Genomic DNA, 461,373 nt, shown 5'->3' on the forward strand with positions numbered 1-461,373 from the left:
CTTGAATTCTAGCACAACTTTTAGCATCTCAATTTCTTGATTTACCTCGAGAAAACCAAGTGATCTCGTTTAGCGCAGCCTTGCATTGTACACAAAAAATCGAGCGCTTTGCAACCCATACAAAGACCGTCGAAAAAGAAGGCAGACAGGCCTTGCCTGTCTGCCTTCTTTTCTTATATGGACAGGGCCGCTGATTCCAAGGCATCGACAAACAGTGCTGCGACGTCACAACCCGTCTGATCAAAGATCTCCTGAAAGCAGGTGGGACTGGTCACATTGATCTCGGTAACGTTATGGCCGATGACATCCAGACCAATGAGTAGCAAGCCACGCTTGACCAGTTCTGCACCGATGAACTCTGCAATGGCTTTGTCTTGTTCAACCAAGGGCTGGGCCACGCCTTTACCGCCTGCAGCCAAGTTACCCCGCACTTCATTGCCTTGAGGGATGCGAGCCAGACAGAAGGGAACGGGCTTACCACCAATAATGAGGATTCGCTTGTCGCCCTGAACGATGTCGGGCAGGAACTTCTGCACCATGACACTGATTGCGCCACCCTGATTCAGGGTTTCGATGATGCTGCCCAGATTGCGGCCATCTTCACCCACGCGGAAGATACCCATGCCGCCCATGCCATCAAGTGGCTTGAGAATGATGTCTTTGTGCTCTTCATGGAACGCACGGATGTCCTGAGCGCTGCGCGTAACCAAGGTGGGTGAGATGAACTGCGCAAACTCCATGATGGCGAGCTTTTCGGGGTGCTCGCGCAGGGCGCTGGGCTTGTTGAAGACCTTGGCACCTTCACGCTCGGCTTGGCTGAGCATGTGCGTGGCGTAGAAGAACTCCGAATCAAAAGGAGGATCCTTGCGCATGACGATGGCGCCAAAGTCAGCCAGGTTCACCGCTTTACTGGCCGTTTCATCAAACCAAGCCTCCTTATTACCGGTCAACGAGATGTAGCGCACCAGCGCTTTGACCTTGCCACCGCTTTGCCAAGAGATGTGCTTGGGCTCGCAGGCCACGATCTGGTGACCACGGCGCTGGGCCTCGCGCATCATGGCAAAGGTGGAGTCTTTGTAGATGACAAAGGATTCCAGCGGATCGGCGACAAACAGTATTTGCATGGTGATAACTCTATAGCTAGATATGGGCATCATGCCCAGCCTGGCATAACACCACAAAATGGCAGCAGATGATCAAACCGCCCGGGCTCGGAAGCTCTGGACGAACAAAGCCAGACTACCAGCAACCACACCCCAGAATGCCGAGCCCACACCGCCAATGACTACGCCACTGAGCGTAACGAGGAAGGTAATGAGCGCCGCCTCACGGTGTCTTTCATCTTTGAAAGCGGTTGCCATACCGCCACCAATGGAACCAAGCAGGGCTAAACCCGCAATGCAAGCGACCAATTCTTTAGGAAATGCCGTCAGCAACCCGGTGACAATGGCACCAAAGATGCCTATCAATATATATAGCAACCCGCACACAGCTGCAGCGGTGTAGCGCTTGTTCCTATCCTCATGCGCCTCATCACCCATGCAGATAGCAGCAGTAATGGCGCTTAGATTCAGGGCATAGCCACCAAACGGTGCCAGCAGCAAGGTCGCAACACCCGTGGTGCTGATGATGCGAGACACCGGAATTGGATAGCCTGTAGCGCGGATTACCGCCACACCTGGCAGATTCTGCGACGCCATGGTCACCACAAACAGTGGCAAGGCCAGACTGATGAGCGCCTGCAGCGAGAACACCGGGGCGGTATAAACCGGAATCGCCAGCCCGGCATGCACGGCAGACCACTGCATCTGCCCCCGCAGTGCAGCCCAGAGCGTGCCAACCAGCAAGGTCATGATGACGGCGTAACGCGGAACCATGCGGCGCGACAGCAGGTAGGCCAGCAGCATGACCAGCACCAAAGACAGATTGCTCTCTGCCGCCGAAAAGGCCTGCATGCCAAACTTGGCCAGCACCCCTGCTAGCAGGGCCGAGGCAATTTCCATAGGCATGCGGTTCATGATGCGCTCGAACCAGCCTGTCACGCCCACCAGAATGATGAACGCCGCGCTGACGATGAAGGCTCCAATGGCCTCCCCCATGGAAAAACCACCCGCCAGACCGGCCGTAGCCAATACCGCCGCCCCCGGCGTGGACCAGGCGACCATGACGGGCATGCGCAAAATAAGCGAGGGCACCAGCGAGCAAAGCCCCATGCCCAGACCCAGCGCCCAGATCCAGGAGGTAATTTGCTCAGGCGTGGCATGAAAAGCCTGCGCCGCCTGAAACACCAGAGCCACCGAGCTGGTGAAACCCACCAAAACCGCCACAAAGCCTGCGGCGACAGCGGCAGGACTCAAGTCTTTGAAAAAGCGCATCTGCGCATTCTGGCATCTGGGCGGCCAGATTTTATGCCGCATGCGTGACGACACGTGCAGCTCAAACATTGAGCTATCGAATTAGTAGCTGCTAGCGCTTATCTATAAAGCGCTAAAGCACTATTTGAGTCAAATTTCTTACAACTCAATCTTGGAGCCCAGCTCCACCACCGAATTGCTAGGCAGGTGCAAAAAGTCTGCCACACGGCTGGCGTTGCGGTGCATCTGGGCAAACAGCTTCTCCCTCCAGTGCGCCATGGAGTTGTTCATGCGCGGAATGATCACATCGCGCGACAGAAAGTAGCTGGTGGACATGGGGTCCAGCAAACAGCCCTGGGTGCGCAGCTGCGCCAGTGCGGCGGGCACATCGGGCTCATTCTTGAAGCCATAGTGAATCATGACTTCCCAGCAGTCGCCTCCCAGCGACTCGGACTCGACCCGCTTATCCAGCCCTACCCACGGCACCTCATGATTGCGCACGGTCACAAAGAGATTGCGCTCATGCAGCACCTTGTTGTGCTTGAGGTTGTGCAGCAGCGCATGGGGCACTGTGCCCGGCTCACCCGAGAGGAACACTGCCGTGCCCGGCACGCGCATGGGTGGATGGCGCCAGGTGGATTCCAGAAAATCACGCAGATTGAGAGCGTCCGCCTGCAGCTTCTGATGCAGCAGATCACGTCCGCGGCGCCAGGTCATCATCAGGGTGAAGACCGTACCACCAATCAGCAAGGGGAACCAGCCGCCTTCAAACAGCTTGAGCAGATTGGAAGCAAAGAAAGCCAAGTCCACCAAGAAGAAGAAACCAGTGCTCAGCAGGCACAGGGCCAGCGGGTAATTCCAGCGATAGCGAATCACAAAGAAAGTCAGCATGGTGGTGATCAACATGTCCAGCGTCACCGCAATACCGTAGGCCGCCGCCAGATTGCCACTGCTTCTGAACAGCAACACGGCCAGCGCAATCGCCACAAACAGACCCCAGTTGACCAGCGGCATATAGATCTGACCGGTTTCCTTCACGCTGGTGTGGCGTACCTCAAAGCGCGGAAAGTAACCCAGCTGAATGACCTGACGGGTCACGCTGAAGGCACCCGTAATCAGCGCCTGCGAGGCAATCACGGTGGCCATGGTGGCCATGATGACCAGCGGCAGCAGGGCCCAACTCGGTGCCATCATGAAAAACGGGTTCTTCACGGCCTCTGGGTTGGCCAGCAGCAGCGCTCCCTGCCCGAAGTAGTTCAGCGTCAGCGCTGGCATGGCGATGCTGAACCAGGCCAGACGAATCGGTTTTTTGCCAAAATGCCCCAAGTCGGCATACAGCGCTTCCGCACCGGTCACGCAGAGCACCACCGCGCCCAGAATGATGAAGCTGGTGCCGGGGTTGTTCCAGATGAACAGTACGGCGTAGTGCGGGCTCAGACCCGCCAAAATTTCAGGGTGGCCCATGATCTGGCGTACACCCAGCAAGGCGATACAGGCAAACCAGGCGACCGTAAGGGGACCAAAGAACTTGCCAATGCCTGCCGTACCGCGTTTTTGCACAAAAAACAGCAGAAACAGAATCACCAGCGTCAGCGGAATCACGGCCTTGGTGAAGTGCGGCGAGATGACTTCCAGTCCCTCAACCGCCGAGAGCACCGAGATTGCCGGGGTAATCACCCCATCGCCATAGAACAGCGAAGTACCGAACATGCCCACCAGAAACAGCGCACTGGAGAGGCGCGGCTTGTCTTTGACGGTTTGCGATGCCAGAGCCAGCATGGCTACCAGACCGCCCTCGCCGTTGTTGTCGGCGCGCAGCACGAGCACCACGTATTTGAGGGAGACGATGACCGTCAGCGTCCAGAACAGTACCGAGAGCACGCCGTAGACGTTGGCCGGCGTAAAAGGCACATGGCCTGAGCCGAAAACCTCCTTGACCGAGTACAAAACACTGGTGCCGATGTCTCCATAGACAACACCAATTGCACCCAAAGTCAGGGCGCCTAGCGAGGATTTCGAATTTTGCACAGGTCAGGAAGCGACTCGTAAGGCAGTCACCGAGTGATGAAATTGACGGCATTGTGCGCTGTCCCACGCACATGCGATATCAGTCGTAGATTTCTGCGTCAGGATTAGTGGCTTCCAGCTCATAGCTCGCCGCCAACATGGCCAAACGTGCTACCACGCCATACATATAGAAGCGATTAGGCGCGCTGGCACCGGGGCGCATTCCCGCTTGAGGCAGGTGATTGCTCTGCTGGAAGGCCAGCGGTACATAGCCGGCACCGGGGGCGTTGAGGTTTTCGTCCTCGCCGCGCTCGGGGTGCATGCGGTAGAAACCGCCAACCACATAGCGATCCATCATGTAGACCACGGGCTCGGCCACGGCATTGTGCATGCGCTCATAGGTCAGCACGCCTTCCTGCACGATGACGTCATGCACGGTCTGGCCGTCCTTGATGATGCCCATCTTGTTACGGCTCTTGCGCGGCAGTGCAGCCAGCTCCTTGGCATCGCGCACGGTCATCACGCCCATGCCGTAGGTGCCGTTGTCGGCCTTGACCACGGCAAACGGCTTTTCCTTGATGCCGTATTCCTTGTACTTGCGGCGCACCTTGGAGAGGATCACATCGACCTGATCGGCCAGCGCGTCCATGCCCGTACCTTCGGCAAAGTCGATATTTTCCACCTGACCAAACAGCGGGTTGATCAGCCACGGGTCAATCCCCAGCAACTTGCCAAAGCGCTTGCCGACTTCTTCATAGCTCTGGAAATGGCGACTCTTGCGGCGCACATTCCAGCCTGCATGCAAAGGTGGCAAAAGATATTGCTCGTACAGCTCTTCGACAATACCGGGCACGCCTGTGGACAAGTCATTGTTCAGCAGGATGGTGCAGGGGTCGAAATCCTTGAGGCCCAGACGGCGCTTGCTGCGAATCACCGGCTCAAGCTGAATCACATCACCCAACGGCAAAGTGATGGACAGTGTCTTCTTGATCTCAGGGCTGATGGAGCCAATGCGCACATTGAGCCCCGCCATGGAGAAGATGCGCTTGAGCTGCAGCACGCTGGCCAGATAGTGGGTGTTGCGCGTGTGGTTCTCGGGAATGATGAGCAGATTGCGCGCTTCAGGACATATCTTTTCGATAGCAGCCATCGCAGCCTGTACGGCCAATGGCAGCATTTCATCGGTGAGATTGTTCCAGCCACCTGGAAACAGGTTGGTGTCCACTGGTGCCAGCTTGAAACCCGCATTACGAATGTCCACCGAACAATAGAACGGTGGCGTGTGCTCCATCCATTCAAGGCGGAACCAACGCTCGATGGCAGGCATTGAATCGAGAACGCGCTGCTCAAGTTCGTTAATGGGGCCGGTCAAAGCCGTGACAAGATGTGGAACCATAAATACCCTCAGGAGACGGTGGTGGGGTGCGATTGTAGAGATTGGAGCATGAGATAGGTGTTTTCCCTAGTTTTTTGTCTCAGCGACGCCAGAACGCCGGCGTCAGCAAAGCCATAAAACTCAGTATCTCAAGCCGCCCCAGCAGCATGGCTAGAGTACACACCCAGATCTGGAAATCAGTCAACACCGTGTAGTTGGATGCAGGCCCAATCGCCCCCAGTCCTGGCCCCATGCAATGCACACTGGCCAGAACAGCAGAAAAAGCAGTCAGAGGATCAAGGTCCGTCAGCAACAACACCATGCTCAACACAATGACCGTGGCGCCATAGACCAGCATGTAGGCCAGCACCGAAAAAATCATCGGGTTATCCACCACTGCATCGCCCAGACGCACGGGTTGTACAGCACGCGGATGCACAAGTCGCGTCATTTCGCGTCGGGCCTGTTTGACCAGAATCAGCATGCGCACCATCTTGATGCCGCCGCCCGTCGAGCCCGCGCTGGTGGCGACCCCGGAAAGCAGCAGCAGCAGTACAGGAATAAAAACCGGCCAGGAAAGATAGTCTGTGGTGGAAAAGCCCGTGGTGGTCGCCACCGAGACCGTGTGGAACATGCCAAAGCGCAGTGCATCCAGCGGGCCGTACACGCCTTTGACCCAGAGCAGCAGCGCCACCAGCAGGCCCGCGCCCACTAGCACACCAATCGTGGCGCGCATTTCGGGGTCACGCATAAAGCTGTCAAGTCGGCCCTTGCGCATGGCCACAAAGTACAGCGCAAAGTTGCAGCTGGCCAGCAGCATGAACAGCAGCGCAGCGGCCTCCAGCAGAGGAGAGTTGAAATAAGCAAAGCTGGCGTCGTGCGACGAAAGGCCGCCCAAGCTCACCGTGGCAAACATATGCATCAGCGCATCGAGCGGCTGCATGCCCAAGGCCCAGAACGCCAGAAAGCAACCTGTGGAAAACAGCGCATAAACGCCCCACAGGCCCTTGGCGGTTTCGGTAATGCGCGGCGTGAGCTTGGTATCTTTAACAGGGCCTGCCGCCTCGGCGCGAAACAGTTGTGCACCCCCAACGCCCAGCAGCGGCAAAATAGCCACGGCCAGAATCAGAATCCCCATGCCGCCCATCCACTGCATGAAAGTACGCCACACATTGATGGATACCGGCAGCTGATCCAGTCCATTGAGCACGGTCGCGCCAGCTGTCGTCAGGCCAGACACGGCTTCAAAATAGGCATGGGTAAAACTGATGGAGATACCCACTCGGCTCAGCCCCATCATCAGCGGCACCATGGCGCACAGCGGCAGCACCACCCACACCAGCGTCACCAGAATCACACCATGGCGCGGCTGCAAGTCCTGCTTGTAGCGATGCAGACCGCCCCACAGCAGCAGGCCTACGCTTACGGTCAGGCCAATCGCCCAGGGGTAGATGCGCCAGATGCCATCCTGCATGAACCATGAGACGCCAAAAGGCAGCAGCATGGAAGCGGCAAACATGATCATCAACATGCCCAGCACGCGCAGGACAGGAAGCAGGTCTTTCATGGGAGCAGCTTAGAAAAAGGTTGCGCTGACGCGGAACAGGTTTTCCACGTTGCGCACCAGCCGCTTGTTAGGCAGGAAGAACACCACATGGTCGCCGGATTCGATCACCGTATTGCTGCGCGGAATGATGACCTCGGTCTCCAGCGGCAAGCCAGCAACCTCTTCGCAGGTCTTGCCTTCGGGGATGCCGCGCACGATAAGCCCAATGTGCACCTCCTCAGGCAGGCGCAGCTCTTCCACCTTGCGGCCCACCACGCGCGAGCTTTTTCGGTCGCCGCGCGCCACAATTTCCAGCGCCTCGGCCACACCACGGCGCAGGCTGTGCACGGCTTGTACATCACCACGGCGCACATAGGCCAGAAACTCGCCCAGCATGGCCTGCGCGGGGGATAGCGCAATATCAATCTGCGTGCCATGCATCAAATCGGCATAGGCACGGCGGTTGATGAGCGACAGCACGCGGCGCGCGCCCATGCGCTTGGCCAGCAGGCTGGACATGATGTTGTCCTCATCGTCATCCGTGAGCGCCAGGAACAGGTCCACCTCTTCGATGCCCTCTTCCTCCAGCAAGTCCTCATCCGTGGCGTCACCCTCCAGCACCAGCACTTCGGCAGGCAGGGCGGACGCAAGGCTCAGGCATTGCTGCGCATTGTGTTCGATGATCTTGACGTGAAAGCGCCCAGGCGTTTGCGCCAGCTTCCTGGCCAGACGCAGGCTGAGCTGACCGCCACCCGCAATCATGATGCGATAGACTGGCCGACTTGGACGTCCCTCTGGCAGGTTGATGGCTTTCAGCGCCTCCGGCACATGCTCGGTCGCGGCCAGCATGAAAACCTCATCACCGGGCTCAATGCGCGTACTGCCATCACAGCGCACAAAGCGGTCAGGCTCATCCATAAAGCGGCGGTAGATGGCCACGATGCGCATGGCCAGCGCGGGCATACGTTCGCGCACCTGGGCAATTTGCAAGCCCACCGCAGGCGCTCCCGCACGGGCGCGAACCGAGGCCAGCGCTGCACGGCCACCCGCAAAGGAGCGCACCTGCATGGCTTCGGGGTACTCAATAAGCTTGCTGATGTAGTTGGTGACGGATTCTTCCGGGCAGATGATGCGGTCTACCGCAAAGCCATCTTTGCCCAGCACCGGATCATCGGCCGCAAAGCTGGAGGAGCGCACGCGCGCAATGCGGGTGGGAATATCAAACATGGCCTGCGCAATCTTGCAGCAGACCAGGTTGGTCTCATCCATAGACGCACAGGCGATGAGCAAGTCCGTATCTTTGGCTCCCGCCTCGGCTAGCACCTGCGGGTCAATGCCATTGCCGACCACGCCGCGCAGGTCAAAGCGCGACTCCAGATCACGCAAGGCGCGTGCATTGGTGTCGATGACAGTGATTCCGTTTTGCTCGGAAACCAGACTCTCGGCCACACTTTGACCTACGCGCCCGGCACCCAGAATAATGATTTTCATGGTGTTATGGAGAGGGGAACCCAAGCTGCGGTATCAATTCAACGCTGGAGAAGGCCGCTGATGGCCTCCCCCGGCAGGCAGTCTTCAGCCGCGGACTTCGCCGTCGCCCAAGACCACGTATTTGAGCGACGTCAGGCCTTCAATGCCCACAGGACCACGCGCATGGAACTTGTCGGTGCTGATGCCGATTTCGGCCCCCAGACCGTACTCAAAGCCATCGGCAAAGCGGGTGCTGGTGTTGACCATGACGCTGGACGAGTCCACCTCGCGCAAAAATTTCTGCGCATGCTGATGATTGGTCGTCAGTATGGACTCGGTATGGTGGCTGGAGTATTTGTTGATGTGGGCGATGGCCTCATCCACGCCATCCACCAGCTTCACGCTGATGATGGGAGCCAGATATTCCTCGTACCAGTCTTGCTCGGCGGCTTCGGCCAGCTTGGCATCCTTGACCGATTGCAAAATGGCCAGTGCCTCGGCATCACAGCGCATTTCCACACCCTTGGCGGCAAAGACAGCGCCAATCTGGGGCAAAAATTCTGCCGCCACGGCGCGCGCCACCAGCAGACTTTCGCTGGCGTTGCAGGGGCTGTACTTGCTGGTCTTGGCGTTATCGGCCACTTTCACCGCCATGGCGATGTCGCAGGGGTCGTCCACATAGGTATGGCAGTTTCCATCCAGATGCTTGATGACAGGCACCTTGGCTTCGCGACTGATGCGCTCGATCAGGCCCTTGCCACCACGGGGGATGATGACATCGACATAGTCAGGCATGGCAATCAGCTGACCCACGGCATCGCGGTCGGTCGTGCCAACCAGCTGCACGCCGTTTTCAGGCAGACCTGCCTCAGCCAGCGCCTGGGCCACCAGCTTGGCCAGCGCCTTGTTGGACTCGATGGCCTCGGAGCCGCCACGCAAGATGCAGGCATTGCCGCTCTTGATAGACAGGCTGGCCGCTTCAATCGTCACATTGGGGCGGCTTTCGTAAATCATGCCGAACACGCCGATGGGCACACGCATCTGACCGACACGAATACCGCTGGGCATCTGCTTGAGGCCGCTGATCTCGCCAATCGCATCGGGCATGGCTGCCAGCTGCTCGCAGCCTTCGGCGCAGGTCTCCAGAACCTTGGGGGTCAGGCGCAGTCTATCGACCATGGGAGCGGCCAGGCCATTGGCCACAGCACGCTCCAGATCCTTGGCGTTGTCGATCTGCAGCGGCTCGACATGCGCGCGCAGCAGGCGGGCAAGCGCCTTGAGTGCTTTGTTTTTAGTAGCTGCAGACGCACTAGCCATCAGCGCAGAGGCCGCTTTTGCCTGTACGCCAAGGTGGTGCATGTATTCGACGGTGTTGAGCGCGTTCATATGGTGATTTTCGCCGAGTTGCGGGCTTTGCGCAGACAAGCCCATGCAAGAGCGTATTTATCTCGCAACCGCCACCTACACTGAGCAGCAAAATTGCAAGGAGACCCTCATGACCGCCACCACCTCGCCCACGCTTCTAGAAGCCACACGCCAGCTCCAGCAACTGCGCAGCGGCTTTGAGCAACTGGCGCAAGCGCAGATCTCGGCCGCCACCCTCAGCCAGCAGGCGCGCACCGCCACGGCCCTGCTGCAGACACTGCCACCGCGCTATAGCGAAGTCTTGTTCAATCTGCTGGACCGACTGGAATCCAGTGCGCTGTTTACCGAGGAAAGCTGCTCTTTCAGTCAGAAAGGCCTGCTGGACAATCTGCAGATGTGGTCTGACAAGGCGCAGGGCCAGCTAAACGCCTGAAGATCAGCGCCCGGCCTGTGCCAACTGCATGGCCAGTTGGCGCAAGGCCTGCCAGCTATCGCGCGGCCAGCCTTCGCTGGGCAGTCCTTTGACAATGCCGTCCACGGCATGGGCCGACTGCAACAACTCGGCAGCGCGCGCATCGCTGACGCGGGGCAGCAAGCGCTCCATCAGCCGCTCCTTGGGTCCCCAGATGCGATTCTCACGCAGCGCCATGGGCAAGGGCTTGCCGCCTGCCATTGCATCTTTTACGCGCTTGATATTGCGAATATCTTCGGCCAGTGCCCAGTGCACCAGTACTTCCGCCTCGCCCTCGGCCTGAAGGCCATCCAGCATGCGCATGCTGCGCACGACCTGACCGGAGAGCACGGCTTCTGACAGTTTGAACACGTCGTAGCGCGCCACGTTGAGCACGGCCTGCTCGACCTGCTCGAAGCTCAGCTCCCCTTCGGGGTGCAGCAGCGCCAGCTTCTGAATCTCCTGGTGCGCAGCCAGCAAGTTACCTTCCACACGGTCCGCAAAGAACTGCAGCGTGCGCTGGCCTTGCTCGCCCGCCGCCACGCGCTGGTTTTGCAGCGCCAGCCGCTGGGCAATCCAGTGCGGCAACGCGCCACGCTCGATGGGCTCGACCTGAATGGTGACGCCCTGTGCATCCAGCGCCGAAAACCATGCTCCCGTGCGCGTGGCCTTATCCAGTCGCGGCAGGCTGATCAGCGTTAACGTGCTGTCATTACCCTGCGCACTGCTGGCCAGTTGCTGCAGCGCAGCGCCCCCCTCTTTGCCCGGCTTTCCGCTGGGGATGCGGACTTCCAGAATCTGCTTGTCAGCAAACAGGGATAAAGAGCCCCCCGCCGCCAGCACCGCACTCCAGTCAAAGTGCGTGCCCATCACGGTGTAGCTGCTGCGCTCGGTGTAACCCTGCGCACGCGCCGAAGCGCGAATGGCGTCTGCCGCTTCCTGCAGCTGCAGCGGCTCGTCCCCATGCAGCACATAGAGCGAGCGCAAGCCCTTGGCCAGATGAGAGGAAAGCTGGTTCAGCGCAAGCTGCATGAGAATATATTTCTATTGAAAAATGCCTGCAGCGCTCATCAATAAAGCGTTAGCAGCTATCAAAATAAAACCACTGTCGTTCATCACTGCACGCAAGAGACTGCAAGCAAGGGCCACCCCACAGCGAGGCGGCGCCCCTTTCAGGGGGAGCCGCGAAGCACCTCAGGGATTCAACGTCTTTACAGCCGCCAGACGGCGAATGATTTGCTGAACGATGTCATTGCGCATGTCCTTGTTCAGCATTTCTTCTTCTGCAGCCTTGGACAAGGCATTGGTTTCGTTATAGGTCACGTTGCGAATCTGACGAATCTCGGTCGGCTCGATCACGGCATCGCCACCGGGGGTGCGCAGGGCAAAGCGCACGATCAGTCGCAGCTCGATTTCACGAACCTGACCGGCGACGTTGGAGCCGATGATGATGCGCTGGGCCTGCTCGCTGACGATCTGGCAGATCACCTCCGCTGTATCGGGTGACGCAGGATCTTTAATGACCTCCAGCTTGTCACTGGACGACTCCAGATTGCGACGCAACAAAGTGCCCACGGGTGAACCGCGCCCAGCCTGCACATAAATGGAGCGGAACACAAAGTTCGGCGCACCGCGCAAACGGAATCCGCAGGCTCCCAGCAAAGGCGTCAAGGCCATGGCGGCCAGCAGCGTACGTTTTTGCATCAACTGTCCTTTTATCTACAAAACCCTGCCAATCCCAAAGACGTGGCAGGAGCCACTACGGACGGAATCGCCTTACGCCAGTCATTCCGAGCAAGGGCCGCCCCGCAGCGAAGGTATTGTCCCCTTCCCGCATTGCCAAGCAAGGCGAGAGAGGGGAAGGCGCAAAGCGCCTCAGGGGGAGCCTTAAATGACCACGTTCACGAGACGACCGGGCACCACAATGATTTTCTTGGGTGTCTTGCCTTCGGCGAACTTCTGGTACTCCTCATGGGCCAGAGCAGCCGCTTCGATGGTGGCCTTGTCGGCACCGGCAGCCACCAGAATGGAGCCGCGCAGCTTGCCGTTGACCTGCAGCACCAGCGTAATCTCGTCCTGCACCAGTGCCTTGGGGTCCAACTGAGGCCATGCGGCATCCAGCAGATCACCCATATGGCTGGCGTAGCCCAGCTCGCTCCACAGCACATGCGCAACGTGAGGTGTTGCAGGGTACAGCACGCGCAGCAGAATGCCGAAGCCTTCGATCAGCGCGACCTTGGCACCTGCATCATCCAGCGCCTTGAAGTCTTCCAGGGCGTTGATCATCTTCATCGCGCCAGAGACCACGGTGTTGTACTGCATGCGCGAGTAGTCATACTCGACCTGCTTGAGCACGTTATGGATTTCCAGACGCAGGGCCTTGGCAGCCTTGCTGAACTCCACATCGTCCAGCGATTGGGCACCGGCAACGCCTGCCACGGCAGAAGCCATGTCCATGCCCGCCAGCTTGGTGCCGAAGTTGTAAACACGGCGCAGGAAACGGTAGCTGCCTTCCACGGCGGACTCGTTCCACTCCAGCGTCAGCTCAGGGGGCGAGGTGAACATGGTGTACAGGCGCGCTGTGTCGGCACCGTACTTTTCGATCAGGTCCTGAGGGTCCACGCCATTGTTCTTGGACTTGGACATGGTCGTCATCTCGTAATCGAGCTTGGAGCCATCGGCCTTGAGCGTGCAAGTCGCGACGTCCACATCCTTTTCCCAGTAGTACTCCTTGGCACCGCTGGGCAGTTTCTGCGAGTACGCACCGCGCAGCACCATTCCCTGTGTCAGCAGCTTGGTGAAGGGCTCGTCGATCTTGAGCAGGCCCAGATCGCGCATGACCTTGGTCCAGAAGCGTGCATACAGCAAGTGCAGGATGGCGTGCTCCACACCACCGATGTACTGGTCCATGCCGCTACCACCGGTCGCCAAATTTTGATCACGCATCCAGTAATCAGCGCCCGCGCCCACCATCTGCTCGCTGTTCTTGGCGTCGCAATAGCGCATGAAGTACCACGAGCTGTCCACGAAGGTGTCCATGGTGTCGGTTTCGCGACGGGCGGGTTTGCCGCAGCAAGGGCAGACCACACCGGCGTGGAACGCTTCGCTCTTGATCAGCGGGTTACCTGAGCCATCGGGCACCAAATCCTGTGGCAGTACCACCGGCAGATCCTTCTCGGGCACAGGCTGGGCACCGCAGTCTTCGCAGTGGATGATAGGGATAGGCGTGCCCCAGTAGCGCTGGCGGCTCACACCCCAGTCGCGCAGACGCCAGGTGGTCTTGAGCTCGCCCAGACCCTTGTCGCCCACAATCTTGGCCACAGCTTGCACGGCATCTTTGTGGTTCAGGCCGTTCAGCTCGCCAGAGTTGATCAATACGCCGCGCTCCTTGTCCCCATACCAGTCGCTCCACTGCTTGTCGTCGTAAGCAGCCTGGCCTTCAACCGCCACCACTTGCTTGATGGGCAGGTTGTATTTGTTGGCAAACAGGAAGTCGCGCTCGTCATGGGCAGGTACGCCCATCACGGCGCCGTCGCCATAGCTCATCAACACGTAGTTGCCAATCCACACCTCGACTTGCGCGCCGGTGATGGGGTGGGTGACGAACAGACCGGTGGGCTTGCCTTCTTTTTCGCGAACGGCCAGTTCAGCCTCAGTGGTACCGCCCTTTTTGCATTCTTCAATGAAGGCAGCCAGCTCGGGCTTGTCTGCAGCGGCGTACGTGGCCAGCGGATGCTCTGGTGCCACGGCGCAAAAGGTCACGCCCATGACGGTGTCGGCACGGGTGGTGAAGACGTACATCTTGCCGTCTTGGATCAGGTTGCCGTCGGCGCCCTTGATGTCGTGGGTGAATGCAAAACGCACACCCGCCGACTTGCCGATCCAGTTTTCCTGCATCAGGCGCACCTTGTCGGGCCAGCCGGTCAGTGTGGCCTTCTCGTTGCCCATCTGCACATGGTCCAGCAGCTCTTGCGCGTACTGCGTGATGGCCAGGTAGTAACCGGGAATCTCGCGCTTTTCCACCAGCGCGCCAGTGCGCCAGCCGCGGCCGTCGATCACTTGCTCGTTGGCCAGCACGGTCTGGTCCACCGGGTCCCAGTTCACGACCTGGGTCTTGCGGTAGGCAATGCCCTTGTCCAGCATCTTGAGGAACAACCACTGGTTCCATTTGTAGTACTCGGGGTCGCAGGTAGCGATTTCACGCGACCAGTCGATGGCCAAGCCCATGGCCTGCATCTGCTTTTTCATGTACGCGATGTTCTCGTACGTCCACTGAGCAGGCGGCACCTTGTTCTTCAGGGCTGCGTTTTCAGCAGGCAGACCAAACGCATCCCAGCCCATGGGCATGAGGACGTTGAAACCCTTCATGCGCAGCTGACGCGTGAGCATGTCGTTGATGGTGTAGTTGCGCACATGGCCCATGTGCAGCTTGCCGCTGGGGTAAGGCAGCATGGAGCAGGCGTAGTACTTGGGCTTGCTGCTGTCTTCGGTAACGCGGTAGGCGTCCTTGGCTTGCCAATGATCTTGCGCGGCGCGCTCGACGTCGATGTGGTTGAATTTTTCTTGCATGGTGCAGTGCAGTGGCCGCCAGCCCCCTTGGGTCACGGCAAGGTAGTAATCTGAAATCAGCAGGGATTTTAGGCTGCCCGCTCGCTTGCGCCAGTTTCGGTCCGCATGACCGCAAAGTGCGCTGCGCCTTCCAGCCCTCGGCTTCCCGCGCGCAACGCTAGGAAATACCGCTGTGCGTAAGCTTTGGGCTGAACTTTGGCACCTGCCAGCAGTCTCACCCTTTCTACCCCGCCATCGCCGGCCCTCTGCCAGAGACTGTCAGACCGTATCGGCTTGCGCCCCTTCCCCCCAATGAAATTGCTTACTGAGGAGCTGTTGTTGCTTTCCCTATGGTCTTTTGCTTCTGAGTGGAACCCTTCCATGCAAACGCTGGCGGCCCTGTTCGCGCTGGCCTTTGCCGCACTGCTGACCGGCTGGCTGGCCCGCTTGCTGGTGCTCAAGGTGTTTAGGCACATGCGCGATACGCTCAAGACCGGCTGGTCGCAAGTTCTCATGCACGACAAAGTGCTGCGCCGCATTGCCAAGGCCGTGCCATCACTGATCGTGCAGTTTGGCGTGATGGGCGTGCCGTATCTGGAACCGCGCTGGAGCACGCTGATCACCAATGTGGCGATTGCCTTCACGGTCTACCACCTGGCACGCGCGCTGTGCGACCTGCTCAACGCCATGAACGAGGCGCACGAACGCGACGAAGAGCGCAAGGCCGCCGCACAGACCCACTCCATCAAAAGCTATGTGCAACTGGGCAAGCTGCTGATCTGCAGCTTTGCGGTCGTACTCATCGTGGCCACGCTGCTCAACCGTTCGCCCCTGCTGCTGCTGTCGGGGCTGGGCGCCATGTCGGCCGTGCTGATGCTGGTGTTCAAGGACACCATCCTGTCCTTTGTCGCAGGCGTGCAGCTGGGCAGCAACGACATGCTGCGCGTGGGCGACTGGATCGAGATGCCACAGGTCGGGGCCGACGGCTTTGTGATCGACATCGCACTCAACACCGTCAAGGTGCAGAACTTTGACAAAACCATCACCACCATCCCCACCTGGCGTCTGATGAGCGACAGCTTCAAGAACTGGCGCGGCATGTTCGAGGCCGGAGGGCGCCGCATTCAGCGCTCGCTATCCATCGATGCCCACAGCATTCACATGCTATCCAAAGATGAGCGGCATGCGCTTTCTGACATTGCGCTGCTGCGCGATTACTGGAATGAAAAAACCGGCTTGCGGGCCGTGGACGATGTACAGCCCGGCAGCATTACGGCCCAGAGTGGCCACCTCATCGCCCCCAATCAGGTCAGCAATCTGGCCGCATTCAAAGCCTATGCCTATGCCTATCTGCTGGCCCACCCCCGCATTCACCAGGGGCCGGGCATGTTTTTGCTGGCACGCACGCTGGAGCCGTCGCCACAGGGTGTGCCGCTGCAGCTGTACTGCTACACCAACACCACCATCTGGGTGGAGTACGAAGCGATTCAGGGCGAAATCTTCGACCACCTGATCGCCATGCTGCCGCACTTTGGGCTCAAGCTGTATCAGCGCTCTTCCGACTACGGCATGCACTACCCCGTCCCCGGGCCTGTCACAACCACACCGACAGCAATGTAGTAGCCCATTAACACCCGCTGCGCCCCTTGCCTGCCCACAATGGTTTGACCACCTACAAAGGAGACAGACCATGGCAGGCAAGAAGATTTTGATGATTTGCGGCGACTACTGCGAGGATTACGAGACCATGGTGCCGTTTCAGGCACTGCTGGCCGTCGGCCACACCGTGCACGCCGTCTGCCCCGACAAAAAGGCCGGCGACCAGATCAAGACCGCCATTCACGACTTTGAAGGCGCTCAGACCTATAGCGAAAAGCCTGGCCACAACTTCACGCTCAACGCCACGTTTGCCGACGTGAAAGTGGCCGACTACGACGCGCTGGTCATCCCCGGCGGTCGTGGCCCCGAGTATCTGCGTGGCTATGAAAGCGTGCGCGCCGCTGTGCGCCACTTTTTTGACACCAACAAGCCTGTGGCCGCCGTCTGCCACGGCGCGCAGCTGCTGGCCGGCGCTGGCGTGCTCAAGGGCCGCACCTGCTCCGCCTACCCTGCCTGTCGCGCCGAAGTGGAACTGGCTGGCGGCACCTATGCCGACATCCCTGTCGATCAGGCCCATACCGAAGGCAATCTGGTCAGCGCGCCCGCCTGGCCTGCGCACCCCGCGTGGATTGCACAGTTCCTAGCGCTGCTGGGCACCAAGATTTCGCATTGAAACAAGCGCCTGAAGCTATCAATTCAAGAGTCTGCCTCTTGACTCCCTGCCAACCGGGCCACACCATGGCCCGGTTTTGTTTTGGAGAGCAGCGCCATGTGCCAGGTCTTTATCAGCGCCGACCCACAACTCTGGAGCCACCGGGCCCGCTCCATCCGTCTGCATGGGGTGGCAACCAGCATCCGGCTGGAAAACCTGTTCTGGCAGGTGCTGGAAGAAATCGCTGCCCGTGATGGCTTCAGCGTGCCGCAGCTCTGCACCAAGCTCTATGACGAGCTGATTGCCGAGCGCGGTGCAGTGGACAACTTCAGCTCTTTTTTGCGCGTGTGCTGCACCCGCTACCTCGCGCTGCAACTGTCGGGCGATATTCCGCAGGACATGGGCATACCGATTCGCTCCCTGAGCAGCCCACCCGCGCGCGAAGTCTCATCGCTTGCGCACTGACGCTTTCAGCGCAAATACACGGCCTCAAAGCGCAGCAGCACCTGACCATCGGCATCGGTCAGCGCCAGCTTCTGGCCCTGGACCGCAAAGCTGCTGACCTGCGCCAGCGTACTGAGAAACGCCTGCTCTCTGAGCCGCCCCTGCACACAGGCCATACGAGTCGTCGTCACCGCAGACAGGCGCAGCCAGCGCCCGTCAAGGCTATAGCTGCCCCGCAGCCGGTTGCAGCCACCCGCGCCGTGAAAGCGGCCGGTGCCGATCTCCAGCACGATATGCGGTTCGGGCTGGTTGTCATAGGCGCTGACATGCGAGCCATCCCCCATCTGCACCAGCTTCCAGTAGGTATTGAGCAGCGGCGCGGGCTCTGCGGCCATGGCTTCGGCCTCGCTCGTGCCTGTGGCCTGATTCCCCTCGGCCGCGCAGCCTGCCAGCGCCCACAGCATGCACAGTGCGCCCAGCGCCGGGCGAAAAAAGCCTCTGAAATGAGATGTGGCAGACATGGCAGAAAGAAATAAATGGATAAAAGTGCTGCTAGCCAATACAACATAAGCGCTAGCAGCTCATTTTTCAGGAGTATTACATCCCCGGCGCGCCGGGCATCCCCACATAGTAATGACCGGCGGTCATGCCGCCGTCCACCACGATTTCTGCGCCCACCATATAAGAGGACTCGTCGCTGGCCAGAAACAGCGTGGCAGCCGCGACTTCTGATGACTCACCCACGCGCTGCAGTGCAATATTGGTAAAGCCTTGATTGACCTGCTCACGCGAGCGCTGGCCGGGGTTGCCCATGGCGGTATCGACACCGCCCGGGTGCACGGAATTCACGCGCACGCCACGATGACCCAGCTCCATGGCCGCCACCTTGGTCAGCCCCCGCACGCCCCATTTGCTCGATGCATAGGCCGCCAGCCCGTTCGCGCCCTTCATGCCGTCGACAGAAGACAGGTTGATGATGGAGCCGCGCCCGCGCTCGACCATGCCCGGAGCCACGGCCTTGATGCCCAGAAACTCGCCCACCAGATTGACCTTGAGAATGCGTTCATAGTCTGCCAGCGAGGTATCAAGCAAGGTCTTGAACAGCAATACGCCTGCGTTATTGACCAGCACATCGACCGCACCCAGGTCTTTTTCCACATTGCGCATCAGAGCGGCCCAGGATTCTTCGCTGGTCACGTCATGGGGATAAAAACGAGCCGCGTTACCCAGCTCGGCCGCCAGTGCCCGGCCTTCGACCTCCAGCATGTCGGCAATCGCCACTTTGGCGCCCTGCTCTACAAACAACCTGCAAGTGGCCGCGCCCATGCCGCGTGCGCCGCCGGTAATGATGGCGGTCTTGCCTGCCAGTCGGTTCATTGCGTTGTCTCCCTGTCGTTATGAAAAAAGCCTCGTACCAGGCTTTTTGATTATTGGTGGCATCCCCCGCTGGCCCGCGGCCCATTTACTCCGGGATGTACCTAGGCTAAACAAGGGTAGCGCAATGTGGAGGGCAGCTATGGGCGCGACTTCTGGGGCTTTTGCGGCTCTTGGGCTTGCTCTGCAGCCTGCCGCACTTGCTCCTGCGCACTCTCCACTGCCTCTACGTCCGCCTCGGTCGACTCCTCAGCGGCGCGCTCGCTGGGGCTGGTGGCATCAGGCCCGGATTTCCTGCTCCAGATGGGGCCACCGGGCAAAGGCTTTATGACTTTGCCCTCGGCATCGGCCAGCCCCACCAGCAGAGCGCGCCCGTCGGGCAGCACGCGAAAGTCGCCGTATTTGCCGCTTTCAAAATGCGTGCCCTGCCCTTCGGGAAAGAAGTAGGCATCGGTCACCAGCACCCACTGCCCTTTGAGCCGCTTGAGCGGCAAGATCACCTCACCCTCACCAGCCCGCTTGCGGTCGCTCACCAGCGCCTGCACCGTGGCAATGCCTTGCCCATCGACGGCGGCACGCACATAGGCTGTAGGGGCAGTGATATTTTTCAGCCCTTCGCTGACGGCGGGCGGCAGATCAAAGCGCAGCGCCATATAGTCGCCCTGCATCAGCGACCGCGGGTCTACGGGGATCAGCGGCACCAGAATGCGCTGGCCGTGGGCAATGACTTGCTCTTTGCCGCGCACATCCCAGTTGACTGCGCCAAACACCAGCACCGCGCCCGCCAGCATCCAGGCCAGCTGTGCCTTGTGGCTGCGCGTCTGTGGCTGCGCGGCTTGCGGCAAAGCCTCTGCGGCAGTGCGCTGACGTAGCACCCACAGGCCCGCCAGCAGTACCGCACCCATTACGGCCACGCCAACGCCTTTGATGGCCAGCGGCCAGTGCAACTCGTAATAGAACTGACTCAGCACCACTAGGCCCAGCAGCGCGCACAACAAAGCAATGCGCCAGCGCCCAGCCAGCAGGGCGGCAACGGCAATCAGGGCAATGGCTCCCAGATCTGCACGAAACCATGCGCACACGGCCAGCAAAGCGCCCACCAGCATCAGCAATGCAGCCATGCGGGCCTGCAGCAGGCCCCGGCCGCGCCAGGTGCGGACCAGCAGCGCCGTAGCCAACAGCACCTCTGCCGCAGACAGCCAGCGCGCCGCAACAACAACCCAGTTCCAGCCTTTTTCCCAGCCTTCGCTCCAGCGAATCTGCCCCTGCACATCCAGCCAGTCATTGCCGTAGCTGCCCTTCGCGACAAGCAGCAGCACCCCGACGATTGCGGCATCGGCAAACACCGCCCAGCGCTCCTGCGCCCACCCTTGCCGGGGCCGGGCCAGCCGGGCGGGTTCGGCCCGCAGCCATAGCCACCACAGAGCGACCAGCAGCAGACTATCGAACTTCAGCGGCAACAGCCACGGCAACCAGCTTTGCAGCACCATGAAGAAAACCCAGGCGGCTACCGCCCAGGCCACACCCATGATGGTCTGAATCCAGCGCGCCGGGGACAGCCAGGCACCCAGCAGTTTCAGCGCCGCCAACAACACACAAGCCGTCAACAGGTGGGGGCGGGAATCCAGGTAATCGACTCCCAGATTGATCAGCACCAACGCCTCGCCTAGCAGCCATAGCACCAGTCCTGCGCACCCCGTAAAAGCCTGCGGCCCGCTGCGCAGCAAAGCACCGCCACCGACCAATGCCAGCAGGCCCAGCACCATGCCGCCATTACCTAAAAATATCTCTTCGCCCAAGCCCAAAAATGCAAAAGCGAGCAGTGGAACCATGCAGACCAGTACGCCCAGCATGGCCATGGCAATGACCAGCACCGAGGGCTCATGGGCATCAGCGGGCGCTGCATCACCCTGTACCAGTCCTTGCTGCTGCGCGGCAGGCCACCAATGGGGCTGTGATGAGAAGTACGTCATACCTGCTCCTTGCGCATGCGCTGCTGCACGCTCACCAGCCAGCGCACCGAGCCGCCCAGACAGGCCAGCCCCACCAGCGAAAAAATCAGCAGCCCCCCAATATCCGCACTCACCAGCACCCGGGCCGCCGCCGACAGCAGCAGCACATTGACGGCCAGCGTGGCCAGGCAGAGCGAAACATAGTCCTGAAAACGCCCGTGCAGCGACAGCACCAGACCGGCGGCCACCAGTGCCAGCGTGCAGACCACTACAGCCCCTGTACCACGCTCCTCAAAATCAAAAATCTGTGCCACAAACATGCTGCTCCACACCGCCAGCGCACAGGTCAGCGCCGCGCGGTGCGACCACCAACCCATGCCGCCCTGAACCCGCAACCCAGGCAGCAGCGACACCAGGGTGGGCACACAAAGCAGCGCCAGCCACAGCCCGATGTTCAGCCAGCTGCCAAGCTGCGAGCCATTGCCGAGGAACAACACATTTTCCCAATCCAGCCGCCCCGTCCACATGACAATGCCCAGCGCCACAATCAGCACCCATAGCAGCCACAACCAGTCGCTGCGCAACATCCCCACCCAGATCAGCGACAGCGCGGCCCACACGGCAAACAGCTGCCAGGCATCGGCCCCGGTCTGATAGGTCTGCCCCACAAAAGCCAGCAAGCCGCCCAGCACCAGCGTGGCACAGAACAGCGCTGCCACCCGCATACGCGGCCACAGACAGGCTGCCAGCACAGATGCCGCCAGCGCCGCTTCAATCAGGCTCAATTTGAACAGGCGGGACTGCTCCTGCCAGTTGGCTGCAATCCAGAAAATCAGACCACAGCCCAATAGCAAGGCCGCTACCAGCAGCAGGCCGGTGCGCACACGCGACGCCATGGTTTGCGGGTTGCGGGGAGACACCGCCAGTTGATAGAGCTGCGCCACGCGCTCTTGGTCTGGCACCAGTGGCTGGGAGGCCTGATACAGATGAGGGTCCATCACATGCTTTCTGTTCAAGAAAGCCCATCATGCATGGCAAGCGCGGACTCTGACAAATCAGCTCTGTGTCGTTTCCTCTTGCACAAAGCTGCAAGCTGCCGTGTTGGTGCAGCGCCAGACGCCCTGCCCGGCCAGGGGTCCACGCTGCATCACCAGCTTGCGCAGCGGCCATGTGCACTGCGGGCATTCGCGCACCTCCTGCCTGTGCTTGACCGTGGCAGGAGTCCAGGCAGAGACTGTAACGGGGCCCTCAGGCTGCACATCTACCGGCAACTCAACCATCGCCGCAGCAACCACCGGCTCCAGCAAGATATCGACCACATCGGGCGGCGGTGGCTTGACGGGCTCTGCCACAGGCTCAGGCTTGGGCCGCGCAGGCGTCTTGGTCTGCATCTTTGACTTGGGTGGCGGCTTGGCGGCCTGCAACTCCTTCACATGCGCCACATGCTGCTGATCCGTAGCACGGCCGGGTTGCAGCCGCACAGCTTCGAGCTTGTCCAGCAGGTCCTGCATTTGCTCAGGGCTCCACACTGTCTGCGTAAAGCTCTGGATATGGCTGACAAAGCCATCGCCACGCGTGACTTGCGGCGGCATCTCGGTCTTGAACTCGCAGTCGCCCACAAAGGCAATCACCGAGTGCACATATTCAGGCGCAACGCCCAGCAACTCCTGAATCGCCTTGGTGTGCTTGTAGTTCTGGCGCAGCGGGTTCTGAAAGCGGCTGCGCTTTTTAAAGATTTGTTGCGTCCACTGCGACTGGCGCTCCGTGCCAAAGATCCAGCCTCGAAAGTTCTTGGTCTCCAGCACAAACAGGCCGTAGGGCGAAAAAATCAGGTGATCAATCTGCGTGCTGCCAGCGGCTGTGGGCAAGGTGACGTTGTGCAGATCCACATAGACCAATGGATTGAGCTGAGCACGTATCAACCTTTGTAATCGTTGCTCTCCCACCCAGCCCTTGAAACCAGGTCGGCGCAGTACCAAGCCCAGCACAACAAAAACCAGCGCCAGCCCCAGATACAAAAACAGCCCCTGAGAGGCCACGGAAAGAATCTGATTCATTGACCCACCATGTCAAAACTGGCGCGCACAAAACAAGGGACATCAAGCAAGGGCAGCCCCGCAGCGAGGATGTGTCCCCCTCCGCGAAGCAGAGAGGGGGAAGGCTCAAAGCGCCACAGGGGGGCCTTAATTCAACGCCATGCTCAAACGGCGGCGGTAGCTGTTGACCATGGCGGTCGCCTCATCCTGCTCGGCGCTGCTTTTGCCCAGCAGCTCGATGCCGCCAGCGGCCTGGCCGGGTACGGCGTCTTGCTTTTTGGGCTTGGGCGGGGTGAGCAGTTCCAGCACTGCGACGATGAGCTTGCGCGCGGCCTGATCGTTCCAGCCCTTGTCGCGCATGATGATTTCCAGCAGCTCATCCATGGCCATGGTCCACTGGTTGTGGGCCAGCAGGGCGCGGGCGCGGCCAAAGCGTGCGTCAAAGTCGCGCTTGTTGGCGGCGATCAATGGGTCGTATTTGGCCACATCGGCGTTGTCGCCTTCGGTGGCAAATTCCAGCGCCTTGAGCCACTGGTTCAGCGCTTCAAAGCGCAGCGGCTGAGGAATGCGCTTGATGGGCTCGGCCAGCAGGGCGCGGGCTTCTTCAAAGCCGCCGGTGGCGATTAGCAGGCGCACATAGTCAAAGCGGGCGTCGTCGTTGCCGGGATCGGACGCCAGAGCATCGGCCATTTTTTGCAACGCGGCCTGAGTATCGCCAGCTGCCAGCAGGGCTTGCGCTTCATCAACTTCAGGTTCAGCGTCCATCTCCGCGCCAGCAGGCAGATGCTTGTCGAGGAATTCGCGCAGCTTGCCTTCGGTCTGAGCGCCTGTGAAGCCGTCCACGGGCTTGCCTTCAATCATCAGCACGCAGGTGGGAATGGAGCGAATGCCAAACATACTGGCCAGTTGCTGCTCCTGGTCAGAGTCGATCTTGGCCAGCTTGAAGCGGCCTTCGTAGGCGATTTCGAGCTTTTCCAGAATCGGGCCCAGCGTCTTGCAGGGGCCGCACCAGGGTGCCCAGAAGTCCACCAGCACCGGCACGGCCATGGAGGCGGCGATGACTTCGGCTTCAAAATTCTCGATGGTGATGTCAATCATGTGATTCCCAATGCTGCTTGTGCGCTGCCACCGGGCAGCGGCGCTGATGTGTCGGCGATCTTCCGGTCACTGCCCGGCCGCCGCGCGATGCTGCGATTCTCCATGCAAATGCGCGCCCGTAATTCATAGGCTGGTGCGGGCCGGGTTATTGCTGCACCAATGAGAGCAGCTAGCGCCTGCATGGAATTCTTTTAAGCATTATTTATGCAATAAACCAATATACAGAAAGCGCTAGCCGCTCTCGTTTTAAGAGTGCGTACGATGCTGCACTGACATCAGCCTCCGCTATATTGCTCACCAACCAAGGAGCGCAGACTTGATTGAAGTTTCACAACTGGTGTTCGAATATCCCGGCCACCGCGCACTCGATGGCGTGAGCGTCTCGATTGGCGCCGGCAGCGTGACCGCGCTGGTGGGCCCCAACGGCGCGGGCAAGTCCACGCTGATGCGCTGCATTGCCGGGCTGGATCAACCGCTGTCCGGCCATATCCGCGTCAAAGACTTGTCCGTCGAAGAGCGGCCGCGCGAGGTGCATCGCCACCTCGGCTACCTATCTGATTTTTTTGGTCTGTACGACAGGCTGAGCGTGATCCGCTGCCTGCAGTACTCGGCGCTGTCCATGGGTGTAGAGCCGAGTAGCGTGCCCGCCCGCGTGCAGCAGGTCGCCGCGCAACTCGGGCTGACGGAGCTGCTGCACCGCTACCCTACCGAGCTGTCTCGCGGCCAGCGCCAGCGGGTCGCGATTGGGCAGGCGATTGTTCACCAGCCCAGCGTGCTGCTGCTGGATGAACCCGCCAGCGGGCTGGACCCGGATGCGCGCAGCAGCCTGTCACAGCTGTTTCGCCAGTTGCAGGCGCAGGGCATGACGCTGGTCGTCTCCAGCCACATCCTGAGCGAGCTGGACGAGTACTGCACCCACATTCTGAGCATTCGCAACGGCCGCATTGAAAGCCATGAGGCGCTACAAAGCGCAGGCGGCGTCGGCCAAAGCCTGCAGAGCCATCAGGCCGCCGCCAACGCTCAGCCCCAGCTTTACGCACTGGAAGTGGCCATGCCGCAGACTGAGGGCTTTGAAGCCCGCCTGCGCCAAGCCCTGCTGAACACCACGGTGCAGGACTTTGACATCACCGGCAGCCGCCCCATTCTGCTGTGGCTGCCTGCCGCAGCGCCCGCCCGGGCAGAGTGGCTGAGCCAGCTGGTACAGACCGGCATTCCCGTTGCATCGCTGTCCCCGGTGCGTGAGCGGCTGCAAGACCGTTATGCCCGCACGGCGCAGGCCCGTGATTTCGATAACAAGGAGCCAGCATGAGCGCCGCGCACAACCCCGAATTTCAGCGCCAGCTCTGGCTGAACTGGCACCCCTCGCTGCTGGCATGGAGTCTGGGCCTGAGCCTGCTGATACTGGCCATGCCGCTGGCCCTGTCTTCCCCCAAGGATTTGCCGGGTTCACTCAGCATGACGGCCATTGCCGGGGTGTGGGTGGCCGCCATCGTCTACGGCAGCGTGCTGGCCGGGCGCAGTCTGGCCGAAGAAGCCAGCCAGAACACCTGGGACTGGCAGCGCCTGTCTGCCCTGTCGCCGTGGCAGATGGCCTGGGGCAAGCTGCTGGGCGCGGCCCTGCCCGCATGGCTGTATGTGCTGTGGTTTGCGATGGCCACGGCAGCCATTGCCACCGTGTGGGTGATGGAGCCCATACAGATTCACCACACCATAGGTCTGGCCGTGCTCTGGGGGCTAGGCCTGCAGACCTGGGCCATGAACTCGGTGCTGATGAGCTGGGGCCAGCAAGACCGCCCCGTCAACCGCAGGCGTGCAGCACTGTTGCCTTTGCTGCTCCTGTTCTTCATACCCGGCCCCTTCATCAGCCATGTTTACAAAAGCGTGGTGGATCACAGCAGCGATCCCGTGCTGTGGTGGGGCATGGATGTCGGCGGACTGGGGCTGGCCTATCTGTCTGGCGCGCTGGTACTGGGTCTGGGCCTGCTGGGCCTGTGGCGTCAGCTCTGCACGCGGCTGGATGTGCGCACCCTGCCCTGGGCCTGGCCGCTGGGTCTGGCACTGACGGGCTTTTTCTCTGCAGGTTCGCTGAATATGGGCATTGCCGCTTTTTTCAGCAGCACTGCATTGCTTGCGCTGGCCGGCACCGCCTATGTCGCGCTTCAGCACATGGATCAGCACCTGCGCGCATGGCGCCAGGTGCAGTGGTCTGCCAGCCGCCAACGCTGGCGCGAAGCGCTTGAAGCGCTGCCGCTGTGGCCCGTCAGCCTGCTGCTGGCCTTTGTGAGCACCGCCCTGCTGCGGCTCACCCCCGCCCACTTTGAGATCGAAATCGGCGGCGCACTCAGCTCCTTCACCCTCTACCTTTGCCTGCAGTTGCTGCGCGACTGCCTGCTGCTGACGGGCTTTGCACTGCTGGCAGGCAAGCTCAAGTCACCGCTGGCCGCGTTTGTGATTGCCTGGCTGATCATCAACTTCGCCGCGCCGCTGCTGGCCTATGGGGTGGGCGGCTACACCGGCGCCATGGTGGTGCAGCCCGTCATCGCCATGTGGCTGGCCACCCCCGAAGCCACCGAAAACACCCGCAGCTGGATGGCCTATGTGCCGTGGGTGTCTCTGAGCCTGCAAATTCTGGTCACGCTGGGCTGGGTGGTTTACGTCTTCAAAGACCGCGTACTGGGCTTTGCCCGCGACAACACGGCGGCCTGAATCGGGTGGTCATAGCTGCTTTGCAAAGCCGGCTATGACCTACCACCGCAAGGCCGTGCAGCAAAACCGTAAAATCAGGGGTTCCACTAGGCCGGGCGGCAGCCGCCCTCAAGAGACAACATGAACCCCATCCAAGTTGGCGTAGTCATGGGTTCCAGCAGCGACTGGGACACCATGCAACACGCAGTTGCCATCCTCCAGCAATTCGGTATCACTTTTGAGGCCAAGGTCGTGTCGGCCCATCGCATGCCGGACGACATGTTCCGCTTTGCCGAAGGTGCAGCAGACCGCGGCATCAAGGCAATCATCGCCGGTGCTGGCGGCGCAGCCCACCTGCCCGGCATGATTGCTGCCAAGACCACCGTGCCCGTGCTGGGCGTGCCTGTGGCCAGCCGCCACCTGCAAGGTGTGGATTCGCTGCACTCCATCGTGCAAATGCCCAAGGGCGTGCCCGTGGCCACTTTTGCCATCGGCACCGCCGGTGCAGCCAACGCAGCCCTGTTTGCCGTGGCCCTGCTGGCCAATGAAGACCCTGCGCTGCGCGCCAAGCTCGATGCCTTCCGCGTGGAGCAGACCGAAGCCGCCCGCAACATGACGCTGCCGGTGAACGAATGAGCAACGCTAACAACAACGCCGTGATCCTGCCCGGCGCCACGCTGGGCGTGCTGGGCGGCGGCCAGCTGGGCCGCATGTTTGCGCACGCCGCGCAGGCCATGGGCTACTTCACCGCCGTGCTGGACCAAGACGAAACCAGCCCCGCAGGTCTGGTCAGCCACCACCACATCCGCACTGGTTACGAAGATGCGCAAGGTCTGGCAGAGCTTGCCCAGTTGTGCGCCGCCGTGACCACCGAGTTTGAAAACGTGCCCGCCGCCGCTTTGAACAAGCTGGCCGAGAGCTTGCCCGTGTCGCCCGCAGGTTCTGCCGTGGCGATTGCGCAGGACCGCGCTGCCGAGAAGGCTCACTTCGTGAAGTGCGGCGTGCCCTGCGCGCCCTATGCTGTGATTGAGACACCCGCGCAACTGGCTGCCGTCAACGACGCGCTGCTGCCCGGCATCTTGAAAACGGCCCGCATGGGCTACGACGGCAAGGGCCAGATTCGCGTCAAAACCCGCGAAGAACTGGCTCAAGGCTGGGCGGAGCTGGGTCATGTGGCCTGCGTGCTGGAAAAAATGCTGCCTCTGGCCCACGAATGCTCTGTCATCGTGGCGCGTGGCCGCAATGGCGACATCGTCAACCTGCCCGTGCAGCGCAATCTGCACCGCGACGGCATTCTGGCCGTGACCGAGGTTTATGAAGGAAATCTGCCTGCAACCCAGGTAGAACAAGCGATTACAGCTGCAAAGTCTGTAGCAATCGGTCTCGACTATGTCGGCGTGCTGTGCGTGGAGTTCTTTGTGCTGGACAACGGCCAGCTCGTGGTCAACGAGATTGCCCCACGCCCGCACAACAGCGGCCACTACAGCCAGAACGCGCTGGATGTGTCGCAGTTCGACCTGCAAGTGCGCTGCATGACCAACCTGCCACTGGTGCAGCCGCGCCAGCACAGCGCCACCGTCATGCTCAACCTGCTGGGCGACCTGTGGTTCAAGGACAGCGATGTGGCCCAGAGCCCTGCGTGGGACCAGATTCTGGCCCTGCCCGGTGCCCACCTGCACCTGTACGGCAAGGTCGATGCCAAGCGCGCCCGCAAGATGGGTCACTTGAACATCACCGCCGCCACGGCGGAGCAAGCCCGTGCCACAGCCCTCAAGGCTGCTGAAATCTTGGGCATCGCGCCCTTCTAAGGAAGCATTGTGATTCTGGATGGAACGCTGGATGCCTCGGTACAAGCCGCTGCGCTTGCCCTGCAACAAGGCAGGCTGCTAGGCCTGCCCACCGAGACGGTTTATGGCCTGGCGGCAGACAGCGACAACGACGCTGCCGTGGCGCAGATCTTTACCGCCAAGGGCCGCCCCGCCAACCATCCGCTGATCGTGCATGTGGCAGACGCTGCGGCCATCACCCGCTACGCCAAGGAAGTACCGGTCTTTGCCCAGCAACTGATTGACGCTTTCTGGCCCGGCCCCCTCACCCTGATCCTGCCTCGCCTGCCCGAAGCCGCCAAGGCATCGACGGGCGGGCAGGGAAGCGTGGGCCTGCGCTGCCCTAGCCACCCTGTGGCGCATGCGGTGCTCAAGGCCTGTCAGCAGCTGAATCCACCCGTGTGGGGCGTATCTGCCCCCAGCGCCAACAAGTTTGGCCGCGTCAGCCCCACTACGGCAGAGCATGTGGCCACCGAGTTTGGTGACGAGCTGCTGGTGCTAGACGGCGGCGCTTGCGAAGTGGGCATTGAATCCACCATCGTCGACTGCACACGCGGCGTGCCCGTGCTGCTGCGCCCCGGCGCCATCACCCGCGACGATATTGAACATGCCTGCGGCATGAAGCCGCTCTCAAAAGAAGAGCTTTCAGCCAATACTCCCCGTGCGTCAGGCACGCTTTTGGCACATTACGCCCCCAATGCCAAGGTGCGGCTGATGGAAGCCAAGCAGCTGCAAGCAGCGCTGGATATTCTGGGCAAAGACGGCAAGAACATCGCCATCTACCACCGCAGCCCTCTCAAGGCACCCAGCGCACAGTTGCTGCTGCGCCGCATGTCTGACGACCCCCGCAACGTGGCCCGTGAGCTGTTTGGCATGCTGCGCAACTTTGACGACTGGGGGGCCAAGCTGATCTGGATTGAAGCGCCAGCGGACACCGCCGACTGGGAAGGCGTGCGCGACCGCCTGCAGCGCGCCGCCGCTGCGGGTTAAGACACCAAAAGAGTAAAAGCGCTTCTTAGCTAATTTCAGAGTAAAGATACAAATTTTTATTCGTTTTCTTTATTAGCGGCTTTCTCTAACCTTTGATGCATCAACTGCAACATCAAAGGTCAGAACCATGGGTACCCGCCGCGACGCGATTGGCAAGCTTCTTCTCCTCAGCTCAGCTTCCCTGGGCCTCGCAGCCTGCTCCCGCTCGGACAATACGGCCAGCAGCCAGGCCTCGCCCGCAGACAAGCTGGCCCAGAACGGCGGCAAGATCGTGCCGTTCAATTACCCGGACAACCCGTCTTTCGACCTGATCTATCTGGCCGATCGCCTGGGTTACTTCGACGGCACCTCCACCCGCCCCAACTACATAGGCAAGGTTGCCGCGCCCCAAATCATTCCGCTGGTCGGCACGGGCGATATTCACTTCGGCGCCCGCATGGTGCCTCTGGTGATTTCGGCGATTGCCGCCGGTGCCGACATGAAGGTGATTGCCGCCGGCAGCAAGACGCTGCAGGAAGCGCCGCACATGAAGTACTTCGTGCGCAAGGACTCCGCCATCCGCACGCCCAAAGATCTGGAAGGCAAGACCATTGGCTTCAACAGCTTTGGCGCCTGCGCGGAGTTCGTCTCCAAGACCTATTTCCGCGAGCATGGCGCGGATGTGAGTAAGATCAATTTTCTGGTGGTGCCCGACAACCAGAACGAGCAGGCCGTGCTCAGCAAGAACGTGGATCTGGCCATCATCCACCCGCCGCATTCCGGCGGTGCCGAAGCCAACCCGGAGCTGCTGCGCCTGTGGAGCGATTACGACCTGGACCGGGGCCTGGGCGGCATGTCGCCCTATAGCGTCAACGGCAAGTTCGCCCGCGAAAATCCACAGGCCGTACGCGATGTGGTCACCGCCATCGCCAAGGCCGGCAACTGGGTCAACGCCCACACCGACGAAGCGCGCCAGTACACAGCAGAACGCCTGGGCATGGATCTCAAGCATGTAGAGCGCTACGCCTATGTGGACGACCAGATCATCACCGAGCCGCCCATCCAGTACTACATCGACATACTGGAGCGCGAGGGCAAGTTGCAGCCGGGCAAAGTCTCGGTCAAGGACGTCTACACCAACGCCTTCAATCCCTTTGCCAAGGGATCGGCGGCATGAGTGGGGTCCCCACCATCAAGATCCAGGCGCGCGATGTGCGCATGGATTTCTCCATCGCCGACGACCGAGGGCGCAAGCAGCAGATCTCGGCGCTGCAGGACTTCAACCTCGACATCCGCGAAGGCGAATTCTTCACCATTCTCGGTCCCTCTGGCTGCGGAAAATCCACGTTCTTGAACGTGCTGGCCGGCCTGGCGCGCAAGACGGGCGGCAGCATAGACATAGACGGGCAGGCGGCCAGCGGCATCAACCGCCACCAAGGCGTGGTGTTTCAGGGCTATGCGCTGTTTCCCTGGCGCAACGTGCTGCAGAACATCGAGATGGGGCTGGAGATTCGCCACGTACCCCGGCGCGAGCGCCGGCAGACGGCCGAGCATTTTCTGCATCTGGTGGGACTGGACGGTTTTGGTCACCGCTATCCGCATGAGCTGTCCGGCGGCATGCGCCAGCGCGTGGCGATTGCACGCGCGCTGGCCTACTCGCCCAGCCTGCTGCTGATGGACGAGCCTTTTGCCGCACTGGATGCACAAACCCGCGAAATTCTGCAGTCCGAGTTGCTGCGCATCTGGGAACAGCACAAGACCACCATCGTCTTCATCACCCACAGCCTGGATGAAGCCATTTACCTGTCGGACCGCATGGCCGTCATGACGCACCGCCCCGGGCGCATCAAGTCCATTCTGGAAGTGCCGCTGGCCCGTCCCAGACCTGCGGAAATCCGCCACTCGCCAGCCTTTGTCCAGCTGCGGGAGCAGGCCTGGGACATTCTGCGTGACGAGGTCGCCTTTGCCAGCGGCCACCGCCAGCAGCCTCTGGCCCCCATCACACCCAGCGCTCCCGACTACTCCCTGGCCCTGCGAGGATTTGCCCTATGACCGAGTTGACCGCCCCTGCGTCCCCTCGCGCCGCCCCCAGCACCCGCTCGGGCCTGAATCTATGGAAATTGGGCGTCAAGTGGTTGGAGCGCCTGACCTGCCTGCTCCTGTTTTTTGCAATCTGGGAGTTTCTGCCGCGCACCGGCATCGTCAGCTCGGCCTTTCTGAGTCCGCCTTCCGCCGTGCTGGCCGCCATCGCCCAGCTGATAGAAACCGGACAGCTGAACAAGCATATCTTCGCCAGCCTGCAGCGTTCTCTGGCGGGCCTGTCACTGGCCGTTCTTGCGGGCGTGAGCCTGGGCCTGCTGATGGGCGTGGTACGCCGCTTTGAAGCCTTCGTCGATCCCCTGCTGCAGCTGTTCAGACAGGTCTCGGCCCTGGCTTTGTTTCCGGTATTCCTGCTGTTCTTTGGCATTGGCGAAGCCTCCAAGATCGCCATCATCTTCTGGGCTGCTTTCTGGCCCGTGCTGCTCAACACCATCAGCGGCGTCAAGCAGGTGGAAAAGCTGCTGATTCACTCGGCACTGTCCATGGGTGCCACCCGCAGCTTCATCTTCTTCAAGGTCATCTTGCCGGCGGCTGCGCCTTCCATCTTCACCGGCATCCGTCTGGCCGGGGCTTACTCCATCACGGCCCTGGTGGCGGCCGAGATGATTGGTTCGCATGCAGGCCTGGGTTTTCTGACGCTGAACTCGCAGGAGATCTTCCAGATTCCCAGCATGTATGCAGGCATCGTACTGCTGGCCTTGCTGGGTCTGGCGCTCAACTATGTGCTGGCCTTGCTGGAAAAGCGGCTGACGCGCTGGCGCAGCGGGCTGGAATTTCATGAATAAGCGCAGCCCCATTCCTGTGGCAAGAGCGGCGGCCGTTGTCAGCATCGCCGCCGCCGTGGCGCTGGCATTGTTCTGGCCCTCGCTGCCCGCCTATTCCAGCGCCAGCCCCGGCCCGATCTTGGCGCAGGCACAGCAGCAAGGCGTGCTCAAGCTGGCTTTGCGCAGCTATTCGCGCCCTTCCCTGCCCAGCGACCCGCTGCCGCCTGAGCCCGATGTGCTTGATCAGGCTCTGGCCCAGTGGCTGGGTCGGCAGCTGGGCGTGCGTATACAGCTCACCAGCGTGCAGCAGGCAGATATCGCGCTGCAAGGCATCCGCCTTGAAAACGTCACCCCGCAGACCGTCAACAGCTATGCCGAGCCGGGCCTGCAACTGGTATCGCTCAAGCAGCAAGCGGCGCGCTGGAACCACTATGCACCCGGCTACAGGCAGCGGCTTAAGCCCAAGACTTACCAAGCCACGGCCGGCCCCAGCGTGTGCCTGGGTGAGGGGCTGGCCTCGGCCCAATCCTTGCAGGCCAGGGGCTTGCAGCCGCAGATAGCCGCCTCCTCCATTCACGCCATCAGCGACTTTCTGGCCGGCCGATGCGATTTGCTGGCCGATACGCCGGCCGTCATTGCCCGACTGCTGGCGCAGGACTCCTGGCGTTTTTATGCCCGGCTGGGACAGCGCTTTGATTCCGATGATCAGGCAGGCGTCACCCTGCGCAGCAAAGACGAACAGTCTGCCCAGTGGTTGCAGCAAAGCCTGCAGCAATGGCAGGCCAGCGGTGAGCAGCAGCAGGCCTTCAACAACCGTGTGAGCACGATTGCGCTGGAAGCATCGCTGCTGGAAGACGGTGCCATCTGCCACTGATCGCCAGCCTCCATTCCTCAGCCTCTGGATTGTTTTTCATGTTCTCTTGCGCCTTCAAAGAAGCTCTCTGCACACTCGAAAAAACCGCCGTCGCACGCGATCGCCAGGGCGGCCACGCAGCACCTGAAAAAGCGCTGCTGCGCGATGCCGGACTGCTGCGCCTGGCCATCCCGGCCCAGCATGGTGGCGACGAACGCAGCTGGCCCGACATCTACCAGCACATCCGCGCCCTGGCAGCAGTGGACAGTGCGCTGGCCCATGTGCTGGCCTTCCACCAGTTGCAGGTGGCCACGGTGCTGATCTACGGCTCGCCCCAGCAGCAACGCGCATGGCTGCGCCGCACCACGGATGAAAATGGCTGGTGGGGCAATGCACTCAATCCGCGCGACACGCGGCTGCAGGCCCTGCCCCTGGCCCATAAGGCCGCTGCGCAAGGCTATGAACTCAACGGAACCAAGGGCTTTTGCTCGGGCACGCGTGGCTCGCACTATCTGACTGTGTCGGCCCGCGTCGAAGGTCATTCCCAACCCGTACTGGGCCTGCTGGAAACGGCAGCTGCCGGTATTGCCGTCAAGGATGACTGGAACCCCATGGGCCAGCGCCAGACGGATAGCGGCTCCGTACAGTTCAGTCAGGTGCATTTGCACGCCAGCGCCGTGATGCGCGATGAAACCGCCAGTAACACTGCGTTTCACACCTTGCGCAACTGTCTGGCCCAGTTGGTGCTGGTCAATCTATTTGTGGGTGTGGCCCAGGGCGCGCGTCAGCATGCGCGTGACTATGCGCTGCAGCATGCCAAGCCATGGTTGGGGTCCACGGTGGAGCGCGCCACGGACGATCCCTACCTCCTGCGCCGCATGGGCGAGATGCAGGCCCAGATTTCCGCTGCCGCGCTGATGGCCGATCACGCCGCCGCACTGTTGCAAAAAGCCTGGTTGCGTGGAGAGCACCTCGCGCCCAGTGAGCGTGCAGAAGTGGCAATTGCCGTGTTTGAAGCCAAGGTCATGGCGCATCGCTGCACGCTGTTTGCCACGCAAGAGATGTTCGATGTGGTGGGATCGCGCGGCACCCACGCCGATCTGGGCTTTGACCGCTTCTGGCGCAATGTGCGCACCCATACCCTGCACGACCCGTTGGACTACAAGCTGCAGGCCCTGGGCCGCTGGGCCGTGTATGGCGAAGAGCCTTCAGCAGTGAATTACAACTGAGCACAGCGCCAACGAAAAATCCGGGCTGAGCCCGGATTTTTCGTTGCAGCCAAGGCTGTTTAGAAACGGTAGCCTACTCCCAGAGAGAACACATTGGGATTGAGCTTGACGCTAATGCTTTGGCCCGAGGACAGATGAATTTTGGTCTTCAGAAAGCTCTTGGAATAGGCTGCATCCACAAACCACCGCTCGTTGAATTGATAGACAAAACCCAGCTGCGCAAGCGCGCCGAATTTGTCGTCCACCTTGGCCGTAGTCGGGTTGGCCTGGGTGCCGCCGGTCAGGCCGTTGAGCGTGGCCGTGGTCTTTTCGCCAAAGAAGTGGGCATAGGTCACGCCCGCTGCCACATAGGGTCTAAAGCTGGCATTGGCCGCATTGAAGCGGTACTACAACAGCAGCGTGGCCGGAATCGCCTTGGTGCTGCCCAGCTTGCCCACGCCAGCAATCGCACCGTCGCCAATCAGGTCATGCTTGAAAGGCGTGGCCAGCGGTACATCCAGCGCCAGATTGTCGGTGACCATATAGGTAATGCCGCCCGACAGCTGGGTGCTGCTCTTGGCATCCACCTTGGTGTTGGGAAAGGACGGAGCCGAGAGATTGCCACTGCTCACATCAGGGGCCAGATGGGTGACGCCCAAGCGCGCCGACCAGCTTCCAGCCGACTGGGCACTGGCCACACCGCAGGCTGCCAGTGCAACCAGGGCCGTTGTAATCCGCATAGTGTTTTTCATAGATGCCTCTGCTTGTTGTTATTGCGGATGGTGATTACAGCCAGCCCTTTTGGGACAGCGAGCGCGCGACCAGCTGGCTTAGCTGCTGGTGGCCGTAGGGCGTGGGGTGGAAGCTGTCGGCAAACACATGGTGCTGCCACCAGTCGGGGCTGGGCTTTCCGGGTGTCGCGCTCAGAGCAACGGCCGTGCAGGTGGGGAAGGTATAGGTGGGCAGACCGCTACCGTCCACGCCAGTGACAGGGCAAACCGGGTCCTTGACGTTGTCAAAGTCGTACTGGGCAGGGTTGCTGATCTGGCTTTTGAACTCGGTATAAAAATCAACCAGAGCCACCTGGGATTGACCGCCCAGGCTGGCAGCCAGCTGGTTGTTGAACACCTGCACCAGTCCGTCAAAAGCCGCTTCCTGCTTGGTGGCAGCAGCAGCACCCGCTTCACCACCACCGGCGGCCTGGGCAATGCTGGCCAAAACCATCTGGAAGCGGGGCGTCTTGGTGATGGCCGGAACATTCAACACCGCCACCCGCGTCGCCCCTTTGGCGATCACATTCTGTGCAATGGAACCAGCCAAGGTTTTGGCCAGGGTCTGGAGATAAGCACCCGCCGCAAGACCGGAGAATTTGGAGGCATCGCCACCGGCCTGGGTCATCAGGGCCGTGGACGTGCCCGGTGCCTTGGAGTCGAGCCATGCCACCATGGCGTTCAGCGGTTGCGAATTGCCCCTGGCTGCCGCAATCAAGGCACCGATCACATCGGCAGCGTCATTGGCACCGCCATCGATGATGACCAGATCTTCTGCGCTGAATCCAGCCTTGGCTGCCGTCTGGATCTGCACCAGCACCGACTTCGGCGATGTCGGTGCATCCAGCGGATTCACACGACCGCCACCCACTGCATAGTTGGTGCAGTTGGAGACCTCCTGGTAGGTTGTCAGATTTTCGTCGCCAGCGCGGTAGTAAGCGCACAAGCTCTTGCTGAATTGGTCGGCGATGCGCTCGGGCCAGATCAGGGTGGAGCCGGTACCGGTGAGCACCGAGCCCTGCACCGTGAACTTGAAGCCGAAGGTGCCGCTGTCGGCCAGGCTGTCGCCCATGACCTTGACTGAAGTCACCTTGGCCTTGGGCGTGGTGTCTGCGCCGCCACCGCCGCCGCAGGCAGCCAGCAGCCCGGCGGTTGCCAGGGAGGCAGCCAGGAGTTTGAGTTTGTTTGCCAAGATGAGATCCTCCATCGTGTTGTTAATAGCACGGTCGTGCTTTTTCGATGTGGCATCATCCTAGCGACTCCCGCTGCAGAAAACACGTCGGGCAAACACCGAGAAGCTGTGGCGGATTCCCCGCCATGGATCACAGGGGAAATCATGCGTTGGCGCATGCGGCAGCGAACGGGTGGCAAGCCCGTATCACCTGGTAGAGGACCGGCCTGAACCGCCGCCTAGCGCCTGGCGTTCACTGCGCCGCCGTCCAGTCCACCAACGCATCCCATGCGGCGCGGGCCGCTGCGGCGTTGGCGTGGTTGGCCATGGCGACCAGCACATAGCGCTGGCCGCTGATGCCATCAACATAGCCTGCCAGCGCCGTCGAATCACGCAAGGTGCCGGTCTTGAGGTGCGCAGAGCCCGCAAATTTGCTGCGGCTGCGACGCAAGGTGCCATCCACGCCGACGATGGGCAGGGAGGAGACAAACTCCGGCATCACGGGCGACACCCAGGCGCTTTGCAGCATGCGACCCAGGCCGTTGGCAGTGATGCTGGCATTGCGGCTCAGGCCTGCGCCGTTGTCCACTGCGGGCTGCTCGATATTGCCAAGGCGTGCCGTCCACCACTGCGCCAGAGACTGGCGGGCAGACTCGTAATTGGTCACGCCCGTGCGCTGCATGCCCAAGGTCAGCAGCACATGCTGGGCCATGATGTTGTTGCTGTATTTGTTGATGTCGCGTACCACTTCAGACAGCGCAGGCGACTCCAGCTGAAACGCAGCTTGCAGGCCTTGCGGCACGCTGCCGTCATGCGCGCTGCCGGTGAGCTTCCCACCCAGCTCGCGCCACATGCCTTCGATGGCCTTGGCCGCAAAGCGCTCGGGCTGGGCCGGGGCGATGGACCAGCTCTTGTCGCCGCAACTGGCCGGATAGCTGCCATTGAAAGCGATGCGCTGCGGGTTGGCCATGTCCAGCTGCATCTTGCTGCGCCAGTCGCCGCAATCAGAATTCGGAGCGGCCAGCGCCAGCGTCTGCTGGTTGTCCATGCCAAACATGGGTGGATCGTATTGAATACGCGCGACACCAGCTCCTGTATCAGGAGCAATATTGACCGCTACCGCCTTGTAGTTGATCAACAGCGCATCGGGCGATGCGTTGTAGGGGCGCCAGGGTTCGTTGTCAAAACCGGCCGCATCATGCGCGGGCAGCTGGAAAGCGCTGCGGTCCAGAACAATGTCACCAGCGATGACCTTCACGCCCATGCCTTGCAGGCGACGCAGCATCAGCCACAGGCGCTCCAGCACCAGTTTGGGGTCGCCCTGCCCTTGAATGTAGAGATTGCCGCGCAATACGCCATCGACCACCGGGCCCCCCAGATACACGGGCGTGCGCCACACATAGGCCGGGCCGAGCTGATCGAGCGCCGCATAGGTGGTGACCAGCTTCATGACGGAGGCCGGATTCATGGGCTGCTGGGTGCGCCAGGCCAGACTGGGAGCCGTTTTGCCGTCCACATTCACCACCAGCAAGGACACGGCCTCGCGCGGAATCTTGGCGCGCTGCAGCGCGGTTTCCACAGCGGCGGGAATCCGCGTATCGGCGGACTGGACCTGGCTGTGAGAGGTCTGGGCCAGCAGCGCCAGCAGAGATGCGCCAAGCGCGGTCAGGGTCTTGCGAAGAAAGGTGGGGGTCAGCAGCATCGCGCAAGTCTACGCCGGGCATTGGTAGCGCCAGCGGCAAGGTAGCGGCGGGCGTCCGATAATGTCAGCCTCCCTCTGCCAGCCCGTGCAGCACGAATAGCGCTCCAGCCCCATGCGGCTGACGCCCCGCCGAACATGAATCTTCTCGCCATCGACACCAGTACCGATACCCTGTTTGTTGCCGTCCAGCAGGGTGATGCCGTCTGGCAGCACAGCGGACCGGGCGCACAGCAGTCGTCGGCCCAGCTGCTGCCCGCCATTCGCCAGCTTTTGCAGGATGCCGGACTCACCTTCAAGCACCTGGACGCCATTGCCTTTGGCCGTGGCCCCGGCTCCTTCACAGGTCTGCGCACGGCCTGCGCCATCACACAAGGTCTGGCCTTTGCCGCCAAGGTGCCGGTGCTACCCATTGATTCGCTGCTGACGGTGGCCGAAGAAGCCCGCCACCTGCATGGCTGCACCGAGGTCGAAGCCGTGCTGGACGCGCGCATGAACGAGGTTTATCACGCGCCGTTTAGCTATAGGGACGGCCAGTGGATAGAACCCGAAGACTTTGGCCTGTGCGCGCCCGAGGCGTTGCAGATCACAGCCGGCATGACCGTGGCCGGCAACGCCCAGGCCATCTACCCCGAGCTGCTGGCCCCCGCCGCCCCTCATGTGCAGGCCATGCCCACCGCCACCGCCATGCTGCGCCTGGCACCGGCGCTGTTGGCAAAAGGCTGCGCCGTGCCAGCGGAAGAAGCGCTGCCCCGCTACATCCGCGATAAAGTGGCAAAAACGACAGCAGAGCGCGAGGCGGAGAAAGCCGCGGCAGCTGCTGCTGCACTGGCCGCCACCGACAACGCCGCTCAATAAGCTTCAATGACATCACCTCGCAGCTCCTCACTGCCCGCCACCAGCGCCTGCATGGACGATGCGGCATCTCTGGTGCATTTCGAGCCGTTGTCCGCGCTCTGGCTTGATACCCTGCTCCCCATTGAGGAGCAAGCCTATGCCCACCCCTGGTCGCGTGGCAACTTTCAGGATGCCATGGTGGCAGGGTACGAGGTGCAGTTGCTGGTCGATGCCAATCACCAGTTACTGGGCTACTTTGTTGCCATGTCCGTGCTCGATGAGGTTCACCTGCTCAACATCACCGTCAACCCTGCCCACCAGCGCCAGGGCTGGGCACGCCTGCTGCTGGATGCGCTGGCCCTGTGGTCGCGACAAAAAAATGCACAGTGGATCTGGCTGGAAGTGCGCGAAAGCAATCAGCGCGCCCGCGAGGTCTATGTCAAGCACGGCTTCACCGAAGTGGGCCTGCGCAAAAATTACTACCCCAACCCCAACGGCCCGCGTGAAAACGCCGTGCTTATGAGTCTGAAACTATGGCCCTGAACCTGGACGCCCGCCAGCGGGCCATGCTGGAAGCCATGGGCATTACCGTCTGGTTGTCCGAGCCTGCAGAAACCGCTGTGATGCTGGAAGCCAGTGTTGCGATTGCAGGCACCGAATTGCGTGCCAATGATCCTGCGCCTGTGATACGCGCTACGGTTATGGCACCGGTCGCGGCACCAGCTCCCGTGTCTGTGCATGCGCCAGCAGCTCCCTTTCAGCAATCTGCAACGCCAGCACCTGTTGCTGAGCCTGCTCCAGCCCGTGCACCCACAGCCGCACGACAGCCAACCCCCATCCTCCCCAGCCACCCGCATGAACCGCGCCCGTTTGTGCAGCAGCCTGCGGCAGGCCCTGCGGGGGAGCCCGGTCTGGGCTGGACCATCAGCCCCGCGCAACTGGTCTATCCGCACGCACCGCAGCATGTGCAAGCCAGCGAGCAAGGCGGCTGGCTGATCTTGCTGGAGCCTGCAGCCAACCCACCCCTCATCAGCCCTGCGCAAAAGCCCACGGCCGACAGCGCGCAGACCGCGCTGCAAGGCGATGCGGCAAGGCTGCTGGACAATATGCTGCGCGCCCTGCAACTGCAGGAAAAGCCGCGCGTCTTCAGCGCCGCGCTGCACCGCGCGCCGCCTGATGCCGACCTGAGCCACGCGCAGCCACTGCAACCGGCACTGGAAACCTTGCTGCGCGAGCTGCGCCCCGACTGCGTGCTGGTGTTGGGCCTTGCCAGCGCCCGCGCCGTACTGGGCCGCCACGATGCGCTGGGCCGCTTGCGCTCTGAGCCGCACCGCATTGCGGGCGTGCCAACCGTGGTGACGTACGACCCCAATTACCTGCTGCGCGCACCGCAGGCCAAGGCCGGTGCCTGGGCTGATCTGGTGCAGGCCTATGCATTTACAAAGCCGGTGTGACAGGGAAAAGACAAGCCCTGCTTACCCACTCTCCCATGTACGTTGCACGCGACATGCTGCGGTGCAACGTAGCATAATCATTAGCTTAGCTTTATTGAAAGACATCCGTGGAAACCTACCCTAGTTGGTAGCTTTCAGCTCCCGGTTCGAACTGCGGGGTTGAAAGCGCCCTGATCCCTGCAGAACCTCAAGAACAACCGGGAGTGAGCTGATGCTCAACATCTTTACGCTAGCCAATGGCCGACTCGTTCAGGAAGAAATCGAGTCCCTGGCCGACCTCGAACGCTTTCGCCCTATCTGGGTCGATCTGGAATCGCCCACCCTCGAAGAAAAGCGCTGGATCAAGCAGCACTACGAGCTATCCATCCCTGAAGATGCGATGGACGACGACATCGAGGAATCCGCCCGCTTCTACGAAGAAGATAACGGCGAGCTGCATATTCGCAGCGACTTCTTGATTGATGACGTCGAAGACCCGCGCTCAGTGCGCGTCGCCTTTATCCTCAACCAGCACAACAACGCTCTGCGCAGCCATGGCGTGCTGTTTTCGATTCACGATGAAGACGTGCCCGTCTTCCGCCTGCTGCGCATGCGCGCCCGCCGTGCGCCGGGCCTGATTGACGCCGCCGAGGACGTACTGCTCAAACTGTTTGACGCGGACGCAGAATACTCCGCCGACACGCTGGAGCGTATTTACGACGATCTGGAAAAAGCCAGCAAGATGGTGCTGTCCGGCAACGTGACCGACGATATGGCCAAGGAAGTGCTGGGTGCCATTGCCCGCCAGGAAGACTTGAACGGCCGCATTCGCCGCAACGTCATGGACACCCGACGCGCCGTGAGCTTTTTGATGCGCTCCAAGATGCTCAACGCCGAACAGTTCGAGGAAGCACGCCAGATTCTGCGCGACATCGAATCGCTGGACAGTCACACAGCCTTCCTGTTCGACAAGATCAACTTCTTGATGGACGCCACCGTCGGTTTCATCAATATCAACCAGAACAAGATCATCAAGATCTTCTCGGTGGCCAGCGTCGCCCTGCTGCCGCCTACGCTGATCGCCAGCGTCTACGGCATGAATTTCCAGTTCATGCCTGAGCTGAACTGGGAATATGGCTACCCCTATGTGGTCGCCCTCATGGTGGCCAGTGCGCTAGGCCCCATGCTGTACTTCCGCAAGCGCGGCTGGTTGAAATAAAGCACCCCTGAGCGGCTGCGCCGCCTCCCCCTCTCTCGCTGCGTGGGAGGGAGACGGCACCTTCGCTGCGAGGCGGCTCATGCTCGGCGCCCCTGGTCTAGATCGCGTCAGTTTTTGAAATGCTTAGAGGCGCTTGCACAGGTCTTCAATCACGGCTTGCGCGTAGCGGCTGGCAATACTCTGTACAAACAGCGGAAAGTCCACATGCGCCGCGTCATCGGCCTTGTCGGAGATGCTGCGCATGGCAGCAAAGGGCAGGCCGTAATCTGCGCAGACTTGGGCAATGGCGGCACCCTCCATCTCGACAGCCAGCGGTGCAAGATCCGCCTGCTCCAGACTTTGGCGCAATTGCGCTGCTTCTTCGCTGCCAGAGACGAAGCGGTCACCGCTGACGATCAGGCCCGCATGTACCTGCGGCGCGCCAAGGCCTAGCTCTTCCGCCCACTCCCCACCCTGTTGCTGCACGCAAGCCTGCACCGATTGCAGCAAGGCGTTGGAGAGCGTCGCATCGCAGTCAAACAAGGCACGGCCATAGCCGGGCACTTCCAAGCGCGGGAACAACGGCGATGCATCCATATCGTGCTGCACATACTGGTGTGCCACCACCACATGGCCCACATGCACCGCATCACCCAGCCCGCCCGCAACGCCAGTGAAGACGATGGCTTTCGCGCCAAAGCGCTCAATCAGCGCCACCGCCGTGGTGGCGGCTGCCACCTTGCCAATACCAGACAAAGCGCAGATCACCTCTTTGTCATGCAGCTGGCCAGTCCAGAAGATACGGCCTGCATGCCGAGTTTGCTGCGCGTTCTCTAGCAGATGGACGAGTCCGTCCTGTTCTTCGGCAAGCGCGCTGAGTATGGCTATCGGCATGGGGAAACTCTTCTTGGATTCAGATCAAAGCGCCTATTGTGGCCGCTGCGGTGAGCATCCATGAAGACAAAAAAGGAGCGCATAGCGCTCCTGTGAAATTGCCTTGGAAAGACAAGATGAAATCAATCAGGCATCGCGCAGCTCACGGCGCAAAATTTTGCCTACGGGAGTTTTGGGCAGCTCGGTGCGGAAGACGATGTGACGCGGGCGCTTGTAGCCCGTCAGATTGGCATGACAGTAGTCACGCACGATCTGCTCGGTCAACGCCTGGTCTTTCTTGACGATGACCAGCTTGATGGCCTCGCCCGACTTCTCATCGGGCACACCGACCACCGCACACTCCAGCACGCCGGGACAGTTGGAGACCACGTCTTCCACTTCATTCGGATAGACGTTGAAGCCGCTGACGATGACCATGTCCTTCTTGCGATCCACGATCTTCACAAAACCGCGCTCATCCATGGTGCCGATGTCACCGGTCAGAAAGTAGCCATCAGCTGTCATGGACTTGGCCGTTTCATCGGGGCGTTGCCAGTAACCGGCCATGACCTGCGGGCCCAGCACAGCCACTTCGCCAGGCTGGCCCAGCTCGGTCACATCCTGCCCATCGCTCCCCACCAGCTTGACGTAAGTGCTGGGCAAGGGCACGCCAATCGTGCCCGAGTAAGCGGTTGCCGTAACAGGGTTGCAGGTGACAGAGGGGCTGGTTTCCGACAGGCCATAGCCTTCGCAGATGGGGCAACCGGTCTTTTTGAGCCACAGCTCGGCCACCGCGCTTTGCACAGCCATGCCACCACCCACGGACACCTTGAGATGGCTCCAGTCCACTGTGTCGAAATCGGGGTGATTGGCCAGTCCGTTGAACAAGGTGTTCACGGCCGGAAGGCTGTGAAAGCGGTGCTTGGACAATTCTTTCAGCGTCGCCTTGAGGTCACGCGGATTGGGGATGAGCACGGTTTTTCCGCCCGTGCGCATGGAGAGCATCATGTTCACCGTAAAGGCGAAGATGTGATACAGCGGCAGCGCGCAGATGCTGGTGGGTTGCTCGCCCGCTGGCACCTTTTTCATCGCCGGCTCGTTCCACGCTTCGGACTGCAGCACGTTGGCAATGATGTTCTTGTGCAGCAGCACCGCGCCCTTGCTCACGCCCGTGGTGCCGCCTGTGTATTGCAGCAACGCCATGTCGTCGGCCTTGAACACGGGAGCCGCAAAGTTGCCGCCGCGCCCCTTGGCCAGCGCGTCTTTGAAACGCACCGCACCGGGCAGGCTGAAGGCGGGCACCATCTTTTTGACGGAGCGCACCACGTAGTTGACCAGCGCGCCTTTGAGAAAACCCAGCTCATCGCCCATGGCGCACAGCACGATGTGCTCAATAGCGCTGCCATGCATGCCGTCCTGCAGCGTCTTGGCAAAGTTCTCGATGATGACGATGGCTTTGGCGCCCGAATCCTTGAGCTGGTGCTCCAGCTCACGTGCGGTGTAGAGCGGGTTGACATTGACCACCACATAACCGGCACGCAGCACCGCCGCCACGGCCACTGGGTACTGGGGAATATTGGGCATCATCAGCGCCACGCGGTCGCCGCGCTGCAGACCCAGTCCTTGCAGATAGGCGGCAAAGGCCTTGCTCTGCGCATCGACCTCGGCAAAGCTCAGCTCTTTGCCCATGAAGGAATAGGCGACCTTGCTGGAGTGCTTGGCAAATGCCTCTTCCATCAAAGCCACCAGCGAGGGGTACTGGGACGTATCAATGTCCGAAGGAACACCCTCCGGATATGCATTCAGCCAAGGACGGTCACTCATTCATCTGTCTCCGTGTCTTATCGTCTGATCAGACTATTCTGATAAAAAGCACGGTCGTTCGGTAGTCTCGTAACCCCTTAGAAAATTCCGTAAAAGACATTTCAAAAAACAAAAAGCCCGCAAGAACCAGTCCTGCGGGCTTTGAGTGTTTTTGGCTTCCCGCGCTTATCAATCAAGCGCAGGCAGCTATTAAAACAGTAGTCTTACTTGACCAGCTGAGCCAGATCGCCAGCGGCGTATTTCTTGGCCATTTGATCCAGGGTGTAGCCCTTGATCTTGGAGCCCTGGCCTTCACAACCGAACTCGATGTAGCGCGCCTTGCAAACCAGCTTGGCGGCTTCGCGGGCAGGCTTGAGCCATTCGCGGGCGTCGAACTTGTCGGGGTTCTCGGCCAGGAACTTGCGCACCGCGCCGGTCATCGCCAGACGGATGTCGGTATCGATGTTGATCTTGCGCACGCCATACTTGATGGCTTCCTTGATTTCCGAAACGGGCACGCCGTAGGTTTCCTTCATCTTTCCGCCGAACTCATTGATGATGGCCAGCAGTTCTTGAGGAACGGAAGACGAGCCGTGCATCACCAGGTGAGTATTGGGAATGCGGGCGTGGATTTCCTTGACGCGGGAAATCGCCAGAATGTCGCCTGTAGGGGGACGGCTGAACTTGTAAGCGCCGTGGCTGGTGCCGATGGCAATGGCCAGAGCGTCCAGCTGCGTGGCTTGCACGAACTGAGCAGCTTCTTCGGGGTCGGTCAGCATCTGGCTGTGGTCCAGCTTGCCGACAGCGCCGATACCGTCTTCTTCACCGGCTTCGCCGGTTTCCAGGTTGCCCAGGCAACCCAGTTCGCCTTCCACCGTGGCGCCAATCTGGTGAGCCATGGCCACAACCTGCTTGGTCACTTCGATGTTGTACTCGAAGGAAGAAGGCGTCTTGCCGTCGCTCATCAGCGAGCCGTCCATCATCACCGAGCCGAAGCCCAGGTTCAGCGCGCCCTGGCAGATTTCAGGAGTCGTGCCGTGATCCTGGTGCATGACCAGAGGGATGTGGGGATACATCTCGGCAGCAGCCTGAATCAGGTGCTTGATGAAGGGCTCACCGGCATACTTGCGGGCACCAGCGCTGGCCTGCAGGATCACGGGCGCGCCGACTTCGTCAGCAGCCGACATCACGGCCTGGACTTGTTCCAGGTTGTTCACGTTGAAGGCGGGGATGCCATAGCCGTTTTCAGCAGCATGGTCCAGCATTTCGCGCATCGAGATCAAAGGCATGGTGGGTTCCGTTCAAAATTTTGAGAGGCAACGCCCCGGCGAGGGAATGGCTGTAGTGCCCTGCACAGCAGCTTGCGGCCTGAAGAAAGACCAGGGCCACGCTTGGTAACCACTTGGTAACCCGTCATTTTAACCGGCAGACGGCATTTCCATGCGATAGCAGGTGGTGAAGCCTTGTGGTGCATCCGCCTCCACAAAGCGCCCGCCGTGGGCTTGCATGACGCGGCTGACGATTTCATGGCCCAGGTGCAGGCTGTCCACAGGTGGCACATGGGCAGGCGCAGCATCACGCCGCCCGTCATCGCAGACCTGCACCCATGCCTGGCCAAGTGATGAGTCACACCCAGCCTGCACCTCGATCTGTGTGCCCGGCGGCGTATGGCGCACCGCGTTTTCGACCAAATTGCGCAGGGCAGAATCCAGCAGCAGTGCATTGCCACGCACCATGACGGACTCGGGTGCATCCACCGCCAGCGTGTCTTCGCGCAGCCATGCGCTCTGGGCCTGTGCAGCCGCAACATTGCGCGCCACGGCGGCCCAGTTCACGGTCTGCAAAGGCGCATCCAGCATTCCGCGCCCAGCTCTGGCCAAGGTCAGCAATTGGTCGAGCACATGACCAGCGTGCAAGGCATCTTGCCCAATGCGCTGCAAAGCCGCCTGCATGGCAGCGTTATCGGTCTGCGGGCCAGACTTGAGAGCTTGCGCCTGCAAAACGATGGAGGCCAATGGCGTGCGCAGCTCATGCGCCACCTCATTGGCCAGATTGCGCTCGCGCGCCAGCGCCTCCTGCTGGCGGTCAAGCAGTGTATTGATGGAGTTCACCATGGGCGACAGCTCACGCGGCACATTGGCATCTGATACGCGCTGATCGCGACTTAAATCAAGGGCTTCAACCCGCTGCGTGATCTGGTTCAGCGGCCTCATACCCCGGCGCACAGCCACACCCAGTGCAATCACGATGATGGGCAACAGCCAGAAGCCTGGCTCAATCATCTGCATGGCGATGTCATCAGCCAGGCTGTCGCGCTCGGCCAGAGAAATCATGACCGTGACCTTGGCTTTTTTGTCGTGGCTCCACTGGGTAAAACTGCGCCATGACTGCTGTGAATCAAAAGCGATGGTGGCAAAGCCCTGCTCCATGCCAAAGTCTGGCAATGGCGCCTGGCCGGTGCGTGAGATCAGCACACCATTGGCGCTCCAGAGCACCACACTCAGCGACTCCTGATAGTCGTGGGCATGTAGGCCCGGCGGGGGCTGCACAGCGGTGGCCTCGCCCACGGGCACATCGTCTTGCACATGCCAGTTCAGCGTCAGAGATGCCACACTGGCCAGATGGCCGTCCGTCAGCTCATCGGCTTCCGTCACGCCCGTCTGGTAACCCCAGATGACAAAGCTGCCCCAGACCAGCGCAAGCGCGGCCAGCACCCAGGCCAGCAGCGTCAGCTGCAATGAGCTGCGGCGCTTTTCGGTGGGCGCTGCGGCGCTCATTCCTGCTCCTGCGGCATGAAGTAGCCCACGCCGCGCATGGTGACGATGACCTTCTGGCCCAGTTTTTTGCGCAGGTGGTGCACATAGACCTCGACCGCATTGCTCTCTACCGTATCGCCCCAGCTGTAGAGATGCTCTTCAATCTGCGGACGCGAGAGCACCCGGCCACGCGCCAGCAGCAAGGCCCAGAGCACGGCAAATTCACGCGGTGAGACCTCGATCTTCTGCCCTGCCTGCCTGATGATTCGGGCCGCCGGGTCCACCTCCAGATCGGCATGACGAATGACCGGCGATGCCTGACCGGCAGCACGGCGCATCATGGCGCGCAAGCGGGCTTCCAGCTCGTCCATGTCAAAGGGCTTGACCAGATAGTCATCGGCCCCCAGGTTCAGCCCTGCCACCCGGTCCTGCACCTGATCGCGCGCCGTCAAAATCAGTACTGGCGTAGAGGCATCGGGCAATTGCGGCAGACCGGGCCTGGCCACCTGCGCGCGCAGGCGGCGAACCACCTCGCTGCCATCGCCGTCGGGCAAGCCCAGATCCAGCAGCACGGCATCAAAGCGCTCTGCCGTCAGCGCGCCCCACGCCTGCGCCACGCTGGCGCACACATCCACCGCATAGCCGCGCTGCATCAAATTGCTGCGCAGGCCTTCGGCAATGCCTTCGTTGTCTTCAACCACCAAAATTCGCATGCCTGCATTGTGCGGCGCAAGCGAATATCCGCCAGATTTGCAGGCACACCCATTTGCCGAATGCTCGCTGTCGCCCTGAGTCGCCGCAGATTTGACATCGCCTGAACGACATTTCGCCTTACCATCCACGCACTTGTCATTGCCACCGCCCGCTGCAGCGCCTCTATGTTCTTCTTCGATCCTTTCCTGTTTGCGCTGATCAATGCCGACGCGCAAACCCCCTGGTTCAGCATCGAGTTCGCGCGCGTTCTCTCGGCATGGACTCCCAATATCAGCGCCATTCTCGTGATCATCGCCCTGCTGTTTGGCTCACCAGCAGTGCGCCGCACCATGCTGATGCTGCTGCTGTCCATGGCAACTGCCTGGCTGATCGCAAGACTCATACGCTGGGGCTTCCCTGCGCCGCGCCCGTTTCAACTGAATCTGGGCACGCTGTGGATTCAGCATGGCGGGCGCGCCAGCTTCCCCAGCCAGCATGCCAGCGGTGCGTTTGCGCTGGCCATGGCACTCAGTCTTGGTGTGACGCGCCACCGCAAGGCGCTGGTGGCACTGGGCTGGACGGCGGCCATTGGCGTCGCCTGGAGCCGTGTTCACCTTGGCGTGCACTTTCCTTCGGATGTCATGGCCGGTGCGGTGGTCGGCATCAGTGCGGCCTTACTCGTCTGGAATGCGGCTTTCTGGCTGCGCAGTCGCCGCTATCTGCGTGTGGCGCCGCACTTTAAAAAGCTGCGTCTGCGCCTGAAAGCACAGTAAAAGCCAGCGAAGCGAGACAGGCTCCGGCCTTAAGCGCTTGTTAAGAAGCGGTTTCTATCGTTGCGGGCATGCATTCGCCCTTTCGCAACCCTCCCTCCGAAACCACCGACTCACAGCTGCTGCGCTGGACCCTCATCGCCCTGGCTTGTGTCGTGGCCTGGGACTTCAACGGGATGGACCTGGCCATGGCGCGCTGGTTTGGCAGCAGCCATGGCTTTGCGCTGCAAAACAACTGGTTCATGGTCAACATCGCCCATGAGGGCGCGCGCAAGCTGGCTTGGGTCATTGTGCTCGGGCTAAGCCTGATGATCTGGTGGCCACTGGGTCTGCTGCGCCAAGTGCCCTATTCGCGGCGCATACAGCTGGTGGTTGCGTCTCTGGCCTCACTCATCGTCATGGCCCTCATGAAACGCTTCAGCGCCACCAGTTGCCCCTGGGATCTGAGCGAATTTGGCGGACTGGCCCACTATGTCTCTCACTGGGCCTGGGGGGTGACGGATGGCGGAGGCGGCCACTGCTTCCCGGCCGGTCATGCCTCGGCGGGCTTTGCCTTTGTCAGCGGCTACTTTGCCCTGCGCCACACGGCAGCCCATGCAGCACGCCTGTGGCTGGCAGCCGCTCTGGCAGCGGGCTTTTCGCTGGGACTGGCCCAGCAAATGCGCGGTGCCCACTTCATGAGCCATACGCTGTGGACCGCATGGCTGTGCTGGACGAGCTGCTGGATCTGCGATCTGGCCGTGACACGATACCTCGCACGCCAGACCCGCATCACAGGCGCTGCACCCGAGGCCGCCTACTCTGCCGACTGAAGAATCAGGCGCTATCAAAACAAAAGCTGCCAGCGCTTATAAATAAAGCGCTGGCAGCTTTTTACTGAACAATCGCGCTATCCACGCGAGTGACGCCGAACAAGAGCCGCCTTGCGGCGATGGCGTCGTCCCCATCCCGCGAGCGAGAGAGGGGAAAGGCGCAAAGCGCCTCAGGGGGTGTTATTCGACCCGGCAAATCTTGAGCATGTTCGTACCACCGGGCTGGCCCATGGGCTCGCCGCAGGTGATGGCGTACACGTCGCCAGATTGCACAATGCCGCGCATCAGCAGATGGGTCTTGGCCTGATCCAGAGCCGTATCGCGGTCAGCGCTGGTGTCCATCAGCAGCGGACGCACATTGCGGTACAGCGCCATCTTGCGCTGGGTTGCCAGACGAGGAGTCAGAGCGTAGATAGGGATGTGAATGCGGTGACGGCTCATCCACAAAGCGGTAGAACCAGAATCCGTCATGGCCACGATAGCCTTGGCACCCAGATGGTGAGCGGTGAACAGCGCGCCAATGGCGATCGCCTGGTCGGTACGCTTGAACTGGCTGTTGCTGAAGTCGGCATCCTTGACGCGGTCTTCTGCAGCTTCTGCAGCGGCGCAGATGGCGGCCATTTCCTGCACCGTTTCCAGCGGGTACTTGCCGGCAGCAGTTTCAGCGCTCAGCATCACGGCATCGGTGCCGTCCAGCACGGCGTTGGCCACGTCGCTGACTTCCGCCCGGGTAGGCACGGGGTTGGTGATCATGGACTCCATCATCTGGGTCGCAGTGATCACCACCTTGTCCATGTCACGCGCCATGCGGATCATCTTCTTTTGCAGCGCAGGCACGGCAGCGTGACCCACTTCCACAGCCAGGTCACCACGGGCAACCATGATGCCGTCCGAGACCTTCAGGATTTCTTCCAGACGAGGAATGGCTTCAGCGCGCTCGATCTTGGCGATCAGGCCAGGCTTGTGGCCGTATTGGGCAGCAGCCACGTTGCAGAGCTGGCGGGCCATTTCCATGTCGGTGGCGTTCTTGGGGAAGCTCACGGCCACGTAATCGGCCTGGAAGGACATCGCAGTCTTGATGTCTTCCATGTCCTTGGCGGTCAGCGCGGGTGCTGTCAGGCCGCCACCTTGCTTGTTGATGCCCTTGTTGTTGGACAGCTCGCCGCCCAGTTTGACGATGGCGTGCACGGCATCACCACGCACGGCTTCCACGGTCATCACGATCAGGCCGTCGTTCAGCAGCAGCACGTCGCCGGGCTTCACATCGCGCGGCAGTTCCTTGTAATCCAGGCCCACGCCGTTGATGTCGCCGGGTTCGGTGCGCGATGCATCCAGCACAAAGCGGGCACCTGGCTCCAGCATGACCTTGCCTTCGGCAAACTTGCCGACGCGAATCTTGGGGCCTTGCAAGTCGGCCATGATGGCCACTTCACGGCCGGCACGCTTGGCGGCTTCACGCACCATGGTGGCACGGTCCACGTGGTCCTGGGCCTTGCCGTGGCTGAAGTTCAGGCGAACAACGTTTACGCCCTCGCGCACCATTTGCTCAAGCAGTTGCGGATCGCTGGAAGCGGGGCCCAGTGTGGCGACGATCTTGGTAGCACGACTCACTTGCATGATGAAATGTCTCTCTCGCGATGGAATGTAATCGGGTTTCAATTCTTGCATGAATGCAGTTACATGAATGCATCATCAAAGGTGCTGTAACACATGACCTTTCGAGCACAGCTGCGCAAAAATAGTAGCTACTCGCGCTTGCCCCTGAACTGAATAAGATCAAATATGTGCTGAAACCTAGGTATTTCAATCGCTTGCAGCTACTTTTTTAGAAGCTCAAGAGGGAGTTTCTGGCGAAAGCCGTCCGGCGTTGTGCAGCGCATCAACGACCGCGTCGAAACAGTTTTGCCCGGCGGGTTCAAATGCCGGAGCGGGCTGATGCTCAGAAAGCTGCAAAGCCGCCAATCAAAGGCCGTGATGGCCGCGCTCTAAATCAGCCCGTGAGAGAGCAGATAAGTCACCAAGTGGGTCAGCATCGCTGACTCCAGGCCGTAGCGCCAGAACATGACGCCGGCCAGCAGGCCATAGACAATTTCACAGACCAGCAACTGCGCCACGACGGCGGCAGACATGGTGCCCGTCACCGTCCAGCCCAAGTACACCGGAATGCCAGCCGACAGCAAAGCGGCAATGGCAATAGCCGACCAGCCCAGCAACCAGCCGGGGCGGCGTTTGGGGCTACCAAAGGCCTTCCACAGCAACCACATGACCAGCGACAGCATGCCAAAGCGCAGCAACAGTTCTTCGGTAAAACTGCCATAAAGAATCTTGGGCAGCAGCGGCAGGCCGTAGACCGGGTCTACAAACGACATGCTTTCGGGCCAGACCACCGCCAGCGTCACCAGCCAGGCAGCGCCGATCACCCCCCCAGCCACACCCGGCAGGCTCAGCACACGCATGCCGCGCCAAGGTATGCGACCCTCTACGGCAGCATGGATCAACGGCGTACTCAAACCCACTTGCGGGCCCAGTTTCAGTCCCAGCACTATGGCCAGCACCAGCATGATGCCCAAGCCCAGTGTTGCGACCCAGCCCAGTGTCTGTACAGACGCACCCTCTGCCAGAGTGACCAGCCAGGCGGGCGGTGCCGTGTGGGCCAGCGCCACCGCGCCGGGCATGCCCATGACCCACAACGCCAGTCCCATGCGCGCAACGGGCAAAGGCTGGGTCGCAACAGGGAGCAGGAAGTGATGGGAAGTCAGGGGCATGGTGCTATCAGCCGCACATATTAGCCACGCATCAGCGCTTCAATTTCATCCGCCTTGACGGGCACGCCTCGAGTGATGAGCTCGCATCCGGTTTCGGTGACGATGGCATCGTCCTCGATGCGAATGCCAATGTTGTGGAACTGCTCGGGCACGCCAGCGCCGGGGCGCACGTAAATGCCGGGCTCGATGGTGGTTACCATGCCCGGCTGCAAAATGCGGCTGGGGCGGTTGGCAATGGTTTCGCCCGAGATGGGGTCCTTGCGCTCGCTGACCACATCCAGCTCGGTCGGCTCCACATAGCTGCCACAGTCATGCACATCCATGCCCAGCCAGTGACCGGTACGGTGCATATAGAACTGGAAATAGGCGCGCGACTCAATCACATCCTGCACCGTGCCGTATTTGCGCTTGTCCAGCAACCCCAGGTCGAGCATGCCCTGCGCCAGCACGGCCACGGTGGCATCGTGCGGATCGTTAAAGCGGTTGCCGGCCTTGGTGACGGCCACGGCCGCCTCCTGGCTGGCCAGCACCAGATCGTAGAGCGCACGCTGCGGACCAGTGAATTTGCCATCGGCGGGGAAGGTACGGGTGATGTCGCTGGCATAGCCGTCCAGCTCGCAGCCGGCATCAATCAGCACCAGTTCGCCGGGTCGCACGGGGGCTTTGTCGGCCTGATAGTGGAGCACGCAGGCGTTGGCACCGGCTGCCACGATGGAGCCGTAGGCCACGTATTGCGAGCCATGCTGGCGGAATTCATGCAGCAGTTCGGCATCCAGATGGTATTCACGCACTTCTTCGCCATTGCGAATCATGCGGGCAGAGCGCTGCATGGCGCGCACATGGGCACGCGCGCTGATCTCGCTGGCACGGCGCATGATATCCAGCTCGTGCGCGTCTTTGACCAGTCGCATTTCGTCGAGCAACGCACAGGCATCGCCCTGCTGAGTGGGGCACAGCACACCAAAACGGGAGCGGCCACGCACCTGACCCAGCCAGCCTTCAATCTGTTCAGCCAGTCCCTTGTGGGTGGCGAACGGAAACCAGACGCGCTCGCGGTTTTCCAGCAGACGCGGCAGGCGTGCATTGATTTCATCACTGGAGAAAGCCTGCTCCACTGCCAGCTTGGCCTTGGCCGCTTCGGGGCCAAGACGGTAGCCCGTCCAGACCTCGCGCTCCAGGTCTTTGGGTTGGCAGAACAGCACGCTTTTGCCGTCGCTGGTCAGCACCAGACAGGCATTGGGCTCGCTGAAGCCGGTGAGGTAGTAAAAGTAGCTGTCGTGGCGATACAGATACTCGGTATCGCGGTTGCGGTGCAGCTCGGGGGCCGTGGGGATGATGGCGACACCGCCAGCGCCCAACTGGGCGGCCAAGCGTGCGCGGCGTTGGGCATAAACAGAAGTCATTGGCATATCGTACTGCCGCGCGGGCCGTTGCACATCAGCTTCGCGCTGAGAACGTCAGTAATTGCGCCTCAAAACGGTGCTCTGTGTGCGTCAACGATGCGGTTGAATCATCGGGCACCACCGCCTCGGGCTGGCTGGCATTCCAGCCCGACCACAGCAGGCTTCCGCCCGACAGAATCAGCAGGCCGCAGACCAGCCATTCCACCAGTTTTTTGGGCAGCGCGGGCGGGCGCTTGGCGCTCCACCAGGTCACGCCCGTCACCACGGGGAAGGCCAGCGCCGTCCAGCCCATCACGCCCCAGTTCAGCTGCCCTTCTACAGCCACCATGGCGGCGCGCAGCAGCGAACAGGTGACGAACATGGCAAACAGGCAATGGCGCACAAGCATCCGTTCAAGCGGCTGGCGGTAGAGGTGATAGACCATGGGTGGGCCGGGCGTGGCGAACAGGCCGCCCAGCAAACCCGATGAGATACCCGCAAACCACAGTGCAACAGGGCCAGAAGGCTGGTCCAGCGCTTTTTTTTGCATCAACAGCAAGAGCGCGCACAGCACGATCACCACGCCCAGCAACATGCGCAATCCGTTCAGCGTATTGCCGCTGAGCCAGTGCAGCAGCAACACACCGCCAATCACCCCCAGCACGCTGCTGATGAGCATGGGTTTAAGCAGCGCCCAGTCCGCCTCAAAACGGTAGGCACGCATATAGCTCACGCCATTGATGATGGACAGCAAACAGGCCACATTGGCCGCATCGGCAATATTCATCAGGCCCGTGGCACCGGCCACACCCACAAAGATCAGCCCGAACGCAAAACCCGTGAGGTTCTGGCAGAACGAGGCCAGGCCCACAAGGGCCATGAAAAAAACGATTTGCATGCACTCACCCGATGACGGCCATCCATGCAGCGGTGAAAACCACGCCCATCACGCCCGTCAAAAAGGGGAAAAGCATATTCGATGCATCGCATACCAAGCATCCGTGCAACCCACAAGCAGCTCTTGAATCAATAGCTGAGAGCACTTTGTGAGAAGCGCTGTAAGTGCTTTTATTCATCTATCAGCATGATCTGCTGCTCCGTCCACAGCACCCATTGCCGGCGTGACTCATGCCAGCACAGGAGTGCAAAGCTTTATGTGTCGTCATCCCCAGAGCCCATCCAATCTTCAACATCGCGTCATGGGCACAGGCAACTCCTTGCGCCCATGAAATACAAAAGATGCCGCTTGATGCAAGACTGTTGACGCATGAATCCATTTGAATACAATCGTTTTCAAGCTCCCGAGGATAAGCACCATGCCCGTACTCACCGCTTCAATGGAACCCCTGTCGGCTCGTATTCCCAGTGACATCTACCTGTGGCTGGCGCAGCTTCCGGTGGAAGGCGCCACCACCAATAGTGACAAGCTACGCGTGCTGCTGGGCCAACTCAAGCGCCAGCACGACGGAGCCATGGACTACCCCACCGCCCACGGTTGGGCGCGCGACATTACCGCCCCGCTTCGCGACGCCACAGTCCGCCTTGAGGGCAACACAGGTCGCAACTCCGAAGTCCTGAATCTGCTGCTGGAGCATGTGACCGCCAGCCTGGCCATGATCGTGAGCCACACCCCCGACAACGAGTCCCAAGCCGCCGAGCTGGAAGACATGCTGGTGCGACGCCTGTTTGGCCTGAGTGCCAGCCTGCTGCGCCAAGCGGCCACAGAGAAAGCACAAGCTTATGACCCGGCGGTGATCCGGCGGCATATGGATGCAACCATCGAACTGGCCCAAAGCATTCCCAACCCCAAAGGAGTATGAAATGGCAGATTCCCTGAAGACTCGTGTTGGCCGCGTCATCGCAGGCAGCGCCCATGCCTTGGTAGATCGACTGGAAAATCAAGCGCCGCAAGCGGTCATGGAGCAATCCGTTCGCGAAGTGCAAACCATCATTGGCGAGGTACGACATGAGCTGGGCCTGGTCAGCGCCAACCGTCACCTGACGCAGCAGCAGCACTCCAGCCTCAATGGTCAACATGCCAAGCTCGATGAACAAACCCAGCAGGCACTGGCATCCGGTCGCGAGGACCTAGTCCGCGCGGCCGTCGCCAGGCAGCTTGACATCGAAGCACAAATCCCGGTGCTGGAAGCCGCATTGGCCGAGCTTGCGCGCAAGGAAGAAGAGCTGACTGGCTATGTCACCGCTTTGCTGGCAAAGCAGCGCGAGATGAATGATGCGCTGGAGAATTTTGTGCGCAGCCGTGCCGCCAGTGCAGCGCCCACCGCAACGTCATCTGCCAATGCCCAACAACGGTTGGAATCGGCCACCGATTCATTTGACAGGCTCTATCAGCGCCATACCGGCCTGACGCCTACTGGCGTCGGCGCAACCCTGGATCAGGCTTCCAAGTTGAAAGACTTGGAAGAACTGGTGCGCCAAAATAAAATCAACGAGCGGATGGCGCAACTGCGCAACAGCCAATCGTGAGCCTGTTCACCATCCCCGAAACCCTGCCTTTTAGCGTGGCCTTCGCCCTCATCGTGGGCATTGCTCTGATCGAAGGTGTGGGCATTCTGGCTGCCATGAGTCCCAGCCACCTGATCGATAACCTGCTGCCTGACGTTCACGGCGATTCGGGTCTGGACCGCATGCTGGGCTGGCTGCACCTGGGGCGCGTGCCATCGTTGGTGCTGTTGATACTGTTCCTGGCTGGCTATGCGTTGTTCGGCTTCGGTTTGCAAATGGTGGCACATGGTCTGATCGGCCACTATCTGCCCGCCTGGCTGGCGGGACTGCTGGCAGTGCCATCAGGACTGGCCACGGTGCGTGGCCTTGGCGCACTGGTCGCACACATCATTCCTCAGGACGAGACCAGCATCGTCAGCGAACGGTCATTGCTGGGCCGATCGGGCGTGGTCTCCGCGGGCGCAGCACGGCGCGGCCTAGCCGCCCAAGCCCGAGTGCGTGATGCCCATGGCCGAACTCACTATCTGATGGTGGAGCCGGACATCGACTGCGACATCTTCGAGGAAGGCGCACAAATCCTCGTGGTACGCAAGATCGGCGCCATATACCGCTGCATCGCCAACCCGCATCCTTCGCTGCTGTGAGCAGGCAAGCACCTTTTCCAAAAGCATTCACAACATTACCTGGGGGAGTTCGCAAAATATGAACAGCATGAGCAATTTGGCAGACCTGAGCCTGATAACCATCGTCGCCCTGGCGGCGCTGCTGGCCATCGGCATCATCTTCGCGCGCTTATACAAGCGCTCCACCAAGGAAATCGCGTTCGTGCGAACCGGCCTAGGGGGGCAGAAAGTCATCATGGATGGCGGTGCCATCGTGCTGCCGATATTCCACGAGCGTGTGCTGGTCAATATGAACACCCTCAAGCTTGAAGTCCAGCGTCGCGAGCGCGAGAGCCTGATCACCAAGGACCGCATGCGCGTGGACGTCACCGCTGCATTCTTTGTGCGCGTCAAGCAAACAGAGGAAGCCGTTAGCATCGCAGCGCAGACGCTGGGCACCCGCACCATGAGTCCAGACGAGCTCAAGGCACTGGTGGAAGACAAGTTCGTCGACTCGCTGCGCGCCACTGCCGCGACCATGACCATCCAGGAGTTGCAAGACATGCGCCGCGACTTTGTGCAAGCTGTACAGAATGCAGTCGCCGAAGACTTGGAAAAGAACGGACTGGAGCTGGAGTCCGTCTCGCTGACTAGCCTGGACCAGACAGACAAAAAATTCTTCAATCCCGACAACGCCTTTGACGCCGAAGGCCTGACACGCCTGACCGAGCAAACGGAAGCCCGCCGCAAGCAGCGCAACGATGTAGAGCAAGACACCGAAGTGCAGGTACGCACCAAGAACCTGGATGCCACACGCCAAAAACTCACGATCGAGAAAGATCAGGAATTTGCCACACTGTCGCAACAGCGCGAAATTGAAAACACGCGCGCTGAGCAATCGGCTTTGATTGCCACGCAACTGGCCGAGCGCAGCCGTGAAGCCGAAGCCGCCAAGATCGAGGCGGAGCGTTTAGTGAGCCAGCAGCGCATCGAGGCTGAACGGCAAGTGAGCCAGCAACGCATTGAGGCAGACCGCGAGATTCGAGCCTCCGAGATTGAGAAAAATCTGGTGATTCAAACCCGAGAAATCGAGTTGGAACGGCATACAGAGACCAAACGTGCAGAGCAGCGCAAACAGGTCGAAATTGCCCGCCAAGACACACAAATCGCGATCTCCACCAAGTCACGCGAGCAGTCTGACGCCGACGCCGTCGCCAATATGGCACGCGCCGAAGCCGTGAAGGCCGAAGAAGCGGTGAACACCGCCCGTCAGGTCGCAGTGGCCGAGCGGGAAAAGAATATTCAGCTGATCGAGGCCTCCAAGGAAGCAGAGCAGAACGCCATCTCCGTCAAAGTGTCGGCGGCTGCAGAGAAAGAAGCCGCAATGGATCGCGCCGAAGCGCTGACCATTGAAGCCCGTGCCCGCCAGGCCGCAGCGCTGGCCGAAGCCGAAGGCAAGCGCGCTATCAATGAGGCACTCAACACCTTGTCAACGGCCCAGATCGATCTACAGGTGCGCACGCAGCTCTTGCAGCAATTGCCTCTGATCCTGTCCGAGGCCGTACGTCCCATGGAAAAGATCGACTCCATCCGTATCGTGCAAGTCGCGGGCATGCCCGGCAGCGCAAGTACGACGGGCCAGGGCAATGCAGCTCAAGGAACATTTCCGGAACAGGTCATGAACTCGGCCCTGCAATACCAAATCGCCAAACCTATCGTCGATGCGGTGATGAAGGATGCAGGCCTCTCCAATGAAGGCATTACCGGCATGGCTCAGAGCCTGGCTGGCATGCTCTCCACGCAAGAATCGACAACTCCCTCATCCGCCTTGCTCCAAGGGTAAATCTGCAAGCCCGCTGGCTCAGCGCTTCATTGGTTGAGCTGCGCCAGTCTCTCGGGCGTACCCACATCGACCCATCGGCCAGTGTAGAGCGATGCGCCCACACGACCATCGGCCATGGCACGGCGCAGCAGCGGGGCCAGCGGCGCGCGCAGGCCTTCAGGGTTTCCGGGCTGTACCTCAAACCACGGCTGCGCAAACAGCTCTGCTTTCAGTAGCGCGATGGTGCTGTAGGTGTAGCGCGGGCGCTCATCATCGGCCGGCAGATCCAGCGCCTTGCCGTTCTCGCTGAGACCAAAGTCGCCATGTGGATTGTGCGCAGGGTTGGGCGCCAGCCAGAGATGGGCCAGTTCATGGCTCTGCGCAAAAGCCTGAGCGGCCTCGGCAGGGAAGGTGAAATCCGGCGCATAGACATCGCCCGCAGCCAGCCAGAAAAGATCTCCCAGCTGCGGCAACGCGCGGCTGATGCCGCCTGCGGTTTCATAGGCTTTTTCAGGCTCAACGGAGTAGACAAGCGCTAGCTGCTGGCGCGCCTCCCCATTGCCTTGCAGCACAAATTGACGGCCAAAGTGGGCAGGAATCTGATCACCCAGCCAGCCGGTGTTGATGACGGCACGCAACACGCCTGCAGCCACCAGCGACTGCATGTGGTGCTGCAGCAGCGGCACGCCCTGCACTTGAAGCAAGGGCTTTGGCGTGACATCGGTCAGCGGCCGCATGCGCTCGCCACGGCCTGCGGCCAAGAGCATTACAGGGGGTTGAACAAAGGGAGAAGCGGTGTTTTTTGCAGTCATGCGCGCTCAGTTTTCAGACGGACTTTTCAACAAGGCTACTGCCCGTTTTCTGAATAGCACTGTAGAGCATTGACCCGTACGCCGCCTGCGAAAACTCACCCTCCATTAAAATGATGGGCTTAGCAGAATTACACCCTCCTTTTGGAGCGCCCTGATGGCCAACACTCAACAAATGGCGAATGCGATCCGCGCACTCGCAATGGATGCCGTTCAACAAGCCAACTCCGGCCACCCCGGCGCCCCCATGGGCATGGCCGATATGGCCGTTGCCTTGTGGAGCCGCCACTTGCAGCACAACCCCGTGAACCCTCACTGGGCTAACCGCGACCGCTTCATCCTGTCCAACGGTCACGGCTCCATGCTGATCTACGGTCTGCTGCACCTGAGCGGCTACGACCTGTCGATCGACGAGCTGAAGAATTTCCGCAAGCTGCACAGCAAGACCGCTGGTCACCCCGAAGTGGGCGTGACTCCCGGCGTGGAAACCACCACCGGCCCTCTAGGTCAGGGCATCACCAATGCTGTGGGCTTTGCGCTGGCTGAAAAGCTGCTGGCTGCCGAGTTCAACCAGCCCAAGCACGAGATCGTGGATCACCACACTTTCGTGTTCATGGGCGACGGCTGCCTGATGGAAGGCATCTCGCACGAAGCCGCTGCTCTGGCAGGCGCATGGAAGCTGAACAAGCTGATCGCCCTGTGGGACGATAACGGCATCTCCATCGACGGCAAGGTCACCCCTTGGTTCGGCGACAACACCCCCGCCCGTTTTGAAGCCTACGGCTGGAACGTGATCCGCGATGTGGACGGCCACAATGTGGACGCCGTGGACGCCGCCATTGCCGCTGCCAAGAAGAGCGCCGACAAGCCTACGCTGATCTGCTGCAAGACCCACATTGGCAAGGGCTCGCCCAACCGTCAGGACACCGCCAAGGCTCACGGCGAGCCTCTGGGTGCTGAAGAGATCGCTCTGACCCGCGCTGCGCTGGGCTGGACCGCTGCGCCTTTCGAAATCCCTGCCGAGGTCTATGCAGACTGGAACGCCAAGGACCAGGGCGCCAAGATCGAAGCCGCCTGGGACAAGAAGTTCGCTGCCTACACGGCCGCCTTCCCCGAGCAAGCTGCCAACTTCACACGTCGCATGGCGGGCAATCTGCCCGAGAACTTCGGTGAAATCGCCGCCAAGATCGCTTCCGACGCCCACGACGCCGGTGCCACCGTGGCCAGCCGCAAGGCCAGCCAGCTAGCGCTGGAAGGCCTGACAGCCGCTCTGCCCGAGCTGCTGGGTGGCTCTGCCGACCTGACAGGCTCCAACCTCACCAACACCAAGTCCACTCCCGCGTTCCGCGTGGATGACAAGGGTGCCGTGGTCAAAACCGAAGAAGGCCAGATTGGCCGCCACATCAACTACGGTGTGCGCGAGTTCGGCATGGCCGCCATCATGAACGGTGTGGCGCTGCACGGCGGCTACATCCCCTACGGCGGCACCTTCCTGACCTTTGCCGATTACAGCCGCAACGCCATCCGCATGGCTGCGCTGATGAAGCAACGCGTCATCCACGTATTCACCCACGACTCCATCGGTCTGGGCGAAGACGGCCCCACTCACCAGTCCATCGAGCACGCAGCATCCCTGCGTCTGATCCCCGGTCTGGACGTGTGGCGCCCCGCTGACACCACAGAAACTGCCGTGGCCTGGACCGTGGCCCTGAGCCAGAAGAACAAGCCCACAGCCATGCTGCTGAGCCGCCAGAACCTGGCTTACTCGCCCAAGAGCGAAGACGCGCTGGACAACATCGCCTGCGGCGCTTATGTGCTGAGCGAGCCCAAGGACATCGGCTTCAAGAAGAAGGCCCAGGCCGTCATCATCGCCACCGGCTCCGAAGTGCAACTGGCTCTGGCTGCCCAAAAGCTGCTGGCCGAGCGCAAGATCGCCGTGCGCGTGGTCTCCATGCCCAGCACCACGACCTTCGACAAGCAGGATGTGAAGTACAAGAAAGCCGTGCTGCCCGCTGGCCTGCCTCGCATCGCCGTGGAAATGGGTGTGACCGACTTCTGGTGGAAATACGGATGCGCCGCTGTGGTCGGTATCGACACCTACGGTGAGTCCGCTCCCGCACCCGTGCTGTTTGAGCACTTCGGCTTCACGCCTAAAAACGTGGCCGATACCGTGCAGGTCGCTCTGCAAAACGCTGCCAAGTAAGCGCAAAAGGGGCCTCGTGCCCCTTTTTTCCGGCTGAAGTGGATGCTTTTGTACTCATCAGCCATCCGGACGAGGCACCCATCCCGCCAGTCCGGGCACAATCTGCCCCAGTTTTTGTTTTTTCACTATCCAACCATCTAGAGGCAACTATGACGATCAAGGTAGGCATCAACGGTTTTGGCCGCATCGGCCGTAACGTGCTGCGCTCCGCAGTGCAAAACTTCTCCGACATCGAAATCGTCGGCATCAACGACCTGCTGGAGCCCGACTACCTGGCTTACATGCTCAAGTACGACAGCGTGCATGGTCGTTTTGACGGCGAAGTTTCGGTTGAAGGCAACAACCTGATCGTCAACGGCAAGAAGATCCGCCTGACCCAAGAGCGCGATCCTTCGAACCTGAAGTGGAACGAAGTCGGTGCCGACGTGGTGATCGAATCCACCGGCCTGTTCCTGACCAAGGAAACCGGCCAGAAGCACATCGATGCTGGCGCCAAGAAGGTGATCCTGTCCGCTCCTTCCAAGGACGACACCCCCATGTTTGTGTTCGGCGTGAACCACGCGACCTACAAGGGCGAAGCCATCATCTCCAACGCTTCGTGCACCACCAACTGCCTGGCTCCCGTGGCCAAGGTGCTGAACGACAAGTGGGGCATCAAGCGCGGCCTGATGACCACCGTGCACGCTGCCACCGCCACGCAAAAGACCGTGGACGGCCCTTCGAACAAAGACTGGCGCGGCGGCCGCGGCATTCTGGAAAACATTATTCCTTCCAGCACTGGCGCCGCCAAGGCTGTGGGCGTGGTGATTCCTGAGCTGAACAAGAAGCTGACCGGCATGTCTTTCCGCGTGCCTACGTCTGACGTGTCCGTGGTCGACCTGACCGTGGAACTGAACAGCGAAGCCACCTACGAAGAAATCTGCGCCGAAATGAAGGCCCAGTCCCAAGGCGCTCTGAAGGGCGTGCTGGGCTACACCGAAGACAAGGTGGTTGCCACCGACTTCCGCGGTGAAACCTGCACTTCCGTGTTCGACGCTGAAGCTGGTATCGCCCTGGACAAGACCTTTGTGAAGGTCGTGTCCTGGTACGACAACGAGTGGGGTTACTCCAACAAGTGCCTGGAAATGGTGCGCGTGGTGGCCAAGTAATCTCCACTGATTACAAGCAAAACATGCCTCTAGCGCTTATCTGATAAGCGCTAGCAGCTATCAAAAAAGCCAGTATGGGACGCCATGCTGGCTTTTTTGTTGCCCGGGCGCAAAGTCGTCGTGCAAGCAGGCTGGGCAGCGGCTCGGATACATTTGTAACGCGCAGCGGGCAACGGACTTCCAGCCTCATGGATGCGCAGCCATTTCCTTTCGACAAGGCCGCCATGTTTATCGCGATCCCTCTTGAGAACAAGCCCTCCTGGCGATCCCCGCCCTGGATGACAGTGCTGCTCATCGCCGTCAACTGTCTGATTTTCTGGGGGTGGCAGGTCCCCGAAGAAACAGCGGTAGAACGGGCCGGGGCCCGATACGCCCAGACCATGCTGCCCACAATCGAGCTGCCCTTGTTTCTGACCCATCTCAAACAACAGGCCGCTCAAGGCAACACCCGCTATGAGCGCAACATCGTCCAGGCGGCCGAGGGCCTTTACAAACGCAAGGCCTACGCCCAGCTGTATGCGCTGATGTGGCAGGAAAAAAAATTCCGCCAGCAGTTACTGGATGGGCTGCTCATCACGCCCAGCCATCCACGTTATGCCCAGTGGACGGAAGCGCGGGACGCCTTTGCCCCGCAAGAGCCCCGCAGCCGTTTTACCGAGCGCTGGTCCATCAGCTATGAGCCCGATGCAGGCTGGCAACCCCTGCAGGCCTTCACCTCCATTTTTTTGCATGGCAGCACCGGCCATCTGCTGGGCAATATGGCGTTTCTGTTTCTGTTCGGCTTCACGCTGGAGCTGGCGCTGGGGGCCTTCACCTATCTGGCTTTTTATGTGGTCGGCGGCATCGGGGCATCGCTGTTCGCGCTGATGTTCTATGCCGGCATGGGTGGTTACGGCCTGGGGGCATCGGGGGCGATTTCGGCCCTCATGGCCATGTACGCCGTGATGTACCGCATGCGGCGCATACGCTTTTTCTACATGCTGCTGTTCTACTTCAACTACGCCACCTGGCCCGCGCTGATCATGTTGCCAGTCTGGATGAGCGTGGAGCTGCTGCAGCATCTGCTGGGCGGCAAGCAGGTCGCCTATATGGCCCACTTTGGCGGCTTGCTGACAGGTGCCCTGCTGATGTGGATCTATATGCGTTTGCAGGTCGTAGAGGCTCCGGTCAACGAACAAGAGCGTGCCAACGCCATCACCCAACCGCTGACCGAGGCCGTGGCGCGCGCCCAGCGCTACACCGACGCCCTGGAATTTGGACGTGCGGCACCCGCCTGGCGCGAAGCAGCACGCCTGGCGCCGTCGGACCTCGGCATCTTGCGTGCATGGTTTGAAAGCTCGCGGCATCAGCCGGGCAGCGAGGATTTTCATGCCGCGGCGCGGCGGATCTTCAAGCTGCCGGCGGCGACCGATACCGAACGCCAGCTCCAGTTGTCCAGCTATCGCACCTACCAGCAACGCGCGCAACCCAGCATGCGCATGAGTGCGGACACCATGCATGGTCTGGCACGCAGCTTTGTGCGCTTAGGAGCCCTGCCCGAAGCGGAAAACCTTTGTCGGTCGTTGCTCAGAGTTGCGGAGCATCCGCAATGGCCAGCCACCTTGTTGCTGCTGGTCAACGGCATGGCCCAGACCGGACGTGTGCAGGAGGCCAAGGCCTGGCTCCCCACACTCCAGCAACTGGCCCCCCAGGAAGCGGTCACACGCTGGCTGGCGCAGCAGGGATAGCTTGCAACGGATCCAAGATCAGGGCGTGGTACCGAGCTCTTCCAACTCATCGCGCAGCACCCACTCTGCCTCCTTGGTGCTGGCATGCCCGGGGAAGCGCTGCTTCATTTGCATATACACGTGGACTCCCTGCATGGGCTGCTCCAGCCCCTGCTTGTAGGCCCGCACCACCAGCTCCAGCATGGACGGAATCAGACTGCTGCCAGCAAAGCGCTTTTCAAACTCCTTCGCCAGGATCAGCACATATCTGGGCTTGCCCGCCTTCCACGCCTGCTGGGCTAGCTCGTAACTGAACTGGGCCGAATCGAGTTTGAAATCTGGCTTGCGCTTGACGCAACTCACCCAGGCATCCAGCGCTTCGCCCGCACGCTGCTGGGCCAGTAGCTTGGGGATAAACCGCTGGGCATGATCGGCCAGCGTATCCACGCTCTCTGTCAGCTTGAGCACCCGGAAGTAACGGCGATGATCGGGCAGGCTCTCGTCATCCTCGCGCAGCCATTCGCGGGCCTGATTCACGGCCTCGTCCATCTTGTTGTCCTGCACCAGCCGGGCAACCACGGCATCGCGGCGCTTGGCTTCTAGGGCTGCCGGATCGATCTGCACGCTGGCAGGGCCTTCCGGGGCCTGCACGGGCTCGATATCGAGCGCGGCATGATGCTGGTACATCACATACCCGATCATGGAAGCCATGACCCAGGTGAAATAAATCATCACAAAGCTCATCAGCGGCAGCACCAGTGCGGGTGCCGCAACCTTGAGCAGCATGGTCATGACCATGGGCGATCCCTGCTGCAACAAAAACAGAAAGAAGCACAGCAGCAGATAAGACTTACCGATACCGAAAATCGTTGCTAGCAGCTCGAACGGATTGATGGCCGAGCTCAGGCTATTGGTGTTTATCAGCACCATCCAGGTGGCAGGTATCAGAAATGCCACTACCAGATTGGCAACCACACCCAGGGTCAGACTGCGGGTTGCGAGAAAACCCACAAATATCCCGAAAACAACAAGCACCGCGAAGAACTTCCAGGGCAGCCATTTCCAATCCTCATCAACCTGACTGGCTCGAAAATCGGAGCTATGAGTAATCCCGCGAGATGCAAGAGCTGAAACCTTGAATGCATAGCGGCTGACCGCCAGCATCAGGCCCAGACCCACAACAAATATCCCGATCGGTCCAAAAATCAGCCCATAGCTGCATGCAGACAGCACCAAGGCATAGAGCAAGGGCTCGGTCTGCAAAGGAAAAAGGAAAAAATTATTGAGTTTTTGCCAGAACGGAGGGATTTTCCACTCGGAAGAATCTCCTGAATGGCGGACGTCGCGTATTGAATTCAATGCCTTTTCTCCCACTCTCTGTGATGAATCGACTGCACCTTGTTTTGCAGCGACTGAATCCGCTCTGGTATTGCCCGATCTTTCTTGGAGGTCGAGTCATTTTTGGATTTTGAGCTAGAAAATAGCGTCCCACTAAAAACACCGATAAACCGCCGAAATATTGATTTTTCGCTTGCCAGAAATCCGGCAAATGCTTTTATCAATGGTCGGAATAGTTAAGGATATTTCAGGCCTGCGCTTTCACACCATCGGCCCAATAGCGTGCAGTCATTGCCATACACATCCCAAGCACTAACACACAGATCCACCGCTGCCGGCGGGGCATTTGCCTAAGCGCAAAAGTCGCCATCCGTTGGGTGCAGACATGACTGCGCAAATTCTTTGCAGCGCTTAAAGTGAGCCACGTTTGAGGAGACCCATCCATGATTCACAGTGCACAAGCGCAAAGCAGCAATATCCCATATCGCATCACCCTGACCGATGGCCGGGGCCACACCTGGTATGCCGATGAGCCTGTCGCCGATGGAGGTGCAGATACTGCGCCCAACCCGATGCAGCTGGTGCTTTCAGCGCTGGGGGCCTGCACAGCCATCACTCTTCAGATGTACGCGGGCCGCAAGCAGTGGCCGCTGAAGCAGATCAACGTCAACCTGCAGCTCAACCCCGAAGGCAAGCCCGCTGACGGCAATCAGATCACACGCAACATCACCCTGCATGGCGAACTGGATGACGCACAGCGCCAGCGTCTGCTGCAGATTGCCAATGCCTGCCCTGTGCACAAGCTCCTGGAAGGCAATGTGAGCATCCCTAGTACTCTGGCAGAAGCCACTCAGGCATGAAAAAAGCCCTGCAATCGCTTGCAGGGCTTTTTACTTTCGGACGTACTGACGCGTGTAACCTGATTACACCGTCACTTCCAGTGCGCCCACTTCCACATAGTGCTCAAACTCACGTTTGGCCAGAGAAGCGGTTTCAGGCTGCTGGTCCTCAGGGTCCACCCAGGACAGTACATAGCTGGCAATGGCCGTATCGACCTTCATCTCGATACCTTGGGGAATCAGCTCACATGGACCGTCTCCCACACGGTGCTCGACCTTGCCTGTCACGCGAGCCGCAAAGTGCTCCGGGTACTGCTGCACTTCAATCGCGGAGATCTGGTTACCTGGGGTGTGTTGTTCGCTCATGGTCTATTCCTCCTGCCGTTGTTAGGTCGCTGCGCACAGATGACGCACATGAAAGCCACTGCTGGCGGCCTACGCCTTCAAAGTAGCCGACTCCAAGCTGAGTCGCTGTCAGCCGATGGGCTGAGTAGTCACGATGATGTAACTGCGTGCAAGGCGTCAGCGCATTTTGCCGTCTGATTGCGTGAAAGCCTTGTTTGAATGACACTCGATACCCATTGCCGTCAGGATTTGTCATGAGTGAATCAAAGAATTTACAACGTTTCCCCACCCGGATTGCCGATGTTGGCGGCATCCCCATCCACCGAGCCATTCCCCAGGCCGCTCTGCGCAAAGTGGGTGCATGGTGCTTTCTCGATCATGCCGGCCCTGCAGAGCCGCCTCCACCGGGAATGCAGGTAGGCCCCCATCCTCATATTGGCTTGCAGACTTTTACCTGGATGATTGAAGGTGAAGTACTGCACCGCGACAGCCTGGGCTCCGAACAAATTATTCGTCCCGGCCAGGTCAATCTGATGACGGCCGGTCATGGCATTGCCCACTCCGAGGAAGCCCAGACGCTGGGCGTGCATGCGGCCCAGCTGTGGATTGCCCTTCCCGACAGCCACCGCAACATCCCTCCTCGCTTTCAGCACTACCCCGATCTGCCCAAGACTCAGATTGGTGACTTTGCGGTGACCGTGCTTGCCGGTGAAGCGCTGGGCCTGGCGGCCCCTGCAGAAGTCCACTCGCCCTTGATGGGCGTGGACCTGCTGGCCTCTGACGCTGCCAGCCCCGCACGCGCCAGCCTGCCGCTGCGCGAAGACTTTGAGCATGCAGTGATGAGCATGTCCGGCGAAGTGCGCGTGGAAGGCGAAATTCTGCCATCTGAAAACCTGATCTATCTACCCGCAGGTACCAAGTCGGTGAACCTGGAATGCTCACCCGGCAGCCGCTTGATCATCATTGGCGGCGAGCCCATGGATGAGGCCATCTTGTTGTGGTGGAACTTTGTGGCTCGCAGCACTGAAGAAATGAAAGAAGCCCAGGCCCAATGGGAAGCAGAAGCCGCCAGCGCGGATGACATCATCAACGGCCAGCCACGCCGTTTTGGCAAGCCCGTGGCCTCTGGCCTGAAGTCTCTGCACTCACCTTCCCTGGAAGGTGTGAGCCTGCGCGCATCGAAATAAGTCCCGCCAGCGTCGCTTCAATTCGCACCAAATTGGTGCGAATTGAAAATTCGAAACTAACAATTAAGCGCATTTTTAATGCTCTTAATTGCTTTTGGATTCTTTTAGAAGAAGTCAAGGCATCACAGACTTTGCCACACAAACGTTATGCGCTAAAGGTTTGTACTCATGCATATCTTGCTTTCATAATCCAGCCAACGCCCTGGCCTCGAAATGCAACCTCCGCTTTTTCGTCCAGGGCGTTACCACGTCCGGCTTTTGCTGCGCGTGTAAACAATCAAATCTGGAAGCAAGAAAGCACATCCATGCGTCAAGAACACGACTTCATCGGCATCAAAACCATTCCTCCCGACGCATTCTGGGGCGTTCATTCCGCACGCGCAGTGGAGAACTTCCCCATCACCGGTCACACCGTGGCACTCATGCCCGAACTGATCCGCGCTTTCGCCTTTGTCAAAAAGGCCGCCGCCCAAGCCAATCTGCAAATGGGCGCGATTAATGAGACCCAGACCCATGCCATTGCCAAGGCCTGCGACGATCTGATCGCCGGTCAGCTGCACGACCAGTTTGTGGTCGACGTCATTCAAGGCGGCGCTGGCACGTCCACGAATATGAACGCCAATGAGGTGATCGCCAATCGTGCCCTTGAGCACCTGGGATTGCCAAAGGGCAGCTACGACGTGATTCATCCGAACGATCACGTCAACGCCTCGCAAAGCACCAACGACGCCTACCCCACCGCCGTCAAGCTCGCCACCTATGCTGGCATTCAGAAGCTGTTGACCGCCCTGGCCGAGTTGCGCGGTGCTTTTGAAGCCAAGGCTGGCGAATTTGCCAGCATCCTGAAAATCGGTCGCACACAACTACAAGACGCCGTGCCGATGACTCTGGGTCAGGAGTTCGCAGCATTTGCCGCCATGATCGCTGACGATGAGAAGCGTCTGAGTGAATCCGCCTACCTGATGTGCGAAGTGAACATGGGCGGAACCGCCATTGGCACCGGCATCAATGCGCCTGTGGGCTATGCTGATTCCGTGACCAAGGCTCTGGCAGAAATCTCGGGCGTGCCTGTCGTCAAGGCCAGCAACCTGATTGCCGCCACTGGCGATACGGGTGCATTTGCCGACATCTCTGGCATCTTGAAGCGCGTTGCAGTCAAGTTGTCCAAGATCAGCAATGACTTGCGCCTGCTGTCTTCCGGTCCGCAAGCTGGCGTGGGCGATATCAAGCTGCCCGCGCGTCAAGCGGGCTCGTCCATCATGCCCGGCAAGGTCAACCCCGTGATCCCCGAGGTGATGAACCAGGTCTGCTTTGAAGTGATCGGCAACGACGCTGCCATCACCATGGCAGTGGAAGCTGGTCAGTTGCAGCTCAATGCCTTTGAGCCTCTGATGGGCTGGGCACTGCACAAGAGCCTGAGCCACCTGTGCAATGCCTGCAAGACACTGCAAGTGAACTGCGTGGAAGGCATTGTGGCCAACGAAGTGCTGCTGGATGCCCGCATCGCCGAATCGGTGACGCTGGTGACGGCGCTGAACCCGCTGATCGGCTACGAAAAAGCCGCCAAGATTGCCAAGACCGCCATCGCCAACGGCAAACAGATTGCTGAAGTGGCGGAAGAGCTGGGCATCATGAGCCAGGCCGACATGAAGAAACTGCTGGTCGCCGATAAGCTGACGCAGGCCGGCGCACTGGCCGCGGCCTGATCGCCGATTCCAGCGCAACGAAAAGGGCATGTTCTGGATGAACATGCCCTTTGTTATTTAATATGGTTTTAGTAGCTGTCAGCGCCTGTATTTAAAGGGCTAGAGGCCAGAAAACCTTCACAATTTATGCCACAGATGCGCTCTCGTCGCTGAGGTCATCTACGCCACGTACGCTATCGCGCAGGTTTTTGTCCTTGACCTTGTCCAGATCGGTTTCCACCGCTCGCTTGAGCTTTTCAATGGCGGAATTGAAAGCGTCCTTGACCTTTTCTGCCTCTGCATTCACGGCGATGGGCGGCCTGCCTGTCGCTCGGGTTTCGAGCACACAACGCTTGCCAGGACCGCCAGTGCTTTTGAGGGCATCTACGCCTGTGAGAAAGACCTCCACACGCACCACATACTCTTTCAGGCGGGCCAGCTTGGTATTGATCTCCTCCTGAGCCCATTGAGCCAGAGACTCTCCACCCTGGATGGAATCGTCGGCATGAACCTGTACTTGCATGCAAATCCTCCTAGTCACCAAATGCCGCAACCACTGCGGCGAAATTTGTCGGGGCGCCATAAAGGCAGGCGAAACCATCGTAACGCCAGAACCTTGTTCTGCACATCAGGGCTTGTTACGCCAGCGATGCTCAGGGGCTTTATCCATTGTGGATGCGGGCTGGAGGCGATTTGAAAGAGATAGCAACAAGGGCAGTGTCTATGAGCGCTGGCCTTGCGCCAAAGCAAGAATTGCTGACCGGCAATTTGCAAAAAGTAAAGGTTTTTACGAGCGCAGTCGTCAGTTACTGCCAGCCTTTGGCTGGGGCTCTGTCACAAAGCCGATACGCGTCAGTCCTGCCGCATGCGCCCAGCCCATGACCTGCACCACGCGGCCATAAGGCACGCTGGTGTCGGCGCGCAATTGCACCTCGGCCTGCGGGTTGCGCTGCCCCAGTTGCTGCAACTGCTCCTGCACCGCAGCATCGTCAGCCACCGCGCCTTGAATCCAGATTTCGCCCTGCGGGCTGACTTCCACCACCAGCGCATCGCCCTGCGCCACGGGTGCCTGCTGCGTGGCGGCCTGCGCCTTGGGCAGTTGCACGCGCAAGCTGGCGGCCAGCATGGGGGCGGCCAGAATAAAGATCACCACCAGCACCAGCATCACATCGACCAGCGGGGTAACGTTGATGGTGTTAATGGGCGTATCCGCGCCCTGGCGTGTACTCATGCGACCAAATGTCATGGCGCTACCCTTTGCAAAGAGCTTTACGAAGCATCCGCCCCAAACTGGGCATGCAGATCATGGGCAAAACCTTCAAGAACTCCTTCCAGCTGACTGGCTGATCGGCCCAGCAAGTTGTAAGCCAGCACGGCAGGCAGTGCCACGGCCAAGCCTGCGGCTGTCATGACCAGAGCCTCACCCACCGGGCCTGCGAGCTGGGCAATATCCACCTGGCCGCTACCCGCCAGAGTCCCCAGCGCATGGTGAATACCCCAGACGGTGCCCAGCAACCCCACGAAAGGCGCAGTGGCACCAATCGTAGCCAGCAAAGTCTGCCCCCATTGCAGCTGGCTGGCAGCCGCGCCCAGTGCAGTGCGCAGGCTGCGCATCAATCGCTGGCCTTGCGCCGCGCACTGGGCCAGCGATCCATCAGCCGCTGCGCTGTCGGCCTGCGCCACAGCATCGGCCATGGGCTGTACCAGACCTTGTCTGTCCAGCTGTTTGACCTTGGCCTGCGCCTGCGCCAGATCGGGCATCTGCCAGAACGCATCCACTGCCTGAGGCACATTGCGGCGCGCAGTGGCCATGAACCAGAGTTTGTAGAGGATGACCACCCAGCTGAGCACGGACATCAGCAGCATCACCGCTGCCGTGCTCCAAGTGACGGTATCGCCTTCTGTCAGCCATTGCCACATTCCTGCAGACATCAATCACCTCGCTCCCAAAAACAGCAAGGGGCCATCATGGCCCCTTTGCAATCCGCGTTATCAGCGCAGTTTCAGCACATCGTACATATCGTACTGGCCGGTCTTCTTGTCGGCCAGATAGGCCACGGCGCGCAGACTGCCGTTGGCGTAGCCAGCACGGCTGCTGGACTTGTGCGAGATCTCGATGCGCTCGCCCGTACCGGCAAACAGTACGGTGTGGTCGCCCACAATATCGCCGCCGCGCACGGTGGCAAAGCCGATGCTGTCAGCCTTGCGCTCACCGGTGTGGCCAAAGCGCTCGTACACGGCGCGGTCAGCCAGATTGGTGCCTTGGGCTTCGGCAATCACTTCGCCCATCTTCAGCGCCGTGCCCGAAGGTGCATCGACCTTGTGCTTGTGGTGAGCTTCAACGATTTCGATGTCGTAGCCACCTTCTTGCAGCGCCTTGGCCGCCATTTCCAGCAGCTTGAAGGTGACGTTCACGCCCACGCTCATATTGGGGGCGAAGACGATGGAAGTCTTGTTGCCAAACTCAGCGATCTGAGCCTTTTGCTCGTCAGAGAAGCCGGTGGTACCAATCACCAGACCCACGCCCAGATCAGCCGCCACGGCCAGATGCTCCATCGTGCCTTCAGGGCGTGTGAAGTCGATCAGACAATCGGCCTTGGCCAGCGCTGAGCGCACATCGCTTTCAATCTTCAGGCCGCTGGGTTTGCCCAGAAAAGCGGAAGGATCGGTGCCGATGGAGGGGCTGTCTGCACGATCCAGCGCAGCGGCCAGCACGCAGTCGCTGCTGTTCAGAATGGCTTCGATCAGCATCTGGCCCATGCGGCCAGAGGCACCAGCCACGGCAACGCGCTGACGGGTGGAGGTATTGGAGGTGGCTGCGGTCATGGCGCTATCACTCGGTCAAATAAACAAACGGCAGGGTTTCAATCCATGCCGTCATAAAAAAGAGAGCATCAACCGCTTGCTGCAAGCGGGGATCAGCATGTTTTCGTACTTAACGCGATTCCAGCGGAGGGTAGCTGGTAGCGGCTGGTGGCAGATTGGCGGCAGCCTGCTCTGCTTCGGCGTTGTTACGCGCTGGGAACTTGGCCAGCTGCGCTTCGCTTGCTTCCAGCGGAGGAATCTTGGGTGTGCCCTTCATGCCCTTGAGGCTGGCCACAAACTCGGATTCGGAAGGCATCTCGTCACCTTCGGCGCGCGCAAAGCTGTCGCCGTTGAAGTAGACCGTGAGCTTGCGAATCTGCGATTCCACACCGGGGCGCTTGATGGTGAACACATATTCCCAGCGATCGCCGTGGAATACGCTGGTCACCAGCGGTGTACCCAGGATGTCGCGGATCTGCTGGCGGCTCATGCCGGGCTGCAGTGCCTCGACATGCTCCTTGGACACGAAATTGCCCTGAACCACATCAATTTTGTAAGGCGTGATGACATTGGCGACGCGGTGAGCGGCACCATCGATACTGTTGCAGCCGGCCAGTGCCGCTGCGATTGCCAGCGTCAGGGTCAGAGCTGCGCGGCTACGGGCTTGAACATGCATGGGTAATGGCATAGGGATATGATCAGGTTCATTGTAGCGGCAGGCCCGGAGACACTTGAGGATTCCCTTTATCTGCGTGTAAAGCTTCTCTGCAAACGCGTGATTCCAGCCTTCCATGTGCCCGTAGTCCACCAAGAGATAGACACATGAAAAATATTGATGAACTCAAAAGCACGGGCCTCAAAGCCACTTTGCCGCGACTGAAGATTCTGGAAATCTTCCAGAAGGGTGCTCAGCGCCACATGACGGCTGAAGACGTGTTCCGCGTACTGCTGGATGAGCGCTCGGACATCGGCCTGGCTACCGTCTACCGCGTCCTGACTCAGTTTGAGCAAGCCGGCATTCTGATTCGCAGCAATTTTGAAAGCGGCAAGGCCATTTATGAACTCGACGAAGGTCAGCACCATGACCACTTCGTCTGCACCAGCTGCGGCAAGGTCGAAGAGTTCTACGACGCCGAAATCGAAAAGCGCCAGAACCTGATCGCCAAGGAAAAGGGCTGGGTGATTCAGGATCACTCCATGGCTCTGTACGGCCAGTGCGCCGCTTGCGCCACCCGCGCCGCCAAGTAAATCGCTGATTTCTCTGCAAAGGGCAAGGCATGTAAGTGCCTTGCCCTTTTACGTTTGCGACACATTTTTTCATGCAGGCATCCATGATGCAGGGCCAACATACATCACTCGTGTAAGGTTGATGAGGCATTTTCAATGCAGCTGGTTCACATCTTTTCCATCAAAAGTCTGCTCTGCGTGGCTGCCGTCGCGCTGACGGCCTGTGCGCAACTGCCGCCTTCATCCCAAGGCAAGCTCAGCCCTCAGGCTTTAGAGATGGTGAACCGCAGCCATTTACCGGATCAAACCAGCGAACTGCAACGTCAGCAATGGCTGGACAGAATCACGTGGGGCGCAACCGACCATGATGCGGCACAGTTGCAGCAGCAGGGTCTGAAGAAATGGCTCGCGGCCCAGCTCACGCCATCCACCAGCCCCATGCCAGCCGAAGTGCAGCAGCGTATTGACGTGCTTACCATCAGCCAAAAGCCCATGGTGCAAATTCAGCGCGAGATTGCCGAGCAGCGCCAGGCCATTCGCAGCACACAAGATGCCGATGAGGCTGCAAGGCTCCGGCAAGACTTGCAGCGCCAGCTCAACCAGCTTGGTGCAGAGGCACAAAAGCGCCATATCTGGCGTGCGCTTTATTCACAGCACCAGTTGCAGGAGCAGATGACCTGGTTCTGGATGAATCATTTCAACATCAGCACGCGCAAAGGGGACGTGCGCATGTGGGTGGGTGACTATGAGGAACAGGCCATACGCCCCCTTGCGCTGGGCAATTTCCGCGACCTGCTGGCCGCCAGCATGCGCCACCCGGCCATGCTGCTGTATCTGGATAACGCCAGCAATGCTGCAGGCCGCATTAACGAAAACTATGCGCGCGAGCTGCTGGAACTGCACACCATGGGTGTGGGCAGCGGCTATACACAGGCCGATGTGCAAGCCATGGCTCATGTGCTGACCGGCCTAGGCTTTAGCACCCGCGATGCCGATGCACCACCGCCCAAGCTGCGACCAGAACGCCAGGCAGAGTATTTCCGCCAGGGCTTTTTTGAGTTCAACCCCGCCCGCCATGACTACGCGCCCCAGGTGTTACTCGGGAAACCTCTGGAAAAGAGTGGCATGGCCCAAGTCAACGAGGCGCTAGTGCGCATTGTTGCTGAGCCAGCCACTGCACATTTCATCGCACGCAAGCTGGCTGTCTTCTTTCTGGGAGACAACCCCGCACCGGCCGCCGTGGAACGCACGGCACAGACCTTCGCGCGCAGCCAGGGCGATATTGCCGCTACGCTGGCCAGCCTGCTGACGGACCCGGAGGCGCAGCGTTTTGGCCAGCGCTTCAAGGACCCCATGCACTATGTTCTGGGCACCACGCGCTTGGCCTATGACCAGCGCATCGCCAGCGATGTGGGCCCCATACAAGGCTGGCTGAACCAGCTGGGCCAGCCGCTGTATGGCCATGAAACGCCGGATGGCTACCCGCAAGCGCAGTCGGACTGGTCCAGCTCTGGCCAGCTGATGAACCGCTTTACCGTCGCACAGCAGATAGGTACACGCGGCGCTGTCCTGTTTCGCAGCAGTGCCACAGAGCCTCTGGAAAAGCCGCCCTATCCTGACTTCAAACAGCGGCTCAGCGTACAGGCCCGCCTGCCTGCTTTGAGCCCCGCCACACTGGCCGCTTTGGCTCACGCCAAGAACCCGGCAGACTGGAACACATACTTCCTGTCCGCCCCTGAAATGATGTTCCGCTGAGTCAGCCCCAAGGAGTCCCCTGATGCAAAGACGTCAATTTCTGAGCCTGGGCGCCACCGTGCCACTGGTCTGCCACCTCGGCAAAGGCATTGCAGCGCCTCTGCAAAACAGCTCGCCCCGTTTTTTACTGGTTTTTCTGCGCGGTGCCTATGACTGCAACAGCCTGCTGGTGCCTACGCACAGCGACTTTTACTATCAAGCCCGCCCCAGCATTGCCATTGCCCGACCCGGAGAAACCAATGGAGCCCTGCCGCTGAACAGCCAGTGGGGACTACACCCCGCACTGCAAGCCAGCTTGCGACCCCTTTATCAGCAAGGGCAGGCCTGCTTTGTGCCATTTGCGGGGACGAATGACCTTTCACGCAGCCACTTCGAGACGCAAGACTCCATTGAGCTGGGCCAGCCATTGGATGGCCGCAAAAGCCTGACATCGGGCTTTCTTAATCGCCTCGCTCAAGTGCTGCAGGCGGACCGACGCAGCCTAGCCCCCATGGCATTCACGGCGCAAATGCCGCTGTCTCTGCGCGGCAATGCGGATGTGGCCAATATGTCGCTTGTCACAGCAGGCAAGGGCGCAGCGCTGGGCGCTCGTGCCCAGGTGATTGCTTCCATGTATCAGGGCACAGCACTGGAATCTGCAGCCCGTGAAGGCTTTGCTACGCAAATGGCTGTTCAGCGTTCCATGCGGGAAGAAATGGACAAGGCCGGGCGTGACGCCATCAGTGCCAAAGGCTTTGGACTGATTGCTCAGCGCATGGCCCACCTCATGCGCGAGCAATTTGATCTGGGCTTTGTCGATGTGGGCGGCTGGGACACCCACGTCAATCAGGGTGGTGCCAGCGGCAACCTTGCCAACCGCCTGAGCGACCTAAGCAATGGACTGGCGACTTTTGCTGAAGCGATGGGACCAGAGACATGGCGCCACACCGTCGTCGCCGTCATCAGCGAATTTGGCCGCACTTTCCGCGAAAACGGCAACAAAGGCACGGACCACGGCCACGGCACGGCGTACTGGTTTCTCGGTGGTGGGCTCGCCGCCCAGGCGGGTGGCAGAGTCATTGGTGAACAGATCGAAGTCACCGAGAAAGCGCTGTTTCAGAACCGCGACTACCCCGTACTCAATGAATACCGCTCTGTACTGGGCGGCCTGTTTTCCCGCATGTATGGACTGAGCACTCAGCAACTGCAACAAATCTTTCCGGCTTCAACCACCGGAAAGCTACAACTGGTTTAGAACCGCTAACACAGTCCTTGATACGTCGCAGCGAAGCCGCGACTTCCGTAAACCTTCCGCTTAGTAGGTCGTATGAAAGGTTTTTAGAACGACTCGCCTTTTTCCATGGCCCGGCGGTGGCGGAGTACAAACTCCTGATAAGTATCAATGCCACGCAACTGCAGAATGGCGTTGCGCACCGCTGCTTCCACCAGCACGGCGATATTTCGACCAGCCACCACCTGAATCACCACCTTGCGGATGGGTACACCCAGCACATCCTGAGTCAGCGGCTCGGCCGGCAGGCGCTCGTACTCGCGCTCCATGGTTTCCTTGCGCACCAGATGCACGATAAGTTTGAGGCGCATCTTGCGACGCACTGCAGTCTCGCCAAAGATGGAGCGAATATCCAGCAAGCCGATGCCACGCACTTCCAGCAGGTTCTGCAACAGCTCGGGACACTTGCCTTCGACGGTGGTCTGGTTGATACGGTACAGGTCCACTGCATCATCGGCTACCAAGCCGTTGCCACGTGTGACCAACTCCAGCCCCAACTCACTCTTGCCCAGACCAGACTCACCCGTAATCAACACGCCCATACCCAGAATGTCCATGAACACGCCGTGCATGGTGATGCGGTCAGCAAAGTGTTTGGACAAATAGGCGCGCAGCACGTCGATGACGAAGGCAGACTGCTCTTTCGTCGAAAACAGGGGGATATGCGATCGCTCGCATGTGGAAATCAACTCGTCGGGCGCTTCCTGCCCATCCGCCAGCACCAGCACCGGCGGCTCCAACGTCACGATTCGCGCAATGCGGCGCAGGCAATCCTGCGAGGTGGCGTTGGTAAGGTACGCGATTTCACGCTCGCCCAGCACCTGCAGACGGTAGGGGTGGATGTAGTTGAGGTAACCCACCAAGTCTGCGCCGGAGCGAGCCGAACGTACGGCCATCTCATCAAAACGGCGTTCAGAGGCACCGAGGCCCGCCACCCATTGCCAGCGCAGGCTGGAGTTGCGAAATGCCTCGAACAGTACGTCCGCACTGATGGCGCTGGGTCTCATGGCAAGGCCCTGTCAGTCAAAAAGAAGGGGGCAAGCCTCAGGCCTGAGAGGCAACAGAAGACTGCCAGCTGTCGATCATGCTGTGCAGTAGCTGCGCATCCGAGGAGGATTTCAGACGCTCGCGCAGCTGGCTGTCGCTGAGCAGCTCGGCAATCTCGGAAAGGATTTCGAGATGCTTTTGCGTCGCAGCTTCGGGTACCAGCAAAAAGATGAGCAGGCCAACAGGCTGTTCATCGGGCGCATCGAAGCCAATGGGGCTAGCCAGCTGAAACACGGCTGCCATGGGAGCCGTCAGGCCCTTGATACGACCGTGCGGAATGGCAACTCCGTGCCCCAGTCCCGTAGAGCCCAGACGTTCGCGAGCGAACAGGCTATCGGTGATCAAGGCACGAGACAGACCATGCAAGCTCTCAAAGAGTAAACCCGCTTCCTCGAAAGCGCGTTTCTTGCTGGTGACATCAACGCTCACAAGCACTTGAGCGGGTGGAAGGATAGAAGCTAGGCGATTCATGGTGTGATCAACAATTATGCACCGCTGCGCTGGAAACCGTGGGGAAACCCTGATCACTATCAAAAACCGCCCCATAGGGCGGTGTGTTTAGCGTTGTAACAAGGCGACAGCCATGCCACAAGCTGGCGCAAACGCAGGGTTTGCACCTCGCTTTCATCAAACTGACAGCTCCGCCAGCTGCATACCGTCCGAATCCAGACGTTTGGCCCCCAAACGAGGCGCCTGCAGACGGGTTTTGTAGCGCATGACGACACGGTCAAGCTTGTCTGCCAGAGCATCCACTGCGGCGTAGAGATCGAAGTGCTGCGTTTCTACAAACAAATCTTGGCCTTTCACCCGTACCGTGCAGCCAGCGCGCTGGCGTTTGTCTTTTTCTTTTTGCTTGTGAACAGTGAGAAGCACTTTCACGTCCACCACTTGATCGAAGTGCCGAAGGATGCGCTCCAGCTTGGCCATGACATAACTACGCAGCGAGGGAGTGACCTCCAGGTGATGGCCGCTAATCGTCAGATTCATAACAAAACACTCCTTTGCTCTCGGTGAAATCTCAGCGGTTTCACAGCCCTTGATGGCCGTGCCGCAGCCTTGCAGTTCTGAATGCGCATTCGTCTTTGCCTGTGAATCCACTATGCGCCCGGCCTTGGCCAAAGGCAAAGAAAAACGCTGATAACGCAGCCTCATATGGGGCCTTGCATGTCCGTTTGATGACATGTTGTTTTGGCTACACAATGAATGGCTTTGCGCTGCATGAGAGGGACACTTTCTCATGTCTCCAAGGCTTGTATCGCGGCATACCTGCCCACGCAAAGACCGTGACCGTCCAAACGCCTGCCCACGCCAGTAAAATCGCTTTTTCCGCAGCCGCTTATCGAGCCTGCGACGCTGGCAGCCCCTTGTGGCTTCAGGCGCCTGCTGACCGACTGCTCGCCTGAATTGCCTGACAGCCTTCTATCTCGACCATGACCACCCAGCCTTCTGCCCTGCACACTTCCAACATTGCCTCGCTGCCATTGCTCGCACGTGGCAAGGTCCGCGACAACTACGCCGTGGGCGATGACCGCATCCTGATGGTGGCGTCCGACCGTCTGTCCGCTTTTGACGTGATCATGGGTGAGCCCATTCCCGGCAAGGGCGTGCTACTGACGCAGATGGCGCTGTTCTGGTTCGACAAGCTGGGCCATATCTGCCCTAACCACCTGACAGGCGAAGCCCCTGAGTCCGTGGTCAAGCCCGAAGAAGTCAAGCAGGTGGAAGGCCGCTCCATGCTGGTCAAGCGCTTGAAGCCCATCATGATCGAAGCCGTGGTGCGCGGCTACTTGGCCGGCAGCGGCTGGAAGGAATACCAGGAATCGCAAGCCGTGTGCGGCGTGAAGCTGCCCGCTGGTCTGACCAACGCAGCCAAGCTGCCCGAGCCCATCTACACCCCCGCCGCCAAGGCCGAGATGGGTGACCATGACGAAAACATCACCTACGAGCGCACCGTGGAAATGGTGGGCGAGCAACTGGCTGCCCAGATCCGCGACACGGCCATCCGCATCTACAAGGAAGCCGCCGAGATCGCCCTGACCAAGGGCATGATCATTGCCGACACCAAGTTTGAATTCGGCCTGACCGAAGAGGGCGAACTGGTGCTGATGGACGAAGTGCTGACCCCTGACAGCTCGCGCTACTGGCCCGTGGAAGGCTATGCCGACGCACTGGCCGCTGGCACCAACCCTCCCAGCTACGACAAGCAGTTCGTGCGTGACTGGCTGGAGCAGGCCAAGGTGAACGGCAAACTGTGGGACAAAACCGCACCGTCGCCCCGCTTGCCCAAGGAAGTGATCGACAAGACCGCTGCCAAGTACCGCGAAGCACTGGAACGCCTGACCGCCTGAGCGACTGCGCGCTAAATCAACAAAGCCCCCGGACAAAAATCCGGGGGCTTTGTTTTTGATAGCTGCCAGCGCTTTCTGTACATGGGCTAGAGCCCAAAAACACTAAAAGTCAGCAGCCGTCTTGAGTCAGCCTGTCAGGGCGGGGCTCAGGCGATGCGCAGGTTCGCAGACAGTGGCAACGCCACGGCAAGAATCTGCAACGACGCATGAGCCGCGCCATGGCTGGCGCAACAATCAATGGTGGTGACCGTGGCCGCCGTGCACATGCTTGTGGGCAATTTCTTCAGGCGTCGCAGCGCGCACCTCATTGACTACCGCGGTAAAGCGCAGGGCCACACCCGCCAGAGGGTGGTTGCCGTCCAGCTGCACCACAGGGCCCTTGATCTTCACGACGTTGTAGATCTGAGGCTCGCCCTGATCATTGGCGCCGCGCAACTGGCCGCCGACCTTCACGCCCGCAGGAAACTCACCCTTGGGGATGGTGCGCAGCAGGCTCTCGTCGCGGGCGCCAAAGGCGTCTTCCACGGCCAGATCCACCGTCACGGTATCGCCCTTTTGCTTGCCGTCCAGAGCGGCTTCGACCTTGGCGAAGATATTGTCATAGCCACCGTGCAGGAAGGCGACATCGCCCTTGTCCAGCAGTTTGATGGCCACGCCGCCCGCGAGCAGCTCGTGAATCTTGTAGTTAATAGTGACAGCAGTGTCTTTGGTGATGTTCATGGCTTGGCGTCCGGTCAAAACAAAGCCGCCACGGCCCGCAAAGGTCGTGGCGATCTAGGCGCACATTGTGGCAGCGTTTAAACAACCGCCGCAGAGGGCACGTTTTCAGGCAGTGGCCACTACAGGTGGCAGATCATCCTCGCTTGCGCCGGGGTAACGGGCAAAACGACGATCCTCAGCGCCATGTACCGGGTCGTTGTCCTTCCAGGGCCAGCCGCCGAACTGGGTGCGTCGATAATCCTGCATGGCCTGCATGATCTCTTCCTGCGTATTCATCACAAAGGGGCCGTATTGCGACACGGCCTCGCCAATGGGTTTGCCTTGCAGCAGTAACAGCTCCACGGTGTCGTCACCGGTGTTGACCAGCTCCAGGTCGCTATGTGCATCAATGTGCATGGCCAAGTGTTGCTTCACGGCTTCGCCGCCGACCAACATACTCTTGCCTTGGAAGAAATAGAGCATGCGGTGCGTCTCAGCCCCAGCGGCCTTGGGCATGGTCCAGCGGGCGCCGGGCTCCAGCTCCAGCGTCCAGATGGCAACATCGCTGCCAGCCTCCGAAGCCCAGGACTCTGGAGGAGGCGGCAGGGTCTTGTCCACGCCTTCCAGCGCGCCAGCTACCACGGTCACTTTGGTCTTCTTGCCTGCAGCATCGCTGAAGGTCACGCGCGGAATCTGCTCGTTCCAGAACATGGTGAAGTGCGGCTCCACCATCTTGTTCTTGGCGGGCAGGTTCAGCCAGATCTGGAACAGTTCCAGCGGGTTGGGCTTGTCACTGTTGAGCAGCGGGAACATTTCAGAGTGCTGAATTCCCTTGCCGGCGGTCAGCCACTGCACATCACCGCCGCCAAAGCGCGCCGCCGCGCCCAGTGAATCGGCATGGTCGATACGGCCTTTTCGCACCAGCGTCACGGTCTCAAAGCCACGGTGCGGGTGACCGGGGAAGCCGGGAATCGGCTCGCCGTGGTACATGGAAAAGCCGTCCTTGGCGCTGAAATCGCTGCCCATCTCGCGGCCCTCGAACTCCACGGCCTGCACACCCATCTCGCCGTTGCTGGCAGGGTAAGTGTCATCGTGGTGAGCGCAGAACAGAAAAGGATCCAGACAAGGCCAGCGTGGGCCGAGTGGGACGCTTTCAAGAATGGTTTTGCGAGTCGTGGTCATGGAGTTCTCCTCTTGAGGGCCGCTGCCATCTGCAGAGCCTGAGTCTCAAAGATAAGGCCTGACCCCCTGATTGAAAGACATCACTGGCAGGACAGTGTTTTCAGGTTTTGCAACAGCGGCAAAGACGACTTCCGCTCAGTCACGCGGCGGCATGTTCAGTCCTTTTTGCACGGCTGGCCGGGCCACAAAGGCTGCCAGCACACGCTGCAGTTCAGGGAAGTCGCTCCAGCCCACCAGCTCTGCGGCGTTGTAACCGGCCTCCAGCACCATATTGCGCACCCAGGGCCAGATGGCAATGTCCGCCAGCGTGATCTGCTCGCCCATGATCCACTCGCGGCCCTGCATGCGCTGCTCAAGCACACCCAGCAGGCGCTTGGATTCATTCACATAGCGGTCCCGTGGGCGCTTGTCCTCAAAGTCCTTGCCAGCGAACTTATGGAAGAAGCCCACCTGACCAAACATGGGGCCGACACCGCCCATCTGGAACATCAGCCACTGCAGGGTTTCATAGCGCGCTGCAGGGTCTGCCGGCAGCAGCGGGCTGCCGGTCTTTTCGGCCAGATAGATGAGGATGGCGGCCGACTCAAACAGCGCCAGCGGCTGGCCACCGGGGCCTTGCGGGTCGATGATGGCCGGAATCTTGTTGTTGGGAAAGGTGCCCACAAACTCAGGCGTGAGCTGGTCATTGGTCTGAAAGCTGACCAGATGGGCCTCGTAAGGCAGCTGCATTTCCTCCAGCGCGATCGACACTTTCACGCCATTGGGCGTGGGCAGCGAATACAGCTGAATGCGCTCGGGGTGCTGAGCAGGCCATTTGCGGGTGACGGAAAAATCGGCGAGGGTACGGGTCATGCGGCAGTCTCCTGAAAAAATGCTTTGCCGCATCGTAACGGCAGAGCTTGCTCAACGCAGCAGCTGCCAGAACATCTGCACACAGGGCGATGGCGCCTGCTGCATGCTCACCATGGCAATGCGCGAGTGGCGCGCGGCATCGGCCAGCGGCTGCAGCACCACACCGGGCGGGCAAATGCGTTCATAGACACTGGGCACGATGGAAAGGCCCAACCCTGCTGCCACCAGCGCCAGCATGGTCGAGGTCTCACGCGCGGGCTGAGCGATGCGCGGCACAAAGCCGGCCTCGCTGCACAGCGCCAGAATATGTTCGTGCAGCCCGCCGCCCAGCACGCTAGGGTGCAGCACAAAGGGTTGATCGGCCAGAGCGCTCAGCGCCACGGGCTGCGAATCTGCCGCCTGCCTGGCGGGCAAGGCCAGCATCAGCTCGTCGCGCCACAGCGTTTGTTCACGGATGGGCACGGGAATGCGAAACGCGGGCGAGGGCCGCATAAAACCAATATCAATCTGCCCGGCCGTCAGCGCCGCAATCTGCTCGCCCGTGGTCATGTGCTGCAAATCCAGCTCGACCTCGGGGTAGCGGGTGCGGAAGTCGCGCAGCATGGCCGAGAACGCGTCAAACAACGGCACCGAGGCGGTGAAGGCAATACGCAGCCGTCCCGCCAGCCCATGGGCTGCCATGCGGCACAGCTCACCGGCCTGCTGATGCAGCTCCACAATCTGCCTGGCCTTTTCCTGCAGCAGCAGGCCCGCAGGCGTCAGCGTGACCGCCCGGCGCGAACGTTCAAACAGCTGCGCCCCCATTTCCTGCTCCAGCAGGCGTATCTGCTGGCTCAGCGGGGGCTGGCTCATGTGAAGGCGCTGGGCGGCGCGGCTGAAGTTCAGCTCATCGGCCACGGCCAGGAAACAAGTGAGGCGGCGCAAATCCATAGGACGATTTTCGTATCAAGTCCAAACGCAAACGGTATTGGACGGAAAGACCGTGACTTTTCACAATCCCATCAGCCGCAAAAGCTATGACAAACATAGCTGCTTGCGTTGATTCAATAAGGGCTCAAGACCACTTGAACCCAATCCAGAACCGAGAGACATGATGCAACCCTTTACTCTTTTCACCGCCCGCCGCGCCCTGCTGATCAGCACTGTGGCGCTGGTCGCTGGCTGCGCCCAGCAGCCAGCCAGCCAGACCAGCAAAGAGCCCGTGCATCTCATGACCTCGGGCGGCTTTACGGCGGCGCACAAGCTGCTGGCACCGCAGTTCACGGCGCAGACGGGGATTGCGGTGGAGTCGGCTTATGGATCCTCCATGGGCTCATCGCCCACCTCTATTCCCAATCGTCTGAGCCAGGGCGAAAAGGCGGACATGGTGATTCTGGCGCGCGGCGCGCTTGATGATCTGGCGGCCAAGGGGCTGGTCAAGCAAGGCACGCAAATCGATCTGGTGCGCTCCGCCGTGGGCGTGGCCGTCAAAAAAGGCGCGCCCATCCCCGACATCAGCAGCGAGGACAAGCTGCGCCAGGTGCTGCTGAATGCCAAGAGCATTGCCTACTCGGCCAGCGCCAGCGGCACTTATTACGAAACCCAGATGCTCAAGAAGCTGGGCATTCACGATCAGGTCATGCCCAAGAGCAAAAAAATCGTGACGGAGCGCGTGGGCACCATCGTGGCCAGAGGCGAGGCAGAAGTCGGCCTGCAGCAAGTCAGCGAGCTGCTGCCCATTGAAGGCATCAGCTATGCCGGCACGCTGCCTGACTCGGTTCAGCACTACACACTGTTCTCGGCCGGCACGGCCAGCACCTCCACCAACCCGCAGGGGCTGGAGCAGCTGCTGAAGTTCTACACTTCACCCGCCGCCGCCAAAGCCATCCGCGACACGGGTCTGGAGCCCATTGCCAAGGCCCGCTAATCCCCCTGTAAAAGACAAAGCCCGCAGGCAGGCCGTGCGGGCTTTGGTATTTCAGTGGGAGAGACTCAGCGCTTGACGCCTTGCGGTGCTTTTTGCACCAACGCCACCGTCAGGCCCTGCGCCGTGACCGTGATGGCGCCGGGCTCCATGGCCAGTGCATCGACCAGCGCCAAATCCTGATCTTGCAGCTGATAGAGCACCACCTGGCCCATGGCCTGCTCGGCCAGCGCCGTGGAATAAGTACCCAGCATATCGCTGAGCGCGGGCGACAGGCCGTCAATGCTCAGCTGATTGACCTTGATCTGGTGAGCGCGCAGCGTTCGGTCCGAGGGCTCGTAGCGCAGGGCAAAGTCCACATCCAGCAGACCGCTGAAACGCTCCTTGAGCACCTTGCCGCTCAGCTCCGCCGGAATGACGGCGTTGAGCATGTTGCGCTCGGGCCGCATGCTCAGCTGCGGCACCTTCAAATCAAGTTGCAACAACCCCGCCACGGGGAACTGCTTGGGGAAACGCTTGGCCAGCATCTCCTGCAGTTTCTGCTGACTCACACTGACGCTGCTGGGCACTGATTTACCCGAGCAACCTGCAGCGACCATACCCAGACCCATTGCTGCCGACATCAACCATGCGCGCCGATTCATCACGACCACCCAACTCCGTAAAATCTGATTCAAAACAATGGGAACGCTTGTTAAACCAGCGCTTAACGCTATGGTTTTTGAATAGTCCATTGTCTCTCGCTTGCTATTCCACAGAGTCTCGATGGGTGTTTGAGGTTCCCCATTTCTTGCGATCTGCAGGTAAAGATTTGTTGTTTAACGCCCCACCGGCGCGCAGGTTGACGCAAAAGCCGCCGCAGCACTCCATGCACAATGACTTACATGAATGCTCACCCCACTCCCACCCATGAAACCCTGGCAGCAGCGGCCGCAGATGCCTCCCTGCCCGATCAGGTTCTGACCCAATGGTTTGGTAGCGCCAGACCCGACAACGCACAGGCTTTGCAGTACAAGAGCCGGTGGTTTACCAAGTCCCCAGCGTTTGATGAAGAGCTGCGTGAGCGCTTTGGTGTGGCGGTTGAGGCAGCCCTGGGCGGTGCCCTGCAGCACTGGTCTGCGCAAGGACCGTGGCAGCATCTGGCGCTGGTGGTATTGCTCGACCAGTTCACGCGCAATATCTTTCGCAATACGCCCAAAAGCTTTGCGGGCGACCCGCAGGCGCTGACGCTGGCTTTGCAGGCCATGCAGTCCGGGGCTGACCAGCAGCTGCCCGAGGTGGTCCGCGTCTTCATGTACCTGCCGCTGGAACATGCCGAAGACCCTGGCATGCAGCAGCGCTGTGTGGCAGCGTTTGATGCCATGCACCAGGCCGCCGAAGAGGCAGAGTTGCGCGAATACCTGGCCGGATCGCTGGACTACGCCCACCGCCATCAGGTGGTGATTGAGCGGTTCTGCCGCTTTCCGCACCGCAACGCGATTCTGGGCCGCGCCAGCACGACTGAAGAAGCCGCATATCTGGCCCAGCCCGGCTCTGGCTTCTGACGACCTTTACGAGCCGCGCGTCGCCTCACGCAGCGCGGGCTCTTTGCGCGGCTGCGGCTGACGCGCAGGCCTGCTGCCCGCATCGCGGTAGCGCATGGCCCAGCGCTCTACCGTGTAAAACGACAGGGCAGACAGCGCCGTCGAAATCAGCAGGCCCAGCACCACCGTCACCGGCCACGAGTAATCGGCCCGCAAATAGCGCACCACCGGGTAGTGCCAGAGGTAAATGCCGTAGGACAGCTGGCCCAGCTTGATGAACAGCGGGGCCGTCAGCATTTCATAGACCAGCCCCATGGGCTTTTGTACGGATAGCAGCACGACCAGTGCGGCACATTCCACAACCGTAATGCCCCAGACCATGGCGTGCTGGTTGTCCCACTCCAGCTCCATGATGAGCGGCACGGCCAGCACAAACCACATGGTGTAGGCGCGCAGGGATTGCAGGCTCTCAATCCACTTGGGCTTTTCCAGCGTCAGCGCCGCAAGCAAGGCACCGGCCAGCAGGCCCGAGGCGCGGGTATCAAAGCGGAAGAAAATCTCGTAGAACTTCTGGTCCTGCATGACCCAGAAGATGCGCCACAGCGTGCTCAGCACCCACAGTGCCAGCAGCGGTGCCCACACCCGGCCCGGCGTGGCCTTGCGCAACAGCAAGACCAGCAGCGGCGGCCAGACCAGATAGAAATGCTCTTCCACCGATAGCGACCACATGTGCAGCAGCGTGTCCGGGCTGTCGAAGAATGCGATGCCGTAGTCGGCGAGGTAAAGAATGGAGACCAGCGCGTCTGAGTAGATGTCCGTCAAATCCGGCCAGAGGAACGGTGCCACCACACAGTAAACGCCCAGGAACAGCGCCAGCGCTGGCATCAGCCTGAAAAATCGGCGGCGGTAAAAGCGCCAGTAATCCAGCTTGCCATGCTGCTGATACTCCATCAGCAGCAACGAAGTGATCAGAAAGCCGCTGAGCACAAAGAACAGATCGACACCGAAGAACGCGCCATCAAACATCGGCGCATGTGCGTGCGAGAGCAGCACCAGCACAATGGCAATGCCTCTCAACCCATCAAGCGCTGGGTTGTAGCGCAGCTTGAAAGCTGACTCCACCAAAACCGGACACCTTTCCTTTCGCTCAGGCACAGGCCGAGCTTGCGATCCACAGAACACAGCCATGTCCATACACGGCTGTTGCAGTATTCAGAGTTTGCGCAAAGAGGCAGTAACAGCTCTTTGCAGCGACCCGAAGTCGCAGAGCGCACGGAGCACGCTCAAAGCGCCTGAACGGTGCAGGCCTCGCTGTCCTTCAACTGCCGCAATCCAGCCGCAAAAGATGGCGCGAGCCCGCAGCCAGGCCGCTGGTTATCTGTTGACAAGTGAACAGATTCGGAGGATTTAAACAGATTTTTTCGAATATCCCAAACCAAAAACCCCGGTGATGGGCCAGGGGCTGGATGTTCGAAAGCTGTTTTAACAATTAAGAACAAAAATAGCCTGTCTCGCAACATCTAAAAGCGCGAACAGCTATCAAATTTGATAATGAATAGATGATTTAAGAGCCGCTAACACGACCCAGTGAACCGAAGGTTTACGGTTGAGACGAGGTGCGAAGCCGAAGACAGTACTTCAGTCCGACTAGGCTTCGCACCGACGTATCAAGGATTGTGTTTGCAGCTCTAAAGACGCTTTTTGCGCCCACACGCCGGGGCACTTTGGTGCACATCGCGCCAGAGCAGCATCTCGACAACGCGCTCGGATTTATCGTCGTCAAACCCCAGCTTCTGCGCGCGCTCTGCCGGGTTGACCCAGGTGCCAAACAGCATGTCCCACAACGGCAGGCCATAGTTCTGCGCATGGTGACCATGCTGATGGTGCACGGTATGCATCTCGGGGCGCTGCAGCACATAGCCCAGCCAGCGCGGCGTGCGCAGGTCGGCATGGGTGAACAGATCAAACGCGGCGGTCAGCCCCAGGGCCACGGCGGCTGCGGCAGGGCTGGCACCCAGCACCCAGTAGCTGGAGATCACGCTCAGCAGCATGGCTGCCGCAGAATCCAGCGGGTGGGCGTAAAACGAGGTCAGCACCTCGATACGCCGCGCGCTGTGGTGCAGCTGGTGGAACATGCGCCATAGCAGATCCGATGCATGGGTGGCGCGGTGCCACCAGTAAAAGACAAAGCTGGTGATGAAAAAGCTCAGCAGCCCCACCAGCAGCGGGTTCCAGCGTGCGCCCACATCCAGCAGCGCGTGCTGGCGAATGCGCTCTTCAAGCACCCAACCCAGCGCCAGCGTGCACACCAGCGTCAGCGCGCCCAGGGCACCGCTGTAGATCAGCCAGCGCCGGTCGCAAAGATTGCGCGAGGCGGGCGCAATCACCTCGCGCGTGAAGACCGCCACAAACATCAGCGCAATCAGCGGATAGACCAGGTACTCCAGCACGGCAAACACTCCCCTTAAGGTATGCCGCTCAGTCTATCGGCTGATAGCCTTGCATCCCTTTATTGAGGCAATACAAACTGCTCCAGCGGCGTGTCGTTGGGCGCGGCCAGCTGCTTCTTGAGCATTTCGCCCATGGGCAGATTCAGGTTCACGTTCTTGGGTGGGATCGCCTGCATAAACCACTTGGCGTAGAGCTTGTGGATTTCACCCGAGCGGATCATCTGCAGGATGGCTCCATCCACGGCCTTCTTGATCTGCGGGTCGTTCTTGCTGAACTGGATGGCGATGGGCTCGGCACCAATCACCTCGCCCACGATCTTGTAACCCTTGGGGTTCTTGCTCTGGCCAATCACACCGGCCAGCATGTTGTCGTCCAGCACAAAGGCATCCACGCGGCCGGATTCCAGCAGCAGAAAGCTCTCGAACTGGTCCTTGCTCATCAGCGTCTTGAAGTTCAGCTCGTTATCGCTGGCGTACTTGCGCAGAATCTGCACCGCCGTCGTGCCGGTGATGGCGCCCACGTTGCGGCCCTGCAGTTGCTTGAAGGAGGTGATGCCCGAATCGGCTCGCACGGCCATGCGGACCTCGCTCACATAGGTGGTCAGACCAAAAGCCACCTGCTTCTGGCGTGTGAGGTTGTTGGTCATGCTGGCGCAGTTGAAATCAGCCGTGCCGTTGTTGATCAGCGGCATGGTGTTCTGCGGCGTCAGCACCATGTATTTGATCTGGGCCTTGGGCGCAATCGCCTGCACCACGCGCTCGCACAAATCCATGTGATAGCCGACAAATTTTTCATTGGCACCGATGACGTAGGACATGGGTGTGGCCGCTTCACGCACACCCAGCACCACCGTGCCACCGGCCTGCCAGCGCTGCAGCGTGGGCGATGCGGAGACATCAACCGCCGTATCAATGTTGGCACCCAGCTCGGCCTTGACAGGCTTGCCTGCAGCCATGGCCGAGCCTGCGCACACCAGCGCTGCCGCCAGCCAACCCCACTTCAACGAACTGCTCAACGACTTGCTCATCACCCACACTCCAGAAAAACAAAAAGCGCCGAGACCCATGGCCATCGGCGCTTATCACCAACCCAATCCGGCAAACACCTTATGTCCATGCACACAAGGCCCTTGTCTGATTGTCGTTGCTCACTTATTGCTTTGAGTGGAATGCTTATTCCGCGCCGGGCTCCATACGTCGCGTTTCACGGGGCTGAACCCATCAGTTCGCGCAGGCGCTGGTGGGCCGCACTGGCTTCATCGACGTTCTGCTGGTGCTTGGCCTGCAGATAGCGCTCGGTAAACACGCCCAGATAACTCTCCAGCACCCGACCGGCATGCGCATCGGGCGCATCGCCGACCAGCTCCAGGCACAGCGCCGCCACCTCACTGGTGCAGAAATGGTCATCGCGCTTGGATCTACGCAATTGATAGCGCGAGAGCAAATCCGGGTGCAGGCTGAGCACCGGAAAACCATCCAGATACGGGCTCTTGCGGAACATCTTGCGCGCCTCGGACCAGGTCGCATCCAGCAAGATAAACAGCGGGCGCTTGCCCGCTTGCAGCGCCCCCCTGCCCGGCTCATCCAGCGACTGCACCACGCGCTCTGGCGACTGGGCATATTCACCAGGGAACACTACATAGGGTTGCCACTGCGGATCGGCCAGCAAGGCCTCGATCTGCGGATCCACCTCGGTACGCGACCAGCCAAAAGCATAGGTCTCGCGCACCACATCGGCTATCAGCCAGCCCGTGTTGCTGGGCTTGAGCGGCTCGGAGTCATGCATCAGCAAGCAGAACGCAGCGCGCGTGCCCAGCTCGGGCCGCAGCGCGCACATGCAGTGGCTGGGCCGCAGGCGGCAAGCTTCGCAGCGCTCGCCGCGCGGCCCGCCACGCGCCAGAAATGGCCGCGTGCTGCGCGCCAGCCGCGCCGTGCGCAGGCGCGCTACGGCATGCGGAGTCAGCTCCGACGCCACGGCCTGCAAATAGCTCAGCGGAATCTGCGCTGCAGGCAGCTCGGACGAGGAGGACGGAAGAGAGTCGGACAAGGCACGCACCGGTGGGCAAAGGCGGCTATTGTGCAAGATCAGCTACGGTCATGCGCTGCCCACGAACAAGCCTGCAGGAGAGCGGCGGGAACTCAGACTGCACGCATGCCCGGCATATGCGGAATGGCCGCCCGCATGATTTCCACAAAATGGCGCAACTTGGCGGGGTAGAACTTGGCGTAGGGGTAGACGATGCTGACCGGCTGCGGCACGGCCTCCCACTGCGGCAGCAGATGCAGCAAGCGGCCGCTGCGCAAATCGTCATCCACCAGCCAGGCAGACACCACGCACAGGCCCAGCCCCTCGCGTGCCGCACTCAGCAGCGCGTAAAGATTGTCGGTCGTCAGGCGTGGCGCAATCTCCAGCAGACTCTGTCGATCCGGCTCATCCACCCGCTGCAACAGCAGTTCACGCCGGTAAAACAGACTGGCCGCCAGCCAGGGCAGCTGCATCAGCTCGGCCGGGGTTTGCGGCAGCCTGCTGCCCTCGGGCAGCGCCGACGGCGCGGCCACCACAATCCGCCGCACATCGGCCAGACGTATGGCCACCGAAGACAAATCTTCCACCATGCCCACGCGGATGGCGCAATCCACGCCATCGGCCACAAAGTTGGGCGGCCTGTCGATCAGCATCCATTCCACACTCACTTCGGGGAACTGCCGCAAATACTGCGCCAGCGGCCGCACCAGCTGCTCCTGTCCATAGGCATGCGGCACCACCACGCGCAGCTGACCGCGCGGGTGGTCTGCGGGTCCGCGCAAGTCGGCCTCCATGGCCTGCCAGTGCCCGACCAGCGCGCGCGCATGTTCAAAGCAGCGCTGGCCTTCCTCGGTGAGCTGCATGCCATGGGTAGATCGCTGAAGCAATTTGACGCCCAGCAAACGCTCCAGCGTCTGCAGCCTGCGGCTCATGGTGGGCTGGCTGGTGCCCAGCTGCTGCGCCGCTGCCGACAGGCTGCCTGCCTCCACGATGCGCAGAAAGCTCAGCATCAAATCAATGCGGTCCGATCCGGGAAGTACAGGGTTGGTCATACATCAAACGTATAAGCAATTTGCAGCACAGCCTACTACACACGGAAATCTTGTGAAACAAGAATGCATGCAATCTTTACTCCCAGCGAGCTTTCCATGTCTTCTATTCAAAATTTGAATATTAATACCGGCTTGGCGGCCCAGACCGCACAGCGGCCGCTCTCTGCCGGGACCTTGTTCCTGCTGGCCACCGCTGCGGGCTGCAGCGTTGCCTCGCTCTATTACAGCCAACCCCTGCTGGGCAGCCTGGTGGACGATCTGCAGACCAGCGAAGGCACGGCAGGCCTGATCCCCACACTCACCCAGCTGGGCTACGCCCTGGGCATCCTGCTGCTGGCCCCACTGGGCGACCGCTATGACCGGCGCAGCATCATTCTCGTCAAGGTGGCACTGCTGGTGCTGGCGCTGCTGGCCAGCGGCTTTGCACCCGGCGTCTCGGCCCTGCTGGTCGCCAGCCTGGCCGTGGGCCTGGCCGCCACGGTGACCCAAGATCTGGTGCCCGCCGCCGCCACTCTGGCCCCTGCGGCCGAGCGTGGTCGCGTGGTTGGCACGGTGATGACAGGTCTGCTGCTGGGCATTCTGCTGTCTCGCGTGGTCAGCGGGCTGGTCGCGCAGTGGTGGGGCTGGCGCACGGTTTACTTTTCCGCCGCCGTGGCCGTATCACTGATTGGCGTAGCGCTGTGGCGGGGTCTGCAGCGTTTCGCGCCGACCACACAGGTCGGCTACCTGGCACTCATGGCTTCCATGCTGACGCTGTTCCGCCAGCATGCCAGCCTGCGCCGCGCCGCATTGGCGCAAGGCTTGCTGGCCATGGGTTTTAGCGCCTTCTGGTCCATGCTGGCCGTGATGCTGCACCACCAGCTGCATCTGGGCAGCGCTGCAGCCGGCGCTTTTGGCCTGGCGGGTGCAGCCGGCGCGCTGGCTGCTCCACTGGCAGGCAAACTGGCCGACAAGCGCGGCCCGGAAATCGTGACCCGTCTGGGTGCGGCCATTGCAGCGCTCTCTTTTGCCCTGCTGTTTTTAGGTGCCTGGCTGCCGGACGACAAGGCGCGACTGGTGGTGCTGCTGGTCAGCGCCGTAGGCTTTGACTTTGGCGTGCAAGCCGCACTGGTGGCGCACCAGACACTGGTCTACCAGCTCGATGCCAATGCCCGCAGCCGACTGAACGCCATCTTCTTCACCGGCATGTTTGTCGGCATGTCCAGCGGAGCCGCACTCGGAGGTCTGGCCATGGCCCAGTGGGGCTGGAATGGCGTGGTGGCCATGGCCACCGCCACCTCGTTGGCGGCCCTGCTGGTCAGAATGTACAGACATTGAGGAATGTACAAATGCCGAGCGATGACTGCGGCTTACCCGCCCACGCACTCCAGCTCAAACAGCGGCAGCTCGGCCTTGCGGCTCAGCCACACGCCGCCGCCCAGCTCCTTGAAGTGCGGCTGCAGGCCGCGCCGGTACAGCTCGGCGCGGTGGCGGTACAGGCGCGAATCGGTCAGGTCTTCGTCAATGATGTCGCGCTCGTAGTCTTCCTTGGCCACGGCTTCGATGTAGAGACCGCCCTGCGAGAGGCGGCCCAGATTGCTCAGCGCTTTTTTCAGATCCGCCGGGCTCAGATACGGCAGAACGCCCTGGCAGATCACCAGATCAAAGGGCTGGCCGTCCTTGGGCTGGTAATCCACCACCGAGCCCTGCTCCCAGCCATAGCGCTCGCATAGATAAGGGCTGAACTCTACGCCGTGATAGTGCACGCCGGGAAAGTGCTGCTCCACCGCCTCGCGCCACAGGCCAATGCCGCAGCCCACATCCAGCACACGGCGCACCGGCACGCGCAGATACGCAAGATACGAGCAGACAAACGCACCCAGCCGCCGCGCGTGCTCGGGGTCGATCACGCTGGTCTTCTTGTCAAAGTAAAAGCGCTGGTAATACGCCTCGTCAAACCACTCGTTGCTTGCAGATTGCACGCAGCCTCCTTCTGATCAAAACAAACGGCGCCCAAAGGCGCCGCACAGCTTGGCTATTCTTGCGCCGCGGCTTCCGCCACTGGCGCGTCCCACTATCAGAGGCACATGGCTAAAGCCGCCTCGCGGCGATGGCGTCGTCCCCCTGCGGGGAAGGCGCGCAGCGCCTCAGGGGGATTAGATTCTTCCAATCACAGACCAGCCCTTGCGCTGATCCTGCTTGTTGTTTTCGTAATCCCACACCGTGCCGCAACGCTCGCAGACATAACGGGTCACCGTCACCGAGTTGGAGCCGCGATCTTCCTTGCGGTTGCCGTGCTGCATCAGTTCGGCATGGCCGGGGGCTTTGCGCCAGTTGCGCTGAATGCCGGCGCAGCTGTCGCACAGATGGTCTTCGGCAGGATGGGTGGTGTTGGTCATGAAAAAGCTACTGGAATGTGGTGCGAAGCCCGGACACATGCCCGCGCTGCAAAGCAGCCATTGTGCCGCCTGCCCCGGTTTCTCACCGAAGGCAGGGTCAGCATCACCGCTTGCAACTCAGTCTCTCATCACCGAGCCCCCAGTGACACCCAGCAAGGGCCGCCCCCCAGCAAAGGTGTCCTCCCCCTCAGGGGGCTTAAGTCTTCGCCGGACGATGCAGCAAGCAAATCTTGTTGCCCGATGGGTCACGCAGATACGCCAGATACAGCGCACCCACGCCCTCACCGCGCCAGCCCGGAGCCTCTTCAATCGATTGGCCGCCAGCCGCCAGGCCCGCAGCATGGGCGGCGTTCACCTGTTCAACAGACTGCGCGGCAAACCCCGTGGTCGCGCCATTGCCCGCTGTGGCGGGAGAGCCGTCAATCGGCGTCGTGATCGCAAAGGTGCCCGTGGGGCTGCGATAGAAAAAACGGTTCTTGTTGGCAACGCCAGGCGCAATGCCCAACTGGCCCAGCAGTGCGTCATAGAAGCGCTTGCCGCCTTCCAGATCATTCACGCCCAACATGATGTGACTAAACATGGTTGTGTCTCCTTGGTGAGCCCGGTTTCAGGCCGATAACGGGGAATCTGGAGGCCATCGTACCGGGCTTTTCGTGGGAGCAGTCGTCTAATTTTTAATACGAAAAAGGACTGCAGCGCTCTCTGAATAAGCGCCAGCAGCTATCAAAACGACAAAACGCCATGGAACACCCCGCGGGTTTTGCCTGTGCAGATGCTGCGCCCGCACATTCAGGCGCATCACCGCCCCTAGGCCATCATTCCTCCTTGATTTAGACTGCTACAAACTGGTTACATATCAGAACCAATGACTGCCAGCCCCACCACCGCGCACAAGGCAGCGACCACTCCAACCCCTCACTGTGAAATGGCAGGCGATGGCGCAACCGTTCTTTGATCCCGTACTGTTCATCCAGGAAGACGCGCCAACGGCGGTCGATCTTCTGCAGACGCCGTACTTCTGCAATATCGACGGACACCCCCACTACCGCGCCACACCGCCCGAAGGCCAAGAGCTGCGGGTGGCCGCCGCGATGGACCCCGGTGTCGAGATGGGCAACGAATACCACGTCCTCTCTGCGACCACCACACACCCCGACCCCCAATACGGCAATCAGACCCAACTGGAGTTCCAGGCCAGCGAAGTCAAGTACCAAGCCTTGCCAGCCACACGCCAGGCGGCTGAAGCCTTCGGAATGACCTTGATTGAGCCAGGCCAGAGCATTTACATCACCAGCCCGCAACCACGTCTTTCACTCGTCGACCTGGAGTTCGGCATGTTTGCTGGTCACCGATCGCCCTATGAAGGAACCGGCAACCGCTTACTGGGCAAGGTCTGTACCGATCTCGAACATCACGATTTCCCGCACATCTTCACCTCCATCGACCCGCATTTGCCGCTGGTGATTTCCGTGGGAAAATACTGGCCTCAGACGCAAAAAATCCGCCTGGCCGACCTCTGGCTGCCACGTGGCCACGCCCTGTACGTCCCGCCCAGACCCAAGCTGCTTGGGCAGACCTGCCTGGCTCTGCACGGCAACCGCAACTCCGCCATGGCCTGCTGGCAAGGCACAGGGCGCAGCAGCGTCAGAACCCAGACCCTGCTGCAGACCGAGAACAGCTATTTCTACTGGTTCTGGAACGAGCTGCCCTCGACTCACCCCCTTCTGGATCCGAGAGGAACACCCCATGCTTGATGCCCGCCCCCGCCTGCGCACCCTGGAACCCGACACGGGCAACGGCCTCTACCAGACGCTGCTGGAATCCACTTTGGCGATCCCTTTCAAAATTGACTGGGCGACCAAGAAATACACCTATATCGGCCCGCAGATCGAAGACCTGCTGGGCTGGAGCCCCGAAAGCTGGGAAACCGTCAATGACTGGGCCGAGCGCATCCACCCCGACGAGCGCGAATCCACCGTCTCGCGCTGCGTGGAACTCTGCATCGCCGGCGTCGATCACGAAGCCGAATACCGCGCGCAAACCAGCGACAACCGCTTTGTCTGGGTCAAGGAAGTCGTGCATGTGCTGTGCGACGAACAGGGCCAGACCAGCGCCCTGATCGGCTTCACTTTCGACATCACCGAGCAGAAGAAAAACGAGCAATTGCGGGCCGAACTGGAGGCCGAAAAGCTCTCCAACGCCCGTCTTCAGGAGCGCTTGCGCCTGACCCACGACCTGCACGATGGTCTGGGCGGCGAGCTGGTCCACATGATTGCCTCCGTCGAGCAAGGCAGTGCCTCTCTGACCCGGCCCCAGGTGCTCTCCATGCTCAAACTCATCCGCAGCGATCTGCGCCAGAGCATTGACAGCAACGCCTCAGCCCAGGTGCGCGTGCCAGCCACCCCGCAAGAATGGCTGGCCCCCCTGCGCCGCCGCTTCAACGACCTGTTCGAGGCCATGAACATCCACTGCGACTGGCAGTTTCCGCAAAACTGGAGCACACCGCCCAATGCGCTGCAATACCTGGCGCTGACCCGGCTGATTGAAGAAGCGCTGACCAACATCATCAAGCACAGCCAGGCCCGCCACGTGCGCCTGCTGCTGACCCAGCGCCAGCCACATGCGCTGGTGCTGGAGATCGAAGATGACGGCGTAGGCTTTGACGTGCAGGCCGTGGATGCCTCAGGCCTGGGCATAGGCATGCGATCCATGGCCGTGCGGGTTGCGCGGGTGGGCGGAATGCTGGGCATTGACTCGCAGGCCGGGCGGACGGCGTTGACGGCACGGGTAGTGCTGGGCTCTGAGGATTAAGGTGTTTTTGGGCTGTAGCGCTTATTGGTGAAGCGCTGGCAGCTATCAAAATTATCGTTTTATCGTCGTTCAAGACAGAAGCCGGGTCTCGCCCCGGCGGGCGACCTGCCAGATTTGTGACGAAATCTGTCTCTAGCGCTTATATATCAGGCGCAAGCAGCTATCAAAACAGCATCGCTTTGTCGCCACCGACAGAGGCCGGGAGTCGCCCCGGCTGGCGACCTTCTTTTCTTGCGCGTGCAAGCAAAGAAGGTAAAAGAACACGTCCCTGCTGTCTGCGTCCCTGCGCTTCGCTCCGGGCAAACCTGCGACGGCAAGCGCTTGGGCTAGCTGCTGCACCGCAGAGTGCAGCAGCTTCGTGCTCTGACTTGCGGCAACGTGTTTGAACGAAGAGCGAAGCGCGAAGTGAGTTTTGCCGCACAGCTCCAAGAGCTTGACGGCGCAGGCTGCCCGTAGCGAAGCGCAGGGACGTGGGTAGCAGGGGCTGGCTCTTTGCCTACTTTCTGGCCACAGAAAGTAGGTCGGCAAGGCGGGCCGAGACCCGCCCTCTGTCCATCAACCAAGCATGTCGTTGAAACAAAAATCCCGGGGTAGATAAATCACTGACAGCTATCCAAACATCCAAACAAAAAGGGCATGCAGACCATAAGAACCACATGCCCAATCAGCCTCAATCCAAGGTGCACAAAGCGCTATCAACGATCAATATTCCAGGCAAATCTTGCCAAAGTGCTTGCCCGCCGCCTGATGCGTAAATGCATCCACCATCTGCTCCAGCGGGTAGCGGCTATCGATCACAGGCTTCCAGCCAAAGTTCTCCAGCGCCCTCACCATGTACTGCTGCTGCTCGCGGCTGCCGACGATCAGGCCCTTGAGGGTTTGCTGCTTGCGCATGAGCTCCAGCGTTGGCACGGCACCGGCAATGCCGGTCAGCACGCCAATCAGCGCAATATGGCCGCCGACGGCGCAGGCGCGGATGGACTGGGGCAGGGTGCCGGGGCCGCCCACTTCGACCACGATGTCAGCGCCGCGCCCGCCGGTGGCGGCCAGTACGGCGTCGCCCCACTCTGGGGTGTCCTGGTAGTTGATGACTACGTCGGCACCCAGGGCCTTGAGCTGCTCGGCCTTGGCATGGCTGGAGGTGGTGGCGATGACTTGCGCGCCCATGCTCTTGGCCATTTGCAGCGCAAAGATGGAGACGCCGCCCGTGCCCAGCACCAGCACGGTGTCGCCGGCCTTGAGATGGCCGTCCACGACCAGCGCGCGCCAGGCCGTGAGGCCGGCGGTGGTGAGCGTGGCGGCTTCGGCATGGCTCCAGCCCTTGGGGCTGCGGGTGAAGCTGGTAGCGGGAAGATTGACGAATTCACGCGCAAAGCCGTCCACGCCGTCGCCGGGGACCAACTGGAAGTCCGACGGCACCTTGCGGCCCGACAGCCATTGCGGAAAGAAGGTGGAGACCACGGCATCACCCACGGCAAATTCACTCACACCTGCGCCCACGGCAGTGACCACGCCTGCGCCATCCGCCATGGGAATGCGACCATCCGCCGCTGCGCCGGGGCGGCGTACCACGCCCAGGTCGTGATAGTTGAGCGAGCTGGCGTGAATCCGCACCTGAATCTCACCGGCCGCAGGGGCTGAAAGCGCAGGCAGATCGGCCAACTTCAGGTTCTCGAATCCGCCGGGGGCGGCCAGTTGCATGACTTTCATGGTTTGCTCCTCAAGGGTTGAAACAGATGCCACGCATGGTGCCGCCAAAGGATGCAGCACGCCAGTACCAACATATTTGTTGGGTAGTATTAAAAATGTAAGTAATGCATGAATGCGGGCCGGCGCTAGGATGAGGGCCTCTTTCCAACGCGCAGCGAGGCCACCATGAAACGACTGAACAGCAAGAGCGGCTGCGCCGTGGAGGTGACGCTGTCCGTCATGGGCGGAACGTGGAAACCCGTCATCCTGTTCCATCTGCTGCCTGGCAAAAAGCGCTTTGGCGAGCTGGGGCGCAGCATTGGCGGTATCACCCAGCGCATGCTGACGCTGCAGCTGCGCGAGCTGGAAGAGGCCGGCATTGTGGAGCGCACCGTCTATGCCGAAGTGCCGCCGCGCGTGGACTATGAGCTGACGGAGCTGGGCCGCAGCCTGCAGCCGGTGCTGATTGCCATGCGCAACTGGGGCCAGGAGTACAGCCAGCGTTTTGACGCAGCCGGGCCCCTGCATGACGATGCAGAGGCATCAGCTCCTCGCGCCCCAGATATTGCACAAAAAGTGGCTTAGGCCATTGATAGGCAAGCGCTAACAGCTATCAAATTCAAACAATCACCCACAAAAAAGCCCGCAGGCTAGAGCAGCTTGCGGGCTTTTTTCGGGTCAGCAGAGCTTACTTGCCGGCTGTCAGCTGGGTGTAGCTGGTGATCAGGTTGCGGTAGTCAGGAATGTGGTTGGAGAACAGAGTGCCCAGACCTTCGATGTCATTGCGCCAGTCGCGGTGCAGTTCGCAGGCGGCGCCGAACCATGTCAGCAGCTGAGCGCCGGCTTGTTCCATGCGGCTCCAGGCGGCCTTCTGGGTCATTTCGTTGAAGGTGCCGGATGCATCGGTAATCACAAACACGTCATAGCCTTCTTCCAGTGCCGACAGCACGGGGAAAGACACGCACACCTCAGTCACCACGCCAGCCACGATCAACTGCTTCTTGCCGGTGGCCTTCACAGCCTTGACGAAGTCTTCGTTGTCCCAGGCGTTGATCTGGCCAGGGCGGGCAATGTAAGGAGCGTTGGGGTGCTTTTCCTTCAGTTCAGGGACCAGAGGGCCGTTAGGGCCGGTCTCAAAGCTGGTGGTCAGGATGGTCGGCAGCTTGAAGTACTCACACATATCCGACAGGGCCAGCACGTTGTTCTTGAACTTGTCTGGATCGATATCGCGCACCAGAGACAGCAGGCCCGTCTGGTGGTCCACCAGCAGCACTGCGACGTCATTCTTGTCCAGACGAACGTAAGGCTTCTTGCTCATAGAGGTCTCCTAAGTGGGATAGGTTGGAAAAACACACAAGATGCCGTGATCAGCCAGCAGGCTGGCCACAGCGAGGCTGGCACTGGGCTATTAATGGTTGGTAGCAGCGCTGGTGCGCTCGGCAGCAGGAATACGTCCGAAGCGGCCGCTGCGGAAGTCGTCCATGGCCTGAGCAATTTCTTCATCGCTGTTCATCACGAACGGACCGTAACCCACCACCGGTTCGTTGATCGGCTCACCCGACAACCACAGCAGAGTGACGTCGTTGTTCGCTTCAAATTGCACGGTGTCATCAGCAGGGTCGAGATGCACCAGCTGACCGGCGCGCGCCACTTCCTTGCCGTTGATGAGCACGGTGCCATGCTGGACGACCAGCGCCAGCGTGTGGCCGGGCTGGGCCTTGAATTCAGCCTTGGCACCGGCTTTCAGCCGCACATCCCAGACATTGATGGGCGTGAAGGTGCGTGCCGGGCCATGGGCTCCGGCGTAGTCACCGGCGATCACGCGCAGCGAGCCCGCGCCATCAGGCAGTTCAACCTGGGGAATGTCGGCATTAAGCAGGGTCTGGTAGCCAGGGGAGGACATTTTGTCCTTGGCAGGCAGGTTGACCCAGAGCTGTACCATTTCCATGGGGCCGCCGGTCTTGGCAAAGGCGTCGGAGTGGAACTCTTCGTGCAGGATGCCTGCACCAGCCGTCATCCACTGCACATCGCCAGGGCCGATGGTGCCGCCCGCGCCGGTGGAGTCGCGATGGGCCAGTTCACCCTCGTAAACGATGGTCACGGTTTCAAAGCCACGGTGAGGATGGGTGCCCACGCCACGACGCTCGGTGGTGGGCGGAAAGTCTTCTGGAGCCGCGTGGTCCAGCAGCAAAAAGGGACTGAGCGCCCGACCGTGATCACCATAGCTGAACAGCGAGCGGACATGGAATCCATTGCCGACCCAGTGGGGGCGAGGTGCTTCGTAAACACCCAGAATCTTTTTCAGCACGGCATTCTCCTTTGCACGACCGACAGAGCGCATATTAGGCAGCAATAAGTCAATCACTTCTAAAGACCGTCAACCGATAGGCATTAACGATCAATCAAACATGGCGCAAAGTATAAATTCAGAACAAAGAAGGCAAAAGTCAACAATATTCCCATTCACAGTTCTATTTTTAGAACAATGATCGGATGAATATAAAAATTTGACGGGTTGCGCTATCCGAATAGTGCTGACAGCGACTTCGCTGCATTCGGGAGAAAGGTATTCGCTGCTGGTAATTCGCAGCAGCGGCGCGAAAAGCAGAAAAGGCGGTATCGCTTTATTAACAAGCGAGGACAGCGATTAATCTTGATCAATCAGGCCAGTGCCATCTGAATATCGGCAGCCAGTTTCTCGGGCTTGTCCTGGGGGGCATAACGGCGAATCACCTGACCGTCACGGCCCACCAAAAATTTGGTGAAGTTCCATTTAATGGACTTGGTGCCCAGCACGCCCGGAGCCTGCGCCGTAAGCCAGCGGTACAGCGGGTGCGCGCCGTCACCGTTGACGTCGATCTTATGCATGAGAGGAAAGCTGACACCGAAGTTCAGCTCGCAGAAGCTGGCGATTTCATCGTCCGTGCCTTTCTCCTGCGCGCCAAACTGGTTGCAAGGGAAGCCCAGTACCACCAGCCCCTGATCGCCGTATTGCTCATGCAAGGCCTGCAGGCCTTTGTACTGGGGCGTGAAACCGCAGGCGCTGGCGGTGTTCACAATCAACAGCGCCTTGCCCTTGTACTGTGACAAGGGCACGCTGCGGCCCTGAATGTCAGTGGCTTCAAAGTCGTAGAGGCTGTGGGCGGTGTTGCTCATACTGGGGCTCCTGTCGCTGCGGCGATGTGAAGGACCAAGCTTAATGCAGCCGGTATTGGTTCTCACAGCCAGAAACAACCCTGTCTGCGCAGGCTCGGCAGACAATACCGGGGCTGCGACCATAGAAAAACCGATCACCGCAAGCAGAGCGCCTGTTTTTTGGGCATTCTTCGCAGTCTTGCCTTCTTGCGGCCCTTGGCGGGCCACCATGCAACGTGCGTTTGTCCTTGAACGAATTAAAAGAAAAATGGGTTCCACGTGTCTCGGCACTGTGGTCGCGCGCTCGTGCTTCTGCGCTGGGTCAGCGCATTGAGGCCCTGCCCTGGTGGCGTCGCTGGCCCACGCGGCGTGAGTGGCTGCGATTGGCGGTGGCGCTGCCGGTGCTGTTCATCATCTATGTGCTGCTGCTGATTCCGTTCACGCCCAGCATCAGCGATATCCGCAAGGCCAAGCTCGATCAGCCGGCTCAAATCTTGAGCGCAGACGGCAAGCTGCTGGGCGAGTTCAAGCGCAGCAACCGTCAGTGGGTGCCGCTGGAGCAGATCTCGCCCGCCGTGGTGAAGGCGCTGGTCGCCACAGAAGACCATCGCTTTTATGAGCACCATGGCATGGACTTCACCCGCACAGCGGGATCCGTCATTCATACGCTCAATGGCAATCCACAGGGTGGCTCCACCATCACGCAGCAGCTGGCGCGCAACCTCTACCCCACAGAGATCGGCCGCGCGCGCAACATCAACCGCAAATTGAAGGAAGCCATCACGGCCTTCAAGATCGAGGCGCTCTACACCAAGGACGAGATTCTCGAGACCTATCTCAACACCGTGCCCTTTCTCTACAACGCCTACGGCATAGAGATGGCGGCGCGCACATATTTCGACAAACCCGCCGCCAAGCTGACGGTGCTGGAAAGCGCCACGCTGGTGGGCATGCTCAAGGGCAATGCCTACTACAACCCCGTCATCAACCCGGACCGGGCCATTGCCCGGCGCAACACCGTACTGAGCCAGATGGTCAAGCGCGGCGAGCTGAAAGACGATGAGTTTGAGCGCCTGAAAAAGCGCCCCATGCGGCTGGACTTCGAGCGCCAGGAAGAGCCCACCGGCATGGCACCGCATTTTTCTCAGCAGCTGCGCAAATGGCTGATCGCGTGGGCAGACAAGCACGACTACAACATCTACACCGATGGTCTGGTGGTGCGCACCACGCTGGATTCGCGCCTGCAGAACTGGGCGCAACAGGCGGTGAACCGCCAGATGAACACACTGCAAGGCATTGCCAACACCAACTGGAGCCACCGCGATGGCTGGAGCACCGACAACCCGCTGGTGCTGCAACTGGTGCGCGAGACGGACGCCTTCCGCAAGCTCGCCAGGACGGGAAAGCCTTCGGACATCAGCGAAGAAGAGGCGCTCAAGAAACTACTGGCCGACAAGGCCTTCATGAAGCAGCTGCGCGAGGACAAGACCCGCGTGCAGGCGGGTTTTCTGGCCATGGACCCGCGTACATCCGCCGTGCTGGCCTGGGTGGGTAGCCGCGACTATGCGCTGGATGCGTTTGACCATGTGGCGCAGGCCCGCCGTCAACCCGGCTCCACCTTCAAGCCCTTTGTGTATGGCGCAGCCCTGCAGCAAGGTGCCAAGCCGAGCGACACGCGCAAGGATGAGGAAGTGGAGATCAAGCTGCCCGGCGGCGAGGTCTGGCGCCCCAGCGATGCCGTGGCCCCCACCGGCATGCCCATCACGCTGACCGATGCGCTGGCCTACTCCAAGAACACCATCACCGCCGAGCTGGGGCAAGAAGTGGGCATGGACCGCGTGATCAAGCTGGCCCGGGCGCTTGGCGTGCGCCAGAGCCCGCTGGAGGCCGTGCCCTCGCTGGCGCTGGGCTCCAGCCCCGTGACGCTGCTGGAGATGGTCAACGCCTACGGCAGCATTGCCAACTCGGGCCGCTACACGCCTCCGCAACTGGTCACGCGCATCGAGAATGCCGACGGCGAGCTGCTGGCCGAATTCACCCCGCCCAAGCCCGACCCGGTCTGGGACGAGGAAGAGAACTACGGTCTGCTGGAGATGATGCGCGCCGTCATCGACAAGGGCACGGGTCGCGCCATTCGCAAGCAATACGGCATTCGCGCCGATGTGGCGGGCAAGACCGGCACCACGCAGGGCAATGCGGACGGCTGGTTCATCCTCATGCACCCACAGATCGTGACTGGCGCATGGGCGGGCTTCAATGACTCGCGCATCACCCTCAAGAGCGATCAGTGGGGTCAAGGCTCACGCAGCGCCCTGCCCATGGTGGGAGACTTCATGTCCCGCGCGCTGCGCAGCCCCATGCTCAATGTCAAGGCCCACTTTACGGAGCCCAACACCACACACTGGTGGAGCGATCTGGTGAGCCGCCTGCGCGATAAGGTGCAGCAGTGGAACAGTAGTGATGAAGAGGTCAGCGACAAACCTGCGCGCACGTCGCCAGCCGCGCCTTCTGCCCCTGCACCTCAAAGCAAGGGCAGCGATGCCGACATCATCGAGAGCACGCCTGCGGCGCCACCCTCTGCCAACTCGTCCTCCAACCCGCCAGCCAGCCCTGATCGCAGTGGCCAGTCGCCCGATCTGGACAGCAGCCCGGGACTGGCACCCAGCGATGCATTGCCTGCCCCTACCCCAGCGCCTGCTCAGCCCACCGCGCCAGCCAGATTTCCTGCACCTTCCAGCTGGAGCGATATAGGCACGGCGCTGCCGCCTGCTGCGCCGCTGAATACCCCCGCCGATTCCCGGTAGGTACGGCCTTTCAGCCACATACGCTACTGGGCTGTCGAATAGCTGGTCCAATTGACGTCTGACATCCGCCAGGTTGCCTCTCACCCAGAGGCCCCCTGGCGGATTTGTTTTCGCTCAACATAAAACTCATATGTTGATAGCGCAAAGCGCCTATCCGGAGCCGACATGACCGCCAATACGCCAACCCTCGTCACCTTTGCCATCTACCTGCTGGGCATGCTGTTCATCGGCTGGGCAGGCTACAAAGCCACGACCAATCTGTCTGACTACATTCTGGGCGGGCGCAGTCTGGGCCCGGTGGTCACCGCCTTGTCGGCGGGCGCATCGGACATGAGCGGCTGGCTGCTCATGGGTCTGCCCGGTGCGGTGTTTACCCAAGGGCTGTCCGCTTCGTGGATTGCCATTGGCCTGTGCATTGGCGCATGGTTCAACTGGCGCTTTGTGGCGGCGCGTCTGCGCGTCTATACCGAGAAGGTGGGCAATGCGCTAACGCTGCCCGATTACTTCACCAACCGTTTTGAAGACCAAAGCAGTCTGCTGCGCATCGTGACCGCACTGGTGATTCTGGTGTTCTTCACCATCTACTGCGCCTCGGGCGTGGTGGCCGGTGCCCGCCTGTTTGAGAGCATGTTCGGCATGAGCTACCAGACCGCCCTGTGGGTGGGTGCCGTCGCCACCATGGCCTATGTGTTCATCGGCGGCTTTCTGGCCGTGAGCTGGACAGACACCATTCAGGCCGCGCTGATGATTACAGCGCTGATTCTGGCCCCGCTGATGGTGATCTACTCCGACGGCGGCATTGGCCCCAGCACCGCCATCATTGAAACCGCACGCAGCGGCGCTTTTGACATGTTCCAGGGCCATGGCGCGATTGCCATCCTCTCGCTGCTGGCATGGGGTCTGGGCTATTTCGGTCAGCCCCATATTCTGGTGCGTTTCATGGCGGCCGAGTCGCTCAAGACCATCCCCAGCGCCCGCCGCATCGGCATGACGTGGATGGTGCTGTGCCTTGGCGGTGCCGTGGCCGTGGGCTTTTTCGGCATTGCCTTCTTTGCCAGCCGCCCTGATCTGGCCGCCGGCGTGAATGCCAACAGCGAAAACGTGTTCCTTGAAGTCACCAAACTCCTGTTCAATCCATGGATTGCTGGCGTGCTGCTGGCCGCCGTGCTGGCTGCCGTGATGAGCACCCTGTCTTGCCAGTTGCTGGTGTGCTCCAGCGCGCTCACACAAGACATCTACAAAACCTTTTTGAACAAGAAGGCCAGCCAGAAGCAACTGGTCTGGTTTGGCCGCGCCATGGTGTTTGCCATTGCCTTGATTGCCATCGTCATCGCCCAGGACCCCGACGCCAAGGTGCTGGGCATGGTCAGCAACGCCTGGGCGGGCTTTGGTGCGGCCTTTGGCCCGCTGGTACTGATCTCGCTGCTTTGGGGGCGCATGACGCGCAATGGCGCTCTGGCCGGCATGATCGTCGGCGCGGTCACGGTGCTGATCTGGCAGCACTTTCAGTGGTTCAAACTCTATGAAATCGTTCCTGGTTTTGCGTTGTCTGCTATCGTAATCATAGTATTCAGCCTACTGGACAAGGCGCCTTCTGCCAGCATCGCTGCCAAACACAAAGAGGTAGAGGCCGAGATCGCCGCCCACGGCGAATAAGCGCTTTCAAGATCCGAAAAAGCCCTGCATGGCCCGTGCTTGCAGGGCTTTTTCCTAGGGTGGGCAATCAGAAGACACTCATGTATCGACAGCCAACCGCCACTCTTGTACTGCATAAAAAACAGGCACACCTTGCAATTTTGATGCCTATCCGTCACACTTGCGGGTCGAAATTTCAGGCATTACCTGAGATTCTGAAAGGTTTAGTGAATGCTCAAGGCCGCTGCAGCCAAGGTGTATCAGACGGGTTTAGCGTTGATGTTGGGTGCCGCTTTTGCGCTTGCATCCCCCTCGGCGTTGGCGCGCAAAGCGCCTGAGGTCAGCACCACCGCCCCCGGGTTTGAAACGATTACGCTGGCCGATTTGCCACGCGATGGCCGCACCACCTATGGTCGCATTCTGCAGGGTGGCCCCTTCAGCAGCGACAAAGATGGCTCGGTCTTCGGCAACCGCGAACGCATACTGCCGCGCCAGTCAAGGGGCTACTACCGCGAGTACACGGTACGAACTCCCGGTGCCAGAAACCGCGGCGCGCGGCGCATCGTCTGCGGAGGGCTGCAGCCCCAGTTGCCCGATGCCTGTTTCTATACAGGCGACCACTACAACAGCTTTCAGCAGATCGTCCAATGAACCTTGAAGACGGCCTGCGAGCCTTTCCCCCTCCGGCTTTTGCCCTTTTGAATTCCGCAGCCGTGGTTTGCGCAGATCACCTACAGATCTGTCAGTACCGCTGCTGCCACCAGTATTGATGTTTTTAGAAAGAATCACGGAGATGGACACGCCACTTCGTAAGCCGTCGGATACCCCTTTGCGCAATGTTCGCTCGAACATTGTTCAATCCATTCGCGCCTATCGCATCCCTGATTTACAAGCCGCTGCAGAGACTTTGGGCGCTCACTTTCTCTATGCCAATCTTGCGCATGCGCAGACCAAGGCAGATATCTTCGAGCTGCTGGCTACTCAGTTCTTCCTGCCTGCCCATTTCGGCAAGAACTGGGATGCGCTGTATGACTGCATGACCGACCCGATTCATAAATCCGGCCCACAGCCCGGCTTTATCGTGGTGCTCGATCAAATTCCCACTACGCCCAAGTTCGACAAGGAAGTGCGCGAACAGTTGCTGGATGTGTTCCGTGACACGGCGGAGTTCTGGGCCGAGCGCAAGGTGAGTTTCCGCTGCTTCTACTCGTTCCTGTAAGTAGCCTGGGTCTAAATATCCATGACAAAACGCCCGCATCGATTGCGGGCGTTTTTGATTCCAGCGTCAAAAGGCGTCAGGCTGAGCGAGCCTTCCCTCCGCTCTGGACTGCATCCATTTGCCCGTCAAAAGCACCAGCAGCGCGCCCGTAGCGGCGGCGGCGTAGGTCATCCAGGGGTTACTGTGGACTAGGCCCTCCAGCAGATGGTCGCTGGTAATGGTTTCACCGGCCACCCAGCCAATCAGCGCTGCACCCAGAGTCACGATGACAGGGAAGCGCTCCATGAGCCTGATCATCAGCGTGGAGCCAAAGATCACCAAGGGAATGCTGATAGCCAAACCCAGAATCAGCAGCAGCAGATTGCCGCCCGCCGCTGCCGCCACCGCAATGACGTTGTCCAGGCTCATCACCAAGTCCGCCAGCAGGATGGTGCGAACTGCGGCCATCATTCCCGGCTTGGCTACATGGCCTGAGCTCGTTTCTGCGTCTTCGCTCTTGAGCAAACTCACACCAATCCACAGCAGCAGCAAACCTCCAATGACCTCCACAAACGGCAGTTGCATCAGCTTGGCCGCAACCACGGTCAGCGCGATGCGCAGGACCACTGCCGCCCCTGAGCCCAGCATGACGGCTTTTTTCTGTTGTTCAGCAGGTAGCCCTCGCGCAGCCAAGGCGATGACCACCGCGTTGTCACCCGAGAGAATGATGTTGATCCAGACGATTTTGAACAGGCCGATCCAGAAGTCGGCGCCAAGCAAAGCATCCATGGGGAGAAATTCCTAATTTCTATATCTTGGCCACTTTGAACAGGAAAATGCCCGGCATTCAACAGCCAGGTGCCAGTAGCCATACGTGAAAGTTTAGTCACCCGGTATCAAAATGAGCGGTCGGCGTATTGCTTCTTGCATCATGGGAATTTCAGGCTTGTGAAACACTTCAGGCGTTTTAAGCGCAGGAAGCGCGTCGAACTTTTGAAATTACCAGTTTTCAGTGATTCCCAGAATTCCAGATATAGGTAACAGTTCGCCTCATAAATATAAAGATGGATTCCTTCATGGCCGAGAGCTTTCCCATTCCCACTGAATCCACCCTCCCCAGCCCCTTGATCGTGGTGGAGGACGAGCCCCTCATCCGCAACCGGCTGGAGAGCATTTTGCGCAGCCTGGGCTATGACAATGAAGCGCTGATTTTTACCGCCAGCCTGGCACAGGCGCGCGCGCAACTGGCAGAGCATCCGGTGGCCATGGCGCTTGTCGATCTGGGCCTGCCCGATGGCAACGGTATTGAGCTGATCCGCCAGCTGCGCGCCGCTGACCCCAGCATGGGCATTCTGGTCATCTCTGCCTGGAGTACGGAAGACGCCATTCTCTCGGCCCTGCGCGCAGGGGCCAACGGCTATGTGCTCAAGGAGCGCGATGACTTAGAGGTCATGCTCTCCATCCGCAGCGTGCTGCGCGGCGGCGCACCGATCGACCCCTTCATTGCGCGGCGCATCATTGCTGAGCTGCAGGCCCCCGCTTCCACCGAAGCGCAAAAAGACGTGCCGCCCGAAGCCGTGCTCAGCTCGCGGGAAATTCAGATTCTCAAGCTGGTGGCCGACGGCATGACCAACCGCGAAATTGCCGAAACGCTGTTCCTGTCGCGTTACACGGTGGAATGCCATGTGAAGAATATTTACCGCAAGCTTGCCGTTCCCTCACGCACCAAGGCCATCAGCGAAGCAAGAGCTCGCGGTTTGCTGAGTTAAGGCCACCGCCCTCACATGCTTCGCCTGCTACTTGCACTCATGCTGGGACTGAGCCATTGCATGGCATGGGCACAAGACGCAACGCCACCGAGCCTGTTTTGCGAACCCAAAATCGTGGCTCGGCAATCCGCCAAGGCCTTGCAAGAGGGACCGCCACCCAGTGCAGCCACATTGCAATGGACGGATGTGGGGTTTCTGGATGACTGGAACCAGCGCTGGCCCGGTTATGACGGCGCAGCCTGGTACCGCGTGGACTGGGAAAGCCCCTGCGGGCGCGATCAGCCCGTAGCACTGGCCATCATCAACATGACGCTGGCAGGCGAGGTCTTCGTCAACTCAGAGCTGATCTGGCGCGACAAGTCTCTGGTAGAGCCGCTGAGCCGTAGCTGGAACATGCCTCGCTACTGGCTACTGCCCAAGGCTCTGCTCAAAGAGCAAGGGAATAGTATTTGGGTGCGCATTCACGGCATCAGCTCGCAGACGCCGGGGCTGAGTCGGCTGCGCATCGGCCCTCCGGAAGAACTCAAGGAGTGGACGACTTCTGCCACCTGGAATCTGCGCACCATCTACCTGATCTGCCTCACGGTCTGCACCGTGCTGTCCCTGCTCTTTGCCTTTGCCTGGTTTTATAACCGCAACCAGAAAGTCTATGGCTGGTATTCGCTCAACCTGTTGTGCTGGGCGCTGATGCTGTGCAACATCTTGATGACCGAGCCCTGGATTTTTCCCAGCTCACAGGCTATTGCCCGCGCCAATCTACTGACATTCATCGCTTTTACCTACACCTTCTGCCTTTTTACGCTGCGTTTTGGCGAGCTGCGACTGCCGCGGGTCGAGCGACTACTGGCAGGTTTCTGCAGCTTTTCCGCCTTGCTGATTCTGCTACTGCCCCATGATCAAATGGCCAAAGCCAGCCTCGTCTGGCTTGTGATGTTCGGTATATGCGCTCTGGTCATCCTGCTATTTCCCTTGCGGGCCATGCAGACGCGCGCACCCATGCACATCATCTTCAGCGCCTGCTTTTTGCTCTATCTGCTCATCGGTCTGCATGACGTTTTGCTGCTGCACAAAGCGCTGGAACACAACCGCCCGCTGATCCCCTACACCACCTTGCTGAACATGCTGGTGCTGGCCTGGGTGCTGGGGCGGCAGATCATGCTCAATATGCGCCGCATCGAGCGCTTCAACCATGAACTGAGCATTACTGTCACGCAGGCCTGCGACGACCTGAGCCAGACGCTGGAGCGCGAACACATGCTGGCACTCAGCCATTCCCGCCTGCAAGAAAGGCTGACCATCTCGCAAGACCTGCACGACAGTCTGGGCGGCTCTCTGGTGCGCTCTATTGCCCTCGTGGAGCAAACCAGCACGCCCCTGCCCAACAAACAGGTGCTGTCCATGCTCAAGCTCATGCGCGATGACCTGCGCCAACTGATTGATGCAGGCACCAGCGCTACCATTCAGGTGCCCGAAACACCGACGCAATGGCTTGCACCGCTGCGCCACCGCTTTGCGCGCCTGTTTGAAGAGCTGGACATTCAGGTGAAATGGGAGCTTCCCACGCACTGGAGCCATACGCCCAGTCCCATTCAATGCCTTACGTTGACCCGCGTGCTGGAAGAAGCCCTGATCAATGTCATCAAGCACAGCCATGCCAGCAAAGTCCAGATACGCTTGGATATTCCTGCCTCACAAGTACTGCAGTTACAGATCGTGGACAACGGCGTGGGCTTTGATGTGCACAGCATACAGATCAACAGCATGGGAGTGGGCATGCGCAGCATGCTGGCGCGGCTGGAGCGTTTGCAGGGCACACTGGATGTGCAATCCAGCCCCGGTGGCACCGAACTCAGGGCTCACCTGCCGCTGCACAGCAAGGTGGTGACTCCTATCACTGCGCCACAGACACCCTCGACACCGGAATCTGTCTGGTCACTGCGCTAAGCTGGCCGAATGCCGCTATTGATCGATGGAACCCCGCAGGAAGACGGCGTCTTCCCCCTGCAACTCACGCAAGGTGCCGCCCACAAGCTCAAAACCAGCCCCGGCCAGGGCAGCCTGAGCTTTGGCCCCAAAGAGCAACTGCCCAAAGCAGATTTGTGGCTGGCGGCCGGAGCCCCCGTGCTGTGGTCTTGCTTTGACCCTTTTGCCACGCCCGCAGGGTCGCCATGGCCGCGCAATTTTTACTATGCAGGCAATGACAGCGGCTTTTTTACCTGGGCACAGCGCCGTCCCATCGAAGGCTTCACTTGGTACCCGCAGTTGCAGCAAGATGTGCATATCGATGCCAGCCAGTCGAGAATCCGTGAGCTGAGCATCCACCTTCAACAAAGCAATCTTGGCCATATCCATCTAAAGCTGCCAGAGCAGGGCTTGCGACTGCATCTGCATGGTCAGCTGAGTCAGATCACGGTGACAGGCGGCAGGCCCGACAGCCTGAGCCTGAACCCCACCACCAGCAAGAACCCCGCTGATGCACCGCTGCTGTTGCCGGATATGGGGACTTTGAAGCAAGTCACCACGCTGGAGCTGGGCAACGGCGCTGGAAAGCAGGCCATTTCGCTGCAAAGCCTGCTGCAATTTTCAGAGCTGGAATCGCTTTCCCTGTGGGGCAATCACAGTGATTTCGCTCTGCTTTCAAGATGCATGCAGCTCAAGGCGCTATCGCTGCGCTTCATACCCCTTCTGCAGGGACTGCCTGCACTGCAGACATGGCCTGCGCTGGACTTCTTTGTCGCCTACAACGTGGAAGAGGCTACTGGCAAACGCCTGCGCCAGCAGCTCAAGGAACGCGCCAAGGAACGCCCCTGGGCAGAGCATGCAGCCGTCAGTCAGCTGCGCAAACCGGAATGGTGGGCCAGAGCGTATGGTCGGCCGTTTAACAGCTGGCCCGCAGCCCGCGCCAAGATAGGCCATGCGGCCTACGACCTGGCAGAGCAGCAACTGAACGCAGCCCAGAGCCTTAGCGATGTACAAACGGCGCTGACCGGTTTCACCCGCCGCTTCAACACCGTCAAAGGCATAGAAACAACTGAGCGTGAAGACCTGGGACAGGCCGTGAACCAGCTAGCGCAGCTGCCGGCGGCCCAATTACTGGGCCTGACGGACGAGCAGGCCCAACATTGGTTTGACGAAAGCCGGGATTACTGAGCAGCGTCAGGATCCACCTGCGCAATGATGCCGCCGCCCAGGCAGACATCGCCGTCATACAGCACGGCAGACTGGCCGGGCGTGACAGCCCATTGCGCTTCGGGGAAGTCCAGACGGAAACCATCAGCCGTCGCCTTGGAAATCAACGCAGGCGAATCCGGTTGACGGTAGCGGGTCTTGGAGCCGTACTGCCTGCCTTCAGCCGGCGCATGACCCGCCACCCAGCTGACCTGATCGGCCACCAGTGCATGTGACAGCAGCAGCGGATGGTCATGCCCCTGCACCACGCGCAGGATGTTCTTGTCCATCTCCTTGCGCGCCACGAACCACGGTGCATGCTCGCCAGCGCCACGGGCCGCGCCCTTTTCCTTCACACCGCCAATACCCAGACCCGAGCGCTGACCCAGCGTGTAGAACGACAGGCCCACATGCTTGCCCAGCTTGCGGTTGCGGTCGTCCAGAATCAGTCCGGGTTCCTTGCTGATGTAGCGATTCAGAAAGTCGCGGAACGGACGCTCCCCGATAAAGCAAATGCCGGTGGAGTCCTTCTTCTTGGCATTGGGCAGACCAATCTCTTCCGCAATGCGGCGCACTTCGGTCTTTTCCAGCTCGCCTACAGGGAACATGGCTTTGGACAGCTGTGTCTGATTCAGGCGGTGCAAAAAGTAGCTCTGGTCCTTGCTGTTGTCCAGCCCCTTGAGCAGCTCGAACAACTGCGTATCGGGGTTCTGGCGCACGCGAGCGTAATGGCCGGTGGCAATCTTCTCGGCCCCCAGTCGCAGGGCGTGGTCCAGAAAGGCCTTGAACTTGATTTCGGCATTGCACAGCACGTCCGGGTTGGGCGTGCGGCCTGCCTGGTATTCGCGCAGAAACTCGGCGAACACGCGGTCCTTGTAATCAGCGGCGAAATTGACATGTTCAATCTCGATGCCGATCACATCGGCCACCGCCGCCGCATCCACAAAGTCGATATTGGACGAGCAGAACTCGCTGTCGTCGTCATCTTCCCAGTTCTTCATGAAGATGCCGACCACCTCATGGCCCTGCTTTTTCAAAAGATAGGCGGTCACGGCGGAATCCACACCGCCCGACAAACCCACCACGACACGCTGCTTGTTGCTCATAGGTATACGATTATCCCAGCGCCCGTCAACTGCTGCGGGTGTGAGGATTTGCCATGGAACTGCGCCAGCTGCGCTACTTTGTCCGAATTGTTGAACTAGGCTCCATGAGCCGTGCTGCGCTGGATCTGGACATGGTGCAGTCCGCGCTCAGCCAGCAGATCAGCCGCTTGGAGTCCGAACTCTCCACCCGATTGCTGCAGCGCACACCGCGCGGCGTCATCCCCACCGAGGCGGGCCAGGCCTTTTTTCATGAAGCCCAGCTCACCCTGCGCCACGCCGCGCAGGCCATTCACGCCGCCCAGCAGGCACGGCTGTCGGGTGCCGTCAGCATGGGCTTGTCGCCCACCATAGCCAATGTGCTGGGCCTGCCGCTGATGCGTGCCATGCGCGAGCGCTACCCCGATGTGCGCCTGCACATGGTGTCTGCACTTTCAGGGCATTTAACGAGTCTTCTCAATGCCAGGCAATTGGATCTAGCTATTCTTTTTGACACGCAGTCAGCCCGGCGCTGGAGCGTGCTGCCGCTGCTGGAAGAACGGCTCTTCCTCATCCAGTCGCGCCAGCAGCCCGTGGCACCGCAAATCACACACGACACGCCCATCAACCTGCAGCAGCTGCAGCAAGTGCCCCTCATCCTGCCTTCGGGCAGCCATGGCCTGCGCAGCTCCATCATGGCCTCGTTCAGCAGCGCGGGCTTTCAGTCGCAGATGGCGATGGAAATCGACTCACTCACCTTGCTGATGGAAGCCGTAGATGCGGGTATGGGCGCCACCGTCCAGCCCTGGTCGGCCGTGGGCATGTACCGCGATGCCGCCGATCGCTTTCAGTGGTCTCAGATCGCCGATGACTCGGTACGCCGCAAGGCGGCGCTATGCAGCTTGTCCGATGATGAACTATCCCCCGCCGCTCTGGCCGCGCGCGTGGTGCTGATGGACTGCGCGCGCCAGCTGGTGAAGTCAGGGGACTGGGTGGGGGCTACGCTGATCGAGTGAGCTGATGGCTCGGCCTCGGCCTCGGCCGCTGCCATGCCGCAAGAGCCAGAAATGCCAGGCCAGAATTTCAGCGTGCCTTACGTAATTTCCACAGCAACTTTGTTGTGCCGAAACGCTCTCACCTCATGGCAAACCTAGATCTTCATTACAACATTGCTGTTGCGGTCCCCTCGCTGCATCTCGTCATCCATCTCGCATCACACCAGCGGCAACAGACTACAGCCGGCGTGAGCGTGCTTTTTTAATATGAGCCTTGCCCAGGGCTGGATGCGACGTGCGCTTCAGGACCGCCAGCCAAAACCAAGGTTCATTTATGACATCCCTAGATATTCAGTTGCTGCTGACCGCGCTGGTCAGCGTGCTGGTACTGGTTGCATTGATTGTGTCGCGCATCAAGATGCACCCGCTGCTGGCTCTGCTCGTCGTCTCCATTGGCGTGGGTTTTGCCACCGGCATGGAGCCGGGCAGCATCGTCAAACAACTGAGCAACGGTGCAGGCAAGACATTGGGCGCCGTGGGCGTAGTCATCGCACTGGGCGCCATGCTGGGCAAGATTCTGGCCGACGCCGGTATCACCGAAAAAATCGCCGAAGCCATACTCAAACATGCTTCAGATCGCATGATCCCCTGGGCCATGACCCTGGTGGCCTTTATCGTCGGCATTCCCATGTTCTTCGAGGTCGGCCTGGTCGTCATGCTGCCGCTGATCTTCAGCGTGGCGCGCAAGCTGGAAAGCCAGGCCCGTTTCAAAGGCTCGGCCTATGTGTACGTGGGTGTTCCTGTCATCTCGGCCTTGGCTGCCATGCATGGCATGGTGCCGCCCCATCCAGGCCCCTTGACCGCCATTGCCACCCTCAAAACCACGGTCGGCCCCACCATGCTGTACGGCTTTCTGGCGGCCATTCCTGCCATGGTTCTGGGCGGCCCCCTGTACGGAGCCTTTATTGCACCGCGCATGAACACCAAGCCTGACCAGACTCTGCTGGATCAGTTCACCATCACGGGAAATGCCGACAGCAAGCAGCCCGGCATTGCGCTCGGCATTCTGGCCGCACTGCTGCCAGCCATTCTGATGCTGGTTCACGCCGTCGCGGAAATGCTGCTCCCCAAGGACTCCCCGGCCATGCATGTGGCCAGCTTTCTGGGCAATCCCCTGATCGCCATGCTGCTGGGCGTGCTGTTCGCCATCGTGGCACTGGTGCTGGCACGCGGCGGTGATATGGAAAAGCTGCGTGAGGCACTGGGCCAGAGCCTCAAGCCCATTGCTTCCATCATCATGATCATTGCCGGAGGCGGTGCCTTCCAGCAGATGCTGACCAGTGCCAAGGTCGGCGATGCCATCGTGCACCTGACCCAGCAGTTTGCCTTCCCACCACTGATTCTGGGCTGGCTGATCGCCATGCTGCTGTCGGTCTCCACCGGCTCGGCAACCGTCGGCATCGTGGGTGCTGCAGGCTTGCTGGCACCGCTCGCCGGTGCCGATCCCAGTCTGAACCTGCCATTGCTGGCCTTGTCCATCGGCTGCGGCTCGCTGTTCTTCAACTACGCCAACCATGCCGGCTTCTGGATGGTCAAGGAATCCTTTGGCATGACCATGAGCGAAGCCACCAAGACCATCTCGGTGGTGCAATCCATCGTCGCGGTCGTGGGTCTGATCATGGTGCTGATCTTCAATGCGCTGCTGACCGTTCAGTAAACCATCCCCGTCGCCCGCTGCGGCGACAGGTCTTGGCAGCAAGGCCTCATCACAATTCGTGATACCCCCATCCCCTCACCCCTCTGCACGGGTGAGGCGGCACTGTCTACAGTCCGGTTCAACACTTGCTTACGCTCTCTAGGAAGCTCTGCGTTCTGGGCGAACAGCAAGACAAGACTGACCCACGTTGAACCGCCACAGGCCCCGCCTGATGGCAGCCCATCATGAAAACTGAAGCCTTTGACACCGATGTGCTCATCATCGGTGGTGGCAACGCTGCCCTGTGCGCCGCACTCATGGCACGCGAAGCGGGCAGCCGCGTGCTGCTGCTGGAATCCGCGCCCCACGAATGGCGCGGTGGCAACTCGGGCCACACCCGCAATCTGCGCTGCATGCACGATGCGCCGCAAGACGTGTTGACCGAGGCTTACCCCGAAGAAGAGTACTGGCAGGACTTGCTGAAGGTCACCGGCGGCATTACCAACGAGCATCTGGCGCGCATGGTGATCCGTGCGTCTTCCACCTGTCGCAACTGGATGCGCAAGCACGGCGTGCACTTTCAGCCGCCGCTTTCGGGCGCGCTGCATGTGGCGCGTACCAATGCCTTTTTCATGGGCGGCGGCAAGGCGCTGGTGAATGCCTATTTCCGCAGTGCTGAAAAGCTGGGCGTGGAGATTCGCTACGAATCGCCTGTGGACCGCATCGAGATCGACAACGGCCAATTCAAAGCAGCGTGGAGTAAGGGTCAACGCATTACCGCCAAGAGCTGCGTGCTGGCTGCGGGTGGCTTCGAGTCCAACCGCGAATGGCTGCGCGAGGCCTGGGGACAGAACGAGCGCGGCGAATGGCCTTCGGACAACTTCTTGATCCGTGGCACGGCCTTTAACAAGGGCGTGTTGCTGCGCCACATGCTCGACGAGCAAGGTGCCGACCGCATTGGTGACCCGACCCAGGCGCACATGGTGGCGATTGATGCCCGGGCGCCGCTGTATGACGGCGGCATTTGCACGCGCATCGACTGCGTGTCGTTGGGCGTGGTGGTCAACCGCGATGCAAAGCGTTTTTATGACGAGGGCGAAGATTTCTGGCCCAAGCGCTACGCCATCTGGGGCCGACTGGTGGCCCAGCAACCGGGGCAGATTGCGTACTCGATCATCGACAGCAAGGCCATTGGTCGCTTTATGCCGCCGGTCTTCCCTGGTGTGAAGGCCGACAGCCTGCCAGAGCTGGCCCACAAGTTGGGTCTGGATGTAGACACCTTCATGCAGACCCTAGATACCTACAACCGCAGCTGCAAGGTCGGCCAGTTCGACCACACCGCACTGGACGATTGCCATACCGAAGGCGTGACCCCCGCCAAGACGCACTGGGCGCGCCCGCTGGATACCGGGCCGTTCTACGGCTACGCGCTGCGCCCCGGCGTCACCTTTACCTATCTGGGCTTGAAAGTCGATGACACCGCGGCGGTGCGCTTTAACGAGCAGCCCAGCCGGAACCTGTTTGTGGCCGGCGAAATGATGGCTGGCAACGTGCTGGGCAAGGGCTATACCGCGGGTGTCGGCATGTCGATCGGCACGGCCTTTGGCCGCATTGCCGGGCGCAACGCCGCCCTGGCCGCAGCGGGCAAAGCCGCCGTGCGCGGCGCTGTGAAAGACGAGGTCTGAACCATGAGCATCCAATCCCTGCAAGACCTCGCCCAGGAAGCCAAGACCCTGGCCACCGGCAAGGTCATCCCCATCATTCCCGCACCGACAGAGACCACCGCCGAAGGCGAAGTGGCGCGTCAGATGCAGATCTGCAATGCCTGCCGCTACTGCGAAGGCTTTTGCGCCGTTTTCCCGGCCATGACGCGCCGCCTGGAATTTGGCAAGGCCGATATGCATTACCTGGCCAATCTCTGCCACAACTGCGGCGCCTGCCTGCATGCCTGCCAGTACGCGCCGCCGCATGAATTTGCCATCAATATCCCCAAGGCCATGGCCGAGGTCCGTGGTCAGACCTATGCCGACTACGCCTGGCCACCCGCCATGGGCAAGCTGTACCAGAAGAACGGCTTGACGCTGTCGCTGGCACTGGTCGCCGGGCTCTTCCTGTTCCTGGCGCTGGCTGTGGCGGCACAAGGCGGGCTGGGCCAGTTGTGGAACCGCAATCTGGGCAATAACTTCTACAACCTGTTCCCGCACAACCTGCTGGTCAGCATTTTTGCGCCCGTGTTCCTGTTCGTGGTGTTTGCGCTCTTCATGGGCGTGCGCCGCTTCTGGACGGACGTGAAGCCCGCAACCAGTGGCGTGGACGTGAGCGGCCCTGCTGCTGCAGAAGCCACGCACGATGTGCTGCGCCTGAAATACCTCGATGGCGGCCATGGTGACGGCTGCCATAACGAGGACGATGCGTACACGCTCAAGCGCCGCCGCTTCCACCACCTGACGTTTTATGGCTTCATGCTGTGCTTTGCCGCCACCGGTCTGGCGACTGTGTACCACTACGTCTTCAATCTGCCTGCGCCTTATGAGCTGCCCAGCCTGCCCAAGATTCTGGGCGCTCTGGGGGGGGTGAGCCTGATGATCGGCACGGCCGGTCTATGGCAGCTAAACCGCACCCGCCACCCGCTGCATGGCGATGCCAAGCAAAAACCCATGGACCTGGGCTTCATCGCCTTGCTGTTCCTGGTCGCAGCAAGCGGTCTGGCGTTGTGGCTGGGGCGCGGAACGCCTGCACTGGCTTTGCTGCTGTGCCTGCACCTGGGCGCGGTGATGGCGCTGTTCGCCACCTTGCCCTACGGCAAGTTTGCGCATGGCGTATTCCGCACCGCATCACTTTTGCGCCACAACGCAGAAAAACGCCAACCCAGCCCCATCGGCCTGGGCGCGGATTAAAACCATCAGCCGGACCACCGGCATCCATCCTGAACAGGAGACATATCTCATGATGAACAAACGCCATTTCCTGCGTGCCACAGCGGTGGCCGCCTCCATGCTGAGCCTGGGCTCTGCGGTGCAGGCCGCACCCGACTGGTTGCCCAACAAGCCCGTCACGCTGGTTGTGGGCTTTGCGGCAGGCGGTGCGGCCGATGCGGCGGCACGCATGATTGCCAAGAAACTGGGCGAAAACATCGGCCAGACCGTGGTGGTGGATAACAAGGGGGGTGCGGGTGGCAATATCGCCCACCAGTTTGTCTCCAAAGCCCCTGCCGACGGCACGGTGCTGCTGTTTGGCTCCATCGGCCCGCTGACAATCGCCCCCCACATCATGAAAGTGGGCTACAACCCCTTCACCGATCTGGCACCCATCTCGGGCGGCGTGAACTTTCCCAACGTACTAGTCGCCCACAAGGGCGCTGGCGTGAAGAATCTGGCCGAGTTTGTGGCCAAGGCCAAGAAGGAGCCTGGCAGCGTGGACTACGCCTCGACCGGCGCGGGCTCGGCCTCGCATCTGGCGGGCGAGCTGTTCAACCAGCGCGCTGGCATCGAGATGGTGCACGTGCCTTATAAGGGAGGCGCTCCGGCGCTGCAGGATTTGCTGGGTGAGCGCGTCACCTCTTACTTTGCCGCACCTCCCACGGCACTGCCGCATGTCGAGTCGGGCAAGCTGATTCCGCTGGCCACCACGGGTCTGACCCGCCCGGCCTATATGCCCAATATTCCCACCGTGGCAGAAGCCGGCTACCCCGGCTTCGAAGCGCTGAACTGGTATGCCTTTGTAGCCCCCGGAAAAACGCCCACTTCCGTGCTGGATCACTGGAACCTGGAAATCGTGAAAGTGCTCAAGGACCCCGGCGTGGCCGAAGCCCTCAAGCACCATGGTCTGACACCCCAGCCCACCACGCGCACCGAGTTTGCGTCCTTCATGAAGAAGGAATACGAGCAATGGGGCAAGGTGGTGAAGGAGCGCAAGATTTCTTCCAACTAAGCTCGAGAAACTCCAGACTTCTTTGCTTTCAGGACTGCTCAGGCAGTCCTTTTTTCATAGCTTGTTGCGCTTTATGGAGAAGCGCCAGAGGCATTTTTGATGCTTGTTATTTCGGTGCTACCGGCCGCAGCACCATCCACAGCGACAGTGCAATCAGCCCACCCCCAGCCACATGGGCCAGACTCAGCGGCTCGCCCAGCAGCAGCCACCCCCAGAGCACGGCGAACACGGGCACGATAAATGTCACCGTCAACGCTTTTTGCGGGCCTTCATCGGTAATCAGGCGGAAGTACAGCACATAGGCCAGAGCCGTACTCAGCAGGCCCAGCAGCGCCACATTGCTCCAGGCCAGCAGCGGTGCAGCCTGCAGCTCCGTCATGGCCTGCGGGTGCAGAAACAGGTGTATCAGCAATGCGGGCAGCAGCACCAGCAGCGCCCCCAACTGGCTGATGAAAACGGCAGCGCGCATATCCACCGGCGCATTCGCTCCCGCAAGCCGCAATGTGAGAAAGCTGGAAAACGCATAGCAGACTGTGGCCACAAAGCAGGCGGCCATGCCACCCAGCACGGCCGTGGTGATTTCCAGCGGCCCGGCCTGCGCCAGTACCGCCACACCACCGATGCCCAGCAGCACGGCGGCAATACGGGCGCGGGTGATGCCCTCTGCAAACACCAGCGCACCCACCACCGTGGCCACCAGCGGCGTAGTGGCGTTGAAGATGGCGCTGTAACCCGAGGGCAGCACCTGCGCGGCCAGCGAGTACATCAGAAAAGGAATGCCGGAGTTGATGACGCCCAGCGCCAGCAGCGGCCACAGATAGCGGCCCAGCCGTGGGCGGTATCCCAGAATGAACAAGGCAGCGCCCAGCCCCAGCGTGGAGAACAGGCCACGCCCCACCGCCGTAGGCACTGCGCCCAGATGGGGAACCGCTATCCGCATGAACAAAAAGCTGCCGCCCCAGAGAGCGGCAAGTGCAATCAGTCGAATCAGGCTGCTCAAGGTCATGGCTGGGCATTGTGCACAGCCTTGTGTCTTTCAGACTGTCACGACAGCTTCAAGCAGCGATCAATGAATCTGCGCCAGCACATCGTCCAGCGTGGCGCCCGCATCCTGCGGCACGGCCGGCGTGGGCTGTGGGAGCCGGTAGATGCTGGAGTCCGCATGAACCAGGCCCAGATCATGGCGCTGGCCAGCCAGATAGTCCTGCACCGACTCCAGCACGATGGGACTGCGGTGCAGATGGGCCGTGGCCTTGAGCTCATCGAGCGTCAGCCAGACGCTGCGCACAATGCCATCGTCCAGCGCACAGTGGGCGTGGTGCATGCCCAGCTCACCCGTGAAGGCAAAGCGCAGATAGGTGATGTCAGAGCCGGTACGCGTGCGCACAAAACGGTTCATATAGATGCCAACCAGCGCCGTGGGCGTGAAGCTGTAGGCGGTCTCTTCCAGCACCTCGCGCACGCAGGCATCGACGGGGCTTTCGCAGGGGTCGAGGTGGCCGGCAGGCGTATTCAGCCGCAGTCCATCTGCCGTTTCTTCTTCTACCAACAAAAAACGGCCATCGCGCTCGATGATGGCCGAGACGGTGACATTGGGTTTCCAGCGATTGGGCATGGGCGGCATTATCCTTGCCCTGCCCAGAAAACTGGTCAGATTATTCCCACCATATAGAGGGCACTCTCTCCATAACTGGCCAAATGTTGCTGCTGCGCTGCATTTGCCACGCTCTCGGCCTTATAGCCTTGACGTTCCCAGTAAAGCTGTGAGCCCTGCACCGACACCAGCGCCGTGCGCTGCACACCACGTGCCCTGGCCTGCGTCTTGACCGCCTGTACCATGCGCTGCGCCAGCCCCTGGCCTGCGACCACCGATGACACTGCCATATCGTGCAGATACAACACGCTGGCGTCTGCATAGTCGGTAAAGTCACCGTTAAGCGGCGTAATGGCACCGGGGCGCGACCAATAGGCAGCCAGATAGGCCACCAGCTCGCCGCCCTGTTCAGCCGCCCAGGAGCAATGCCCCACGCTCTGCAAACGGCGCGTAAACACCTCGCCCGGCTCCGCAAAACCATCGCCATAGCACTGGGCCTGTATGCGCAGCACAGCATTCACATCCGCCGCGCCCAGCGCACGCAGCTGAATTGGCATCAACTCTGACATCTCACACTCTTAAATCAATAGCTACCAGCGCCTTTCCATCAAGGGCTAGAAGCCAATTTCACTTAAACCTTCTATTGACAGCTTAGCAAGCCCGTCATACCACTGCCTGGCGCAGGCACTATCACAATGATAATGATTCTCAATTGGATTCTGTTTGCCTGAATCCATAACATCCAGCTATCGACTCAGGAAAATGCCATGACACGTTTGATTCAGGCCATGCGCAAAAACAAGCTCACGCTGAGCAAAACCATCAGCTACTACTTTATCCATATCACCGTAGCCGCCTGCGTGGCCTATGCCGTGACGGGGAACCTGCTGGCTTCGCTCACCCTCAGCTTGCTCGAGCCCACGATTCAGGCCTTTGCCTTTTTCTTCCATGAAAAAGCCTGGGAGCGCCGCTTGAAAAAGCAGGAGCAGAAAGCGCTTGTGGCACAAGCCTGAGCATATAAAAGGCCCTTATGAATACCAGTCACACCCCTACGTTTGCGCATTGGCTGTTGCGGTCACTGGCCACGCTGGGCGATTGCAACGGACAGCTTGCCGACCTGTAGAAATCATGTGCACAAGCCTGAATTGAGCCTCTTGATAAGTCACTGACTCAGCTGATTTCCTTCAATCTCTTCATGGAAAGAAGCTGAAAATCTCTGAGGATAGGTATCAGAAACCAAGTCTGTCTGTGGATAACTATCGCGCAAGCCTCTGCCAGATCAGCGCCTATGGGTTTGCGGCTATTTCCCAAAGCAAGCACGCGGCCAACAATGCGCAGAACTCCAGGAGTTCCCATGCAGCTTGCAGATACCCAGACTTCGCCATCCGCGACGCCCCCCGATGCGCAGTGGCTGGCCGCCCACTGGATGCCCTTCACCGGCAACCGCGACTTCAAGGCCAAGCCGCGCATCATTACCGCCGCCCAAGGCGCGTATTACACGGATGCTGACGGTCGCCGTATCTTTGATGGCCTCTCGGGCCTGTGGTGCAGCGGACTGGGCCATGGCCGCCGCGAGATTGCCGAGGCCGTTGGCAAAGCAGCGCTGCAGCTGGATTACGCCCCGGCGTTCCAGTTTGGCCACCCTGCGTCGTTCGAGCTGGCCAATCGCATCATCAAGCTGATGCCCCAAAGCTCAAGCCATCGGCTAGCGCATGTGTTCTTCACCGGTTCAGGCTCAGAGGCCGCAGACACCTCACTCAAAATGGCTCGCGCCTATTGGCGGGCCAAGGGACAAGGCACAAAAACAAGGCTGATCGGCCGCGAAAAGGGCTACCACGGGGTGAACTTTGGCGGCATCTCCGTCGGCGGCATGGTGGGCAATCGCAAGACTTTTGGCCAAGGCATTGAGGCTGATCATCTGCCCCATACCCAGCCTCCGCCGGGATCTTTCTGTCAAGGCATGCCGCAGACAGATGGCAAGGCGCTAGCCGAGCGCCTGCTGGACCTGATTGCGCTGCATGACGCCAGCAATATCGCCGCCGTGATTGTGGAGCCCATGTCCGGATCTGGGGGTGTGGTGGTTCCGCCTGCAGGCTATCTGCAACGCCTGCGCGAAATCTGTACCCAGCACAGCATCTTGCTGATTTTTGATGAGGTCATCACCGGTTTTGGCCGTCTGGGCGCCATGACAGCAGCCGAAGCCTTTGGCGTGATGCCCGACATCATGAACATCGCCAAACAAGTGACCAATGGCGCACAGCCGCTGGGGGCCTGCGTGGTGACGCCCGAGATTTACAACAGCTTCATGGACGCAGGCGGGCCCGAGTACATGCTGGAGTTTGCCCATGGCTACACCTACAGCGCCCATCCCGTGGCCTGCGCCGCCGGTATTGCCGCGCTGGATGTACTGGAGCAAGAAGACGGCCCGGGCCGCGTAAAGGCGCTGGCCCCGTTCTTTGAGCAGGCCGTGCACAGCCTCAAAGGCGCAAGGCATGTGCTGGATATTCGCAACATCGGCCTGGCTGGCGGGCTGACGATTGAGCCCTTGCCCGGCGAGCCCGCAAAGCGCCCCTACGAGATTGCGATGAAGTGCTGGGATGCCGGCTTTTACGTGCGCTATGGCGGCGACACGATTCAGCTCGCGCCACCCTTTATCAGCGAAAAAGCGGAAATTGAGCGGCTGATCAACGCACTGGGCGACGCGCTGCAAGCCACTGACTGAACTATCAAATGAATAGCTTCTAGCGCTTATCAGATAAGCGTTAGAAGCTATTTTTATCCTCGTTCAGGAAAGTTGTGCCGCAAGCGCTTCGTACTCAGCCACGGGCACCTCTTCCGCACGGCGCTGCACGTCGAACTCGCCCGAGAAGCCTTTGTCTTCCAGCCACTTGCCCAGCGTGTTGCGCAAGATCTTGCGGCGCTGGCTGAAGGCCACACGCACCAGCTCTTCCAGCAGTTGGGGGTTGAGTTCCGCAGGCTTCTCACGCGGAATCATTCGCACCACGGCGCTATCGACCTTGGGGGGCGGGTTGAAGCTGCCCGGCGGCACAAACAGTACATCTTCCATGGCGTAGCGCCACTGCAGCATGACCGACAAACGGCCATAGGCGGAATTGCCCGCATCAGCCACCATGCGGTCGATCACCTCTTTTTGCAGCATGAAGTGCTGGTCTTGCACCACATCCACCTGTTCCAGCAGATGGAACAAGATGGGGCTGGAGATGTTGTAGGGCAGGTTGCCCACCACACGCAGCTTGGGCACGCCCAGATGCGCCGCCAGCGCCCGGAAGTCCACCTTGAGCACGTCGGATTCGACCACATCCAGATCGTCGCGCAGGCGCAGACGCGCCGCCAGGTCACGGTCCAGCTCGATCACGGTGAGCTTGCCCAGACGCTCGACCAGCGGCTGCGACAGCGCCATGAGGCCGGGACCGATCTCGACCATGGGCTCGCCTGCCGCGGGGTTGATGGCGTCAACAATGCTGTCGATGATGGCGCCGTCCGTCAGAAAGTTCTGGCCAAAACGCTTGCGTGGAATATGTTTCATGAATGCGAAAGCGGTGCCTGAGCACCGCTTGAAAACTGTGGGATTGTGAGTGCCCGATGCCGAATGATGACATTAGCGGGCACTTCAAGTGAACTACATGGGCTTATTGAGGTGGCTCGCGGTACTCAACGAAGGCCTTGCCGCGCAGCTCTTTGAGCCAAGTGTCATAGTCTTGCTCGACCTTGCGCTCGCGCACGACGTTGCGCACCATTTCGCGCTGCTCGCGCTCGTTCAGCTTTTCCTGACGACGCTCAATCAGCTGAATCAGGTGCACGCCAAAGCGCGACACGACAGGGGCACTGATCTCGCCGGGCTGCAAGTTGTTGAGCACGCGCTCGAACTCCGGCACAAACTGGCCGGGGGAGGACCAGCCCAGATCACCACCATTGCGTGCGCTGCCATCCTTGGAGAACTCCTGCGCCAGTTGCTGGAAGGTCGCCTGACCGGCCTGCACGCGGCGCTTGTAGTCTTCCAGGCGCTTGGCGGCCTGCGCTTCGGTCATGCCATCACCCACGGTCAACAGAATATGACGTGCATGGTTTTGCGTGATGAAAGCAGGTGCTGCGCCGGCCTGGGACTTTTCCAGCACCTTGAGCACGTGAAAGCCCGCGCCGGAGCGGAATGGCCCCACGACAGTACCCGTCGCGGCAGAGCCCACTTGCTGAACGAACAACTCAGGATATTCGCTGACGGGGCGCATGCCCATGGCACCGCCACCCTGTCCATTAGGCACATCCGAGAATTCATGCACGACAGCCACAAAGTCGGCGTTGCTGCGGGCAGCTTCTGCGGCTTTCTTGGCCTTGGCTTCAAGCTCGGCGACCACCGCAGCGCTGGCATTTTCAGGCACGGTGATCAGGATGTGCGCCAAATTGGCCATGGCACCCGCAGCCACGGCATCGCCAGGGCGCTTTTGCTCTTTGAGGTAACGGTCAATATCGGCTTCGGTGACCTTGACCTTGGCGTCCACCTCACGCTCACGCAGGCGCTGCATCTGCATCTGCCCACTGATTTCAGCGCGGAACTGCGCCTCCGAGATGCCATCGGCCTTGAGGCGAGCCAGCAAACCGGCCATGTCCGTATTGTTCTGACGCGCCACATTGGCCACGGCCTGATCGACAGTCAGCTTGTCTACATTAATGCCGTTGTCACGTGCTTCCTGCAGCTGCACACGCTCGACCACCAGGCGCTCCAGCACCTGGCGGGCCAGTTCGCTCTGGGGTGGGAGCTGACCACCCTGCTCAGTCACGTTCTGCGCCACACGCTCCATGCGCGCGCGCACCTCGTTGTTGGTAATGGGTTCAGAATTCACCACGGCCACGATGTAATCAGCCGAGCGAATACCACTTGCCGCAGCAGGAGCCTGACGGGCCGAAGGCTTACCAGTGGCCTCCAATGCACGCGAGAGCGACGCATCATTGCCAGCCTTGGCCTTGCCAGGAGTCTTCAGAGACTGAGCCTGCACACAGGCAGCCATCACAGCCAAAGCCATGGCTACAGCACATGCATTGGTTGTCTTGGAGAAAAAACGCATGAAAAAGCCTTGATTAATCGTAATTGGTAAAGCGGCTTGGCGGAGTCACCGCCTCACGCAGATATTGGTAGCGCGGCACATTTTGCTTGAGACTGGTCGTGGGATCCGCACCAAAGCTCAGGCGCGAGAAGCCGACGAATTCGACCTGGAACAGCAGACGCAGATTGGACTGGATAACCGAGCTTTGCAGGCGCTCCAGAACCACGCGGCCAATCCAGCAGCAGCCGTCGTATTCAAAACCCACGACGGTATCGACCAGCTTGTTGTCCTTGATCGAGTAGTTCAGACGCCCCACGGCATACCAGCGGCCACCGCCCTGACCCCGGCCTGCCCCCAAATCCTTGCCCTTGTCGCCCCAGAGATCATTGATGGGCCATTGCCAGCCCACATCCACCAGTTCACTGGAAGGCTTTCTGGTCTGGGTATCAAGCTGGGTACGGTAACCAATATTGAAAGTGCGGTAGTTACCAGGGCTGTAGCGTGCCGTGGCCGTGGTGCGAACCGTACGGCCAATGTCTTTGTTGTACTGGGTCGTGCCTTCCAGCGACCATTTATCGGTCCAGTTGAAGGCCGCACCCAGCAGAACATCAGACAATTTGCTGGTGGCCGCGACCTCACCGGGCAGCAACACGCGCTGATCGGACAAGCGCACACGCTGGGCAATCGCGAACTTGAGCTTTTCCGCACCACTTTCAGGGTCGATAAAGCGTGAAGTAGCCCCCAGTGTCAGCAAATGGTTGTCGGCGATACGGTCTTGCCCGACGTAATCATTCTCGGAAAAAATACTCGCAAAGTTGAAGTCACTGCGGCTGGTGTCATACAGCGGCAGCATGCTCTGATTGCGGTAAGGCGTGTAAGTGTAGAAGGCGCGTGGCTCAAAGGTCTGCAGCAAATTTTTGCCAAACCAGGCGGTGTCGCGCTCGAAAAACAGACCACTGTCCAGACTGAAGGTCGGCAGCGTGCGGTTAGCGCTCTTGCTGCCATCGCTCATCAACTGATCTGTCTGATACATCGCTGTATGCAGCAGAACCTTGGGTGTAATAAAGGCACCGGGCGACAGGAAGGGCCTGCTTAGTTGAGTCTGCATATAGCTGCGCTGACCATTATTGCCGACTTGCCCAGCAATCGGCTGGATCAACTCAAAGCGCGTCGTGTCCGCCACGAGCGTGAAATCCAGCCCATGCGGCAGGTCTAGCGGTGTGTAGCGGTACTGCAGTTGCGGCACCATGCTGTAGGGCGGCGCAATCGGCGATGTCACATCCTGCTGCACCTGATAGCGCAGCACATTCAGGCTCAGCACCCCATCGCCCTTGGCCCAGCTCAAATTGGCCGTGCTGGGCAGCAGGCGCTGGCGCAGAGCCACAGGCGCCAGGCGGAAGTCACGCCAGTAATCGCCGTCGCTGACGCGGTTCAGGTTCATGCTCAGACCCAGGCCACCCACAGGCGTATCAAAGCTCGTGCGGTGCTGCCACGAGTAACCCCAGCGATCCCGATTTCGCAAGTTGTCGCCAGGCATATAGCTGGCATAGGTCTCGCCGGAGTAGCCTGGCTCCAGATAGCGAAATTGTCCCGTCAGATTCACGCCACGCTTGGTCATCAGCGTGGGAACGATGGTCATATCGCGGTTCGGCGCAATATTCCAGTAATACGGCTGCGAATATTCGATACCGCCCAGCTTGTCCATGCCAATCATGGGCGGCAGCAGGCCAGACTTGCGCTTGTCCGATAACGGAAAGCTCATGCGCGGCACAGGCAGAACGGTTACGCCCTTGAACTGTAGTCGGGCACCTTCAGCCACGCCCACTTCTTCGGCCATATCCAGATGAATGACCTTGGCCTTGAGCATCCAGCTCGGCTCCCAGCTGGCTTCGTCATCGCGCTGGCAAGTGGTGTAGGTGGCATCGTGAACAATCGAGCGGTCTTTATCGACAAAATCCACCCGCGACGATTCACCATGGCCGCCATTGGCCAGAAACCTATAGTTGGCGTTATCAAACTGGCCCTTGAAGGCATCAACCTGTAAATCCAGCGCCGTGCCCTCGTAGACATTGCCGCCTTGATTGATGTGCACCGAGCCCACGGCCTTGACCTTGTCGTCCACAACACCGTAGTCCAGCTTCTCAGCGCGAATCGAGGTATCGCCGCGACGCAGTTCAGCCTCGCCATGTACCGAGGCCTTGATATCCGGCTGGCCAGACAGGCTGTCACCCTTGAGATAGACCGGCTGCTGGTCACGCACCTCCTGCGGATAGCTTTCCTGCAACAGGCTGCTGGACTTAAGTTCCAGCGCAGGCAGTGCGTCACCGACACTGGACGCGGACGACTCAGCCGGTACTGCGGGCTGTGCATACGCCTGCATGCCCGCGCCGGCCCATGCCAGTGCCACGGCCCATGCCAGAGGGCGAATCACCGGCCGAGTGCCTCCCACGCGCGTCAAACGAGCGGAGCTGGCGGGTTGGAAATCTCGTGGATGGGATGGGGATTGCACGATGATCAAAAGCGTCAAAAGCGCGCATGCGCGGGCATACGTCAACAGAAAACCGAGAGCCTAGCACCACTGTCCGAAGACAGGTTGGCATCGGTTTGTAAAATCCGATTATCCATGACCGCTTCAATCACCCCCACAGACGGCGTTGCCTGGGCAGATTCTGCCCGCCACGCTGCTTTCGACGCCTGGCTGGCTCCGCTCGCTGCAAAGCACCAGGTGCTTCCTACAACTCTGCGCCCCGCCTCGGCCGATGCGAGCTTTCGCCGCTATCTGCGGCTGGACCGCGCCGACGGCAGCAGCCTGATTGTCATGGACGCCCCTCCTGACAAGGAAGACTGCGCACCCTTCGTCAAGGTGCAAGGCCTGATGGCCCAGGCCGGTCTGTGCGTGCCCCAGATTCTGGAATGGGATGCCGCTAATGGCTTCATGCTGCTCAACGACTTGGGCAGCCAAACCGTCATCGAAGCGCTGAATCCCGAAAAGCCCCAGGACGCCGAAAGCTGGTATCGCTCTGCCCTTGAGACCTTGCTGGACTGGCAACTGGCCTCCAAGGCCGGCAATACGGGCAATCTGCCGATTTACAATGAAGCCCTGCTGCGCCGCGAGTTGCAGTTGTTTCCCGACTGGTACATCGGCCAGCACCGCAAGTTCACGCTGGACGACAAGCAGCAGGCCTTGATAAGCAAGACCTTCGACCAGATCGTCGCTCACAACCTGCAAGCGCCCAGCGTCTATGTGCACCGTGATTTCATGATGCGCAACCTGATGCAGCCTGTGACCAACGGTGCGCCATTAGGCGTACTGGACTTTCAGGACGCGGTTTACGGCCCCATCACTTATGACATTGCCAGCCTGCTGCGCGATGCATTCATCAGCTGGGAAGAAGACTTCATCATTGACATCACCATCCGCTACTGGGAAAAGGCCCGCAAGGCGGGCCTCGTCGGTGCCAACAGCGCCAGCGGCTGGGGTGATGACTTTGGCGAGTTCTACCGCGGCGTGGAATGGATGGGTCTGCAGCGCCACCTGAAAGTGGCCGGCATCTTTGCCCGACTCACGCTGCGCGACGGAAAACCTAAATATCTGGCCGATGCGCCGCGTTTCATCCACTACATCCGCACCACCTGCGACCGCTACCGCGCTCTGGGTCCGTTCCTCAAGCTGATCGATGAGATCGAGGGAATCCAGACGCAGGTGGGCTATGCCTACGGCCGGATGTAAGCAACATAAAACAATAGCGGCTAGCGTTTGTTGAGTATGAATTTCAGTATCAAAAAGGTCTGAGGTCATTATTCAAAGAGCGCAAGCCGCTTCACTTTTGAAGAACATGCCCCGTTTTCATTGCCCCACGCCCTTGCTCCTGGGTGCCGAGCTGGACCTGCCCGCAGGCGCAGCTCGCCATGTGCAAGTGCTGCGCCACCAGCCCGGCGATGTCATCACCCTGTTTGAAGGCCAGACCGGCAACGGTTTTACCGGGGGTGAATTTCAGGCCTCCATCACCCACATGGGCCGTAGCGATGTGGGCGTGCGCATAGACAGCCACAGCCCTGTCGAGCGCGAGGCTGCGCGTGCCATCCACCTCGTCGTGGGCATGCCCGCCAATGAACGCATGGACTGGCTGGTGGAAAAAGCCACCGAGCTGGGCGTGGCCAGCATTCAGCCCGTGATGGCTGCGCGCAGCGTGCTCAAGCTCAAGGGCGACCGCGCTGACAAAAAAATCGAGCGCTGGCAATCCATCGCCGTTTCGGCCTGCGAGCAATGCGGCCGCAATCAGGTGCCTGTCATCCACCCCCCCCAATCACTGGCCGACTGGCTGCGCAGCAAAGATGCACCTCCAGCCGATGCCACCCGCCTCGTGCTGTCCCTGCGCGAAGGCAACCAGCCACTGCGGCTGGTCGCTGGCGATGCTCAGGCCGTCTGGGTGCTTCACGGCCCCGAAGGCGGCCTGACCGCGCAAGAGGAAGACTGGGCGCTGGCGCAAGGCTGGAAGCCTGCCAGCCTCGGCTCCCGCGTGTTGCGCGCCGAAACGGCCTCTGTCGCCGCCCTTTCACTGCTGGCACTGGAGTAAATCAATGAGCAGCTGTCACCTCTCTCTGGCCAAGCCCGAGTTTTATTCGCAGAACTTTCGCGTCGATGCGCCAGAGACTCTGCCCGAAAAAATCATCACCCCGCGTCGCTTGGGCTGCATCATCGTCAATGGAGCCGCAGAATCTTCTGCGGCACTTTTAGGGCGTACGTTTACAGCTCCTGAAGAAGGAGCGCCCGCATTGCCCGTAGAGCGCGTTCTGGTGCCTGCAAGCTTTGGCTTGGTGCCGAGCTGGGTCAAGTCCGCGTCTGACGGCCGCCTGCGCGCCCTCAAGCTGGTCACCGCCAAGATCGATAGCCTGACCACCGGCACCGCGTTTCGCGACGCCTGGCTGGCTGGCCAGCGCTGCATCGTGCCGCTGCAATCTTTCCAGGTCGATGACGTGCGCTCCGGCAAGCCCGTGCCCACCCGCATCACCCGCGTGGACAACAACCCCATGGGAGCCGCAGGCGTCTGGGCACGCTGGGTAGGCGAAGATGGCGAAATCATCACCAGCTACGCCATCATCACCGTCAACGCCAATGCCCATGCGCTGATGAACCGCTACGGCCATGCAGGTAACGACAAGGCCATGCCCGCCATCTTGAACGAAGGCTCGTACGACGCATGGCTCAATGCCAAGGTCAATAAGGCCAAAGAGTTTCTGCGCGCCTACCCCACCGAAAAGCTGCGCGCCAACCCTGTGGAAAAAGGCCGCAAGCAGCCGCCTCCCCAGTTCTAAAAGGCGCTAAGCGGCAGGGAACTGCTGGTTCAACCACTGCTCCAGCCGCGCAAACACCGGCGCGGCCAGCTCGGGGCTTTCGTTGAAGATCTCGTGATAGGCCTGGTCAAAGCACTGGGCCTGCAGCACGGCGGCTGGTGCATGCTCGGCCAGCAAGGCACTGCCAGCGGGGTTAACCAGCTTGTCTTGCCCGGCCCACATCAGCAGCGTGGGCACGCTCCAGTGGCGCGCCTTGGCCTGCACCCGGCCACCGCCGCCCCGCATATAGCCCGCCAATCTGGCGCTGATGCGGTTGTGCTGCAGGGCGTCGTCGTCATAGGCTTTGACCACGGCGGCATCGTGCGAGAGATGGCGCGACTGCACGCCGTTGGCAATGCGCAAATTCGGCACCAGCTTGGGCAGATACTCCATCAAGATTTTTTGCACCCCAGACAGGTGCAGCGCCAGCGCAGGCGATGAGAGCACCAGCGCATCGACATGGCGCATGCCTGCCGCTACAAAATCTGCAGCTACCAACCCTCCAAGGCTGTGGCCTAGCAGCACCAAAGGCTGTTGATACGGCATGGCGGCACGCGTGGCGTCCATCACCACGGCCAGATCGTCGAGCAGCCTTGTATCGCTGCTCAGCCCGCCACGCGGCCCGCCGGAGAGGCCGTGCCCATAGTGGTCATAGGCCTGCACCGAAAACCCCCATTCGTTAAGAGTGCGCGCCAGCGCTTCGTAGCGCCCGCCATGCTCGCCCAGCCCGTGGACGATAAGCACCGTGGCCCTGGCCCGGGTGCTGGCTGCTACCGGCCAGTCACGCAGGCAAAGCTGCGTGCCGTCGGGGGCGGCCAGATGGCTGATCTGCATGGCTGGAAGAGCGGCGTTCATGCAAGCAGCATGCAAGCGGTCGGGCGGCGCGTCAATCCGTAAAGACGCAGCCGCCTCTGCGCAGTCACTCATTAATTTAGATAGCAGCCACCGTCTACCAATATTGAGCGAAAGCCTGTTTTGACACTGAAATCAAGCCTGTTCAGGTTCTGCCTGCGCACGCGCCATGGCGGCAATCACTTCGGCCACCGAAGCCGTGAGTTTTTTGGCATACGGCACATGCAAAAACTCGTTAGGACCGTGGGCATTGCTCTTGGGGCCCAGCACGCCGCAAACCATCATCTGCGCCTTGGGAAAGCCCTTGCTCAGCATATTCATCAGCGGAATCGTGCCGCCCTGGCCGATATAGCCGCAGCCCGCACCAAAGTGCGCCTGACTCGCCGAGTTCAGCGCTTTTTCAAACCAGTTGTCCATGCCCGGTGCGTTCCAGCCACTGGAGCTGGACAGGCCTTCCCAGGTCACCTTGGCTTCATAAGGCGCGTTGTCTTCCAGCAAGGCCTTCATCTCCTGCACACAGGCCGCAGCATCCACCAGCGGGGGCAGGCGCAGGCTGAGCTTGAAAGCCGTGTAGGGGCGCAGCACATTGCCCGCGTTCTGCAGGCTGGGCATGCCTTCCACACCCGTCACGCTCAGCGTGGGCTCCCAGGTGCGACGCACCAGTGCTTCGACCGGGTCCGTGGTTGTGGGCAAGGAGATTCGCGCCGAGCCACCGCAGTCATAGTGTGCCCAGGGAAAGCGGGCATAGGCGTCCTCGCCCAGAATGTCCGCCGTGGCGCGAATTTGTGTCATGCGGTCGGCGGGAACGTCGCAGTGAAAGCTCTCAGGCAGCACGCGGCCATTCTTGCTGTCTTCGAGACGATCCAGCACCTGGCGCATGATGCGAAAGGACGATGGCACCACGCCCGAGGCATCGCCCGAGTGCACGCCTTCGCTCAAGATCTGCACCTTCAGCGTGCCGCTGGCCATGCCGCGCAGGCTGGTGGTCAGCCACAATTGGTCATAGTTGCCAGCGCCGCTGTCGAGGCAGATCACCAGACCCACATCACCCAGACGCGGACGCAGTGCATCCACATAGGGCAGCAGATCGGCCGAGCCGCTTTCCTCGCAGGTTTCGATGATGCCAACGATGCGTGGATGGGGCACATTCTGGCGCTTGAGCTCCTGAATCGCGGCCACGCTGGCATAGACGGCATAGCCATCATCTGCACCGCCACGGCCATAGAGCTTGCCGTCTTCATACTTGGGCGTCCACGGGCCCAGATCGCTGCGCCAGCCTTCAAATTCGGGTTGCTTGTCCAGATGGCCGTACATCAGCACCGTGGGGCTGGTCGATGCTTTTGGCGCCGTGCCCTCCACCTCAAAAAAGATGAGCGGCGTGCGGCCGGGCTGTTGAATCACTTCCAGTTTCAGGCCAGCGACTTTCTGTGCCTCCACCCAGGTAGCGGCATTGCGCAGCACGGTGGCAATATGGCCTTGCTGCTCCCAGTCGGGCGCAAACATGGGCGACTTGGCGGGGATGGTGATGTAGTTCGTCAGCTCGGGCAGGATGCTCTGATCCCACTGCTGGGTGATGTGCTGCAGTGCAGCTTGCGGCTGTAGCAGATTGGCGGGAGTGCGTGCGTTCATGGTCGGCTCCTTCAATGACGGGGCGGCGAGCCATGACAGGCCCGCGCCATGCCCCAGATTGTGCGCCAATGCCGGTGGTTGCACCGCAGGCATTGGCATGGCTTGCAGGGTTAACGCAGCGCCGCAGCGCCCCGCTCCAGCTGAAAGCGCGACACCGCTTGCAGCAAGCCCTCGGCCTGTTGACGCAGACCTTCGGCAGCTGCGGCGCTTTCTTCCACCAGCGCAGCGTTTTGCTGGGTGGCCTGATCCATTTGCATCACGGCTTCGCCGACCTGGGCCACGCCCGCGCTTTGCTCGTGACTCGCGGCGCTGATCTCACCCATGATGTCGGTGACGCGGCGAATGGCGTGAACAATCTCGCCCATGGTGCTGCCGGCCTGATCGGCCAGCGCACTACCGCCTTCCACGCGTTCCACGCTGGCGGTGATGAGCTGCTTGATCTCCTTGGCCGCATCCGCACTGCGCTTGGCCAGTGCCCGTACCTCGGTCGCCACCACGGCAAAGCCACGGCCTTGCTCACCGGCACGCGCGGCTTCCACCGCAGCGTTGAGCGCCAGAATATTGGTCTGAAAGGCGATGGCATCAATCACGCCAATGATGTCGGCAATGCGCGCGCTGCTGGCGTTGATGTCCTGCATGGTTTCCACCACACGGGCCACCACGGCGCCGCCTTGCTGAGCCACCTGCGATGCGTTTTGCGCCAGCTGATTGGCCGTCTGGGCGCTGTCCGCGTTCTGGCGCACGGTGGCGTTGAGCTGCTCCATGCTGGCCGCTGTTTCTTCCAGCGCACTGGCCTGGCTTTCGGTGCGGGCCGACAAGTCGGCATTGCCCTGTGCAATCTCGCTGGAAGCATGGTGCATCTGTACCGATGCACCCTGCACACGCTGCACCAACTCGCGCAGCGAAGCGCGCATGGTTTGCAGGTCGGCCATCAGGCCGTGGGCCGCCATGTTGTGACCGGTGTTGCGGAGGTCTCCATCCGCCACACGGCGCAGTGCTTGGCGGGCATCCGCCGGATCACCGCCCAGTTCGCTGCGCAAGGTGCGCACCATCACCCACAACAGCGCGGCCGAGATAACCACGGCCAGCAAGGCCAGCAGGCCGGACCACAGCTGCATGCGCTGGGCACGGCTACGGGTTTCCTGGTGCGAGGTTTCGGCTGCATCACGGGCCGCCTTGAGTTCCTGCAACACGGCTTCGCGCAGCTTGCGCCAGGCGGGTGTTTCCTCCGCCTTCAGCGCTGCGGCGGCGGTGTCGTAGTCCTCGGCGGCCAGAGTCACGATCTTGTCCTGCGCTTCGGATTGCGCCTGGCGCAAGGCCTGCATGTCCTTGACGGTCGCTTCCATGACCGTACCTTGCACACGTTGACGCAGGTCGTCATAGGCAGCGTCATAGGCCTGACGGGCGTTGCCCAGGTTCTGCACGGCCTGCTTGTCCGACGGGTCCATCACGATATTGCGCAGCGCTTGGCCGGACTGCAGGCCTTGCGCATACAGCTCCTGCAGTTGCGCCACCACGGCCTGGTTGTTCTTCAGGTAATCATTGAAGTCAGACTGAGTGCGCGTGAGCCCCCATTGACTGCTGAGCAGGGCAAAAACAAACAAGGCTGCAGGAGCAGCCGAGCAAAAAATCAGACGGGAACTAAAACGCATGGCAATGCGCGCAGACCAGAGCGGTCCGTGCGTTGATTCATATCAAAAAAGGGAATGATTGATTATGAGTCAGCCACTTACAATTTTTTTCAATGTGCGCACCAAGCGTGCATGAGAACAACCGTCATCTTTAAATGGCGTAGCTGCTAGCGCTTTTCAAACATGCGTTTTATTGGGTTTTTACTCCAAGTTCCCCATTCACCATACGCAGACAGCTATTGTTTAAAGAGCAACCATCAGCCATGCTCAATATGGAACACCGCCGTCGTCGCCAGCAGGTTGGGCAGACTGCGCACGACTTGCCCGTTCTGCAGGCCAAAAGAGTCACGAATGCGCAGGCGGTTCTTGGTGGCCAACACCTCAAAGTCTTTGTACGTGCCCACGCGGATATTGGGCGTGTCGTACCACTGATAAGGCAAGCGACGCGTGACCGGCATGCGCCCGCGCAGCACCGACAGGCGGTTTTGCCAGTGCGCAAAGTTGGGAAAGGCCACCACGCCTTGCTTGCCGATCCGGGCGGTCTCACGCAGCATGGTCTCGGCATTGCGCAGGTGCTGCAGCGTGTCGATCTGCAGCACCACATCAAAGCTGTTGTCGCCAAAGATGGCCAGGCCGTCTTCCAGATTGAGCTGCAGCACGTTCACGCCACGGCGGGTGCAGGCCAGCACATTGGCATCGTCCAGCTCCACGCCGTAGCCTGTACAGCCACGCTCGCGCACCAGATGCTCCAGCAGGGCACCGTCGCCGCAGCCTAAGTCCAGCACGCGTGCGCCCTTGGGAACCAGCTCGGCAATGGCTTTCATGGTGGTCAGCTCGGTCATGCGGCCTCTCCTTGGAGTTTTCCTGCGCGGTTGGCGGTTTTCAGTTCCTGGGCGATGCCCTCAAAATAGGAGCGCATCACGCTCATGTAGCGAGGGTCATCAAGCAAAAACGCATCATGTCCATGGGGTGCATCGATCTCGGCGTAGCTCACATCGCGGTTGTTCTCCAGCAGCGATTTGACGATCTCGCGACTGCGCGCCGGGGCAAAACGCCAGTCCGTCGTAAAGCTCACCAGCAAGAACTTGGCCTCGGCCACGGCCAGCGCCTGCGTCAAATTGCCGCCGTGATTGCGAGCCGGATCGAAGTAGTCGAGAGCGCGGGTGATGAGCAGATAGGTGTTGGCATCAAAGTAGCCGCTGAACTTCTCGCCCTGATAGCGCAGATAGCTCTCGATCTGAAATTCCACATCCTGCGTGCTGTACTTCAGCTGAAGGCCATCACGCAGCTGACGACCGAACTTCTGGTTCATCACGTCATCGCTCAGATAGGTAATGTGGCCAATCATTCGCGCAATGCGCAGGCCGCGTGCGGGCACCACGCCATGCTCGTAGAAGTGGCCGCCGTTGAAGTCTGGGTCCGTCACGATGGCGCGGCGCGCCACTTCGTTGAAGGCAATGTTCTCGGCATTCAGGTTGGGCGCACTGGCCACCACCACGGCATGGCCCATCCGCTCGGGGTAGCGCAGCGACCATGAAAGCGCCTGCATGCCGCCCAGACTGCCGCCCAGCACAGCGGCCAGCTTGTGAATGCCCAGACGGTCAAGCAGACGCGCCTGCGCATCCACCCAGTCTTCCACCGTGACCACAGGGAAGTCCGCTCCGTAAGGCTTGTCCGTGACCGGATTGATGTGCATCGGACCCGTGGAGCCAAAGCAGGAACCCAGGTTGTTGATGCCAATGACAAAGAATTGATTGGTATCAACCGCCTTGCCCGGGCCGATCATGTTGTCCCACCAGCCCTCGCTCTTGGGCTGGCCTTCGTAGCTGCCTGCGACATGGTGGGAGGCATTGAGCGCATGACAGACCACGATGGCGTTGCTCTTGTCGGCATTGAGCTGGCCATAGGTCTCGAAAGCGAGGTCGTAATGGGCAATGGAGCCACCACTTTGCAAGGGCAGCGCCTCGTCAAAGTGCATGGATTGCGGTGTGGCGATGAAGGACATACGAAAAACCCGGCATCGCTAAAAACGAGGCCGGGTCGGTGTACTTTCACTTCGCGGACGGGTCTTTAGCTGGATTTATAAAGCGCCCGCAAGCTTTGGCAAATCGGCGCGTGAAAGGGCAGTGTACTGCATCCACTACGGCGAACTCACAAGCTGCACTGTGACAACAGCCCAGCCTTTGAGAGTCATACGCAGGCAGCTATACTTTTAGCAGCCTCACACTTTGGTCAGGAGTGCCGCAACACCCAGCACCAGGAAGATCACGGCACATACCCGGTGAATGGTCTTGATGGGCAGCTTCTTGGTAATCTTGTCGCCAAACCACACCACTGGCGCATTCGCCAGCATCATGCCCAGCGTGGTGCCAAGCACCACCCAGTAATAAGACAGCGGGTATTTGGCAGCCAGACCTACTGTGGCCAGCTGCGTTTTGTCCCCCATCTCGGCGATAAAGAACAGCAGCAGCGTAGTGCCAAACACGCCCCAGCGGCCCGCGTCATTGCCAGTGTCGTCATCGTCGAGCTTGTCGGGGATCAGCATCCAGCCCGCCATCAGGATGAAGGAAACACCCAGAATCCAGCGCAGCATATCGGGGCCAAGCACCGTGGTGATCCAGTTGCCGACCGCGCCTGCCAGCGCATGATTGACGACTGTCGCCACAAAAATGCCCGCAACAATCGGCAAGGGCTTGCGGAACTTGGCCGCCAGAACCAATGACAGGAGTTGGGTCTTATCCCCCATCTCGGCCAAAGCGACGATAGAGGTAGATACGAGAAAAGCTTCCATGATGTGGGAACGGCCGGAGTAGGCTGATAACGCATTGACCACGCACCGACTCCGGCCTATTTGTCCATAGGTTTGCTCGGTACGTAATCAATGGTCTCGGCCAATCACACCCTGAATTGCTCATGGTGCCGCATGCGCCATAGATCGCGAAGATCCAAGTCTGTTGACGCATACATCCGGCATGTGGTTGCCGAACGGCCTACTCCCCAAAGACAGTAAGGCGTCATTCTAGCTGTTTAGTTTTGTAAGGCAACATCGCATATAGATATTCAAATTTGTGTCTTTTAGGGTAATTCCCGCCCCTGCAATGTTGTTACCAACACGAAATTTCAAGCTTTCAGAATACGGCGGTATCGCTGATGACTCATAATGCTCAAGTCTTTGTTTAGAGATCATGTTTCTAGATGGGGGCGAGTGCGTTAGCGTCTCTACCGTTGTCATCGCTGGTTGACTCCCTAGGGCTCCATCGCGTTTTCAAGTTTTTTCAGGAGTCCATCATGGGCAACAAGCTTTACGTCGGCAATCTGCCTTATTCTTTCCGCGACCAAGACCTGGAGCAAGCCTTCAGCGAATTCGGTGCTGTGAACAGCGCCAAGGTCATGATGGAGCGCGACACCGGCCGTTCCAAGGGTTTCGGCTTTGTCGAAATGAGCAGCGATGCTGAAGCACAAGCTGCTATCCAAGGCCTGCACGGTCAAAACCACGGTGGCCGTGACCTCGTTGTGAACGAAGCACGTCCCATGGAGCCACGTCCTCCCCGTTCCGGCGGCTTCGGCGGCGGCTTCGGTGGCGGCCGTGAAGGCGGTGGCGGCTTCGGCGGTGGCCGTGGCGATGGCGGCGGTTACGGCCGTCGCAATAGCTATTAATTAGTTATCGCCCATAATAAAAAAGGATCTTCGGATCCTTTTTTTGTTGCTAAACGTTATTAAAGCGGTTTTCGAGCATTTATTTTTCCCATTAACCTCCCCCATAATTCGACACACTGGGTTTTCCCAGTCGCAAGCGTATAGGTATTTAGGATTTTGTGCGTGTTTTCTTGCAGCCGACGTCCTGAAGTCGATCGCAAATTAAAGGCATTGAGGAGCTAGGAGTTATTAATGGGCAATAAGCTTTATGTCGGCAACCTTCCATATGGTGTGCGCGACAATGATCTGGAGCAGGCATTCGGTCAATTTGGCTCAGTCACCAGCGCACGCGTCATGATGGAACGCGACACCGGCCGCTCCAAAGGCTTTGGCTTTGTCGAAATGGGAAATGATGCCGAGGCACAAGCAGCCATTCAGGGCATGAATGGTCAGCCACTGGGCGGTCGCAGCCTCGTGGTCAACGAAGCACGCCCCATGGAGCCCCGCCCTCCTCGTACCGGCGGCTTTGGCGGCGGCTTCCGCAATGAAGGCGGCTTTGGCGGTGGCAACCGTGAAGGTGGCTACGGTGGTGGCGGTGGCTATGGAGGAGGTCGTAGTGAAGGTGGCTACAACCGTGGTGGTGGTGGCGAAGGTGGCGGTGGTTACGGTGGCCGCAGCGATGGCGGATTCCGCAGCCCTTACGGCTCAGGCCCACGTCATGGTGGTCGCGGCGGCTATGGCGGTGGTGATAACCGCGGCGAATAAATTTCGTATCTCATCGCGAATAAAAAAGGCACAGTTAAGTGCCTTTTTAATGCTCTTGATATTTGAAATGTATAGTCAAATATCGCTAATGCATTAATCTCAATCCTTTTTCAGATAACGGGGTTTTCTCGTTTTTCCCTGCGTCACCTTGTCCCAGATCCATGCAGGAAGCATCCGCATCACCCGCCCTGCAATACCCATCTGCCAGGGGATCACAACATATCGCGCCTTGCGCTCAATCACGCGACAGGCACGCCTCGCAAACTCTGGTGAAGTGAGTAAAAAATGCATGGGATAGGGATTATTTTGCGTCAAAGGAGTATCGATATAACCAGGCAACAAACTGGTTACGGACACCCCTGTTTTCTGCAGTTCTACACGCAAACTTTCGCAGTAGGAAATAGCCGCTGCCTTACTCGCTGAATATGCTGCATGCCCGGGTAAGCCACGAATACCTGCCACGCTGCATATCCCCACCAAGCGCCCAGAACCTCGCACGACCATGGGTGTAATAAATGGCTGAAAGCTGGCTGCTAATCCCATGGTGTTGCAAGCGAGCACCTGCTGCATGACATCAAGGTCTTCGCGCAGTGAGGTGTCCACGCCCCAGCTGATCCCTGCATTGGCAATCACGATGTCGGGCAGGCCTTGCCGCTCCAGACATGCCTGCCCCGCATGACAAGCGCTGTCGATTAGCGATACATCCGCCTCATAAACTGCATAGCGCTGTTCATCCATGCCTACGGATTGCGCCCATTGCTCAATGACCTGAGTGCGCCTGGCCACCAAGGCCAATGACCAGCCGCGCTGATAGTAATGCTGAGCCAGTGCCTGACCAATGCCGCTGGAGGCACCCGTGATGTAGACCAGCCCCGGCTTTGTCATTGTTACTTGGCCTTGCCAGGCTCAATCACCCCCTTGACACGGCCCTGCATCTGCAAGATCTGATCAAGGTGGTGGTACTGCATACTGTCACCCGTAAATTTATCGGTGCCACGGGTCATGACCACAGGCTTGTTAGTGCTGACGCGTTCTTCATTGGGCCAAATTTGCAGGAACTCACTTTCAAGCTGCATGGCAGGCAATGCCTTTTGGCTGGCGCGTGCAGCCATGGGCTCGCGCGTGATGACGGCCTGACCAAACATTTGAATTTCCGAACCATCGCCGTTGCTCAAGGCACGATTGGAACGACCTACGGTTTTACGACCATCCGGCGTAAAGCTCAGCATGCGCGCATCGTCAATTTCCAGCGTATCGGTGTCCGGAAAGTGCTCGCCCGCTGTACCACTCAAACGACTTTTGAGGCGCCCTGACGCTTCGAAATTCTTGATGACAAAGTCCTTCAAGAAATAGTCCGGGTCATGCTGCAGCACCCTCTCAGTGCCGACTGCAATGGGCTTAGGAGCGTTGCGCACCAGCCACCAGGTGCCTAGCGCCAGCAAGCCCATGATGAGCACCGGCAAGTACATCGATGCCTTATCGCCCACACGACGCCAATTCGCAATCATGAGCCATACCCCGCTAGCAGACCTGCGTAAGCACCATTAGCCGCCAGCAACAGATCGCAAAACTGCCGCACCGCGCCATCTCCACCGCGCCGGCTGCTGACCCAGTCCGCAATATGCAGAGCCTCGTCGTGTGCATTGGCCGGAGCACAGGCAAAACGACTGCGTCGCATGACGGGAAGATCAGGCCAGTCGTCACCCATGGCCGCCGCCTGATCCCATTGCAGACCCAGCTCGGCCAGAATGGCCTCAGCGGCCGGGACTTTGTCCTCAGTGCCAAAGCGCGCATGTTCGATGCCCAGCTGCTTCAAGCGTAAACGCAGCGGTGCGGAGTCGCGTCCCGTCACCACAGCAGGCGTGATGCCCGCCTTTTGCAGCATTTTCAGGCCATGACCATCCAGCGTATGAAAGCGCTTGAGCACCTCGCCTTCGCCAGAAAAATACAAGCCGCCATCGGTTAGCACGCCATCCACATCAAAGAAGACGACACGAACCTCTTGCGCCTTAAGCAACAGTTGCGGGTCCCATTGCTGGCTGGGGGTCAGAGCTGGTCGGTTCATCAAATCACCTTGGCACGCATCAAGTCGCGAATATGCACCACGCCCTGCAGTTGTTTGCGCTCATCCGTGACAAGCACGGCCGTTACACCGCTCTCTTCCATCATGCGAGCGGCAGCAACGGCCAGCAGGTCAGGCTTGATGGTCAAAGGATTGGCATGCATCACATCTTGCGCAGTCTGGGTGCGCAGGTCGATGCCCGCCTCAACACAGCGACGTAAATCACCGTCCGTGAAAATGCCAAGCAGCTCGCCCCCAGCATTGACGACTGCAGAGCAGCCAAGCCCCTTGGCGCTCATTTCACGCATCAGCGCTACGGTACTGACGTCTTGTGCAACCTGAGGCACATCTGCCCCGTGTCGCATCACATCTCGCACATGAGTCAGCAGACGACGGCCCAGCGCGCCGCCGGGATGCGAGCGGGCAAAGTCTTCGGCGCCAAAGCCTCGTGCATCCAGCAGAGCTACAGCCAGTGCGTCGCCCATAGCCAGTTGCGATGTAGTGCTGGCAGTCGGAGCCAGATTCAACGGGCAGGCTTCTTTGTCGACACGGGTGTCCAACACCCAGTCGGCGTGCTTAGCCAATGTGGATTGCAGGCCGCCAGTGACAGCAACCAGTGGCACGCCCATGCGCTTGATGGCAGGCAAAACGCCTGTCAGCTCATCCGTCTCACCACTGTTCGACAGTGCCAGCACTAGATCATCGGCCGTCAACATACCCAGATCGCCATGGCTTGCTTCCGCAGGGTGCACAAAGAAGGAAGGCGTACCTGTCGATGCCAAGGTCGCGGCGATCTTGCGGCCCACATGCCCGCTTTTACCCATACCCATGACCACCACACGGCCCGGGAGTTGCAGCACACGCTGCACAACCTCCGTGAATGCGCCGTTGAGGCGAGCGGACATGGCGCGCAAGGCATCCGCTTCAATATCCAGAGCCTCACGGGCCAGGTTCAGGGCACGCGGTGCGTCGATCAGTCGCGAATGAGCAGCATCAGAATTCATAGTTGGATTTTAGCCAGCCCGCACCGACCAGCCTGTGGACAACATCCCTTTTACCTGCATTTTGGGCCTGAGCCCATACACTGGGCTCCGTTCCGAACCCCTGAGATCGTGCCATGCAAACTTCTACCAACGTCAACGACTTTCTGCGTGACCACATCCGTACCGTGCCGGACTGGCCGGCTCCGGGCGTGCAATTTCGCGACATCACGCCTTTGCTGCAGGACCCCAAGGTCTTCCGCGTGCTGACAGACGCCTTTGTCCAGCGCTATATGGACCCAGCGCTGCGCCCCGATGTCGTCGCAGGTCTGGATGCCAGAGGCTTCATTCTGGGAGCGGTGATTGCGCACGAGCTGAATGTGGGCTTCATCCCCATCCGCAAGAAAGGCAAGCTGCCCTTTACTACGGTGGAAGAAACCTATGAGCTGGAATACGGCAGTGCCACGGTGGAGTTGCACACCGATGCCGTCAAACCCGGCCAGCGTGTGCTGCTGATTGACGACCTGATTGCCACTGGTGGCACCATGATGGCCGGCAAGAAGTTGCTGGAAAAATTGGGGGCTACCGTGGTGGAAGGCGCTGCCATTGTGGACCTGCCAGAACTAGGCGGTTCCAAACACCTCAAGGACAGTGGTTTGCCCTTATTCACACTAGTCGATTTCGCCGGGCACTGAGCCTGGACGCAAGCGCCAGGGACTTAGCGCAACTCTCCGTATTGCGTCACGCCCAGAGAGCCGAGACCAGAAACGGCGAATTCGCCACCCTCTTCATGCCCGGAACCCGGGCCCAGCAAGGGTGCCCGGCGCGATGTGTGCATACCGGCAAGCGTCGTACCCGACTGCGCCACGGCTTGCTTGAAGGCGTCCATTTCCAGCGAATCAATGGGCTCAAAAGCACGGCCGGCAAACGCGGGTTGTGCAGCGGCAACGGGCACTTGTCTCTGCGCAGGTACGGGTGCTGCCACAGGGGCACCCAGCGGCACGGCAAAATTCGGCACCGGTGCGGCCTGAATCTGTCCGTTAACCCGCCAGTACACGGCATGAACGCCCGCCTCCATGCGGGTTCTGGCCAGTTCGGCGATCAGCGCTTCAATGCTTCTTTGCTGCGAGGCATCTGCCGCATAGGCCGGAGCCAGATCAACCATGACCACAAAGCGCTGCCCGCTGCTGTCGAGCGAAAGCACCTTGAATTTGTAGCCTGCGGAGAGAATGCCGACCCGCACCATGGCTTCACGCACGATGACATACAACTGCTCTCGCCTTGCAGAGCGCTCTCTGCGCTGCGTCTGGCGTGCGCCGGACTCATCCTCGTGGCGAGGCGCTTGCGTGCCACCATCTTGGCGAGACCCGCGAGAAAACCATCGAAACAGGGACATGAGCACACTCGTTTAAGCTAAGGTTACAACAAGACACATTCTGCCCCCAGGCCAGAGACAGCTTGCGAAATTTGCTGAAATATTAGCCTGTGTCCGACATAGATCAAGCACAAAATCCAGAGCAAACGCTAATTTTCGACCCATCAAGTACTGGCAACCCGACGTCGGCTATCACCGGCACGGCGGGCCAGCACCTGGCCTGCCATGGTGACCAGTGCCAGGCCTAGAACGGGCTGACGATTGGCCAGCTCTGTAAAACGCATGGCTGTCAGGCACCACAGACGGCTGGGTGCTGCGGCCTGAACCGTAGCACGGCGCGGACGGTGGGCAAAGAATGCGCCTTCGCCCACGATAGAGCCGGGCCCGACCAGCGCGAGGCGAATTCTTTCCTTGGCATCCTGGTAGTGGACGCTTAACGAGCCGTATTCCACCATGTAAAGGTTGCGATCCAGCGCACCTTCGGCAAACAACACTTCACTGGCTGCAAGCGTGATCGGCTGCAGATACGGTACCAGCAACTCCCACTGAGCAGCCGTGAGCATGCTTTGCGCGGTATCAGTGGCAACTGAAGTTGTCATCGCCTGAATCAGCGCCGACAAGTCTTTAGATGTTGAAGCAGACATAGGCAATGGTTAGATCGCGACCGCCGCATGTAATCAGAGAAGGCAACTCTTGATCAGCAACATGGCCACTCATGGATAGAACAAATTCATTGTGCCATGGCACACCATTAACGCCGAGTGAATGCTAAGTGACTCTGGCAATCCCACCAATCGCTTATGAGGTGGAGTTTCTTTAACTGACTCAAAGTGTTTGCATTGGCATGAGCAACAGCAAAAAAGGATCGATAAGTCGATCCTTTTTTGATAGCCATCAGCACTCTACCTATAAAGGCGGATGCTGCTTTTCACTAAAAATTCAGCCGCAAATCAACCGTTCGCACGCTTTTGCAGAATTTCGAAGGCGGGCAGCGTCTTGCCCTCCAGCACTTCGAGGAACGCGCCGCCGCCGGTGGAGATATAGCCCACCTTGTCTTCGATGTTGTACTTGGCAATGGCTGCCAGAGTATCGCCACCGCCCGCAATGCTGAAGGCACTGGACTCAGCCACAGCCGTGGCGATGGCCTTGGTGCCACCAGCAAACTGGTCGAACTCGAACACGCCCACAGGGCCGTTCCAGACGATGGTGCCAGCCTTCTTCAACTGCTCGGCCAGCTTGGCGGCAGTTTCTGGGCCGATGTCCAGAATCATGTCGTCGTCTTCAACTTCAGTGGCCTTCTTCACCGTGGCGGGTGCATCCGCAGCAAAAGTCTTGGCAGTCACCACATCGGTAGGCACGGGCACGTCAGCGCCGCGTGCCGCCATGGCGTCGATCACGGCCTTGGCATCAGCCACCAGATCGGCTTCCGCCAGAGATTTGCCGATCTTCAGGCCAGCAGCCAGCATAAAGGTGTTGGCAATACCGCCGCCCACAATCAGCTGATCGACCTTGTCGGCCAGCGACTTGAGGATTGTCAGCTTGGTCGAGACCTTGGAGCCCGCCACGATGGCGGCCAGGGGGCGAGCAGGCGCAGCCAGCGCCTTGGTAATGGCATCAATCTCGGCGGACAGCAGTGGACCGGCACAGGCGATGGGGGCGTACTCGGCGATGCCGTAAGTCGTGCCTTCAGCACGGTGTGCGGTGCCAAAGGCGTCGTTCACGAAGATGTCGCACAGCTTGGCCATCTTCTGGGCCAGTTCGGGCTTGTTCTTCTTCTCACCCACATTCACGCGGCAGTTTTCCAGCAGCACGACCTGGCCTGCAGCCACTTGCACACCGTCCACCCAGTTGGCGACCAGAGGCACATCACGCCCCAGCAGCTCGGACAGGCGCTTGGCCACGGGAGCCAGCGAGTCTGCTGGCTTGAATTCACCTTCGGTGGGGCGGCCCAGGTGGCTGGTCACCATCACGGCGGCTCCGGCCTTCAGCGCCATTTCAATCGCCGGCACCGAGGCACGCACGCGGGTGTCTTCGGTGATTTCACCGGCGTCGTTCAGGGGAACGTTCAGGTCGGCACGAATGAAAACACGTTGACCCTGGACTTTGCCTTGGGCGCACAGATCGGAGAAACGGATGATATTCATGCAGCAAAAAAGCGACCCGAAAGTCGCCCATAAAAAGGTTGGAAAACGAAAAATCTGCCGGTATTTTAGGGTGTTCGACCTGTTAAGTGCATGCGTTTACCCGCTTACTCGACTCAAAAAAAGGAGCATCACCCGCTCGTGGTAACTGGGTTTCAGGCTGTTTACCTGCAACTCATAAGAAAACAGGAGCACTCAGCTCCTGTATATCTAGCGATGGGGCTACCAACCCCATCCGATGTGCAGCGGCAGATAGATCACCATGCCCAAAGCGATGGTCCCCAGAATGCTGCGCTTGTAAAAAAAGTACACCACTGCAGCAGCCAATGCGGGCAGCCGCGCGTCGGCAAAGCTGCTGATGAGCTGGCCGTTGCTCATCACAATCTCGGGCGCAATCACGGCCGCAAGGGCCGCCAGCGGTGCGTACTTGAGGCCGCGCTTGAGCCAGTTGGGCAGGGGGACTTCCTGCTCGGGAATCATGAAGAAGGCGCGCGTCACCAAGGTGATGATGGCCAGGCCAATGCAGGCAATGACGATCCAGAAGCTGCTCATCATGACTGGCTCTCCTTGTCCCTGACTGCAGGCAGTTGGCTGGCCTGCTTTTGCAGCTGCTCAGTCATCAGGCCCGCCGCAACGGCAGCCGCAATCGCCACCAGAATATTGAGCTTGAGCGGCAAGGCAAACGCCGCCACCGCCGCCGTGCAGGCCACAACAGAGGCCACCCAGGTCGCGCGATCATTGAGCATGGACAACAGCACGCCCAGCAGCGCCAGCACGCCCGCAAAGCCCAGCCCCCAGGACAGCGGAATCTGATCGGCCAGAAAAATACCCAGCGTCGATGGAATCTGCCAGGCCACCCAGTTGGTCACTGCGGCGCCCCAGAAGTAGGGCAATTGCTCTGGCTGCGGTTTGGCATCGGGGTAGCGGCGCATGAAGTTCACAAAAATCACGTCGCCGCTGAAGTAGGCCGCCGTCAAACGATGGCGCAGGCTCAGGTGCGAGAAATAGCTTCGCCACATGCTCGACAAAATCACAAAGCGCAGGTTCACGCAGATTGCCGTGAACCAGACCACCCACAGCGGCGCGCCCACGGCAATCAGGGGCAGAACGGCCAGTTGGGCGCTGCCTGCATAGGCGGTAAAGCCCATCAACAGCGCCAGGGGCACAGACAAGCCGCTTTTGACCATGGCCACGCCGGTGACCAGACCCCAGGCCGCAATGCCCAGCGCCGTGCCGCTCATCTCTTTGGCACCCAGCCAGAAGAAGGGGTCTTTGACGATCGATTTCGCACGCTGGCTCAGCGTGAGTGCCCTGTCCGTCATACCTTTTCGGAGCCCTCGCCCAGCACCGCGCCCACAGGCAGGTCAAAGCCATGCAGAAAATCGCCAGCAGCCAGACGCTTGCCGCCCGCACGCTGCAGCAGCTGCATATTGAGAACGCCGCTGCCACAGGCCACGCGCACGCCTTGCGCATCGGCCGACAGCACGGTGCCAGCAGCGCCTGAACCCTCTTCGGCCACAGCACCCCAGACCTTGATCGCTTCGCTGCCCAGACTGGTTGCGCCACCGGGGAAGGGGTTGAAGGCGCGCAGGCGGCGAGCGATGACTTCGGCGCTTTCGCTCCAGTCAATCAGGCTCTCGGCCTTTTCAATTTTGTGAGCGTAAGTCACGCCTTCGACGGGCTGGGACATGCGATCGAGGCCACCGCAGGCGGCCAGCTCCAGCGCTTCCACAATCAGGCGACCACCGAGTTCGGCCAGCTTGTCGTGCAGGCTGGCCGTGGTGTCGTCAGCAGCGATGGGCAGGCGCTCGATCACGCACATATCACCGGTATCCAGGCCCGCATCCATCTGCATGATGGTGACGCCGGTCTCGGCATCGCCCGCTTCAATTGCGCGGTGAATAGGAGCAGCACCGCGCCAGCGCGGCAGCAGGGAAGCGTGGATGTTCAGGCAGCCCAGACGCGGCGTGTCGAGCACCCATTGCGGCAGGATCAGGCCATAGGCAGCCACCACCATCACATCCGCGCTGGCGGCAACAATTGCGGCCTTCGCGGCAGCGGCTTCTTCGGGGTACTTGCCATCCAGGCGCAGGCTCATAGGCTGGGCAACGGCAATGCCGTGCTCCAGCGCGCACTGCTTGACGGGAGACGCCTGCAGCTTCATTCCCCGGCCTGCGGGACGATCGGGCTGGGTCAAGATCAGTGGTACTTCAAAACCTGCAGCCAGCAAACGCTCCAAGGCCACGCGCGCAAACTCGGGCGTGCCCGCAAAAATGACTTTCATATGCTTTCCGTATATCTCGGCGAGAAGCTCACATCAAAAACGCCAGGCAAGAGCTGCCTCACGGCAATGGCGTGATCCATTTTCCAAAGAGAAAGGAAGTCGCGCAGTGCATGAGGGCGTGATTACCGGCTCGGTTCTCTGATGTACATGCTCTCATCGGTGAACATGACCTTCTGCACCACACCTTGCGGGTCTATGTGCACATGGGCACGCCGAGCAAAGGTATTGTCCAGGAAACGGTAAGTCCAGATGTCACCTTTGAAGCTGTAGACCCTCTCGACTTTGGCGGGTGGGCCAAACTCGCGGTACACCGCATCTTGGGTATCTACGCCGTTGCGCAATGCGAAAAAGTGAGCCGTATCCAGAACCTGCTCAACGCGCACCAAGCGCTGCTGGGCGTCAAAGTCCATATGGTAGACCTGCTGCCCCGCCGGTTGCTGGCTGTAGACCAGTCGCTGGCCGCCATCCGGCAAAGGCACAACCACCGTGGGCTTGCCCATGCCTTTTTCAACCTCTGCCTGCGGCATGCCGGGCTTTTGCCACTGAGGCACCATGCAACCCGCCAGCCCCAAGGCCAGCAAACTGGCAGTCAACAGAATTCTGAGACGGGGCAGGGGCATGAGGGCTCCAATCAGTCTTTGAGGGCTTGCTTTTGAGCCTTGACCAGCTTGGTCTTGATGCGGTTGCGCTTGAGGGGCGAGAGATATTCAACAAAGACCTTGCCCATCAGGTGGTCCATCTCGTGCTGAATGCAGATGGCCAGCATGCCTTCGGCCTCAATCTCGCGGCTTTTACCGTTTTCGTCGAGGGCGCGCACTTTGACGGAGGTGGACCGCTCCACGCCGTCATAAATACCAGGCACGGACAGGCAACCTTCTTCACCCAGCTGCTTTTCTTCGCTGGCCCAGAGAATCTCGGGATTGATCAGCGTCATGGGCTCATTGCGCTCTTCAGACACATCGATCACGACCACGCGTACATGTGCGTCGATCTGCGTGGCGGCCAGGCCAATGCCATGGGCGTCATACATGGTCTCAAGCATGTCTTTGACCAGCGTCTGGATGCGCTCATCCACCTGCGCCACGGGCTGGGCAACCTTGTGAAGACGGGGATCGGGGTAGCAAAGAATGGGAAGAATGGCCATGGTATCTCGATAAATCTGTCGTTATTGTCCCAACTTTTGACGCTAAACGCTGGACTCAACCCCAATAAACATTGATCTATCGAGGCCTTGCGTCGAGAATTTCGTCACATTTGTAAGACTTGTAGGGTCGGTTATGCCAAGATCGACCACGGTGCGGCGACGCGAGGGACGCTGCAGTAAACGAATCCCGCAAGAAGGAATTTCATGACCGCATTTGCCACTGCACGCGCCTTGAGTATTGGGGCCAGCTTGCTTGCAGCCCTGACTACGGTCCACGCTCAAAGCTACCCAGTGACCGCCACTCAACGCTCAACAGCCCAGCAAGTCGCTCAGCAAGGCATCCCCGAGACAGAATTGGCACCCAATGCGCCCGCGCAATACACCGTCAAGCGCGGCGACACGCTGTGGGGTATTTCAGGCATGTATCTGCGTCAGCCATGGCGCTGGCCCGATCTGTGGGGCATGAACCTTTCCAGCATTTCCAACCCTCACCTGATCTTCCCCGGTCAGGTGCTGTATCTGGTGCGCAGTAACGGCTATGCCCGCCTGTCCTCAACAGCACCCAACGGAGACTCCGGCGTAGTACGCCTGTCTCCGCAAGCGCGAGAATCGTCGCTCAACGACCTGGCCCTGCCTACGCTGCCCCCACACCTGATCGAGCCCTTCCTGGCGGAGCCACTGGTGGTGGACAGCCTGACGCTGTCGCAAGCCCCACGCATCATTGCCACCATGGACAAGCGCGTGCTGATGGCCAAAGGTGACCGCGCCTATGTCCGCAACTCCGGCGGCGCACTGGTAAGCACCGCCAAGGGTCAACCTTTGAGTTACCGCCTCTTCCGCGAGGCAACACCGCTCAAGGACCCTATCAACGGCGAAATTCTAGGCTATGAAGCCAAGTATCTGGGCAATGCGGCCGTGGTGCGTGGCGAGACGCTGATCGAAACACCCGAAGGCCAGCCCGCGCAAAGCACACCCGGCACGGTGGACATCACCCGCTCCAAGAACGAGATCCGCGCTGGTGACCGCCTGCTGCCCGCCCCCGAGCAGCAATACCTGAGCTACGTTCCCCATGCACCCCGCACTGCCGTCAAGGCGGCCGTGGTGTCCATCTACAGCGACTCGGTGGGTGTCAACGCCGCCCAGAACCAGGTGATCGCCATCAACAAGGGCGCACAGAACGGCATGGACATTGGTACGGTGCTTGAACTCATCAGCAAGGGCAATGTCATCGTGGACAAGACCAGCGCTACCCGTGACACCGTGAGGCTGCCTGACGAGCAAAACGGCTATGCCATGGTCTTCAAGGTCTTTGATCGCGTCTCCTACGCCCTCATCACCACGGCTCAGCGCCCCGTCAACATCGGTGACGGCCTGCAGTCGCCGCAGAACTAAGCCGGAGAGCAAGCATGGCGCAGTCACTTCACAACGATGCGCACCATGTCCCGCCCGATGCAGAAACGCTGGCATGGCTGCGCCTGCTGCTGACGCCCGGCATTGGACGCATCACAGCTCGCAAACTGCTGGCCAAGGCCGGTGGTGCTGAAGAAATCTGGCAATTGCCCCTGCCAGCCTGGGCTGAGTGCAGCACACAGGCCCAGATCAAAGCCTTGGCGCAGTTGCCTCCAGACTGGAACCGGCATTGCGAGACCCTTGCCCGCTGGCTGACCACGCCAGCGACGGGCACCCAGCATGCACTGACTTATCTGGGTCACTCGCAATACCCGGACAGCCTGCTGCAGACAGAAGACCCACCTTTGCTGCTATTTGTGCAAGGGCCTGAGGCGCTGCTGAACTCAGGCGCTCCCTGGTTTCCCTACCCTGCCACTCTGGCCATGGTGGGCAGCCGTAACCCTTCTGCGCAGGGCATCATCAACGCACGCGACATGGCGCAAGCGCTGGCTGAGCAAGGGCTGTGCATCGTTTCAGGCCTGGCCCGCGGTATTGATGCTGCGGCGCATGAAGGAGCACTCCAAAGCAAAACCAGCAAAGCGCCCAGCACGATTGCCGTGGTGGGTACAGGGCTGGATCAAGTCTATCCACGCGCTCATACCGCCCTTGCACAACAGATTGCGCTGCACGGGCTGGTGATCAGTGAATATCCACTGGGCAGCGAGCCACTGCCCCGACATTTTCCGCAGCGCAACCGCATCATCTCCGGCCTGTCGCAAGGTACGCTGGTGGTGGAAGCGGCGCTTCAATCTGGCTCGCTGATTACGGCCCGGTTGGCTAGTGAGCAAGGCCGCGAGGTATTCGCCATTCCAGGCTCCATTCATGCCCCTCAAGCCAAGGGCTGTCACGCGCTGCTGCGCCAAGGCGCAAAGCTGGTGGAAACAGCCGCAGATATTCTGGACGAACTTCAAGGCATAAACATGCCTGCATCGCCCATCCCTCAAGCGCAAGCAGCTATCAAAACAAAAGTTTCAGAACAAGAGCCTGAGCTCCTGCAAGCACTGGGCCATGACCCCATGCCGCTGGACACGCTGATGGCCCGCACCGGCTGGGATGCCGCCCACTTGCAAGCACAGTTGATGGAGCTAGAACTAGACGGAATGGTCGCACGCCTACCCGGCGGTCTGTTTCAGCGCATTGCTCATAGTTAATCGCAGAACCTAAAAGCTGGTACACCCCAACAGAGACTGCGAGGAAGGTCCGCACGGCACCGAGTCTGCTGCCCTCCCTTTGCGCAAATTGCCTCAGAGGGTTAAGCCAACCGTTCCGGGTTGGCCTGTATTTTCTGCAACGCATCGCGTGTTGCACGCACAGTCAACGCTTCCTCGTCATGCACCGTCAGCAGCCCGGCCTGTAGATAGGTAGCCATACGCTGCGCCTGCAGCAAATAGCAGTGGCCATCCAGCGATGCAAACAGATGCAGCTGCTTGCGACGGCTATGCCAGACATACTGAACCTGAACACGCGCACCGTTGTGATCCAGCGTGAACCAGCGACCACTTTCCAGCGTCTTGGCCCACTCCAGCATGGCAGGCTCCACGGGCGTGTCGGTATTGGAAATGACATGCAGCCCTGCCGTATCCACGCCCAGCATCAGCTCGATGCTTTCAATGGACAAAGCCATATCGTCCAGCTTGCCATCGTCGCTGATGTATTTTTCCAGCTCCGAAAGACGCTTGGCCATCGCGTCGATACGCTCCACAGGAATCGCGGCGGTCTTGGACATGAAGGCCTGGGCCAGCGTATCGGTCAACACCTTGATAGCAATCGCTTGCTCATCACCCATCACGTTCACCAGCTCCAGCCCTTCACGCAAAGTCTGCAGCAAGGTCGGCAGGCCCTGAATAACGCGGGATCGCTCCTGGCGCGATGGTTTGGCGCTGGCAGACCAGACCAGCTCGCTCGCGGCCTGCTTGAAGCGCATGGCTCGCGCATCTTTAGCACCATAGCGCACCGTAGCCATGGCCAGCACATCGGCCCAAGACTTGAAGAGGAAGTCACGTACCTCTTCGCGCACCGGCATATCGTTGAGCATGTTGCGCAACTCGATGGTGTACTGAACAGCCAGCGTCTCCTTTTGCTCAACTTGCTGCGCCACGCTGGTGATCTTGGAGGTGGTCTGGTTTTTCGTCAGATGCTTGGTGAGAAACTCCTCAAACTCGCGCAGCACTAGCGCAAAAACTTTTTGCCCGGTTTCCGGGTATTGTTCGATCACCTGCACCACACGGCGAATCTCAATCTCCAGCGCATTACCGCTGATGCTGCTCGCATCAAAGCCCATGACGCAGGAACCCATGCGGTCAATCAGCTTTCGCGCCGGGTGATTCAAGTCGCTAAAGAATTGCGGCTCTGCCAGCGCCACGCGCAGCACAGGCACCTGCAGGCGCGCAAACCAGACACGGATCGAGGGCGGCAGGCGGTCTTCCGAGATAATGCTCTGGAACATCAGCGCCACCACTTCGATGGTGGCTTTTTCGCCCTTGGTCCCGGCCTTTTCCTTCCAGTCAGCCGAGCGCTCGCGTACCTGATTGACCAACTGGCCAATCGCAGCCGGGCTGTAATCCATCGCGGGCATGACCATTGCGGTGCCTGCCATCATCGGGTACTGGGTGTTGAACTGGGTCAACATCATGTGCTGCTGCTCCTGCAGCGCCTGGACCAATGCCGCCGATGCAGGTGGCATGGGCGGCATCGCAGCCCCCCCCGGCATCAGGCCCGAGATCCCCACAGAAGGCTGACTCAAAACCTGTCGCAACTGGTTCATGGCATCCAGTGCACGGTGGCGCGCACGGGCCAGCATGCCCAACCCCGCACTGGCACCAGGAGGCAATTGCACTCCCATACCACCCTGCATTCCAGCACCCATGCCGACAGGCATGTACTGATGAATCGCCGAATGCGCCCACCCCGCTTCAGCCGTGCTGCCATAGCCACTATTAGCACCGCTGTTAGCACCGCTGTTAGCACCAGCCCCCAGATTCATGGCGCCCGTGGATACTCCGCTTTCGGTGCGTCGCACCCGCAAAGGCGCATCCGTCGCCTTGCTCACGCCTTTGGCATCCAGCAGCTTGTGCAGGATGTTGTATTCAGACTCCATCAACGGAGCCAAGCCGTTTTGCAAAGGCTCCAGAACCTGCAGCAGATGCTTGCGCTCCAGCCCACAGGCCATCCATTGTTCGACCAGATGCAGACAGATACTCTCGGCGCGAAACATGTCCTGAGGAGGCAGCTCATGGTCTTCCAGCGCCTGCATGCGCAAGCGCATGGCGTCAAAACCAGGCTGCAGCGTCTCCCCCATGGCCAGAGTAATGCGGGATGCCAAAATTTTGTTTTCAACGACATCGTCGCTGAGCAGCTCAAATGTCAGCGGTGCGGAAGTCGAAGTCACACTCTCGCCGCTACCCAGAGGCGGCTTGCGCGCCGCCTGCTGCAGAGCATTTACGCTGGCTTGAGCCCAGACATCTTTCTTGAGCTGAAAGTTCTGCCAGGCCTCGCGCCACTCCTGCATTTCTTTTTGCACAGCGACCGAGCTGCTCTGATTAGAGAGAAACTCATCCAGTTGCTGAGCGACTTTAGGCAGGCCCTGGCAAATGCCATGAACCCAACGCAAGCGCGCCTGCCAGCCCAGCTGTTGCTGGGCCGCAGGCGCGTTGTGAGAAGACTGCGAGAGAGTCATTACCTAAGTGTAAGTCGGCGTAGGCACTTGTGCGCCCCCGCCACCCCTTAAAAGCCGTTAGACCACCGCTCCAGAGTTGGGGTCGTTGGGGTCTTGCGACGCAGGCTTGCCAGAAGTCTTGATCAGATCCTCGCGCTTGACACCCAGCCACATGGCAATGGCCGCCGCCACGAACACCGAGGAATAGATACCAAACAAGATGCCGATCGTCAGGGCCAGCGCAAAGTAATGCAGGCTGGGGCCACCAAAGAAGAACATCGACAGCACCATGGCTTCGGTGGAAGCGTGGGTAATGATGGTACGGCTCATGGTCGAGGTAATGGCGTGATCGATAACCTCGTGCGTATTGAGCTTGCGGAACTTGCGGAAGGCTTCGCGAATCCGGTCGAAAATAACCACTGACTCATTGACCGAGTAGCCCAGCACCGCCAGCACGCCCGCCAGCACCGAGAGCGAGAACTCCCACTGGAAGAAGGCGAAAAAGCCCAGGATGATGATCACATCATGCAAGTTGGCGATGATGGCCGCCACACCGAACTTCCACTCGAAGCGGAATGCCAAATAAATAATGATGCCCAGAATCACCATGCCCAGCGCCATCAGGCCACTGTGCATCAGCTCATCGCCCACCTGAGGGCCGACAAACTCGGTGCGGCGCAGCGTCACTTCAGCGTCCTGTGCCTTCAGAGCTGTAAGCACTTGCTCGCTTTGCTGGGCAGTGGTCACATCCTTCTGAACGGGCAGGCGGATCATCACATCCTTAGACGTGCCAAAGTTCTGCACGATCACGTCCTGGTAACCCAGCTTGGAGATGGTTTCGCGAACCTTGCCAATCTCGGCAGGCTGGCTATAAGCCACTTCCATGACCGTACCGCCCGTGAATTCCACCGACAGGTGCAGCCCGCGAGAAAACAGGAAAAAGACGGCCAGCGCAAAAGTGACGAAGGAGACCGCGTTGAGCAACAACGCGTACTTCATGAACGGGATGTCTTTTTTGATGCGGAAGAATTCCATGATCTTCCTCCTTAGTTGTTGCTGCTACGGTTGGCCACGGATCGGTGTCCGTCACCCTCGGCAGGCTTCCAGACCTGGCCAATGGAAATGCTCTTGAGCTTTTTCTTGCCGCCATACCAGAGGTTCACCAGGCCACGCGAGAAGAACACGGCCGAGAACATGCTGGTCAAAATGCCGATGCAGTGCACCACGGCAAAGCCACGCACCACACCCGAGCCAAAGGCCAGCAGAGCCAGACCGGCGATCAGCGTGGTCACGTTCGAATCCAGAATGGTGTGCCAGGCGTTCTCGTAACCTGCGTGAATAGCTGCTTGAGGTGAAGCACCAGCACGCAGTTCTTCACGAATACGCTCGTTAATCAGCACGTTCGAGTCAATCGCCACACCCAGCGCCAGAGCCATGGCGGCAATGCCGGGCAGAGTCAGCGTGGCTTGCAGCATGGACAAGATAGCCAGCAGCAGCAGCACGTTCACCGACAGGGCGACCGTAGAGAACACGCCGAACAGCATGTAGTAGACGCACATGAAAGCAGCAATCGCCACCATGCCCCAGACCACGGAGTGAATACCGCGGCTGATGTTGTCAGCACCCAGCGTTGGACCGATGGTGTATTCCTCAATGATCTCCATAGGCGCAGCCAGCGAGCCGGCGCGCAGCAACAGCGAGGTGTCATTGGCTTCCTGAGTCGTCATGCGACCGGAGATCTGCACACGACCACCACCAATTTCGCCACGGATCACGGGAGCCGTCACCACCTCACCCTTGCCCTTTTCGAACAAGATGATGGCCATGCGCTTGCCCACGTTCTCGCGGGTCACGTCCTTGAAGATGCGCGAGCCCTTGGCATCCAGCGTCAGATTGACGGTGGGCTCCTGGGTCTGGCTGTCAAAGCCAGGCTGGGCGTCGGTCAGGTTCTCGCCGGTCAGCGTCACCTGCTTTTGCACGATGATGGCCTGACCATTGCGATCCAGATACTTTTCAGCGCCAAAAGGCACGGGGCCAGAGCCCATTTCAGCCGCACGCGCTTCGGAGGACTCGTCCACCATGCGCACTTCCAGCGTGGCGGTACGGCCCAGAATGTCCTTGGCCTTGGCTGTGTCCTGCACGCCAGGCAGCTGCACCACGATGCGGTCCAGGCCTTGCTGCTGAATCACCGGCTCGGCAACGCCCAGCTCGTTGATACGGTTGTGCAGCGTCACAATGTTCTGCTTGAGCGCTTGCTCCTGCACCTTGCGCAAGGCTTCGGGCTTGATGGTAGCCACCAGCTTGAAGCCAGTGCCGTCAGGTGCCGAAGTGGTGGTCAGATCAGGAAATTGGTCAGTTATCAGGTTGCGTGCAGCGGCCAGAGTGGCTTCATCACGCGCGCGGATGGTGACGCTGTTGCCATCACGGTTCACGCCGCCGTGACGGATGTTCTTGTCGCGCATGGAAGAGCGCAGATCGCCTGCATAGCTCTCGGCCTTCTTGGTCAGGGCCGCCGCCATGTCCACCTGAAGCATAAAGTGCACGCCACCGCGCAAGTCCAGACCCAGATACATAGGTCTGGCTCCAATGGCTGTCAACCAGTCAGGCGAGCGCGACACTAGGTTCAGCGCCACGATATACATGGGGTCCGAAGGGTCGGTAATCAGCGCCTTCTGGATCACGTCCTTGGCCTTGAGCTGCTCGTCGGGCGTATTGAAACGGGCGCGCAGCGAAGTGCCTTCCAGCGACAGCGAATCCGGCTTGACGCTGGCCGCGTTCAGGGCGGACTCCACCTTTTGCAGCACCGCGTGATCCACCTTCACAGTGGATTTGGCCGAGGACACCTGCACAGCAGGCGCTTCACCAAAGAAATTGGGCAGGGTGTAGATCACCCCCACCAGCAGCGCGATCACGAGGATCGCGTACTTCCAGACCGGGTAACGGTTCATGATCGCGCTCTTTGTTTTACAGCAACGCACAACGGGTGCGCACACTCTGGTCGAGCGCCGCACCCCTGATGAGAAACACCGGATCCGCCGGGCAGGTCAATGATCTGCGTTCGAGACGATGTGCAAGGCAGCAACGTCAATGGCGGTCTCGGCGGGTCTTGAACAGACCAGCTTACTTGGCAGAGCCCTTAGGCAGCACTTGCGTCACGGCAGAGCGCTGAATCTGGATTTCCACGCCGGAAGCGATCTGGATGTAGATGAACTGCTCGGCCATGCGAGTCACGGTGCCGATGATGCCACCAGCGGTTGCCACGTCGTCGCCCTTGGCCAGTGCGTCAATCATGGCGCGGTGCTCTTTCTGGCGCTTCATCTGGGGACGAATCATCACGAAGTACAGCACCACGAACATCAGCACCAGAGGCAGCATGCCGGTGAGCGAACCCATGAAGCCGCCTTCAGCAGCGGCGGCAGGAGCGGTCTGGGCGAAAGCAGAAGAAATGAACACGGAAAAGACTCCGAAAGAGTGAATTTGTCAGTAACAGGTCCCGCCAAGCGCGCAGTTGCACGACTTGACCGGGTCAATAGAACATTGTATTCGGCTAGCTTGCACCCACGATTGGCATAGGCCGCTGGATAGCACAGGCATTCCCTGATGCGATGAGGCCTCCCTGCCCACATCAACAAAGCCTGCAAAAAACATAGCTGCAAGTACCTTACCTGTATTGTTTTCTGACTGTTTTATATTTGAATATCAGTCAATACAGACGCTAACAGCTATCAAATCAGATAGCCCCAACGCAGCACCACAGCCATAGCCATGAACACAAAGGCCGGGTTACCCCGGCCTTGTTGTGATGCACCTTAACGCAATTAGTTCACTGCCGCCAGCTTGGCAGGCGCAGCAACCACCTCCGGCGCCCCATCCCAGCGCGCCATCAGCGCCTGCCACTTGGTGCGAGCGGCGGCCAGATGGCGCTCCTTCACATGGCCGTAGCCGCGAATGTCTTCGGGAATCGATGCGATCTCGACGGCCAGTGCCAGCTTTTCAGCCGTCAAGCCGCTCAGCAAAGTGTCGATGCAGTCGCGGTACTCCCCAATCAGGGCGCGCTCAGTACGGCGCTCCTCTGTGCGGCCAAACGGATCAAACGCCGTGCCCCGCAGGCCCTTCATGCCCGCCAGCAAGCCCATGGCCTTGTGCATCCACGGCCCGTAGGACTTTTTCTTCAGGTGTCCCTGCTCGTCCTTCTTGGCCAGGCCAGGGGGCGCAAGGTGGTGCACCACCTTGAAGTCGCCCTCGAACATTGCGCTGATCTTCTCGTTGAAGGCTGGATCGGTGTGCAGACGCGCCACTTCGTACTCATCCTTGTACGCCATGAGCTTGAAGAGGTAACGCGCGACGACCTGAGTCAGACGCGTTCCGCCCCCCAGAGACTCCTCCGTCGCGTGCACCTTGCCCACAAAGTCACGGTACTGCTGAGCGTAGGCCGCATTCTGGTAAGCCGTGAGAAATTCCACACGCTTTTCCAACATTTCAGCCAGCGATGGCTTTTTTACGAACTGAATCACCTGCGTCGCCTGATACAGCGCACGCACGGCCTCCAAATCATGGGCGCAGCGGCGGCCCCATTCAAAAGCCTCCTGATTGCGGGTGACTTGCACGCCGTTGAGCTCCATGGCGCGCATCAGTGATGCATTGGTCAGCGGCACTTTGCCCTTTTGCCAGGCATAGCCCAGCATCATGGGGTTGGCATAAATACTGTCGCCCAGCAAGGCCGAAGCAGCTTTTTCGGCATCAAAGCTGCCTAAGGCGTCATAGCCCACTGCATCAGCCAGCGCCGTGGCGCAGCGCGCTGCAGGCGATTGCCAGTCAGGGTTGCCTACAAACGTGGCCGTGGGTGCCGCATGGCTGTTGAGCGCCACATAGGTGCGGCCCGGCTGCATGACGGACAAGGTGGTGGGCGTAGCCGCCACGATGGGGTCGCAGCCAATGACCAGATCCGCCTTGGCAATATCCACCTTGGTGGTGTAGATGGCATCGGCGCGGTTGGCAATCTGGATATGGCTCCAGGTGGAGCCGCCCTTTTGCGCCAGCCCGGCCGCATCCTGCGTGATCACGCCCTTGCCCTCCAGGTGCGCGGCCATGCCCAGCAACGAGCCGATGGTGATGACGCCCGTGCCGCCCACGCCCGCCACCACAATGCACCAGGCCTGCTCGGCCACGGGCAAAACGGGCTCGGGGATGTTGGGCAGGGCTTCCAGGCTGCCCTTCTTCTCTTTTTTAGGCTTTTTGAGCGTACCGCCCTCCACCGTCACAAAGCTGGGGCAAAAACCGTTGACGCAGGAGTAATCCTTGTTGCAGCTGTTCTGGTTGATGCGGCGCTTGCGACCGAATTCGGTCTCCACCGGCTCCACCGACAGGCAGTTGGACTGCACCGAGCAGTCGCCACAGCCCTCGCAGACCAGCTCGTTGATGACCACGGTCTTATCGGGCGTGGCCAGCGTGCCGCGTTTGCGGCGGCGGCGCTTTTCCGTGGCGCAGGTCTGGTCGTAAATGATGGCTGTACAGCCCTGAAGTTCACGGAACTGGCGCTGAATCGCGTCCAGCTCATCGCGGTGGTGCACGGTCACGCCCTCACCCAGCTTCACGCCGTCGTACTTCTGTGGCTCGTCAGTGACGATGACCAGCTTTTTCACGCCTTCGGAGAGCAGGCTGTTCATGATCTGCAGCACCGAATGCCCTTCGGGCCGCTCACCCACACGCTGGCCGCCTGTCATGGCGACAGCGTCGTTATAGAGCACCTTGTAGGTGATGTTGGTGCCCGCCGCAATGCTCTGGCGAATGGCCAGCAGGCCGCTGTGGAAGTAGGTGCCGTCGCCCAGGTTGGCAAACACATGGGGCTCGTTGGTAAATGGGGCCTGGCCCACCCAGGTCACCCCCTCACCGCCCATTTGCGTGAAGGTGCTGGTGCGACGGTCCGGCATCCAGGTCGTCATGTAGTGGCAGCCGATGCCGGCCACGGCACGGGAGCCTTCGGGCACGCGGGTGCTGGTATTGTGCGGGCAGCCGCTGCAGAACCAGGGCGTGCGGTCGCCAGTAGAGGCCTCCTTGGCCGCCTTCAGCGCGGTTTCGCGGGCATCAAGCACGGCCAGACGCTGCTGCATGCGCACTTCCACATGGCCGGGCACTCCCAGCTTTTTGAGACGGGCCGCAATCGCTCTGGCGATGAGGGCCGGTGTCAGATCGGCATTGGGACGCAGCAGCCAGTCGGTGCTGGGGTTGGGCAGCGACCATTCACCGCCGTGGTCGTCGCTGAACTTGCCCACCACATTGGGGCGTACATCGTCGCGCCAGTTATAGAGCTCTTCCTTGACCTGGTACTCGATGACCTGGCGCTTTTCCTCGACGACCAGAATCTCCTGCAGGCCGCGTGCAAAGTCGCGGGTGATGGTGGCTTCCAGCGGCCAGACCACGTTGACCTTGTGCAGGCGAATGCCCAACTGGTGGCAGGTGTCCTCGTCCAGCCCCAGATCGGCCAGCGCCTGACGCGTGTCGTTATAGGCCTTGCCGCTGGCGATGATGCCAAAGCGATCGTTCGGCCCTTCAATCACGTTGTGGTTGAGTTTGTTGGCGCGCACATAGGCCAGGGCTGCGTACCACTTGTAGTTCATCAGCCGCGCTTCCTGCTCCAGCGGCGGATCGGGCCAGCGGATATGCAGGCCACCGGGCGGCATCTGAAAGTCTTCGGGCAGCACGATGTTGACGCGATCCGGATCCACCAGCACGGAGGACGAAGACTCCACCACCTCCTGAATCGTCTTCATGCCCGACCACAGGCCCGAAAAGCGGCTCATGGCAAAGGCATGCAGGCCCATGTCCAGAATATCCTGCACATTGCTGGGAAAGAACACCGGTGTGCCGCAGGCCTTGAAAATGTGGTCGCTCTGGTGCGCGGCGGTGGATGATTTGCTGATGTGGTCATCACCCGCAATCGCGATCACGCCGCCATGTTGGGCCGTGCCAGCCATATTGGCGTGCTTGAACACGTCGGAGCAGCGGTCCACGCCCGGTCCCTTGCCGTACCAGATGCCAAAGACGCCGTCGAACTTCTTGGTTTCGGGGTAGAGGTCCAACTGCTGCGTACCCCAGACGGCGGTAGCGCCCAGTTCCTCATTCACACCAGGCTGAAAGACGATGTGATTGGCCTCCATGTGCTTTTTGGCGGCCCACAGCGACTGATCGTAGGTACCCAGTGGAGATCCCCGATAGCCGCTGATAAAACCCGCGGTATTGAGCCCCGCCTGCGCATCACGCAGCCGCTGCAGCATGGGTAGCCTGACCAGTGCCTGCACGCCACTCATAAAGGCGCGGCCACGGTCTAGGGAGTATTTGTCGTCCAGAGTCACAGACTCCAGGGCACGACGGACTTCATCGGGCAAAGGGGCATTCATGGCTTGTCTCCATGTGGGGTTGCTTCCCTGGCGGCTGGTGGCCACCAGAGCAGCATATTGCTTTCGGCATTACTGCGCCATATGCAGCGAACGCCAGTTGTTTTTCCAAAGTTTAAGGAAAACGGCCTGAATAGAGCTTTCTTTTTATTGCCGGGATTAACCTAGTTTTTGAAAGAATCTTGCTGTAAATTATGAAAAATGAACCAACTGGATCGTTTCGACTGGGCCATCCTGAATGAGCTGCAAATGGATGGGCGCCTGACCAATGCCGAGCTCGCCCAGCGCGTGGGCCTGTCCGCCGCACCTTGCTGGCGACGCGTGCGCGCACTGGAAGAGTCGGGCTACATCACCGGCTATCACGCCACGCTGGACCGCCACAAACTGGGCCTGGGCGTGCTGGCCTTTGTGCGCGTGGATGCCGCGCAGAACACGGCGGACATCACGCTGCGCATGGAGGAAGCCATTCGCCTGCTGCCCGAGGTCACCAGCTGCCACTACATCAGCGGCGCAGGCACCTTCGAGCTACAAGTCGTGGCCCGCGATCTGGAGAGCTTTTCCGGCTTTGTGCGCAACGTGCTGCTGCACCTGCCCAACGTCAAAGACGTGCACACGATTTTTTCGCTGGGCGAGGTGAAGTCCAGCAGCGCCCTACCGCTGCCCAATACCTTGACGCACACATAAGCCCGCGCGGCTGCATGCATCAGGTCTGCATCACAAATGGAAGCATGTACCGCGTGATTTGTCTGCATTCCAGCATGAATTCGCTTTGAAAGTATTTCTAAAGAAGCGCTCAAAGCTCATTATTTGATAGCAAAAGGAGCAGTCACACTGCGCCAACCGCAATTCACTCCGTGTTTGGTCAGCCGGGGGACTACGTATTTGTCACATCAAGTTCCTGCGACAGAATCGGCCTCATGGCCCACGATGAATCCCTAGAACGCGCTCCGCAAGCTCCCATTTCCGAACCGGGCCAAACCCCTGCAGGCAAGCTGCTGGAAGATCCATCGGCCATGCCTTCCGCCAGCTCCGCGCCTGCCGCTGCACCCGGCGTCTGGGCCCCGCTGGCCACTCCCACCTTCCGCATGCTGTGGATGATCTGGATGGCCGCCAACATCTGCATGTGGATGAACGATGTGGCAGCGGCCTGGCTGATGACCTCGCTGACCACCTCGCCAGTGCTGGTGGCGCTGGTGCAGTCCGCCTCCACCTTGCCGGTGCTGCTGCTGGCACTGCCCAGCGGCGCGCTGGCCGACATTCTGGACCGGCGCCGCTATTTCATCGTCACCCAGTTCTGGGTGGCGGCCGTGGCCCTGCTGCTATGTCTGGTCGTGCTCTCGGGCTATCTCACGCCCTATCTGCTGCTGGCTCTGGTGTTTGCCAATGGCATCGGCCTGGCCATGCGCTGGCCGGTGTTCTCGGCGCTGATCCCCGAGCTGATGCCCAAGCACCATCTGCCGTTTGCCATGGCACTCAACGGCGTGGCCATGAACGCCTCGCGCATCATCGGCCCGCTGGTGGCTGGTGCTCTCATCGCCAGCCTGGGCAGCGCCTGGGTGTTTGTGCTCAATGCGGTGCTGTCCATCATCTCCGGCTTTGTGCTGCTGCGCTGGAAGCGCCAGCAGCCCGCAAACCCGCTGGGCCGTGAACACCTAGGCTCCGCCATGCGTGTGGGCCTGCAGTTTGTCAAGGAGTCGCCACGCATGCATGCCGTGCTGCTGCGCACCATCTGCTATTTTTTGCTGGCGGCGGCCATCATGGCCCTGTTGCCGCTGACGGCCCAGCGCCTGGACCACGGCACGGCCAGCAGCGGCAGTGCAGGCACCTTCACGGTACTGCTGGCCTCCATGGGCGCGGGGGCCATTCTGGGCGCCATGCTGCTGCCGCGCATCCGCCAGCTGCTATCCAATGAGCGCATGGTGCTGGCCGGGGTGAGCACGCAGAGCCTGGCCACGCTGATTGTGGCCTTCGCCCCCCATATCTCCATCGCCATTCTGGGCATGCTGCTGTCCGGTCTGGCCTTGCTGGCCACGGCCAATACGCTGGGCGTCGCGGCCCAGATGGCGCTGCCCAACTGGGTGCGCGCGCGCGGCATGTCGATCTATCAAATGTCCATCATGGGCAGCACGGCCATCGGTGCAGCGCTGTGGGGCAAGATCGCCAGCCTCGGCTCGGTGCAGGCCAGCATGGCCATTGCCGCCATCAGCGGGCTGATAGCACTGCTGATCGTGCAGCGCCTGAACCCCGACCGCAACATGGAGGAAGATCTCAGCCCCTCCAAGGCCTTCACCCCGCCCACCACCGATACCCCACCGGAAGCCGGCCGCGTGGTGGTGACCATCGAATATCTGGTGGAACCCACCCGCGCCGATGCTTTCAGAAAGCTCATGCAGCACAGCCGCCGCAGCCGCTTGCGTCAGGGCGCGCTGTCGTGGAACTTGCTGCACAGCATGAGCCACCCTGATCGCTTCATCGAGCAGATCACGGATGAATCCTGGACCGAACATCTGCGCCGCTTTGAGCGCGTGACGGCCGACGATGTGGCACTGCGCGACCGCAAGCTGAGCTTCCACAAGGGCAAGGAACCACCGGTGGTGCGCCGTTATTTCACCGATTCGATTTGAATGGGCAAGCAAAAAAGGAGCTATCAGCGCTTATCAATCAATGACTTCAGGCATTTCTGTGTGTGAAATCATCGACAAACAGGCGCTGACAGCTCCTTTTTTAGAGTGCCGTGCTTAACGCAGATGCGGCGCTGACCCCACCAGACTCTTGGGCCAGAAAGCCCAGAGCTTGAGCGGTTGTTTGACACGCCCCGCCACGTCGCCGGCCTCAGGACCCCAGCCCATGAAGTAATCAGCCCGCACGGCGCCCACAATGGCGCTGCCCGTGTCCTGCGCAAACACCAGGCGGTTGAGTGACACCGTAGGGCCCGGTGTGGACAGCCACACCGGCGTGCCGTAGGGGATGCTGTTGCGGTCCACCGCAATCGATCGGCCGGGCGTCAGCGCCACGCCCTGCGCGCCCTTGGGGCCAAACTGGGCATCAAAATCGTTGAGCGCCTCTTCACGGAAGAAGACATAGCGCGGATTGCTCCACAGCATCTCGTTGACTCGCGAGGGGTTGGCCGCAATCCAGGCGCTGATACCGGGCCAGGTTGCATCGCGCACCAGGTTCTGGTCCAGCAGCCAGCGGCCCACGCTCTTGTAAGGCTGGTCGTTGGTGCCGGCATAGGCCACGCGAACCATGCGCTGGCGGCCATCGGTTTCGGTCAACATCAGGCGGCCCGAGCCCTGAATGTGCAACACCAGCATGTCCACCGGGTCACGCATCCATGCGATGACTCGGCCTGCCAGCGCAGCCTGCGCTTCGGCATTGGTGTCGATCTGCTGGCGTGTGAACCATGGCTTGCGCTTGCCAAAGCCTTGGGGCGTCTGGTACAGCGGCACATTGAAGCCATTGCCCTGCACGCGGCGCGCCTCGAACACGGGCTCATAGTAGGCAGTCAGCATACCGTCGGGGCTACCCGTTCCCGCCTCAATACGGAAGGGCTGCAGGGTGTTCATCATCCAGCTGCGCTGCTCACCCTCTGACGCAATGCTCAGGCGACGCACATCACCGCACAGGCCGGCAAACACGGTGCTGGGGCGCTCGCAATTTTTGATCCAAGCATTCCAGGCTTCATTGAGCGAGTCCTGCGGAACACCGGGCAAATCCCCCCAGTCCACTGGCACCCAGCGGCTTTTAGTGGGTACATTGGCAGTAAACGGTGGCTTGGGCGTAGTCGCAGCCCCCCCGTGCGGAGCCATCTCTGGCACCGGCATCGGGTCGTTTTGCTGCTTGGTGGTGGTGCAAGCCACCAGGGTTCCTACAATCAGCGCCAGTAAAGCATGGCGCAGGAGATGGACATTCATGGGTCTGATTTTGCTTGAAGCACTGCTAGCGTTGGCGATTCTGGCCGCTATTGTGTGGTGGACCATGTTCTCGGGTCGAAAAAAGGGTGAGTTACTCTCATCAGAAGAGGCGACAGCACCCACGAAAACTCCTGAAAATTCGGGGCAGGACAAGCCGAATCCAGATTAGCGCATGGCGCTGTACGCTTGTGGAAAGTCGCCATGTCACCCACAGACAGTGACAATCTTTTGCATCCGAAACCATGCGCTAGCGGGCGTCCTACGTTTTTTGTGGCTTCTTGGCAGTACGCTAGCGTCATTGCCGCATTCCAGCAGTGCTGGTTTTTGCACGACCGCTTAAGGTCACTCACCCAACTAAGGAGTTTTCTATGCGCAAGCAAATGGCTGTGACGGCCGCTCTGGCCTCTGCATTGTTGATCACCGGCTGTGCCAACACGGGTGGCATGTCGGACACCACGCGTCGCACCGCCACAGGCGCAGGCGTAGGCGCACTGGGTGGCGCTGCCATCGGTGCCATCGCTGGCGGCCACGCAGGCTCTGGCGCACTGATTGGTGCGGGCGTAGGCGCTCTGGGCTCCTACATCTGGTCCAAGAATCTGGAAAAGCAAAAGGCTGAAATGGAAGCCGCGACCCAGGGCACCGGCGTGGGCGTGACTCAGACCGCTGACAACCAGCTCAAGCTGGACATCCCCAGCGACATTTCCTTTGACACCGGTCGCTCCGACGCAACTTTGCTCCCATCCTCGATCGCTTTGCCGACGGCCTGCGCAACAACCCCAATGCAGAGGTGCGCATCATCGGTCACACCGACAGCACAGGCTCTGACGCCATCAACGACCCTCTGTCGCTGCAGCGTGCTGAAAGCACACGCAACTATCTGACATCGCGCGGCGTGAACGGTGCCCGCATTCAGGTGCAGGGCATGGGATCGCGCCAACCCGTCGCATCCAACTCCACGACCGAAGGCCGCTCGCGCAATCGCCGCGTTGAAATTTTTGTGGGCGAACGCGCTCGCTAAGCCAGGCCTTGGCCCAGCAAAAAAGCCCCGAAGTTCGGGGCTTTTTCATTTCTGAGGCCTGTATTTCAGGCGTGGCGCAGCAGGTTAGCCAACTCCACAGCAGACTTGACCTGCATCTTGTCAAAAACACGCGCCCGGTGCACTTCCACAGTGCGCACGCTGATATCGAGCTGGTCGGCAATCAGTTTGTTGGGCACGCCTTCCACCACCAGCTTCATCACGTCTTTTTCACGGTCAGTCAGCTCACCCAGGCGGCTGCGCACCGCCTCGCGCTCCTGCAAAACAGCAAGATGCTCGGCGGACAGCGCCAGCGCCTGCTCGACACGGTCAACCAGCGCATTGTCTGAAAACGGCTTTTCGCAAAAATCGAACGCACCGCGCTTGACGGTATCCACCGCCGTGGGCACATCGGCATGACCGGTCAAAAAGATCACGGGCATGGCCTCGATCTGGTTGCGCTCCAGCATGCGGTTGAAGAGGGACAGGCCACTCATGCCTGTCATTCGCATGTCGAGCAGCAGACAGGCGGGGCGGCGCTTCACGGGGTTGGTCTGCAGCACGGCCTGCTCGAATTCCTCGGCATTGCGATAGCACTCGCTGAGCAATCTGCGCGAACGCAGCAGCCATGCCAATGCCTCTCGGACAGCGGCATCGTCATCCACGACATAGACGGTAGCGTCGGTTACTGGTTCCATGAGGCCTAGTTTTCTGTGGGTTCCCAGTGGGTCGGAAGCGTGAAGACAAACTCCGTGCCCTGTGGGAGGTGCGGGCGGTAATCAAGATGACCGCCATGTTGCTCAACCACCGTTCGGCACAGGCTCAGGCCCAGGCCCATGCCTTCCGAACGGGTGGTGAAGAAGGGGGTGAACAGCAGCTCGGCGACTTCTTCAGAAATACCCGATCCACGGTCCATGACGGAAAATTCTACCCAACGCCCGTTATCCCCCTCAGAACTGCGCCTGACTCTCAGCGTCAGAATACGTTCCTTCAGGCCCGGAACATCCATGGCCTGCATGCCGTTGCGCGCCAGATTGAGCAGCACCTGCTCGACCATGGTGGCATCGCAGAGCACGCCCGGCAGCTCGGGCTCCAGCTCCAGCTGAACCGTCACATGCAGCTTGTGCGCCTGCAGATAAACCAGCGGCATGACGGCATCAATCAGTTCCATAGGCTGCACCGTCTCTCTGGATTTATCGCGCCGGCGCACAAAGTCGCGCACGCTCTTGATGACCTTGCCCGCACGGTCGGCCTGAACGCTGATGCGCTCCATGGCCATGCGCAAGTCCTTGAGCTGTTCATCCCCCGGGTCTGCAGTCTCATGCGCCAGAATATTGAGCGAGCCGGTGGCATAGCTGGAAATAGCGGCCAGCGGTTGTGTCAGCTCATGGCTGAGCATGGACGCCATCTCGCCCACCGTGGCCAGGCGGGCCGTGGCCTGCAGACGTTCATGCGAGGCGCGCGAGATTTCTTCCATGCGGCGCTGCTCGCTGATGTCGATGAAGGCACTCATCCAGCCCGTGTGCAGGCCCTGAGCGGTAATCAAGGGGGCCTCAAAAATCAGCACCGGAAAGCGCGATCCGTTCTTACGCATGAAAACGCTCTCATGCCCCTGACGAGGGATGGGCAGCAAGCCGGCAAGCCGCTGATCGCGCCGACTCACATACTCCTGCGCCAGCTCTGGCGGCCAGTAAGGCGCCACATTCAGCCCCAGCAATTCTTTGGCCGTAAATCCCACCATGTTGCAAAAGGCTGGGTTCACATAGGTGATGCGGCCCTGCAGATCACGCGCCCGCATGCCTGTGACCAGGGAGTCTTCCATGGCCTTGCGAAACGCCAGCGCATCACCCAGATCGCGCTCGGCGCGCAGGCGCCGGCGGTTGTCGCGCACCAACACCACCACCACCGAAATCAACGCTATAGACATGGCCGTGACCAGCGCCGTCATCACATTGGGAAATACGCTGGGCGCGTGATGCCAGCTGTCCATGCGCAGCACCAGCGTGTTGCCGGGCAAGTCCAGCAGTTGCTGGGCCGTAAACATGCGCGAGCCACGCCATGCCGCGCCCACCATGGCTAGGCGGGTGCCATCCGGCTCGGTAAATGAAACCTCCTGAGTGCGCGGCAAGGACTTGGCGACCTGCGTCATCAGAATGCCCTGCAGGCTGTACGTGCCCAGCACAAAGCCGACCACATGACCGTTTTCCGTCAGCGGCATGCAGACCTGCATGGTCTCGGTGCCTAGCCCTTCGCCCAGCAGCTGAAACTTGCTCGCAGAGTACGAAGGCCCATTGGCGCGCCGCGCCTGCGAGCAGATCAGCGCCTCGCTGGAGTGCAGTTCCAGCGCATGGCTTTCCTCTTCATGCAGCAAGGTGCGATAAGGGGTTTCGGCATGCTCAATCATGCCCATGCTCTCGCTGCGCCATTCAATGCGCATCAAGTCGCGGCGCTGCTGCAGCAGATCAGTCGCACGCGCCCGCCATGCGGCATGGTTGCTGCTGTGTGCGTTCAGCGCCAGCAAATCCTGCAGGTTACGCCCCAGTGCTGCGCGAATATCGCCCACCGCATTGGCGGTATCGCGCTCCAGCTTTTCCTGCACCTGCGATGCTTCGTAGCGCCCGGCCAGCCACACCATGGTGACCAGCATGCTGACCACCAGCGCCACCAGCAAAGTCCATAGCGACCAGCGCTTCCAGGCCATGCGCCAGCGTCGCCAGGGCCAATGGGCAGGGTGGTCCTCGGGCAGTTCGTCCAGAGTGGAATTCAGCGATTCAGTCACAGCACGCGATGGGTCAAAGCCGGTAATTGTTGTCTCACTTGCAGCAGGCGGTCACGGCTTAGTTCACCCAGCACCACGCCAGGGCCGCTGGCCTGAAGCGCCTGCACCTCACCCCAAGGATCGATCAGCAGGCTATGACCCCAGGTTTTGCGGCCATTTTCATGCACGCCGCCCTGGCCCGGTGCCAGCACATAGGCCAGGTTCTCGATGGCGCGGGCGCGCAGCAGTACCTCCCAGTGCGCCTGGCCCGTGGTGTGGGTAAAGGCGCTGGGCACCAGCAGCAGATCAGCTCCCTGAGCACTGAGAGCACGGTACAGCTCAGGAAAGCGAAGGTCATAGCAGACACTCAAGCCCAGACGCCAGGTCTCACCACTTTTGGCCTGTATATCGCAGACCACGGGCTGCTGCCCGGCCTGCACCACGGCAGCCTCCGTGTAATGCTCTCGCCCGTTGTCGAACTGGAAGAGATGAATCTTGTCGTAGCGCGCCACGCACTCACCACTGGGCGCATAGACCAGACTGCTATTGAGCACATGCTGATCGTCATCCGCCACCAGCGGCAGCGTGCCGGCCACCACCCATAGCTGAAGTTCTTTGGCGGCCTGTGCCAGGAAGTCCTGAATTGGCCCCTGAGCAAAGGCTTCACGGTAGACCAGCTTGTCCGTATCCCTGGCGCCCATGCCGCAAAAATACTCGGGTAGCACCACCAGCTCAGCGCCCAGAGCTTGGGCCTGCTGCATCAGGCTGCGCGCCTGTGCCAGATTGGCGGCCACATTCAGGCCAGAGACCATTTGCAGGGCGGCAATTTTCATGGTTTTTCCTGTGAGGTTGCGGAAGCAGCTTCCTTGCCTGCATCACTGGCAGCAGGCTCTGTTGCAGGGCTGGACTTGGGCACGCTGCGGCGTGGCATCTCGGTGACTTGCGGGTCTTCCCAGCTGCCGTGAATGCGGAATTCCTTGGTGGTTGCAGCGATCAGCGGCCCGCGCAAAATCATCTGCGCCAAAAAGCTGCCCAGCCCCACCACCGGATTGATGGCCGTGGCCACCAGCGAGGCCGTCAAGGCATTGATCTCGGGCACCACCACCACGTGCAGGTCCTGCGTTTCCTTGTCGATATCGGCTGAACCTTCCATCAGCACGGCAGCGTTCACACCCTTCATCTGCATGTTATTCGTCTTGGCAATACCGCGCTGAATGGCGACGTCGCCCCGCATGAAGTCAAACGAGAAACCATTGCGAAACACATCGCGGAAGTCCAGTGTCAGCCGCCTTGGCAGGGCTTGCAGGCTCAACACCCCCAGCAACTTGGCCAGCCCCGGTTCCGCCTTGAGAAACTGGCCCTTCTGCACCTCAAGATGCAAGGCACCGCTCATGGTTTTGAACACGGGAGTCACAGGCGATCCCGTCCAGCTGATCTCTCCTTGCAAATCACCCTGACCGTTGGCCACCACGCCGGGCATGTCAAAGCGATTAAGCAACTTGCCCACATCACGCAAGTTGAGCTGGAACTGCAGCTGAGTCTGGCCAGGATGTTTTTTGTCGCTGCTGCGCGTTCCCCATGAGCCCTGCGCTGTCAGCGTCGCTTCGGGGGTGTTGATATTGAAACGCGACAACTGCCATTCGCGCAGCCCCGGCCCGATAGAAAGCCAGTGGTTGCGCGCCACCACATCCAGACTGCCCAGCGAGCGCTTGCCCAGCTGAAAGTCATCCACACTGACCTGTAGGGCAGGCAGTTCACGCACATCGCTGACCTGGGTGGCAGCGGCATCCAGCCCCTCGTCAGGCCCATCGGGAATCGTCAGACGCAAGAGCTTGGCGATAACCAGCCCGCCCGGCTCCTGCGTGGATGGCTCGCGGTACTCCACACGGCCCGCTAGCTCGCGCGCCTGAATCTGATTGACCCAGACCTTGTTGGCATGGGTGAGCTGCAGCGTTGCATCGTGCAGCGAGCGACCGTGGAGCCTGACCTCCTGAGCCTTCAGCGTCAGCTGCTGCGGCACAAATTGACGCCAAACCTCTTCCTCCATGCTCGCCACCGTACCGGCTACGGGTTCTTTGCCTTCGGGCAACAGACGGCTCCAGGCATCGAGGTCAAGCACCGGCACCTGCACATTGGCACGTATGCCCGATGGAGGCGGACTGACCTCCGCCTTGCCAGACTCCAGCAGCTCCAGACTACCGCGAGTGATACGGGTTTTCTCGCCGCTGATATCGCGCTCCAGAAGAGCCGCTGCGTGGCTGCCCCATTGCACGCTCAGCTGATCGGTCAACGGCTTGACCACGGGCGGCACGATGCGGTTAACGCGCAAAGGCAGGGCGCTGTCTGCAGGTTTGCCCAGCGGCGCAGGCAGTTGCACGGCCATGCCTTGCAAGTCAGATTGCACGCTGATTTCAGGCACGCTGTGCAAAACCTTGATCTGCACGCCATAGCGCGCTTGGCCTTGCAGGTGCTGCGCCAGTGCTGACAGCTCGCTCATCTCCTTGGCATCGCGCAGGCCCTGCGCCGTGGCGACGCCATCCACACGCACCTGCACCTGAGGCGTTGCTGCATCCGCTGCGGGCTTCATGCCGCCCTCAATGCGTACATCGCCACCCAGCGCCTTGGCCTGCACACCCTGAAGCTGAAAACCTGTCTCGGAGAACAACACGCTGCCACGCGCCTGACTGAGCACGGGGACATCGGACATGAGCTGCAAGGTATTGCCCGCCAGCGTGACTTCGCCATGCACCGTGCTACGTTCCATATGCAGGGTGGGCAGATGCAGCTTGAGGTTGAGCCTGGCATTGCCCGTGGCACGACTACTATCTAAAACATGAGCTGTTAGCGCAGACAGGGCTGAGCTTTGAACCACATTTAACATATCACCCAGAGCACCATGGGCCTTGGCGTTAACCTCGACTTCGGTCTTGTTCCAGTCGGCCACCCCGGCCTGCGCTTCATCCACCACGATGGGAGTGTTGCCAAGAAAGCCTTTGGCCTTGCGCACTTGCATGGAGTTGCGATCAAACACCAACTCACCCGAGAGTTTGGTCAGCGGTGGCCACGGTTTCCCCCCGGGGTTGAGTAGGTAGCTGGGCACAAACTGGTAATTGACGTCATGCACCTGAGCGCTGATGTGAAAATCGCCCTTGTCAGTCTTTTCAAACGGTATCTGCTCCAGCTCGCCCTTGACGCGGAAATTCACCACGCTGGCTTGGCCCGAAGTAATAGCCTCGCGCACATAACGCAGCGCATCGCTGCCCAGCTCCTTAGGCAGGTAACGGTAGATGCGCTCACCCTTGCCACGACTCAGCTGCCCCTGCAAATCCAGCAGCCCCGGAAAACGCGGCTGCTCTTTGGTGCCTGCGCCTGTCTGCCAGCTGGCCTGCGCCTGCCCCGCCGTATCTTCATTGGCAAAGCGCAGTCTGGGCACCTGCACCTTGATCGTCTGGCCCTTGTCCTTGATCTCCCAGCGCACCGTGCTCTCCAGCTGATCAAAGGGCACATCGGGGTCTTCAAACACCCCGGGAAAGCTCATCATGGCCTGCCCGGCACCGGGCGTTTTAGCCAGCGTCGCCTCGCCACTGTCCTGGTTCAGCGTGAACTTGCCGCTCAAACCGCTGAAGCCCGGAATGCCCAGCTGGTCCGGCCCATCTGGCGACACCTGCGCGTGCAAAGCCAGCTGCGCAAACTGGCCCGAGGCCTTGTACTGCGCCAGCTGCTGCAGCGGCCCGCGCCATGAGAGCTTGAGGTCATTGAGCTGACCGGCCGGTGCCAGCGCCTTGGCCTGGGTCTGCACCGCTTCAGGCACTGGCAGGCGCTGCAGCATCTGTGCGGCAATGGCCAGATCAATACCGTCGGCCTGCACATCGCCATGCTCACCCTGAGCGCCCTGCTCTGCCGCCCCGGCAGGCGTGTAGTTCACACTGAAGTCACCCTTGGGCCAGTGCAGGCCGTCATCCGCGGTAAACCTCAAGCCCTGTACTGAAAATTGATAGCCGTTCTGATCCCTGGCGCGTAACCGCCCCTGCAAGGCCTGCAGCGCCAGCGGCTCGGGCTTGCCCTTCCACTGCAGCTGCAGCTGCTGCACCGCCACATCCGCCACCCCACCCACAGGCTGGCCATGGCTCAGATCGACCCATGCGCGCACAGAACCATTGCCCTGCTGCAGCTTCCAGTCTTGCGGGTCCAGATACTGACCCAGTTGCGACATATCGATGTGCGGGAAGTCCAGATAGGCCTGACCGCTCCAGCGCTCCAGCCGCCCTTCATGCACCGACAGCAGCGGTTCCTTGAAGCTGCCCATGGCCGTAAAACGCTGGCCCCAGTCCTCTGGCGGCGTCGCATCAAGGCGCAGCGAATGGCTCCAGCGCTTGTTGCGCATCACCAAGTCCACATCCTGCAATTGCAATGGCGGCGCCCCGCGCATCTCATCCACCCACTGCAGCTTGCCGTGGCGAATGGCGATTTCGGGCTGGGAAAAAATCCAGTCAGAGTCCGCGCCCCGCTTGGGATCTGAGGCCACGGCAATACCCGCCACAAAAATCTGCCCGTCCGCCGCGCGGCGCACCGTCAGATCCGGGCCTTCCACATAAATCTGCTCAACACCAAGGGTCATTAACGAGTGGGCAGTCACCGCCACGACCACCTTGGGCAAACGCAAGGCCTCACTTTGACTGGCAGGGTCATGCAGGACCACATCGCCCAGCTCAAAAGTGGGCACCAGTCCAGCGCTGTAAGCGCTCAGAGAACCAATGGAAACCGGTACACCCAGCGTACGTGAGGCCAGGGTTTCGAGCTCGGGACGCCACTCTCCGATTCGCGGCACAATCCAGAAATGGAGTACCCCCCACACGGTGGCCAGCAAAAGCCACAGGCTCAGGACCAGTCCTAATGACCACCGTGCCACGCTGGCCAGCCTATGGATTTGGCGAGATGGGAGTGGTTTCGGTTCGATCATCGGTGGCCCAGGAATGGCAGGAATTATGACCGGCGCCTCCGCGCACGTGACGGTAACCATACGTTGCCGAGCTGATTACCTGCCTGCCTGACACCATTTTTTACGGTCCGCATGCAGTCCTCAGAGCAAACCATGGCAGAAAACGCCCTCAATGTTTCTTCCCCGGCCCAGTATTCGCGCTTTGTCCAGCGCCTTCACCGCCGTTACGAAAACTGGTTTGACGCCTTGCCCCTCGGCGCACCTGTTCGCCCGCTGATGGAGCAGGCCCTGGCCACCCTGCAATCACGGGGTCTGGATCTGCCGGCAGCTCTGCGCGTGCTGCGCCAACTGGTGATGGATCGCATCATTGCTCTGGATTGCGAACAGGGCGCTCCTCTTTCTGTAGTGACCCGCGCAGTCACTGAGCTGGCTGAGCTGGCTTTAGACCGTGCATGCGAACAGGTGCGTGCAGAACTCGATGCACGCCACGGCGCACCGCAAGGCCCCGCATGCCAACCCGTGCAGTTCTGGGTGATTGGCATGGGCAAGCTGGGCGCGCGCGAGCTCAATGTGTCCAGCGACATCGACCTGATCTACGTCTACGAACACGATGGCGAAACCGCTGGTCAGCCCGATGGCCGGGGCGTGCTCTCCAACCACGAATACTTTGGCCGCGCCGTCAAAGGCATCTACGGCCTGATCGGCGACATCACCGAGCATGGCTTTGTCTTCCGCGTTGACCTGGCCCTGCGGCCCAATGGCAACTCGGGTGCACCGGCGGTTTCTCTGGCATCGCTGGAGGAGTATCTGCAAATTCACGGGCGTGAATGGGAGCGCTTTGCCTGGCTCAAAAGCCGCATCGTCGCGCCGCTGGCCGATGTTCAGACGCCCAATGTGCAAGCCCTGCGCAGCGTGGTTCTGCCCTTTGTGTTCCGCCGCTACCTCGACTACGCGGTGTTTGATTCGCTGCGCATTCTGCATCGCCAGATTCGCGACCATGCCGCCAAGCGCAGCGCCGGTCACCCAGAGCGCGCCAATGACGTGAAACTGTCACGCGGCGGCATCCGCGAGATCGAGTTCATCGTGCAACTGCTGCAGGTGGTACGCGGCGGCCAGTTCCCTGAACTGCGTTGCCGCCCCACGCTCGAAGCACTGCAGCGACTGGACCGCGCCAACCTGATGAGCAGCGAAATCGCTGACGCCCTGGCCCGTGCCTACACATTTTTGCGTCAGGTAGAGCACCGCATTCAATACCTGGACGACCAGCAGACCCATGTGCTGCCCACACGTGACGATGATCTGCTGTGGATTGCCCGTACGCTGGGCTTTGCCGATGTTCGGGGCTTTTTGCACCAGCTCGACGAGCACCGCGAGCTCGTGGCCCAAGAATTCGACACCCTGCTCGGCGGCGATGCCCAGCAATGCAGCAAAGGCAACTGCGGCAGCGCCAAAACAGCCGCCAGCGCCAACACGCCCAGAGACATTGAAGAGCTGATTGAAGCCCTGCCCCCGGTGCTGGCCGACCAGGTAGCGGACTGGCGCAACAACGCCCGCATCAACGGTCTGCGCGATGAAACCCGCGCCCGTCTGTTCCGGCTCGTAGAGCGCACCGCGCAATGGCTGGAAAGTGGTCAGGCCAGCGTAGAAGCCGCCAAGCGTTTCATGCAATGGCTGGAGCCCTTGCTGCGCCGCGAAAGCTATCTGGCTTTATTGCTGGAGCGCCCAGCAGTACACGAAAGATTGCTACACCTTTTGGGTGCAGCACGCTGGCCTGCGCGCTACCTCCAGCAGCATCCCGGTGTGATTGACGAGCTGGCCAGCGACGCCATTTTGAAAGAGCGCTTTGTGGCCGCCGACTTCGAACGCGAGCTCAGCATGCGCCTGGCCGCGCTACAGTCCACGGGCGAAGATGACGACGAAACCCTGCTCAACCTGCTGCGCCGCGCCCACCATGCGGAAGTTTTTCGCACCCTGGCACGCGATATTGAAGGCCGCATCACCGTAGAGCAGGTCGCTGACGATATGAGCGCTCTGGCCGACAGCGTGCTGCGCATCACAGCCCAGTGGTGCTGGGCTCGCCTTAAGAACCGCCACCGCGATACACCACGTTTTGGCATCGTCGGATACGGCAAGCTGGGCGGCAAAGAGCTGGGCTACGGCAGCGATCTGGACATCGTCTTTGTGTTTGACGACGACGATGAGCGCGCACCCGAGGTCTATGCTGCCTATGTGCGCAAGCTCATCAACTGGCTGACCGTCAAAACCGGCGAAGGTGACCTGTTCGAGATTGACACCGCCCTGCGCCCCAACGGCAACTCGGGTCTGCTGGTGAGCAGCTTCGAGTCCTATGCCAACTACCAGCAGCAGCGCGGCAGCAACACCGCCTGGACCTGGGAACATCAGGCCATGACCCGCGCCCGCTTTGTGCTGGGCAGCCGGGATTTTCCCTCGCCCGCCGGCGAGCCCGTTACCGATCTGCACCTGCACCAGCGCTTTGACGCCGTACGCGAGGCCGTCATCACCGCCCCACGCGACCCCGCCGCCTTGCGCAGCGAAATTGAAACCATGCGCGAACGCGTGCGCAGCGCTCATCCGGTGCGCGACGGCCTGTTTGATGTTAAGCACAGCCCCGGCGGTATGGTCGATGCGGAATTTTCCGTGCAGTACCTGGTGTTGTCACAGTCTGGCGCTCACCCAGAGCTGATTGCCAACGTCGGCAACATTGCCCTGCTGCAACGCGCCGAAGATGCGGGCCTGCTGCCCAAAACCGTGGGCTATGAAGCCGCCAAGGCCTACCGAGAGCTGCGCCGCTTGCAGCACGTAGCCCGGCTCGACGAGCGATCCGGCCAGCTGGAGCCAGAGCTGGCCAAACCCCAGCGCGAAGCGGTGCTCAAGCTCTGGAATACCATCTTTCGCGGTGATGCTGCCACGCAGCCCACGTAGGAAAGCAAGGTGATTAATGGTGTGTGAGTGCTTTTTTTCGCTTGCTGGCAGATTTCATCAAAAAAAACCTACAGTCAACGCCAAACTGTTACAAAAATGAAACCCACCAGGGCTGGAACTTCTGCAACAGTGTCCCATCTGATAGACAAGTGCAATGAAGTTAAAAGGTCTGCATACACCCATTTCCAGTTGCGAAGCCCTTGGGTCTTCCCATTGAGAATCCCCGGAGCGCTTCTCCTCCCTCCCTCTCTTAATTCGTTTCGGGATGCTTCGCAGCTTTTTTATTCCGCAGCAAAAAAGGCCACTGACAAGTGGCCTTTTTGTTTGTGTGCCCTCAATGCTCAGTGAGGCACTGTATTTACAAAACTGGGCTTTGCGGCGAGTTTGGTCAGCAAGGCATCCAGATTGGGATGATCGGCACGCCAGTCCAGCTCGGGAAAGCGGAAGTCCAGCCAGGCTAAAGCGCAGCAGACGCTGATATCGGCCAGCGTCAAATGCGTGCCGCCGCAGCAAAACGGCTTTTCACCCAGCCCCTGAGACATGACCTTGAGCGCCGCCTTCACCTTGTCCATCTGCCTGTCCATCCAGGCCTGGCTGCGCTGTTCCTCGGTGCGACCGGGCCAGGTCGCCTCCAGTCGCATCAGAACGGCTGCATCCAGCATGCCGTCAGCCAGCGCTTCCCAGGTCTTGACCTCGGCGCGTTCACGGCCCGAACCCGGAATCAGCTTGCCCACGGGTGAGAGGGTGTCCAGATATTCCACGATGACGCGCGAGTCAAACATGGCCTCCGTTCCCTCCATCACTAGGCGTGGCACCTTGCCCAGCGGGTTGCCCGTGCCGGGCGAGAGCTCCACCTCCCAGGGGTTCTCTTCGACAAATTGATAGTCGAGCTTCTTTTCTGCCAGCACGACGCGCACCTTGCGCACATAAGGGCTGGTGGTGGAACCTATCAGTTTCATAGCGGCCGTTCAGTGACAAAAGACCGGCCCCCAGGGCCGGATGATGTTTCAATTCTATGCGCAGCCCATGCGCGGCTCGGGACCCGAAAACCACGGTTACCAGCACCCAGGTCATGGCAGCCGAGCAACCCAGCACCGCGTGCGACTGATGCCGCGCACCTACAATTGCACCACCATGAACCTGTCCTCCCTCACCGCCATTTCTCCGCTGGACGGCCGCTACGCCGCCAAGCTGTCCGCCCTGCGTCCCATCATGAGTGAATACGGCTATATGCACCGCCGTGTTCAGGTGGAGGTGACCTGGTTCATCGCCCTGTCGGATGCCGGCTTTGCCGAATTCCCCCCTCTGTCCGCCGAGTCGCGTGACTATTTGCACGGCCTGGTTGCCAACTTCTCCGAAGCCGATGCCGATGCCATCAAGGCCATCGAGAAGACCACCAACCACGACGTGAAGGCCGTGGAATACTGGATCAAGGCCCAATTCGACGGCCGCGCCGAGCTGCAAAAGTCTGCCGAATTTGTGCACTTTGCCTGCACCAGCGAAGACATCAACAACACCAGCCACGCCCTGCAAATCCGCGTGGGTCGTGACACTGTGCTGCTGCCCGCCGTAGAAAGCATCATCGCCAAGCTGCGCGAGATGGCTCACCTCTACGCCGACGTGCCCATGCTGAGCCGCACCCACGGTCAGACTGCCTCCCCCACCACCGTGGGCAAGGAAATCGCCAACGTGGTGGTGCGCCTGCGCAAGGCCGCTGCCAACATCGCCGGCGTGCAAATTCTGGGCAAGATGAACGGCGCCGTGGGTAACTACAACGCCCACCTGTCCGCCTGGCCCGAATTCGACTGGGAAAGCTTCAGCAAGAATGTGGTGGAAGCCGCCGAACCCAAGGGTCTGGGGATTCACTTCCAGCCCTACTCCATCCAGATCGAGCCCCATGACTACATGGCCGAGCTGTTTGACGCCATGGCGCGCACCAACACCATCCTGATCGACCTGTCGCGCGACATCTGGGGCTATGTGTCCCTGGGCTTCTTCAAGCAGCGCCTGAAGGCTGGCGAAATCGGTTCGTCCACTATGCCGCACAAGGTCAACCCCATCGACTTCGAGAACTGCGAAGGCAATCTGGGCATGGCCAACGCCATGCTCAAGCATCTGGCCGAGAAGCTGCCCATCTCGCGCTGGCAGCGTGACCTGACCGACTCCACCGTGCTGCGCAACATCGGCGTGGCCTTCGGCTACACCACGCTGGCTTATGCCTCGCTGATGACCGGTCTGAACAAGCTGGAACTCAACGAAGAGCGCCTGCAAGACGACCTGAACCACGCCTGGGAAGTGCTGGCCGAGCCCATCCAGACCGTGATGCGCCGCTATGGCGTGCAAGGCGCTTACGAAAAACTCAAGGAAGTGACCCGTGGCAAGACCGTGCAGGCCGCAGACCTGCACCGCCTGATCAACGGTCTGGAAATTCCCCAGGCCGACAAGGATCGTCTGCTGGCCATGACCCCTGCTTCCTACATCGGCAAGGCTGCCGAGCTGGCCAAGCGCGTTTAAGTCGCAAAAAGATAGCTGCTAACGCCTGATATACAAGCGCTTCAGCACAAAAGAGCTGCCAAAGCCAAGATTAAATGGCGTTGGCAGCTCTTGTTTTTAATAGTTTTAAAGGACTGCCTGCGGGCAGCACTGCTCACCGCCATGGCCATCAAGTCCACCATTTTCAAAGTCAATCTGTCGATTGCCGACATTGACCACGGCTACTACGCCGACCACAACATGACGCTGGCCCGCCACCCCAGCGAGACCGACGACCGCATGATGGTCCGCCTGGTCGCCCTGGCGCTCAATGCCTGGAAGCTGCAAGACCTGTGCAACGGCGACGGCACGCTGGGCTTTGGCATCGGCCTGTCCGACCCGGACGATCCCGATGTGCACATCACCGACTACACCGGCCAGAAGCGCCTGTGGATCGAAGTTGGCCAACCTGATGAAAAGCCTATCACCAAGGCCTGCAACAAGTCCGACCACATGCTGGTCTACCCGTTTAACCACGCCGCCCACATCTGGTGGAAAGGCCTGGAAGGCAAACTGGCTCGCCAAAGCAAGCTCGAAATTCACTACATCGACTCCGAAATCGCCCAGCAACTGGGTTCTCTGGCCGAGCGCAGCATGCAACTGCAAGCCACGATTCAGGAAGGCCAGCTCACGCTGTCCAGCAATCTGGGCACTGTTTTTGTCGAGCCCACGCGCTGGAAGTAAACGCCTCGGCCTAAAAGCTTTGGCCGCGTCGCTCGGCGGCGCGTTCGGCGTAGCGGTTAAAGCGCCAGGAATCACCCTCGATCGTGATGCGCCTCCACACGGCGCGCTTGTCTGCAGGCTCCATCGCCGTCCAGAACTGCACCTCGTCAAAGCTGCGGCCGCAGCCCTTGCATTTTTCATCGCCCTGACTGGTGGAACAGATGGCAATACAAGGCGTATCGGGCATGGTGTCAAACCAGACCAGCCAGGCCGCCATGGCATAGGTCGGAAAGCCTTCCACAGCCACCTCATGCTCGCGCGCATGAATCATCAGCGCATACACTTCGGCCAGCGCACGTACCTCGGGCGCCAGCAGCACGCCATCGGGTGATGGGGCACGACCTCGCCAGTAGTTGATGGCAGCTTCGATGTCGGTGATGTGAATGGCAGTCATGGAGGGAAAACACTTGGACGCAGGAATCATAAGCCGCTGCCCCATGACTTGCCCCTGCAAGGTTGCTCCTGTTGCGATAGCAAGTAAATGGCCCACAGCAATGGCTGCGAAAGCCCTTCAGTTTATAAAACCTGTGAACTACCTGGGTTTTGAAGCTTGCCTTCACCTGCGCACTGTGTTGAAATCCCATGCTTCGAAGGGGAGTAGCTCAGTCAGAACCGCAATTGGGTGCTGACAGCGAACTGGTCGTCAATACGAAGCTTCACGCTTCCGGCCATTCGGATTGCAGTCATGCTGCAGTTGAGCAAGACCTTTGATGGACCCGTGACGGTCGATCAAAGTGACTCCCCGAGCCAGGTTTTTCCTCGCCCGGATAGCTCCTTGACTTACGTCGCAACGGTCAATTGGCAGCGGTGGCAAGTGGGGCGTTTACCCCACACTAGCTCCGATACATTGGACAACGAGGAAAACAACACATGGACTTGGACTTTCTAACCCACACGCCCTTCTGGATCGCGCTGGGCCAGATCATCATCATCGACATCTTGCTGGGCGGCGATAACGCAGTTGTTATCGCTCTGGCCTGCCGCAAGCTGCCTCCCGAGCAACGCCGCAAGGGCATCATCTACGGTACCGCAGGCGCCATCGTGCTGCGAATCATCCTGATCGCCTTTGCCATGGTCCTGCTGGCCTTGCCGTTCTTGAAGGTTGTGGGTGCCATCCTGCTGATCTGGATCGGTATCAAACTGATTGCGCCTGATGACGAAGGTCACGACAACATCGAAGGCAGCGACCGTCTGTTTGCAGCCATCAAGACCATCATCGTTGCCGACCTGGTCATGTCCGTTGACAACGTAATCGCCATTGCTGGCGCCGCACAAAGCTCGGGCGAACACCAGATGCTGCTGATCGTTCTGGGTCTGCTGATCTCGGTACCCATCATCGTCTGGGGCTCGCAGCTGGTTATCACGCTGATGGAGCGCTTCCCCATGATCATCGTGGCCGGCGGCATGCTGCTGGGCTGGATTGCTGGCGGCATGTTTGTGACCGATCCCGTCTTCGTGAACACTGAAAAGTGGCTGTGGATGCCCAAGCTGGGCACGACCGATGCACAAGGCCTGGCTGATATCTCCAGAGCCCTGTACTGGTCCGCCCACATCGGTGGCGCACTGCTGGTGCTGGCTCTGGGCAAGTTCATTGCCAGCCGCCGCCCCGCAGCTGCTGCTCACTAATTCAGCGAACGCCTGAAAATTCGTGAAGCTCTGCGGAACTGTCTGCATCTTCACGGATCACAAACTCATCAAGTCGGCATATCTCTGCAGATATGCTGCATCTTTCAACCTTCGTTCCAGTTAGGACGCACTTTGAACCCCATCATTGTTTACGTGGATGACGCCACATACGCCCAGCCAATGCTTGAGGCGCTTGCGGGGTCTGGCCAGGCGGCTTCCTCCCACTGGTTGCTCGTGGCCTGTGCTCCGCGCATGACCCATCGAGTGAGCAAATGGGTCAGCCACCGCGCCCGCGAAAACTGGCGTGGTAAATGGGCAGACAAGCTGTTTACAGCCCTGATGCCCGTGATGTCCGCTGGCGGTGGCAAAGTCACTCCTGTGCTGGCCAAGGGCCCGCTGACGGAGCTGGTTGCCGAGCTGCAACAGCAACACGGTGCCGCACAAATCATCGATGCACGCCGCCCCAAGCAAGAAGTGGTGCAAGCCGCTCCAGTCAAGCAAGGCACACAGGCTGCGACAGGCAACCGCTGGAATTTGCCTGGCACCATGGCTGCCATTGCCGCCATGATGGGCTTCGTCATCGACGATTCGCTCTCGATTTAAGAGCTTTAGCCTCTCTCTATATAAGCCTTGTGCGGCAAAAGCCTCGCAAGGCTTTTTTCATGCCGTTTCAAGACATGCACAGCCCGCTGAAACAGCCTGCTGCTATGCTGGTCAGCATGAAAATCCTCGTCAAATGGCTTCTTTGCGCTGCAGCCCTACTCGGGCTCACCTATGTCTACAGTGGCGTTCAGGTGCAGAGCTTTGGCTCAGCCATGATTGCTGCGCTGGTCATCGGCCTGTTCAACACCATCATTCGCCCCATTCTGGTCATCCTGACGCTGCCCGTGACCATCATCACCGTGGGCCTGTTCCTGCTGGTGGTTAACGGCCTGATGTTCTGGATGGCCTCAGGCATGCTGGGCGGGTTTCACGTCACCAGCTTCTGGGCGGCCATGCTGGGCGCGCTGATCTACTCGGCGCTGGGCCTACTTATTGATCGCCTTGTCGCTCAGCTGTTCTCTGAGTAATTCATTCACGGCACGCAGACGTGTGTCGATGATGGACGCTTCAAAGTAATCGGCCTTGGCCCCAGCCTTGCGGGCCAGATCCTGTGCGGCCTTGAAGCGATCCACCGCTGCCGCATAGTCGTAATGCGCGACCTGTGCCTCGGCCTCGGCGCGCAGCGCACGCAGCTCCTGCCCCTGACTGCGCCACACGCGGGCCAGCATCTGCCATGCCCCGCCATCACGCGGATGATCTGTCACCCAGGTCTGCAACGGGCTGGCAATCGGGCCGACCTGATTGAGCTTCAGCAGAATATCCGCCTTGAGCAGCAGCTCAGGTCTTCGCGGGGCCACGCTCTCGATTACATCAATAGTCGCCAGACTCGGGCCCGTCAGATTGCCGCTGGCCGCAACTTTGGGTGCTGCTTGAGGGGCTTTGCTGGACTGCAAAGGCAAGGCGGCCAATGCAGCCTGCGCATTGTCGGCCTTGAACTCCAGCTCGGCATTCAGCCACTTGGCCTGAATACTCGCCTGCGCATTGCCCGCAGTCGCTGTCAGCAGGCGCTGCACCATCTCACGCGCAATAACCCAGTCGCGCAGATACAGAGCGCTGAGCGTGGCGGCATACAACTGCGCGACCTGCTCGGCCTGCGGCAATCCCGCAAAGCTGCCAGAGCGCGGCAGAGTGGCCCACTGCCGCCTCACCTCTGCCCCGGGATTAGAGATCACGCGCGCCCGCGCGGCCATCATCACGTGCTCCAGCGTGGGCGCGGGTTCAGTAGCCCGCTTGCCGGGTGGAATGCGTGAATCCATGTCCGCAATACGCTGTGTCGTCAGCGGGTGGCTGCGCAGATAAGGCCAGCTGCCGTTGTCATTGAGACGGCTGGCCTGCTGCAGCTTGCCAAACATGCTCACAAAACCCTGGGGTGCAAAGCCAGCGGGCGACATCAGGCTATAGCCCATGCGGTCAGCCTCGCTCTCCATGGCGCGTGAGAAATTCAGCTGGTTTTGCATCATGGCGGCCGGCCCGCCCATCATGATGGCCATGGCCGCATCCGGGCTGCGCGTAGCCGCCAAAGCGCCCAGCAGCATGGACGCCAGCATCAGAGGCGTCTGCTTGCCCTGCTGCGCCATCATGCGGGCAATATGGCGCTGGGTGATGTGGCTGGTTTCATGGGCGATGACCGATGCCAGCTCATCCCGGCTACTGACCACGCCGATCAGTCCCAGATACACGCCCATATAGCCACCGGGCAGCGCAAAGGCATTGACCTGCCTATCCTTGCCCAGCAACAGCGTCCAGGCAAAGCGCTCCTCCAGCTCGGGCGACAGCTCGCCATTCTTGCGTGCCGCATCCTGCAAATGCAGCCAGATGCCCTCCACATACTCCTGCAGCACCGGGTCATCCAGATAGTCCGGGTCGCGGTACAGTTCCTTGACGATGGAATCACCCAACCGGCGCTCATCACCCGTGGTCAGCGATGAAGCGCCATCGCCCAGCGTCGGCAAAGCTGCAGCGTGTGCGGGAGACATCAGCAGAGACACACCCTGAATCGCTATCAAAACAGAAGCTGTCAGCGCTTTTAAGATATGGGTTTTAGGCAATTTTTGCATCAAAATTGGCATGGCAATCACGACATTGCCAGCATTCAGGTTTCTGAACTGCCAGCCGTTCAACACCCCACTATGATGCCCTGATTGATTAGCACCGCCACATGACGGCCTGTTACAGCGGGGTAAAGCCGCATGCCGTGGTGCGCGCCCCCCAGATATTTGAGCTGCTCCCTTGCAAGCAGCCCCCACAGGAAAGTCCACATGTCCTCTCTCACCCACTTCGATGCCCAAGGCCAGGCCCATATGGTGGACGTAGGCGCCAAGCCCGCCACCCACCGCGTGGCAGTGGCCGAAGGCCGTATCACCATGAAGCCCGAGACTCTGGCCATTGTGCAAGCCGGTACGGCTAAAAAAGGCGACGTGCTGGGCATCGCCCGCATCGCCGCCATCATGGCTGCCAAAAAAACCAGCGACCTCATCCCTCTCTGCCACCCCCTGGCGCTGACCCGCGTGGCCGTGGAGTTTGAACTGGAGCCCGAATCCAGCTCCATTCGCTGCACCGCCACCGTGGAGTTAAAGGGCCAAACCGGCGTAGAAATGGAAGCCCTGACCGCCGTGCAAGTCGGTTTATTGACTATTTACGATATGTGCAAGGCAGTGGATAAGGGGATGGTGATGGAAGGCCTGCGGGTGCTGGAGAAGCATGGGGGGAAGTCGGGGAGCTGGGCTGTATAACGCCTAAATCAAAGCAGCAACTACCACGAGCATTGCTCTAAGGCAAATCAAATCAACGCACCAATCAGCACAGATGCCAGAGAATCCTCAAACACCTCTTTCTACCCCTCAACCACAATGAAAAACGCCATTAAGCACAGCATCCCTCAAGAATTACAGCAGCTTGAAGAACGAATTCACAACCGAAGCGTTTGCGTTGGCATCTATGGACTGGGTTATGTGGGGCTACCTCTAGCACTGAGATTTGCAGAAGTAGGGATCAAGGTTATTGGCTTCGATATTGACCAAACAAAAGTTCAACTGCTGAATTCTGGTTCTAGCTATATTGAACGCATCACTCCGCAAACCATTCAAAAGGCAGCAACCCAAGGGTTTACTGCCACTTCTGATTTTTCTCGGACCGAAAATGTTGACGCTCTGATCATCTGCGTACCAACCCCTCTTGATGCACACCGTGAGCCAGACCTGAGCTTTATTATCAACACCGTCGAAGCTGCCCTCCCTTATATGCACGCTGGCCAATTGATGAGTCTTGAAAGCACCACATGGCCAGGAACGACTGACGAAATTTTAGCTCCACGCTTACACGTACGTAACTTGATTCCAGGTAAAAACTGTGCGCTGGTTTTTTCACCAGAACGCGAAGATCCGGGTAACCCACACTACGGAACCAAAGACATTCCCAAAGTCATTGGGGGAACCACAAACACCTGCCTACAGCTAGGGCAGGCGCTTTATCGGCTAGCCATTCAGACCATGGTGCCTGTAAGTAGCACCAAGGCTGCCGAAATGACCAAACTGCTAGAGAATATCCATCGCAGCGTCAACATTGGTCTCGTCAATGAAATGAAAATCGTGGCTGACAAGATGGGCATCAACATCCACGAAGTGATTGACGCCGCTGCTACCAAACCTTTCGGCTTCGTACCATATAAGCCAGGTCCAGGCCTTGGCGGCCACTGTATCCCTATTGACCCGTACTATCTAACATGGAAAGCCCGTGAATATGGCATCAATACAAGGTTCATTGAACTAGCAGGAGAAATTAACCACTACATGCCCCACTGGGTAGTCGGAAAAGTAGCTGACGCTCTCAACGACCGAGGCAAAGCCGTCAAAGGCAGCCGCATTCTCATACTAGGCCTTGCGTACAAAAAGAACATTGATGATACCCGCGAATCGCCTGCCGTAGAGATCATGGATTTACTTCAAAGCAAAGGCGCGCACATCGACTATAGCGACCCACATGTTCCGGTCTTTCCTCTCAAGCGGGGTTACCACTTTGATCTTAAATCCGTAGAGCTTACTAAGCCCAATATTGCTAATTACGACTGCCTCGTCATCGCCACAGACCACGAAGGCTTTGATTACGAATTGTTACAAACATATGCAATGCTAATTGTTGACACCCGAGGGTGTATGCCAAAACGCACCAACGTAATTTCCGCGTAACAAGCTGCTATGAAACAAACGCGCATATTGCACATCACGCGTAACCTTCCACCATTGATTGGTGGCATGGAGCGGTTGAACTGGCACATTGCGGATGAGCTATCCAAGCGCTCAACGGTGCATATCATTGGCCCCAACGGAGCAGCAGCTACTCGGCCTCATAACGTCGAAGTGACAGAAGTACCTCTTCGCCCTCTCCCTGTATTTTTGCTAGCATCAGCCTGGAAAGCAGTAGCAACAGCCCGCAGCTTTCAACCAGACATCATATTGGCGGGCAGCGGCCTAACTGCACCAGCCGCATGGCTCGCCGCCCAAACATGCAGTGCACGAACTTTTGTCTATTTGCATGGCTTAGATGCGGCGGTTAAACACCCAATCTATCGTGCGCTTTGGTATCCCGCTATTCGTCAAATGGATGGAGTTATTGTTAACAGCGAGCCCACAGCTAACCTGGCACGCGACCTAGGCGTAGTTGCTGAGAGAATCAGCATCGTTCACCCTGGCGTAGAGCTACCTGCAGCCCCACAAAATAAAGCGCTAATAAAAGATTTTAGACACCGCCACCAACTGGGCTCTAACCAACTACTCCTGTCTGTAGGACGTCTTACCACACGTAAAGGCATACGTGAATTTGTACAGCACTCCTTGCCGACTATTGTTAAGGCTGCGCCCAACACCCTACTCATGATCGTAGGTGAAGCGCCATCAGACTCTTTACATGCCAGTGCACAGACGCGCGCTAGTATCCAATCTATAGCCGATGCAGCAGGAATCGGCCACCACTTGCGCTTTTTAGGCATGATTACAAGCCCTCAAGAACTAGCGCTCGCCTACGAAAGTGCTTCTTTACATATTTTTCCGGTACGCGAAATCCTTGGTGATCCTGAAGGATTTGGCATGGTAGCCATTGAAGCCGCCGCTCATGGTCTTCCCACAGTCGCTTTTTCCACAGGGGGAATCGTGGATGCTATTGTGGACGGACAATCCGGACACCTAATTCCGGCAGGAAACTACCAAACACTTGCCAAAGCCACATTAAATATATTGACCGGTGACTCTACCGAATGGCAAGTACGTACCAAGGAATTCGCTCTGCGGTTTGCTTGGCCAAGCATGGGCCAGAAGTTGGGAGATGTCCTAAAAGTAGGTGCACGTTCACATATTTAGTATTGATATGCTCCCTACAACTCCTTCCATCTGGTTTCCGACTGTACGCACAGGTACGGGTTCCGACGTTTTTACTCAACGTCTGGTAGAAAATTTGTGCAAACGAGGGGTCCGAGCAGAAATCACTTGGCTTCCATTGCGTGCCGAATATGCCCCCTTGACAGTGCCAATACCTCGCGCGCCCTCTTGGGCCACAGTAGCGCACGTCAATACTTGGCTGCATACCCGCTTCCTCCCACGCAGTCTTCCTATCGTCGCCACAATTCACCATGCTATTCATCACAAAGATGCCTGCGCCTATAAAGACTCCTTGCAAGCAGCCTACCATCGCTGGTGGATAGCACCCAACGAACGCCGGATCCTACGTCGCGCTCACCAAGTTGTGGCGGTAAGCCGGTTTGTAGCTAATAGCACACGGCACAGTCTATTAGACATACCAATGCACACCATTTACAACGGCATAGACACGGAACAGTTTCGACCTAATAAGCATCAGCTCAGCAAACATTTCAGACTACTGTTTGTCGGAAGCTGGAAGCCTCTAAAAGGCGTTGACTTACTCGCCCCTATCATGCGAAAACTGGGGAGCAATTTTTTATTGCACTACACCGGCGGTCCTTTGGCAAAAAAGGACAAAGCCCACATGCCTCCAAACATGATCGACATTGGCCGATTACCAATCGATAAAGTAATAGCAGTGATGCAAAGTGCAGATGCACTTTTGTTTCCCTCTCGAAGCGAAGGCTTTGGCTTAGTAGCAGTAGAAGCCATGGCCTGCGGTTTACCCGTCATAGCTGCTCGCAATGCTTCTTTGAGTGAAGTAGTCGCAGATGGCAAAACCGGAGTGTTATGCCAGCCTGATGATGTAGAAGCATTTGTCAGTGCAGCTCGATCGATGGCAACCAATACAGCTCAACATACAACCCTTGCTCAAGCTGGACGATTGCGAGCTCTTGAGCAATTTTCAGAAACAGCGATGGTTGATGCGTACATGCACCTCTACCACAGTACGCAGACCAATTCAAACGAAGCCCTGTGACAGCTGCTATCACCATACATTTCAAAAAATCTGAAACCACCATAGCTTGTATTGATAGCCTACTTAAGGATAACTGGGCTCCGATACTAGTTTGGGACAACTCCGGAGATGCAGGAGTTAGCTTTCAAGACCTGTACTCAAACTATGCGAAAAATCCTCGTGTAATACTGATCCCAAATTCTCAAAATCTGGGCTTTGGTAAAGGCATGAATGCTGCACTAGCCGCTTTAGGACACCACAGCTATTTCGGACCAGTATTGTTAATCAACAACGATGCCAAAGTGCAAAAAGGCTTACGCTTAGCCTTAGAAGCACAGCTCGCACAAACCAACGCGCCCGCTTTGATTGCACCGCGTTTAAATCAGGATGGCCATGAACAAGGATGGATGTACTACCAGCCTTGGCTTGCGTTAGTCACCAAACGCCCTTTTTGGGGTAGTTTTGCTTACTTAAGCGGCTGCTGTCTCTTAGTCCATCGGACGGATAATACCCAACCATTGTTTGATGAAAGCTTCTTTATGTATGGAGAAGATGTAGAGTTGTGCTCACGCATGCGCAGACAAGGAAAGCAGCTGGTCCTGCTTGATCGCAGCTTCCTACACCATGATGGATTAGCTAGCAGTGGCCATGCCAGCACTGCTTACGAACAATATATGGTTCGGTCCCATTGGTTACTGGCGGAGAAATTGGCATCCAATCCACTTTCTGCAACATTGATGCGCACGCTCCGGATCCCTGTACTTTTAGCCCGAGCTTGTCTGCGATCATGGAGATATAAATCTTGGATACCACTACGATCTATATCAAAAATATTCAAATAAACTATTTACGTAAATTTTCTATCATGGCGATATGTTGCTGTGCAGCTTCGGCGCCTGTAAATTTTTCAAACCATTCTACTGATGGAGATTTAATAGATTTAGGATAAGATAGGCTATTTTTCATAGCATTCGCCAGTGCATCACAATTTTCTACTGGTACAAGATATCCATACTTTCCACCCTCCAATACTTCGGAGGGGCCATAATTACAATCGGTAGAAATTACTTGAGTACCGGCCCATAAAGCCTCAACGATAACCAAGCCAAAACCTTCAAATCTTGAGCTAAGCACAAATGCATGCGCCGCTTTCATTTGCGCTATTGAGTTGGCTGTATATCCAGAAAGCACAACACAATGGCTTAAATTCAATCTAATAATTTTTTCTTGAAGTTCCGAGCGCAAAGAACCACTTCCGAAAATTATCAATCTAGAGTTGAATTCATTTGCCACTCTCGCAAATGCATCAATAAGAACATCAAACCCCTTTTGTTTTTCCAGACGTCCTATCGCAATGAAGCTCGGAACTGATTCATCTGCAAGCCAAGGATGCAATTCTTTTGATTCAGCTTCATAAAATTCAAAATTATTTTCAAAAACAGGATTGATTATAGTTGTGACACTAGATCGATCAATTCTTAAGTAAGCAGCTGTAGCATCAGCCAAAGAATATGAAACAGCAATTATGTGCGATCGCCGTGCAGCCCAACGAGAAAGCAATGGCCCTATTACTCTATTAACCGGACTTGCTTGCCCCCAATCAAGATTAAGGTTATTTTCGTTACGAATAAAAACCGGAACCCTCCAACGAAACAATAAATTTGATAGTGCCGCCGCTATTCCTGTTGATATACCAAAGCAAATAATTGCATCAGGTTTACTGCTATTTAGAAGTCGACCAAGACTAGCAAGAGAATTAATTGGCTTTCGAGTTCCAAAGTCAACAACATGAAAATTTTCTGTGAATTTCTTAGAAAACTCCCCGTCGATCGATGGAGTTGCAATAATAATTTCATGCCCCTTCTCCTGCATTGCAGATGCAAGCAAAAAAGCTACACGCTCCGCCCCTCCTGCAAAAAACTTAGGGACAAAAAAAATCAATTTCATCAGAAAATTCCTATCTTATAAAGCCAAAATATCTGTGAAACCTAGTCTTTTCGAATAAATTTCAAATAAATTATCAAGCGAAATTTCTTTTCCACACACCCCATCATTTAAATCAAAAATTCTCCGTCCTTCCAGTGCCTTGCGAAAAAAATCCACGCCCTTAGATTTTTTCAAATACTCAATATTATATTCACAAACCACTGGAATGCCAGTCGACAACAATTTTGAGGCACCATGCAAAGCATGTCCTTCATAACCTTCAATATCCATCCAGAGAAGCAGATTTTTATTCAATGGAAAATCTATATCGTCAAGACGAGTAGAGGGTATAGATATACCAGAAGTTCCAATCGAGTGATTGCCACTATTCGTTGAAGATTCTTGAAGGAATAACGTAGTCTTAGACTCCACACCAACCGCATGCGATAAAACACTCACATTATCATATAACCCATTAAGTGCTAAATTAGTGCGCAACAATCGAATGTTCATTGGATGCGGCTCAATCGCTGTAGCTGATTGCACTAATTTTCGTGTCAGGGCAGGAATAACGATAGTCCCAATATTTGCACCAACATCTATCAAATGCTGTGGATCTGGCAATCCTTCTCTGCGAATAATGGCTAAAGTCGTTTGAAATTTGTGAAAATCAAATTCACCGCCTAAAAATAAATTTCGGCCAATCACCTTATCCGTCGTGGATACAACAAAATGTTCTATATCTCCTGCTACTAAATATGGTACAGGCATGGCATCATAGGCAGCTCTGCGCAGTATCCTGGGTCCAGTCTTCAGGATCGAAAGCAAAAACCGGCTTACCGCCAATAATGGAAAGCGTAGTAACTTTGAGTTACGAATGACCATAGGTAAAAACATTCAGGACTTCCATAGAGGAGACTTACGACGCATGAGCAAAGCCCCTATCAGCAAAAAAAACAGCATCACGCCCTCTACAAAGTAGCTGACAAATACTGCCCCAGTCATGCCATGCATGGGCACAAAGATCGTAACGCCTATTACACTGACAACACCACCCAATACAGATACCCAACCAATCTCTTTTGTACGACTATGATGGATTGCATCAAAGTTCAGCAACGAGCGCAGCACCTGTAGCATGGGTAACCAAGCCAACATCTGTAAAACGTCAACGGAAGCCGCAAACCCCGCCCCAAACACAATCGGCAACATTGGTGCAACTACCCACAAGATCAAACCTAAAATTATTGCAAGAATAATTAAAGTGGTACCTGTTCGACGTAATTGCTGCATTGGGTTGGACTGCGTATACAAACGTGGCCACAGTGCCTCCTGTAAAGCGAGCAATGGAAGAATAGCCATATCCACTGTACGTTGAGCTATGTTATAGGATCCAGTCAAACCAAATTGCGCTTGAGCCAAAACAGGCTTATTGAATTCATTTTGCAGCCTCAAAGAAAATGCCGAAAAACTAAATGGCAATCCCTCATATGGATTCATTGAATTCTGTATTATTTTCTCTCTTGGTGGTAAATTCACCCATAACAATAGAACATATGCCAAATTACTTAACACATATACCCAAAGAACGTCTGAGAGACTCACATATTTTGATAAAAAAACATAGAACAACAAGAAAATTAATCTAACTCCCGGCAATCCCACATTAATAGCACCATAGATGTTTGATCTTTGATGGGATTGCCAGTATCTAGCGCATATTTCCGTCAAGGAGACAGATATTAATTCCGTTGCTATAAAAAATACCCACAAATAAATAGATACAACAAAAGGAAGCATCCATAGCGCAATAGATATAGTTAAAAAGACACAGAAAGGAAGTGAAATCCCCCACCAGCGCAATGCGAATTGTAAATAATAATTATTTCCAGGATCTCTTGCTGCGTTTCGCAACAAAATATGTGATAAGCCGAGCCCTGAGAAAGGAGCAATAAAAGAAGCTATAGCCACTATTGCCACAAATTGACCATATAAATTCTCACCAAGTTGACGGGTCAGTACAACAAGAGTAGCAATCTGCACTGCAGCACGCAAAAGCATCCATCCAAATACAACCCCTCCTTGACTAGCTAAGCCACCAGGACGCCAACACATTCTATTTTTCATCGAGATTAGGATCAATATTCATACTGAATTTTTATACATCAGTGCCGTAATCTGCTCAGAAATTAGACCCATCATGAAAGTAATTACACTACCTGTATAAAGTAATGCACTCATATTGGTAAATTTATGCATCGAGGCAAAGGTCCAAGCGTACCAAGCACTGCCCAGCAAGAACATCAGAAAAGCAACCGGTGCAAAAATCTTCAATGGCGAAAAGAGCGTTCCCACCTTGAATATAATGAGTAAGAATCGTGTCCCATCGCGAAATATTCGAATATGGCTTTTCCCAATACGTTTAGCTGCATGGATAGGAACATAAGCCACAGAATAACCTGCCCGGAAGAACGCCATTGTGCTTGTTGTGGGATATGAAAAACCATTAGGCAACAAGTAAAGAAATTCTGCAAATTTTTCAGCATGCACAGCACGAAAACCACTAGTCAAGTCTTCTACTTTATGTCCCGTCATCCAACTCGCTAGACGGTTATATAACCCATTTGCAAAGCCACGCCCTAAGCTAGCTTGAGAGCCTTTTTGCCTCGCACCTACGACCATGTCATGACCTTGGCTCACAGCCTCCAGCAATCGTGAAATATCAGAAGGGTCGTGCTGCCCGTCGGCATCCATAAACACAATCACATCTCCCTGTGCCGCCCGTGCGCCAGTCTTGATCGCTGCGCCATTACCTTTGCTGTAAGGGTGATGGACGACTATTGCGCCAGCCTGTTCAGCAACAACAGCAGTATCGTCAGTAGAGCCGTCGTTGACGACCAATATCTCTGCTTGCGGGTACTGAGTGCGAATGTTTTTCACCGTAGCACCAATAGCGGCGGATTCATTTTTAGCAGGAAGAACAATCGAAATTTTCATGACGAAGTAGTCAGTAACAAAAGGTATTGCAGCGAGTATGCCTGTGCAAAATCAAAATCCATCCACCGGCGCAAAAACCATACGCTGTCGCCCATCGAGCATAGCAACCCATTCCTGCGTTTTACTACTCGTTAGAGGTAGGTAGTACAGCTCTTGTACCGTTAAACCTGTTTTAGCAATGGCCAGTTGCAGCGCCCCCATGCTGTAAGAGCGCCTTTGTAGCAAGGTGGTCAAGGGTTTAGCGCGCTCAGCCATGGCGGCTTGCGCCGTTTTCCACGGCAGCCACCAGCCTGGACGCATGGCCAAGGAGATGCCTGTTAAGCCTAGTTCCACTCTTTGCATGGCTTCAGCTCCGTTTTTTGGAGCGCGGGTATTCGTGGGTAACACCCCCACCAAGGTAGCTTGCGCATGCCCGCAGAAGCCAGAGACAACTCCTGCGATTGGACCTCATTTGCGGTGATCACCACCAGTCGGTCTACTTCAAAAGCCATAACAACAGGGCGGGCATACCACACACCGTGTAACCAGTACAGCAGCGCCAGCATTTGCAACATACCAATCAGGCCGAAGTCCAGCCATTGCGCTCTGCGTGACTTAGCCGGACTGGTCATTAGCAAAGTTAAAAGCGGACCACAGATCACATCGACAACCAGCAGCAGAAAGAACACCTCTCCCACGCCCAACATGGTCTGAAATGGCGGTGGGTACAACAAGCCAAACACACAGACTGCTGAAATCAAGCCAACACACATCGATAACAGCAAATGCCACAGCGCAGCGCGGCTAGCAAACTTCAAACGCGTGAAATGGGGGCGGCCGTTCAAAAACGGCCTCCCGGGGAGATAGTAAATATTGTTTTGATCGCTGCAGGCTCTCATCTGGCAAATACTCTTATCGTTTGGAATGAAATTGCGATTAACAAGGCCATTACTTCAAAGCCCTTACCTGAGTCTGTAACTCTTGCCATTCCTTTTGCATACGCTGACGCAGCCACGGGTTACGTGGCCATTGGGGGGTGTGCTGCTCCAGGATTTCTGCCATTTCATCGCCAATGCCGGCACTTTTCAGAACTACCGCCGTCAGTTGCAAATTTTGCAGGCTGGGTACTGCTTGCAGCGCAGCGAGCAAATGCTCCATCGTCGGGCCGAGCTGTTTGGCATCAATGAATAAGCTGGCCATAAACACATGTAGGTTGGAGCGCTCTTGCGCAATCCCAGCAATACGTGGATTATTCAGCGCTGCTTGGGCAATGGTCAGCAAGTCGTCTTGCTGGATAAAGCCACCACAGTCCTTTTGTATATATAGGGTTTTCAGTTTGTCCAGCGTGTCAACAATGGAAAAACGCTGGGGCGCTAACGGCAGCTCGCGCAACACTTGGTCGCGCCGTGCTTGCAGTTCAGCCATAGGCTTACCAAGAACACACGCTAGTTGTAACCCTTGCAAGCTCAAAGCGCCCGCATTGGGGCGCAGTTGTGCGGTGGCATCAAGTACCTCCAATGCGCTTTCGATCTGATTCATTTGCGATTGATGCTGCCCCAGATACTGCCCCGCCCGAATGGAGCCTGGGTGCTGCCTGTACCATATCTGCGCTGTGGCAAGGGGCTGGCCGCCAAACAGCGTAGTGGTTTGAAACAGCACTCCCGCCAGCAGCACCCCATAGCTGCCCAATACCAGTGCCACTAGCCGCTCTGTGTGCCGTTTTTCTGCCCAATGCCACATCGCCACCAGCAACGCAAACAGGGGCAATGCTAAGGCTAGATAGTTACGATGCTCAAAATACAGCTCCAGCGGCACTACGCTAGACTCCACTAGATGAGTGACGGCAAACCACAATAGCGCCAGCAAAGGCAGGCGCGTACTGCGGCGCAACGCAAATGCCAGAATACAAGCACCCAGCCACCCACTTGCGGCAACCAGGGCTGGTAGGCTGCTTGCGGTAAAGATGGGGTAATCGTCATGAAACGGACCAAATGCCATGGCACGGGGCACAAAGGCTAACCGCAAGTAGTCCCACAAAACCACAGCCTCAGTCCACAACCGCTCGCTCAAAGTGAATTCGCGTACGGCATAGGCTGAATCGGCAGTCCAGACGATGTGCAACAAATAAACCCCAATGGTTGCAGCCGGGAGATAGAAAAACAGCACCTTAAATCCAAGCCAACTCCGACGCTGTGCGGTAGTGATGAACTGAGGCGGCGTCAGCCAGCAGCTCTCCAGCACCCACGCCAGCAGGGGTAAGATGCCAGCTTGCTCTTTCGTCAATACCCCAAGCAGTGTGCCTAGACCCAAGCCGCCCGCCATCCACAGCCAGGCGTGCAAACTAGGTTTTCCCAGATGGGCTCGACCCAACAAGTACAGCCACAGACCCAGCAACATAAAGCTGCTAGACAGCACCGTCATTCGCTGCACCGCCATCAACACACCCGAGGCCGACAGCGGCAGCAGCAACCAAAAACCCGCGCCTAGCGCCGCCAACCAGGCTGCCTTGGTCTGAGGCCAGTTGCGCAGGTGCCCTAAGTTAAATAGCACCGCCCACAACAGCAGTCCGTTGATAGCATGCAACAGAGTGTTGGTGCGCAATATCTCAATAGGGTGGGCAGGCCAGCCGCTCCCATCGATTAAAAAGCTAGCTAGGGCTACAGGACGGCCCAGCGGCCCAGCGTCACCTGAAAAAACAAATTCCAGCACAGCCTCTGCATCGATTTGACCTTGAGAAAATACGTAGGTCAAACCGCCTAAGTTGGGCCAGTCATCAAAATGCCATCCCCCACTCCAGCCGAATCTATATAAAAAAATAGTCAGCCCTGCAATGGAGACAATAAATAAAAAAGGAAATAATTCTCGCGATATTTTTTTAAAAAAACAGCCAATCGAAAAACTTATCATTTCCATTTTTATCACACGATAATATATAAAATCCACAAAATATTATTTTCAAATATAAAAAAGGGTGCCAAGCACCCTTTTTTATATTAAATACTATTTATATTAGCGGCAGCTTGCTGGCAAATATTTTGTATTGATGTTAGTACCGGCTCCTGCATTGCAAGACCATTCAACCGATCCTGCAGTAGAGCCAGCAGAACCCTTAAAGACCAATTGCTTACCCGCTTCAACCTTTGTATTGAATACAACAGTAATTTTACTTGTATCGACAGTCACTGTACGAACAGCATTACCCTTGATGCTAGCTGCGCTAGCAATTCCTGCCGCTGCATTATTAACAGGCCACTCGCCCTTAGAGGAGTAATACTCGGTCAACGCTGTCTTTGCACCGCTAGCCAAGCTCATACCTTCCGACACATGCGAACGCTTGGTGTAATCTTGATAAGCAGGCAGAGCCACAGCAGCCAAAATACCGATGATCGCGACAACGATCATCAGTTCGATCAAGGTAAAACCCTTTTGGATAGAACGCTTCATGAGAAAACTCCTAGGTTGGTGAAGTGCCTCCAACCAAGCAATAACCGCGCCAATTTTTTCAATTGCTGCAGCAATCAAAAAATGACACGTTTGGCTACATCCAACAAAAACCTGCGGACATTTTTGGCGTCACTCACTGCAAAGATGACAAATTTGTCAGCTCATATGTCAAAGATTTTCACTCCACGACAAAGCGCATGGTGCTTCCGGCCAGTTCTACGGTGTCTCCATTGAGCAGTGGAACAGAAAGAGGGCCGACGATCTGGCCATTGAGCTTGAGTGACTCGCTTTCACCTTCCAGCTGGGTCAGCACAAAGCCATGCGGTTTCTGGGTGATTGAAGCGATGGCTACGCCGGGCTTGCCCAGGGTGGTGACAACCTTGAAGAGTGGGACTTCTTTGCCCTGCAGGCTGCCGCTGAGCATGCGAATCATGGCATGGCGCTCGGGCAGCGCAGAGAGCGATCCTTGGATCGTGGAGGCAAAACTGGAAATTTCGCCAAAACCCGAGGGCGTAGCCAGTTTGGCGTAGTCGCTATCCACTTCTTCAGAAATATGGGCCAGTACTTTCTTGATGGCAGCAGCAGGTGTATTCGGCTCGGCAATCACGGTGTCCAGGAAGCGAATTTTGTAGCGGCCGATGTCCAGCAGGTCGCCATTGAGCAATGACTGCTTCTGGACGGCCCGGCCATTGACATAAGTGCCATTGGTACTGCGCAGGTCTTCGATGCTGACTTTGCCATCAGCGAGGATGATCACGGCATGCTCGCCGCTGACGGCCAGATTTTCGATCACGATGTCGTTGTAGGGACGGCGACCCAAGGTCGTGCGCTCCTTGGTGAGCTGCACTTCCTTGATAACAGCACCATCGATTGAGATGACCAAAGTTGGCATGCTCGAAGCTCCTGAGGAAACGCCAAGCTCTTCTTGGCTGCACTGGCTGGGATCGTCCACACTGTAAGTGCGATTGCACACAAAGTCACCAATCGTAACGCTGGTGAAACGCTATCGCATGGCACATCTTATTTCACGAATTAGATGGGATCGGGGGTTTTGATTGATTTTCTCAACGGGGGCTTCTGTAAGCAGAAAACATGCCGGTTTTCCTGCATGCATTGGCATGCTTCAGCAGCGAGATGCAACAAGGCCCGCGTTCTTACGAATGGCGGGCCTTGCTTGTCAGTGATTCAGCAGATACTGAAGCTTTTTAAAACGGGATATCGTCATCCATGTCGTCAAAGCCTGACGCTGCGCGCTGGGGAGGAGGAGCCATGGGAGCAGGCGCAGGGCGCTGCTGCATGGGTGCCGGTGCAGAGCGTTGCTGTTGCGTGGGAGCTGGGGCAGGGGCCGCGCGGCGAGGGGCTTCGTAGCTGCTTTCGCCATAGCCGTCGTCATTGCCGTAGCCGCCTTGACCTTGTGGCTGTCCACCGCCCTGGCGGCTGCTCAGCATCTGCATGGTGTCAGCGCGGATTTCTGTGGCGTAGCGCTCTTGGCCGGTGGCCTGATCGGTCCACTTGCGGGTACGCAGGCTGCCTTCTACATAGACCTGACTGCCCTTGCGCAGGTATTGACCGGCGATTTCAGCCAAGCGGCCATTGAAGGTCACGCGGTGCCATTCTGTGGCTTCGCGGTTTTCGCCGGTGTTCTTGTCGCGCCAGCGGTCTGTCGTGGCGATGGTGACGTTAGCCACTTGGTCGCCGCTGGGGAAGCTGCGCATTTCAGGGTCGCGGCCCAGATTACCAACGATGATGACTTTATTGACGGATGCCATAAATTTGCCTTTTCAAAAAGTGGCTCGGGCGATTGATGATGAGTCCCAAGCCAATGAAGTGCGCATTTTGCCCTAAGCGCGGCACATCAATTGCGGGATTTCCCTATACCCGCCCTGCCTGATGGATCACCCGTGGCGGCCCACGGGGCGCAGCGGAAGGCTGATCACCAACCACAGCAGCGTGAGCATGGAAGTCATGACAAACAGCCCCGGCACACCCGCCCACTTGGCCACTGCACCGCCAATGGCGCCGCCCGCAAACAAGCCCAGCGACTGCAGCGTGTTGTAAGCCCCCAGAGCCGCGCCACGCAGCGGCGCAGGCGCCATGCGCGAGACCAGGCTGGGCTGCGTCGCCTCCAGCGCGTTAAAGCCGCAGAAGAACAGAAACATCAACAGCGCCATGCACCAAATGGTGGGAATGGTTCCACTGGCGGCCAGCATGCCCAGCCCAATCTGCACCAGCAGTACCAGACCGATGGCGCCCAGCAAAGCCTTGCGCAGCTTGCCCTTGCGCTCCATGGAGAACAGCATGCCCATGGCCACAAAAGACAGCAGCACCGCTGGCAGATAGATATGCCAGTGCTGCTCTTTAACCAGCCCGGACTGCACCAGCATGGCGGGCACGGCCACCCACATGGACATCTGCACGGTGTGTAGGATGAAAACGCCAAAGTTCAGGCGCAGCAAGTCACGGTGGCCGAGCAAGTCACTGAACTTGCCCTTGGGCGCATTGGCATGCTGCTCAGGCTCGGGGGGTACCACCCACAGCACCACGGCAACACCGGCCATGGCCAGTGCGCAAGTCAGGCCAAAAATGCCCGACAGCCCAATCCATGCATTCAGCAGCGGGGCCAACACCAGCGCCAGCGCAAACATCAGCCCGATGCTGCCGCCCACCATGGCCATGGCCTTGGTGCGCACGCCGTCGCGGGTCAGGTCAGCCAGCAGCGCGGTCACTGCAGCCGAGACGGCACCTGCGCCCTGAATGGCGCGACCGACCATCAGCCCGGTGAGCGAATCGGCCATGGCGGCCATCAAGCTGCCCGCGGCAAACACCAGCAAACCGGCCACGATGACGCGCTTGCGGCCAAAGCGGTCTGACGCCAGGCCGATGGGCAGCTGGAACAGGGCCTGCGTCAGCCCATACAGGCCCATGGCCAGACCGATCATGGCCGGGTCATCGCCGCCGGGATATTTACGCGCTTCCAGCATGAAGACGGGCAGAACCAGAAACAGACCCAGCATGCGCAACGCAAAGATCAGCGCCAGCGCGCCGCTTGAGCGACGCTCCAGAGAAGTCATGGTGGTAGAGGATTTTTCCGCGCCCTGCGTGCCCGCACTAGGGGATGTATTGATTTTTTTCACGCTCAAATTTTGCCAAGAGTCGGAGTCTTATGCTCACGTTAACTAAATCACTGCTGAGCAAAAGAGAAGAAATAGAACTGTAGATTGTCCGTGAACCTGAATCCTCTAGTCACGAGCAGGCTCGTCTGACTATCATGGAGAGTTTTCCCCGCCTGGAGCGCCCGTGTCCCTGAAGCCTGATTCGTCCCCTGCTCACAAGACCGTCGAAACCGACGACAGCCTGTACCTGGGCCGCTCGCTCGCGCAGACACGTATCGCCATTCGCGGCGCACGCACGCACAACCTCAAGAACATTGACCTCGACATCCCCCGCAACCAGCTGGTGGTGATTACCGGTCTGTCGGGTTCGGGCAAGTCTAGTCTGGCCTTTGACACCTTGTATGCAGAAGGCCAGCGTCGCTATGTGGAAAGCCTCTCGGCCTATGCGCGCCAGTTTCTGGGCCGGCTTGATAAGCCCGATGTCGATCTGATCGAGGGCCTGTCGCCCGCCATCTCCATCGAGCAAAAGGCCACCAGCCACAACCCGCGCTCCACCGTGGGCACGGTCACCGAGATCAACGACTACCTGCGCCTGCTGTTTGCCCGCGCCGGCACGCCGTTTTGCCCCGACCACAACCTGCCGCTGCAATCCCAGACCATCAGCCAGATGGTGGACAGCGTGCTGCAACTGCCCGAAGACACCAAGCTCATGATCCTCGGCCCGCTGGCGCGCGAGAAGAAGGGCGAATTTGCCGAGCTGTTTGTGCAGCTGCAAGCACAGGGCTATGTGCGCTTTCGCGTGGATGGGCAGATTTACGACGCCCAGTCTCTGCCCAAGCTGGAAAAGAACGAGCGCCACAACATCGACGTGGTGATTGACCGCGTCAAAGTCCGTGAAGACATCAAGCAGCGTCTGGCCGAAAGCTTTGAAGCCGCCCTGCGTGCTGGCGGTAACGACGCCGGTGGCCGCGTTCTGGCGGTGGAGATGGACAACGGCAAAGAGCATTTGTTCAGCGCCAAGTTCGCCTGCCCGCTATGCGACTACTCCCTGCCCGAGCTGGAGCCGCGCCTGTTCTCCTTCAACTCGCCCATGGGTGCCTGCCAGGCCTGCGATGGTCTGGGCAACAGCGAAGACTTTGACCCAGACCGCGTCGTGCCCTTCCCCACGCTGAGCCTGGCCAGCGGTGCCATCAAAGGCTGGGACAAGCGTAACAACTACTACTTCTCCATGCTGGAGAGCGTGGCCAAGCACTACGGCGTGAGCACCGAAACACCGTTTGACGAGCTGCCCGAGAACGTACGCAACGTCATCCTCTGGGGTTCGGGCGACGAGGCCATGGCCTTCAACTATGTTTTTGAGAGCGGCGAACGCAAGGGCCAGGCCTTTATCAAGAGCCACCCCTTTGAAGGCATCATCCCCAACATCAAGCGCCGCTTTCGCGAAACCGAATCCACCGTGGTGCGCGACGATCTGGCCAAGATGCGCACCATCCGCAAATGCCCAGCCTGCGAAGGCACACGCCTGCGCCGCGAGGCACGCTTTGTGCGCGTGGGCGAAGGCGATCAGGCCCGCGCCATCTATGAAGTCAGCCACGCCACGCTGGCCGATGGGCTGGGCTGGTTCAAGCACCTGAGCATGACGGGTGCCAAGGCCGAGATTGCCGACAAGATCGTGCGCGAGATTGCCTCGCGCCTGCTGTTCCTCAACGACGTGGGTCTGTCCTACCTGAGCCTTGACCGCAGCGCCGACACCCTCTCGGGCGGCGAGGCCCAGCGCATTCGCCTGGCATCGCAAATCGGCTCTGGCCTGACGGGCGTGATGTATGTGCTGGACGAGCCCTCCATCGGCCTGCACCAGCGCGACAACGACAAGCTGATCTCCACGCTGGAGCACCTGCGTGACATCGGCAACAGCGTGATCGTGGTCGAGCATGACGAAGACATGATGCGCGCCGCCGATCAGATCATCGACATGGGCCCCGGCGCGGGCGTGCACGGCGGGCGCATCATGGCGCAGGGCACCTATGACGACATCAAGGCCAACCCCGAGTCCCCCACGGGCCGCTATCTGAACGGCACGCAAAGCATTCCCGTGCCCAAGCACCGCACGCCCTGGCTGCCCGTGGTCAACAAAACGGCTGATGAAGAAGCCGCCAAAAACACATCGCAGTTCCCCACCACGGCAGCGCACAAGCGTGCCCGCAAAGATGCAGCAGCCGGCGACCTGCAAGCCCTGCGCGTGGAAGGCGCACGCGGCCACAACCTGAAGAACGTGACGGTGGACTTCCCCGTGGGCCTGCTGACCTGCGTGACCGGTGTCTCGGGCTCGGGCAAGTCCACGCTGGTCAACGACACGCTGTACGCCGAAGTCGCCCGCCAGGTGCACCGCGCAGGCACCGAGCCCGCCGCGCATGACGACATTGTCGGCATCGACTACTTCGACAAGGTCATCAACGTCGACCAGTCCCCCATCGGCCGCACGCCGCGCAGCAACCCCGCCACCTACACCGGCCTGTTCACGCCGATTCGTGAGCTGATGACCGAAACCACCACCGCCAAAGAGCGCGGCTATGGCCCGGGGCGCTTCTCCTTTAACGTCTCCGGCGGCCGCTGCGAGGCCTGTCAGGGCGATGGCGTGGTGAAGGTAGAAATGCACTTTCTGCCCGACGTCTATGTGCCCTGCGACATCTGTCACGGCAAGCGCTACAACCGCGAAACGCTGGAAGTGCTGTGGAAGGGCAAGAACATCTCGCAGATTCTGGAGATGACCGTGGAAGACGCCCACGCCTTTTTCAAAGACGTTCCCAGCATCGCGCGCAAGCTGCAGACGCTGCTGGATGTGGGCCTCTCCTACATCCGTCTGGGTCAGAGCGCGACCACGCTGTCGGGCGGCGAGGCCCAACGCGTCAAGCTGGCGCAGGAACTCTCCAAGCGCGACACGGGCCGCACGCTCTACATCCTCGATGAACCCACCACCGGCCTGCACTTTGCCGACATTGCTCTGCTTTTGAAAGTGCTGCACCAGTTGCGCGATGCGGGTAACACCATCGTCGTCATCGAGCACAACCTTGACGTCATCAAGACCGCCGACTGGCTCATCGACATGGGCCCCGAAGGCGGCTCGGGCGGCGGCAAGGTCGTCGCCGTGGGCACGCCTGAAGAAGTGGCCGCCAACCCCGCCAGCGTAACGGGGCGCTACCTCAAGCCCTATCTCAAGAAACGCTGATTGAAATAAAAATAGCTGCTAGCGCTGATGCATAAAGCTCTAGCAGCTATCAAATTTGATAAATCCTAGGGCTGCAGACGAATCAGCTTGCCGTCCGGGCCATCCGTCAGCAGGTAAACAAGCCCATCTGCCCCCTGGCGTACATCCCGAATGCGGTCACCCGTCTGGGCGTAGAGCTTGTGCTCGGCCAGCACCTTACCATCCTTGATCTCCAGCCGCGCAAGGTGGCGCCCCTTGAGCGCGCCTATCAGCAGATTGCCCTTCCAGGCCGCGCCATAGCGCTCGCCGCTCACAAAGGCCATGCCGGACGGTGCAATGCTGGGCACCCAGTAGTGCAGCGGCTGCTCCAGCCCTACCTTCTGCGTGCTTTCACCAATCTTGCCGCCGCCGTATTCCTCGCCATAGGTAATCACCGGCCAGCCGTAGTTTTTGCCGGGCTGCGGCAGGTTGATCTCATCGCCGCCCTGCGGGCCATGCTCATGCAACCACAGCTTGCCGTCAGGGGCGAGTGTCAGGCCCTGGCTGTTGCGGTGACCGCGACTGTAGATCTCTGGCAAAGCGTCTTTGCGGGCCACGTACGGGTTGTCTGCAGGCACGCTGCCGTCCTTGGCAATGCGGATGAGCTTGCCGTGGTGGTTGTCCAGCGTCTGCGCATCGTTGCGGCGCGAATAGCGGTCGCCCAGACTCAGGAACAGCGTGCCGTCACGCGCCTCGGCAATGCGGCAGCCAAAGTGGGCGCTGCTTTTGACCTTGGGGCGCTGGCTGAACAGCACTTTCACGTCTTCCAGACTGCGCTCATCACGGGCCATGCGGGCCGACCCCAGCGCCGTGCTGTTCGTGCCCTTTTCGCTGCCAGGTTCGGCATAGCAAAAATAGATGCGGCGGTTGCTGGCGAACTGGCTGTCCGCAACCACATCCAGCAAACCGCCCTGCCCGCCAAAGTCTACGGGTGGCAAGCCGCTCAACTCAGACTGCTTTTGGCCCTTGCCATCCAGCAGCCAGAGCTTGCCTGCCCGCTCGCTCAGCACAAAGCGCTGGTCGGGCAGCGGGGCAATGGCCCAGCCATTGGCAATACCCGTCGCCAGCACCTCCTGCCGGGGAACCGTGCCTTGCGCACTGGCGGCCAGCGCCAGCAGGCCGGAGCCCATCAGCGCTGCCAGCCTCAGACGGCGAAATGGTGAGCATGTCATCACAAGCGGGCCTTCCATGGTGTTTTGCAGACAGTACCATGCAGGTCATGGATACCGCCAACCGCTCTCCCCACGCTAGCCTCGCTAACCCAACTCCAGCCCCTCATGCTGTCTGGGATTTCGTCATCGTCGGTGCCGGCATGGCCGGCACCTCAACTGCCTGGCAACTGGTTCAGTCGGGCGACGACGCGCCCCCTTCCGTGCTGGTGCTGGAGCGTGAATCCCAGCCCGGCTATCACACCACCGGCCGCTCCGCCGCGCTGTTTGAAGAGCATTACGGCCCCACCCAAGTGCAGGCCCTGACCCGCGCCAGCCGCGCCTTCTACGATGCGCCGCCCTCTGGCTTTGCCGAAGCCCCCATCCTCTCGCCACGCGGTGTGCTCTATGTGGGTACGGCCGAACAAAAGTCATTGGTCGATGCCGCCTACGCCGAAGCCGCCATCCACTCCCCCAGCACCCGACGCCTGAACGCCGAGCAGCTCAAGGCGCTGGTGCCCGTGCTGAACACCGAAGTGCTGGTAGACGGTTTTCTGGACAACGGCGCACGCGACATTGACGTGCACGGCCTGCACCAGGGCTACATTCGCGGCCTGCGCCAGCGCGGCGGCGAGCTGTGGTGCAACGCGGAAGTGCAAGGCATCACCCGCAGCAACGACCTCTGGCACATCTCCCTGCCACAAGGCCGCAGCATTCAGGCCAAAACCCTCATCAACGCCGCTGGCGCATGGGCCGATGTGCTGGCCGCCATGGCGGGTGCGGCCCCCATCGGCATTGTTCCCAAGCGCCGCAGCGCCTTCACCTTCCCCGCCCCGCAAGGCATGGACGCCACGCACTGGCCCGCCATCATCAGCGCCGATGAAAACTGGTACATCAAGCCGGATGCAGGCCAACTGCTGGGCTCGCCCGCCAATGCCGACCCCGTAGCCCCTCACGATGTGGTGCCTGAGGAGCTGGACATAGCCACCGGCATTTATCACATCGAAGAAGCCACGACGCTGCAAATTCGCCGCCCATCGCACACCTGGGCAGGGCTGCGCTCGTTCGTTGCAGATGGCGAACTGGTGATTGGCTGGGATGCATCGCCCACGCCTGTCGCGGGCTTCTTCTGGGTGGCTGCGCAGGGCGGCTACGGCATCCAGAGCGCCGCAGGCTACAGCTTGCTGGCCCGCAACTTGCTGCTAGGCGAGGCAGTGGACGCTTTGCTGGCAAGGCAAGGCGTTCAGACCGAGCGGCTCTCGCCCCATCGCTGCCAGCAGCCCGACTAGAACCCTCCTCTCAAAAGAAAAGCGGCTTGCGCTTGATTGGAAATAGTTTCAGATAGAAAACCCTCTGAAATGCATGACCAACCGGCGCAAGCCGCTTTGATTTTTGTAGCTACACCTGACTATTCACAGGGGTGTAGCGCACCAACCATCAGTTCTCGATTTTGGCGAACTGAACAATCTTGGTGTACTTGGCAATTTCGGCATGGATGTACTTGCCAGCGTCCACCTTGGGATCGGCCACCACGTTGCCGGTTTCTTCCATCTTCTTGCGGAACTCGGGCGAAGCCAGGGTTTCGTCCAGCGCCTTCTTGAGCTTGGCGGCGATCGGGGCGGGTAAGCCCTTGGGTGCCATCATGGCGAACCAGACATTGATGTCCACGTTCTTGTACTGGGGCAGCTCGGACAGGGCCGGAATATCAGGGGTGATGGCCGAGCGCTTGGCTTCGGTCGTACCCAGGGCGATGACCTTGCCGGCCTTGATCTGGGGCAAGCCACTGGAGAGCACGAACATGCCGAATTCGATGTTGTTGCCCACCAGATCCGTGGTCAGCGGTGCCACACCCTTGTAGGGCACATGCATCATCTGCAGCTTGCCCTGCTCCTTGATCATTTCACCGGCCAGGTGCAGGGCTGTGCCCACACCGGAGCTGCCGTAGCTGAACTTCTCGGGGTTCTTGCTGACCAGGGCGGTGAACTCGGCGGCATTCTTCACGCCGGCCTTGGGCGATGCCACCAGCACCATGGGTTGCGAGCCGACCATGCCGATGGGCGTGAAATCGCCAATGTTGTACTTCACGGCCTTGTTGATCAGCTTGGCAATGGCCAGCTCGTTATTGGCGCCCACCAGGATGGTGTAGCCGTCGGCAGGAGCCTTGGAGACTTTCTGCGCACCGATAACGCCACCGGCGCCGCCCAGGTTCTCGACCACCACGGGCTGGCCCAGGCGCGAAGCCAGGCCATCGGCCACAAAACGGCCCACCAGGTCGGTGCTGCCACCTGCCGGGTAGCCCACCACCATGGTGATGGCGCGGCTGGGGTAGTTGTCAGCCGCAGCGGCGGTACCGGTCAGGCCCACAGTAGCGGCTATCAAGAAAGCTGCGGACAAAGCAGTACGGCGCATCATGTTTGTGTTTTGCATGGATCTATTCCAAATCTGTATGACGTCGATTGTGCGAAAAGCAGCAAAAACATTTGGTGCCGATCCGGCACATAGCCGTGCTATTTCAGCACGCAGCAGATTCAAGAGCATTATTCCACTCGACGGCCCGATTGCAATCCGTGTTCAGCCGCTACCAAACACCACCCGGTACACCAAAAAAGTGAGCACTTGCGCATTAAATCGAGACAGTTGCCCGGCAACCACCTAGGGTTTGGTGATATCTGCCCAGAACTGCTCAGCCGCTACGCCCAGGTGGCGTTTGGGCCGGTAAAGACGGATGTCGAAGTGCACGTCCAGACTATTGTCACCGGCGACCGCAAGCCGCCCTGCCTGACAGTCGCCGCGCACCATGAACCAGGGCATCCAGGCCACGCCCAGGCCCTTGAGCACGTATTCGTAATTAGCGTCGGCCGAATCGCAGTCAATGCAGCGACGCAGGCGCGGTGCCAGCGGGTGCTGCGTCAGGTGGTCTTCCACCAACCGCCCCAGCGCCATGTGATGGGAAAAGGCCAGGTAGGGAACCGGCGGTGCCCCCGGGTGTGCGGCCTGGCTCAGATCATGTATCGGGCGGCCATGGGCATCGGCCTTGGCCACGGGGACCAGCTTGTCGTGGGCCACCGTCAAGTGGCTGAACTGGCGGCCATCGAGCCGCACGGCAATGGCGGCGTGGTGATAGAGCAGGGAAAAACTCACCTCGCCACGCTGCAGCATGACCACGGTTTCCTCGAGCGTACGGGTGACGATGCGCATCTCCGCGCTTTGCAACACGCTGCTGTAGCGCGCCAGCCAGTCGGCAACGATGGTGCGCGCCAGCGTGCGGCCCGTGGCCAGGGTAATGATGTGGGCCTGGCGGCCCGCCACGGCCTGCAGCTCGTCATGGGACTGGGCCAGCGTGCGCACCAACTGCTCAGCCGTGTCTTTAAAAGCCTCGCCTGCAGGCGTCAGGCGTACCGGCCCGCTGCCGGGCTCGATCAGCGCCGTGCCTGCCCAGGCTTCAAGCGCACGAATGCGCCGACCAAAGGCGGGGTGGGTGACATGGCGCAGCTCTGCCGCACGGGTAAAGCTGCGCTCCTGGGCAAGGAGCAGAAAGTCTTCCAGCCATTTGCTTTGCATGGCCAGAATCCGATCCTGGCTTAGCCGCGTGCTGCAGCCTGCAGCGTGGCGCGGGTGGCGATCGCGGCTTCGCGCGCGGCCTGTGCAAAGTCATCGCCCTGACCCGCGTAAAGAATCGCGCGCGAGGAGTTGATGATGATGGGACCGCCGCCAATCCGGGCTGCCTTGACGGTGGCCACGGCATCGCCGCCCTGTGCGCCCACGCCGGGAATCAGCAAGGGCATCGTGGGAGCCACGGCGCGCACGCGCTCAATCTCGTTGGGACGGGTTGCGCCCACCACCAGACCCAACTGGCCGTTGGTGTTCCACGGGCCCTGGGCCAGCTTGGCCACATGCTCAAACATGGCAGGGTTACCGGGCACGTCAGCCAGGTGCTGCGCCTGCAGATCATCCCCGCCGGGGTTGGAGGTGCGGCACAGCAGGAAGGCACCCTTGCCCTCGTACTTGAGGTAGGGCGTGATGGAGTCAAAGCCCATGAAGGGTGACAGGGTCACGGCATCGGCACCGTAGCGCTCGAAGGCTTCTTTGGCGTACTGCTCGGCGGTAGAGCCGATATCGCCACGCTTGGCATCCAGAATCACGGGCACATGGGGTGCCACGCGGCGCATATGTTCCATCAGCTTTTCCAGCTGATCTTCGGCGCGGTGAGCGGCGAAGTAGGCAATCTGGGGCTTGAAGCTATTCACCAGATCGTGAGTGGCATCGACGATGGCTGCACAGAAGTCGTAAATCTTGGACGCATCGCCCTTCATGGCGCCAGGAAAGCGGCTGGGTTCAGGGTCCAGACCCACGCACAGCATGGAGTCATTGCGCGTGGACGCGTCGCGCAGCATGTCGAGAAAATTCATAAAGGGAGATTTTAATTGCTCCCCTCTTCCAAGCCCCGCTGCAGGTCTTGCGCCAAGCCGCAAAACAGACGCACATACCAACTCAGTGACACCGAGGAAGCGCCGCAGCGCACCGGCGGTGTCGTCCTCTCCCGCGAAGCGAGTGAGGGAGAAGCGGCGCAGTCGCTCAAGGGGAGAAGATCATTCCGGGGGGAGATAATCCAGCCCATGCCTTCGTTCACGCCCAAACAGCTCATTCTTCTTGTTCTTCTCACCATCGTCTGGGGCCTGAACTGGCCCGTGATGAAGCTGGGCGTGCAGCACTTTCCCCCGCTGTCGTTCCGCATGGTCAGCATGTGGATCGGCCTGCCAATTCTGGCCATCTTTGTTGCCAGCAAAGGTCTGCCCCTGACCATTCCGCGCAGCTACTGGGGACAGCTGGCCAAGCTCACCCTCTTCAACATGGTGCTCTGGCACTGCCTGATCATCATCGCCATCCCCACGCTCTCCAGCGGTCGCGCGGCGATTCTGGGCTACACCATGCCCATCTTTTCGGCCGTCTTCGGCAGCCTATTCTTCAAGGACAAACTCGGCCCGCGTGCCTGGGCGGGCGTGGGCGCTGCTTTTTTAGGCGTTTTGCTACTGCTGTGGCATGAAGTGGGCGCTTTAGGCAGCAAGCCCCTGGGCGTGATGCTGATGCTGATTGCCGCGGCTGGTTGGGCCTGGGGCACGCAACTGCTGCGCCGTACCGAAGCGCCCGTGCCGCTGATGACGCTGTCGCTGTGGATGGTGGCCATCACCACCGTGGTGCTGACCGTACTGGCCTTTACCTTTGAGCGAAAACAATGGCACGCCCCCGACCAGACCGCGATGGCTGCTATCGCTTTTAATGGCGTTCTGGTGCTGGGCTTTGCCCAGGCCGTCTGGTTTTACCTGGCGCGCAGCCTGCCGCCCGTGGCCTCCACGCTCAGCGTGATGATGATTCCGGTGCTGGGCGTCTTTGTCGGTGCCTGGTGGCTGGGCGAAGTGCTGCACTGGCAGGACTGGACGGCCGTGTGCCTGATGGTGGTGGCGATTGCTTCGGTACTGTGGCCTAGCAAGAAGGCTTGAGGTGTTTTGCGGCTCTTTCGCTTATGTATCAAGCGTGAGAAGCTATCAAAACCGCATCTCCTTTTCGCCAGCGACAGAGGCCAGGTCTCGCCCCGGCTGGCGACTCACTTTCTTACTCGTGCAAGAAAGTAAGCAAAGAACACAAACCCGACTGTCCGCGTCCCTGCGCTACGTTTCACTTCGCTACGGGCAAACCTGCGTCACGCCATTCAGTCTGCGGTGCGGCAAAACTCACTGCGCGCCAAGGCGCTCCGTTCAAACACGTTGCCGCAAGTCAGATGTCGAGGCAACGCTGTCCTGCGGCAGCGTTGCCCGCAGCCTGAACCGCGTGCCACAGGCGCTGACACACGGGTGGATGCGGGAGCGGACGGCCTGAGAGATTCGTGACGAAATAGGCCTCTAGTCCTTATCTAGCGCTCGGTAGCAGCTATTAGTTTTTAAAAGAAGCTATCTGCTTCCCGCATCGCCTTTTTGCCCACGCCTGCGACGGCAAGTTCTTGGGGCTGGCAGTTGCACCGCAAAGTGCAGCTGCATCGTCATCACTTTTACGGCAACGTGTTTGAGCGAAGCGCTGCAAGCGCGCAGCGAGTTTTGCCGTACAACCACAAGAGGTTGACGACGCAGGCCGCCCGCAGCGAAGCGGAGGGTCGTGGGCAGCAGGGGCCGGCTCTTTGCCTACTTTCTGGCAGCAGAAAGTAGGCCGGCATGGCGGGACGAGACCCGCCCTCAGTCCTTGGCAAAAGCATGTCGTCAAAGCAAACAACGATCAAAATCAGCCTCTAACCTAGTCCCATCAAGCGCAAGAAGCTATCAAAACAAAAGCGCACTGCGTTGCCACAGTGCGCTTGTTTGCATTCCGAACTGCCAGTGTTTAGGCCACAGCTTCCTGCTTGGCTCCGCGGGCCTGCATGAACTTGCCCAGACCAACCACCAGCACAGCACCGGCGGCAGCCGCCACGTAATGCAGCCAGGGGTGAGCCATGGTGTAGCCGTGCAGCAGGTTGTCGTTGACGATGGTTTCACCGCCCACCCAGCCGATCAGCGCTGCACCCAGCGTGATGATGACGGGGAAGCGTTCCATCAGCTTGATCATCAGCGTGGAGCCAAAAACCACCAGCGGGATGGAAATGGCCAGGCCCAGGATCAGCAGAACCATATTGCCCTGCGCAGTGGCGGCCACGGCGATCACGTTGTCCAGGCTCATCACCAGGTCGGCGATCAGGATGGTGCGAATGGCGACCATCATCGAGCCATTGCCCTTGGATTCGCCGTCGCCGTCTTCTTCGCCCGTCAGCAGCTGGTAGCCGATCCACAGCAGCAGCACACCGCCGATAACCTGCAGGAAGGAAAGCTCCAGCAGCTTGGCGGCCACCACTGTCAGCACAATGCGCAGCACCACGGCGGCACCAGAGCCAAACATGATGGCTTTTTTCTGCTGTTCAGGGGGGAGTGAGCGTGCGGCAAGCGCAATCACGACGGCGTTGTCGCCAGAGAGGATGATGTTGATCCAGATGATCTTCACCAGACCGATCCAGAAATCGGCGCTATTGAGAAATTCCATTTGTAACTCCACTGTTTTGAATATGAAAGCGCCGCTTGAGGCGGCGCTTTCTTTTAAGAGTGGAGGCAGTTTAGGGGCCTGAGCCCACTTTGCCAGTTCGTAATACTGCGTAAATTCAACGCAGCATTACGAACTCTGCACAGGGCTTACTTCTTCAGCAGGCCTTGCAGCAGGCGACCCATTTCGGATGGGTTGCGAGTGATGGTGAAACCGCACTCTTCCATGACAGCCAGCTTGGCATCTGCAGTGTCAGCGCCACCGGAGATCAGGGCACCTGCGTGGCCCATGCGCTTGCCGGGAGGCGCCGTCACGCCAGCGATGAAACCGACGATTGGCTTCTTCATATTGGCCTTGCACCACATGGCGGCTTCAGCTTCATCGGGACCACCAATTTCACCGATCATGATCACGGCATCGGTGTCGGGATCGTCGTTGAAAGCGCGCATCACGTCGATGTGCTTCAGGCCGTTGATGGGGTCGCCACCAATACCGACTGCGGACGACTGGCCAATGCCCAGTTCGCTCAGCTGAGCCACGGCTTCGTAAGTCAACGTGCCGGAGCGCGAGACCACGCCGATGCGGCCCTTCTTGTGGATGTGACCGGGCATGATGCCGATCTTGATTTCGTCAGGCGTAATCAGTCCGGGGCAGTTCGGGCCCAGCAGCAGAGTTTCCTTGCCGCCAGCCGCCACCTTGGCGCGCATTTTGTTGCGCACTTCCAGCATGTCGCGCACTGGGATGCCTTCGGTAATGCAGATGGCCAGGTCCAGATCGGCTTCAACCGCTTCCCAGATGGCAGCAGCAGCACCTGCGGGAGGCACATAGATCACGGACACGGTGGCACCAGTTTCCTTGGCGGCGTCTTTGACGGAACCAAAGATTGGGATGTCGAAAATCTTTTCGCCAGCCTTCTTGGGGTTCACACCGGCGACGAAGCAGTTCTTGCCGTTCGCGTATTCCTGGCACTTTTCAGTGTGGAATTGACCAGTCTTGCCAGTAATGCCCTGGGTAATGACTTTGGTGTCTTTATTGATAAAGATCGACATGTGTGTATCTCCGGGGCGTATTACTTAACGGCAGCGACGATTTTTTCAGCCGCTTCAGCCATGGTGTCGGCAGCAATGATGGGCAGACCGGAGTCCGCCAGAATTTGCTTGCCCAGCTGTTCGTTGGTGCCCTTCATGCGCACAACCAGAGGCACGCTCAGGTTCACGGCCTTGCAGGCTGTGACCACGCCGTTGGCAATGGTGTCGCACTTCATGATGCCGCCGAAGATGTTGACCATGATGCCCTTGACTTCAGGGTTCTTGAGCATGATCTTGAAGGCTTCGGTGACCTTCTCGGCCGTAGCGCCGCCGCCCACGTCCAGGAAGTTGGCTGGCTCGCCGCCATACAACTTGATGGTGTCCATGGTGGCCATGGCCAGGCCCGCGCCGTTCACCAGACAACCGATGTTGCCGTCCAGCGAGATGTAGGCCAGATCGAACTTGGAAGCTTCGATTTCAGCAGCGTCTTCTTCGTCCAGGTCACGCAGAGCCACCAGATCGGGGTGACGGAACAGCGCGTTGGGGTCGAAGTTGAACTTCGCATCCAGAGCCATCAGGTTGCCCTTGGAGTCGCAGTTCAGGGGGTTGATTTCCACCAGCGACGCGTCGGTTTCCATGTAGCACTTGTAGATCTTGGCGAAGATGTCTACTGCCTGATCAATGGAAGCACCTTCCAGACCGATGGCTGCTGCCACCTTGCGCGATTGCGCTTCGGTGATGCCGGCCAGCGGGTCGATCATTTCGGTAACGATCTTCTCGGGAGTGGAGTGAGCCACTTCCTCGATGTCCATGCCGCCTTCGCTCGAAGCGATCAGGGCTACCTTCTGTGTCGCGCGGTCGGTCACCAGCGACACATACAGTTCGTTCTTGATTTCGGCGCCATCTTCGATGTACAGGCGGCGAACCTTCTGGCCTTCTGGGCCAGTCTGGTGCGTCACCAGCTGCATGCCCAGAATCTGCTCAGACAGCTTCTGCACGTCGTCGATGGTCTTGGCAACCTTCACACCACCACCCTTGCCGCGGCCACCCGCGTGAATCTGGGCCTTCACGACCCACACGGGGCCACCCAGCTTCTGGGCTGCTTCAACAGCCTCTTGCACTGTGAACGCAGGAATGCCACGGGGAACGGGCACACCAAAATGGCGCAAGATTTCCTTGCCTTGGTATTCATGAATCTTCATGACTTTGTCTCTCTGAACTGAGGGGAAATACCCGCTTGTCACAGACTCTGTAGAGCCTGGCCATCGGGTTCTTATGACATGGCGAGGAGGAATGTACCATGCTGCACCGCGCAAAACGACCCCTCAATATGCGCAGAATCCACAATTTCGCGCATCTTTGTCGCGTTCACGAAATTGCTGCAATGTATTGAATTCGTTGAAAAAATCATCTCTACACGATATTTTTTCTTCCCGCAACTTTCTTATGTCTTATATAAAAGTGAAGGGCCTTGGACCACTCGTGGCGGGCAGGCTGGCAATGTGCTGACAACCGACAATAGTCACAGCATGAACTAGGCCATTTGTGGGTGATTTGCCTAAAACACAGGCAACGCGCATCCCACCTCAGATTCAAGGACAATCGACGCCGGAAAGCGGCAATGGTGCCGCAGGCAGCGGCATGAAAACAATCAAATGCGCGCGCCGGTGCAGGAGAAAATGCAATGGCAAAAGTCTTTATCGACGGTGAAGCAGGGACCACAGGTCTGCAAATCCGTGATCGTCTGGTGGATTTCGCAGGTGTAGAGCTGGTCAGTATCGACCCCGCACTGCGCAAAGACCCTGCCGCCAAACGCGCCCTGATTGCCGGTGTCGATCTGGTCATTCTGTGCCTGCACGACGATGCAGCCCGCGAAACCGCCGTCATGGTGGACTCCATCACCTCAGAGACCGGCCGCGCCATCAAGATCATTGATGCATCGACCGCCCACCGCACGGCCCCCGACTGGGTCTACGGCTTCCCCGAACTGCGCGCAGGCCAGCTCGACGCGGTGAAAACCGCCACCCGCGTCTCCAACCCCGGCTGCTACGCCACAGGTGCCATCGCCCTGCTGGCACCGCTGGTGGCTGCGGGCCTGATTCCTGCGGACTTCCCTGTCAGCCTGCCTTCCGTGTCAGGCTACTCCGGCGGTGGCCGTCCCATGATCGAAGCCTATGAGGCTGGCAACGCTGCGCCTTACGAGGCTTATGCACTGGGCCTGTCGCACAAGCACATCCCCGAAATCCTGCACTACACCGGCATGACACGCCGCCCCGTGTTCATCCCCGCCGTGAGCAACTTTGCCCAAGGCATGCTGGTGCAACTGCCGCTGCACCTCGACCTGCTGCCCGGCGCGCCCAAAGCGGCCGACCTGCACGACGCACTGGCCAGCCACTACGCCGCCACCAACACGCCCGCCAACTGGGTCAGCGTGCTGCCCCCGACAGACGACAACAAGCTGGCCGCTGACACCCTGGCCAATACCAACAAGCTGGAGCTGCGCGTGTTTGCCAATGAGCAATACCGCCAAGCCGTGCTGATTGCGCGTCTGGACAATCTGGGCAAGGGTGCCAGCGGCGCTGCTGTGCAGAACTTGCAGATCATGCTGGGCCTGTAAGCGACCCACCGCAGTAAAAGAACGGCCCGCATGGGCCGTTTTTTTCGTCTACGCTTTGCTTTCTGAAACCAGAGCAGCCAGCGCACATTGATGGCTATATTTATGTAAAAAATGGCACGAAATCAAGTCAATATAAGCGCAAGCAGCTATGCATTCAGGAGTGAGCTCTGGAGCACGCAGGCATGACCCAGACTGACACCACAGACAAAGCCACGCTGATCGGCCTGCTGGCCGTGCTCTGCTGGAGCTGCACCATAGGCCTGATGCGCGCCGTGGCCGAGCCACTGGGCGCAGTGGGCGGTGCCGCAGCGCTCTACACCACAGCCGCCCTCTGCATTGCCGTGGCGCGCGGGCGCAAAGGCTGGCGTGAAGTGGCCCGCTGGCGCGAGATGCACCCGGTTTATCTCTGGGGCTGCGGCGCACTGTTTGTGATTTATGAAATCTGCCTGTCCGTCGCCGTGGGGCTGGCTCATGATCGCAGTCAGGCCATGGAAATCGGCGTGATCAACTACCTCTGGCCCAGCCTCACCATCGCGCTGGCCGTGCTCTGTCGCCAGCAATTAGCGCGTTGGTGGCTGTGGCCCGGCCTGCTGATTTGTCTGTGGGGTCTGGCCCGGGTGCTGGGTGGCGACCACTTCAGCCTGCCCACGCTGTGGACTCATGTGCAAGGCAACCCGCTGGCCTACGGCATGGCCTTTGCCGCCGCCCTGCTCTGGCCCACCTATTCGCTGCTGGCACGCCGCTATGGCGCAGGCTTTAACGCCGTGGGCTTGTTTGTAACCGGCACGGCCTTGGTCTTGTGGCTGCAATGGTTCAGGCTGGATGCTGCACCCGCCATGCAATGGTCATGGACGGCTGGTGCGCAGCTGTTCATGGCCGGCGCGCTGACGGCGCTGGGCTATAGCTGCTGGGAACACGGTATTCAGCACGGCAAGCTGGCCGTGCTGGCGGCCGCCTCGTATTTCACGCCCGTGCTGTCGGCCTTGATGGCCAGTTTGCTGCTGCAAGTGCTGCCGGGCTGGAGCTTCTGGCAAGGCGTGGCGCTGGTGACGCTGGGGTCGTTGATCTGCTGGTGGGCGACGCGCAGTCAATAAGAAAGACCTGGGCATCAAAAAGGCATCAAGCGCTTGATGGAATGCCGCTAGCAGCTACCCAATCAGGAGCAACTCTGATGCAACAGCTACGCCGTCAGCCAGATGCCTACGCCCAGCACCACGACATGCACGCCCATCAGAACCCACAGCAACGTCCACGATGGCTCGGCCATGTCTTCCAGCAATCCGTGCACCTTGTCGCTCAGAAAAGCGCGCAGCGCCGGGTCGCCCTTGCTGGCCTCGGTGCCCCACTCGGCACGGGTCTGGCCCCATTCGTCCATCAAGTCAGACAGCGGCAGGCGGTTGAGCACGGTGCGCACCACCCACTGCACGGCTCGGCCGTCGCCAATCCACGGTTTCAGGTGCTCCATGGCAGCGCTCATGGTCAGCAGGTCGGCCGTTTTGTGCATGGCCTTGTGTGCGCTGGGCATTGATTCCACGCGCTGCGCCAGCATCTCGGCCAGCCGCTGCGACAGGCCCTGGCCGTAACGCGCTACCAGCTTGCCCGTGGCGCGAGCCCGCCCGATCTGCAGGCCGACAAAGACATAGGCCGGAATGATGAACACCAGCAGCAAGGCCACTACCAGCGACGGTGAAAACAGCAGGGTAATAAAGGCCCCCGCGCCACCCGCATGGGCCGCTGCGGGCATGCCCGGCCCGTTCAGCCGCGTGAAGTAGAACGCGGTCGTGGTGCAGCCCAGCACGAGGGCCAAAGCCAGGCCGAGCAGCAAGCCGCCCAGCAGGGATTTACCGGCACTCAGGCCAACGCGCAGGGCGGATGGGGAGTCTGTATTCGAGGCGGCAGTGGGCATGCGGGGGGTCCTTTGCATCACAAAGTCAAATGGGTGGCTGAATCAATCAGCGGCATCACCTTCGTCGAAGTCTGAGTATGGTGCCTCTCGCAAAACCCGCGAAGCCACGCCTGAGGAAAAGCCTCGCGACGCCATAAAGCGCAGTTGTTTGGCTTTTTCCTTGATATCGGCAGGCGGTGTGCCAAAGCGCTTGCACCACAGCTCGCGGGCGCGCTCCAGCTCGGTGTCGCGCAACTGCTCGCTGGCGTTGCGCACCATTTCATCGTCCAGGCCTTTGCTGCGCAACTCCTGCACCAGCCGCGCCGTGCCAAAACGGCTGGCCTTGCTGTGAATGACGGAGTCCACCACCCGCTGCTCGCTGATGAAGCCGCGCGTTTCCAGCTCATCCAGAGTGGCGCGCAGATCGTCACCCTCTTCCACATGTGGTGCCAGCTTGCGCTGCAATTCCAGCCGCGAATGCTCGCGCTGGCTGAGCAGCTTCAAGGCGCGACCTTTGAGCGAGAGCCTGGCAAAGCTCATGAACACATCTCCACAACAAAAAAGCGCAGGGGATACCTGCGCAAAGATGGCAAACTTTTCAAAACTGGCGCGACCCAGGCGAGGGACAGCTAGCAAGAGACGCCCCCAGCGGAGCTGTCGTCCCCCTCTCGTTGCGCGCAGCGCTTAGAGCGAGGGACGACGCGCCGCGCTTCAGGGGATCAGCTGATCACGCCGTCTTCATCCACGGCTGCATTCTTGTCAGCCTTCTTGCCCTTGGCAGGCTTGGCCGCTTCTTCGCCCGCAGCACCAGGCAGCGGGGCAATGCCCAGACCGTCGCGCACCTTGTTTTCAATTTCAAAGGCCAGTGCGGGATTTTCACGCAGGAATTCACGCGAGTTGTCACGGCCTTGGCCGATTTTTTCGCCGTTGTAGGCGTACCAGGCGCCGCTCTTGTCCAGAATCTTGGCCGTCACGCCCATGTCCAGAATTTCGCCTTCGCGGCTGATACCTTCGCCGAACAGAATGTCGAACTCAGCGGTCTTGAAGGGAGGCGAAACCTTGTTCTTCACGACCTTGACCTTGGTTTCGTTGCCGATGACCTCGTCACCCTTTTTGATGCTGCCGGTGCGGCGAATGTCCAGACGCACAGAGGCGTAGAACTTCAGCGCGTTACCGCCGGTGGTGGTTTCTGGCGAGCCAAACATCACACCGATCTTCATGCGAATCTGGTTGATGAAGATGACCATGCAGTTGGTCTTCTTGATGGTGGCAGTCAGCTTGCGCAGTGCCTGGCTCATCAAACGGGCTTGCAGGCCGGGCAGGGAGTCACCCATTTCGCCTTCGATTTCAGCCTTGGGAGTCAGCGCAGCGACCGAGTCAATGACGATCAGATCCACAGCACCAGAGCGCACCAGGCTGTCGCAAATTTCCAGCGCCTGCTCACCCGTGTCCGGCTGGCTGATCAGCAGATCGTTGAGGTTCACACCCAGCTTCTGGGCGTAACCGGTGTCCAGGGCGTGCTCGGCATCAATAAAGGCACAGGTGCCAGCCTGCTTTTGCATTTCGGCAATGACCTGCAGCGTCAGCGTGGTCTTGCCCGAGGATTCAGGGCCGTAGATTTCAATCACACGGCCACGGGGCAGGCCACCTACGCCCAGAGCGATGTCCAGACCCAGCGATCCGGTGGAAACCACCTGAATGTCCTGAATGGCTTCGCCTTCACCCAGCTTCATGATGGTGCCTTTGCCAAACTGCTTTTCAATCTGGGCGAGGGCCGCTGCCAGCGCTTTGGATTTTTCGCTGTTGGCGTCGTTGGTCTTGGCGATGGCGTTCATTTCAGGCTCCGGATAAGTTGGGTGACTGTCTGTGATTCAAGCTGTTTTTGCATTCAGGCTGGATGCTTGAACAGTAGTTTATGGGCTTGTACTGGCCTTGTGTTCAAATATTTAGTCAGTTTGCCTTACTATTATTCATGAGCGAAATTTCCCCAGTTACCCCTCCTCAAGACGTCTGGCGGCAAACTCATCTGGGCCGTCTGCTGGGCCACGCCATGCGCCGCTTCGATGCGCGCGTGCTGCAACTCATGGCCCGCGATGTGGAAGTGCCGCTGGCGCTCTCCAACCTCGCTGCGCGCGACAAGGTAGGGGCAGCCCATGTCCACATCACGCGGCATCTGTCACTGGCGGGTGACCGCATTACGGATCTGGCCGAGAAGGCCGGCATGACCAAGCAGGCCATGGCCGATCTGGTTCTGCAATGCGAGGCCTGGGGCCTGGTCACGCGCGACATCGACCCGCACGATGCGCGCGCCAAGCGTGTGCGTTTTACCGAGGCCGGTCTGGCCTGGTTGCACGCCTTTCATGCCGCTGTCACCCAGGCTGAAACCGAATTTCGCGAAGCCGTGGGAGATGATGTCGCGACCGTTGTGGCGCTGGGGCTGGAGGCTTATGCCGACGGTTACTGACGCCCGCTGGCAGCTGTCGAAAATTCCGCAAAGCAAGCAGAGCCCGTCTCTACAATGGCTGCAAAAGTGCAACCAGCACAGATAACAGCAGGAGACAGAGATGCGCATACTGATTGCCGAAGACGACCAGGTGCTGGCCGATGGATTGCTGCGCACGCTGCGCAGCTCGGGTGCCGTGGTCAGCCATGTAGCCAATGGCAGCGAGGCCGATACCGCCTTGCTGACCAGCAGCGAATTCGATTTGCTGATTCTGGACCTGGGCCTGCCCAAGGTGCATGGGCTGGAGGTTCTCAGGCGGCTGCGCGGGCGCGGTGATGCATTGCCGGTGCTGATTCTGACAGCCGCCGACTCCATTGAGGAACGGGTACAGGGCCTGGACTATGGCGCCGACGATTACATGGCCAAGCCGTTTGCGTTGTCCGAGCTGGAAGCGCGTGTGCGGGCTCTGACACGGCGCGGCATGGGCGGCGCCAGCTCCACCATCAAGCATGGCCCGCTGGTCTATGACCAGACCGGCCGCGTGGCCACTATCGACGGCAAGATGATCGAGCTGTCGGCGCGCGAGCTGGGCCTGCTGGAGGTGCTGCTGCAGCGCGCGGGCCGTCTGGTCAGCAAGGACCAGCTGGTGGAGCGCCTGTGCGAATGGGGCGAAGAGGTGAGCAACAACGCCATCGAGGTCTATATCCACCGCCTGCGCAAGAAGATCGAGAAGGGGCCGATTCGCATCGCCACCGTACGCGGTCTGGGCTACTGTCTGGAAAAAATCCCTAACTGAACAGACTCATCAATTCATAGCTGCTAGCGCTTATTCAGAAAGGGCTAGAGGCCAAAATGCTTAAAACTACCGAGCAGCCGACTTGAAGATCTTTCAGCGTGAGCAGCGCTCCCTCTTTGGCGAGATCCTCGACTGGATGCTCACGCCCCTGCTGCTGCTGTGGCCCGTCAGTCTGGCGCTGACCTGGCTGGTGGCGCAGGGCCTGGCCAACAAGCCGTTCGACCGTGCGCTGGAGTACAACGCGCAAGCGCTGGCCCAGCTGGTCATCGTGCAGCGCGGCAAGGTACAGTTCAACCTGCCGCAGTCGGCCAGCGAGATTTTGCGCGCCGATGAGTCGGACACCGTGTTCTTTCAGGTCCGCGGCACCAAGAATGAATATCTGGCGGGCGAGCGCGACCTGCCCCGCCCGCCCGTCACGGAGGAAGAGCCGCCCACCGGCACCGTGCTGCTGCGCGACGAAGAATACAAGGGCATAGACCTGCGTGTGGCCTATATCTGGGTGCGCATGCCCCTGCCGGGCGAGCCCAGCGCGCTGGTGCAAGTCGCCGAAACGCGTGAAAAGCGCAGCGTGCTGGCCACGGAAATCATCAAGGGCGTGATGCTGCCGCAGTTCGTCATCCTGCCGTTGGCCGCCCTGCTGGTCTGGCTGGCGCTGGCGCGGGGCATCAAGCCGCTGCACCGGCTGGAGGAGCGCATCAGAGCCCGCAAGCCCGAAGACCTCTCGCCCATCAACCACAAGGATGTGCCGCTGGAGGTGGTGCCGCTGGTCGATTCGGTCAACGATTTGCTGCAGCGGCTCGATGGCTCCATCGTCACGCAAAAGCGCTTTCTGGCCGATGCAGCGCACCAGCTCAAAACCCCGCTGGCAGGTCTGCGCATGCAGGCGGATCTGGCCCAGCGCGAGGGCACGAATACCGAGGATCTGAAGCGTTCGCTGGCACAGATCGGGCGTTCCAGCATGCGCGCCACCCACACCGTCAACCAGCTGCTGGCACTGGCGCGGGCCGAGAGCGCCGTGCCCGCCATGCAGGGCTGCAATCTGGTGCGCATCGTCACCGATGTTTTTCAGGACTGCCTGCCGCGCGCCATGGACAAGCATATTGACCTGGGCTACGAGGGTGCCAGCGCCAGCACGCCCGGCGTCTGGCTCAATGGCAATGCCACGCTGCTGACAGAGCTGGTGCGCAACCTGGTGGACAACGCCATCAATTACACGCCATCGAGCAGCGAACACCCCGGCATGGTCACCGTGCGCGTGCAGGCCGATCACTTTGGTCAGGTGCTGCTGCTGCAGGTGGAGGACAGCGGCCCTGGCGTGCCGCAGTCAGAGCGCGAACTGATTTTTCAGCCCTTTTACCGGGCGCTGGGCACCGAAGCCGATGGCTCAGGACTGGGGCTGCCCATCGTCATGGAAATCGCACGCCAGCATGGTGCGCAGGTGCTGCTGCAAGACACCAGACCCGGCCACACACCGCCGGGTGCGCTGTTTACCGTGCGCTTCAAGGCCATGCCTGGGCAGCGCTGAGCGGCCCTTTATGCGCTCAATTTGCAATGACCTGCATAGCGGAAATTGCGTATTCCGTAACTAAACAGTTACCCTAGAATGAATTTCACTATAGGTTGTACCGTGAGTCAGCGCTAGCGCTCTTCGGATGTAATCAATTTGGAATCACCGGATCCTGGGAACATTTTTCATGCAACGTCGCCATTTCATCTGCTCCGCCACCGCTGCAGCCATCGCCTCTTCTTTCTCCGGCCTGAGCATGGCGCAGGAGGCATCACGCCCACTGCGCATCGTCGTGCCCTTCCCTGCCGGTGGCCCTACCGACATGGTGCCCCGCAACATGCAGGACGTGCTGATCAAGCTGCTGGGCGGCCAGCCCGTGGTGATTGAAAACAAGGCCGGAGCCGGCGGCTCCATCGGCATGGCCGAAGTGGCCCGCACCACCGATGGCGTGACCTTCGGCATCGCCACCCTGTCCACCCATGGCGTGAACCCTGCCGTGTTCAAGAAGCTGCCCTACGACGCGATCAAAGATTTCGTCGGTGTGACCGAGATCGTTAAGGCACCCGGCGTACTGGTGATCAACCCCAAGCTCATCCCCGTCAAGACCTTTGCCGAGTTCGTGGCCTACCTGAAGGCCAACCCCGGCAAGGTGTCCTATGCCACGCCTGGCAACGGCACCATCGGCCATATGTGGGGCGCTCAGTTCCTCAAGAGCACGGGCACCGAGATGCACCACATCCCCTACCGTGGTTCCGCCCCGGCCATCAACGACGTGCTGGGCGGCCAAGTGCCCGTGTATTTCGACCAGGTGAACTCTTCTCTGCCTCACATCAAGTCGGGCAAGGTGCGTGCGCTGGCCGTGTCCTGGCATGAGCGTCTGGATGTGCTGCCCGATGTACAGACCTATGCACAAGCCGGTCACCCTGACCTGAACGAACCATCCTGGTTCGGTCTGGTGGCCCCCAAGAACACGCCCGCCGCGCAAGTGGATCGCGTGCAAAAGGCCATCATTGCTGCACTCAAAGACCCCGCCGTCAAGCAGCGCATGGCTGATCAAGGCCTGTACCCCTCGGGCACATCGAGCTCGGACTTCACCAAGCAGATCGCCAGCGAAGTGACCAAGATGAAGAAGCTGGCTGCAGCCTCGAATATTCAGATGGATTAAAAACAGGAGCGGCTTGCGCTTGTCGCAAGTGCTTTTGACAACAAAAAGGCCTGCATCTGCAGGCCTTTTTTTGCGCTGACAGCTATCAAAAATTACTTTGAGCAAGCCTGCAACGCTCTGGGCAGCAGATTCTTGCTCACCAGCAGCGCCACATCGTTCCTGAAGCTGGCTGTGGCCTTGGGCAGGCGCAACGCATAGGTGGTCACCTCGGGGCGCTCCTGCACCACACGCGCGGTGCGCACGCCCTGGCGCGCAAACGTGGCCAACTGGCGCTGTGCGGCTTCTTCTGTGGAGAAGCGGCCCAGCGACAGGCCGGGCTCCAGATTGCCGCCTGCGCGGTCAAAGTCGATGTTCATCAGGCGCAGTTCACCGCGCTTGCGGTCCAGAAACTCGGCATCGGGGAACTTGCCCATGTAGACCATCCAGCGGCCGTTCTGGTGGCTGGGCACCAGCTCCCAGTCGCCCTTGGCTTTGCTGGCCAGCGCACGGCGAATGCTGTCGGCCTGACTTTCTTCAATATTGCCGGCCTGATAGCAGGTCTCGGGCTCCTTCACGGCCTTGGCTTCTTTCAGCTCTTTCGCTTCTTTAGCCTCTTTGGCTTGCTTCGCCTCCTTGGCCGCTAAAGCAGCCGCTTCTGCCCCGGCGTCTTTGGCCTCGGGTTTGGCTTCTTGCTCAGGCTCTGGCTTGGGGGCGGGTGCGCTGTCGTCCACCACAGGCGGCTGGGCTTCTTGCGGTGCAGATTCGGCAGGCTCGCTGCTCTTGTCCTGCGGGGCATCCTGCTTTGGCAGCACCAGCGCATCGGGCTTGATCTGCTCTTGCGCACGCTGCGGCTCGGACTGCACTTCCGGCGCCAGCCCCATGCTGGCCAGATAGCCGTGGCTCCACATGTAGTAGCCCGCGTTACCCAGCAGCAGCAGCAAGAAAATGATTCTCAGCATAAATTTCTCACATCAGTTATCCATAGGCGACAGCAGCTCGCGGGCAGCCGAGCAAGGGCCGCCCCGCAGCAAAGGCTGTGTCCGCCTCCCATAGCGCGCAGCGCGTAGAGAGAGGAGGAAGACGCGAAGCGGCTCAGGAGGTGATCCATTCAAGCCTGCAGCGGGCTGCTAGCCGGGCGCACGCTGATTTCAGAACTGGTCACCGCCTGCAGGCCCGTGGCTGTGCGCACCATGAAGCCGCCATCCGCCGCCACGCCTTCGGCCATGCCGCGGGTGCCGTCGCTCAGATTCACCTCTCGGCCCGCCAGCAGGTCGCGCTGGGAAAAACGCGGCAGCAAGGGCGCAAAGCCATGCTGCGCAAAGGCCTGGACCTCGGCCACCAGCGCCGGCAGTATGCAGGCCAGTGCCGTAGGAGCGTCCAGCGCCATATCCAGCTCCTGCAAGCAGGCCGGAGCCGTGCGCATGCCGTCACCGGGGCGTGGGCGCACGTTAATGCCAATGCCAATCACCACATAGCGCGGCGCGCTCATGTCGTGCTGGTGGGTGCCGACAAAACTGGCGGTCTCAATCAGAATGCCAGCCAGCTTGCGGTCGCCCTCCAGCCACAGATCGTTAGGCCATTTGATGCCAATCTTGGGCCCACGCCCTGCAGCGGGCAGACGGGGCTGCAGACTCTCGGCCACGCTCACGCCCACAGCCAGCGACAGGCCGGACCAGTCCTTGGGTGCCAGCGGCAGACCCAGAGAGAACATCAGCGAATCGCCCACACCACTGACCCAATTGCGCCCCAGCCGCCCACGGCCTTGCGTTTGCTGCTCTGCAATCAGGAGTACCGGGTCCGTCAGCCCATCGCGCGCACGGCGCATGAGTTCGGTGTTGGAGGAATCGATGCTGGGCAGCACCTCGACCGTAAAGCCCGGCAGCTGCGGCGCAATCGCTTCCCACAAAGCTTCGGCATTCCAGTGAATCGGCTGAGTCATTTCTTTTTATCCAAATCTAAAAACCATCAGCGCACTCCAAAACCGGCGCACCCTGAAATCAGGGACAGCGAGCAAGCGCCGCCGCGCAGCGAAGCTGTCGTCCCCCTCCGCGAAGCAGAGAGGGGGAAGCCGCAAAGCGGCTCAAGGGGTGTTTATTTATCCCCTGGCATCGGCGGTCTCCAGCCCCGCTTGGGTGCCAGCATGGTGCCCCGACATTCGGCAGCACCGCAATAGCAGGCGTATTCGGCCTTGAGCTTGGCGGTGTAACGCTCTTCCACCATCAGGCCGTAGTCGTAGTTCAGCTCCTCGCCCGCCGCAATATTGCGCAGCGCCACGATGTAGACACGGCCATCGATCTCGTCGGTATAGCAGTTGGGTGCGCAGCTGTGGTTGATCCAGCGTGCGGAATTGCCCTTGTGCGTGGCGTCAATCACACGCTCATCGTCCACCTGAAAATAAAAGGTGTGATTGGGCTGGCTGGGGTCATGCGGGTGACGGTCCTGGGCTTGCTGCCAGTCAATGACCTCTCCCACATACTCAATAATGGTTTCGCCCTCCGCAATATCCTGCACGGCGAAAACGCCTTTGCCGTGCACGCCGGAGCGTCTGGCCTGTATACGGCGGCCTGTTGATGGTGCCAAGGATGTGCGGGGCATGTTTTCTCTGATACTTTGAATATGCACACATGTGCGCGTACGCGCGCGTGAGAAGCGAATTGTATGAGCCTGAGCACATGTTCAGACTCAGGTGGTTAATGACGACGAGAACACACAATGAATAAAACCCTGGTGATTGCAGAAAAGCCTTCTGTTGCACAGGACATCGTCCGTGCGCTGACCCCTGTGGCAGGCAAGTTCGAGAAACACGATGACTATTTCGAATCCGACAACTATGTGGTGACCAGCGCGGTCGGCCACTTGGTTGAGATTCAGGCGCCCGAGGAATTTGACGTCAAGCGCGGCAAATGGAGTTTTGCCAACCTGCCGGTCATCCCCCCGCGCTTTGACTTGAAGCCCGTGGACAAGACCAAGACCCGCCTGAACGCCGTGGTCAAGCAGGCCAAGCGCAAAGACGTCACCCAGCTCATCAACGCCTGTGACGCGGGCCGCGAAGGGGAGCTGATCTTCCGCCTGATCGAGCAGTACGCCGGTGGCGCCAAGGGCGGCCTGGGCAAGCCCGTGCAGCGTCTGTGGTTGCAGTCGATGACGCCTCAAGCCATTCGGGACGGCTTCAACAACCTGCGCAGCGATGCACAGATGCAGGGCCTGGCCAGCGCCGCGCGCAGCCGCTCTGAAGCCGACTGGCTGGTGGGCATCAATGGCACCAGAGCCATGACGGCCTTCAACTCGCGTGACGGCGGCTTCTTCCTGACCACCGTGGGTCGCGTGCAGACGCCAACCCTGTCGCTGGTGGTGGAGCGCGAAGAAAAAATCCGCAAGTTCGTCAGCCGCGACTACTGGGAAGTGCACGGCACGTTCAACGCGCAGGCCGGCTCCTACCTGGGCAAGTGGTTCAACCCGCAGTGGAAGAAGAGCGACGACGCCGAAAGCCGTGCCGACCGCCTGTGGAACAAGGCCGAGGCCGATGCCATCTCCGCCGCCGTGCAGGGCAAGCCCGCCACCGTGACAGAAGAGAGCAAGCCCACATCGCAAGCCTCGCCCCTGCTGTTTGACCTGACCAGCCTGCAGCGCGAGGCCAACGGCAAGTTCGGCTTCTCTGCCAAGACGACTCTCGCACTGGCCCAGAGCCTGTACGAGCGCCACAAGGCGCTGACCTACCCGCGTACCGATTCGCGCGCACTGCCTGAAGACTATCTGCCGGTCGCCAAGCAGACCTTCGACATGCTGGCTACCAGCGGCATGCGCCATCTGGCCCCGTTTGCCCAGCAGGCCATCAACGACAACTACATCCGCCCCACCAAGCGCGTGTTTGACAACAGCAAGGTGTCGGATCACTTTGCCATCATCCCCACGCTGCAGGCGCCTAGCGGCCTGTCCGAGGCCGAGCAAAAGCTGTACGACCTGGTGGTGCGCCGCTTCATGGCCGTGTTCTTCCCCAGCGCTGAGTACCAGGTCACCACGCGAATCAGCAAGGTGGAGCAGCACTCCTTCAAGACCGAAGGCAAAGTGCTAGTCAAGCCGGGCTGGCTGGCCATTTACGGCAAGGAAGCCGCTGCAGAAGTGGAAGACGCCAAGGAAGGCGACAAGGGCCAGCCGCTGGTTGCCGTGCAACCGGGCGAGCAGCCCCGCACCGACCACGCCGATGTGAAGGCCCTGAAGACCAAGCCCCCCGCCCGCTACTCTGAAGCGACTCTGCTGGGAGCCATGGAAAGCGCCGGCAAGCAGATCGACGACGAAGAGCTGCGCAGCGCCATGCAGGAAAAGGGCCTGGGCACGCCAGCCACGCGCGCGTCCATCATCGAAGGCCTGATTACTGAAAAGTACATGCTGCGCGAAGGCCGCGAGATGATCCCCACGGCCAAGGCCTTCCAGCTGATGACACTGCTGCGCGGACTGGAAGTGGAAGAGCTGTGCCGCGCCGACCTGACTGGCGAGTGGGAATACAAGCTGTCGCAGATGGAAAAGGGCGAGCTGTCGCGTGAAGCCTTCATGCAGCAGATCAAGGCCATGACCGAGAAACTGGTCAAAAAGGCCAAGGAATACGACCGCGACACCATTCCCGGCGACTACGCCACGCTGGCCACGCCCTGCCCCAACTGCGGCGGAGTGGTCAAGGAAAACTACCGCCGCTACGCCTGCACGGGTGCAACAGGTGCCAGCGAGGGCTGCGGCTTCTCGTTCACCAAGTCGCCCGCTGGCCGTACGTTTGAAACAGCCGAGGCTGAGCAACTGCTGCGCGACCGCCGCATTGGCCCGCTGGAAGGCTTCCGCTCCAAGGCGGGCTGGCCCTTCACGGCCGAAGTGGCCATCGTGCACGACGAAGAAGCCAAGAACTACAAGCTGGAGTTCGACTTCGGCGACGACAAGGACTCCGAGGACACCGGCGAGATCGTGGACTTTGCCAGCCAGCAGTCCTTGGGCCCCTGCCCCAAGTGCGGATCGCCCGTGTTTGAGCATGGCGCCAACTACGTCTGCTCCAAAGCCGTGCCTACGCTGGATCAGGCCACGCCTAGCTGCGACTTCAAGAGCGGCCAGATCATCCTGCAACAGCCCATTGAGCGCGAACAGATGACCAAGCTGCTGCAGACCGGAAAGACCGATCTGCTTGAGAAGTTTGTCTCCAACCGCACACGCCGCAACTTCAAGGCTTTCCTGGCCTGGGATGGTGCTGCGGGCAAGGTGAACTTCGAGTTCGAGCAGCGCGAGAGCAAGTACCCCGCACGCAAGACGGCTGGTGCAGCGGCTACCAAAACAACAGCTGCGACCGCAAAGAAGACGGGCGCTGCAGCCAAGAAGGTCGCGACAAAAGCCGCTACAAAAACGGCAGCAGCCAAGACCCCTGCGGTCAAAAAACCCCGCACCGTCAGCGCCACGCTGCAGCCCAGCGCCGACCTGGCCGCCGTGATTGGCGACGCAGCCACTTCGCGCCCCGAGGTCATCAAAAAGCTGTGGGACTACATCAAGGCCAACAGCCTGCAAGACGCCAAGGACAAGCGTGTCATCAATGCCGATGCCAAGCTCAAGCCCGTGTTTGGCAAGGATCAGGTCAATATGTTTGAGCTGGCCGGTATCGTGGGCAAGCACGTGAGCTGATCACCGCTGCCCCCCGCAAAACACCCCGTACGCCTATCGCGGCACGGGGTGTTTTTTATGGATCATGTCCCGGCGAAATGCGCACAACTCCAGGGCCAGGTGGCAAGAATCCCCTGAGTATTCAAATACCAGCGGCTGCAGCCCAATCTCCAGACCATATTTCTGGCGGCCTCCATCTGCGAGACCTCGTAGTCATCCTCGGTGCTCTGCCCAACACTGATCGACTGATACCACCCCTTGCGCAGCTTGATGGCAGCCAGAACTCCCAAAATATGAACCGAGGTTTTGACGGTTGATTCCGAGGGCCTCTGATCCGCCCAAGAAAGCACTGGTGACAAGCCCTGCAGCACTTTTTTGTGGCTTGGCATCGCCGGTAACGCCGAAGACATGCCTTTTCTGCGGCAATCCGCTATAAGCATTGATATGAATGCAAACGATGACCTGATCATGGCCACCGGCCTCGAAGCGCAAGCCCCCCACTTCAGCCGCCCCATTGCCCTGGAGGGCGCATCCAACTTCCGCGACCTGGGCGGCTACCAGGGCAAGGATGGTCGCCACCTGCAGTGGCGCAAGTTGTATCGCTCGGCCCATCTGGCCCATCTGACGCAAGATGACCTGGACCAGCTCAAAACCCTGGGCGTGAGTCGCAGCGCAGACTTCCGGGGCCTGGGAGAAAGCGCACATCTGGCCTACAACTGGCCACAGCTCAGCCGCCATGCGCTGATCGTGGAACCCACCGTCGTGCAGCGCGCCCAATCCATGCTTGAAAAAGGCCAGGACCTGACGGCAGGCGACACCGTGGAGCTGATGCATGACACCTACCGCAGCTTTGTGAATGTCTATGGTCAGCGCTTTGCCGAGTTTTTCACTCTGCTGCAGAGCAACGATGAGCCACTGGTCTTTCACTGCACCGCCGGCAAGGACCGTACCGGCTGGGCCGCCGCCCTGCTGCTCACCGCCCTGGGCGTGGACGAGGAGCAGATCATGGATGACTACCTGCTGACCAACCAGCTTTTTCGCCGCCCCCCAGCCTCCATGCTGGGCCAGATATCGGAAGAGGCGCTGGATGCTCTGTGGCGCGTGCAACCGTCCTATTTGATGGCGTCGGTCGATACCGTTCGCAACCAGTACGACAGCCTGGACAGCTATCTGACCCAGGCCCTCGGTGTGGACCGCACGGCCCGGGAACGGTTGGCCGATCTTTATCTGTCCGAATAATCAAAAAGCATAGCTGCAAGCGCTTTATATTCAAGCGCTATAGGCATTTTTTATGCATAACCGCCACTCACCAGCGGGCATCCACCAAGCGCTACCATGAAGCATGGCCCGCGCTGCTTGCGGGCAAGGAGATGCACTATGCGCAAATGGCTCACTCTGGCTGCAACCGTTGCAGCGATGGCGCTCAGCGCCTGCTCGGGCACCATGCCTAGCTCTTCCAGCAGCTCTGGAAGCGCCAGCGGCGTAGAGGTGTTTGGCACCATTGATACCGGTGTCAGCCGCACCTGGTAAACCAAGCCCCGATGAAAAAAGCCCGCAGCACCTTTAAGTGCTGCGGGCTTTTTTGTTGAGAACGCTTAGCGGCTCACATTCGCATCTGCGACGGTCAGCGCTGTCATGTTCACAATGCGGCGCACGGTAGTGCTGGGGGTCAGCACGTGCACCGGCTGAGCGGCACCCAGCAGGACCGGGCCAACCGCAATGCCGCCGCCCGCCGCCTGCTTGAGCAGGTTGTAGCTGATGTTGGCTGCATCAATATTGGGCAGCACCAGCAGGTTGGCATCCCCCAGCAGCGTGCTGTTGGGCATGAGCTTGGCGCGGGACTTGCCGTCCAGCGCCACGTCGCCGTGCATTTCTCCATCGACTTCCAGCCAAGGAGCCTGCTCGCGCAGCAGCTCCAGGGTCTGGCGCATCTTCACAGCGCTGGGCTGGTTGCTGGAGCCAAAATTGGAGTGGCTCAGCAGCGCAGCCTTGGGCTTGATGCCGAAGCGCATCATTTCCTCGGCAGCCATGATGGTGATCTCGGCCAGTTGCTCGGCAGAGGGGTCGTAGTTGACATGCGTGTCCACCAGGAAGACCTGGCGCTCGGGCAGCAGCAGACCGTTCATGCAGGCATAGGTGGTCACGCCGCTGCGCTTGCCGATGACCTGATCGATGTAGTTCAGGTGCACATTGGTGTTGTTCCAGGTGCCGCAGATCAGGCCGTCGACCTCACCCTTGTGCAGCAGCATGGAGCCGATCAGCGTCAGGCGGCGGCGCATTTCGATCTTGGCGATGGGCTCAGTGATGCCCTTGCGCTCCGTCATGCGGTGGTAGGTCTTCCAGAAGTCACGGTAGCGCTCGTCATGCTCGACGTTGACCACGTCGTAGTCCTGACCTTCCTTCAGGCGCAGGCCGAACTTCTCGATGCGCTGGGCAATGATGCTGGGGCGACCAATCAGTGTGGGGCGGGCAATGCGCTCGTCCACCACGATTTGCGCGGCGCGCAGGATGCGCTCTTCTTCGCCTTCCGCATAGGCCACGCGCTTCTTGGCGGCTTTCTTGGCGGCCATGACAATGGGCTTCATCATGGTTCCGGAGGCATAGACAAAGGTCTTCAGGTGCTCGCGGTAAGCGTCCATGTCCTCGATGGGGCGCTTGGCCACACCGGCTTCTGCTGCAGCCTTGGCCACGGCAGGAGCCACGATCAGCATCAGGCGCGGATCGAAAGGCTTGGGAATCAGGTACTCAGGCCCGAAGCTCAGGGCTTCACCCACATAGGCGGCGGCCACTTCTTCGGACTGCTCGGCCTGGGCCAAGTCAGCGATGGCATACACGCAGGCGATTTCCATCGAGGTGGTGATGGTGGTCGCACCGCAATCGAGCGCGCCGCGGAAGATGTAGGGGAAGCACAGGACGTTGTTAACCTGGTTAGGGTAGTCCGTACGGCCGGTGGCGATGATGGCATCGTCACGCACGGCCTTCACATCTTCGGGTGTGATTTCGGGGTTGGGGTTGGCCAGCGCAAAAATGATGGGCTTGGCCGCCATCTTCTTGACCATGTCCTGCTTGAGCACATTGCCAGCCGACAGACCCAGGAAGGCGTCAGCGCCTTCAATCACTTCACCCAGCGTACGCAGCTCGGTCTTCTGGGCAAACAGCGCCTTGTCCGGATCCATCAGCTCGGTGCGGCCTTCGTAGACCACGCCAGCGATGTCGGTCACAAACACGTTTTCGCGCTTCAGGCCCACTTCCAGCAGCAGGTTCAGGCAAGCCAGAGCCGCAGCGCCAGCGCCCGAAGACACCAGCTTGATCTCTTCGATCTTCTTGCCCGCCACCTTCAGCGCGTTGACCATGGCAGCCGCCACGGTGATGGCTGTACCGTGCTGGTCGTCGTGGAAGACGGGAATATTCATGCGCTTGCGCAGCTCGCGCTCGACATAGAAGCACTCGGGTGCCTTGATGTCTTCGAGGTTGATGGCGCCAAAGGTAGGCTCCAGCGCGGCGATGACTTCAACCAGCTTCTGCGGGTCTTTTTCATCGATTTCGATGTCGAACACGTCGACACCGGCGAACTTCTTGAACAGAACGCCCTTGCCTTCCATCACTGGCTTGGATGCCAGAGCGCCAATGTCGCCCAGACCCAGCACCGCCGTGCCGTTAGAGATCACGCCGACCAGATTGCCGCGACTGGTGTACTTGTAGGCTGCAGCCGGGTCTTTGACGATTTCCTCGCAGGGTGCAGCCACGCCGGGCGAGTATGCCAGCGCCAGATCATGCTGATTGGCCATGGGCTTGGTCGCCGTGATGGCCACTTTGCCGGGCTTGGGGAACTCGTGATACTCCAATGCGGCCTGACGCAGCAGAGCACGTTTATCAATCGAGGTAATGGGCTTGGTTTCGGACATCAGCGGTCTCCAGCTCGCAAAGTAAGTCATCCGCAGTAAGGACTCTCTATGGGCGCACAACCCGGCCCCTGTGCTCTTGCGGACGATGAAATCGGATTTTGGATTGTAGGCCGAGCGCTATCAAAAAAAGAGGGGTTGCAGCTCGGCTTTTAAGGTCAAACAGCCATGACTGTTCAATAACAATGCAAACGAAATCATAGCATTATGCAAATAATGCATGACTTGCAGGGATATGATCCTTGCTGGCCTTTATTTCCCTTGCACCTCTGAAAGCTCCCGCCCATGCTGCCCCGCCACAACGACCCGATTGCCGCCATTGCCACTGCCCCTGGGCGTGGAGCCGTGGGCATTGTGCGGGTCTCCGGCAAAGGCATTGGAGCATTGGTGCGGACGCTGTGCGGCAAGGACCTGAAGCCGCGTGAGGCGACCTACCTGCCCATCAGAGATGCAGCCGGTTCACCCATCGATCACGGTTTGGCCATCTACTTCCCTGGCCCGCACAGCTATACCGGCGAAGACGTGCTGGAGCTGCAGGCCCACGGTGGCCCAGTGGTGCTGCAATTGCTGCTGGCACGCTGTCTTGAGGCTGCGCAGGCTGCTGACGCCGATGGAAAGACCGTGCTGAACGGCCTGCGTCTGGCCCAGCCCGGTGAATTTACCGAGCGTGCTTTTCTCAACGACAAGATTGATCTGGCCCAGGCCGAAGCCATTGCCGATCTGATCGACGCCAGTACCGAAGCCGCTGCGCGCAGCGCCAGCCGCTCGCTGTCAGGCGCTTTCTCACAAGAAATTCATGTGCTACGCGATGCCCTGGTGCATCTGCGCATGTTGGTGGAGGCCACACTGGACTTCCCCGAAGAAGAAATCGACTTTCTGCAAAAAGCCGATGCCTTTGGCCAACTCGAACGCCTGCGCGCCCAAGTGGCTGCCGTGCTGGCCCGCGCCCATCAGGGTGCATTGCTGCGCGAAGGTATCAAAGTGGTGATTGCCGGCCAGCCCAATGCGGGCAAAAGCTCGCTGCTCAATGCCCTGGCCGGAGCAGAGCTGGCCATCGTCACCCCTATTGCGGGCACCACGCGCGACAAGGTGCAGCAAACCATTCAGATTGAGGGAGTGCCCCTGCATGTGATCGATACCGCAGGTCTGCGAAGCAGCGACGACGAGGTGGAACGCATTGGCATTGCCCGTGCCTGGGACGAAATTACAGCTGCCGATGCCGTGCTTTTCCTCCATGACCTGACCCGCGTGGAACAGGCTGACTATGCCGCCGCCGATACTGAGATTTCCGCCACCCTGCAGCAAAAGCTGTCCGCTCTGGTGCCCGTTATCCATGTCTGGAACAAGACCGATATGGCGCAGGCTGATGTGCAGGCCCGCCACACGGCCCAGCTGGCTTCGGATTCGGGCCAGATTGCTCTGTCTGCCCGCACAGGCGATGGCCTGGACGCTTTGCGTAAGCGCCTGCTGGAAGTTGCAGGCTGGCAATCTGCCCCCGAAGGTCTGTATCTGGCCCGCGCCCGCCATGTGGAAGCGCTGCAGGCCGTAGAAGCTCACCTGGAAATGGCTGATGAACAACTGGCCGCACAGGCTGCTCATCTGGATTTACTGGCCGAGGAGCTGCGCCTGGCCCAGATTTCGCTGAACTCGATTACCGGCGAGTTCAGCTCTGATGATTTGCTGGGAGTGATTTTCTCCAGCTTCTGCATCGGCAAATAAGCGCTCTCTTTCTCACATCAAACGCCCATAAAAAAACCGCCACCCGAAAGGATGGCGGTTTTTTGTTTCAGCGGTCGGCTTACTTGCCTTCAGCAGCCTTGCCAAACTTTGGCAGGTTGAACTGAGGTGGTACGCCCATGCGCTTGTTGATGATCCACTGCTGGGCGATCGACAAGATGTTGTTCGTCAGCCAGTACAGCACCAGACCGGCGGGGAAGAAGAAGAACATCACGCTGAACATCAGCGGCATGATCCACATCATCTTGGCCTGCATGGGGTCTGGAGGCGCGGGATTCAGCGCGGTCTGCAGCAGCGAGGACAGCATCATCAGCAGCGGCAGAATGAAGAACGGGTCGGGCATCGACAAGTCGTGAATCCAGCCAATCCACGGTGCGTTGCGAATTTCAACGCTGGACTGCAACACCCAGTACAAAGCCATGAAAACAGGCATCTGAATGATGATAGGGAAGCAACCACCCATGGGGTTGACCTTCTCCTCGCGGTAGATGCGCATCATCTCCTGCTGCATCTGCTGAGGCTTGTCCTTCAGGCGCTCGCGCATTTCCTGAATCTTGGGGTTGATGGCCTTCATCTTGGCCATCGACGAGTAAGCCTTGGCGTTCAACCAGTAGAAAGCGATCTTCAGCAGCACCACCAGTGCCACGATAGACCAGCCCCAGTTGTTGAGGAAGCTATGCAGCTCGGACAGCAACCAGTACAGAGGCTTGGCCAGAATCGTCAGCCAGCCATAGTCCTTGACCAGCTCCAGACCGGGCGACAGCTTTTCCAGCATGGGCTCGATCTGAGGGCCGGAGAACAGGCGCGAATTCACGCTCTTGGTCTGGCCGGGTTCCACCGTACCCACGGGCGTGATCATGCCCACGGCGTACAGGTTGTCGCCCACCTTGCGCACGAAGTTGTCGCGCTGCGTGCCATCGGCCAGCAGCCAGGCGCTGGCGAAGTAGTGCTGCACCATGGCCACATAGCCGGTGGTGGAGGACTTATCGACCTCAGCCTTGCCGCTTTCAATGTCCTTGAACTCAACCTTGTGGTACTTCTTGGCTTCGGTGTAAACCGCTGGGCCCGTGAAGGTGGAGTAGAAGGTGGACTCGTGCTCAGGCTTGTTGCCATCACGCACCAGCTGCATGTACAGCTGGGGGTTCACCGCCGCAGTGCCGGTGTTGACCACATCGTGCTGCACATCCACAGCGTAAGAGCCGCGCTTGAGAGTGAAGGTCTTGATCAGCTTCACGCCACCCATGTCGGCGGACTCGAAGCGCACTTGCACGCTGTCTTGGCCGTCCTTGAGTTCACGTGCGCCGGGCATCACGGTCATCGGCGTCTTGTGGGTGGGGAAATTGCCACCGATCAGACCCGTCTGACCCATGTACACGCGCTTGGCGTTCTCTTCAAACACCTGCATGAGCTTTTTCTCATCCACGGTGTCGGAGTACTTGAGCAGCTCGGAATGCTTGATGGTGCCGCCTTCGCTGTCGAAGGTCAGGCTCATCACATCGCTGACCACGGTCACGTTCTGACGTGGCGTGGCGGGTGCAGCAGGCTGAGCCGCAGCGCCAGCAGCCGGGGCTGTGCCAGGCACATCACCGGCAGAGCCAGTCGCTGCCGCCTGAGGCACGCTCACATCAGCGGGCTTGACGTCATCCGCCGCAGGCGCACTGACGGTTTGCGGCGAAGGGAAGAAGGTGGGCTTTTTGCCGTTATGGATTTGCCACTTGTCCCAGAGCAAAACCATGGAAAAGCCAAATATCACCCACAGTATGGTGCGGCGAATATCGTTCATGAAGACTTCTTAGGTGAGGAAGGTTGGGTGGTCGCGGAAGAGTCCGAAGCGTTATCCAGAAAGGAAAACAGCCTGGGCTTTTGCTGTGGCACGGGATCATGCCCTCCGTCACACCACGGATGACAACGTGCCAGACGGCACAGTGTCAGATAAGAGCCTACAGCAGCGCCGTGTTGCTCGAGCGCTTGAAGGGAATAAGCCGAGCAAGTCGGCTCAAAGCGGCAGGCCGAGCCCAGCCAGGGGCTGAGCAGCAGCCTGTAGCCACGCACCAAGGCCATGAGCAATCGCTGCATCATGGTTGGTGCTCCGCCTGATTTACTATCAAATCAGTAGCTGCTTGCGATTGATCACCAAGGGCCTGAGGCTTTATTTTCTTAAAGCCTGCCTCACCCTCAGTCGCTGGGCACGGTTGCGTCAGGCGGCGTGCGGCCGAGGCAAAAAGCTGCTGCAACTCCTGACGGACAGCTGCACTGAGCAGCTCCGAGGTTGCACTGACGAATTGCTTACGGTCAAACCCCGAACGCAGGCGTACCACGTAGGAAGCACGCAACAAAGCCGCCTCGTAATCCGTGGCCACCGCATAAATCTGGCGCTTGATGGTATGGCGCGTGACCGAGCGTTTCGCCCAGCGCTTGGGCACCATGGCGCCCAGCCAAGCCTGTCCTCGTACGGCACCCATGCCAAACAGGGCCTGCGGATCATTCGATCCGGGCCCTGTCTTGGGGTTGGCAACCATCTCCGCCACCTCAGCCACCAGCTCCAGACGGTGCAAGGCGAAATAAGGCGTGCGGGCAATCGTGCCCGCGGACATGGTGGCCTGGAATTGCGGACGCGTTTTCAGCCTTTGCATAAGAGAACCTCCATTCAGAGGCCTTCAGCGCAGCGAAGGTGCAGACCGCTAACCAACTCTGGCCTTAGACGGCCAGACGCTTGCGGCCCTTGGCGCGACGTGCATTGATCACGGCACGACCACCCTTGGTCTTCATACGGACCAGGAAACCGTGGGTACGGGCGCGGCGAATCTTGGAAGGTTGGTAAGTACGTTTCATGTTGGTTCCTTGAGAAGGTTCAGTATTTGCGTCGGCAAGGCGCTATATCTGCGCCCGACCATCCAGGTTTTGCGCCGCACACTCTCACCGTCAAGTCCGATATTTTTTCACATGTCGAGCATGTCATCAGGCTTGCAGGAAATAAACGGTACAAAGCACTCGCCGCAGCGCAAAAGCCACTGGGCGCGCGCGCACAAAAATTGGCGCCCGGCTCATATCACCCTGAACACATTCAGGGAAACCTGCGATTATCACAGTGTTGGGCCTTTGATGCAATGACCTTTGAAATCGCCATGGACTCGCGGGTCATTACGGCCTGCGCGCTGGCACGTCAGAGATTCTTTACAAACAGCGGACTGCCAATCTATTAGGATGTGCAGCCTATCACGCACCGGAGCCGGGGATAGCCTTCTGATATTTTGTGGATAACTTCCGCAAAAGCTACAATACAAGCCCCGCAACTGTTCCTCCTATCCACAATTAGACTTTTGACAATGACAGAGGAACCAACCAATGATGCAGGCCAGGCCCTGTGGCAGGTCTGCGTGGAGCAACTGGGCCAAGAAATGCCCGAGCAGCAATTCAACACCTGGATCAAGCCGCTTACCGCTCTAGTTGCAGAAGATTTTTCCAAGGTCACCGTCTATGTGGCCAATCGCTTCAAGCTGGACTGGATCCGCGCCCAGTACGCAGGCCGCATCTCGGCCATGCTGGAGTCGCTGTACGGCCAGCCCGTCACTCTTGAGTTAGCACTCGCTCAGCGAGAAAGCGTTGTGCGCACTTATGTGCGCCCTCCTTCATCTTCACAACAGTCGGCACCTCAGGCGCACCATGTGTCCGTGCCCACGGTGACGAATGAAGAAGCCAGCGCCCCGGTTTTCCGTACGCGCCTGAACCCGGCTCTCACCTTCGAGACACTGGTGGAAGGTACGGCCAACCGCATGGCGCGCTCGGCTGCCATGCACGTGGCAGGCTCGCCCGGTCATCTGTACAACCCGCTGTTCATTTATGGCGGCGTGGGTCTGGGTAAGACTCACTTGGTGCACGCTGTGGGTAACCAGTTGCTCAAGGACAAGCCAGACGCCAAGATTCTCTATATCCACGCAGAGCAATTTGTGTCGGATGTGGTCAAGGCCTACCAGCGCCGCACCTTTGATGAGTTCAAAGAGCGTTACCACTCGCTCGATCTGCTGCTGATCGACGATGTGCAGTTCTTCGCCAACAAAGACCGCACGCAAGAAGAATTCTTCAACGCCTTTGAAGCCCTGCTGGCCAAAAAGAGCCACATCGTGATGACGTCGGACACCTACCCCAAGGGGTTGGCCAATATTCACGAGCGTCTGGTTTCGCGCTTCGACTCCGGCTTGACGGTGGCCATCGAGCCGCCAGAGCTGGAAATGCGCGTGGCAATTCTGATCAACAAGGCCCGCGCCGAGAACGCCGACATGCCCGAAGAAGTCGCCTTCTTTGTGGCCAAGAACGTGCGCTCCAACGTGCGCGAGCTGGAAGGCGCGCTGCGCAAAATTCTGGCTTATTCGCGCTTCAATCAGAAGGAAGTGTCGATTCAGCTGGCCCGCGAGGCGCTGCGCGATCTGCTCAGTATTCAGAACCGCCAGATTTCTGTGGAAAACATCCAGAAAACGGTGGCTGATTACTACAAGATCAAGGTCGCCGACATGTACAGCAAGAAGCGTCCGGCCAGCATTGCCCGCCCGCGCCAGATTGCCATGTACCTGGCCAAGGAGCTGACGCAAAAGAGCCTACCCGAGATTGGCGAGCTGTTTGGCGGCCGCGACCACACGACGGTGCTGCACGCGGTACGCAAGATCGCAGGCGAGCGCCAGACCAATACCGAGCTGAACCAGCAATTGCATGTGCTGGAGCAAACGCTCAAGGGTTGATGAAAACTCCCCCATGGATGTCGCTCACACACGGCAAAATGGGGAATTCACGCGGCATGAGGGAGCGTCCGCTCCGCCCTGCGGACGCCGCCGCGTCAAAACAAATGCGCACTTAATTCACTGAGGTTGACATGATCGTCCTGAAAGCCACACAAGACAAAGTTCTCGCGGTCCTGCAATCGGTGGCCGGCATTGTCGAACGCCGCCACACGCTGCCTATTCTGGCCAATGTGCTGATCAAGAAGACCGGCAACGCACTGCAACTGACGACCAGCGATCTGGAAATCCAGATCCGCACCACCGCCGAGCTGGGCGGCGACGCTGGCGACTTCACCACTACCATTGGTGCCCGCAAGCTGATCGACATTCTGAAGACCATGCCCGGCGACCAGACCGTGAGCCTGGAGACGCAGCAAGCCAAGATGATTCTGAAGGGCGGCAAGAGCCGCTTTACGCTGCAGACCCTGCCCGCCGAAGACTTCCCGCTGGTGCAGGAATCGGCGGCCTTTGGCCCCGCTTTCAGCGTGCCGCAAAAGGTGCTGAAGGACTTGCTGGGTCAGGTGTCCTTCTCCATGGCGGTGCAGGACATTCGCTACTACCTGAACGGCATTCTGTTTGTGGCCGAAGGCAACACACTGAGCCTGGTCGCCACCGACGGCCACCGCCTGGCCTGGGCCAGCGCCACGCTGGACGTGGAAGTGCCCATCAAGCAGGAAGTGATTCTGCCGCGCAAGACCGTGCTGGAACTGCAACGCCTGCTGTCGGATGCCAGCGGTGACAACCAGCCCGTCATCGAGATGCAGTTCGCTAGCAACCAGGCCAAGTTCACCTTTGGCGGCATGGAGTTCGTCACAAAATTAGTCGAGGGCAAGTTCCCCGACTACAACCGTGTCATTCCGCGCAACCATACGAACAGCGTGACTCTGGGCCGCGCACCGCTGCTGGCATCGCTGCAGCGCACGGCCATCATGACCAGCGACAAGTTCAAGGGCGTGCGCCTGTCGGTGGAGCCCGGCACGCTGCGCGTCGCATCCAATAACGCCGAGCAGGAAGAGGCGATGGATGAACTCGATATCGACTACGGTGGCGACACCATCGAGATCGGCTTCAATGTGACCTATCTGATCGACGTGCTCACCAATATGAGCCAGGACATGGTCAAGATCGATCTGCAGGATGGCAACAGCTCCGCGCTGGTCTCCATCCCTGAGAACGAAAGCTTCAAGTACGTCGTGATGCCCATGCGCATCTAAGCAGACCGAACGCCGCCAGCCCCTTCCATTGCCTGAAAAACATGAGCAGCTACCGCTGCTCAAATATGGTTTTCAGGCAAGTATTCATTTGAAAGTTATGCAAGTCAGGCGCCAGCAGCTTCTGACTTTGTAGCAGCAAGGTAATTTCATGACCGAAGACAACAAGCCAGATACCCAGACCGCCGCAGATGCAGGCGGCTATGGCGAAGGCTCAATCCAGATCCTGGAAGGCCTGGAAGCCGTGCGCAAGCGCCCCGGCATGTACATCGGTGACACCTCGGACGGCACCGGTCTGCACCACCTGGTCTTTGAGGTCGTGGACAACTCCATCGACGAAGCCCTGGCTGGCTACTGCGACGACATTCTGGTCACCATCCACGCCGATGGTTCGCTTTCCGTCATCGACAACGGCCGTGGCATTCCCACCCGCGTGAAGATGGACGACAAGCATGAGCCCAAGCGCTCTGCCGCTGAAATTGCGCTGACCGAGCTGCACGCGGGCGGCAAGTTCAATCAGAACAGCTACAAGGTCTCGGGCGGCCTGCACGGCGTGGGCGTGTCCTGCGTGAATGCACTGTCCATCTGGCTCAAGCTCACCGTGAGCCGCGACGGCGTGCGCCACGAAATCGACTTCTCTCGTGGTTTTGTGCAAAACCGCCTGATTGAAGTCGTGGACGGCGTGGAAGTCTCGCCCATGCGCGAAGTGGGCGCGTCCGACAAGCGCGGCACCAAGGTGCACTTCCTGCCCGACCAGGAAATTTTTAAAGAGAACTTCGAGTTCCGCTACGAAATTCTGGCCAAGCGCCTGCGCGAACTTTCCTTCCTGAACAACGGCGTGCGCATTCGCCTCAAGGACGAGCGCGACGGCAAGGAAGACGACTTCTCCGGTGCCGGTGGCGTGCAAGGCTTTGTGGAATTCATCAACGGCACCAAGAAGGTGCTGCACCCCACAACCTTCCATGCCGAAGGCACACGCCCCGCAGAGACATACGGCGGCATTCCTGGCACCGAAATCGGTGTGGAAGTCGCCATGCAGTGGAACGACAGCTATGCCGAGCAAGTGCTGTGCTTCACCAACAACATTCCCCAACGTGATGGCGGCACCCACCTGACCGGCCTGCGCGCCGCCATGACCCGCGTCATCGGCAAGTACATCGCCGATAACGAACTGGCCAAGAAGGCCAAAGTCGAAGTCACCGGCGACGACATGCGCGAAGGCCTGTGCTGCGTGCTCAGCGTGAAGGTGCCCGAGCCCAAGTTCTCCAGCCAGACCAAGGACAAGCTGGTCAGCTCCGAAGTGCGTGCACCCGTGGAAGACATCGTCGGCAAGCTGCTGGCTGAATTCCTCGAAGAAAAGCCCAACGACGCCAAGATTCTCTGCAACAAGATTGTGGATGCGGCCCGCGCTCGTGAAGCCGCCCGCAAGGCCCGTGAAATGACACGCCGCAAGGGCGTGCTCGATGGCATGGGCCTGCCCGGCAAACTGGCCGATTGCCAGGAAAAAGACCCATCGCTGTGCGAAATCTACATCGTCGAGGGAGACTCCGCCGGCGGCTCTGCCAAGCAAGGCCGTGACCGCAAGTTCCAGGCCATCCTGCCCCTGCGCGGCAAGATCCTGAACGTGGAAAAAGCCCGCTACGAAAAGCTGCTGTCCAGCAACGAAATCATCACCCTGATTACGGCTCTGGGCACTGGCATCGGCAAGGTCAGCGAAGACTCGGGCAAGAGCAGCAGCGACGACTACAACGTCGACAAGCTGCGCTACCACCGCATCATCATCATGACCGACGCGGACGTTGACGGTGCCCACATCCGTACCCTGCTGCTGACCTTCTTCTATCGCCAGATGCCCGACCTGGTCGAGCGCGGCCACATCTACATTGCCCAGCCACCGCTGTACAAAGTCAAGAACGGCAAGGAAGAGCTGTATTTGAAGGACGGCCCGGCCCTCAACAAATACCTGCTCAAAATTGCGCTGAACAACGCCAGCGTGACGACAGGTGGAGCCAATACCCGGACCATCGAAGGTGAAGAGCTGGCCAAGCTGGCCGACATGCATCTGGCCGCTGAAACCGTGATTGAGCGACTGTCCAACTTCATGGATGCCGAAGCCCTGCGCGCCATTGCCGATGGCGTGCAAATCAAGCTCGACACCATCGAGGAAGCCCAGATCTGCGCCCCCATTCTGGAAACCAAGCTGCGCGAACTCACCACCACCGGCGTGCCCGCCGATGTGACGGCCGAGATCGACCCCAACAGCGAGCACCCCATTCTGCGCATCAGCCGCCACCACCACGGCAATATCAAGAGCTCCATCCTCACGCAGGAATTTGTGCGCAGCAATGACTACGCCGCCCTGTCAGCCGAGGCTCAGCACTTCAACGGCCTGCTCAACGAAGGCGCCAAGGTGCACCGCGGCGAAGGTGAAAAAGCCAAGATGGAAAAGGTGGGCGACTTCCGCCAGGCCATGACCTGGCTGATTGCCGAAGCCGAGCGCACCACCGGCCGCCAGCGCTACAAGGGTCTGGGTGAAATGAACCCCGCCCAGTTGTGGGAAACCACCATGGACCCCAACGTCCGCAGCCTGCTGCAAGTCAAGATCGGCGACGCTATCGAAGCCGACCGTGTCTTCACCATGCTCATGGGCGACGAAGTGGAACCCCGCCGTAATTTCATCGAAGACAACGCCTTGCGCGCAGGCAATATCGACGTCTAAAGGTAGGCCCCATAAGCTGAGATTTTGAGAAGCATCCATTGAGACATTGATCAAAAGATACTTTTTGAGAGCTCGGCTCTATGAAGTCCACATGCATAAAAAAGGCCACCAAACGGTGGCCTTTTTTATTGTCTCTTCTCATGGTTGGGACGTACTTTGTATCTCATCAAAAGCACTACCGCTCATGTAATTGAAGCGCGGGAAAAATCAGGCCTTGGCCTCATTTCTGTGAGTACAGCATTCCATACCTGAATCGGCTTTGCAGCGATTTCCATCACTTCAATTTCTCGCATTGCAATCTGACTGGATGCGACTCTTTGCCTGAGACAACGACGAGCCCTTGCTTATTCGCTCAACTCGAAATCAGATAACCAGACTCGCGTCCTTTGATACCGTTGTGAAAGACAACACCCAACTTGCTTAGCTGAGTCACAACCTGCATGACGGTTCCGACACTGACAGGAGTCCCCCGAAGGTATAGCTGACGATAGATCTCATCTCTGCTGAGAGCATGGGGAGCAGCGCTCAGCAGGACTTGCAGCACGCCAATTCTGGCCACGGTGGGACGCAGTCCTGATGCCCTCAAGCGCTGCATCACGCTTACATTCTTCAACCCTCAGGTCCTTGCGGCGCTTGTCTCCAGCCTCCTCCCAGGGCTCTGTAAAGTGCGATGCTCGCCTGGAGGCGCTCCTGGCGTATCTGAACGGCCAGGTCTCGACTCTGATAGGCCACACGCTGCACATCCAGCAGGGTCTGCAGATTGTCCGCACCGGCCTTGTATCGACTTTCCGCCAGCGAAAGAGCCTTCTGTGCCTGAGCCACTTCCTGCGCCTGAACCACCGCCTGCTTTTCGCTGCCATCAACCGCATTCAATGCAACTTGAACGTCATTGAAGGCCTGCAAAATGGCTTTGCGGTAGCCGACCACCAGTTCCTGCTTTTGCGCTGCAGCCAGGCTCCGGTTCGAAGCCAGCCGCCCGGCATCGAAAATCGGAGCCAGAATCCCTGCAGCCAGAGAAGACAAAGGATTCTCCAGCAGATTGCGGAGCTTTTCGCTCTCGGAACCCAAGCCTGCGGTCAGCGTCACGCGCGGCAGCATGGCTGCTCTGGCTACGGCAAGATTGGCATTGGCTGCGAGCAGTTGAGCCTCCGCTTTCGCCACGTCCGGCCTGTGTGTCATCAGGTCCGCTGGCGTACCCTCGCGAATGCTTGGAATCGCCAGATTCGACAAGCTGGTCTCACTCACCAGATCCATAGTCCATTGGCCCGACAGTAGGGCCAACACCGCATGTGCATCCGCTAGCTGTTTGCGCAGCAACGCCACAACACGCTGCTGTGCGGCAACCTGACCGCGCTGCTGAGCGAGTTCCACGGGGGTTGCGGCACCATAACGGGCTCGGGACTCCACCAGCTTCAACAGCCGCTCGGAAACTTCAAAGTTGAGCTGTGCAATCGCGACGCGCTCACGCAGGCCCACACACTGGAGCCAGGCCTGGGCGACCGAGGCGGTGACCGTCAGGCGCACGGTCTCCTGGTCAAACACGCTGGCCTGCCTGCTGGACTCCGCGGCGTCCTTCAAAGCACGCTGACGCCCCCAGAAATCCAGCTCGTAGCTGCTCGACAGACCCACCCGCCAAGTGCTGACATTTCTTTCCGTCTGACTGTCCAGTGCGGCAGATCTTGTGCCCCCGAAATCTGCATTCACTTCCGGCACCAGGCCTGCACGTGCATAAGCGGCTCGGGCATCCGCCTGCTGCACTCTCGCTACGGCAGCCGCCACATCCAGACTTTGAGCTCTGGCCTGTTCAACCAGCGCACTAAGCTCCGGACTGCCAAAACTGTGCCACCAGCGGGTGCTGACTTCCTCGCGCGCTGTACCTTGCTCCTGGTCCCAGGCATGCGGGATATCGAGAGACATTCTCCGGGCCTCGTCACTGGATTGCGTTGTCGCGCATCCAGCCAGGGCAAGAGCCGCCAGAGCTGCGTTCCATTTGTACATGCCTACTCTCCCGCCAATGCGCGCACGGGCTCCAGGCGCGCTGCCGTTCTGGCCGGCATGAAGCCAAAAACCAGACCGGTAAGCACCGCACAGGCAAATGCCCCCAGCATGGCTTTCACCGAAAAAATCACGGGAACGCCCGAGACAAGAAGCGCCATTCCTATGCCCAGCCCTGCAAGCAGGCCGACACCCCCACCCACAATGGTCACCATACTGGCTTCCGTCAGGAACTGACGCAGGATGTCACGTTGCCGAGCCCCCACCGCCATGCGAATGCCGATCTCCCTGGTCCGCTCGCGCACCGTCATCAGCATCACGTTCATGACTCCGATGCCGCCGACCACCAGTGAAACTGCCGCAATCAGCCCCAGCATCACGGCCATGCTCTGGCGCGTTGCGGCTTCGGCCTGAATACGAGCGGCTGCATTGCCGATGCCGAAGTCTTCCCGCCCCCCATGCCGCGCGAGCAGGAGGCTGCGGATTGATTGCTCGGCTTCATGGACCAGCTCAGAGGAGCTGGCCTCCACAACCACATAGTCGGGCTGTGTCTGCGCTTGATAGACTCTTGCGCGCCCCGACTGATAGGGAATGAAGACCATGTCGTCATAGTCCTGGGCGCCAGAGTCAGCTCCACGCTCGCTCATGACACCGATGACTTCGAACGCCGAGTTACCGATGATCAGCTGCAGACCCAAGGGGTTGGCCACCTCCGGAAAAAAATGCTGGTACGCCTTGTGACCGATCACCACCAGCGGAGCCAGATCGCGATCCTCCACATCGCTGAAGTAACGGCCTTGGGCCACACTCCAGTGGTGAACCAGCGGCATTTCCTGGCTGGCTGCAAACACATAGAGCTGTTTGTCGGCCTTGCCATAGCGCACCGTGACAGGGTCTCCGATGACAGGCATCACTCTGCGTATCGCTGGCAACTCCCGCATGGCGGCCAGATCGTCTTCGGTGATCTGGCCCGCAGGTCCACCGCTGGCCGGTGGTTTGCTCCCCATGTACAGAATGGCCGTTCCCATGGTGCCCATCTGCTCAACCACTTTGCGCCGTGCGCCTTCACCAATGGCCAGCATGACGATCACCGAAGCCACACCGATCACGATGCCCAGCAAAGTCAGGCTGGTGCGTACCCGGTTCATGCGCATACCACGCCAGGCACTGCGTGCAGCTTCGGAAATTTCAGCCACCCACGAAATTGCCGACGTTACGGTGTTGCGCTTCGAGGTCAACGGCGGAACCTCGCCACGGGCGTGATTGCCATCAGGAGCACTGTCGTTGACGATACGTCCGTCGCTGATTTCGATGACACGTCTTGCCTGGGCGGCAACTTCGCGATCATGCGTAATCACAATGATGGTGTGCCCCGCATCGGCCAGCTCGCGCAGCAAGGCCATCACCTCGGCGCCGCTATGCGAGTCAAGAGCCCCTGTCGGTTCATCGGCCAGGATGATGTGGCCACCATTCATCAACGCTCGCGCAATGGACACACGCTGCTGCTGCCCGCCCGAAAGCTGATTGGGTCGATTGCTCAGGCGTGATCCCAGCCCCAGACGCTCAAGTAGGAGCTGAGCTCTGTGCACCCGCTGCTCCTTGGGCAGGCCTGCGTAAATCGCCGGCATCTGCACATTCTCCGAAGCGCTTTCGCTGGAAATCAGGTGGTAGCCCTGAAACACGAAACCGAAGGCTTCACGACGCAACCAGGCCAAGGCATCCGAGTCCAGCGTGGACACGTCCTGCCCTTGAAATTGATAGCAACCTTCGCTTGCCTTATCAAGGCAACCCAGGATATTCATCAAAGTGGATTTACCCGAACCTGAGCTGCCGACTACGGCCACATACTCGCCGGCGCGAATATCCAGATCGATGCCGTGCAACACAGTCACAGACGGCTGATCACCCACTCCGCCATAGTGCTTGCGAATGCCACGCAGCGAAATCAGCGCAACCGGCTCCATCGCACTCACCATTGCAGCCACCGCAGACCGCCAGGGATCATGGTTTCACCGACGATGACACGCTCACCCTCGGCCACACCATCGAGCACCTGAACCTCATGGCGGCTTCGCACCCCCAGCTTCACGCTTCGCAGCTCTGGTTGCTGTTTGGATGTCAGCACCCGAACACTCTGCGACTGCTGGCCCTTCTGAGACTGCAGCGCGGTCAATGGAACCGTCAAGGCCTGCTGTGCACTACCGGTCACAAAGACCACCTGGGCCGTCATCTGCGGCAGCAACTCCGCATCCTTGTTATCCACGTCAAACAATGCCGTATAGGTCACAGCCTTGGTGGCTGCCGCGGGTGTCGCCGAATTGCCTGCAGCGGGTGCAACGCTGGCCGGAGGCGCAGGCAGTACCTGCCTGACCTTGCCGTTCCAGCGCCGGGCCTGTTCCTGACCCGCACTCCCCAGGGTGGTGAAGTAGACCGGCATGTCCGCAGTCACGCGTCTCACATCGGCTTCCGATACATCGGTCCAGACCGTCATGGCTGCCAGATCGGCAATACGCAAAATATTGGGTGTCTGGTAGGTGGCATTCAAGGTCTGCCCTTCACGCGCCTCCACAGAGACCACCGTGCCGGACATCGGCGCATAGATGCGGGTATAGCCCAGACGGGCTTCGTCCGCTTTGAGGCTGGCCTGCGTTTGCTGCATCTGCGCCTTGAGATGGTCAATGCGCGCCGCCGCCCCTGCCACCTGGGCCTCGGCAATCTGCACGTCCTCCTGCCTTGTGGCTTCTTCGGCTGCCATCTGCTGCTGTCGCTGCAATTGCTGGCGGGCCAGTTTCAGCTGCGCCTGCTGCTCTGCAATCTGGGCTCGCAAGCTTGCCAACGATGCTCTTCCCGCATCCACGGTGGCGCGCTGGACACTGGGATCAATCTCCACCAGCAATGCACCCTTTTCGACTCTGGCTCCCGGGCTCACCAACAAGCGGGTAATCTGCCCTGAAACCTGTGCTCCTACATCCACATAAGTTAGGGGCTGCAAAGTGCCAATGGCCGTGACGGTGGATTCCACATCACCGCGCTGCACCGAAGCACTTTGGTACTCAATCCGTGACCGACTTCCCCACCACAGGGCAACGCCTGCAGCACAGACCAGCAGCAGCCCGAGGCCGCCCCAGCGTTTGAGTTTTCCCACCGTCATGAACATCGCACTTTCCAGAAAACAATTCGCAGTCGCTGCTGAAACGCATGCGCAGGGCATGGGTTGGAGCGATTGAAGATCCAAAGCCAAACAGGCGCAGAGGTGGCCGTCACCAGAGGCAACTGACTGCGCCCAGCAGCGCCATCACGGCAGCAACCACCGCAAAATTCCGAGCCGACCAGGAGAGCCCTGCGACTGTCGCGAGCGCTCCCAGACTCCAGAAACCCAGCACGAGCGCAGTACTAACCGTTGCACTCCAACTGCGAATGGCCGGTAGCCAGACGGCCAATAAAAGCAGCCCGCCCAGCACACGCAGCGCCATGCGATGTGCTGCAGGTACCTCGTCCAGTGGTTTCAATTGCGCGTAATGACGGTCCATGGCAAAGGCCAGCGCCGTCATTCCTCCCAGTGAAAGAGCCAGAGCCTGCAAAGATGATTGCCACAACGTCATGAGAGGCTCCCTTGCTTTGCGGCATCTGCGTCCACCACCGCAGACAAGTCTTTCGACACTTCACGAGGCATTTTTTTTCGCACAGCCTTCGGCCTGCGCATCCAGGCCAAGGCAGCCACAGCCGCCACCCCGACCACAATGGCAAAAAGCTCGACTCCTGCGCTTTCCCAGTCCCCCTCGAGAAGGTATGCAACAAGGTGATCTCCAGTGGTCAGGAAGTTCAGCACAGGCAGCAGAAGACACAGCACAGCCAAGGCCGTCATCTGGTCACGCCATGCTATGGGCGGCGACCTCAATAACGCATGCAGAAGTGCCAGAATCCAGAGCGCAAAAAATGCCACCAGCTCCCATCTGGAGCGTTGTGAAAGCTCGATGGGGAGCAAACGATTAGCCCACAGGAAGCCCACGCAAGCGATGCCCAGCCCCACAATGGCGGCCACATTCACAGCCTCAATCATCCGGTAGACCGTCGAGGTGCTGGCACCAAACTCCCCCTGGTGCTTGCTGCGCCGCTTGACCATGAAGAGGATCGCCCCGGTCGCCATCATGGCGCTGCCAGCCAGGCCACAAACGAAGTAAACCCACTTCAGCGGAAAACCGCCATAAGTGGCCATATGCAGCCCACCTATCACCGATTGCGTGAGTGAAGCCGCACCGCCACTCACATCTCCGGGCAGGCGCAACTGCTGCAGCTCTCCGGTGGCAGCCGAGAACATGGCCATGCCACTGGTGGAACTGAGGCGCTTGTTCAGATCGTCGGCGGCATTCCATCCATAAACGCCAACGCGTGCAGCCGCATCTCCAGGGTAATCAATCACCACCGCACGCACCGGTTGTCCGATCAGCTCTTGCCCGCGCAGCACCAAGGGTTCCAGATCCGGCACTGGCATGGGCTGCCCCGAGCGCTGTGGCTTGCCCGGTTCATTCAGCGCCACTTGAAACGACTTGAGGGCTTCGGCACTGCTGCCATAGTAGGCGGCAATACCTGCAGGCATGAAGGTCGAGCAAGATATGGCGATGCCTGTGTAGGCGATCATGAACTGGAAAGGCAGAGTCAGCACCGCCACGGCGTTGTGCATGTCCAGCCAGCTTCTCTGCCCTTTGCTGGAGCGAAAGGTGAAGAAGTCCTTGAAGATCCGTCTATGGGTGATCACTCCGCTGACCAGCGCTACAAACATGGCAAGCGCGGCGATGCCGACAATCCAGAGACCGACCTGACCCGCATGAAGCTGGTAATGGAAATCCACAAAATGATGGCCACCCTCGGTCTGACGCACCTTCGGAGCATCAGCGGCGTCCACGGCATTGCCAGACTTCGGATCGAGTTGCACCGCAGCGTACTGCCCATTGGCATCAAACCAGTAGACGCGTAAATCTCCTCCCCCTTGGACATCTGCAGGCCAAAGCTCCCACATCCCCGCACCCGGGTGCTGCCGCTTCATATAGGCCATGCCCCACTGCAGCCGCTGGCTCAGAGAAGACTCCACTTCTTGCGCCGAGCCTGCGGACAGCGCCTCGGCTTGCTCATGTGCATGATGCTCCGGGGTCATCCAATGGGTGATCGGTTCCTCGAATACGGCCAGAGTCCCCGTCAGGAAAACGGCATACAGAAGCCAGGAGAACCACAAGCCACACCAGGTATGCAGCCAAGCCTGCGCCTGACGAAAACTGCCTTTGCCGGCCCCAAATTCATTCTTTGACTGCGCCATCACAGCCCCTTCAGGTACAACAAGGCGACGGCGCCCGCGAGCATTACCAATATCAGAATGCTCAGCACGATCCATATCCGTCGCGGTGAGGCCGGCGAGAATGCCCAAATCACGGCTGCGACATACCACAGCCAACTGGACTGCATGGCTCCCACAACCGCCTCAACACGCGCTTGACTCATGGCGCCACACAGGACGACCCAGGCGCTTGAGATGGCATAGCCCCCCAGCACCGCTGCAGCTACGCGCCCCCCCCACTCCCCAGGCAGAATGCGATGCATCAGTTTGCGACATTGCTACGCCTCTTCAAAAACGGCCCTTGAGGGACAAAGTCACCGAGCGCTTTTCACCGTAGAAGTTGCCATAGCCCGCATAGCCAACCGTGCTGTAGTAGGTTTTGTCAAACAAATTGCCCACATTCATGGCAACGCTCCAATCCTTGTTGAAGGCATAAGCCACGCGAGCCGACCAAACGGCATAGCCCGGAGATGTGAAGTTGTAGGGCGTCCAGGCTCCGTCATAGCGACCTGTCGATGGGTTGTAAGCGCTAATCCCTGAAGCCCGGTAATTTGAGCTTTGCGCCACAACGCCACCACCAACGCTCCAGCCACGCAAGGCACCACTCATGCGGTAGTCCGCCCAGGCCTTGAGCAGATGACGGGGAGTCACCGTGCTGAACTGAGCGCTGTCTTTACGTCGATCTTCGTTGCTGTTGTAGGTATAGCCCACCGCCAGCTGCAGGTTGGGAGTGATTCGACCCGTCATCTCCAGGTCAATACCTTGGCTCAACTTGAAACCATCGCGGAAGTAGCAGCAGCCACCACGCCAGTCAGTCTGGGGATAGGCTGGGTCATACACTGCTTCGCCTTTTTTATCGGTACGAAACAAGGCTGCACTGGCAATCAAATTGGGAGTCAACTCACTCTTGATGCCCAGCTCGTAGGTGCGTCCACGAACCGGATCCAGCGGTGTTCCTGGCAAGGGAGCCGAAAACTTTCCTGCTTGAGACTGATAAATTTCCGCCGTGCTGAAGTACAGATTGGTCGACTTGGTCAGCTCATGCACCAAACCCATATAGGGCACAAAAACATTGGACTCGCGACTGTTCGCGGTGAGCGCTCCGTTCATGTCATGCTGTGTATTGCGATCCTGAAGCACATAGCGCCCGCCAAGCACAACAGCCCAGCGCTCTACTGGGCGCAAACGTACAGATCCATAGAAGCCGCTTTTTTGCGTTTTGGTATGTGATCCGCTGGTCCAGTCACCGAGCGGATAGCCAGGGTCCGCCGGTGGAACGCGATTAAAGACGTCAGCAGGACCCACTCGCGGCCACAGGCTTCGATAGGAATTGCTGGCTCGATGCTGATCGAAGCCCAGAATGACATCGTGCCGCTGGCCAAACGCATCAAAGCCACCTTGCAAGTTGATATCGAAGCTGGTTTCACGCTCGCGGGACTTGGCCTGATGGATCCACCAATCGGCGCCCTCCAGCGTGATGGGGTCTGGCGAACTTTCAATCTCCGCACCATTCACCCCCTCATTGAAGCGGGTGTGTCTCAGCTGGGTCTTGAGCAGCCAGTCGTTGCTGAGCTGGTGCTCCAGCTTGGCAAAGACAGTGGTGTTTTCGCGATTAATCCAGTTCCAAGGGGCACCAAAGTTGGTATTGCGCGGAAAGCCAATATCGGTGCCGTCGGCATACCGAGGAAGACTCGCATTGAAGCCCGTGTTTCTATCTTTTTGATAGCTAGCACCAAGCGTCGCGACTGTGCTGGAGGTCAAATCGAGCTCCATCGCGCCATACAGCATCTGCCGTTTGAGCTTGGATGGTTCAGCCATTTCCTTGCGGTCATGGTTCACGGCAACAAACCGACCACGCAGGGTTCCGCTTGCGTTCAATGACCCCGTGGTGTCGATCTCGGCGCGATAGTTGCTCATCGTTCCACCGGAAAGCATCACTTGCGTCTGACGTTTGGCCTGTGGTCTTTTGTAGGTGAAGTTCAGAACCCCACCCGCTTCACCCGCACCAAACAGACCATCAGCCCCGCGCAGCACACTGACGCTATCGAATTGCGCCATGTCCAGGCTGCGACTCCCAGAACGGCTTGAGCTGGCCGCTCCGCCATCAAATCGGAAATTGGTGATGCTCATGCCACGGGAAAGATAGGTCGTATCCAGCCAGCTCTCTTCGCGAGTGACCCCGGTGGTGTAGTTCATCACATCATCCAGCGTACGCATGGCCTGATCGTCCATGCGCTGACGAGTCACCACTGTCACTGACTGCGGAACCTCTTTCAAAGACTGGGCTGTCTTGCCTACTTCAACCCCACCGGCCACATAGGAGTCACTGGACTCCCCGTAAACATTGGGGATTGCCTTCTCCTGAACCGTCACTTCCGAAAGTGTGGGCGCGACATCCTGCTGCGCATGAGCAATGCAAGGCAGCAGACAGACCATACTGACTGCCAAGGATGTAGCGTGGAGACGAAATGGCAAAGCCCCACCTGCGGGGCAACAAGAGCGTTCTAGCATGAGCGTTTCAATGAAAAACGAGGTTTTCTCTTCGGGCTAGGAATCATCAACAGCCGAAGAACCAATAACGCTGTGGCTAGAACGGCGACGCCGTATGGGGGCTACCAGCAAATATAAATGCGAATAATTCTTTATTCGATTTCCGGGTATTGTAAATCTTGCGTAAAAAAATTCAACTGCTTTGTAAATTGGACAAGACCCACCGCAGCTTGCATGCGCCGGTGCTGGCGGTTGCCCAAGGACGGGTTTTAGGTGAACAGTCGACAGTGGCAGTCAACTGCAGTGGAAGGTCCGCTATCACGGCTCACGAACAGGCATAGACCCACTTAGCGGATATAGCCTTCTTCAACTTCTCTGGTGCCTGCAGCCGATGCCAGGAACTCAGATGGAGGGCAGCCAAAGGTCTTCTTGAATGCCACCGAGTAAGCGCTATGGCTTTCATAGCCGCTTTCCAAAGCGACAGAGGTGATTGGCATTCCCTGCAGCAGCATCTCGATGGATTTCAGCAAGCGCATTTTTTGGCGCCACTTGCCAAAGTTCATGCCTGTACTTTTCAGAAAGCGGCGATGCAACGTCTTGGAGGTGATCGCATGGTCTTGCGCGACCACTTCAGCGTTGCTGACCTGCGCAGGGTCACGCATCAGGCTTTCACAAATCTTGCCCATCAACCCATCGTTAGGCCAAGGCAGGTGAAACGGCAAATCCGCCACCGTTGTCAACTCTTCAATCAGCAATTGACCTAAAAGGACATCGCGCGCTTGAAACGGTGGCTGATGAGGCACCTTTACCAAGGCGGTGATGAGTTCACGCATCAAGGGCGATACATGCACCACGCAATCATTTCGCGCCAGTTGAGCGGTATAGCACTCAGCAACAAAGATGCCGTGTGCCGTGACCGCCGTCACGGCTGTGAGCTGATGTTGCACTGACGGGCACAGCCAGACCGCCGTCGTCGGTGGCACTAGCCACTGTCCCGTTGAGGCCTTCACCAGCAGGACCCCGGTCGATGCATAAATCAAATGCCCGCGCGAATGGCTGTGTGGTGGAACGACATGGGCGGCAGGGTAGCGTTCCACCACGCCCGTCACCGGCAAGTCTGATATTTGTGCGTGGCGTAGATCGAGTGCGTGGCCGCCACGTTCCGGCGAAGCAAATCCCATGGAATGAATGTCCAAATTGATCAAGAAAATGGGAATTTATTGATAGATCCCTCTTGGGTGGCAGTCTAAAGTCCTGGCATTGCTTCCCACAAGTCTTTTCCCGTGAACCTCTCGCACACGCTATCGCTATGCCTGCTAGCCCTGACATCTGGTCGGGGTCCGTACGCATGCGCTTGCGAATGGTCCCACGCTGGTTTCCCCAGACCCCGACCTTAGCCAGCTCCTTGGAGCAGGGAAGCCAGCAGCCCCATTCCCGATATTGAGGTCTCCATGCTGGCTCACCCTTCCCAAAAATACCGTGCATTTCCCGTGGTCGATTTGCCTGATCGCCAATGGCCTTCGCGCACCCTGACACAAGCACCCGCCTGGCTGTCCACCGACTTGCGTGACGGCAATCAGGCATTGTTCGAACCCATGAACCGCGAGCGCAAGTTGCGTTTGTTCCAGGAGCTGGTGCGCATTGGTTTCAAGGAAATTGAAGTGGGCTTTCCGTCCGCCTCGCAAACCGATTTTGAGATCGTGCACCATCTGATAGACGCGCACTTGATCCCCGATGATGTGACGCCCATGGTGATCACTCAGTTGCGCGAGGACCTGATCACCACCACCGTGCAAAGCGTCGCCGGAGCCCGGCGGGTGATCGTGCATCTGTATAACGCGATTGCGCCTGCGTTCCGTGAGGTCGTCTTTGGCATGTCAGTGCCCCAGATCATCGCGTTGGTAGAGCACCATATCCAGTTACTTAAACGTCTGACGCAAGGCCATCCAGAGACCGAATGGGTGCTGCAGTACTCGCCGGAGACATTCTGTATGGCGGAGCTGGAGGTGTCTCTGCAAGTGTGCAACGCCGCCATCGCTGCCTGGGATGCAGGCCCCAAGCGGCCCATGATCATCAACCTGCCCACCACGGTGGAGGTTTCTACCCCCAATGTCTTTGCTGACCAGATCGAATGGATGGATCGCCGTTTGGCGAGGCGTGAACATATTGTCCTGTCTGTCCATCCCCACAACGACCGTGGCACAGGCATCGCCTGCGCTGAGCAAGCACTGCTCGCGGGTGCTCAACGTGTAGAAGGCTGCTTGTTCGGCAATGGGGAGCGCAGCGGCAACCTGGATGTGGTGACGCTGGCCTTGAACCTCTACACCCAAGGAGTCGATCCAGCCCTGGATTTTTCAGACATCGCAGCCGTTGCACGCATCGCGGAGGAGTGCACGGCTTTGCCGATTCACCCACGCCACCCCTATGTCGGAGATCTGGTGTTTACCGCATTCTCCGGCTCACACCAGGATGCGATTGCCAAAGGTTTCGCCGCGCAAAAACCGGATGCATTGTGGCGTGTGCCGTATCTGCCGGTGGACCCCAAAGATCTGGGACGCACCTACGACAGCATTGTCCGCGTCAATAGCCAGTCGGGCAAAGGCGGGATCTCCTACCTGCTCCAGCGGGACTACGGAATCGTGATGCCCAGGCGCATGCAAGTCGAATTCAGTGCCATTGTTCAAGCCATGGCAGATGGCAGCGAAACGGAGTTGTCGAGCCAACAGATCTGGGATCTGTTTGAAGCCACTTATTTACACCCGGACAAGACGGTGAACAACGCCCGATATGTCGGATATCGCTTGTTTGATGATGCGCAGGGGCAAGGCATTGAACTGCAATGGATGGGGTCCGAAGGGCAGTTGCAGACCCGCGTTGGCACAGGCAATGGCCCGATTGCTGCGACAGTCGCCGCACTGAATCTGCCATTGCGTATCGATAGCTATGAGGAGCGAAGCTTGGGCTCGGGAGCAGATGCCTGTGCGCTGGCGATCGTGGAAGCCGCGTGTCCGGGGCTTCCGGGTTCCAAGTTTGGTGTGGGTAAGGATGCCAACATCGTGACGGCCTCGGTGCTGGCTGTTTTGAATGTCGCCATGAGATTCAATCACTCCACAAATTAAAGTGGTTCTAGCTACCCTGTTTGGGCTCTCCTGAGCGGGTAGCCACCTAACGACTGCTTTTAGCGGGCAGAACCAATTCGTACTCGCCGCCAATAGCTGCCTTTGAGCAGTTGGCTGATGCAAGTCTAATGAGCGCGGCCGGCCAGGAGCTGCCGGTAGTTGCGAGTCAAAGCGGTCGCTCAATGGAAAAGGTAAGCAGCCCGCCATACGCCGATTGGTTTGAGCGGCGGACTAGAGCCAAGGTACGTAGGCTGGAAAGTAGAAGATTGCTAGAAATGAAAAATAGATAACTGACAAGCCAAGCCAGATGAGGTTTCTAAAGCCCGAACGCGACGCCAAAATTCCGACAAAGCCCAATGCAGCCGCAATGAACAACCAACCACTCACGACTGCGCTCAACCCATAAGATGTGGAAACACCAAGCTTCCCCCCGGTTGTGAGTTGATGCTCAGTGATGCCAATCCAACCAACGCTGGCACAGATTGCAGCCATGACACCACAGGCTAGAACAATAGATATCGGAGGTCTCATCGATTTCAAATGTAATTTAGACCAATCCAAGCCTCAGGCCATGCAGCCTAAATTAGCATGAAAAGAACGCGAAAAGGGCTTGCAGCACAGCTGAGACGGCTTAGAACTTTGAGCTGAATGGCGGCTCAGGGCCGACATAAACTCGTCGCGGCGCGCAAAAACGATCCTTATGGCCTGTTGCGGTGAACCGCGCAATCGAGCGGCCAATTCCAAAAGGAAAGTGGCCATTCAGGAGAGACGGAGGTCAAAGGCTGGTGTTGGCGATTTCTGCCGCTCGGGCAACTGAAGCCTGAATGACTCAGATCAGCCGTCTAAAGCGGTCTATAGAAGACGGGTCGATTCACCGGCACCAAGCTGACCAAACTTGAGTCGTCTTTAAAGCCCAGTTTTTTGAATTTTTCTTGATCGCCCACGTCATGGGCGATGCAACTTGGGTGCGAAGCATAAGCAGAGGGGAAACTTTGGGGTACGGGAGGATCTCAACTTACGCCCCCTCTCATACCCTCTCGCTCATCCAGAAAAATCGTAAACCTTTGATTTTTAATAATATAAAATCTTATTCTTTGTAATCCGCTACAGGAATACCATGCGATCAAGCGCCAAACTGCTGTTGGGCGCTTTTTTGTTGCTGAGAGAAATCATGAAATCCTCCATCCGAATCGTCGATGTAGATCGACTCGAAACCTGGAGCCAGTACAAGGCGGGCATGTGCGACAGCTGTGCCGCCAACTGCTGCACCATGCCGCTGGAAGTGCGCCTGCCTGATCTGGTGCGCCTTGAGCTGGTGGACCCGTTTGAGGTCGAGAACATTGAGCCCAAACTGATTGCCAAGCGCCTGATGAAAATGCGCTTGATTGACCACTTCAACCCTAAGCACGAGATCTTCACCATGGCTCGCCGGGCGGGTGGGGACTGCAATTTTCTGGACAAAAAAACACGCCGTTGCACGGTTTATGACAAGCGCCCGGAAACCTGCAGATTGCACCCCAAAAAAGGCCCCAAACCCGGGTTCTGTGCTTATGGCAACAAGGCTCTTTCGCAGATTTAATCAACGCTATAGATGCTCATACATCCATCACCGCAGGCAGCCAGATACGCGCCATCATGCCCGGATGGCTGTTGTGAAAACTGAGCTTGCCACCATGCAGCTGAACGATGGCCAGCACGCTTGCAAGACCAAGACCATAGCCCTGCCTATCTGATTCGGCGCGGTAAAAACGCGTGGTCATGTGCTCCAGGGTCTGAGGGTCGGCACCGGGCCCGCGGTCCTGCACGGTGATCTCTACGCCCCAGGCACCGTCGCTGCCGCTATCCTGGGCCGGTCCTGCTCGCAACAGCACATCAGCACCATGAATATCTCCGGCTGACGCTCCGTATTTAATAGCGTTATCGACGAGATTGGAAACTGCGCTGGCGATCAAGTCTCCATCACCAAGGGCCTGTACACCAGCCTGTACATCCAGTCTCAGTGCACCACCTGCGTCTTCCACCAGCGGTTCATAAAAGTCCACCACATCGACCAGCAAGGCCTGCAAATCCACAGGGGCAAAGCGCTTGCGGCTGGCACCGCTTTCGACCTCTGCGATCTGCAAAAGTTTTTCAAAAACCACACCCAGTTCGGCCACTTCTTCGGCGACAAGCGCCAGCGTAGCGGACTGCATTTCAGGGCTGGCCTGCTGTGCATTGCGAAGGCGCAGAAGAATGCGTGTGAGCGGTGTTCTGAGATTGTGCGCAATGCTGTTTGAGACATGGCGTATACCTTCCATCAGCTGCTCCAGGCGATCGAGCATGGCGTTGATATCGCGGTTAAGCAACGTAAATTCATCGCCGCGCTGATCAACCGGAATGCGTTGACGTAAATCACCAGCCGCCACGCGCGACATGGTGCTGCGAATGGCGGCAGCGCGCTCATCCACCACGCGCCTGAAGACGATGGCACCAATCAGGGCCATAACGCAAGCGGCAATGGCGGCCAGCAAACTGGCCTGGCCAAACAGCTCTTCCATATCGCGCTGTAGCTGCATGTCGCTGCCAGCGGCCAGCAAGTTTCCATTGGGCATTTCGGCCACGGCAACACGCCCGACGACCAGCCTCCCACCGCGCTTGACAGTCAGCTCGCGCACACCCATGGTCGTAAGTTTTCGGTGTGGAAAAACCTCGGCATTGCTGACGATGGGTTCACCATCGCGGTCCATGAGAATGAGGATTTCCGTGTCGGTGTTCACGCCATCACGGATGGTCTGCAGAATCTCGTTTTCAAGCGCTCCGGGGCCGTATTTCGCGGAGTGCTCCATCAATCTGCGCACATGGTTTTCGGCCTGCTTGTCGAGCCGTACGCGCACCACGCCCACGGTCTGCACATAGAAAACAGAAAGCACGATGACCATGGTCAGCACCATGAGCCCGCCATAGCTGAGAGCCAGCCTGAAGGCCAGCGAACTCCAGGGTCTGGAGCCTCGCATCAAATCACCTCAGGCAGGTCTTGTGGATGATCCGAGAGGCTGTAACCCACGCCGCGCACGGTGTGGATCAGCGGTGTTGGAAAACCTTTATCCACCTTGGCACGCAGGCGGCTGATGTGAACATCGATCACATTGGTTTGCGGGTCAAAACGGTAGTCCCAGACCGATTCCAGCAACATGGTGCGCGTGACAATCTGGTGCGCGTGCTGCATGAGAAATGCCAGCAAACGAAATTCACGCGGTTGCAGCGAAAGCGGCTGCCCTGCACGTTCAGCGCTGCGCGAGATGAGGTTGACGCGCAGGTCAGCCAGATACATCTCGCGTGTAGGGGCGGGGATCTGTGCACGGCGCACCAGCGCTTCAAGCCGGGCCGACAGCTCGGAGAAGGCAAAGGGCTTAGTCAGATAGTCATCGCAGCCGGCACGCAGGCCGCGCACTCTCTCATCTGTAGCAGACAGCGCGCTCAGGACAAGCACTGGCGTCTGTTTTCCCATGGAGCGCAGCGTCTGCAAAATCTGCAGTCCGTCAAAGCCATTGGGCAGCATGCGGTCGAGGATGATGACGTCCCAGTTCTCGCCCACCGCCTGTGCAATACCTTGCACGCCATCACCGCAGACGTTGACATGTGCACCTTGCTGGCGCAGCCCTTCAGCGATGTAACGCGCGTTGAGCGCATCGTCTTCGATGATGAGGTAGCGGTACATGCGATATCGGTCTGCCGTTGGGGGATGAACACTATAAGCCGTGGACTCTCCCTCTGCATTGGATAAAACATCAGACAGCGCAGCAGCCGCAGGAGGTAGGGCCGGAATTTGCGCCATCTCAGGCTCACTCTCAGGGCTGAACCTGGGGCAGATCACCGCTGGCCAGACGCACTTCCCACTCGGCATCCAGCATGTCCTTGACCAGCTCAAGGTGCTCAAGCCTGTGCTCGTTAATGGAGCCCAGCGCGTCGATTAACTCCAGAATCGTGCCCTTGCCCAGTTTGTAAGCGTCTTGCGCCATCTGGTGCAACGGGGCGATCTGGGCCAGGCCTTCTTTTTCATAGTCGCGCACCGCTGTGCGGCGCAGCGACAGCTGCTGCAGCGCGCGTTGCAGTTCTGACTGGGCAGCAAGCACGGCGGCATCGCGGCGCAACTCGGCCTGATCGGCTTCTACCTTGGCTCGCTCGATAGGGCCTTGGCGACGGTCGAACAGTGGTATTTCAACGCTCACCCCGACCTGATTAAAACTGCCATCTACGCTGTTGCGGATGCGGGAAAGACCAAAGGATGGCGTGGGCAATGCCTCGCGCTGTTCCAGTTTGATTTTCTGGCGCGCACGGTCCAGCTCTGCCTGACTGGCGCGCAGGCTGGGCAACTGGGTTTGCGCAGTGCTCCAGAGCTGGTCATATGCGGGCGCTTTGCGCAGATCTGTCGCTTGCAAGCTGCCTTCCACACGCACCTTCCACTGAGGTAAGGCGGCAATGCTGGCTACGCGCGCTGCAGCATCACGCAAGGCGGCCTGCGCCTTGCTGACTTGCATGCTCATCTGGGCTTGCTGCAGGTTCAGGCGTGCACCGTCATAACGACTGCGTGTGCCGGCCTCAATCTGGCCTTTGACGATGAAACCCGCCTTATCCAGTTCATCACGGGCTGCCAGCCAGACTTGATAGCGCTGCTGGGCCACCAGAAGCTCGTTAAACGCGTGCGCAGCATCGCTGAGCGTCGTTGCCACTGCGACATCCGAATTCGCAGCAGCGGCCTGCTCACCGAGTCGCGCGTTCTCAATGCGCATGCCACGCTGGCCGAAAATGGGAATGGCCTGCTCCACCCCCCATTCCTTTTCCCCGCGCTTGTTGGAGTAATGGGCGACCGGGTTGGAAAAAGTTGCTGCCGTTTTGCTGTCGGCCTTGGCCAAATCCAGCTGCATGCGATCTGCTGCGAGCGCGGGCTGGTTTTGCACCACGATGCGCAGATATTCCTGCAAGGTCACGGGCTGTGCTGGAGCCGCCACTTGCCCGGCGATGCGCTCCGAGGCGGCACTCAAGGTCGGCGTTACAGCCGCATCGGCGGCATGACTGGTGCCGCTAAAAGCGCCGCAGCACAAGGCGGCGGCCATTGCAAGAGAGTGCCACTTAGTCATTTTGAGCGCCTTCATCACGTTCTTCCTGCGTCATCATGTTTTTGGGACCCAGCCAGGCATACAACACAGGCAGCAGCACCAGTGCCACCAATGGCAGCACAACCATGCCGCCAACGATGACCGAGGCAAAGGGGCGCTGCGTTTCGCTACCCACGCCAGTAGAAAGCGCCATGGGCAGCAAACCGAGCAGCGCCAGCAATGCCACCAGAATGATGGAACGCATGCGCTCTGCCGTGCCTTCGATGAGCGCCTGCATCAAAGGCATGCCCTGACGGCGTAAATCTTCTACCGCAGAGACCACCAGCAAGCCCGCCAGAGCCACCTGCCCCAGCAGTGCAATAAAGCCGATAGCCGCACTGATGGACAGCTCGATACTCGCCATATGCAGGGCCGCAATACCGCCGACCATGGCAAACGGAGCACATAGCAAAATGATGCTGGCACTGCGGGCCTGACCCAACGCACCAAACAGCAGTGCATAGACCACAATCAGTGACAGAGGAATCACCACCTTCAGGCGTGCAGCAGCGCGTTGTTGGTTTTCCCATTCACCACCCCACTGAGCGATATAGCCTTCGGGCAGCTTTACGTTCTGCTTGAAGGTGGACAGCGTGTCTTTCACCACCGAGCCGATATCGCGCCCTTCCACGTTAAATTTGAGCGCCATGTAGCGCGCATTACCTTCGCGAAAAATGGAGGAGTTACCGATCTTCATGCTGACCGTTCCAACCGAGCCCAGAGGGACAGAGCCACCATCCGGCAAAGGTATGGCGATATTGCGAATGCGCTCTTCATCCATGCGATCCACATAGGGCAGACGCACGCGCACAGGAACCGGGTATTCGCCTTCCCACAAGGTGGTTGCGACATTGCCTGCCAAAGCAACTTCCAGCGTCTTCTGGGCGTCTTCCATGGCGATGCCCTGCCGAGCCAGGGCCTGGCGATCAAACTCCACATGTACCTGTGGTGCGGGGGCATCGCGGTACAGGTCCAGATCGACCACGCCATCAATGCCCTTCACCAGACCCTTGGTCTGCTGAAGAATGCCGCGCAGCGTCGGAATATCAGGGCCAAACAGCTTGAGAACCACCTGACCACGCGCACCCGATGTGGACTCTTCCACGCTGTCACGGATCGGCTGCGCAAAGTTAAAGGCCACCCCCGGAATTTCACCCAGCGTTGCACGCATTTCCTCGATCAGCGCGGGCTTGTTCAAGCCCTTGCGCCATTCGCCATGCGGCTTGAGGCGTACCAGCACCTTGGCAAGGTTGAGCGTCTCGTTATCGGTGCCAGATTCAGGTCGCCCCTGCTCTGTGGTCACTGTGAGAACTTCAGGGAAGACCTTGAGACGCAGGCGTACATCGCGCAGCACTTCCTGGCCTTTTTCCAGAGAGATGGAAGCAGGCATTTGCACCAGCACATAGGCATCGCCTTCATCCAGCTCAGGCAAAAATTCGGTGCCCAGCCATTTGGCAGAAAAGCCAGCCACCACCAGCACGCTCACAAACACGGCGATCACTGCGGTGCGGCTTTTGGCGGTGCTCAGAATGCGGCCAATCCAGTGCTGATAACCGTGGTGCGCACGGTCAAAGATCTTGGGTTCTTCCACCATCACATGCTTGGGCTTGAGCAGCAGCGCGCACAACGCTGGCACCAGCCCCATGGCAAACACCAGCGCACCCAGCAGCGCAAAGCTGTAGGTCATGGCCAGCGGACGGAAGATACGACCTTCAATGCTTTGCAGCGAGAACACTGGGATCAGCGCAGCAATCACGATCGCCATGGCAAACAACGTGGGCTTGGCCACGGCAACGGCCGAGTCCACAATGATGTGGCGCATATCATTCGCCGTCTGCGGTTTTCGCAGCCGCGCATTGCGAAGTATGTTTTCCGCCAGCACCACCGCTCCATCCACCATGATGCCGAAGTCGATCGCGCCCATCGAAATCAGATTAGCCGGCATGCCCAGCGCATGCAGGCCGATAAAGGCGACCAGCAACGACAAAGGAATCACCGTCGCCACGATCAGAGAGCCACGCAGGCTGCGTAAGAAGAGCCACAGCACAGCCACGATCAGCGTGGCACCAAACAGCAAATTGTGCTGCACAGTTTTAAGGGTGTGGCCCACCAGGTCAGAGCGGTCATAGTTCGTGACCATCTTCATGCCTTCAGGCAGGCCACCACTATTGAGTTCTTCCACCTTGGCGTGAATGTCATCGAGCACGATGGAGGGGTTGGCTCCGCGCTTGAGCAGCACAATGCCCTGCACCACATCGTTCTGATCATCCATGCCCACAGAGCCCTGACGTGGTGTGTGCGACTGCACTACACGCGCCACATCACCAATCGTCACAGGAGCCTTGCCACGCATGGCAACCACCACATCCTGAATCTCTTGTGGAGTGCGCAACAAACCAATGCCGCGAATGATGAAGGACTGCTCGCCACGGCGCATCAGACCACCACCCACGTTGCGGTTGGACTTGGAAAGCGCGTCGCTCACATCATCCAGGCTCAGACCCAGGCTGTAGAGTTTTTCAGGGTCTACTTCCACGTGGAATTCTTTGACGAAGCCACCAATACTCACCACATCAGCCACGCCCTGCACTTGCTTGAGCACGCGCACTACATGCCATTCTTGCTCGGTGCGAAGCTGCGCCAGCGTGTGTTTGTCGCTTTGCAAGCGGTAGTAAAAAACCTTGCCCAACGGCGTGTAGTCAGGCGCCATTTCTGGCGTTACACCATTAGGCAAATTGGCCTGTGGCAAACGCTGGGAAACCTCGGCACGCGAGTTAAAGCTATTGGCATTGTCATCAAAGACAAGGTTGATCATGGAGAGGCCGAAATAGCTCTCCGATCGCAGTGCCGTCAGCCCCGGCGTGCCGTTCAACTCCCGCTCCAGCGGCTGCGTGATCTGGCGCTCTACTTCTTCGGGGGCAAGCCCCGGTGCCTGGGTAATCACACCCACCTGCACATTGGTCACATCGGGGTAGGCCTCGATGGCGGTCTGCAGATAGGCGTACACGCCATAGATGGCGATGGCGAGGGTGACGCTCAGCGCCACCAGACGTCGATGAACGACGAATGAAATAAACGAACGCAGCATGGTTAAGACTCCTGCCAGGACTACAGAAGCTGGCTGGCTGCGCCGTCAAGCAGCAGACCACCACGCACCACAATTTTTTCACCCACCTTGAGGCCAGAGATCACCGGCACCATGCCGCGCGATGGACGCCCCAGAGTCACCTTGCGCGCCTCGAACTGGTTGTTCTCGTGCTGCACATAGACCACGCTAAGACTTTCATCCTTGATAAGCACGGCGCTCACGGGGATCAGCATCTCTTGCAGGTTGGAAAGCTGCACACCCACCTTGGCCTGCATGCCAGGGCGCAGCACGGGGTTCTGCTCGCTCAGCTCCACCACCACTGCTGCACGGCGCGATTCTTTATCCAGTGTTGCACCCAGATGGCGCACCACCCCCTTGATGGGCTTGGCCAGTTGCGGTACTTCAACCTGAACAGCGCTACCCAGGCGAATGCCGGGCAAGTCCGATTCAAACACCTCGGCCACCACATTCATGGCCCGCGGGTCACCAATCATGAACAGTGCAGCACCTGGGTCAGCCGCATTACCCACCACGGCCTTGCGCTCGGCGACGATGCCTGCACGCGGAGCACGCAGTTCAATGCGATCGCCACCGCCAGAGCCCAGCAGCGCAGCGGTGCCTTGCGCACGACCCAGCTCTTGCGTTGTTTCACGCAGCTTGGCCTGAGCAGCGCGCAGATCGACTTCAACGCCCACGCCTTTGTTCACCATGTTTTGCTGACGCTGGGCTTCAACCACTGCCACATCGTGGGCGGTCTTGGCTGCTGCCACGTCATAGCGGGTACGCAGAGCATCGGGGCTGACCAGCGTGGCCAGCAAGTCACCGGCCTTGACCATATCGCCCACATGCGCGTTGACGGTGACCACGCGTGCCGAGATGGGTACAGAAGCCGATGCCACACGATCTTCCACAAACGCCACATGCGCAGGAGCCCAGGCCATTTGCAAGCCTTGAGGGTCTGTCACCGCTGCAATCTCCAGCATCTTCACGGACTCAGGCTTGACCTGCAAAAAGCCTTTGGGCAGGGCCGTCGCAGTGTTGTGCGCGCCCTCTGTCGCTTTCGAGGCGTCGCATCCGCTGAGCAAGCCAGCCACAGCAACGACCACAGCCGCCACTGACAGCTTTGCCACTGTCTTGGTTGGTAAATGCGCCGCTGCCGGCAGTCCCACAAGGCTCTTGTTCATCGTTCACCCTTTTTCGATGGCTGGGAAGTGAAGAGCTTCAGCACCGCTTCTCTTCCAGTGATGGCGCCATGCTAGGAACAGCGGCAAGCCTCTTGGGTGACGCACGCATTACGGTTTGGTAAGAGAGAGGCAGTCGCAGCAATCCAGTCCAGGCGCTCCTCACGCAGAGCAGAACCCTCCGTCAACGCTGAGCACGTAACAGCACTGATTTGCCTGTTTTTTCATCAAAACAAGGTACACATGCCTGATTCGCCTAAAAAACAGGCATTCCGCCTGTTTTCTCATGTTATTTCTCATACATGAGTACTAAAAGTATCTAGATACTGTCAGATCAGATCGATAGCTGGCTCAACTCTTTTTTCAGGAAAAGTGCTATCAATCCCTTCTATAGCCTTGGATATCTACTATTAAAAACAGAGCAAATGACTTATCCATTCGGTGGATAAATTGAAGACCCATGCCTCTGTTTTTCAGGAAATCAACACAAAAGGCAGATCTGGCATACAGATCATGTTTTGAGCAGCGACAGAAGGAAAACTAACTGGGATAAAACGTATGAAATAACGCGCTTCATAGCTGTGGATAAATTACATGTTCTTCCGTCTTACAGAGCCACAATAAGCGTGAACAACCTTAACCACAGCACTTGAAAACTGTTCATTTTTCACTCTTCAAGAGAATTTTCAAATTCTAGAAAAATCTATTTATTCATAAAAATTTAACAAACTTATCAACAGCAATAGCTACAAAGTTATATCCAGGATACAAACAGGTTCTATTAGCGTCGTTTCTGTGGATAAGTTTCTTGAAAACTACGCTTCAGACAATCCACAATTACAATGAACAAGTCCTCCGTAAGTGGTGGAAAAGATTGCTCACATACACGTCTGAGATACATCTGTAGAACATACAGAAATCATCGATTTGTATGCTGTATTGCATAAGAAATTCAATCTTATTTAATACATATCTCTGTACGAATACTTATAAAACGCTAAAGCACAGTGCCTATGCGTCTCGAAAAGCGCTGAAATGCACGAAAAAAAGTGGGCTGAAGAGGCCCTGAATTCCTTTGATGCCGTCGTTGGAGCCATGCCAGGATTTCGCAGCCGTGAAGGACAGCGAAAAATGGCGGCTCAAATCGCAAAAACGCTGAGCGAAGCCCAGCTCGGAAAAGTCGATGAAGACGATCCAGAACCCCGCAGGGCGATTGCCGTGGTTCAGGCTGGTACGGGCGTTGGAAAGTCGCTGGCCTACAGCATCCCAGCCATCCGCATGGCGTTGTCGCGTGGCACGCGTGTGCTGATATCCACGGCAACGGTGGCACTGCAGGAGCAGCTGGTAAACAAGGATTTGCCGGCGCTGGCCGCCAAGCTCGATCAGCCCTTCAAATTCGCGCTGGCCAAGGGGCGTGGCCGTTTTGTCTGCAAACTCAAGCTAGAGCGGCTTGCCAGCACGGGCGAAGCGCAGGATGAGGAAATGGACGATCTGTTTGGCGACGAAAAGGCCCAGACCAAGATCCATCGGCCTCAGCACGAGCTGCAAGCCCGCATGCAGTTCTACAAATCCATGGCGGATGCGCTGGCAACCGAGGCATGGAGCGGCGACCGCGACTCGCTAGAAACGCCGCCAGAGGCCGAGGCATGGAGTCCCGTGGCAGCCGAGTCATCGTCTTGCACGGGCAAGCACTGCCCTGCTTTCAGCAACTGCGTTTATTACGAGCGCCGCAAGGACCTGGTGGCCGCGCAAGTCATTGTGGCCAATCATGATTTGCTGCTTTCCTCACTCGGCTCCAAGCTGCTTCCGGATCTGGATAACTGTCTGCTGATCCTTGATGAGGCACACCACCTGCCCTCCACCGCTCTGGATCGATTTGCGGGCGAGATGGACCTGAGTCGCCTGACCTGGATCGACAAACTGGCCAGCCGCGCGCTGCGCGTGAACCAGGTCGCGGAAGTGGAAGAGTTGGCCGATGTGCCCAAGCATGCAGGTCAGCTGCGCCTGCAGATGCAGGAGCTGGCCAGACTCGTCATGGAGCAGTACGGAGAGGCCCTTAAATCGCAAAAAGACAGCTATGGGCCAGCCAGGGTAAGGGCGACCCGCGGAATGCTGCCTGAGGCCCTTTTAGAGCCTCTGGGCCTTATTGCTCACCATGCCGATGGCTTTCTGGATGCTTTGCGTGCGGTTTCCAAAGCGCTGCGTGCAGAAATCAAGGACAAGCCCGAGGAAGCACAGCGCCTGTCCACCATTTATGCGCAGGTCGGGGCACTGGCACCGCGACTGGAAGCCATCTCCAACACCACGCAATTGCTTTTGCAGCACAGCGGGCCGGACGGCGAAAGCACGGCGGTACCCAACGCCAAGTGGTTCACGTTGGAGATGGACGGGGAATTCATTGCCGTCAAGGCTCACGCCAGCCCCATTCAGCCGGGCTCCACCCTGCGCCGGCATTTGTGGTCGCAGGTCAGAGGTGCGGTACTCACCTCTGCCACGCTGGCCAGTTGCGGCCATTTCGACTTCTTTTTGCGTGAGGCTGGCTTGGTCAATGACCCATCAGTCACTACGCTGGAAGTCCCCAGCCCCTTCGACTATGGCCGCCAGGGCACGCTAGTAGCCCGGGAAACGGCCGCAGACCCGCGTGAGGCGGCTCGCTTTACCGAGGAAATGGTCGAAGCCTTGCTGAACGATCTGAGCCGTATACAGGCCGGTGCGCTGGTCTTGTTCACATCCCGAGAGCAAATGCGGCAGGCGGTGGATGCGCTATCCACCAGCATGCGCAACCAGGTACTGGTGCAAACCGCCCTGCCCCGCCAGACATTGCTGGCCCGCCACCGCGAAGCCGTGGAAATGGGCGAGCCATCCATCATTTTCGGCATGCAATCTTTTGGTGAAGGGCTGGATCTGCCCGGTGCGCTGTGCGAGTCGCTATTCATCACCAAGCTGCCTTTTTCCCCACCCGACGACCCGGTGGGTGAAGCAAGAGCTGAATGGCTGCGCAGCAGCGGCCGTAATCCCTTCAACGAACTGGTAGTGCCTGCTACGGCCATTCGTTTGGCACAGTGGGTAGGACGCGCCATTCGAACAGAAGAAGACCAGGCCCATGTGTACTGCTATGACCGCCGCCTGACAAGCACCAGCTATGGCCAATTGCTCATCAAAAGCCTGCCACCATTCGCCCTGCAACGCAGACCCGTTCAGGCGGCCTGAGGAAATTGGCGAAGAGACTTTTCAGGCTTCTTCGCGCCATTTTTTTGGTGTTTTTCAGCCTCTTAGCCTGCTGTGCCAGCCACCTTTTTCATGCCTGATAACGGCATGAGCACAAGCCTTTTTGCGCCAAAAGGCTTTTGTAATTTTTCTAACACTTGAGGGACTGGAGTTGCTGGAGGATCAATGACTTCAGTCTCCCGGCTTTCCAGTACTCCGTTCGTTGTGCTCTTGCACCAGTCGCTCAGCGCTTGCGCTGTGATTAACCGCGGATGTTCATCAGTCACGATGAATCAGCATCACTTCGCAATGAGTACGGCTTCGCGCGACGCTGCCATCCGCCACTTCTTTGCTTTTGACCTGTAACGGTAAACAGGGCTGCTGACGAGCAACTAAAGGCATTTTCAGAAAAATCGTTTGAAAACAATGGTGTAAAGACCATTGAATTTTTTTGAATGCATTGCTATCGCCTGCCTGCAATGGGCAGTGTGGCTTCATGGAATGGTTACCCCCAGCTGTTCATAACATTCTGTGGATAACCATCTTTCCCAAAGCCTGGATATAGAACTTTATCCCCAACTCTTGACGTTGAGGCTGCGCATCTTACGCCAAATTTTTGAGCTCTGACGCGTCAATTTTTCTAAAGCCCTTTTTTCCGGCTATCTCCCTCTGTAGAGAGGCTTTGAGACACCTGATTGACGGAGGTTCAAACCTGCACACATTGCGGAATCTTGGGTTTAGCTTTAGTTGTTCTTTAGAGTTTTTATAAATATTTAGTGGTAGTAGTAAAGATGCCATATTCCTGTTGATAACTATCAAAAGTTGATAAAAATCAACCATCTTTGGTACTGATAAACATGGAGACAGGTGATTGCTGCTGCTGTCCTCCATTCATGAATAACTTGCAAGTTTTCGAAATTTCTGTGGACAACCTCGAAGTTGATATGTCGTTATCCACAGAAATTCATATTTCATGAATAAATAAGAAAACCTCTGCTGATCAAGCAAATACAGGCGTTATTAGCTATGTTTTTTATAGTGAATAACTAAAAAAGCGGATCTTGAACACATCAGGTTTGAAAGATGTGAAGTATCCCGAGGCCCTTCTCAACCATCTGAGCAACCCATTTTTTTATTCAATGCGTGCATGTATGCTGTGCAAACTTTGGCTTTAGTTGTTATTGCTAGTCTTATATTTTTACTTAGTAGTAATAGTAAGTACCTCACTTAATTGTGGATAAGTTAAAAATAACATTAAAAATCAATTACTTAAAGTTTGTTTAAGTTTGTGGCCGAAGGTCAACTCCTGCTGTCCTTGATTTGGGAATAACTTTTTCAAACTGGGAATTTCTGTGGAAAACATGAAAATTTCTTGGCTTTTATCACCATGTTTATACACAGGTAGGTCGGCCTGATGGCAGACATGAAAAAGCCACCCCTAGGTGGCTTTGCCTAGTTGCAGTTGTCTGGCTGCCTAGAAGTACCGCGCATATCGGAGCTGGAGAAAGTTAGTGCCTGGGTTGGGTTCCTTGATGCCTGCATTGGAATGGTGCTCCAGCCGCAGGCTGATTTCATTTTTCCGCTGCTCTCCAAACAGGTAACCGACCCCCAAGTGGCTTGCAAAGTTGTAGCGCGTTGAGAACTCTTTGTGGTCTGTGATGTAGCGGTGGTTGGTGGCATAGCTCACACCTAGCCCTGCTTGCAGAAACCAGGGCGATTGGCCTTGTGCGGGGTGCCAGCGCAGTGTGGGTTGTGCTCCCAGAACCCAGGTCGAACGATTTCCGCCTTGGTAATCAGCCGACCAGCGGCTGACTGAGAGATCCCAGTAGCCTGTCAGCTTGCCCGAGCCCAGTGCGTAGCTCCAGTTCCAGGGGAGCATGACGCCGCCGGACCAGCTGTCTGTGCCATGTTCTGCGCTGCCGTATTGCAGGTATACGCCTGTGGCAGGGTTCTGCACAGACTGTGCAAGGGCTGGAAGACTGGGCAACACTGGAGCCAGCAACATGACAAATGTTCTTGCTATCTGCAGCTTTTTCATGGCGAAGATCCTCCCTGTGGTCGGACTATGGGGCGTTACAGATCTGCTGAAGGGTCTGAATTTCTTACGCTCCGTGGAAATGAATCTAGATCTTTGTGAATAAAGGTTCTGTCGGCAAGCAATTGCGCTTGTAGTCAGCCAATGGATATCGTGCAAAAAGAAAAAGCCCCCGGTCATGACGACCGGGGGCTTGTTGGTTGCAGTCAGCTTGGCTTACTTGGCGGCGGGAGCAGGCGCTGAAGGGCGTTCCTGACCGGGTTTGCCGCCATGGTGGCCATGATGGTGCTCACCGCGCTGGTGATGCATGCGCAGCGAGGCCGCGTCAAAGGTTTTTTTCTGCTCTGCATCGAGCTGACCGTAGAAGGCCTTGGTGGCGTCGGCACGGCGGTCCATTTCCGCATCACGCTTGGCGCGCATTTCACGCATCTTGTCGATGCGCTGGGGTGTGGTCAGCTTGGCAAATGCGTCACGGTCGCCGCGGGCAGGGCGCTCACCGGGCTTCATGGCCTCGGTATAGGTTGTCCAGGCACCTGCCTGAGCAGGGGTTAGCTTCAGGTCGGTCTTGAGCTTTTCCATGCGTTTTTTCATGTGCTCCATGCGATCACCACCGCGCTTTTGATCATGGTGATGCTTATGGTGCTCAGGGGCTTTTTGGGTTGCTGCTGGCTGCTCTGCAGGGGCTGCAGTCTGTGCGAAGCTGGGCAGGCTCAAAGAAGCGAGCAGGGCCGTGGCAACAGCGGCGCCGGTGATGGTTTGGCGAAAGCGGGTCATGTCATATTCCTTTTCAGTTGAAGTGGAAGAAGTGGCCGCTCGGTCTGCGTCTTGAAAGGCATTCGGCAGCGGATGAATGAAGTGTGGGGCTCTGATGTTTCTGTCGCGTGAGGTTTTGCAGCCGCTCTGTAAAGTATTGAGAAGATTAGGTGGCTCTGACTGCGCAACAATGCATGCATGGGCTGCTTTGGCAGCTGATTTTTTTCCGTGAGACTCCGCTGCGGGATCTCACGACGATTGAAGGTTTAGCAAAGGTTTTTGATGTTCAAGAACATGATTGTTTATCGCATTGCCGAAAGCTGGCAGGGCGATCTGCAGGTGCTGGAAGATGCGCTGCAAAAGACGGTGTTTACCGAGTGTGGCGCGACGCAGGAACGCTCGGTCGGCTGGATGCCGCCGCGTGGCGAGCAGCATGGCCCGTTGGCCGAATCGGTGGCCGGGCAATGGGTGATGCGCTTCATGAGCGAGTCGAAGATGCTGCCCGCCAGCGTGCTCAACCGCAGGGTTAACGAAAAGGCTGCGCACATTGAGGCGACGGAAGGCCGCAAGCCGGGCAAGAAAGAGAAAAAGGACCTGAAGGACGAGGCCAAGCTGGACCTATTACCCATGGCCTTTACCAAGCAAGGTGCCATGTGGGTCTGGATTGACCCGCAGGCGCGTACGCTGGTGCTCGATACCAGTGCGCAAGGCCGTGCCGATGAAATCGTGACGCTGCTGGTCGAAGGTCTGCCCGGTTTTGCGCTGGCGCTGGTGGATACACAGACCAGCCCGCAGGCCGCCATGGCCCACTGGCTGATGACGCAGGAGCCGCCCGCAGGCTTTGCGGTGGACCGCGAATGTGAGCTGAAGGCTGCCGACGAATCCAAGGCCGTGGTGCGCTACGCACGCCACCCGCTGGATATTGACGAGGTGCGCCAGCACATCGAGCACGGCAAGATGCCCACCAAGCTGGCCATGACCTGGGACGACCGCGTGAGCTTTGTGCTGACCGAAGGCCTGCAGATCAAGAAAATTGCGCTGCTGGATGCGGTGATGGATGGCCAGTCGCAAGACGATGGCGGTTTTGATACCGATGTGACCATTGCCACAGGCGAGCTGTCACGCCTGATTCCTGATCTGATCGAGGCGTTGGGCGGTGAAGGCCGTACCGGTCTGGGCGAGGGGCTGCCGGCTTCTTTGCGCGCCACGCCTGCTGAAACCTTGCCCGTGCGACTGGCCCAAGGCCGTAGCCAAGGCACGGTGACCGGTCCGGCTGCGGCACCTGCGGATACCGCACCCGAAGAAGCACCGTTCTAATGCTATTGAAGGTATAGCTGCTTGCGCCTTCTAAACAAGGGTTTGAAAATGTTTTGATGCTGAAACATTGAAATAACAAGCGCAAGAAGCTATCAAAAAATGCAAAAAGGCCTGCCAGAGTAATCTGGCAGGCCTTTTTTGTGGGTCGCTTAAGGCGGTTGAAACAGTGATTACACGCGCTCAAAAATCGCTGCAATGCCTTGGCCGCCGCCGATGCACATGGTCACCAGCGCGTAGCGGCCACCGGTGCGGTGCAGCTCGTAAATGGCCTTGGTGGCGATGATGGCTCCGGTTGCACCCACAGGGTGACCCAGCGAGATGCCAGAGCCGTTGGGGTTGACCTTGGCGGGGTCCATTCCCAGCTCCTGAATCACGGCACAGGCTTGGGCGGCGAAGGCTTCGTTCGCTTCGATGACGTCCATGTCCTGGATCTTCAGGCCGGTGCGGGCCAGCACCTTTTGTGTGGCGGGCACGGGGCCAATACCCATGTATGCAGGCTCTACACCGGCGTGGGAGTAGCCGACCAGACGGGCCAGAGGCTTGGCACCCGAGGACTTCAGCGCCTGCTCGCTCATCATCAGCACGGCGGCAGCGCCGTCATTGATGCCGGAGGCATTGCCGGCGGTCACGGTGCCGCCTTCCTTCTTGAACGCGGGCTTCATGCCGGAGAGGGTCTCCAGCGTGGTGGCGGCGCGCACATGCTCGTCGGTGTCAAACAGCACCACGCCCTTGCGGGTGGCGATTTCGATGGGAACGATCTGTTCCTTGAAGCGACCGGCTTCAATGGCGGCAGCGGCGCGCTGCTGGCTGAGCACGGCCAGTTCATCCTGCATGGTGCGGCTGATGTTGTAGCGCTCGGCCACGTTTTCAGCGGTGATGCCCATGTGCATTTTTTGCCATGGGTCGTGCAGGATGCCCAGCATGTAGTCAATGCTCTTGGCGTCGCCCATGCGTGCGCCCCAGCGCGAAGCCATGTCGAAATAGGGGCCGCGGCTCATGGACTCGGAGCCGGCACCAATCGCCACTTCGCAGTCGCCCAGTGCAATGGATTGCGCCGCTGAAACGATGGCCTGCAGACCTGAGCCGCACAGGCGGTTGACGTTGTAGGCGGGCGTTTCGATGGGGCAGCCAGCATCCACAGCGGCCACGCGGGACAGGTAGGCGTCGCGGGTTTCAGTGGGGATGACGTTGCCCATGACGACGTGGCCGACGGTGTCGGCCGCAATGCCCGCGCGCTCAATCGCGGCTTTGACCACGGTGGTGGCCATTTGTGCATTGGGAACGTCCTTGAGGCCACCGCCAAAAGTACCGATGGCTGTGCGCGCTGCGCTGACGACGAAGATGTCTCGGGTGCTCATGTTGTTTGTCTCCTCCATTGCGAGAGCAATGGTTATTGGCCTATGCGTGAATGGTCTTGAAGTGAATGAGAGTGTTCACATCCATTTCATCGCCTATTTTGCAATAAATGTTGCGCTGCAACATGTCTCATAGTTGACGACTACCGTCGAAAAATAAGGCGGGTTTCACGTGAAACCCGGACCAGGCGTTTTCGGGGACTTTTTCTCAGGCCGCAGCCTTGTTGCGGCGCTTTGGCGTGGGGGCAATGGGCTCGTGATGAGTCGGTGACAGATCGGTGTCGGCGCTGGCCAAATCGTCGAGGATGGGGCAGTCGGGCCGGTCATCGCCATGGCAGCAATGCACCAGTGTCTGCAACGTGCGCTGCATGGATTGCATGGCGGCGATGCGCTCGGCCAGCGCGGCAATGTGCTTTTGCGCAATGGTCTTGACCTGACTGCTGGCACGGTCCTGGTTTTGCCACAGGCCGAGCAGAGTGGCGATCTCATCCATGGAAAAGCCCAGATCACGCCCGCGGCGGATAAAGCGCAGCGCGTGCACATCGGCCTCGGTGTACTGGCGATAACCGCTGTCTGTGCGGTGAACGGGTGCCAGCAGGCCCAGTGACTCGTAGTGGCGCACCATGCGCGGCGACACCCCGGCGCGGCGCGCGGCTTCGCCGATGACAACAGGCCAGTTCTGAGCGATTTTTTGTGTTGATGGTTGGCTAGGCATGGTGTTCCCTGGAAAAACGCGCCAGCGGCCCTTTGATGACTTGTATGAGGCGCTGGCGCTGTGGTGCGAGAGCTGGCTCAGGCGACCTTGTAGCCTTCTTCGGCAATGGCGGCTTGCAGTGCATCGCGGCTGGCGCTGCTGTCCACCTCAACGCGGTTGGCGGAACGGTCGATCTTGATCTGGGCCTGGGCGTTAACGCCTTGAATGGCATGGGTGACAGCGCGTTCGCAGTGGCCACAGGTCATGCCTTGAACTTCAAAAACTTGTTGCATGGATCAGCTCCTTCATGGGTGAGCCACCGGGCTGGTGGACTCTATGGCTTGAATGGTCAACCCTAACATCATGACAAGGTCAAGCGCTTTTCAAAATATGAACACAGGCAGGCTTGATAAGCCGCAAAGCGTGCCGATAAGAACTTGTCATATTGCAGATCGCCATGGTGCAGGCGCTTTGGTCATGGCTTTTTGTTTGCTGACAATTTGAAACAATTGCTCATTCTGGTGTAAAAGATGCCGGTCGTTCAAAGTCGAGAGGGATTCATGAGTCTGTTGGAAATGATGCGGGGCTTCACCATCCGCACACGCATGCTGGGCGCCATTGGTGTGGTGATGGTCTTGCTGGGATTGCTGGGAGGCGCGGGCATGCTTGGCATGTCGCGCATTCAGGATATGAGCCAGGATTTTCGGAACAATGTCTTTGCAAAATCAGGCCATATGGCGCAATTGCGCATAGAGCTGGGCGGTATTCGCGTCAGTGAAAAAGACATGGTCATCCAGTATGAGAGGCCTGAGGAGGTGATCAAGGCCAATCAGCAGTGGAGCAAGTTCATCGACCAATCCAAGGCCACGCTGGGCAAGTTTATGACGGACCAGAGCGCAGAAGATGCGCTGCTGGCCAAGAGCATCACTGAGCGCATCGACAACTACCGCAAGCTGTTTGAACCGGTGGCACGCCAGCTGGAGGCCGGTGGCTATGACTCGGCCACAACGGCCAACCGTATGAGCGGCAAGGCGCTGGCCGAAATGGCCGAGGCCGACAAGCTGCTGGCTCAGCTCGACAGCTTGCTGCGTCAGCAGTCAGATGCGCTGGCTGCGGCTGAGAGCAAGGTTTCTGAGCAGACACGCTGGCTGTTTATCGCTGCAGTGGTGCTGGCGCTGGTGGTGGTGATTCCGCTGACCTTGCTGAACATGCTGTCCATCTGCCAGCCGCTGGAAAGCGCCCGCCAGATGGCCTTGACGATTGCCGGCGGAGATCTCTCGCGCAAGGCGCATGTCAGCGGCAAGGATGAGCTGACGGATTTGCAGCAGGCGCTGGATGAAATGCAGCAATCGCTGAGCAGCACGGTAGCCCAGGTGCGCGACGCCAGCGGCAACATTGCCACGGCCAGTCAAGAGATTGCGACGGGCAACCAGGACCTGTCGGCCAGAACCGAGCAGACGGCCAGCAACCTGCAGGAAACCGTGGCTTCTCTGGCCCAGTTGACGGCTACGGTGCAGCAGACGGCATCGTCGTCGCAACTGGCCAATCAGCTGGCTTCTTCGGCATCGTCCACCGCCGTGCAAGGCGGTCAGATCGTGAGTCAGGCCGTGAACAGCATGCAGGAGATTTCAGGCTCCAGCCGCAAGATTGGCGACATCATCGGGCTGATTGATTCCATCGCCTTCCAGACCAATATTCTGGCGCTGAATGCGGCGGTAGAAGCCGCTCGCGCAGGCGAGCAAGGCCGCGGTTTTGCCGTGGTGGCATCGGAGGTGCGTAGTCTGGCCAAGCGCTCGGCCGAAGCGGCCAATGAAATCAAGACGCTGATCAACACCAGCGTGCAAAGCGTGGATGTGGGCGCGCGCCAGGTGGAGAGCGCGGGCAAGGCCATGCAGGACACGGTGGACAGCGCCAAGCGCGTGGGCGACATCATTGGCGAGATCACTGCGGCGTCCAGCGAGCAGTCGCTGGGCATTAGCCAGGTGAATCAGGCCGTGGGCGATATTGATCGCATGACGCAGCAAAACGCTGCGTTGGTGGAAGAGTCTGCCGCCGCCGCCTGCTCGCTGCGCGAGCAGGCGGCAAGACTGGCGCAACTGGTCAGCCAGTTTCAACTGGCGGGTGGTTCTGTTCATGCTGCGATGCGTGCCGGTCCAGGGCCGCGCCGGAGTCCACCTCCGGCAGTTACGTCGGTCGGAAAGGCTGCCTTGCCTAAGCAAAAGTCACCGTTGCTGGAGCATGCATAGGCGTTAAATCACGCCCATAAAAAGGCCCCCAGCTTGCCCTGGGGCCGCACGGCGGCAATAAAAAAGCCCGGTTGCAGGAATGCACCGGGCTTTTTTGCTTTCAATTCAGTAGCTGTTCGCGCAATCAGCGAATGCGCTGGAAGCGGTTTTGACTATGAATGGGCGACTGACGGGTAGTCGGTATAGCCGTCTTCGCCACCGCCATAAAAGCGTTTGCTGTCCCACGCGTTGAGCGGCAGATTGGCCTGCAGTCGGTGCACCAGATCAGGGTTGGAGATAAAGGCTTTGCCAAAGGCCACAACGTCGGCATAGCCGCTTTCAACGGCTTTCACTGCCATCTGGCGGTCATAGCCGTTGTTGACCATCCACGCGCCCTTGCCACCTGCGGTGCGGTAGGCCTGCTTGAGTGCGTGGTAGTCAAACGGCCTGTCCACCAGCTCGCGCGGGCCACCGGTCGAGCCTTCAATTACGTGGATATAAGACAGGCCCAGTGGCGCCAGCACGCGCATCAGATACTCAAAAAGCGCTTGCGGGTTTTCGTCCGTAATGTCGTTGGCCGGGGTGACTGGCGAGATACGTATACCCACCTTGCCGCCGCCAATGGCATCGGCCACAGAGAGCATGCATTCGCTCACCAGACGGCAGCGGTTTTCGATGCTGCCGCCGTAATCGTCGGTACGGTGATTGGTGCTGGTCTTGAGGAATTGATCGAGCAGATAGCCATTAGCGGCATGCAGCTCCACACCATCAAAACCGGCTGATTGAACGGCCTCAACGGCAGCAACGGTGAAGCTGTGGACGATGCCTGGCAGCTCTTCAGACCGAAGTGCGCGCGGTGCAGAGGTGGGGAGGAAGTGACCCTCTCCAGTCTTTGGATCGATCACATAGGTCTTGGACTGGGCAGTCAAGGCCGATGGCGCAACAGGCGCGTGGTTGCCGGGCTGTAGTGTCGTGTGAGAAATACGGCCGACATGCCAGAGCTGAGTGACGATGCGACCGCCTTTTGCATGTACAGCCTGGGTCACTTTTTTCCAGGCCTGCAACTGCTCCTCACCATAGAGGCCGGGAACGTCAGAGTAGCCCTGAGCCTGTGCACTGATGGCCGTGCCTTCGCTGATCAGCAGACCTGCCGAGGCGCGCTGTGCGTAGTAGGTCTGCATTGCTTGTGTGGGCACCGCCTGGGGCGCCCGGTTACGCGTCAGTGGCGCCATGGCAATGCGGTTGGGCAGGCGCAGGCTACCGGCTTCAATCGGATCAAACAAAGAGGGCATGCAAGGCTCCAGATGAAAAAAGCCCGAGAAATAATCGAGCTTTTTTGTGAACAGATGCAGAAAACTTACTTGATCAGGCCTTCGGCCTTCATGGCTGCCTGTACCGATGGGCGGGCCAGAATGCTCTCGCGGTAGGCGGCAAGATGCTTGAGGCTGGAGATGTCCAGACCCACAAATTGGGCCCAGCCTGTCACGGTAAACAGATAGGCATCGGCCACGGTGAACTGGTCACCCATCAGAAAGGATTTGTTGGCCAGTTGCTCATTGATCCAGTTCAGGCGCGTGAGCACATTGGCACGCACTGTGGGCTTGAAGTCTTCAGGAGTTGTCGGATTGAAGAGCGGGCTGAAAGCCTTGTGCACCTCGGTGCTGATGAGGTTCAGCCACTCCTGCAAGTGGTAGCGCGCCATGGTGCCATTGGCGGGTGCTAGGTTCTTTTCGGGGACCAGATCCGCAAGGTACTGCACGATAGCGGGACCTTCGTGCAAGGTGTCTCCGTTATCCAGCACCAGAAAGGGCACATAGCCCAGAGGATTGATGCTGTAGTAGTCAGTGCCATCCTGGAGCTTGTGGCTCTTGGTGCTGACCATCACGGTCTCATGCTGCAGGCCTGCTTCATGCAGCACGATGTGCGGAGACATTGAGCAGGCGCCGGGGCTGTAGTAAAGCTTCATGGTGAGTGGCTTTCGTTCAGTTGAAAAGACAAGCCGCCATGCTAAACCGGATACGCTTGAGCGACATGCAAGAGGCTGACAGTGATCCGTCTCCAGGTGGGTCAACAAAGATCCAGACTGGGCAAGAGATCGTTCAGGTAAAGCAAGGCGTCGTTGCCATTGGCTGTGGACATCTGCGCCAGAGATATTTCCTCATCCACTTCGGCATATGCGATGGACCAGCCTTTGAATTTGCGCTCTCCATGCATGGGGCCGTGCAGCTGTAGCTTTACATCCTTGTGTCGCTGATCTTTTTTGATGCTGGTCAGTACATCATTCAGTTCTTGTGCCGGGCCTTCCAGGTACTGGCAAAAACGGGAACCATCGAAAATCAGAATGCCGGTCAGTCCTAAATGCTGGTTCTTTTCCCGCGAAGTGCGAACGATGTCGCCCACGCACTCAGCAGACTGGGTCGGATCGAAAACACTGCAGTACAGAAATGCGTGAAGTGCGGAGGGTATAGACACGGTCAATCTTGATAGAGGCTGATATGGCGTGATCGTAGAGGATGAAACCCATTGATTGGGTAAAAAGTGTTCCGCGATTATCAGTTTGCCCTTATTGAAACCGTCGTGCTGCCCATAGAACTTGCTCCACCAAGGCCTGCATGGCCTGTTGATCTTGGCTGCGCTGCAGTTGGTTTTGCATATCAAATGCATCAGCAGCATGCGCCACGGCATGGCAGCGCGGTGTAACCCAGCACTGCAGATTCAATAGCAATGGGGCGAGGTGTGACTGGGCGCGCAGTCCACCCATGCCTCCAGGCGAAGCACTGGCCATGCCCACTACTTTGTTGCGAAAGGGCAGAGTGCCGTCAGACCACAGGGCATCGCCCTTCACGGGGCTGGACGCCCAGTCGATGGCATTTTTAAGCAGAGCAGGATAGCTGCCGTTGTACTCAGGGCTGCAGATAATCCAGGCCGCATGGCTGTGCATGGCCTGCTTGAGCCGGATGACATCGGCAGGTGTGCCGCGCGCTTCAAGATCAGCGTTGTAGAGCGGAATATCGAAGTCCGCAAGTTCCAGCAAGGTAGCTTGTGCACCTTGCTGCTCTGCAATGGCCGCCGCCGCCTTGGCCAGCTTGCGGTTGTACGATTCCTGGCGGGTACTTCCCGCAAAAATGAGGATGTTCATGCTGTCATTGCAGCACAGGGCAAGCGCATTTTTCCTTCAAAAATATGCCTCTCAGGGCAAACGCCAGGTTTCACGTGAAACACCTGCCTCAACCCTTGCCTAGGCATTGTTGCGTCAATGGTGGGAAAATTGCGGGTTCCCCGCAGGGCAGAACATGAGGTGAACACCTGTCTGCCTGCCATGAGAGCCGAGGCATGGTTGCTTCGTGCAGGGGCAAGGGCCGGGCGAGGCCCCGGAGCAAGAACATGTTGTACCCACAGGAATTTGATGTGATCGTGGTCGGTGGCGGCCATGCCGGCACCGAGGCTGCGCTGGCCGCTGCGCGTATGGGCAGCAAAACATTGCTGCTGACCCACAATATCGAAACCCTGGGGCAGATGAGCTGCAACCCCAGCATCGGCGGTATTGGCAAGGGTCATCTGGTCAAAGAGGTTGATGCGCTGGGCGGTGCCATGGCACTGGCCACTGACAAGGGCGGTATTCAGTTCCGTATCCTGAACAGCTCCAAAGGTCCCGCTGTACGTGCCACACGTGCTCAGGCTGACCGTATTTTGTATAAGGCAGCCATTCGCGAGATTCTGGAGAACCAGCCTAATCTCTGGCTGTTTCAGCAGGCCGTTGATGACCTGATGGTTGAGGGTGACCGTGTAGTCGGTGCCGTGACTCAGGTAGGCCTCAAGTTCCGCAGCCGCACCGTGGTGCTGACGGCTGGGACTTTCCTTGACGGCAAGATTCACGTGGGTCTGAACAATTACGCGGCTGGTCGTGCTGGTGATCCTCCCGCAGTGTCACTGTCTGCTCGCTTGAAGGAGCTGAAGCTGCCCCAGGGCCGCCTCAAGACCGGCACGCCTCCTCGCATTGATGGTCGCTCCATCGACTTCAGCCAGTGTGACGAGCAACCAGGTGACGGCATGCCCGGAGGTGTGAACGAGGGTGAAGTGCCCGTGTTCAGCTTCATGGGCAACCGCGCCATGCATCCCAAACAGATGTCCTGCTGGATCACGCATACCAATGCACGCACCCACGAGATCATTCGCAGCGGCTTTGATCGCAGCCCCATGTTCACCGGCAAGATCGAGGGCGTGGGCCCACGCTACTGCCCTAGCGTGGAAGACAAAATCAACCGCTTTGCCGACAAGGAAAGCCACCAGATTTTTCTGGAACCCGAAGGACTGACTACCAACGAGTTCTATCCCAACGGCATCTCCACCAGCCTGCCATTCGACATTCAGTACGAACTGGTGCGCAGCATGAAGGGCATGGAGAACGCGCACATCTTGCGACCTGGTTACGCCATCGAGTACGACTACTTTGACCCTCGCTCGCTCAAGAGCAGCTTTGAGACCAAGCAGATTCAGGGCCTGTTTTTTGCGGGCCAGATCAATGGCACGACTGGCTATGAAGAGGCAGCAGCACAAGGTTTGTTTGCCGGGCTGAACGCCGCGCTGCAATGTCGTGGTGAAGGTCCATGGATGCCCGGGCGTGATGAAGCCTATCTGGGTGTTCTGGTCGATGACCTGATTACCAAGGGGGTGAACGAGCCCTACCGCATGTTCACCAGCCGCGCAGAGTTCCGTCTGCAACTGCGCGAAGACAATGCCGATATGCGTTTGACCGAAGTTGGCCGTCAGATGGGTCTGGTCGACGACGCGCGCTGGGACTCCTTCAGCCGCAAGCGCGATGCTGTTTCACGTGAAACAGAGCGCCTCAAGTCCACCTGGGTGAACCCCCGCGTGGTCTCGGCCGAAGAGGCTGAGCGCGTGCTGGGTAAGGCCATGGAGCGCGAATACAACCTGTTTGATCTGCTGCGTCGCCCCGGTGTCGATTACGAAAAGCTCGCCAGCATGAACGAAGGCAAGTTCGCAACTGCCTCTGTACAGCCTGAAGCGCTGGGTGAGTTGAGTGCTTCGGTCATTGAGCAGGTGGAGATTGCGGCCAAGTACTCCGGCTATATCGATCGCCAAAAAGATGAGGTGGAGCGTGCTGCGCATTTTGAGCGTCTGCGCCTGCCTGCGGACTTTGACTACATGTCGGTCTCAGCCCTGTCTTTTGAAGTCCGTCAGACACTGCAAAAACATCGCCCTGAAACACTGGGACAGGCATCCCGCATGTCCGGAGTGACACCTGCGGCCATCTCGCTGCTCCTGGTCCACCTCAAAAAAGGCGGCTTCAAGGGCTTTGCGGCACAGAATGAAGAGGCATCGGCATGAGCCAAGCATTGCGTACCCAACTCGAACAAGGCATTCAGGCGCTGAAGCTGGAGCTGGCTCCGGCACAGGTTGATCTGCTCATGTCCTTCATGGATCTGCTGCAGAAGTGGAACAAGGTCTACAACCTGACCTCGGTGCGTGACCCGCAGGAAATGCTGACGCATCATTTGCTCGACAGTCTGGCTGCTGTCCCCGCTCTGCTGCGCCATGTGAATACGCTGCCGGTAGAAGAGGGCAAACGACTGCCTTTGCTGGACGTTGGTTCGGGCGGTGGCTTACCCGGCGTGGTATTTGCCATCTGCTGCCCGCAGATCAATGTGAACTGTGTGGACACAGTGGGCAAGAAAGCGGCCTTCATTCAGCAAGTGGCGGCATCGCTGCGCTTGCCCAATCTGCACGGCATTCATGACCGAGTGGAAAACCTCAAGACCCAGTACCCTGTCATTAGCTGCCGCGCGTTTGCATCTCTGGTGGACTTCACCACCTGGTCGCGCAAGGCACTGGCCGACGGCGGCATCTGGTTTGCCATGAAGGCCAAACACCCCGATGAAGAGATTGCAGCCCTGCCTGCCGACGTGCAGGTGTTTCACGTGGAACCTTTGCAAGTTCCTGGCTTGGATGTCGAGCGCTGCGTGATCTGGATGAAAATCAAGTAACCGCCCCGAGCGGCTGTGCCGCTTGTCCCTGAGAGGGAGGTGATTTCTTCGCCGCCGAGCGGCCTTTGCTCGGCGTCCCTGATCTGGGGCGATAGCGTGTCAGTCGCAGACAGGCGGCCGCAAAATGGTTTTTTACACACTGAAGCAAGCAACCTATGTGCAATGCAGATGCGTTAGTGATGGCCCTCGCATAAACTTGCTGTTTTCCATCGCGCAGGGTTTGAATGTTTGGCATCTCTGATTACGGCGCTTTTGCTGCGGCCGTCACCGTTTTCTTGCTGATACCAGGACCCGGTAATCTGGCGTTGATTACCTCCACAGGCAAGGGCGGATGGCGGGGCGGTATCGCATGCTGTCTGGGTGTGATGGCGGCCGATCAGGTGTTGATGTGGCTGGCCGTTGCCGGTGTGGCGGCAGTGCTGGCGGCCTATCCTGCGGCGTTCAATGCGGTGCAATGGGTAGGGGCAGCTTATTTGGCCTGGCTAGGCTACAAGCTGCTGACGGCCAAGCCCGGTGATACGCCGGCTATTGATATTCAGCCGCGCCAGTATTTTCGCCAGGGTGCGCTGATCACCTTGATGAACCCCAAGGCCATCGTGTTCTACATGGCATTTTTTCCCATGTTTGTGGACCCCACAAAGCATCAGGGTGTCGTCACCTTTGGCGTGATGGCTGCCACGGTTGCAGTGATTACGTTGATTTACAGCATCATCGTGGTGACGCTGACGAAGGTGCTGGCAGAGCGTTTGCGAGCCAACCCTGCGGTGGTGAAGTGGCTGGAAAAAACAGCCGGAGTGTTTCTGATCGGTTTTGGCCTCAAGCTGGCCGCCAACTAAAAAGAGAAGTTCAATGGCCAAAATTTTCTGCGTTGCCAATCAAAAGGGTGGAGTGGGCAAGACCACCACCACGGTCAATCTTGCCGCTGGCTTGGCCAAAGTCGGCCAGCGTGTGCTGTTGATTGACCTGGACCCGCAGGGCAATGCCACTATGGGGTCAGGCGTGGACAAGCGCGCACTGGAGCTGACGGTTTATGACGTGCTGCTGGAAAACGCCAGCATCAAGGAAGTGGCGATCCGATCCGAGCAGGTGGGCTATGACGTGCTGGGCGCCAACCGCGAGCTATCGGGTGCCGAGATTGAACTGGTGTCGCTGGAGCGCCGCAACGACCGCCTCAGGACCGCGCTGCAAAGCGTGAACGCCGATTACGACTTTGTTTTGATCGACTGCCCGCCTTCGCTGTCCATGCTGACCTTGAACGGGCTGTGCTCTGCCCATGGCGTAATCGTGCCCATGCAGTGTGAATACTTTGCGCTGGAAGGCCTGACTGATCTGGTCAACACCATCAAGCAGGTGCATGCCAATATGAATCCTGATCTGGAGATCATCGGCCTGCTGCGCGTGATGTTCGACCCGCGCACCACGCTGCAGCAGCAGGTCAGTGACCAGCTCAAGGAACACTTTGGCGACAAGGTGTTCGACACCGTGATTCCGCGCAATGTGCGCCTGGCCGAAGCACCCAGCTACGGCCTGCCCGGCGTGGTGTTCGATGCATCGGCCAAGGGCAGCAAGGCCTTTGTCGAGTTTGCGGAAGAAATGGTGCATCGCATCAAGAAGAAGTGATGTTTCACGTGAAACAGCTTTCAACCCCATACCAATCAAGCGCTTGCAGCTATGACATCTGAAGCATTGAATCCGCAGGATGTCTGGCTACTGCCCGGCTGGCAGAACTCGGACGCAGGCCACTGGCAAAGCCTGTGGCAGCAGCAGTTCGGCTATCAAAGGCTGGAGCAGCACAACTGGCAGCACCCACTGCGCGGTGACTGGAGCATTCGCCTGCAAGAGACCGTGCTCGATGCCCCGGGTCCTGTAACCCTGGTTGCACACAGCCTGGGCTGCATCTTGGTGGAATGGTGGGCGGCGCATTCTCAGGTCGCGAAGACCAAGGTGCGCGGCGCTTTGCTGGTAGCCCCCGTCGATACGGAACTGGAAAGCCTGCGCGGCGCGTTGCCAAGCTGGTCACCCGTGCTGCTGCACAAGTTGCCCTTCCCGTCGATACTGGTGGGTAGCGAGAACGACCCGAATTGCTCTCTGGCGCGTGCGCAGGCCATGGCCGATGGCTGGGGCAGCCGCTTTGTGAATGCAGGTGCTGCGGGCCATATCAACACCGCCAGCGGATTAGGACTCTGGGATGACGGCCTTGCGCTGCTCAAGACCCTTTAAGGAAAGATTTCAGCAATGGTGACTAAGAAACCCAAGGGCCTGGGACGTGGTCTGGAAGCCCTGCTGGGCCCCAAGGTCAGCGAAAAAGAAGCAACGACGACTTCCAGTACTGCTGCAGCTAATTTGCCCAGCACGCTGGCGCTCAATGTGATGGTAGCCGGCCAGTACCAGCCGCGCACGCGCATGGACGAGGGTGCGCTGTATGAACTGGCCGAAAGCATCAAGGTACAGGGCATCATGCAGCCCATTCTGGTGCGCCAGCTCGACAAGGGCGAACATTCGGGCAAGTACGAAATCATTGCCGGTGAGCGCCGTTTCCGTGCCGCACATATCGCGGGTCTGAGCGAGGTGCCGGTGCTGGTGCGCGAGGTGCCCGATGAAGCCGCCGCTGCCATGGCGTTGATCGAGAACATTCAGCGCGAAGACCTGAACCCGCTGGAAGAGGCGCAAGGCCTGGCTCGCCTAGTCAAGGAGTTTGGCCTGACCCATGAGCAAACTGCACAGGCTGTGGGCCGCTCGCGCAGTGCTGCCACCAACCTGCTGCGCTTGCTGAATCTGGCAGAACCCGTGCAGACCATGTTGATGGCGGGTGATATCGACATGGGCCACGCCCGTGCGCTGCTGGCGCTGGACCGCGCCACGCAGATCACGGCGGGCAACCAGATTGCCGCCAAGAAAATGTCGGTGCGCGAGGCGGAATCGCTGGTAAAAAAGATCTCTGCCGAGTTCAATCTCACGCGCCAGAAGGTCAAGAAAGACGGCAAATCACGCGACGTAAAACGCATCGAAGAAGAGCTGTCTGACCTGCTGACTGCCGATGTGGAAGTGCGCATCAAGAAGACCGTGCGCCGCCAGGGCAAGCTGCATGAAATGGGCGAAATTGCCATTCAATTTGGCTCGCTGGAAGAGCTGAACGGCATTATCGAAAAGCTGCGCGGCGAAGTCTGACTGGGGCTTAAAAAATAAAAAAAGAGCATCCTCACGGATGCTCTTTTTGCATTCAGCAGCTGCGTCTTAACAGCTGTAGCCGGGGTCCATCTTATGGAGTTTGCGCAGCAGGGCAGGCCACGCAAACTGGCCGCCCAGCCCACCGGTTTGGACTTTCATCGCATGGGCCACACCTTCAATGATTGGTGGATGAACCTGCGTCAGTTCACCACCACCAGACTGGGCCGCAATTTGAATCTGGCAGGCGGATTCAAACACGTACATCGAGAGAAATGCATCGGCAATCGTGCTGCCGCAGACCAGCAAGCCGTGGTTGCGCAGCATGAGGAAATTGGCCATGCCCATGTCTGCGACCAGCCTGGGCTTTTCCTCCTCGCGGAAGGCCACGCCTTCATAGCCGTGATAGGCCAGCGAGCCCAGCACAAACGTGCTTTGCTGGCTGATAGGCAGCAGACCATTTTTCTGCGCCGCGACGGCTACGCCGGCACGCGTGTGGGTGTGAATCACGTATTGCGCATCGGCCCGCGCCTCATGCACGGCGCTGTGAATGACGAAGCCCGCAGGGTTTACGGGGAAGGGCGAGTCCATGAGTTTGTTGCAGTCCAGGTCCACCTTGATGAGTGATGAGGCCGTGATCTCATCAAACATCAGCCCGTAGGGGTTGATGAGAAAGTGGTGCTCAGGTCCCGGCAGCCTGGCGCTGATATGGGTGAAGACCAGATCGCTCCAGCCATACAGCGCCACCAGCCGGTAACAGGCCGCGAGGTCCACGCGCAGTTGCCACTCCTCGGGGCTGACCAGATGCTGCACGCTGGGGATGTTCAGGCTGGGTGCGGATGTCATGGCGGCTCTCTTTCATCATTGATGCCTTGAATGTAGAGACTCGCCGGGCTGCAGTCTGTTGGCTAGGTGACAGAAGCGGTAATGAGGCGACTGACACTCGGCCTGGGGCGCAGGAATCAGAGCGCGGCAGTTTTCAGCCACTGTGCATTGCGCCCGCCCATAAAAAAGGAGCTTGCAGTGCAAGCTCCTTAGGATTTTGAGATCGCTTTAGGCTTGAAATCAATACAAATCAAGCACTGATTGCTATCAAAAAAGACTCACTTGATCTGGCCTTGCGACAGGTCCTGAATCATGCGCGCTGCGAGATACAGACGAGGGGCGATGGTGCTGATCTGCACATATTCGGCATCGTTGGAGTGCGCGCCGTAACCTGACAGGCCAAAGCCTTCAATCACACCGCCCTTGGCCTTGAGTGCGGCAAAGGCTGCATCTGTGCCGCCGCCGGTGGCCTTGTCCATGACCTTCATGGGCAGCTGCAGTTCCTTGTCGTAAATGCCTTGTGCGTGCTTGGCCAGCTTGAGCGCGACGGCATTGGCCTCCAGCGGTGGGCGGCGCACTTCAAACTTCAGCTCCACCTTGCTGGCGGGCAGCAGCTTGTGGCTGATCTTCTCGCGCATGGCCTTTTCCAGCGCGCCAAAGTCTTCGACGCGCAGTGCGCGGGCATCGGCCTGAGCGGTGGCTTCTGCGGGGACCACATTGCGATTGGTGCCGGCTTTGGAGACGGTCCAGTTCAGCTTGAGCCCTTGTTCGGGCTTGGACAGGTCCTTCATCTGCAGGATCTGGTGCGAGATTTCGTAAAGAGAATTCACGCCGTCTTCGGGCTTGGCACCTGCGTGCGACGCCTTGCCAATCACCTTCAGATAGGCCGAGCCAATGCCGCTGGTGGCCAGACGCAGGCTGCCGTCGGTGCCGCCGCCTTCAAAGCTGAACACGGCATCTTGTTCAGCACCCAGTCGCGTGATGGTGTTGCGTGCGCCGGGCGAGCTGATTTCTTCATCGCCGTTGATCAGCACGGTCAGCGTGCCGTAGTTGTCTATGCCCAGTTTCTTGAGCAGCGGGGCGATATGCATGATCAGCGCCACGCCTTGTTTGTCGTCGGCAATGCCCAGGCCGTAGGCCTTGTCGCCGTCAACGCGAAACGGCTGGTCTTTGAGCATGCCGGGCAGATAGACCGTGTCCATGTGCGCAATCAGCATGATGCGGCTGGTGCCCTTGCCCTTGAATTCGGCGTGCACCATGGGGCCGACTTTCTCGGGTGTGTCATCCAGTCGGTAGATGTCGGTGGGCTCGATCACCTCGGCCTTGGCTCCCTGTGCGCGCAGCTTGCCGGCGATGTATTCAGCAATCTTTTTCACGCCTTCCACATCCTTGCTGCCAGACTCGATGTGCACCAGATCACGCAGCGTATCCAGATAGGGTTGCTGCTCTTTTTTGGCCTGCTCCAGTAGCTCGGCCTGAGGTGCGGCGTGGGCTGCACCAAAGGCCAGTACAAGCGCCAGAGGCAGGGTGCGCAGCAAGGGGGAAGAGGGCATGAAAAGTCTCCTGAGGTCTATGAATAGTGCGAATCAGCTTAGCAGCCGATTAGCGTGTTTTGAGAAGTTGCGTACTGGGATATACGCTAGGCAGGACGGGTGCAAAAAAGCCCTGCAGCGTTCGCGTACAGGGCTTGTGGGATGCACCGGACCGGTCAATCAGGCTGCGGGTGCCAGAGCGGCCTTGCTTTTTTTGCTGATGCCATCACCCACGATGACGGCTGAGACCACGGACAGCATCAGCGCAATGGCCGAGCCGTAGAACACGGCGTTGGTCATTTGATGGTCAAGCATGTAGCCAAACACCGGGGCGGCCAGACAGAAGCCCAGATCCAGACCCGAATACACCGTGCCATAGACGCGGCCTGTCGCACCGGGGGGCGCTGCGCGCTTGATGAGCATGTCTCGTGATGGGCCTGCAAGGCCGGTGCCCAGACCCGCCAGCGATGCGACCACCACGGCCACCATGGCGGGCAGCCAGCCCGTGCCGACGATGAACAGCAGCAGGCCTGAGCCCAGCATGCAGACCGAGATCACCGTCTCCAGTCGCTTCACGCGGCCCACCAGAAAGCCGCCAACCACCATGCCGGCTGCGCCGCAGAGCATGTAACCGGTGACGATCAGTGCTGTGACCGACAGCGGCAGGCCGTACATGGACTGCATGGCGGGGCTGGCAAAGGTCTGGATGGCGCTGAGCGCGCAGGTGCTCCAGAAGAAGAAGGAGAAGCACAGCCACACCGATGGCAGCTTCATGAAGGCCATGGGGTGCTCTTGCGGGGCCGCAACGGCGGCGGCGGGCTTGTCTGCGGTTTTGATGGCGTCAGCGCGGTCATCCAGTGCATCGCGGTTGATCACCATGATGACCAGCACCACCAGTGCCCACATGGCACCGCAGAAGCAGGCCGTGCGCCAGGAGCCTGTGGCGGTGGTGATGCCCGCCATGAACAGCGGTGCCAGTGCCCAGCCGATATTGCCCGACAGCCCGTGTACCGAGAAGGCATGGCCGATGCGCTGCTGCGATACGCGCTTGTTCAGAATGGTGAAGTCCACCGGGTGGAAGGGCGCGTTGCCCAGACCCGCAAAGAACGACGCGGCCAGCAGCATGGCATAGCCCTGTGCCGTGCTGGCGATCAGACCCGCGACCGTGAAACTGCCCAGCGCGGCAAACAGAATGGGGCGCGCGCCAAAGCGGTCTACCGCAAAGCCGGCCAGCGCCTGCCCGGTGCCCGAGACAATGAAGAACAGCGAGACCAGCACGCTGAGTTCTGAATAGCTATAGCCAAAATCCTTGATCAGCCATGGGAACAGCGGTGGCAGCAGCAGGTGAAAGAAGTGCGAGGAGCCGTGAGCAAGGCCGATGAGGCCAATCGTGCGCGCATCGCTGCGCAGCGTCTCTGGCGCCTGGTTTTGAGGTGTTGTCGAGGCAGGGCGGGTCATGTGTCGCATCTTAGGTAGAAGGCTTGCGTCTTGTATGCGATAGTCTGCCAATTGCTATCGCAGGTAAGCCAACCATGATGACCAGCCTTCAAGCACCCGAGCCGCTGCGTGCGGGCAAAGCCACCGCCTATGTGGAGACGCTGACACCGCATCTCTATGTGCCAACGGCAGAACGCCCGGTGCGTGCCAAATGCCGCTGGCTGGAGGCGGACACCCAGGTCAAGCCGCATCGCCACCCCTGGGGGCAACTGGCCATCTCCACCACAGGCACCATCCGGCTCACGGTGGCGCAAGGCACATACATCGTGCCGCCATCACGTGCGCTATGGGTGCCGCCTGGCATAGAGCATGCGGTGACCATGGTGGAAAGCGCCGATCTGCGCACCCTGTACTTTTTCCAGACCCATGGCCGCTGCGGCCCGGATGTGGGGCCGGAGGAAGAAACCGCCTGGCGGCAATGCCGGGTGCTCAATGCCTCAGAGCTGCTGCGCGCCGTGGTGCGCGAGCTGCCCACGGTGCCCGATGACAGCCTGAACCTGTCTGAGCAGGACAAGGCGCGCGAGCACCATTTGAGCGAGCTGCTGCTCGATGAACTGCGCCGCGCCAGCGCCGTGCAACTGGGCGTGAACCTGCCGCAGGACAAGCGCCTGCGCCTGCTGTGCGAGGCCGTGCTGGAAGACCCCACGCGCTTTGAGACGCTGGAAGACTGGGCACGTGATACAGGAGCCAGTCCGCGCACCGTGGCGCGTCTGTTCCGTCAGCAGCTGGAGTGCAGTTTTACCCAGTGGCGTCAACAGGTGGTGCTGGCCCATGCCGTGAGTCTGGCGGCGCGCAACTGGCCGATTCAGCGCATCGCGGCCGAGCTGGACTACAGCCCCAGCGCCTTCAGCGCGATGGTGCGCCGCACGGTGGGTATGCCGCCTGCCCAGTTCTTTGGCATGCATACGCAAAAGTTATAGCTGCTTGCGCTTGATAGAGCTGGGCTGGAAGTCTTTTTGAGATGAATTCCTGTGCCGCAGCTCAAAAATATTTGCAGCGGCATGGAATGAAAGCGGCGGCCGTGCGCTCATTAGCACCATGATCTTCTCCGCCGAGTCGCGCTACAACCAGTGGGTACGCGAGCATTACCGCTTTTTGCTGCGCAGCGCCTGGGCGCTGACGGGCTCGCGCGCCACGGCCGAAGACGTGGTGCAGGACTGCTTCACCAGCGCATGGCGCTTCAGGCACCAGCTGCGTGACCAGAGCATGGCCCGTGCCTGGTTGTTCCAGATCATGCGTCGCCACGCCTTTCGCCACTTTGATCCTGCGCAACTGAGGGCCCAGCCGCTGGATGAGTCGAACGAAGAAAGCGTCAACCACCACGATGCGCTGGATGCGCAGCTGGACGTGGTCAAGGCCTTGTCTCGCATCGCTCCCATTCACCGTGAAGTGCTGGTGCTTTACTACTTTGACGACATGCCCACGGCGCTGATGGCCGAGGCGCTGGATATTGCCCCAGGTACCGTGCTCTCGCGTCTGGCAAGGGCGCGTGATGCGCTCAAAGCCGCGCTGCAAGAGCCTGCGCGCGCTGCCGTTCCCCGCCATGACGATTCTTCTTCCGCCTCCGCTGCGGCCAGCGTGATTCCGCTGAGAAAGCGCACACCATGAAACACCAAGATCGTCCCGACGACTCCGCCTTTGACCTGCGTGCCCGAGCCGAGCTGGCGCTGGCCTTCGAGCCCGGTGAGGCCCCTGCGCACCTGCTGCGCCACACCCCGTGGTACTCGCACAGCGGCGTGAAGCGCATGCTTGCGGCGCTGCTGGTGGGGGGGACTGTCACTGGTGGCGTGTTTGCCATGCGCCCGCCGGAGATGGTGCGCTCGGCCATTGAGCATGAGTACTACGAGCGCACGCTGCGCGGCCAGTTCATCCCAGAGGCCGAGATCGCCAGACACATGGACTGGCCTGCAGACCAGAAGCTGCCCGGCTACACCCAGCTGATGCGCCCCTGCGATATCGATGGCAGCCGGGCGTACCACCTGACGACCTTCTTTGAAAAAGGCGGCATCGTCACCGTACTGGCCTTTGAGCAACCCCCGCAGCTTGCCGACGGGCAGGGCTGGTGGGCCAACACCTACTGGCAGGTAGTGCGCTCGCGCGAGGGCCGACCGCTGGTGCTGATTGCCCAGAAAAAGCAGGCGCTGGCCGTGGCATCGCGCGCGCTGGGACAGGCCGATAGCTGAGCCGTATTCATTCGCCCCACTCTTAACCATAAGCACCGAGGAGACACCATGCAACAACCCACATCTCTGCCGCGCCGCCACCTGCTCGCTGGTAGCGCCAGCGCTTTGGCCGCAGCTGGTCTGGCCAGCTTCCAGAGCCAGGCCATGGCACAAGCCGCAGCGCCTGCCGCCAAGCCTTTGCCCGGCTATGCCAGCTTCAAAAATGCAGACGCTGTGATCGTGCACAGCTCCACCACCATCGAGACCAAGCGCAGCGCGTTTGGCTCCAGCGTGGTTACGCCGACCAACCAGCTGTATGTGCGCAACAACCTGCCCACACCGCCTGAGTCCATCGTGGCTGACCGCGATGCATGGCCCGTGCAGATTGATGGCGTCAAGAAGCCCAGGCAACTGACGGTGCGTGAGCTCAAGACCATGGGTCTGGAGACGGTGACCATGGTGCTGCAATGCTCGGGCAATGGCCGCGCCTTTTTCCCCAGCAAGCCCAGCGGCACACAGTGGACCGTGGGCGCTGCAGGCTGCGTGGTCTGGAGTGGTGTGCCCGTGCGTGATGTGGTGAAGGCCCTGGGCGGCGTGGCCGATGGCATGGTCTACATGACCGGCACCGGCGGCGAAGTGCTGCCTGCAGGTCTGGACCCCAAGAGCGTGATCGTAGAGCGCTCCGTTCCCCTGGCTGCTCTGGAAGATGCGCTGCTGGCCTGGGAGATGAATGGCGAGCCCGTGTCGCTGGCCCACGGTGGCCCGCTGCGCCTGATCGTGCCCGGCTACACCGGCGTGAACAATATCAAGTACATCAAGCAGCTGGCTTTCACGGCCAAGGAAAGCGAAGCGCACATCATGTCGCACGGTTACCGCATCTCGCCCCCCGGCAGCAAGGGCGACCCTAGCCAGCCTTCGGTGCAGGAGATGAGCGTCAAGTCGTGGATCAACAGCCCCATTCCTGAAGACGGCAACCCGGCCGCTGGCACGGTGCAGATTCAGGGGGTTGCCTTTGGTGGCATGAACGCCGTCAAGGGTGTTGAAGTCTCTATCGACGGCGGCAAGACCTGGAAGCAGGCCCGTCTGGTGGGCCCCGATATGGGCAAGTTCGCATGGCGTCAGTTTGTGCTGCAGGCACAGCTGCCCAAGGGCACTTACCAGCTGGCCAGCCGCGCGACTGACGTCAAGGGCAATGTGCAACCCGAAACGCGTGGTGAAAACCAGAGCGGCTACAACAACACCAGCTGGGCCGATCACGCAGTGACCGTCACTGTGGCCTGATCGCCGCGTCTGTAACCGTCATGCCTGGCCGCTATCTGTGGCGCCGGGCATGGATTCAGCCACCGATGAAATGCATTTCCCAAAAACAATGATGAAGACGACCTACACCCTCGCTGCCCTGATGTTGACTGCCTTGGCAGGCACAGCGGCACATGCCGATCAAGCGGCCCAGATGGCGCGCGGCAAAGAGCTGTTTATGACGGCTTCCGTTCCTGCCTGCGCCGTGTGTCACACCCTGAAGGATGCTGGTGCCGAAGGCGCTATCGGCCCCGTGCTGGACGAGCTACAGCCCGATGCCGCCCGTGTGGCCCGCGCGCTGAAGGATGGCATTGGTGCCATGCCTTCTTTCAAGGCAACCATGAGCGAAGCCGACATTGCCGCAGTGGCCCTGTACGTGAGCAAGGCCAGCGGCGGCGCGAAGTAAGACCGTGTCAGCCGCGCTCTGCGCCATCCAGCGGCATGGCGTAGATCCACACCTTGTGGCGGCTGTTGCCTTCGAGGCAGGCCGTAGCCTCCACTCCCGGCAGCTTGAAGTCCAGGCTGACCAGCCAGCTGCCGGGCTGCATCTCGGTCGCCGCCTTGACGGCTGCGCGGCCCATGCTTTCGGGCCGCTGGAACAGATAGACTAATTTGTAGCCGCTCCAGTCCGCCAGCCAGATATCGCCGCGCCGCACGCGCGCCCAGGGGCAGCGCAGAGCGCAGGCCAGCGTTAACGGCCAGCTCCATTCAAGACCTTGCAGGCGCGCATCTGGCAGCTCGCTGCGCAGTGCACGCAGGCCATCTCCCATTCCGCAGCCTGCATCCAGCACCAGCGCTTGCTGCGGCAGCTTCACCACTGCTGCCAGCCCCTGCAGGGCCCGTGCGGGCGTGGGAAAGACCGGCGCGTCACGCCAGGCGTTGAGCGGATAGATCAGCAGCAGCAGGCCCAGCGGCAGCAGCCAGCCCCAGGCGGGCAATTGACTGGCACTGAGCACCAAGAAAGATAGCGGAAACCCCGCTGCAATGATGAGTCTGCGCCACCAGTTGAGTCCCCAGAGACTGGCTGCGGTGCTGATGCCGCAGGCGAGCAACAGGGCCAGCCACCAGGGAAACACACGCGCCAGGCCAGCAAAAAGCATCCAGGCCAGCAACCACGTGAGCAGCGCGGGTAGAGGCCACGCCAGAGAAAACCATCTTTTGACCATGAGTTTTTATGTGTATCTGCCGTCAATGTTTGCATAGACCTTGGCGTGCGGGCGAAGGCCATCTCGAACATTTGCATTTTGTGCGAGATACCCCTCCGGGGTGGGGTATGCATGCTGTCAATTTGTCGTAAAAATTACCGATTTTTGCTTATGTATACTTTTCGGCTTTCTGCAGCCAAAAATCCAAAGGAGACATCCATGCGCCTGCTTGCCCCCACTTTTTCCTTGGTGGCTCTTGCATTGACGGCATGCGCGGTACAGACACCGCAGGAGCAGTTAGCACCTGCTTCGCCCACCGTACGCCTGTGTGAAGGCAATAACTGCTCGGAGCTGCCGCGCAATGTGGCGACTTTCCGTGGCGAGCCCGTCAATCCCGAAGCCGAGCGCCGCCTGGCTGCTTTGGTGCAAAAAGCCGAAGCCGATCCCCGTGCCGCCTATGACCTGGGTCTGCGCTATCTGCGCGGCGATGGTGTGGAGCGCAACAGCTATCAGGCAATTGAATGGATGCGCAAAGCTGGTGATGCGGGCCATGGCGCTGCCCAGTTTGCGCTGGGACGTCTCTATCTGCTGGGGTTTGAGGAGATGGGGCCAGACCCCGCCGAAGCCGAGGCCTGGCTGTCGCGCGCTGCGGCCAAGGGCTTCAAGGAAGCCAAGCGTCTGCTACCTCAGGCACAGGCCGCCAAACAGAATGCTCACGCACGCTATCAAGCCATCGAGGACGAACGCAAGTCCTGGAACAGCTGGTATGTGGGCGCGCCCTACTACATGGTGTGGGGTTCGTCGGGTTGGTATTACCGCTGATGTGCTTTGAGCGCGTCGGCATTTTTTATTTGCATAAGAAAGCATTTCTATGTCCAAGAAGACAACGCTGCGTCTGGCAGCCATCGCATCCGCACTGGCACTGGGGGGCTGTGTGACTCCTGGTGGCGGCACCATTTCGACCGGCACAGCGCCCACAGCGGCAACCGGTGCTGCGGGCGGCGCAACCAGCGTGAATGCCAACCCATCGCTGGAACGTTGCGATGCACCTTTGGGCACGCTGGCGGTGGATGATGGCCGCGGCAAGGAGTGGTACGCCAGCTTTGGCGCTGCGACCAAGATCACGACCATTGAGCCGCTGATCCGTCTGGCCGTGCAGCAGTCCAACTGCTTTGTGATCACCTCCGTCGGCAACAACCGCACGGAAAGCAAGATGTCCGCCATTACCGACAAGCAGCGCAACTCCGGTGAGTTCCGTGCCGGTTCGCGCCAGCAAAAAGGCCAGCGCGTGGCTGCCGACTACTACATGGAGCCATCCATCATCATCGACAACGATGCCACAGGCCAGTTGATGGCTGGTGTCGGCGGCTTGTTCGGCAGCGTGGGCTCGCTGGTGGGCGGTGCCATGCAGAGCAAGGCTTCGGTGGTGACGCTGAGCATGTTCGACATCCGCTCCGGTGTGCAGATCTCGATTTCTGAAGGCAATGCCACGGCCACCAACTTTGGTGCGGCCATGGGTGCGTTTGGCGGCGGTGCCGTGGCGGGTCTGGGCGGCTTCTCGCGCTCGCCTGAAGGCAAGGCGACCGTGGCCGCTTTCATGGATGCGTACAACAACATGGTGATCTCTCTGAGCAACTACAAGGCGCAGGAAGTCAAGGGCGGCCTGGGCCGTGGCGGCCAGCTCAAGGTCGGCAAGTAAGCTCGCTTTCGCAATGAAAAATGGCCTGCAAATGCAGGCCATTTTTCATGGTTTGCGCTTGTCCAGAAAGCGCAGTTCGCTCTGCTTACTGAAGCTGAAAAATCTTGCCGGGGTTGAGAATGTTCTTGGGGTCGAGTGCCTGCTTGATGGCACGCATCATCTGCACCGCGCCCGCACCGGCTTCTTCAAGCAAAAAATCCTGCTTGTGGATGCCAATGCCGTGCTCGCCCGTGCAGGTGCCGCCCAGCGCAATGGCGCGCGCGACCAGTTGGTGGTTGAGCTGCTCGCCCTGCTGGCGCTGGACATCGTTATCGGGATCGATCAGATAGCCGAAGTGGAAGTTGCCATCGCCCACGTGGCCCACCAGGAAGTAGGGAATGCCGCTGGCATCAGCCTCGGTCACGCACTCCAGCAGTGCATCGGCCAGACGGCTGATGGGAACGCAGGCATCGGTGGTGATGCAGCGGCAGCCGGGGACGCTGGACACGGCGGCAAAGTAGGCGTTGTGACGCGCCGTAAACAGGCGCGTGCGGTCTTCGGGACGTTCGGCCCATTCAAAGGCATTGCCACCAAATTCATTGGCAATGTCCTGCACCATTTCCGCTTGCTCTTTCACGCCCGTGGGCGAGCCGTGGAACTCCATCAGCAGCATGGGCTCTTCACGCAGATCCAGCTTGCTGTAGGCATTGACCATGCGCACGGAATTCACATCCACCAGCTCCACGCGAGCGATGGGAATGCCCATCTGAATGGTCTGAATCACGGTGTGTACCGCGTTCTCGATGCTGGCAAAAGAGCAGATGGCCGAGCTCACCGCTTCAGGCAGCGGATAGATGCGCAGCGTGATCTCGGTGAAGATGCCCAGCGTGCCTTCGCTGCCCACCATCAAGCGCGTCAGGTCGTAGCCTGCGGCGCTTTTCTTGGCGCGGTTGCCGGTGCGAATGATGTCGCCATGGGCCGTTACCACCTCGAGAGCCAGCACGTTCTCGCGCATGGTTCCGTAGCGCACGGCATTGGTGCCGCTGGCGCGGGTGGAGGTCATGCCGCCAATCGATGCATCAGCACCAGGATCAATGGGGAAGAAGAAGCCCGTGTCTTTGATCGCATCGTTGAGCGCCTTGCGCGTGATGCCGGGCTGCACCGTAATTGTCAGGTCTTCGGTGTTGACCGAAAGCACCTGCTTCATGCGACTCACATCGATGGTGATGCCGCCTTGCACGGCCAGCAAATGGCCTTCCAGCGACGAACCAGCACCATAGGCAATCACGGGCACGTTGTATTGCTCGCAGAGCTTGACGGCGTCTTGTACGTCCTTGGTGGACTCGGCAAACACCACGGCAGCCGGTGGTGGCGCGGCAATCGAGCCTTCATCGCGGCCATGCTGCTCGCGTACCGCCAGAGCGGTAGAGCACTGGCCGCCAAAGTGTGTGGACAGGGCTTGCAGAAATTCTTCAGGAATCGGGCGCTGTACAAATTCAGGCTGCAGCGCGGTAGGGGCAAGAGGTGCGTTCATCAGGGTCTCCAGAGGAGAAAAAGAATACCACTGGAGCTGCGCGGGCGTTGTACGTATTGCGTACTAGAAAGAGTGTGCTCAAGTCTGCGCAAGTGCCGATCTGCATGCCTGTCGGGACTGGCTGGTAGTGCGTTTACGCGATGGCCTAAGCGGGTGGCTGTTGGCTCATAGATAAGTTTTGCCCTAGCTAATGAGAAATGACTGTTTAGCGTTTGAGGGGCACATGCCTATATTGGGAAGCCTTATGGCGTGCGCTGCAGAGCTCGCTTCAAACTACAAGCAGTTCGGAGGGCGGAGCTATGCGCGATACAGGTCGCAGATCTTTCATACAAGGGCTTGCCAGTGCGTCGGCGGCATGCGTTTTTGGCGGTGCCATGTCTGCTCGAGCGGTACAGACGCAGCCCTGGCCCACGCGGCCTATCAAGCTGGTTGTGACCTTTCCACCCGGTGGTTCCAGCGATATCGTGGCGCGCGTTCTGGCACCGCTTCTTTCCGAGAAGCTGGGGCAGAGCATCGTCATTGAAAACAAGCCCGGAGCCGGCTCCTCCATCGGGGCGCAGATCGTGGCGCACAGTGCCAATGACGGCTACACGCTGCTGGTCTCCAACTCGGCGGCGCTGTCGATTGCCCCTTCGTTGCTGCAAAGTCCCGGTTACGATCCCGTGCGCAGCTTTGAACACCTGGCTTATATCGGGGCCGTGCCCACGGTGTTCGCCGTCCATCCATCGGTGCCTGCCAATACCTTGAGGGAGCTGGTGAGCTGGATCAAGGAGCAGCCAGCCCCCGTGGCCTTTGGCAGTGGTGGCGCGGCCTCGGTTGGGCATCTGGTGGGTGAGCAGTTTGCACAGACACTCAAGCTGTCCATGGAACATGTGCCCTATCGCGGTGCCGGTCCCATGCGCGCTGATCTGCTCAGTGGCCATATCAAGATCGCAATTGATGCGTTGCCTCAGAACATCGCGCTGCAAAAGCAGGGGCGGCTCAAGCTGCTGGCCTTGACCTCGCCACGCCGTGTTGCGCAAGCTCCCGCCGTGCCCAGTGTGGCCGAGCTGGGGCTGGCGCAGCTGGTGTCGGAAAACTTTGTCGGCATATCGGCCCCTGCTGGATTGCCCAAGGCACTGGGCGAAAAAATCGCCACCGCCGTGCGGCAGATCAGCGCCCGCGCCGACTTTGCGCAGTCGCTTGAAACACAGGGTTTTGTGATGCGCGACATGGAAGCATCCGCCTTCAGCAAATTGATTGCTGAACAGCATCAGGCATGGGCAGGGATTGCCAAAAAAACCGGTGCTCGACTTTAGAAATGAGAAAAATCGATGACCAATAAAAAGCAAACTTCTCCTCGAAAACCGCGCTACGCCGTGGTGCTTTTCGGGCCTGAAGGACAGGGCAGTTTCAATGAATCCGGCCTGCAGGGGGTGCGCAAGTCCAGGCTTGCAGGGTATGAAGTCGATGTGTTGTGGGTGGCTGGCCAATCCGCACAGCAACGGGCCGAGGAAATGAGCGTGCTGGGCGGTGCCAGCTTCGACCTGATTCTGGCCCACGGCGGTCAGGGCGATGGCCCTGTGCAGATACTGGCCGAGCGTTGGCCCGCCCAAGCTTTTGTGGTCACCCAGGGCAGCTGGAGCGCCACCAATGTGGCGCGCTATGAGGTCTTGCAGGAGCAGTCCGCTTTTTTGGCCGGAGTGCTGGCCAGCCAGTGGAGCCAAACGGGCAGCGTAGGGCACTTTTCCGGTGAAAAAGTGCCACCCGGCTTGCGTGGCCGTGCGGCTTACGCAGATGGCCTCAGAAGCGCGGGTTTCCATGGCGATCTGGCCACGCTGTTCTGCGGTCATCAGCATCGGCCTGGTTGGGCGAAAACCTGCGTCTCGCAGATGATTGAGCAGACGGATCTGGACATTGTGTTTGCCATGATCGACGGCGGTCGCCCCGGTGTCACGCAGGCCTGCCGCGAGCATGGCGCAGCGCAGATTGGCAATGTGCTCGACTGGGTAGAGCGTGATCCTGAGGTGTTTGTCGCCTCGGCCATTTGCGACTCGGGCGAGGCCTTGTTTCGTGCGATTCAGGATTATGAGATCGGGGTGCTGCCACTGGGCGGCTACCGGGCGTTTGGGCTGGAAGAGCCGGAGCTGGTAAGGCTGGAAATGGGAGCGCGTGTTGCAGCCAAACAGCGGGCCATCGTTGAGGAATGGGCGCATAAGCTGGTGAGTGGTCAGCACCTCATCGAGCTGAGTTATAGCGGTGCCGAGTTTCCCTTGCCGAAAGCAGAGTTGGCGAGTTGATTGGCATGCTTGAGGCGAGGGTGTTCCATCGGTCAAGCACAATCAAGGCCTGCACCGCATTGATTCAAAAGGACGACTTATGGGCAACCGCCTCTCGCAAATCGCCACTCGCACTGGCGACGATGGAACCACCGGCCTGGGTGACAACACCCGCGTATCGAAGAACAGCGGCCGCCCGCACGCCATGGGCGATGTGGACGAGCTGAACTCTCATATCGGTCTGCTTCTGTGCGAGAGCCTGCCTCAGGATGTGCGCGACCTGCTGGTTGAGGTACAGCACCAGCTGTTCAATCTGGGAGGCGAGCTGTCCATGCCCGGCTACGAGCTGCTCAAGGACGATGCGCTTTTGCAGCTTGATAACGCGCTGGCCCACTACAACGCCAACCTGCCGCGCCTGCTGGAGTTCATCTTGCCCGCTGGCACACGCGCAGCATCGCAAGCCCATATCTGCCGCACGGTAGCCCGCCGCGCAGAGCGCCATGTGGTGGCGCTGGAGCAGGCAGAAGCCATGCGCCCCGCACCGCGCCAGTATCTGAATCGCTTGTCTGACTTGCTGTTTGTTCTGGCCCGTGTGCTGAACCGTGTGGACGGTGGCGACGATGTGTACTGGAAGAGCGAGCGCCTGGCCAAGAGCCAGGCCGAATCTGAATAATTGACTGCTATTTAATTCGAAGCTGCTTGCGCTCGTTATTCATTGGTTTCAATGTATTTATTGCCTGAAACCAATGAATGAAGAGCGCAAGCAGCTTCTGTTTTAAGAGCAAATCATTCAGTAGGTTTCGAGGTGCAGGCGTCCTTCGCGCTTGAGTTTTGTGCCCAGCTCCTCCCAGCCAAGGCCTGCTTGCTGCGCCACATCACGCAGGGCCAGCACCACGCCTTCTTCCATGCTTTTGAGGCCGCAGACATAGATGTGCGTGTTGTCATCGCGTAGCAGCTCCATCAGGTCGGCGGTGCGTTCGCTCATGGCGTCCTGCACATAGCGCTTGGGTTGACCTGCGATGCGTGAGAAGGCGAAATTGCTGTCGATGAAGTCCTTGGGCAGGCTTTGCAACGGGCCGAAATACGGCAATTCCTGCGGCGTGCGTGCGCCAAAAAACAGCAGCAATTTTCCGCCTTCAAACTTGCCGCTCTTGCGCAGTCGGCGACGCCACTCTGTCATGGCCCGCATGGGCGCACTGCCGGTTCCGGTGCATATCATCACGATGTGCGAGCGCGGATGATTGGGCATCAGAAAGCTGCTGCCAAACGGACCTATGACCTGCACCTTGTCACCCACCTGCAAGTCACACAGATAGTTGCTGGCCACGCCGCGCACCGCTACGCCCTGGTGATCTTCAACCACGCGTTTGACCGTCAGCGCCAGATTGTTGTAACCGGGGCGCTCGCCATTGCGCGCACTGGCAATCGAGTACTGGCGTGCCACATGCGGCTTGCCGCTGGCATCCACACCAGGCGGAATAATGCCCAGAGACTGGCCTTCAAGCACAGGAAAAGGCATGGCGCCAAAGTCCAGCACGATGTGGTGCGTCTCGTTGTCAAAACCCGCTTCTGTGCAGTTGAGATTGCCGACCACGGTGGCCGTCACCGGAGCCTTGGGTCCGTGCAGATTGGTGTAGGCATGGGCTGCAGACCAGGGGGGTGAGGTGGCCCCGTAACTGGCTGCGCGAAATGCATCGCTGTCGACACTGTTTGCACCGCTGGCGGCAAGGCCAGCCGCTGCGGCAATTACGGCCTGTGCCTGGCTTAAATCATGTACCTCGGCCGCATTCTCGCCACCTTGTGCTGCAGCCAGTGCATCGCCTGAAAGCTCGGCGGGAAGGCTCTCCCAACCCAGTTGCTCTTGCACGCGATAGGGCTTGCTGACGGGCACCAAGCGCCAGTTGTCGATGGAGCCTGTGGGGCAGGGCGAAATGCAGTCCATGCAGCCATTGCACTTGTCGGCCATGACGACGTAGTTGGTGTCGTCATGCGTGATGGCGCCTACCGGGCAGGTCGCCTCGCAGGTGTTGCAGCGAATGCAGATTTCCGGGTCAATCAGGTGCTGTTTCAGGATGCCGTTCTCAACCAGTGTGGTGCTCATCTTCTTCTCCTGACATGGCGTAAAACTGGCGCGATCCAGAGCTTAGTTAAACCTGACGTAATCAAAGTCCACCGGCTGGCGATTGATGCCCATGACGGGCGGTGCGATCCAGCCTGCAAACTTGCCGGGTTCCAGGCATTGTTTCATCAGCGATGACACATAGTTTCGGTCGTCATTGGTGGCCAGCCATTCGTCTTTTTTGACCTGCCATTCCTGCTCGTTCACCGGGCGGCCGTCAGGGCTGATGCGCACGCCAGCCAGAGCACCAATCTGGCGGTTAAAGGCTTTGTGCGGAACCGTCAGGCGGAAGTCGATTCCGGCCTTTTCCATCACCTTGTTCCAGCGGCCCACACCCGCATTGCTGTCCTTGATGTAGTCATCGCGCAGCACCTCGTTCAAGGCGTTGAGCATGGGGACTTCTTTCTCCTGCAGCTTGCCGTCCACCACCTCCAGAACCTTGTAATTCTGGTCGTGCAGCTTGTGGTCGTCTTCGCGTTTTCCTTCTTCATAGCGGCCCTTCAAACCCGAGCTGTAGAAGGTTGCGGCATTGCTCGACTGGTCTGCGCCAAACAGGTCAATCGTCACGCTGTAGTGAAAGTTCAAATAGCGCTGAATTGTGGGCAGATCAATGACGCCTGCATTGCGCAGCTTGTTCACATCGTCGGTCTTGAGTTCGTTCATCACCTGGCAGGTGCGAGCCAACACGCGCGACACGCCGGACTCGCCCACAAACATGTGATGGGCCTCTTCGGTCAGCATGAATTTGGTGGTACGTGCCAGTGGGTCAAAGGCGCTTTCCGTCAGAGCCGCGAGCTGGAATTTTCCGTCTCTATCGGTGAAGTAAGTAAACATGAAAAACGCCAGCCAGTCCGGTGTTTTTTCATTGAAGGCACCCAGAATGCGCGGATTGTTTTCGTCGCCGCTTTGGCGCTCCAGCAGCGCCTCGGCTTCTTCGCGTCCATCACGGCCAAAATGCTTGTGCAGCAGGTAGACCATGGCCCACAGATGGCGGCCTTCTTCCACGTTGACCTGGAACAGGTTTCGCAGGTCATACAGCGATGGTGCGGTCAGGCCCAGATGACGTTGCTGCTCCACCGATGCAGGCTCGGTATCGCCCTGGGTGACGATGATGCGGCGCAGGTTGGCACGGTGCTCGCCGGGAACGTCTTGCCAGACTTTTTCACCCTTGTGATCACCGAAATGGACGTTGCGATTTTCATCGGCGGGGTTGAGAAAAATGCCCCAGCGATAGTCGCGCATTTTCACGTGACCAAACTGCGCCCAGCCTTGTGGATCAACGCTGACGGCGGTGCGTAGATACACATCGTGATTGGTTGATCCTTCGGGGCCCACATCGTCCCACCATTTGATGAAATTGGGCTGCCAGCTTTCCAGCGCGCGTTGCAAGGTGCGGTCGCTGCTGAGGTCCACGTTGTTGGGAATCTTCTGGCTGTAGTCGATGCTGCTCATGGGGTGTCTCCTGAATGCTTTGCTGATCAAACGCGATTGAAGTCGAAGCCGGCTTTCTGGCCTGTTCCGTACAACTTCAAAGCACCTTTCTCACCCACGGCATTGGGGCGGTTGAAGATCCAGTTCTGCCATGCGGAAAGGCGGCCAAAAATGCGTGTGGCCATGTTCTCGCGGCTGGCAAAGCGCAGGTTGGCTTCAAGGCCGGTGAGGGCATCGGGTGACATGGCGGCACGCTCTTCCATGGCGATGCGAATTTCGTCTTCCCAATCGATATCGTCCAGCGATGCGGTCACCAGGCCTAGCTGCTGTGCCGCATCGCCGTTGAGCGCTTTTCCGGCGGCAGCCAGAGCCGCTTCAAGCGGAGCCGATTCTTCGTAAAAGCGGCGTTGCAAACGGCTCTGGTCATTGACCAGCGGCAGCAAGCCAAAGTTGAATGCGTCAAGCTGAATGACGGGTTCACGCTCTGCATCATCGGGCAGCACCAGCATATAGGCACGGTCGGCGCAGAAGGCCAGCTCGGCCAGCATGCCGGCAAAGCAGGAGCCGGGTTCAATCAGTGCAAACAGCGAGCGTGACGAGACATCGAGGCGCGCAAAGGTGCGGCGCAGCAGGCCCAGCGTTTGCTGCACCAGCCAGTGGTCTTTGTGAGCGATCAGGATCTGGTCTGTGGCCAGCACGGTGGCGGCATCGCCTTGGGTTTTGAGAATCCAGGTGCCCACATCCAGCTCGTTGGTGCGCAGGTGCAGGATGGCGTCATCCAGCTCGCGGCCCATGGCCAGCGGCCACCATGTGGCACCTGCGTTTTCAATCGCTTCAATGCTGCTGGGCTGCGCCCCCTGGGGTGCTTTGATGGTGAGGGTAGCGCTGCGCTTGCTGCGGTCAATCTGCACGCTGACATGGGTGTAGTTCAGTGCGTCAGCAGACTCTTGTCGCTGCAGTTTTGTGAGCTGTATTCCTTTGCCAGATGCGGGGCGGGAGCTTTGTTCACTCAAAGTCGCTGCGCGCTGGTTCACGGTTTCTGCAAACTGCGCGGGCTTGGCGATTGCGTCCACCAGTCGCCAGTCCACCGCGCGCTGTCCGCGCACGCCTTCTACGCTGGTGCAGAAGATGTCGGCGAGGTCATGGCGTACATGGCGCTTGTCGGTCACACGGGTCAGCCCGCCAGTGCCGGGAAGCACGCCCAGCAGCGGCACTTCGGGCAGCGATACGGAAGAGGAGCGGTCGTCGATCAGCACGATGTCATCGCAGGCTAGAGCCAGCTCATAACCGCCCCCGGCGCAGGCGCCGTTGACGGCGGCAAGGAACTTGAGCCCGTCATGCTTGGAGCTGTCTTCCATGCCGTTGCGCGTCTCGTTGGTGAACTTGCAGAAGTTCACCTTCCATGCGTGGGATGAGACACCCAGCATGAAGATGTTGGCGCCTGAGCAGAAGATGCGATCTTTGCCGCTGGTGACGATGACGGTGCGCACCTGCGGTTGCTCGAAGCGGATGCGGTTGAGCGCGTCGTGCAGCTCCACATCCACGCCCAAGTCATAGCTGTTGAGCTTGAGCTTGTAGCCGGGGCGTATGCCGCCGTCTTCGGCAATGTCCAGCTTGAGCCGGGCCATGTTGCCTTCCACTTCAAACGACCAATGCCGGTACTGGCTGGGCTCGGTGCGGTAATCGACGACGGGTTGCTGCTGCATGCTCGGCTCCTGCTGAGATGAAAGATAGTGCAGTTGTTGAATCGGTGTTGGCACAATTATGCAGATTCAATCCAGAATTGCACGCGCATTTAGGCACTATGTTGCATGTTTTGCGATTTCTAAGGGAAATCCTTAGCGCGGTACATCTCCCCGCCCCCAAACAGAATTTCAAGTGTTTTTGGCCCCTAGTGCTTGCTAATAAATCGCTAACAGCTATCAATAAATGAGTGGTTCGACGCATGGCGGAAAAATGATTGAACCCAGTACATGCGATGGGTGATGCGCTGCTTGCACAATGGCTTCACCATGCTGACCTATGCAGATATCCAAGCCGCCGCCCAGCGCCTGAACGGCGCAGTCCTTCAAACCCCTTGCGTGGAATCACGCACGCTCTCGCAGATTACGGGTGCGCAGGTCTATCTCAAGTTCGAGAACCTGCAGTTCACTGCATCCTTCAAAGAGCGCGGTGCGCTCAACAAGCTGCTCATGCTGACCGATGCCGAGCGCGCCCATGGCGTGGTCGCGATGAGCGCTGGCAATCACGCCCAGGGCGTGGCCTATCACGCACAGCGACTGGGCTTGCGTGCCGTCATCGTCATGCCGCGCTTTACGCCGGGCGTGAAGGTGGAGCGCACACGGGGTTTTGGCGCCGAGGTGGTGCTGCATGGCGACACGCTGGCCGAGGCCCGCGCCCATGCCTATGAGCTGGCACAGGCGCAGCAACTGACCTTTGTCCATCCTTATGACGATGAGGCCATTGCCGCAGGCCAGGGCACGCTGGCACTGGAGATCTTGAAGGCCCAGCCTGATCTGGACACGCTGGTGGTGGCCATTGGCGGCGGCGGACTGATTGCCGGCATTGCCACGGCGGCCAAGGCCATCAAGCCCGGGATTGAAATTGTGGGCGTGCAGACACAGCGCTTTCCCTCCATGTTTAACGTGCTGCGCCACAGCGACCTGCCCATGGGTACATCGACGATTGCCGAAGGCATTGCCGTGACGCAGCCCGGCGTGATCACCCAGGAGGTGGTGCAGCGCTGTGTCGACGATCTGCTGCTGGTGGATGAGGGCGATATCGAGCAGGCCGTGCTCATGCTGCTGGAGATTGAAAAAACGCTGGTCGAAGGTGCGGGCGCGGCGGGCCTTGCGGCTTTGCTACGTCATCCTGATCGCTTCAAAGGCAAAAAAATTGGACTAGTGCTGTCGGGCGGCAATATCGACCCGCTGCTGCTGGCCGCCATCATCGAGCGTGGCATGGTGCGCTCTGGCCGTCTGGCACGCATCCGCGTTAGCGCCCGTGACATTCCCGGCGTGCTGGCCCAGATCACGGCCACCGTGGCCGGTGCGGGTGCCAATATCGAAGAGGTGCACCATCAGCGTGCCTTTACCATGCTGGCCGCGCAGAACGTGGAGATTGAATTTGTTCTCCAGACCCGTAACCAGCCCCATGTGGAGCAGGTGCTGCAGGCGCTGCGGGCCGCAGGCATGGAGGCGGCCCTGACGTGAGTCTGGCCGCTGCCATTCAGGCTTGCAGGGGAGCGACTCTCTTGAGCAGTGGCGTCAGCAGATCCATGGGCAAGGGGAACACCACGGTCGTGTTCTTGTCCGCACCGATCACGGTCAGTGTCTCCAGATAGCGCAGCAGAATGGCCTGAGGTTCCTGGGCCAGAACCTTCGCCGCCTGCGAGAGTTTTTCCGAGGCCTGCAACTCGCCCTCGGCATGGATCACCTTGGCGCGGCGTTCGCGCTCAGCCTCGGCCTGGCGCGCAATGGCCCGGATCATGGATTCGGTCAGATCGACCTGTTTGATTTCGACGTTGGAGACCTTGATGCCCCAGGTGTCGGTTTGCGCGTCGAGCGCCTGCTGAATGTCCTGGTTCAGCGATTCGCGCTCCGCCAGCATCTCGTCGAGCAGGTGCTTGCCCAGCACGGAGCGCAGCATGGTCTGCGCCAACTGGCTGGTGGCCTCCAGATAGTTGACCACCTGGATGACCGCTTTTTCGGCATCCACCACGCGTAGATAAATCACGGCATTGACCTTGACCGAGACGTTGTCGCGCGAGATCACATCCTGCGCCGGAACCTCCAGCACCACGGTGCGCAGATCCACCCGCACCACCTGCTGAACGGCGGGAATGATGAAGATCAGCCCCGGCCCCTTGACCTTCCAGAAGCGCCCCAGCGTAAAGACCACGCCGCGCTCGTATTCACGGAAAATCCGGATTGAGACAGACAGCAGGGCGATCAGCAGCAGCAGGGCAGCTGGCCAGAACAAAAAAGATGCAGTCAGCATATCGACCATCCTTTCGGCTATGGAGTTCGGTGCCGCAAGCTGGCGTTGAACTGCCCGCGCTGGGCATCGAATCATCCACGGATTCAGCATATTCCTATGTATCGCAGTGCGCATCTATCTGTACATGGCCGACATCGAAGCAGTGCTGTTCGCCCTTGCGGATGTCCCCGGAATGTGGGCGAAGTCGCTCGTATCAGCCTCCACGGCGCTTGTGCGGCTATGGCTTTCCCTGAGCATGGCCCCAAGGGCTGTGCCTAGAATGGACGCAGATATTGCTTGTTTCAACGCCAGCTTCAGGAGGAGCATTGATCACATGTCAGATGATTCCGCAGTGAACCACGAACCACTGGATGCGGCGGAAGCCGTGGTGCCCTATATCCCTATCATCATTCCCGCCGCTGGCGCCGTGATGATGTTTCTGCTGGCCTTCATCGCCGTGAACATGGCCTAGCCATCCAAACCTTCCAGTACAGAACCCCGCATGGCGGGGTTTTTTTATGGCTGCACAGATCATGGATGGATACATGTGCGCATATTTTGATGCTCAAAATGCATAGTTATTGCCAGTGAGTTGATGACAAATCGATGACCTCTCCCTAAAATCGATCTCCCGCTGTCTTATAAAACAAGGCAGTTTTGACTATTTCAGACGGATTTCAGCTACTGACAAGCATTCAGTAAGTGCTAGGAAAGTCAGCGAGACGCCTTCAAAAGCCTTTTTTCAAAGACGCAGTCGCCACAGTCCACAGGACTGCTTCTTTGAAAAACTGGTTTTTTAATTGAAGGACTTCCCCATGAACGCCGCTGTGCAAAGCCTGAACATTCAGGCTCCTGAATACGTCAAGAACCCCAAGCTTATCGCCTGGGTGGCCGAGATGGCTTTGCTGTGCAAGCCCGCCCAGATTCACTGGTGCGACGGCTCGCAAGCCGAATACGACGCTCTGTGCCAGCAGCTGGTGGACGCAGGTACCTTCAAGCCCCTGGCCAAGCGCCCCGGCTCTTTCCTGGCCTGGACCGATCCTTCGGACGTGGCCCGCGTGGAAGACCGCACCTACATCTGCTCCGCCAAGAAGGAAGATGCCGGTCCCACCAACAACTGGATGGAACCTGCGGACATGCGTGCCACGCTGAACCCCTTGTTCGACGGTTGCATGGCCGGTCGCACCATGTACGTGGTGCCTTTCTCCATGGGCCCGCTGGGTTCGGACATTGCCCATGTCGGTATCGAGCTGTCTGACAGCCCCTATGTGGCCGTCAACATGAAGATCATGACCCGCATGGGCAAGGCCGTGTATGACGTGATCGGGACCGACGGCGAGTTCGTGCCCTGCGTGCACACCATTGGCGCCCCCTTGGCCGCTGGCGAGAAAGACGAAACCACCTGGCCTTGCAGCAAGACCAAGTACATCGTTCACTACCCCGAAACCCGCGAAATCTGGTCCTATGGTTCTGGCTACGGCGGCAATGCGCTGCTGGGCAAGAAGTGCTTTGCACTGCGTATTGCCTCGACCATGGGCCGCGACCAGGGCTGGTTGGCCGAGCACATGCTCATCCTGGGCGTGACGAATCCTGAAGGTAAGAAGTACCACGTGGCTGCCGCCTTCCCCTCGGCTTGCGGCAAGACCAACTTCTCTATGCTGGTACCGCCCAAGGCCTTCGATGGCTGGAAGGTCACCACCATTGGCGACGACATCGCCTGGATCAAGCCTCAGGCCGACGGCTCGCTGCGTGCCATCAACCCCGAAGCCGGTTACTTCGGCGTGGCTCCCGGCACCAATATGCTGACCAACCCCAACTGCATGTTGAGCTTGGACAAGAACGTGATCTTCACCAACGTGGCGCTGACCGATGACGGCGATGTGTGGTGGGAAGGCATGGAAAAGGACCAAGGCAAGCTGCCCGATCACCTGATCGACTGGCAAGGCAAGGACTGGACGCCCCAGATCGCCAAGGAAACCGGCGCCAAGGCCGCTCACCCCAATGCCCGCTTCACCGTGGCTGCCATCAACAACCCCGCGCTGGACGAAGCTTGGGACGACCAAAAGGGCGTGAAGATCGACGCCATCATTTTTGGTGGCCGCCGCTCGACCACCGTGCCTCTGGTCACCGAAGCGCTTGACTGGACCGAAGGCGTGTACATGGCTGCAACCATGGGCTCTGAAACCACCGCTGCCGCCTTTGGCGCGCAAGGCGTGGTGCGTCGCGATCCCTTCGCCATGCTGCCTTTTGCTGGCTACAACATGAGCGACTATTTCCAGCACTGGCTGGATCTGGGTGCCAAGATTGAAGGCCAGGGAGCGGCTCTGCCCAAGATCTTCACGACCAACTGGTTCCGCAAGAACGCCGACGGCAAGTTCGTCTGGCCCGGCTACGGCGAAAACATGCGCGTGCTGAAGTGGATGATTGACCGCCTGGAAGGCCAGGCCGAAGGTCAGCCAACTGCTTTCGGCATTGCTCCTCAGTACGCCGAAATCAACTGGACCGGTCTGGACTTTGACGCAGCCCAGTTCGACAGCGTGACCAATATCGACAAGGCTGCCTGGGCCGAAGAAATGAAGTTGCATGGCGAGCATTTCGACAAGCTGGCCTACAACCTGCCCAAGGCCATGCTGGATACCAAGGCAAAGCTGGAAGAGCGTTTGTCCGCTTAAGCCGGTAACGGCTTAAAACAAAGCCCTGCAAGCCATTGGCTGCAGGGCTTTTTAGTCGATGGGATCTTTGTTTTGATAGCTGCTTGCGCTTATCCCATAAGAGCTTGATCCAGATTTGACTTGAAATCCATTCGCGCATGAAAAAAGCCGCTGCCTTGTGGGCAGCGGCTTTTTGCGAGAGAGTGACTGAGCGCTTAGCGGCTCTGGCGATCCATGGCGCGGGCCAGATCCGCCATCAGGCGAGCGTCTTGCAGAGCGGCGTTCCAGACGCGTTCATCGGTCGCTGCTTGCTGGCGGCTGTTGATCCAGGCACGATAGGCCGAGCGTACGGCACGGATGGCACGACGGGCGGGTGTGGAAAACAGGGCGACGCTGGCGAAAGCCATGGTCCAGACAACCATCCAGGCGGTCAGCATGGGAATATTGCCTTGCAGCTCGGTGGTTTCCAGCCAGTGGGCGAGCACCACGGCCAAAACAGCGGAGCCTGCAATCAGATAGCTCAGCAGAGGCTGGCGCGGATATTCCACACGGCGGCGCGCAGGTGCTGCGGCGGCGGCCAGGCGCTCTTCCTCAGTTTGATAAAGACGCACCACACCAGGATGCTCGACACAGTAGGAGTTGTAAATGAAATTGCTCATGGCAGTTAACCCTTTGACCCACGCTTTTGGCGACATGCCCGGGGAATAGGTGTAACTATAGGGATTACCCTATATGTGTTCAAATTTATATTTTGAATCTGTAGCATTCACGGTGGTGATGAATTAAGCAGACCATGTCCTTGAACTTTCGATCACTCGACCTCAACCTGCTGCGTGTCTTTGATGAAGTCATGTCCGAGCGCAGCCTGACGCGCGCTGCGCACAAGCTCAGCATTACCCAGCCGGCCGTCAGCAACGCCATGCGCCGCCTGCGTGAGGTGCTGGGGGACGAGCTGCTGGTGCGCCAGGGGCAGGGCGTGGAGCCCACGCCGCGCGCGCAGGCGCTGTGGCCGGTGATTCGCGAGGCGCTGCAGCACCTTGAAGGGGCACTGGCCCCTGATGAGTTCAACCCCGAGACGGCGAACACCACCTTTGTCATTGCGATGGCCGATGCGACGGCCGCCACGCTGATACCGCCGCTGTATCCGATTCTTGAGCGCGAAGCGGCTGGCATAGGCATACGGCTTTTGCCGCTGATCACACGCGACCCAAGACCTTTGCTGGACGCTGGAGAGGCCGACATGGCTGTGGGCTACTTTCCCGCCGTGCTGGCCGATCTGACGGCCCGCGCTCAGGCGGGCGGGCTGGTGGCGTTTGACAGCCGCCGCCTGTATGAAGGCGAGTACCTGTGTGTGATGCGCAAGGGTCACCCGCTGGAGCATGTACCGCTCACGCTCGATAACTACTGCGCCGCGTGCCACATGCTGGTCAGCTTCTCAGGTCGCTCTTTTGGCTTTATTGATGAAGCGCTGGCTTCGCTGGGGCGCACGCGTGAAGTGGTGCTGACCGTCAATCAGTTCTTCACGGCGGCACGTGTGGTGGCCAATTCAGACCTGTTGACCATCCTTCCCCGCCACTTTGTGCCAGTCACAGGCATGGGCGATGAGTTGGTGTTGCGCGATCTGCCGTTTGATGTGACGGCTGTGCATGTGGATGCCCTGTGGCGCCGCCGCGGCCCGCACCCGCAGGCCTATGACTGGCTGCTGAAAACCCTGTCGCGTGCGGCCGAAATCACTTTTGCCAACGGATCTGCGCAGGTGACCCAGCACGGTTGATTCGGATTTGTTGAGAGTTGCAGCGCGATCTGCGATCTGACCTCAACAGACTACTAAACTAGTCATATGAAGATCCAGCTGCTGTCAGACTTGCACCTTGAAGTCCACCCCCAATTTGTGGCCGAACCGGCTGCGGGCGCTGATGTGCTGGTGCTGGCCGGCGATATTGGTTCCTACCAGAGCAGTTCCCAGCTGGATGGTGAGCATTTTGGGCTGGAGCGCTTTTCGCCTCTGCCGCAGTACGCGGGCTGGCCCACGCCCGTGCTGTTTGTGCCCGGCAATCACGAATACGACATGCAGGACTTTGACGAAGCCCGCCAGCGCCTGCAGCGTACCTGTGAAAAGCTGGGCCTGATCTGGCTGGACCGTGAAACCGTGGTGATGGACGGTGTACGCTTCATCGGCACCACGCTGTGGAGCGACTTTGATGCCATGGCCATGAACGAAGGCGTGACCGACATCACCCGCTTGCACAAACTGCGCGAGAAGGCGTTTCGCGCGGCCAACTTTTACCTGCGCAAGACGGGTGGAACCCGTCAGGGCGAGCCCTTTCTGGCCGCTCCCATGCGCGATGAAAGCTTGCTGTGCCAGGACTGGTTGCGCGCCGCGCTGCAGCAGACTTTTGACGGCCCCACGGTGGCCGTGACGCACTTTGCGCCCAGCCTGCGCAGCGCCGATCCGCGCTACGGTCTGGTACCCGGGACGGCCGGTTTTTGTAACGTGATGGATGACTATCTGCCCTATGCCCAGCTGTGGCTGCATGGTCACCTGCATTGCGCCAGCGATTACATCGCCAAGGGGAAGCGCAGTGACGGCAGCGACTGGCAGTGCCGGGTCGTCGCCAACCCGCTCGGTTATGCCCGCAAGGGCGAGCAGGATGGCTTTTTACCGGCATCGACAATTGACTTGAGCCAAGTCAAGATGAGGGCGACCGCAAGCCTTTAGTCTTGGGGCATCAATAAGGAGAAATTGGTATGAAGATCTTGCTCGCTGTGGACGGAAGTACCTACACCCAGAAAATGCTGGCCTATCTGACTTCGCATCAGGAGATGCTGGGTGCAGGCCAGGAGTACACGGTCATTACTGTGCAGCCGCTGCTGCCCGCCCGCGCTCGCGCTGCGCTGGGTAAGGAGGTGGTTGATGAGTATTACGACGAAGAATCCACCAAAATTTTGCAGCCCGTGCAGGAATTCCTGAAGGCACATGGCGTGCAGGCGCAAACCATCAGCAAGGTGGGCCCGATTGCTGACACCATCATCCATGCAGCGCAGGACGGAAAGTTCGACCTCATCGCCATGGGCACGCACGGCCACGGCGCTCTGGGTCGTCTGGTCATGGGCTCGGTCAGCTCGCAAGTGCTGGCTGGCTGCACCATCCCTGTACTGCTGATTCGCTAAAACTCATAGCTGCTAGCGCCTGATTTACGTGTATCTCAGGCAGAAATCAGCTTTGAATCAAGGATCTTCGAGCGCTCACAGCTACAAAAACCAAAGCACCTTCGTTTGAATCAATTCTTCCAAGGCCGCGCTGCAAAGCACGGCCTTTTTTCTTGCGCGATTCAGAGGGGTTTTACGCCACTTGAAGCAACTGCTGCGCCTTGTGCAGCAGCGCCTGGCTGACACGCGCCAGCACGCGCGACTCCAGATTCCAGCAATGCCAGTACAGCGCAATGGCCAGTGCGTGGCCGGGGGCGGCATTGACCAGATCACCGGCCTGCAACGCGGGCTGTACCAGCAGCTCTGGCAGCACCGCCACACCCCAGCCGGCACGCACGGCGCGCACCTGCGCCTCGCAGCTGGGCAGCAAGATCTGATGCTGCAGCGACACGTTGCGCAGGCCCAGGCATCGCGCTACAAACTCGGCCTGCATATCGTCTTTGCGGTTGAAGGAGAGATAGGGCTGCTGGTTGAAGTTTTTGCGCGTCAGCCCCTGCGGCAGCTTCTCATTGGCGAAGTCCGTCGATGCTACGGCCACATAGCGCATAGCCCCCAGTGGCTGCATCGTGCAGCCGCGCAGGGCTTGACTGAGCGTGGTCACGCAGCCCATGACCTGGCCTGATCGCAGCAGCTCTTGTGTGAAGTCCTGATCGTCCACCACCACCTCCAGCGGCAGGCCGCTGCGCACCAGTTCATCCAGCGCCGTCATGGCCCAGGTGGCAATGCTGTCGGCATTGATGGCGATGGAGACAATCTCGCCCGCCAGACTCTGCCCGGTCTGCGGTGCCAGCTCCTGCAGCTCATGCGCCAGATCGGCGCGCAGCAAGCGAAGCTGCTTGGCATGTTTGAGCAGCAGCCGCCCCGCGCTGGTGGGCTTGACGGGGCGTGTGCGCTCTACCAGTACCGAGCCCACTTGCGACTCCAGCGCGCGCAGGCGCTGGGACACCGCGGACTGGGTTATGTGCAGCTTTTGCGCGGCACGCTCAAAGCCACCTTCTTCGACGATGGCCGCCAGACATTCCAGCGCAGCGGGGTCCCAGGAGGTCATGCAGCAACTCCATTAGTCAAACTGATGAAACTGCTGAAAATTTAATGGTGCTTTTGATCGCCCGCAAGAGTGCAGACACTGGCCTCATGAACATCATCGTCCTTGGCGCCGGCATCATCGGCATCAGTACCGCCTGGCATCTGCGCGAGCGCGGTCATCAAGTCACTGTGGTCGACCGTCAAAGCGGGCCGGCGCTGGAGACCAGCTATGCCAATGGGGGCCAGATCTCGGTCAGCTACTGCGAGCCATGGGCCAATCGGCAGGCACCGTGGAAGGCACTGAAATGGATGTTTGACAAAGAAGCGCCGCTGCTGTTCAGGCCGCAGCTGGACCCCGCGCAATGGCGCTGGTGTCTGCAATTTCTTGCCCAGTGCAATGACAAGGCGTTTGCGCGCAATGTGCAGCAGATTGTGGCGCTGGGGGCGTACAGCCATGTGGCGCTCAAAGACATGGTCAGAAAAACCGGCATCACCTTTGAACGGCTGGAGCGCGGCATTGCCCATTTTTATAGCAGTCAGCAGGCGTTTGATGAGGCTGCTGCAGGCGTGGAGCTGATGCGCCAATACGGCGTGCAGCGCCGACTGGTCAGCCGCAATGAACTGCTCAAAATCGAGCCCGCCTTCACCCCGTATGCCGCGCAGATTGCGGGCGGCACGTTTACCGAAACCGATGAGTCGGGCGACGCCCGCGTCTTCACCGAAAAGCTGGCCAATATGTGCGAGAAAGCAGGTGTTGAATTCCTCTACGGCCAGCAGATTCTGGGCCTGCAGGCCGCGCGCAAAGGCCAGCCGGTCGGGGTGCAGATTCGCACCAATGACACGCAGGCAGAGCGCACCCTGAGCGCCGATGCGGTGGTGGTGGCCTGCGGCGCTTACACACCGCAGCTGCTCAACCCGCTGGGCGTAAAGGTGCCCATCTACCCCGGCAAGGGCTATAGCGCCACACTGGCGCTGCTGCAGCCCGAAAAAGCGCCTGTTGTTTCCACCATAGACGACAGCCGCAAGGTCGCCATGAGCCGGCTGGGCAATCAGCTGCGCGTGGCCGGCACCATCGAGCTGGGCGGCTTTGACATGCGACTGGACACGCCTACGGCGCGTGCGCGCTGCGAGATGCTGCTCAAGCGGGTAGAAGAGCTGATGCCTGGTGTCTGCGACACACGTCTGCCCGAAGAAGGGGGCGATCCGCAGTTGTGGTGCGGCCTGCGTCCCGCCACGCCCACTAACATCCCCTGCATTGGTGCTACGCAGGCGGAAGGCATCTGGGTGAACGCTGGCCACGGCACGCTGGGCTGGACGGCTCTGGCAAAGCCATGGCTGCCTTGATGAGTGGAGAGCAGCCTGCGCTGGATTTTGGTTTCTGGGGGGCAAAGCCCACGAACGCTGCGCAGGAGGCACTGGTTCTGCATGTCTGACTGACACTTTTGCCCAGATTGACGCTATCGCTGAGCGGGGCTCTTACATACAATCGGGCCAGCTAACAGCCCATGTCATGACTGTGCACGACACCATCTCAGCCACTCCATCCTCGCGCTCTTTGGCGCACTCCCTGCCCATGGCCTTGCTCAAGGCGCGAGAGGCCGTCATCGTGCGCTTTCGGCCAGCCCTGCGCGCACGCGGGCTGACCGAGCAGCAATGGCGGGTGTTGCGCGTTCTGCACGCAACCGATGAACGCCTGCGACCCATGCAGCTGTCTCAGCTGACCTTCATCAGCATGCCTAGCCTGTCGCGCCTGCTCAAAACGCTGGAAGGCCGCGAGCTCATCAAGCGTGGCCGCCATGTGGCGGATTTGCGTGGCTCGGAGTTTGGACTGACGCCTGAAGGTCAGGCGCTGGTGGTCGGCACCCTGCCGGAGTTTGAAGCGATTAATTCCGAGATTGAGGCGCTTCTGGGCGCTCAGAACAGGGTTCAGCTGTTTGGCGCACTCGAGCATGTGGTGCAAAGCCTTGGCCTGCCCGGCGAAGACGAGCTGGGCACGGACTGACTCAGCCCTGCTGCCCGCACGGCACAATGCAGGCATGAGTTCTGCGATTGCCGTCATCGACTTTGAAACCACGGGCATGACGCCCACCCAGGGTGCGCGTGCGACCGAAGTCGCCATCGTGCTGCTGGAGCAGGGCCGCGTGGTCGATCGCTTCCAGAGTCTGATGCAAACCGGGGCATGGGTGTCGCCCTTCATCACGGATCTGACAGGCATTACCAACGAGATGCTGCGCACTGCGCCGCCTGCCGCCGAGGTGATGTGCGATGCAGCCCGTTTTGTGGGCAGCGCACCCATGGTGGCGCACAACGCCGCGTTTGACAGCAAGTTCTGGCAGGCCGAGCTGGAGCTGGCGGGCGAGCCCGCAACCCAGCCCTTCGCCTGCACGGTGCTGCTGTCGCGCCGCATCTACCAGCAGGCACCCAGCCATAGTCTGGGCAACCTGGCGCGCTATCTGCAGCTGCCCAGCACAGGTCGCGCTCACCGTGCCTTGGCCGATGCTGAAATGGCCGCGGCCTTGCTGGCGCGCATGCAGCAGGACCTATGTGCCCGCCACGCCTTGCCCTGGCCTGAACATGCGCTGCTGATGCAGCTGCAGCGCTGTACCAAGGCCAAAGTCAACGGCTGGCTGCTGGAGCAGGCAGGGCAGAGCCTGCTGGCATCCCAAGCAGGTTTTTAAAGGTTTCTGGCCTCTAGCCATTGTCAATAAAGCGCAGACAGCTATTAAATTTGATGGACATGCCTGCAAGCCCTTATGGTTTGTGACCGGTGGGGTTCAAGTTGATAATTGGTAACGCCCTGCAGCTGCCTTTGGCTCTGCTGAAATTGAACTGTGGCGCGCCTTTGTGGTCGCCGTTTTGTGCTGCTAATTTCGTGAACTCTGCCTTGCCTACCTCCGTCTTGCGTTCGGCCTTGCCTTTCTCGCAGCGCGAATTTCGCGATGCGCTGGGGCAATTCGCCACTGGCGTGACCATCATCACGGCGCGCAGTGCAGAGGGTCATGCGGTGGGAACCACCGTCAGCTCTTTCAATGCCGTGTCGCTGGCACCGGCGCTGGTGCTTTGGAGCCTGGGCCAGCATGCCAATTCGCTGCCCGTGTTTCGCCACAGCACGCATTACGCCATTCACGTGCTGTCTGCCGCGCAAAAGCCGTTGGCCGAGCTGTTTGCACGCAAGGGTGTAGACCGCTTTCTCCATACCGCCCACCATGACTCCGAACATGGCGTGCCCCTACTGGAAGGCTGCACCGCTGTTTTTGAATGCCGCAATCTGCGCCAGCATGAAGAGGGCGATCACCTGCTCTTTATCGGCGAGGTCGATCGCTGCGAGCACCATGCCGACCGCACCCCGCTGCTCTATCACGCGGGTCATATGCACAGCCACGGCATCCAGAAGTAAGCCTGCGACTGACTAGGCGCGCTACCTAGTCGGCTTGAACGATACCGATCTCTTCCGCTCGCTCTAGATTGCCTCGTATGCCTGCAGACCGCAGGCTAACTTGCAACGCTTTGGAGAGACGTCATGATCGATTGCGAAGACAGCATCAGCCATACACAGGCTCGTGTGAATGTTGCCAGCCAGGCGAGTATTGAGTTCAAGCGCATCTCCCCCGCCATTGGCGTGGAGATTTCCGGCATTGATCTGCGCCAGCCCCTGAGCGACCCGCAGGCGCAGGAGTTGCGTCAGGCGCTGGTGGCACACAAGGTACTTGTCTTTCGCGATCAGAACATCACGCCAGCCCAGCATGTGGCGTTTGCCCGCTGCTTTGGCGATCTGGAGCATCACCCCGTGCTGCCGCAGCACCCAGAGCATCCTGAGCTGGTTCTGCTGGGTGGCAACAACAAGACTCCGGGGACCGAGAACGTCTATCACACCGATGTATCGTGGCGCGAGACGCCTTCTACGGCATCGGTGTTGCGCTGTGTGGAATGCCCCGAGGTGGGCGGCGATACGGTATGGGTCAATATGGAAGCGGCTTACGAAAAGCTGCCCGAAACGCGCAAACAGCAGATTTCCGGGCTGTTTGCCGTGCATGACATCCTGCCCTCGTTCGGTGCGCGCATGTCGCCTGAAGAGCAGGCGCTGGCGCGCGGCAAATACCCGCCCGTGGTGCACCCGGTGGTACGTACCCACCCGGAAAGTGGCAAGAAAATTTTGTATGTGAACGAAACCTTCGTCACCCACTTTGCCAATTTCACATCGGACTTCAGCGGCTTTCGTTCGGCCAATGAGATTCACGCCCAGCAGCATGACCTGATGGAGTATTTGCTGCGCCAGCCCGCCATTCTGGAGTACCAGATGCGCCTGCGCTGGCAGCCCAACACCATCGCCATGTGGGACAACCGTTCCACCCAGCATTACGCGGTTCAGGACTACTTTCCCGCCGTGCGCCGCATGCACCGGGCCACGGTTATCGGTGACAAACCGTTTTAACGCAGGGTTAAGCGACCTGCTGCAATCTTGTCTTGTAGAGTTCAACGCAGAGTGCAACGGCGTTGAGGATTCAATCAAGCGAGGCAGAACATGCAGCAACAAGACTTTGATTACGACTTTCTGGTGATTGGCGGCGGCTCGGGTGGCGTGCGCGCCAGCCGCATGGCGGCAGGGCTGGGGGCCCGCGTGGCGGTGGTCGAAGCGGCCCAGCTGGGCGGCACCTGCGTCAATGTGGGCTGCATCCCTAAAAAGCTGCTCAGCTACGCCGCGCATTTCAGTCAGCTGGCGGCTGAGGCCAAGGGCTTTGGCTGGCAGCTGGCACAGCCCCAGTTTGACTGGCCCACGCTGATTGCCAACAAAGACCGCGAAATTGAGCGCCTGAACGGCATTTACGACCGCATGCTGACGGGTGCTGGTATCACCGTTGTGCGCGGCCATGCGGTGCTTTCAGGCACTCACAGCGTGCTGGTGAACGGCCAGACTATCAGCGCTCATCACATTCTGATCGCCACAGGCGGCACACCGCGTCTGCCTGCGATACCGGGTGTGGAGCATGCCATCAGCTCTAACGAGGCATTTCACCTCAAACAGATGCCGCAGCGCGTGGTGGTGGTGGGTGGCGGCTATATCGCGGTTGAGTTCGCTTCCATCTTCAACGGGCTGGGCGCGCAGACCACCTTGATTCACCGCCACCGTCAATTGCTGCGGGGCTTTGATGCCGATCTGGGCCTGCATCTGGCGCAAGAGATGGCGCTGCAGGGCGTGAACTTCCGCTGGGATGAAGAGATTCAGTCCATCGACAAGCAGGAAGACGGCCTGCACCTGCAGCTGAAGAGCGGCGAGCATCTGGTGGTGGACTGCGTGATGTACGCCACGGGCCGCGTGCCTTATACGGAAGGTCTGGGCCTTGAGGCGGCTGGCGTGCACCGCAACCACAAGGGCGCGGTGGAGGTGGATTCGCACTTCACCACCAACGTTCCGTCCATTCACGCCGTGGGCGATGTGGTGGACCGCATGGCGCTGACCCCGGTGGCACTGGCCGAGGGCACGGTGGTGGCCCATCACCTGTTTGGTCAGGGTGGCAAGAGCGCGCCTGATTACGAGCTGGTGCCTACGGCGGTGTTCTCGCATCCGCAAATTGGCACCGTGGGCCTGTCGGAGGAAGTGGCTCGTGAGCGCTTTGGATCGGTGCAGATTTTCCAGTCCAGCTTCAGGCCGCTGACCAACCGCATGGGGGCCGAGCCTGAGAACGTCTTTCTCAAACTCATCGTTTCCAAGGCCGACCAGCGCGTGCGCGGCGTGCACATGGTGGGTGAGGGGGCGGGCGAGCTGATGCAGGGCTTTGCCGTGGCGCTGCAATGCGGCGCGACCAAGCAGCAGTTTGACGCGACGATTGGCATTCATCCCACGGTGGCCGAAGAGCTGGTGACCATGAGAGAACCGGTGCGGGAATAAAAAATGGGCCTTTTCAGGCCCATTCCTTTATCCATCAAGCGCGGACAGCTATGAATAAATGATCCGACTGACGAACAACCTAAGTGAGGACACCGAGCAAAGGCCGCCCCGCAGCGAAGGTGTCGTCCCCCTCTCTCTCGACACGAGGTATTGAGAGAGGGGGAAGGCGTGAAGCGCCTCAGGGGGTGACCCTGGTTTCCGGTAGCTCGATCTTCACTTCAAGCACTTCCAGATTTTCCTGGCGTTCCAGTTGCACCTTGATGTCATTGGGATTGATATCCACATACTTTGAAATCACGGCCATCAGCTCTTTTTGCAGAGCGGGCAGATAGTCAGGACGGCTGCTTTCACCGCCGCCCACACGTTCGCGCGCCAGAATGATCTGCAAGCGCTCCTTGGCGACCGACGCGGACTTTTTCTTTTCTCCGAGCAGAAACGACAACATGGACATGAGGCTTACCTCCCACCAAACATGCGCTTGAAGAAACCAGGCTTGACCGCTTCCGTAAAGCGCATGGGCTTTTCTTCGCCCAGAAAGCGGGAAACCACGTCCTGATAGGCCTCGGCCACATCCGTGCCCTGCATGTGCACGGCGGGAATGCCCTGGTTCGAGGCTTGCAGCACGGTTTCAGATTCAGGAATCACGCCAATCAGCTCGATGCGCAGAATGTCCTGAATGTCTTCCAGCGACAGCATCTGACCGTCTTCCACCCGGTTGGGGTTGTAGCGGGTGATCAGCAGGTGCTCCTTGATGCTCTCTCCCTTGGACGCGCGCTCGGTCTTGGAGCTGAGCATGCCCAGAATGCGGTCAGAGTCGCGCACGGACGAGACTTCGGGGTTGGTCACCACCAGCGCCTCATCGGCGTAGTGCATGGCCATTAGCGCGCCGCTTTCAATGCCGGCGGGCGAGTCGCAGATGATGAAGTCGAAGTCCATGGCGGACAGATCGTCCAGCACCTTCTTCACGCCTTCTTGCGTGAGAGCTTCCTTGTCGCGCGTCTGCGACGCAGCCAGCACGAACAGGTTGTCGCACTGCTTGTCCTTGATCAGGGCCTGATGCAGGTTGGCTTCACCCTGAATGACATTGATCAGGTCATAGACCACGCGGCGTTCGCAGCCCATGATCAGATCGAGGTTACGCAGACCCACGTCAAAGTCAATCACTGCGGTCTTGTGGCCGCGCAATGCGAGGCCGGATGCGAAGCTGGCGCTGGTAGTGGTCTTACCGACACCGCCTTTGCCAGAAGTCACGACGACGATTTTGGCCATGTTTGCACGATTCCTTAAAGACAAATAGAGCAGGTTGATTGGGCGACCGGTGTGTCTCTCACACCGGCTCGATAATGATTTTTTCCCCCTCCAGACGCACCTTGGCAGGCTTGCCGGCGACTTCTTTGGGGAGATCGGTTTCAATTGTGCGATAGATACCTGCAATAGACAGCAGTTGTGCCTCCATGCAAGTGCTAAAAATTCTGGCATTGGTATTGCCGCTGGCTCCCGCCACGGCGCGACCGCGTAGCGGTGCGTAAACGTGGACGTTGCCGTCGGCAATCACCTCAGCACCATAGCTGACGATGTCCAGAACCACAATGTCAGTTCCCTTGGCATAGACCCGCTGACCGGAACGCAGTGGCTTGTCCACAATCACGGCATCGGCCCGTGGTGCCGGCACCTCGACCTCGCGGATGACTTCGTGAATTTCCGGCTCGACCCTGCGCGTGGGCATGACGTCGGGGGCGGCCGTCAGTCCCAGTGCATTGGCGGCGGCCATCTGCGCTTCATTGCCGCCGCGCACGGCCACGGGCATGGTGCGGTGGGCGCGCAGGGCGTCGATCAGCGCCGGAAAGTCGATTTCTTCCTCGGCGTCGTTGACCTGGCTGAGGTCGATGAGCACGGGGTCGTTGTCGAAAAAGTCGGGGTCATCGGCGAGGCGCTGCTTCAGGTCCTGAACCAGTGCCTGCATGTCGGTGCCGCGCAGCACCACCGACAGCACTGGTAGTTGAGCACTTTTGAGGTCAAAGCTGGGGCGCACGGCGCCGGTCGATTCAACAGACATGGATGAGATCAGCGCACACAAGGTGCTCTATGAAGACGTCAAAGTGTACCTGTGTACTGGCAAAAAATATGGTCACCGAGTGTTTGCACTGCAACACTTGATGCAGCCCAGATGCCTGACGTTGCGCGAGTCTGGATGAAAATACAGTCATGTCTCCAGAGTTATTGATTCAGGGCACCTGTGCCAGCATCACCTTGCGCCGTCCCGAAGTGGCCAACAAACTGATGCCCGAAGACCTGATCACGCTGCGTCGCCAGTTGGATGAGGTCAATGCCAACCCCGCCGTACTGGTGCTCACGCTGCAGGGCGTGGGAAAGCATTTCTGCAGCGGCTATGACATTGGCGAGATCGCCAACAGCCAGAACGAGGGCAGCTCCTTCGGCGAAATGGTGGATGCCATCGAAAACTGCCGCCCCGTCACCATTGCAGCCATTCAGGGCGGCGTGTTTGGCGGTGCCACGGATATGGCGCTGGCCTGCGACTTTCGCGTGGGCGGCTCCAGTAGTCAGATGTTCATGCCCGCCGCGCGGCTGGGCCTGCATTTCTACCTCTCGGGGCTGGAGCGCTATGTGACCCGTCTGGGTGTGGATACGGCCAAGCGCCTGTTCCTGACTGCCGAGAAGCTGAATGCGCAGGCCATGAAGGACTGCGGTTTTCTGACGGATCTGGTGGACGGCCCCGATATCAGCGCGCGCGTGAGCCAGTTGCAGACCACGCTGGCTGGAATGGCCCCGCTGGCGCTGCTGGGCATGAAAAAGCACCTCAACGCCATTGCGCGTGGGGTGCATGACAAGGCTGGGATTGATGGGGCGGTGCAGGCCACGATTGAATCGGTTGACCTGCAGGAAGGCGGTGCGGCATGGCGCGAGAAGCGCCAGCCGCAGTTCACCGGCCGTTAAACCGCGGTTTCGGCTTTGGCCAGATGCTCTCTGGCAAAAGCCTCGTACCAACCCAGGCAGCCAGGGTTGGCCATGGCGTCTTTGTTGACCACCTTGGCCAGCGGCTGGCCCAGCAGCAGTTTTTTAATGGGTAATTCCTGCTTTTTGCCGCTCAGGGTGCGCGGTATCTCGGCCACGGCAAAGATATCGTCGGGCACAAAGCGCGGTGACAGGGCGGAGCGGATAGCAGCGTTGATGCGCCCGCGCAGGGTGTCATCCAGCGCCACGCCAGGGCGCAGAGCCACAAACAGCGGCATATAGCTGTCTTTGCCCAGATATTCCAGATCGACGACCATGCTGTCCAGAACCTCGGGAATGGCCTCGACGGCGCTGTAGATCTCGCTGGTACCCATGCGCAGGCCGTGGCGGTTGATGGTGGCATCGCTGCGGCCGTAGATGATGCAGCCGCCTTCCGTCTGCAGCTTGATCCAGTCGCCATGGCGCCAGACCGGGCCCATGACGGCCGCACCGTCACCGCCGCCGGGCTGGCGGCCATGGCCTGCGGGGTACATCTCAAAGTAGCTGCTCAGATAGCGCTTGCCGTCGGTATCGCCCCAGAGATACAGCGGCATGGAGGGAATGGGCTGGGTGCAGACCAGCTCGCCGACCTCATCCATCACAGGCTGGCCTTGCTCGTTCCAGGCTTCGACGGCTGCGCCGAGTTGGCGGCATTGCATGATGCCGGGTACCAGCGGCAGGTCGCGGTTGCCGCCGATGAAGGCGCCCGCAAAGTCGGTGCCGCCCGAAAGATTGTTCCACCAGATGTCGGGATGACCGAGCTTGGCAAACTGCTCCGAGCCCCATTGCTGCACCTCGGCCGACAGCGGTGAGCCCGTACTGCCCAGTCCGCGTATGTGCGATAGATCTCCACAGGCGGCAAGCTCAACCCCAGCTTTCATGCAATTGGCATAAAAGGCCGCGCCCGAGCCAAAGCTGGTCACACCCGTTTCGGCCGCAAAGCGCCACAGCACGCTCCAGTCGGGCTTTTCCTTGCTACCGCCGGGGCTGCCGTCAAAGATCACGCAGGTGGTACCGCCCAGCAGGCCGCTGACCTGTGCATTCCACATCACCCAGCCCGTGGAGCTGTACCAGTGGTAGCGCTCGCCCCAGCTGTTGGGCTCGTAGCTGCAGCCGATATCGTTGTGCAAGGCCTTGAGTTGCAAGGCCACCATCACCATGCCGCCGTGGCCGTGAACAATGGGCTTGGGCAGACCGGTTGTGCCGCTGGAGTACACAATCCACAGCGGGTGGTCAAACGGCAGCCATTCGGGCTCGAAGGCCGCAGTCTCAGCATTATTTTGGCTTGTAACGCTGGTGTAATCTGCGGTGTCAGCTATCTTTATTGATGTATTCAGATTGGGCACCAGCACCACATGCTGCACGCTGGGCAGGCCAGCGCGCAGCTCTTGCAACACTTCGCGGCGGCCGATGTCCTTGCCTGCGTAATGCACGCCATCCACGGCAATCAGCACCTTGGGTTCAATCTGCTTGAAACGGTCGAGGACGGCGTGGGTGCCCATATCCGGTGCGCAGATGCTCCACACCGCGCCCAGGCTGGCACAAGCCAGAAAAGCGATCATGGCTTCGGGAATATTGGGCAGGTAGGCTGCGACCCGGTCGCCTTTGCCCACGCCTTGCGCGCGCAGGTGCAAGGCCAGCGCGGCCACTTGCTGCTGCAATTGAGGCCAGCTCAGCTCGCGCTTGAGGCCTTGCTCGTTGCGGCTGATGACGGCGGGCATGCCCGCCGCATGGGCGGGCTGCACATGGCGCAGCACCTGACGCACGTAATTGATCTGCGCGCCCGGAAACCAGCGGGCGCCCGGCATGACATTGCGCTCCAGCACCGCGCTGTGCGGCGTGGGGGATTGCAGCTCGAAGTAATCCCAGATGCTTTGCCAGAAAGCGTCGAGATCGCTGGTGGACCAGCGCCACAGCGCGTCATAGTCGGCAAAGCTCAGGCCGCGCGTTTCACGCAGCCAGTTCTGATACAGCCGGATTTGCGGCACGAAGGGGGCGGGGTGTTGGGGTGCGGAAGACATGGGGCCAGACTAGCGCAGCCGCCTGCGCTCGTCATTGGTGGTGGCCCCGTCAGATGTCACCTGTGCAGCACGGATGCGCGGTCAAACCGATAATCGAGGCCTGTCTTCTCCGTCAACGGCGCTTGCCGACGACCCGCACCCCATGTCCGCCTTGCCCACCCGCGTGCTGGCCGTCATCCCGCCGATGACGCAGCTCAACACCCCTTACCCGTCCACCGCCTACCTCACGGGCTTTCTGCGCTCGCGCGGCATTGCGGCTGTGCAAGAAGACTTGGCGCTGGCGCTGGTGCTGCAATTGCTCTCGCCCGAGGGCCTGCGTGCCGTGGCCGAGTGCATCAAGACCCTGCCCGACAAAAAGCACACACCTGCGGTGCAGTCCTTTGTGGCGCAGCAGGACCGTTATCTGGCCACCATAGCCCCGGCGATTGCCTTTTTACAGGGGCGCGACAGCACGCTGGCCCACCGCATTGCCGGGCGCCACTACCTGCCTGAAGGTCCGCGCTTTGCCACGCTGGATGTGTATGAGGACGAAGAGGGCGGCGACCCGCTGGGCTGGGCCTTTGGCGCTTTAGGCCTGACCGACAAGGCCAAGCACCTGGCCACGCTGTATCTGAACGATCTGGCCGATGTGCTGCGTGACGCGGTGGACGAGCGCTTCGAGTTCGTGCGCTATGCCGAATCGCTGGCGGGCAGCCAGCCTACTTTCGATCCGCTGGCGAACGCTCTGGCCGCTCCGCCCAATCTGGTGGACGACATGCTGAGCGCGCTGACGTTGGCCGCCATTGAGCGCCATGCGCCCACGGTGGTGCTGCTGTCCGTGCCGTTTCCCGGCTCGGCCTACGCGGCGTTTCGCATTGCGCAGACGATCAAAGCCAATCACCCGCACATCACCACCGTGCTGGGTGGCGGCTTTGTCAATACCGAGCTGCGCCAGCTGGCCGAGCCACGCGTGTTCGATTACTTCGACTTTGTGACGCTGGACGCGGGCGAGCGCCCCTTGCTAGCGCTACTGGAGCACTTGCAGGGCGAGCGCGGCCAATCGCGTCTGGTGCGCACCTTTGTGCGGGGCGACGATGGTGCGGTGAAGTACGTCAACATGATGGAGGCCGACATTGCCTTCGCCGAGGTGGGCACGCCGACCTGGGATGGCCTGCCGCTGGACAAATACCTGTCGCTGCTGGACATGCTCAACCCCATGCACCGCCTGTGGAGCGACGGGCGCTGGAACAAGCTCACCGTGGCCCACGGTTGTTACTGGAAAAAGTGCAGCTTCTGCGACGTCAGCCTTGACTACATCGGCCGCTATGAAGGTGCCAGCGCCGAGGTGCTGGCCGATCGCATTCAAGCCATCGTGGCTGAAACCGGCCAGACCGGCTTTCACTTTGTCGACGAAGCCGCGCCGCCCAAGGCGCTCAAGGCCTTGTCGACCGAGCTGATTGCGCGCAACGCCGGCATCAGCTGGTGGGGCAATGTGCGGTTTGAGAAAACCTTTACCCCCGAGCTGGCCGAACTGATGGCGGACAGCGGCTGCATCGCCATCTCCGGCGGGCTGGAGGTCGCTTCTGACCGTCTGCTTCAGCTGATGAAAAAAGGTGTGACCGTTGATCAGGTGGCGCGTGTGACCAAGGCGTTTGCGGACGCCGGCATTCTGGTTCACGCCTATCTGATGTATGGCTTTCCCACGCAGACCGTGCAAGACACGGTGGATGCGCTGGAGTACGTGCGCCAGTTGTTCCTCAACGGCTGTATTCAAAGCGGATTCTTTCACCGCTTTACCTGCACCGTACATTCGCCTGTAGGGCTGAACCCCGAGGAATATGGCATTGAGCTGCCTCCGCTGCCGCCCGGTGACTTTGCCAAAAACGACCGCCCCTTCATCGACCCCACCGGCGTGGACCATGATGCCTTGGGCAACGCGCTCAAAAAAGCCATCTACAACTACATGCACGGCATTGGTCTGGAAGAAGACGTGCGCATGTGGTTCCCGTTCAAGGTGCCCAAAACCACGGTCAAACGCGACCGTATCGCCCGCGCGCTGCAACAGTAGGCGATTTTTCGATAGCTTGCAGCCCTTTTTAAGCGATGGTTTCAAATGGATTTCTATCTGAAATTAGCGATTAGCTAGCGCTGGAAGCTATTGATTTAATAGCGCTCCTCTGAACATGCTGGCTGTCTGCCTGCGCCAGAAACTGCCACTGGCCGTTACCAGTGGTTGCACGCTCCCATTGGACAAGCATGGCTTGCCATAATCTGCTCCGTTTTGACCTCCAAGGAGAGATGGGATGGGAATGTTTGAATGGACGCCGAAGTCGTCCGATGTTTTGCAGGACGGCGGCGTTATCGGCCCCGATGAGCGGCTGCCCTGGGCGCAAACCGGCTTGATGGGGATTCAGCACGTGATCGCCATGTTTGGCTCCACCGTGCTGGCGCCCATCCTGATGGGCTTTGATCCGAATCTGGCGGTGCTGATGAGCGGTATCGGCACGCTGATCTTCTTCATCATCACCGGCGGCAAGGTGCCCAGCTATCTGGGCTCGTCCTTTGCCTTTATTGGTGTGGTCAATGTCGCCACCGGCTATGTGGCCAGCCACGGTGCCAATGCCAATATTGGCGTGGCGCTGGGCGGCATCATTGCCTGCGGTCTGGTCTATATGCTGGTGGGCGTGCTGGTGCAGGCCATTGGCACGGGCTGGATTGAGCGCTTTATGCCCCCGGTGGTGACCGGCGCAGTGGTGGCGGTGATTGGCCTGAATTTGGCTGGCATCCCCATCAAGAACATGGCATCCAACAACTTCGAGTCGTGGATGCAGGCACTGACCTTTCTGTCCGTGGCGTTGGTGGCGGTGTTCACACGCGGCATGCTGCAGCGACTGCTGATTCTGATCGGCCTGCTGGTGGCCAGCGTGCTCTACGCAGTCTTCACCAATATGCTGGGCTGGGGCAAGCCGGTGGATCTGAGCGGCGTGGCCAATGCGGCATGGTTTGGCATTCCCTCCTTCCACGCACCGGTGTTCAGCACCAACGCCATGCTGCTGATCGTGCCAGTGGTCATCATTCTGGTGGCAGAGAACCTGGGCCACATCAAGGCCGTGACGGCCATGACCGGCAAAAACCTGGACCAGTACATGGGCCGTGCCTTCATCGGTGATGGCGTGGCGACCATGGTCTCCGGCGCGGCCGGCGGCACAGGCGTGACCACCTATGCTGAAAACATTGGTGTGATGGCGGCTACCCGCATTTACTCCACCGCCGTGTTCTTTGTGGCGGCCTTGCTGGCCGTGCTGCTGGGCTTCTCGCCCAAGTTCGGCGCGCTGATTCAGGCCATTCCTCTGCCCGTAATGGGCGGTGTGTCCATCGTCGTGTTTGGCCTGATCGCCATTGCTGGTGCCAAGATCTGGGTGGACAACAAGGTGGATTTCTCCGACATCAAGAATCTGATCGTGGCTGCTATCACCCTGATTCTGGGCACGGGCGAATTCACGCTGAAGTTCGGTGAATTTGCACTGGGGGGCATCGGCTGCGCCACCTTTGGTGCCATCATCATGTATGCGCTGCTGGCGATGGGCGATCGCCCATCTGAAACTAAGGTACAAAATAAGTAAGCGCCAACATGTAACTCAGGGACATTCCCCTGACAACAGCGCGGGGCCTTTGAGGCGAACCCCGGTAATGATGTTCCGCGCTGGTAACATTTATCTCTGGAGATACGCCGCCCTACCCGGGCGGTTTTTTTTAGAGGTGCCGACCAGGCATCGAGCATGGGCCACAAGAACAGCAAAGTCCGCGCTGCTCAGGCTCGCATGTTCGGGCGGAGTCTCTGAGCTTGGAGCAAACAATGACCATCGCAGATCGCGTACGTTACCCAGAATTCCTCTCGCGCGTCATGACGGCCGAAGAGGCTGCCGCCATGATCCCGCATGGCGTCAATGTCGGCATGAGCGGCTTTACCGGAGCCGGCTACCCCAAGGCATTGCCCCAGGCCATCGCGGCCCGTGCCAAGGCCGAGCATGCCCAAGGCAAGCCCTACAAGATCAATGTCTGGACGGGTGCATCTACCGCCGCCGAGTGCGACGGTGTGATGGCTGAGGCCCATGCACTGGGCCAGCGCCTGCCCTTCAACACCGACCCTATTGCCCGCAAGGCTGTGAATGCGGGTGAGATTGACTTCATTGACATGCATCTGTCCCACGTGGCACAGCATGCATGGTTTGGCTTTCTGGGCCATATGAGCATCGCCGTGATCGAAGTGCTGGGTGTGACGGCCGATGGTCTGCTGATTCCCTCCACAGCAGTGGGCAACAACAAGACCTGGCTCGAGATCGCCGACAAGGTGATTCTGGAAGTCAACACCAAGCCGCCCGCCAAGATGGAAGGCATGCACGACATCTACTACGGCACGGCCATTCCGCCGCGTCGCATGCCCATCAACATGACGCATGCCGACGACCGTATTGGCGAGCCTTATCTAAAGGTTGACCCTGCCAAGGTGATCGCCGTGGTGGAAACCCACAAGGGTGACCGCGACAACGTGTTTGCCACACCGGACGAAAACTCCAACAAGATTGCCGGCTACATCATCGACTTCCTCGCGCACGAGATGAAGATGGGTCGCCTGCCCAAGGAAATGCTGCCCATCCAGTCGGGCGTGGGCAATGTGGCCAACGCCGTGCTGGCCGGTCTGCAGCACAGCCCGTTCGAGAATCTGCTGGGTTTCACCGAAGTGTTGCAGGATGGCATGCTGGACCTGCTGCGCGCCGGCAAGATGAGCAAGGCCTCGGCCACCTCCATCTCACTGTCTGCGGCGGCCTACAAGGACTTCGAGGACAAAATCGACTTTTATCGCGAGCGCATCATCCTGCGTCCGCAGGAAATCTCGAATCACCCGGAGCTGGTGCGCCGTCTGGGCATCATCGCCATGAACTCGATGATCGAGGCCGACATCTACGGCAACATCAACTCCACCCATGTGATGGGCACCGGCATGATGAACGGCATCGGCGGCTCGGGCGACTTTGCGCGCAACGGTTACCTGTCCTTCTTTGTCACGCCTTCCGTGGCCAAGGACGGCAAGATCAGCTGCATCGTGCCCATGTGCTCGCACGTGGACCACACCGAGCACGACACGCAGATCATCGTCACCGAGCAAGGCCTGGCCGACCTGCGCGGCCTCTCGCCCAAGCAGCGTGCGCAAGTCATCATCGACCAATGCGTTCACCCCGACTACCGCGACCAGCTGCAGGACTACTTTGACCGCTCGCGCCAGCAGGGCGCGCAGCACACGCCGCACATCCTGACCGAAGCCCTGAGCTGGCATCAGCGCTTCATGGACAAGGGCGACATGCGCGCGTGATCGCTACCTAGTCCGCTTGGTGCTAGCTTCTGCGGCACCAAGTCCGTAGCATCGAAGGGCACTCTGCAAAGAGTGCCCTTTTTTCATGCACAACAAGGACTGGTATGGCGATCTGGACCCGAGAGCTTGATCTCAAAGCACTGAACGCAGGCAGTGCCAACACGGCAATTTCCCACCTGGGCATTGAGTTCACCGAGTACGGTGACGACTATGTCTGCGCCCGTATTCATGTGGATGAGCGCACCTGCCAACCTTATGGCATCTTGCACGGCGGCGTCAGCGTGGTGCTGGCTGAAACCCTGGGTTCGCTGGCTGCGGCCTGCAGCATTCCTGAGGGTTATCGCTGTGTGGGCCTCAACGTCTCGGCCAACCATGTACGCGCAGGCCGCAAGGGCAGCTGGATCACCGCCACAGCGCGGCCCACACATCTGGGCCGCACCACCCATGTCTGGGGCATAGAGCTGCGCGATGAAGACGGCAAGCTGACCTGCAGCTGTAGTCTGACCATGGCGATTTTGCCGCCAGAAGTGGCGAAAAATGCACGCCTGGATGCCGCATCGCTGGGCGGTGTGGCCTAAGCGGAGTAAAGCAAAAAAGTGAGCTGCTTGCGCTTATGAATAAAGGGCCATACGGCCCTTTTGCTTTATACGCCCAGCAGGCTTGAAAGCGGCTCAGGCTGCTGCTGCAATTGTGCAGAAGGGGCTTGCAAGGCCAGCTTTCCTTTCTCCATCACCGCCGCGTAATCGGTGTGGGCCAGTACTTTTTTATAGTCGCGGTCCACGATCAAGGTGGAGATGCCGGTGGCGCGAATTTCGGCAATCACGCGCCAGATTTCGGCGACCACCAGTGGGGCCAGACCTTCGGTGGCTTCATCCAGAATCATCAGGCGCGGATTGGTCATCAGCGCTCGACCAATCGACACCATCTGCTGCTCGCCGCCTGATAGCTGATCGCCGCCGTTGGACAGCCGTTCCTTGAGGCGCGGAAAGGTTTCCAGCACGCGCTCGTACGTCCAGTTTCTCTGGCCATCCAGCCCGGCTCTGGCGCTCATCAGCAGGTTCTCCTTGACGGAGAGATTGGGGAACACGCCGCGCCCTTCGGGCACATAGCCAATGCCCAGTTTGGCCATTTTTTCAGGGGCGAAATTCGTCACTTCCTTACCATCTGCAAATACCCGGCCAGAGCGGGCGGGTACATAGCCCATCAGGGTGCGAATCAGGGTGGTCTTGCCCATGCCGTTACGCCCCAGCAGGCCTACGGCCTTGCCTTGCGGCAGCGCCAGAGAGACGCCGTGCAGGATATGGCTGTCGCCATAAAAACTGTGCACATCCTGTAGGCTGAACAGTGCTTTTTCGGTCTGCATTGCGGAGCTGATTTCTGCCACGGCTTCAAGCATGTTCTTCCTCTCCCAGATAGGCCGTGCGTACCACGGGGTCTGTGCGGATCTGGTCTGGGGTACCGGTCGCCACGACGCTGCCATTAACCATGACCGTGATGCGATCTGCGATGCGAAATACGGCATCCATATCGTGCTCCACCAGCAGCACGGCATGGGCTTGCTTCAGCTCCTGCAGCAGCACCAGCATGCGCTCGGTTTCTTCTGCACCCATGCCGGCCAGCGGCTCATCCAGCAGCAGCACTCGCGGTGCAGTGGCAAGGCACATGGCGACTTCTAATTGGCGCTTGGCTCCATGACTCAGGCTGCCTGCAATGCGCTCGGCATGTTGCGCCAGACCTGCACGCACAAGGGCCGACTGCGCGCGCTCCATGCTGGCGGCGCAATGCTGGGCAGACTCCCAGATGCGCCAAGGACGTGGTTGGGCCTGCGCCTGTGCGGTCAGGCGGCAGTTTTCCAGTACCGTGAATTCCGGGAAGATGGTGGTGCGCTGGTAGCTGCGGCCAATGCCCGCCTTGGCGCGCAGGGGCTGGGGCATGCGGGTGACATCATGGCCTTCCAGCGCAATGCTGCCGCTGCTAACCGCTATCTCGCCCGAGAGCATATTGATCAGCGTGGATTTGCCCGCGCCGTTGGTGCCGATGACGGCATGGACCTCGCCCTGATGCAGATCCAGATTCACCTCATTGACGGCCACCAGACCACCAAATCGCCGCGTCAGGCCGCGCACGGAAAGTTGGGGAGCGTCACTCATTGTTTGCTCCTTGATTGGTAGCTGCTTGCGCTTTACTTGTCTGCGCTGCAGGCTTTTTTTGCCATTTATCGTTGATGCCAACGAGCCCTTTGGGCAGCAAGGCGACGAGCACGATGATGGCGATGCCCAGCGTCAGCTGCCAGTGGTCGGCCGCATTGCCCATGATGGCGTGCGTGCTCAGCAGCTCCTTGAGCAGCACAAAGGTCATAGTGCCCAGTACCGCGCCGCGCAGCGAGCCAACGCCGCCCAGAATCAGCATCAGCAGTACCTCGCCCGAGTGATGCCAGGCCAGCAGTTCTGGGTTGACCACGGCGTCGCGTGCAGCCAGCAGAAAGCCTGCCAGTCCAGCCAGAGCACCCGCAATTACAAAGCCCGCAAGCTTGTAGCCGTAGGTCGCAAAACCGGCGGCGCGCATGCGCTGCTCGTTGACGCGAATGCCGGACAACGCATGACCAAAGCGCGAGTGGCGCAGCATGGCGATGAAGGCGTAGACCAGCACCAGCGCGGCCAGCACGACGAAATACTGTGTGCTGCTGCTTTCCATGTCCAGCGCGCCAATGGCCGGACGCTGCATGAGGTAGATGCCGTCGCTGCCGCCAAAGTAGCCCACGTCATGCACCACAAAAAAGGCCAGCTGTGCAAAGGCCAGCGTGACCATGATGAAGTACACGCCCTTGGTGCGCAGACTTAAAGCGCCGACCACCAGCGCATACAGCCCTGATGCGCCAACAGCGGCGCTCAGCATGACGAGAAAGTTGCTGCCATCTGGCCCCGCAGCCTTCACGGCTGCATAGGCACCCAGGCCAAAGTAGGCCGCATGGCCCAGACTCACCAGCCCCGCGCCGCCCACCAGAATATGCAGGCTTAGCGCGAAGATGGACAGGATCATGATCTTGACGACCAGATCAGACAGATAGGCCGACCAGAAGGGCTGAGCGGCCGCCAGCAGCACGGCGCAGGCCAGTGGCAGCACAACCCCCACCCACACGCTTTTGGCGCGAATAGGGCGGCTCTGGCTGGTGACGGCAGGCGCTTCTGCGTAGGCCTGGTTGGTGTGGGGTAGCGGGTTGCTCATGTTCAGCTCCGTTTACCCAGAAGACCTTCGGGTCGCCAGACGAGGATGACGGCCATCAGCAGATAGATGCTCATGCCGCTGAGTTCCTGAAAAAATACCTTGCCGAAGGTGTCGACAAAGCCCACCAGCAGCGAGGCAATCAGCGCGCCGGTAATGGAGCCGATGCCGCCGATCACGACGACCACAAAGCAGATGATGAGCACGCTGGAGCCCATGTTGGGATAGACCGAGCTCATGGGCGCGGCAATCATTCCGGCCAGAGCAGCCAGCGCGACGCCCACGGCGAAAACGATGCGGTACAGGCGCTTGATATTGATGCCCAGACCACGCACCATGTCGCGGTTGCTGGCACCGGCGCGAATCATCATGCCCAGCCGTGTGCGGTTGACGGTGTAGTACATCAGCAGCGCCACAATCAGGCAGGCCAGTGCAGCGAAAACGTTGTACCAGGGGTACTGCATCATGCCCATCAGCGGAAAGCTTCCAGCCAGCCACGCGGGCTTTTCCACGCCATGCACATCGTTGCCCACAAGGATGGCGCGCAGGCCTTCAAACACCAGAATCAGGCCATAGGTCATCAGTACCTGCTGCAGGTGGTCGCGCTCGTAGAGAAAGCTGAAAAACGCCCATTCCAGCGCGTAGCCCAGCACCACGGTGATGAGCACGCCCACCAGCAGCATGGTGATGAAATGCTGGCCCAGATAGGGTGACAGCGCAAACGCCACATAGGCGCCAATCATGTAGAAGCTGCCATGGGCGAGATTGATCACGCCCATGATGCCGAAGATCAAGGTCAGGCCTGAGGCCAGCAGAAACAGCAGCAGCCCGTACTGAATCGAGTTCAGGCACTGCACCAAAAAGGTGGCGAGATCCACGGCAATCCTTGTCCTGGAGGAAGTCGGTTAAAGCGCACATGGCCCGGTTTCACGGGCCATGTATTGGTCTTACATGCGGCAGCCGCGTGCAGGGTCCGCCAGTCCCTTGATGGCAATGCTGATCTTCTTGTTCTCCTTGCCATCCACCTTGCGCAGATAGATGTCCTGAACGGGGTTGTGTGCCTTGCTCAGCGTGAAGTCCCCGCGGGGGCTGGCAATCGTGGCTTTTTCGATGGCGGTGCGGAAGACATCCTTTTTGGTGATGTCGCCGCCGGCAGCCTTCAGACCCACGGCCAGCATCTGCGCTGCGTCATAGCCTTGCACGGCATACACGTCGGGCTGCAGCTTGTAGTTCTTGGCATAGTTGGTGCGGAAGGTCTTGTCGCGCGGCGTGCCCAGCTCGTCCGCATAGTGCAGCGTGGTCAGCATGCCTTGTGCGGCCTCGCCCTGGGCTTCCAGCGTGCCGTCGGTCAGAAAGCCTGGGCCGTAGAGCGGGATGGTCTTGGACAAGCCGGAGGCGTGATAGTCCTTGACGAATTTCACCGCGCCGGCACCGGCGAAGAAGGAGAACACGGCATCGGGTTTGGCCGCTGCAATTTCGGTCAGCAGAGCCTGGAATTCGACGTTGGGGAAGGGCAGCGTCAGCTGCTTGCTGACCTTGCCGCCATTCTTCTCAAAACCCTCCTTCATGCCTGCAACCGCTTCCTCACCGGCGGCGTATTTCCAGGTGATGGTCATGGCGTTTTTCTTGCCCTCTTTGGCTGCCACCACACCCATGGGGTATGCGGTCTGCCAGTTGCTGAAAGAGCTGCGGAAGATATTGGGCGCGCACATGGGACCGGTGACGGCATCGGCGCCCGCATTGGGCACGATGAGTACGGTGCCGCTTTCCTTGGCGGCCTTTGCCATGGCCATGGCTACGCCCGAGTGCACGGTGCCGACAATCACATCGACCTTGTCGCGTTTGATGAGGCGGTTGACGTTGTCCGTGGCCTTGGCGGGGTCGGATTCGTCATCGACCTTGAAGTATTCGATTTCGCGTCCACCCAGTTTTCCGCCTTGTTCGGCCACCTGCATGCGAAAGCCGTTTTCAATCGCTACGCCCAGTGCTGCATAAGTGCCACTGAAGGGCAGCATGAAGCCGACTTTGATCTTTTCCTGTGCCATGACACTGCCGCAGCTTGCGGCGGCCGCCAGTGCGATGGCTGTGGCTTTGCTCCATGTTGCCCATTGCTTGCTCATGCTTGTCTCCTGCTGGTTGATTGACGAATGCCTGGGTACTCTTGAATCACCGGTTCTGACTGGCGGGTGGCTTGCTCGAACGCATGCACGTGCGCACTCTAACAACTTTAGGTTTAAAGCAAAACCAGCGCTTGCCCTAGTCGGTACATTCCTGTTTTCATAGCTTTATTCGCTTGTTGGGCAAGGGTTTAGTGCGGTTTTGGCTCCAATTCACGCAAGCGAAAGCGTTGAATTTTTCCGGTCGCAGTCTTGGGGAGTTCGTCGACAAACTCGATAAAGCGTGGGTATTTGTAGGCCGCCAACCGGTCTTTGACGAATGCCTTGAGTTCGGCCTCGCTGGTGCTGTGACCGGGTTTGCACACCACATAGGATTTGGTCTTGGTCAAGCCTTGGGCATCGGTCACACCGATGACGGCAGCCTCCAGCACGGCGGGGTGCAGCTGCAGCGTGGATTCGACCTCGAAGGGCGAGACATAGATGCCGCTGACCTTGAGCATGTCGTCGCTGCGGCCCGCGTAGGTGTAGTAGCCATCGGCGTCGCGCACATATTTGTCACCGCTTTTGAGCCATGCGCCCTGAAAGGTGTCGCGCGTCTTGTCGCGGTTGGCCCAATACATCAGTGCGGCGCTGGGGCCTTTGATGAAAAGATCGCCAATCTCACCATCGGCAACGGGCTTTCCGTCTTCACCGCGCAGCTCTACCGCATAGCCGGGAACCGGCTTGCCGGTGCTGCCGTAGCGTATGTCGTCAGGCCGGTTGGAGAGGAAGATATGCAGCATCTCGGTGGAGCCAATGCCGTCCACGATATCGGCACCGAAGTGGTTCTTGAAGCGCTGGGCAATCTCCGCCGGCAGGGCTTCGCCAGCCGACGAGCACATGCGCAGGCTGACCTGCTCGCGCCCGGGCAAGGCGGGGTGAGCCAGCATGCCCGCAAAGCCCGTAGGCGCTCCGAAAAATACCGTGGGCTGATGCTGCGTCCAGCGCGCGAAAACGGCTTCTGGCGTGGGGCGTTCGGCCATCAGAACTACGCTGGCGCCCACACTCAAAGGAAAGGTCAGGGCGTTGCCAAGACCGTAGGCAAAGTAGAGCTTGGCGGCAGAGAAACAGACATCGTTTTCGTGCAATCCCAGTACCGGTTTTCCATACAGCTCGGCCGTCCAGTACGGGTTGGCGTGGGTGTGAACTGCGCCCTTGGGTTTTCCGGTGGAGCCCGATGAATACAGCCAGAAACCGGGGTCGTCTCCCATGGTTCTGGCGGCCTGTGGCAGTGCCGTCTGCTGGGCCAGCCAGGGCTGCATGGGCTCGAAGGCGGGGGGCAGACCCTGCGGCGCTTCTTCAGGTCTGGCGACCCAGATGTGGTTGACTTCGTGTTGCGCTTGGTTGAGTGCCTGCTGCACTGCGGGAACCAGTGCGCCGTTGGTCAGGATGGCCTGTGCGCGGCAATGCTCGAGCATGTAGGCATAGTCGGCAGAGGTGAGCAAGGTATTGACCGCAACCGGCACCACGCCTGCGTACATAGCTCCTAAAAACGAGATGACCCATTCGCGCATATCGTGCATGACCAGCAGCACGCGCTCTTCGCGGTGAATGCCTGCGGCCAGCAGGCCATGGGCAATGCGGCGGGCTTGTTCCTGCAGCTGCGCATAGCTGAGCGTGCCTTGGTCATCGGTGTAGGCAATCTTGTCAGCCCGGTCCTGATTGAGATTGAACAGGTGCTGGGCGAAATTGAAGGGCTGGCTGAAATCAGTCATGGTCAGACTCCCGTCGTTGCACCCAGTGCCTGCAGCACGCAGGGTGCGGCCTGCATGGCGCTTTTGCGGTGGTAAAAATCCAGTGCCCGCAAGCCGCCCAGCTCGGCACCGCCACCTGCACGGCCCGGCCCGCCATGCAGGGACTGGGGCATGACATTGCCATGGCCCGTATGCAGCTTGGCGACGTCCGGCGTGACCACATGTACGCGGCCGTGGCTGGCGGCCAGATCGCTGGCCGCAGCGGCCAATGCGTCGCTGTCATCGCCATAGATCGAACAGACCAGCGAACCCTGACCCCGATGTGCAAGTGCCAGAGCGTGCTCCAGGTCGCGGTAGGGAATGAGCGTGGCCACAGGGCCAAAAACTTCCATCTCATGCACCAGCGCGCTGCCGTCGGGGTCTTGCGTGCCCAGCAGCACCGGCTGAGCGCAGGCGGCAATCCCAGGGTCGGCATCGACCAGTGCCTTGGCTCTGCCGTCATACAGCGCGGTGGTGTGGGTCAGCAACTGGTTCAGCCCTTGCTGCACGCTGTCGTACTGCGCACGGCTGACGAGCGATCCCATGCGTACGGCGTCATTGTGCGGGTTGCCAACGGTGACTTTGGCAAGCTGCGCGGCGATGGCCTGAGCCACCTCGTCATACAGATTTTGCGGCACCAGAATGCGCCGTATGGCCGTGCATTTCTGGCCTGATTTGATGGTCATTTCACGGGCCACTTCACGCGCCAGCAGAGTCACGGCTTCGCTGCTGGCGGCGTGGCCGGGCAGCAGCAGTGCGCTGTTCACGCTGTCGGCTTCGATATTGCAGCGCACTGAATGACGGGTGATGGCGTGGTGGCTGCGAATGGTGGCTGCGGTGTCGGCTGAGCCGGTGAAAGACAGCACATCCATGGGCTGCAGCTGATCCATCAACCCGGCAGCGCTGCCGCAGATGATAGACAGCGCACCCGGTGGCAGAACACCCGCGTCGATCACATCCCTGACCATGCGCTGTGTGAGCCAGGCCGTTGCCGTGGCGGGCTTGATGATGATAGGCACGCCCGAGAGCAGGGCCGGCGCTGCTTTTTCCCACAGTCCCCAGCCGGGAAAATTGAAGGCGTTGATAAACAGTGCCACGCCGCGCGTGGGCACTTGGATATGCAGGGACTGAAACGCGGCCTCTTTGGCCAGTGCCACGGCTGCGCCATCGCTCAGATGCTTGACATTGCCTAGCGTTGCGCCCCACTTGGCGTATTGGCTCAAGGTGTAGATTCCGCCATCCACATCCACGGCGGTATCGTTCTTCACCGTGCCGCTGTTGGCGGTGGAAATTTCGTAATACGCATCGCGGTGGGCTTGCAGCACGGCGGCAATCTCCGCCAGCAACTGGGCGCGCTGGGCATAGCTCATGGCCCGCAGAGCCTGGCCGCCGGTGTCACGGGCAAAGGCAAAGGCCGCGTGCAGATCAAGTCCGGAGGCATCGACGCGAACCAGCTCGGTGCCCAGAACCGGGTCCATCAAGCGGCTGCCCGGGCCACTGCCGACTTGCCAGCGCCCGGCAATATGGTTGGCAAGTAGCTCGGTCATTGGCTGACCTCATTGGTGGCAAATGTACGGATCGTGAGGGCGGACATAAGTGTCTCCTGAAGTGCGGCTTTGAGCTGCATCTAATCTTCGATGAAACATGCAATATTGTGCGTGCATTCAAAAGATAAATACGAGACAATCCAGTGTCAAGCAATATATTGCATGTATGGCGTTAACCCCGACTGTTTATCATTCACCCCCTCTGAGGAGCTTTATGGATCAGTTAGTGACGGCACCAGAACTGGATATGCAAGAGGGTGAAGCAGGCAAGAATGCGCTGCTGCAGGCGCTGGGTGAGCGGGTGCGCAATCTGCGCGCCAGCCGTGGTTTGACACGCCGTGGATTGGCATCTGCCGCCGAGGTGTCGGAGCGCCATCTGGCCAATCTTGAATACGGCACGGGCAATGTCTCCATCCTGGTGCTGCAGCAAATTGCACAGGCACTGCGCTGCAGCATGGCCGAGTTACTGGGCGATGTAACCACCTCCAGCGCTGAATGGCTGCTGCTGCGTGAGCTGCTGGAAGGCCGCAGCGAAGCCGATTTGCAGCGCGTGCGACTGGCTGCGGGCGAGATTCTGGGTACGGCACCCAGCGGTGATCCGCATCGCGGCACCCGCATTGCATTGATCGGTTTGCGCGGTGCGGGCAAGTCCACGCTGGGCCGCATGTTGGCCGAACAGCTGAACGTGCCATTTCTGGAGCTGAACCAGGAAATTGAGCGCGTCGCCGGCTGCAGCGTGCGCGAGATTTATGACCTCTATGGGGCCGGTGCTTATCGACGCTATGAGCGTCGTGCGCTGGAAGAAGCGGTGCAGATTTACAGCGATGTGGTGATCGCCACGCCGGGCGGCATCGTGTCAGACCCTGCGACCTTCAACGAATTGCTCAGCCACTGCACCACCGTGTGGTTGCAGGCCCAGCCCGAGGAACACATGAGCCGTGTGGTGGAGCAGGGCGACACGCGGCCCATGGCTGCCAATCCTGAGGCCATGGACGATTTGCGCCGTATTCTGCAGGGCCGCGCGGCCTTTTACTCCAAGGCCGACCATCTGCTCGATACCAGCGGTAAGAGCCTGCAGCAAAGCTTTAAACAGCTGAAGTCTCTGGTGGTGCCGTGACGCGTTTCAGGCGGGCAGCGCGCGTTGCAATATCGCCGAGAGATCGATGGCTGCCGGGTTGAAGGCCCCAACCACCATGGCCCCGCTTTGCTCGCCCAGGCGGGTGTGGATAAAGCCAGTAGCCATGTAGGCCGGCGCATGTTGTCGCAGCAGGCAGGCCTGAGCCAGCAGAGCCAGGTCTTGCACCAGTCTGCGAGCCTGCGGTTCCAGCGCATCTGGCTCGGCAGACAGGCGCTGGGCCAGCGACTGAGCCAGCCGCGTCAGCGTGGGCTCCCCTGCTGCCATGTTAATGAGGTCCTGCAGCAGCAGACGAGTGGCTTCGGGCTCGCGGCCCATGGCGCGCAGCACATCCAGGCACATCACATTGCCCGACCCTTCCCAGATGGAGTTGACCGGCGCTTCGCGAAACAGGCGCGACACAATGCTTTCCTGCACATAGCCGTTGCCGCCAAAAACCTCCATGGCTTCGCCCGTGATTTCGACTGAGCGTTTGCAGATCCAGAACTTGGCGGCTGGGGTCATGATGCGTTTCCAGGCACGGGCCAGCAGGTCGCCTTCGGCCTCGCGTTCATAGGCCTGCGCCAGATGCATTCCTAGTTGCATCGATGCTTCGCTTTCGAGAGCTAAGTCCGCAAGCACACAGCGCATCAGAGGTTGATCTGAGAGGATTTTTCCGAAGGCCGAGCGCTGGCGCGCATAGGCAATTGACTGGACTACAGCGGTGCGAAAAATGGCCGCGCTGCCCAGCACGCAGTTCAGCCGTGTGTAGCTGGCCATCTCGATGATGGTGGGAATCCCCCTGCCTTCCTCACCCATGAGAATGCCCCAGGCGTCCTGCAGCTCCACCTCGGAGCTGGAGTTGCTGCGGTTGCCCACCTTGTCTTTGAGGCGCTGTATGCGCACCGGGTTCTTGCTGCCATCAGGCCGCCAGCGCGGCACAAAAAAGCAGGCGTGGCCGCCTAACTCTCCATTGGGCGCAGCCATGCGCGCCACAACCAAATGCGCATCGCACATGGGGGCTGAGAAGAACCATTTGTGGCCGCGCAGCAGATATTCGCCACCCCGCCCGCCGTCATGAATGGGGCGGGCCACCGTGGTGTTGGCGCGCACGTCAGAGCCGCCCTGTTTTTCTGTCATGCCCATGCCTATCCAGATGGATTTTTTCTGGCTCAGCGGTACATCGCGGGCATCGTATTCGTGGCTGTAGAGCTGGGCCTGCAACTGGCTCCAGAGCTGCGGCTCTTTTTGCAGCAAGGGAATAGCCGCCGTGGTCATGGTTGCCGGGCATAGCGTGCCTTGCTCAACCTGCCCATGCAGATAAAAGCCCGCGGCCCATGCGCTCCAGCGGCCTTTATCCGAGCGCTCAAACGGCAGCGAGATCAGGCCTTGTTCGCGGTACAACGCCATCAGGCTGTGCCAGCTGGGGTGGAATTCCACGGAATCCTGCACGCGCCCGCGTGCATCAAAGCGTTGCAGCTCCGGCGTGTGGCGGTTGGCCAGCTCGGCATGCTCCCAATTGGCCTTCTGGCCAAGCTGCTGCGCAAAGCGGTCGAGTGCTGGCGTAAAGACCTGCGCCTGCTGGCGTTGCAGCGCTTCTTGCAAGGCCACATCGGACTGAAGCAGGTTGATGCCGGTCAGCTCATCAACCTGATTGAAAACGTCATGGGTATCCAGGGCTTGCATGCAGAACCTCCGGTGGCAACAAACCACTATAGAGCGACTGCGTGGACAGGCGAGAGCGGGTTTTCAGTGCTGCGCTTAGCGTTTGCGCGCCTGCTCGTACAGGCCCATGACGCGCGGCACATTGCCTTCGAGCTGGCGAATGCGGCTGGGGCCCGTGGGGTGGGTGGAGAGAAAGCCTATGCCGCCTTCGCCCGTGGCTTCACCCATCTTGCGCCATAGGCTCACAGCGGCCTGCGGGTTGTAGCCCGCGCGGGCGGCCAGCTCAAGGCCCACCAGGTCTGCATCGCTTTCATCGTTGCGGCTGAACTTGAGGCTGAGTAACTGCCCGCCAAGGCGCGCTGCCGTGCTGCCAATATCGCCCAGACCCAGCAACTGCGCACCCAGTGATATGCCGATGCTGGTGGCCTGATTTTTGGCCAGTTGCTCGCGCGAATGCTCGCGCAGCGCATGTGCCATTTCATGGCCCATGATCATGGCGATTTCATCGTCCGTCAGTCTGAGCTGGTCGATGATGCCGGTGTAGAAGGCAATCTTGCCGCCGGGCATGCAAAAGGCGTTGATCTGCTTGCTGGCGATGAGGTTGACCTCCCACTTCCATTGGCTGGCGCGCGGGTTCCATTGTGCCGCGTAGGGGATGAGGCGCTGTGCAATGGCGCGAATGCGCTGCAACTGGGCGTTGTTGCCGTCTGCGAGTGCCCCTTTGGCCTTGGCTTGCTGCAGCAATTCCTGGTACTGCTGCGTGGCCGAGTTTTCAAGCGTTTCCGCCGGAACCAGCTGGCGCATCACCGATGCCTTGCCTACATCGACCTGGGCCTGCGCAGGCGCGTGCATCAGCGGGGTGCAGGCAAGGGCCACCAGCAAGGAGTGGCGAGTGGCGTACTGGCACAGTAGGGAAATGGTTGCGTGCATAAGCGCCAAGTCTATGCGAGCCATAGCAGACCAAGGGTCAGACGGCTTCTGCAGACCTTCTCTCCGCCTGTACCACCAGCCACAGGCCGCCAATCACGCCCAGCAGGCCGAGCACCGACCACCATGCAGGTCGCTCACCCACGATCAGCAGCGACAGCGCAAAGGCCGTAATGGGTTCTGCCTTGCTGAGCGCCACGCCAGTGGCTGCAGACATGCCGCGTAAACCTATTGAGAACAGCAGATAGGCCACGCCTGTCGCCACGATGCCCAAATAGATAACGACGGCCCAGCCGCTGGGGCTGACTTGTAGCGGACCCCCCAGCCATGAGGCAAATGGCAGTGACAACAGCGCGGCGCAACCGAACACCCAGGCGTTGACTGTGGCCACACGCGCCTGCATGACCAGCGCCTGATTGACCAGTGCATAGGCCGCATAAGAAAGCCCCGCCAGCAGGCATAGTGCCATGCCTACCCATGGCAGGTGTTGCCTGTCCGCCGTGGCCAGCGCCATGACAATGCCGCCGCCTACGCCTATGCCGGTTCCCAGCCACCACTGCGGGCTGGGCATGCGCTTTTGCACGACAGCCTGCATCAGTCCGGCCCAGATGGGGCCGCTGCCAATGGCCAGAGCCGTTCCCAGCGCCACACCGCTGGCTTTGATGCCTGCAAAAAAGCTCAGGTTGTAGATCGCCATGCACAGCCCGCAAAACACCAGGCGACCCCAGCGAATCGGTAATGACCGGTGGCCTCTGTCCATCACCCAAGCCAGAGCGATAAAAAACAGCACTGCCATGACCATGCGCAGCCCCCCGACCCAATAGGGCGAGAGCTGTGCCGGTGCAAAGTGCTGTGCCGTGCCCGTGGTGCCCCAGAGCATGGCGGCGGCCAGCACCAGGCCCACAGGCCCTAATGAGGCGGTGGCGGAGGGGAGGGAACGAGTGGAGGAAGAGGACATGAGAGCGCCATCATGCGCTGCAGCAAGCGTGGCAACTATCGAGGAACGCTTGTGGTGATGGGTTGCTGAGTCAGCGCTGCTCACGCAGCTGGCGAGACGTCACGCCACGTTCGCGCCGCAGGGCATAGGCCAGTGCGCTGGCCGATGCATAGCCGCAGCGCAGCGCCGTGGCCTCCAGCGCAGCGCCTTGTTTGAGTTGCTGCACCGCCGCATCAAGGCGCAGGCCGCGCAGCCAGTTTTGCGGCGTGTGGCCTGCCAGTTCTACAAAGCGGGCATGGAACTGGGCCACGCTCAAATGCATCAAGGCCGCCAGTCGCGCAGTGGGCCAGTTTTCATGCAATGTGGCCTGGACCTGGTATTGCAACCACAGCAAGTCCAGTCCGCGGCGTTGCAGCAGCGTGGGAGCTTGCAGCACCAGTGCCATTTGCGCAGCTGCAGACAGGCTGGACTGGGGATAGCGCAGCGGCGGCGGCACTGCAAAGCGGCGCAGCTTATCCAGCCCCTGCGCCATGGGGGCATCAATCACCAGCACCTGCGTTTGCGGCTGCGCCAGATAGCCGTGGTCGGTGCCCGCAGGGATGACCATGCCGCAGGCGCTGTCGACAAAGCTGGGCCTGCCGCCGACCTCCAGCTCCATGCGCCCTTGCAGCGCAAACAGAATCTGCGCATAGCCGTGGGCATGGGCCTGATGCTCGCCGTGATAGCTGCGCACCGAGGCCTGCGCTTGATCAAGCACAGTTCGCAGGGATGCGGTGTTACGGCTCATAGGTAGAACTTGCTTACAGAAGAGGGGGCAGGCACGCAGATGGTAGCGTCGGCCTCTGCGCGCAGGCAACCGATAATGCCCGCAGCCTTAAAGAATCAGACCATGACCGAGTCGACCAACACAAGCAGCAAGCTCTCCCATATCACCCCTGCGGCAACGCCGGAGCCCAAGCGCAGCTGGGGCCAGGCTCTCAAGGTCTATGCCCAGCCCACCAGCTTGCGAATGCTGGCTCTGGGCTTCTCGGCGGGGCTGCCGCTGCTGCTGGTGTTGGGCACGTTGAGCTTCTGGCTGCGCGAGGCCGGTATTGACCGTAGCACGATTGGTTTTTTGAGCTGGGTGGGGCTGGCTTATGCCTTCAAGTGGGTCTGGTCACCACTGGTGGACAGGCTGCCCCTGCCGGTCGCGACAAGACTTCTGGGCCGGCGTCGCAGCTGGCTGCTGTTTTCGCAGCTGCTGATTGTTGCGGGACTGCTGGGCATGTCTTTCATGGACCCCAAGCAGGCTTTACAGCCGCTGGTGATCTGCGCATTGCTGGTGGCTTTTGGTTCGGCCACGCAAGACATTGCCCTTGATGCCTACCGCATCGAATCTGCCAAGGTGGACGATCAGGCCGCGCTGGCCGCCACCTACCAGACCGGCTATCGCCTGGCCATGATCTGGGCCGGTGCGGGTGTGCTGTGGGTCGCCTCAAGGGTGCAGGGCGATGCGCAGGGCTATGTGGTGCAGGCCTGGCATGTGGCCTATACGGCCATGGCGGCCAGCATGCTGGTGGGCATGATTACGGTGCTGCTCTCGCCAGAGCCTGAGGCCCGCCCCATGGCCCCTGCGCGCAACGCATCGGAATGGATTCAAGGTGCGCTGATTGCACCGTTTTCTGACTTTATTGGCCGCTACCGCTGGCAGGCGCTGCTGCTGCTGGCGCTGATTGGCCTGTATCGTGTGAGTGACGTGGTCATGGGAATCATGGCCAACCCCTTCTATGTGGACATGGGGTACACCAAGGAAGAAGTGGCCGCTGTGACCAAGGTGTTCGGCGTCATCATGACGCTGGTGGGTGGCTTTGTAGGCGGCACCATGGCCGTGCGCTGGGGCGTAATGCGCGTTCTGATGCTGGGAGCGGTTCTGTCAGCTGGAACCAACCTGCTCTTTGCCTGGCTGGCCACACGTGGCCACGATGTATCGGCACTGGTCTGGGTGGTCAGTGCCGACAATCTGGCGGGTGGTATTGCCTCGGCGGCCTTCATTGCCTATCTCTCGGGTCTGACCAATGTGCAGTACTCGGCCACGCAATACGCGCTGTTCAGCTCCATGATGCTGTTGGCGCCCAAGTGGCTGGCTGGCTACTCCGGCGTTTTTGTAGATGCTTTTGGTTACGAGGCGTTCTTCCACACCACGGCACTGATGGGCTTCCCTGTGCTGCTGCTGATCTATCTGGCATCCAAGGTAAAAATGGGGTCTGGCGCTTGATGGATAAGCGCTGGTAGCTATTGTTTTTGTGGAAAGAGGGCGGTTTACCCAACTTTACGCGCCAGACAAGAGCAGATCACCTGCGTGTTGCAGCATGGGGCCTTGAAGAAAAATTAAGGCGCGAGCATGACTACACTGCCCCCTATGAGCACGCACCAACTTCTGATGATTGAGGACGACGTTCGCCTGGCGCAAATGGTGAGCGACTATCTGGGCAATAACGGCCTGGAAGTGACCCATAAGGCCGACGGCAAAAGCGGTCTGGACCAGCTGCAGCCCGCAGATGGCGGATCGGCGGAACAGCCGGATCTGGTGATTCTGGACCTGATGCTGCCTGACATGGACGGCCTCGAAGTCTGCCGCCGTATCCGTTCCATGCCCGGCGCAGCCGCTCAGGTTCCCGTACTGATGCTGACCGCCAAGGGCGACCCCATGGACCGCATCATCGGCCTGGAGCTTGGCGCTGATGACTACCTCCCCAAACCCTTTGAACCGCGCGAGCTGCTGGCCCGTATTCGCGCCATCTTGCGCCGCAAAGGCAGTGAAAATCAGGCTGCTCCATCGACGGCTGTCATGCGTTTTGGCGGCCTTGAAATTGACCGCGATGCACGCACCGTTTCAGTCGGTGAGCAGGTGGCCGATCTCACCTCCTACCAGTTCGACTTGCTGGTCGCACTGGCCGAACGCGCAGGCCGCGTGCTGACGCGCGACCAAATCATGGAAGCCGTGCGCGGCCGCGAGCTGGAGGCTTTTGACCGCTCTATCGACGTGCACATGGGGCGCATTCGTGCCGCGATTGAAGCGGACCCCAAGGCCCCCAAACGCATTTTGACGGTGCGCGGTGTGGGCTATGTCTTCGCTAAACAGCAGGATTGATTGTCGGTGCCCGTGATGATGGAAATGTCCCAATGAAGCTGCTGCATGTTTTCTCTCAGCGTCTGTACCTGCGCATCTGGCTGGCCGTTGTGATCGGCGTGGCCGTGTTGACGCTGTGCGTGGCATGGGCCTGGAATATCGCCGAAGAGCAGCGCGTGCAGAACAGTGCGGCGGCACCATCGCGTGAAATGGCGGTGCGTGGCCCTGATGGTGATGTGCTGATTGAGGGGCGTGGTAACCGCATTTCCGGCTCGCCAGTAGATGGTGTGCGCTTTGAGATCGCCGCCAAAGATGGGCAAACTTATGAGCTGTGGATGGCCCCACGTGAGTGGCGCGACGGCCGCCCGCCACCGCGTGATGGTGCTGTCGCGTTCTGGTTGCGTCCGCCCTTTGGCTTTTTGTGGATGCTGGGGCTGGTGGGTGTTGCCGTGATCGTGGGCGTGTTCCCCATCATTCGCCGCTTGCTCAAGCGACTTGAAAACCTACAGCGCGGCGTGAAGCGTTTTGGCGAGGGTGATCTATCGGTGCGCGTGCCCGAGCACGGCCATGATGAAGTGGCTGACCTGGCCCACCAATTCAACGCGGCGGCCGAGCGCATCGAAACCTTGATGACATCGCACAAATCCTTGCTGGCCAACGCCTCGCACGAGCTGCGCTCGCCGCTGACGCGTATCCGCATGGGGCTGGAATTCATGGGCAATGACCCGGCCAGCGCTCGTGCCAAGGTCGAAATTCAGCGCAATATCACCGAGCTGGATCAACTGGTCGATGAGATCTTGCTGGCCAGTCGACTGGACTCCAGTGAGGTGGATGTGGGGACGGTGGAGTGCGTCGATTTGATCGGCCTTTGCGCCGAAGAGTGCGCGCGCATCGATGCGGATCTGGACATGCAAGCCGACGGTCCGCTGGAAGTGCAAGGCATTGCCAAACTGCTGCGCCGCGCAGTGCGCAACCTGCTGGAAAACGCTCGTCGTTACAGCGCAGGTGAGATCACGCTGTCGCTCTCCAAACAAGGCAATATGGCGCTGATTTGTGTTGCAGATCACGGTCCTGGCGTACCCGAGGCGCAGCGTGAGCGTATCTTCGAGAAGTTTTACCGTTTGCCTGGTGCCAGCGAGCGATCTGGAGGCGTGGGTCTGGGTCTGTCGCTGGTGCGCTCGATTGCAGAGCGCCACGGAGGCACTGTTCGCTGTGAAGACCGAAAAGACGGCGGCAAGGGCGCAAGCTTTGTGATCGCGCTACCGCTGGTTTGAGTGGATGCCCCGTAAAAAGCCCCACAGGTTTTGGCCTGTGGGGCTTTTTACGGGAGGCTCTCAGCGCGGCAGCTGCATGGGGCGGCCAATGGAGACATAGCCCAGACCATGGCCGGCTGGCAGAGAGGGCTCAAACAGGTTGCGGCCATCAAAGATCATCTTGTCAGCCAGCGTCTGCGCCAGCAGGCTGAAGTCTGGTGTGCGGAAGATCTGCCATTCAGTCACGATGGTCAGACAGTCTGCACCCTGTACGGCGGCGAGTGGGTTGTCGACCAGTTGCAGATCGGCGCGTTCACTGTAAATGCGGTGTGCCTCCTTCATGGCCACGGGGTCATAAGCCTGGACCTTGGCTCCTGCGGCCCACAGCGACTCCAGCAAGACGCGGCTGGGCGCTTCGCGCATGTCGTCGGTGTTGGGTTTGAAGGCCAAGCCCCAGACGGCAATGGTCTTTCCCTTGAGGTCACCGTTGTAGAACGTGCTGATACGCTCAAACAGCACATTGCGCTGGGCGTGGTTGCGGTCTTCTACAGCGTTGAGCACCAGGGGCTCGAACTCCACTTCCTTGGCAGTGTGGATGAGTGCTTTTACATCCTTTGGAAAGCAGCTTCCGCCATAGCCCACGCCGGGGTAAATGAAGTGATAGCCGATGCGCGGATCGCTGCCAATGCCGCGGCGCACGGCTTCTATGTTGGCTCCCAGTCGTTCGGCCAGATTGGCGATCTCGTTCATGAAACTGATCTTGGTCGCCAGCATGGCATTGGCTGCGTACTTGGTCAGTTCGGCACTCTTCACATCCATCATCACGATCTTGTCGTGATTGCGGTTGAAGGGCGCATACAGCTCGCGCAGCTTGGCTTCAGATGCGGGGTTGCTGGTGCCAATAATGATGCGGTCCGGGCGCTGGCAGTCTCCCACCGCAGCCCCTTCCTTGAGGAATTCGGGGTTGGAAACCACATCAAACGTGTAGGGCACATTGCGCTGCGCAAGTCCTTCAGCGATGACGGCGGTGACCTTATCGGCCGTACCTACGGGCACGGTTGATTTGTTGATGACGATGCGCGGGCCATCCATGTGCTGGGCAATGGTGCGGGCCACGGCCAGCACATATTGGAGGTCGGCGCTGCCGTCTTCATCGGGCGGAGTGCCTACAGCCAGAAAGATCAGCTCGCTGTGTGCTACGCCTTCTGCGGCGTTGGTGGTGAACTGAAGGCGACCCAGCTGCTGGTTGTTGATGACGAGGGCATCCAGACCCGGTTCATGAATGGGAATCTGTCCGGCCTTGAGGGCCGCGATTTTTTTCTCATCCACATCCACGCACAGAACCTGGTGACCGACATCGGCCAGGACTGCGCCTTGTACGAGACCGACATAGCCGGTACCAAAAACAGTAACTTTCATACGCGATAAAAAGAGCGGTACCAGTCCACAAAACGCTGCACGCCGGTGGTGACGGGCATGGCCGGCGAGAAGCCAACCCAGGCCTGCAGGGCGCGGGTGTCAGCTGATGTGCTGTGCATATCGCCGGGCTGAATAGGCAGCATTTGCTTGCGGGCGGTGGTTTGCAGGGCACCCTCCAGTGCGGCGATGTAGTCCATCAGCACGGTGGGTGAGTTGTTGCCAATATTGAAGATGCGATAGGGCGCAGTGCTGGTGCCGGGGTTGGGGCGCTGGCTGTCATAGCTGGCATCCGCAGTGGCAGGCTTGTCCAGAACACGCATGATGCCTTCGACGATGTCGTCGATATAGGTGAAGTCGCGCACCAACTTTCCGTCACCGTAGACATCAATGATCTCGCCCGCCAGTATGGCCTTGGTGAACTTGAACAAAGCCATGTCAGGGCGGCCCCAAGGTCCATAGACCGTGAAAAAGCGCAGGCCTGTGGTGGGCGTTCCGTACAGGTGCGAATAGGTGTGAGCCATCAGCTCATTGGCCTTCTTGGTGGCTGCGTAGTAGCTGATGGGGTGATCTACTGCATCGCTTTCGGCAAACGGCATCTTCGTGTTGCCGCCATAGACGCTGGAACTGCTGGCGTAGACCAGGTGTGCCACCTTGTGTTTGCGGCAGCCTTGCAAGATATTGCCAAAGCCCAGCAGATTGGAGTCTGTGTAGTCGTCAGGCTGGTCGATGGAGTAGCGTACGCCAGCTTGTGCAGCCAGGTGTAGAACCTTGCTGGGGGCGACTTGTGTAAACAGGTCGGCCATGCCTTGGCGATCAGCAACATCCAGCTCTACAAACCGGAAGTTGGCATGGGGGCGCAGCTCATCCAGGCGGGCGTGCTTGAGCGCCACATCGTAGTAGTTGTTGAGGTTGTCGATACCAACCACGGGCACGCCTTGTTCAAGCAGTCGCTTGGTGCAATGCATGCCGATAAAGCCGGCACAGCCGGTGATCAGAACGGGATTCATGGGGCGATCCAAAGATATTGATACTGCGCAGGTGTTGCGCTGGCTGGCATTTTCTCGAAAGGAATGGTCAGCACTTGCGGGGTGGCTTTAGCCTGCGTGGTGAAGATGCCATCCCACCAGCTGGGAACCGGCTTGTCGGCGCGGGTAATCAGAAGTAGTCCGCCAGCAGCGTCAGCCTTGGCTTGAGATAGGCATTGCTGCAGCTGTGCGCCCTCCGAGCAGCCAAGTGCATAGCTTTGAGGGAATTGCGAATGCAGCATGGCAGCGATCATGTGGTCAGATCCAACGATCACGCCATTGCCGGTGTAGCCCGCGCCGCGCAACTGCTGTGCCAGCTCCTTGACAGGGTGGTTTAGCTCATCAGGATCATTCTTGCGGCCGCCTTGCCAGGGGCGCAAGGTGGCCATAGCCAGAAAGATCAGCGCAAAGACAATGACGAAGATGGTGAACATGCGCCCCACACCTTGTTCCAGCAAAGCAGGTCGCCAGACATACAGAGCCATAGGGACGATGGCGGTCAGTGGCAGCATCCAGCGTTGTTTGAAGTCGGTGACATCAGCCACGATCACCATGGCCAACAGGCAAACGGCAACGATGAGCAGATAGCGCTGCAACAGCGGTTTGACCCAGATGCGTGAAGGCACTAAGGCAGTCGTTTGAGGTGCAGGGGTCCAGAGCTTGGAGCGATAGCTGGCTAATACGGCAATCAGCCACAGGCCGAGGGTAGAGAGCAAGGCCTTGAGCAGATTGCCCAGACCGTTGAGGTGCGATGCCTCGGTCGAGATGGACATTTTCTGTACAGTCTCGGTCGTTGCCATTCCCCAGTGCGAAGCTAGCCACGAGGCATGGGGTGCAAAGATCAGTGCCCCCACCAGCGGTGCCAGCCACCAACCTTTGGCAAAGATGGCCGAGCGAACCTGCGCCACCGTCATCGATGCCAAAAACAAGGCGCCGATCAACATGGCGTAGCTGTATTTGGAGAGCATGCCCAACCCGCAGAACAGGCCAATCAATACAAAATTGATAGCTTGCGGTTTTTGTACTTGACGCAGTACGGCAAACCACAGGCCCATGGTCATGGCCGTGACCATTACGGTGTGAGTTTGGTCACGTAGGGAATCCCAGCCGAAGGGGGGCATCAGCAGCAGGCCTGCTGCAACCCACCATGCGCCTTTGTCATTGAGGATTTGTCGGCCTGCCAGCCATGCCAGGCAGTAGGTCAGTGCAATCAGCGAGTGCTTGAGTGAAGCCAGAGCCAAAACCGAGGGGCCTAAGAGCTGACAGATAGCCCACTGCATCCATGTATAGAGCGGTGGCTGGGGGCCGTAGCCCAGTTGCAGGTGCTGGGCCCAGAGAATTTGTTCAGACTCGTCCCATTTCATGCCCGCAGAAATGGTGATGCGCGACACGATATGAGCGCAGACCAGAAGCGCGAGCCATATCCATGGTTTGGAATAAAGAGTTTGCTGCCAGTCTGTGGAAAAAGAGGGGGTATAGCTTGATGCCATTGATTTTTGCAGGTGAGCAAATGATGGAGTGTGAGCACTCGCGTTTGCGATGGGCTTTGCAGGCCAAACAATGTGCTTGGCGCAAATGGCACCTAGGGTATTCAGTTAGTATAGGTGACTGTTATTAAAAATCATTAAGCATGACGTCCGTGCACGATTCAAGTCCTGAAGTTTCCATCGTTGTACCTATTTATAACGAGTTCGATAATCTGCCCGATCTGGTGGCCCGCATTGACGAGGCTATGCGCACCCAGCCGCTGAGCTATGAACTGATCGCGGTGGATGATGGGTCAACTGACGGTAGTGCCAAGCGTCTGCGCGAGCTGGCTGAGCAGAACCCTTGGGTGCGAGCCGTGTGTCTGGTGCGCAACTATGGGCAGTCCAGCGCCTTGCAAGCAGGCTTTGATCGTGTGCGTGGCCGCTATGTGGTGACGCTGGATGCGGATTTACAGAACGAGCCCGGCGATATTCCGCTGCTGCTGGAGCGTCTGGAAAATGAACCTGATCTGGACATGATTTCAGGCTGGCGCAAGAACCGCCAAGATAAGGCGTTGTCACGTCGCTTGCCATCGGTGCTGGCCAATCGCCTGATCTCCAAGCTCACCAATGTGCAGTTGCATGATTACGGTTGTGCTCTCAAAGCTTATCGCCGCGAGATCATTGACCGCATTCGCCTGTATGGCGAGATGCACCGCTTCATCCCCTCTTTGGCCCGCGATGCCGGTGCTCGTATTGCCGAAGTGCCTGTGCGCCACCATGCACGCACTCATGGGGTGTCCAAGTACGGGATTGACCGCACCTTCCGCGTGATTCTGGACCTGATCTTTATCGTTTTTTTTATGCGCTTCCGTCAGCGCCCTCTGCACGCCTTTGGCGGCATGGGTTTGTGGATGGCCACACCCGGCGTTTTAATTCTGCTGTGGCTGCTGGTGCAAAAGCTCATGGGCGAATCCATTGGCGGGCGCCCTCTGCTAATGGCGGGGGTTATGCTGGTGTTGATGGGTATGCAGTTCATCGCCGCTGGCCTGATTGGTGAGCTGCTGACACGTATTTATTACGAGTCTGGTAGCGGCTTGCAGTACTACGCCAAGGACTACGGCGTAGTTAAGCACTCCCCCGATGAGAGAACGACCAAAGCACAATCTGTTGCATTGTGAGCAAGACGCGTAAAGCGCTGGTCCGTGCTCTGATGGGCATGGCTTTGCTGGTGGCCGTTATTTACTTGGCCAATCCCCGACAACTTTTTGCGCAGCTGCAACAAGCCAATCCATGGTGGCTGCTGGCGGGCTTTGTGGTTGCTATCGCTTCTAATGCTGCATCGGCCTGGCGTTGGCGTGCGATGGCGCAGTGGCTTGGGGCAGAGATGAGTGCGGCATCTGGCATGCGCTGGTATTTTCAGGCGGTTGGCTTGAATGTGCTGCTGCCCGGCGCTGTGGTCGGTGGTGATGTCTATCGTGCAATCGCACTTCAGAAAACGGGGCAGACCAAGGCGGCGAGCAATCTATCCGTCATTCTGGATCGCGTCAGTGGCTTGTGGATGCTTTGCGCTATTGGCGGTCTGGGCGCATTCGCTTGCGCCCCCGCCTTGGCACCATGGGTGCACATGAACGAGAGCTTATTCGGCGCCTCGCTGCTGGCAATCACTGTGCTATGGGTATTGTTGCCTTGCGTGCTGTTAAGGGGGGTGCGCCGTGGCTGGCTCAAGCTGCCTGGCACTTGGCTGGATCCTATTCGCGTGGCAGCGAGCAGTCCTGACTTTGTGCACCAGCTGTTAATACAGGCCGCGTCATCAGCGGTGGTGCAACTCTTGTCTGCGGCTGCTCTGGCTTGTGGTGCTATTGCCCTGGGTGTTCAGTTGCCGCTAGCCGTGTGGACCTTTGCAATTGCCCCCGTATTTTTGATGGCTGCTTTGCCGGTCAGTGTGGGCGGCTGGGGCACCCGCGAAGCCGCCGCTGTGGCGGCTCTGGCTCCGTTCGGGGTGTCTGCCGTTCTGGCTGTGGGTGTGGGACTGCTTTATGGCGTGTTCGCACTGGGCCAGGGAGCTTTGGGCGCGCTGGCCTTCGGCTTACCCAGCAAGAGTCAAGACTGAGGTGCGGGGGCGGCTTGGGATTCAAGTCTGCAAATACCACCCCAGAGCACAGCCAGACTAAAGATATAGAACATATTGCCACTGTTGTGTGCGAAGAAGACCTGGGTCCAGCCAAATCCAAAGTAGGCCAGTGGCAGCAGCGTTGCAGCAGCTCGCAGGGCCAGCAGCTTTGAGCGCTGTTCAGCATTGACACGTGCTATGCGGCTTTTTGTAGGCCAGAAGATGGCTGCGGGTACCGCATAAAACAACAGCAGCAAGATCAGACCCAGTAGCCCGCGTTTGACCCACATATCCAGAATCTCATTGTGCGCATGCCCATACTCCATCACCGAGGGGTGAGCGAGGCCTTGATCCACCATTTGCTGCTTGGCAGCCGGGTAGCCAGCCAGGCCCCAGCCTGTTAGAGGGCGCTGTTCGATCAAATGGATGGCAAGTCGCCATTGCTCCAGTCGCTGGCCGACGGAAGTGACTGCATATTTTTGAGGATCTTGTAGGTATTGCGAAATCTCTCGTGTTGCTTCGCTGCTGCGTTGCTCGAGCTTTTGGTAGGCTGGCACCGCCACGATCAAGCCAAGAAGGAGCATGCATCCTGCTGCCAGGCTGGCCAGGCGCTTATAGCCATTGAGCCAAGTCATCAACCAGATGGCGGCAACCAGCAATGGGATGACAACCCAGGAACCTCGGGAATCTGAAAGAAAAGATGCGTAAATACCGCATGCTCCCAGCAGACCCAAGGCCATTGTTTGACGCTTGCTCCGGCCGCCCAGCAGGGCCAGCGCCAAAGTGGCAAACCCCAGATACATGGCAATGCCACCATATTGGATGGCATTCGTAAATCCGGAAACTCTTGGCATCTTTAAGACGCCTGCTTGATAAGCAGCAATCGCGAGAGCGCCCGCAGAGCCCAAAGCGATACCCCAGACGATTGCGGACAGCCGGACTCCCGTTTTGCTCAGATACCAGAGGCTGAGAGTAGCCAAGCCATATTTCGCGCCATAGCCCCAACCTGCCGCTGAGAGCCAGCGATCCAATGACAGGCTCCATAGCAAGCCCATGGTCACAAGCATCCCAACGAGAACCAGAGTATCCCGTTGTGTGGGCTTTTTTGATCGAACGGCAAAGCAGCCAAACAGTGTGAAAAGTGCGAGAGCTGTGGACCCGTAGGAGTAACCGGACGGTACGCAAAGGCTTAGGGCGAAGAATGCAAAGCAGGCGGCATCCAGTGCATAGGGAAGGGCCAAGGCAAGCTTGCTTGGTGGTCGCGTGACTTGCGTGTGCAAATTCATGGTTTGTAATTAAGTGCTGCTGTTAGAAGAATTTGCGTTGAATAGCAAACTAGTTCTGCTTCAGGTAGGGAACTTGGTGCTTTTGTATTTCTACAAAAACACTAGTTTTCTTGAGCATCAGCTTCTTTTGAGATCTGTAGGGTAGTTTTTGTCATATCCCAGAGCTGCATATCTGAAGAATGCCTCTAGTGCGACGAATAGACAGTATAGGAAGCCAGCCCCCCCGCAGAGAAAGCCTAAATGGAAAAAATACAGGCGAATAAACATTGAAGAGCCCGATGCTAGGCCGCGAATTACGCCACCTTTTTTCCCTGCACGTTTAGCCGCACCCAGCATGGAGTACTGGGTCAATTTTTGGAGGCTATCGAGTACGGTCTCTCTCGAATGATGAAGCAAGGGCGCCGAAATTTTCTTACGCTGCATTTTGGAGTCAGTCAACTTAGCTTCTTCATGCACGATTCCCTTGAATTCGCGCACGGTGCGACGAACAAAGAGGCGTTCAACCAAAGATGTTGAACGCAGATACTTCAGTTCATGACCAAAAGCCACCATACGCCAGCGAATCTTCCATACAGCCTGCTGATTGCTCGAAACAATGGCTTGCAGTTCTTGCTGAAATTCAGGGCCGATGATTTCATCGGCATCGAGGAAGAATATGTAGTCACCAGTGGCGTGTTGAAGCAGACGATTTCGCTGTATGGCAAAGCCTTGCCAGTCTGGGTAAATAAAAGTCTCCGCTCCACAATGACGTGCGATTTCCACAGTGCTATCGGAACTGCCGCTATCTACAACTATTAGTTGATCTGCAAACTTGGCACTTTCCAGGCAGGCTCGGATTCTGTGAGCCTCATTGAGTGCCAGTACGCCTATGGTTAGTGTGGGACGTTGTTCTGTGTGAGTGGACAAGGGTGTTCCTCGCAATGCGCCAAAAGGAAATGCCGCTTGACGCGGCATTTATTGTTCAGCACGGGTGTGCTTCAATGCCCGCCCGCAAACACTTCGCCCGCCTTCAGGCGGTACACGGTGCCGCAGTAGGGGCACTTGGCTTCGCCGGTCTTGGCGACATCCAGATAGACCTTGGGGTGGCTGTTCCACAGCTTCATGTCGGCTTTGGGGCTGGGGCAGAACACGCCTCCTTGGGCGTTCAGGTCTTTGGCGGCCAGTTCGACGACGGCGTTCGTGGTCATTTCTCGTATCTTTCTCGTGATTTTCAATGATGCCTATCCCTGACACTGGCGACGCCACTCAGGGATAGCGATTGTCACACCTTGGTGAGCCAGTGTGCGTATTGGGGGTTGCGGCCGTTGACGATGTCAAAGTAGGCGGTTTGGATTTTTTCGGTAATCGGGCCGCGCTGGCCGGCACCGATCTGGATGCGATCCACCTCGCGGATGGGCGTCACTTCGGCGGCGGTACCGGTGAAGAACAACTCGTCCGAGATATACAGCTCGTCGCGGGTGATGCGCTTTTGTACCACTTCCAGACCCAGATCCTTGCAGATGTGCAGAACGGTGTTGCGGGTGATGCCGTTGAGCGCGCCGGCCGACAGGTCGGGGGTGTAGACCACGCCATCCTTGATCACAAAGATGTTCTCGCCCGAGCCTTCGGACACAAAGCCAGATGCATCCAGCAGGATGGCTTCGTCGTAGCCGTCGTCTAGGGCCTCGGTGTTGGCCAGAATGGAGTTGGTGTAGTTGCTCACCGCCTTGGCCTGGCTCATGGTGATGTTCACATGGTGGCGGGTGTAGCTGGAAATTTTGGTGCGGATGCCGCGCTGCATGCCTTCCTCGCCCAGATAGGCGCCCCAGGCCCAGGCGGCGACCATCAGGTGAATGGTATTGCCCTTGGGGCTGACGCCCAGCTTGCGGTCGCCAATCCAGGTCAGAGGGCGCAGATAGCAGGATTTCAGCGCGTTGGCCTTGACCACATCGACCTGCGCCTGATTCACCTGTTCATGGGTGAATGGAATCTGCATGCGCAGAATCTTGGCGCTGTTGAACAGTCGCTTGGTGTGATCTTCAAGGCGGAAGATGGCCGTGTCCTGCTCCGTCTCATAGGCGCGCACGCCTTCAAAGGCACCGCAGCCGTAGTGCAATGTATGGGTCAGCACATGAATTTTGGCATCGCGCCAGTCCACCAACTGGCCATCCATCCAGATCTTGCCGTCGCGGTCGGACATCGAGGGAGCAACAGGGCTCATATAACCATCCTCTAATGGGTTGTCAGTGGTCGCCACCGCGGTTTGAGCGGGTGGCGCTTGTCTGCTAAGCAACCATTCTAGAGGGTGGCTTACGTCGGCGTCTGGGTGCTTGTATCAGGTGCGCTCAGGGCTGCATCATCCGTTTGCTGAGGGCGCTGCAGCTCCCACTTCATCAGGCGACCGTTTACAAATTCGCAGGTCACGGATGAGTTGGTGCCATCGGTCCAGCGATAGATCTCAGGCGACTGGCCTTCTTCAGACAGACGCAGGCCCAGCGAACGCGTCATGGCAATCACATGTACCAGCGCCACCTTGGGCCTGAGCTTGACGTTGAGCATCACGGCGCTGCCCACATAGCCAATGGGGCGGTTTGAGGCCTTCTTCATGATGGACATCAGGCGCGTGAAGTGCAGCAGCCCCCACATGATGATGCCGCCGGCCACGGCCGCAACGCCGGGCCAGCTGGCGGACCGATAGGCCGCGATCATCAGCACGACCAGGCCAATGGGAACCAAAATATTGCGCAAATTCATGGGCTTATTGTCTTACGAGAGGGCGGACCGGCGCTTGCGGACAGTGCGTATGCCCGTGCGACCCGCTCAATTCAAAGAGTCATCAAAAACAATAGCTGTTAGCGCTATTGAATGAAGCATTTCAAGTCATTTATGTCTTGATTTGTATGAAATACAAGCGCAAGCAGCTATCAAAATAATATCAACCAATGCCCCGCACGATGTTCATGGCTTCGTCTACGCGCTCTACGGCATGAAGGGTCAAGCCGGGGATGGGCTTCTTGGGAGTATTGGCCTTGGGAACAAGGGCGACAGTGAATCCTAACTTTGCAGCCTCCTTTAAGCGCTCCTGCCCACGTGGAGCGGGGCGGACTTCGCCAGCCAGACCGACTTCGCCAAAGGCGATGAACCCTTTGGGCAAGGCCTTGCCGCGCAGACTTGAAGTGATTGCTAGCATCACAGCTAGGTCAGCGGCAGGCTCGTTAATGCGAACACCGCCCACGGCATTGACGAACACATCCTGATCGGCGCAGGCCACGCCCGCATGGCGGTTCAGTACGGCCAGCAGCATGGCCAATCGGTCTTTATCCAAGCCCACAGACAGCCTGCGGGCCTGCGGGCCGCCTTGGTCGACCAGGGCCTGAATTTCTACCAGCAGTGGGCGTGTGCCCTCCAGCGTCACCATCACGCAGCTGCCGGGCACGGGCTCGCTGTGCTGGCTTAAAAAGATAGCGCTGGGATTGGTCACGCCCTTGAGGCCTTTTTCCGTCATGGCGAAGACGCCAATCTCGTTGACGGCGCCAAAGCGGTTCTTGATGGCGCGCACCAGGCGGAAGTTGCTGTGTGTGTCGCCCTCAAAGTACAGCACCGTGTCCACCATGTGCTCCAGCACGCGGGGGCCGGCAAGCGCGCCGTCCTTGGTCACGTGGCCCACCAGAATGATGGTGATACCCGTGGTCTTGGCCGCACGCGTCAGGTGCGCTGCACATTCGCGTACCTGGGCCACAGAGCCGGGGGCGGACGAGAGCTGGTCCGAATACACGGTCTGAATCGAGTCGATCACCACCACGGCGGGCTGGGTGGCTTCTACCGTCGCCAGAATCTTTTCCAGCTGAATCTCGGCCAGCACATTGACCTGGCTGTTATCCAGCCCCAAGCGGCGCGAGCGCAAAGCCACCTGGGCACCGCTTTCCTCGCCTGTCACATACAGCGTGGGCAGGCCAATGCGGTGCAAAGCATCCATGGCTTGCAAGAGAAGTGTGGACTTACCTATCCCAGGATCTCCGCCAATCAAGACCACGCCACCTTCGACCACGCCACCGCCCAGCACGCGGTCCAGCTCCTCAATGCCGCTGGGGGTGCGGGCAACGTCTTGTGCTTCGATGGCCGACAGCGGGGTGACCGGTTGGGCATTCGCCAGACCAGCGTAGCCCTGTGGCTGGCTCAGTCGGTTCTTGCCACCCGATGCGGACTCGGCCACGGTCTCGATCAGCGTGTTCCAGGCACTGCAGCTGGGGCATTTGCCCAACCAGCGCGGGCTGGTGCCGCCGCAGGCATTGCAGGTGAAAGTGGTTTTCTCTTTGGCCATGGGCGGCAACTATACCGATAGCCTTGTGCTCCAATTGCCAGCCTGCACTGATAAACGGGCGACAAATTTAAGAGCAAATAACCATGAAAGAAGAAGATTTTTATAACTTCTTCGCATGAGGCCAGTATTCGCGCTACAATTCACTCATCGACACACACTGTGTTGCTAACAAATTACCGCGCGATGGAGCAGTCTGGTAGCTCGTTGGGCTCATAACCCAAAGGTCGGAGGTTCAAATCCTTCTCGCGCAACCATCAAAAAAGCCTTCTGGAAACAGAAGGCTTTTTTCGTTGCCGCTTTAAATCAGCGGGTTTAAGCAAGTGACCGTAAGCAAGGACCGCCCCGCAGCGAGGCCGTCATCCCCCTCCCGCGAAGCGAGAGAGGGGGAAGGCGCAAAGCGCCTCAGGGGGAGTTACGGATACAGTCCGCGCATTTCACGGGCGTGAAGGATGCGCTTGCAGGCCACGATGAAGGTGGCGGTGCGCAGCGACACCTTGTTTTCCTGCGCCACGGCCCAGACGCCGGCAAAGGCTTCTTGCATGATGCGCACCAGTCGGGCGTTGATCTCGTCCTCGCTCCAGAAGAAGCTGGAGAAATCCTGCACCCACTCAAAGTAGCTCACGGTCACGCCGCCGGCGTTGGCAATGACGTCGGGCAGCACCAGTACGCCCTTGCCAGTCAGGATGTCGTCGGCCTCGGGAGTGGTGGGGCCGTTGGCGCCTTCGATCACCAGCTTGGCCTTGATCTGGTCTGCGTTGTCCTTGGTGATCTGGCTTTCCAGTGCTGCAGGGATCAGGATCTCACAATCCACACCCCAGAAGGCCTGGTTGTCGATGCTTTCGCCACCGCTGAAACCGCCGACGCCGCCGTTCTTCTGCACATGCTCCAGCAGTGCATTCACATCAAAGCCTGCAGCGTTGTAGATGCTGCCGGTGTGATCTTGCACGGCCACGAGCTTGGCACCCGCCTCGGCAAACAGCTTGCCGGCGGTACCGCCCACATTGCCAAAGCCTTGCACGGCCACGCGTGCGCCCTGAATGGTCAGGCCGCTGAGCTTGGCTGCTTCAATACCCACGGTAAACACGCCACGGCCCGTGGCTTCCACACGGCCCAGCGAGCCGCCCAAGTCCACGGGCTTGCCTGTGACCACGCCCGTTGCCGTCGCGCCGGTGTTCATGGAATAGGTGTCCATCATCCAGGCCATGATCTGGCCGTTGGTGTTCACGTCAGGGGCCGGAATGTCCTTGGATGGGCCAATCAGCAGGCCGATTTCGCTGGTGTAGCGGCGTGTCAGGCGCTCCAGCTCACCCTTGGACAAAGTGCGCGGATCCACACGGATACCGCCCTTGGCACCACCGTAAGGGACGTTGACCGCAGCGTTCTTGATGCTCATCCAGGCGGACAGCGCCATCACTTCCGACAGCGTCACATCCTGGTGAAAGCGCACGCCGCCCTTGCCGGGGCCGCGGCTCAGGTTGTGCTGTACGCGATAGCCTTCAAAGTGGGCGATGGTGCCGTTGTCCATTTCGATGGGCACGTCCACGATCAGGATGCGCTTGGGGCGCTTGAGTGTTTCCACCCAGCGGGCCAGCGAACCGAGATAGGGGGTGACCCGATCTACCTGCTGAAGGTAGTTACCCCAGGGGCCGATATGGTCGGAGTTGAGGTAAGAGGGCAGAGCATGCGCCGAGAAGGGCGCGGAAGAGTCTTTGGCTTGCATGGTGAATGCCTAGTTGACTGAATGTGAGCAAGTACTTTGTAAGTCCTTGCTATCTGGGACTTCAAGTGTGCGCGTGGCGGGTTTTTCTGTCCAAGGCTTGATGCGAACTGCTCTATGCGTTTTGTGCATAACCACGTCAAAGGTCAGAATCTTCATTACAAAGTGCTGGATTTGCGACATGGAAATACGAAATTTGCCATCATCTCCCCATGTCTGAAAACCAAGATAGCCATAGCGGCTGGAACGGCCCCGCGCCATTTGCCAACACCCCGCCTATCGGGCTTGCGCCTGAATTGCAGGCGCAAGAAGACGTGCTGCCCGACTGGGCCACGCTGTGGCCCGATTTGCCTGAAGACAGCTACGCGGCGGCCGATGCGCTGTGGTGGTCGCGCAAGCTGGGCACGCCGCAGGCGCTGGGCGCTGATGTGGCACCGCTGCTGGCTGATGAGTCTGATGCCCGCGCCGTGCAAAGTGCACTGGCCCGCACTTTGGGTTGGTGGCCTGCTGACCGTGCTCCGCTCTATTGGAAGTCCGGCGGCCCCAGCCGCGCTGCTGCGCTGCTGCATGTGCCACTGCCCGAGAACGGCATTCACCAAGGCGTGGCGCTGGCACCCGTGCCACAAGCCGTTTTCAACGTGCGCGGTGCCGAGGCAGAAATCGCTCTGCGCGTTGGTCAGGACATCAGTGCCGAGCAGGCCGCAGCACTTGATTACGACAGTGCGCTGGCGCTGGTGGATGGCGTGACCGTCGCTGTGGAATGGGTAGACGTGCGCTGGCGCGATGGTCTCAAAGCCCCGGCACTGGCCTTGCTGGCAGACGGCCAGTGTCATGGCGGTTTAGCGCTGGGCGAGTGGCTGCCTGCATCCACCATCACCGGGCGTGACTGGGCCAAGCAGCTGTGCACCGTGAGCGTGAATGGTGGCGCGCCGCAGCACTTTACCGGCACGCACAGTCTGGGCGACCCCGCCTGGCTGCTGCTGGACTGGCTGCAGCATGTGGCGCGTGAACACGGCAGCGTGCCCGCTGGCACGGTGGTGACGACGGGAACCTGGTGCGGCTGCATGCCGCTCAGCGCAGGTGACCGTTTTGAGATGCAGTTTGAAGGTCTGGGCCAACTGGGCTGGCAGTTCTGATCTTAAAAAAGAGCAGCTAGCGCCTGTTGAATATGGGTTTCAGATCCATTTAAATCTGAAACCCATCAACAGCATGCGCTAGCCGCTTTTGTTTTGAGAGCAATTGTCCTGCTGCGCTTACTTCACCTTGATCTTGTCCATTGCAGGCGCACCGGGCGGGTACTTCAGATCCAGGTTGCCCAGCACCTCGCGCAGCATGGTAGCAATCATCAGGTTGCGGTGCGTCTTTGAATCGGCGGGCACGATGGTCCATGGCGCCCAGGGTGTGTGCGTGGCGGCCAGCAACTGCTCGTAGGCCTGCTGGTAGTCATCCCACTGGGCTCGCACTTTCAGATCGTTTTCATCAAACTTCCAGTGCTTGCACGGATCATCCAGGCGCTCCTGCAGGCGCTGGCGCTGTTCGTCTTTGCTGATGTGCAGCATGAACTTGAGCACGATGGTCCCTGTCTCGCTGAGCATGCGTTCAAAGTCGTTGATCTGGGCGTAGCGCTGCACCTGCTGCTCGGGCGTGATGAAGCCATTGACCACGGGCACCAGCACATCCTCGTACTGGCTGCGGTTGAAGACCACCACCTCCCCCGCACCCGGCATTTGCTGGTGAATGCGCCACAAATAGTCGTGCGCCTTTTCCACCTCGGTCGGTGCTTTCCAGCCCACGGTGCGCACGCCCAGCGGCGTCATCTGGCCGAACACGCCACGCAGCGTGCCATCCTTACCTGCTGCGTCCATGCCTTGCAAAATGACCAGCAGTTTGAAGCTGCGGTCGGCATAGAAAATGTTCTGCAGACCGTCCAGCTCCGTGGCCAGTTGAGCTGCAGTGTCCTTGTCGTGCTGCTTGCCTTTATTGGCTGAAAAAGGTTTGGCAGCGGGGTCAAACTTTTGCAGATTGACAGGTGCAGGTGGGAGCTCTGCCGCGATGCGACTGTCGCGCGGCTCGCCCGGTTGCCATTGCTGCCAGAGCTTGCGCAGCGTCTTGTTCTGAATCTCGAACGGATAGACGCTGTGTGCCGTTGGTGCTACGACCGGCGTTGCTGCCGAAGCTTTTGTCGGAACTTTTGCTGCGGGCTTGGGCGGCGCTTTGCGGGCTGATTGAGCGGCTGGTTTAGCAGCCGGTTTTTTGACGGCTGGCGCTGCAGGTGTGGCGGTCTTGGCTGCGTCTACAGATTCACTGGTCGGAAAGGGCAGGCTGGGCTTGGCGGGCTGACGGGGCATACAAAAAACTCCTGTTCAGTGCGAATGTTCAGTAAGAGTGGCGCTATGAAATATATAGCGGAAAGCGCTTCAATATTCAGTGCTAAAGCCATTTTTGCGTGTAAACCGGTTCTGTCCATGTCAGTCTTTCCCTGCTTCGCGTTCGCGCAGCAGCTGCACAAAACGCCGCGCGGCAAGGCCTTGTGTGCGTTCTTTGGACCAGACCCAGTCTACAAACAAGGTCGTACCGTTGCTGAGGTTCTGTACTGGTATTTCCATCAGCGCACCGGCGCTGATGTGCGCCTCTATCAGCCCCTTGGGCAGCCAGCCCCATGCCATGCCTGCACCGATGAGTGACAGCGCCGCTTGGTGGCTGTCTGTGCGCCACAGCTGACGGGCAAATACAAAGCGTGGGTCGGTTTGCTGCGGATCGCGGCTGGCGACCAGAACCTGCCGCGTGGCCGCCAATTGCTCTACCGACAGGCGAGCCTGTGGGCCATGCTCGGCCAGTGCCTGCTGCCAGGGTGCGAATTGGGGTGACATCACGGCCACCAGCGTCTCGCGTCCCATTTCCTGAAAGCCCTCGCGGCCATCCATGGCCGGGCGCTCAAACACCAGTGCCAAATGGGCGCGGCCTGCGTGCAGCAGCTCCAGCGCATCGGTCTGCGGGGCGGCCAGCACCTCGATAGCAAGGGCCGGAAATTCCTGCACCAACTGGTTCAGAGGCTCGCTCCAATGCGTGGCCAGTAGCTCTGGTGCAATGGCCAGCGTCAGCCGCTCCTCCAGCCCCGCATGCAGGGCTTGTGCCTGCCAGTTCAGCAGCTGCAATTGCTCGGCCAGCAGGCGGGCCTGTGGCTCCAGTGCGCGGGCGGCGGCGGTGGGCACAGGCTCGCGGCTACGGCGTTCAAACAGCTGCAGATCCAGCTCGGCCTCCAACTGGGCAATGGCCATGCTGATGGCGGATGGCACGCGGCCCAGCCTGCGGGCAGCGGCGGAAAACGAGCCTTCATCAAGCACGGCAAGAAACAGAGGAACCTGATCGGCGGCGAATGGCATGGCGGTATCTGTCAGAAAAATTGAAAGGAGATGACTTTTATCTTCAGTTTTCAGAACATACACTGCAGTCCATGTCTCAACAAGCCTCCGCGATGGCATCCGCTTCTTCTTCTGCCGCTCACACTGTTCATTCTTCTTCGGCTGCGCCCCGCAAGGCCACCGGCCTGCAAGGCGCCAAGCGCCGCATCATCTATGTGTCCCTGTACGAGGCGATTGCCATCGCCGTCTCCAGCCTGATCTTTATTGCCATAGGCCAGAAGGCCAGTGACTCCGGCATCATGGCCGTGGCCGCATCGGTGATTGCGATCTGCTGGAACCTGAGTTTCAACCACCTGTTTGAAAAGTGGGAAGCGCGCCAGACTGTCAAGGGCCGGTCCGTGCTGCGCCGCGTGGTGCATGCCATCGGTTTTGAGGGCGGTATTGCCGCCATGCTGATTCCGCTGATGGCCTGGTGGTTCAACATTACGCTGTGGGAAGCTGCGGTGATGGAAGCCGGCCTGCTGGTGTTCTTCATGGTTTACACCTTTGCATTCAACTGGGCGTTTGACCGCCTGTTTGGTCTGCCCGCATCAGCACAGGCACTGACACAATAAATTTGTATTCAATCGGCTTCTAGCGCTTGTCCATCAACCGCAAGCAGCTATCAAAAAAGCGTGTTCCCGGTCTGCGGGAACACGCTTTTTTTTGTGGGTGAAGCCCAGGGCTATCAGCGCAGCAGGCTGAGCATGCCCTGCAGCAGGAAGGCGTTGATGATGTCGATAAAGAACGCGCCGACCAGCGGCACGATCAGGAAGGCCTTGTGCGATGGGCCGTACTGGTTGGTAATGGCCTGCATATTGGCCACGGCCGTGGGTGTAGCACCCATGCCAAAGCCGCAGTGGCCGGCGGCCAGCACGGCCGCGTCGTAATTTTTGCCCATGACGCGGAAGGTCACGAAGACCGCATACAGCGCCATGACGACGGTTTGCGCGGCCAGAATAATCATCAGCGGGCCAGCCAGATCGGTCAGCTCCCACAGCTTGAGTGAGAGCAGTGCAATGGCCAGATAGATGGACAGGGCGGCGTTGCCGAACACGTCGATGGCGCGGTCAAAGACCTTGAAGCCGAACACATAGTCCAGCGCGTTGCGGATGACCACGCCACCGCCCAGTGCCCAGACAAAGGTGGGCAGTTGAACGGCCGTTCCCTTGGTCAGGTTAGTCATAAATTCGGCAAAGGCCAGGCAGGCGGCAAACAGGGCCAGCGTTTCCACGGCGGCATCCGCCGTAATTAGGCGCGGTGCGTTGCTGGGGGATTCGAAATTGGCAACCTCGCTGCCTTCGCTCACCGTGGGGGAGGCATCGCGCAGCTGCTCGGACTCGGTCAGTGGCTGGGCCAGCTGGTTGCGGGTGATGAGGCGCTTGGCCAGCGGGCCGCCCAGCAGGCCGCCAATGACCAGACCAAAGGTGGCGCAGGCAATACCCAGCGTGGTGGCTCCGGTCAGACCGTATTGGCTTTCAAGTACCGAGCCCCATGCGCCGGCGGTGCCATGACCGCCTACCAGCGTGATGGAGCCAGCGACCAGACCAATCAACGGATCAAGCCCCAGTAGCGATGCCAGACCCACGCCTACGATGTTCTGCACCGTGATGAAGACAACAATTACGCCCAGGAAGATGAACAAGCCTGAGCCACCTTCACGCAGTTTGCTGAAGTTGGCGCTCAGGCCAATAGACGAGAAAAACACCAGCATGAAGGCCGACTGCAGGCTGCCCTCAAAGCTCAGCGACAGGCCCGTGATCTGATGCAGGGCAAAGATGGAAGCCGCCACCAGCAGGCCGCCAGAGACGGGCTCCGGGATGTTGAAGTCACGCAGAAAGCGGATGTGCCGTGTCATGAGCTTGCCAAGCAGCAAGACCAGCACGGCCATGATGAGTGTGTAGTACGCGCCGAAGGTCACGTTCATAAAAATCTCCAGAGAATTTCACGCGGTGACTGGGTGAGCTGCCTGAGCGGCGGGCGCAAACGTCTGTGCGTGGGTGAGTACGATGGTCAGCCCCACCTGAAGGTGATGGTGCCAAGGCCTCAAAAATCGGGGTGCCGGTACTTGTTCCGTCATGGCGACAGTGGGCTGCGAATGCAGTCGTCGGTGCCAGTTGGAACGTCGTGCGCGTCGCATGCGGGCGCGCACCATACCCGAAATATGCTTGAAATGAGATGCCTGCATTCGTGGTTGACGAAATCACCTTATGCGCTGCTGATTTTTTCAGGGGCAAATGCTCACATCTGTTATAGCAGCGCGTGACAAGACAAGGCGAAGCAAGCTGCTTTGGAGCCACGATTAAGCGCCTCGCCTTAGAATGACGGGCTTCGTCCCGAGGAGCGCTGCAGCTTGTCATCTTCATGCATGACCTGTCAGGCTCGGGGCCGCAGATCCTGCATGCGATCTGCCCGTATGTGCAACGGCGCTCACCTGTTTTCGATTCTGTTTCTGGTTTTCTCACAGGTGAGCTGATGTCTGCTGCTGTTCCCGCTACTGCTGTTTCTTCCGTGCCCCCCATGCGCCTGTCGGGCCTGGAGCCCGTTTTCATCGGCGAGGACACGCTGTTCGTCAACGTGGGCGAGCGCACCAATGTCACCGGCTCCAAAGCCTTTGCGCGCCTGATCCTGAACGAGCAGTACGAAGAAGCGCTTGCGGTTGCCCGTCAGCAGGTGGAAAACGGGGCCCAGGTCATTGACGTGAACATGGACGAGGCCATGCTGGACAGCAAGGCCGCCATGGTGCGTTTTCTGAACCTGATTGCCTCCGAGCCGGATATCGCCCGCGTGCCCATCATGGTGGACAGCTCCAAATGGGAAGTGATTGAAGCCGGTTTGCGCTGCATCCAGGGCAAGGGCATCGTCAACTCCATCTCCATGAAAGAAGGTGTTGACGAGTTCAAGAAGCACGCCAAGCTGGTGAAGCGCTACGGCGCCGCTGCCGTGGTGATGGCGTTTGACGAAAAAGGCCAGGCCGATACTTTTGCCCGCAAGATCGAAATTTGCGAGCGTGCTTATCGCATCCTGGTGGACGAAGTGGGCTTCCCGCCCGAGGACATCATTTTCGATCCGAACATTTTTGCGGTCGCAACGGGCATTGAAGAGCACAACAACTACGGCGTGGACTTCATCGAAGCCACCCGCTGGATCAAGCAAAACCTGCCGGGTGCCAAGGTGAGCGGTGGCGTGTCCAACGTGTCCTTCTCCTTCCGTGGCAACGACCCGGTGCGCGAGGCTATCCACACCGTATTCCTGTACCACGCGATTGCTGCGGGCATGGACATGGGCATCGTCAACGCCGGCATGGTGGGTGTGTACGACGACCTCGAGCCCACGCTGCGCGAGCGCGTGGAAGACGTGGTGCTGAACCGCCGCCCCGACGCCGGTGAACGCCTGGTTGAAGTGGCGGACAGCGCCAAGAGTGGTGCCAAGGACGAGAGCAAGAAGCTGGAATGGCGCGGCACGCCTGATGCTCCAAAGACAGTAGGCGAGCGCCTGTCGCACGCCCTGGTGCATGGCATTACCGACTTCATCACCGAAGACACGGAAGAGGCGTATCAGCAGCTCGTGGTGCAAGGCGGCGGTCGCCCGCTGCACGTGATTGAAGGCCCGCTGATGGACGGCATGAACGTGGTCGGCGATCTGTTTGGCGCGGGCAAGATGTTCCTGCCGCAGGTGGTCAAATCCGCCCGTGTGATGAAGCAGGCCGTGGCCCACCTGGTGCCCTACATCGAGGAAGAAAAGCGTCAGCAGGAAGCGGCGGGCATGGACGTGACCAGCCGAGGCAAGATCGTGATCGCCACCGTCAAGGGCGATGTGCATGACATCGGCAAGAACATCGTCACCGTGGTCCTGCAGTGCAACAATTTCGAAGTCATCAACATGGGTGTGATGGTGCCCTGCCACGAGATTCTGGCGCGTGCCAAGGCCGAGGGCGCGGACATCATCGGTTTGTCGGGCCTGATCACCCCCAGCCTGGAAGAGATGCAGTACGTGGCTGGTGAGATGCACAAGGACGACTACTTCCGCATCAAGAAGATTCCGCTGCTGATTGGTGGCGCGACCTGCTCGCGCGTGCACACCGCCGTGAAGATTGCGCCCAAGTACGAAGGCCCCGTAATCTACGTGCCTGATGCATCACGCTCGGTCAGCGTGGCGCAAAGCCTGCTGGGCGAAGGCAAGAAAGCCTACCTGGACGATCTGACGAACGACTATGACAAGGTGCGCACCCAGCACGCCAACAAAAAGAAAACACCGCTGTGGACGCTGGCGCAAATCCGCGCCAATGCCACCGTGGTCAACCACGCACCCGTGGCACCACGCACCATGGGCCGCCGCGTGTTCAAGAACTTTGACCTGGCCGAGATTGCCCAGTACATCGACTGGGGCCCGTTCTTCCAGACCTGGGATCTGGCGGGCTCTTACCCTGCCATCCTCGACGATGAAATCGTCGGCGAGCAAGCGCGCAATGTGCAGGCCGATGCCAAGGCCATGCTCAAGAAAATCATCGAAGGCCGGTGGCTGCAGGCCAATGGCGTGATGGGCTTGTTCCCCGCCAACCGCGTGGGTGACGACATTGAGTTCTACACCGACGAGACGCGTAGCGAAGTGCTGATGACCTGGTACGGCATGCGCCAGCAAACCGAAAAGCAGATGGTGGACGGTGTGATGCGTCCCAGCCGTTGCCTGAGCGATTTTGTCGCCACCAAGGAATCAGGCATCAAAGACTACGCCGGCATGTTTGCCGTGACCGCAGGCATTGGTGCCGAGAAGAAGGACAAGGAATTTGAAGCCGCACTGGACGACTACAGCGGCATCATGTTCAAGGCCCTGGCTGACCGCCTGGCCGAAGCCTTTGCCGAATGCCTGCACCAGCGCGTGCGCAAGGATTTGTGGGGCTACGCCGAAGATGAAACCCTCAGCAATGAGGAACTCATCAAAGAGCAGTACAAGGGTATTCGCCCGGCCCCCGGCTACCCCGCCTGTCCTGACCACACAGCCAAGATCGATCTGTTCAAGGCGCTACAGGCAGATGACATCGGAATGACGCTGACCGAGAGTCTAGCGATGAACCCTGCATCGAGCGTGAGCGGCTTCTACATCGGTAACCCTGAAGCGGTGTACTTCAACGTGGGCCAGATTGGTGAAGACCAGCTGGCCGATATGGCCGAGCGTCGCGGCATGGATATTGAGGAACTGCGCCGCTTCTTGGCGCCCAATCTGGGCTAAGGCCACATTGGCTTCTTTCAAAGGCCGTGCATGCACGGCCTTTTTGTTTGCCCCTGTAGTCATTCCACCTCAAAGCCGTGGCGCTGCGCTATAGCCGCTTAATAGGATTTGTAGGGCAAGAATTTGCCTGAAAGCAGCACTTGCACGCGGTCGCCATTGGCATGAGGTTCGCGCTGTATGTCCATGCTGAAATCGATGGCGCTCATGATGCCGTCGCCGAACTCTTCGTGAATCAGTTCCTTGATGGTGCTGCCGTAAACGCTGACGATTTCGTACCAGCGATAAATCAATGGATCGGTGGGTACGGCGGTCGGTAAGGAGCCCTTGTAAGGTACGACCTGGAGCCATCGGGCCTCTTCCTCGGTGAGCGAAAAAATGCCTGCCAGCGTGGCCGCCTGCGCGGCATTGAACGTCATTTGGCCCAGACAGCCTGCGGTGACCCACTCCTTGCTCAGGCCTACGGCCTTGGCAATATCCTCCCACTTCAGGCCTTGATTCACTTTGGCGGCAATGATTTTCTCGGTAACGTCGTTGCGATTCATAAAAGTCTCCTCAGACAGTGGAATCTGTAAGTGACAGGCGCAGCACGCGAATCGTGCCTGCCGTCATCAGCCAGACAAATGAATGCAAGAACCGGGCCTGCGACAGTGTGGGCTCGTTATTCTTTGGCACAAAAACTGCTTACCTCCTGTCAAAATTACTGACCGAGGGGGGAGTGCATGCAAATGGTGCCGTTTTCTGCCATCGACAAGGCAGACACCGCGTGGGTGATGATTTCTGCAGCCCTGGTGCTGTTAATGACGCTGCCAGGGATTGCTCTTTTCTACGCAGGGCTGGTGCGCCGCAAGAATGTGGTCAACACCCTGGCAGCGGTCTTTGCCGTAGCCTGCATCGTGACGCTGACCTGGTTCGCATTGGGATACTCGCTGGCTTTCACTGCAGACTCTCCTTGGCTGGGCAATTTGAGCCGTGCCTGGTTCTCGTCGCTGCATTACGACGGCAAGCGCAGCATGCTCTCCGTCAGTCACCTGGCACCGCATTTGCCAGAGGCGGCCTATGCGCTGTTTCAGGCTGCCTTTGCCATCATCACCACCTGCCTGATTGTGGGTGCAGTGGTGGAGCGTATGCGTTTTGCCACGTTGCTGGTATTTGCGGCGCTGTGGAGTGTGGCGGTCTATGCCCCTGTCGCCCACTGGGTGTGGGAGGGGGGCGGCTGGTTGAACCAACTTGGTGCACTCGATTTTGCAGGGGGCGCTGTGGTGCATGTGAATGCGGGTGTGGCGGCCTTGGTCTGCGCCACCATGCTGGGGCGCAGGCGTGGTTATGGAACCGAGGCGTTTGAGCCGCATAGCCTGGGCTGGACAGCCATTGGTACCGCTTTGCTGCTGTTTGGCTGGTTTGGGTTTAACGCGGGCTCTGCCCTTTCTGCCGATGGGCGTGCGGCACTGGCTTTTGTGGTCACTCTGGTGGCAGCCGCTGCAGGTGGCCTGGCATGGATGCTGATGGAGTGGGTGGTGCGAGGAGCCCCCACATTGCTGGGGCTGCTGTCGGGCCTGATTGGCGGCCTGGTAGCGATTACGCCGGCTGCAGGTTTTGTGCAGGTAGGCAGCGCAGCCTTGATGGGATTGATGGCCGGGGTGGTCTGCTTTTGGGGCGCGACCTGGCTCAAGCGCCGTCTGGGTGCCGATGATTCGCTGGACGTGTTTGGTGTGCATGGTGTGGGCGGTATCGCCGGGTCGGTGCTGACCGCCGTGTTCGCTGATCCGGTGATCGCAGGCACCAGTCCCACGGTTCTCAATCAGCTGGTCGCTGTATTGGCCGTAGCCGCCTACAGCGCAGTGGGCACGGCCGTCTTGTTGTTTTTGATTCGCCTGGTCATGCCACTGCGGGTGGATTCTGTACAGGAAATGGAAGGGCTGGACATCAGCCTGCATCTGGAGCGTCAGCATTGAAACAGCTGTACGCGCGCTTTGCTTGAGTCAAAAGTCAGGAGGTGCTTGTATGGAGGACAGCGAAAGGCTGGCAATAGCCGCCCATCTGCATGTGGTTTTGCGCCGCAAGACGGGGAGAGTGACAGATACCGAATGGATGGCTGGCAACCAGCTCTATGCGCAGGCCATGGCAGATTTCGCGTTGGCGCATGCCCATGAAAAAGCAGACGAGGAATTGGCCAGACTGGCCGAGCGATTGCAGGGCAGCTGGAGCAGTCCGAGCACGTTGAGGCGTGGTGGCACATCAAGTTCCTCTACTGCTTCTGTAGTGGCAAGTGCCTCTGCACCCGCTCTGGCGGAAGAGCCGCAGATACTGCCGCGCAGCGCACCGCGCTATGTTGGCGGGTTGCGCTGAGAAAGTGCAGGCCGAAAAACGGGATGCAATGCCGGGTGTGGTGAGGCCGGCGCAAAAAAAACCCAAGGCACCGAGGTGTCTTGGGTGTGGGGTGCAGTGCTTGATGCACCGCGCAAGAGTGCCGGAATAAAGTACCCAGGAATACCGGCTTACTTTCTCAGCTCTTTTTCATAAGCGTCACGCGCTTTGACGCCTGTGGCGGTGAAGTCGGTGAAGACACCATCAATGCCGAGACGGAAGTAGGCGAGGAACTCCTGCACCGGATCGCCCTTGTAAATGCCTGCCAGGCGCGCGGCTTCATCACGGAAGGTAAAGCTGTGGACCACCAGCCCCGCCTTGTGCGCATTGGCAATCAGGCCAGTGTCTTTCAGCGTATTAACGTCCTTGAGGCCTGCACCGGTCAGGTATGGCACTACAGAGTGCGCCAGCACCTGGGGCTTCCAGGGGCCAATGCCATCGGCATAGGTCTTGATCTCGGCCAGGCCGGGTGTGGTCAGCATGGCGCCAAAGGTGCGGGCGTCACCTGCCAATGTCCAGCTGTAGGGGCGGCCGCTGATGAAGGTCCATTCATCATTGGTGATGTAGACCATGGAGCCGTCCTGGAAGTTGATGTCGTTGCCATCCACCAGCTGCACACCCTTGGCCTTCATGCCGGCCTTGCGCAGATATTTGAGGCTTTCCGGGTCAAAGCTCTGGATATAGATGGGTGCACTCTGGCTGTTGAGCTGGTTCTTCTCAAGCAGAGCCATCACCGCGTCTTCCAGAGGGTGCGAACCAGGCAATCCGCAGCCATTGGCAATGGCTTGCTGGTTGTTCCAGTAAGGGTTTTTGGTCTCTGCGTAAACGGGAATCGTGCGCTTGAGTTCTTTGCTCTTGGCGGCGGCGATATCCAGCACATCCTGCGCGCTGATCAGGGGCAGCTTGCCATTCAGGTCCGTGGGCCTGTCTTTGGCGTTGTCCAGAATCTTGCCGGCCAGCAAGGTCTTGAGCTCGTGCAGTGAGAAGTCGCTGACGGACCAGTCGCCCGTATGGTCTTCACCATCGACGACCAAGGGCTTGAGCACCGAGCGCGGGTCATTGAGGTCGATCTGGTCACTCAGATACTTGGCGGGACCGTTGGCGACGGTAGGCGGGTACTTCACACTCACCAGCACGCCGGGCGCGGTGCGCTTGAGGGCTGCCACTGCGTCATTGGTTTTGGCCACCTCCTTCACATTGGTGCTGTCGCTCAGCCAGGCGTTGTGGCGCGCCACCAGCTGGCAGTCCCGAGTGAGGTGCATGTCCAGCTCCAGCATGTCGGCACCGGCATCGGCAGCCTTTTCATAGGCCATGCGTGTCTGTTCTGGATACAGGCCGGAGTAGCCACGGTGCGCAATCACCTGGGGTGGTTTTCCGTCCAGCGTAAGGTATTTGGGAATGATTTCCAGCGTGGGGCCGTTATCCCCACCGCCGCATGCGCTGAGTGTCAGGGCCAGTAACGCAGCGGTACTCAGTGAAGACAGGCGAAACAGGAAGTGAGAGGCATGCATAAGTAGATGGCTTGAAGAGACGGGATGGTGAACGTGATGCTCACTAGGCGCTGTGTCAGTGATGTGACGCATGGGCCAGAGATGCGCAATGGCAGGCACCTCTGGTCTTTGCTGCGGCTTACAGCCCCAGTTTTTTTGCCACGTAATCGGCGTCCTTGTCGCCGCGGCCTGACAGGTTGACGAGGATGTGCTGGTCCTTGCCCAGCTTGGGGGCTTCGCGTATGGCCCAGGCCACGGCGTGTGCACTTTCCAGCGCCGGGATAATGCCTTCCACACGCGACAGCGTCATGAACGCATCCAGGCATTCTTGGTCGTTCACCGACTGGTAATCCACGCGGCCAATGTCTTTGAGGTAGCTGTGCTGTGGCCCTACGCCTGGATAGTCCAGACCCGAGGCAATGCTGTGCACGGCGGCGGGCGTGCCGTCCGCGTTTTCCAGCACATAGCATTTCATGCCGTGAAGGGCACCCGGCTTGCCCACCGAGAGCGTGGCCGCATGGCGGCCGGGTTTGTCCACACCTTCGCCGGCAGGCTCTACGCCGACCAGATGCACGGCCTCATCCTTGAGAAAGGCAGTGAAGATGCCCATGGCATTGCTGCCGCCGCCCACACAGGCAGCCACATGCTCGGGCAGCTTTCCATGTTTGTGCTGGAACTGCTCGCGAGCTTCGCGCCCGACGATGGACTGGAAATCCCGCACCATCATGGGAAAAGGGTGGGGGCCGACCACGGAGCCAATGGCGTAGATGGTGTTGACTGGGTCTTGCAGATAGACCTCAAAGGCGCTGTCCACCGCTTCCTTGAGCGTTGCTGCACCGCGCGTCACAGGCACCAGAGTGCAGCCCAGAATGCGCATCTTTGTGACGTTGGGGTGCTCTTTTTCGATATCCACCTGGCCCATGTGAATCTCGCAGGGAATGCCCACCAGCGCGCAGGCCGTGGCAAGGGCTACGCCATGCTGTCCGGCACCGGTTTCGGCGATCACTTTTTTCTTGCCCATGAACTTGGCCAGCAGCGCCTCGCCCAGGCAGTGATTGATCTTGTGCGCGCCGGTGTGGTTCAGGTCTTCACGCTTGAGATGGATCTGTGCGCCGCCCAGTTGATCGGACAGGCGCCTGGCGTGAAAAATGGGGCTGGGACGGCCCACATAGTCGGCAAACAGCGAGGCCAGCTCATCCTGAAAATCTTTGCGCTTGACGATCTCTTCGTAGGCGGCAGAAATTTCATCCATGCATTTCTTCAGATCGGGCGGCACCAGCTGGCCGCCATAAGGGCCGAAGAAACCGTTGGCATCAGGCATGGCCTGTGGATTGAGAGTCATGGCTTGTCTCCTTGTGTGTTTTGCAGCAAAGCAGCATTCATAGCACACAGTGGGCCAAACGCACGTGCAGGCAAGCCCGAATGGGGTCCCAGTGAAATAGGTCCGTAGCCTTTGATGGAAAAGCACTTACAGCTATTGTTTTGATATTTTTGGAACCAATGTCTTTGGCTGAAACACAATAGAGACATGAAAGCCAGCTCTGCCCGCGACATTGTTTTTGCCCACGCTCTGGAAACTGCAGCTCCGCACGAAGCGCTGCCCACGCCAGAGCGTTGCGCCGCTATCACGCAGGAATGCCTGCACGCCCAAGGCAATGCCAAAGGCAGTGGACGCGCCGCCTTTGAGCGTTTTTTACATGAGCGTGCCAAACGCGTGATTGCAGCAGCGCAGCTGCCTGCCGATATCCGCGCAGTGGCACTGCAGGGGGCCGGTGTGTCGCGCTGGATGGTGGTGGCCGTTTTGCTGGGCGCGTTTGCACTGGGCTTTGCGGGCCATGCGATTACGGATCCGCATCGAGTGGACCTGCTTTCGCCGTCGTTAATTGGCATTGTTCTGTGGAATGTGCTGGTGTATGTACTGCTGGTGGTGAACTGGGGGCGCAGCCTTATCCAGCGCAAAAAAATGGTGGTGATGCCGCTTGAACCCGTGCAGGGCCAGACCGGGCAGGTTACGGCAGTGCCCAGTGGCTGGCTGCAGAAATTGCAAGCCAGAAAGTGGAGTGTTTCGCGCGGGACAGGGCTGCGAAAAATGGTGCTGAATTTTGAGCGTAACTGGTGGCAGATCAATCAACGACCACGCCATGCGCAATGGGCTTTGACCATCCATCTGGGCGCGGCCATGTTGGCGCTGGGCGCGCTGTCTTCGCTGTGGCTGACAGGGCTGACCAACGCCTACCAGGTGGGCTGGGAAAGTACGTTTCTCTCACCCTCCGCAGTGCAGACCTGCCTGAATATTCTGTTTGCCCCCCTGCAGCACCTGCTTGGTACGGAGCCTTGGACTCTGGCTGAAGTCACGGCGCTGCAAGGCTGGGCGCCCAGTGGTGTACCTGCAGTACCTGCAGGTTTTATGCAGTTTCTGGAGTACCCCACGGTAGGCCAGCTCTGGGTGCAGCTCTACAGTCTGCTGCTGGGCCTGATGGTGATTGCGCCGCGCCTTGTGCTGGCGCTGTGGCAGGGCATCAAGGTCTGGTGGCTGAACCAGCATCTGGCCCTGCCGCTGCAGCAGCCCTATTTTCAGAAGCTGCAGCGCGACTGGGCGGGTCGTGCCACCGCCTTGCAAGTACAGCCCTATAGCCTGGATATCACGCCTGAGCGAGAGGCTGCTTTGCGCAGCCATGTCGCACAAAACTATGGCGCGGGTGCTCAGCTCACAGTGATGCCCCCGTTGGCTTATGGATCGCCTTTGCCGAATGCGTCTAATTCATCGAATGGTCATGCTCAGCAAGTGCTGTTGCTGAACTTGGCAGCCACGCCTGAGGTGGAAATTCACGGTGCCCTGCTGGCGCAGGTGCTCAACCTCTGGGGGCCACAGACCGATGTCTGGCTGTGGGCTGCAGACTTTCGCGCCCGCAACACGGGTGCCCCGGCGCGGGTGCAAGAGCGGGAGCAGCTGTGGAAAGAATTTGTACGCAGCGCTGGCCTGAATGCCACCCTGGTGCCTGCTGCAGGAGTTTGAGATGACTGACGGCAATGTTTTGGTTCTGGGAGACAACAGCATTCAGTGGTGCCTGCTTTCGCACACCAATATCGGCAAAACCACGCTGACGCGAACCCTGATGGCGGACGATGTGGGTGAGATTGCTGATGCAGCCCATGTGACCAGCCAATCCAGGCGCTACCTGCTACAGAAAACGCAGCAAAACGATGAACTCTGGCTGTGGGACACGCCGGGGTTTGGTGATTCGGTCAGGCTGTACGAACGCCTGCGGCAGCAAGGTAATCCGCTGGGCTGGTTCCTCAGCAATGTCTGGGATCGCTGGAGTGACAAACCGTTTTATCTGAGCCAGCGCGCATTGCTCGCAGCGCGCGATCATGCGGATGTGATGCTGTACCTCGTCAATGCGGCAGAAGACCCTGCGGATGCAGGTTACTGGAGCGCCGAGATGAATATTCTGGCTTGGCTGAACAAGCCGGTCATCGTGCTGCTCAATCAGGTTGGCAGTGACACCACGCAAGCGCAGACGCTGCGCGATTTGCAGCGATGGCAGAAGGCGACGCAAAGCTTTCAGACCGTGGTGCGCGATGTTTTGGTACTGGATGCCTTTACGCGCAGCTGGTGGCATGAGCGCAAGATGATGCAGAGCATCGCACCACTGTTGCCGCAGGCCAAACAGGCTGCCTATCAGCGCTTGCTGGATCAGCGTGCCCTGCAGCAGCAACAGCGCGAGCAGGCCAGCCTTGAGGTCATGGCAGCGCAATTGCTGGCTGCGGCCCGCTTGCATGAACAACTGGAGCCTGAACAAGGGAAGCTGCTGGAGCGTGCCTGGCAGAGCCTGGGTCAGCTCACCAGCAAACTGGGAAAGACGGCTGCGGATGAAGACCGCTTGAGCGCGTCCGCCAAAGCGGCGGTGCAGCGCTTGATGCAGAGTCTGCGTCAGGCCGATGTGCAGGCCACTCAGCGCCTGCTTGAGATTCATCAGCTTGACGGCCAAGCCGCGAGTCAGATACAGGAGCAGCTACGTAGCCAGCTGAAGATCAATACGCCCGTAGATGCGCAGGCCGCTAGCCTGTGGGGTGCGCTGACGGCAGGCGCAGCCACAGGCTTGGGGGCTGACTTGATGGCCGGTGGCTTGACGCTGGGTGCCGGTGCCTTGGTGGGCGCGCTGGTCGGTGCCATCACTTTTGGTGGTGCTGCATGGGGTGCGAACAAGATGTTCGATCAGGAAAAGCAGAGTTTTCAGCTCTCGGTGGACTACCTGAATGCCACGGTCAGTCAGGTGCTGCTCAAGTACCTGCTGATCTCGCATTTTGGCCGTGGCCGTGGTCGCTACACCAGCCCGGCAGCGCCGCAGCAGTGGAGCGATCTGACGCAGGCCGTGGTTCAGTCACAGGCTGAACAATGGGCGGCAATCTGGACGCTGGTGCGTGATGAAGCAGGGGCTGAACCGACGACAGAAACGAGAGCCGAAACAGCGATTGAAGTACAGCACGCCACGCATGATCTGTTGCAGCAAAGCTTGCAGCAGATCATGGCCAAGCTCTACCCCATGCTGAGTGATGAGGATGCGTTCAAAGGCGAGGAAAGCGCACCGTAAAACGCGCTCCGCCACGATCTGATATGCCGGCACTGACATTGCCCCCTTGCGAGGTGACCAAGGCCTTGACGATGGACAGGCCCAGTCCCGAACCCTCTCTGCGGCGCTTTCCCGGGGCCTGCGCAAAGCGCTGGAAGGGGTGGGCCTGAAGGTCCGAGTCAAGGCCAGGCCCGGCATCGCTGACGCTGAGTGTGACCCAGTGCTGGCCTTGTTGATCAGATTCGGCGTGCACCTGAATGCCCAGCCAGTGGCCGTTGCTGGCATGGCGCAGCACATTGCCGATCAGGTTGCTGGTGATCTGGCGCAGCCGGTCTGCATCGGCGCGAATGTCCGTGCTGCCGTTGCCCTCCTGCATGGGAAGGTCCAGTGACAAAGCCATGTCGAACTTTTGCAGCTGCGGGTGCAGCTCTTCCACCACCTCTCCCACCAGCGTTGCCAGGTCAACGCGCTCTTTGCGCAGGGACAGCTGCCCTGCACCGGCCATGGAGAGCGTGTGCAGATCGCCCACCAGGCGGCCTAGATGCTCGACCTGGGCCAGCAGCACTTTCATCTCAGGTTGGCTGGTGTCGATCACACCATCGCAGATGGCATGCAGTCTTGCCTGCAGAACGGTCAGCGGGGTGCGTAGTTCGTGGGAGATAGATGCTGTCGTGGCCAGCCGCTCCGCTTCAAATGACTCCAGCGAATCGACCATGCCATTGAAGGCGTCGATCATCTCTGCCATCTCACCATGGGCATTGCCTTTGACTGCGCGGTAGCCCAGTTCGCCGCGCTTCACATGGGTGGCCACTTCAACCATGGAGGCGAGTGGGCTGGTGATGCGGCGCGAAATCCAGAATCCCATGGCCATGCCGAAGGGCAGGCTCACCGCAAGACCGATCACCAGAGACCATTTTTCTCCAAAAAGGCGGTCGCCTTCCCAATATTCAGAATAGATTTGTAAGGCTCTGGGGCTGTCTTCCAGGTCGTGAGACTTCAGTGTTTCCAGCTCGACCTTGATGGGGCTTGGCAGGTGGCGGTAGAACTCGCGGTACTGCAGCTCAGAAAACGCCAACACGCCAATGGCCAGAGAGGCAATGGCCAACAGGACCGCAGCAGTGATCCACAGGCCAAAGCGAACCCAGATGCGGTTCAGTCCCAGGGCCATAAACGGTAACCAATGCCGCGAACGGTTTCGATCAGGCCGTCCTGGCCAGCCAGTTGCAGCTTGCGCCGGAGCTTGGAGAGGTGAGAGTCGATGACGCGCTCCAGCGCATCGCTTTCAGGCAGGCAATTTTCAATCAGGTAAGAGCGTGAAAAGCAGCGGCGTGGCTGGGCGGCCAGACAGGCCAGAAGGCGAAACTCTGTGAGTGTGAGTGACAGCGAAACCGGATTGCCTTGATCGTCATAAACAGCAGCGCTGTGGGCTTCTACATCGATCTCGATGGGGCCGACACGGATGGGGGCTGCCACCGGTGCTGGCTTGGCCTGTGTACGGCGCAGCACGGCACGCACGCGTGCTACGACTTCGGGGGGGTTGAAGGGCTTGACCACATAGTCGTCCGCTCCCATGCGCAGTGCCAGCAGCTTGTCCACATCGTCAGCCAGTGCGGTGACCATGATGACCGGCACATCGCCGTCGCTGCGGATCATCTTCAGCACATCCACGCCATCGACCTTGGGCAGGTGGATGTCGAGCAGCACCAGATCGGGGCGCAACTGGCGAAAGCTCTGCAGCGCTTCTTCCCCGTCATGCGCCATGCGAATGCGCAGACCGTCGCGTTCCAGATAAGCGCTGAGTACACCGGCGATATTGGGCTCATCCTCGACGACGAGAACCAGAGGTGTCGAAGTGGGCTGAGAAAAGCTTGTCATGGTTTTGTGTGCAGAAAAGTCATGCATCTAGCGGACCCACTGAAACGTGTTATCCACCCATTATGGGCTGCAGTGGCTGCAAGAAGAAATTGCAGACTCATCTCCATAATTCCTCCATAAATCCTGCAATCAGGCGAAAACTTCTTACCGTTCAATGGCGAAATGGATAGTTGTTTCTGCCTTCCACGGGTTTTCTGGATGAGAACCCATAGCTTGACCTAACAGCGCTGTGAAATCTCCCCTTCAGGCTTCGCGCCTTCGTTTCGGTAGTCTGTGCCTGTGCGCCATGTCATTGCTGGCAGGGTGCGCTGCGCCTATTGAGGTGCGACTGGATTCGGGTGCGCCAGCGCAATGGCAGCAAGCATCTGCCCAAAGAGCGAGCAATTCCGAGCTGGCGCAATGGTGGCGGGGCTGGAATGATCCGGCGTTGAATGCGCTGGTCGATGAGGCGTTGGCCCAGAATCTCGATGTCGCCCAGGCCGTTTTGCGGCTGCGTCAGCAGCGTCTGCTGGCGGATACGGCGGGCTCGGCATTCTTGCCTGCCGTTGCTGTTGGTGCGCGCACGCTTCAGGACATCGCGGCAGTTGATACCTATTTCCATGCCAGCATTGATGTGAGCTGGGACTTGGGTCTGTTTGGTGACGCAGAAGCCGCGCGCCGCTCCGGCTCGGCGAGCGTGCTGGATGCTGCTGCGCAGTTGCACGCAGCGCGGGTGGCCTTGGTGGCGGATGTGGTTCATCGCTATCTCGACATCAGACTGGCCCAGATTCAACGCAATCTGGCGAAAAAGCAGTTGCAACAAGCACAACGGCAACTGCAGCTGCTAGAAATTCGCCGTGATCAACGCCTGACGGATACCCAGACACTGGAGCTGCAGCAATTGCAGCTGCGCACCCAGGAGGCGCAGCTGGCTTTGTTGAACGAAAGCCAGAAGCGCGCAGCCCATGCATTGGCAGCCCTGCTGGGGCGAGATCGCCCTGAGTTGCAATGGTTGCAGTCCAAGGCTGATGCAGCGTTGCCCACTTTGCAGGCCTTAGAGGTGCTGCCAGCCGATTTGCTGCGCAAACGTCCTGATATTCAAAGTGCTGAAGCCGCTGTAGAGCAGGCCGCTGCCGAAGTGGGTGTGGCCCGCGCCGCTCTTTACCCGCGCCTGATGCTGACGGGTTCGCTGCTGTACTCATTCAACATCACCCGCAATCACCGCTCGACTTCGGACTCCATCCCCATGCTGGGCCCGCAGATTGATATTCCGCTGTTTGACTGGAGCCGCCGCCGTGCGGTAGCCGATGGCAAGGAGCTGGCGCTGCAGTCCAGCATCAAGGCCTATCGTCAGGCTGTACTCATTGGCATCGCTGAGGCGGAAGGCTCGTTAGCTGCAGTGGCTGCCCAGCAGCAGCGACAGCAATCATTGCTCGCTGCTCAGCAAATTCACCAATCGCGTGATAAAGCGCAGGCGGTGCGTCAGCAACTGGGCCTGTCCAGTGATCTGGCCGGTGCGGAAAATGCACGTGCCAGCTTGCAGTTGCAAAGCGAGATGGCAACGGCCAAGGCTGCCGAGGCACTGGCTTATGTCGCACTTTACAAAGCCGTGGGTGCGGCGCCACTGGATCCCGTCGTTATTCAGACTGCCGAGGTGAAGCCTTGATTGCGCTGGCACGCAAGACGCTGATTCATGAATGGCGGCGCTTTGTCCCATCGGTGTTTGCCGTGGGATTTTCAGGCGTTCTGCTGGCCATGCAGGCCGCGCTGGTGCTGGGGATTTTTGGCTCAGCTGCGGTTTATGTGACGGCCTCATCGGCCGACCTATGGGTTGGCTATCCGGGCACGCAGAGTGTCAACTTCGGCCGCAACATTGGTAGTGATGTGGAAATGCGCTTGCGCATGGATCCTGAAGTGGAGGCTGTGGAGCCTTATGTCTGGGTCGATGGCGATTGGCGCGCTCGCACCCGCGCACAAGGCGCTGCAGGCGGTGGCGTTTCAGTCTATTTGTCGGGCATCAGCGCGATGGATCAATCCATGATGTTCACCAAGGTGCTTACTTCCTGGCAGCGTCAGCTGCTGCGCGAGCCGGGTGCCGTGATTGTGGATCGCGCTGATCTGGGCACATTGGGTGCGCAAGAAGGCAGCGTTGCCTGGATCAACAACCATGCGGTGAAGATTGTGGCGGCCGTCGATGGCCTGCGTGGACTGGGCGGTGTCAACGTTCTGGCTTCGCTCAGCACGGCACGCGAGATTGCAGAAACTACCGCGGTAAACGGCAGCACCTATTTTGTGGCCCGCCTCAAACCGGGCGCCAAACCGCAAGAGGCTCAGCGGCGCTTGAGTGAAACCGGCAGCAGCTTTGGCCCTTATGAGGTGTGGACTGCCGACGCCTTTGCCAGGCGCTCGCAGCGCTACTGGATGCTGGACACCGGTGCTGGCGCTGGCGTGCTCTTTATGGCCGTCATCGTGTGTCTGGTGGGTGCAATTGTGACCAGCCAGTCGCTGAAGGCCGTGGTTGCCGGTTCAGCACGTGAATATGCTGTGCTTAATGCACTGGGCGTCAGCCGTGCATCGCTGGGCCGTGTGGTGGTCGAGCAGGCCTGCTGGATCGGCGGTCTGGGCTTTGTGCTGGCGGCCTTGACCAGCGTTGTGCTGCTGAGCGTTGCCGCAACCTATCGTGTGCCGGTGGCGCTCAATATGGCGGCGGTGCTTGCCTGCGCCATTCTGATCGCGGTGCTGTCCCTGCTGTCCGGTTTGGGCGCGATGCGCAGCTTGTTGCGTGCCGACCCGGCCACCTTGCTGCGTTGAGGGTGCAAGCATGCACGTCATGACGAACGAACGACTCCATACCCCGCCTGCGGCGAATACGGCTGCTCCCAGTCTTGAGGCCGTGAGTCTTGAAAAATCATTTGTCTCCGGCATCGTTCAGGTGCATGTCCTGCAAGGGCTTTCTGTCAGTCTTCAACCCGGTGAGCTGAGCCTGATTTCGGGTCCATCAGGTTGTGGCAAGAGCACCTTGCTGTCGCTCATGTCCGGTTTGCAAAAGCCGGATGGTGGCCGTGCCATGGCGCTGGGGCAGGACTTGGCAAAGATGAGCATTGGCGCACTGGAAAAATTTCGCCTGCGCCATACCGGCTTTGTCTTTCAGGGCTTCAATCTGTTCCCCGCACTGACAGCGCTGGAGCAGGTTCAGCTGCCTCTGGGCTATATGGGTCTCAAGAACGGAGAGACACTGCGCCGCGCCAAGGATGCGTTGGATGAAGTTGGCTTGTCGCACCGCAGTCATATGCGTCCCGCGCAACTCTCCGGTGGTGAAAAGCAGCGCGTTGCGATTGCCAGAGCCATTGCCAAGCAGCCCCAGCTTTTGTTTGCCGATGAGCCCACTAGCGCACTGGATGCGGAAAGTGGCCAGCGTGTCATTGATCTGCTACACCGTGCGGCCCGCAGCCATGGCACGACGGTGCTGTGCGTCAGTCATGACCCACGGCTGGTGCGCCACGCCGATCGTGTGCTGGGCATGGAAGACGGCGCTATCCGCAGCGACTGGCGCCAGAACAGCCCCATCAAGGAATAATTCATGAACCGTAGCCCATTGTGTTTCAGCCTCAGTTCGGGTGTGCCGCTGCTTGCGGCGGCTCTGCTGTTGCTGGGTGGGTGCTCGCCAGCGCAGGATTCTGCATCGCCCGCTTCTGTTGCTGCTGCGCAGGCCAGGCCGCAAAGTCAGGTCGCCGTTGCCCGCGGCAAGATTGATGTGGAGGGCGGTTTGCTGGACCTCGCATCACCTGCCGCTGGCGTGGTCCAGCAGTTACTGATCAAGGAAGGCCAGAGCGTGCAAAAGGGCCAGGTCTTGCTGCGCTTGGCCGATGATGCCGCCCGCGCCGATCTGGCCGTCGCCGAATCGGAGCAGCAACTGGCGCAAACCAAGCTCAAGGCCAGGCAAGAGCGTTTGCCGGCACTCAAGACAACGCTGACGCGCTGGCAGGCTGCAGCCAAGCAAGGTGCGGCCGATTTACAGAATGTGGATGAAGCCGCCCAGTCTCTGCGCGATGCGCAGGCTGAAGTGGATATTGCCGCCGCCGAAGCATCCGTGGCCAAACACAAGGTCGAGCAGCTGCGAGCCTTGCAACAGCGCCACGAGTTGCGTGCACCGGAGGCCGCCACCGTCATCCGCTTGACGGCACACGCCGGCAGCATGCTGCAAAGCGGCAGCCCTGTGGCGGTGCTGCTACCCCAGCGCCCGCTGATCGTGCGTGCTGAAGTCAACGAGAGCTTTGTGGCTGCTATTCGTGAGGGCATGAAGGCCCAAGTGGCCGTGGATGGCGACGGCGGTGCAAACAAGTTTGAATTTCCATCGGCCACGGTGTTGCGAGTCAGCCCTGTCTACGGCCCGGCGCGCCTGCAGGATGACACCCAGCGCGGCCCGGTACGAGTGGTCGAATCTGTGCTGGTGTTTGACCAGCCGCCTGTCAATGCCAAAGTAGGTCAGAACGTGAGGGTCAGCTTCCATGAATAAGCGAATTCAAATTCTTCCTTCATCCAATGGCACAGCTTTGACGGGCTGGATGGTGCAAAGCGATTTTGACGGCACCATCAGCCTGCTGGATGTGACGGACACCTTGCTCAACCGCTTTGGCAAGCCGGGCTGGCAGGAACTGGAAGACGCCTGGGAGCGTGGCGACATCGGCTCACGCGAATGCATGAAAGGTCAGGTCGCCTTGCTGGACATGAGCGAGGCCGAGCTGCAGACCCACCTGGATACGATTGAGATTGACGGGCACTTCATTCGCTTTGTGCAAGAAGCCAAAGCGCTGGGCATCAAGGTTCAGGTCGTCAGTGACGGCATCGACTATGCCATTCGTCATGTGCTCGAACGCAATGGTCTGGGTGATCTGGAAGTCATTGCCAACCATCTGGTGCAAACCGGCGAGCGCAGCTGGCGCCTTGACTCTCCCTGGGCCAGCAATCATTGCGCACGCGCCAGTGGCAACTGCAAGTGCGAACGCCTGGCAGAGCAACAGGCCGACCATGGTCGCGTGCTCTATATCGGCGACAGCACCTCAGATTTTTGCGTCTCTGGCAAGGCCGACTTTGTGCTGGCCAAGTACAAGCTCATCGCCTATTGCGAGAGCAATGGCATTGCCCATGCGCGATTTGAGCATTTTGGTCAGGCGACTCAACTGCTCGAGCAAGTTGTTTTCGGTATGGAGCAAGTGGCATGAGTGCTGCCGATGGTCTGATTCAGGCGCAGCAAAGCTCTTTGCAGGAGGTTTGCCTGACGCCGAATGAGTTCGTCATGCCCGGCGAAGGCCCGAATGCGCGCATTGGCGTGCTGCTGATTCATGGCCTGACGGGAACTCCTGCCGAGATGCGATTACTGGGGAAGGGCTTGAACAAACAAGGCTTCACCATCTACGGCGTGCAACTGGCGGGCCACTGCGCAGCGATGGAAGACCTCGTGGCATCGCGCTGGACGGACTGGCTGCGCAGTGTGGAGTCTGGCCTGCTGCGCTTTGGCAGGCATGTCGATCATGTCGTGGTTGCGGGGCTGTCCATGGGTTCGCTGCTGTCGCTGGCAGCCGCGCAAAAACACCCGGACAAGGTAGCGGGTGTGGGCGCGTTGTCGACCACCTTTCGCTATGACGGCTGGAGCATTCCTTCATACACGCGGCTTGCATTCTTGCTGCCGCTGTTCCGTCTGCTGGGTATTGGCCGCAACAGCGTATTCATGGAAGCACCGCCTTACGGCATCAAGGACGAAGCTCTGCGCGCCCGCATTGTGGAGCAGATGAACAGTGGCGACAGTTCTGCCGCTGGCCTGCCCGGAAACCCGTGGTGGAGTGTGATCGAGCTGCGTGCACTGTCGGCCCATGTGATGAAAAACCTGCCGCAGATGCGTTCGCCCTGTCTGGTTCTGCACGCCAGGGAAGACGATATTTCCTCGGTCAGCAATGCCCATGACATTGAGCGAATTGCCGTGAACTCGCATGTGGAATTGGTGCTGCTGGACAACTGTTATCACATGATCACCATCGATCGTGAGCGACGCACCGTGATCGCCAAGCTGAACGAATTCATAGAGCGCATTGCCCATGCCGCAGCGCCTGCCAGGGGTGTGAATGGGCAGTGATCTCTCGCCGTTGGTGGTGACGCTGTGGGTGCTTAATGTGTTGGTAGACAGCGGCGGTCAACTCGCCTTCAAGGCCGCAGCCAGTGAGCCGGGTGCGCGCGATGGCATGGAGCGCTGGCGCTTCATGCTGGCCCGCCCCTGGTTGTGGGTAGGCATTGCCTGCTATGTGGCTGAGTTTGTGGTCTGGCTGGCGTTTTTGTCGCTGGTGCCACTGTCGGATGGGGTGTTGCTGGGCTCCATCAACATCGTCGCCATCATGATTCTGGGCCGGGTTCTGTTCCGCGAAAAACTCGCTCCCATGCGGGTTGTGGGCATTGTGCTGGTCTCCATCGGTGTGGCCATAGTGGGACTGCATTGAGATGAAGCGTTTCTACATCATTGGCTTTCTGGTGCTCATGGCATTTGACACGCTGGCGCAGCTGAGTTTCAAGATGGCCGGAGAGTCCGCCTTGCCGCTGGAGTTCTCCCCCGCATGGCTGGTTCGCGTGTTTGGTCAGCCCTGGATTTATGGTGCCTTTGTCGGCTATATCGGTGCCTTTTTTACCTGGATGAGCCTGCTCAAACACGCTCCCATCGGGCCCGCTTTTGCCGCTTCGCATCTTGAGATTATCTCGGTGCTGGCACTTTCGTACTGGCTGTTCAACGAGCCCATTGGCTGGTCGCAAATCATCGGCTGTCTGTTCATCGTGGCGGGCATCATGTGTCTGGCCGTGAGCGAGACCCCTGAGGCGGCAGAGCAGACGAGCTGAGATGCGCGAAATCACGGTTCCTCCTACGGCAGGCTTGCCGCTGCAATGGGCTGATCTGCTGCCCTGGGGCGCGGGTGATTTTGCAGAGCAACTGGCCACATGGCTGGGCGTGCACCGCGTGCAGCTCGAGTGCTCTGGCACCTCGGCGCTGATGGTGGCTTTGCGCAGCCTCAAGCGGCTCAGGCCAGAGCGCAACGAAGTCATTGCACCCGCCTACACCTGCCCATTGGTGGCACTGGCCATTGCGCAATGCGGGCTGCAGCTGCGTCTGTGCGATCTGCGGGTGGATGCGCTGGATATGGATGCAGCTTGCCTGCACCTGCTTTGCAGCAGCAAGACGCTGGCCGTGCTGTCCACGCATCTTTGTGGTCGTGTGGCCGATGTGGATGCCGCGTTGCAATGCGCCCGCGATGTGGGTGCCTATGTGATTGAAGATGCTGCGCAAGCCTTGGGTGCACGCAGCAATGGGATGTCTGTTGCGCTCAAGGGCGATGTGGGTTTTTTCAGCCTGGCCGTGGGCAAGGGCCTGAGCACGTTTGAAGGCGGCGTGCTCATCACGCGTGATGCCGTGTTGCGCGACGTGCTGAGTGCCGTGGGTGCAGATACGAAATTCAATCTTTGGTGGGAGCTGCGCCGCAGCGTTGAGCTGCTGGGCTATGCCGCGCTCTATCGCCCGGCAGGTCTGCGCATGGCTTATGGCAAGCCACTGGAGCAAGCCTTGTCTCGCGGCAACTGGGTGGAGGCCGCGGGGGATGATTTTGATGACTTCATTCCGCAGCACCGCCTGGGGGCTTGGCGGCAGGCCGTCGGCTCAAAAGCTTTGCGGCGCCTGAGCGCTTTTCAGCAGCAGACCGCTGAGCAAGCCAAAGCACGCGTGGCCCAGCTACGCGCTTGCGGGCTGGAGGTGCTGGACGATATCGCCGCAGATTCGCAAGGCGTGTGGCCGGTGATCTTGCTGCGTCTGCCCAGTCAGAAAGCCAGAGATGCCGCGCTGCAAGCCCATTGGGGGGATGGCAGCGGGCTGTCTCTGCCCTTTGTCCATGTGCTGCCCGACTATGGGTGCTACGACCATGTACTGGATGCCGCGCGCCGTGATGATGTAAGCCGGGCGAGAGACTGGGCGCAACGCTTGCTGGCCATCAGCAACAGCCCGTGGCTGGATGATGTGCGCTTTGCGCGTGTGCTGGCGAATATTCAGGCTGCCACGCAGGGCTGAGGCTCATTAAAAACAATAGCTGCTTGCACCTGATAAAGCTAAAGTACAGATAAGAAACGCTTTGAAATCAAGATATTTCAAGCGCTATTCGCTTTGATTTTTGCAGCGCCCGCCATTTTGGGAGCTGCCATGCTCTGCGCTGCTTCCAGGTGCCTGAGGGCGTCTTCGCGCTTGTGCATGTAATCGCGCGTCAGTGGCACAGCCTCTTGTCTGCGGCTCAGCTGGACCTGAAAAATGGCAATGTCCTGATAGCGGAATGCCGACTCTGACATGGACAGATAAAACTCCCACATACGGCAAAAACGCTCGTCATAAAGCGCTGCAGCCTGTGCCCTGCGGGCCATGAAACGCTCGCGCCACAAGCGCAGCGTCTGGGCATAGTGCAGGCGCAGAACCTCTATGTCGCAGATCACCAGGCCCGAGCGCTCGATAGCTGGCGTGAACTCCGACATGGACGGAATATGGCCGCCCGGAAAGATGTAGCGCTCAATCCACGGATTATTGAAATCCGGCACATCGCTGTTGCCGATGAAGTGCAGCAGCATGACGCCATCATCGCTAAGCAGTTCGTGGCACTTGCGGAAAAAGGCGTCGTGGAACCCGGTCCCTACATGCTCGAACATGCCCACCGAAACAATGCGGTCGAACGAACCATGTTCTTCGCGATTCATGTCGCGGTAATCCTCCAGCCGGTACTCCAGTTTCTCGGCGTGAGTGGATTGAGATGCCTTGTGCTTGGCACCCGCAAGCTGCTCGGTGGATAGCGTAATTCCGGTGACATGCGCCGCCCCGGCCACCTCGGCCAGATAGCGCGAGAGGCCGCCCCAGCCGCAGCCTATGTCCAGCACGCGCTGGCCTGGCTCAATCAGCAGCTTGGCGGCGATATGTCGTTTCTTGGCGAGCTGGGCGGTTTCAAGATCTTCATCGCCCTGCTCAAAATAGGCACAAGAATACTGACGTTCGCTATCCAGAAACAGCTGGTACAGGCGGTCGTCCAGATCGTAGTGATGGGCCACATTGGTGCGAGACTTGCTGCGCAGATTGTTCTGCAGCAGGGGCCGCAGCTTCATGCGCCAGGCATCCAGCATGCGTACGGTGGCGCTGACCGGGGCATGCTGTGCATGGCGCAGAAGCAACTCCAGCACGTCGTACACGCTTCCCTTTTCGACCAGCAGGCGCTCCTGCATGAACATCTCGCCAAAGTTCAGGTCGGGGTCGCGCAGCAGTGCAAAGATGGCGCGTTGGTCGGTAAAGCGTATGCCGGCCCGAGGCTGGCCATCGTCGCCAAAGAGCAGTGCCTTTCCGGATGGAAGAGTGACTTCAAGCCGTCCCGTTTTGACCAAGGGTTCAAATGCATGTCGCAGCAATTTTTCGGTCAACCGGTCCAGCATGTCAGCTCCTTGAGCGAGGCGTTGAAAGGTATCGGTGAAGCGCTCTAACTTGTGCTGCTGGCTGCAATCCGCTGCACCAGCCGTTGATTCAAACCATGCTGTCCAGCCTGCCAGGCAGCCAGCGTCTCGACATCAATCTGCGTGTCCTGACCGTCGCCTGCGCTCATCAGGCGCTTCCACCACGTGGAATAGTGCCATGACGATACATCGCCGGTAATATCACTTCCGATGATCTGCCCGCGCAGTGCATCGACCAGGTCCATGGCCTGTTTTTCAAGCATCTGGCCCTGATCCCAGTTGGTGCGCACCACCTCGGCTGCGAAGACGTCTTTGTCAATGCTCAGATAGGTGTCCTGCGGCCATTCGCTCATTTGGAGTGACAGTGCCTGTACCAGCTCGGCGATGCTTGAAAAACTGCGAAATGCCTTGCTGGCACCGATTTTTTTCGCCCAGCTGGTGTTAACGCCACAGCTCCAGTAAGTGAGCTTGCCAGCCCGTAGTGGACGCAGGTAGTTTTCCCAGGCGTGACTGGAACCAATGTCCTGCGAGGTGATGCCCGCCACATGCACTTGCGATACCGCTGGGTGCATGGCCACGCGCCGCACCCAGGAGCCGCAATGCACGCCCCAGGGGAAACGCATATTGTCTGGATGGTTGTCCAGCACCAGTACGCGCAGCGGGTTCTTGGGCGTGAAACCTTGCTGCGCAATACAGCGCTCAATCAGCGGCCAGCTCAGGTGGTGAAAGTCACCGCTGCCCATGAGTACCGTGCCATGCAAGGGAGGGAGCTTGTCGTGCATGGCGGCAGTAAAGCGTTTGAAGCTGCGCAGGCCGCAGCCAAAGCGCACGAGCTCTTGCCAGCCGGTCAGCGGCAGGCGCCGTTCATGACTGAGCGGGCCGACCGATCCATCGACGTCCAGCACAACGGGTGGGGGGAGTGGCATCATGCTTTTGGGCCCCATTGGCTATCGTTTTCAAACAGCTTGGAAAAACGTCTTCCCAAGGCTCGCAGCACAGGGTTGCGGATGAAGACCAGGTGCTGCGTCATGGTGAAGCTGGCACCTAGCTGGGCCTTGACCTCGGGGTCGGTCCAGCCCGCCACATAGTGGCTGAGGCCGCGTTGCAGTGCATATTCGAGATTGACCATCCAGCTTACAAAATAGAGATTGGCTTCACGGGCTGCCGGGTAGGACATGCCAATATATTTGTCGATCAGTTTGCCGCCATGTTCAAAGCATAGATTCCAGCCCAGCAAGGCACCACTTTCAAGAGCGCGGTATTCAAAGACAATGCCGCCGTTGCCTCCATCGCGAAGCAGGTCGGCAAAGAAAGCGCGCGTGAGCTTGTCGAAGTGAATTTCGCTTTGCATATACACGGCATCAAACAGCGTGTAGTAGGTATCCACACGTGCCTCATCAGCAAATGCCGCGCCGGTGGGAATACGTTCTATGGTCAGCCGATCGCGGCTTTTGAGTTTGCGCTTGAGACTGCTTCTGCGGTTTTTGGAAAGGCCCGCCAGATACGCATTAAGACTGGCAAAAGTGATGGGCACATAAGCCAGCGCCTGCCCTTCCAGCGCAATAAAACCTTGCTTGGAAAGCGCTTGAGCGACTTCTCTGGAGAAGCGGTTTTCGTTTTCAGAAAGCAGCGATGATGTCTGCGGCAAATCCTTGACGATGGTCAGCAGAGTGCGGCCGGCCATGGCGCGTAATTGCTGCGCCAGTGTGCTTGCCGTAACGCCTTGAGGCAGCAGCGCATACTCGCTGACCGTGGTGCCGATAAAGTCGGTTTGCAGCGTGAGCTTTGAATGCAGCCATGGGCCGCCCGGTAACGACAAAAGACGCGCCTTGAGCGCGTCATCTGCGGTGGTCAGCAAGTCAAATGGTGCGGTGAACGCGGGCGCCGGACCGTGGTTCAGCAGCGTGAATCCTTCGGGGGGGTGCTGGGTAAATTGCTGCAGCAGTCCGTCAGGCTCCAGCTGGTTGCGCAAACTTTGCGATGCCATCGCGCTCATTACTGTGTTGAAAATTCCATCATGCCAGCGCAGCAGGCATGCCCCGAACCAGACAGGCAAGGCAAGAGCCGCCTCGCAGCGAAAGCGTTGTCCCTCCCGCGTGGCGAATGCCAAGCGAGAGAGGGGGAGGCCAAGCCGCTCAGTGGATTAGCCCTTTTTCGCCTTGGTCAGCAACTGATCCAGCAGTGCCATGGCTTCGTCGATTTCGGGGCGAGAAATCATCAGCGAAGGCGCGAAGGTAATCACGTTCTTGTAGTAGCCGCCCACGTCCAGCACTAGGCCGCGCTTCTGGCCTTGGTATTCCAGACCACCTTCAAGGCCGATGTCCACCATTTTGTCCAGCAGCGCCTTGTTGGGCGTGAAGCCGTCTTCGGTGCAGATTTCGGCGCGCAGTGCCAGGCCCATGCCGTCCACATCGCCGATTTCCTTGTGGCGCTTTTGCAGCTCTTTCAAGCCTTCGAGGAAATAGGCACCTGATTCGCACACCTGGCGACCGAAGTCCATTTCGTGCGTCATGCGCATCACTTCCAGACCCAGAGCCGTGCCCAGAGGGTTGGAGGCGAAGGTGGAGTGGGTGGATCCCGGTGGGAACACGGTGGGGTTGATCAACTCTTCACGGGCCCACAGGCCGGACAGTGCGTTCAGACCGTTGGTCAGTGCCTTGGCGAACACCAGCACGTCGGGCTTGATGCCGAAGTTTTCCACAGACCACAGCTTGCCCGTACGCCAGAAGCCCATCTGGATTTCGTCGACCACCAGCAGCACGCCGTGGTCATCCAGCACCTTTTTCAGACCGGTGAAGAAATTGGCAGGAGGAATGACGTAGCCACCGGTGCCCTGAATGGGCTCAATGTAGAAGGCTGCGTATTCGCACTGGTTGGTCTTGGGGTCCCAGACCGCGTGATATTCGTTCTCGAACTTGCGGGCAAATTCACGCACGATCGAATCTGCATACTCCTCAGCGGTCATGCCCTTGGGACGACGGAAGGGGTAGGGGAAGGGGATGAATTGAGCGCGATCGCTGAAGTGGCCGAAGCGGCGGCGATAGCGGTAGCTGGAGGTGATGGAAGAAGCACCCAGCGTACGGCCGTGGTAGCCACCTTCAAAGGCAAACATCAGACTCTTGCCGCCGGTGGCATTGCGCACCACTTTCAACGAGTCTTCAATGGCTTGTGCGCCGCCCACGTTGAAGTGCACGCGGCCGTCATTGCCCCATTTGCTCTTGGCGTCTTCGGCGATGAACTTGGCCAGTTCAATCTTGGTCGGGTGCAGGTACTGACTTGCCACCTGGGGCAGCTCTTGCAGCTGCTCGATCATCTTTTGCTCAAGACGCTTGTTCTTGTAGCCGAAGTTGACGGCCGAATACCACATCTGCAGATCGAGGTAGGCGGTGCCTGAGTCGTCGTACATATAGCTGCCATCGCAGCCTGTGAAAATCTTCGGGGGATTGACGTAGTGGACGGTGTCGCCAAACGAGCAGTATTTGGCTTCGTCAGCCAGCAATTGGGCAGTATTGATCACAGCAGAAAATGCTCCGCAAAAAGGAATCCGGTAAACGGTATGCGGCTGCAGTGTGAGGCTGCAATATTTCCGGGCTGTCGAGCATTTGTGTGGGAATTGTGGAGATGTCCAAGTCGGCACAACTTGGATAGCGCTGGCGCTGATACCAGTGCCGTGGCTTAGCCCAGAGCCACCACGCGCAGTACCTCGGCTCCATACGCATCCAGCTTTTTGGCACCCATGCCACTCACCCCTTGCAGCTCCTGCAGCGACTGGGGGTTGAGTTCGGCAATCGATGCCAGCGTGGCATCGTGGAAGATCACATAGGCCGGCAGATTGTGCGACTTGGCCACCTCGGCGCGCCAGGCCTTGAGGTTGATGAAGCGCACTTGCGCATCTGGCCCCAGGTTGATGGCGGCTGCATTGGCAGCAGACTTCTTGCTTGGTTTTTTGCTGCGTGATGCGGCAACGGCTTCGCGCAACTGCACCTGCACCTCGCCCTTGAGCACAGCGCGGGAGCCTGCGGCCAGGCACAGGGTGTCAAACACATGGCCGCTGTTTTCGCTCACCACCTTGTGCAGGCCCAGTGCGCCTGTCGCCAGCAACTGGCGCATCACGGCTCGCAGCTGTGGCTCTGAGTAATCCTTGCCAATACCGAAGGTGGAGACTTTCTCGTGGCTGAACTGGGCCACCTTGTCGGTTTCTTTACCGCGCAGCACATCCATGATGTGGCCAGCGCCATAAGTCAGGCCGCTGGCTTCATGCACGCGGAAAATGGTGGACAGCAGCTTGCGCGCAGCGTCCGTACCATCCCAGAGCGCAGGCGGCTCCAGACAGTTGTCGCAGTTGCCGCAATGGGTGCGGCCCACGGCCTGCAGCGGCTTGCCGTCCAGACTGGGTTCCTGCCCATATCGCTCGCCAAAATAGGCCAGAAGGCGTATGCGGCGGCAGTCTGTGGCCTCGGCCAAGCCCAGCAGCGCATCCAGCTTGCCGCGCATGACTTGCTTGAACTGCTCTTCTGCCGGGCTCTCGTCAATCATGCGGCGCTGGTTGACCACATCGCTGAGGCCATAGGCCATCCACGCATCGGCAGGCAGGCCATCGCGGCCCGCGCGGCCGGTTTCCTGGTAGTAGCCTTCGATGTTCTTGGGCATGTCCACATGGGCCACAAAGCGCACATCGGGCTTGTTGATGCCCATGCCAAAGGCAATGGTGGCGCACATCACCACACCTTCTTCGCGCAAAAAGCGGTCTTGATGGTTCTGGCGCATTTCCTGCGGCAGACCGGCGTGATAGGGCAGAGCGTTGATGCCGCTTTGCGCCAGCGTCTGCGCCAACTCTTCCACGCGCTTGCGCGACTGGCAATAGACCACGCCTGCTTCGCCCTCATGCTCGCGTTCAATGAAACGCAGCAACTGGTTGGTGACGTCTTTTTTCTCGGCAATCTTGTAGCGGATATTGGGCCGGTCAAAGCTGCTGATGAAGTGCTGTGCGGCTTCCAACTGCAGGCGTTCGATGATGTCGGCGCGCGTCAGCGCATCCGCCGTGGCCGTCAGCGCAATGCGCGGTACGCTGGCAAAGCGCTGGTGCAGCACCGTGAGGGCGCGGTATTCGGGGCGGAAGTCGTGGCCCCACTGGCTTACGCAATGCGCCTCATCGATCGCAAACAGGGACAGTTTGCCTTGCGCCAGCAGATCATCCAGCAGGCCCAGGAAGCGCGGCGTGTTCAACCGCTCTGGCGCGACGTACAGCAGGGTGATGTCGCCGCTCTGCAGGCGCAGCTCTACTTCCTGTGTTTCGTCGTAGCTGAGGGTGGAATTCAGAAAGGCGGCGCTGATGCCTGCCTCGTGCAGCGCACCGACCTGATCGTGCATCAGCGCAATCAGCGGCGACACCACGATGGTCACCCCATGGCCCAGTTGCTGGCGTGCAATGGCTGGCACCTGATAGCACAGCGACTTGCCGCCGCCCGTGGGCATGAGCACCAGTGCATCGCCGCCGTTGATGACATGCGAGACGATGGCCTGCTGGGGGCCTCGGAATTGCTCGTAGCCAAAAACGGCTCGCAGAATGGATTGCGCGGAAGACACCGGGTACTCTTGAATTTGTAGCTGATAACGCTTGTTGAATAAGGGCTATATGCCCATTTATTCACTAACAACAAGCGTCAAAAATATGCTCTATTGTGCGCCGCACTCTGGCGTGGCGCACAAGCCGGGTTATGCGCAATCAGGTCGCCGGGGCGATGGTGGAAGGTGAGAAATGCGCATCCAGCTCGTACAGGTCGGCCGGGTAGGTCAGGCGCACAAAGGTGATGGGCAACTGGCCCGTCCAGGTGCGGCGGTCAATCACCAAGCAGGGGAAGCCGGGGGCAATCGCCAGCCGGGTGGCATTTTCCTCGCTCGCCGCTTCGGCGCGGATGCGGTGCTCGGCCGAGCTCCACGGCACATGGTTTACCATCCACGAGCTGGGGCTGTGCTCGGTAAATGATTCGTGCTCGGCGTCGGGTACAGATTCAAGGTTGATCAGGCGGTCTTCTATGCAAAAGTGCCGTTGCCCCGCCATGTGCAGGCACAGCACATGGACGATAGGGCCTGGCTTGTCCATGCGCATGGCTTCCATGTCATCGCGCGTGCTTCGCCGCTGCTTGCGGCTGAGCAACTGGCTGGAGTACTCCAGTCCCATGCCCAGCACCACCTGGCGCAGATCGGGAATTTCCAGCACGGCCGAACTGGTGTGCGGGCGGGTGACAAAGCTGCCCGCTTTGCGCTTGCGCTCCAGCAGGCCGGCCTGAACCAGCTTGTTCAGTGCCTTGCTCACCGTCATGCGTGAGCATTCGTAGTGAACTGTCAGCTCCATCTCAGAGGGGATACGGTAGCCGGGCGGCCAGCGGCCACTGAGAATGTTTTGCTCAATCTCGGTGAGAATTTTCCCGTGCAGCGACATGGAAGAGTGTGTGACCATGGGTTGGATTACACCAGCAAATTCGGGTCTGTTGCTATAGGGGTGCAAAGTTGCAGCAGATCAGGGATTAAGTATTTCCCAGTGCGTGAGGCCTGTGTCTACCGCGCACAATCGAGACATCCCCCTCGTGTCAACACGCTCCCCGCGAATACTCAGGCCATGGCCCGCCGATCAAGGCGCAGCGCGGCGGCGTGAAAGGTTGCTGATGTCCCAAGAACAATTGATTCAAGAACTGATTTCCACCCTCGGTGCCGACGTGGTGCTGCGCGGCGCCGATGTGCCGGAGCGCTACCAGACAGACTGGAGCGGCACGCCGCCCCAGCAGCCGCTGGCGCTGGTGCGCCCGCGCACCACTGAGGAAATCAGCGCGGCGCTACGCCTGTGTTCGGCGCACAAGGTGGCGGTGGTGCCGCAAGGCGGCATGACCGGGCTGGCTGGCGCTGCCACACCCACACAGGGGACAGTGGCACTGTCGCTTGACCGCATGAACAGCATTGAAGACATCAACTCCCAGACGGGGCTGATGCAGGTGCAGGCTGGGGTGACGCTGCAGGCCGTGCAAGAAGCGGCGGTGGCGGCAGGCATGGTGTTTGGCGTGGATTTGGGGGCGCGTGGCAGCTGTCAGATTGGCGGCAATGTCTCTACGAATGCCGGTGGTAACGGCGTGCTGCAGCACGGCATGATGCGCGAGCAGGTACTGGGGCTGGAGGTCGTGCTGGCCGATGGATCGGTGCTGCCCATGTTGCGCCCCATGATCAAGAACAACACGGGCTACGACCTCAAGCAGTTCTTTATCGGTGCTGAAGGCACGCTGGGCATCATTACCCGCGTTTTGCTGCGCCTGCGCCCCGCGCCCAAGGCCACGGCCACCACGCTGGTCGCCATGCCTGACTTCGACACCGCGCTGGCTGTGTTGGGGCGCATGCAATCGCACTTTGGCAATAGCGTGGCGGCGTATGAGCTGATGTGGGACAGCTTTGTACAGGCCTCACTTTCCTGGCTCAAACTCTCGGCCCCGTTTGCTGAGCGCCACCCCATGCTGGCGCTGATCAATGTGGATGGCAAGGACGAGGCGCAGCTGCAGGACGATATCCAGCAAGTGCTGGAAGAAGCCATGGAGGCGGGCGAGGTGCTGGACGCCATCGTCGCCCAGTCTGTGGCGCAGGCCCAGCAGCTGTGGAAGCTGCGCGAAGCCCCGGCTGAGCTCAACAACCATATGCATCCGGCCATCAACTTCGACGTCAGCCTGCCGCAGGCCGATATTGGCCGTTTTGCTGATGCCTGTGAAGCCGCATTCACGGCGCGCTGGCCGCAAAAGCATTCGCTGTACTTCGGCCATGTGGGCGACGGCAATCTGCATGTGTCTGTGGATGGTGCCACTGTGAATGGCGAGTGCGATGCCGTAGAGGCCGAGCTGTACCGGCTGGTGGGCGAGTTCAAGGGCAGTGTCTCGGCCGAGCATGGCATTGGTTTGCACAAAAAACCGTACCTGAGCAACAGCCGCAGCCCTGCCGAAATGGCCGCAATGCGAGCCATCAAGCGGGCGCTGGACCCACTGGGGTTGATGAACCCCGGCAAGGTGTTCGAGCTGTGATGAGTGCACCTATGCCTTCTTTTCTCTTTCACCAGGGCCATGCGCCGCTGCTGGTCTCCATGCCGCATGCCGGTACCCATGTGCCCGGTGACATTGCGGCCAAGCTCACGCCCGAGGGGCGCGAAGTGCATGACACCGACTGGCATATGCCAGCGCTCTACGACTTTGCCAAGGCGCTGGGTGCTTCCATCCTCGTTGCCACGCATTCGCGCTATGTGATCGACCTGAACCGCTCGCTAGACGAAGCCAGTCTCTACCCCGGCCAGAGCGTGACGGGGCTGTGTCCTGTAGATGGTTTTGATAGCAAGCCGCTCTATGCCAGCAAGGCGGGCGAGCCTGATGATGCAGAGATCGCGCGCCGCCGCGAGCTGTACTGGCAGCCCTACCACGCGCAGTTGCGCGCCGAGCTGGACCGCATCAAACGCCTGCATGGCGTGGCCATGCTGTGGGATGCGCACAGCATTCGCTCGGTACTGCCACGCTTTTTTGAAGGCAAGCTGCCAGATATGAATTTGGGTACAGCTGACGGAAAGAGTTGCGATGCGGCACTGGCCCAGGAGCTACTGGACATTGCGCAGCAGTCACCCGGCCACACCAGCGTGCTCAACGGCCGCTTCAAGGGCGGCTACATCACGCGCCACTATGGTCAGCCTGAGCAGGGCTTCCACGCCGTGCAGCTGGAGATGACGCAGTCCAGCTATATGCAGGAGCAGATGCCTTTCGACTACCTGCCTGAAACAGCCGCGCGCATTCAGCCCACCATGCAGCGCCTGCTGCAGGCCGTGCTGGCGTTTGCGCAAAGCCAGGACCGCGCCGCCTAAGCCTGCAGTTTCATTGTTGCCACTATGCCTTGGGCGATGATGTAGCCATGAGCCTGCCGTTGTTCGAGACCGAAGCCCAGCCGCCCGAAATCATCGATAAGGGCGCTGTGCTGCTGCGCGGCTTTGCGGCCGCTTCAGAGCTTCGCTGGATGGGGGCTGTCCAGGCCTTGCAGGCGCATGCCGCATTCAGGGTCATGCAGGTGCCTGGCGGTAAATCCATGTCGGTGGCGATTACCAATGCCGGTGACTGGGGCTGGATATCGGATGTCAACGGCTACCGCTACAGCGCCGTCGATCCTCTGACTGACAAGCCTTGGCCTGCCATTCCCGTTTTTCTGCATGAACAGGCTGTGGCCGCCGCTGCTTCTGCCGGTTATCCCGGCTTTGCGCCGGATGCCTGCCTGATCAACCGCTACCAGCCAGGCACCCGCATGGGCTTGCACCGCGATCAGGATGAGGCGGACTTTGCGGCCCCTATCGTCTCCGTTTCACTGGGCCTGCCCTGCACCTTTCTCTGGGGCGGATTGGCGCGTCAGAACCCCGTCAAGCGTCTGGTTCTGACCCATGGTGATGTGCTGGTGTGGGGCGGGCCTACGCGGCTGGTGTTTCATGGCGTCAGCCCGCTCAAGGAAGGGTTGCATCACCTGCTGGGCAGCGAGCGCTGGAACTTGACCTTTCGCATGGCCAAGCGCGCGCTCTGAGTCTCGCTGGCCGGCAGGGTATCCATCTGCATAGGCGATGCCCGGCCGGCAATGCCCGGCCGGCCTGCAGACCCTGCCAGCTTTCCTACAATGGCGGTCTATGAGCCAGCTGCACACCACCCCCGCCTACACCCGAGCCCAGGACCTGCCCGCCACGCTTGCCAAGCGACTTGTCATTCTGGACGGTGCCATGGGCACCATGATTCAGCGTTTCAAGCTGGGCGAGGCCCAGTACCGTGGCCAAGGCTATGCCGGTGCCGATGGTGCGGGCGACCGCTTCACGGACTTTGCCTACGACGTCAAGGGCAACAACGAGCTGCTGTCGATTACTCGTCCCGATGTGATCAGCGACATCCATGAAAAATATCTGGCCGCGGGCGCCGATCTGATCGAGACCAACACCTTTGGTGCGACCACGATTGCGCAGGATGACTATCACATGGCCGATCTGGCCTATGAGATGAACCTGAAAAGCGCCCAGCTGGCCCGCGCGGCTTGCGACAAGTACAGCACGCCGGATCACAAGCGCTATGTGGCGGGTGCTCTGGGCCCCACGCCCAAGACCGCATCCATCAGCCCCGATGTGAACGACCCTGCGGCGCGCAATGTCACGTTTGAATCGCTGCGCAAAGCCTATCTGGAGCAGACGCTGGCACTGATCGAAGGTGGCGCTGACGTGATTCTGGTCGAGACGATTTTCGATACCCTGAACGCCAAGGCCGCGCTGTTCGCGGTGGATGAAGCGTTTGAGCAAACCGGCCAGCTGCTGCCCATCATGATCAGCGGCACGGTCACTGATGCCTCGGGCCGTATTTTGAGCGGCCAGACCGTGACCGCCTTCTGGCACAGCGTGCGCCATGCCAACCCCCTGTCGATTGGCCTGAACTGCGCTTTGGGTGCCACGCTGATGCGCCCCTATGTGCAAGAGCTGGCCAAGGCCGCGCCTGATACCTTCATCAGCTGCTACCCCAATGCCGGCCTGCCCAACCCCATGAGCGACACCGGCTTTGACGAGACGCCCGAGATCACCAGCCGCCTGGTGCATGAGTTCGCGGCCGAAGGTCTGGTCAACATCGTGGGCGGCTGCTGCGGCACTACGCCTGACCACATTGGCGCTATTGCCCAGGCGGTGCAGAGCACCACCACGCGCAAGCTCTTCTATCCGGCTGAAGCCTGATTTCAAGCCAAACAAGGCTCAAGCGCTTATGCATCAAGCGCTTGAAGCTCTGTTTTTGATAGTCGATTTAGCCGATTGGCAGGGCGGCACAATGGCGCAATCCCTGTTTTGCGATTGACTCCGGACTGCCATGACTGAGCCCCTGCGCCCCATCACCCCCGTATTGCCGGTTTCTGTCCCTACGGGGCAGGCCCAGGTCGCTGCGGGCGCGCTGGCGGCGGTTCCTGCTGCCGCTTTGCCCGCTGCGGGGCAGGTGCAGCCCACGCCCGCAGCACCTGTGACGAGCAGCGTGCAATGGTCAGCGCAGACCTTGCAAAACCTCAAGCTGCAAGCCTTTGAGCATTTGATTGCCCAGCTGGCCCTGCAAATTCAAGGCAGTCCCGGCGCACCTGCGGCCACATGGCCCACGCAGGGTCTGCCTGCGGCCACGCAACAGTTTTTGCAAAACCTGCTGGCGCAGATTCAGGTCACGGTGCAAGGCCAGACTCAGCCCTTGCAATTGCTGGCCGGGCAGCAGGGCTCTGTGGCGTTGATGCAGGCGCTGGTTCAGGCGGCCTCAGCGCAATCAGGTTCGACTTCGCCCAGCGTCATCCCACCCAGCTCGGCCTTGCAAACGGCGGCAGCACTGTCGCCCACGGCGGCCGCCGCACTGGAGCAAGCGGGCCGCAGCCCTGCAGACGCCACAACTGCCCCGCGCCTGCCACTGCTGCAAAACTGGCTGGTGCAGCAAGGCACGCTGGTCACCCCGCAAGGCGAGCGCGGCTTTTCGCTGACGCTGCAAGTGCCTGCCGCATGGGCGCAGGCTGTGGGGGGCGCTGCGCCTTCTCCCTCTCTTTCACCTTCTGCCAGCCCTGCGCAAGGCATGGCTCCCATGCGCTTGCCGGTGGCTGAGCTGTCTGCACTCTCCAGTGGCCCGCTGGCGCTGGTCTTGCAGCCGCAAGGGCCTGCTGCAGGTGCGACCTCAGGGCTTGCTACCAGCGCGCTGCTCTGGCTGGAGCTGCAACCTATCAGCGCCGCCGCAGCGCAATCGACACCGGCTCAGCTGGCTGGTCTGCCGCTGGCCATGCCTGCCCCCGCGCTGGCGCAAGAGGTGCAGCAACTGCTGCAAAACAAGTCAGACCCTTGGCTGATGATGGCGGCCGCGCAGGCAGCCAATGCATTGCCCATGCCGCGCCGCAATAGTGAGCACCGCTCGCATTTGTGCATGACGGAAGGTTGCCAGTATCAAGGGCTGGCCCCCTGTGCCCAGCCGTTTTGCAGCGAGATGAATCGCATCTGGACAAGCTCGCGCATGGCAGCTCCTGCCTGACCTGCACCCTGATCGAAATCGCAGCGGTATTTCCAGGCGCTTGCAGTGATTTTCATCAAGTAACTCAGGAAAAGATTGCTCTTGTTTTTAATCGACACCGAGCAAAAGTATCTATCTGTAACTTTGTTACATGGATTTTCAAATAACACCTGATTTTTCAGATTTTGAAATAAAAGCGCTTCCTAGAATCCCCGGCTTTATAAGAAGAGGGATCTCATGCAACACCGATTTAATGCGGCTTTGCTAGGCGTGGTCATGACGGTTTTGGCCGGATGCGGAGGAGGAGAGAATGGAAACTTGGTTTCACAACCGCCAGTTGACAATGGCGGTTTGCCCAGTATTCCCCCAGCTGTGATTCCACCTGCAGAGGGCGGTGACAGCGGCGGAAGCAGCGGCGGTGACAATGGTGACGGTGCTCTTCCCCCTGTCGTGGTCGACCCTTATCCAGAGCCCTTAGGCGGAAAATACGCCTCGCTCAACGCCTTGGGCTTTTACGACCGCGACAAGACCGGTCAAGTCCGTCCCGTCAGAAACGACCTGGGAGGCAGCTTGCCAGCCATGGTGCAGTTTGCCCAGAGCCATACGGTGGATCCAAGCGGCAATACCGCCAAGCACATGCCCACGCTGACCAGCGAGCGCGAGGCCTTGCTGCTGGTCACGCCAGATCTTGCATTGAAGGATGTGGAAGAGCTTGCGGTCTCGGTTAGCGTGAGCGGACTCAGCGTGGGTACGCTGAAAATGCGTCATCCCAACGAGATATTCCGCTCGGACTACAACAACAGCGATGGCCGCCCCGACTATGTGTATTCACGCCGCGCCTGGTCTGCGGTACTGCCCTGGGACTGGGTCAAGCCGGGTCTGGAGTTGCGCGTCAGCGATGCTCAAGGCCGCACCGGTACGCTGACGGCGAATGCCATCGAGTTCGCAGCACCGGCGGAGCTGGTGGTGCACAGTATTGAACTGGGAATGTTGACCGATCCGCCATCAAATGCCGAAGGTCACTGGTTTCTCAATCAACCAGCCAAGGCTGCGACGGACTACTTCCAGACCGTGCCCTTGGCCAAATTGACGGCGGCCTATTACGAGACCATGCGACTGAGCCAGGTCATGGTGGCCAACGGGGTCATTTACGACACCGCCAGCGCGGCGAATGGAGACCTCTATCGCGGGGATATGCGCGAGAACACCGCCAAGTCCACCTTCAGCACCGGCATCAACCTGGCCAACTTTGGTGTGACCAGCTCAGGCATGGAATCGCAACATCAGCCCCAGGTCTTCCAAAGCGCGGTGGCCCACCATGCGCGTGGCCTGTATGCGAACGGTGTGCAGGGCCACGGGCTCAGCGGCGGCAACGGCATACTCACCTTGTACGACACCAAGGGCAATGAGTTCAGCCATGAGATCGGCCATCACTACGGCCTGGGCCACTTTCCCGGCGAAAAGGATGGCAATCATTTCTGGTCTGGTCACCACCATGACAGCGGATGGGGCTATATCGGCTACCGCAAGCGCATGCGCGCCAATCTGCACTGGAGCAGAGCCAAGGATGCGGGCTTATGGGGCATGCCGGTGTTTGAGAATACCTATAGCTTTGCCTCGGATGCTATGTCGGGCGGCCACTATGCGAGTGCGCTGTCCGATTACACCCACTACACGGGCTTTAGCACCCAGACCAAGATTCAGCCCAGTCTGGACAAGCCGGTTCTGACCCCGGGCTCTGTCACGGGTTACACCAAGTGGAACGCCAGCACCCGAGCCATGGAGTCCTTCGCTCCGGAGGTGCCAGCGAATCGGCCGACGGATCAGCCGACGGTTTGGTACAACAGCGCCAGCGGCAAGTTTCTCGCGCCTTTGCTACAAGGTGTGCCGGTCATCACCTTGCTGGGAGGGTATGACCCCGAGACCGATAAAGCGCTGATCTATCCCGCAGCGCGCAGCAACTGGGGCAATGTCTTCAATTTTCCGGAGCAGTCTGTTTCCCGGTCGGGAGCGCGCCAATGCTGGCTGGACGTGAGCTTTGCCAGCCGTAGCCCGCAACGCATTGCCGTGGCAGGCGAGCGCATGCAAACCGGCCTTGTCAACAAGCTGCATGTCAATTTTGCGCAGAGTGATCAGCCAACGGAGGCCAAGCTGTCCTGCCAGACCGGCGCTGCCGCTCCCACCTTGCTCTACTCGCTGCCGATTGCGCAGAATCTGCCGGCCATGGCGCCTCCGGTAACGGTAGGCAAGCAAGCTGGCTACACAGCGATTCGCAAGGTGGAGCTGCCTGAGCTGGAGAAGGCTTTGCTGGCACTGGCGGATAAGAAAGTGCTGACACTCAGCAGCTCCGACCAGCTTCTGTATGACAGCTATGCCGAGTACGCGCGTGAGCTTGGGGCCGGCGCCTACCAGCAGTTTGAGCGCTACACCCAGCAAAAACAGAATGCGCAGCGCCTGAATCGCTGGATTGGCGTCTACGCCGACCAGCTGGATCAGTCATCAGCCCAACAGGCCTTGCTGGCCCTCATTCAGAAGCTGGGGCTGGAAAGCAAGCCTTTGATTCCGACCGCTCAGTCCATGCTCATGCCCAACGGCAACTGCATCCAGAAAGTGGGCGCGAATGTGCAAGTGGCGGGTAAGAGCCTGTGCAGCGGCGATACCAACGAACAGTGGATTCTCGACGGTCGTGGCAGCATTCGCAGTCGCGCTGATCTGGGTCTGTGTCTGACGGATCAAGGCGGCAGCAACGCTATCAAGCTTCAGGCCTGTGACATCACCAAGGACAGCCAAGTCTGGGATATCAGTGTTGCCAAGCGCATTGCACGCGGAAATCGTTGCATGGACTTGAATACCGGTCATCTGACCAACAATGTGGGTTCGCTCATCACCTACGGCTGTAACGGCGGCAGCAACCAGCAATGGAATGGGCTGATTGCGGGCGACAGCATGGTCATGACCTTGCTCGATAGCGACAAGGTGCGTTTTTTGGAGCCCTTGTCACGCCTGCAGTCCGATGCTCGGCTCTGACGCCTGCACTGTTGCGCAGGCACAGCAACTGAACGGCTGCTGACGGCGGGCTGGACTCGCGTCAGACCCGTCTTTCATAATTTCAAGCCTGCCCATCCGTTGGGTAGGCCTTGGATTTCATCGCGTAGCCTTCATGGTTCTCGCGCATCAAAATTCCGGCTGCAACTGCAGCCGCCGTCATTTGGAGCTTGCCTCCTGTCCTCTCAACCTGCTTTCTCCGTGGTCTGAGTGCCATGGTACGAAGTCATTTGTTCTTGAAAAGGAAACCCTGCCGCATGCGTCATCGTCATTGGCTGTCTCTCGGTTGTCTCACTGCTCTCCTGTCCCCGCTGCCCGCTGCAGCACAATCCCATGTCAGCATCAACGGCCTAGTTGATGTCGGCATTTATCGCGGCTTTGACGGTACGGCTCAGGCTGGCACGATTCAGCGCAGCAATCTGGCCATTGCCGGCTGGGAAGATCTGGGCGGCGGCCTCAAGGCCACGTTCCGCCTGAGCGCGCGCTTTGATATTGACACCGGGCGCATGGAAGACCAAGGCAGCAAGCCTTTCTGGCATGACGAATCCACGGTCGGACTGCAAGGCGGCTTTGGCCATCTGCGCATGGGGCGCGCCCTGTCGGCCATGTGGTCCCAGGACTGGAAGTTTGACCCCTGGGCCAACTTCAATCGCATCTCCTCTCCTGCCTGGTATCAGTGGCACTACCTCACGCCTACCGACCGTTACAGCAACAACGGCGCGGCCGAATATGGGCGCATGGCCAACGGCCTCTTCTACGACTCGCCGACCTTCGGCGGCTTCACTCTGCACCTGAGCGCCTCGCCGGAGCGCACCGAGGCACCGCTGACCTTGCGTCGCGAAGGCCGTGGCTACTCGGCGTCGCTCAACTATGACTCGGACAGCCTGAGCGGCATGCTGGCCTTTGAGCGCAATGGCAGCGGCGACAGGGACACATTTGCGGCGGCCAAGTACCGCTTTGGCGCAGCCGCCGTCATGGCCGCCTGGGACTACTCGCGCGTGGCTCAGACCGCGCTGTCTGCCAAGGCGGTGACGCTGGGGGCGACTTACCAGGTGGGTGCTACCACGTTGAAGGCCGGCTATGGCCGCCAGACCATGCAGGAGCAGACCAACCACTTTTATTCACTGGGGGCAGACTACGCACTTTCCAAGCGCAGCACGCTGTATGCCAGCATTGGCCGCAAGAGCTATGAGTACGGTGTGGACTCGGGGACTTCGTTTGGCGTGGGCATGGCGCACGCGTTCTGAGGTCGTTCAGCGTCCCCAAGTCCGCTGCCTGCGGCGACTTGGAGCCCCCATGAATGGCCCGCAGCTTTTGTAGGGATTAAATCGGCCAGTTTCTGGGTCGAATCTGCCTTTTTTGAAGGGGCACGCAACGATTTGCGTGCCCTTTTTTGCTTTCTGAACGGAAAAAACCGTTGAAAACGCGATTTTTTGTCGCCATCGTCGCTCTTTGTCGGTGATTTTTGAATGGGTGCGAGCTTTGAATGCTGAGAGTTGGCAGCACAAGCGTTGCAATTGCTGCAAGTTATCGGCGGTTGCTCTGAAAAATGTTGAATCGGCTTCTAAGTTTGCGCAACTTGCCTGCAAAGATGATGCATCTTTCGGCAACGTCGGATGCTGCGACTATTTGCATGTAGCCTCTGTAAGACATTGATTTTTTTGACCAGAATGCGCTGTATTCCCCCGATTGAGGAGAGACAGCCATGTCCTATAACGAGTCCGATACCCCTGTGCATGCCGGCGAGGTGCGAGCCGCAGCAGCCTCCGCCCAGACCATGCACTGGCATGCGCCCGCCAAGGGCAATGCCCTGCCAGAGCCGCAGCGCTGGCCCGTGGAGGCGGTGCAGCAACTGCTGGACATGCCCTTTATGGATCTGCTGCACCAGGCCCAGACCGTGCACCGTGAACACTGGCCTGCGGGCGAGATTGAGCTGGCTACGCTGCTGTCGGTGAAGACCGGCGGCTGCCCCGAGAACTGTGGCTACTGCCCCCAGTCTGCGGAGTTTGATACGGGAGTGAAGGCGGAAAAGCTGATGAGCGTGGAGGAAGTCACCCGCGCCGCCAAGGCCGCGCAGGATGCGGGCGCCACGCGTTTTTGCATGGGGGCCGCCTGGCGTGCGCCCAAGGACCGCGACATCGAAAAGATGAACGAGCTGATTGGCGCCGTAAAGGGGCTGGGCATGCAGACCTGCGCCACGCTGGGCATGCTGCAGCCACATCAGGCCGAGTCCTTGCGTGATGCGGGGCTGGACTACTACAACCACAACCTCGACACCGCGCCTGAGTACTACAAGGACGTTGTCAGCACCCGCCAGTACCAGGACCGTCTGGATACGCTGGCAGCGGTGCGCGGCGCGGGCATCAGCGTGTGCTGCGGCGGCATCATCGGCATGGGCGAGACAGAAGTGCACCGCGCAGGCCTGATCGCCCAGCTGGCGAATATGGAGCCTTACCCCGAGTCCGTGCCCATCAACAGCCTGGTGCCCGTGCCCGGCACGCCGCTGGCAGACAGCGACCCGGTGGACCCACTCGACTTTGTGCGCGTGATTGCCGTGGCCCGCATCACCATGCCCAAGGCGCGCGTGCGCCTTTCTGCAGGCCGTCAGCAACTGGGCGAGGCGGTGCAGACCCTGTGCTTTATGGCGGGTGCCAATTCCATCTTTTATGGTGACAAGTTGCTCGTCACCGGCAACCCCGATGTGGAAGCCGACACCACGCTGATGCGCAAGCTGGGCCTCAAAGGCCTAAAAACTGCGCAGGCACAGGCCTGATCTATCAAATTTGATAGCTGCTAGCGCCTGATGAATAAGCGCTAGAAGCCTTTTCTATTTAAAAAACGTTCGCTGCTGCTTGATGGCACCAGCGGCGTTGCGGCGTGCCCTGATGCAGATGTGAGGTCTGCAGGGCGCAGCCTTGCCTGAAAAAACAAGCAATCCCCCAAAGGAATTTCTCATGAATACGTCTACCCGTCTGGCCGCCCTGTGTCTGCTGGCTGCGCCGCTGGGCAGTGCGCTGGCGCAGGACTCCAAAGTGCAGATCAGCGGTTTTCTGGACCTTGGCATGTACCGCGACTTTAGTGGCACGGCCCAGCTGGGCACGATTCAGCGCAGCCACGTGACGTTTTCGGGCGAGGAAGACCTGGGCGGCGGGCTCAAGACCACGTTTCGCCTCAGCCACCGGCTGGAGCTGGATTCGGGCCAGAGCGAAGGCAGCGGGCAAAAGCCGTTCTGGCATGGTGAATCGACGGTGGGCCTCAAGGGTGGCTGGGGCCATGTGCGCATGGGCCGCGCTCTGTCGGCCCTGTGGGCGCATGACTGGAAGTTTGATCCCTGGGGTCACATGAACCGCGTTGCTTCGTCGGCTTGGTACCAGTGGTTTTATTACGTGCCTACCGATCGCGTCAGCAACAACGGCGCGCCGGAGTTTGGCCGTACCAGCAACGGCATCTTCTACGACTCGCCCACCCTTGGCGGCTTTACGCTGCACCTGAGTGGCTCGCCAGAGCGCACGCAAGGCCCAGGCGGCGGCAAGCCTTATGCCGTATCGCTGGAGTATGCGCAGGGCCCGCTGGCGGGAATGCTGGCGTTTGATCGCAATGGCAGTGGCGATCGTGCCTCGTTTGTTGCCGCTAAATATCGCTGGGGTGATACGACCTTGATGACTTCTTATGACGACAGCCGCAGGGCGCAGAATCAGGGACGATCACGCGTGATGTCCGCGGGTGCCACGCACAAGCTGGATGTGCAGACCACGCTCAAGGCCGGCGTGGGCCGCCAGAAGCTCAATGACGACACCCATTTGTTTTATTCGCTGGGGGCGGACTATGCCTTGTCCAAACGCACCATCTTGTACGCCAACCTCGGACACCAGAGGCCTGAGCACAAGGCTTCTAAGACGTCCTTTGGCGTAGGCATGTCGCACGCCTTCTAAATAAAAAGCCGCTGTGATTGCAGCGGCTTTTTGCGGGGATGGGGCGGGCTTATTTGCCCGCGCCTTCCACCACCTTGGGTACACGCGGGGCAACGGCGCACATCAGCTCATAGGCGAGCGTACCGGCGGCAGCGGCCACCTCGTCAATGGGCAGCACGGTGCCATTGCTGGCCCGGCCCCACAGCGTGACTTCGCTGCCTATCCTGGCTTTGGGCACGGGGGTTAGGTCCACGGCCAGCATGTCCATGCTGACACGGCCCAGTGTGCGGGTGCGCACGCCATCCACCAGCACCGGCGTGCCTGTGGGGCAAACGCGGGGGTAGCCATCTGCATAGCCGCAAGCCACCACGCCAAGGCGCAGGGGCTCTGTGCATTCAAAGCGCGAGCCGTAGCCCACGGTATCGCCCGCATGCAGCTCCTGTGTGGCGATGATTCTGGATGACAGCGTCATGGTCGGCTCAAGCCCCCAGTGCGCCGCATCATGGGTAGGGAAGTCGGGCGAGCTGCCGTAGAGCACGATGCCGGGGCGAACCCAGTCGCAGCGCACATCGCCCTCGTCGCCGTGCAGCAAGGTGGCGGCGCTGTTGCTGATGCTGCGCTCGCCGGGCAGGTCCAGCGTAGTTGCGTGGAAGACCTGCAACTGATGATCCACACCATGGTCCGCATCGGCGTCGCTAAAGTGGGTCATGAAGGAAATTTCATCGACTTGAGTCAGCGCGTTCAGGCGGGCATATGCCGCACGAAAACGCTCGGGTGTAAAGCCCAGCCGGTTCATGCCGCTGTTCAGCTTGAGGAAGACGCGGTGACCGATCTGGGTCTTGTGCGCGGCCAGCCAGTCGATCTGCTCGTCGCAGTGCACGGCATGCCACAGGCCCAGACGCGAGCACAGCTCAAGATCACGCGGCTCGAACACGCCTTCCAGCAGCAAAATAGGGCCGCGCCAGCCCAGATTGCGCACGCGCTGGGCCTCATCAAGGTCCAGCATGGCAAAGCCATCCGTCGCCCGCAGGCCCTCGAATACGTTCTCGATACCGTGGCCATAAGCGTTGGCTTTGATCACAGACCACAATTTGGCATCGGGGACAGCTTGCTGAACCCGCTCCAGATTGTGGCGAACGGCTTCAGGATGGATGGTGGCAATAATGGGACGGGGCATGGTTTTTCTCAATCAGACCTATGGGATTCTGGCACTGTCAGCCCAAGCCTGCGTGATATAACCGCCAGTCACTTGCCACAGGGTCTCTTATTTACTCGGCATCGGTCCAGCCGGTGCCAGTTACAGCTAATTCATGAAGCGCGGTTTCTACACCATCATGTCGGCGCAGTTTTTCAGCTCGCTGGCAGACAACGCCTTGTTTGTGACCGCTGTTGAGCTGTTGCGTGCCAATGGTGCTCCTGAATGGCAGCGTGCTGCCCTGGTGCCCATGTTCGCCCTGTTCTATGTGGTTCTGGCGCCTTTCGTCGGCGCATTTGCCGACGCATTGCCCAAGGGCCGGGTCATGCTCATCAGCAACGCCATCAAGGTGGTCGGCTGTCTGATGATGCTCTTTGGTCATCACCCCCTGATTGCCTATGCGGTCATCGGGCTGGGTGCGGCGGCTTATTCGCCGGCCAAATACGGCATCCTGACGGAGCTGCTGCCGGCTTCCCAGTTGGTCAAGGCCAATGGCTGGATTGAGGGGCTGACCATCACCTCCATCATTCTGGGCGTGCTGGTGGGAGGGCAGCTGGTCGGGCCGACCATCTCTCACCACCTGCTGAACTTTGACTTCCCGTATTTAGACACCGGCGTGGATACGCCTGCCGAAGCCGCAATTGCCGTGCTGATCCTGATCTATGCGGTGGCGGCCTGGTTCAATCTGCATATCCCGCTGACCGGCGTGACAATGCGCCCGCTGCGTGAAGACCCGAACAAGAGCCTGCTTGGCAATTTGATGGGCCTGCTGCCTGACTTCTGGATCTGCAGCAAGCGCCTGTGGTCGGACAAGCTGGGCCAGATCTCGCTGTCCACCACCACCCTGTTCTGGGGCGCTTCGGGCAATCTGCGCTACATCGTGCTGGCCTGGGGCGCAGCGGCACTGGGTTACAGCACCACGCAGGCATCGGCACTGGTGGGCGTGGTCGCAATTGGTACGGCTGTGGGGGCGGTACTGGCTTCCATGCGCATGCGACTGGATAACGCCACGCGCGTCATTCCCATGGGCGTGCTCATGGGCGTGCTCGTGGTCAGCATGATTTACATCGACAACCTCTGGGTGGCCGTGCCTTTCCTCATCCTGCTAGGGGGGCTGGGCGGCTTTCTGGTGGTGCCCATGAACGCGCTGCTGCAGCACCGCGGCCACAACCTCATGGGTGCGGGTCGCTCGATTGCGGTGCAGAACTTCAACGAGCAACTGGCCATTCTGGCCATGGGCGGCTTCTACAGCCTGTCCACCAAGATGGGACTGTCGGCATTTGGTGCCATTACCGTGTTCGGCTTGCTGGTGGCGGGCACCATGGTGCTGATTGGTCTGTGGCACTTGAATAACCGCAAAAAACACCCCGCCGAGCTGGAAAAACTGCTGGAAGTCGCCCGCCGCGACTGCCACTGAAATCCGCAGCCATGCGGCTGCATTGAATCAAAATTGATAGCTTCTAGCGCTTTATATATAAGCGTTAGAAGCATTTTTTATGCATAGTCCACTACCCATCGTCGCCCTGCTGCTCAATGCCTTCATCTGGGGGCTGTCATGGTGGCCGTTTCGCCTCATGCACGATGCGGGTCTGCACCCGCTGTGGGCCACGGCATTCATGTATGCGCTGGTGCTGCTTGGCCTGATCACGCTGCGCCCCGGCGCGCTCAAGCTGGCCTGGCAGTACCCGGTGTTGCTGCTTCTGGCAGCCAGTTCTGGTCTGAACAACGTGGCCTTCAACTGGGCCGTGACCGTGGGTGACGTGGTGCGCGTCATCCTGCTGTTCTATCTCATGCCCGCATGGGCGGTGTTGCTGGCCTGGAAGCTGCTGGGCGAGCGCCCGACACCCATGGCCTTGCTGCGACTGCTGCTGGCCTTTAGCGGCGTGGTGCTGGTGCTCTTGCCTGCCGATGCGTCATTGAGCGGGTTGTTTGCAGGCCTGTCGCTGGCCGATGCGTTAGCCGTGTTTGGCGGCTTCATGTTTGCGCTGACCAATGTGCTGCTGCGCCGTTTTCAGAGCATTCCGGCGCAGGCTCGCATGCTGGCCATGTTTGCAGGTTGCATGAGCATGGGGCTGGTCACGGCGCTGGCGGCCAGCAGCGCGGGCATGGTGCCCGGCTTCCCAGCCTTTGATGTCCACTGGTTAGCGGTGGCACTGGGTCTGGCCGTCTTGCTGGTGCTGGGCAACTGGGCACTGCAGTTTGGTGCGGCCCATCTGCCGTCTGGCGTGACTTCGGTGGTCATGCTGAGCGAGGTGGTGTTTGCCAGCGTTTCTTCGGTGCTCATCGCCCACGAGACGCTCTCGGCACGCACGCTGGCAGGCGGCGCGCTCATCATGGGCGCCGCTCTGCTGGCGGCATGGGGCAGAGCCTCTAAAAAATCCGCTTAACTCGCACCAGAGACACCGAGCAAGGGCTGCCCCGCAGCGAGGATCTTGTCTCCTCCCGAAGAGAGAGGGGGAAGGCGCCAAGCGCCTCAGGGGGTTAAATCAGTTTTTCGGCAAGGATCAGATAGCCGGGCAGCCACCCCGTCAGCACGCCCTGCACAATACACAGCCAGCCGGTGGGGCGCTCAATATTTTTCTTGAGTGCCAGCAGCACAAAGAACAAGCCCCAGAGCACGGCCCATGCGCTCCAGTTGATGCCCATCCACCAGTCAAGCCCCGTTTGGGCGCTTGTCAGAGTGTCCAGCGCCACAGGAATGGCGGTAATGGCGATGAACAGGCTGAACCAGCCCAGGCCACGACCATCCGCGCCGCTGAAGCGATTGAAGGCGACCCAGAGATAGGTAAAGGCGAACAGCAGGGTCAGCGCGCCGTTCTTGACCGATGTGGCATCGGCGGCCGGCCCGAAAATGCTGGCCAACCCTATGCATAGCGAGACCACGCCCGTGAAGATGTTGATGACCCAGATTTCCTTGTCGGCAATCTTGCCCAGCATCCACAGGCCGTTGAGAAACAGCACCGCACCCACGTAAAACAGCGATAAACCCAGCCACATTTTTTTCTCCTGTTGGGCGAGGCAATTCGCGCAAAGTCAGCAAAAAAGCATAAGGGCTGCGCACAGCAATGTGCTGTGAGGTTCCTGATGAGAGCCGGAGATCTTCTGGCAACGGGTCGATTCCGTTGCCCAAGGGATTCTGGGGTGTTGACTATGGCGCTGACTGCGAGTTGCCCGCTAGCTCCGGGAATTGTGCAGAGGAAATCGAGGCAGAAAAAGCGTGTTTGAATTCATACTGCCCAACGTAGGCTGCAGCAATTGCTCCGGTCCAGACGATCCTGAATTGCTGGCTGCCTTGAATGCGTTCAAAGCGAATCTTGTGCTGGGCGACGGCATCATGGCCCAGCAGGTAGATGTGAAAAGCCAGTTCATCCCAGTCCTCGATGGTTTCCGGGTGGGTATCCACCAGCACTTCCAGCCCATCGAGAAACTCGGGCTTGTACTGCTCTATGCGGCAGATGCGAAAACCCTTGTTGCCCCAGAAGGTCGATGACAGGGTGCAAGCGTGATAGTTGTTCCAAGCTGCGGGACTTTCCCAGTCGCTCAGCGCCTGGGTTTCTTCATCTTCGTAGTCGATGTCTCGTTCTGCGTAATAGTCGGCAGATTTCAGGTGCAGATCGAACCAGACCTCACCGTCTACGACCTTGGCCGTCCATGCGAACTCGGCGATGGGATGGCCTTCAGGCCATGGGTTGGCCTGAAAATAAATGCGATCTGTTGGCATCATGAAGAGCTGGAAAATCACGAATCAAGACACCCGTGATTCGGCGTCAATTCGCAGAGTCTATGACACCGTCATATCGATGGCCTGCGTCGAGATCGCTCAACAACGCAGGCTATTCATCTGCTCAGGCTACATCAAGCCTTGCTGGCGTTGCGGCGACGGGCGCGCTCCAGCTGCTGGGTCACTTGACGTGGATTCATGCCGTACATCTCGGCAAATTCCTGCTCCGAAGTCTGGCCGCTGAGCTGGAAGGAGCGCAGCAGCGCCTCATCCTTGGCGGCGCGGGCATCGGCTTCGGCCAGTGCATCGGCAACCAGTGCATTGGTCTTTTCGTCACGGCCTTGCACGCGCTCGGCATACTCTTCGCGAGTGAGGCCAGAGGCTTCATAGGCGATGACGATGCGGTTGCGCAGCTTGGGCGTCAGGTCTTCGGGCGTGCGTTGCTGGCGGCGGCGGAAGACTTCAATCAGCGCATGGTGCACATGCTCTGGCAGAGTGGCTTCCACAGGCTGACCGTTCAGGTCATGGCGCTGCTGGCCGCTGGCCATGGCTGCCAGATAGCGGCCGGAGCGTGTGTGCTGCTGCAGTGCGGCCTTCAGCGCCTCTTTTTCCAGCTCGGGGTGAGCGGCCAGCAGGTCTTCAAAAATGCCGCGCTTGAAGGGCACGAGTTGCTCGCCAAACAGGGCAGGGTGCCATTTGGCTAACTGCTCCAGCAAAGGGTTTTGCGGGCGGGCAGCTTGCTGGCCAGCCTGATTGGGCTGGCGGCCCTGGCCGCCACGGCGCGAGCGCGAAGCAGCTTGCTGGTCCTGCGGGTTATTCTGCGGGGTTGCCTGTGGGGCTTGTGGTTCAGACACGATTTCAGTCATGGCAAAGCCCGTGGGCTTGAGGGAGAAAAACCCCTAATCATGCCAGCATTGCAAACTGCAGTGGCAAGCGGGGGTGTCGGGGTGTTCTCTCAGCGACTCGTCAGTGACTGGTCGAGCAGCTCTACCCAGTGCATCACAGGTACCTCGGTGCCGTTTTGCAGGTGCACGATGCAGCCCATGTTGGCAGACAGGATGGCGGCGGGTTTAGTGGGCGCAAAAGGCTCATCCAGTGCGGCAATCTTGCGGTCGCGCAGCTGGTGGGAGATTTCGGGTTGCAGCACCGAATAAGTCCCTGCCGAGCCGCAGCACAGGTGGGATTCGGTACGCGCCACGCGCACGTCAAAGCCTAACTCGCGCAAAGCACCTTCCACGCCGCCGCGCAGCTTCTGACCGTGTTGCAGTGTGCAGGGCGCGTGATAGGCCACAGGGGCGCTGGGTGTGCTGATCTGGCCCTTGAGCTGGCTGACCAGCCCGGGCAGCATTTGCGGCAGCAGCTCGCTCAGGTCGCGGGTCAGCGTGCTGATGCGTGCTGCCTTGTCCGCGTACTGGGCATCGTGCCTGAGCAGATGGCCGTATTCCTTGACGGTGGCGCCACAGCCCGAGGCATTCATCACAATGGCCTCGACAGCACCACTTTCCACCAGCGGCCACCAGGCATCGATATTGGCGCGCATCTGCGCCTTGCCGCCTTCCTGGTCGTTGAGGTGAAACTTCACCGCGCCGCAGCAACCGGCGTTGCCCGCAATCACGGTCTGTACGCCGGCCGCATCCAGCACGCGGGCCGTGGCGTAGTTGATGCGCGGCATCATCGCGGGCTGCACGCAACCCGCCAGCAGCAGTACCTTGCGGGCATGTTCACGGATGGGCCAGACACCGGTCTCCTGCGCTGCGGGAATTTTCTCAGCCAGCGATGCCGGTAGCAGGCCCTTTACAGCCCGGCCTGCTTTCAAGGCGGGAGCGAACAGAGGCGACGTCATGCCTTCCTTGAGCAGCCAGCGTTGCAGTTTTTCGCCCGCAGGGCGCGGCACCTGCTCATCCACAATCTTGCGGCCAATATCGACCAGATGGCCGTACTGCACACCGCTGGGGCAGGTGGATTCGCAGTTGCGGCAAGTCAGGCAGCGATCCAGGTGCTGCTGTGTGGAGCGCGTGGGGGTCTGGCCTTCCAGCACCTGCTTGATGAGGTAGATGCGGCCGCGCGGTCCATCCAGTTCATCACCTAGCGTCTGATAGGTGGGGCAGGTGGCAGTGCAAAAGCCGCAGTGCACGCATTTGCGCAAAATGGCTTCGGCCTCCAGCCCTTCGGGTGTGGCGCGGTATTCGGGGGCGAGATTGGTTTGCATGGGTTGACTCCTGTTCTTACCAATTCGCCGACAGTCGGCCCACGTTGAGAATGCCCGCCGGGTCAAATGCCTGCTTGAGCCGGGCATGCAGCAGGGCCGATGTGCGGCCTGCCGCACTTCTTTGTGCGTGGGCATCAAAATCGCTTGTAGCGCTTATCTGATTTGTGCTTTCAGCTCTTAAAAGCGAAGCAGAACCGCCTGCTGCATGGGCTAGTTGCTGCAATGCCCCCGCGGACGAACGCGGTGCCTGCACCCAGCGCTGCGCGCCATGCCAGTCGATGAACGGGCCTTTGGCCTCGGGCGGCAACTGCAGCGGCGCGGTGGTCGCGGGGACCGACAAACGCCACAGACAATGCTCGGCAGCGCGCTGCTGAAACCATGGCAGGCTCAGGTCGCGGCTAGCGCTCCAGTCTGCGGCCACGGTATCGCTGTCCAGCCGCTCGCCGCCCAGGCGCAAGATGGCGGCCTGTACGGCAGCACGCGCACCGCGCAGGCGCAGGTACAGCGTGCCTTTGCCATCTTCCTCCAGCCAATTGCTGGCGTTCAGCGGAAGGGGCTGGCCGCCCCAGTGGTTGAGCCAGTCCAGCGCCTGCTGCTGGCTGCAGCTGTCAAAGCGCAGTGTGGCTTCGGCCGGTGCCACGGGCAGCACTTTGAGGCTGACCTCGGTCATCACCCCCAGCGTGCCCCAGCTGCCTGCCATGAGGCGGGATACGTCGTAGCCCGCGACGTTCTTCATGACCTGGCCGCCATAGCGCAGTACTTCGCCCTGGCCGTTGATCATCTCCAGCCCCAGCACAAAGTCTCGCACCGCTCCCACATTGGCGCGTGATGGACCGGACAGGCCTGCGGCCACCATGCCGCCCACAGTGCTGGCTGCGCCAAAGTGCGGTGGCTCAAAGGCCAGACACTGGCCTTGGGCTGCCAGCAGGGCCTCCAGCTCAGCCAGCGGTGTGCCGGCCAGAGCGGTGGCGACCAGCTCGCTGGGCTCGTAACTGACGATGCCGTTGAGTGTGTGTGTAGAAAGTGGCTCGCCTTGCAGGCGCAGGCCATAGAAGTCTTTGCTGCCGCCACCGCAGATGCGCAGAGGGGTCTTGTCACTGGCAGCGGCGCGTATGCGGTCGCTGATGTCTTTGATGGGGCGGGTGGCTGAATCCATGGCTTGCATGGTAGCTGGGCTCCCTGCTTGTCAGCGATGCATCGCTTTTGATTTTTTTGAAAAGCAGGTGTGAATAAAAAAGCCCCGCAGCTTGCACTGCGGGGCAACGTAATGAAACTGAACCAGTGGAAAGAAGCGGCTAGCGCCTCTGGGGGTTAACGTGTATAGGCGACTTCTCCATGCGAGGTGATGTCCAGACCCTGGCGTTCCGACTCTTCGGAGACACGCAGGCCCACTGTCAGATCTGCAATCTTGTAGGCGACGAAGGAGACAACACCCGACCAAACGATGGTCACCAGCACGCTCTCGACCTGCACCCACACTTGGTGTGCCATGTTGTAGCCTTCGGGTTCGATACCGCCCAGACCCTTGGCGCAGAACACGCCGGTCAGGATGGCACCCAGAATCCCGCCCACTCCGTGCACGCCGAAGACGTCGCAGACATCGTCCACCTTCAGCAGGCGCTTCAGACCCGAAACACCCCACAGGCACAGAGGGCCGGCGATGATGCCCATGACGATCGAGCCCATGGGGCCGACAAAGCCAGCGGCAGGCGTGATCGTCACCAGACCCGCCACCGCACCCGAGGCCGCACCCAGCATTGAAGCCTTGCCGCGGTGCAGCGCTTCAGCGGTAATCCAGGCAATGGCGGCTGCGCCAGTGGCCAGAATGGTGTTGATGAAGGCCAGACCCGCAATGCCGTTGGCGGCACCGGCAGAGCCGGCGTTGAAGCCGAACCAGCCCACCCACAGCAGGGATGCACCCACCATGGTCAGCGTCAGGCTGTGGGGTGGCAGGGCTTCTTTTCCAAAGCCAATGCGCTTGCCCAGCATGTAGGCACCGACCAGACCGGCGACAGCGGCGTTGATGTGCACCACGGTGCCACCGGCAAAGTCCAGCGCGCCATCGGCACCCAGCAAACCACCGCCCCACACCATGTGTGCCATGGGGATGTAGCTGAAGGTGAACCACAGCACGGAGAAGATGATCACGGCCGCGAACTTGATGCGCTCGGCAAAGGCTCCCACGATCAGCGCCACGGTGATGGCGGCGAAGGTGGACTGGAAGGCCACGAACACATACTCGGGAATGGTCTTGAGCATGGACGACAGCGTGTCAGGCGTGATGCCCATGAGAAACAGCTTGTCGAAGTTGGCGAAGAACTTGCCTTCGCCACCAAAGGCCAGCGAGTAGCCGTAGATGGCCCACAGCACGGTGATCAGCGAGAAGATCACAAACACCTGTGCCAGCACAGACAACATGTTCTTGCTGCGCACCAGACCGCCGTAGAACAGCGCCAGGCCGGGGATGACCATCAATATCACCAGCATGGTCGAGGTCAGCATCCAGGCGGTGTCGCCTGCGCTCAGGGTCGGCACCGCTTCGACTGCCGCAGCGACCGCAGGGGCGGCGGCGGTGGCAGCAGTTGCAGCTTCCTGTGCAAAACCAGTTGCACCGGCTGCCAGCAGACCTAATCCAAGGCCTGCACTTAAAAGTTTTTTGGTCATGGCAATCTTTCTAAAACGGGTTCCAGAGCGGCGGTGGCCTTTACAGGGCCGAGTCGCCGGTTTCTCCTGTGCGGATGCGGATTGATTGCTCCAGCGCCTGAACAAAAATCTTGCCGTCACCGATCTTGCCGGTGCGGGCTGCGCCTTCAATGGCCTCGATGGCTGCGTCCACCATGTCGTCGGCAATCGCGGCTTCAATCTTCAGCTTGGGCAGAAAGTCCACGACATACTCCGCGCCGCGGTACAGCTCGGTGTGGCCCTTCTGGCGACCAAAGCCTTTGACTTCGGTCACGGTGATGCCTTGCACACCGATTTGGGAAAGAGCTTCACGCACTTCGTCGAGCTTGAAGGGTTTGATGATGGCAGTCACCATTTTCATGACGGACTCCTGAAAAATTAAAAAGTCTTGGAGAGCGTCAAAATCAGACGCGCCTTGTTTACATCGCCAAAGTAGGCTTTCTTGTTGGCGCCAGCCACTGCGGCTGCTGCGGTGAAACCGTCGCCCAGGTCATAGGCACCGCCGACGCTGTAATCCACATAGTTGGGTACACCCAGGTCTTTGATATCGCTGGAGAAATGCGTGTAACCAACTGCAGCTTTCAGTGTTACCTTGGGCATGACTTCCTGGCTGTAGGAGAACTGCAAATAACCGCTGTTGCGACCCTTCAGGCCCGAGCCAGCCTTGGCACCCGCCCAGCCGAAATAGTCCTTGGACACGGTGTGCGAGTACTTGGCCGTGAATGGACCGTAGGTGCCGGAGCCGTAGAGTTCCGTGGTGTTGCCGTTGGCGTTGCCCGAGTACACATAGGTCAGCGCGCCCACGTCCCAGTCCACATCGGCGGCCTTGAACTTGTAGCCACCGTAGAAATCGGTTTCCAGCGAGTTGCCGGGCAGCCAGTCCACGGAGGAGTTCCAGTTGCCGACATAGAAGCCGCTGTCGCCAAACGCGTAGTCAAAACCACCTTGCAGCGCGGGCTTGACGGCCTTGTTGCGGCTGGAGTCCTGATCCTGGCCACGGAACTTGTAGTTGGTCGTCAGCGCCACGTTGGCGGTGAGTTGCGCATGGGCCCACAGGGGGGAGATCACGGCGCAGGCCAGGGCGGCAGTCTTGGCGAAAGTCTTGAAACGGCGAGCAGCGGGACTAGGCATTCAGGGTTCCTCCGGTTTGAAAATTCTTTTAGACAATCTTTCAAAGCATGGACCGTGCCAAGTCTTGAGTCAGTGCTGAAAATTCAGATGATTTACGCTGTTTTCGCAATACCGACAGGCGATTGAAGCTATCAATTTAAGAGGGTCGTGGCTCTTGATGCCTATGCCGATGTCATGCACCAAATTGGAGCTGCTTAAATTTTTAGCACCAATGTTTCTTAACGTAAGCCTCTGTGGCTGCACTGTTCTGGTGCAATTCAGGTGAGAAGTGTCCTGCAGGCCATGACCGCAATCTCTGGCGCCCTTGCCACGGCTTGGCGATACTGGTGCATCGCGCTCCATCAACGAGGTGCCTATGGGTCTGGCTCTGGTTCAAAGTCGTGCCCTGCTGGGTTTGCAGGCACCGAGTGTTACGGTTGAAGTCCATCTGGCCAACGGCTTGCCGTCGTTCACGCTGGTGGGTTTGGCGGACATCGAAGTCAAAGAAGCCCGGGAGCGCGTGCGCGCTGCCATCGTGAATGCAGGGCTGGAATTTCCCAACAACAAAAGAATCACCGTCAACCTTGCTCCGGCGGACTTGCCCAAAGACTCCGGCCGGTTTGACTTGCCGATTGCGCTGGGCATTCTGGCCGCCAGCGGGCAGATTGAAGCGGCCAAGCTCGTCGACTATGAGTTTGCCGGCGAGCTGTCTTTGACCGGTGCCCTGCGCCCGGTACGCGGCGCGCTGGCGACAGCGCTGGCTCTGCAACGCCAGCAGCACAACGTGCGGCTGGTGCTGCCGCCCGAAAGTGCGCAGGAAGCGGCGTTTGTTCCTGCTATTGAAGTCTTCAGCGCCCGGCATTTGCTGGATGTGGTCAAGCAGTTCATGGCCCACGATGCGCCGCCACCCCAGGCCGACGAAGAGGCATCGGGTGGCTGGCAGCAGGTGCAGCCCAGACCTGCGGTGGCTGCTCCGTCAGCATTGGACCTGCGCGAAGTGCGCGGCCAGATGCAGGCCAAGCGTGCTCTTGAAATTGCAGCAGCTGGCGCTCATGGGGTCCTGATGATCGGCCCGCCGGGCTCCGGAAAATCCATGCTGGCTCAGCGCTTTGCCGCCTTGCTGCCCGCCATGACCGACGAAGAAGCGCTGGAAGCCGCTGCCATTGCCAGCCTCAGCGGCCGCTTTACGCCAGAGCGATGGCGGCAGCGACCCTTTGCCTCACCCCATCACACAGCCAGCGCTGTGGCGTTGGTCGGCGGTGGCTCTCCCCCTAAGCCGGGCGAGATCTCTTATGCCCATTGCGGGGCGCTGTTTCTGGATGAGCTGCCTGAATTCGCCAGAAGCGCTTTGGAGGCCTTGAGAGAGCCGCTGGAAACCGGGCACATCACCGTGGTACGAGCGGCGCAGCGGGCGGAATTCCCCGCACGCTTTCAGCTGGTCGCGGCCATGAACCCTTGCCCCTGCGGTTATTGGGGCTCACGTGTGCGTGCCTGCCGCTGCACGCCCGATCAGGTCTCGCGCTACCAGGCGCGTATCAGCGGACCGCTGCTCGATCGCATCGATCTGCATGTAGAAGTCGCGGCTCTGCCGCCCCAAGAGCTGCTGGCTGCGCCTGAGGGAGAGAGCAGCACGGAGGTTCAGCAACGCGTCAGCGCGGCGCGTGAAAAGGCGTTGCAGCGCCAGGGCTCGCCCAACCACCAGTTGCATGGCGCTCAGCTGGATGCGCATTTGCAGCTGGAGCCGCAAGCGCTGGCGTTCGCCCACAAAGCCGCCGAGAAGCTGGGCTGGTCGGCACGCGGCACGCACCGGGCCTTGAAAGTAGCGCGAACCATTGCGGATCTGGCGGGGTCAGACGCGATCACGCAGGCGCATGTGGCCGAGGCCTTGCAATACCGCCGAGCCTTGATGCAGAACTAGGCTCTGAGAACATCCACTGAATCATTGGGCATGATGATGTGGCTGCTGCGTTAACGATTGGCATTTGACGCTTGCCGTCCATTTCTACAGGATTGAGTTTGTGATTCAGCGTGAAGAAATTCCTCTTTTACTCACCGGCTTCATGGCCACGCTCAGCGGTGTGGGGCTGGCACGCTTTGCCTATACGGCGTTGATGCCGCAAATGGTGCATGCCGGCTGGTTCAGCGGCGAGCAGGTGGCTTATCTGGGTGCAGCCAATCTGTTGGGCTACTTGATAGGTGCATTGGCCGCCGCGCCACTGGCAGAGCGCATGGGCGCTCTACGCGTGCTGGTGGTTTGCTGGGTTGCCGTGATGCTGAGCTTTGCCGCGTGTAGCTTTCCCCAGCCCATGGCGCTGTTCTTTGTCTGGCGTTTGATCTCCGGCATTGCAGGCGCAGCGCTCATGGTGCTGGGCCCGTCGGTCGCCATGTCAGCCGCCGCTCCCCAGCGACGAGCCACTCTGGGGCCGCTGATGTTTTGCGGCATCGGCGTGGGGGCGTTGCTGGCCGCGACGCTGGTGCCCATGTTTGCGCGCAGCAGCCTGAGTGCCGTGTGGTGGGCGCTGACCGCGCTGTGCGCCGTGGCCCTGTGGTCTGGCTGGCGCGCGGCGCGCCAGATTCATCCCCATGCACCCGTCGCCATTACGCCCACTGCTACTGCTACCGCGGCTGTGCCCGCTCGGTCGCTATGGAGTGCGGCGGTCATTCTGGTCTTCCTCGCCTATACCTGCGATGCCTTTGGCTTTGTGCCGCACACCGTGTTCTGGGTGGACTATCTGGACCGTGAGCTGCATCTGGGCGCGGGCTACGCATCCACGCAGTGGGCGTTTTTCGGGCTGGGTGCCACGGCAGGGCCGTTATGTGCTGCCTACTGCGCCACGCGCTGGGGCTGGTGGGGCACGACTACCGGCGCTTACGCCATCAAGGCCGTGGCCATTGGTATGCCGCTGGTCTGGGTGGGCTTTGCTGAGCATGCCGTGTCGGGCTTTCTGGTGGGGGCGCTGTCGCCGGGTATGGCGGCCATCACCTCGGGCTATCTCATGCAATTGATCGGCCCTGCGCAGCACAAAAAAATGTGGGGCTATGCCACGGCAGCCTTTGCGCTGCTGCAGGCCACGGCCGGTTATCTGATGGCCTTTATCTACGCGCAGACCGGCAGCTACCGCAGCCTGTTTGTACTGGGCTGCACGGCGCTGGCGCTGGGCGCGCTGCTGGTGGCCTGCAGCCGTCTTGCACGCAGCGAAACGGTTTGACTTTTGATGAGCAATGCAATGAAAAATACCGCAACATGGATGACCCGTCTGGGTCTGCAGCATCCCATTATTCAGGCCCCCATGGCGGGCACTTCCACACCGCAACTGGCCGCTGCTGTCAGCAATGCTGGCGCATTGGGATCGGTCGGAATTGGCGCTTATGGCGTTGAGCAGGCGCAGCAGCATATTGCGCAGACACAGGCGCTGACCAGCGGCCCGTTCAACGTGAATCTGTTCTGCCACCAGACCGCTGCCTCAGACGTGCAGCGCGAAGCCGCATGGCTTGACTATCTGGCACCAGAGTTTGCACGCCTGGGTGCGCCCCAGCCTGCGGGCCTGCGCCGCATCTACAACTCTGCCGTGGGCAATGCACCGCTGCAAGCCATGGTGCTGGCCCAGAAGCCTGCGGTGGTCAGCTTTCACTTTGGCCTGCCTGAGCAGCAATTTATCGACGCGCTGCGCGCTGCAGGCATCATCACGCTGGCCTGCGCGACCCGTCTGGATGAAGCACGCCAGATCGAGCAGGCTGGCGTGGATGTCATCGTGGCGCAGGGTATGGAGGCGGGCGGCCATCGTGGCAGCTTTGTGCCTGAGGATGACCGGCTGATGGGTACTTTCGCGCTGGTGCAGATTCTGGCGCGCGAATGCTGTCTGCCCGTGGTGGCTGCGGGCGGCATCATGAATGGCGCTGGCATTGCCGCCGCGCTGGAGCTGGGTGCTTGCGCCGTGCAAATGGGCACGGCCTTTATTTTGTGCCCGGAGTCCGCCGCCAGCCCCGCGTATCGCTCGCAGTTGCAGGGGCCGGATGCCCATCACACCGCGATTACGGCCGCCATTTCGGGACGTTCAGCGCGCGGCATGTTCAACCGCCTGCACCAACTGGGCCGCGAGTATGCTCAGCCCTTGCCGGCCTACCCCATGGTTTATGACGCGGGTAAGGCGCTGCATCAGGCGGCAAGTGTGCAAAGCAGCAGCGATTACGCCGCGCACTGGGCGGGTCAGGGCGCTCCGCTGGTGCGAGCCATGCCTGCCGCAGAACTGGTGCAGACGCTGGCTCAGGAATGGCATCAATCACTTCAAAGAATGTAGCTACCTGCGCTTGATTGCATTGCTCAACACCTGATTTTGACTGTGAGTTAACTCTAGTCTGTACAGACGTAGCCAGCAGCCATGGCTTGACCCAGATTCATGCTATCCATAACAAGACGGAGACATGAGATGAGCAAGGCATTGATCTGCGTGGTGACGGGGGCCAGCCGTGGCGTAGGCCGCGGTGTGGCGCTGGCGCTGGGCGCAGCGGGCGCAACGGTGTATGTGACGGGGCGCAGCGTGAAAGAGGGCGACTCGCCCCTGCCTGGCACCGTGGGCCAGACGGCGGCTGATGTGACGGCCGCAGGCGGCACCGGCATTGCCGTGGCCTGTGACCATGGCGACGATGCGCAGGTCGCAGCCCTGTTCGAGCGCGTGCGCCGCGAGCATGGTCGGCTGGACATTCTGGTCAACAGCGCTATTGCCATTCCCGATCAGCTGACCGAAGCCGGCCCGTTCTGGAAAAAGCCGCTGGCCATGACATCTTTGCTCGACGTGGGCCTGCGCTCCAGCTATGTGGCCTGCCATTACGCCGCAGACTTGCTGATTGCGGCGCGGGGTCTGGTGATCCATATCTCTTCCGCAGGCAGTCGCTGCTATATGCATGGCCCGGCTTACGGCGCAGGCAAGGCCGGGGCGGACAAGATGACTTTTGACATGGCCTACGACTTCAAGCCCGAGGGCGTCAGCGTGGTGGCGCTGTGGCCCGGCCTCGTCAAAACCGAGCGCTCAGAGCGGGTGTGCGCGGCAGAGCCCGACAAATACGGCGACAGCTTTGACACGGCCGAAACGCCGCAATTCATTGGCCGCGTGGTGCTGGCCCTGCATGGCGATGCAGATTGCCTGAGCAAGCGCTCTGGCGGCGTGTTCTACACCTCAGAGTTGGCCAGCCAGTACAGTGTGCAGGACATTGATGGTGCCCAGCCCCCATCACCACGTGCCTACTTTGGTGCGCCGCCAGAGTTCTGCCCGGTGGTGGTGGAGTAGGCTGGCTTATTCTGCCTCTAGCTCTGCATACCAGTCTTCATAAATTTCCTGCACGGTCTTATCGTTGAAAGACCAGAAAGGCGACGGCTGTAGAGGGTAGTTTTCAGGAAGGCCGTGCACCTTGCGTGTGGCTGATGTCAGGGAACATTCAATCCCTTCGTGGACCACTGTTTTGGCACCCTGAACAGTCACCTGTGCATCGCCATTTTTATGAATGAGAACGCTGCCAATGGGGATCTGAAGCTCCGTGAAGTCCATGCGTGGGCGGCGCTTTTTCATGCTTTCGGCAGCTTGCAAATCTGCTTTTGTCGCGTCGGCTTCAATGACGCTTTCAACTTCTTGCGTGGCATCTTCCACATGCAGCAATTTGAGGATGGAGATGACGCGATCCGCCTCGATGCGGAAGAACTCCCGGTTGGTGTTGATGCGAACATTTCCGAAGGCGTGATGTAGCGCTTTTTCGACTTCGACTGAATTGGGGACGCGACAGGCAAAAGCACAGTCAAATGGCACGGGAACTCCAGTGCTAAAGAGCTGTTTCATCCGGCCATCGACTTCTTCTAGGGTGGTTCTTCCAATTTTGACAAGCCCCGGCATGGCTGGGTTGGTTAAGACGTACACAATTTGCAGGCCACTCATCAGCGCTTCTCTCTCAATTTTTTAAATACCCAGATACTGCTGGCGCACAGTGGTATTACCCGCCAGCTCGGCCATTGGCGCGTGATGCACGATCTGCCCCTTCTCCAGCACATAGGCGCGGTCTGCCACCACTTCGGCGAACGGCAGGTTTTGCTCGCTGAGCAGGATGCCAATGCCTTGCGCCTTCAATTCCAGAATGGTGCGGGCCATTTGCTCGACGATCAACGGGGCCACGCCTTCAGAGGGCTCATCGAGCAGCACCAGATAGGGTTGCCCCATCAGTGTGCGGGCCACGCTGAGCATTTGCTGCTCGCCCCCGCTCATGCGGCCGCCAAGGCGATCCGGCATTTCACCCAGATTGGGAAAAAGCGTGAACAGCTTCTCGGGCGTCCAGTGCGGCACGGCAGTTCCATCAGGCCATTGGCGCTGCTTCTGGCGGCCGACTTCGAGGTTCTCCAGCACCGTCAGCTCGGTAAAAATGCGGCGGTCTTCGGGCACGTAGCCCAAACCGCGCTGGGCAATCTGGTGCGAGGCTTTTTGAGCGATGGACTTGCCCATGAAGTCCATCTGCCCTTCGCGGCGCGGCACCAGTGCGGCAATGCTTTTGAGTGTGGTGGATTTGCCCGCGCCGTTACGGCCCATCAGGGCCACGACTTCGCCACGGCCCACATTCAGGCTCACGCCGTGCAGGATATGGGCGGCACCATACCAGGCATTCAGGTTATGCATTTCAAGCAATTTATGGATTTGACCTATGTCTATCAAGTGCTTGGTGCTATGGTTTTGATTCACTTTTGCTTCTCCAGGACGAGACCAGTGCCCAGATAGGCTTGCTGTACCCGTTCATCGGCGCGAATCTGCTGCGGCGTGCCTTCCGCCAGCAATTGGCCACGCACCAGCACGGCTACGCGGTCGGCCTGGCCGAACACCACGTCCATGCTGTGCTCGGTAAACAGTACGCCCATCTGGCGCTCTCGTGCAATGCGGCGGGCCAGCTGCATCAGGGCGACGCGCTCGCCGGGAGCCATGCCGGCGGTGGGCTCGTCCATCAGCAGCAACTGGGGTGCAGGGGCCAGCGCCATGGCCAGTTCCACCCGCTTCACATCGCCGTATGCCAGCGCACTGCAAGGGCGGTCGGCCTGCGGCGTCATACCCACTTGCTCCAGCAGGGCCAGCGCCTCAGTGCGGCGGTGATTGGCCGCGCGGGGCCACCAGCTGAAGATTTTTCGGTCTGCTGAAAGCAGCGCCATCTGCACGTTTTCTGCGACAGTGAGCGAGGCAAACGTCTGCGCAATCTGGAAGGTACGGCCCACCCCGCAGCGCCAGATGGTGCGTGGTGGCAAGCCGGTGATGGACTGGCCGTTGAGCAGCACCGCGCCGTTGTCGGGCGCAAGTTGTCCGCCCACCATGTTGAACGTGGTGCTCTTGCCCGCGCCGTTGGGGCCGATGAGCGCCAGCAACTCACCTGCTTGCAGGCTGAACGAGACGTTTTGCACGGCTTTCACGCCGCCAAAGGCTTTGCTGATGTTCCGGATTTGCAGCAGGCTCATGGTAGGGCCTCTGCTTTGTTTTTCAGGGCCATTCGCGCCCACAGTGCCTGCGCATAACCGGCAATCCCCTGCGGTGCCAGCAGCACCAGCACCAGCATGATCACGCCCATCAGCGCGCGCCAGTATTCGGTGTTGCGCGCCACGGTGTCGTGCAGCCAGGTAAAGGCCGCTGCGCCCACCACGGGGCCAGCCAGCGTCTGCACGCCGCCCAGCAGCACCATGACCAGGCCATCCACCGATTTGGTGACGGACAGGGAATCCGGTGCCACGCCGCCCTTGCTGAAGGCGAACAGCGCACCCGCCAAGCCGGCAAACAGGCCGGAGAGGACAAACGCCGTCCATTGCACGCGGCGCACGTCGATGCCAATGGCGTCTGCGCGCAGCGCTGAATCGCGCGTGGCGCGCAAGGCGTAGCCCAGCGGCGAGAACAAGATGCGGCGCAGCAGGTACAGACCGATTGCGCACACGCCCAGAGCCAGCCAGTAAAACGCTGGGCCTTGCGATGCCCATTCAGGGGGCCATACACCTGTCACGCCATTGCTGCCGCCCGTGAAGTTGTCCCACTGAAAGACGATGGCCCAGCTGATCTGGGCAAAGGCCAGCGTCAGCATGGTCAGGTACACGCCCGACAGTCTCACGCAGAACCAGCCGTAGAGCAGGGCACCGGCAGCGGCCACCAGCGGACCCAGCAGCAGCGCGGCTTCCATGGGCAAGTTGAGCTGGCGCACCAGCAGTGCCGCGCCGTAAGCGCCCAGGCCAAAGTAGGCCGCATGACCAAACGAGTGCATGCCGCCGGGGCCGAGGATGAAGTGCAGGCTGGCCGCAAACAGTGCGGCGACAAAGATGTCGGTCAGCAGCACAGTGGTGTAGCTGCCGCCTTCACTCGAAGCCAAAGGCAGCAGCACCAGCGCAGCCAGCAGGGCCAGCCATGCGGCGCTGGCACCACGGCCGGTGGGGCGCAGCGGTTGTTCGGGCTGTCCGCTGCTGCGGGCCAGTGCTTGTGGCTTGCCCAGCAGACCCCAGGGCCGCCAGATCAGCACCACGGCCATGACGAGAAACTCCACCACCAGCGTGAGTTTGGAAAACGAAATTTCAACCCCTGCAATCTCCTGCACACCCAGCCAGATGCACACCGCTTTGAGTTCAGCCACCAGCAGCGCGGCGATGAAGGCACCGGGAATGCTGCCCATGCCGCCCACCACCACGATCACAAAGGCCGCGCCAATGGTGGTCATGTCCATCTCCAAACTGGCGGGCTCGCGCGGCAGTTGCAGCGCACCCGCAAGGCCTGCCAGCAGCGTGCCCAGCGCAAACACGGCGGTAAACAACCACGCCTGATTGACGCCTAAAGCACCCACCATTTCGCGGTCTTGCGTGGCGGCGCGCACCAGCGTGCCAAAGCGGGTTTTGTTGAGTAAAAGGGTCAGACCCAGCAATACGCAAGGGCCAACCGCTATCAAAAACAGATCGTAGGTCGGGAACTGGCGGCCCAGAATTTCCACGGAGCCTTCCATGCCCTGGGCACGCGGGCCGAACAGCTCTTCAGGCCCCCACAGCCACAGCGATGCATCTTTGATGACCAGTACCAGCGCAAACGTGGCCAGCAGCTGGAACAGCTCAGGCGCTGGATAGATGCGACGCAACAACAGCATTTCGGTGAGCGCACCCAGCAGGGCGCAGGCCAGCGGGGCCAGCACCAGCGAGGGCCAGAAGCCGATATGGGGCGAGAGCACATCCACGCTGCTGTACGCGATGAAGGCGCCCAGCATGTAGAACGAGCCGTGGGCAAAGTTGATGGTGCGGGTGACGCCAAAAATCAGCGACAAACCCACAGACACCAAGAACAGTGACGATGCGCTGGCCAGACCATTCAACAATTGGGCCAACAGGCCGGATGCACTCATGCTGCGTAGCTCCTGAAGCTCGACATCGTGATTTCAGAGATGAAAAAAGCCACCTGCATGATTGCAGGTGGCCCGGTATTTTCGCCCAAGCGTAATCAGTTCGCCGCTGCGGGGCGCAGCTTCTTCACTTCTTCATCACTGGGCTGGTAGTTTTTGCCGTCGGCATAGCGGTAGCTGACCAGCACACCGCGCTTGAGCTTTTCGTCATAGGCGGTTTTGCCGATGTAGGCGCCCATGGTGGACTGGTTGTCTTGCGCACGATAGGTGATGGGGCCGAAGGGAGTGGAGACTTCCAGTCCCTTGAAGGCGGCAATCAGTTTTTCGGTATCTGCATCACCGCCGGTCTTGCGCAGGCCTGCCGCAATCGACTGGATGGCGTTGTAGCCCACCACGGTGCCCAGACGCGGGTAGTCCTTGTACTTGGCCTGATAGGCTTTCAGAAATGCGGCGTGCTCGGGGGTCTTGATCGAGTACCAGGGGTAGCCCGTCACGGTCCAGCCCAGCGGTGCTTCTTTCTTGAGCGGGTCCAGATACTCGGGCTCGGCCGTCAGCAGGCCCACCACCTCGCGGCCCTTGAACAGACCGCGCGTATTGCCCTCGCGCACAAACTTGCCCAGATCGGTGGCAAACAGCACGTTGAAGATGGCGTCTGGCTTGGCGTCGGCCAAGGCCTGAACCACGGAACCGGCATCAATCTTGCCCAGCGCAGGGGCTTGTTCGGCGACAAACTCGATATCGGGCTGCTTGGCCTTCATCAGTGCCTTGAAGGTGGCGATGGCCGACTGGCCGTATTCGTAGTTGGGGTAGACGATGGCCCAGCGCTTTTTCTTGAGCTTGAGCGCCTCCTCCACCAGCATGGCGGTCTGCATATAGGTGGAGCCGCGCAGGCGGTAGGTGTAGTGGTTGCCGTCGGCCCAGACGATTTTGTCCGTCAGTGGCTCCGAGGCAAGAAAGAAGCGTTTCTTCTGCTTGGCGTAATCCGTCAGCGCCAGACCCACGTGCGAGAGAAAGCTGCCAGTCAGCACGTCAATCTTCTCGCGGGTGTACAGCTCCTCGGCGGCCCGCACGGCATCGCCGGGCGTGGCGTTGTCATCACGTACGATCAGCTGCAGCTTTTTGCCGCCCACTCCGCCTGCCGCGTTGACCTGCTCCACGGCCAGCTCCATGCCTTTTTTGTAGGGTTCCAGAAACGCGGGCTGGGCCTTGTAGCTGTTGATTTCCCCGATCTTGATGACCCCCTGGGCCCACACGGGCACGGCGGCCAATGCCAGAGCGGGAGCCACTGCGCTAAAACGTAAAGTCATAAGAAACCGCATCGTCATTCTCCTTATCACTAATCAGTATCAAGACATTGAAGCGCAATGTACCTGCTCGCCGCCATTTATCCGACAATATAGGCCTTGTCCCGCTTGGCAATCGGCAGCCGCAGTTGCTATGCAGTTCACTCCGCACGCAGCGTTCGCCACCGCATGTCTTCATGGCATACCTGCCGGGCATCCCAGCAACAGCGGGCATTGTTTGTCCCGAATTCATATTTTTGTGTAGACGACCATGAGTGCTTTTCTCGAAGAACGCGTGCTGTCGGTTCACCACTGGACCGACCGTCTTTTCTCCTTCACGACAACCCGCGACACATCGCTGCGCTTCTCCAACGGCCACTTCACCATGATTGGTCTGAAGGTCGATGGTAAAAACCTGCTGCGCGCTTACTCCATTGCCAGCCCTAACTACGAAGAGCATCTGGAGTTCTTGTCGATCAAGGTGCCTGAAGGCCCTCTGACCTCCAAGCTGCAAAACATCCAGGTAGGTGACACAGTCATCGTGGGCAAGAAGCCCACAGGTACGCTGCTCATCGACTATCTGCTGCCCGGCAAGAACCTGTACCTGATTGGCACCGGCACCGGACTGGCACCCTGGCTGGCCGTGGCCCGCGACCCTGAAACCTACGAGCGTTTTGACAACGTGGTCGTGGTGCACGGTGTGCGCCAGGTCGAAGAGTTGGCTTATCAGGAGCTGTTCGAAAAGGAACTGCCCGAGCACGAATTCCTCGGCGATATCGTCAAGGGCAAGCTGCATTACTACCCGACGGTGACACGTGAGCCTTTCCGCAATCAAGGCCGTATTTCCACCCAGATCAACAACGGCACCTTCCCGCAAAACCTGGGTCTGCCCGATCTGAACCCCGAGACCGATCGCGTCATGCTCTGCGGCAGCCCTGCCATGCTGGCCGAACTCAAGGAGCTGCTGGAGCACCGCGGCTTCAAGGAAGGCAATACCACTACGCCCGGCGACTTCGTCGTTGAGCGTGCGTTTGTGGAAAAGTAAGTTCTGCTTTCCCCAAGCAAAAGGCCTGCATCTGCAGGCCTTTTTGTTGGCGAGTTATTTGCATAACTTGATAGCACATGTCCCAATCAGCATAAGAGTTGGTGGCTGATTTATATATTCTCCCCGGCGTTGTCCGGCAGATTGCTCACATCCATGAGTGGAGCCTGCCCTGACCTGCGGCGTGGAGCGAACGGCATGCTGATCTTCACGCGGGCCTTGTTGCAGGCCTTGGCCGTGGCGGCTGAGAACAGCAGGATGGCCGAGGTGACGTAAAACCACATCAGCACCACCACCAGAGAGCCCGCCGCGCCATAGGCCGAGACCACGGCGGCGGTGGACAGGTACCAGGCCAGCGCCTGCTTGGTGATGGTGAACAGGGCTGCGCCCATCAGCGAGCCCAGCAGCAGGTACCGGGTGGCAGGCTTGATGCCCGTGCCCATGCGCATCAGTCCCCAGAACAGCAGCACGGCAATGCCAAACGAAAGGCTTTCGTTGATCAGCCCCATTACCGGGCCTAGCGGGATGAACTGCAGTTCATCGCTGGCCCATTTGGTGATCATCTGAATGGCGGTAGACAGCACCATGGACACCAGCAGCAAAAAGCCTAGACCCACCACATAGCTCAGTCCCCACAGGCGCGAGATAGCCATGCCCCACCATGGCCGGTTATTTTGCGGACGGGGTTCTTCGCCCATGGACCAGAGCTTGTCCAGCGAGGCCTGCAGCTCCACAAATACGCCGGTGGCGCCCGAGAGCATCATCACCAGCCCAAGGATGGAGGCCAGCGAGCCCTGACTGGAGTTCTGGGCGCTGGAGAGCGCGCCCTTGATAACCTGGGCCGCCCGCTCACCGACCACGTTTTGCACCTGACTGATGAGTGTGCTTTCTACATAGCTGCGGTCCATCCACCAGCCCAGCAGGCCGACTACGGCCAGTAGTAGGGGAGCCAGACTGAGCATGCCGTAGAACGACATGGCAGCGCTCATGCGCAGACCATCGGCCTGCAGCCAGAGCTGTACGGAGTCGATCAGTGGCTGCAGTGCATGGGTCAGGCGTTTCAGCCAGTGCTTTCTGCCGGAGATTTCATAAGCCATGGGATGAATTCTGGGTGTCTAGAGTGCAGACCTGTGTCAGCCTATGTCTGCTGGGGCACATGGATGCATTTTTTTGCATTCCGTGCTTTCAATGCAAGGAGAGTGATGTGGGAAGTAGTTAATACCTTTTTGGGCTGCGGTTCTTTTTCTTATTGAGGAGTGTGCTCACATTTTTTGCAATCAAAAAATTTGCATTCGATTTTTTGCTAAAAACGCATCGGTGTTTACGCTAGTCGCCTACGCTGGCGCAAAGCCATGGGATGTAGTTCAATCCGGGTCTGCATTTATCAAATTGCAACCCATTAGCAACAAAAAAGCCCCTAGCAATGGCCGAGGCGATGAGACACACCTCCATGCACACCACATTCACCCAAGCCTCCCCAGCGGATCGCGTTCTTTGCCCTGCGCTGCGTGAACGTATCATGACCGCGGATGAAGCGGCCAGCCTGATTCAATCCGGGATGACGCTTGGCATGAGCGGCTTTACCCCCGCCGGTGCCCCCAAATCTGTGCCCCAGGCGCTGGCGCGCCGCATCGAGCAGCAGAACGCCAACGGCGACAATTTCCGTATCAGCCTGTGGACGGGAGCATCGACCTCGGCCGAGCTGGACGGCGCACTGGCCAAGGTGCACGGCATCGAGCGCCGCCTGCCCTACCAGTCCGATCCCACGGTGCGCAAAGAAATCAATGACGGCCGCATGCAGTACGTGGACATTCATCTGTCCCATGTGGCGCAGTACGTGTGGTTTGGCTTCCTCGGTCATCTCGATGTGGCGGTGATCGAAGTGGCCGGCATCCTGCCCGACGGCCGGCTGATTCCGTCGACCTCGGTGGGCAACAACAAGACCTGGCTGGAGCAGGCCGACAAGATCATTCTGGAAGTCAACAGCGCCCAGCCCGCCGAGCTGGAGGGCATGCACGACATCTATTACGGCGCGGCCGTGCCGCCCAAGCGCAAGCCCATCCCTATGGAGCATCCGTTTGACCGCATTGGCGACCCGTATCTGCACTGCGATCTGAGCAAAGTGATTGCCGTCGTGCCCACGGCTCAACGCGACAAGCTGGCGGCGTTTACTGCGCCCGATGTGGATTCTCAGCGCATTGCCGAGAACATCATCGATTTCCTGCAGCATGAGGTGAAAATCGGCCGTTTGCCACCCGAGCTGCTGCCCTTGCAATCGGGTGTGGGCAATATCGCCAACGCCGTGCTGGCCGGCCTCAATAACGGCCCGTTCGATCACCTGAACGCCTATACCGAGGTGTTGCAGGACGGCATGCTGGACATGCTGGAATCCGGCAAGCTCGATACCGCATCCACCACCTCGCTGGCACTGAGCCCGGCTGCCATGGAGCGTTTTCTGGCCAACATCGAGTTCTACCGCCAGCGCATCATGCTGCGCCCGCAGGAGATTTCGAACCACCCTGAGCTGATTCGCCGCATGGGTTTGATCTCGATGAACGCGCTGATCGAAGCCGATATGTACGGCAACGTGAACAGCACGCACATCATGGGCTCGTCCATCATGAACGGCATTGGCGGCAGCGGTGACTTTGCGCGCAATGCCTATCTGTCCATCTTCATGACGCCATCGACGGCCAAGGGCGGCAAGATCAGTTGCATCGTACCCATGGTCTCGCATGTGGACCACACCGAGCACGATGTACAGATTGTGGTGACCGAGCAAGGGCTGGCCGATCTGCGCGGTCTGGCCCCTGTGCAGCGGGCGCGCCTGATCATCGAGAAATGCGTGCACCCGGACTACAAGGAAGCCATGGCCGACTACCTGGAGCGTTCGCTGCGCGACGCACCGGGCAAGCACACGCCGCATCTGCTCCATGAAGCTTATGCCTGGCACCAGCGCTATCTGCAGACAGGCTCCATGCAGGCCTGATCGCTCGCTAAAGCAGAAAAAACGCTGCCTCGGCAGCGTTTTGGGATGATTTTGGCTTGTAGCCCAGGCAGCAATTGCGCAATGCGCTACCAATTCAGAAGCATGATTCGCGTGACGGTTTCAGGTCACCGGGGCCGGGTTGAAAAGCACCAGGGCGTTGTGCAGCTTCCACTGTTCGGCCCAGGTTTTTTTTCTGCCGCTGGCCACGTCCAGCATCAGCTGGAACATTTCCCAGCCTATGTCCTCTATCGTGGCCTGGCCGTCGGCAATGCGCCCGGCGTTCACATCCATCAAGTCATGCCAGCGCCGCGCCAGATCGCTGCGCGTGGCCACCTTGATCACCGGCACCTGGGCCAGGCCGTAAGGCGTGCCGCGGCCCGTGGTGAAGACATGCAGATTCATGCCGGCCGCCAGCTGCAGCGTGCCGCAGATGAAATCGCTGGCCGGCGTGGCCGCGTAAATCAGACCGCGCTCAATGCCGCGATCCGCCAGCCGCTGCCCCGGCGACAGCACGCCCGTAATGGGGGCGGTACCGCTCTTGATGATGGAGCCCATGGCCTTCTCGACGATATTGGACAGGCCGCCTTTTTTATTGCCCGGTGTGGTGTTGGCGCTGCGGTCTACCTTGCCTTTGTCGAGGTAGGTGTCGTACCAGGCCATTTCCGCAATCATGGCCTCGGCCACTTCGGGGCTGGATGCGCGAGAGGTCAGCTGGTCTATGCCGTCGCGCACCTCGGTCACTTCGCTGAACATCACGGTGGCGCCGGCGCGCACCAGCAGGTCGGTGCAAAAGCCCACGGCCGGATTGGCCGTGACGCCGCTGAAGGCGTCGCTGCCGCCGCATTGCACGCCCACGATCAGGGCGCTGGCGGGCACGGTTTCGCGGCGGCGCGCATTGAGCCGCTCAAGATGGACTTTGGCGCGTCCCATGATGGAGTCGATCATTGACATAAAGCCCACATGAGATTCGTCCTGCAGGAACACCACATCCAGCGCAGGCTCACGCGAATCGACGATGGGAAAACTGCCCGGCGGCAGCAGGCGCTCGGGCTGCAGCTTTTCGCAGCCCAGGCTGACCACCATCACCTCGCCGCCGAAGTTCGGGTTGTGGCTGATGTTGCGCAGCGTGCGCTGCGGTATTTCGGCACCCACGGCATCGATGGCCACGCCGCAGCCATAGCTGTGCTCCAGGCCGACCACGTCATCGACGTTCGGATAGCGCGGCAGCAGTTCGGCCTTGATGCGGCTCACCGCAAAATCCAGCACCCCGGCCACGCATTGCACCGTGGTGGTGATGGCCAGGATGTTACGCGTGCCCACCGTGCCATCGGCATTGCGATAGCCCTCGAAGGTATAGCCTTGCAGGGGTTCCAGAACCGGCGGCTTGACGGTGGCAATCGGCAGGCCCTCCAGCGAACGTGCTTCGGGCATCTGCAGCAATCGCTCATGCACCCAGCTGCCAGCCGCAATCGGCTGCAGCGCATAGCCTATGACCACGTTGTAGCGGCGTATGGCACCGCCCTCGGGGATGTCTTCCAGCGCCACCTTGTGCGCCTGCGGCACCTTGTCAACCAGCACCAGGCCGCTTGGCAGCACGGTGCCCGCCGGCAGGCCGCCGTCGTTGGCAATGATGGCCACGTTGTCGGCAGCATGCATGCGGATGGAAAGTGGGGCAGGGGTACTCATGGCAATTTCATCTCAGTTTTCTATTTCGCAGCCTGCTTGGCGCGGTCCACGCAACTGGCGCGTCTCAAAGCGAGGGACACCGAGCAAGGGCCGTCCCGCCGCGAAGGTGTCGCCCCCTTCCTTCGCGAAGCGGCTCAGGGGGTGCTTTACTTTATTCCGCTTTAATTCCCGCGGCCTTGATCACCTTGGCCCATTTGGCCACTTCGGCCTTCTGGTAGTCGGCCAGCTCGGCTGGCGTCATGCTGGAAGGCAGCATGCCGAAGTTCTTGAGGCGGGCCTGGACTTCGGGGGTGGCAACGATCTTCAGGATCTCGGCATGCAGGCGGTCCACGATGGGCTTGGGCGTGCCTGCGGGGGCGAAGACTGCCTGCCAGGAGCCCATGTCAAATCCCTTCTCGCCCGCTTCGGCAATGGTCGGCACATCGGGCAAGGACTCCAGACGTTTGGAGCTGGTCACGGCGATGGGGCGCAGCTTGCCGGACTGCACATGCGGGCCGACGACCAAGGCGGTGTCGAACATCATGTCCACCTGGCCGCCGATCACATCCTGCACGGCCGGACCGCTGCCCTTGTAAGGCACATGCGTGAACTTCACACCCGTTTGGTAGCCCAGCAGCTCCAGCGCCATATGGTTGGAGGTGCCATTGCCTGGCGATGCCGAGGTCAGGCCACCGGCAGCCGCCTTGGCCTTGCTGCCGGCCAGCACGTCGGCCAGGTTCTTGTAAGGGCTGGAAGCGGGCACCACCAGCACCAGCGGCCCGGAGCCCAGCATGGCGACGGGTGTGAAGGATTTGACGGGGTCGTAATCGAGCTTGGAATACAGGCTCACATTGATGGCATGCGAGCTGATGGTGCCGCCCAGAATGGTGTAACCATCGGCAGGTGCGCGTGCCGCCAGGGCCGAGCCCACGCTGCCGCCGGCACCGCCCTTGTTTTCGATGACCACGGGCGTGCCTAGGGCCTTGCTCAGCGGCTGCGCGATCACGCGTGCCAGGGTGTCAGTATTGCCGCCTGGGGGGAACGGCACCAGATAGGTGATGGGCTTGCCCGTGGGCCAGTTGCCCTGTGCCAGGGCAGGGGCGGCGACAAGGGATGCGCCCATCAGCAGGGAGCTGGCGGCGAGGGTGGATTGAAGCAGGGTACGGCGATGCATGGTGGTTGTCTCCGGTTGAAAAGCGTCTTTTTGCGCTGTGAAAATGGGGGCGCGATTGAACCAGCTCGGTTTGGGCTGGATGTTGGCTTTGGGTGGTCTTTTTTGTCCAGGGGCTGGAATTCAAAAACGCGGCTGCTTGCCGGTGAATTCCGGGTCGTACTTGCGCATCTGGCCCAGATCGTCGCGATTGCGGATGCCGCAGCGCAGATAGTTGTCGTGCAGACGGGCCAGCGCTTCACGGTCCAGGGTCACGCCCAGGCCTGGCGTGGTGGGCACGCGCAGGCTGCCCTGCTCGAACTGCAGACGGCCGCCCTCGATGACCTCCTCGTCCTGCCAGGGGTAGTGGGTGTCGCAGGCATAGGTCAGCAGGGGCACGCTGGCGCATAAATGGGTCATGGCCACCAGGCTCACGCCCAGATGCGAGTTGCTGTGCATGGACAGGCCCAGATCGAAGGTGCGGCACAGCGTGGAAAGGCGCTGCGTGGCACGCAGGCCGCCCCAGTAGTGGTGGTCGCTGAGCACGATCTTCACGGGGCAACCCATGTCGGCATTGCGGCGGAACTCGGCAAAGTCCGTCACCACCATATTCGTGGCCAGCGGCACATCGCATTCGCGTGCCACGGCGGCCATGCCGTCCAGACCGGGGGCCGGGTCCTCGTAATACTCGAGCACGCCCTGCAGCTGTTGCACGATCTTGAGGCTGGTCGCCACCGTCCAGTTGCCATTGGGGTCTATGCGCAGCGGCAGGCCCGGAAAGGCCTCGGCCAGGGCCAGAATGCCTGCGGCCTCCTGCTCGGGATCCAGAGTACCGGCCTTGAGCTTGATGCTCTGAAAACCGTACTGGTCAATCATGCGTCTGGCCTGGGCCACCAGCTGGGGCGGTGTCAAAGCTTCGCCCCAGGCATCGGGCGCATAAGGCTTCTCTATATGCTGGGCGTACTTGTAGAACAGATAGGCTGAATAGGGCACACGGTCACGCGCGGCACCGCCCAGCAAGTCAACGATGGGAGCCTGGGCCATCTGGCCTTGCAGATCCAGCATGGCCACCTCGAAGGCACTGACCACTTTGGCCACGGTCTTGGATACATGGGTGCCCGGTGCCAACGATACCTGCTGGCCCAGAAACTCCGAGGCGGTCAGCTTTGGCGGCGTCACCAGGGCCGCAACGCGGGCTTCCATTTCGTTGAGCGCCCACGGCGACAGCCCGACCAGTGCCGGCGCTACCTTGGCCAAGGCCTCCAGCATGGGCTGATCGCCATAGCTTTCGTTGATGCCGACCAGGCCCGAAGCCGTCTCGATCTCGATGATGGAGCGCAGCGCCCAGGGTTCGTGGATGCCGGCCGCATTGAGCAGCGGCGGATCGCGGAACGCAATAGGCGTGATGCGGATGTGACGGATCGCGTGAGAGGTGCTCATTTTGGACGGGTAGCTACAGTGGTGAAATCAAGGTGGCAGGGTGAAGTCACGGAGCTTGAGTAAAGAGGTCTTGTGGTATGTTGTCGTACAACTAAAAACTATTATCATCAGAGCCATGAGCACCCAGACATCGGAATTACCCCAATCCACTGCATTTTTATTGCCGACCGAGGGGTCTGCGTTGCGCATCAAGACCAGCCGAGGCAGTCGCAGCCTTGCCAATCTGTTGTCTGAAGAGTTCGAGCAAAAGATTCGGCAAGGCCTGCTCAATGAAGGCGACAAGCTGCCCACCGAATCCGAGCTAGTACGCAGCTACGATGTCAGCCGCACCGTGGTGCGCGAAGCCCTGTCCAAGCTGCAAGCCAGCGGCTTGGTGGAAACACGGCACGGGATAGGCACTTTTGTGCTGCCAGCGCCGGTACGCCAGAGTCCGGTACTCAATGCCCATGAGCTCAGTGAATCAGTGGATGTGCTGGCCGTGCTGGAGCTGCGTATCAGTCTGGAGACGGAGGCCGCCGGCCTGGCTGCACAACGCCGCCAAACCGCGCATCTGCAGGCCATGCGCGAGGCACTGCAAGCCTTCGAACACAACTTTGCCCTCGGTAACGAGACCGTCAGTCACGACCTGGCCTTTCATCTGTGCATTGCGCAGGCCACGGGCAACCGCTACTTCCAGGAAATCCTCCAGCATTTCGGCACGTTGCTTATTCCGCGCAACCGCATCACCTCCATCCATACACCGGCCCGCGACCCCGACTACCTGCGCCGCGTCAATCGCGAACATGAAGAGATCTATGCCGCCATCGAGCGTCAGGACGCAGACTCTGCGCGTGCCGCCATGCGCATTCACCTGACCAATTCGCGCGAGCGCCTGCGCCTGGCGCAACGTCTGAGCCAGCAGCCCGAACTGGGCGCCGCAAGCTAAAACCACTAGCACCCGCGTTTACCCCTAGCAAAAAAGACGGTAGGTTTGGAGATCTCTAGTTGTATGATGACATACAACAACCAGGAGACAATCTCATCATGCTTTGCCGCTCCCGATTTCTGTGTTCCGCGCTGGCGCTTGCCGCCACCAGCCTGTTTTCCCCTCATTTGCTCGCAGCTGAAGCCTGGCCTTCCAAGCCGATTCGCCTGGTTGTTCCTTATCCACCCGGGGGCAGCTCAGACATCATTGCCCGCTCCATCGGGCAGCTGATTTCGCAGGAGCTCAAGCAGACCGTGGTGATCGACAACAAGCCCGGGGCCAATGGCAATCTGGGCGCTGAATTTGTCGCCCGTGCGCCTGCCGACGGCTATACCTGGCTGCTGTGCGATCTGGGAGCGCTGGCCATCTCGCCCTCGATCTATACCAAGCTCAGCTTTGACCCCTCCAAAGCGCTGCGCGGCGCGGCCATGCTGGCTTACTCGCCGCATATGCTGGTGGTTCACCCATCGGTTCAGGCCAGCAATCTGAAGGAGCTGGTGGAGCTGTCCAAGAAGCAGGATCTGAACTTTGCCGTGACGGCTTCAGGTAGCGCCCCCCATCTGGCCGGGGTGGAGCTGGCCCGCATCACCGGTGCCAAGTGGGTGTATGTCCCTTACAAGGGGGGCGTGCAGTCGGTGCAAGACACCGTGGCAGGCCAGACCCAGGTGCTGATGAACGGCATGCTGGCCACCTATCCCCACGTGCAAAGCGGCAAGCTCAAGCTGCTGGGTATTTCCAAGAACACGCGCATGCCGCTGATTGCGGATGTGCCCACGCTGGCCGAGCAGGGTGCCCAGGGCTTCGCCTCTGGAACCTGGCAAGGCGTTGTGCTGCCAGCCCAGACGCCTGAAGCCGTGGTGCAGCGCGTGCATCAAGTGCTGCTGGGTGCTATCCGCTCGCCCGAGGTCCGAGCGCGCCTAGTCGCGCAGGGGGCCGAGGTCATCACGATGACACCCACCGAAACCGACAAGTTCTTCAACGCCGAGCGTGCTCGCTGGCGCACGGTGGTTCAAACCGCCAAGTTGCAGCTGGACTGAGCTGCGCCGATCTTCTTTTCTCCTCTTTTTAAGGAATGACCATGTCTCCCCAGTACCTCAAAGAAGTGATGAGCTCAGGCTTGCTGTCCTTTCCGGTGACGGACTTTGATGCCAACGGCAACTTCAATGCCAAGGGCTATGCGGCACGCCTTGAATGGCTGGCCCCCTACGGCGCAACTGCGTTGTTCGCGGCAGGCGGCACAGGCGAGTACTTTTCGCTTCACGGTGAGGAATACGGCCAGATCATCAAGACCGCCGTCGACACCTGCCGCGGCAAGGTTCCCATCATTGCCGGTGCAGGCGGACCCACCCGCACGGCCATCGCTCATGCGCAGGAAGCCGAACGACTGGGTGCCCATGGTGTGCTGCTTTTGCCGCATTACCTGACAGAAGCAGGTCAGGAAGGTCTGATCGCGCATGTGGAACAGGTGTGCAAGAGCGTGGACTTCGGCGTCATTGTCTACAACCGCGATCGCTCCAAGTTCACGCCGGAATCGCTGGCCATTCTGGCTGACCGTTGTCCCAACCTCGTGGGCTTCAAGGACGGTGTGGGCAACATCGAAACCATGTCCTCCATCTTCATGAAGATGGGTGATCGCTTCTCGTATCTGGGCGGCCTGCCCACCGCAGAAGTCTATGCCGCTGCCTACAAGGCGCTGGGAACGCCGGTGTACTCCTCTGCCGTCTTCAACTTCATTCCCAAGACGGCGATGCAGTTCTATGAAGCCGTGCGCACCGACGATCAGGCGACACAGCACAAGCTGCTCAAAGAGTTCTTCATGCCCTACCTGAACATCCGCAACCGCACGGAAGGTTACGGCGTCAGCATCATCAAGGCCGGAGCCAAGCTCGTAGGTCATGACGCGGGCCCCGTGCGCGCCCCGCTGTCTGAGCTCAAGCCCCACGAAATGGAAGAGCTCAAAGCCCTGATCGACAAACTGGGCCCGCAATAAAAAATAAAAGCGGTTCGTGGCGGGGCCTGGAGGGCTTCGCCCCTCCAAGGAGACAAGCACATGAAGAAAATACTGATCGCATTGGGTGCCACGCTCGCGTTTGTGGCCCAAGCATCCGGCAGCTTTCCCGACAAGCCCGTCAACGTCATCGTTCCCTTCCCGGCCGGTGGCTCCACCGACACCGTGGCGCGCGCCTTGGCTCTGAGCATGGGTGAGCAGCTGGGCAAGTCTTTCGTGGTGGAGAACCGCCCCGGTGCCACAGGCACCATCGGCGCCGCTGCCGTCAAGCGCGCCTCGGCCGATGGCTATACCTTGCTTGTCGCCTCGCTGGGGCCGTTCGTGGTCACCCCCCATCTGGTCAAAAACATTCCGTATGACGCGACCAAGGACTTCGACTACATCACCATCCCCGTGCAGGCCCCTAATGTGCTTGTGGCCAGTGCGGCGCAAAAGGCACGTACCGTCGCCGAGGTCATTGCCACGCTCAAGGCCAACCCCGGCAAAGTCAGCTTTGCCAGCTCTGGCAATGGTTCCTCGGACCATCTGTCGGCAGAGCTGTTCTGGCAGCAGACCGGCACCGAAGCCGTGCATGTTCCCTATAAGGGCGGAGCGCCGGCCATCACCGACCTGCTTGGCGGGCAGGTGGATTTTTCCTTTCAGAACGTGAACGCCGTGCTGTCGCATCTGCGCAGCGGCAAGCTGCACGCCATCGCCGTGACCGGCACACAGCGTTCGCCCGTGCTGCCTGATGTCCCCACATTGGCCGAGGCTGGTGTCAAAGGGGCCGAGGTGTATTCCTGGCAAGGCATGGCGGCCCCCAAAGGTCTGCCCGTCGACGTGAAGGCCAAGCTGGCCAAAGCGGCCATCGCAGCGTTGCAGCAGCCCGATATCCGCAAGCGCTTTTTGGAGCAGGGGCTGGAGATCGTCGGCAACACACCAGAGGATTTCACCCGCTTTCAGGTCAAGGAGAACGAGCGCTGGAAGCAGCTGATACAGACCCGCAAGATCACTGCCGATTGAGATAAAAATGGGCAGCGGCATTGCGCCGCTTCCCGCAGCTTTGCCGTGCAGAGCTGCTTAAGTCGATACCCCAATAACAAGGATTTCCGGCATGGCGACCTCCCGACCACGCGTACTCCAATACGGCAAGATGCCACTCCCCCAGCTTGATGCCGAACTGGCGCAGGCCTATGAGGTGAGCATTCTTTCCGAGCAGCCCGACCCCGCGCGCTTTTTGGCCGAGCATGGCTCGCAATTCGAGTATCTGGTCACTTCCGCTGGCATGGGCCTGCCGGCACATGTCGTTGATGCTTTGCCCAAGTTGCGTTTTGTGAGCAGCTTTGGCGTGGGCTTTGATTCTTTAGACCGGGAGTCGCTGATGCGTCGGGGGGCTCGCGTGGGCTACACGCCCGGCGTGCTCGATGACTGTGTGGCCGATCTGGCCTTTGCACTGCTGCTGGATGCAGCGCGTGGCCTCAGTGAAGCGGACCGTTTTGTGCGCCGTGGTGACTGGGCGCGCAGTCGCTTTGGTATCCGCACGCGGACCAGCGGCAAGCGTCTGGGCATCTTCGGCATGGGCCGCATTGGCTCGACCGTGGCGCGCCGTGCCTCGGGCTTTGACATGGAAGTGGCCTATCACAACCGCCGCCCTGTCGAAGGCTCGCCCCACCACTATCTGCCCTCGTTGCTGGAGCTGGCGCGCTGGTCCGATTTTCTGGTCATCACCGCGGCTGGCGGCGTGGGCACACAGCACCTTGTCAGTACCGAAGTGCTGGGTGCGCTGGGCCCGCAAGGCTTTCTGATCAATGTGGCGCGTGGCAGCGTGGTCGACGAAGCCGCTCTGGCTCAGGCCCTCAAGCAGCAGCGTATCGCCGGTGCAGGCCTGGATGTGTTCGAAGACGAGCCCCACCCCCACCCCGACCTGCTGGCGCTGGACAACGTGGTGCTGGCCCCGCATATCGCCAGCGGTACGCATGAAACTCGCCGCGCCATGGCCGACCTCGTGCTGCGCAATCTGGCGCAGTTCATCGCAACGGGTGAGCCCGTGGCCGAGGTGCCGTGGTCAGCCGCGCAGCAGACCGCCGCCAGCGTCGCATAGTCCTTTTTCTCCAAGACCTCTGAAGAGACCTCCATGTCCTCTACCCCGACCATCACCGAGATTGAAGTCATCCCCGTCGCCGGCCGCGACGGCATGCTCATGAACCTCAGCGGCGCGCATGCGCCTTACTTCACGCGCAACATCGTGCTGGTGCATGACAGCGCTGGTCGCACCGGGGTGGGCGAGGTTCCGGGTGGTGAAGGCATACGCCTGGCGCTGGAGGACAGCAAACAGGTGCTGATCGGCCGCTCCATCGGCCAGCACCTGCAGCTGTTGCAAGAGGTTCAAAAGTCGCTGGAAGGTCGCGACACCGGCGGTCGCGGCCTGCAGACCTTCGATCTGCGTATCGGCGTGCACGCGGTCACGGCCATCGAATCTGCATTGCTCGATCTGCTGGGTCAGCATCTGGGCGTGCCCGTGGCGGCGTTGCTGGGCGAAGGCCAGCAGCGCGACCGTGTGGAAATGCTGGGCTATCTGTTCTTCGTTGGCCCCAGCGAGAAGACCGGCCTGGACTACGTCAAGCCGGGCGAAGACAAGCTGGGCCATGACGACTGGACCCAGGTGCGCCATATGACGGCCATGACGCCCGAAGCCATCGTGCGCCAGGCCGAGGCCGCTTATGCGCGCTACGGCTTTAACGACTTCAAGCTCAAGGGCGGTGTGCTGGCTGGCGAGCAGGAAGTCGAAGCTGTCACAGCACTGGCCAAGCGCTTTCCCGAGGCGCGTGTCACGTTAGACCCCAATGGTGGCTGGCTGCTCAGGGATGCCATCCGCCTGATGCGCGACATGCACGGTGTGCTGGCCTATGCCGAAGACCCCTGCGGTGCCGAAAACGGTTTCTCGGGCCGCGAAGTCATGGCGGAATTCCGTCGCGCCACCGGCCTGCCCACGGCTACCAATATGGTCGCCACCGACTGGCGACAGATGGTGCATGCGCTGTCGCTGCAGTCCGTGGACATCCCCCTGGCCGACCCGCATTTCTGGACCATGGCCGGCTCCGTGCGCGTGGGTCAGACCTGCCGCGACTGGGGACTGACCTGGGGTTCCCACTCCAACAACCACTTCGACATCTCGCTGGCCATGTTCACCCATGTGGCGGCTGCCGTCCCCGGCAAGGTCACGGCTATCGATACGCACTGGATCTGGCAAGACGGCCAGTATCTGACCCAGAACCCGCTGCAGATCAAGGGTGGCTTTGTGGAAGTGCCTAAAACGCCGGGTCTGGGCGTGACCGTGGACCGCGCCGCGCTGCAGCGCGCCAATGCCCTGTACCTGGAACACGGCCTGGGTGCGCGTGATGACGCCATCGCCATGCAGTACCTGATCCCCGACTGGAAGTTCGACAACAAGCGCCCTTGCATGGTGAGGTGATGCCTCCCCCCTGTGGCGCTGCGTGCCTTCCCCCCAGGGGGACGACGCCAGCGCTGCGGGGCGGCCCTTGCCCGGCGTCTCTGGCCTGGAGCGCGCCGGTGGCTAGATCCCTGCACTGATCTGAATCACGCGCTTTGGCGCCCCCTTTTTCTTACGGAGTACTCCATGTCCCGCTACGACAACCTGATCAACGGCCAATGGGTCGAAGGCAAAAGCTACGCCCCCAATACCAACCCCAGCGATCTGTCCGATGTGATCGGTGAATACGCCCAGGGCGATGCCTCGGATGTGGAAGCCGCCGTGGCCGCTGCCACGGCCGCCTTTCCCACCTGGAGCGTGTCAGGCATCCAGGCGCGTTCCGACGCGCTGGACAAGATCGGCAGCGAGATCCTGGCACGCAATGAAGAGCTGGGCGACCTGTTGGCCCGCGAGGAAGGCAAGACCCGCGCGGAAGGCATTGGCGAAGTGGCCCGTGCCGGCCAGATCTTCAAGTTCTTTGCCGGTGAATGCCTGCGTTTGTCTGGCGAGACTCTGCCTTCGGTGCGCCCCGGCATCGGTGTGGAGATCACCCGCGAAGCCATCGGTGTGGTCGGCCTGATCACGCCCTGGAACTTCCCCATCGCCATCCCCGCCTGGAAGATCGCTCCGGCCCTGGCTTTTGGCAACTGCGTGGTCCTGAAGCCCGCCGATCTGGTGCCCGGCAGCGCCTGGGCTTTGGCCGACATCATTCAGCGCAGCGGCATTCCGGCCGGGGTGTTCAACCTGGTCATGGGCCGTGGCCGCGTGATTGGCGAAGCCCTGGTGCAACACCCTGGCATTGCCGCCATCAGCTTTACCGGCTCGGTCGGCGTGGGCCGTGGCATTGCGGCAGCTTGCGTCGCCTCGGGCAAAAAAGTGCAGCTGGAGATGGGCGGCAAGAACCCGCAAGTGGTGCTGGATGACGCCGACCTGAATCAGGCCGTGGAGCTGTCGGCGCAAAGCTGCTTTTACTCCACCGGCCAGCGCTGCACGGCGTCCAGCCGCCTGATCGTGACGGACAAGATCTATCCGGCCTTTGTCGAAGCCCTGCAGGCTCGCATGGCCAAAATCAAGGTTGGTGACGCCCGCGCCGCCGGCACCGACATCGGCCCCGTGGTCAGCCAGGCCCAGCTGGAGCAGGACCTGAGCTATGTGGAAATCGCCAAGGCCGAAGGTGCGGTGCTGGCTTCGGGCGGTGGCCGCGTGGCCTGCCATACCGGCAGCGGCCAACAGGGCTTCTTCATGCAGCCGGCGCTGCTGGTGGACACCCAAGCCGGGATGCGCATCAACCGCGAGGAAGTCTTTGGCCCCGTGGCCAGCGTGATCCGCGTCAGCGGCTATGAGGAAGCGCTGGCCGTGGCCAATGACACGGAATTTGGTCTGTCTGCCGGCATTGCTACTACCAGCCTCAAATATGCCACCCACTTCAAGCGCCACAGCCAGGCCGGCATGGTGATGGTCAACCTGCCCACGGCAGGCGTGGACTACCACGTGCCGTTCGGCGGTCGCAAGGGCTCAAGCTACGGCCCGCGTGAGCAAGGCCGCTATGCTCAGGAGTTCTACACCACGGTGAAGACGGCCTACACCCTGGCCTGATTCTTCTCCACGCCCCAAAAGCACCGTGTCCTTGCCTGGACTCGGTGCTTTTTTCTTGGCCCCCTGCAGGTTCGGCCTTGGGGGCTGCTGCCATTAACCGGCCATGGCCTGATTGCGAGCTTCACGCTCTTGCTGCGTTTCGTTGCGCAGTTCTCGGAGCACTTCTTCGCGCGTTTTACCGGGACCCTTGACGGCGGGAGGGATGGGGAAATTGCTTTCACCGAAGGACAGACGACCTTCTCGCATGGCGGCCTCAGTCTCCGCTTTGACCTGCTCGCGTGTCTTCTGGCTGATGAAATGCTCTGGATGCACCACAACACCTGCTTCAGTGTTGGTCGGATGCTCGTAGGCCGCAAAAGCCATGCCGGGCAATGCCAGAGCCAGCACGGCGCCAGCATTGGCAAGCAGTAAAGAAATGGACAGATGACGTTGGGACATGGCGAAATCTCCTGATGGAAGTGGATAAGACCTAACTCCCTCATGCCTTGGCGATGGGTGAGTAGATGGCTTCATCGTAGAAAGCCGGACCCAACAGAATCAGGACAGCTCGGTGATATTCCTGTCAGTTTTCACAAACCTTTTCAGCGGACAGAAGGGCTTGGAGAGCTTGCGCAAGTGGCGGGAATTGACCGCTATTGCGGGTATCCGTGCGTACGGCAAGCCCGCGAGCGATCAATGCAAACAGGCAGCATCTCCCGTCTGGGATTTGCTGCCTGTTTGTCTGAAATTTTTATGAATTTTGGCCGCTAGCGCAGACGGGATCTGAGCCAGTAGCTCCTGTTTTAGAAAAACAGCAAGCGTACCCATGGAGCTGCCATCACATTCAGCGCACCGGCAATCATCATCACCAGCGATGCCATCACGGCCTGCACTTCACCCGATTGGCGGGCGCGGGCCACGCCGCTGCCGTGGGCGGCACCGCCCCAGCTGGCACCGGTGGCGAGCTTGCTGCGAATACGGGGCAGAACGCGCAGCACGGTTTCGCCCAACAGCATGGCGCTGACGCCGGTCAGCAGTACAAACAGCGCAGCCAGATCGGTGGGGCCGCCCAGCACTTTCTCTGCCTCGATCGCAAACGGCGTGGTGATGCTGCGTACGGCCAGACCTTTTTGCAGAGTCTCAGACAGACCAAAGGCCTCGGCAAAGGCAATGGTGGTGGAAATGGACACCACGCTGGCCACCAATACGCCGGTGGCAATCGACATCCAATGCTTGCGTAATAGCTTGCGGTTCTCGTAAAGAGGCAGCGCAAAAGCCACGGTGGTGGGACCCAGCAGCCAGACCAGCCAGTGCGTCTGAGCGATGTACTGCGGGTAGCGCACGTGGGTCAGCAGGGACAGAGCGATCAGCACCATGGGCGTGGCGACGATGGGCATCAGCAGCGGGTGGGGGTGCTTGCGGTACAGGCGCTTGTTGACCCCGTAGCAGGCCACGGTGGCCAGCAGCGACAGCACGCCAATCACTTCATTGGAGAGCATGGTTTACTCCGTGCCCTGCGCCGCAGCATCACGGCTTGATTGGCGCCGCGCCAGCCACAGCTCGAAGCGGTAGGCGCGGTCCACGGCCAGTGCGGTCACGGCCATCACGCAGGCGGTGCTGGCCACGATGACGGCCAGAATGCGCAGGCCCTGATGGCGGATCAGGTCGGGGTACTCGGTCACCACCAGCATGGCGGGCACAAAGAAGAGCAGCATCTCGGCCAGCAGCCAGTTGGTGCCGGTCTGCAGCCATTGCGCCTTGACTAGGCCACTGAACAGACCCACGGCCAGCAGCGCAAAGCCGATCAGCCCGGCCGGCATGCTCCAGCCAAAACGCTGGCGCAGCACATCCATGGCAATCCAGATAGCGCTGAGCAAGGCGACTTGCAGCACGGCTTTGGCCATTGGCCAAAGTGTCTGCAGGAGGCTATAGCTGCGGCCCTGAGCGCTGGGGGCTGCCGCTTCGGAAATCGATGACATGGATAAATTCTAGGGTTTCCACTCATATTCTTAAAATGACTTATTCTCATTTTTTGCATGCAAAAAAGGAATCTTTATGGACTTGCGTGCCCTGCGTTATTTCATTGAAGTCGTGCGTCAGAACGGTTTCACCCGTGCGGCTGAAGCCCTGCATGTAACCCAGCCCACGATCAGCAAGATGGTCAAGGCGCTGGAAGACGAATTCGGCGGCCAGTTGCTGCTGCGTGAAGGCCGTGGCGTGCAGCTGACCGATGCCGGACAGGTGGTGTACGACCGAGGGCTGGAGATTCTTGAACAGGCTCAGCTGCTGCGCAGCCAGGTGGCGGAGGTGGACAACATTACGCGCGGCGAATTGTCAGTGGGCATCATGCCCACCGCCGGGCACTACATGGCGCCGGTGATTGCGCTGTTTCAGCAGCGCTATCCGGGTGTGAACCTGCAGGTCAACGAGCAGGGCGCACGCGCCCAGTATCAGTTGATCCAGGAAGGCAAGCTGGACATGGCGCTGGGCCTGTTCTCGGAGCCCGACCCGGCGCTGGAGCGCTACACCGTGGCACGTCAGAAAACCCGCGTGGTGCTGCCTGCCAACCGTGTGACCAACCCTGAAGAACCCATGCACTGGAGCGATCTGCGTGACCTGCCCTTTGTGCTCTATACCTCTGACTTTGCCCTGCACGAGCATGTGTTGCAGCAGTGCGAAGCGGCGGGCTTTACGCCTCAGGTCAAGCTGCAGACGCGTTACTGGGACTTCATCGGTCATCTTGTCGCCGCCAACGTGGGTGTGGGCGTGATGTTTGAGCATGTGATTGCGCGCTATGACCCGCAGCGCGTGGCCAGCCGCCCGTTAGTGGGGCCAGAAATTACCTGGGATGTGGCCCTGATGTGGCGGCCCGGCTATCTGTCGCGCGCCGCGCAGGCCTGGCTGGATTGCGTGCGCGAGGTGTATCCGCAGCCACTGGTGGGGGCAGCCGCTCCTGAATTTCAAAACTGATAGCTGCTTGCGCTTATCCAGTCAGCGCTACAAGGCTTTTTGACTTAAAGCGCAGGCCTATGTCGCTGGCGCTAAGCTTCTGACCCATGCCCCGTCCGTTCTCATCCAACCGCCCCAGCACCGCCGGCCCAAACAATCCGCGCCGCAGCAACGTGGTGCGCCAGAGCGCGCCCCGCCCTGAGGTGTCTCGTTTGCTGTGCTTTCACAAGCCCTATGGCGTGCTGAGTCAGTTCACGCCCGAGGGCAAATGGCAGGGCCTTAAAGACTGGATCGATGTGCCGGGCGTATACGTGGCGGGCCGGCTGGATGCCGACAGCGAAGGCCTGCTGCTGCTGACCAATGACGGCCAGTTGCAGGCCCGCATTGCCGACCCGCGCCACAAGATGGAAAAAACGTACTGGGTGCAGGTCGAAGGCATGCCCGATGAAGCCGCGCTGCAGCGCCTGCGCGACGGGGTGGAGTTGAACGATGGCAAGACCCTGCCCGCCAAGGCCCGCCGGATAGCGCCACAGCCAGAAATGTGGCCGCGCAACCCGCCGATTCGCGTGCGCCAGAGCATTCCTGATTGCTGGATAGAGCTCATCATTCGCGAAGGTAAAAATCGGCAGGTGCGCCGCATGACGGCGGCCATCGGCCACCCCACGCTGCGGCTGGTGCGCATGGCCGTGGGGCCATATTCCATCGAGGGGCTGGAGCCGGGGCAGTGGGTGGATGTGCTGCCCGCATAGCGGGTCTTAGTGCGGATCAGCGCAGGCTGTCGAGCTTGAGCAGCCCGTCTTCGTCCTCAGGCAAATCCACGGCCTGCCAGCGGGGCCAGCTCAGCCACGGGCGAAACACATCCCAGCCAAACTCGATCTGCTGCAGATTGCCTTTGAGCAGTGGCAGGGCAGCGTTGAGCGCAATCTGGCGGCGGTGCACACATTGCTGCAAGGCTTGCATTCGCTGCGAGCCCTGACCCAGAAAGCGCTGCCGCGCCAGCCCCTGTGCTGAAGGCTGGCACTGGGCATAGGCCAGCTGCAGTCCGTCAATGCTTTCATTGTCGACAACGGCCACCAGCGCCTGCAAATGCCGCTGCAGCTGCGCTTCATCCATCAGCCCGCCCAGTCTCAGCTCCAGCACGCCAGCCTGAAAGCGGTAGCGCGCAGGCAAGGCCGCGCGCAGGGTGTAGCTGCTGCCACTGCGCGAGCTGGCGCGATGGCTAAAGACTTGACTGCCTTGCTCAAGCAGTGGCTGCACCAGCGTCAGCAGGGCTTGGCGGTGCTCTGCATCATCGATCTTCAGCGGAATATGAAGCTGCGTGCTGTCATAGCCGCGCAGCTCCTCGCGCAAGACCATCCAGCCTGCCGCATGGGGGGATGCAAACATCATCAAAGGCATGGAAATAAAGCCCAGAAAGCTGGCGGCCAGTCCCCATGCCTCGCGTGTTTGTGCAGCCTGCTGGGCTGACTTGCGGGTGCTGAGCACATTGCCTGTGGTGTTGACCAAGGCACCCAGTGCAATCGCACATGCAATGCCTGAAGCAAGTGTCAGCATGTCGGGCGAATACAGGCTGCGGGGCAGAAGCAAAAAGGTTGCCATGCCCGCAGCGCAGCCTGCCCAGATGACCAGCAGTGTCAGCAGATAGTGCATGGAAGGGTGCTGCTGCGCCGCCTGCTGCCAGTCTAGTGCGGGGTTTTGCTCCCGCTCGCGCATCAACTGCTTGCGTCGCCACAGGCGCACGGGCAGCCACAGGATGGCACAGACGATGAGTCCGGCTGCGAGACTGATGAACAGCGCCGAAAACGCCCACATCAGCAGCAGCGCCACCACGACCATGCCAATCCCGGCAATCCAGCTCATTCATCTTCCTTTTCTATAGCAGCTAGCGCTTGATATATCAGCGCAAGAATGTGTTTTAACCGATCATAAAAAAGCGCCTGCTTTGGCAGGCGCTTTGGGCTCAAGGTTTAACCAGTCGTTCAGGAGCAGGTCTTGTTGTTGGCTCCGTGCATACCGGCGGCCTTGGCCTCTGCCTCGCTCATGTACTTGCCGGCCTTGGTCTGGCCGTAATAGCGGGTACCAGGGCAGTGGTAGATCTTGGTGTCTTCATTGACCCAGACCTTGCCTGCACCGCCGCCAGGTGCTGGAGTCTTGGCCATCTTGGCACCCGCAGCGGCCTTGGCGGTTGCGTCCTGATCGATACCCTTGCGGCCCGAGCAGGCCCCCTTGGAGGAGGCAGCGCTCATGCTCGATCCATCCTTGCAGACAAAGGTCTGCATGTCTGGACTGGCTGCCGCTGCGGCCGGTGCCGGAGCAGCCTTTGCCGCTGGCTCTGCGGCAGGTTTGGCGGGCATCGGTGCCGTTTTTGCAGCCGGGGCGGCAGGAGCCGTTGCCGGAGCTTGAGCGAAGCTGGCAAACGAGCTGCCGAGCAAGGCTGAAGCCAGCCAGACTTTCCATGAGTTGCGCATACGAAGGCCCTCCGATTGGTGTGGCGTCACAAAGAGCGTGACACGCGCATGCTGCTACGGAAGGTGCGAATCCGCAAGAGCCGAGCGCGTCAGGGCTCAGGTGCCGCTGACGTAGGGGTTCATCTTGCGCTCGCGGCCAAAGCTGCTCTCCGGGCCGTGGCCGGGGATGAACACCGTCTGGTCGCCCATGGGCCACAGGCGTTGCACGATGGAATCAATCAGCTGCTGGTGGTTGCCCTGAGGGAAGTCGGTGCGGCCAATGCTGCCGGCAAAAATCACATCGCCCACAAAGGCGCGGTCAATCTGCGCGGAGTGGAAGACCACATGGCCGGGGGTATGGCCGGGACAGTGGCGCACGTTCAGCGTTTCGTTGCCGATGGTGACGGTGTCGCCGTCATGCAGCCAGCGTGTGGGCACAAAGGGATCTGCATGTGGAAAGCCAAACATCGCGCCTTGCTGGGGCAGGCCGTCAATCCAGAACTGGTCGCCTTGGTGCGGGCCGATGATGGGCAGGTTGTGCTTGGCCGCCAGCTCGCTGGTGCCACCGGCGTGGTCAATGTGAGCGTGGGTAATCCACAGTGCCTTGAGGTTCAGGCCCAGGCGCTCGACCTCCCATTCGATCTGCTCAATGTCGCCGCCGGGGTCAATGATGGCGGCGTCCATGGTCTGGTCGCACCAGACGATGGAGCAGTTTTGCTGGAAGGCGGTGACGGGTACGGTGTGGTATTGCAACATCTGTGACTTGTATTTTTCGTGGGATGACGTAGTCTCGCGCGACGCGAACCCCGCAAGCATGACACGGCAGAGCCGAGGCATCAAAAGTGCCCATTCAGATTTCGGCGTCATACCTCATTTGAGCTAGCAAAAATGCGCGTGCCCTATTTTGGTGCGTTCTGCTAAGGTATTTGTGCTGCAAGGCAGCGGGTAATGGCTTCATAGGAAGCGGCCCGACCCAGTTTCAAGATCATTCCGGCCGTGCCCATGCCCGCGTAACGCACTGTCCTCCCAACTGGAGGAGTGGTCAGGGGTGGGTGAGCGTCTGGAGAACCGTTTTCAAACTCCAGGAGACTTTTCATGTCTACCCCTGCCAACCAGCCGATCAGCGCCCAGCGCATCGGCATCCCACGGGAAACCTTCCCGCTGGAAAAGCGCGTGGCCACCGTGCCCGAAGTGGTCGAGAAACTGATCAAGCTGGGTTTTTCGGTCTCGGTCGAATCCGGTGCTGGCGATGCGGCCAATTTCAGCGATGACGCTTACCGCGCAGCTGGCGCTGAAATTCTGCCCACCGCCGCTGCGGTCTGGTCCGTTGCCGACATCCTGTTCAAGGTGCGCCCGCCCACCCCGGAAGAAGTGGCACTGATGCGCGAAGGCCAGATTCTGCTGGACTTCATCTGGCCTGCCCAGAACCCCGATCTGATGCAGCAACTGGCGGCGAAAAAGGTCACGGTGTTGGCGATTGATTCGCTGCCCCGCACGCTGAGCCGCGCGCAGAAGATGGATGCGTTGACATCCATGGCCGGTGTCTCCGGCTACCGCGCCGTGATTGAAGCCGCCAACGCTTTTGGCCGCTACTTCAACGGCCAGATCACCGCCGCGGGCAAGGTGCCCCCGGCCAAAGTGTTTATTGCGGGCGCTGGCGTGGCCGGTTTGTCGGCCATTGGCACGGCAGCGAACTTGGGCGCCATCGTGCGCGCCAACGATACGCGGGCTGAAGTGGCCGATCAGGTCATCTCCCTGGGTGGCGAGTTCGTCAAGGTCGATTACGAAGAAGACGGCGCTGGCGGTGGCGGTTACGCCAAGGTGATGAGCGAAGGCTTTCAGGCCGCGCAGCGCGCCATGTACGCGCAGCAGGCCAAGGATGTGGACATCATCATCACCACGGCCCTGATTCCCGGCAAGCCTGCCCCCAAGCTGATCACGGCCGAGATGGTGCAAAGCATGAAGCCCGGCAGCGTGATCGTGGACATGGCGGCCGAGCAAGGCGGTAACTGCGAGCTGACCGTGCCTGACAAGGCTGTGGTGCGCCATGGCGTCACCATCATCGGCTACACCGACCTCGCATCGCGCCTGGCCAAGCAGTCCTCCACGCTCTACGCCAACAATCTGTTGCGCCTGACCGAAGAGCTGTGCAAGGCCAAGGACGGTGTGGCTGTGGTCAACATGGAAGACGACGCGATTCGCGGCCTGACCGTGGTGAAGAACGGTGACATCACCTGGCCCGCCCCGCCGCTGGCGCAAGCGCCCAAGCCTGCAGCCAAGCCCGCTGAAGCGCCTGCGGTGCAGAAAAAGGGCGGCCACGGCCATGGCTCCAGCGGCCCGCTGCCTGCCAAGACACTGGCCATCATCTTTGCGGTGGCCGCTGCGGTCTTCTGGCTGATTGGGGCTTACGCGCCTGCGGCCTTCCTGGGCCACTTCACCGTCTTCGTGCTGGCCTGCTTCATCGGTTACATGGTGGTGTGGAACGTGACGCCCGCGCTGCACACGCCGCTGATGAGCGTGACCAACGCCATCTCCAGCATCATCGCCATTGGTGCGCTGGTGCAGATTGCGCCGCCGGATACGGCCGGCACAGGCCGCCCTGACGAGCTGATTCGCTGGCTGGCGTTTGCCGCCGTGGTGCTCACGGCCGTCAACATGTTTGGTGGCTTCGCCGTGACACGCCGCATGCTGGCCATGTTCCAGAAATAAGAAGAACGAGAGAGAAACACCATGTCCCAAAGTCTCGCAACGGTGGCCTACCTGGGCGCCGCTATTTTGTTCATTCTCAGTCTGGGTGGGCTGTCCAACCCTGAAACCTCACGCCGCGGCAATCTGTTCGGCATGATCGGCATGGGTCTGGCCGTGCTGGCCACCATCTTCGGTCCCCGTGTCGGCCCTAACGGCATGGCGTGGATTGTGGGTGCGCTGGTCGTCGGCGGAGGCATTGGTCTGTACGCAGCCAGGGTCGTCAAGATGACCCAGATGCCCGAGTTGGTCGCGCTCATGCACAGCCTGGTCGGTCTGGCCGCCTGCCTGGTCGGCTTTGCCAGCTATGTCGATACCTCCATCCAGCTGACCGGCGCAGAAAAAGCCATTCACGAGGTGGAAATTTACGTCGGTATTCTGATCGGTGCCGTTACCTTCTCGGGTTCGCTGATTGCCTTTGGCAAGCTCAACGGCAAGATCGGCGGCAAGCCCCTGCTGCTGCCAGGTCGCCACTGGATGAATCTGCTGGCGCTGTTGGTGGTGATCTGGTTTGGCCGTGAGTTTGTGCGCGCTGAAACGATTGCCGACGGCATGCTGCCCCTGATCGTCATGACGGTGATCGCCCTGCTGTTTGGCGTGCACATGGTCATGGCCATTGGCGGTGCCGACATGCCGGTGGTGGTGTCCATGCTCAACAGCTATTCGGGCTGGGCGGCTGCGGCCACGGGCTTCATGCTGGGCAATGACTTGCTGATCGTGACCGGCGCGCTGGTGGGCTCATCGGGTGCCATCCTGAGCTACATCATGTGCCAGGCCATGAACCGGAACTTCATCAGCGTGATTGCCGGCGGCTTTGGCTCCGGCGCACCCGCCAAGAAGGGCGATGCCGCCGCGGCTGAACCTCAAGGCGAAGTGACACCCGTGAGCGCACAAGAGACCGCCGAGATGCTGCGCGACGCCAAAAGCGTCATCATCGTTCCCGGCTATGGCATGGCGGTAGCGCAGGCCCAGCACACGGTCAACGAAATCACCAAGACGCTGCGCGGCCAGGGCGTGAATGTGCGTTTTGCCATTCACCCCGTGGCGGGTCGCATGCCCGGCCACATGAATGTGCTGCTGGCCGAAGCCAAGGTGCCTTATGACATCGTGATGGAGATGGACGAGATCAACGACGATTTCCCCGAGACCGATGTTGCCATCGTCATCGGCGCGAACGACATCGTGAACCCCGCTGCGCAGGATGACCCCACCAGCCCTATCGCCGGCATGCCGGTGCTGGAAGTGTGGAAGGCCAAGCAGTCCATCGTGATGAAGCGCTCCATGGCATCGGGCTATGCCGGTGTGGACAACCCGCTGTTCTACAAAGAGAACAACCGCATGCTGTTTGGCGATGCCAAGAAGATGCTGGATGAGGTGTTGGTCGCGCTGAAGAGCTAGAAGCCCTTCATAAAAAGGAGCGGCTAGTGCTCGCCTTTCAAGCGATTCAGGATTAAAGCTATCTGAATCCCTTGACTGGCAGGCGCTAGCCGCTCTTGTTTTTATACGATCAATGCAGTGCGAGCTCGACCAGCAGCAGCGTGGCAATGCCCAGCATCAGCGCGCCCGAAATACGCGACACCAGCAATGCGGCAGAGGGCCGCGTGCGCAGCACTCTTTGCGAGCCCCAGCCCACGCCAAAGTACACCACGGCGCAACTGGCTGCATGCAAGGCACCCAGCGCCATGATTTGCGCCGACACCGGCCAGCTGTCATCTGGCCGCACAAACTGCGGCAGCAGGGCCAGCAGCAGCAACAGCTGTTTGGGGTTGAGCCCGCTGACGCTGGCGCCTTTCACTGTCCAGCGCCAACGCGCCTGCGGCTCCGCGTCGCTGGCGTGGCTGATGGCGGCGGGGCTGCGCCACAGGCCTATGCCCATCCAGGCCAGATAAAGCGCCCCGGTCGCCGTCAGTGCCGTCAGCAGGGCCGGGTTCTGCGCCACCAGCGCGCCCACACCGGCTGCAACCGCCCCGGTCGCCAGCAGTGCGCCGCAGGCGAGGCCAATGACGGCAGGCAGCACCAGCCGTCGCCCGCGCAGGCCCGCTGAAATTGCGTAAGCCCAGTCCGCACCGGGGGTGAGAACCAGAAGCAAAGAGACGGCCCAGAATGCAGTCAAAACGGCGAACGACACGGTATTCCCTAGTAAAGCGTTGATGCAGAGAGAATATGGAAGTGCGGAGAGAATGTGCTCTCATAAATCGCCTGATTGAGGCTTTGAATTGGAAGAAATCACCCCGTGAACTCGCTGGACCGAAAAATTCTTGCTGCGCTGGAAAATGATGGCCGCCTCACGGTCACCGAACTGGCCGAGCAGGTGGGCCTGAGCCTGTCGCCCTGCCATCGCCGTGTGCGGGCGCTGGAGGAGACGGGCGTCATCCGCGGCTACCGGGCCGAGCTGGCACCTGCGGCGCTGGGGCTGGATTTTTCCTCGCTGGTGTTTGTGACGCTCAAGGACAGCAAATCCGTGCCCGCGTTTGAGGAAGCCGTGGCCCAGCTACCCAGCGTGATTCAGGCCCAGCGCCTGTTTGGCGACCCTGACTATCTGCTGCAGGTGGTGGTGCGCGATCTGCCCGCTTATCAGCGGCTGTATGACGAGCGCCTGACCCGTCTGCCCGGCGTGCTACGCATGACGTCCACGCTGGTGATGAAGCATGTGGTGACCAACCGGCCGCTGACGTCGGCCATGGAATGAACATAAAAAAAGCGCTGGTGAGGCAGTCACCAGCGCTTTGAAAAAAGAAATACGTGCTCCTGATATCAGATCTGCTCGCGCTTTCTCTGTAAGAGTTTCAGCATGAAAATCATCTGAAATCTATGCAAATAAATTGCTTGCAGCTTCTGTATCAATAGCGAAAAGCCAGATTAAGAACCCAGCTTCAGAGTGCCCTTCATCAGCGCCACGTGGCCGGGGAAGGAGCAGAAGAAGGCGTAGTCGGTGCCCGCCTTGAGCTTGGTCACATCGATGTCGAACTTGGTGGTTTCGCCACCGCCGATGACCTTGGAGTGGGCCAGCACGCGGGCGTCGCCAGCTTTCACAAAATCGGCTGCTGCACCAGCGGCAATGCCGTCGTTGATGACGGGTTGCATATCAGCAGCGGTGCTCACCACGATGTTGTGGCCCATGGCGGTCTTGGGCATCTTGCCCACATGCTTGAGCGTCACGCTGAATTTCTTGCAGGACTTGGGCATATCGATGTTCTTGACGTTGAACTGCATGGCGTCGTTGCTTTCCACCACGGTTTCGCAGCCTGCCGCCATGGCGGGCGCGCTCAGAGCGCCAGCAGCACACAGGGCCAGGGTCATCAGGATTTTCTTCATTACTTATTCCTTTTTTAAATGCAAAACGGGAAGCCTGTTGGGCGCTTTCGCCACTGGGGTTCCGCGTTTCATTTTTCCAAAAGAAAGGCTGCAAACCCAGTACAACTCATGCTCTCATGGGATGAACTGTTGCACCTTGCGTTAAAGCAAGTTCCCGTGCATGTGTCGTTTACCTGCTGGCAAAGTCTGTGCTGGCGCTGGCTTGCTGCTTCAGATCGCCATGTCGTAGCCAATGGTGATGGGCGCGTGGTCCGAGAACTTTTCGCCCTTGTAGATGGATTCGGTGCGCGCCAGCGCGGCCGTGGCCGGCGTGGCCAGGTGGTAATCCAGACGCCATCCCACGTTGTTGGCATAGGCCTGGCCGCGGTTGCTCCACCATGTGTAGCAGGCGTCCGTGGTGTCGGGCTGCAAATGACGGTACACGTCAATCAGACCACCGGTAATTTCAGTTTTGTGCAACAACTTTGTCATCCACGCCCGTTCTTCGGGCGTAAAACCGCTGTTTTTCTGGTTGCCGCGCCAGTTTTTCAGGTCCGCCTGCTGGTGGGCGATGTTGATGTCGCCGCAGAGAATGAACTCACGCTCGGATTTGAGAGCCATCAGGTGGGCGTGCATCTTGGCCAGAAAGCGGAACTTGGCCCCCTGGCGTTCTTCGCCCGAGCTACCGCTGGGAAAGTAAGAGCTGATGATGGAGAACTTGCGGCTGGGCGTGTCAAAGCGGACTTCGACATAGCGGCCCTCGGCATCGAACTCTTCGGCATCAAAGCCCACGATGACATCACTGGGCTCGTGGCGTGTGTAAACGCCCACCCCTGAGTAGCCTTTCTTTTCGGCAAACTGGAAATAGCCTTTCATGCCGGCCAACACCTCGAAACGCCCGGCCATATCCGGGGCCTGGGCCTTGATTTCCTGGACGCAAATACAATCCGGCGCAGTGGCTTCGATCCAGGCGTGTACGCCTTTGGTCGTTGCAGAGCGGATACCGTTGAGGTTGAGGCTGGTTAATT

404 protein-coding genes, 1 tRNA gene, 3 pseudogenes and 1 riboswitch (1 of these 409 only partly in view) are annotated in these 461,373 nt (G+C 59.6%); of the genes and pseudogenes, 183 read left to right on the forward strand and 225 right to left on the reverse strand.

What is annotated here, in order from left to right; genetic code table 11:
- Positions 1-173: 173 nt before the first annotated feature.
- The 7 genes from gshB to HF327_RS00035 all read right to left on the reverse strand — a co-directional run bounded on the left by gshB (position 174) and on the right by HF327_RS00035 (position 10,138).
- Positions 174-1,124 (reverse strand): glutathione synthase, encoded by a 951-nt coding sequence (gshB, locus tag HF327_RS00005; RefSeq protein ID WP_169106293.1) that lies wholly within the window; start codon positions 1,122-1,124, stop codon positions 174-176.
- Between the two features lie 72 nt (positions 1,125-1,196).
- Positions 1,197-2,375: a benzoate/H(+) symporter BenE family transporter gene (locus HF327_RS00010; protein ID WP_169106294.1), complete on the reverse strand. Its 1,179-nt coding sequence runs from the start codon at positions 2,373-2,375 to the stop codon at positions 1,197-1,199.
- Between the two features lie 138 nt (positions 2,376-2,513).
- Positions 2,514-4,382: a potassium transporter Kup gene (locus tag HF327_RS00015; RefSeq protein WP_169106295.1), complete on the reverse strand. Its 1,869-nt coding sequence runs from the start codon at positions 4,380-4,382 to the stop codon at positions 2,514-2,516.
- A 79-nt stretch (positions 4,383-4,461) separates the two neighbouring features.
- Positions 4,462-5,757 carry a glutamate--cysteine ligase gene (gshA, locus tag HF327_RS00020; protein ID WP_099739143.1) on the reverse strand — a complete coding sequence of 432 codons (1,296 nt, stop codon included), beginning with the start codon at positions 5,755-5,757 and terminating at the stop codon, positions 4,462-4,464.
- 79 nt (positions 5,758-5,836) lie between these two features.
- Positions 5,837-7,303, reverse strand: a complete 1,467-nt coding sequence (locus HF327_RS00025) for a TrkH family potassium uptake protein (RefSeq protein ID WP_169106296.1) — start codon at positions 7,301-7,303, stop codon at positions 5,837-5,839.
- Positions 7,304-7,312: 9 nt separating this feature from the next.
- Entirely contained in the window at positions 7,313-8,773 is a 1,461-nt protein-coding gene (gene trkA / locus HF327_RS00030) for a Trk system potassium transporter TrkA (protein ID WP_169106297.1), read from the reverse strand.
- 84 nt (positions 8,774-8,857) lie between these two features.
- Positions 8,858-10,138, reverse strand: coding sequence for a glutamate-5-semialdehyde dehydrogenase (locus tag HF327_RS00035; protein WP_169106298.1), 1,281 nt, complete (start codon positions 10,136-10,138; stop codon positions 8,858-8,860).
- Positions 10,139-10,247: 109 nt separating this feature from the next.
- Here HF327_RS00035 and HF327_RS00040 point away from each other — a divergent pair, with 109 nt between their 5' ends.
- The gene (locus tag HF327_RS00040; protein WP_169106299.1) at positions 10,248-10,550 is read left to right on the forward strand and encodes a hypothetical protein; all 303 of its coding nucleotides are present in this window, start codon (positions 10,248-10,250) and stop codon (positions 10,548-10,550) included.
- A gap of 3 nt (positions 10,551-10,553) precedes the next feature.
- Here the strand turns inward: HF327_RS00040 and holA are convergent, their stop codons facing one another.
- From holA to leuS, 3 genes are all read right to left on the reverse strand, one after another.
- Positions 10,554-11,600, reverse strand: coding sequence for a DNA polymerase III subunit delta (gene holA, locus HF327_RS00045; RefSeq protein ID WP_169106300.1), 1,047 nt, complete (start codon positions 11,598-11,600; stop codon positions 10,554-10,556).
- 162 nt (positions 11,601-11,762) lie between these two features.
- The gene (locus HF327_RS00050; protein WP_169106301.1) at positions 11,763-12,272 is read right to left on the reverse strand and encodes an LPS-assembly lipoprotein LptE; all 510 of its coding nucleotides are present in this window, start codon (positions 12,270-12,272) and stop codon (positions 11,763-11,765) included.
- A gap of 183 nt (positions 12,273-12,455) precedes the next feature.
- Positions 12,456-15,137, reverse strand: coding sequence for a leucine--tRNA ligase (gene leuS / locus HF327_RS00055; RefSeq protein WP_169106302.1), 2,682 nt, complete (start codon positions 15,135-15,137; stop codon positions 12,456-12,458).
- 360 nt (positions 15,138-15,497) lie between these two features.
- On the opposite strand from leuS, the gene HF327_RS00060 reads away from it, so the two are divergent.
- The 3 genes from HF327_RS00060 to HF327_RS00070 all read left to right on the forward strand — a co-directional run bounded on the left by HF327_RS00060 (position 15,498) and on the right by HF327_RS00070 (position 17,832).
- Positions 15,498-16,736 carry a mechanosensitive ion channel family protein gene (locus HF327_RS00060; RefSeq protein WP_169106303.1) on the forward strand — a complete coding sequence of 413 codons (1,239 nt, stop codon included), beginning with the start codon at positions 15,498-15,500 and terminating at the stop codon, positions 16,734-16,736.
- A gap of 70 nt (positions 16,737-16,806) precedes the next feature.
- Complete coding sequence (locus HF327_RS00065) at positions 16,807-17,388, forward strand: DJ-1/PfpI family protein (RefSeq protein WP_099739157.1); 582 nt, start codon at positions 16,807-16,809, stop codon at positions 17,386-17,388.
- Positions 17,389-17,484: 96 nt separating this feature from the next.
- Complete coding sequence (locus tag HF327_RS00070; RefSeq protein WP_169106304.1) at positions 17,485-17,832, forward strand: ribbon-helix-helix domain-containing protein; 348 nt, start codon at positions 17,485-17,487, stop codon at positions 17,830-17,832.
- A gap of 5 nt (positions 17,833-17,837) precedes the next feature.
- Here the strand turns inward: HF327_RS00070 and HF327_RS00075 are convergent, their stop codons facing one another.
- From HF327_RS00075 to trxA, 6 genes are all read right to left on the reverse strand, one after another.
- Complete coding sequence (locus HF327_RS00075; RefSeq protein ID WP_169106305.1) at positions 17,838-18,332, reverse strand: META domain-containing protein; 495 nt, start codon at positions 18,330-18,332, stop codon at positions 17,838-17,840.
- Positions 18,333-18,408: 76 nt separating this feature from the next.
- A complete protein-coding gene (locus HF327_RS00080; RefSeq protein ID WP_169106306.1) occupies positions 18,409-19,188 on the reverse strand; it encodes an SDR family NAD(P)-dependent oxidoreductase in 780 nt (259 codons plus the stop codon).
- Positions 19,189-19,325: 137 nt separating this feature from the next.
- Positions 19,326-21,158, reverse strand: coding sequence for a GDYXXLXY domain-containing protein (locus HF327_RS00085; protein WP_169106307.1), 1,833 nt, complete (start codon positions 21,156-21,158; stop codon positions 19,326-19,328).
- Positions 21,155-22,135, reverse strand: a complete 981-nt coding sequence (locus HF327_RS00090; protein WP_169106308.1) for a DUF2157 domain-containing protein — start codon at positions 22,133-22,135, stop codon at positions 21,155-21,157. Before HF327_RS00090 ends, HF327_RS00085 begins: the two co-directional genes overlap by 4 nt.
- A 57-nt stretch (positions 22,136-22,192) precedes the next feature.
- Positions 22,193-23,194 (reverse strand): nuclease-related domain-containing protein, encoded by a 1,002-nt coding sequence (locus HF327_RS00095; protein WP_169106309.1) that lies wholly within the window; start codon positions 23,192-23,194, stop codon positions 22,193-22,195.
- 126 nt (positions 23,195-23,320) lie between these two features.
- On the reverse strand, positions 23,321-24,271 hold the full coding sequence (trxA, locus tag HF327_RS00100; RefSeq protein ID WP_169106310.1) for a thioredoxin: 951 nt from the start codon (positions 24,269-24,271) through the stop codon (positions 23,321-23,323).
- A 316-nt stretch (positions 24,272-24,587) separates the two neighbouring features.
- Between trxA and HF327_RS00105 the strand changes: the two genes are divergently transcribed.
- The 10 genes from HF327_RS00105 (at position 24,588) to HF327_RS00150 (ending at position 34,697) form a co-directional block, all read left to right on the forward strand.
- Positions 24,588-25,580, forward strand: coding sequence for an ATP-binding cassette domain-containing protein (locus tag HF327_RS00105; RefSeq protein WP_169106311.1), 993 nt, complete (start codon positions 24,588-24,590; stop codon positions 25,578-25,580).
- Entirely contained in the window at positions 25,577-26,977 is a 1,401-nt protein-coding gene (locus tag HF327_RS00110; protein ID WP_169106312.1) for a hypothetical protein, read from the forward strand. The genes HF327_RS00105 and HF327_RS00110 overlap by 4 nt, the downstream gene beginning before the upstream one ends.
- A gap of 120 nt (positions 26,978-27,097) precedes the next feature.
- Positions 27,098-27,592: a 5-(carboxyamino)imidazole ribonucleotide mutase gene (gene purE / locus HF327_RS00115; protein WP_099739176.1), complete on the forward strand. Its 495-nt coding sequence runs from the start codon at positions 27,098-27,100 to the stop codon at positions 27,590-27,592.
- Positions 27,589-28,764 carry a 5-(carboxyamino)imidazole ribonucleotide synthase gene (locus HF327_RS00120; RefSeq protein ID WP_169106313.1) on the forward strand — a complete coding sequence of 392 codons (1,176 nt, stop codon included), beginning with the start codon at positions 27,589-27,591 and terminating at the stop codon, positions 28,762-28,764. Before purE ends, HF327_RS00120 begins: the two co-directional genes overlap by 4 nt.
- A gap of 9 nt (positions 28,765-28,773) precedes the next feature.
- Positions 28,774-29,772, forward strand: a complete 999-nt coding sequence (locus HF327_RS00125; protein ID WP_169106314.1) for an L-threonylcarbamoyladenylate synthase — start codon at positions 28,774-28,776, stop codon at positions 29,770-29,772.
- A 127-nt stretch (positions 29,773-29,899) separates the two neighbouring features.
- On the forward strand, positions 29,900-30,928 hold the full coding sequence (locus tag HF327_RS00130; protein ID WP_169106315.1) for an ABC transporter substrate-binding protein: 1,029 nt from the start codon (positions 29,900-29,902) through the stop codon (positions 30,926-30,928).
- Positions 30,925-31,803, forward strand: a complete 879-nt coding sequence (locus HF327_RS00135) for an ABC transporter ATP-binding protein (RefSeq protein WP_169106316.1) — start codon at positions 30,925-30,927, stop codon at positions 31,801-31,803. The genes HF327_RS00130 and HF327_RS00135 overlap by 4 nt, the downstream gene beginning before the upstream one ends.
- The gene (locus HF327_RS00140; protein WP_169106317.1) at positions 31,800-32,636 is read left to right on the forward strand and encodes an ABC transporter permease; all 837 of its coding nucleotides are present in this window, start codon (positions 31,800-31,802) and stop codon (positions 32,634-32,636) included. Before HF327_RS00135 ends, HF327_RS00140 begins: the two co-directional genes overlap by 4 nt.
- Positions 32,629-33,489 (forward strand): hypothetical protein, encoded by an 861-nt coding sequence (locus HF327_RS00145; RefSeq protein ID WP_169106318.1) that lies wholly within the window; start codon positions 32,629-32,631, stop codon positions 33,487-33,489. Before HF327_RS00140 ends, HF327_RS00145 begins: the two co-directional genes overlap by 8 nt.
- 38 nt (positions 33,490-33,527) lie before the next feature.
- On the forward strand, positions 33,528-34,697 hold the full coding sequence (locus HF327_RS00150) for an acyl-CoA dehydrogenase family protein (protein ID WP_169106319.1): 1,170 nt from the start codon (positions 33,528-33,530) through the stop codon (positions 34,695-34,697).
- A 59-nt stretch (positions 34,698-34,756) separates the two neighbouring features.
- Here HF327_RS00150 and HF327_RS00155 read toward each other — a convergent pair.
- The 3 genes and pseudogenes from HF327_RS00155 to dacB form a co-directional block, all read right to left on the reverse strand.
- Positions 34,757-35,428, reverse strand: a pseudogene (locus HF327_RS00155) (OmpW/AlkL family protein).
- A gap of 34 nt (positions 35,429-35,462) precedes the next feature.
- Complete coding sequence (locus tag HF327_RS00160) at positions 35,463-36,638, reverse strand: SGNH/GDSL hydrolase family protein (protein WP_169106320.1); 1,176 nt, start codon at positions 36,636-36,638, stop codon at positions 35,463-35,465.
- 232 nt (positions 36,639-36,870) lie between these two features.
- A complete protein-coding gene (gene dacB, locus HF327_RS00165) occupies positions 36,871-38,319 on the reverse strand; it encodes a D-alanyl-D-alanine carboxypeptidase/D-alanyl-D-alanine endopeptidase (RefSeq protein WP_169106321.1) in 1,449 nt (482 codons plus the stop codon).
- A 135-nt stretch (positions 38,320-38,454) separates the two neighbouring features.
- Between dacB and tsaB the strand changes: the two genes are divergently transcribed.
- The 4 genes from tsaB (at position 38,455) to corA (ending at position 41,805) form a co-directional block, all read left to right on the forward strand.
- Complete coding sequence (tsaB, locus tag HF327_RS00170; RefSeq protein WP_169106322.1) at positions 38,455-39,174, forward strand: tRNA (adenosine(37)-N6)-threonylcarbamoyltransferase complex dimerization subunit type 1 TsaB; 720 nt, start codon at positions 38,455-38,457, stop codon at positions 39,172-39,174.
- Between the two features lie 6 nt (positions 39,175-39,180).
- Positions 39,181-39,696 carry a ribosomal protein S18-alanine N-acetyltransferase gene (gene rimI, locus HF327_RS00175; RefSeq protein ID WP_169106323.1) on the forward strand — a complete coding sequence of 172 codons (516 nt, stop codon included), beginning with the start codon at positions 39,181-39,183 and terminating at the stop codon, positions 39,694-39,696.
- Positions 39,687-40,607, forward strand: coding sequence for a uracil-DNA glycosylase family protein (locus tag HF327_RS00180; protein ID WP_169106324.1), 921 nt, complete (start codon positions 39,687-39,689; stop codon positions 40,605-40,607). The genes rimI and HF327_RS00180 overlap by 10 nt, the downstream gene beginning before the upstream one ends.
- Before the next feature lie 211 nt (positions 40,608-40,818).
- Positions 40,819-41,805 carry a magnesium/cobalt transporter CorA gene (gene corA, locus HF327_RS00185; protein WP_169106325.1) on the forward strand — a complete coding sequence of 329 codons (987 nt, stop codon included), beginning with the start codon at positions 40,819-40,821 and terminating at the stop codon, positions 41,803-41,805.
- Between the two features lie 123 nt (positions 41,806-41,928).
- Here the strand turns inward: corA and HF327_RS00190 are convergent, their stop codons facing one another.
- From HF327_RS00190 to HF327_RS00210, 5 genes are all read right to left on the reverse strand, one after another.
- A complete protein-coding gene (locus HF327_RS00190; RefSeq protein WP_169106326.1) occupies positions 41,929-42,678 on the reverse strand; it encodes a 5'-methylthioadenosine/adenosylhomocysteine nucleosidase in 750 nt (249 codons plus the stop codon).
- 126 nt (positions 42,679-42,804) lie between these two features.
- Positions 42,805-44,481 carry a long-chain-fatty-acid--CoA ligase gene (locus tag HF327_RS00195; RefSeq protein ID WP_169106327.1) on the reverse strand — a complete coding sequence of 559 codons (1,677 nt, stop codon included), beginning with the start codon at positions 44,479-44,481 and terminating at the stop codon, positions 42,805-42,807.
- A 203-nt stretch (positions 44,482-44,684) separates the two neighbouring features.
- Positions 44,685-45,749: a class II fructose-bisphosphate aldolase gene (fba, locus tag HF327_RS00200; RefSeq protein ID WP_169106328.1), complete on the reverse strand. Its 1,065-nt coding sequence runs from the start codon at positions 45,747-45,749 to the stop codon at positions 44,685-44,687.
- Positions 45,750-45,878: 129 nt separating this feature from the next.
- Positions 45,879-47,237: a histidine kinase dimerization/phospho-acceptor domain-containing protein gene (locus HF327_RS00205; protein WP_169106329.1), complete on the reverse strand. Its 1,359-nt coding sequence runs from the start codon at positions 47,235-47,237 to the stop codon at positions 45,879-45,881.
- Positions 47,234-47,929, reverse strand: a complete 696-nt coding sequence (locus tag HF327_RS00210; protein WP_169106330.1) for a response regulator transcription factor — start codon at positions 47,927-47,929, stop codon at positions 47,234-47,236. The genes HF327_RS00205 and HF327_RS00210 overlap by 4 nt, the downstream gene beginning before the upstream one ends.
- Positions 47,930-48,094: 165 nt before the next feature.
- Here HF327_RS00210 and HF327_RS00215 point away from each other — a divergent pair, with 165 nt between their 5' ends.
- Positions 48,095-48,682 carry a phosphatase PAP2 family protein gene (locus HF327_RS00215; protein WP_169106331.1) on the forward strand — a complete coding sequence of 196 codons (588 nt, stop codon included), beginning with the start codon at positions 48,095-48,097 and terminating at the stop codon, positions 48,680-48,682.
- A gap of 68 nt (positions 48,683-48,750) precedes the next feature.
- Complete coding sequence (locus HF327_RS00220; RefSeq protein WP_169106332.1) at positions 48,751-49,491, forward strand: phosphatase PAP2 family protein; 741 nt, start codon at positions 48,751-48,753, stop codon at positions 49,489-49,491.
- Between the two features lie 180 nt (positions 49,492-49,671).
- Here the strand turns inward: HF327_RS00220 and pyk are convergent, their stop codons facing one another.
- The 4 genes from pyk to HF327_RS00240 form a co-directional block, all read right to left on the reverse strand.
- Positions 49,672-51,108 carry a pyruvate kinase gene (gene pyk / locus HF327_RS00225; RefSeq protein ID WP_099739211.1) on the reverse strand — a complete coding sequence of 479 codons (1,437 nt, stop codon included), beginning with the start codon at positions 51,106-51,108 and terminating at the stop codon, positions 49,672-49,674.
- A gap of 368 nt (positions 51,109-51,476) precedes the next feature.
- Complete coding sequence (locus tag HF327_RS00230; protein ID WP_169106333.1) at positions 51,477-52,256, reverse strand: CPBP family intramembrane metalloprotease; 780 nt, start codon at positions 52,254-52,256, stop codon at positions 51,477-51,479.
- A gap of 20 nt (positions 52,257-52,276) precedes the next feature.
- Entirely contained in the window at positions 52,277-53,659 is a 1,383-nt protein-coding gene (locus tag HF327_RS00235; protein WP_169106334.1) for an aminopeptidase P N-terminal domain-containing protein, read from the reverse strand.
- A gap of 34 nt (positions 53,660-53,693) precedes the next feature.
- Positions 53,694-54,536, reverse strand: a complete 843-nt coding sequence (locus HF327_RS00240) for a sulfite exporter TauE/SafE family protein (protein ID WP_236023990.1) — start codon at positions 54,534-54,536, stop codon at positions 53,694-53,696.
- 418 nt (positions 54,537-54,954) lie between these two features.
- Here HF327_RS00240 and HF327_RS00245 point away from each other — a divergent pair, with 418 nt between their 5' ends.
- From HF327_RS00245 to HF327_RS00260, 4 genes are all read left to right on the forward strand, one after another.
- Positions 54,955-55,458, forward strand: coding sequence for a hypothetical protein (locus HF327_RS00245; RefSeq protein ID WP_169106335.1), 504 nt, complete (start codon positions 54,955-54,957; stop codon positions 55,456-55,458).
- Between the two features lies 1 nt (position 55,459).
- Positions 55,460-56,125: a PspA/IM30 family protein gene (locus HF327_RS00250; protein ID WP_169106336.1), complete on the forward strand. Its 666-nt coding sequence runs from the start codon at positions 55,460-55,462 to the stop codon at positions 56,123-56,125.
- Positions 56,122-56,748, forward strand: coding sequence for a YqiJ family protein (locus HF327_RS00255; RefSeq protein ID WP_169106337.1), 627 nt, complete (start codon positions 56,122-56,124; stop codon positions 56,746-56,748). Before HF327_RS00250 ends, HF327_RS00255 begins: the two co-directional genes overlap by 4 nt.
- Positions 56,749-56,815: 67 nt before the next feature.
- Complete coding sequence (locus HF327_RS00260; protein WP_169106338.1) at positions 56,816-58,549, forward strand: flotillin family protein; 1,734 nt, start codon at positions 56,816-56,818, stop codon at positions 58,547-58,549.
- 26 nt (positions 58,550-58,575) lie between these two features.
- On the opposite strand, the gene HF327_RS00265 is transcribed toward HF327_RS00260, so the two are convergent.
- Positions 58,576-59,340, reverse strand: coding sequence for a nucleotidyltransferase family protein (locus HF327_RS00265; RefSeq protein ID WP_169106339.1), 765 nt, complete (start codon positions 59,338-59,340; stop codon positions 58,576-58,578).
- A gap of 154 nt (positions 59,341-59,494) precedes the next feature.
- Here HF327_RS00265 and tkt point away from each other — a divergent pair, with 154 nt between their 5' ends.
- The 3 genes from tkt to HF327_RS00280 all read left to right on the forward strand — a co-directional run bounded on the left by tkt (position 59,495) and on the right by HF327_RS00280 (position 64,415).
- Positions 59,495-61,540, forward strand: a complete 2,046-nt coding sequence (gene tkt, locus HF327_RS00270; RefSeq protein WP_169106340.1) for a transketolase — start codon at positions 59,495-59,497, stop codon at positions 61,538-61,540.
- A gap of 149 nt (positions 61,541-61,689) precedes the next feature.
- Positions 61,690-62,688 (forward strand): type I glyceraldehyde-3-phosphate dehydrogenase, encoded by a 999-nt coding sequence (gene gap / locus HF327_RS00275; RefSeq protein ID WP_169106341.1) that lies wholly within the window; start codon positions 61,690-61,692, stop codon positions 62,686-62,688.
- 224 nt (positions 62,689-62,912) lie between these two features.
- A complete protein-coding gene (locus HF327_RS00280; protein WP_169106658.1) occupies positions 62,913-64,415 on the forward strand; it encodes a rhomboid family protein in 1,503 nt (500 codons plus the stop codon).
- 18 nt (positions 64,416-64,433) lie between these two features.
- Here the strand turns inward: HF327_RS00280 and HF327_RS00285 are convergent, their stop codons facing one another.
- Entirely contained in the window at positions 64,434-65,405 is a 972-nt protein-coding gene (locus HF327_RS00285; protein WP_236023991.1) for a hypothetical protein, read from the reverse strand.
- A 770-nt stretch (positions 65,406-66,175) separates the two neighbouring features.
- Here HF327_RS00285 and HF327_RS00290 point away from each other — a divergent pair.
- Entirely contained in the window at positions 66,176-66,592 is a 417-nt protein-coding gene (locus HF327_RS00290; protein WP_169106343.1) for an OsmC family protein, read from the forward strand.
- Between the two features lie 63 nt (positions 66,593-66,655).
- Here HF327_RS00290 and HF327_RS00295 read toward each other — a convergent pair whose 3' ends face one another.
- Positions 66,656-66,937, reverse strand: coding sequence for a hypothetical protein (locus HF327_RS00295; protein WP_169106344.1), 282 nt, complete (start codon positions 66,935-66,937; stop codon positions 66,656-66,658).
- Positions 66,938-67,170: 233 nt separating this feature from the next.
- Here HF327_RS00295 and HF327_RS00300 point away from each other — a divergent pair, with 233 nt between their 5' ends.
- Complete coding sequence (locus HF327_RS00300; protein ID WP_169106345.1) at positions 67,171-68,103, forward strand: pirin family protein; 933 nt, start codon at positions 67,171-67,173, stop codon at positions 68,101-68,103.
- Between the two features lie 305 nt (positions 68,104-68,408).
- A complete protein-coding gene (locus HF327_RS00305; protein ID WP_169106346.1) occupies positions 68,409-69,809 on the forward strand; it encodes an aspartate ammonia-lyase in 1,401 nt (466 codons plus the stop codon).
- 124 nt (positions 69,810-69,933) lie between these two features.
- On the opposite strand, the gene HF327_RS00310 is transcribed toward HF327_RS00305, so the two are convergent.
- From HF327_RS00310 to HF327_RS00330, 5 genes are all read right to left on the reverse strand, one after another.
- On the reverse strand, positions 69,934-70,311 hold the full coding sequence (locus tag HF327_RS00310; RefSeq protein ID WP_099739237.1) for an HPF/RaiA family ribosome-associated protein: 378 nt from the start codon (positions 70,309-70,311) through the stop codon (positions 69,934-69,936).
- A gap of 279 nt (positions 70,312-70,590) precedes the next feature.
- On the reverse strand, positions 70,591-71,034 hold the full coding sequence (locus HF327_RS00315) for an ExbD/TolR family protein (RefSeq protein WP_169106347.1): 444 nt from the start codon (positions 71,032-71,034) through the stop codon (positions 70,591-70,593).
- Between the two features lie 23 nt (positions 71,035-71,057).
- Positions 71,058-71,720, reverse strand: a complete 663-nt coding sequence (locus tag HF327_RS00320; RefSeq protein ID WP_169106348.1) for a MotA/TolQ/ExbB proton channel family protein — start codon at positions 71,718-71,720, stop codon at positions 71,058-71,060.
- Positions 71,721-71,780: 60 nt separating this feature from the next.
- Positions 71,781-72,614: a 4-hydroxy-tetrahydrodipicolinate reductase gene (gene dapB / locus HF327_RS00325; RefSeq protein WP_169106349.1), complete on the reverse strand. Its 834-nt coding sequence runs from the start codon at positions 72,612-72,614 to the stop codon at positions 71,781-71,783.
- Positions 72,615-72,723: 109 nt separating this feature from the next.
- Entirely contained in the window at positions 72,724-73,269 is a 546-nt protein-coding gene (locus HF327_RS00330) for an outer membrane protein assembly factor BamE (RefSeq protein ID WP_169106350.1), read from the reverse strand.
- Between the two features lie 146 nt (positions 73,270-73,415).
- Here HF327_RS00330 and fur point away from each other — a divergent pair, with 146 nt between their 5' ends.
- The 3 genes from fur (at position 73,416) to HF327_RS00345 (ending at position 76,809) form a co-directional block, all read left to right on the forward strand.
- Positions 73,416-73,841, forward strand: coding sequence for a ferric iron uptake transcriptional regulator (gene fur, locus HF327_RS00335; protein WP_169106351.1), 426 nt, complete (start codon positions 73,416-73,418; stop codon positions 73,839-73,841).
- Positions 73,842-73,976: 135 nt separating this feature from the next.
- Positions 73,977-75,575, forward strand: a complete 1,599-nt coding sequence (locus HF327_RS00340) for a DUF1800 domain-containing protein (protein ID WP_169106352.1) — start codon at positions 73,977-73,979, stop codon at positions 75,573-75,575.
- A gap of 22 nt (positions 75,576-75,597) precedes the next feature.
- On the forward strand, positions 75,598-76,809 hold the full coding sequence (locus HF327_RS00345; protein WP_169106353.1) for a DUF1501 domain-containing protein: 1,212 nt from the start codon (positions 75,598-75,600) through the stop codon (positions 76,807-76,809).
- Positions 76,810-76,892: 83 nt separating this feature from the next.
- Here the strand turns inward: HF327_RS00345 and hprK are convergent, their stop codons facing one another.
- The 3 genes from hprK to hpf all read right to left on the reverse strand — a co-directional run bounded on the left by hprK (position 76,893) and on the right by hpf (position 78,879).
- Positions 76,893-77,852 (reverse strand): HPr(Ser) kinase/phosphatase, encoded by a 960-nt coding sequence (gene hprK, locus HF327_RS00350; RefSeq protein ID WP_099739258.1) that lies wholly within the window; start codon positions 77,850-77,852, stop codon positions 76,893-76,895.
- A gap of 37 nt (positions 77,853-77,889) precedes the next feature.
- Positions 77,890-78,363, reverse strand: coding sequence for a PTS sugar transporter subunit IIA (locus HF327_RS00355; RefSeq protein WP_099739260.1), 474 nt, complete (start codon positions 78,361-78,363; stop codon positions 77,890-77,892).
- Between the two features lie 156 nt (positions 78,364-78,519).
- On the reverse strand, positions 78,520-78,879 hold the full coding sequence (gene hpf / locus HF327_RS00360) for a ribosome hibernation-promoting factor, HPF/YfiA family (protein WP_169106659.1): 360 nt from the start codon (positions 78,877-78,879) through the stop codon (positions 78,520-78,522).
- 443 nt (positions 78,880-79,322) lie between these two features.
- Between hpf and HF327_RS00365 the strand changes: the two genes are divergently transcribed.
- Positions 79,323-80,240 (forward strand): phosphoribosylaminoimidazolesuccinocarboxamide synthase, encoded by a 918-nt coding sequence (locus HF327_RS00365; protein ID WP_169106354.1) that lies wholly within the window; start codon positions 79,323-79,325, stop codon positions 80,238-80,240.
- Positions 80,241-80,474: 234 nt separating this feature from the next.
- Here the strand turns inward: HF327_RS00365 and HF327_RS00370 are convergent, their stop codons facing one another.
- The 4 genes from HF327_RS00370 to HF327_RS00385 all read right to left on the reverse strand — a co-directional run bounded on the left by HF327_RS00370 (position 80,475) and on the right by HF327_RS00385 (position 83,903).
- Positions 80,475-80,960, reverse strand: a complete 486-nt coding sequence (locus HF327_RS00370; protein ID WP_169106355.1) for an FKBP-type peptidyl-prolyl cis-trans isomerase — start codon at positions 80,958-80,960, stop codon at positions 80,475-80,477.
- A gap of 105 nt (positions 80,961-81,065) precedes the next feature.
- Positions 81,066-82,121 (reverse strand): pirin family protein, encoded by a 1,056-nt coding sequence (locus HF327_RS00375; protein WP_169106356.1) that lies wholly within the window; start codon positions 82,119-82,121, stop codon positions 81,066-81,068.
- Between the two features lie 135 nt (positions 82,122-82,256).
- Entirely contained in the window at positions 82,257-82,973 is a 717-nt protein-coding gene (locus HF327_RS00380) for a glutathione binding-like protein (RefSeq protein WP_169106357.1), read from the reverse strand.
- Between the two features lie 51 nt (positions 82,974-83,024).
- On the reverse strand, positions 83,025-83,903 hold the full coding sequence (locus HF327_RS00385; RefSeq protein ID WP_169106358.1) for a LysR family transcriptional regulator: 879 nt from the start codon (positions 83,901-83,903) through the stop codon (positions 83,025-83,027).
- A gap of 163 nt (positions 83,904-84,066) precedes the next feature.
- Between HF327_RS00385 and HF327_RS00390 the strand changes: the two genes are divergently transcribed.
- Positions 84,067-84,879, forward strand: coding sequence for a substrate-binding domain-containing protein (locus tag HF327_RS00390; RefSeq protein WP_169106660.1), 813 nt, complete (start codon positions 84,067-84,069; stop codon positions 84,877-84,879).
- A gap of 65 nt (positions 84,880-84,944) precedes the next feature.
- Here HF327_RS00390 and HF327_RS00395 read toward each other — a convergent pair whose 3' ends face one another.
- Complete coding sequence (locus HF327_RS00395; protein ID WP_456236851.1) at positions 84,945-85,520, reverse strand: DUF1439 domain-containing protein; 576 nt, start codon at positions 85,518-85,520, stop codon at positions 84,945-84,947.
- Between the two features lie 231 nt (positions 85,521-85,751).
- Between HF327_RS00395 and HF327_RS00400 the strand changes: the two genes are divergently transcribed.
- Positions 85,752-86,420, forward strand: coding sequence for a DUF924 family protein (locus HF327_RS00400; protein WP_407927011.1), 669 nt, complete (start codon positions 85,752-85,754; stop codon positions 86,418-86,420).
- Positions 86,421-86,426: 6 nt separating this feature from the next.
- On the opposite strand, the gene HF327_RS00405 is transcribed toward HF327_RS00400, so the two are convergent.
- From HF327_RS00405 to HF327_RS00425, 5 genes are all read right to left on the reverse strand, one after another.
- Positions 86,427-87,524, reverse strand: a complete 1,098-nt coding sequence (locus HF327_RS00405; RefSeq protein ID WP_169106360.1) for an acyltransferase family protein — start codon at positions 87,522-87,524, stop codon at positions 86,427-86,429.
- A gap of 563 nt (positions 87,525-88,087) precedes the next feature.
- The gene (locus HF327_RS00410) at positions 88,088-88,849 is read right to left on the reverse strand and encodes a sterol desaturase family protein (RefSeq protein WP_328701747.1); all 762 of its coding nucleotides are present in this window, start codon (positions 88,847-88,849) and stop codon (positions 88,088-88,090) included.
- Between the two features lie 59 nt (positions 88,850-88,908).
- Positions 88,909-89,865 (reverse strand): transporter substrate-binding domain-containing protein, encoded by a 957-nt coding sequence (locus HF327_RS00415; RefSeq protein ID WP_169106662.1) that lies wholly within the window; start codon positions 89,863-89,865, stop codon positions 88,909-88,911.
- A 188-nt stretch (positions 89,866-90,053) separates the two neighbouring features.
- Positions 90,054-90,896, reverse strand: a complete 843-nt coding sequence (locus HF327_RS00420; RefSeq protein WP_169106362.1) for a tRNA-uridine aminocarboxypropyltransferase — start codon at positions 90,894-90,896, stop codon at positions 90,054-90,056.
- A 92-nt stretch (positions 90,897-90,988) separates the two neighbouring features.
- Positions 90,989-91,927, reverse strand: a complete 939-nt coding sequence (locus HF327_RS00425) for a LysR family transcriptional regulator (RefSeq protein ID WP_169106363.1) — start codon at positions 91,925-91,927, stop codon at positions 90,989-90,991.
- A 96-nt stretch (positions 91,928-92,023) separates the two neighbouring features.
- Between HF327_RS00425 and HF327_RS00430 the strand changes: the two genes are divergently transcribed.
- Complete coding sequence (locus tag HF327_RS00430) at positions 92,024-93,244, forward strand: MFS transporter (RefSeq protein WP_169106364.1); 1,221 nt, start codon at positions 92,024-92,026, stop codon at positions 93,242-93,244.
- A gap of 32 nt (positions 93,245-93,276) precedes the next feature.
- On the opposite strand, the gene HF327_RS00435 is transcribed toward HF327_RS00430, so the two are convergent.
- The 3 genes from HF327_RS00435 to HF327_RS00445 form a co-directional block, all read right to left on the reverse strand.
- Positions 93,277-93,888, reverse strand: coding sequence for a class I SAM-dependent DNA methyltransferase (locus HF327_RS00435; RefSeq protein ID WP_169106365.1), 612 nt, complete (start codon positions 93,886-93,888; stop codon positions 93,277-93,279).
- Positions 93,889-94,062: 174 nt separating this feature from the next.
- Positions 94,063-94,305 carry a hypothetical protein gene (locus HF327_RS00440; RefSeq protein WP_169106366.1) on the reverse strand — a complete coding sequence of 81 codons (243 nt, stop codon included), beginning with the start codon at positions 94,303-94,305 and terminating at the stop codon, positions 94,063-94,065.
- A gap of 196 nt (positions 94,306-94,501) precedes the next feature.
- A complete protein-coding gene (locus HF327_RS00445; RefSeq protein WP_169106367.1) occupies positions 94,502-94,885 on the reverse strand; it encodes a VOC family protein in 384 nt (127 codons plus the stop codon).
- A gap of 355 nt (positions 94,886-95,240) precedes the next feature.
- Here HF327_RS00445 and HF327_RS00450 point away from each other — a divergent pair, with 355 nt between their 5' ends.
- Both HF327_RS00450 and HF327_RS00455 read left to right on the forward strand, forming a co-directional pair.
- Complete coding sequence (locus HF327_RS00450; protein ID WP_169106368.1) at positions 95,241-96,059, forward strand: hypothetical protein; 819 nt, start codon at positions 95,241-95,243, stop codon at positions 96,057-96,059.
- Positions 96,052-97,116, forward strand: coding sequence for a sensor histidine kinase (locus HF327_RS00455; protein ID WP_169106369.1), 1,065 nt, complete (start codon positions 96,052-96,054; stop codon positions 97,114-97,116). Before HF327_RS00450 ends, HF327_RS00455 begins: the two co-directional genes overlap by 8 nt.
- Positions 97,117-97,818: 702 nt before the next feature.
- Here the strand turns inward: HF327_RS00455 and HF327_RS00460 are convergent.
- A complete protein-coding gene (locus HF327_RS00460; protein WP_169106370.1) occupies positions 97,819-98,826 on the reverse strand; it encodes a zinc-dependent alcohol dehydrogenase family protein in 1,008 nt (335 codons plus the stop codon).
- A gap of 165 nt (positions 98,827-98,991) precedes the next feature.
- On the opposite strand from HF327_RS00460, the gene HF327_RS00465 reads away from it, so the two are divergent.
- Positions 98,992-99,390 carry a winged helix-turn-helix transcriptional regulator gene (locus tag HF327_RS00465; protein ID WP_169106371.1) on the forward strand — a complete coding sequence of 133 codons (399 nt, stop codon included), beginning with the start codon at positions 98,992-98,994 and terminating at the stop codon, positions 99,388-99,390.
- A gap of 103 nt (positions 99,391-99,493) precedes the next feature.
- Here HF327_RS00465 and ycaC read toward each other — a convergent pair whose 3' ends face one another.
- From ycaC to HF327_RS00480, 3 genes are all read right to left on the reverse strand, one after another.
- Complete coding sequence (ycaC, locus tag HF327_RS00470; RefSeq protein ID WP_169106372.1) at positions 99,494-100,123, reverse strand: isochorismate family cysteine hydrolase YcaC; 630 nt, start codon at positions 100,121-100,123, stop codon at positions 99,494-99,496.
- A 90-nt stretch (positions 100,124-100,213) separates the two neighbouring features.
- Positions 100,214-101,110: a pirin family protein gene (locus HF327_RS00475; protein WP_198460381.1), complete on the reverse strand. Its 897-nt coding sequence runs from the start codon at positions 101,108-101,110 to the stop codon at positions 100,214-100,216.
- A 356-nt stretch (positions 101,111-101,466) separates the two neighbouring features.
- Positions 101,467-101,961 (reverse strand): glutathione peroxidase, encoded by a 495-nt coding sequence (locus HF327_RS00480; protein ID WP_169106374.1) that lies wholly within the window; start codon positions 101,959-101,961, stop codon positions 101,467-101,469.
- A 221-nt stretch (positions 101,962-102,182) separates the two neighbouring features.
- Here HF327_RS00480 and HF327_RS00485 point away from each other — a divergent pair, with 221 nt between their 5' ends.
- The 4 genes from HF327_RS00485 to HF327_RS00500 all read left to right on the forward strand — a co-directional run bounded on the left by HF327_RS00485 (position 102,183) and on the right by HF327_RS00500 (position 107,598).
- Positions 102,183-104,744, forward strand: coding sequence for a penicillin-binding protein 1A (locus HF327_RS00485; protein WP_169106375.1), 2,562 nt, complete (start codon positions 102,183-102,185; stop codon positions 104,742-104,744).
- Between the two features lie 165 nt (positions 104,745-104,909).
- Entirely contained in the window at positions 104,910-106,400 is a 1,491-nt protein-coding gene (gene putP / locus HF327_RS00490) for a sodium/proline symporter PutP (protein WP_169106376.1), read from the forward strand.
- 210 nt (positions 106,401-106,610) lie between these two features.
- Positions 106,611-107,030: a ribonuclease domain-containing protein gene (locus HF327_RS00495; RefSeq protein WP_169106377.1), complete on the forward strand. Its 420-nt coding sequence runs from the start codon at positions 106,611-106,613 to the stop codon at positions 107,028-107,030.
- A gap of 142 nt (positions 107,031-107,172) precedes the next feature.
- Positions 107,173-107,598, forward strand: a complete 426-nt coding sequence (locus HF327_RS00500) for a barstar family protein (RefSeq protein WP_169106378.1) — start codon at positions 107,173-107,175, stop codon at positions 107,596-107,598.
- 66 nt (positions 107,599-107,664) lie between these two features.
- Here HF327_RS00500 and HF327_RS00505 read toward each other — a convergent pair whose 3' ends face one another.
- Positions 107,665-108,366 carry a TerC family protein gene (locus tag HF327_RS00505; protein ID WP_169106379.1) on the reverse strand — a complete coding sequence of 234 codons (702 nt, stop codon included), beginning with the start codon at positions 108,364-108,366 and terminating at the stop codon, positions 107,665-107,667.
- 287 nt (positions 108,367-108,653) lie between these two features.
- On the opposite strand from HF327_RS00505, the gene HF327_RS00510 reads away from it, so the two are divergent.
- Genes HF327_RS00510 through HF327_RS00520 form a run of 3 tightly spaced genes read left to right on the forward strand, consistent with a single transcriptional unit; the run spans position 108,654 to position 112,496 of the window.
- Entirely contained in the window at positions 108,654-109,346 is a 693-nt protein-coding gene (locus HF327_RS00510) for a response regulator transcription factor (RefSeq protein WP_169106380.1), read from the forward strand.
- Between the two features lie 60 nt (positions 109,347-109,406).
- Positions 109,407-111,290 (forward strand): sensor histidine kinase, encoded by a 1,884-nt coding sequence (locus HF327_RS00515; RefSeq protein WP_169106381.1) that lies wholly within the window; start codon positions 109,407-109,409, stop codon positions 111,288-111,290.
- Positions 111,291-111,299: 9 nt separating this feature from the next.
- Positions 111,300-112,496 carry a transcriptional regulator gene (locus tag HF327_RS00520; protein WP_169106382.1) on the forward strand — a complete coding sequence of 399 codons (1,197 nt, stop codon included), beginning with the start codon at positions 111,300-111,302 and terminating at the stop codon, positions 112,494-112,496.
- Here the strand turns inward: HF327_RS00520 and mnmA are convergent.
- The gene (gene mnmA / locus HF327_RS00525) at positions 112,490-113,620 is read right to left on the reverse strand and encodes a tRNA 2-thiouridine(34) synthase MnmA (protein WP_169106383.1); all 1,131 of its coding nucleotides are present in this window, start codon (positions 113,618-113,620) and stop codon (positions 112,490-112,492) included. The genes HF327_RS00520 and mnmA overlap by 7 nt on opposite strands.
- 53 nt (positions 113,621-113,673) lie before the next feature.
- Between mnmA and HF327_RS00530 the strand changes: the two genes are divergently transcribed.
- From HF327_RS00530 to HF327_RS00550, 5 genes are all read left to right on the forward strand, one after another.
- Positions 113,674-114,612, forward strand: coding sequence for a LysR family transcriptional regulator (locus HF327_RS00530; protein WP_169106384.1), 939 nt, complete (start codon positions 113,674-113,676; stop codon positions 114,610-114,612).
- A 313-nt stretch (positions 114,613-114,925) separates the two neighbouring features.
- Positions 114,926-116,308 carry a GntP family permease gene (locus tag HF327_RS00535; protein WP_169106385.1) on the forward strand — a complete coding sequence of 461 codons (1,383 nt, stop codon included), beginning with the start codon at positions 114,926-114,928 and terminating at the stop codon, positions 116,306-116,308.
- A 224-nt stretch (positions 116,309-116,532) separates the two neighbouring features.
- The gene (tcuA, locus tag HF327_RS00540; protein ID WP_169106386.1) at positions 116,533-117,972 is read left to right on the forward strand and encodes an FAD-dependent tricarballylate dehydrogenase TcuA; all 1,440 of its coding nucleotides are present in this window, start codon (positions 116,533-116,535) and stop codon (positions 117,970-117,972) included.
- Positions 117,973-117,975: 3 nt separating this feature from the next.
- Positions 117,976-119,184, forward strand: a complete 1,209-nt coding sequence (gene tcuB, locus HF327_RS00545) for a tricarballylate utilization 4Fe-4S protein TcuB (protein WP_198460372.1) — start codon at positions 117,976-117,978, stop codon at positions 119,182-119,184.
- Positions 119,185-119,233: 49 nt separating this feature from the next.
- Positions 119,234-120,217, forward strand: coding sequence for a Bug family tripartite tricarboxylate transporter substrate binding protein (locus HF327_RS00550; protein WP_198460373.1), 984 nt, complete (start codon positions 119,234-119,236; stop codon positions 120,215-120,217).
- Positions 120,218-120,323: 106 nt separating this feature from the next.
- Here the strand turns inward: HF327_RS00550 and HF327_RS00555 are convergent, their stop codons facing one another.
- The 3 genes from HF327_RS00555 to HF327_RS00565 are packed head-to-tail and all read right to left on the reverse strand — an operon-like array spanning position 120,324 to position 122,380.
- Positions 120,324-121,223 (reverse strand): DMT family transporter, encoded by a 900-nt coding sequence (locus HF327_RS00555; RefSeq protein WP_169106387.1) that lies wholly within the window; start codon positions 121,221-121,223, stop codon positions 120,324-120,326.
- Positions 121,224-121,283: 60 nt separating this feature from the next.
- Entirely contained in the window at positions 121,284-121,841 is a 558-nt protein-coding gene (locus HF327_RS00560) for an NUDIX hydrolase (protein ID WP_169106388.1), read from the reverse strand.
- A gap of 26 nt (positions 121,842-121,867) precedes the next feature.
- Positions 121,868-122,380, reverse strand: a complete 513-nt coding sequence (locus tag HF327_RS00565) for a GNAT family N-acetyltransferase (RefSeq protein WP_169106389.1) — start codon at positions 122,378-122,380, stop codon at positions 121,868-121,870.
- A 198-nt stretch (positions 122,381-122,578) separates the two neighbouring features.
- Here HF327_RS00565 and HF327_RS00570 point away from each other — a divergent pair, with 198 nt between their 5' ends.
- Both HF327_RS00570 and HF327_RS00575 read left to right on the forward strand, forming a co-directional pair.
- Positions 122,579-122,824 (forward strand): DUF2061 domain-containing protein, encoded by a 246-nt coding sequence (locus HF327_RS00570; protein ID WP_169106390.1) that lies wholly within the window; start codon positions 122,579-122,581, stop codon positions 122,822-122,824.
- Positions 122,825-123,165: 341 nt separating this feature from the next.
- On the forward strand, positions 123,166-124,533 hold the full coding sequence (locus HF327_RS00575; RefSeq protein WP_169106391.1) for an aspartate aminotransferase family protein: 1,368 nt from the start codon (positions 123,166-123,168) through the stop codon (positions 124,531-124,533).
- Positions 124,534-124,596: 63 nt separating this feature from the next.
- Here the strand turns inward: HF327_RS00575 and rsmA are convergent, their stop codons facing one another.
- The 3 genes from rsmA to HF327_RS00590 form a co-directional block, all read right to left on the reverse strand.
- Positions 124,597-125,358, reverse strand: coding sequence for a 16S rRNA (adenine(1518)-N(6)/adenine(1519)-N(6))-dimethyltransferase RsmA (rsmA, locus tag HF327_RS00580; RefSeq protein ID WP_169106392.1), 762 nt, complete (start codon positions 125,356-125,358; stop codon positions 124,597-124,599).
- Between the two features lie 103 nt (positions 125,359-125,461).
- Entirely contained in the window at positions 125,462-126,892 is a 1,431-nt protein-coding gene (locus HF327_RS00585) for a peptidylprolyl isomerase (RefSeq protein WP_169106393.1), read from the reverse strand.
- 13 nt (positions 126,893-126,905) lie between these two features.
- On the reverse strand, positions 126,906-129,251 hold the full coding sequence (locus tag HF327_RS00590) for an LPS-assembly protein LptD (protein ID WP_206764309.1): 2,346 nt from the start codon (positions 129,249-129,251) through the stop codon (positions 126,906-126,908).
- A 243-nt stretch (positions 129,252-129,494) separates the two neighbouring features.
- Here HF327_RS00590 and HF327_RS00595 point away from each other — a divergent pair, with 243 nt between their 5' ends.
- The 3 genes from HF327_RS00595 (at position 129,495) to HF327_RS00605 (ending at position 132,187) form a co-directional block, all read left to right on the forward strand.
- Positions 129,495-130,601, forward strand: coding sequence for an aminoglycoside phosphotransferase family protein (locus tag HF327_RS00595; RefSeq protein ID WP_169106394.1), 1,107 nt, complete (start codon positions 129,495-129,497; stop codon positions 130,599-130,601).
- 106 nt (positions 130,602-130,707) lie between these two features.
- Complete coding sequence (locus HF327_RS00600; protein ID WP_169106395.1) at positions 130,708-131,448, forward strand: 16S rRNA (uracil(1498)-N(3))-methyltransferase; 741 nt, start codon at positions 130,708-130,710, stop codon at positions 131,446-131,448.
- 4 nt (positions 131,449-131,452) lie between these two features.
- Positions 131,453-132,187 (forward strand): SOS response-associated peptidase, encoded by a 735-nt coding sequence (locus HF327_RS00605; RefSeq protein WP_169106396.1) that lies wholly within the window; start codon positions 131,453-131,455, stop codon positions 132,185-132,187.
- Positions 132,188-132,193: 6 nt separating this feature from the next.
- Here the strand turns inward: HF327_RS00605 and HF327_RS00610 are convergent, their stop codons facing one another.
- The 6 genes from HF327_RS00610 to HF327_RS00635 form a co-directional block, all read right to left on the reverse strand.
- Positions 132,194-133,060: an alpha/beta hydrolase gene (locus HF327_RS00610; protein ID WP_169106397.1), complete on the reverse strand. Its 867-nt coding sequence runs from the start codon at positions 133,058-133,060 to the stop codon at positions 132,194-132,196.
- A 132-nt stretch (positions 133,061-133,192) separates the two neighbouring features.
- Positions 133,193-134,686, reverse strand: a complete 1,494-nt coding sequence (locus tag HF327_RS00615; protein WP_169106398.1) for a M20 family metallopeptidase — start codon at positions 134,684-134,686, stop codon at positions 133,193-133,195.
- A gap of 110 nt (positions 134,687-134,796) precedes the next feature.
- Positions 134,797-136,338, reverse strand: a complete 1,542-nt coding sequence (locus HF327_RS00620; protein ID WP_169106399.1) for a methyl-accepting chemotaxis protein — start codon at positions 136,336-136,338, stop codon at positions 134,797-134,799.
- A 236-nt stretch (positions 136,339-136,574) separates the two neighbouring features.
- Entirely contained in the window at positions 136,575-137,159 is a 585-nt protein-coding gene (metW, locus tag HF327_RS00625; RefSeq protein ID WP_099739363.1) for a methionine biosynthesis protein MetW, read from the reverse strand.
- On the reverse strand, positions 137,156-138,322 hold the full coding sequence (metX, locus tag HF327_RS00630; RefSeq protein WP_169106400.1) for a homoserine O-succinyltransferase MetX: 1,167 nt from the start codon (positions 138,320-138,322) through the stop codon (positions 137,156-137,158). Before metX ends, metW begins: the two co-directional genes overlap by 4 nt.
- 216 nt (positions 138,323-138,538) lie before the next feature.
- On the reverse strand, positions 138,539-139,108 hold the full coding sequence (locus HF327_RS00635) for a TMEM165/GDT1 family protein (RefSeq protein WP_099739368.1): 570 nt from the start codon (positions 139,106-139,108) through the stop codon (positions 138,539-138,541).
- A gap of 497 nt (positions 139,109-139,605) precedes the next feature.
- Here HF327_RS00635 and HF327_RS00640 point away from each other — a divergent pair, with 497 nt between their 5' ends.
- The gene (locus HF327_RS00640; RefSeq protein WP_099739370.1) at positions 139,606-139,974 is read left to right on the forward strand and encodes an RNA recognition motif domain-containing protein; all 369 of its coding nucleotides are present in this window, start codon (positions 139,606-139,608) and stop codon (positions 139,972-139,974) included.
- 231 nt (positions 139,975-140,205) lie between these two features.
- Positions 140,206-140,718 (forward strand): RNA recognition motif domain-containing protein, encoded by a 513-nt coding sequence (locus HF327_RS00645; RefSeq protein WP_169106401.1) that lies wholly within the window; start codon positions 140,206-140,208, stop codon positions 140,716-140,718.
- Positions 140,719-140,817: 99 nt separating this feature from the next.
- Here the strand turns inward: HF327_RS00645 and HF327_RS00650 are convergent, their stop codons facing one another.
- Genes HF327_RS00650 through HF327_RS00665 form a run of 4 tightly spaced genes read right to left on the reverse strand, consistent with a single transcriptional unit; the run spans position 140,818 to position 143,784 of the window.
- Positions 140,818-141,603: an SDR family oxidoreductase gene (locus HF327_RS00650; RefSeq protein WP_169106402.1), complete on the reverse strand. Its 786-nt coding sequence runs from the start codon at positions 141,601-141,603 to the stop codon at positions 140,818-140,820.
- A gap of 2 nt (positions 141,604-141,605) precedes the next feature.
- Positions 141,606-142,226 carry an LPS export ABC transporter periplasmic protein LptC gene (gene lptC, locus HF327_RS00655; RefSeq protein WP_169106403.1) on the reverse strand — a complete coding sequence of 207 codons (621 nt, stop codon included), beginning with the start codon at positions 142,224-142,226 and terminating at the stop codon, positions 141,606-141,608.
- Positions 142,223-142,783 carry a KdsC family phosphatase gene (locus HF327_RS00660; protein ID WP_169106404.1) on the reverse strand — a complete coding sequence of 187 codons (561 nt, stop codon included), beginning with the start codon at positions 142,781-142,783 and terminating at the stop codon, positions 142,223-142,225. Before HF327_RS00660 ends, lptC begins: the two co-directional genes overlap by 4 nt.
- Positions 142,783-143,784, reverse strand: coding sequence for a KpsF/GutQ family sugar-phosphate isomerase (locus HF327_RS00665; protein ID WP_169106405.1), 1,002 nt, complete (start codon positions 143,782-143,784; stop codon positions 142,783-142,785). The genes HF327_RS00660 and HF327_RS00665 overlap by 1 nt, the downstream gene beginning before the upstream one ends.
- 113 nt (positions 143,785-143,897) lie before the next feature.
- Here HF327_RS00665 and HF327_RS00670 point away from each other — a divergent pair, with 113 nt between their 5' ends.
- A complete protein-coding gene (locus HF327_RS00670; RefSeq protein ID WP_169106406.1) occupies positions 143,898-144,455 on the forward strand; it encodes an adenine phosphoribosyltransferase in 558 nt (185 codons plus the stop codon).
- 23 nt (positions 144,456-144,478) lie between these two features.
- Here HF327_RS00670 and HF327_RS00675 read toward each other — a convergent pair whose 3' ends face one another.
- The 8 genes from HF327_RS00675 to def form a co-directional block, all read right to left on the reverse strand.
- Positions 144,479-145,156 (reverse strand): hypothetical protein, encoded by a 678-nt coding sequence (locus tag HF327_RS00675; protein WP_169106407.1) that lies wholly within the window; start codon positions 145,154-145,156, stop codon positions 144,479-144,481.
- 143 nt (positions 145,157-145,299) lie between these two features.
- The gene (locus HF327_RS00680) at positions 145,300-145,779 is read right to left on the reverse strand and encodes a Crp/Fnr family transcriptional regulator (RefSeq protein ID WP_169106408.1); all 480 of its coding nucleotides are present in this window, start codon (positions 145,777-145,779) and stop codon (positions 145,300-145,302) included.
- Between the two features lie 306 nt (positions 145,780-146,085).
- Positions 146,086-147,279 carry a phosphoglycerate kinase gene (locus tag HF327_RS00685; protein ID WP_169106409.1) on the reverse strand — a complete coding sequence of 398 codons (1,194 nt, stop codon included), beginning with the start codon at positions 147,277-147,279 and terminating at the stop codon, positions 146,086-146,088.
- A 219-nt stretch (positions 147,280-147,498) separates the two neighbouring features.
- Entirely contained in the window at positions 147,499-147,831 is a 333-nt protein-coding gene (locus tag HF327_RS00690) for an AzlD domain-containing protein (protein WP_169106410.1), read from the reverse strand.
- Complete coding sequence (locus HF327_RS00695) at positions 147,828-148,598, reverse strand: AzlC family ABC transporter permease (RefSeq protein ID WP_169106411.1); 771 nt, start codon at positions 148,596-148,598, stop codon at positions 147,828-147,830. Before HF327_RS00695 ends, HF327_RS00690 begins: the two co-directional genes overlap by 4 nt.
- Positions 148,595-149,560, reverse strand: coding sequence for a methionyl-tRNA formyltransferase (gene fmt / locus HF327_RS00700; RefSeq protein ID WP_169106412.1), 966 nt, complete (start codon positions 149,558-149,560; stop codon positions 148,595-148,597). The genes HF327_RS00695 and fmt overlap by 4 nt, the downstream gene beginning before the upstream one ends.
- Before the next feature lie 122 nt (positions 149,561-149,682).
- Positions 149,683-150,180 (reverse strand): hypothetical protein, encoded by a 498-nt coding sequence (locus HF327_RS00705; protein ID WP_169106413.1) that lies wholly within the window; start codon positions 150,178-150,180, stop codon positions 149,683-149,685.
- Positions 150,181-150,191: 11 nt separating this feature from the next.
- Positions 150,192-150,704 (reverse strand): peptide deformylase, encoded by a 513-nt coding sequence (def, locus tag HF327_RS00710; RefSeq protein ID WP_169106414.1) that lies wholly within the window; start codon positions 150,702-150,704, stop codon positions 150,192-150,194.
- Positions 150,705-150,908: 204 nt separating this feature from the next.
- On the opposite strand from def, the gene HF327_RS00715 reads away from it, so the two are divergent.
- Positions 150,909-152,096, forward strand: a complete 1,188-nt coding sequence (locus HF327_RS00715; protein WP_169106415.1) for a LysM peptidoglycan-binding domain-containing protein — start codon at positions 150,909-150,911, stop codon at positions 152,094-152,096.
- A gap of 14 nt (positions 152,097-152,110) precedes the next feature.
- On the forward strand, positions 152,111-153,304 hold the full coding sequence (dprA, locus tag HF327_RS00720; protein ID WP_169106416.1) for a DNA-processing protein DprA: 1,194 nt from the start codon (positions 152,111-152,113) through the stop codon (positions 153,302-153,304).
- Positions 153,305-153,405: 101 nt separating this feature from the next.
- Here the strand turns inward: dprA and HF327_RS00725 are convergent, their stop codons facing one another.
- From HF327_RS00725 to HF327_RS00745, 5 genes are all read right to left on the reverse strand, one after another.
- A complete protein-coding gene (locus HF327_RS00725) occupies positions 153,406-155,829 on the reverse strand; it encodes a DUF1631 domain-containing protein (RefSeq protein WP_169106417.1) in 2,424 nt (807 codons plus the stop codon).
- A gap of 57 nt (positions 155,830-155,886) precedes the next feature.
- Entirely contained in the window at positions 155,887-156,843 is a 957-nt protein-coding gene (gene secF, locus HF327_RS00730) for a protein translocase subunit SecF (RefSeq protein WP_169106418.1), read from the reverse strand.
- Between the two features lie 11 nt (positions 156,844-156,854).
- Positions 156,855-158,756, reverse strand: coding sequence for a protein translocase subunit SecD (gene secD / locus HF327_RS00735; protein ID WP_169106419.1), 1,902 nt, complete (start codon positions 158,754-158,756; stop codon positions 156,855-156,857).
- A gap of 172 nt (positions 158,757-158,928) precedes the next feature.
- A complete protein-coding gene (gene yajC, locus HF327_RS00740) occupies positions 158,929-159,261 on the reverse strand; it encodes a preprotein translocase subunit YajC (protein ID WP_169106420.1) in 333 nt (110 codons plus the stop codon).
- Between the two features lie 365 nt (positions 159,262-159,626).
- Complete coding sequence (locus tag HF327_RS00745) at positions 159,627-163,205, reverse strand: indolepyruvate ferredoxin oxidoreductase family protein (RefSeq protein ID WP_169106421.1); 3,579 nt, start codon at positions 163,203-163,205, stop codon at positions 159,627-159,629.
- A 198-nt stretch (positions 163,206-163,403) separates the two neighbouring features.
- Here HF327_RS00745 and HF327_RS00750 point away from each other — a divergent pair, with 198 nt between their 5' ends.
- Positions 163,404-163,886: an Lrp/AsnC family transcriptional regulator gene (locus HF327_RS00750; RefSeq protein WP_169106422.1), complete on the forward strand. Its 483-nt coding sequence runs from the start codon at positions 163,404-163,406 to the stop codon at positions 163,884-163,886.
- A gap of 233 nt (positions 163,887-164,119) precedes the next feature.
- Entirely contained in the window at positions 164,120-165,826 is a 1,707-nt protein-coding gene (locus HF327_RS00755) for an MFS transporter (protein WP_169106423.1), read from the forward strand.
- 114 nt (positions 165,827-165,940) lie between these two features.
- Here HF327_RS00755 and mltA read toward each other — a convergent pair whose 3' ends face one another.
- Complete coding sequence (gene mltA, locus HF327_RS00760; RefSeq protein ID WP_169106424.1) at positions 165,941-167,116, reverse strand: murein transglycosylase A; 1,176 nt, start codon at positions 167,114-167,116, stop codon at positions 165,941-165,943.
- On the opposite strand from mltA, the gene HF327_RS00765 reads away from it, so the two are divergent.
- A complete protein-coding gene (locus HF327_RS00765) occupies positions 167,115-167,285 on the forward strand; it encodes a hypothetical protein (RefSeq protein WP_169106425.1) in 171 nt (56 codons plus the stop codon). The genes mltA and HF327_RS00765 overlap by 2 nt on opposite strands.
- Before the next feature lie 199 nt (positions 167,286-167,484).
- Positions 167,485-168,134 (forward strand): annotated as a pseudogene (locus HF327_RS00770) (OmpA family protein).
- A 65-nt stretch (positions 168,135-168,199) separates the two neighbouring features.
- Here the strand turns inward: HF327_RS00770 and HF327_RS00775 are convergent.
- From HF327_RS00775 to HF327_RS00790, 4 genes are read right to left on the reverse strand one after another with little or no spacing between them, the layout of a single operon-like run.
- On the reverse strand, positions 168,200-168,829 hold the full coding sequence (locus tag HF327_RS00775; protein ID WP_169106426.1) for a response regulator transcription factor: 630 nt from the start codon (positions 168,827-168,829) through the stop codon (positions 168,200-168,202).
- A gap of 5 nt (positions 168,830-168,834) precedes the next feature.
- Positions 168,835-170,910 carry a two-component system sensor histidine kinase NtrB gene (locus tag HF327_RS00780; protein ID WP_169106427.1) on the reverse strand — a complete coding sequence of 692 codons (2,076 nt, stop codon included), beginning with the start codon at positions 170,908-170,910 and terminating at the stop codon, positions 168,835-168,837.
- Positions 170,907-171,722, reverse strand: coding sequence for a carbon-nitrogen hydrolase family protein (locus HF327_RS00785; RefSeq protein WP_169106428.1), 816 nt, complete (start codon positions 171,720-171,722; stop codon positions 170,907-170,909). Before HF327_RS00785 ends, HF327_RS00780 begins: the two co-directional genes overlap by 4 nt.
- Positions 171,719-175,798: a YhdP family protein gene (locus tag HF327_RS00790; protein ID WP_169106429.1), complete on the reverse strand. Its 4,080-nt coding sequence runs from the start codon at positions 175,796-175,798 to the stop codon at positions 171,719-171,721. Before HF327_RS00790 ends, HF327_RS00785 begins: the two co-directional genes overlap by 4 nt.
- 183 nt (positions 175,799-175,981) lie before the next feature.
- Between HF327_RS00790 and glnE the strand changes: the two genes are divergently transcribed.
- Positions 175,982-178,771, forward strand: coding sequence for a bifunctional [glutamate--ammonia ligase]-adenylyl-L-tyrosine phosphorylase/[glutamate--ammonia-ligase] adenylyltransferase (gene glnE / locus HF327_RS00795; RefSeq protein WP_169106430.1), 2,790 nt, complete (start codon positions 175,982-175,984; stop codon positions 178,769-178,771).
- Between the two features lie 341 nt (positions 178,772-179,112).
- Here glnE and HF327_RS00800 read toward each other — a convergent pair whose 3' ends face one another.
- Positions 179,113-179,730 (reverse strand): glutathione S-transferase C-terminal domain-containing protein, encoded by a 618-nt coding sequence (locus HF327_RS00800; RefSeq protein WP_169106431.1) that lies wholly within the window; start codon positions 179,728-179,730, stop codon positions 179,113-179,115.
- Between the two features lie 175 nt (positions 179,731-179,905).
- On the opposite strand from HF327_RS00800, the gene purB reads away from it, so the two are divergent.
- Both purB and HF327_RS00810 read left to right on the forward strand, forming a co-directional pair.
- The gene (gene purB, locus HF327_RS00805; RefSeq protein ID WP_169106666.1) at positions 179,906-181,285 is read left to right on the forward strand and encodes an adenylosuccinate lyase; all 1,380 of its coding nucleotides are present in this window, start codon (positions 179,906-179,908) and stop codon (positions 181,283-181,285) included.
- A 141-nt stretch (positions 181,286-181,426) separates the two neighbouring features.
- A complete protein-coding gene (locus HF327_RS00810; RefSeq protein WP_169106667.1) occupies positions 181,427-181,987 on the forward strand; it encodes a YaeQ family protein in 561 nt (186 codons plus the stop codon).
- A gap of 10 nt (positions 181,988-181,997) precedes the next feature.
- On the opposite strand, the gene HF327_RS00815 is transcribed toward HF327_RS00810, so the two are convergent.
- On the reverse strand, positions 181,998-182,420 hold the full coding sequence (locus tag HF327_RS00815; protein WP_169106432.1) for a DUF3717 domain-containing protein: 423 nt from the start codon (positions 182,418-182,420) through the stop codon (positions 181,998-182,000).
- Between the two features lie 476 nt (positions 182,421-182,896).
- Here HF327_RS00815 and HF327_RS00820 point away from each other — a divergent pair, with 476 nt between their 5' ends.
- The 3 genes from HF327_RS00820 (at position 182,897) to HF327_RS00830 (ending at position 184,722) form a co-directional block, all read left to right on the forward strand.
- The gene (locus tag HF327_RS00820; protein ID WP_169106433.1) at positions 182,897-183,652 is read left to right on the forward strand and encodes a TerC family protein; all 756 of its coding nucleotides are present in this window, start codon (positions 182,897-182,899) and stop codon (positions 183,650-183,652) included.
- Between the two features lie 132 nt (positions 183,653-183,784).
- Complete coding sequence (locus tag HF327_RS00825) at positions 183,785-184,255, forward strand: hypothetical protein (RefSeq protein WP_169106434.1); 471 nt, start codon at positions 183,785-183,787, stop codon at positions 184,253-184,255.
- A gap of 104 nt (positions 184,256-184,359) precedes the next feature.
- Complete coding sequence (locus HF327_RS00830) at positions 184,360-184,722, forward strand: phage holin family protein (RefSeq protein WP_198460382.1); 363 nt, start codon at positions 184,360-184,362, stop codon at positions 184,720-184,722.
- On the opposite strand, the gene HF327_RS00835 is transcribed toward HF327_RS00830, so the two are convergent.
- A complete protein-coding gene (locus HF327_RS00835) occupies positions 184,681-186,312 on the reverse strand; it encodes a M48 family metalloprotease (RefSeq protein ID WP_169106435.1) in 1,632 nt (543 codons plus the stop codon). The two genes, HF327_RS00830 and HF327_RS00835, sit on opposite strands and share 42 nt — an antisense overlap.
- 201 nt (positions 186,313-186,513) lie before the next feature.
- On the opposite strand from HF327_RS00835, the gene moaC reads away from it, so the two are divergent.
- The 5 genes from moaC to HF327_RS00860 all read left to right on the forward strand — a co-directional run bounded on the left by moaC (position 186,514) and on the right by HF327_RS00860 (position 191,466).
- On the forward strand, positions 186,514-186,987 hold the full coding sequence (gene moaC, locus HF327_RS00840; RefSeq protein WP_169106436.1) for a cyclic pyranopterin monophosphate synthase MoaC: 474 nt from the start codon (positions 186,514-186,516) through the stop codon (positions 186,985-186,987).
- 117 nt (positions 186,988-187,104) lie between these two features.
- Complete coding sequence (locus HF327_RS00845; RefSeq protein ID WP_169106437.1) at positions 187,105-188,439, forward strand: nucleotide sugar dehydrogenase; 1,335 nt, start codon at positions 187,105-187,107, stop codon at positions 188,437-188,439.
- A gap of 9 nt (positions 188,440-188,448) precedes the next feature.
- Positions 188,449-189,606 carry a glycosyltransferase family 4 protein gene (locus tag HF327_RS00850; RefSeq protein WP_169106438.1) on the forward strand — a complete coding sequence of 386 codons (1,158 nt, stop codon included), beginning with the start codon at positions 188,449-188,451 and terminating at the stop codon, positions 189,604-189,606.
- A 7-nt stretch (positions 189,607-189,613) separates the two neighbouring features.
- Positions 189,614-190,645: a glycosyltransferase family 4 protein gene (locus HF327_RS22270; RefSeq protein ID WP_268904603.1), complete on the forward strand. Its 1,032-nt coding sequence runs from the start codon at positions 189,614-189,616 to the stop codon at positions 190,643-190,645.
- The gene (locus tag HF327_RS00860) at positions 190,642-191,466 is read left to right on the forward strand and encodes a glycosyltransferase (protein WP_169106439.1); all 825 of its coding nucleotides are present in this window, start codon (positions 190,642-190,644) and stop codon (positions 191,464-191,466) included. The genes HF327_RS22270 and HF327_RS00860 overlap by 4 nt, the downstream gene beginning before the upstream one ends.
- Before the next feature lies 1 nt (position 191,467).
- Here the strand turns inward: HF327_RS00860 and HF327_RS00865 are convergent, their stop codons facing one another.
- The 11 genes from HF327_RS00865 to HF327_RS00915 form a co-directional block, all read right to left on the reverse strand.
- Complete coding sequence (locus HF327_RS00865) at positions 191,468-192,571, reverse strand: glycosyltransferase (RefSeq protein ID WP_169106440.1); 1,104 nt, start codon at positions 192,569-192,571, stop codon at positions 191,468-191,470.
- Between the two features lie 15 nt (positions 192,572-192,586).
- On the reverse strand, positions 192,587-193,447 hold the full coding sequence (locus HF327_RS00870; RefSeq protein ID WP_169106441.1) for an FkbM family methyltransferase: 861 nt from the start codon (positions 193,445-193,447) through the stop codon (positions 192,587-192,589).
- Positions 193,448-194,665 carry a lipopolysaccharide biosynthesis protein gene (locus tag HF327_RS00875; RefSeq protein WP_169106442.1) on the reverse strand — a complete coding sequence of 406 codons (1,218 nt, stop codon included), beginning with the start codon at positions 194,663-194,665 and terminating at the stop codon, positions 193,448-193,450.
- A 30-nt stretch (positions 194,666-194,695) separates the two neighbouring features.
- Positions 194,696-195,547, reverse strand: coding sequence for a glycosyltransferase family 2 protein (locus tag HF327_RS00880; RefSeq protein ID WP_169106443.1), 852 nt, complete (start codon positions 195,545-195,547; stop codon positions 194,696-194,698).
- A gap of 51 nt (positions 195,548-195,598) precedes the next feature.
- A complete protein-coding gene (locus HF327_RS00885) occupies positions 195,599-195,889 on the reverse strand; it encodes a hypothetical protein (RefSeq protein ID WP_169106444.1) in 291 nt (96 codons plus the stop codon).
- Entirely contained in the window at positions 195,871-196,371 is a 501-nt protein-coding gene (locus tag HF327_RS00890) for a hypothetical protein (protein ID WP_169106445.1), read from the reverse strand. The genes HF327_RS00885 and HF327_RS00890 overlap by 19 nt, the downstream gene beginning before the upstream one ends.
- 103 nt (positions 196,372-196,474) lie before the next feature.
- Positions 196,475-198,469 (reverse strand): hypothetical protein, encoded by a 1,995-nt coding sequence (locus HF327_RS00895; protein ID WP_169106446.1) that lies wholly within the window; start codon positions 198,467-198,469, stop codon positions 196,475-196,477.
- 66 nt (positions 198,470-198,535) lie between these two features.
- The gene (locus HF327_RS00900; protein WP_169106447.1) at positions 198,536-198,970 is read right to left on the reverse strand and encodes a pilin; all 435 of its coding nucleotides are present in this window, start codon (positions 198,968-198,970) and stop codon (positions 198,536-198,538) included.
- Positions 198,971-199,148: 178 nt separating this feature from the next.
- Positions 199,149-199,862 carry an FHA domain-containing protein gene (locus HF327_RS00905; RefSeq protein ID WP_169106448.1) on the reverse strand — a complete coding sequence of 238 codons (714 nt, stop codon included), beginning with the start codon at positions 199,860-199,862 and terminating at the stop codon, positions 199,149-199,151.
- 313 nt (positions 199,863-200,175) lie between these two features.
- Positions 200,176-200,739, reverse strand: coding sequence for a single-stranded DNA-binding protein (ssb, locus tag HF327_RS00910; RefSeq protein ID WP_169106449.1), 564 nt, complete (start codon positions 200,737-200,739; stop codon positions 200,176-200,178).
- A gap of 126 nt (positions 200,740-200,865) precedes the next feature.
- Positions 200,866-202,095, reverse strand: coding sequence for an MFS transporter (locus tag HF327_RS00915; RefSeq protein ID WP_407927014.1), 1,230 nt, complete (start codon positions 202,093-202,095; stop codon positions 200,866-200,868).
- A 172-nt stretch (positions 202,096-202,267) separates the two neighbouring features.
- On the opposite strand from HF327_RS00915, the gene uvrA reads away from it, so the two are divergent.
- Positions 202,268-205,309 carry an excinuclease ABC subunit UvrA gene (gene uvrA / locus HF327_RS00920; protein ID WP_169106450.1) on the forward strand — a complete coding sequence of 1,014 codons (3,042 nt, stop codon included), beginning with the start codon at positions 202,268-202,270 and terminating at the stop codon, positions 205,307-205,309.
- Between the two features lie 65 nt (positions 205,310-205,374).
- On the opposite strand, the gene HF327_RS00925 is transcribed toward uvrA, so the two are convergent.
- Entirely contained in the window at positions 205,375-206,499 is a 1,125-nt protein-coding gene (locus HF327_RS00925) for a PQQ-dependent sugar dehydrogenase (protein ID WP_169106451.1), read from the reverse strand.
- Positions 206,500-206,639: 140 nt separating this feature from the next.
- Between HF327_RS00925 and HF327_RS00930 the strand changes: the two genes are divergently transcribed.
- The gene (locus HF327_RS00930; protein WP_236024009.1) at positions 206,640-207,764 is read left to right on the forward strand and encodes an NAD(P)/FAD-dependent oxidoreductase; all 1,125 of its coding nucleotides are present in this window, start codon (positions 206,640-206,642) and stop codon (positions 207,762-207,764) included.
- A gap of 148 nt (positions 207,765-207,912) precedes the next feature.
- On the opposite strand, the gene HF327_RS00935 is transcribed toward HF327_RS00930, so the two are convergent.
- The 3 genes from HF327_RS00935 to pyrF all read right to left on the reverse strand — a co-directional run bounded on the left by HF327_RS00935 (position 207,913) and on the right by pyrF (position 210,884).
- Positions 207,913-208,902 (reverse strand): Bug family tripartite tricarboxylate transporter substrate binding protein, encoded by a 990-nt coding sequence (locus HF327_RS00935; RefSeq protein ID WP_169106453.1) that lies wholly within the window; start codon positions 208,900-208,902, stop codon positions 207,913-207,915.
- A gap of 225 nt (positions 208,903-209,127) precedes the next feature.
- A complete protein-coding gene (locus tag HF327_RS00940) occupies positions 209,128-210,036 on the reverse strand; it encodes a LysR substrate-binding domain-containing protein (RefSeq protein ID WP_169106454.1) in 909 nt (302 codons plus the stop codon).
- Between the two features lie 20 nt (positions 210,037-210,056).
- On the reverse strand, positions 210,057-210,884 hold the full coding sequence (gene pyrF, locus HF327_RS00945) for an orotidine-5'-phosphate decarboxylase (RefSeq protein WP_169106455.1): 828 nt from the start codon (positions 210,882-210,884) through the stop codon (positions 210,057-210,059).
- A gap of 207 nt (positions 210,885-211,091) precedes the next feature.
- Here pyrF and HF327_RS00950 point away from each other — a divergent pair, with 207 nt between their 5' ends.
- On the forward strand, positions 211,092-211,973 hold the full coding sequence (locus tag HF327_RS00950; RefSeq protein WP_169106456.1) for a DMT family transporter: 882 nt from the start codon (positions 211,092-211,094) through the stop codon (positions 211,971-211,973).
- 871 nt (positions 211,974-212,844) lie between these two features.
- Here HF327_RS00950 and HF327_RS00955 read toward each other — a convergent pair.
- The 3 genes from HF327_RS00955 to sucC form a co-directional block, all read right to left on the reverse strand.
- Positions 212,845-213,534, reverse strand: a complete 690-nt coding sequence (locus HF327_RS00955; protein WP_169106457.1) for a TerC family protein — start codon at positions 213,532-213,534, stop codon at positions 212,845-212,847.
- 146 nt (positions 213,535-213,680) lie between these two features.
- Entirely contained in the window at positions 213,681-214,580 is a 900-nt protein-coding gene (gene sucD, locus HF327_RS00960; RefSeq protein WP_099739510.1) for a succinate--CoA ligase subunit alpha, read from the reverse strand.
- A gap of 20 nt (positions 214,581-214,600) precedes the next feature.
- A complete protein-coding gene (gene sucC, locus HF327_RS00965) occupies positions 214,601-215,761 on the reverse strand; it encodes an ADP-forming succinate--CoA ligase subunit beta (RefSeq protein WP_099739512.1) in 1,161 nt (386 codons plus the stop codon).
- 482 nt (positions 215,762-216,243) lie between these two features.
- Here sucC and argC point away from each other — a divergent pair, with 482 nt between their 5' ends.
- Together argC and yddG are read left to right on the forward strand one after the other, a co-directional pair.
- Positions 216,244-217,176: an N-acetyl-gamma-glutamyl-phosphate reductase gene (gene argC / locus HF327_RS00970; RefSeq protein ID WP_169106458.1), complete on the forward strand. Its 933-nt coding sequence runs from the start codon at positions 216,244-216,246 to the stop codon at positions 217,174-217,176.
- A 182-nt stretch (positions 217,177-217,358) separates the two neighbouring features.
- Positions 217,359-218,270: an aromatic amino acid DMT transporter YddG gene (yddG, locus tag HF327_RS00975; RefSeq protein WP_169106459.1), complete on the forward strand. Its 912-nt coding sequence runs from the start codon at positions 217,359-217,361 to the stop codon at positions 218,268-218,270.
- A gap of 86 nt (positions 218,271-218,356) precedes the next feature.
- Here yddG and HF327_RS00980 read toward each other — a convergent pair whose 3' ends face one another.
- The 3 genes from HF327_RS00980 to recA form a co-directional block, all read right to left on the reverse strand.
- Positions 218,357-219,082: a hypothetical protein gene (locus HF327_RS00980; RefSeq protein ID WP_169106460.1), complete on the reverse strand. Its 726-nt coding sequence runs from the start codon at positions 219,080-219,082 to the stop codon at positions 218,357-218,359.
- Between the two features lie 42 nt (positions 219,083-219,124).
- On the reverse strand, positions 219,125-219,601 hold the full coding sequence (gene recX, locus HF327_RS00985) for a recombination regulator RecX (RefSeq protein WP_169106461.1): 477 nt from the start codon (positions 219,599-219,601) through the stop codon (positions 219,125-219,127).
- 179 nt (positions 219,602-219,780) lie between these two features.
- Complete coding sequence (recA, locus tag HF327_RS00990; protein WP_169106462.1) at positions 219,781-220,896, reverse strand: recombinase RecA; 1,116 nt, start codon at positions 220,894-220,896, stop codon at positions 219,781-219,783.
- A gap of 137 nt (positions 220,897-221,033) precedes the next feature.
- On the opposite strand from recA, the gene HF327_RS00995 reads away from it, so the two are divergent.
- The 4 genes from HF327_RS00995 to HF327_RS01010 all read left to right on the forward strand — a co-directional run bounded on the left by HF327_RS00995 (position 221,034) and on the right by HF327_RS01010 (position 224,972).
- Positions 221,034-221,525 carry a MarR family winged helix-turn-helix transcriptional regulator gene (locus HF327_RS00995; RefSeq protein ID WP_169106463.1) on the forward strand — a complete coding sequence of 164 codons (492 nt, stop codon included), beginning with the start codon at positions 221,034-221,036 and terminating at the stop codon, positions 221,523-221,525.
- Between the two features lie 100 nt (positions 221,526-221,625).
- Positions 221,626-222,300: a response regulator gene (locus HF327_RS01000; protein WP_169106464.1), complete on the forward strand. Its 675-nt coding sequence runs from the start codon at positions 221,626-221,628 to the stop codon at positions 222,298-222,300.
- 82 nt (positions 222,301-222,382) lie between these two features.
- Positions 222,383-223,825 carry a sensor histidine kinase gene (locus tag HF327_RS01005; RefSeq protein ID WP_169106465.1) on the forward strand — a complete coding sequence of 481 codons (1,443 nt, stop codon included), beginning with the start codon at positions 222,383-222,385 and terminating at the stop codon, positions 223,823-223,825.
- A 169-nt stretch (positions 223,826-223,994) separates the two neighbouring features.
- The gene (locus tag HF327_RS01010) at positions 223,995-224,972 is read left to right on the forward strand and encodes a tripartite tricarboxylate transporter substrate binding protein BugE (protein ID WP_169106466.1); all 978 of its coding nucleotides are present in this window, start codon (positions 223,995-223,997) and stop codon (positions 224,970-224,972) included.
- A gap of 92 nt (positions 224,973-225,064) precedes the next feature.
- On the opposite strand, the gene HF327_RS01015 is transcribed toward HF327_RS01010, so the two are convergent.
- The 3 genes from HF327_RS01015 to HF327_RS01025 all read right to left on the reverse strand — a co-directional run bounded on the left by HF327_RS01015 (position 225,065) and on the right by HF327_RS01025 (position 227,546).
- On the reverse strand, positions 225,065-225,910 hold the full coding sequence (locus HF327_RS01015; protein ID WP_169106467.1) for an SPOR domain-containing protein: 846 nt from the start codon (positions 225,908-225,910) through the stop codon (positions 225,065-225,067).
- A gap of 149 nt (positions 225,911-226,059) precedes the next feature.
- Positions 226,060-226,890, reverse strand: a complete 831-nt coding sequence (locus HF327_RS01020; RefSeq protein ID WP_169106468.1) for a biotin--[acetyl-CoA-carboxylase] ligase — start codon at positions 226,888-226,890, stop codon at positions 226,060-226,062.
- A 152-nt stretch (positions 226,891-227,042) separates the two neighbouring features.
- The gene (locus HF327_RS01025) at positions 227,043-227,546 is read right to left on the reverse strand and encodes an SET domain-containing protein (RefSeq protein WP_169106469.1); all 504 of its coding nucleotides are present in this window, start codon (positions 227,544-227,546) and stop codon (positions 227,043-227,045) included.
- A 117-nt stretch (positions 227,547-227,663) separates the two neighbouring features.
- On the opposite strand from HF327_RS01025, the gene HF327_RS01030 reads away from it, so the two are divergent.
- Positions 227,664-230,603: a DNA topoisomerase III gene (locus HF327_RS01030; protein ID WP_169106470.1), complete on the forward strand. Its 2,940-nt coding sequence runs from the start codon at positions 227,664-227,666 to the stop codon at positions 230,601-230,603.
- A gap of 62 nt (positions 230,604-230,665) precedes the next feature.
- Here the strand turns inward: HF327_RS01030 and HF327_RS01035 are convergent, their stop codons facing one another.
- Entirely contained in the window at positions 230,666-230,992 is a 327-nt protein-coding gene (locus HF327_RS01035; RefSeq protein WP_169106471.1) for a hypothetical protein, read from the reverse strand.
- A 34-nt stretch (positions 230,993-231,026) separates the two neighbouring features.
- Between HF327_RS01035 and HF327_RS01040 the strand changes: the two genes are divergently transcribed.
- Positions 231,027-231,821, forward strand: coding sequence for a tyrosine-protein phosphatase (locus tag HF327_RS01040; protein ID WP_236023994.1), 795 nt, complete (start codon positions 231,027-231,029; stop codon positions 231,819-231,821).
- Between the two features lie 138 nt (positions 231,822-231,959).
- Positions 231,960-232,112, forward strand: a complete 153-nt coding sequence (locus HF327_RS01045; RefSeq protein ID WP_169106472.1) for a hypothetical protein — start codon at positions 231,960-231,962, stop codon at positions 232,110-232,112.
- A 65-nt stretch (positions 232,113-232,177) separates the two neighbouring features.
- Here HF327_RS01045 and HF327_RS01050 read toward each other — a convergent pair whose 3' ends face one another.
- Positions 232,178-234,487, reverse strand: a complete 2,310-nt coding sequence (locus HF327_RS01050; RefSeq protein WP_169106473.1) for an NADP-dependent malic enzyme — start codon at positions 234,485-234,487, stop codon at positions 232,178-232,180.
- Between the two features lie 282 nt (positions 234,488-234,769).
- On the opposite strand from HF327_RS01050, the gene mnmE reads away from it, so the two are divergent.
- Positions 234,770-236,203, forward strand: a complete 1,434-nt coding sequence (gene mnmE, locus HF327_RS01055) for a tRNA uridine-5-carboxymethylaminomethyl(34) synthesis GTPase MnmE (protein ID WP_169106474.1) — start codon at positions 234,770-234,772, stop codon at positions 236,201-236,203.
- Between the two features lie 79 nt (positions 236,204-236,282).
- On the opposite strand, the gene yidC is transcribed toward mnmE, so the two are convergent.
- The 4 genes from yidC to rpmH all read right to left on the reverse strand — a co-directional run bounded on the left by yidC (position 236,283) and on the right by rpmH (position 239,053).
- Positions 236,283-238,004, reverse strand: a complete 1,722-nt coding sequence (gene yidC / locus HF327_RS01060) for a membrane protein insertase YidC (RefSeq protein WP_169106475.1) — start codon at positions 238,002-238,004, stop codon at positions 236,283-236,285.
- Complete coding sequence (yidD, locus tag HF327_RS01065; RefSeq protein WP_169106476.1) at positions 238,001-238,300, reverse strand: membrane protein insertion efficiency factor YidD; 300 nt, start codon at positions 238,298-238,300, stop codon at positions 238,001-238,003. Before yidD ends, yidC begins: the two co-directional genes overlap by 4 nt.
- Positions 238,297-238,854: a ribonuclease P protein component gene (locus HF327_RS01070; protein ID WP_169106477.1), complete on the reverse strand. Its 558-nt coding sequence runs from the start codon at positions 238,852-238,854 to the stop codon at positions 238,297-238,299. The genes yidD and HF327_RS01070 overlap by 4 nt, the downstream gene beginning before the upstream one ends.
- Positions 238,855-238,918: 64 nt before the next feature.
- A complete protein-coding gene (rpmH, locus tag HF327_RS01075; RefSeq protein ID WP_003060014.1) occupies positions 238,919-239,053 on the reverse strand; it encodes a 50S ribosomal protein L34 in 135 nt (44 codons plus the stop codon).
- 494 nt (positions 239,054-239,547) lie between these two features.
- On the opposite strand from rpmH, the gene dnaA reads away from it, so the two are divergent.
- The 3 genes from dnaA to gyrB all read left to right on the forward strand — a co-directional run bounded on the left by dnaA (position 239,548) and on the right by gyrB (position 244,923).
- Positions 239,548-240,954, forward strand: coding sequence for a chromosomal replication initiator protein DnaA (gene dnaA / locus HF327_RS01080; protein WP_169106478.1), 1,407 nt, complete (start codon positions 239,548-239,550; stop codon positions 240,952-240,954).
- 131 nt (positions 240,955-241,085) lie between these two features.
- A complete protein-coding gene (gene dnaN / locus HF327_RS01085) occupies positions 241,086-242,207 on the forward strand; it encodes a DNA polymerase III subunit beta (RefSeq protein WP_099739557.1) in 1,122 nt (373 codons plus the stop codon).
- A gap of 148 nt (positions 242,208-242,355) precedes the next feature.
- Positions 242,356-244,923 carry a DNA topoisomerase (ATP-hydrolyzing) subunit B gene (gyrB, locus tag HF327_RS01090; protein WP_099739559.1) on the forward strand — a complete coding sequence of 856 codons (2,568 nt, stop codon included), beginning with the start codon at positions 242,356-242,358 and terminating at the stop codon, positions 244,921-244,923.
- Between the two features lie 352 nt (positions 244,924-245,275).
- On the opposite strand, the gene HF327_RS22395 is transcribed toward gyrB, so the two are convergent.
- The 8 genes from HF327_RS22395 to HF327_RS01130 form a co-directional block, all read right to left on the reverse strand.
- The gene (locus HF327_RS22395; protein ID WP_407927015.1) at positions 245,276-245,518 is read right to left on the reverse strand and encodes a transcriptional repressor; all 243 of its coding nucleotides are present in this window, start codon (positions 245,516-245,518) and stop codon (positions 245,276-245,278) included.
- A 14-nt stretch (positions 245,519-245,532) separates the two neighbouring features.
- Entirely contained in the window at positions 245,533-246,921 is a 1,389-nt protein-coding gene (locus tag HF327_RS01100; protein WP_169106480.1) for an efflux transporter outer membrane subunit, read from the reverse strand.
- A 2-nt stretch (positions 246,922-246,923) separates the two neighbouring features.
- Entirely contained in the window at positions 246,924-248,882 is a 1,959-nt protein-coding gene (locus HF327_RS01105) for an ABC transporter permease (protein ID WP_328701749.1), read from the reverse strand.
- 5 nt (positions 248,883-248,887) lie between these two features.
- On the reverse strand, positions 248,888-250,069 hold the full coding sequence (locus HF327_RS01110; protein ID WP_169106482.1) for an efflux RND transporter periplasmic adaptor subunit: 1,182 nt from the start codon (positions 250,067-250,069) through the stop codon (positions 248,888-248,890).
- Between the two features lie 109 nt (positions 250,070-250,178).
- Complete coding sequence (locus HF327_RS01115) at positions 250,179-250,520, reverse strand: DUF3325 domain-containing protein (protein WP_169106483.1); 342 nt, start codon at positions 250,518-250,520, stop codon at positions 250,179-250,181.
- The gene (locus HF327_RS01120; RefSeq protein ID WP_169106484.1) at positions 250,517-252,229 is read right to left on the reverse strand and encodes a PepSY-associated TM helix domain-containing protein; all 1,713 of its coding nucleotides are present in this window, start codon (positions 252,227-252,229) and stop codon (positions 250,517-250,519) included. The genes HF327_RS01115 and HF327_RS01120 overlap by 4 nt, the downstream gene beginning before the upstream one ends.
- A 306-nt stretch (positions 252,230-252,535) precedes the next feature.
- A complete protein-coding gene (locus HF327_RS01125; protein WP_236023996.1) occupies positions 252,536-254,695 on the reverse strand; it encodes a TonB-dependent siderophore receptor in 2,160 nt (719 codons plus the stop codon).
- 389 nt (positions 254,696-255,084) lie between these two features.
- Positions 255,085-255,918: an AraC family transcriptional regulator gene (locus HF327_RS01130; protein WP_169106487.1), complete on the reverse strand. Its 834-nt coding sequence runs from the start codon at positions 255,916-255,918 to the stop codon at positions 255,085-255,087.
- A 270-nt stretch (positions 255,919-256,188) separates the two neighbouring features.
- Here HF327_RS01130 and HF327_RS01135 point away from each other — a divergent pair, with 270 nt between their 5' ends.
- Positions 256,189-257,856: a 2-isopropylmalate synthase gene (locus HF327_RS01135; RefSeq protein ID WP_169106488.1), complete on the forward strand. Its 1,668-nt coding sequence runs from the start codon at positions 256,189-256,191 to the stop codon at positions 257,854-257,856.
- Between the two features lie 1,171 nt (positions 257,857-259,027).
- Positions 259,028-259,435 carry a YkgJ family cysteine cluster protein gene (locus HF327_RS01140; RefSeq protein ID WP_169106489.1) on the forward strand — a complete coding sequence of 136 codons (408 nt, stop codon included), beginning with the start codon at positions 259,028-259,030 and terminating at the stop codon, positions 259,433-259,435.
- 16 nt (positions 259,436-259,451) lie between these two features.
- Here the strand turns inward: HF327_RS01140 and HF327_RS01145 are convergent, their stop codons facing one another.
- The 5 genes from HF327_RS01145 to HF327_RS01165 all read right to left on the reverse strand — a co-directional run bounded on the left by HF327_RS01145 (position 259,452) and on the right by HF327_RS01165 (position 267,263).
- Positions 259,452-260,849: a sensor histidine kinase gene (locus HF327_RS01145; protein WP_169106490.1), complete on the reverse strand. Its 1,398-nt coding sequence runs from the start codon at positions 260,847-260,849 to the stop codon at positions 259,452-259,454.
- The gene (locus tag HF327_RS01150) at positions 260,849-261,553 is read right to left on the reverse strand and encodes a response regulator transcription factor (RefSeq protein ID WP_169106672.1); all 705 of its coding nucleotides are present in this window, start codon (positions 261,551-261,553) and stop codon (positions 260,849-260,851) included. Before HF327_RS01150 ends, HF327_RS01145 begins: the two co-directional genes overlap by 1 nt.
- Before the next feature lie 130 nt (positions 261,554-261,683).
- Positions 261,684-262,988: a TolC family protein gene (locus HF327_RS01155; protein WP_169106491.1), complete on the reverse strand. Its 1,305-nt coding sequence runs from the start codon at positions 262,986-262,988 to the stop codon at positions 261,684-261,686.
- Entirely contained in the window at positions 262,966-266,079 is a 3,114-nt protein-coding gene (locus HF327_RS01160; protein ID WP_169106492.1) for an efflux RND transporter permease subunit, read from the reverse strand. The genes HF327_RS01155 and HF327_RS01160 overlap by 23 nt, the downstream gene beginning before the upstream one ends.
- Positions 266,080-266,099: 20 nt before the next feature.
- On the reverse strand, positions 266,100-267,263 hold the full coding sequence (locus tag HF327_RS01165) for an efflux RND transporter periplasmic adaptor subunit (RefSeq protein WP_169106493.1): 1,164 nt from the start codon (positions 267,261-267,263) through the stop codon (positions 266,100-266,102).
- Positions 267,264-268,295: 1,032 nt separating this feature from the next.
- On the opposite strand from HF327_RS01165, the gene dinG reads away from it, so the two are divergent.
- Positions 268,296-270,470 carry an ATP-dependent DNA helicase DinG gene (gene dinG / locus HF327_RS01170; protein WP_169106494.1) on the forward strand — a complete coding sequence of 725 codons (2,175 nt, stop codon included), beginning with the start codon at positions 268,296-268,298 and terminating at the stop codon, positions 270,468-270,470.
- A 62-nt stretch (positions 270,471-270,532) separates the two neighbouring features.
- Here the strand turns inward: dinG and HF327_RS01175 are convergent, their stop codons facing one another.
- From HF327_RS01175 to HF327_RS01185, 3 genes are all read right to left on the reverse strand, one after another.
- A complete protein-coding gene (locus HF327_RS01175) occupies positions 270,533-270,754 on the reverse strand; it encodes a hypothetical protein (RefSeq protein ID WP_169106495.1) in 222 nt (73 codons plus the stop codon).
- Positions 270,755-271,941: 1,187 nt separating this feature from the next.
- Complete coding sequence (locus HF327_RS01180; RefSeq protein WP_169106496.1) at positions 271,942-272,505, reverse strand: acyloxyacyl hydrolase; 564 nt, start codon at positions 272,503-272,505, stop codon at positions 271,942-271,944.
- 213 nt (positions 272,506-272,718) lie between these two features.
- On the reverse strand, positions 272,719-273,276 hold the full coding sequence (locus HF327_RS01185; RefSeq protein WP_169106497.1) for a Spy/CpxP family protein refolding chaperone: 558 nt from the start codon (positions 273,274-273,276) through the stop codon (positions 272,719-272,721).
- A 261-nt stretch (positions 273,277-273,537) separates the two neighbouring features.
- Here HF327_RS01185 and HF327_RS01190 point away from each other — a divergent pair, with 261 nt between their 5' ends.
- Positions 273,538-274,572, forward strand: coding sequence for a recombination-associated protein RdgC (locus tag HF327_RS01190; protein ID WP_169106498.1), 1,035 nt, complete (start codon positions 273,538-273,540; stop codon positions 274,570-274,572).
- Between the two features lie 170 nt (positions 274,573-274,742).
- Here the strand turns inward: HF327_RS01190 and HF327_RS01195 are convergent, their stop codons facing one another.
- From HF327_RS01195 to HF327_RS01205, 3 genes are all read right to left on the reverse strand, one after another.
- A complete protein-coding gene (locus tag HF327_RS01195) occupies positions 274,743-275,930 on the reverse strand; it encodes an acetyl-CoA C-acyltransferase family protein (RefSeq protein ID WP_169106499.1) in 1,188 nt (395 codons plus the stop codon).
- A 205-nt stretch (positions 275,931-276,135) separates the two neighbouring features.
- The gene (cueR, locus tag HF327_RS01200; protein ID WP_169106500.1) at positions 276,136-276,642 is read right to left on the reverse strand and encodes a Cu(I)-responsive transcriptional regulator; all 507 of its coding nucleotides are present in this window, start codon (positions 276,640-276,642) and stop codon (positions 276,136-276,138) included.
- Between the two features lie 77 nt (positions 276,643-276,719).
- Complete coding sequence (locus HF327_RS01205; protein ID WP_169106501.1) at positions 276,720-276,914, reverse strand: heavy-metal-associated domain-containing protein; 195 nt, start codon at positions 276,912-276,914, stop codon at positions 276,720-276,722.
- Positions 276,915-277,181: 267 nt separating this feature from the next.
- On the opposite strand from HF327_RS01205, the gene HF327_RS01210 reads away from it, so the two are divergent.
- A complete protein-coding gene (locus tag HF327_RS01210; protein WP_169106502.1) occupies positions 277,182-278,867 on the forward strand; it encodes a methyl-accepting chemotaxis protein in 1,686 nt (561 codons plus the stop codon).
- 152 nt (positions 278,868-279,019) lie between these two features.
- Here the strand turns inward: HF327_RS01210 and HF327_RS01215 are convergent, their stop codons facing one another.
- The 4 genes from HF327_RS01215 to HF327_RS01230 all read right to left on the reverse strand — a co-directional run bounded on the left by HF327_RS01215 (position 279,020) and on the right by HF327_RS01230 (position 281,985).
- Positions 279,020-280,138 carry an alkene reductase gene (locus HF327_RS01215; RefSeq protein WP_169106503.1) on the reverse strand — a complete coding sequence of 373 codons (1,119 nt, stop codon included), beginning with the start codon at positions 280,136-280,138 and terminating at the stop codon, positions 279,020-279,022.
- Positions 280,139-280,203: 65 nt separating this feature from the next.
- On the reverse strand, positions 280,204-280,812 hold the full coding sequence (gene gstA, locus HF327_RS01220; protein ID WP_169106504.1) for a glutathione transferase GstA: 609 nt from the start codon (positions 280,810-280,812) through the stop codon (positions 280,204-280,206).
- A gap of 101 nt (positions 280,813-280,913) precedes the next feature.
- Positions 280,914-281,318, reverse strand: coding sequence for a BLUF domain-containing protein (locus HF327_RS01225; RefSeq protein ID WP_169106505.1), 405 nt, complete (start codon positions 281,316-281,318; stop codon positions 280,914-280,916).
- Positions 281,319-281,409: 91 nt separating this feature from the next.
- Complete coding sequence (locus HF327_RS01230; RefSeq protein ID WP_169106506.1) at positions 281,410-281,985, reverse strand: NADPH-dependent FMN reductase; 576 nt, start codon at positions 281,983-281,985, stop codon at positions 281,410-281,412.
- A gap of 245 nt (positions 281,986-282,230) precedes the next feature.
- On the opposite strand from HF327_RS01230, the gene mnmG reads away from it, so the two are divergent.
- The 6 genes from mnmG to HF327_RS01260 all read left to right on the forward strand — a co-directional run bounded on the left by mnmG (position 282,231) and on the right by HF327_RS01260 (position 288,019).
- Positions 282,231-284,195 (forward strand): tRNA uridine-5-carboxymethylaminomethyl(34) synthesis enzyme MnmG, encoded by a 1,965-nt coding sequence (mnmG, locus tag HF327_RS01235; RefSeq protein WP_169106507.1) that lies wholly within the window; start codon positions 282,231-282,233, stop codon positions 284,193-284,195.
- Positions 284,192-284,851 (forward strand): 16S rRNA (guanine(527)-N(7))-methyltransferase RsmG, encoded by a 660-nt coding sequence (rsmG, locus tag HF327_RS01240; RefSeq protein ID WP_169106508.1) that lies wholly within the window; start codon positions 284,192-284,194, stop codon positions 284,849-284,851. The genes mnmG and rsmG overlap by 4 nt, the downstream gene beginning before the upstream one ends.
- A gap of 224 nt (positions 284,852-285,075) precedes the next feature.
- The gene (locus HF327_RS01245) at positions 285,076-285,687 is read left to right on the forward strand and encodes a LysE family translocator (protein WP_169106509.1); all 612 of its coding nucleotides are present in this window, start codon (positions 285,076-285,078) and stop codon (positions 285,685-285,687) included.
- A 13-nt stretch (positions 285,688-285,700) separates the two neighbouring features.
- Positions 285,701-286,471: a ParA family protein gene (locus HF327_RS01250; RefSeq protein ID WP_169106510.1), complete on the forward strand. Its 771-nt coding sequence runs from the start codon at positions 285,701-285,703 to the stop codon at positions 286,469-286,471.
- Positions 286,472-286,522: 51 nt separating this feature from the next.
- Positions 286,523-287,071, forward strand: coding sequence for an RBBP9/YdeN family alpha/beta hydrolase (locus HF327_RS01255; RefSeq protein ID WP_169106511.1), 549 nt, complete (start codon positions 286,523-286,525; stop codon positions 287,069-287,071).
- Between the two features lie 15 nt (positions 287,072-287,086).
- Positions 287,087-288,019, forward strand: a complete 933-nt coding sequence (locus HF327_RS01260; RefSeq protein ID WP_169106512.1) for a ParB/RepB/Spo0J family partition protein — start codon at positions 287,087-287,089, stop codon at positions 288,017-288,019.
- A 66-nt stretch (positions 288,020-288,085) separates the two neighbouring features.
- Here HF327_RS01260 and HF327_RS01265 read toward each other — a convergent pair whose 3' ends face one another.
- The 3 genes from HF327_RS01265 to HF327_RS01275 all read right to left on the reverse strand — a co-directional run bounded on the left by HF327_RS01265 (position 288,086) and on the right by HF327_RS01275 (position 291,831).
- Entirely contained in the window at positions 288,086-288,862 is a 777-nt protein-coding gene (locus HF327_RS01265; RefSeq protein WP_169106513.1) for a class II aldolase/adducin family protein, read from the reverse strand.
- 257 nt (positions 288,863-289,119) lie between these two features.
- Entirely contained in the window at positions 289,120-290,394 is a 1,275-nt protein-coding gene (locus HF327_RS01270) for a M20/M25/M40 family metallo-hydrolase (RefSeq protein WP_169106514.1), read from the reverse strand.
- Between the two features lie 159 nt (positions 290,395-290,553).
- A complete protein-coding gene (locus HF327_RS01275) occupies positions 290,554-291,831 on the reverse strand; it encodes an MFS transporter (protein ID WP_169106515.1) in 1,278 nt (425 codons plus the stop codon).
- 77 nt (positions 291,832-291,908) lie between these two features.
- Between HF327_RS01275 and HF327_RS01280 the strand changes: the two genes are divergently transcribed.
- From HF327_RS01280 to sorU, 5 genes are all read left to right on the forward strand, one after another.
- The gene (locus tag HF327_RS01280; RefSeq protein WP_169106673.1) at positions 291,909-292,790 is read left to right on the forward strand and encodes an AraC family transcriptional regulator; all 882 of its coding nucleotides are present in this window, start codon (positions 291,909-291,911) and stop codon (positions 292,788-292,790) included.
- A 118-nt stretch (positions 292,791-292,908) separates the two neighbouring features.
- Complete coding sequence (locus HF327_RS01285; protein WP_169106516.1) at positions 292,909-293,478, forward strand: RNA polymerase sigma factor; 570 nt, start codon at positions 292,909-292,911, stop codon at positions 293,476-293,478.
- Positions 293,475-294,053, forward strand: coding sequence for a hypothetical protein (locus tag HF327_RS01290; RefSeq protein WP_169106517.1), 579 nt, complete (start codon positions 293,475-293,477; stop codon positions 294,051-294,053). The genes HF327_RS01285 and HF327_RS01290 overlap by 4 nt, the downstream gene beginning before the upstream one ends.
- A gap of 48 nt (positions 294,054-294,101) precedes the next feature.
- A complete protein-coding gene (gene sorT / locus HF327_RS01295) occupies positions 294,102-295,313 on the forward strand; it encodes a SorT family sulfite dehydrogenase catalytic subunit (protein ID WP_169106518.1) in 1,212 nt (403 codons plus the stop codon).
- Positions 295,314-295,401: 88 nt separating this feature from the next.
- Positions 295,402-295,737: a SorU family sulfite dehydrogenase c-type cytochrome subunit gene (gene sorU / locus HF327_RS01300; RefSeq protein WP_169106674.1), complete on the forward strand. Its 336-nt coding sequence runs from the start codon at positions 295,402-295,404 to the stop codon at positions 295,735-295,737.
- A gap of 7 nt (positions 295,738-295,744) precedes the next feature.
- On the opposite strand, the gene HF327_RS01305 is transcribed toward sorU, so the two are convergent.
- Positions 295,745-296,497 (reverse strand): class I SAM-dependent methyltransferase, encoded by a 753-nt coding sequence (locus HF327_RS01305; RefSeq protein ID WP_169106519.1) that lies wholly within the window; start codon positions 296,495-296,497, stop codon positions 295,745-295,747.
- Between the two features lie 198 nt (positions 296,498-296,695).
- On the opposite strand from HF327_RS01305, the gene HF327_RS01310 reads away from it, so the two are divergent.
- Entirely contained in the window at positions 296,696-297,298 is a 603-nt protein-coding gene (locus tag HF327_RS01310) for a tetratricopeptide repeat protein (RefSeq protein WP_169106520.1), read from the forward strand.
- A 49-nt stretch (positions 297,299-297,347) separates the two neighbouring features.
- On the forward strand, positions 297,348-298,175 hold the full coding sequence (locus HF327_RS01315; RefSeq protein ID WP_169106521.1) for a hypothetical protein: 828 nt from the start codon (positions 297,348-297,350) through the stop codon (positions 298,173-298,175).
- Positions 298,176-298,260: 85 nt separating this feature from the next.
- Here the strand turns inward: HF327_RS01315 and HF327_RS01320 are convergent, their stop codons facing one another.
- Positions 298,261-299,688 carry an FAD-binding oxidoreductase gene (locus HF327_RS01320; RefSeq protein WP_169106522.1) on the reverse strand — a complete coding sequence of 476 codons (1,428 nt, stop codon included), beginning with the start codon at positions 299,686-299,688 and terminating at the stop codon, positions 298,261-298,263.
- A 299-nt stretch (positions 299,689-299,987) separates the two neighbouring features.
- Between HF327_RS01320 and HF327_RS01325 the strand changes: the two genes are divergently transcribed.
- The 3 genes from HF327_RS01325 (at position 299,988) to HF327_RS01335 (ending at position 302,619) form a co-directional block, all read left to right on the forward strand.
- On the forward strand, positions 299,988-300,986 hold the full coding sequence (locus tag HF327_RS01325) for a Bug family tripartite tricarboxylate transporter substrate binding protein (protein WP_169106523.1): 999 nt from the start codon (positions 299,988-299,990) through the stop codon (positions 300,984-300,986).
- A 15-nt stretch (positions 300,987-301,001) separates the two neighbouring features.
- The gene (locus HF327_RS01330) at positions 301,002-301,967 is read left to right on the forward strand and encodes a BMP family ABC transporter substrate-binding protein (protein ID WP_169106524.1); all 966 of its coding nucleotides are present in this window, start codon (positions 301,002-301,004) and stop codon (positions 301,965-301,967) included.
- Positions 301,968-302,046: 79 nt separating this feature from the next.
- Positions 302,047-302,619: a cob(I)yrinic acid a,c-diamide adenosyltransferase gene (locus HF327_RS01335; RefSeq protein ID WP_169106525.1), complete on the forward strand. Its 573-nt coding sequence runs from the start codon at positions 302,047-302,049 to the stop codon at positions 302,617-302,619.
- A 117-nt stretch (positions 302,620-302,736) separates the two neighbouring features.
- Here HF327_RS01335 and boxA read toward each other — a convergent pair whose 3' ends face one another.
- From boxA to boxC, 3 genes are read right to left on the reverse strand one after another with little or no spacing between them, the layout of a single operon-like run.
- Entirely contained in the window at positions 302,737-304,047 is a 1,311-nt protein-coding gene (gene boxA / locus HF327_RS01340; RefSeq protein WP_169106526.1) for a benzoyl-CoA 2,3-epoxidase subunit BoxA, read from the reverse strand.
- 42 nt (positions 304,048-304,089) lie between these two features.
- Positions 304,090-305,517 carry a benzoyl-CoA 2,3-epoxidase subunit BoxB gene (boxB, locus tag HF327_RS01345; protein WP_169106527.1) on the reverse strand — a complete coding sequence of 476 codons (1,428 nt, stop codon included), beginning with the start codon at positions 305,515-305,517 and terminating at the stop codon, positions 304,090-304,092.
- 26 nt (positions 305,518-305,543) lie between these two features.
- A complete protein-coding gene (boxC, locus tag HF327_RS01350; RefSeq protein ID WP_169106528.1) occupies positions 305,544-307,202 on the reverse strand; it encodes a 2,3-epoxybenzoyl-CoA dihydrolase in 1,659 nt (552 codons plus the stop codon).
- 306 nt (positions 307,203-307,508) lie between these two features.
- Here boxC and HF327_RS01355 point away from each other — a divergent pair, with 306 nt between their 5' ends.
- Positions 307,509-308,708, forward strand: coding sequence for a threonine ammonia-lyase (locus HF327_RS01355; protein ID WP_169106675.1), 1,200 nt, complete (start codon positions 307,509-307,511; stop codon positions 308,706-308,708).
- A gap of 16 nt (positions 308,709-308,724) precedes the next feature.
- Here HF327_RS01355 and HF327_RS01360 read toward each other — a convergent pair whose 3' ends face one another.
- A complete protein-coding gene (locus HF327_RS01360; protein WP_169106529.1) occupies positions 308,725-309,495 on the reverse strand; it encodes a slipin family protein in 771 nt (256 codons plus the stop codon).
- 313 nt (positions 309,496-309,808) lie between these two features.
- Here HF327_RS01360 and HF327_RS01365 point away from each other — a divergent pair, with 313 nt between their 5' ends.
- Both HF327_RS01365 and HF327_RS01370 read left to right on the forward strand, forming a co-directional pair.
- A complete protein-coding gene (locus tag HF327_RS01365) occupies positions 309,809-309,946 on the forward strand; it encodes a hypothetical protein (RefSeq protein WP_169106530.1) in 138 nt (45 codons plus the stop codon).
- 343 nt (positions 309,947-310,289) lie between these two features.
- Positions 310,290-312,146 carry a phosphoenolpyruvate carboxykinase (GTP) gene (locus HF327_RS01370; RefSeq protein WP_169106531.1) on the forward strand — a complete coding sequence of 619 codons (1,857 nt, stop codon included), beginning with the start codon at positions 310,290-310,292 and terminating at the stop codon, positions 312,144-312,146.
- Positions 312,147-312,340: 194 nt separating this feature from the next.
- Here HF327_RS01370 and HF327_RS01375 read toward each other — a convergent pair whose 3' ends face one another.
- The gene (locus HF327_RS01375; protein WP_169106532.1) at positions 312,341-312,784 is read right to left on the reverse strand and encodes a hypothetical protein; all 444 of its coding nucleotides are present in this window, start codon (positions 312,782-312,784) and stop codon (positions 312,341-312,343) included.
- A 134-nt stretch (positions 312,785-312,918) separates the two neighbouring features.
- On the opposite strand from HF327_RS01375, the gene HF327_RS01380 reads away from it, so the two are divergent.
- From HF327_RS01380 to HF327_RS01390, 3 genes are all read left to right on the forward strand, one after another.
- Positions 312,919-313,899, forward strand: a complete 981-nt coding sequence (locus HF327_RS01380) for a LysR family transcriptional regulator (protein ID WP_169106533.1) — start codon at positions 312,919-312,921, stop codon at positions 313,897-313,899.
- 66 nt (positions 313,900-313,965) lie between these two features.
- Entirely contained in the window at positions 313,966-314,844 is an 879-nt protein-coding gene (locus HF327_RS01385) for a metallophosphoesterase (RefSeq protein WP_169106534.1), read from the forward strand.
- Positions 314,845-314,873: 29 nt separating this feature from the next.
- On the forward strand, positions 314,874-315,296 hold the full coding sequence (locus HF327_RS01390) for a universal stress protein (RefSeq protein WP_169106535.1): 423 nt from the start codon (positions 314,874-314,876) through the stop codon (positions 315,294-315,296).
- 172 nt (positions 315,297-315,468) lie between these two features.
- Here the strand turns inward: HF327_RS01390 and HF327_RS01395 are convergent, their stop codons facing one another.
- Positions 315,469-316,383, reverse strand: coding sequence for a LysR family transcriptional regulator ArgP (locus HF327_RS01395; RefSeq protein ID WP_169106536.1), 915 nt, complete (start codon positions 316,381-316,383; stop codon positions 315,469-315,471).
- A 44-nt stretch (positions 316,384-316,427) separates the two neighbouring features.
- On the opposite strand from HF327_RS01395, the pseudogene HF327_RS01400 reads away from it, so the two are divergent.
- The 6 genes and pseudogenes from HF327_RS01400 to gorA all read left to right on the forward strand — a co-directional run bounded on the left by HF327_RS01400 (position 316,428) and on the right by gorA (position 322,248).
- Positions 316,428-317,794 (forward strand): annotated as a pseudogene (locus HF327_RS01400) (D-amino acid dehydrogenase).
- 77 nt (positions 317,795-317,871) lie between these two features.
- Positions 317,872-318,363 (forward strand): MarR family transcriptional regulator, encoded by a 492-nt coding sequence (locus HF327_RS01405; protein ID WP_169106537.1) that lies wholly within the window; start codon positions 317,872-317,874, stop codon positions 318,361-318,363.
- A 34-nt stretch (positions 318,364-318,397) separates the two neighbouring features.
- On the forward strand, positions 318,398-319,039 hold the full coding sequence (locus HF327_RS01410; RefSeq protein ID WP_169106538.1) for a 3'-5' exonuclease: 642 nt from the start codon (positions 318,398-318,400) through the stop codon (positions 319,037-319,039).
- A gap of 194 nt (positions 319,040-319,233) precedes the next feature.
- The gene (locus HF327_RS01415; RefSeq protein ID WP_169106539.1) at positions 319,234-319,758 is read left to right on the forward strand and encodes a flavin reductase family protein; all 525 of its coding nucleotides are present in this window, start codon (positions 319,234-319,236) and stop codon (positions 319,756-319,758) included.
- A 123-nt stretch (positions 319,759-319,881) separates the two neighbouring features.
- Positions 319,882-320,793, forward strand: a complete 912-nt coding sequence (locus HF327_RS01420) for a TauD/TfdA dioxygenase family protein (protein ID WP_169106540.1) — start codon at positions 319,882-319,884, stop codon at positions 320,791-320,793.
- Positions 320,794-320,883: 90 nt separating this feature from the next.
- Positions 320,884-322,248, forward strand: coding sequence for a glutathione-disulfide reductase (gene gorA, locus HF327_RS01425; RefSeq protein ID WP_169106541.1), 1,365 nt, complete (start codon positions 320,884-320,886; stop codon positions 322,246-322,248).
- A 178-nt stretch (positions 322,249-322,426) separates the two neighbouring features.
- Here gorA and minE read toward each other — a convergent pair whose 3' ends face one another.
- Genes minE through minC form a run of 3 tightly spaced genes read right to left on the reverse strand, consistent with a single transcriptional unit; the run spans position 322,427 to position 324,304 of the window.
- Positions 322,427-322,699 carry a cell division topological specificity factor MinE gene (gene minE, locus HF327_RS01430; protein WP_099739686.1) on the reverse strand — a complete coding sequence of 91 codons (273 nt, stop codon included), beginning with the start codon at positions 322,697-322,699 and terminating at the stop codon, positions 322,427-322,429.
- Positions 322,700-322,704: 5 nt separating this feature from the next.
- Positions 322,705-323,517 (reverse strand): septum site-determining protein MinD, encoded by an 813-nt coding sequence (minD, locus tag HF327_RS01435; RefSeq protein WP_169106542.1) that lies wholly within the window; start codon positions 323,515-323,517, stop codon positions 322,705-322,707.
- 58 nt (positions 323,518-323,575) lie between these two features.
- Complete coding sequence (gene minC / locus HF327_RS01440) at positions 323,576-324,304, reverse strand: septum site-determining protein MinC (RefSeq protein WP_169106543.1); 729 nt, start codon at positions 324,302-324,304, stop codon at positions 323,576-323,578.
- A 149-nt stretch (positions 324,305-324,453) separates the two neighbouring features.
- Here minC and HF327_RS01445 point away from each other — a divergent pair, with 149 nt between their 5' ends.
- Complete coding sequence (locus HF327_RS01445; RefSeq protein ID WP_169106544.1) at positions 324,454-325,203, forward strand: enoyl-CoA hydratase/isomerase family protein; 750 nt, start codon at positions 324,454-324,456, stop codon at positions 325,201-325,203.
- Here HF327_RS01445 and HF327_RS01450 read toward each other — a convergent pair.
- Complete coding sequence (locus tag HF327_RS01450; RefSeq protein WP_169106545.1) at positions 325,200-327,281, reverse strand: acetoacetate--CoA ligase; 2,082 nt, start codon at positions 327,279-327,281, stop codon at positions 325,200-325,202. The two genes, HF327_RS01445 and HF327_RS01450, sit on opposite strands and share 4 nt — an antisense overlap.
- A 142-nt stretch (positions 327,282-327,423) precedes the next feature.
- On the opposite strand from HF327_RS01450, the gene HF327_RS01455 reads away from it, so the two are divergent.
- From HF327_RS01455 to HF327_RS01470, 4 genes are all read left to right on the forward strand, one after another.
- On the forward strand, positions 327,424-329,328 hold the full coding sequence (locus HF327_RS01455) for a B12-binding domain-containing radical SAM protein (protein WP_169106676.1): 1,905 nt from the start codon (positions 327,424-327,426) through the stop codon (positions 329,326-329,328).
- A 235-nt stretch (positions 329,329-329,563) separates the two neighbouring features.
- Positions 329,564-330,883, forward strand: a complete 1,320-nt coding sequence (locus tag HF327_RS01460) for a solute carrier family 23 protein (RefSeq protein ID WP_169106546.1) — start codon at positions 329,564-329,566, stop codon at positions 330,881-330,883.
- 233 nt (positions 330,884-331,116) lie between these two features.
- Positions 331,117-332,631 carry an acetyl-CoA hydrolase/transferase family protein gene (locus HF327_RS01465; protein WP_169106547.1) on the forward strand — a complete coding sequence of 505 codons (1,515 nt, stop codon included), beginning with the start codon at positions 331,117-331,119 and terminating at the stop codon, positions 332,629-332,631.
- Positions 332,632-332,735: 104 nt separating this feature from the next.
- Positions 332,736-333,209 carry a PaaI family thioesterase gene (locus HF327_RS01470; protein WP_169106548.1) on the forward strand — a complete coding sequence of 158 codons (474 nt, stop codon included), beginning with the start codon at positions 332,736-332,738 and terminating at the stop codon, positions 333,207-333,209.
- A 65-nt stretch (positions 333,210-333,274) separates the two neighbouring features.
- Here the strand turns inward: HF327_RS01470 and HF327_RS01475 are convergent, their stop codons facing one another.
- The 7 genes from HF327_RS01475 to HF327_RS01505 form a co-directional block, all read right to left on the reverse strand.
- Complete coding sequence (locus HF327_RS01475) at positions 333,275-333,976, reverse strand: ABC transporter ATP-binding protein (RefSeq protein ID WP_169106677.1); 702 nt, start codon at positions 333,974-333,976, stop codon at positions 333,275-333,277.
- A gap of 43 nt (positions 333,977-334,019) precedes the next feature.
- A complete protein-coding gene (locus HF327_RS01480; RefSeq protein WP_169106549.1) occupies positions 334,020-334,781 on the reverse strand; it encodes an ABC transporter ATP-binding protein in 762 nt (253 codons plus the stop codon).
- Positions 334,774-335,856, reverse strand: a complete 1,083-nt coding sequence (locus tag HF327_RS01485; RefSeq protein ID WP_169106550.1) for a branched-chain amino acid ABC transporter permease — start codon at positions 335,854-335,856, stop codon at positions 334,774-334,776. Before HF327_RS01485 ends, HF327_RS01480 begins: the two co-directional genes overlap by 8 nt.
- A gap of 2 nt (positions 335,857-335,858) precedes the next feature.
- Positions 335,859-336,731 carry a branched-chain amino acid ABC transporter permease gene (locus HF327_RS01490; RefSeq protein ID WP_169106551.1) on the reverse strand — a complete coding sequence of 291 codons (873 nt, stop codon included), beginning with the start codon at positions 336,729-336,731 and terminating at the stop codon, positions 335,859-335,861.
- Positions 336,732-336,800: 69 nt separating this feature from the next.
- Positions 336,801-337,973 (reverse strand): ABC transporter substrate-binding protein, encoded by a 1,173-nt coding sequence (locus HF327_RS01495; protein WP_169106552.1) that lies wholly within the window; start codon positions 337,971-337,973, stop codon positions 336,801-336,803.
- A gap of 188 nt (positions 337,974-338,161) precedes the next feature.
- Positions 338,162-339,724, reverse strand: coding sequence for a benzoate-CoA ligase family protein (locus HF327_RS01500; protein WP_169106553.1), 1,563 nt, complete (start codon positions 339,722-339,724; stop codon positions 338,162-338,164).
- Between the two features lie 2 nt (positions 339,725-339,726).
- Positions 339,727-341,289, reverse strand: a complete 1,563-nt coding sequence (locus tag HF327_RS01505) for a 3,4-dehydroadipyl-CoA semialdehyde dehydrogenase (protein WP_169106554.1) — start codon at positions 341,287-341,289, stop codon at positions 339,727-339,729.
- 214 nt (positions 341,290-341,503) lie between these two features.
- Here HF327_RS01505 and HF327_RS01510 point away from each other — a divergent pair, with 214 nt between their 5' ends.
- Positions 341,504-342,406, forward strand: a complete 903-nt coding sequence (locus HF327_RS01510) for a helix-turn-helix transcriptional regulator (protein WP_169106555.1) — start codon at positions 341,504-341,506, stop codon at positions 342,404-342,406.
- A gap of 6 nt (positions 342,407-342,412) precedes the next feature.
- Here HF327_RS01510 and HF327_RS01515 read toward each other — a convergent pair whose 3' ends face one another.
- From HF327_RS01515 to HF327_RS01530, 4 genes are all read right to left on the reverse strand, one after another.
- Entirely contained in the window at positions 342,413-344,089 is a 1,677-nt protein-coding gene (locus HF327_RS01515; RefSeq protein WP_169106556.1) for an acyl-CoA dehydrogenase family protein, read from the reverse strand.
- A 75-nt stretch (positions 344,090-344,164) separates the two neighbouring features.
- A complete protein-coding gene (locus HF327_RS01520) occupies positions 344,165-344,998 on the reverse strand; it encodes a M48 family metallopeptidase (RefSeq protein ID WP_169106557.1) in 834 nt (277 codons plus the stop codon).
- 37 nt (positions 344,999-345,035) lie between these two features.
- Entirely contained in the window at positions 345,036-345,953 is a 918-nt protein-coding gene (locus HF327_RS01525) for a DMT family transporter (RefSeq protein WP_169106558.1), read from the reverse strand.
- Positions 345,954-346,023: 70 nt separating this feature from the next.
- Positions 346,024-346,719, reverse strand: coding sequence for a helix-turn-helix domain-containing protein (locus HF327_RS01530; protein WP_169106559.1), 696 nt, complete (start codon positions 346,717-346,719; stop codon positions 346,024-346,026).
- A gap of 102 nt (positions 346,720-346,821) precedes the next feature.
- Here HF327_RS01530 and HF327_RS01535 point away from each other — a divergent pair, with 102 nt between their 5' ends.
- From HF327_RS01535 to HF327_RS01545, 3 genes are all read left to right on the forward strand, one after another.
- Positions 346,822-348,186, forward strand: a complete 1,365-nt coding sequence (locus tag HF327_RS01535) for an AmpG family muropeptide MFS transporter (RefSeq protein WP_407927012.1) — start codon at positions 346,822-346,824, stop codon at positions 348,184-348,186.
- Between the two features lie 126 nt (positions 348,187-348,312).
- The gene (locus HF327_RS01540) at positions 348,313-349,062 is read left to right on the forward strand and encodes a response regulator (RefSeq protein WP_169106560.1); all 750 of its coding nucleotides are present in this window, start codon (positions 348,313-348,315) and stop codon (positions 349,060-349,062) included.
- 32 nt (positions 349,063-349,094) lie between these two features.
- Positions 349,095-350,315, forward strand: a complete 1,221-nt coding sequence (locus HF327_RS01545; RefSeq protein ID WP_169106561.1) for a HAMP domain-containing sensor histidine kinase — start codon at positions 349,095-349,097, stop codon at positions 350,313-350,315.
- A gap of 60 nt (positions 350,316-350,375) precedes the next feature.
- Here the strand turns inward: HF327_RS01545 and HF327_RS01550 are convergent, their stop codons facing one another.
- The 3 genes from HF327_RS01550 to HF327_RS01560 are packed head-to-tail and all read right to left on the reverse strand — an operon-like array spanning position 350,376 to position 354,129.
- Complete coding sequence (locus HF327_RS01550; RefSeq protein WP_169106562.1) at positions 350,376-351,713, reverse strand: UDP-glucose dehydrogenase family protein; 1,338 nt, start codon at positions 351,711-351,713, stop codon at positions 350,376-350,378.
- The gene (locus HF327_RS01555) at positions 351,710-352,720 is read right to left on the reverse strand and encodes an NAD-dependent epimerase (protein WP_169106563.1); all 1,011 of its coding nucleotides are present in this window, start codon (positions 352,718-352,720) and stop codon (positions 351,710-351,712) included. Before HF327_RS01555 ends, HF327_RS01550 begins: the two co-directional genes overlap by 4 nt.
- Positions 352,717-354,129 carry an ArnT family glycosyltransferase gene (locus HF327_RS01560; RefSeq protein WP_328701750.1) on the reverse strand — a complete coding sequence of 471 codons (1,413 nt, stop codon included), beginning with the start codon at positions 354,127-354,129 and terminating at the stop codon, positions 352,717-352,719. Before HF327_RS01560 ends, HF327_RS01555 begins: the two co-directional genes overlap by 4 nt.
- Before the next feature lie 239 nt (positions 354,130-354,368).
- Between HF327_RS01560 and HF327_RS01565 the strand changes: the two genes are divergently transcribed.
- Both HF327_RS01565 and HF327_RS01570 read left to right on the forward strand, forming a co-directional pair.
- A complete protein-coding gene (locus tag HF327_RS01565) occupies positions 354,369-355,385 on the forward strand; it encodes a glycosyltransferase family 2 protein (protein WP_169106564.1) in 1,017 nt (338 codons plus the stop codon).
- Between the two features lie 32 nt (positions 355,386-355,417).
- The gene (locus HF327_RS01570; protein WP_198460384.1) at positions 355,418-356,317 is read left to right on the forward strand and encodes a lysylphosphatidylglycerol synthase transmembrane domain-containing protein; all 900 of its coding nucleotides are present in this window, start codon (positions 355,418-355,420) and stop codon (positions 356,315-356,317) included.
- On the opposite strand, the gene HF327_RS01575 is transcribed toward HF327_RS01570, so the two are convergent.
- From HF327_RS01575 to radA, 6 genes are all read right to left on the reverse strand, one after another.
- Positions 356,308-357,171 carry an O-antigen ligase family protein gene (locus HF327_RS01575; protein WP_236023998.1) on the reverse strand — a complete coding sequence of 288 codons (864 nt, stop codon included), beginning with the start codon at positions 357,169-357,171 and terminating at the stop codon, positions 356,308-356,310. The two genes, HF327_RS01570 and HF327_RS01575, sit on opposite strands and share 10 nt — an antisense overlap.
- A gap of 549 nt (positions 357,172-357,720) precedes the next feature.
- A complete protein-coding gene (locus HF327_RS01580) occupies positions 357,721-358,509 on the reverse strand; it encodes a glycosyltransferase family 2 protein (RefSeq protein ID WP_236023999.1) in 789 nt (262 codons plus the stop codon).
- Positions 358,510-358,580: 71 nt separating this feature from the next.
- Positions 358,581-358,790, reverse strand: a complete 210-nt coding sequence (locus HF327_RS01585) for a zinc-finger domain-containing protein (protein ID WP_169106568.1) — start codon at positions 358,788-358,790, stop codon at positions 358,581-358,583.
- A gap of 74 nt (positions 358,791-358,864) precedes the next feature.
- Positions 358,865-359,803 carry a branched-chain amino acid transaminase gene (locus tag HF327_RS01590; protein ID WP_169106569.1) on the reverse strand — a complete coding sequence of 313 codons (939 nt, stop codon included), beginning with the start codon at positions 359,801-359,803 and terminating at the stop codon, positions 358,865-358,867.
- An 89-nt stretch (positions 359,804-359,892) separates the two neighbouring features.
- A complete protein-coding gene (locus tag HF327_RS01595) occupies positions 359,893-360,336 on the reverse strand; it encodes a glycerate kinase (protein ID WP_169106570.1) in 444 nt (147 codons plus the stop codon).
- 181 nt (positions 360,337-360,517) lie between these two features.
- Complete coding sequence (gene radA / locus HF327_RS01600; protein ID WP_169106571.1) at positions 360,518-361,903, reverse strand: DNA repair protein RadA; 1,386 nt, start codon at positions 361,901-361,903, stop codon at positions 360,518-360,520.
- A 177-nt stretch (positions 361,904-362,080) separates the two neighbouring features.
- Here radA and HF327_RS01605 point away from each other — a divergent pair.
- Positions 362,081-362,157: transfer RNA gene (locus HF327_RS01605), tRNA-Met, on the forward strand.
- Positions 362,158-362,315: 158 nt separating this feature from the next.
- On the opposite strand, the gene HF327_RS01610 is transcribed toward HF327_RS01605, so the two are convergent.
- Positions 362,316-363,623, reverse strand: coding sequence for a Glu/Leu/Phe/Val family dehydrogenase (locus HF327_RS01610; protein ID WP_169106572.1), 1,308 nt, complete (start codon positions 363,621-363,623; stop codon positions 362,316-362,318).
- Positions 363,624-363,832: 209 nt separating this feature from the next.
- Between HF327_RS01610 and HF327_RS01615 the strand changes: the two genes are divergently transcribed.
- Positions 363,833-364,756 carry a fumarylacetoacetate hydrolase family protein gene (locus HF327_RS01615; RefSeq protein WP_169106573.1) on the forward strand — a complete coding sequence of 308 codons (924 nt, stop codon included), beginning with the start codon at positions 363,833-363,835 and terminating at the stop codon, positions 364,754-364,756.
- Between the two features lie 117 nt (positions 364,757-364,873).
- On the opposite strand, the gene HF327_RS01620 is transcribed toward HF327_RS01615, so the two are convergent.
- Entirely contained in the window at positions 364,874-365,968 is a 1,095-nt protein-coding gene (locus HF327_RS01620; RefSeq protein WP_236024000.1) for a PPK2 family polyphosphate kinase, read from the reverse strand.
- Between the two features lie 120 nt (positions 365,969-366,088).
- Complete coding sequence (locus HF327_RS01625; protein WP_169106574.1) at positions 366,089-367,003, reverse strand: LysR family transcriptional regulator; 915 nt, start codon at positions 367,001-367,003, stop codon at positions 366,089-366,091.
- 92 nt (positions 367,004-367,095) lie between these two features.
- Between HF327_RS01625 and HF327_RS01630 the strand changes: the two genes are divergently transcribed.
- Positions 367,096-367,596 (forward strand): PACE efflux transporter, encoded by a 501-nt coding sequence (locus tag HF327_RS01630; RefSeq protein ID WP_169106681.1) that lies wholly within the window; start codon positions 367,096-367,098, stop codon positions 367,594-367,596.
- 113 nt (positions 367,597-367,709) lie between these two features.
- Here the strand turns inward: HF327_RS01630 and gltS are convergent, their stop codons facing one another.
- On the reverse strand, positions 367,710-368,948 hold the full coding sequence (gene gltS / locus HF327_RS01635; RefSeq protein ID WP_169106575.1) for a sodium/glutamate symporter: 1,239 nt from the start codon (positions 368,946-368,948) through the stop codon (positions 367,710-367,712).
- Between the two features lie 405 nt (positions 368,949-369,353).
- A riboswitch (S-adenosyl-L-homocysteine riboswitch) is annotated at positions 369,354-369,460 on the forward strand.
- A gap of 36 nt (positions 369,461-369,496) precedes the next feature.
- On the opposite strand from gltS, the gene metH reads away from it, so the two are divergent.
- The gene (gene metH / locus HF327_RS01640; protein WP_169106576.1) at positions 369,497-372,250 is read left to right on the forward strand and encodes a methionine synthase; all 2,754 of its coding nucleotides are present in this window, start codon (positions 369,497-369,499) and stop codon (positions 372,248-372,250) included.
- 98 nt (positions 372,251-372,348) lie between these two features.
- Here the strand turns inward: metH and cynS are convergent, their stop codons facing one another.
- On the reverse strand, positions 372,349-372,792 hold the full coding sequence (cynS, locus tag HF327_RS01645) for a cyanase (protein ID WP_169106577.1): 444 nt from the start codon (positions 372,790-372,792) through the stop codon (positions 372,349-372,351).
- A 177-nt stretch (positions 372,793-372,969) separates the two neighbouring features.
- On the opposite strand from cynS, the gene HF327_RS01650 reads away from it, so the two are divergent.
- Positions 372,970-374,202, forward strand: a complete 1,233-nt coding sequence (locus HF327_RS01650) for an ammonium transporter (protein WP_169106578.1) — start codon at positions 372,970-372,972, stop codon at positions 374,200-374,202.
- A 49-nt stretch (positions 374,203-374,251) separates the two neighbouring features.
- Complete coding sequence (locus tag HF327_RS21925; protein ID WP_236024001.1) at positions 374,252-374,596, forward strand: hypothetical protein; 345 nt, start codon at positions 374,252-374,254, stop codon at positions 374,594-374,596.
- A gap of 149 nt (positions 374,597-374,745) precedes the next feature.
- Here HF327_RS21925 and HF327_RS01660 read toward each other — a convergent pair whose 3' ends face one another.
- Positions 374,746-376,125, reverse strand: coding sequence for a glycerophosphodiester phosphodiesterase family protein (locus HF327_RS01660; protein ID WP_169106579.1), 1,380 nt, complete (start codon positions 376,123-376,125; stop codon positions 374,746-374,748).
- A gap of 118 nt (positions 376,126-376,243) precedes the next feature.
- The gene (trpB, locus tag HF327_RS01665; RefSeq protein WP_169106580.1) at positions 376,244-377,446 is read right to left on the reverse strand and encodes a tryptophan synthase subunit beta; all 1,203 of its coding nucleotides are present in this window, start codon (positions 377,444-377,446) and stop codon (positions 376,244-376,246) included.
- 186 nt (positions 377,447-377,632) lie between these two features.
- On the opposite strand from trpB, the gene HF327_RS01670 reads away from it, so the two are divergent.
- A complete protein-coding gene (locus HF327_RS01670; protein ID WP_169106581.1) occupies positions 377,633-379,120 on the forward strand; it encodes a DUF2868 domain-containing protein in 1,488 nt (495 codons plus the stop codon).
- Position 379,121: 1 nt separating this feature from the next.
- The gene (locus tag HF327_RS01675; RefSeq protein ID WP_169106582.1) at positions 379,122-380,699 is read left to right on the forward strand and encodes a DUF3482 domain-containing protein; all 1,578 of its coding nucleotides are present in this window, start codon (positions 379,122-379,124) and stop codon (positions 380,697-380,699) included.
- Here the strand turns inward: HF327_RS01675 and HF327_RS01680 are convergent.
- On the reverse strand, positions 380,674-381,846 hold the full coding sequence (locus HF327_RS01680; RefSeq protein ID WP_169106583.1) for a sensor histidine kinase: 1,173 nt from the start codon (positions 381,844-381,846) through the stop codon (positions 380,674-380,676). The genes HF327_RS01675 and HF327_RS01680 overlap by 26 nt on opposite strands.
- On the reverse strand, positions 381,831-382,580 hold the full coding sequence (locus tag HF327_RS01685; RefSeq protein WP_407927013.1) for a response regulator: 750 nt from the start codon (positions 382,578-382,580) through the stop codon (positions 381,831-381,833). Before HF327_RS01685 ends, HF327_RS01680 begins: the two co-directional genes overlap by 16 nt.
- 259 nt (positions 382,581-382,839) lie before the next feature.
- On the opposite strand from HF327_RS01685, the gene HF327_RS01690 reads away from it, so the two are divergent.
- From HF327_RS01690 to HF327_RS01730, 9 genes are read left to right on the forward strand one after another with little or no spacing between them, the layout of a single operon-like run.
- On the forward strand, positions 382,840-384,198 hold the full coding sequence (locus tag HF327_RS01690) for an efflux transporter outer membrane subunit (protein ID WP_169106682.1): 1,359 nt from the start codon (positions 382,840-382,842) through the stop codon (positions 384,196-384,198).
- A complete protein-coding gene (locus tag HF327_RS01695) occupies positions 384,195-385,343 on the forward strand; it encodes an ABC transporter permease (RefSeq protein WP_169106585.1) in 1,149 nt (382 codons plus the stop codon). Before HF327_RS01690 ends, HF327_RS01695 begins: the two co-directional genes overlap by 4 nt.
- A 10-nt stretch (positions 385,344-385,353) precedes the next feature.
- The gene (locus tag HF327_RS01700; RefSeq protein WP_169106586.1) at positions 385,354-386,109 is read left to right on the forward strand and encodes an ABC transporter ATP-binding protein; all 756 of its coding nucleotides are present in this window, start codon (positions 385,354-385,356) and stop codon (positions 386,107-386,109) included.
- A gap of 3 nt (positions 386,110-386,112) precedes the next feature.
- The gene (locus HF327_RS01705) at positions 386,113-387,048 is read left to right on the forward strand and encodes an HlyD family secretion protein (protein WP_169106587.1); all 936 of its coding nucleotides are present in this window, start codon (positions 386,113-386,115) and stop codon (positions 387,046-387,048) included.
- Entirely contained in the window at positions 387,041-387,754 is a 714-nt protein-coding gene (locus HF327_RS01710; RefSeq protein ID WP_169106588.1) for an MtnX-like HAD-IB family phosphatase, read from the forward strand. The genes HF327_RS01705 and HF327_RS01710 overlap by 8 nt, the downstream gene beginning before the upstream one ends.
- Entirely contained in the window at positions 387,751-388,662 is a 912-nt protein-coding gene (locus tag HF327_RS01715; RefSeq protein ID WP_169106589.1) for an alpha/beta hydrolase, read from the forward strand. The genes HF327_RS01710 and HF327_RS01715 overlap by 4 nt, the downstream gene beginning before the upstream one ends.
- Positions 388,652-389,020 carry an EamA family transporter gene (locus tag HF327_RS01720; protein WP_169106590.1) on the forward strand — a complete coding sequence of 123 codons (369 nt, stop codon included), beginning with the start codon at positions 388,652-388,654 and terminating at the stop codon, positions 389,018-389,020. Before HF327_RS01715 ends, HF327_RS01720 begins: the two co-directional genes overlap by 11 nt.
- A 1-nt stretch (position 389,021) precedes the next feature.
- Positions 389,022-389,411, forward strand: a complete 390-nt coding sequence (locus tag HF327_RS01725; protein ID WP_169106591.1) for a DMT family transporter — start codon at positions 389,022-389,024, stop codon at positions 389,409-389,411.
- A gap of 1 nt (position 389,412) precedes the next feature.
- The gene (locus tag HF327_RS01730) at positions 389,413-390,627 is read left to right on the forward strand and encodes a DegT/DnrJ/EryC1/StrS family aminotransferase (RefSeq protein WP_169106592.1); all 1,215 of its coding nucleotides are present in this window, start codon (positions 389,413-389,415) and stop codon (positions 390,625-390,627) included.
- Positions 390,628-390,704: 77 nt separating this feature from the next.
- Here HF327_RS01730 and HF327_RS01735 read toward each other — a convergent pair whose 3' ends face one another.
- The 6 genes from HF327_RS01735 to hutC form a co-directional block, all read right to left on the reverse strand.
- Positions 390,705-392,018, reverse strand: a complete 1,314-nt coding sequence (locus tag HF327_RS01735; protein WP_169106593.1) for an SAM-dependent methyltransferase — start codon at positions 392,016-392,018, stop codon at positions 390,705-390,707.
- 44 nt (positions 392,019-392,062) lie between these two features.
- Positions 392,063-392,962, reverse strand: coding sequence for a hypothetical protein (locus HF327_RS01740; RefSeq protein ID WP_169106683.1), 900 nt, complete (start codon positions 392,960-392,962; stop codon positions 392,063-392,065).
- Complete coding sequence (locus tag HF327_RS01745; RefSeq protein WP_169106594.1) at positions 392,962-394,023, reverse strand: GNAT family N-acetyltransferase; 1,062 nt, start codon at positions 394,021-394,023, stop codon at positions 392,962-392,964. The genes HF327_RS01740 and HF327_RS01745 overlap by 1 nt, the downstream gene beginning before the upstream one ends.
- A 156-nt stretch (positions 394,024-394,179) precedes the next feature.
- The gene (locus HF327_RS01750) at positions 394,180-395,553 is read right to left on the reverse strand and encodes an aspartate aminotransferase family protein (protein WP_099739784.1); all 1,374 of its coding nucleotides are present in this window, start codon (positions 395,551-395,553) and stop codon (positions 394,180-394,182) included.
- 158 nt (positions 395,554-395,711) lie between these two features.
- Positions 395,712-397,622, reverse strand: a complete 1,911-nt coding sequence (gene recQ, locus HF327_RS01755) for a DNA helicase RecQ (RefSeq protein ID WP_169106595.1) — start codon at positions 397,620-397,622, stop codon at positions 395,712-395,714.
- A 139-nt stretch (positions 397,623-397,761) separates the two neighbouring features.
- Positions 397,762-398,496 carry a histidine utilization repressor gene (hutC, locus tag HF327_RS01760; protein ID WP_236024003.1) on the reverse strand — a complete coding sequence of 245 codons (735 nt, stop codon included), beginning with the start codon at positions 398,494-398,496 and terminating at the stop codon, positions 397,762-397,764.
- A 205-nt stretch (positions 398,497-398,701) separates the two neighbouring features.
- On the opposite strand from hutC, the gene HF327_RS01765 reads away from it, so the two are divergent.
- The 9 genes from HF327_RS01765 (at position 398,702) to HF327_RS01805 (ending at position 411,054) form a co-directional block, all read left to right on the forward strand.
- Positions 398,702-400,090 (forward strand): FAD-binding oxidoreductase, encoded by a 1,389-nt coding sequence (locus HF327_RS01765; RefSeq protein ID WP_169106596.1) that lies wholly within the window; start codon positions 398,702-398,704, stop codon positions 400,088-400,090.
- An 11-nt stretch (positions 400,091-400,101) separates the two neighbouring features.
- A complete protein-coding gene (hutG, locus tag HF327_RS01770) occupies positions 400,102-400,911 on the forward strand; it encodes an N-formylglutamate deformylase (RefSeq protein ID WP_236024004.1) in 810 nt (269 codons plus the stop codon).
- 47 nt (positions 400,912-400,958) lie between these two features.
- Positions 400,959-401,612 carry a DNA oxidative demethylase AlkB gene (gene alkB / locus HF327_RS01775; RefSeq protein ID WP_169106598.1) on the forward strand — a complete coding sequence of 218 codons (654 nt, stop codon included), beginning with the start codon at positions 400,959-400,961 and terminating at the stop codon, positions 401,610-401,612.
- Between the two features lie 100 nt (positions 401,613-401,712).
- Positions 401,713-402,789, forward strand: a complete 1,077-nt coding sequence (locus HF327_RS01780; RefSeq protein ID WP_169106599.1) for a homocysteine S-methyltransferase family protein — start codon at positions 401,713-401,715, stop codon at positions 402,787-402,789.
- Positions 402,790-402,919: 130 nt separating this feature from the next.
- Positions 402,920-404,098, forward strand: a complete 1,179-nt coding sequence (locus tag HF327_RS01785; protein ID WP_169106600.1) for a Fe-S oxidoreductase — start codon at positions 402,920-402,922, stop codon at positions 404,096-404,098.
- Positions 404,099-404,428: 330 nt separating this feature from the next.
- Entirely contained in the window at positions 404,429-407,104 is a 2,676-nt protein-coding gene (locus HF327_RS01790) for a M66 family metalloprotease (RefSeq protein ID WP_169106601.1), read from the forward strand.
- Between the two features lie 275 nt (positions 407,105-407,379).
- Positions 407,380-408,369, forward strand: a complete 990-nt coding sequence (locus tag HF327_RS01795; RefSeq protein ID WP_169106602.1) for a porin — start codon at positions 407,380-407,382, stop codon at positions 408,367-408,369.
- Positions 408,370-408,899: 530 nt separating this feature from the next.
- The gene (gene bioB / locus HF327_RS01800) at positions 408,900-409,895 is read left to right on the forward strand and encodes a biotin synthase BioB (protein ID WP_236024013.1); all 996 of its coding nucleotides are present in this window, start codon (positions 408,900-408,902) and stop codon (positions 409,893-409,895) included.
- A gap of 181 nt (positions 409,896-410,076) precedes the next feature.
- On the forward strand, positions 410,077-411,054 hold the full coding sequence (locus HF327_RS01805; protein WP_169106604.1) for a porin: 978 nt from the start codon (positions 410,077-410,079) through the stop codon (positions 411,052-411,054).
- A gap of 49 nt (positions 411,055-411,103) precedes the next feature.
- Here HF327_RS01805 and alr read toward each other — a convergent pair whose 3' ends face one another.
- The gene (alr, locus tag HF327_RS01810; RefSeq protein WP_169106605.1) at positions 411,104-412,210 is read right to left on the reverse strand and encodes an alanine racemase; all 1,107 of its coding nucleotides are present in this window, start codon (positions 412,208-412,210) and stop codon (positions 411,104-411,106) included.
- Positions 412,211-412,343: 133 nt separating this feature from the next.
- On the opposite strand from alr, the gene lplT reads away from it, so the two are divergent.
- Positions 412,344-413,645, forward strand: a complete 1,302-nt coding sequence (gene lplT, locus HF327_RS01815; protein WP_169106606.1) for a lysophospholipid transporter LplT — start codon at positions 412,344-412,346, stop codon at positions 413,643-413,645.
- A gap of 79 nt (positions 413,646-413,724) precedes the next feature.
- Positions 413,725-414,615, forward strand: coding sequence for a DMT family transporter (locus tag HF327_RS01820; protein ID WP_169106607.1), 891 nt, complete (start codon positions 413,725-413,727; stop codon positions 414,613-414,615).
- Between the two features lie 94 nt (positions 414,616-414,709).
- Here HF327_RS01820 and HF327_RS01825 read toward each other — a convergent pair whose 3' ends face one another.
- The 8 genes from HF327_RS01825 to HF327_RS01860 form a co-directional block, all read right to left on the reverse strand.
- Positions 414,710-415,225, reverse strand: a complete 516-nt coding sequence (locus tag HF327_RS01825) for an AmiS/UreI family transporter (RefSeq protein ID WP_169106608.1) — start codon at positions 415,223-415,225, stop codon at positions 414,710-414,712.
- 151 nt (positions 415,226-415,376) lie between these two features.
- The gene (locus tag HF327_RS01830; RefSeq protein WP_169106609.1) at positions 415,377-415,952 is read right to left on the reverse strand and encodes a hypothetical protein; all 576 of its coding nucleotides are present in this window, start codon (positions 415,950-415,952) and stop codon (positions 415,377-415,379) included.
- 131 nt (positions 415,953-416,083) lie between these two features.
- On the reverse strand, positions 416,084-416,815 hold the full coding sequence (locus HF327_RS01835) for a ProQ/FinO family protein (RefSeq protein ID WP_169106610.1): 732 nt from the start codon (positions 416,813-416,815) through the stop codon (positions 416,084-416,086).
- 89 nt (positions 416,816-416,904) lie between these two features.
- Positions 416,905-418,158 carry a glycolate oxidase subunit GlcF gene (glcF, locus tag HF327_RS01840; RefSeq protein WP_169106611.1) on the reverse strand — a complete coding sequence of 418 codons (1,254 nt, stop codon included), beginning with the start codon at positions 418,156-418,158 and terminating at the stop codon, positions 416,905-416,907.
- A 16-nt stretch (positions 418,159-418,174) separates the two neighbouring features.
- The gene (gene glcE, locus HF327_RS01845; protein ID WP_169106612.1) at positions 418,175-419,323 is read right to left on the reverse strand and encodes a glycolate oxidase subunit GlcE; all 1,149 of its coding nucleotides are present in this window, start codon (positions 419,321-419,323) and stop codon (positions 418,175-418,177) included.
- Between the two features lie 146 nt (positions 419,324-419,469).
- Complete coding sequence (gene amt, locus HF327_RS01850; RefSeq protein WP_169106613.1) at positions 419,470-420,822, reverse strand: ammonium transporter; 1,353 nt, start codon at positions 420,820-420,822, stop codon at positions 419,470-419,472.
- A 40-nt stretch (positions 420,823-420,862) separates the two neighbouring features.
- Positions 420,863-421,201: a P-II family nitrogen regulator gene (glnK, locus tag HF327_RS01855; RefSeq protein WP_099739816.1), complete on the reverse strand. Its 339-nt coding sequence runs from the start codon at positions 421,199-421,201 to the stop codon at positions 420,863-420,865.
- A gap of 17 nt (positions 421,202-421,218) precedes the next feature.
- Positions 421,219-421,971 carry a TorF family putative porin gene (locus HF327_RS01860; RefSeq protein ID WP_169106614.1) on the reverse strand — a complete coding sequence of 251 codons (753 nt, stop codon included), beginning with the start codon at positions 421,969-421,971 and terminating at the stop codon, positions 421,219-421,221.
- A gap of 355 nt (positions 421,972-422,326) precedes the next feature.
- Here HF327_RS01860 and HF327_RS01865 point away from each other — a divergent pair, with 355 nt between their 5' ends.
- The 4 genes from HF327_RS01865 (at position 422,327) to HF327_RS01880 (ending at position 427,235) form a co-directional block, all read left to right on the forward strand.
- Positions 422,327-423,868, forward strand: coding sequence for a YifB family Mg chelatase-like AAA ATPase (locus tag HF327_RS01865; RefSeq protein WP_169106685.1), 1,542 nt, complete (start codon positions 422,327-422,329; stop codon positions 423,866-423,868).
- Positions 423,869-423,968: 100 nt separating this feature from the next.
- Positions 423,969-425,159 (forward strand): YbfB/YjiJ family MFS transporter, encoded by a 1,191-nt coding sequence (locus HF327_RS01870; RefSeq protein WP_198460377.1) that lies wholly within the window; start codon positions 423,969-423,971, stop codon positions 425,157-425,159.
- An 18-nt stretch (positions 425,160-425,177) separates the two neighbouring features.
- Positions 425,178-426,248, forward strand: coding sequence for an NAD(P)H-dependent flavin oxidoreductase (locus HF327_RS01875; RefSeq protein WP_169106615.1), 1,071 nt, complete (start codon positions 425,178-425,180; stop codon positions 426,246-426,248).
- A gap of 129 nt (positions 426,249-426,377) precedes the next feature.
- On the forward strand, positions 426,378-427,235 hold the full coding sequence (locus HF327_RS01880) for an SDR family NAD(P)-dependent oxidoreductase (RefSeq protein ID WP_169106616.1): 858 nt from the start codon (positions 426,378-426,380) through the stop codon (positions 427,233-427,235).
- 6 nt (positions 427,236-427,241) lie between these two features.
- Here the strand turns inward: HF327_RS01880 and HF327_RS01885 are convergent, their stop codons facing one another.
- From HF327_RS01885 to HF327_RS01905, 5 genes are all read right to left on the reverse strand, one after another.
- Positions 427,242-427,874: a GIY-YIG nuclease family protein gene (locus tag HF327_RS01885; protein ID WP_169106617.1), complete on the reverse strand. Its 633-nt coding sequence runs from the start codon at positions 427,872-427,874 to the stop codon at positions 427,242-427,244.
- A gap of 21 nt (positions 427,875-427,895) precedes the next feature.
- Complete coding sequence (locus tag HF327_RS01890) at positions 427,896-428,666, reverse strand: ABC transporter ATP-binding protein (protein WP_328701751.1); 771 nt, start codon at positions 428,664-428,666, stop codon at positions 427,896-427,898.
- Entirely contained in the window at positions 428,663-429,424 is a 762-nt protein-coding gene (locus HF327_RS01895) for an ABC transporter ATP-binding protein (protein ID WP_169106619.1), read from the reverse strand. Before HF327_RS01895 ends, HF327_RS01890 begins: the two co-directional genes overlap by 4 nt.
- Complete coding sequence (locus HF327_RS01900) at positions 429,421-431,328, reverse strand: ABC transporter permease (protein WP_169106620.1); 1,908 nt, start codon at positions 431,326-431,328, stop codon at positions 429,421-429,423. The genes HF327_RS01895 and HF327_RS01900 overlap by 4 nt, the downstream gene beginning before the upstream one ends.
- 95 nt (positions 431,329-431,423) lie before the next feature.
- A complete protein-coding gene (locus HF327_RS01905; protein WP_169106621.1) occupies positions 431,424-432,632 on the reverse strand; it encodes an ABC transporter substrate-binding protein in 1,209 nt (402 codons plus the stop codon).
- A 247-nt stretch (positions 432,633-432,879) separates the two neighbouring features.
- On the opposite strand from HF327_RS01905, the gene HF327_RS01910 reads away from it, so the two are divergent.
- Positions 432,880-433,653, forward strand: coding sequence for a ferredoxin--NADP reductase (locus HF327_RS01910; RefSeq protein ID WP_169106622.1), 774 nt, complete (start codon positions 432,880-432,882; stop codon positions 433,651-433,653).
- 110 nt (positions 433,654-433,763) lie between these two features.
- Here the strand turns inward: HF327_RS01910 and HF327_RS01915 are convergent, their stop codons facing one another.
- On the reverse strand, positions 433,764-434,747 hold the full coding sequence (locus HF327_RS01915) for a YihY/virulence factor BrkB family protein (RefSeq protein WP_169106623.1): 984 nt from the start codon (positions 434,745-434,747) through the stop codon (positions 433,764-433,766).
- Positions 434,748-435,100: 353 nt separating this feature from the next.
- Here HF327_RS01915 and HF327_RS01920 point away from each other — a divergent pair, with 353 nt between their 5' ends.
- On the forward strand, positions 435,101-436,639 hold the full coding sequence (locus HF327_RS01920) for an acetyl-CoA hydrolase/transferase family protein (RefSeq protein WP_169106624.1): 1,539 nt from the start codon (positions 435,101-435,103) through the stop codon (positions 436,637-436,639).
- A 120-nt stretch (positions 436,640-436,759) separates the two neighbouring features.
- Here the strand turns inward: HF327_RS01920 and garD are convergent, their stop codons facing one another.
- From garD to HF327_RS01935, 3 genes are all read right to left on the reverse strand, one after another.
- On the reverse strand, positions 436,760-438,325 hold the full coding sequence (gene garD, locus HF327_RS01925; protein ID WP_169106625.1) for a galactarate dehydratase: 1,566 nt from the start codon (positions 438,323-438,325) through the stop codon (positions 436,760-436,762).
- 151 nt (positions 438,326-438,476) lie between these two features.
- Positions 438,477-439,478 carry a Bug family tripartite tricarboxylate transporter substrate binding protein gene (locus HF327_RS01930; protein ID WP_169106626.1) on the reverse strand — a complete coding sequence of 334 codons (1,002 nt, stop codon included), beginning with the start codon at positions 439,476-439,478 and terminating at the stop codon, positions 438,477-438,479.
- 120 nt (positions 439,479-439,598) lie between these two features.
- A complete protein-coding gene (locus tag HF327_RS01935; RefSeq protein WP_169106627.1) occupies positions 439,599-440,894 on the reverse strand; it encodes a glucarate dehydratase family protein in 1,296 nt (431 codons plus the stop codon).
- Between the two features lie 115 nt (positions 440,895-441,009).
- Here HF327_RS01935 and HF327_RS01940 point away from each other — a divergent pair, with 115 nt between their 5' ends.
- From HF327_RS01940 to HF327_RS01970, 7 genes are all read left to right on the forward strand, one after another.
- Positions 441,010-441,819, forward strand: coding sequence for a FadR/GntR family transcriptional regulator (locus HF327_RS01940; protein ID WP_169106628.1), 810 nt, complete (start codon positions 441,010-441,012; stop codon positions 441,817-441,819).
- Between the two features lie 98 nt (positions 441,820-441,917).
- Positions 441,918-442,895, forward strand: a complete 978-nt coding sequence (locus tag HF327_RS01945; RefSeq protein WP_169106629.1) for a Bug family tripartite tricarboxylate transporter substrate binding protein — start codon at positions 441,918-441,920, stop codon at positions 442,893-442,895.
- Positions 442,896-442,936: 41 nt separating this feature from the next.
- Positions 442,937-443,848, forward strand: coding sequence for a 5-dehydro-4-deoxyglucarate dehydratase (gene kdgD, locus HF327_RS01950; RefSeq protein WP_169106630.1), 912 nt, complete (start codon positions 442,937-442,939; stop codon positions 443,846-443,848).
- A 60-nt stretch (positions 443,849-443,908) separates the two neighbouring features.
- A complete protein-coding gene (locus HF327_RS01955) occupies positions 443,909-444,868 on the forward strand; it encodes a Bug family tripartite tricarboxylate transporter substrate binding protein (RefSeq protein WP_169106631.1) in 960 nt (319 codons plus the stop codon).
- A gap of 91 nt (positions 444,869-444,959) precedes the next feature.
- Positions 444,960-445,946: a 2-hydroxyacid dehydrogenase gene (locus HF327_RS01960; protein ID WP_169106632.1), complete on the forward strand. Its 987-nt coding sequence runs from the start codon at positions 444,960-444,962 to the stop codon at positions 445,944-445,946.
- Positions 445,947-445,979: 33 nt separating this feature from the next.
- A complete protein-coding gene (locus HF327_RS01965; RefSeq protein ID WP_169106633.1) occupies positions 445,980-447,317 on the forward strand; it encodes an enolase C-terminal domain-like protein in 1,338 nt (445 codons plus the stop codon).
- Positions 447,318-447,482: 165 nt separating this feature from the next.
- Positions 447,483-448,931, forward strand: a complete 1,449-nt coding sequence (locus tag HF327_RS01970; RefSeq protein ID WP_169106634.1) for an aldehyde dehydrogenase family protein — start codon at positions 447,483-447,485, stop codon at positions 448,929-448,931.
- Between the two features lie 93 nt (positions 448,932-449,024).
- Here HF327_RS01970 and HF327_RS01975 read toward each other — a convergent pair whose 3' ends face one another.
- The 3 genes from HF327_RS01975 to HF327_RS01985 all read right to left on the reverse strand — a co-directional run bounded on the left by HF327_RS01975 (position 449,025) and on the right by HF327_RS01985 (position 450,889).
- Complete coding sequence (locus HF327_RS01975) at positions 449,025-449,369, reverse strand: DUF4148 domain-containing protein (protein ID WP_169106635.1); 345 nt, start codon at positions 449,367-449,369, stop codon at positions 449,025-449,027.
- Between the two features lie 344 nt (positions 449,370-449,713).
- Positions 449,714-450,409, reverse strand: coding sequence for an LrgB family protein (locus HF327_RS01980; protein WP_169106636.1), 696 nt, complete (start codon positions 450,407-450,409; stop codon positions 449,714-449,716).
- Between the two features lie 3 nt (positions 450,410-450,412).
- The gene (locus tag HF327_RS01985; RefSeq protein WP_169106637.1) at positions 450,413-450,889 is read right to left on the reverse strand and encodes a CidA/LrgA family protein; all 477 of its coding nucleotides are present in this window, start codon (positions 450,887-450,889) and stop codon (positions 450,413-450,415) included.
- Positions 450,890-450,965: 76 nt separating this feature from the next.
- On the opposite strand from HF327_RS01985, the gene HF327_RS01990 reads away from it, so the two are divergent.
- Both HF327_RS01990 and HF327_RS01995 read left to right on the forward strand, forming a co-directional pair.
- Complete coding sequence (locus HF327_RS01990) at positions 450,966-451,880, forward strand: LysR family transcriptional regulator (protein WP_169106638.1); 915 nt, start codon at positions 450,966-450,968, stop codon at positions 451,878-451,880.
- 86 nt (positions 451,881-451,966) lie between these two features.
- Positions 451,967-452,608: a pseudouridine synthase gene (locus HF327_RS01995; protein WP_169106639.1), complete on the forward strand. Its 642-nt coding sequence runs from the start codon at positions 451,967-451,969 to the stop codon at positions 452,606-452,608.
- A gap of 16 nt (positions 452,609-452,624) precedes the next feature.
- Here HF327_RS01995 and HF327_RS02000 read toward each other — a convergent pair whose 3' ends face one another.
- The 3 genes from HF327_RS02000 to HF327_RS02010 form a co-directional block, all read right to left on the reverse strand.
- Positions 452,625-453,719, reverse strand: coding sequence for a hypothetical protein (locus HF327_RS02000; protein WP_169106640.1), 1,095 nt, complete (start codon positions 453,717-453,719; stop codon positions 452,625-452,627).
- A gap of 119 nt (positions 453,720-453,838) precedes the next feature.
- A complete protein-coding gene (locus HF327_RS02005; protein WP_198460378.1) occupies positions 453,839-454,327 on the reverse strand; it encodes a sunset domain-containing protein in 489 nt (162 codons plus the stop codon).
- 96 nt (positions 454,328-454,423) lie between these two features.
- Positions 454,424-455,062, reverse strand: a complete 639-nt coding sequence (locus HF327_RS02010; protein ID WP_169106641.1) for an MBL fold metallo-hydrolase — start codon at positions 455,060-455,062, stop codon at positions 454,424-454,426.
- 339 nt (positions 455,063-455,401) lie between these two features.
- Between HF327_RS02010 and HF327_RS02015 the strand changes: the two genes are divergently transcribed.
- Positions 455,402-457,015, forward strand: a complete 1,614-nt coding sequence (locus HF327_RS02015) for a Re/Si-specific NAD(P)(+) transhydrogenase subunit alpha (protein ID WP_169106642.1) — start codon at positions 455,402-455,404, stop codon at positions 457,013-457,015.
- 21 nt (positions 457,016-457,036) lie between these two features.
- The gene (pntB, locus tag HF327_RS02020; RefSeq protein WP_169106643.1) at positions 457,037-458,449 is read left to right on the forward strand and encodes a Re/Si-specific NAD(P)(+) transhydrogenase subunit beta; all 1,413 of its coding nucleotides are present in this window, start codon (positions 457,037-457,039) and stop codon (positions 458,447-458,449) included.
- Positions 458,450-458,558: 109 nt separating this feature from the next.
- Here pntB and HF327_RS02025 read toward each other — a convergent pair whose 3' ends face one another.
- Positions 458,559-459,179, reverse strand: coding sequence for a LysE family translocator (locus HF327_RS02025; RefSeq protein WP_169106644.1), 621 nt, complete (start codon positions 459,177-459,179; stop codon positions 458,559-458,561).
- A 105-nt stretch (positions 459,180-459,284) separates the two neighbouring features.
- On the opposite strand from HF327_RS02025, the gene HF327_RS02030 reads away from it, so the two are divergent.
- Entirely contained in the window at positions 459,285-459,740 is a 456-nt protein-coding gene (locus HF327_RS02030; RefSeq protein WP_169106645.1) for an Lrp/AsnC family transcriptional regulator, read from the forward strand.
- Positions 459,741-459,910: 170 nt separating this feature from the next.
- On the opposite strand, the gene azu is transcribed toward HF327_RS02030, so the two are convergent.
- Entirely contained in the window at positions 459,911-460,366 is a 456-nt protein-coding gene (gene azu / locus HF327_RS02035) for an azurin (RefSeq protein WP_169106646.1), read from the reverse strand.
- A 210-nt stretch (positions 460,367-460,576) separates the two neighbouring features.
- A protein-coding gene (locus tag HF327_RS02040) for an exodeoxyribonuclease III (RefSeq protein ID WP_169106647.1) crosses the window boundary here: on the reverse strand, positions 460,577-461,373 show its 3' portion. The gene runs 7 nt beyond the window's last position; 797 of the gene's 804 nt are visible here — the last part of the coding sequence; the start codon falls outside the window, past its right edge — the gene reads right to left on this strand; its stop codon occupies positions 460,577-460,579.

Origin of the sequence: Comamonas suwonensis, assembly GCF_012844455.2 — a bacterium.
Taxonomy (GTDB): Bacteria; Pseudomonadota; Gammaproteobacteria; order Burkholderiales; family Burkholderiaceae_C; genus Comamonas; species Comamonas suwonensis.

What these genes read in the sequence shown, in the direction of transcription:
- hutG (WP_236024004.1), top strand. Translation starts at nt 400,102, where the DNA reads ATGCCTTCTTTTCTCTTTCACCAGGGCCATGCGCCGCTGCTGGTCTCC.
- HF327_RS00550 (WP_198460373.1), top strand. Translation starts at nt 119,234, where the DNA reads ATGATGAACAAACGCCATTTCCTGCGTGCCACAGCGGTGGCCGCCTCC.
- HF327_RS01595 (WP_169106570.1), bottom strand. Translation starts at nt 360,336, where the DNA reads ATGAATTTGCGCAATATTTTGGTTCCCATTGGCCTGGTCGTGCTGATG.
- HF327_RS00690 (WP_169106410.1), bottom strand. Translation starts at nt 147,831, where the DNA reads ATGATGAGCAGCTTCTGGATCGTCATTGCCTGCATTGGCCTGGCCATC.
- HF327_RS01195 (WP_169106499.1), bottom strand. Translation starts at nt 275,930, where the DNA reads ATGAGCACCCGAGACATCTTCGTCGTCAGCGCAGCGCGCACAGCCATC.
- HF327_RS00590 (WP_206764309.1), bottom strand. Translation starts at nt 129,251, where the DNA reads ATGCAGGCGTATGCACAGCCCGCAGTACCGGCTGAGTCGTCCGCGTCC.
- HF327_RS00675 (WP_169106407.1), bottom strand. Translation starts at nt 145,156, where the DNA reads ATGTCCCTGTTTCGATGGTTTTCTCGCGGGTCTCGCCAAGATGGTGGC.
- HF327_RS01535 (WP_407927012.1), top strand. Translation starts at nt 346,822, where the DNA reads ATGACCGAGTCGACCAACACAAGCAGCAAGCTCTCCCATATCACCCCT.
- HF327_RS01280 (WP_169106673.1), top strand. Translation starts at nt 291,909, where the DNA reads ATGACCAGCCTTCAAGCACCCGAGCCGCTGCGTGCGGGCAAAGCCACC.
- HF327_RS01390 (WP_169106535.1), top strand. Translation starts at nt 314,874, where the DNA reads ATGAAGATCTTGCTCGCTGTGGACGGAAGTACCTACACCCAGAAAATG.
- rpmH (WP_003060014.1), bottom strand. Translation starts at nt 239,053, where the DNA reads ATGAAACGTACTTACCAACCTTCCAAGATTCGCCGCGCCCGTACCCAC.
- HF327_RS01405 (WP_169106537.1), top strand. Translation starts at nt 317,872, where the DNA reads ATGACTGTGCACGACACCATCTCAGCCACTCCATCCTCGCGCTCTTTG.
- HF327_RS01720 (WP_169106590.1), top strand. Translation starts at nt 388,652, where the DNA reads ATGGGCAGTGATCTCTCGCCGTTGGTGGTGACGCTGTGGGTGCTTAAT.
- HF327_RS01765 (WP_169106596.1), top strand. Translation starts at nt 398,702, where the DNA reads ATGTCCCAAGAACAATTGATTCAAGAACTGATTTCCACCCTCGGTGCC.
- HF327_RS00345 (WP_169106353.1), top strand. Translation starts at nt 75,598, where the DNA reads ATGCAAAGACGTCAATTTCTGAGCCTGGGCGCCACCGTGCCACTGGTC.
- HF327_RS01705 (WP_169106587.1), top strand. Translation starts at nt 386,113, where the DNA reads ATGAACCGTAGCCCATTGTGTTTCAGCCTCAGTTCGGGTGTGCCGCTG.
- HF327_RS01545 (WP_169106561.1), top strand. Translation starts at nt 349,095, where the DNA reads ATGAAGCTGCTGCATGTTTTCTCTCAGCGTCTGTACCTGCGCATCTGG.
- hpf (WP_169106659.1), bottom strand. Translation starts at nt 78,879, where the DNA reads ATGAATCTGACGATTAGCGGCCATCACCTGGAGGTCACTCCCTCGCTG.
- HF327_RS01050 (WP_169106473.1), bottom strand. Translation starts at nt 234,487, where the DNA reads ATGTCCGAAACCAAGCCCATTACCTCGATTGATAAACGTGCTCTGCTG.
- HF327_RS01110 (WP_169106482.1), bottom strand. Translation starts at nt 250,069, where the DNA reads ATGACGGTGGGAAAACTCAAACGCTGGGGCGGCCTCGGGCTGCTGCTG.
- HF327_RS01120 (WP_169106484.1), bottom strand. Translation starts at nt 252,229, where the DNA reads ATGGCGCAGTCAAAGAATGAATTTGGGGCCGGCAAAGGCAGTTTTCGT.
- HF327_RS01015 (WP_169106467.1), bottom strand. Translation starts at nt 225,910, where the DNA reads ATGCTGAGAATCATTTTCTTGCTGCTGCTGCTGGGTAACGCGGGCTAC.
- HF327_RS00635 (WP_099739368.1), bottom strand. Translation starts at nt 139,108, where the DNA reads ATGGAAGCTTTTCTCGTATCTACCTCTATCGTCGCTTTGGCCGAGATG.
- HF327_RS01450 (WP_169106545.1), bottom strand. Translation starts at nt 327,281, where the DNA reads ATGTCTTCCGCACCCCAACACCCCGCCCCCTTCGTGCCGCAAATCCGG.
- holA (WP_169106300.1), bottom strand. Translation starts at nt 11,600, where the DNA reads ATGCAGCTTGCGCTGAACCAGCTTTCCTCTCATCTGGCCAAGGGCTTG.
- rsmG (WP_169106508.1), top strand. Translation starts at nt 284,192, where the DNA reads ATGAGCCAAGCATTGCGTACCCAACTCGAACAAGGCATTCAGGCGCTG.
- HF327_RS01180 (WP_169106496.1), bottom strand. Translation starts at nt 272,505, where the DNA reads ATGAAAAAGCTGCAGATAGCAAGAACATTTGTCATGTTGCTGGCTCCA.
- HF327_RS01485 (WP_169106550.1), bottom strand. Translation starts at nt 335,856, where the DNA reads ATGAGCAACCCGCTACCCCACACCAACCAGGCCTACGCAGAAGCGCCT.
- HF327_RS00390 (WP_169106660.1), top strand. Translation starts at nt 84,067, where the DNA reads ATGCAACCCTTTACTCTTTTCACCGCCCGCCGCGCCCTGCTGATCAGC.
- HF327_RS00925 (WP_169106451.1), bottom strand. Translation starts at nt 206,499, where the DNA reads ATGACATGCTCACCATTTCGCCGTCTGAGGCTGGCAGCGCTGATGGGC.
- HF327_RS00440 (WP_169106366.1), bottom strand. Translation starts at nt 94,305, where the DNA reads ATGACCAACACCACCCATCCTGCCGAAGACCATCTGTGCGACAGCTGC.
- HF327_RS01395 (WP_169106536.1), bottom strand. Translation starts at nt 316,383, where the DNA reads ATGACCTCCTGGGACCCCGCTGCGCTGGAATGTCTGGCGGCCATCGTC.
- HF327_RS01550 (WP_169106562.1), bottom strand. Translation starts at nt 351,713, where the DNA reads ATGAAAGTTACTGTTTTTGGTACCGGCTATGTCGGTCTCGTACAAGGC.
- HF327_RS01115 (WP_169106483.1), bottom strand. Translation starts at nt 250,520, where the DNA reads ATGACGTTGTGGCAATCATCTTTGCAGGCTCTGGCTCTTTCACTGGGA.
- sucD (WP_099739510.1), bottom strand. Translation starts at nt 214,580, where the DNA reads ATGTCGATCTTTATCAATAAAGACACCAAAGTCATTACCCAGGGCATT.
- gltS (WP_169106575.1), bottom strand. Translation starts at nt 368,948, where the DNA reads ATGAACGTGACCTTCGGCGCGTACTACACACTCATCATGGCCGTGCTG.
- HF327_RS01980 (WP_169106636.1), bottom strand. Translation starts at nt 450,409, where the DNA reads ATGCTCTCCAATGAAGTGATTGGCGTGCTGTCGCTGCTGGCCACCGTG.
- HF327_RS00480 (WP_169106374.1), bottom strand. Translation starts at nt 101,961, where the DNA reads ATGAGCAACACCGCCCACAGCCTCTACGACTTTGAAGCCACTGACATT.
- HF327_RS00950 (WP_169106456.1), top strand. Translation starts at nt 211,092, where the DNA reads ATGCCTTCGTTCACGCCCAAACAGCTCATTCTTCTTGTTCTTCTCACC.
- HF327_RS01410 (WP_169106538.1), top strand. Translation starts at nt 318,398, where the DNA reads ATGAGTTCTGCGATTGCCGTCATCGACTTTGAAACCACGGGCATGACG.
- HF327_RS01420 (WP_169106540.1), top strand. Translation starts at nt 319,882, where the DNA reads ATGATCGATTGCGAAGACAGCATCAGCCATACACAGGCTCGTGTGAAT.
- gorA (WP_169106541.1), top strand. Translation starts at nt 320,884, where the DNA reads ATGCAGCAACAAGACTTTGATTACGACTTTCTGGTGATTGGCGGCGGC.
- HF327_RS01025 (WP_169106469.1), bottom strand. Translation starts at nt 227,546, where the DNA reads ATGCCCCGCACATCCTTGGCACCATCAACAGGCCGCCGTATACAGGCC.
- HF327_RS01660 (WP_169106579.1), bottom strand. Translation starts at nt 376,125, where the DNA reads ATGCATGCCTCTCACTTCCTGTTTCGCCTGTCTTCACTGAGTACCGCT.
- HF327_RS01205 (WP_169106501.1), bottom strand. Translation starts at nt 276,914, where the DNA reads ATGCAACAAGTTTTTGAAGTTCAAGGCATGACCTGTGGCCACTGCGAA.
- HF327_RS00815 (WP_169106432.1), bottom strand. Translation starts at nt 182,420, where the DNA reads ATGACTGCCATTCACATCACCGACATCGAAGCTGCCATCAACTACTGG.
- HF327_RS01630 (WP_169106681.1), top strand. Translation starts at nt 367,096, where the DNA reads ATGGCATCCGCTTCTTCTTCTGCCGCTCACACTGTTCATTCTTCTTCG.
- moaC (WP_169106436.1), top strand. Translation starts at nt 186,514, where the DNA reads ATGTCCTCTCTCACCCACTTCGATGCCCAAGGCCAGGCCCATATGGTG.
- ycaC (WP_169106372.1), bottom strand. Translation starts at nt 100,123, where the DNA reads ATGAGCAAGAAGCCTTACGTTCGTCTGGACAAGAATGACGTCGCAGTG.
- HF327_RS01690 (WP_169106682.1), top strand. Translation starts at nt 382,840, where the DNA reads ATGTCATTGCTGGCAGGGTGCGCTGCGCCTATTGAGGTGCGACTGGAT.
- HF327_RS01500 (WP_169106553.1), bottom strand. Translation starts at nt 339,724, where the DNA reads ATGACTGATTTCAGCCAGCCCTTCAATTTCGCCCAGCACCTGTTCAAT.
- HF327_RS01150 (WP_169106672.1), bottom strand. Translation starts at nt 261,553, where the DNA reads ATGTACCGCTACCTCATCATCGAAGACGATGCGCTCAACGCGCGTTAC.
- HF327_RS00500 (WP_169106378.1), top strand. Translation starts at nt 107,173, where the DNA reads ATGGACACGCCACTTCGTAAGCCGTCGGATACCCCTTTGCGCAATGTT.
- HF327_RS00645 (WP_169106401.1), top strand. Translation starts at nt 140,206, where the DNA reads ATGGGCAATAAGCTTTATGTCGGCAACCTTCCATATGGTGTGCGCGAC.
- leuS (WP_169106302.1), bottom strand. Translation starts at nt 15,137, where the DNA reads ATGCAAGAAAAATTCAACCACATCGACGTCGAGCGCGCCGCGCAAGAT.
- HF327_RS01215 (WP_169106503.1), bottom strand. Translation starts at nt 280,138, where the DNA reads ATGCCCTCTTTGTTTGATCCGATTGAAGCCGGTAGCCTGCGCCTGCCC.
- HF327_RS01315 (WP_169106521.1), top strand. Translation starts at nt 297,348, where the DNA reads ATGTCCAAGAAGACAACGCTGCGTCTGGCAGCCATCGCATCCGCACTG.
- HF327_RS00205 (WP_169106329.1), bottom strand. Translation starts at nt 47,237, where the DNA reads ATGAGCGCCGCAGCGCCCACCGAAAAGCGCCGCAGCTCATTGCAGCTG.
- HF327_RS00110 (WP_169106312.1), top strand. Translation starts at nt 25,577, where the DNA reads ATGAGCGCCGCGCACAACCCCGAATTTCAGCGCCAGCTCTGGCTGAAC.
- HF327_RS00600 (WP_169106395.1), top strand. Translation starts at nt 130,708, where the DNA reads ATGCCCCGTTTTCATTGCCCCACGCCCTTGCTCCTGGGTGCCGAGCTG.
- HF327_RS01620 (WP_236024000.1), bottom strand. Translation starts at nt 365,968, where the DNA reads ATGCCCCGTCAGCCCGCCAAGCCCAGCCTGCCCTTTCCGACCAGTGAA.
- HF327_RS00750 (WP_169106422.1), top strand. Translation starts at nt 163,404, where the DNA reads ATGAACCAACTGGATCGTTTCGACTGGGCCATCCTGAATGAGCTGCAA.
- HF327_RS01100 (WP_169106480.1), bottom strand. Translation starts at nt 246,921, where the DNA reads ATGTACAAATGGAACGCAGCTCTGGCGGCTCTTGCCCTGGCTGGATGC.
- HF327_RS01365 (WP_169106530.1), top strand. Translation starts at nt 309,809, where the DNA reads ATGTCAGATGATTCCGCAGTGAACCACGAACCACTGGATGCGGCGGAA.
- HF327_RS21925 (WP_236024001.1), top strand. Translation starts at nt 374,252, where the DNA reads ATGGAGGACAGCGAAAGGCTGGCAATAGCCGCCCATCTGCATGTGGTT.
- HF327_RS00190 (WP_169106326.1), bottom strand. Translation starts at nt 42,678, where the DNA reads ATGCCGATAGCCATACTCAGCGCGCTTGCCGAAGAACAGGACGGACTC.
- dprA (WP_169106416.1), top strand. Translation starts at nt 152,111, where the DNA reads ATGGCGCAGTCACTTCACAACGATGCGCACCATGTCCCGCCCGATGCA.
- HF327_RS00715 (WP_169106415.1), top strand. Translation starts at nt 150,909, where the DNA reads ATGACCGCATTTGCCACTGCACGCGCCTTGAGTATTGGGGCCAGCTTG.
- dnaN (WP_099739557.1), top strand. Translation starts at nt 241,086, where the DNA reads ATGATCGTCCTGAAAGCCACACAAGACAAAGTTCTCGCGGTCCTGCAA.
- HF327_RS00885 (WP_169106444.1), bottom strand. Translation starts at nt 195,889, where the DNA reads ATGCAAAGAGTGGAACTAGGCTTAACAGGCATCTCCTTGGCCATGCGT.
- HF327_RS01130 (WP_169106487.1), bottom strand. Translation starts at nt 255,918, where the DNA reads ATGGGATTTGCTTCGCCGGAACGTGGCGGCCACGCACTCGATCTACGC.
- HF327_RS00240 (WP_236023990.1), bottom strand. Translation starts at nt 54,536, where the DNA reads ATGCAAATCGTTTTTTTCATGGCCCTTGTGGGCCTGGCCTCGTTCTGC.
- HF327_RS01780 (WP_169106599.1), top strand. Translation starts at nt 401,713, where the DNA reads ATGAGCCAGCTGCACACCACCCCCGCCTACACCCGAGCCCAGGACCTG.
- HF327_RS00280 (WP_169106658.1), top strand. Translation starts at nt 62,913, where the DNA reads ATGTTTATCGCGATCCCTCTTGAGAACAAGCCCTCCTGGCGATCCCCG.
- HF327_RS00290 (WP_169106343.1), top strand. Translation starts at nt 66,176, where the DNA reads ATGATTCACAGTGCACAAGCGCAAAGCAGCAATATCCCATATCGCATC.
- HF327_RS00595 (WP_169106394.1), top strand. Translation starts at nt 129,495, where the DNA reads ATGACCGCTTCAATCACCCCCACAGACGGCGTTGCCTGGGCAGATTCT.
- azu (WP_169106646.1), bottom strand. Translation starts at nt 460,366, where the DNA reads ATGAAGAAAATCCTGATGACCCTGGCCCTGTGTGCTGCTGGCGCTCTG.
- sorT (WP_169106518.1), top strand. Translation starts at nt 294,102, where the DNA reads ATGCAACAACCCACATCTCTGCCGCGCCGCCACCTGCTCGCTGGTAGC.
- HF327_RS01140 (WP_169106489.1), top strand. Translation starts at nt 259,028, where the DNA reads ATGAAATCCTCCATCCGAATCGTCGATGTAGATCGACTCGAAACCTGG.
- HF327_RS01680 (WP_169106583.1), bottom strand. Translation starts at nt 381,846, where the DNA reads ATGGCCCTGGGACTGAACCGCATCTGGGTTCGCTTTGGCCTGTGGATC.
- HF327_RS00785 (WP_169106428.1), bottom strand. Translation starts at nt 171,722, where the DNA reads ATGAAAATTGCCGCCCTGCAAATGGTCTCTGGCCTGAATGTGGCCGCC.
- HF327_RS00060 (WP_169106303.1), top strand. Translation starts at nt 15,498, where the DNA reads ATGCAAACGCTGGCGGCCCTGTTCGCGCTGGCCTTTGCCGCACTGCTG.
- HF327_RS01610 (WP_169106572.1), bottom strand. Translation starts at nt 363,623, where the DNA reads ATGCAAGCCAAAGACTCTTCCGCGCCCTTCTCGGCGCATGCTCTGCCC.
- dapB (WP_169106349.1), bottom strand. Translation starts at nt 72,614, where the DNA reads ATGACCGCAGCCACCTCCAATACCTCCACCCGTCAGCGCGTTGCCGTG.
- HF327_RS01905 (WP_169106621.1), bottom strand. Translation starts at nt 432,632, where the DNA reads ATGACTTTACGTTTTAGCGCAGTGGCTCCCGCTCTGGCATTGGCCGCC.
- HF327_RS01650 (WP_169106578.1), top strand. Translation starts at nt 372,970, where the DNA reads ATGCAAATGGTGCCGTTTTCTGCCATCGACAAGGCAGACACCGCGTGG.
- mnmG (WP_169106507.1), top strand. Translation starts at nt 282,231, where the DNA reads ATGTTGTACCCACAGGAATTTGATGTGATCGTGGTCGGTGGCGGCCAT.
- HF327_RS00145 (WP_169106318.1), top strand. Translation starts at nt 32,629, where the DNA reads ATGAATAAGCGCAGCCCCATTCCTGTGGCAAGAGCGGCGGCCGTTGTC.
- HF327_RS01335 (WP_169106525.1), top strand. Translation starts at nt 302,047, where the DNA reads ATGGGCAACCGCCTCTCGCAAATCGCCACTCGCACTGGCGACGATGGA.
- HF327_RS01305 (WP_169106519.1), bottom strand. Translation starts at nt 296,497, where the DNA reads ATGGTCAAAAGATGGTTTTCTCTGGCGTGGCCTCTACCCGCGCTGCTC.
- alr (WP_169106605.1), bottom strand. Translation starts at nt 412,210, where the DNA reads ATGCCCCGTCCCATTATTGCCACCATCCATCCTGAAGCCGTTCGCCAC.
- HF327_RS01040 (WP_236023994.1), top strand. Translation starts at nt 231,027, where the DNA reads ATGAATGCAAACGATGACCTGATCATGGCCACCGGCCTCGAAGCGCAA.
- HF327_RS00980 (WP_169106460.1), bottom strand. Translation starts at nt 219,082, where the DNA reads ATGCCCACTGCCGCCTCGAATACAGACTCCCCATCCGCCCTGCGCGTT.
- hprK (WP_099739258.1), bottom strand. Translation starts at nt 77,852, where the DNA reads ATGAGACCCAGCGCCATCAGTGCGGACGTACTGTTCGAGGCATTTCGC.
- HF327_RS00025 (WP_169106296.1), bottom strand. Translation starts at nt 7,303, where the DNA reads ATGAAAGACCTGCTTCCTGTCCTGCGCGTGCTGGGCATGTTGATGATC.
- fba (WP_169106328.1), bottom strand. Translation starts at nt 45,749, where the DNA reads ATGCCTTTGATCTCGATGCGCGAAATGCTGGACCATGCTGCTGAAAAC.
- HF327_RS00605 (WP_169106396.1), top strand. Translation starts at nt 131,453, where the DNA reads ATGAGCAGCTGTCACCTCTCTCTGGCCAAGCCCGAGTTTTATTCGCAG.
- HF327_RS00845 (WP_169106437.1), top strand. Translation starts at nt 187,105, where the DNA reads ATGAAAAACGCCATTAAGCACAGCATCCCTCAAGAATTACAGCAGCTT.
- HF327_RS00195 (WP_169106327.1), bottom strand. Translation starts at nt 44,481, where the DNA reads ATGAGTGACCGTCCTTGGCTGAATGCATATCCGGAGGGTGTTCCTTCG.
- purE (WP_099739176.1), top strand. Translation starts at nt 27,098, where the DNA reads ATGAACCCCATCCAAGTTGGCGTAGTCATGGGTTCCAGCAGCGACTGG.
- HF327_RS00575 (WP_169106391.1), top strand. Translation starts at nt 123,166, where the DNA reads ATGCAGCTTGCAGATACCCAGACTTCGCCATCCGCGACGCCCCCCGAT.
- HF327_RS00455 (WP_169106369.1), top strand. Translation starts at nt 96,052, where the DNA reads ATGCTTGATGCCCGCCCCCGCCTGCGCACCCTGGAACCCGACACGGGC.
- HF327_RS01320 (WP_169106522.1), bottom strand. Translation starts at nt 299,688, where the DNA reads ATGAACGCACCTCTTGCCCCTACCGCGCTGCAGCCTGAATTTGTACAG.
- HF327_RS00515 (WP_169106381.1), top strand. Translation starts at nt 109,407, where the DNA reads ATGGCATGGGCACAAGACGCAACGCCACCGAGCCTGTTTTGCGAACCC.
- HF327_RS00130 (WP_169106315.1), top strand. Translation starts at nt 29,900, where the DNA reads ATGGGTACCCGCCGCGACGCGATTGGCAAGCTTCTTCTCCTCAGCTCA.
- HF327_RS00260 (WP_169106338.1), top strand. Translation starts at nt 56,816, where the DNA reads ATGAGCAATTTGGCAGACCTGAGCCTGATAACCATCGTCGCCCTGGCG.
- HF327_RS00305 (WP_169106346.1), top strand. Translation starts at nt 68,409, where the DNA reads ATGCGTCAAGAACACGACTTCATCGGCATCAAAACCATTCCTCCCGAC.
- gshB (WP_169106293.1), bottom strand. Translation starts at nt 1,124, where the DNA reads ATGCAAATACTGTTTGTCGCCGATCCGCTGGAATCCTTTGTCATCTAC.
- HF327_RS01915 (WP_169106623.1), bottom strand. Translation starts at nt 434,747, where the DNA reads ATGGCTTATGAAATCTCCGGCAGAAAGCACTGGCTGAAACGCCTGACC.
- mltA (WP_169106424.1), bottom strand. Translation starts at nt 167,116, where the DNA reads ATGAATGTCCATCTCCTGCGCCATGCTTTACTGGCGCTGATTGTAGGA.
- HF327_RS01030 (WP_169106470.1), top strand. Translation starts at nt 227,664, where the DNA reads ATGAATAAAACCCTGGTGATTGCAGAAAAGCCTTCTGTTGCACAGGAC.
- HF327_RS01805 (WP_169106604.1), top strand. Translation starts at nt 410,077, where the DNA reads ATGAATACGTCTACCCGTCTGGCCGCCCTGTGTCTGCTGGCTGCGCCG.
- HF327_RS00090 (WP_169106308.1), bottom strand. Translation starts at nt 22,135, where the DNA reads ATGGACCCTCATCTGTATCAGGCCTCCCAGCCACTGGTGCCAGACCAA.
- HF327_RS02005 (WP_198460378.1), bottom strand. Translation starts at nt 454,327, where the DNA reads ATGCGCAACTCATGGAAAGTCTGGCTGGCTTCAGCCTTGCTCGGCAGC.
- HF327_RS01910 (WP_169106622.1), top strand. Translation starts at nt 432,880, where the DNA reads ATGAGTGCTTTTCTCGAAGAACGCGTGCTGTCGGTTCACCACTGGACC.
- HF327_RS00935 (WP_169106453.1), bottom strand. Translation starts at nt 208,902, where the DNA reads ATGCAAAACACAAACATGATGCGCCGTACTGCTTTGTCCGCAGCTTTC.
- HF327_RS00570 (WP_169106390.1), top strand. Translation starts at nt 122,579, where the DNA reads ATGACACGTTTGATTCAGGCCATGCGCAAAAACAAGCTCACGCTGAGC.
- HF327_RS22270 (WP_268904603.1), top strand. Translation starts at nt 189,614, where the DNA reads ATGCTCCCTACAACTCCTTCCATCTGGTTTCCGACTGTACGCACAGGT.
- rimI (WP_169106323.1), top strand. Translation starts at nt 39,181, where the DNA reads ATGACATCACCTCGCAGCTCCTCACTGCCCGCCACCAGCGCCTGCATG.
- HF327_RS01385 (WP_169106534.1), top strand. Translation starts at nt 313,966, where the DNA reads ATGAAGATCCAGCTGCTGTCAGACTTGCACCTTGAAGTCCACCCCCAA.
- HF327_RS01575 (WP_236023998.1), bottom strand. Translation starts at nt 357,171, where the DNA reads ATGCCAAGAGTTTCCGGATTTACGAATGCCATCCAATATGGTGGCATT.
- amt (WP_169106613.1), bottom strand. Translation starts at nt 420,822, where the DNA reads ATGACCAAAAAACTTTTAAGTGCAGGCCTTGGATTAGGTCTGCTGGCA.
- HF327_RS00150 (WP_169106319.1), top strand. Translation starts at nt 33,528, where the DNA reads ATGTTCTCTTGCGCCTTCAAAGAAGCTCTCTGCACACTCGAAAAAACC.
- lptC (WP_169106403.1), bottom strand. Translation starts at nt 142,226, where the DNA reads ATGATTGCGAATTGGCGTCGTGTGGGCGATAAGGCATCGATGTACTTG.
- glcF (WP_169106611.1), bottom strand. Translation starts at nt 418,158, where the DNA reads ATGCAAACCAATCTCGCCCCCGAATACCGCGCCACACCCGAAGGGCTG.
- HF327_RS01245 (WP_169106509.1), top strand. Translation starts at nt 285,076, where the DNA reads ATGTTTGGCATCTCTGATTACGGCGCTTTTGCTGCGGCCGTCACCGTT.
- HF327_RS00530 (WP_169106384.1), top strand. Translation starts at nt 113,674, where the DNA reads ATGGAACTGCGCCAGCTGCGCTACTTTGTCCGAATTGTTGAACTAGGC.
- HF327_RS01710 (WP_169106588.1), top strand. Translation starts at nt 387,041, where the DNA reads ATGAATAAGCGAATTCAAATTCTTCCTTCATCCAATGGCACAGCTTTG.
- secF (WP_169106418.1), bottom strand. Translation starts at nt 156,843, where the DNA reads ATGGAATTCTTCCGCATCAAAAAAGACATCCCGTTCATGAAGTACGCG.
- HF327_RS01740 (WP_169106683.1), bottom strand. Translation starts at nt 392,962, where the DNA reads ATGCCACTCCCCCCACCCGTTGTGCTGGACGTCGATGGATCGGTCGGC.
- HF327_RS01830 (WP_169106609.1), bottom strand. Translation starts at nt 415,952, where the DNA reads ATGATGCCAACAGATCGCATTTATTTTCAGGCCAACCCATGGCCTGAA.
- HF327_RS00830 (WP_198460382.1), top strand. Translation starts at nt 184,360, where the DNA reads ATGCTGGTCAGCATGAAAATCCTCGTCAAATGGCTTCTTTGCGCTGCA.
- HF327_RS01675 (WP_169106582.1), top strand. Translation starts at nt 379,122, where the DNA reads ATGACTGACGGCAATGTTTTGGTTCTGGGAGACAACAGCATTCAGTGG.
- HF327_RS01480 (WP_169106549.1), bottom strand. Translation starts at nt 334,781, where the DNA reads ATGAGTGACGCTCCCCAACTTTCCGTGCGCGGCCTGACGCGGCGATTT.
- HF327_RS01885 (WP_169106617.1), bottom strand. Translation starts at nt 427,874, where the DNA reads ATGAGTGGCCTGCAAATTGTGTACGTCTTAACCAACCCAGCCATGCCG.
- HF327_RS01935 (WP_169106627.1), bottom strand. Translation starts at nt 440,894, where the DNA reads ATGAGCACCTCTCACGCGATCCGTCACATCCGCATCACGCCTATTGCG.
- HF327_RS00535 (WP_169106385.1), top strand. Translation starts at nt 114,926, where the DNA reads ATGACATCCCTAGATATTCAGTTGCTGCTGACCGCGCTGGTCAGCGTG.
- HF327_RS22395 (WP_407927015.1), bottom strand. Translation starts at nt 245,518, where the DNA reads ATGCAGCGCTTGAGGGCATCAGGACTGCGTCCCACCGTGGCCAGAATT.
- HF327_RS01820 (WP_169106607.1), top strand. Translation starts at nt 413,725, where the DNA reads ATGCATAGTCCACTACCCATCGTCGCCCTGCTGCTCAATGCCTTCATC.
- HF327_RS00900 (WP_169106447.1), bottom strand. Translation starts at nt 198,970, where the DNA reads ATGAAGCGTTCTATCCAAAAGGGTTTTACCTTGATCGAACTGATGATC.
- HF327_RS01265 (WP_169106513.1), bottom strand. Translation starts at nt 288,862, where the DNA reads ATGACATCCGCACCCAGCCTGAACATCCCCAGCGTGCAGCATCTGGTC.
- HF327_RS00810 (WP_169106667.1), top strand. Translation starts at nt 181,427, where the DNA reads ATGGCCATCAAGTCCACCATTTTCAAAGTCAATCTGTCGATTGCCGAC.
- HF327_RS01020 (WP_169106468.1), bottom strand. Translation starts at nt 226,890, where the DNA reads ATGACTCAGCCGATTCACTGGAATGCCGAAGCTTTGTGGGAAGCGATT.
- HF327_RS01940 (WP_169106628.1), top strand. Translation starts at nt 441,010, where the DNA reads ATGAGCACCCAGACATCGGAATTACCCCAATCCACTGCATTTTTATTG.
- HF327_RS00755 (WP_169106423.1), top strand. Translation starts at nt 164,120, where the DNA reads ATGGCCCACGATGAATCCCTAGAACGCGCTCCGCAAGCTCCCATTTCC.
- HF327_RS01745 (WP_169106594.1), bottom strand. Translation starts at nt 394,023, where the DNA reads ATGGCATCGCAAAGTTTGCGCAACCAGCTGGAGCCTGACGGACTGCTG.
- HF327_RS01250 (WP_169106510.1), top strand. Translation starts at nt 285,701, where the DNA reads ATGGCCAAAATTTTCTGCGTTGCCAATCAAAAGGGTGGAGTGGGCAAG.
- HF327_RS01985 (WP_169106637.1), bottom strand. Translation starts at nt 450,889, where the DNA reads ATGTCATCGATTTCCGAAGCGGCAGCCCCCAGCGCTCAGGGCCGCAGC.
- HF327_RS00035 (WP_169106298.1), bottom strand. Translation starts at nt 10,138, where the DNA reads ATGAACGCGCTCAACACCGTCGAATACATGCACCACCTTGGCGTACAG.
- yidD (WP_169106476.1), bottom strand. Translation starts at nt 238,300, where the DNA reads ATGATGCAGCGATTGCTCATGGCCTTGGTGCGTGGCTACAGGCTGCTG.
- trkA (WP_169106297.1), bottom strand. Translation starts at nt 8,773, where the DNA reads ATGAAAATCATTATTCTGGGTGCCGGGCGCGTAGGTCAAAGTGTGGCC.
- HF327_RS00430 (WP_169106364.1), top strand. Translation starts at nt 92,024, where the DNA reads ATGTCTTCTATTCAAAATTTGAATATTAATACCGGCTTGGCGGCCCAG.
- HF327_RS01585 (WP_169106568.1), bottom strand. Translation starts at nt 358,790, where the DNA reads ATGACCACGAACGCCGTCGTCGAACTGGCCGCCAAAGACCTGAACGCC.
- HF327_RS00850 (WP_169106438.1), top strand. Translation starts at nt 188,449, where the DNA reads ATGAAACAAACGCGCATATTGCACATCACGCGTAACCTTCCACCATTG.
- HF327_RS01000 (WP_169106464.1), top strand. Translation starts at nt 221,626, where the DNA reads ATGCGCATACTGATTGCCGAAGACGACCAGGTGCTGGCCGATGGATTG.
- HF327_RS00220 (WP_169106332.1), top strand. Translation starts at nt 48,751, where the DNA reads ATGCATTCGCCCTTTCGCAACCCTCCCTCCGAAACCACCGACTCACAG.
- HF327_RS01070 (WP_169106477.1), bottom strand. Translation starts at nt 238,854, where the DNA reads ATGCAAAGGCTGAAAACGCGTCCGCAATTCCAGGCCACCATGTCCGCG.
- HF327_RS00140 (WP_169106317.1), top strand. Translation starts at nt 31,800, where the DNA reads ATGACCGAGTTGACCGCCCCTGCGTCCCCTCGCGCCGCCCCCAGCACC.
- HF327_RS00685 (WP_169106409.1), bottom strand. Translation starts at nt 147,279, where the DNA reads ATGAATATCATCCGTTTCTCCGATCTGTGCGCCCAAGGCAAAGTCCAG.
- HF327_RS01995 (WP_169106639.1), top strand. Translation starts at nt 451,967, where the DNA reads ATGCCCCGTCCGTTCTCATCCAACCGCCCCAGCACCGCCGGCCCAAAC.
- HF327_RS01035 (WP_169106471.1), bottom strand. Translation starts at nt 230,992, where the DNA reads ATGTCTTCGGCGTTACCGGCGATGCCAAGCCACAAAAAAGTGCTGCAG.
- HF327_RS01270 (WP_169106514.1), bottom strand. Translation starts at nt 290,394, where the DNA reads ATGCCCTCTTCCCCCTTGCTGCGCACCCTGCCTCTGGCGCTTGTACTG.
- HF327_RS00380 (WP_169106357.1), bottom strand. Translation starts at nt 82,973, where the DNA reads ATGACCCGTACCCTCGCCGATTTTTCCGTCACCCGCAAATGGCCTGCT.
- HF327_RS01520 (WP_169106557.1), bottom strand. Translation starts at nt 344,998, where the DNA reads ATGCACGCAACCATTTCCCTACTGTGCCAGTACGCCACTCGCCACTCC.
- HF327_RS00375 (WP_169106356.1), bottom strand. Translation starts at nt 82,121, where the DNA reads ATGACCACGACTCGCAAAACCATTCTTGAAAGCGTCCCACTCGGCCCA.
- HF327_RS01965 (WP_169106633.1), top strand. Translation starts at nt 445,980, where the DNA reads ATGTCCTCTACCCCGACCATCACCGAGATTGAAGTCATCCCCGTCGCC.
- HF327_RS00215 (WP_169106331.1), top strand. Translation starts at nt 48,095, where the DNA reads ATGTTCTTCTTCGATCCTTTCCTGTTTGCGCTGATCAATGCCGACGCG.
- HF327_RS00725 (WP_169106417.1), bottom strand. Translation starts at nt 155,829, where the DNA reads ATGACTCTCTCGCAGTCTTCTCACAACGCGCCTGCGGCCCAGCAACAG.
- HF327_RS00010 (WP_169106294.1), bottom strand. Translation starts at nt 2,375, where the DNA reads ATGCGCTTTTTCAAAGACTTGAGTCCTGCCGCTGTCGCCGCAGGCTTT.
- HF327_RS00870 (WP_169106441.1), bottom strand. Translation starts at nt 193,447, where the DNA reads ATGTTTTTACCTATGGTCATTCGTAACTCAAAGTTACTACGCTTTCCA.
- bioB (WP_236024013.1), top strand. Translation starts at nt 408,900, where the DNA reads ATGCACTGGCATGCGCCCGCCAAGGGCAATGCCCTGCCAGAGCCGCAG.
- HF327_RS01515 (WP_169106556.1), bottom strand. Translation starts at nt 344,089, where the DNA reads ATGCAAGCCCTGGATACCCATGACGTTTTCAATCAGGTTGATGAGCTG.
- HF327_RS01795 (WP_169106602.1), top strand. Translation starts at nt 407,380, where the DNA reads ATGCGTCATCGTCATTGGCTGTCTCTCGGTTGTCTCACTGCTCTCCTG.
- gshA (WP_099739143.1), bottom strand. Translation starts at nt 5,757, where the DNA reads ATGGTTCCACATCTTGTCACGGCTTTGACCGGCCCCATTAACGAACTT.
- HF327_RS01310 (WP_169106520.1), top strand. Translation starts at nt 296,696, where the DNA reads ATGCGCCTGCTTGCCCCCACTTTTTCCTTGGTGGCTCTTGCATTGACG.
- HF327_RS00680 (WP_169106408.1), bottom strand. Translation starts at nt 145,779, where the DNA reads ATGTCTGCTTCAACATCTAAAGACTTGTCGGCGCTGATTCAGGCGATG.
- trxA (WP_169106310.1), bottom strand. Translation starts at nt 24,271, where the DNA reads ATGATTGACATCACCATCGAGAATTTTGAAGCCGAAGTCATCGCCGCC.
- corA (WP_169106325.1), top strand. Translation starts at nt 40,819, where the DNA reads ATGCTCAACATCTTTACGCTAGCCAATGGCCGACTCGTTCAGGAAGAA.
- HF327_RS01930 (WP_169106626.1), bottom strand. Translation starts at nt 439,478, where the DNA reads ATGCATCGCCGTACCCTGCTTCAATCCACCCTCGCCGCCAGCTCCCTG.
- HF327_RS00395 (WP_456236851.1), bottom strand. Translation starts at nt 85,520, where the DNA reads ATGAATCGGCGCGCATGGTTGATGTCGGCAGCAATGGGTCTGGGTATG.
- HF327_RS00450 (WP_169106368.1), top strand. Translation starts at nt 95,241, where the DNA reads ATGGCGCAACCGTTCTTTGATCCCGTACTGTTCATCCAGGAAGACGCG.
- HF327_RS00520 (WP_169106382.1), top strand. Translation starts at nt 111,300, where the DNA reads ATGCCGCTATTGATCGATGGAACCCCGCAGGAAGACGGCGTCTTCCCC.
- HF327_RS01715 (WP_169106589.1), top strand. Translation starts at nt 387,751, where the DNA reads ATGAGTGCTGCCGATGGTCTGATTCAGGCGCAGCAAAGCTCTTTGCAG.
- HF327_RS01865 (WP_169106685.1), top strand. Translation starts at nt 422,327, where the DNA reads ATGGGTCTGGCTCTGGTTCAAAGTCGTGCCCTGCTGGGTTTGCAGGCA.
- HF327_RS01355 (WP_169106675.1), top strand. Translation starts at nt 307,509, where the DNA reads ATGCTGACCTATGCAGATATCCAAGCCGCCGCCCAGCGCCTGAACGGC.
- HF327_RS00620 (WP_169106399.1), bottom strand. Translation starts at nt 136,338, where the DNA reads ATGCGTTTTAGTTCCCGTCTGATTTTTTGCTCGGCTGCTCCTGCAGCC.
- recX (WP_169106461.1), bottom strand. Translation starts at nt 219,601, where the DNA reads ATGAGCTTTGCCAGGCTCTCGCTCAAAGGTCGCGCCTTGAAGCTGCTC.
- minC (WP_169106543.1), bottom strand. Translation starts at nt 324,304, where the DNA reads ATGTCTGTTGAATCGACCGGCGCCGTGCGCCCCAGCTTTGACCTCAAA.
- purB (WP_169106666.1), top strand. Translation starts at nt 179,906, where the DNA reads ATGAACCTGTCCTCCCTCACCGCCATTTCTCCGCTGGACGGCCGCTAC.
- HF327_RS00310 (WP_099739237.1), bottom strand. Translation starts at nt 70,311, where the DNA reads ATGCAAGTACAGGTTCATGCCGACGATTCCATCCAGGGTGGAGAGTCT.
- HF327_RS01135 (WP_169106488.1), top strand. Translation starts at nt 256,189, where the DNA reads ATGCTGGCTCACCCTTCCCAAAAATACCGTGCATTTCCCGTGGTCGAT.
- HF327_RS00315 (WP_169106347.1), bottom strand. Translation starts at nt 71,034, where the DNA reads ATGACATTTGGTCGCATGAGTACACGCCAGGGCGCGGATACGCCCATT.
- HF327_RS01880 (WP_169106616.1), top strand. Translation starts at nt 426,378, where the DNA reads ATGAGCAAGGCATTGATCTGCGTGGTGACGGGGGCCAGCCGTGGCGTA.
- yidC (WP_169106475.1), bottom strand. Translation starts at nt 238,004, where the DNA reads ATGAACGATATTCGCCGCACCATACTGTGGGTGATATTTGGCTTTTCC.
- hutC (WP_236024003.1), bottom strand. Translation starts at nt 398,496, where the DNA reads ATGGTCACACACTCTTCCATGTCGCTGCACGGGAAAATTCTCACCGAG.
- HF327_RS00995 (WP_169106463.1), top strand. Translation starts at nt 221,034, where the DNA reads ATGAGCGAAATTTCCCCAGTTACCCCTCCTCAAGACGTCTGGCGGCAA.
- dacB (WP_169106321.1), bottom strand. Translation starts at nt 38,319, where the DNA reads ATGCTGCTGACCCCCACCTTTCTTCGCAAGACCCTGACCGCGCTTGGC.
- HF327_RS00210 (WP_169106330.1), bottom strand. Translation starts at nt 47,929, where the DNA reads ATGCGAATTTTGGTGGTTGAAGACAACGAAGGCATTGCCGAAGGCCTG.
- HF327_RS01230 (WP_169106506.1), bottom strand. Translation starts at nt 281,985, where the DNA reads ATGAACATCCTCATTTTTGCGGGAAGTACCCGCCAGGAATCGTACAAC.
- HF327_RS01835 (WP_169106610.1), bottom strand. Translation starts at nt 416,815, where the DNA reads ATGACTGAAATCGTGTCTGAACCACAAGCCCCACAGGCAACCCCGCAG.
- fmt (WP_169106412.1), bottom strand. Translation starts at nt 149,560, where the DNA reads ATGAAAGTCATTTTTGCGGGCACGCCCGAGTTTGCGCGCGTGGCCTTG.
- HF327_RS01465 (WP_169106547.1), top strand. Translation starts at nt 331,117, where the DNA reads ATGACCATCGCAGATCGCGTACGTTACCCAGAATTCCTCTCGCGCGTC.
- HF327_RS01570 (WP_198460384.1), top strand. Translation starts at nt 355,418, where the DNA reads ATGGGCATGGCTTTGCTGGTGGCCGTTATTTACTTGGCCAATCCCCGA.
- HF327_RS02000 (WP_169106640.1), bottom strand. Translation starts at nt 453,719, where the DNA reads ATGAGCTGGATTGCCGGGATTGGCATGGTCGTGGTGGCGCTGCTGCTG.
- minD (WP_169106542.1), bottom strand. Translation starts at nt 323,517, where the DNA reads ATGGCCAAAATCGTCGTCGTGACTTCTGGCAAAGGCGGTGTCGGTAAG.
- ssb (WP_169106449.1), bottom strand. Translation starts at nt 200,739, where the DNA reads ATGGCATCCGTCAATAAAGTCATCATCGTTGGTAATCTGGGCCGCGAC.
- HF327_RS00385 (WP_169106358.1), bottom strand. Translation starts at nt 83,903, where the DNA reads ATGGATTTGCGCCGCCTCACTTGTTTCCTGGCCGTGGCCGATGAGCTG.
- HF327_RS01990 (WP_169106638.1), top strand. Translation starts at nt 450,966, where the DNA reads ATGGACTTGCGTGCCCTGCGTTATTTCATTGAAGTCGTGCGTCAGAAC.
- HF327_RS00460 (WP_169106370.1), bottom strand. Translation starts at nt 98,826, where the DNA reads ATGAAAGTCATGCAACTGGCCGCCCCCGGCGGATTCGAGAACCTGAAG.
- HF327_RS01370 (WP_169106531.1), top strand. Translation starts at nt 310,290, where the DNA reads ATGAACGCCGCTGTGCAAAGCCTGAACATTCAGGCTCCTGAATACGTC.
- glcE (WP_169106612.1), bottom strand. Translation starts at nt 419,323, where the DNA reads ATGCAAGCCATGGATTCAGCCACCCGCCCCATCAAAGACATCAGCGAC.
- HF327_RS00660 (WP_169106404.1), bottom strand. Translation starts at nt 142,783, where the DNA reads ATGAACCGACCAGCTCTGACCCCCAGCCAGCAATGGGACCCGCAACTG.
- lplT (WP_169106606.1), top strand. Translation starts at nt 412,344, where the DNA reads ATGAAGCGCGGTTTCTACACCATCATGTCGGCGCAGTTTTTCAGCTCG.
- HF327_RS01375 (WP_169106532.1), bottom strand. Translation starts at nt 312,784, where the DNA reads ATGAGCAATTTCATTTACAACTCCTACTGTGTCGAGCATCCTGGTGTG.
- HF327_RS01735 (WP_169106593.1), bottom strand. Translation starts at nt 392,018, where the DNA reads ATGCTGGACCGGTTGACCGAAAAATTGCTGCGACATGCATTTGAACCC.
- HF327_RS00775 (WP_169106426.1), bottom strand. Translation starts at nt 168,829, where the DNA reads ATGGAACCAGTAACCGACGCTACCGTCTATGTCGTGGATGACGATGCC.
- HF327_RS01275 (WP_169106515.1), bottom strand. Translation starts at nt 291,831, where the DNA reads ATGACCCGCCCTGCCTCGACAACACCTCAAAACCAGGCGCCAGAGACG.
- HF327_RS00875 (WP_169106442.1), bottom strand. Translation starts at nt 194,665, where the DNA reads ATGTGTTGGCGTCCTGGTGGCTTAGCTAGTCAAGGAGGGGTTGTATTT.
- HF327_RS00565 (WP_169106389.1), bottom strand. Translation starts at nt 122,380, where the DNA reads ATGTCAGAGTTGATGCCAATTCAGCTGCGTGCGCTGGGCGCGGCGGAT.
- HF327_RS01105 (WP_328701749.1), bottom strand. Translation starts at nt 248,882, where the DNA reads ATGGAGCCGGTTGCGCTGATTTCGCTGCGTGGCATTCGCAAGCACTAT.
- glnE (WP_169106430.1), top strand. Translation starts at nt 175,982, where the DNA reads ATGGCAGAAAACGCCCTCAATGTTTCTTCCCCGGCCCAGTATTCGCGC.
- kdgD (WP_169106630.1), top strand. Translation starts at nt 442,937, where the DNA reads ATGTCTCCCCAGTACCTCAAAGAAGTGATGAGCTCAGGCTTGCTGTCC.
- boxB (WP_169106527.1), bottom strand. Translation starts at nt 305,517, where the DNA reads ATGAGCAGCATCGACTACAGCCAGAAGATTCCCAACAACGTGGACCTC.
- HF327_RS01155 (WP_169106491.1), bottom strand. Translation starts at nt 262,988, where the DNA reads ATGAAGGCGCTCAAAATGACTAAGTGGCACTCTCTTGCAATGGCCGCC.
- HF327_RS01185 (WP_169106497.1), bottom strand. Translation starts at nt 273,276, where the DNA reads ATGACCCGCTTTCGCCAAACCATCACCGGCGCCGCTGTTGCCACGGCC.
- HF327_RS01160 (WP_169106492.1), bottom strand. Translation starts at nt 266,079, where the DNA reads ATGCTGCGTTCGTTTATTTCATTCGTCGTTCATCGACGTCTGGTGGCG.
- HF327_RS01725 (WP_169106591.1), top strand. Translation starts at nt 389,022, where the DNA reads ATGAAGCGTTTCTACATCATTGGCTTTCTGGTGCTCATGGCATTTGAC.
- HF327_RS01360 (WP_169106529.1), bottom strand. Translation starts at nt 309,495, where the DNA reads ATGCTGACTGCATCTTTTTTGTTCTGGCCAGCTGCCCTGCTGCTGCTG.
- gyrB (WP_099739559.1), top strand. Translation starts at nt 242,356, where the DNA reads ATGACCGAAGACAACAAGCCAGATACCCAGACCGCCGCAGATGCAGGC.
- HF327_RS00745 (WP_169106421.1), bottom strand. Translation starts at nt 163,205, where the DNA reads ATGAATGCCCCTTTGCCCGATGAAGTCCGTCGTGCCCTGGAGTCTGTG.
- argC (WP_169106458.1), top strand. Translation starts at nt 216,244, where the DNA reads ATGGCAAAAGTCTTTATCGACGGTGAAGCAGGGACCACAGGTCTGCAA.
- HF327_RS01900 (WP_169106620.1), bottom strand. Translation starts at nt 431,328, where the DNA reads ATGAGTGCATCCGGCCTGTTGGCCCAATTGTTGAATGGTCTGGCCAGC.
- HF327_RS01945 (WP_169106629.1), top strand. Translation starts at nt 441,918, where the DNA reads ATGCTTTGCCGCTCCCGATTTCTGTGTTCCGCGCTGGCGCTTGCCGCC.
- HF327_RS00765 (WP_169106425.1), top strand. Translation starts at nt 167,115, where the DNA reads ATGGGTCTGATTTTGCTTGAAGCACTGCTAGCGTTGGCGATTCTGGCC.
- HF327_RS01825 (WP_169106608.1), bottom strand. Translation starts at nt 415,225, where the DNA reads ATGTGGCTGGGTTTATCGCTGTTTTACGTGGGTGCGGTGCTGTTTCTC.
- HF327_RS00085 (WP_169106307.1), bottom strand. Translation starts at nt 21,158, where the DNA reads ATGACGTACTTCTCATCACAGCCCCATTGGTGGCCTGCCGCGCAGCAG.
- HF327_RS01495 (WP_169106552.1), bottom strand. Translation starts at nt 337,973, where the DNA reads ATGAGCAAGCAATGGGCAACATGGAGCAAAGCCACAGCCATCGCACTG.
- HF327_RS00370 (WP_169106355.1), bottom strand. Translation starts at nt 80,960, where the DNA reads ATGAACATCACCAAAGACACTGCTGTCACTATTAACTACAAGATTCAC.
- HF327_RS01510 (WP_169106555.1), top strand. Translation starts at nt 341,504, where the DNA reads ATGGATCAGTTAGTGACGGCACCAGAACTGGATATGCAAGAGGGTGAA.
- HF327_RS01210 (WP_169106502.1), top strand. Translation starts at nt 277,182, where the DNA reads ATGAGTCTGTTGGAAATGATGCGGGGCTTCACCATCCGCACACGCATG.
- fur (WP_169106351.1), top strand. Translation starts at nt 73,416, where the DNA reads ATGAAAAATATTGATGAACTCAAAAGCACGGGCCTCAAAGCCACTTTG.
- HF327_RS01875 (WP_169106615.1), top strand. Translation starts at nt 425,178, where the DNA reads ATGAAAAATACCGCAACATGGATGACCCGTCTGGGTCTGCAGCATCCC.
- HF327_RS01290 (WP_169106517.1), top strand. Translation starts at nt 293,475, where the DNA reads ATGAAACACCAAGATCGTCCCGACGACTCCGCCTTTGACCTGCGTGCC.
- glnK (WP_099739816.1), bottom strand. Translation starts at nt 421,201, where the DNA reads ATGAAAATGGTGACTGCCATCATCAAACCCTTCAAGCTCGACGAAGTG.
- HF327_RS00800 (WP_169106431.1), bottom strand. Translation starts at nt 179,730, where the DNA reads ATGAAACTGATAGGTTCCACCACCAGCCCTTATGTGCGCAAGGTGCGC.
- HF327_RS01460 (WP_169106546.1), top strand. Translation starts at nt 329,564, where the DNA reads ATGGGAATGTTTGAATGGACGCCGAAGTCGTCCGATGTTTTGCAGGAC.
- tcuB (WP_198460372.1), top strand. Translation starts at nt 117,976, where the DNA reads ATGAGCATCCAATCCCTGCAAGACCTCGCCCAGGAAGCCAAGACCCTG.
- HF327_RS00230 (WP_169106333.1), bottom strand. Translation starts at nt 52,256, where the DNA reads ATGCCCCTGACTTCCCATCACTTCCTGCTCCCTGTTGCGACCCAGCCT.
- HF327_RS01920 (WP_169106624.1), top strand. Translation starts at nt 435,101, where the DNA reads ATGCACACCACATTCACCCAAGCCTCCCCAGCGGATCGCGTTCTTTGC.
- HF327_RS01010 (WP_169106466.1), top strand. Translation starts at nt 223,995, where the DNA reads ATGCAACGTCGCCATTTCATCTGCTCCGCCACCGCTGCAGCCATCGCC.
- gstA (WP_169106504.1), bottom strand. Translation starts at nt 280,812, where the DNA reads ATGAAGCTTTACTACAGCCCCGGCGCCTGCTCAATGTCTCCGCACATC.
- alkB (WP_169106598.1), top strand. Translation starts at nt 400,959, where the DNA reads ATGAGCCTGCCGTTGTTCGAGACCGAAGCCCAGCCGCCCGAAATCATC.
- tsaB (WP_169106322.1), top strand. Translation starts at nt 38,455, where the DNA reads ATGAATCTTCTCGCCATCGACACCAGTACCGATACCCTGTTTGTTGCC.
- dnaA (WP_169106478.1), top strand. Translation starts at nt 239,548, where the DNA reads ATGACAGAGGAACCAACCAATGATGCAGGCCAGGCCCTGTGGCAGGTC.
- pyk (WP_099739211.1), bottom strand. Translation starts at nt 51,108, where the DNA reads ATGCAAGTGAGTCGTGCTACCAAGATCGTCGCCACACTGGGCCCCGCT.
- mnmE (WP_169106474.1), top strand. Translation starts at nt 234,770, where the DNA reads ATGCTGCCCCGCCACAACGACCCGATTGCCGCCATTGCCACTGCCCCT.
- HF327_RS01590 (WP_169106569.1), bottom strand. Translation starts at nt 359,803, where the DNA reads ATGAGCCCTGTTGCTCCCTCGATGTCCGACCGCGACGGCAAGATCTGG.
- minE (WP_099739686.1), bottom strand. Translation starts at nt 322,699, where the DNA reads ATGTCCATGTTGTCGTTTCTGCTCGGAGAAAAGAAAAAGTCCGCGTCG.
- HF327_RS00235 (WP_169106334.1), bottom strand. Translation starts at nt 53,659, where the DNA reads ATGACTTCTGTTTATGCCCAACGCCGCGCACGCTTGGCCGCCCAGTTG.
- yddG (WP_169106459.1), top strand. Translation starts at nt 217,359, where the DNA reads ATGACCCAGACTGACACCACAGACAAAGCCACGCTGATCGGCCTGCTG.
- HF327_RS01470 (WP_169106548.1), top strand. Translation starts at nt 332,736, where the DNA reads ATGGCGATCTGGACCCGAGAGCTTGATCTCAAAGCACTGAACGCAGGC.
- boxA (WP_169106526.1), bottom strand. Translation starts at nt 304,047, where the DNA reads ATGAGCACCACACTGGTTGAGAACGGCATCCTGAAACAGCACCTGATT.
- HF327_RS01975 (WP_169106635.1), bottom strand. Translation starts at nt 449,369, where the DNA reads ATGTCCCAACGTCATCTGTCCATTTCTTTACTGCTTGCCAATGCTGGC.
- boxC (WP_169106528.1), bottom strand. Translation starts at nt 307,202, where the DNA reads ATGCAGCAGCAACCCGTCGTCGATTACCGCACCGAGCCCAGCCAGTAC.
- HF327_RS00955 (WP_169106457.1), bottom strand. Translation starts at nt 213,534, where the DNA reads ATGGAATTTCTCAATAGCGCCGATTTCTGGATCGGTCTGGTGAAGATC.
- HF327_RS00400 (WP_407927011.1), top strand. Translation starts at nt 85,752, where the DNA reads ATGACTTACATGAATGCTCACCCCACTCCCACCCATGAAACCCTGGCA.
- HF327_RS00050 (WP_169106301.1), bottom strand. Translation starts at nt 12,272, where the DNA reads ATGCAAAAACGTACGCTGCTGGCCGCCATGGCCTTGACGCCTTTGCTG.
- HF327_RS01380 (WP_169106533.1), top strand. Translation starts at nt 312,919, where the DNA reads ATGTCCTTGAACTTTCGATCACTCGACCTCAACCTGCTGCGTGTCTTT.
- HF327_RS00495 (WP_169106377.1), top strand. Translation starts at nt 106,611, where the DNA reads ATGCTCAAGGCCGCTGCAGCCAAGGTGTATCAGACGGGTTTAGCGTTG.
- HF327_RS01540 (WP_169106560.1), top strand. Translation starts at nt 348,313, where the DNA reads ATGACTACACTGCCCCCTATGAGCACGCACCAACTTCTGATGATTGAG.
- HF327_RS00650 (WP_169106402.1), bottom strand. Translation starts at nt 141,603, where the DNA reads ATGACAAAGCCGGGGCTGGTCTACATCACGGGTGCCTCCAGCGGCATT.
- metW (WP_099739363.1), bottom strand. Translation starts at nt 137,159, where the DNA reads ATGACCGAGCTGACCACCATGAAAGCCATTGCCGAGCTGGTTCCCAAG.
- HF327_RS01325 (WP_169106523.1), top strand. Translation starts at nt 299,988, where the DNA reads ATGCGCGATACAGGTCGCAGATCTTTCATACAAGGGCTTGCCAGTGCG.
- HF327_RS00670 (WP_169106406.1), top strand. Translation starts at nt 143,898, where the DNA reads ATGCAAACTTCTACCAACGTCAACGACTTTCTGCGTGACCACATCCGT.
- HF327_RS01255 (WP_169106511.1), top strand. Translation starts at nt 286,523, where the DNA reads ATGACATCTGAAGCATTGAATCCGCAGGATGTCTGGCTACTGCCCGGC.
- sorU (WP_169106674.1), top strand. Translation starts at nt 295,402, where the DNA reads ATGATGAAGACGACCTACACCCTCGCTGCCCTGATGTTGACTGCCTTG.
- HF327_RS01260 (WP_169106512.1), top strand. Translation starts at nt 287,087, where the DNA reads ATGGTGACTAAGAAACCCAAGGGCCTGGGACGTGGTCTGGAAGCCCTG.
- metX (WP_169106400.1), bottom strand. Translation starts at nt 138,322, where the DNA reads ATGTCCTTCATCGCCACACCGCAATCCATGCACTTTGACGAGGCGCTG.
- HF327_RS00245 (WP_169106335.1), top strand. Translation starts at nt 54,955, where the DNA reads ATGCCCGTACTCACCGCTTCAATGGAACCCCTGTCGGCTCGTATTCCC.
- recA (WP_169106462.1), bottom strand. Translation starts at nt 220,896, where the DNA reads ATGAACGCCATCGCCAAGACCAACGACGCCAACAGCGAAAAATCCAAA.
- HF327_RS00365 (WP_169106354.1), top strand. Translation starts at nt 79,323, where the DNA reads ATGACCACCCAGCCTTCTGCCCTGCACACTTCCAACATTGCCTCGCTG.
- HF327_RS00585 (WP_169106393.1), bottom strand. Translation starts at nt 126,892, where the DNA reads ATGCGTTTTTTCTCCAAGACAACCAATGCATGTGCTGTAGCCATGGCT.
- HF327_RS00615 (WP_169106398.1), bottom strand. Translation starts at nt 134,686, where the DNA reads ATGAACGCACGCACTCCCGCCAATCTGCTACAGCCGCAAGCTGCACTG.
- HF327_RS00340 (WP_169106352.1), top strand. Translation starts at nt 73,977, where the DNA reads ATGCAGCTGGTTCACATCTTTTCCATCAAAAGTCTGCTCTGCGTGGCT.
- HF327_RS00820 (WP_169106433.1), top strand. Translation starts at nt 182,897, where the DNA reads ATGGACTTGGACTTTCTAACCCACACGCCCTTCTGGATCGCGCTGGGC.
- HF327_RS00905 (WP_169106448.1), bottom strand. Translation starts at nt 199,862, where the DNA reads ATGCCAACTTTGGTCATCTCAATCGATGGTGCTGTTATCAAGGAAGTG.
- HF327_RS00320 (WP_169106348.1), bottom strand. Translation starts at nt 71,720, where the DNA reads ATGTCTGCAGGAATGTGGCAATGGCTGACAGAAGGCGATACCGTCACT.
- putP (WP_169106376.1), top strand. Translation starts at nt 104,910, where the DNA reads ATGACCGCCAATACGCCAACCCTCGTCACCTTTGCCATCTACCTGCTG.
- HF327_RS00930 (WP_236024009.1), top strand. Translation starts at nt 206,640, where the DNA reads ATGGCCGGCACCTCAACTGCCTGGCAACTGGTTCAGTCGGGCGACGAC.
- HF327_RS00095 (WP_169106309.1), bottom strand. Translation starts at nt 23,194, where the DNA reads ATGAATCAGATTCTTTCCGTGGCCTCTCAGGGGCTGTTTTTGTATCTG.
- HF327_RS00120 (WP_169106313.1), top strand. Translation starts at nt 27,589, where the DNA reads ATGAGCAACGCTAACAACAACGCCGTGATCCTGCCCGGCGCCACGCTG.
- dinG (WP_169106494.1), top strand. Translation starts at nt 268,296, where the DNA reads ATGCACGAAAAAAAGTGGGCTGAAGAGGCCCTGAATTCCTTTGATGCC.
- metH (WP_169106576.1), top strand. Translation starts at nt 369,497, where the DNA reads ATGTCTGCTGCTGTTCCCGCTACTGCTGTTTCTTCCGTGCCCCCCATG.
- HF327_RS00425 (WP_169106363.1), bottom strand. Translation starts at nt 91,927, where the DNA reads ATGACCAACCCTGTACTTCCCGGATCGGACCGCATTGATTTGATGCTG.
- def (WP_169106414.1), bottom strand. Translation starts at nt 150,704, where the DNA reads ATGGCCATTCTTCCCATTCTTTGCTACCCCGATCCCCGTCTTCACAAG.
- HF327_RS01505 (WP_169106554.1), bottom strand. Translation starts at nt 341,289, where the DNA reads ATGACCGAGCTACTTGCCAACCATATTGCCGGGCGCTGGCAAGTCGGC.
- HF327_RS01895 (WP_169106619.1), bottom strand. Translation starts at nt 429,424, where the DNA reads ATGAGCCTGCTGCAAATCCGGAACATCAGCAAAGCCTTTGGCGGCGTG.
- HF327_RS01455 (WP_169106676.1), top strand. Translation starts at nt 327,424, where the DNA reads ATGTCCGCCTTGCCCACCCGCGTGCTGGCCGTCATCCCGCCGATGACG.
- HF327_RS00355 (WP_099739260.1), bottom strand. Translation starts at nt 78,363, where the DNA reads ATGAATCGCCTAGCTTCTATCCTTCCACCCGCTCAAGTGCTTGTGAGC.
- HF327_RS01165 (WP_169106493.1), bottom strand. Translation starts at nt 267,263, where the DNA reads ATGAACAAGAGCCTTGTGGGACTGCCGGCAGCGGCGCATTTACCAACC.
- HF327_RS01670 (WP_169106581.1), top strand. Translation starts at nt 377,633, where the DNA reads ATGAAAGCCAGCTCTGCCCGCGACATTGTTTTTGCCCACGCTCTGGAA.
- HF327_RS01615 (WP_169106573.1), top strand. Translation starts at nt 363,833, where the DNA reads ATGTCTGAAAACCAAGATAGCCATAGCGGCTGGAACGGCCCCGCGCCA.
- HF327_RS01700 (WP_169106586.1), top strand. Translation starts at nt 385,354, where the DNA reads ATGCACGTCATGACGAACGAACGACTCCATACCCCGCCTGCGGCGAAT.
- HF327_RS00640 (WP_099739370.1), top strand. Translation starts at nt 139,606, where the DNA reads ATGGGCAACAAGCTTTACGTCGGCAATCTGCCTTATTCTTTCCGCGAC.
- HF327_RS01445 (WP_169106544.1), top strand. Translation starts at nt 324,454, where the DNA reads ATGTCTCCAGAGTTATTGATTCAGGGCACCTGTGCCAGCATCACCTTG.
- HF327_RS00510 (WP_169106380.1), top strand. Translation starts at nt 108,654, where the DNA reads ATGGCCGAGAGCTTTCCCATTCCCACTGAATCCACCCTCCCCAGCCCC.
- HF327_RS01685 (WP_407927013.1), bottom strand. Translation starts at nt 382,580, where the DNA reads ATGCATGACTTTTCTGCACACAAAACCATGACAAGCTTTTCTCAGCCC.
- tkt (WP_169106340.1), top strand. Translation starts at nt 59,495, where the DNA reads ATGGCCAACACTCAACAAATGGCGAATGCGATCCGCGCACTCGCAATG.
- HF327_RS01730 (WP_169106592.1), top strand. Translation starts at nt 389,413, where the DNA reads ATGCGCGAAATCACGGTTCCTCCTACGGCAGGCTTGCCGCTGCAATGG.
- HF327_RS00070 (WP_169106304.1), top strand. Translation starts at nt 17,485, where the DNA reads ATGTGCCAGGTCTTTATCAGCGCCGACCCACAACTCTGGAGCCACCGG.
- HF327_RS01530 (WP_169106559.1), bottom strand. Translation starts at nt 346,719, where the DNA reads ATGAGCCGTAACACCGCATCCCTGCGAACTGTGCTTGATCAAGCGCAG.
- HF327_RS02015 (WP_169106642.1), top strand. Translation starts at nt 455,402, where the DNA reads ATGTCTACCCCTGCCAACCAGCCGATCAGCGCCCAGCGCATCGGCATC.
- HF327_RS00695 (WP_169106411.1), bottom strand. Translation starts at nt 148,598, where the DNA reads ATGACGGACAGGGCACTCACGCTGAGCCAGCGTGCGAAATCGATCGTC.
- HF327_RS00250 (WP_169106336.1), top strand. Translation starts at nt 55,460, where the DNA reads ATGGCAGATTCCCTGAAGACTCGTGTTGGCCGCGTCATCGCAGGCAGC.
- HF327_RS00265 (WP_169106339.1), bottom strand. Translation starts at nt 59,340, where the DNA reads ATGACTGCAAAAAACACCGCTTCTCCCTTTGTTCAACCCCCTGTAATG.
- HF327_RS01860 (WP_169106614.1), bottom strand. Translation starts at nt 421,971, where the DNA reads ATGCCTAGTCCCGCTGCTCGCCGTTTCAAGACTTTCGCCAAGACTGCC.
- HF327_RS01190 (WP_169106498.1), top strand. Translation starts at nt 273,538, where the DNA reads ATGTTCAAGAACATGATTGTTTATCGCATTGCCGAAAGCTGGCAGGGC.
- HF327_RS01145 (WP_169106490.1), bottom strand. Translation starts at nt 260,849, where the DNA reads ATGCGAGGCTCCAGACCCTGGAGTTCGCTGGCCTTCAGGCTGGCTCTC.
- HF327_RS00445 (WP_169106367.1), bottom strand. Translation starts at nt 94,885, where the DNA reads ATGTTTAGTCACATCATGTTGGGCGTGAATGATCTGGAAGGCGGCAAG.
- HF327_RS00555 (WP_169106387.1), bottom strand. Translation starts at nt 121,223, where the DNA reads ATGACCTTGAGCAGCCTGATTCGACTGATTGCACTTGCCGCTCTCTGG.
- gap (WP_169106341.1), top strand. Translation starts at nt 61,690, where the DNA reads ATGACGATCAAGGTAGGCATCAACGGTTTTGGCCGCATCGGCCGTAAC.
- HF327_RS01285 (WP_169106516.1), top strand. Translation starts at nt 292,909, where the DNA reads ATGATCTTCTCCGCCGAGTCGCGCTACAACCAGTGGGTACGCGAGCAT.
- trpB (WP_169106580.1), bottom strand. Translation starts at nt 377,446, where the DNA reads ATGACTCTCAATCCACAGGCCATGCCTGATGCCAACGGTTTCTTCGGC.
- HF327_RS00075 (WP_169106305.1), bottom strand. Translation starts at nt 18,332, where the DNA reads ATGTCTGCCACATCTCATTTCAGAGGCTTTTTTCGCCCGGCGCTGGGC.
- tcuA (WP_169106386.1), top strand. Translation starts at nt 116,533, where the DNA reads ATGAAAACTGAAGCCTTTGACACCGATGTGCTCATCATCGGTGGTGGC.
- HF327_RS01330 (WP_169106524.1), top strand. Translation starts at nt 301,002, where the DNA reads ATGACCAATAAAAAGCAAACTTCTCCTCGAAAACCGCGCTACGCCGTG.
- HF327_RS00295 (WP_169106344.1), bottom strand. Translation starts at nt 66,937, where the DNA reads ATGAGCGAACAACACACCCCAGGTAACCAGATCTCCGCGATTGAAGTG.
- HF327_RS02010 (WP_169106641.1), bottom strand. Translation starts at nt 455,062, where the DNA reads ATGTTGCAATACCACACCGTACCCGTCACCGCCTTCCAGCAAAACTGC.
- HF327_RS00300 (WP_169106345.1), top strand. Translation starts at nt 67,171, where the DNA reads ATGAGTGAATCAAAGAATTTACAACGTTTCCCCACCCGGATTGCCGAT.
- HF327_RS00835 (WP_169106435.1), bottom strand. Translation starts at nt 186,312, where the DNA reads ATGCAAAAATTGCCTAAAACCCATATCTTAAAAGCGCTGACAGCTTCT.
- HF327_RS00705 (WP_169106413.1), bottom strand. Translation starts at nt 150,180, where the DNA reads ATGCCCCTGCCCCGTCTCAGAATTCTGTTGACTGCCAGTTTGCTGGCC.
- rsmA (WP_169106392.1), bottom strand. Translation starts at nt 125,358, where the DNA reads ATGAAACATATTCCACGCAAGCGTTTTGGCCAGAACTTTCTGACGGAC.
- HF327_RS01970 (WP_169106634.1), top strand. Translation starts at nt 447,483, where the DNA reads ATGTCCCGCTACGACAACCTGATCAACGGCCAATGGGTCGAAGGCAAA.
- HF327_RS01785 (WP_169106600.1), top strand. Translation starts at nt 402,920, where the DNA reads ATGACTGAGCCCCTGCGCCCCATCACCCCCGTATTGCCGGTTTCTGTC.
- HF327_RS01625 (WP_169106574.1), bottom strand. Translation starts at nt 367,003, where the DNA reads ATGCCATTCGCCGCCGATCAGGTTCCTCTGTTTCTTGCCGTGCTTGAT.
- sucC (WP_099739512.1), bottom strand. Translation starts at nt 215,761, where the DNA reads ATGAAGATTCATGAATACCAAGGCAAGGAAATCTTGCGCCATTTTGGT.
- HF327_RS01555 (WP_169106563.1), bottom strand. Translation starts at nt 352,720, where the DNA reads ATGAATCCCGTTCTGATCACCGGCTGTGCCGGCTTTATCGGCATGCAT.
- HF327_RS00610 (WP_169106397.1), bottom strand. Translation starts at nt 133,060, where the DNA reads ATGAACGCCGCTCTTCCAGCCATGCAGATCAGCCATCTGGCCGCCCCC.
- HF327_RS01525 (WP_169106558.1), bottom strand. Translation starts at nt 345,953, where the DNA reads ATGTCCTCTTCCTCCACTCGTTCCCTCCCCTCCGCCACCGCCTCATTA.
- HF327_RS01960 (WP_169106632.1), top strand. Translation starts at nt 444,960, where the DNA reads ATGGCGACCTCCCGACCACGCGTACTCCAATACGGCAAGATGCCACTC.
- HF327_RS00040 (WP_169106299.1), top strand. Translation starts at nt 10,248, where the DNA reads ATGACCGCCACCACCTCGCCCACGCTTCTAGAAGCCACACGCCAGCTC.
- garD (WP_169106625.1), bottom strand. Translation starts at nt 438,325, where the DNA reads ATGAGTACCCCTGCCCCACTTTCCATCCGCATGCATGCTGCCGACAAC.
- cynS (WP_169106577.1), bottom strand. Translation starts at nt 372,792, where the DNA reads ATGAATCGCAACGACGTTACCGAGAAAATCATTGCCGCCAAAGTGAAT.
- pyrF (WP_169106455.1), bottom strand. Translation starts at nt 210,884, where the DNA reads ATGAATTTTCTCGACATGCTGCGCGACGCGTCCACGCGCAATGACTCC.
- HF327_RS00505 (WP_169106379.1), bottom strand. Translation starts at nt 108,366, where the DNA reads ATGGATGCTTTGCTTGGCGCCGACTTCTGGATCGGCCTGTTCAAAATC.
- HF327_RS01565 (WP_169106564.1), top strand. Translation starts at nt 354,369, where the DNA reads ATGACGTCCGTGCACGATTCAAGTCCTGAAGTTTCCATCGTTGTACCT.
- HF327_RS00665 (WP_169106405.1), bottom strand. Translation starts at nt 143,784, where the DNA reads ATGAATTCTGATGCTGCTCATTCGCGACTGATCGACGCACCGCGTGCC.
- HF327_RS00560 (WP_169106388.1), bottom strand. Translation starts at nt 121,841, where the DNA reads ATGCCGCCCATGCCCAATCGCTGGAAACCCAATGTCACCGTCTCGGCC.
- HF327_RS00465 (WP_169106371.1), top strand. Translation starts at nt 98,992, where the DNA reads ATGAAACGACTGAACAGCAAGAGCGGCTGCGCCGTGGAGGTGACGCTG.
- HF327_RS00880 (WP_169106443.1), bottom strand. Translation starts at nt 195,547, where the DNA reads ATGAAAATTTCGATTGTTCTTCCTGCTAAAAATGAATCCGCCGCTATT.
- secD (WP_169106419.1), bottom strand. Translation starts at nt 158,756, where the DNA reads ATGAACCGTTACCCGGTCTGGAAGTACGCGATCCTCGTGATCGCGCTG.
- cueR (WP_169106500.1), bottom strand. Translation starts at nt 276,642, where the DNA reads ATGCCTAGCCAACCATCAACACAAAAAATCGCTCAGAACTGGCCTGTT.
- HF327_RS00940 (WP_169106454.1), bottom strand. Translation starts at nt 210,036, where the DNA reads ATGCAAAGCAAATGGCTGGAAGACTTTCTGCTCCTTGCCCAGGAGCGC.
- HF327_RS00135 (WP_169106316.1), top strand. Translation starts at nt 30,925, where the DNA reads ATGAGTGGGGTCCCCACCATCAAGATCCAGGCGCGCGATGTGCGCATG.
- HF327_RS00865 (WP_169106440.1), bottom strand. Translation starts at nt 192,571, where the DNA reads ATGAAATTGATTTTTTTTGTCCCTAAGTTTTTTGCAGGAGGGGCGGAG.
- HF327_RS00080 (WP_169106306.1), bottom strand. Translation starts at nt 19,188, where the DNA reads ATGAACCGACTGGCAGGCAAGACCGCCATCATTACCGGCGGCGCACGC.
- HF327_RS00180 (WP_169106324.1), top strand. Translation starts at nt 39,687, where the DNA reads ATGGCCCTGAACCTGGACGCCCGCCAGCGGGCCATGCTGGAAGCCATG.
- HF327_RS00065 (WP_099739157.1), top strand. Translation starts at nt 16,807, where the DNA reads ATGGCAGGCAAGAAGATTTTGATGATTTGCGGCGACTACTGCGAGGAT.
- HF327_RS01045 (WP_169106472.1), top strand. Translation starts at nt 231,960, where the DNA reads ATGCGCAAATGGCTCACTCTGGCTGCAACCGTTGCAGCGATGGCGCTC.
- pntB (WP_169106643.1), top strand. Translation starts at nt 457,037, where the DNA reads ATGTCCCAAAGTCTCGCAACGGTGGCCTACCTGGGCGCCGCTATTTTG.
- mnmA (WP_169106383.1), bottom strand. Translation starts at nt 113,620, where the DNA reads ATGAGCAACAAGCAGCGTGTCGTGGTGGGTTTGTCGGGCGGTGTGGAT.
- radA (WP_169106571.1), bottom strand. Translation starts at nt 361,903, where the DNA reads ATGGCCAAAGAGAAAACCACTTTCACCTGCAATGCCTGCGGCGGCACC.
- HF327_RS00330 (WP_169106350.1), bottom strand. Translation starts at nt 73,269, where the DNA reads ATGCATGTTCAAGCCCGTAGCCGCGCAGCTCTGACCCTGACGCTGGCA.
- HF327_RS01955 (WP_169106631.1), top strand. Translation starts at nt 443,909, where the DNA reads ATGAAGAAAATACTGATCGCATTGGGTGCCACGCTCGCGTTTGTGGCC.